Genomic DNA, 335,770 nt, shown 5'->3' with positions numbered 1-335,770 from the left:
TGTTGTTGGGGTTCGCGCCCCTCCCGGCGGCGGGGGGTTCGCGGGTCTCCCTCCCCCCCCCGGGGGGGGGGGGGGGGCGGCCCCCCCCCCCCCACGCCGCATTGGGTGCGTCGAGCGCAACCAACGCCACAGTGGGGTTTCGCGTGTTGTGCAATGTGACATACTACTGGCCATGGTGGCGACGGGAAGGTCCCCTGACGTGGTCGTCGTGGGTGCCGGGGTGGTCGGGGCGGCGTGCGCTTACTACTGCGCGGCCGCGGGACTACGCGTCGCGGTACTCGATCGCGGCGCCGTCGCCGGCGGGACGACGAGCGGCGGCGAGGGCAACATCCTCGTGTCGGACAAGGAGCTCGGGCCGGAGCTCGACCTGGCGCTGCTGTCGATCCGGCTGTGGGCGCGGCTGGGGGAGGAGTTCGGGCCCGCGCCCCTGGAGCTGGAGCACAAGGGCGGTGTGGTCGTGGCGCAGTCCGCGGATGCCGCCCGGGGCTTGGCGGAGCTGGCGGCCGAGCAACGCGCGCACGGTGTCGAGGTCGAAGACCTGACGCCGGCCGAGGTGGCGGCGCTCGAGCCGAACCTGACGCCAAACGTCGCTTCCGGCGCGTACTACCCGCAGGACAAGCAGGTGCAGCCGATGCTCGCGGCCGCTTCGCTCCTGCGGCAAGCGCGTCGGCTGGGAGCCGAACTGCACACCGCAACCGAGGTACGGGCGTTCCGGCGGCGCGCCGACGGCGCGGTCGGCGGGGTGGTCACGTCGGCCGGCGAGTTCTCCGCGCCGTGGGTGGTGAACGCGGCGGGGACGTGGGGCGGCGAGGTCTCGAAGCTCGCAGGTGCGCCGGTCCCGGTGCTGCCGCGGCGCGGTTTCGTGCTGGTCACCGAACCGCTGCCGCGCGTGATCCGGCACAAGGTCTACACGGCCGACTACGTCGCCAACGTCTCGAGCGGCGACGCCGGGCTGGAAACGTCGGTGGTCGTCGAGGGCACGCGGGCCGGCACGGTGCTCATCGGCGCGAGCCGCGAACGGGTCGGCTTCGACCGGCAGTTCTCGCTGCCCGTGGTACGCAAGCTGGCGGCCCAGGCGATCGGCGTTTTCCCGTTCCTCGCCGACGTTTCCCTGCTGCGCAGCTACCTCGGCTTCCGGCCGTACTGCCCGGACCACCTCCCGGTCATCGGCGAGGATCCGCGGCTGCCAGGGCTGGTGCACGCGTGCGGTCACGAAGGGGCGGGCATCGGGCTGGCCGCGGCGACGGGGCATCTGATCGCGCAGGTGGCCACGGGTGTGAAGCCGGAGCAGGACTTGACGCCGTTCCGGGCGGACCGGTTCGAGGAGGTCGCGTGAGCGAGCGCGTGAAGTTTTCCTTCCGGGGCCAGGAGATCGTGGCGGAACCCGGGCAGAGTGTGGGCGCGGCGTTGATCGCCGCCGGTCACCGGTCGTGGCGGAAGACGCGTCTCGATGGCGCACCCCGCGGGGTGTTCTGCGGGATCGGCGTGTGTTTCGACTGCCTGGTCGTGGTGAACGGCAAGCCGGGGCGGCGGGCGTGCCTGACCGAGGTGCGCCCGGGCGACGTCATCGAGCCGCAGGAAGGAGCGGGCCGTGGTGAGCTTTTCTGCTGAAGCGGCGGAGATCGCGGTCCTCGGGGCCGGCCCGGCCGGGCTCGCCGCCGCGGTGACGGCCGCGTCGGCCGGCGCGCGAGTGGCACTGGTCGACGCCGGCGCGCGCGTGGGCGGGCAGTTCTGGCGTCACCGCGAAGGTGACGACGGCGTGGGCCACCACGATTGGCCCACGCTCGTGCGGCTGCGCGCGGGCCTGTCGCGAGTGGACGTTCGGACGCGGCACGCGATCTGGCACGTCGAGCGCACGGGCGGCGGCTTCACGGTGCACACCGACCGCGGTGAGGTCTCCTGTCGCACGGTGATCGTGGCGACGGGTGCGTACGACCGGCAGGTGCCGTTCCCCGGCTGGACGCTGCCGGGCGTCTACACCGCCGGCGGCGTGCAGTCGCTGCTCAAGGGCCACGGCGTGCGTGCCGGGAACCGGGTCGTGGTGGCGGGGACGGGGCCGTTCCTGCTGCCCGTCGCCGCCGGGCTGGTCGAAGCTGGCGCCGAGGTGGCGGGGGTGTTCGAAGCCGGTTCGCCCGCCGGGTTCGCCCGGTCGCCGCTGGCCGTGCTCGCCAACGCCGGCAAGCTCGCCGAAGGCGCCGGTTACCTGAAAACGCTGCTGCGCCAGCGAGTTCCGTATCGCACGCGTACCGCGGTCGTCGCCGCGCGGGGCACCGAGGGGGTCGAGGGCGTGACGGTCGCGTCCCTTGACCGGCAGTGGCGGATCGTGGCGGGCAGCGAGCGGACGGTCGCGTGTGACACCGTCGCCGTCGGCTACGGCTTCACGCCCCAGCTGGAGCTCCCGTTGCAGCTGGGGTGCAAAACCCGGCTCGGCGCCGATGGCAGCCTCGTCGCCGTGGCCGACGACCGGCAGCGTGGCACCACGCCGGGTGTCTACCTCGCCGGTGAGGTCTGCGGGGTCGGCGGCTCCGCGCTGTCACTGGTGGAAGGTGAGCTGGCCGGCCTGCACGCGGCCCTCACCACGGTGGGCGCCGAGCCGAACCGCGACCCCGTCGCGCGCTTGCTGCGGCAGCGAAAGTCGTTGCGCGCCTTCGCGAACGCGATGCACGCGGCCCACTCCGTGCGACCGGGCTGGCAGACGTGGCTCGACGGCGGCACGCAGGTCTGCCGGTGCGAAGAGGTGTCCGTCGGCACCGTCCGGAGTGCGGTGAAGGACCTGGGTGCCACGGACGCGCGGACGGTGAAGCTGCTCGCCCGTCCGGGAATGGGCCTGTGCCAGGGCCGCGTGTGCGGCTACGCGACCGCGTGCCTTGTCGCCGCCGAACACGGCCGTGAACCGACGGCCGCCGACCTCGCCGGCGTGGCAGCGCGGCCGATCGCGCAGCCCGTGACGCTCGGGGACCTCGCGCGTGGCTGACCTCGAACTGTCCGAAGAGGACGAGGCCATGCTCGCCGGCGAGTACGGTGAGGCGGCGAAACTGTGCCTGCGCATGGTCATCGCGCTCGCGCAGGTGCGCGGCGCCACCCGGCTGCTGACGGTCGAGTCCGCCCACGTCGACGGCTGCCTGTACCACGGGCAGGCCGGACTGGACTTCGTCGAACGCCTGGGAGCGCTCGGCGGCCGCGCCGCCGTGCCGACCACGCTCAACGTCGGCTCCCTCGACCTGCGCCACCCCGACCTGGTGCACGCCGACGCCGAAACGACCGCGAACGCGCGCCGCCTGATGGCGGGGTACACCGCGCTGGGCTGCAAGCCGACGTGGACCTGCGCGCCCTACCAGCTCACCCACCGGCCTTCGTTCGGCACGCACGTGGCATGGGCCGAGTCCAACGCGATCGTGTTCGCCAACTCCGTGCTCGGCGCCCGCACCGACCGCTACGGAGACTTCCTCGACATCGGCGCCGCCATCACCGGCCGCGTGCCCGACGCGGGCCTGCACCGCGACGTGCACCGCCGCGCGACGATCCGGTTCGACTGCGCGGGCCTGTCCCGGCGGCTGCTCGGCGAGGACGCGGCGTGGGGCGTGCTCGGCCACCTCGCGGGCCGGCTCGCGGGCAGCGGGGTGCCGGTGCTGACGGGCGTGCCCGCGACCGTGCCGGAGGACCAGCTGAAGGCCTTCGGCGCCGCCGCCGCGTCGAGCGGGGGAGTCGGCCTGTTCCACGTCGTCGGCGTGACGCCGGAGGCGCCGGAGCTCGCGGCCGTCGCGTCGCCGGACCTGGTTACGCACGTGGTGGACGCGGACCAGGTGCGCGCCGTCCGCGACGAGCTGACCACCGCCCACGGCCCGGACCTCGACGCGCTGTGCCTGGGCACACCGCACTTCTCGCTCACGGAGTTCGAGCGCCTGGCCGGTCTGCTCGCCGACGGCGGGCCGTTCCACCCCGGCGTGAGCGCCTACGTGACCACGAGCCGCGCCGTGCTCGCGGAGGCCGATCGGCTCGGTTACGCGGAAACCGTGCGTTCCGCCGGGGCCCGGATCGTCGTCGACACCTGCACCTACATTACGCCGATCCTCGACGCCGGCGTGCGCACGGCGATGACGAACTCCGGCAAATGGGCGTGGTACGCGCCCGGCAACATCGGCGTGGACGTGGCCCTCGGCTCGCTCGCGGAGTGTGTCGCGTCCGCGCGGGCGGGCCGGATCGTGCGGGAAGAGGCGCTGTGGGCGAGCTGACCGGACGCACCGTGTTCCCCGGCGAAGCGACGGGGGAACCGCTCGTGCTCGACGCGCCGTTGTCGTTCTGGGGTGGCACCGACCTGTCCGGCCGCATCGTCGACGAACACCACCCCCAGCGCGGCGCCACCCTCACCGGTCGCGTTCTCGTGCTGTCCCACGCGCGCGGCTCCAGCTCCTCGTCGTCGGTCCTGGCCGAGCAGATCCGCAGCGGCACCGCGCCCGCCGCGCTCGTCCTCACCGAACCCGACGCCATCCTCATGCTCGGGGCCTGGGTCGCGGCAGAGCTGTACGACCTGCGGCTGCCGATCGTGGTCCTCACCCGGCCCGACTACGCCCGGCTCGCGGCCTGCCGTGGTGCGGTGGGCGTCAGTGCGGGCCCGGAGACGGCGACGATCCGGCTCGGCTGACGGCTGGTCGGACCGCGTTCACCGAGGGTGGCCGTGGCTTTGCTTGCGCCCGGGCGATCGCGCTGCCGTTCCCGAGGGCGATCACCGCCCCGCTCCGGTTCCGGCATCCGCGATGGTGGCCGCGCCGAGGCGACGCGCCGCGGCCTCCGCCGCCGAGCCCGGTTCCGCCGTGTAGAGCGTGAGGAACTGGTCCGCGTCGTCCAGCACGCCGAGCAGCTCGTACGCCAGGGTGAACCGGCCCGCCACCGGATGGTTGAAGCTCTTCGCTCCGTAGGTGTGCTGGTGCACGTCGTGGTCGGCCCACCGGCTGCGGAAGTCCTCGCTCGCGGCCGACAGGTCCGTGACCAGGTCCGACAGCAGCGGGTCGGCGGGGTTGCGGCCCTGGTAGAGGCGCAGGTGCGCGACGGCCTCGGTCGCGCTGCCCGCCCAGTCCACCAGCACGCTGCGCGCCGCCGGGTCGGTGAAGAGGAACCGCACCATGTTGCGCGCCGGGCCGGGCAGGGCCTCCCAGTCCGTGTACAGCGCGCGGGCCGGCCGGTTCGCGGCGAGCACGTCCATCCGGCGGCCGAGGACCATCGCCGGGAGCGGCTCGTGGGCCTCGACGATCCGGTGCACCGACGGCCGCACCCGCTGGGGCGGGACCGAGCGCCGCCCCGGGCGGGTGCTCCCGGGGCGCGCCAGTGCGAACAGGTGTGCCCGCTCCGTGGCGTTCATCCGCAGCGCGCGGGCCACGGCGTCGAGCACCGAATCGGACGGGTTGATCCGGCGGCCGCGCTCCAGCCGCACGTAGTAGTCGACGTTCACTCCGGCCAGCCGCGCGACCTCCGCGCGCCGCAGGCCGGGGACACGGCGAACGCCGGCACCCGGACCGAGCCCGGCCTCGGCCGGGGTGACCCGGGCGCGGCGCGAGCGCAGGAACTCGCTCAGCTCCTCGTCCCGCTCCATGCGCCCGAGCCTAGAGCGAAGCGAGAACCAGCCGCCCGGTCACCTCCCGGGCGTCGATCCGCCGGTGCGCTTCGCGGGCCTCGGTGAACGGCAGCGTCGTCACGGGCAGGCTGATCTTCCCCTCGGTGAACAGTGGCAGCACCGTCCGCACCGCAGGCACGGCCGGAGCGGTGCCGGCGGCCAGGTAACCGCCCACGTTGAACCCGACGACACCGATGTTGCCGCCCCACACCGCGTTCAAGTCGAGTGAAGCGCCGTGCTCGCCGCCGGCGTTGCCGACCGCGAGCAGCCGGCCCATCGGCGCGAGCACGCCCACCGAGGCCCGCCGCACCTCGCCGCCCACCGGGTCGACGATCACGGTGAACCGCTCGTCTTTCAGCGCCTCGGCGAACTCACCGGAGAGGACCACCCGGTCGAATCCGAGCGCGAGCGCCGCGTCGACGTGCTCGGCCCGGCGCACCGTGCCGACCACCTCCTTCGCCCCGAGCAGCCGCGCCACCTCGGGGTAGACCGACGACAGTCCGCCGAGCGCGCCGTGCACCAGCACCTTGCCGCCGACCGGCGGGCGCACCGCCTCGGTGAGGGACAGGTACGCCGTGACCGTGTTCGCGAACCCTGCGACGGCCTGTTCGCGGCTCACGCCGGTGCCCGCAAGTGGCACCACGAGGTCGGCGGGCGCCACGGTGACCTCCGCGTATCCGCCCATCCGCGGCAGGGTCAGCGTCGCCACCTCGTCGCCGACGGCGAACCGGTCGACGCCCGGGCCCACCGCGCGCACGGTGCCCGCCACTTCGAGCCCGGGCACCACCGGCGGTCGTGGTGCGTAGTCGTAGTCGGCCAGTTCGCCGCGGCGGATGATCGCGTCGACCAGCCCGACGGCCGAGTGCGACACGGTGATACTGAGTTCACCAAGCCCCGGGACGGGCTCCGGGACCTCGGCCGGCTCGATGACGCCGGGGTCGCCGTACGCGGTGATGAACATGGCCTTCATGGTGCGTTCCTCCTGCTGTGGCTGAGATCCACGACCGAGGCTAACGACGCGCCAGGCCCCGTCCGGCGCCCAGAGGGGACCTGTCAGGCCCCCTCCGGCCCGGAATTCCACGGCGCGCTCCGGCAGCACCGGCCGGCCGTCACCCGTCAAGCAAGCCGGCACCGTGACGGACTCTGCAGGCCCTCCGGTCCAGGAGGCGGACCTGCTCCCGGCCGAGATCACGACGATGCGGGATACCTCTGACCGGGGCGGTGACGACGGTTTTCCGGCCCGGTGAGGGCCAGGCCGGAACACCGTCGGTCAGCGCTGTACGCGCACCACCCCGTCCTGCACGACGGCTGCGAGCCCGGTCGCCGGGTTCGCCAGCACGTCGAGGTCCTCCAACGGGTTCGCCCGCGCGAGCACGACGTCACCCCTGGCGCCGGGGGCCAGGGCCCCCACCGTGCCCACCTGCCGCAGCAGCTCGGCCGCGACCGTGGTGGCCGACCGCAGCACCGCGGCCGGCTTCTGCACCTTGGCGCGCAACGAGAACTCCTCCGACTGCCGCGCCTGCATCGCACCCAGCAGGTCGCTGCCGTAGGCGATGCGGACGCCGGCGGAGTCGGCGAGCTGCAGCGCCTGGTACCCGTTTTCCGTCACCCGCACGACCTTTTCGTACTGCTCCGCCGTGAAACCCAGCTCGCGGCTCTGCTCCAGCAAGGCCTGGTAGGTGATCAGCGTGGGCACGTAGAACGCGTCGTGCGCGAGGAACAGGTCGATCGACGTCGCGTCGAGGAGGTTGCCGTGTTCGATCGTGCGGACGCCGAGGCGCAGCCCGCGGTTCACGGCGTCGGCGGTGTAGGCGTGCCCCGCCGTGTAGAGGTTCGCCGCAGCCGCCTCCTCGACGATCGCCCTCACCTCCTCGTCGGAGAATTGCAGGGAATCCACGCGGTCGGTCGGGCTCGCGCAGCCGCCGGAGAGCATGATCTTCAGGTGGTACGCGCCGCGGCGGATCTCGTCGCGCGCGGCCCGGCGCACCTCGTCGACACCGTCGCACACCCGGCCGAGCACGGGGATCGCGTAGTGCTGGTCGTGCACGTCGCGCCCCGCCGGCCGCAGGTCGCCATGCCCGCCGGTCTGCGAAAGGGCCTTGCCGCCGAAGAAGATCCGCGGGCCCGTGAACAGGCCTTCGGCCACGGCGGCGGCGATGCCGAAGTCCGCGCCGCCGACATCGCGGACGCTCGTGAAACCGCGTGCCAGCATGTCCTTCAGCAGCTGCGATGCCTGCGCGGCCACGTACGCGGGCGACTCGTCGGCCACCGTGCCGAGTGCCGCGCTCACGGCGTTCACGTGCACGTGACAGTCGATGAGCCCCGGCACGGCGAACAGTCCCGTGCCGTCCAGCTCTCCGGCCCCGAGCGGACCACCGGGATCGGATTCGACGGCCGTGATCCGGCCGCCGGTGATGCGGATGACGTGGTCGCCGGTCACCTGCTCGGTCTCGGGATCGACGACCTGAGCGTGCCGGACACTGAGGTCGGCGGGCATGCGGGCACCTCCAGAGGGTTCGCGGGGTTCAGCCACGTCCGATCGTCTCCTGCCCGATCGTTTCGAGCGAGCGGCCGGTGGTGCGCTGGCCGAACACGGCCACCACCCCGGCGCCGATCACGAGCAGGACCAGCAACATGGTGAACACGCCGCCGAACCCGACGTTGCTGTAGGAGAAACCGATCACGATCGGCGCGATGATGCCGCCGATCCGCCCGACCGCCGACGCGACGCCGAGGCCGGTGGTGCGGATCATCGTCGGGTAGATCTCCGACGTGTAGGAGTACTCGAGCGCCGCGTTGCCGTTCATGAAGAACGACAGCACGATGCCCCAGAGCAGGATCTGCGTGCTGTTGCCCGCGAAGGCGAGCCCCAGTGCGCCGAGCGCACCGCCCGCCAGGTAGATCACGATCGTCCACTTGCGCTCGATGCGCTCGCTCACGAACGCGGCGGAGTAGTAGCCGGGGATCTGCGCGAGGTAGATGACGATGGAGAACAGGAAGCTCTTCGAGATGTCGAAGCCCTGCTTCACCAGCAGCGACGGGATCCAGGTGAAGAAGCCGTAATAGGTGAAGATCGCGACGAACCAGTAGACCCACGACGTGATCGTGGTCTTGCGCAGCCCGGACGAAACCAGCGCGCGCAGGTTCGACCGGATCGTGCCCGAGGAAACCTCCACGTCTTCGTCCTGTGTGGACGGTTGTGGCGCCGGCAGGGGGCCGACGCGGGCGCTGACCTGGCGCTCGATGTCGGCGACCACCAGTCCGGCCTCGGCGACCCGGCCGTGGACGTGCAGGAACCGCGGCGACTCCGGCAGCGAGCGGCGCCACCACAGCAGCATCACGATCGGCACGGCCGTGAGCACCTGGACCCAGCGCCAGCCATGGGGCACGTCGCTGACCACGAAGTAGCCGAGCAGGCTCGCGAACACGTAGCCGAACGCGAAGAACCCGGCCAGGGAACCGATGTAGCGCCCGCGCACGCGCGAGGGCACGAACTCCGACAGGTAGGGCGCGATGATCGCGCTCTCCGCACCGGTGCCCATGCCCGCCACGACACGCGCGACGAACAGCACCGCGAAGTTCGGTGCGACGGCCGCGACGAGGCTCGCGGCCGCGTAGAGGACGAGCGCGCTGACCATCACCGCGCGCCGGCCGATCTTGTCGCCGAGCACCCCGGCGCCGAACGCGCCGAAGAGGAACCCGATCAGCAGGCTGCTGCCCAGGATGCCGGTGGCTCCGCTCGAGAGCCCCCATTCGGCGGTGACGGAGGGGAGGATGAATGCGACGATCGCGCCGTCCATCGCGTCGAAGGTGTACCCGAGGCCGCCCGCGAAGAGCAGCTTGTAGTGGAACCGGGAGATCGGCAGGCGTTCGAGCCGCGCCGCGAGCTCGTGTGACGTGAGCTTCGGGGGCGCGCCGGTCGTTTCTGACATGGAGCCTCCCACGATGGGGGACGAGGTCAGGACACTGTACAATGTCACATGACACATGGCACGATGAATTTCGGGGTCGGCTCCGGCCGACGGCGCTGAGTAACATCGACTTCGTGGAGGGCTTGATGACCGGGCGCGAAAAGCCATGGCACGGCGTACTGGTGGCGGCCGCGCTCCCCTTGCGGGGGTCCGGGCCGGGTGCGCTGACCGTCGATTTCGACGCGTACGCCGAGCACGTCGCGTGGTTGGCCGAAGGCGGTTGTGACGGGGTCACGCCCAACGGTTCGCTGGGGGAGTACCAGACGCTGAGCGTCGAAGAGCGCACCCGTGTGGTCCACACCGCCGTCGAAGCGGCCCCCGAGGGCTTCACGGTGATGCCGGGTGTCGCGGCGTACGGCGCGACGGAAGCGCGGCGCTGGGCCGAGAGCGCGGCGGAGGCCGGCTGCCCCGCGGTGATGCTGCTGCCGCCCAACTCCTACCGGGCCGACGAGCGCGCGGTGGTCGAGCACTACCGCGAGGTCGCGAAGGCGGGCGTGCCGATCGTCGCGTACAACAACCCGTTCGACACCAAGGTCGACCTCGTGCCGGAGCTGCTGGCCGAGCTGCACGCCGAGGGCCTGATCGTGGGCGTGAAGGAGTTCTCGGGCGATGTGCGCCGGCCGTACCGGATCGCCGAGCTGGCACCGGAGCTCGACGTGCTGTGCGGTGCCGACGACGTGCTGCTGGAGCTGGCGATCGCCGGCGCGCCCGGCTGGGTCGCGGGCTACCCCAACGCGTTCCCGAAGGCCACCAGCGAGCTGTGGGCCGCGGCGTCGGCCGGCGACCTGGAGAAGGCCGTGCCGCTCTACCGGCTGCTGCACCCGTTGCTGCGCTGGGACTCGCTCACGGAGTTCGTGCAGGCGATCAAGCTGAGCATGGACATCGCGGGCCGGTACGGCGGGCCGTGCCGGCTGCCGCGGGTGCCGCTCACGCCCGAACAGGAGAAGGCCGTCCGCCAGGCCACCGAACGAGCGCTCGAGGAAGGGCTTTCCTAGACCATGCGCGCCAAGCGGCTGTTCCACGCGGTCGACTCCCACACCGAGGGGATGCCGACCCGTGTGATCACGGGTGGGGTCGGCGTCGTGCCGGGTGCCACGATGTTCGAGCGCCGGCAGTACTTCGTCGAGCACCTCGACCACATCCGGCAGCTGCTGATGAACGAGCCGCGGGGGCATTCGGCCATGAGCGGGGCGATCCTGCAGCCGCCGACACGGCCTGATGCCGACTGGGGCGTGCTGTTCATCGAGGTCTCGGGCTGCCTGCCGATGTGCGGGCACGGCACCATCGGCGTCGCGACGGTGCTGGTCGAGACGGGCATGGTCGAGGTCGTCGAGCCGGTCACGACGATCCGGCTCGACACCCCGGCCGGACTCGTCATCGCCGAGGTGGCCGTGCGCGACGGCGCCGCGCGGGCGGTGACGATCCGCAACGTGCCCTCGTTCTCGGTGGGTCTCGACCGCAAGGTGGCCGTGCCGGGACTCGGCCAGGTGCGCTACGACCTGGCCTTCGGCGGCAACTTCTACGCGATCGTCGAGCTGGAGGAGCTCGGGCTTCCGTTCGATCGCGCGGAAAAGCAGAAACTGCTGGACGCGGGACTGTCCATCATGGACGCGATCAACACCCAGGACCTGCCCGTGCATCCGGAGAACCCCGCGATTTCCGGGTGCCACCACGTGTATCTCGCCGCGCCGGGTTCCGACGCGCGGGTTTCGCGCCACGCCATGGCCATCCACCCGGGCTGGTTCGACCGTTCGCCGTGCGGCACGGGTACGAGCGCGCGGATGGCGCAGCTGCACGCGCGTGGCGAGCTGGCGTTGCACACCGACTTCCGCAACGAGTCGTTCATCGGCACGCACTTCATCGGCCGGCTGGTGGAGGAGACGACGGTGGGCACGGTGCCCGCCGTGGTCCCGACCATCACCGGCCGCGCGTGGCTGACCGGCACGGCTCAGTACTTCCTCGACCCCGGCGACCCGTTCCCGGCGGGGTTCGAGCTGTGATCGAGGTGCTGGCCGCGCGGCCCTCGACGACCGCGGCGATCGCGGCGTTGCGCGCCGCGCTGGCCGGCGGTCTCGACCCTTCGGCGGACCCGGCGCGGGCCGTCGTTCCGGTGCCGAGCGGGCAGTTCCTGCTGATGCCGGCTTTCTGGGGGTCGTTCGCCGGGGTGAAGGTGGCGACGGTCGCGCCCGGAAATCCGGCCCGCGACCTGCCGCGGATCCAGGGCGAGTACCTCCTGTTGGACGGGGCGACGTTGACACCGCTGGCCTTGCTCGACGGGGTGGCGGTGACGTCCGTGCGCACGGCGGCGGTGTCGGCGCTGGCCGTGGACTGCCTGGCGGCGCCGGACGCGTCGCGGCTGGTGGTGTTCGGGACCGGCCCGCAAGCGGCGAGCCACGTCGAGGCGCTGCGGGAGGTCCGGCCGGTGCGCGACGTCGTGGTGGTGGGTCGTTCCGCTTCGCGGACCGAGGCTTTCGCGTCGGCCTGGGGCGCCCGAGTCGGCACCGCGGCGGACGTGGCTTCGGCGGACCTGGTGGCGTGCTGCACCACTTCGCCGACGCCGTTGTTCGATGGTGCACTGGTTCGAGACGGGGCGACGGTGGTGGCGGTCGGTTCGCACGAACCGCACGTGCGTGAGGTCGACTCCTCGTTGGTGGGCCGCGCCACGGTGGTCGTCGAAGCGGTGGACACCGCCCTGCGCGAGGCCGGCGACGTCGTCCTGGCGGTGCAGGAGGGCGCATTGGCGCCGGACGCGCTGGTGCCGCTGTCCGATGTGGTCCGCGGGGCGGCGCTGCCCGCGTCGGGGCCCCGGCTGTTCAAGAGCGTGGGGATGGCGTGGGAGGATCTGGTGGTCGCCGCCACCACCTACGAGGCCGCCCGGGGAGAGTCACGTTGACCAGCCAGGAGCACCTCACGCTGACGCTGCCCACCTTCGGCGTCCAGCGGAACCTGCGCGACCAGATCACGCAGACGCTGCGCGCCGCCGTCATCTCCGGCGAGCTGCGCCCCGGCGTGGTGTACTCGGCGCCCAGCCTCGCCGCGCAGTTCGGCGTCTCCGCGACGCCCGTGCGCGAGGCCATGCTTGACCTCGTCAAAGAGGGCTTGATCGACACGGTGCGCAACAAGGGTTTCCGCGTCACCGAACCGTCCGAAAAGGACCTCGACGACCTCAGTGAGCTCCGCGCCCTCATCGAGGTGCCCACCATCCGCCGCCTCGCCGAGACGGGCGTCGACCCGGCCGTGATCGCCGAGCTGCGCCCGCTGGCCACCGGCATCGAACACGCGGCCGCCGCGCACGACCTCATTGCCCACGTCGCGACGGACATGCAGTTTCACCTGCGCCTGCTCGAACAGGCGGGTAACCCGCACCTCGTCGAGACCGTCCGCTCCCTACGCTCCCGCTCCCGCATCTACGGTCTCCGCGGCCTCGCCGACCGCGACGAACTCGTCCCCTCCTCGCACGAACACGCGGTGCTCCTGGACCTCATCGAAGCCCGGGACGCCGATGGCGCGGAAGCCTTGATGACCCGCCACATCCGGCATGTGCGGGGGATCTGGGCCGAGTAACGCTCGGTCGGCCGTCGCTGTGCTCGGATGAAGATTGCCTGCGCCGCGTCACGAAAGTGATGGCCCTGTTCCTCGCCGGCGGTGCGAAGTCCGCCCGACAGCGTGAAGCTGTCGCCAAGCGGCGGTCGGCTCCAGGGCACCGGGCTCGAAGCAACCGGAACACGATCCCGGGTCTTCGAGCCCGGCCAACCTGATCACCGCACGAAAACCCTGATCACTCCCCGGAAAACCGCTGCTCCAGCTCACTCACTTCGGGCAGTCCGATCAGCGTCGTGAACTCGTCGAACGTCGGTACGCCCGGCAGGGCGGCCGTGGGCGTGCCGTCGCGGCGGATGACGTCGAGCAGGGAGCGGATGCCGGCCGTCGCGGCGAGCAGGGTGCCGATGGGGTACAGCACGAGCGAGAAGCCGAGGTCCGCGATGCGCGACAACGGCAGCGGCGGGGTCCGGCCGCCTTCGGCCCAGTTGAACACCAGGGGCGCGACGCCGCGAAGCTCGGTGGCCACGCGCTCGATGCTCTCCTCGCTCGTCGGCGCCTCCACGAACAGCACGTCGGCGCCCGCGTCGGCGTAGGCCTTGGCGCGGCCGAGGGCGTCGTCGAGGCCGTGGACGGCGGCGGCGTCCGTGCGGGCGATGAGGACGAAGTCCGGGTCGCGCCGGGCGGCGGCGGCCGCGGCGATCTTGCCGACCATCTCCTCGCGCGAGATCACGGCCTTGCCCGACATGTGACCGCACTTCTTGGGCATCACCTGGTCTTCGAGGTGGATCGCCGCGACGCCGGCCTGCTCGTACGCCCGCACGGTGCGCACCACGTTGATCGCGTTGCCGTAGCCGGTGTCGGCGTCGGCGATCACGGGCACGTCGACGGCCGAGACGATACGCGTCGCGTTGTCGATCATCTCCGCGCCCGAAAGCAGGCCCACGTCCGGGCGCCCGATCAGCGACGCGGTGGTGCCGAAGCCCGTCATGTACACGACGTCGAACCCGGCCTGCTCCACCAGTCGGGCCGAAAGCGCGTCGTACGCCCCGGGCGCGACCAGCGGCGGGCCTGCGGTCAGCAGCTCGCGCAGGCGTTTGCGCGGGGTTCCGGCGGTACCGAGCAGATTTCCCACGGAATTCCTCCTTGTATACATCCATCGCAAAACTACGCCGTAAGGCTTGCGTCGGACAACCCTTCCGCCTAGATTGCACACAATCTTCGAGACGAGGTGACGGGTGACACAGGCGGCGACTTCATCGGGACGCGCGGTGGACGCATTGCGCGAGCTGATCCTGAAGGGCGACTTCCCGGCGGGCGCCCGGCTCGGCGAGGTCGAGCTGGCCGTCCGGCTCGGTGTGAGCCGGACGCCGGTCCGCGAGGCGCTGACCCGCCTCGCGGCCGAGGGCCTCGTGGAGATCGTCCCGAACCGCGGGGCCCGGGTCAGCCGGTGGACCGTTGCCGAGCTGGAAGGCGTGTTCGAGCTGCGCACGTTGCTGGAACCCCAGCTCACCGCGCTCGCCGTGCCCCACGCGACCGAGGCTGACCTGGCCGCGCTCGACGAGCTCGCCGGGCGCATGGTCGAGGTCGGGTGTCCCGGACCGGGACAGGACCTCGACGCGCTGATGCCGATGAACCGCGAGTTCCACGCCAAGCTCGTGGAACTCGCCCGGCACCCGGCGCTGGCCGGCGCGCTCGCGAGCGCCATCCACGCGCCGATCGTGCTGCGCAACTTCCACACCTATGACGAACAGTCCCTGCGGCGCAGCCTCGCGCACCACGTCGAGATCGTCGCCGCCCTGCGCGCCGGCGACCCCGAGTGGGCGCGGGCTGTGATGACCGCCCACATCCGCAACGCCCGCGCCGTGATGGTGCGGGCGGCCGAGAAGCAGGAGAGCACATGAGTTATCGGCTCGGTGTCGACGTCGGCGGCACCTTCACCGACGTGCTGCTGGTCGAGGAGACGACCGGCGGCACCTGGCGGGCGAAGACCCCGTCCACCCCCGCCGACCAGTCGGTCGGCGTCCGCAACGGCATCGCGAAGGTGTGCGCCGACGCGGGCATCGCGCTGAGCGAGGTCGCGCAGGTGCTGCACGGCACGACCGTGGCCACCAACGCCATCCTCGAAGGCAAGGGCGCCCGCGTGGGGCTCGTGACCACGCGCGGGTTCCGCCAGGTGCTGCAGATCGCGCGCTCCTACGTGCCGGGCGGGCTCGCCGGCTGGATCATCTGGCCGAAGCCGGAACCCTTGGCGGCGCTGGAGAACACCGTCGAGGTCGACGAGCGCATCGCCAGCGACGGCGCGGTGATCCGCGACGTCGACGAGGCCGACGTGCGGGCCCAGCTGGAGAAGCTGCGCGGCCGTGACATCCAGGCGCTCGCCGTGTCGCTGATCAACTCCTTCGCCGACTCCGCGCACGAGCGCCGCGTGGCGGAGATCGCCGCCGAGGTGCTGCCCGGCGTGCCGGTGTCGCTGTCGTCGGACGTGCTGCCGGAGCTGCGCGAGTACGAGCGCACGGTCACCACCGTCGCCAACGGCTACGTGCAGCCGCAGGTCAAGAAGTACGTGGAGACGCTCGCGAGTGAGCTCGCCGGCAGCGGCGTGGCCGGTGAACTGGCCATCCTGCGCAGCGACGGTGGCCTCTCGGCAGCCGGCGCCGCCGTGGCCGCCCCCGTGACGATCCTGCTGTCCGGCCCCGCCGGCGGCGTGACCGGCGCGGTGTGGGTGGCCGAGCAGTGTGGCCACCGCGACCTGATCACGTTCGACATGGGCGGCACGTCCACCGACGTCGCGCTCGTGCAGGACCTCAATCCGCGCATCGGCCGCGAGACCCAGGTCGGTGATCTCACCGTGCGGGCATCCAGTGTGGACGTTCGCACGGTCGGCGCCGGCGGCGGTTCCATCGCCCACGTACCGGAACTGACCAAGGCCTTGCGCGTCGGCCCGCAGTCGGCGGGTGCCGACCCCGGCCCTGCCGCGTACGGCAAGGGCGGCACCGAGCCGACGGTGACCGACGCCAACGTGGTCCTCGGCTACCTGCCCGCGCAGCTGGCCGGCGGCGAGATCACGCTCGACGTCGAGGCCGCCCGCACGGCCGTCGCCAAGGTGGCCGACGCGATGGGCCTGCCGAGCGTCGAAGCCGCGGCGGCCGGGATCATCGACATCGTCAACGAGAACATGCTCGGCGGCCTCCGGCTCGTCTCGGTTCAGCAGGGCTTCGACCCGCGTGACTTCGCACTCGTCGCCTTCGGCGGCGCGGGCCCCCTGCACGCCAACGCCCTCGGCAAGCTCACCGGTGCGTGGCCCGTGATCGTGCCCCCGTCACCCGGCGTGCTGTGCGCGCTGGGCGACGCGACCACGAGCCTGCGCGACGTGTCGGCCCGCACCGTGCTGCGCCGCTTCGCCGACCTCACCGGCGCCGAGCTGGTGCAGATCCTGCGCGAACTCGGCGACGAAGCCGGCGGACGGCTCGTGGAGCAGGGGCTCGACCGCGCCGGTCAGACGCTCGGGTTTCAGGTCGACGTGCGCTACCACGGCCAGGGGTTCGAGATCCCGGTCGAGGTCGACCCCGCGTCGCTGGAGGCGCCCGACACCGCGCTCGACCGGCTGGCCAAGCACTTCGACGCCGAGCACGACCGGCTGTTCTCGTTCCTGCTCGACGTCGACCACGAGCTGGTCAACGCCCGCGCCACCGTCACCGGCCCGCGCCCGTCGGTGGCGCCGGTGACGCTGCCCGAGGGCACCGGCGATCCGGCCGCCGCGCTGGTGGACACGCACCCGATCCACGTGTCGGGCAAACAGCTCGACGCGAAGGTCTACGACCGCGCGAAGCTCCTCGCCGGTGACGTCGTCGCCGGGCCCGCGATCGTGACCGAAATGGACTCCACAACCCTCGTCCTGCCCGAGCACGCCGCCACCGTGCACGCGTCCGGCAGCCTGCTGATCACCCCGCTGGAGGGCTGAACCTTGGCTGAGATCATCGAGACCGCCACCGGCACGATCACCAAGTCCGAAGTGGACCCCGTCACCCTCGACCTCATCGAGAACGGGCTGCGCAACGCTCGTTACGAGATGGACGAGGTGCTCTTCCGCACCGCGCTCTCGCCTGGCATCCGCGAGCAGCACGACGAGTTCCCACTCATCGGCGACTCGAGCGGCAAGATGGTCGTCGGCCAGTTCGGACTGTCCATCCCGGACTTCCTCGACGGCTTCGACGACACCATCGAAGAAGGCGACGTGCTCATGACGTCGGACCCGTACGCGTGCGGCGCGGCGATCAGCCACGCCAACGACTGGCTGATCGTGATGCCGATCTACCACGAGGGCCGGCTCGTCGGCTGGGCCTCGATGTTCGGGCACATGTCCGACGTCGGCGGCAAGACCCCGTCGTCGATGCCCACCGACGCGCGCACGATCTACGAAGAGGGCGTGGTCGTCCCACCGTTCAAGCTGTACAGCAAGGGAAAGCTCAACGAGGACGCCCTGCGGATCATCCTCAACCAGGTCCGCATGCCCGACTGGAACCGCGCCGACCTCAACGGGCTCGTCGCCGCCTGCCGCACGGCGTCGCGCCGCGTGGTGGAGATGTGCGACCGGTTCGGCACCGCGACCTACCTGTCCGCTTTGGACGCTCTGCTGCGGCGCAACTACGACGCCATGAAGATCCTGCTGCAGACGGTGTTCGAAGACGGCAAGACGATCAGCTTCACCGACTACATCTGCGACGACGGCGTGGGTTTCGGCCCCTACGAGCTGAAACTCTCGCTGACCCGCACCGGCGAGAAGGTGCACCTGGACTTCACCGGCAGCTCGCCGCAGGCCGCGGGGCCGATCAACTACTACATCAACGAGAACCTTACCCGGATGTTCTTCGGGATCTACATGATCACCGTGGCCGACCCGCAGATCCTGTGGAACGACGGGTTCTATCCGCTGGTCGACGTGACCATTCCGGACGGTTCCTACTGGAAGCCGAAACATCCCGCGTCGCTCAACGGCCGCAACCACGGCATCGGCCGGGTGTTCGACCTCTTCGGCGGCCTGCTCGGCCAGACGAACCCGGCGCTGCTCAACGCGGCGGGCTTTTCGTCCAGCCCGCACTTCATGTACTCCGGTCACTACTCCTCGGGCGAGCGCAAGGGCGAGTGGTTCCAGCTGTATTCGATCGGCTTCGGCGGCATCCCCGGCCGGCCGCTGGGCGACGGGCCCGACGGGCACTCGCTGTGGCCGAGCTTCGTCAACATCCCTTGTGAGTACCTGGAGTCCTACTATCCGTTGCGCATCGAACGCTGGGAGACCGTCGCCGACACCGGCGGCGCGGGCCTGCACCGCGGCGGCAACGGCGTCGACGTGACCTATGTCTTCGAAGAGCCCGGCACGATCGCGATCCACGACGACCGCTGGCTCACCTACCCGTGGGGCGTCAACGGCGGCGCGCCCGGCGCCCGCGGGACCAAGTGGATCGACCGCGCGGACGGCACCAAAGAAGTCCTGCCCAGCAAGTGCCACGACGTCCCGGTGCACACCGGCGACGTGCTCCACTTCGTCACCTGGGGTGGCGGCGGCTGGGGCGATCCGCTCGAGCGCGACCCCGCGCTGGTGGGCCTGGAGGTCGAACGCGGTCTCGTGACGCCGGACGGCGCGCGCGGCTACGGCGTGGTCGTCGCGGTGGACGGCACTGTGGACACCGACGCGACGAAGACGTTGCGCGATCAGCTGCGCGCGTCGCGGCCCGCGGAGCTGCCCGTGTTCGACATGGGGCCGCCGATCGAGGAGCTGCTGGCCAACTGCGAGGCGGAGACCGGCCTGCCGGCACCGCAGCGCCCGGTCTGGTCGGCGACGTGAGCGGGCCGCACGGGTCCGCGTTCTCCGGCCGGCTCGGCTGGGGAGCGCGGCCCGCGCTGCTCGTGATCGACCTGGTGCGCGCGTACACCGAAGCCGGCGGGCCGTTCGAGCTGCCTGGCCCAGGGCCGGCGATCGAGGCGACGCGGGCGTTGCTCGAAGCCGCGCGCGCGGCCGGGCACCCGGTGGTGTGGACCTCGGTGGTCTATTCGCGCGGCCTCGCCGACGGTGGGCTGTTCGTGGAGAAAGTCCCGGCGCTCAGAGCGTTCGCCGACGGCACCGAAGGCGGCTGGGGCGAGATCGGCCCGCTGAAGCCCGAGCCGGGGGAAGTCGTGGTGGCCAAGCAGTACGCGTCGGCGTTCTTCGGCACCTCACTGGCGTCCTCCTTGCACACGTCCGGTGTGGACACTCTGGTCGTCACCGGGGTTTCGACTTCCGGCTGCGTGCGAGCGTCCGCAATGGACGCACTGAACCACGGGTTCCGGCCCAAAGTCGTGCGCCAGGCATGCGCGGACCGCACGGAAGCCGTGCACGACAACAACCTTACGGACCTCGACGCGAAGTACGCCGACGTCGTGGACCTCGACGAGGCACTCGAGCGACTGGCCGGATAAGCCACGAGGGGCCTCCCGGCCGGCTCGGGATACCGGCGGGGAGGCCCCTCTGTGGTGCGGCCGCGACTACTGCTGCTGCTGGTCGTCGCCGCCGAAGCGTTCCTTCAGCTTGTCGGCACCCTGGTGGATCTGGTCGCCGTGCTTGCCGCCGGTCTTCTCGTCGGCGAAGTCGGCGGCCTTGTCGACGCCCTGGCCGACTTTGTCCGGGTGCTGGCCCGCGAACTCCTGCAGCTTCTCCTTGGCCTTGTCGAACATGCCGTCCATCTCGCGCTCCCTTCCGTCGTGCCGAATTCCGGTGGACGTTCCGAGGAGTACCCAGGAGTTGTCCGGGTCAGCCTCATTGTCCCCTCATCGGGTGAGGTGGGAGCGAAAGGTTTTTCAGTTGAAGCGGCCGGCTCCGTCGATGTAGGACACCTTGTCGACGGTGATCCCGCCGTCGAGCAGCTCGTCGGCCCGCGCGACCAGGCCGCGCAGCGCGTCGTTGCCACTGTGGACCTTCAGCGCGTCGAGGTCGGCGAACATCTCGTAGAAGACGAACTCGTCCTCACGCTTGTTCAGCAGGTAGAGCAGTGTGCCCTCCTCCTGCCGAGCCGCGTCGACGAGCCCGCGCAGCAGCTGCTCCACCTCCGCCTCTTTGCCCGCTTTGGGACGGATGTAGGCGATCTGCGCGACTGTCATTCCTGACCTCCAAGACGAGGGTGTTCCCGGCTGTCCCAACCTACTGGGTTCAGGGCGTGACGGTGCGGTGGTGTTGGAAAGGCCATTGCGCCACCGGACGGGCGAGCAGCCCCTCCGGCGGGTCGGGCAGCCGCGGGGGAACGGCGGTCCAGCGCGCGATGACAACGACGCGGTCCTGGCCGCCCAGGTAGACGTCGGCACCGGCGAAGTGCTCCGTGGCCGTGAGTTCCGGCACGGCGGTGGCCTCGACCCACGCCAGCAGGTCCTGCTGGCGGCCCGGTGCTGCGCGGACTTCCCACATCAGTGTGTCTCTCATGGCCGCGACTCTAACGGCGGCACCGTGGGCACGTCAGTGGCGGAGGCGATGTCCTGCGCGGTCAGGCGGAACGCTTCGGGATAGTGCGCACGCCGGGTGCGGCGGGCCGGTTCCGTGCTGCGCCAGGAGTAGCGGCAGCGCGCGCACTGGTGGACGGTCCACACCCCGGGCACGGGAGAGTCGGCGAGCTTCGCGACGTCGGGGTGGTCACAACGGGGGCAGGTCACGGGCGGGGCTCCTTCCGGGGCGGTCATCGGGCGGCCAGCCGGCGCAGTTTGTCCACCCACGCGGCGGTTTCCGGCAGGTCCTTCACCGGCTGGCTGAAGTGGCCGCGCTCGTCCGGGGCAACGGGGGTGGTCGCGTCGATGATCATCTTGTGGGTGATGCCGGCCGGGTCGGCCGCCGGATCGAGGGCCACGACGGGCAGGTTCGGCAGCACCATCACGTCGCCGGCGGGGTTGACCTTGGTGGACACCGCCCACATGACACGGGGCAGGTCGAACGGGTCCACGTCCTCGTCGACCACGATCACCGTCTTCAGGTACCCGAGGCCGTGCGGCGTGGTCATGGCGCGCATGCCGACTGTCTTCGCGAAGCCGCCGTAGCGCGACTTCGTGGAGATGACCGCCAGCAGGCCGTGGGTGTACATGGCGTTCACCGCCTCGACCTCGGGGAACTCCGCCGTGAGCTGCTGGTGGACCGGCACGCAGGTGTTGGCGGCCATGAGGAAGTCGATCTCGGTCCACGGCATGCCGAGGTAGAGCGACTCGAACACCGGGTGCGTGCGGTAGGAGATCCGGTCGATGCGGATCACGGGCATGCTGCGCCCGCCGGAGTAGTGGCCGGTGAACTCGCCGAACGGGCCCTCCAGCTCGCGGCGCCGGCCGACGATCACGCCTTCCAGCACCACTTCCGCGCCCCACGGCACGTCGAGGCCGGTCAGCGGCGCGGCCGTGACCGGGGCGGGCGCACCGCGCAGGGCACCGGCCAGCTCGTACTCGTTCTGGTCGTAGGCCAGGGGAGTGGCGGCGACGATGGGGATCACCGGGTCGTTGCCCAGCGCGATCGCCACCGGCAGGTCTTCGCCCGCGCGCTCGGCCTTGGCCAGCTGCAGCGCGATGTCGTGCATCGGGACGGGCTGGATGCCCAGCTCGGCGCGGCCTTTCACCTGCAGGCGGTAGATGCCGACGTTCTGCTTGCCGTCGTTGCCCGGGTCCTCGGGATCGCGCGAGACGACCGCGGCCTTGTCCAGGTAGAAGCCGCCGTCGCCGTCGTTGAGGCGGAACAGGGGCAGCACGGAGAACAGGTCGACGTCGTCGCCTTCGAGCACGTTTTCCGCCCACGGCGGGTCTTCGCGGCGCTCCACGGGCACCGGGAAGGCCTCCCAGCGGCGGATGAACTCGGCGACCTGGTCCTTCACGCCCGTGCCGGCGGGCAGCCCGAGCGCGAGCGCGTGGTTGGCCCAGGAACCGTGGACGTTGAGGGCGACGCGGGCGTCGGTGAAGCCTTCGAGGTTGTCGAAGTACAACGCGGGGGCGGCGTCGCCCAGCTTCGGTGCGGCGTTGGCGGCCGCGGCGAGGTCGGGCTCGGGGGAGACCTGCTCGGTCACCCGGAGCAGCTGGCCCTCTTCGTCGAGCGTGGTCAGGAACGACCTGAGGTCGTCGTGGGGCATGGGTCCTCCTGCGGGTTGAGCCCGGTCCAGCGGCGGGCCGCGGGCGCGGTCAGGCCGAACTGGTCGAGCACGCGCGCGACGACGTGGTCGAGCACGTCGTCGAGCGACTGCGGGTGGTTGTAGAAGGCCGGCATCGGCGGCACCATGACCGCGCCCATGCGGGTGAGCGCGAGCATGTTTTCCAGGTGGATCTCCGAAAGCGGCGTCTCGCGCGGCACCAGCACGAGCTTGCGCCGCTCCTTGAGCACCACGTCGGCGGCGCGACCCAGCAGGCCGTCGGCGTAGCCGGTGCGGATGCCGGCGAGGGTTTTCATGCTGCACGGCACCACGATCATCCCGTCGGTGCGGAACGAGCCCGACGAGATCGAAGCCGCCTGGTCCTCGGGTGAGTGCACGACGTCGGCCAGGTCGCCGACTTCGCGCGCGGACAGCGAGGTCTCCAGGTGGATGGTGGTGCGGGCCCAGCGGCTCAGCACCAGGTGCGTCTCGACGTCCGGCATCGCGCGCAGCACCTCGAGCAGCCGGATGCCGAACGGGGCGCCGGTCGCGCCCGTCATGCCGACGATCAGCCGCACGGTAGCACCTCCTCGTGGTTCTTCCGGCCAACAAGTTCGTACACAAACCGTTTGCATTCATACTAACATGGCGATCATGACGAGCCGGATGGACGAGTCGGTCTTCCACGCGCTGCGGCGCGCGATGCAGGAGCACGGCGCCCGTTGGCAGGCGAAGCTGCCGGGGCTCACGAAGCCGCAATACGCCGTGCTGGTGGCGATCTCGGAGACGCCGGGGCTCGACCAGGCATCGGCGGGGCAGCGGGCGGCGACAGACAAGGCGACGCTCGCGAACCTGCTGCTGCGCCTGGAAGAACGCGGATTGATCACGCGCACGGTGGGCGCCGATCGCCGCCGCCGCGAGCTGCGGCTCACGCCGGCGGGGGAGGAGCTGCTCGCCACGGCGACGCCCGTCGTCGATCGGGTGAACGAGTCGATGCTCGCGCCGCTCGACGACGAGGAACGGCGCCAGCTCGTGGCGCTGCTCACCAAACTGGCTCTCTGAGGCCCGGTAGGGTCGGGCGATCGGCACCGGAGCTGAGGAGGGCACGTGGCGGGACCGCTGAGCGGACTGAAGGTCGTGGAGCTGGCCGGGATCGGCCCGGGCCCGCACGCGTGCATGGTGCTCGCCGACCTGGGGGCCGACGTCGTGCGCGTGGAGCGTCCGTCGGGCTCGCTCGACCTCACGGGCGGCAAGGCGGACCCGTTGCTGCGCGGCCGGCGCTCCGTCGCGGCCGACCTGAAGACGCCTGAAGGCCGCGACCTCGTGCTGCGGCTCGCGGCGAAGGCCGACGTGCTGGTGGAGGGCCTGCGTCCGGGCGTCACCGAACGCCTGGGCGTCGGCCCGGCCGACTGCCACGCGCTCAACCCGCGGCTGGTCTACGGCCGGATGACCGGCTGGGGCCAGGAGGGCCCGCTCGCGCAGCGCGCCGGGCACGACATCAACTACATCGGGCTTGTCGGCGTGCTCAACGCGATCGGCCGCGCGGGGGAACGGCCGGTGCCACCGCTCAACCTCGTGGGCGACTTCGGCGGCGGGTCGATGTTCCTGCTCGTCGGCGTGCTTTCCGCGCTGTGGGAACGAGAGCGCACGGGGCTGGGACAGGTCGTGGACGCCGCGATGGTCGACGGCACGAGCGTGCTCGCGCTGATGGTCTGGTCATTGCGCGGACTCGGCGTGTGGTCCGACGAGCGCGGCGTGAACCTGCTCGACGGCGGCGCGCCCTTCTACGACACATACGTGTGCGCGGACGGCCGCTACGTCGCCGTCGGCGCGCTGGAGCCACAGTTCTACGCGGCGCTGCTCGCCGGGCTCGGCCTGGAGGCCGCGGATCTCCCTCCGCAGCTGGAGAAAACGAGCTGGCCGACGCTGCGGGCCGAGTTCACCAAGGCGTTCCTCTCGCGCACGCGCGACGAGTGGGCCGAGGTGTTCGGCAGCGTCGACGCGTGCGTCACCCCGGTCCTGGAGCCGGACGAGGTCGCGGCGCACCCGCACATCGCGGCGCGCGCCGGCCTGGTCGAGCTGGACGGCGTGCTGCAGCCCGCCCCCGCGCCGCGGTTTTCGCGGACGGCACCCGGTCTGCCGTCTTCGCCGCCGAAGCCGGGCGCCGACACGGACGCGGTCATCGCCGACTGGGGCGTGTGACGGGCACCGGGGCCTCACTGCGTCGCGGGGCGAGGGCCGGCACGGCCAACACGACCACGGCGCCGCACGCGCCGACGAACACGAACACGAACACCGCCGTGTAGCCCAGCGACGGGGAGACCTGGCCGATCGACAGCTAGCCGAAAGAGTCGGCGAGGCGGCCGGCGCTGTAGCAAAGGCCGATAGCGCTTGCGCGGATCTCGGCGGGGAACAGCCTCGGGGTGTGGGAGGAGACGAGCGCGACGAGCGTCTGGTTCAGTGCGGCCGCGAGGAAGCCGAAGATCATGATGGCGGCGGGGGCGAACGTCAGTCCCTTACGCGACACCCGCGCCGGCGAGGCCGCTCGCCCACCTCTCGCAGCGACACGCGCTCGTGCCCGGCGAGGGCGTCTCCGACCGGGACGGCCAGCAGCAGCGACTCGGTGAACAGCGGCTCCACCACGAGGTCCGACTCGGTCGGTGTCACCGACGAGAAGGCGGCGTCGGCGTCGCCGCGCAGCAGCGTCTCGACGACGCCCGTGGCCGGGCTTTGCGTGCAGCGCAGGCGCAGTTCGAGGCGTTCGGCAAGCAGGCCGGCGAGCACACCCGGCAAGAACCGGCGACCCGGGTGAGTACGTGTGCGCGATCCGCAGGAGCGCTGCGGCTCGCCGGCGTCCGCGAGCGCCGCGCCGACCGCGTCGGACTGCGCGCGCAGCACGGCGTCGGCCTCGCGCACCAGCACGTGCCCCGCCGGCAGCAGCCGCACGCGGCGGCCGTCCTGCTCGACCAGCCGGATCTCCAGCTTCCGCTCCAGTGCGCGAATCCCGCGCTGGACCGTCGCCACGCTCACGCCGAGCTCCGCGGCGGTCTGCCCGGAGTGCTCGGTGCCGGCGAAGCTGCAGCAGCAGCTCCAGGTCCGCGAAAGTGACTTTGCCGGTGCGTCCGTCGTCCACCCGTCCGATTGTCCGCCGAGGGCCGAAGTGCGGATGTCGCTGCGAACGTCGCTTTTCCGGGCTGGTCGTGCGGGGTGTCGTTCCACCAGCGGCGATGGAAGTGCCGGGCGGTGTGAGAGGAGTCCGAAAGTACCGGTGCCGCTGCCCCGATGGTCGTCTCGGCGGCCCGGTCCCGTTATCGTCATCCGGATGCGGGGGCTGGGGGCGGAGTTCCGACGGCTGTGGTGGGCGTTCACTGCGAGCGAGACGGGCTCGGCCATCGGTTACGGCGCGATGCCCCTCGTGGCGGTGCTGATTCTGCACGCATCCGCCGCCGAGGTGTCCTTGCTCGCCGCGATCCCCGGCCTCGCCGGCGCGCTGATCTCCCTGCCAATCGGCGGGTTCGTGGAGTTCCGCCGCAAACGGCCGGTGATGATCACCGCCGACGTCGTGCGCTTCGTGGCCCTCGCGAGCGTGCCGGCGGCGATCGGGCTTGGCGTGGTGTCACTGGCCCAGTTGTACGTGGTCGGAGCCGTGCAGACCGCTGCGCTCGTCGCGTTCAGCGCCGCCAGCGGCGCGCACCTGCGGGCGTTGGTGACCGCGCGCCAACGCGCCGAAGCCGCCAGCCGATTCGAAGCCACGAGCTGGACGGTGAACTCCGCCGGGCCACCCGTCGGCGGAGCACTGGTCTCGCTGACCGGCCCGGCCGTGACGATGCTGATCGACGCCGTCTCCTACCTCGCCTCCGCGTTCGGCGTGCGCTCGCTCCGCAGCCCCGAACCCCCGCCGCCCGCGCGCACCACACCGGCGCACGCCGGCCGCGACCTGCTCGAGGGCTGGCGCTACCTGTTGCACAAGCGCGAACTCGTGCTGCTGTTCGCCAACGCGCTGCTCTTCGGCTCAGCCGTGCTGGCCATCTCGCCGCTGGAGACCGTGTTCCTGCTCGACGACCTGGACTTCGCGCCGTGGCAGTACGGCCTCGTCATCGGCCTGCCCTGCCTGGGCGGCGTCCTCGGCGCCCGCCTCGCACCTCGGCTGGCGGCGCGCTTCGGCACGCGCCGGGTGCTGGTCTGGTCGGGGATCGCCCGCACACCATGGGTGCTGGCCATTCCCTTCGTCGGGCCGGGGCTCGGCGGCGTGCTCGCGTTCCTGACGATCGACACCCTGCTGCTGCTCGGCGCCGGGGTGTTCAACCCGCTGTTCAGCGCCCACCGCATGACATTGACGCGCGAGGACATGATGGCGCGGGTTCTGGCCGGCTGGTCCGCCGGCGCCCGCCTGGTCCGGCCGCTGTTCATCGTCGCCGCGGGCGTCCTCGCGGGCGCCACCGATGTCCGTGTCGCGATCGCCGCCGCGGGTGTCCTCTGTGTTCTCAGTGCCGCGTTGCTCCTGGTCCCCGGAACCCGGGAAACCAGCCCGGATCCTGACTCGATAACCCCCTCGTCCGACGGCTAGCGTGAGACCCATGGATCTCCCCGCCGGTCTTCTCGCTCTGCTGGAACGGCCGAGCCTGTGCTTCATCGCCACGACCATGCCCGACGGCTCGCCGCAGCTGACGCAGACGTGGGTGGACACCGACGGCAAGCACATCCTCGTCAACACGGTCGCGGGTTTCCGCAAGGTGCGCAACATCGAGCGCGACCCGCGGGTGGCGCTGAACATCGCGGACGCTCAGCATCCGTTCCGCTACTTCACCGTCCGCGGGCGCGTGCTGGAGGCGACCACCGAGGGCGCGGCCGAGCACATCGACAAGCTCGCGCACCGCTACACCGGCCGGCCCTACGCGTGGTACGGCGGCCGCGACCAGGTGCGGCTGCTGCTGCGCATCGAGGCCGAGCACATCGGCTCGATGGGCTGAGCCGCTGCGCGGTACAGCCGGCGGTGGGGAACTCGACTGAGCTTTGGCCGCTCAACGGGAGTGCTACCTCCACCTCGGCGGCCCCCAACCACCCAGGCACGCACGGCCCGGCAATCCTCGACCTGTTCACGCGGGTCGGCCGGCTCGCCCCCGAGGAGCCTCTGTATCCCGACGACTTCCGCGTTCACCGGCTGGCTCGCGGTGTCGTCACCGAACAAAGCGACCCCTCCTCTCCCCGGTTGTCGCCACTCTGGAAGACGCGGGCCGGCGCAGCCGTACCGGCAAAGGCTCGTGCCCGTGGGTGATGAAGGACGCCACGGGCGCAACTCCTCGACTGCACGTCGCGCGCGGCGGGATCGAACACGCAGGGGTCGCGCTGCGGTCCATCGGCGGGCGCTCCTCGACGGCCGGTGCGTCCACAGAGGACGGTTGTCCTGGCGCCGGTCCTGGGAACCGTAGCGCGCGACCGAACGGAACCGTGCCCGGGAAGGGGTACGGGTGATCATTCCGGGTGAAGCGCGTCAAGAGGGGTCGACCCGCCGTGAACTCGCCCGGCCGCGGAAAGGGCGCCATCCCGGCCCACCCGGATGGCGCCCCGCCCTCGGAGATTCCGCTCAGCCGTCGGAACGGCGCCGGTGCAGCGAGAACTTCTCGAACACCGAAAGCTCGCCGTGCGGCTTGTTCACGTTGTAGTAGGTCACGTGCATGGTCGTGGTGTCGCCGCGGTGGCGGCCCGGGTCCACGGTGAAGGACGCGAAGCCGTAGGGGTGCTCCTCGTCGCGGACCGCGCTCCACACGGCCTGCTCCTTCACGTACGTCGACACGCGCTTGCCCGTGCCCGGGTCGGCCTTCGCGGAGACGGCGGTGATGACCTTGCCCGTGCCGTCCTTGAAGAAGCTGCCGTTGGTCGTGCCGGAGACCCCGCCGCCACCGAGGATCATGTGCACGGTGCCGTGCGAGGCGTCGATGTTGTCGGTCGCGCTCGAGACCGGGTTCGGCGTGAGCGTCTCGCTGCCGGAGACCACGCCGTGCACGGCCAGCGAACGCTCGTAGTCGTGCTCGTGCCCGCACAGCACCAGGTCCACGCCGTACTGGTCGAACAGCGGCCCGTACTTCTCGCGCAGGCCGAGGTCGGCGCCGTTGGCGTCCGAAGTGCTGATCATGACCTGGTGCATCGCCACGACGATCCAGTCGATGTCGTGCGACGCGCGGGCCGCGGCCAGCTCCTTCTTCAGCCACGCGAGCTGGCGGCCGCCGGAGTAGCCGTTGATGTAGACGTCCCCACCGTCCTGCAGGGCGTTGTCGTCGTTCTGCAGCACGATCACGCGCACCGAGCCGACGGTGAAGCCGTACCAGAGGCCGGCCAGCTCGCGGTCGGTCTCGGTCGAGGGCAGCTGGAAGTAGGCCTGGTACGCGCCGAGGCCGATCTCGCCGTTGAGCTTCTCGATTTCGTGGTTGCCCGCGGCGGGCATCCACGGCCGGTAGCGCGCGGAGCGGGTGTTGTTGGTGAAGAAGTTGTTCCACGTGCGCACGCGGTCGACGTCGAGGTTCGCGTAGCAGAGGTCGCCGTTGAGCAGGTGGAACAGCGGCGCGACCGTCTCGATGCCGGTGACGATGTCCTTGGTCGCCGGCGTGGAGTTCGCGTCGAGGCCCACGGCGCCCTTGGCGTCCCAGGTCACCTGCGGCGCCGACTGGTCGCCGAAGCTCGTGAACGTGAAGGCCGAGCGGCCGCTCGGAGCCGTGCGGAAGGTGGCCGCGTCGGGCGTCGCGCCGTCGTGCTGCGCGGCGTAGATGTACTCCGTGCCGGGGCGCAGCCGGTCGAGCATCGCGTGGTGGACCCACACGGTGCGGCCGGACGTGCCGTCGACGTAGGTGCGCGTGTCGGCCTGCGCCACAGCACCGAAGCCGCCGTCGAGCGTCCCGTACAGCACGCGCGGCTTGCGCACGGAGGCCTCGGTGATCCACGAGACCACCATCTGGCGCGCGGGGTCACGGCCGAAGGTGAGGTGCAGGCCCTGCACCGGCGTGGTGCCGGACCCGACCTGCGGCACGAACGCGGCGCTCTGCGGCGCGGCGGCGGCCACCCCGGTGCCCAGCAGGGGCACTGCGGCGCCCGCGCCCAGCAGGCCCAGAGCCCCCCGGCGGCTTACGGTGTGTTTGCTGGTCTCGGACATGACCCTCCTCGGCTTCGGCCAGCAGAACCTAGGCGCGCCGGCCGACGCGGTGATGAACGAGACCTGTCGGCCGCGTGAAGTGTCTCCGAGCGCGGGCGTCCGCCTTGAGCCGGATGGTCCGATCAGGACACCCGCGCACCGGAACTTTCGGGCATAGGCGGCGAAATCGCCTCAGCGGCTCGCGAGGAACCGGGTGTACGCGGAGACGACGTCGTCGGTGGTGAGCACCGGGCCGTCCGGGTCCTTGGCGTCGTCGTCCCAGCGGCGGACGAGCACGGCTTCCGCGGCGCCTGCGTGCGAGGCGAACTCCGCGACTTCCTGAGGCGTCATCGGGCCGCCCTGCACCTTCAGCGACGCGACGGACGCGGGGGACAGGTGGTCGTGGTACTCGGCGTCGGTGGCGACGAGGTAGCGCTTGGCCGGCACGTGCTGCGCGATGATCCACGCGGCACGTTCGCCGAGGTGGCGCCGGGCGAACTCGGCGCCGGACAGCTCGTGCGGCAGGCCCGGCCACTCGTCGCGGACGGCGCGGGCGCGGCCGATGTCGTGCAGCGTCGCGGCGAGGACGAGCTCGTCGTCGCCGCCGTGCCGCGCGGCGAACCAGCCGGCTTGCAGCGCGTGGGTGCGCTGGTCCACGGCTTCGCCGCCGTAGGGCAGGCCGGCGAGGCCGTCGAGGAGCTCGGCCAGCTCTTCTCGGGTGAGGGTCACGACTTCTCCTTCAGAGTGCTCACGAGCTCTTCCGCGAGCTCGCGGGTGGCGGCGACGACGCCGGACCAGCGGCGCGTCAGGTCGGGGTCGATCTCCAGCGGACGGCCGTTCACGTCGAGCACGGCGCCGCCGGCGGCGGGGACCATGACCATCGCCGCGGCGAGGTCCATGATCCGGTGGGTATCGGAGCCCGCGTCGGCGAACGCGTCGGTCGAGCCCTCGGCGACCAGGGCCGCCTCCAGGCAGCTGGTGGACAGGATCCGCACGCGCGAGGCGCGCTTGGCCACGCGCCACCACGCGTCGTCGTCGGAGCCGTGGGGGCGCAGCAGGCTCACGGCCGCGCCGTCGAGCTCGCGGCGGCCGGTGGTGCGGTACGGCGTCGGCCGGCCGGCGACGGCGTGCCAGCAGCGGCCGGTGTCGAGCCAGCAGGTCAGGGCCTCGGTCGCGACCCCGTCCACCGCCACGACCCCGGCGAACGCCGAGAGCGGCACGCCGGCGGCCGCGTTGGCGGTGCCGTCGACCGGGTCGACCACGAGCGTCACAGGCGAACCGTGGTCGATCACACCGATCTCTTCGCTGAGCAGGTTCACGCGATGCTTCTCGACGACCTCGGCGACGGCGGTGTCCACGAGGATGTCCAGCCGCATCGTCGGCGTCCCGTCGGCGCCGATCTGCACCTTTTCCGCCAGTTCCGCACGGGTGTGCTTCGCCCGGGCCACGGCGAACGCGGCGACGGCCGCGCGGGTGGCGTCGGCGAGAACGCGGTGCGTGCCCTCGGGGATCACCGGTTCGGGTACCGGCCAGCCGATGAAACTCATGCGTTGCTCACCAGGGTGGTGTGGACGACCGGCCACTTCGGGCCCGCCGCGATGAGCGCCAGGTCGGCGCGTTGACCGGGCTCGAGCCGGCCGCGGTCGCCGAGTCCAGCGACGGCCGCGGGACCGCTCGTGACGAGCCCGACGGCTTCGGGCAGGGTCACGAGGCCGTCGTCGGCGAGCGCGAACGCCGCCGCGAGCAGGCCTGAGGGCAGGTAGTCCGACGCGAGCGCAGTGACCAGGCCCAGCGCGACGAGGTCGCGGCCCGACGCGTTGCCGTTGTGCGAGCCGCCGCGCAGCACGTTCGGCGCGCCCATCACCACGGGCAGGCCGCGCTCGCGGGCCGCCTGCGCCGCATCGACGGTGGTGGGGAACTCGGCGACCGAGCCGCCGCGCGCCACCAGCTCGCCGATCTCCCCGGCCGACGCCGGATCGTGGCCCAGAAGGCGGATCCCGCCCGCGCGGGCCTGCTCGCCGAGCCACGCCATCGCGTCCTCGCGCACGCCGAGCCGGCCGTCGCGCTCGGAGATCAGGTTGGTCACGTGGTCCGCGGCCTCCTGCGCCGACAGCCCGCGCACGCCCATGAGGTAGCGCTCGTAGTAGCTGCGGTCGGCGTACTGGCCCTGGCCCGGCGTGTGGTCCTCGTGCGACACGAGCGGCGCCACCCCGGTGTCGGGCGCCGACGCGAGCCGCTCCTGCAGCGCCTGGAGCCCTTCGGGGGAGCGGACGTCGAGCCGGTACAGGATCCGGTGGTCAACCAGGTTCGCCGAGCGCTCGTCCACCGCGTGGCACACGTCGTGGGCGCGCTCGACCGTGCGGGCCAGCCCGCGGCCGTGGCTCTGCTCGAACCCGGCGCCGTGGAACACCGTCGTCACGGCCGCGGCGCGCAGCTTGCCCTCGAAGGACAGGAGCGCGAACTCCATCGGCAGCTCGGCGCCGGGCCGCGGCAGACGCTCCTTCTCCAGCCCGTCGCTGTGCACGTCGACCAGGCCGGGCACACACAGCAGGCCCTGACCGTCCACATCGGTCTCGACGCCGGGCGGGTGCGGCTCCACGGCGGCGAGCACGCCGTCGCGCACCGCCACGAGCGCGTCGTCGAGCACCCGATCCGGCAGCACCGCGCGCACGTGCCCGAGCACGTAGTCCGCGGGTGGCCCGCCGAGCGTCCACCGATCGGTTCGGGACTCGAACACTTGCGTGGTCATGCCATCTCCAGGATTTCTTCAGGCGCGCCGTCGCGGGCGATGCGGCCGTCGCTCATCAGCACGACGCGGGAAGCCAGGCGCCGCATGGCGTCGAGGTCGTGGAACACCGCCAGCACAGCCACGCCCCGCGCGGTGAGCGAGGCGATGAGTTCCAGGGCGGACTCGCGGTTGGCCGGGTCCAAAGCGGACACCGGCTCGTCGAGCAGCAGCAGGCGCGGCGGCCGGACGGTGCCCGCGGCGAGGTTCACGCGCTGGCGTTCGCCACCCGAGAGCACCGAGCAGTCGACGTCCCACAGCGCCTCGTCGAGGTTGAGGCGGTTCAGCGCTTCGGCGGCGGCTTCCCGCGCCTCGGCACGGTCCACGCCCCGCCGCCGGGCCGTGGCGGCCACGACCTCGAGCGGCCCGGTACGCGGGGGAGCGGCCAGGAACTGCGACACGTACCCGAATTCGCGCCCGCGTACCCGCGCCATCGCCCGATCGGGCAGCTTTGTCAGCTCGAGCTCGGTGCCGTCGGCGGTGCGTAGCCCGACCGAGCCGGAGTCGGGCAGGTAGGTGCGGTTCACGCAGCGCAGCAGCGACGACTTCCCGGCACCACTGGGCCCGGCGAGCGCCACGTGCTCGCCGGCGCGCACGTCGAGGTCGACGCCGTGCAGCGAGTGCACGGTCCGGCCGTCGATCGTGTGCAGCGTGAACGACTTGCGCAGGCCGCGCAAGGACAGGACGGGGGACACGGGGGTCACCTCCGGGCCGCGGCGACGAGCCGCTGGGTGTAGGGGTGGTGGGGGTCGTGGAAGAGCTGGTCGGTCAGGCCACGCTCGACCACGCGGCCGAGCTGCATCACGATCGTGCGGTCGGTGAGCGCGTCGATCACCGAGAAGTCGTGGCTCACGACCACGGCCGCGATGTCGCGTTCGGACAGCAGGCCGCGCAGCAGGTCGAGCACACCAGCGGCCACCGACGCGTCGAGCCCGGTGGTCGGCTCGTCGAGCAGCACCACCGGCGGCTCGGTGGCCAGTGCCTTGGCGATCTGCACGCGCTGGCGCATGCCGCCGGAGAACGTGCCCACGGGGTCGTCCATCCGCGACAGCGGCACCTCGACCCGGTCGAGCAGCTCGGCCGCGCGCCGGCGGATGTCGTGGTAGCCGCGCCAGCCCGCCGCGGTGAGGCGCTCGGCGATGTTACCGCCCGCGCTCACGCGCAGATCGAGCCCGTCGGCCGGGTTCTGGTGGACCACGGCCATCGAGTCCACGCGCAGGCCGCGCCGCCGCGCGTCCGGCAGGGTCAGCAGATCCGTCCGGCCACCGTCCACAGTGGCCAGCCGGACCTCGCCGGCGGTGGCGCGTTCGTCGCCGATCACGCACGCCAGCACGGTCGACTTGCCGGAACCCGACTCGCCGATCACGCCCAGCGCTTCGCCCGGAGCGACGTCGAAGGACACGTCCCAGGCCGCCACGATCGCGCCCGTCGCGGGGCTGACCGCCGTGCCGTGCTCGGGGCCGGTGCCGGGCACCGCGTCCACGCCGCCCGCGCCGTGCACCTTGCCGATGCCGCTGACCTTCAGCGCCCACTCGGGTGCGTCCGCGGCGATCTCGCGGCGCGGCATCTCGCGGTGCTCGGCCGTCCCGGCGGTGCGGGCGCGGCGGCGCGGGTCCGGCAGCAGGTTCAGCGGCGCGCGGTGGTAGTGGCCCGTCACGTCGGCATCACCGGCGCGGACGCGCGCGCACCACTCCGTGTCGCTGCAGGCGTAGGCGCCGCTCGTGCCGGCGGCCACGAGGAACGCGTCGTCGCGGCCGCACAGCTTGCACACCGCGCCCGGCGTGTACTCGACCTCGAACGGCACGTCGTCGAAGGTCAGGGGTGTCACGTCGGTGTTCGGCGGCACGGCGTAGATCCGCTTCTCGCGGCCCGCGCCGAAGAGGTTCAGGTGTGGCGACTGGTGCAGCCGCGGGACGTCCCAGCGCGGGATCGGCGTCGTGGCCATCACGTACCGGCCGCCGACGAGCACGGGGTAGCCGGTGGTGCGGGTGATCATGCCGTTGCGGACGAGGTCCTCGTACAGGCTCACCCACATCGCCGAATAGTCGCCCTCGGCGTGCATCCGGCCGCACTCGGCCATGGACTTCTCCACGCCGCGCAGCGGTTCCGGCACCGGTACCTGGTACACGAGCACGTCGCCTTCCGACAACGCCTCCTCGGGCACGCGGTGTCGCGTTTGGACGATGGTGGCCTCGCGCGTGTCGGCCGTCTCGGCCGCGCCGGTGGTGGCGGCGATCATGCGGCGCAGGTTGGTGGCGTTCACGCCGGCGTCGTCGCCCTGGTCGATCACCTTCACGGTGTCGGTCGTGCCGACCACCGCGAGGGTCACCTGCAGGCCGCCGGAACCCCAGCCGCGAGCCACCGGCATCTCGCGGGCGCCGAAGGGCACCTGGTACCCGGGCACGCACACCGCGGTCAGCGCCGCGCGGCGGACCTCACGCTTGCCGCCCTCGTCGAGGATGCCCGTCGGTTCGGCGACGGCTGCCAGGTCGGTGAGCAGTTGTTCGGTCGTGCTCATCAGCATTCTCCTCCGAAGGACTCCGACTGCCGGGGCGCCGGTCCTTCACCGGCCGCGGCCTGCAGCGCCCTCTTGCGTTCCACCATCGAGCGGAACGTGACGTAGTGCGGGAGCTTGAGGTGCTCCAGGAAACCGCCGGAGTCGAGCCCGTCGGTGGTGAGCAGCAGCAGCTGCTCGAGCGGGCCGGACTTGCCGAAGCGGCGGTTGGCGATGTCGAGGTTCGCCATCGCGATGGCCTTGCGCTCGTTGTGGCCGAAGCACAGGCCGTAGCCCACGTCGAAACGGCTGCGGTCCTCCTCGGCGCCGTCGAGGTCCTCGATGGCCTCGGCCTCGGTCACGCGGAAGTTCCCGACGGACACGGGGTTCCCGGTGTGCGGGTGCTTCACGCGCAGCGGCAGACGGCCGTGGCGGACCTCGCCGAGCGTGACCTCGTGGAGGTTGCCGTCGGGTCCGAGGATCGAGCGGTACCACAACGACACCAGCGCGCCCGTCTCCGCGCGCGCCATGGCGGCCAGCGCGGCCGAGCGCGGAGCCGGCGGCCGGGCGGGCTTGCGGGTGAGGTCGAACGGCTCGGCGTCCTCGGCCTCTCCGCGGTGATCCACGGCCAAGTCGAGCTCGCGCAGCAGGTCAAGGAACCGGCGAGGACGGCGCTGCTCGTCCGTGCGTGGCTTCGCGGTGCTCGCCACGTGTTCGGCGGCCTCGGGCGGGCCGGCGGGCTTCTCGAGCAGCCGCCCGGTGTAGTCGGTGGTGCGGCCCAGCAGCTGCGGGCCGTCCGGCTCGCGGAACGCCGGTACGATGCGGCGCAGGATCAGCAGGTCGTCCGGGTCCACCGGCTCTCCCACGGCCAGCCGCGGCAGTGTGGAGCGGTAGGCGCGCAGCAGGTGCGACGCCTCCAGCGGGTCGCCCTCGGCCTGGCGGAACGCCGCGGCGGCGGTGTCCTCGTCGAACAGGCCGGCCTCGCCCATCACGCGGTCGACCGCGAGCCGGAACCGCGCGACGATCTGCTCGGTGTCGGCCCACGCCACCGGCGCGTGGTCCCGGGCGCGGCGCACCAGGTCTTCGGCCGCGAGAATGGCTTCGAGCCCGCCGCGGGCTCCCGAGTACCCCATCAGTCCTCCTCGACAATCGTGGTGGTGCGCGGCAGGCCGACGACGCGGCCGTCGTCCGTCACCAGCAGCACGTCGATCCCCGCCGGGTAGCCGGCCACGGCTTCGGCGCGCGCGGCGACGAACCCTTCGGGCAGGCCACGCGGGGCCAGGGTCAGTTCGCCGGGCACCCCCGGCCCGGAAATCCGCCAGCGGCGCTCGCCGCCGTCCACATCGGACACCGCGAGGGCGGCCAGCGCGGCGTCCTCGGGGGCCGGCGCGGTGCCGCGGCACAGCCGGGTGATCTCGCCGGCGGTCACCAGGCGCACGGCGGCGACGAGCCGGGCGAGTTCGAGCGGCCGCCTCGGCGCGGAGGTCGCCAGCGTCACGGTGTCGGCCCACTTCGTGCGCTCTTCCAGCACGCACACGCCGGTGCCGAGGTCGGCCAGCGCGAGCACCGGGAGGACCGCGGGGTCGGTTACGCGCACCAGGTCCGGCGGCAGGCCCTGCGGCGCACCTGGCCGGGAAAGCGCTTCCAGCACGGTGCGGAACACCTGCTGGGACTCCGCGGGACGCAGGACCGTGCCGGCCGCGGCGGTGGCAGCGGAGGTCAGGGCCATCACGTCAGCTCCTCGAACTCGACAACGGTCGGGGCCAGCTCGGCCCATTCGCGTTCTTCGCGCTCGACCAGGCGGCGCGCGACTTCCCGGCACAGTTCGTCCACTTGGGACGCGCGGGTCCGGCCGGCCTCGACCTCGGCGTCGAGCACCGCGGCGGCGAGCGTTGCCGCGCGGTCGTCGCCGAGGCGCATCGCCCAGCCGCGGTGCCCGGCGAGCTCCACCTCCGCGCGGCACGCGAGCACGTCGCCGAGCAGGAACCGTTCGTCCGCGACGGGTTCACGCACCTGCGCCTGCACGCAGCCGACCTCCGGCGCGAGCAGCACACGCACGTCGGCGCCGTCGGCGAGGCAGGCGTCGGCGAGCGCCCGCAGTTCGCCGGGTTCGGCTTCGGCCAGCAGACCGCAGCGCTCCTCCCGGCCCAAGGGGTCAGTCACCCTGTTCTCCTTCGTGTTTCGCGGGGAAGGCCGGATCTTCCAGCTCCACCACCACGCGGACGGCGTCCATGCGCGTCCACGCGCTGCTGGTCATGAGCACCCGGCCGGACTCGGCGTCCCGGTTCACGCTTTCGATGCACCACACCGGGACCCTGGCCTCGATCTGCAGGCCGCGCAGCACCTCGGCGGGCGGGAGGTCCACACTCGCCCGGAACCAGGCGCGCACCGGCTGCACGCCGCCCAGCTGCCGCAGCACCAGGTCCACCGACTCCACGCTGTGCAGGGCGAGGTCGAGGTTCGGGGCCACGTCGACCGGGATCAGCTCCTCGGTCCAGGAAGCGAGCAGGTCGTCGATGTAGAAGTGGCGGATCACCCGGTGCACGGGCGAGCCCACCGGCCGCTCGAGTTGCCGGGCGGCCGCCTCGCAGGCCTCGACGCGTTCCACGCCCTTGATCTGCGACCGCGGCGTGGCACCGGCCGCCGCCACCGTGGCGTGCCAGGACGGCGGCCGGCGGTGTGAGATCACGTAGTCGATGCGCCGGCTCACGAACGTGCCGGCGCCTTGCACGCGGCGCACGAGCAGCCGCCGCTCCAGCTCCTGCAGGGCCGAACGGGCGGCCGCCCGGCCGACCCCGAAGCGGGTGGCGAGCTCCGGCTCGCTCGCCACCCGCGTCCCGGGTGCGTAGGCCACCAGCTCGGTGGCCAGCTGGTCGGCGATGTCGAGGTACCTCGTCGAGGTCATGTCGTTCACAGTGCTCGCGGGGCTTGTCCGGACAACTGCGCCGTGGCCAACGCCCGCACGCCCGAAGGTGAACATCGGTGACAGTTGTTGCCGGCGGCTCAGCGCACGACGTGCCGGAGCCAAACCGCGAGCAGCTCCACGAGCAGCACCGTGGCGAACACCAGCAGCAGGACGGTCGTGACCACGCCGAACTCGATCACCCGTGAAGCACTGAGCAGGTCGAAGCCGATCCCGCCCGCCCCGACGATGCCCAGCAGGGTCGCCGAGCGGATGTTCGTGTCGAGCTGGTAGAGCACGTGGGCCACGAACGCGGGGGCCGCCTGCGGCAGCGTGCCCGTGAAGAACACCTGCCACGGCCCCGCCCCGGTCGCCCGGATCGCCTGCTCGACGCCCGGGTCGACCTCCTCCAGCGAGTCGGCCACGAGCTTGCCCAGCAGCCCGACCGCGCCCACGGCGAGCGCGAGCGTGCCCGCTACCGCGCCGAGGCCGGTGATCACCACGAACACGATTGCCAGCACCAGCTCCGGGACGCCGCGGATCAGTACCACGATCAGCCGGAACGTGCGCGCGACCCACGCGGCCGGCGCGACGTTGCGTGCGGCCAGCGACCCGATCGGCACCGCCAGCACCGCCCCGAGCACAGTGGCGCCGAGCGCGATCTGCACGGTGACCCACAGGTCGTCGAGCAGCTGTCCGAAGACCCCGGCCGTCTCGGGCGGCCAGAACAACCCGGCCGTCTGCCCGAGATCGCCCAGAGCGCCGAAGAACTGCGCCGGGTCGAGGTCGGCACCCCACGCGGACGCGGCGATCACCAGCACGGTCACCAGCGCGTAGGCGGCCTGGCGGACCCGCCGGAACGTCCATCCGGGACTGACCTGGCCCCCCGGCTGCACGGGGATCGCCACGGTCTTGCCGGTGTCCTGGCCGCGCAGCAGGGCGCGGCGGATGGCGCCCGAGAGCAGCTCCACCGCCACGCACAGCAGCAGCACCACGAGCGCGAGACCCATTCCTCGCGGGTAGTCGAGCTGCTGGAACGCCGTGGCGATCGCGTACCCGAGGCCGTCGACACCGACGAACCCGAGCACCACCGACACCCGCAGGTTGATGTCCAGGCGGTGCAGCGCGGTCGCCACGAACGCCGGCAGCACCTGCGGGAGCACGCCGGTCACGAGCTCCTGGAACGTCCCGGCGCCGCCCGCTCGCACGGCCGAGCGGGCGCCTTCGTCGATCTGCTCGACCGCGTCGGCGTACATCTTGCCGACCATGCCGACCGAGTGCAGGCCCATGGCCAGCACCCCGGTCATGGCGCCGAGGCCGAAGATGCGGAAGAAGACGATGGCGAGCACCACGTCGGGCACCGCCCGGGCCAGCACGATGAGGGTGCGGGCCCCCACGCGCACCGTGCGGTGCGGCGTCGTGTTCACGGCCGCGAGGAGCGCCAGCGGCACGCTGAGGAGCACCGACAGCAACGTCGCGGACACCACGATCGCCAGCGTTTTCCCGCACAGCTCGAGCAGCTCGCCCACGGGCGGGAAGTCGAGCGGGAACATCCGGCCGGCGAAGTCGACGGCGTTGTCGGCGCTGTCGACGAACGTGGCGACGTTGATCTTCAGGTCCGCCACCGCCCACACGCCGACGGCGACGATCGCGGCGAGGACGAGCCACGCCGCCGTGCCTCCGGCGCGGGGCCGGGGGAGGGTCCGCTGCGTCACGCGGGCGGCCGGCAGCGGCGGCGCGGCGGTCATCCGACGGCCGCGGGCACGGGCAGCCCAGGTGCGGCCACCCTGGCGTACAGGCCCATCGCCGCGTCACGGTCCAGCCCGGCCACCGGCGTGTCGAGCACCGCCTGGCCGCCTCGCAACCCGACCACCCGGTCGCCCCAGCTCAGCGCCAGGTCGACCTGGTGCAGGCTGCACAGCACCGTGAGCTTCCGCTCGGCCCCGATCTCCCGGATCAGGGCCATGACCTGAGCGGAGGACTCGGGGTCGAGCGATGCCACCGGCTCGTCGGCGAGCAGGATCTCCGGCCGCTGCATCAGCGCCCGCGCCACGGCGACGCGCTGCTGCTGGCCGCCCGAGAGCGTGTCGGCCCGTTGGAACGCGCGGTCCGGCAGCCCCACGCGCTCGAGGTGGCCGAGCGCCTCGATCCGGACGGACTTCGGGTACGTGAACAGGCCCAGCCGCGGCCCGCGCAGGCGCCCGAGCGCGCCCGCGCAGACGTTCTCCAGCACCGTGAGGCTGTCGATCAGGTGGAACTGCTGGAACACGAACCCGATCCGCCGGCGCAGGCGCCGCAGCTCACCGCCCCGGGCCGTGCCGACGTCGGTGCCGAGCACCGTGACCGAGCCGCCGGTGGGCCGCTGCAGCCCATCGACGTGGCGCAGCAGGGTGGACTTGCCGGAGCCCGAGAGCCCGAGCAGCACCACGACCTCACCGGGGTGCACCTTCAGCGAAACCTCGTCCAGCGCCCGGACCTCGGGCCCGAAGTGCTTGCTGACGCCGTCGAAGACGATGACCGGCTCGTCGGTCATGACGCGGTGCACTGCTTGTCCTTGGTGGTCGCGCAGACCTTGCGGACGCCGGCGTAGAACGCGTCGTCGACCTTCGCGTAGCCCCAGTCGCCGGCGTCGTCGACCGCCTTGCAAGCGGTGGAGCAGAAGCCGTTGGCATTGAGGTAGTCGACGTTGGCCTTGTTCTGGAACACGTCGGCGATCTTCCCCTTGAGGTCGGCGGAGAGGTCGTCGTCCACCGCGACCGGCGAGCCGGCGATGATGTCGGACTTCCAGACGGTTTTGACGTCGCCCTGCTTCAGCTGGCCCTTGTCGATCAGGATCTTGTCGACCATGACGTCCTCGGCGAAGCCGGCGTCGCACTGGCCGCTGTTGACGGCGAGCACGGACGCGTCGTGGCCACCGGTCATCACCGGGGTCATGTCCTTGACCGGGTCGATACCGGCCTGCAGCAGCGCGGCCTTCGGGTACAGGTAGCCCGAGGTCGAAGCCGGGTCGACGAAGCAGATCTTCTTGCCCTTGAAGTCGGCGATGCTCTTGATCGGCGAGCCCGCCTTGGTGATGCCGTAGGACTTGTAGCCGGGGGTTTCACCCTTGGTCGTGATCCCGGCGGCGATCGGGGTCGCCTTCACGCCGCTGTTCTTGGCGAGTACGTAGGAGAGCGGGCCGTAGTTGGCGATGTCGACCTTGCCGCTGCGCTGCGCCTCGATCACCGCGGCGTAGTCGGTGGCCGGCTGGAACTTGATCTTCTTGCCGGTCTCCTTCTCCAGAAGGTTGATCACCGGCTGAAAGGACTGCTGCAGGCTCTGCGCGTTTTCGGACGGAACCGCCGAGAAGACGAGCTCATCGGGGTTGCGACCGCCACCATCGGCTGCGTTGCCGGTGTTCGTCGCCGCGCTCTGGCCGCACGCGGCCAGCAGGACGGCGGCGGCCACGCCGAGGACGGCCGCGGCCGTGCGGCGGGGGAGACGGGACATCGGGGACTCTCCTTTATTTCGTCCGGGCAGGGCGGCAGGTGTGGACGTCCCGAGGGTCGTTCCGGTCGATGCAGGTGAGGAGAAGCCGTGGTTACGCTTCGCGGAACTCCGCACGTCCCTTGTCACAACCCGGGCGGAGGAGTGCTGTTCCGGTGACCGGGATCGCGAACCGTGTGCGATCGCCCGCGATGTGTCATGGTGATCGGGCCGCGGTTCCTGACTCGATCGTGATCGTGAGTCCGGGGAACGAGCGGTGCGCGGACGAGGTCTTGGCGCAGTCGGCGGCTTTCGCGCAGGACGTGACCGGCGCGGATTTCGGTGCGCCGGTCCCGGCTTGTCCGAAGTGGACACCCGGTGAGCCGGACGTGGATCGCCGGCCGGCGGGCGGGGTTCTGGCCGCGCCGCATGACCCACGAGCCGGTGGTGCACCGCGCCGACGCCGCCGCCGCGCGGCGTGCCGGCGACCGTGGAGCTCGACACGGCGGCCGAGTGGGTGCTCACGCGCACGCCCGCGGGACTGATCGTCACGCGCGAACGGCCGGAGGTGGTGGCGGAAGTGATGCTGCGTGGTCCGGTCGCCGGCCTCGCGCTCGTCCCGTACCGCCGCCGTCCGGGCGAAGTGCTCGACGTGACGGGCGACGCGGCGCTGTTCGAGCTGGTCGGCGGGATGCTCAGGTTCTGAGCCTGGGCCCGTCCGCCATCGTTGCCGGGAATTCAGGATCGATTCAGTGGATTTCTGCTAGCCTCCCCGTGATTCGCGGCTCACCGTGGTGTCGCCTGCCGCCGCAGTGCCCACGGTTTCTCGTCGAACGCGCTCCGGCCAGACTTTCGCAAGGAGTGACATGACACGCATCGTCCGGGTCAAGGGCCGCGAGGTGCTGGACAGCCGCGGGAACCCGACGGTCGAGGTCGACGTGGAGCTGGCCGACGGGTCGCGCGGGCGCGCGGCCGTGCCGTCGGGGGCGTCCACGGGCACGCGCGAGGCCGTGGAGCTGCGCGACGGCGACAAGTCCCGCTACCACGGCAAGGGTGTGCGCAAGGCCGTCGACGCGGTGAACGGCGAGATCGCCGGGGCCGTGACCGGGCTCGAAGCCGAGGCGCAGGCCGACGTCGACCGCGCGCTGATCGCGCTCGACGGCACCACGAACAAGGCCCGCCTCGGTGCCAACGCGACCCTCGGGGTGTCGCTGGCGGTGGTGAAGGCCGCGGCGGCCGCCAACCACCTGCCGCTCTACCGCTACGTCGGCGGGGTCTACGCGCACCTGCTGCCGATGCCGATGATGAACATCATCAACGGCGGCGCCCACGCCGACAACCCGATCGACTTCCAGGAGTTCATGATCGGCCCGGTCGGCGCCGAGACGTTCGCCGACGCCGTGCGCATGGGCTCCGAGGTCTTCCACACGCTGCGCAAGTCGCTGCACGAGGCCGGGCACAACACCAACGTCGGCGACGAAGGCGGCTTCGCGCCGCAGCTCGGCTCGGCCGACGAGGCGCTCGAGTTCGTGGTGCACGCGATCGAGCAGACCGGCTACACGCCGGGCGAGGACATCGCGCTGCTGCTCGACCCGGCCGCGTCGGAGTTCTACACCGGCGAGGTCTACGACTACACCGGCGAAGGCCGCAAGCGCAGCATCGAAGAACACGTGGCCTACCTCGAAGACCTCACACGGCGCTTCCCGATCGTGTCCATCGAGGACGGTCTGGCGCAGGATGACTACACCGGCTGGAAGCAGCTCACCGACACCATCGGCGACCGTGTGCAGCTCGTGGGCGACGATCTGTTCTGCACCAACGTGGAGATCCTGAAGGACGGCATCGAGCGCGGCATCGCGAACTCGATCCTCATCAAGGTCAACCAGATCGGCACGCTGACCGAGACGCTCGCCGCGGTCGAGACGGCGCACAAGGCGGGCTACTCCGCGGTGATGTCGCACCGCTCGGGCGAGACCGAGGACACCACGATCGCCGATCTCGCCGTGGCCACCAACTGCGGCCAGATCAAGACCGGCTCGCTCTCGCGCTCGGACCGCACCGCGAAGTACAACCAGCTCCTGCGCATCGAGGAGGAGCTCGGCACCGAGGCCCGGTACGCGGGGCGCGCCACACTGCGGGGCTGAAAAGGCCCTGGTCCGGCGACGGCCCGACCTGATCTTCCACGACTGGTGTCACCGAGACTACTCACGAGCCACAGTGTCGGACGTGGAAGACGGAGCCGGGTTGCCCGCTGGGTCGTCACTGAGCGAGTGGATCGTGCTCGGCGTGGTGGCGGAGTCTCCGACGCACGGTTTCGCCCTCGTGCGGCTCACCTCGGAGGCCGGCGAGGTCGGCCGTGTCTGGCGGCTGCCGAAGCCGGTCGTCTACCGAGCCGTGGACCGGTTGCTGGCGCGCGGGCTGCTCGTCGGCGCGGGCACCGAACCCGGTGACTCCGGCCCGCCGCGCGCGCTCGTCCAGGCCACCCCCGAAGGCCACACGGCCGTGGGCGAATGGCTCGCCCGGCCCGCCCGGCACGTGCGTGACGTCCGCTCGGAGCTGCTGGTGAAGCTGGCCCTGCTGGAACGACGGCGGGCCGACCCGGCGCCGTTGCTCGGCGAGCAGCGGCGGGTACTGGACCGGATCGTCGACGGGCTCGAGACGCAGCAGGGCTCGTCCGGCGGGTTCGACACCGTGCTGCGCACCTTCCGGATCGAGAACGCGCGGGCGGCGGTGGCGTTCGTGAACGCGACCCTCGGCGGGCGGGCACCGCAGTACGCCGCCACGGGCGAGTAGGTGCCTGTGCTGGACGTCAGGCGCCTGCGGATCCTCGTCGCGGTGGTCGAAGGGGGCTCGTTGACCGCGGCCGCACACCGACTGTGGCTCCCGCAGTCGGCGGTCGCGCAGCAGATGTCGGAGATCGAGCGGGAGGTCGGCCTGTCGCTGCTGAAAGGGTGTCGTGCGGGGTCGAGCTGCCCGCGGCGGGCGAGGTGCTGGCCACGCACGCGAAAAACTTGTTCGGCGAGCTCTCGGCCATCGAGCAGGAGGTGCGCTCGTCCGGCACGGACTCCACGCGGCTGCGGATCGAGGTATTCGCGACCGCCGGGGTCGAGCTGCTGCCGCCGGTGGTGAAGGCGTTCCGCGAACAGCACCCCGGCGTGCGCCTGCGCCTGTCGGCCACCCACGGCGACGACGCGGTCAGCCGGCTGCGCGAGGGCGCCGCGCACGTGGTCCTGGTGTGGGGCTACGACGTCGCGCCGCAAGCCGTGGACCGCGGGCTGTACCACGTGACCCTGCCGGACGACCCGCTGCACGTCGTGCTGCCGCTCGACCACCCGCTCGTCGACGCGGACGAGGTGGCGCTGGCCGACCTGTCCGGCGAGCAGTGGGTGACGCGCGCGCACCGTGCGCCGTACGAGACGATGTGCCGCCTCGCCGGGTTCGAACCGCAGATCACCTTCCGCGCGGCGGATTACCACTCGCGGCAAGGGCTCGTGGCCGCGGGCATGGGCGTGAGCCTCCTGCCGCGGCTGTCGCCGGCCGCACACCGCACTGATCTCGCCGACCGTCCGCTGGCGGGTCGTGGGTTCGCCCGGCGCGTCACGGCGGTCACGCTGCCCGAGGCGCGGCGGTCGAAGCCGGTCGCGGATTTCCAGGAGGTGCTGCGTTCGTCGGCCGGCGCCGCGTGAGTCTACTGTGGATGGTCAGCGTCCGCGAGTCTGCTGGGCGATCGCGCCGGCGAACGTGGTCACCCGCGTGTAGACGCCGGGCTTGCCGGGTTTCGCGCAGCCGTCGCCGAAGGACACGATCCCGACGAGCGTGTCACCGACGACGAGCGGGCCGCCGGAGTCGCCCTTGCACGCGTCGATGCCGCCTTGCTGGTACCCCGCGCACACCATGCCGGCCGGGTCGTAGGAGTCGTAGGCCTGCTTGCACGTCGCGTCGCTGACCATCGGCACGACGGCGCTGCGCAGGTAGTCGGAGCGGTCGCCGCCGTCGGCGACGCGGCCCCAGCCGAGCACGGTGGCCTTCGTGCCCGGGGCGTACACGTCGGTGTCGCGGGCCACCGACACTGAGCGCCCCGGCAGGCGGCCGCGCACGGTCAGCACCGCGATGTCGTCGCCCTCTTCGGCCTTTTCGAAGTCCGGGTGCACCCAGGCTTTCGTGACGGCGAGCGTGCTGCCCTCGTCGGTGCGCTTGTCCTCCCGGCCGACGACGACGCGGATGTCCTTCGTGGACACCGCCTCGGCGCAGTGGGCCGCGGTGGCGACCGCCGAACTGCTCACGATCACGCCGCCGCAGAACTGCGTGCCGGCGTCGTCCACGAGGTACACCGCGTACGGGTGCTCGGCCAGCGATGCCTTTTCCCCGCCGACGATCGCGCCTTGCGCGGCCGCTTCCGGGCCGGTGGCCACAGTGGTCACCGCCGCCGCGCCGAACACCGCCGCAGTGAGCACCGCCGCGGCGAGCACCGCGTTCGGTCGTCTTCCGGACAGTCGTGTCTTCGGCATGAAACCCCCTCGGCGCAAAGAAAACGATGGCAGACACGATAGCCGGGCCGAGGGGAAACCGGTGTCGCTGAACCGGGTGGAAAAAGCGTTGCGGGCAAAGGCGAACGGTTCGGCGACGGGAATCCGCCGGACCGTTCGCCGGGAACTCAGGAGCAGAGCGGGGCGACGGGGAGGTCGGACCCGGTCTTCACGTAGGCGTCGGAGATGAAGTTGTCCGGGCCGATGCGGTCCCAGATCGTGCTGGTGCCGAATGTTCCGGTCACCGGCGAACCGTTGACGTAGCACTCGATGTTGACCTTGGCGTAGTTCGCCGCGAGACCCTTGACGGCGGCCGTGGTGCTGGCGGTCGCGCGCACGTTCATCGGATCGCCGGCGGTGGTCACGACGCCGGTCGCGGCGGCCGAACCGGTCCACAGGTAGGTCACCTTCACGTTGCCGTTGTCGGTGAGCCCGAGCCCCGAGTTGAACACGCCGTCGGCGAGGTCGATGCCGGCCGGGTTGCCCACGGTGTAGCCGAGGTCGTCCTTACCGCCGTTGTAGTGGTTGTGGTAGGCGGCGTACGCCTCCGGCTGGCCCTGCGGCAGGTCTTGGTACTCCGAGCGGACCGAGGCGGGGTTCCAGTAGTCGTCCTTGGTGTTCCACGGGCCGACGTCCCACACCGGCGCGTACTCGCAGCGGCTGCCGTCGGTGCGGCACACCTTCACCGTGTAGTTCCCGGTGCCCTTCGGCGAGGTCGCCTTGCCCGAGGGCAGCGCGACGAAGTGGTCGCCTGCCGTGATCACGTGGCCGTTGGCGGTGGTGTGGCCGGTGAGGCCCTCGCGCGTGGCGTAGATCGTGTAGGTCAGCGGGGTCGTGGCGGTGAGCGCGCTGGCCTGCGGGGCCAGGCCGGCGTCGAGGTCGACCTCGCGCACGGTCGGGCGCACGCCGTCGGTGGTGCTGGACAGCGAGATCCGCGCCTGCACCACGCTCACCGCGCGGCCGAAGGTCGCGGCCTGCGCGCCGGCCGGCGTCCACTCGGTCCAGTCGTCGGCGCCGGTGCGGCCGCGCACGTCGATCTGCACGTCGGTGCCCTTCGGCAGGTCCGCGAGGACCTTCGTCGTCACGCGATTCACCGGTGAGGCGAGCTGCCGCGCGGCGGAGACCAGGTAGCCCTGGCTGCCGGCGGTGAGCAGATCCGTTCTGTGCCAGGCGGAATCCGTCAGGGTCAGCGCTCCGCCGGCCGCCTCGACGTTGACGTCGTCACCGTCGATGTGGGACAGATCGGCACGCCAGGACCCGGCCGGCGCGGCGCTCGCGGGCGCTGCGAGCGCCACCCCGCTCGTGGTGACCGCGCCCGCGGCCAGGACTGCCGCGACCACGCGGCGGGCAGTTGTCTTCCCGACTGTCTTCCCCAGCACGACACTCAGCTCCTTCACTCGTCCGTCGCGAACGGTGAGGAGTCTGTGCGCGTTCCGTACACGATCCGTACAACGCGAGCGCGGGGCCGTGTATCACGGTGTGCCCCGGATTGTCCGGTTTGTCGATCATCTACATCGGACACTTCGACAGCGGTAGCGCCGAAAGTAGGAAGATCACCAGGTGGGACAACGGAAAGTCAGTTTCCGTGGACACCGTGGACAGGTGAGCGGTTGCCGTGTAGGTCTATGCATCGGGCAAGTACTGGAACGATCACGGGGACGGTTGATGGCAGGGTACCTGGCGCGCCGCGTCCTGCAGTCGGTCGTGGTGGTCGTGCTGGTCGCGGTGCTCACGTTCGCGCTGCTGCAGCTGCTGCCCGGCGGGCCGGCCCGCGCGATCCTCGGGCCGAAGGCCACTCAGCTGCAGATCCGGACGTTCCTCCACGACAACGGCTACGACCGCCCGCTGGTCACGCAATTCCTCACCTGGGCCGGGCGCGTGCTGCACGGTGACCTCGGGTACTCCTACAAGCTCAACCAGCCGGTGACCGACGTGATCGCCGACCACCTGCCCAAGACGATCCTGCTCATGACGCTGTCCACTTTGGTCGCTCTCGTGGTGGCGGTGCCGCTGGGTGTGTACCAGGCCCGCAAGCGCAACACGCTGGGCGACTACGTGGCCACGGGCCTGTCGTTCGCGTTCTACTCGATGCCGAGCTTCTTCCTCGGCGAGATCCTCGTGCTGCTGTTCGCGGTACAGCTGCAGTGGTTCTCCCCCCTGGGGCCGAGCGGCGACTCGCTGGGCGAGATCCTGTCGCAGGCACCTGCGCTCGTGCTGCCCGTGCTCACGCTGGCGTTGATCACCATCGCGTCGTTCAGCCGCTACGCGCGCTCGTCGGTGATGGAGAACCTGAGCCAGGACTACGTGCGCACCGCGCTCGCGGGCGGGGCGAGCGAGGGCAAGGTGCTCACGCGGCACGTCCTGCGCAACTCCCTGATCCCGATCGTGACGCTGCTGGGGCTGTCGCTGCCGCAGCTGTTCGCGGGCGCGCTCATCACCGAGCAGGTGTTCAACTACCCGGGCATGGGCTTCACGTTCATCCAGGGTGCCCAGGTGCACGACTACCCGGTGCTGCTGGGGACCGGGCTCGTCGTCGCGCTCGCGACGGTGGCCGGCTCCCTGCTCGCCGACATCGGCTACGCCGTGCTCGACCCGAGGGTGAAGTACTGATGACCGACAGAACGGCCCCCGTCCCGGCGTCCCCGTCCGCAGCACCCTCGCGGTCCGCGGCGCGGGCGACCCTGCGGGCCTTCCTGGAGAACCGCCTGGCGGTCGCGGGCCTCGTGCTCATCGTTCTGTTGGCGCTGTTCTGCTTTTTCGGCCCGCTCGTCTACCACACCGAGCAGATCGCGACGAACCTCGCGGGCGCCGATCAGCCGCCGGGCGCGGGTCACCCGCTGGGCACCGACGACGTGGGCTACGACGAACTCGGCCGGCTGATGGTCGGCGGCCGGTCCTCCCTCGAGATCGGTGTGGCGGCGGCGGTGCTCGCGACCGTGTTCGGCACGCTCTGGGGCGCCATCGCGGGCTACGTCGGCGGATTCGTCGACGCGGTGATGATGCGGATCGTCGACACACTGCTGGCCATCCCCACGCTGTTCCTGCTGCTGATCCTCGCCGCGATCTTCACGCCGACGCTGGGGCTGCTGATCCTGGTGGTGTCGTTCGGCGCGTGGCTGAGCCCGGCGCGGCTCGTGCGCGGCGAGACGCTTTCGCTGCGCACCCGCGAGTACGTGCAGGCCGTGCGGATGATGGGCGGCGGCGGGAAACGCGTGGTGCTGCGCCACATCATGCCCAACGCGATCGGCACCATCGTGGTCAACGCGACTTTCCAGGTGGCCGACGCGATCCTGCTCGTGGCCGCGCTGAGCTACCTCGGCCTCGGCATCGCGCCGCCGCACGCCGATTGGGGCAACATGCTGTCCAACGGCACCGAGTTCGTGCAGAACGGCTACTGGTGGATGATCCTTCCGCCTGGCATCGCGATCATGCTTGTGGTCGTGGCGTTCAACCTGCTCGGCGACGCCTTGCGCGACGCGCTCGAAGTGCGGCTGCGGAGGCGCTGAACCCATGAACCCCGTCCTGCGCCTGGAAGATCTGCACACGACCATCGACGTCCGCGACGGTGTGGTGCGCCCCGTCGACGGCGTGACGCTGGAAGTCGGCCGCGGCGAGCTGCTCGGGCTCGTCGGCGAGTCCGGCTGTGGCAAGACGATGACGGCCCTGTCGATTCTGCGGCTGCTCCCGGCCGGCGGGCGCATCGCTTCGGGCCGGATCCTGCTCGGCGACGACGACGTCGCGGCCATGACCCCCGCCGAGCTGCGGGAGGTCCGCGGCAAGCGCATCGGCACGGTGTTCCAGGACCCGATGACCTCGCTCAACCCGTCGCTGCCCATCGGGCGCCAGGTGAGTGAACCGCTGGAGCTGCACTCGACGCTCTCCCGGCGCGAGCTGGACGAGCGCGCCGTCGCGATGCTCGAGCTGGCCGGGCTGCCGGACGCGCGCAAACGGGCCGGGGACTACCCACACCAGCTCTCGGGCGGCATGCGCCAGCGCGTGATGATCGCCCGCGCGCTGGTGTGCGAGCCGGAGCTGCTCATCGCCGACGAGCCGACGACCGCGCTCGACGTGACCGTGCAGCACCAGATCCTGGAGCTGATCGACGACCTGCGCCGGCGCCTCGGCATGGCCGTGATCCTCGTGACGCACGACCTCGGCGTGGTCGCGGGCCGCGCCGACCGCGTCGCCGTGATGTACGCGGGCAAGATCGCCGAGCTCACGGACACGCGCCGGCTCTTCGGCAACCCGCGCCACCCGTACACGGAGGCGTTGTTCGAGGCGCTGCCGGAGAACTCGGCGGACTCGGGGGAGCGGCTCTACAGCATCCCCGGCCTGCCCCCGGATCTGCGCGAGCCGCCGACCGGGTGCCGCTTCGCGCCGCGTTGCCGCTACGCGACCGACGAGTGCGTCGAGGAGGAACCCGAGCTGCGTGCCGACGTGGCCGGGCACGAGTACGCGTGTTTCCACCCGGTCGGTTCGGCGGAGTTCGACGAGCCGTCGGCCGTCGTCCGCGTGCACGAGCGGGCGGGCGCTCCGGCCGCGGAGCCGGCGGCGGGCCCGCCGCTGCTGGAAGTCGAGAACCTGGTGAAGGACTTCCCCGTCACCAAGGGCGCGGTGCTGCGGCGGCGCACGGGCACGGTGTCCGCGGTGGCCGGCGTGAGCTTCTCCGTGGCAGCGGGGGAGACCGTCGGCCTGGTCGGGGAGTCGGGCTGCGGCAAGACCACCGTGGGCCGGGCCGTGGTGGGGCTCGACGAGCCGACGTCGGGCCACGTCCGGATCAACGGCACGGAGCTGACTTCCTTGCGCGGGGCCGAGTTGCGGCAGCGCCACCGCGACACCCACCTGGTGTTCCAGGACCCGTACGCCTCGCTCGACCCGCGCATGCGCGTCGGCGCGATCCTGGCCGAACCGCTGGAGATCCACGGCGCCGGCACCCGGGCGCAGCGCAGCGCGCGCGTCCGCGAGCTCCTGGGCGAGGTGGGCCTGCCCGCCGACGCCGCGCAGCGGTACCCCCACGAGTTCTCCGGCGGGCAGCGCCAGCGTGTCGGGCTCGCCCGGGCCTTGGCGCTGGAGCCGAAGCTGATCGTGGCCGACGAACCGGTGTCGGCGCTGGACGTGTCCGTGCAAGCGCAGATCCTGAACCTGATGAACGACCTGCGCGAGCGCCACGGGCTCACGTACGTGCTCATCTCCCACGACCTGTCCGTGGTGCGGTACCTGGCGCAGCGCATCGGCGTGATGTACCTCGGCAAGCTCGTGGAGACCGGTCCGGCCGCCGAGGTGCACGGCAACCCGCGGCACCCGTATACGCGCGGGCTGATCGACACGGTCCCGGTCGCCGATCCCTGGGCGGACCGGCAGAGCGGCGGAGTCTCGGGCGAGCCGCCGTCCGCGATCTCGCCACCGTCGGGCTGCCGCTTCCGCACGCGGTGCCCGTTCGCGCAGGAGATCTGCGCCGCCGAGGAACCCGTGCTGCGGCCGTTCGGCGCCGGGCACGAGGCGGCCTGCCACTTCCCGCTCGACGCCGCTCGTGAGCACGACGCGACGAAGGTCTACCAAGGAGAGAACGGATGAGACTGCGCAAGGAATTCGTGGCGCCGGTGGTGGTGCTGGCCGCGGCCGCGCTCGCCACCGCGTGCAGCGGCGGGAGCTCGAGCTCGGGCGGCGGCACCCCGACCGAAGGCGGCACGGCGGTGTTCGCCGAGGCACCCGGCACCCAGCCGAACTGGATCTTCCCGTTCGTGGACTCGGCGCACAACAGCGGTTACGCGACGGGTGACCTGCAGCAGCTGATGTACCGCGAGCTCTACTGGTTCGGCGACGCCGACGGCAGCACCGGGGTCAACACGCGCAAGAGCCTCGCCGACCCGCCCGTGTTCAGCGACAACAACACCAAGGTGGTGATCAACGTCAAGCCGTACAAGTGGTCCAACGGCGAGACGGTGAACGCCAAGGACGTGGTGTTCTGGATGAACATGATGTTCGCGGAGAAGGCCAACTGGTACGGCTACGTGCCGGGTCAGTTCCCGGACAACGTGAAGTCCGCGACGGCGACCGGGCCGCAGCAGGTGACGCTGCAGCTCACCGACTCGTATTCGCCGACGTGGTTCACCGGCCAGGAGCTCGCGCAGATCGCGCCGCTGCCGATGGCGTGGGACAAGACATCGGACTCCGCGGCGGCGGGCAGCGGCGGCTGCGCGGACGACCGCGCGAAGTGCGACGCGGTGTACAAGTACTTGTTCACCAAGAGCAAGGACCTCTCGACCTACGCCACGGATCCGTTGTGGCAGGTCGTGGACGGGCCGTGGCACCTGACGTCGTTCGACGCCGAGGGGAACATCAGCTACGACCCGAACCCGAAGTACAGCGGGACGGACAAGCCGCATCTCGCGCACTACAAGATGCAGCCGTTCACGAGCACCAGCGCGGAGTTCAACACGCTGCGCAGCGGCCGGACCATCTCCGTCGGCGGCGTTGCGGGTGCGGATCTGCCGCAGAAGAAGGCGAGCGAGAAGGTGCCGGCGACGAACCCGTTGCAGGCCAACTACAACCTCGTGCCGGCCGCGGCGTGGGGCTGGAGCTCGACGATCCTGAACATGGACAACCCGAAGTTCGGGGCTGTGTTCAAGCAGCTCTACGTCCGGCAGGCGTTCCAGCAGACCCTGGACCAGGTGACGGACGTGAACGTCGCCTACCGCGGCTACGCCACCGTGACCACCGGGCCGGTGCCGATCAACCCGGACAACTCCTATGTGACCGAGGCCGAACGCGGCGCGGGGCCGTACCCGTTCGACAAGGCGAAGGCGAAGGCCTTGCTGACGTCGCACGGCTGGACCTTGCAGAACGGTGCCATGACGTGCACCGCGCCCGGCACCGCCGCGAACCAGTGCGGCGCCGGCGTGGCGGCGGGGACCCGGCTGGAGCTGACTTTGCAGTACTCCACCGGCAACCCCGCCTACGGGCGGATCATGCAGCAGTGGAAGTCGGACGCCGCCGAGGCGGGCATCGTGTTCGACTTGAAGGGTCAGGAGTTCAACGCGCTGCTGAGCGACGTGAGCGACTGCCACGGCTCCGGCCCCGCGTGCGACTGGCAGATGGGCTACTTCGGGTACCAGCAGTACAACGCCGTGCCCACCGGTGACCAGCTGTTGCTCCCCGGCTCCACCGGCAACCTCGGCAACTACGACGACCCGCAGCTGGACAAGCTCATCGAGGCGACGTTGCACAGCGACGACAAGAACGCCTTCGCCGCCTACGAGGACTACGCCGCGAAGACCCTGCCGGGCCAGATCAACATGCCCCTGCGCGGCGCGATGGAGGCCGTCGCGAAGAACCTCGGCGGCGTCTCGTTCCCGGCCGTGCAGACGGCGCGCAGCCCAGAGGATTGGTACTTCACCAAGTAGGCTTTCTTCTCCGGGGCCGCCCTCGTCCTCTTGGGGCGGCCCCATTTTTTGTGCTTTTGCCCGGGATGGTTCAGTCGTCGCCTCTTCGCCCCAGCCGCAGCAGCTCGAACACGAAGATCCACGTCAGCATCCCCACCAGCAGGCTCCCGCCCAGCCAGCTCCACCACGTGGCCGCCGACCACCACAGGCTCGCCACCAGGAACCCGAGCCCGACGACGATACCCAGGCCCGCCATCTGGACCGTGCGGATTCCGGTCCTTCGGTCGTTCATGGCGGAGAAGACTACTGAGACCCAGGGTAGAGCGACGCCGCCGAACGAAGGACAGGATCCCGGCCCGCTGCTCCGTTCGAGAGCTACCCTTCGTGACGGCTGCCCGGAACTACCACCGAGCGTGGACCTTGGCCTCTTGGCAGGTGATCTTTGCGGGCCACGGCTCGGTTCGGGCGCTGCGGCAGGGCGCGCCCCGGCGCGCCGCCGGGAAGCCGCGGTGGAAAACCGTTCGGCACCACCACTCGACGCTGCTACCGTGCGCGCCGTGAGCAGTCCTGAGGCCGACAGAGCGGCGCCACCGGTCGAGCGGTGGCGTTGTGGGGTCTGTGTTCCTTAGCGGCTGTATTCCCTGGTCGCTGTCCAGGCGCTCCGATCGACCGTGCCTTCTTCCACTGTCCGAACAGGACGGTCACGTCGATCTCAGGAGTGTCTGTCTTGCCTGTTTTGCCGTATCTGCTCGCCCTGGCCGTGTTCGCCCAGGGGACGTCGGAGTTCATGGTGTCGGGCCTGGTGCCCGAGGTGGCGCGGGACCTGGGGGTCTCGCTGGCGGCGGCGGGGTCGCTGACGGCGGTGTTCGCCATGGGGATGGTGATCGGGGCGCCGGCGCTGGCGATCGCGGGGCGCGGGTGGTCGCAGCGGGCCGCGTTGCTGGGGTATCTAGGGGTGTTCGTCGCGGTGCACGTGGCGGCGGCGCTGGCGCCCGGGTTCGGGATCCTGCTCGCCACCCGGCTGGTGTCCGCGCTGGCGACGGCCGGGTTTCTCGCCGTCGCGTTGACCGCGGCGGCCGACGCCGCGCCGGGAGGCGAGGGGCGGGCGACCGCCGTGGTGCTGGCCGGGACCACGCTGGCGTGCGTCGCCGGGGTGCCGGCGGGCGCCGTGCTCGGGCAGGTGTGGGGGTGGCGCTCGGCGTTCTGGGCGGTCGCGCTGGTGTCCGTGCCCGCGTTCGCCGCCATTGCGCGGTGGGCGCCGAGGGCGCAAACCGCGAGCACGCCCGTCAAAGCCGAGTTCGCGGTGCTGAAGCGGCCGCGGGTGGTGGCCGCGCTCGGCAGGGGCGCGCTCGTGAACGGCGCCACCTTCGCCGTCTTCACCTACCTTGCCCCGCTTGCGAGCTCCGCTGAGGGCCGGCTGCCCATCCTCCTCGAGCTGTTCGGCATCGGCGCCTGCGCGGGCGTCGCGCTCGCCGGTCGGCGTCCGGCCACGCGAAAGACACAATTGGTGCTCGCCGTCGGCTGGCTCGGCCTCGCGCTCGGCGCGGGGAACGCCACGGTGCTGCTCGTCTTCGTCCCGCTGCAAGCACTGCTGTCATTCGCCGTGGGGTCCACCGCTGTCGCGCAGGTGCTGCGCGCAGCACCGGACGCGCCGGCACTCAGGGGCGCGTTCGCCACCGCCGCGCTCAACGTCGGCGCCGCCGCCGGGCCGTGGCTCGCCGCCACGCTCCTCGGCACCGGTTACCGCGCGCCGGTGTGTCTCGCCGTCGTCCTCGCGACCACCACGCTGGTAATCCGAGAGCAGTGCTCTTGACAACCCAAGACTGAGAGGTGAACATTGCTTCCAATAGAGAGCACTGCTCTCACGTCGAGGAGGCGACCGTGATCGAGACCGTCTGGCGCTGGGGAAACCTGGGCCTGGCTTTCCTGCTGGAGCTGGCCGCGATCGTCGCGCTGGGGTACTGGGGATTCCACGCGGGGGAGTCCACCGCGGGCAAGCTGCTGCTCGGCCTGGGCGCGCCCGCCGTGGGCACCGGCCTGTGGGCCCTGTTCGCCGCGCCGACTGCGAAGCTGCACACGCCCCTGCTCTACGCGCTCACCGTCGTGGTGGTCGTCGGCGGCGCCGGCGTGGGCCTGTGGTTCTCGGGCTTGCGAACGCTCGGGCTCCTGCTGCCCGCCCTGTTCGTCGCGAACCTCGCCGTGGTGAAGCTGATGCACCTCGACGCCGCGACGGCCTAGGTTGTATTTGGCCTTCCTCACCGCGGCGGATCAGCGGTGAGATCGAGCGTCGGATTGTGCACCTGCGCCGGAGCCGGCGTCGTGGCCCGGGCTGGCTGGGAGCCGAGCTGGGAGTGCCGACGAGGACGGTGTCGCGGGTGCCGGCCCGCCACGACATCCCGCGATTGGCGACGCTCGACCCCATGGCCGGCGAGGTGATCCGGGCCGGCAAAACCACCGCAGTGCGCTACGAGCCGGACCCGCCCGACGAGCTGGTCCACATGGACGTCGAGAAGATTGGCCGTACTCCCGCAGCCGGCTCGCCTACTCCGAGGTTCTCCCGGGCGAGAAGCCGCCGACCCGCGCATGGCATCCGGCAGAAGTCCACCAAGCCGCATTGCTCCTGGCAGGACGGCAAGGTCGAGCTGCTCAACCGGACCCTGCACACGGAATGGGTCTACCGGCAGGTCTTCACCAGCAACATCGACCGAGCCACTGCCCTCGCACCCTGGCTCGAGCACTACAGCGCTCACGCCGCCACAGCGCACTCGGCGAACACCCACCCACCGGCCGACTGCCGCCAACCTGATGGCCAACTACACCTAGGGCAGCTTCCAGGTGACGCACTCCGGTCGGACTCGGGTCTGGGTGAATTCCCGCACCGCGCGGAGCACGAGTTCGGCCGGCACCTCGCTGCCGGCGGGCTGCGGGAAGTGCCCGCCTTGCAGACTGAAGTAATCGGCGGGCGCGGCGCCGGCGCCGTCGGCGGGCAGGTGCGCGGCGCCGTTCTCCTGCCACACCAGGGCACCGCGGTCACCACGCAGGCCGACGACGAGGTGGGGCGTCCCAGGACCCTGACCGGCGTAGATCCACCAGACGACGCCCGCCGTGGCCGACCGCGGCACGGCTGCCTGCAGTGCGGCGAGCACCGTCTCGGCGGGCACGCTCGTGATGTCGTACCCCGTCCGCCGATCACCCGTGGTGGCCATGGTCCGCTCCGCTTTCAGTGAGAATCGGTGCTGATCCTACTGGGCCACGTTGTGAGAGCGAAGTGTGGAACATCAACACTGTCCGAACAGGACAGTCAGGGCTGGTCCGCCCGCAGCCGCGCGGCGCGAACCGTGAGGTAGCGGCGCTCCGGAGCGTTCGTGGTGCGCGCCGCGGCGGCCTCGTAACAGCGGATCGCGGCCGCGGTTTCGCCCGCGCGTTCCAGCAGGTGAGCGCGTACGGCGTCGAGGCGGTAGTGGCCGGCGAGCCGCTCGTCGAGCGTCGCGAGCAGGTCCAGACCTGTGGCAGGGCCGTGGACCATCGCGGTCGCGATCGCGCGGTTCAGCGTGACCATCGGGTTGTCCGCCGATGTGTCGAGCCGCTGGTAGAGGGCCAGGATGCGGGGCCAGTCCGTGTCCTGCGCGCGCAACGCGATGTCGTGGCTCGCCGCGATCGCCGCCTGCAGCCCGTACTCACCGGCGGGCCCGGCGGAAAGCGCAGCGGTGGCGAGCGAGACGCCTTCCCTGATCAACGACCGGTCCCACAGTGCGCGGTCCTGATCTGCCAGGGGTACCAGGTCACCGTCGGGCCCGGTCCGCGCGGGACGCCGCGCGTCGACGAGCAGCATGAGGGCCAGCAGGCCCGTGACCTCGCCGTCCTCGGGCAGCACCCCGTGCAGCAGCCGCGCGAGCCGAATCGCCTCGCCCGACAGCTCCGTGCGGTGCAGGCTGGTCCCGGCACTGCTCGTGTACCCCTCGTTGAACACCAGGTAGAGCACGTGCAGCACCGGTTTCAGCCGCGCCGCGCGCTCGTCGTCGGCCGGCAACCGGAACGGCACACCCGACGCCTTGATCTTCCCCTTCGCCCGGCTGATCCGCTGCGCCATCGTCGCCTCGGGCACGAGGAACGCGCCCGCGATCTCCGCCGTCGTCAGGCCGCCGACGGCCCGGAGCGTGAGCGCGATGGCCGACGCCGGCGTGAGCGCCGGGTGGCAGCACAGGAACAGCAGCGTGAGCGTGTCGTCCTCGTCCGGGACCTCGGCGCCCGCCGGCTCGGCGAACACCGCCAGCTCACGCCGCGCGCGGGCTTCGTCGCTGCGGTGCGCGTCGGTCAACCGCCGCGCCGCCGCCTGGATCAGCCAGCCGCGCGGGTGGTCCGGCACCCCGTCGCCGGGCCAGTGCAGTGCCGCGGCGAGCAAGGCCTCCTGCACGGCGTCCTCGGCGGCGTCGAAGTCGCCGAACCGCCGGGCCAGCACGCCGAGGACCTGCGGCGCGAGCGTGCGCAGCAGGTCCTCGACGTGGTCGGCCGCCATCAGGCCGGCGCGCTCATCACCTGGCGGACCTCGATCGGCTGGCGGATCGGCGTGCCCCCGAGTCCGGGCGCCGCCGAGAGCCGCGCGGCGATGTCGAGCGCCCGCTCCTCCGAGTCGACGTCGATGATCCGGTACCCCGCGAGCAGCTCCTTGCTCTCGGTGAACGGCCCGTCGGTCACCACGGTGCCGCCCGCTCCGCCGGACACGACCTTCTTCGCCGCCTCCGGCCCGGCCAGCCCCTGCGCGTCCACCAGTTCGCCCTTGTCGGCGAGCTCCTCGTTGAGCGCCCGCTGGAAGGCGATGTGCGCCCGGATGTCCTCGGGGGACCACTCGGTCATCGGCACGTCGCAGGCCTCGCCGCCCGAGTACGTCTGCATCACCATGTACTTCGTCATCGTGGGTCCTCCGCCCTTCCGGCGTGCCGCGCGCCGGCACGCTCACTGTAAGGACGGAGCCGGCCCCGTGTCCTCTACACGGTTTTCTCCACGCGCCCGAGCAGCACGTCGCGGGTGAGGTCGAGGTGCCCGCGGTGCTGGGCCAGCTCCTCGTACACGTGAAGCAGCGCTACGCCCTGAGCCGCGCCGATCGGGGTGTCGCGGTACTTCGGCGGGACCTCGCCCTTCGGTGGCGCTGCCGGGGTGCACCCGGCGACATCGGCGCCGAACCGCTCCCGGACGGCCCGCATCCGCTCCACCAGCGGGGCGACCGGTCCCGCCGCCTCGAACTCCGCCGCCCGGTCGCGCGCCACGTCCCGGCCCGCCACGACCTGGCCGCCCCAGAACGCCATCACCCCGAGGCAGTGCGTGACGATCGCGTACGGCGAGTTGGTCCCGGCCGCCTCGGGGCGCGTGTTCACGAGCTCGTCACCGAGTTCGGTGAGTGTGGCCGCCATCCCGTCGAGCGCGCGGTCGACGAGGTACAGGTATTCGTCCGTGGTGATCACGCCGGTGAGCGTAACCCCGCGAGCGCGGCTGAGTCCACTGTGGACGTTCAAGCGCCGAGGGCGTCCAGCTCCGCCACGGCTTCGGCCGGCAGCACGAGGTCGGCCGCGGCGATGTTCTCGCGCAGGTGCCCGCGCGAGGACGTGCCGGGGATCAGCACGGTCGTGGCGCAGCGCTGCAGCAGCCACGCGAGCGCGACCTGCTGCGGCGACGCGTCGAGGTTCGCGACGACCTTGGCCAGTGTCTCCGACTGCAGCGGGCTGAAGCCGCCGAGCGGGAAGAACGACGCGAACGCGATGTTCTCCGCGGCGCAGCGCGCCACCAGGGCGTCGTCGTCGCGGGTGAGCAGGTTGTACGGGTTCTGCACCGTGACCACGGGCGCGATCGCCTGCGCCTCGGTGAGCTGCGCATAGGACACACCGCTGAGCCCGAGGTGGCGGATCAGGCCCTGCTCGCGCAGCTCGGCCAGCGCGCCGAACTCCTCGCCGAGCGGGGTGTCGTCTGTGCCCTCGTGGGTGCCGACGCGCAGATTCACCACGTCGAGCACGTGGAGGCCCAGGTGCTGAAGGTTCTCGCGCACCTGCGCCTTGAGGTCTTCCGGCTCCAGCGACGGGATCCACGCGCCGTCCGGGCCGCGGCGCGCGCCGACCTTCGTGACGATGTGCAGGCCGGCGGGGTAGGGGTGCAGCGCTTCCTTGATCAGCTCGTTGGTCACGGCCGGGCCGTAGAAGTCGCTGGTGTCGATGTGGGTGATGCCGCGCTCGACCGCTTCGCGCAGCACTGCGATCGCCTCGTAGTGGTCCTTCGGCGGCCGAAGACGCCGGGCCCGGCCAGCTGCATGGCGCCGTAGCCCATGCGGCTGAGGGTGAGGTCGTCGGCGAGGGTGAGAGTGCCGCCGGGAGCGCTGTCGGCCATGGTGGGATGCCCTGCTGGGTTTTCCGGGTGGTCGTCCCGCCCGTGTTCCACGATGCGCCCGCAGGGCGGGGGATGGGACGGCCCCGGCGTTCCTGGGAGTGGCAGGGCTGGGCTTTCCGGCGCCGGCCGCGGTTGCCGCCGGAGATGTGGTCCGGATGACCACGCTGGGCGAATTCCTCCGCGCCCGGCGCGAACTCGTGCGCCCGGAGGTCGCGGGGCTGCCCGGCGGGACCGCTCGCCGCGTCGGCGGGCTGCGCCGCGAAGAGGCGGCGATCCGCGCCGGCATCAGCTCCGACTACAACCTGCGGCTCGAACACCGGCCGCGACCGCAACCTGTCGGAACCGGTGCCGCGCGCGCTGGCCGGCGTGCTGCGGCTGGATGCCGACGCGACCGCGCGCCTGCTGAGCCTGTCGTGCCCGCCATTGCCGCGGCGAAAAGGTCCATGCCAGGAGCTCGACGTTGCTGAGGTGCTCCACGCTCTCCGCGGTAATCGCCCGCGGAGAGCGTGGAGAGGTAGCGCGCGGAAAGCTCACCGACGAGCTCCCGCCGCCGCGGGTCGTCGACGTCCGGGCCGACGCGCGGGGCGCAGCGTCGCCACGCCCGCGGCCGTCGCTTCCGTCCAGCCGCGGCGCAACGCGCGTCCGGCGGGGTCGGGGAAGACCGCGCGGGACGTGTGCTTCCGGCGGGTCGAGCACCCTCAACGCCCCGGCCGACGCGGTGACGGCCCGGGTGCCCGCCGGGGCCTCCGGCTCGGCGGAGCTGATGCGGACGAAGTCGCGACGGGGCACCTCGGTTCACCGGATCGAGGGAAGCCGCGGCGGCCGAAACTGTCGGTGCCGGCTCCCACCGTTCTCCGCTACGGGGACACACCCCGGATCGGGAACAGGACAGCCCATGACCGTGGACCACCTCGAAGACTTCGCCGCGCTCGACCCGGTTTTCGGCGTCGTCAAGGAAGGCCTCGCCGGCCACGCCGAAGGCGAGCACTTCTTCGCTTGCCCGGCTACCCAAGAGGGTCGAAGGCCGAGAAGCGCCGGCAGAGCTGTACCGCGGCTACGGAGACGCCATCGTGTTCGAAAGCTCCGGCGATCTGGCCGTGCACCACGATCGCGAGAAGTCCGTCGTCACGCTCGAGTACTCGGTGCGCGGCCACATCGTCAAAACCGGCCGGCCCTACGGGAACCGCTTCGTCTCCATCGTCACCGTCGCGAACGGCAGGGTCGTGCACTGGCGCGACTACCTCGACTCGCTCGCGGTGATCCAGGCGCTGGGCGAAGCGGTTCCCGTAAGCGAAACCTAGCCGGCGGCCAGGCGTGGGCCGATGACGTCGGCGAACGCGGCGACGTCTGCCTCCGGCAGGTCGTAGCCGCTTTCAGCCGTGTGCGACGGGAAGAAGAACACGTGCTCCACACCCGATTCCTCACGCGCCTGCAGGAGCCGTTCCGCGCAGTATTCCGCGGGCCCGAACAGCCCGAACGCGTCGCTGATCTCCTTGGCCTGCACGGAGGTGAACGCGGTGGGGTCGTGGTCGGCGGGGATGTCGAGGCCCGCCGCGCGCAGCCAGCGCAGGTTGGCCGTGCTCGGGTAGTTGAGGAACGGCTTGTCCGGCCGGAAGTAGCGCCGCACCCACTCGCGCGCGGTGTCGAACGGCTCGATCGCCGTGGGCACGATGAGGATCTCCTGCACCGACTCCGGCGCCCGGCCGGCCCGCAGGGCACCCGCGCGCACGTGCGAGCGGGCGGCCTCGATGCTGTCCGGGTGCAGGCCCGCGAGCATCACCACGCCGTCGGCGACCTCGCCGGCCAGCTCCAGCATCTTCGGCCCGGCGGCGAGCACGAAGATCCCGGGCGCGGGCTTGGCGACGTTGTTCATCTTGATCTCGTGACCGTCCACAGTGGCCGTTTCACCGGCCACGAGCTTGCGGATGGCCGTGACCGCCTCGCCGAGCTGTTCGCGCCGACCCTGCGGCCGGCCCGCCTTCTCGACGGAGAGGAACCCCGGCGCGAGCGTCAGCAGCACGCGGCCCGGGCCGATCTCGGCGAGCGAGTTCGCGATCGCCGCGAGCACGAGCGGGTGGCGCGTCACCGTGTTCGTGGTGGCCGGGTACAGCTGCAGCTTCGACGTCGCCGCCGCGGCCAGCGTCAGGGCGGAGTAGACGTCGCGGCCCGAGTGGTGGTGGTCGTGCACGCCGACGCCGTTGAACCCGGCCTCTTCACACGACACGATGAACTTCGTCAGCTCGGGCAGCGGGCGGCCGACGGGAACCCGGATGTCGACCTTCACGGTCATGGGTGGTCCTTTCTTCCAGCGACAAGCACTCGGTCCGGCGAGAAACACTCAGTCCGGCAGGGGTTTGCCCTTGGTCTCGGGCAGGAACAGCACGGCGAGCATGCCGAGCAGGTAGATCGGGGCGAAGAGCGCGGCGGCGTGGCCGAACCCGCCCACGGCCGAGGCCAGCGGGCCGATCAGCACGGCGCCGGCCATGGCCAGGTAACGCGAACCGCTGAACACCACGCTGATCGCCGTCGCGCGGATCGACGTGGAGAACAGCTCCGGCGTGTGCACGGTGTACCAGCTGTACACGCCACCGGTGAGGAACCCGGCGATCAGCTGCAGCCACGTCGCCGTCGCCGCGTCGTGCACCAGCAGGAACACGATGGGCACGATCGCCACGCACCCGGCGAAGTACACCTGGATCGAGAGCTTGCGGCCCCAGCTCTCGGCGAGGAACCCGAGCAGGACGCAGCCCACGATCTCGCCGAGGTTGTACAGCGCCCCGGCCCAGCCCGTGTAGAACGCGATGCGCTTCGGATCGTCGACGAGGCCGCCGACGAAGCTGGGCAGGAACGAGCTCACCGCCCACCAGCCGCCGGTGATCGCGATCGAAACCGCCAGCGCGCCCAGGAAATTGCGCCGCACGCCCGGCACCAGCAGCTCGCCGATCCCGACTTTTCGCTTGCGTTGCGCCACCCAGCGCGGGGACTCGGGGATGCTACGGCGCACCAGCAACACCACGACGAGCGGAATCACCCCGAACAGGTACATCCAGCGCCACGACAGCCCGAGCGTCGAGCCGAGCAGCACCCACAGGCCCGACACGAGCACGCCGCCGACGGAGAACCCCGCCTGCAGCAGGCCGGCGCCGCGGGCCCGCCACCGCTCCGGCCACACCTCCTGCAGCAGCGAAGTGCCGACACCCCACTCGGCGCCGATCCCGAGCCCGGTGAGGAATCGCGTGAGCCCGAAGACCCACCAGTTCCCGGACAACGCCGAGCACGCGGTGAAGACGCTGTACACGGCGACCGCCACGATCATGGTCCGCCGCCGGCCCAGCCGGTCACCGAGCACGCCGCCGACGATTCCGCCCGTGGCCCAGCCCGCGAGCGTGATGGCGACCAGGTAACCCTGGTACGTCGTGAGGTGCGGCAGCTGGTCGTGCGGCAGCAGCTCGGTGAGCGTCGGCCGTGCGGTGATCAGCAGCACGAACGTGTCGTAGCCGTCGGCGACCCAGAAAACCAGGGTCAGCGCCAGCACGCCCCACGCCTTACGGTCGAGCCGCGGTGGGTTGGCCAGTGTGGTCATCGCTCACTCATCGAGGTAGGTCCGGATCACCGAGAAACGCAGGTATTCATCGTTGACGTGTGCGACCGTGACGGCGACGGGCTGCTCGTCGGCCCGGATGTGGGTGTGACGCAACCGAAGCAACGGCTGCGTGGCCGGGACGTTCAGCGCGGCGGCGACATCCGGCGGCGGCAACACCGGCCGGACCTCGGCCACGGAGTAGCACACCGGCGGGCCGAGGTGGAGCTCCACGAACTCGAACGTCGACTGCGCGGGCTCCAGCGCCGGCGGGTCCTCCCCGAGCAGCCGCACCGGGAAGTGGTCCACGCTGTGCACCGCCGGCTCGCCCGAGGCGGCGAAGACGCGCTCGATCCGCAGCGCCTGCTCGCCGGCGGGGATCTCCAACGACACCGCCACGTCCGCCTCGAGCGCCACCACGCGCCGGCCGGCCGTGCTCACCGACGCCTCGTGACCGGCCTTGGCGAGCAAGTCCATGAACGCGCCGGCCTCCGCGAGGTTCGCGCCGAGGCCCAGTGCGTGGCGGTTGATGAAGGTGCCGTGGCCGTGCAGCCGGCGGATCCGCCCCTCCTTCTGCAGCGACTGCAGGGCCGAGCGCAGCGTCGCCCGGCTCACGCCGAGCGCGGCCGACAGCTCCGCCTCCGACGGCAGCCGCAGCCGGCCCGTCTCGCCGAGCCGGGTGATCACCTCGCGCAGCCGGACCTTGACCTGCCGGTACGCGTCGGACGTGATCGCCGTGAGGTCGGCCGGCAGAGCCGGGTCGGGGTGGATCCGCGTGACCACCGGTCAGTCCTCGCGGCGGCCGATGGGGCCGTTGTACGTGCGCAGCCAGTCGACCAGCTCGCCCAGGCGCCCGACGATGTGGTCGTGGTAACGCTTGCCCTTGTCCTCCGACAGGCCCTTCGACGAGCTGAACGAGCCGGTCGGGGTGAACGCGCGCTGCTCGTCGCCGGACCAGATGATCTCGACGCCGTCGGGCGCCGGGCCGAACAGGTCGTTGCCGACGAAGCCGCCGAAGACCGCGTCGAAGTCGACGGAGGCGTCGGTGAGCCGGTCGGTGCGGATCTTGCCCGGGTAGCGGTAGTGCACGTGGGAGAGCTCGAGCTCACCGGCGTGGTGCTCGTTGGTCTCCTTGATCGTCGGCGAGGCCGACCGCGCGAGGTGCAGCGGGTCCGCGACGGCGAAGAGCACCTCCGGCAGCTCCTCGTCGTGCAGCACGCGCACCGCGCTGTTGAGCGCGGGCAGGTTCGAGCCCTTGTGCCCGTTGAGCAGGATGATGCGGGTGAAGCCGTGGCGCGCGAGGCTGCGGGCGACGTCGCGGATCAGCAGCGTCAGCGTGTCCGGACGCACCGTGATGGTGCCGGGGAACGCGCCGTGGTGCGACGAGTCGCCGTACCAGATCGGGGGCGCGACCAGCACGCCCTTGCGCTCGGCCACGTCCTCGGCCAACGTGATGGCCACGTAGGAGTCGACCCCCAGCACACCGGCCGGGCCGTGTTGCTCGGTGCTGCCGATCGGCACGATCACGATCCGCTCGTGCTCCAGGTACGAGCTCACTTCTTCCCAGGTCAGGTCCTGGATCCAGACCGAAGGCAGGGTGTCCGCCACGGGGTACCTCCCAGATGGTGAAACAGGTCGTAAGACGTCAGACGTCTAACTTAAGCTGCGCGGCAACCCCCGCCAATCGGGACCAAGGAGTGGGATGGACAGCGTGACCAGGACCGACGACCGGCAGGCCCGGCCGGGCAGGCTGCGCGTGCCGCCGCTGTTCGGCGCGGCGCTGCTGATGGCCATGAGCGCGGCGGGACCGGGGTTCATCACCCAGACCGCCTCGTTCACCGTGCTCTACGGGGCCTCGTTCGCGTGCGCGGTGGTGGTCTCGATGATCATCGACGTCGCCGTGCAGCTCAACGTGTGGCGCATCCTCGGCATCTCGGGGCAGCGCGCGCAGGACATCGCGAGCAAGGTGTTCCCGGGTGCCGGCCAGGTGCTCACGGTGTTCGTGGTTCTGGGCGCGGTGGTGTTCAACATCGGCAACATCGCCGGCACCGGCCTCGGCCTGCACAACCTGCTGGGCATCGACCCGCGGATCGGCGCGGCCATCAGCGGCATCCTCGCCATCGCGATCTTCCTGGTGCGCTCGGTGCTCACGGCCGTGGACCGCGTGATGGTGGTGCTCGGGTTCGTGAAGATCGCGCTGATCATCGCGCTGGTCGTGGCCACGGCGCCGCCGGTCGGGCAGGCCGCGGTGGGCACCGTCGACCCGAAGGGCCTGCCGTTCCTGCCGATCCTCACGCTGATCGGCGGCACCGTCGGCGGGTTCATCACCTACTCCGGCGCGCACCGGCTGATCGACGCCGGCATCACCGGTGTGACGAACCTCAAGCGCATCAACCGCGGCGCGTGGACCGGCATCCTCGTGGCCTGCGTGCTGCGGATCGTGCTGTTCCTCGGCTTCTTCGGCGTGGTCGCGACCGGCGCGACGCTGGCGAACAAGAACGACGCCGCGGGCTCGGCCTTCCTCGCCGCGTTCGGCACGGTGGGGCTGCACCTGTTCGGCCTGGTGTTCTGGGCCGCCGGGATGACGAGCGTGATCGGCAACTCCTACACCACCGCCACGTTCCTGCAGTCCTACGTCAAGCCCGTGCGCACGCACTTCAACCGCGCGGTGATCGTGCTGATCGGCCTCGCGACGATCGTGTTCATCGCCGCGGGCCAGACGCCGCAGTCGATGCTGGTGTTCGCGGGCGCGATCAACGGGCTCGTGCTGCCCATCGGCCTGGCGATCATCCTGTGGGTGGCGCTGCGCCGGCGAGACCTGATCGCGGGCTACCGCTACCCGAAGGTGCTGCTCGGCGTCGGCATCGCCGCCTGGCTGTTCACCGCGTACGCCGCCGTGGAATCCCTGACCTCACTCGGTTCGATCTTCTCCTGAGGAGTTGCTGATGACTGTCACCCCCGCTCTGAGCCCGGCCGAATCCCGCGAAGCCTTCCGCGGCGGCCTGCGCGTGCCGACCGCCGGCTGGGCGCCCGGCTACGCCCAGGCCAACATGATCATCGTGCCGCGCGAGTACGCCTACGACGCGCTCCTGTTCGGCCAGCGCAACCCCAAGCCGTGCCCGATCATCGGCGTCACCGACACCGGCAGCCCCCACACCGACCTCGCGCCCGGCGCCGACCTGCGCACCGACCTCGGCGCCTACCGCGTCTGGCGCGACGGCGAGCTGGTCGACGAGCCGGACGACGTGCTGGAGTACTGGAACGACGACCTCGTCACGTTCCTCATCGGCTGCAGCTACACGTTCGAGGCGCCCCTGGTCGCCGCGGGCATCGAGGTCCGCCACATCAGCAAGGGCCAGAACGTCTCGATGTACAAGACCTCCCGCGAGTGCGCCCCCGCGGGCCGCCTGAGCGGCCCCATGGTCGTCTCGATGCGCCCGATCGCGGCCGACCGCGTCGCCGACGCCGTGCGCATCTCCGGCCAGTTCCCGGCCGTGCACGGCGCGCCGGTCCACATCGGAGCGCCCGAGGCCCTGGGCATCGAGGACCTGTCGAAGCCCGACTTCGGCGACCCCGTGGAGATCCGCGAGGGCGAGGTGCCGGTGTTCTGGGCGTGCGGCGTGACCCCGCAGGCCGCGATCATGCAGTCGAAGCCGCCGTTCGCGATCACGCACGCGCCGGGGTACATGTTCGTCACCGATGTGCCGGATTACACGTACGCCGTGTGAGACTTCGCCGTGCTCAACCTCGAGACGCCCACGCGTGCCTCGATCGCATCGAGGCACGCGACGAGCGGAGCCCGGCGCTGCACGCGGAGCGCACGCCGCTGGTGACCGCGCTGCCAGGTGGGCGCCGTGGTCCTCGGCAAGTCCGACGCCGACCTGACCGAGCTGGCCGACTTTCGCACCGTCGGCATGCCCGGCTCGACCCTGCTGCCGCGATGGGACCTGGGTGGCGAGCTGGGCCGCCGTCGGGTGGGAGGCGGTAAACCGGGGAGGCCGTTCGGATTCGGTGCGGAAGAGGTCCCGCGCTCGGCTGCCACACGCGACCGGGCACCGACGGCCCGCGTCGGCGGGCGTCCCCGCCGGGCCACGCACTGCGGCGCCGCCGTCCGTGGTCAATCCGGTGCTGTTGCGGGGCAGGGGGTGCGATGTGGCCGACGCGACAGGCGAGATCGGCTAGCGTGGCGCCGTGCAGATCTCCGAGTTCGGTTCCTGGGCCACGCCGTTCACCGCCGACCTGATCACGCAGAGCGCCGTACGGGTCACGGATGTCCGGGCGGACGCCGGCGCCGTGGTGTGGTCGGAGGCGCGGCCGGCCGAGGGTGGGCGGGTGCAGCTCGTGCGGCGGGAAGCCGACGGCAGCACCGCCGACCTGCTGCCCGAAGGTTTCGGTGCGCGCACGAGCGTGCACGAGTACGGCGGGGCCGACTGGTGGGTGCGCGACGGCGTCGTGTGGTTCGCCAACTGGGCCGACCAGCGGCTGTACCGCCTCGGTCGCGGCGGTGCGCCGGAAGCCGTCACTCCCGAGCCCGAGGTCCCGCGCGGTGATCGGTACGCCGACGGCGACCTGACCGCCGACGGCACGCGCCTGGCCGTGGTGCGCGAACACCACCCGAAAACCGGCCGGGGCGCGGCCGACGTTCGGAACGAGATCGTGCTGCTGACCGAAGGAGCAGAGCCCGAGGTGCTCGTGTCCGGGCCGGACTTCGTCGCGAGCCCGCGGTTCTCGCCCGACGCGGGGAAGCTCGCGTGGGTCGCGTGGGACCACCCGAACATGCCCTGGGACTCGACCGAGCTGCGCGTGCGCGACCTGGCCTCCGGCGAGGAGACCGTGGTCGCGGGCGGGCCGGGGGAGTCGGTGTCCGAGCCGCGCTGGCACGCCGACGGCATGCTCTACTTCCTGTCCGACCGCACCGGCTGGTGGAACCTGTACCGCCTCGGTGAGAGCGGCACTGTCGAGCCGGTGGTCGTGCTCGACGCCGAGATCGGCGTGCCGGCCTGGGGCCTCGGCACGGGCCGGTACGTGGTGCTGGCCGACCACCGCGTGGTGTTCGCCCGCTGGTCCGGCGGTATCGACGGGCTCGCGATCGCGAGCCCGGACGGCGCCGTGACCGACCTCGACACCCCGTTCACCGCGATCAGCGCGCTGCGCCCGGCCGGCGGTGACGAGCTGCTCCTCATCGCCGGTTCCCCCACCGGCGAGCCGAGCGTGTACACGCTGACCGCCGAGGGCAAGGTCGCCACCGTGCGCGAGCCGCGCGACACGGGGATCGGCGCCGAGTACGTGTCCGCGCCCGAGGCGATCGACTTCCCCTCGGGCGACCGGGTGTCCCACGCGTTGTTCTACCCGCCGGCGAACCCGGACTTCGCCGGCCCTGCGGGGTCGAAGCCGCCGGTCGTCGTGGTCGTCCACGGTGGACCGACGTCGCAGGCGGTTCCCGTGCTGTCGCTGGGGATCCAGTACTGGACCAGCCGCGGCTTCGGCGTCGTGGACGTGAACTACGCGGGCTCCACCGGCTTCGGCCGCGCCTACCGTGAAGCCCTCCACGGCACGTGGGGGATCCTCGACGTCGCCGACTGCATCGCGGCCGTCCGCTGGCTCGCCGCCGAAGGCCGCGTCGACGGCGGCAAGCTCCTCATCCGCGGCGGCTCGGCCGGCGGGTACACCGTGCTGGCCGCCCTCTCGCGCGCCGGCACGCCCTTCGCCGCCGGCACCGACCTCTTCGGTGTCGCCGACCTCCAGGCACTGGCGGCCGACACGCACAAGTTCGAGAGCCGCTACCTCGACCGCCTGATCGGCCCGTACCCCGAGATGCGCGACGTGTACCTCGACCGCTCGCCCATCCAGCACATCGACGCCTTCACCCGGCCCCTGCTCGTCCTCCAGGGCGCCGACGACCCCGTGGTGCCGCCCAACCAGTCGGAGCTCATCGTCGATGCCCTGCGCTCGCGCAAGGTCCCCGTCGCCTACCTCCTCTTCGACGGTGAGCAGCACGGCTTCCGCCGCGCCGAGAACATCCGCCGGGCCCTCGACGCGGAGCTGAGCTTCTACAGCCAGATCCTCGGCTTCGACCTCCCCGCGGGCGAGGCCATCGAGCCGGTCGAGGTGGAGAACCTCCGGGCGTAGCGGTTCCGGACGGCCGGAAACCCCTGGACACCACGGGTTTCCGGCGGTGTGCGCACTCTCCACAAAGGAGCGCTCTGCGGTCCGTCGCGCCCGGCCGGAGTCGATCTTGCACCGAAACTCGTTCTTGACAACCTCGGGCGCGCCCTTCACCCTCTCTAATTAACCGCACGGTACATTAGCTGGCGGGCGAGGCAACGGCGCACCGCAGAGGAGACAAAAAGTGAACGGTCGAGCAGATCGGGCGGCGCCCGCCGCGGGCCGGCCCGCGAAGGCGGCACTCGCCGCCTGGATCGGCAGCGCGCTCGAGTACTACGACTTCTTCATCTACGGCACCGCCGCTGCGCTGGTCTTCGGCAAGATCTTCTTCCCCGCGTCCTCACCGGCCGCGGGCACGCTGCTCGCGCTCTCGACGTTCGGCGTCGGTTACGTCACGCGCCCGCTCGGCGCGCTGCTGCTCGGTCACCTGGGCGACCGGTTCGGCCGCAAACGCGTGCTCATCGCGACGCTGCTGCTCATGGGCCTGTCCACAGTGCTCGTCGGCTGCCTGCCCAGCTACGAGGCGCTCGGCGTCGCGTCGCCGGTCCTCCTGGTCGTTTTGCGGCTGCTGCAAGGGCTTTCCGCCGGTGGCGAGCAGGCCAGCGCCAACTCGATGAGCCTCGAGCACGCGCCGGAACACCGCCGCGCGTACTACACGAGCTTCACCCTCAGCGGCACGCAGGCCGGCCAGATCGTGGCCACGGCGGTATTCCTGCCCGTCGCCGCGCTGCCGCAGGACGCGCTGCTCTCGTGGGGCTGGCGCGTGCCGTTCTGGCTCAGCGCCGTGATGGTCGCGGTCGGGTACTACATCCGCCGTTCGGTGGAGGAGACGCCGGTGTTCCGCGAGGAGGTCGCCGCCGGCGAGGTCGTCCGGCTGCCGCTGGCGGTGCTGCTGCGCGACCACTGGGCCGACGTCCTGCGCGTGATCGTCGCCGCGCTCATCGCCTCCGTCAGCACGATCTTCACCGTCTACGCCCTGAGCTACGCCGTGAACACGGTGGGGCTGAGCAAAACGCCGATGCTGTGGGTGGGTGTCCTCGCCAACGTCGCGGCCGTGATCTCGATCCCGCTGTGGGCCAAGCTGTCCGACCGCAAGGGCCGCAAGAAAATCTTCATCGCGGGTTCGCTCGGCTGCGCGGTGCTCATCTTCGGCTACCTCGGCGCGATCGCCGCCGGCAGCTACGTGTGGATCTTCGTGCTCGGCATCGGCATGTTCGGCATCGTCTACACCGCGACGAGCGCCATCTGGCCCTCGTTCTACGGCGAGATGTTCCCGGCCCGCGTGCGGCTGTCGGGCACCGCGATCGGCACGCAGATCGGTTTCGCCATCAGCGGTTTCCTGCCGAGCGTGGCGGCGGCCGTCGCCGGTGACGGCCGGGGCGCGTGGCTCGGCGTCGCGATCTTCACCGCGGGGCTGTGCGTGGTCAACGCGATCGCCGTGGCCACCGGCCGCGAGACCTACCGCGTCCCGACCGCGTTGCTCGGGCTGAAGAACGCGCCGGCGCGGCAGGCGAGCGAGGTCGGCGTCCAGCAGTGAGCACGTTCAAGGTCCACGCCCTGTGCTACGCCCGGCGCGACGGCGTTCGCGGAGACCACTTCCTGGGCCACAGCACGGATTCCGCCAGACCGCACCCGACGGCGTACTACGTGTGGGTCGCCGTCTCACCGGAACACACGGTGCTCATCGACACCGGGATGCGCCCGGAGCGCGCGGCGGAGGTGCCCGGGCTGGCGTACACCGACCCAGTGGCCCTGCTCGCGGAGTTCGGTGTCGAGCCCGCAGGCGTGGATCACGTGGTGCTCACCCACCTGCACTACGACCACGCCGGCCGGGCGAGCGCATTCCCGGACGCGACCTGCGTCGTGCAGCAGTCCGAACTGGACTACTGGACCGGGCCGTGGGCCAGGCGCATCACACGGGAACACTGGCTGCTGGACGAAGCCGAGCTGCACCGGCTCCAAGCCCACGACCGGCTGCGGATCGTCGACGGCGACGCCGACGTCGTGCCGGGCCTCAGCGTCCACCTCGTCGGCGGGCACACCGCCGGCACGCAGGTGGTGCGGATCGCGACCGCGGCCGGCCCGGTCGTCGTCGCCTCCGACGCCAGCCACTTCTACGAGAACCTCGAAGCCGACCACCCGGCGCCACTGCTGCACTCGAGCACCGGCGTGTACGGCGGCTTCGACCGCATCCGGGAGCTGGCCGGGCCGTCGGGGATCTTCCTGCCTGGCCACGACCCGCGCGTGCTCGACCGCCACCCGGCGGACGCCTCCGGCCGGATCGCGAGGATCGCGTGAGGGGCTCAGCGCGCGGTCAGGTAGCTCACGAGCAGGTCGCCGAGCATGCGCCGGTGGTGCTCGCGCGTGGCCGGGTCGAGCAGGTCGCGGCCGAAGATCGCGTTGAACGTGTAGCGGTTCGCGGTGCGGAACACGCAGAACGCGCTGATGGCCATGTGCACGTCGAGCGCGTCCACGTCGTCGCGGAAAAGCCCGGTCGCGCGCCCGCGTTCGAGGATGCGGGTGAGCACGTCGAGCGCCGGGTTGGCGAGCGTCGACAGTGTGGTGGAGCGCGCGATGTGCTCGGCGCGGTGGATGTTCTCGATGCTCACCAGCCGCACGAAGCCGGGGTGGGACTCGTGGTGGTCGAAGGTGAGCTCGGCGAGCTGGCGGATCGCGTCGACCGGGTCGAGGTGGTCGACGTCGAGCTCCTGCTCCAGCGACCGGATCACCGTGTAGGCCCGCTCCAGCACCGCGACGAAGAGCTGGTCCTTGCTGGTGAAGTAGTAGTAGATCATCCGCTTGGTGGTGCGGGTCTTCGCCGCGATCTCCTCCACGCGGGCGCCGTCGTAGCCCTTCTCGGCGAACTCCGCGGCGGCGACGTCGAGAATCTCGGCCTTGGTCCGCTCGGCGTCGCGGGTGCGGTCTTTCCCGGCGGCGTCTTCCGGCGACGGTACGGCCACGGACGTCCCTTCTCCCTCCGGACGGATCTGGTCCCACTCTAGGCCGCTCGGCCGTTGTCCCGCCCGGCACCACCGGCTCGTCGAAAGGAAACCTGTGTACCCAGCCACGGTCGTGGACGCGGTCCGCGAGCACGCCCGCCGCTCCGGCCCGGGCACCGTGCTCGCCGGGCTCGTCGGTTCGGGCATCGGCCCCTCGCTGAGCCCGCCGCTGCACGAGGCCGAGGCGCGCCGGCTCGGCGTGCGGCTCGCCTACGGCCGTTTCGACCTCGACGACTGGGGCCTGCCCGCGAGCGCCGCGGGCGAAGTGGTGGCAGCCGCGCGTGCCGCGGGCTACGCCGGGCTCAACGTGACGCACCCGTGCAAACAGGTGGTGCTGGATCACCTCGACGAGCTGTCGGCCGACGCCGCCGCGCTCGCCGCCGTGAACACCGTGGTGTTCCGCGAAGGCACTGCGGCCGGGCACAACACCGACTGGTCGGGGTTCGCCCGCGGCCTCGAAACGGGGCTGCCGGGCGTGCCGCTGGGTTCCGTCGTGCTGCTGGGCGCGGGCGGTGCCGGAGCGGCCGTCGCCCATGGCCTGCTGACGCTCGGCGCGGGCCTGGTTCGGGTGCTCGACCTTGACACCGCGCGGGCCGAGGCGCTCGCCGCGGCACTGCGGGCCCGGTTCGGCGCGGAGCGCGCTTCGGCCGGCGGCTCGGTGGCGTCGGCGCTGGCCACCGCCGACGGTCTGGTCCACGCCACCCCGGTCGGCATGGCCGCGCACCCGGGCCTGCCGTTGCCGGCCGAGCTGCTCGATCCGCGGCTGTGGGTCGCGGAGGTCGTGTACCGGCCGTTGGAGACGGAGCTCGTGCGCGTCGCGTCCGAACGCGGCTGCCGCGTGCTCGACGGCGGCCGGATGGCCGTGTTCCAGGCCGCCGACGCACTCGCGCTGTTCACCGGCGCCGAACCCGACGCCGCCCGCATGCGGCGGCACTTCGACCGGCTCGCCGCCCCAGGGGAAAGGGAACCCGCCGATGTCCTCGACTGAAACCCGCGCCCTCGAAAACCGACGCGCGATCGCCACCGTCTGCCTGTCCGGCACGCTCGAGGACAAGCTCACCGCCGCCGCGGCCGCCGGGTTCGACGGCGTGGAGATCTTCGAGAACGATCTCCTCGCCGCACCGTGGTCGCCGAAGCAGGTGCGCGAGCACTGCGCGGATCTCGGTCTGTCGGTGGACCTCTACCAGCCCTTCCGCGACTTCGAGGCCGTGGCGCCCGCCGTGCTCGCGGCGAACCTGCGCCGCGCGGAGCTCAAGTTCGACGTGATGGAGCAGCTCGGCGCGGACACGATGCTCGTGTGCTCCTCGGTGTCCCCGGACGCGGTCGACGACGACGATCTCGCCGCCGAGCAGCTCCACGTGCTGGCCGAACGCGCCGCCGCTCGCGGGCTGCGGATCGCGTACGAAGCCCTGGCGTGGGGCCGGTTCGTGAACACCTACGAGCACTCGTGGCGGATCGTGCGCCGGGCCGCGCACCCCGCGCTCGGGCTGTGCCTCGACAGTTTCCACATCCTGTCCAGGGGCAGCGATCCCGCCGCGATCCGGACGATCCCGGGGGACAAGCTGTTCTTCCTCCAGCTGGCCGACGCGCCGCGGCTGGAGATGGACGTGCTGCAGTGGAGTCGCCACCACCGGCTCTTCCCGGGCCAAGGCGCGTTCGACCTCGCGGCCTTCACCGGCCACGTGCGTGCGGCCGGCTACGACGGACCGCTGTCGCTGGAGGTGTTCAACGACGTGTTCCGCCAGGCCGACCCCGGCCCGGCCGCCGTCGACGCCATGCGATCGCTGCTGGCACTGGAGGAGTCGCTCGGCGCGACGACGTTGCCGGCCGCCCCGGCGCTGAGCGGGCACGCGTTCACGGAGATCGCCACGGCCGGTGCCGAGGTCGGGCGAGCGTTGGCGACACTCGGTTTCGCGCACGTCGGGCAGCACCGGACCAAACCCGTCGCGCTGTGGCAGCAGGGCGAAGCGCGGATCCTCGTGAACTCCGCCGTGCCCGACGACGCGGGCGACACGAGTGCCTCCGTGGCCGCGCTGGCGGTGGAGAGCGCGGACCCGGTGGCCTCGGCAGACCGTGCGCAGCGGCTGCTCGCGCCGGTGCTGCCGCGCACGCACAGCGCGGGGGAGGCCGACCTGTCCGCGGTCGCCGCGCCCGACGGCACCTCGGTGTTCTTCTGCCGCACCGGTCCCGGCGACAGCTGGCTCGACGATTTCGCCGCGGTGGACGGAAAAGCCGTCGCTGCCGGCATCACGGGCGTCGACCACGTGTCCCTGACGCAGCCGTTCGACCACTTCGACGAGGCCGCGCTGTTCTACCGCGCGGTGCTCGGCCTCGAACCCGACCCGGTCACCGAGTTCGCCGCGCCGTTCGGTCTCGTGCGCAGCCGCACGGTCAGCGGCGGCACCGAGAGCGGCACCGTGCGCGTCGCCCTGGACTCCGCCCTGCTGCGCCGCGGCGACTGGGCCCCGGGCGTGCGCGAACCCCAGCACGTCGCCTTCACCACGGACGACGCGCTCGCCGCCGCCCGCGCGATGCGTGACCTCGGCGCCCCGCTCCTGCCGATCCCCGGCAACTACTACGACGACCTCGACGCGCGCCTCGCCCCGCCGCCGGACCTGCTCGACGCCCTGCGCGCCCACTCCATCCTCTACGACCGCGACGAACACGGCGTCCTGCTGCACTTCTTCACCGAAATCCTGGGCGGGCGGGTCTTCTTCGAGGTCCTGCAGCGCATCGACGGCTACGCGGGCTACGGCGCCGTCAACGCACCCGTCCGCATGGCCGCCCACCGCCGCGGCCGCCTCGGCTGAGTGTCCTCACTGGACGGTGTAGGTCTCCAGCGAGTGCGCGATCCACCCCGCCGTGCGGGCGATCACGAACACCGCCTCGCCGGCGCCCTCGGCCATTCCGTGCACGAAACACAGGGCGCCCAGCGCGAACTCGACGTTCGGCTCGAGATCGCGCCGGCGGCGGACGAGGTCGATGGCCGCCTCGACGATCGCGAGCCGTTCGGGGTCGGCGGGTGCTTCGGCGAGCAGGCGCAGCAGCTCCGCCGCGCGGGGATCGGCACTGCGGTAGCGCGGCTGCCCGAAACCCGACAGCCGGTCGCCGCGCAGCAGGCGTTGTTCGAGCACCCGCGAAACCGAGGCGGGCGAAGCAATGTCACCCAGCCACGCCTGCACCGCGAGTGACGAACCACCGCCCAGCAACAATCCACTCGCGACACTCATGCCCGCGAGCACGGCCGAGTACGGGTCCGCCGCCTTCGCCGCGGCCTCGCGCACCGCACGCGTCGACGGGCCGAGGCCGTGGTCGGCCAGCAGGACCAGGGCGGCCGAGAGCACCGCGAGCCGTTCCGGCGTAGCGGGTTCCGCGGTGAGCCGGCCCCACAGCCGCTCCGCGATGGGGCGGCCACGCTCGCACACCGCGCCCGGCTGGGGCAGCGACTCCACGAACGCGGGCGCCATCGTGCGCGCCGCCGAGAGCACCGACGGCACGGACAGGTCGTAGCGGAACGAGTCGCGCGCACCGAGCAGCGTCGCGGTGACCTTGAGCCGGTCGAGCGGCAGGCTCCCGGCCGGCATGGTGTCCTGCAGCCGGTGGATGGCCGAGACCAGCTCCGGTTCGAGGTCCCGCGCCGGCGCCACGTCGGGCTGCTCCCACAGCAGCTCGGCGACCTCCTCGTATGACGCCGTGCGCGCGAGCTCCACGGCGTCGCGCTCGCGGTAGAGCAGCGTGTCTCCGTCGAGGCGCGCGACCTGGCTGGTGTCGGCCGAGACCGCGGGTTCGTCGTCGTGCAGGAGCGTGCGCGTGCCCTTGCGCTGCCCGAAGCCCTCGACTTCGCTGCGCGAGAGCCAACTGCGCCGATCGCGGGGGAGCCGGTGGCGTTTCAGCAGGCCACGGCTGATGTAGGCGTACACCGTGCTCTGCTTGACCCCGAGCACGTCGGCTGCCTCGGCGATCGACAGCACCTCAGTGTCGGTGCTCACTGCAGCTGACCCCTCCTTCTGCGCGTACGTCCGTTCGCGGCGAGTCTAGTGACCACCAATGCTGGTCACGGAACAGAAACATCGGGTTGACAACGGATTCCGGCCAGGCCTACGGTCTCGTCGTTCTCGTCAATGTTGATACTCAATGTTGATTGAATTGATTTCCGAGGTGGAGCGCCAGTGCAGGTTCACGACATCGCCGTCATCCGAGGGGACGGAATCGGTCCCGAGCTGGTCGACGCCGCACTCACCGTGCTGGGCGCGGTCACGGCCAAGGGCGGCTTCGCGCTGCGCTACACCGACGTCGACGCCGGCGCCGACACCTACCGCCGCACCGGGGTGGCCTGCTCACCCGATGACCTCGAATACCTGCGCACCGCCGTCGCGGCCACGCTCAAGGGTCCGGTCGGGCTGCCCGACGTGCGGTTCCCGGACGGCACCGAGGCCGGCCTGCTCGGCGGCATCCTGCGGATCGGGCTCGACGCGTACGCCAACGTCCGCCCCGCGCTCCTGCTGCCCGGCGTCACCTCGGCGCTCGGCGGGGTGACGGCCGGCCGCATCGACTACGTCATCGTCCGTGAGAACACCGAAGGTCTCTACGCCTCGCGCGGCAAGGGCGTCGGCAACCGCTGGGCCGTGTCCGACACGCTCATGACCACCCGCGAGGGCACGTTGCGCATCTGCCGGCGCGCGTTCGAGCTCGCGGCCGCCCGCGGTGGCGCGCCCAGCGACGGCAAGCACCGCGTGACCTGCGTGGACAAGAGCAACGTGCTGCGCAGCCACGCGCTGTTCCGCGAGATCTTCTTCGAGGTCGCCGCCGACTTCCCGGCCGTCGAGACCGAGGTCCTCTACGCCGACGCCGCGGCCCAGGCCCTGGTGCTGCGCCCCGGCGACTTCGACGTGCTGGTGATGGAGAACTTCCTCGGCGACGTGCTCAGTGACCTCGGCGGCGCGACCGTCGGCGGCATCTCGCTGTGCGGCTCCGGCAACATCGGCGACGTCAGCGCGTACTTCGAGCCCATCCACGGCAGCGCGCCCTCGATCGCCGGCAAGGGGCTCGCGAACCCGATCGGACAGATCCTCGCGGCCGCGATGATGCTCGACCACCTGCACCACACCGCCGAGGGTGACCTCGTGCGCGCGGCCGTCGCCGGTGCGCTCGAGGCCGGTGACATCGGCATCCGGCCCGACGGCTCGGCGACGGGCGGCCCCGCGGCCGTCGCGGAAGCCGTCGCGGCGCGGCTCACCTGACTCCTTTCCCGATGAAGAGAACGGAAACACCCGTCATGAACACGGAGCTCGAGTTCACTGGCGCCCGCCGGCGCCGCATCATCATCGCGGCGTCGGCGGGCAACTTCGCCGAGTGGTACGACTGGGGCGTCTACGGCGTGGTCGCCACGATCATCGCCGCGGCAACGATCCGGCCGTGGCGCTGCTCAACACCTACGCCGTGTTCGCGCTCGGCTACATCGCCCGCCCCATCGGCGGCATCTTCTTCGGCTGGATCGGAGACAAGTACGGCCGCCGCCGCGCGCTGTCGATCTCGATCCTGTTCACGTGCTTCGGCACCGCCCTCATGGGGGTGCTGCCCACCTACGCGCAGATCGGCCTGCTGGCGCCGGTCCTGCTGCTCGTGTGCCGCCTCGCGCAGTCGATGGGCGCGGGCGGTGAGTACGCGAGCGCGATCAGCTTTGTGTTCGAGAACAGCCCGGCCGCGAGGCGCGCGCGCAACGTGAGCACGCTGATCGCCACCACGTTCATCGGGATCCTTTGTGGATCGCTGCTCGCGCGGGTGTTCTCGAGTGTGTTGACCAAGGACGAGTACCAGACGTTCGGCTGGCGCATCCTGTTCCTCGTCGGCCTGCTGCTGGCCGCGTTCGGCGTGTACCTGCGCTCGAAGGTCGAGGAGAGCCCGGAGTTCGAGCTGCTGGTCAAGGCGCGCGAGAAGGCGAAGGCCGCCGCCACCCCGCTGCGCGACGCCCTGCGCCTGCACTGGGTGCCGATCGTCGTCTTCATCGTCTGCACCGCGAGCTACGCGCTGCTGAGCACCACCATCACGTCGTTCCTCACCACGTTTCTCATCAACGTCGGCAAGCTCGACAGCACCGAGGCCTACAACGCGACGATTGTGAGCAACGTGCTCGTCATCGCCGGCACGCTCGTGATGGGGCCGGTGGCGGACAAGATCGGGCTGCGCAAGGCGTTGAGCCTCACCGGGCTCGTGGTCGCGATCCTCGCCGTGCCGTCGCTGGCCCTCGCCGCGGGTGGCGGGGTCGGCGCGTTCACCGGCGGCGCGCTCATCGGCGCCTGCAAGGGCCTGCTCGCGCTGCCGGCGCTGCTCGCGATCAGCCAGATCTTCCCGACGGCCGTGCGCGTCACCGCGGGTGCGCTCGCCTACAACGTGGCGCAGGCCGTGTTCGGCGGCACCGGCCCGATCATCGGCGTGTGGCTCAACGACGTGACCGGCGGCCCGTACGGCCTCGGCGTGTACCTGGCGGTGCTGGGCCTGGTCACGGCGGTCGTCTCGTTCTACGCCCGGCGGACCTTCGACCACGACGAGGCCGTGGTCCCCGCGTCCGACGTGGTCTCCCCGGAGGCGCGGTGAACATCCTTCCCCTGACCCAGGGTTATCCCGGCAAGAGCACACAGCACGGCGGGCTCGGCCGGAGCAGCGTCACTCTCGTGCGCCACGGCGAACGGCTGATCCTGGCCGACACGGGCTCGTTCGGAATGCGCTCTCTGCTCGCGCAGCGGCTGGCCGCCCACGGCGTGGAACCAGGTGAGGTCACCGACATCCTGCTCACGCACGCGCACTACGACCACGCGGCGAACTACCTGCGGTTCCCGTCGGCCACCGTGTGGGTGGGCGCGGCGGAGCTGGAGTGGGCGGCGGAGCGCGCGCCGGGGTTCGACCCGTTGCCCGAGCTGTACGCCGCCGACCTGGCCAGCAACCTGCGGACGCGGCGGGTGAGCGAAGACGGCGAGATCTTCCCCGGCGTCGAAGCGTTCGCCGCGGCCGGGCACACGCCGGGCTCGCTGGTGTTCCGGGTGGACGGTTCCGTGCTGTTCAGCGGCGACGCGGCGAAGAACCGCGCGGAGCTGCTGGGCGGCGAGGTCGACATGACGCTCGACCGCGACGCGAGCCCGCGTCCGTGCGCAAGATCCTCACCCTGTGGCGGGAACACCCGGACACGCTGCTCGTGCCGGGCCACGACGTGCCGATGCTGTGGCACGGCCGTCCTGTCTACACCGACACCCGGCGAGCCGGGATCCGTTCGTGGTTCGGCGAAGACCTCGCCGCGACCACCGAGTTCGACCTCACCGAAGGAGAAGACCACCGATGACCGGCGACACCCAGATCACCGCCGAGGACCTGCGCGGGCTGGCGGCCCGTGCGCTGGTGGGGAACGGGATGTCCGAAGCGGACTCCGCGCGCGTCGCCGACGTGCTGGTGCTCGCCGACCTCTTCGGCATCCGCACGCACGGCGTCGCGCGGATCCCGCAGTACCTCGACCGCGCGCGCCTCGGGGGCGTCGACCTCCACGCGAAGGTGGCAGTGGACCAGGTCGCGCCGGCGTTGTCGCGAGTGGACGGTGCCAACGGCATCGGCCCGCTGGTCGGCTCGCACGCGCTGGACGCGGCGATCGCGTCGGCCCGCGCGACCGGCCTGGGTGCGGCCTTCGTCCGCGGCAGCAACCACTTCGGTCCGGTGATGCCGTACCTGTTCCGCGCGGCGGAGCAGGGGTTCGCGGCGATCATCGCGAGCAACGCGACCACCACCATCGCGCCGTGGGGCGGCCGCGAGGCGCGGCTGGGCAACAACCCGCTCGGCATCGGCGTGCCCACGCCCGGCGGCGACCCGGTGCTGCTGGACATCGCGATGAGCGTGGCGGCGCGGGCGAAGATCCGCGCTGCCGCGGCGGCGGGGGAGTCCATTCCGGACACCTGGGCCACCGACCGCGACGGCAAGCCGACGACCGACCCCGAGGCGGCGTTGGCCGGGTTCCTGCAGCCGCTGGGCGGGCACAAGGGTTACGGCCTGTCGGTAATGGTCGACCTGTTCGCCGGCGTGCTCTCGGGCGCCGGCTACCTCACGCGCATCAGCTCGTGGAGCGTCGATCCGGAGCGGCCGCAGAACCTGGGCCACGTGTTCTTCCTGATCGACACGGCGAAGCTCGTGCCCGGCCCCGAACTGGTTTCCCGGATGGACGACTTCGCTTCCATCCTGCACACGACGCCGCCCGCGGACCCCGCGCAGCCGGTGCGGCTGCCCGGTGAGTTCGAGCTCGCGCGCTACCACCGGCAGCTGCGCGACGGCGTGTCCGTGGACGGCGGCGTGCTGGCCCGGCTGTCCGAGTTCGCGGGCGCCGTGCGGTGACGGTGGTGCCCTCCGGTTCGTGCGACTGTCACGTGCACGTCTTCGACCCGCGGTTCCCGTACTCCGCGGACCGGGCCTATACGCCCGGCCCGGCCGGCGGCGAGCAGCTGGACGAGCTGCACTGGCGGCTCGGCGTGAGCCGGGCGGTGCTCGTGCAGCCGAGCCCGTACGGCACGGACAACTCGTGCCTGCTCGCGCAGCTGCGCGTCCGGGGTGACCGGGCGCGGGGTGTCGTGGTGTTCGACCCCGCTGCTTCGGCGCCGCTGGGAGAGTGGCATGCGCTGGGGGTGCGCGGGGCGCGGGTGAACCTGGCGACGTTCGCGGTCGACGACCCGGCCGTGGCCCTGGCGCCGCTGCGCGCGACCGCGGCGGCCATCGCGGACCTCGGCTGGCACCTGCAGGTGTTCACGGAGCTGTCCGTGGTCGCGGCGCTGGCCGACGACCTCGCGCGCCTGCCGGTGCCGGTCGTCCTCGACCACTTCGCGCTCGCTTCTCCCGACCTCGGCCGGCCCGGGTTGCCCGAGCTGACCGACCTCCTGCGATCCGGTGCGGCGTACGTGAAGCTCTCTGCGCCGCGCCGGATTTCCACTGCTGTCGACCACGCCGACGTCGGGCCGCTCGTGGAGGCTTTGGCCGCCGCCGCTCCGGACCGGTTGTTGTGGGGCACCGACTGGCCCCACACCGGTGGCCGGCCACGCACTCCGGGCAACCGCCTGAGCGTCGAGCCGTTCGAGCCGATCGACGACGCGCGGGCGCTGGCCCGGCTGCTCGACTGGACCGGCCCGGACGTGGGCCGGCGGATCCTGGTCGACAACCCGGCCGGGTTGTACGGGTTCTGACGAGGGTGGTCTCCGTCTCACTCGACGGGCGCGCAGGGACCGGGCGAGCTAAGTTGCGCGGAACAACCCTCTGCCCGGCGAGGAGGCGGTCCCGGTGAGCACGACGACCTTCGCCGCGGTGTCCGCCGTCAAACGGCGGTCGCCCGGTGGTTTCGACGCGGACATCAGCCCGCAGTGGACCATCGGCGGCAAGCCCAACGGCGGCTACCTGCTCGCGTTGATCGCGCGCGCCGCCGTCACCGAGCGCGAGCACTCCGACGTGCTCGCCGCCAGCGCCCACTACCTGCGCTCACCCGACCCGGGCCCGGCCGAGGTCGAGATCGAGACGCTGCGCACCGGCCGCGGTTCGAGCCAGGTGCGCGGGCGCCTCGTCCAGAACGGCAAGACCGCCGTCGAGGCCCTGCTGACCGTCGGCACGCTCACCGAAGGGGAGGTGTACTGGCAGGACGGCCTGCCGGACCCGCGCCCGGACGTCGAGTCCCCGTTCCGCGTCCCGGGCACCACGCCGCTCGGCCTGCCGGTGGCCATCATGGACGAGGTCGAGGTGCGCCTCGACCCCGCCGGCGCCCGGGTCTTCACCGAAGGCCCCTCCGGCCGCGGCGAGCTCCTGGGCCGCCTCGCCCTGCCCGGCGGCGAACCCTTCGACCCGGTCAGCCTCCTGTTCGCGGTCGACGCTTTCCCGCCGGCGACGTTCGACGTCTCCGCGAGCGGCTGGGTACCCACGCTCGAGCTCACGGCCTACGTCCGCGCCCGCCCGGCCCCCGGCCCGCTCCGCGTGCTCCACCGCGCCCACCTCATCACCGACGGCCGCGTCGACGAGTCCTGCCACGTCTGGGACAGCACCGGCAAGCTGGTCGCCCAGGGCACCCAGCTCGCCGGCATCCGCCTCGGCTGACACTCCCGTTTCGCCACGCTCGGACGGTTGGCCGCCGCGGCAAGGTGATGAGCGCGCCCGTTCTTGGGCGGTTGGGGATGGTCGCCCGGCTACCGCAGGAAAACCCGCCTACTCGAACGGTCACCGCGATGAGGAACTCGGGCCGGTCGCGTGACAAGCTCCCCGGCGACGTCTTCGAATACGGCTACGGCGACGAAAGCGCGTAAGCACCTTCGTCGCCGCAGTCAACGAGCCCGCCGTCGAGACTCAGCCGAGGGACTCGGCCCGCGCGACACTGTTGAGCAGGGACGAGTTCATCAGGAACTTCAGCTCCAGCACCGGGTCGTCGCCGAGAGCCGCGAGTTCCGCCAGGCGTTCCTTCCGCCGCACCGGGTCCTTCTCCTCCAGGCGGCGCTTGTTCGTCACGGTCTGCTGCTGCACGAATTCGATGTTCACCGTGCGGCGGCGCAGGTCGTAGCGGTCGAGCACCTTCTCGTCGGCCGAGGAGGCGAAGGTGTGCAGCGAGGCGGCCAGCTCGACAGCGTCGTGGATGCCGCAGTTGAGGCCGAGGCCGCCGATGGGGTTGTTGACGTGGGCGGCGTCGCCGGCGAGGAAGACGCGACCGGAGCGGAAGCTGGCCGCCACGCGCTGGTGGACATTGTACAGCTTGCGGTGCACGAGCTGATCCGCGGGGTTCGCCGAGAGCGCCAGGCCCGAAAGCCGGGCGCGGGCGCCCTCGTCACCGACGGCTTCCTCGTCGGTTTCGCCCACGGTGGTGGGGAAGACGGCGCGCCAGCGGCCCTTGCCGTCGTCGCCCGCCACCTTGAAGAGGTTGACCCACTCGCGCGGGTCGGCCCAGTAGTTGCGGTAACTGCAGTCCAGTTCGGACTGGAAGTCGAACAGTGTGGTGAGCACCAGGAACCGCTCGGGCCACGTGTAGCCCTCGAACTCGATCCCGAGCGCCTTGCGCACGGTGCTGCGCCCGCCGTCGGCGCCGATCACGTAGTCGGCGGTCACCGGGCCCTCGGACGTGTGCACGGTGGCGGAGTCCGCGTCCTGCGTCACGCCCGTCACCGCGGCGCCGAACCGGACGTCCACTCCGGACAGCCGCTCCAGCACCATGTTCACGATCTTGTGCTGCTCGATCTGGACCACGAACGGATACGGTGTCACGTCGCGCAGCACGTCGTGGTCGAGCCGCGCGATGAGCGAGCGCTCCGGCCGGTCCCAGAAGTCGAAGTACCGCGCGACGAGCCCGCGGGCGACCACGTCGTCCATCAGGCCCAGCTCACCGAGCATCGCCAAGGTGGAGGGGTGCACTGTCGCGGCTCGTGGGGCGTCCTCGACGGCCTGCTCCGCTTCCAGCAGCGTCACGTCGAACCCCCGCCGGGCGGCCGCGAGCGCGAACACCGCGCCCACCGGACCCGCACCCACGACCACCACGCTCTGTCCCATGTCTTCGTCAGTTCCTTTCAGCCGAGTTTCGCGAGCCAGCCGGCGACGGTGTCCACGAGCGACTCGCCCGAGCCGTCGAAGCGGTGCCCCTCCGTGCCTTCCGGCGAGGGCAGCGACACCGACGTGACCGACGGCGAGATGCCCTGCTCCAGCGCCGCCTCCAGCCAACCGGGCTCGAAGTCGTGGATCACGGTGTCGTGCTGGTCGCGCACCATGAGAATCGGGTTCGGCACCCGGGCGATCCACTCGATGCTGCGCGCGCCCGCGGTGCCCGTGCGCCGGTAGGTGAGGAAGTGCTGCGCCGTCACCGGAACCGTGCGCCCGCCGAGCCACGACATCTGCGTGGACAGTGTGCGGCCGAAGTCGCCGGCCTGCGCGGCCGCCACGGCCTCCTCGGTCAGCGCGCGGTAAGTGGCCTCGTCGTTGATCAGCAAGTGGCGCGACTTCCACGGCAGGTCCGCGAACATCCCGGTCAGCGCGATGCCCGAGGTCTCCGGGTGCCAATGCGTGGCCGCGAAGTACGAGACCTGCGACGTGCCCAGGCTGTGCCCGTGCAGCACGATCTTCGAGTAGCCCAGCGACCGCGCCGTCCAGTACGCGGCCTCGATGTCACGCACGGTGGCGTAGAAGTTGTCGGTGTTCACGGCGTCGCCCGACTGGCGGGTGTTGATCGCGAGCACCGGCACGCCGCGGCCGCTCAGTCCGAGGGCGAGCGTGCGCACCGGCAGGCTGCCGATGCTGCCGCCGCTGCCGTGCACGCTCAGCACGAGCGGCGCGTCGGGCAGCGGCTCGGCCGGCACCAGGTGCGCGGCCGGCCCGCAGCGCCCGTCGAGCGAGGTGATCTCGTAGTACCGCAACGACACGCCCTCGGGCGCGTGGAAGTCGAGCAGGGACTCCGGCGTTTCCGCGGGGCGGTAGGTGACCGCCGCCGCCGTTTTGTCCTCAGTGGACACTTGTCGTGCTCCCGTCACTTCGAACCGGTGTAGACGAGCTTGCTGTAGTCGACCGTGCCGCCGAAGCCGCCGAACTGCTTCATGGCGTCGCCCCAGATCTTCAGGTCGTCCTGCGAGACCTCGGTGGTGAACTCGCCGAGCGGTGACTTCTTGGCCTGCTCGGGCGTGACCTTGGTGTAGGCGGCCAAAGCGGTGTAGGCCTTGTCGTTGTTGGCCTTGATCCACTGCGCCGCGTCCTGCAGCGCCGCCTTGAACCCGTCGGCGAGTTGGGGGTTCGCCGCGGTCCAGTCCTTCGACGCGATCCAGTACGTGCCGCCGAGGTAGTTCGGGCTCAGCGCCCGCTCCGGGTCGCCGAGGCTGCGCATCCCGGCCTGCTTGCCGACCGTGATGAACGGGTTGATCACCTCGACGGCGTCGACCTGGCCGGCCTTCAGCTCGTCGATCATGTTCGGCGTCGGCACCTGCACGAACTGCTCGCCCGCGGGGTCCACGCCGTTCTTCGACAGCCACGCTTTCGTGGCGATGTTGATGTTGCCGGTGAGTGTGGGCGAGCCGATGCGCTTGCCTCGCAACTGTTTCACGTCTGTGATGTCCGGGCGCACGAAGATCTGCACACTCTGGTCCTCGGGCGAGTCGCCGTTGTTGCCCGACACGGCCACGAGCGGCACGCCGGACGAAGACGCGCGCAGCATGATCGGCGCGACGCTGAACCCGAGGTCGTACTGCTTGCCCAGCAGTGAGGGCACCAGCGTGATGTCGTTGAGCGTCGTGGTCGAAACGCCCTTCACGCCGTGCTTGGCGAAAAATCCCTGTTGCTCGGCCACGAGTACCGCGAGCGAGTCGTTGGTGTTGTTCAGGGCGACGCGGATCTTGCCGTCGGCCGACGACGTGGACCCGCCGGAACCGCCGCAGGCGGACACAGCGAGCGCGGCTGCCAGGAGTGCGGTGGCCAGCGTGGTGATGCGGGTGCCCCTCATGACGCCTCCGTGGGAGTGGGGGGATGGGGATCGGGGAGATATTCACTATCCGAAGTAGTTGAGCAGAGACAGTAACTCAAGTTAGCTAATCTCTCAATGGTCCAGCTCAGAACGTTGGTAACGGCCTTGTTAAGGCTGGATCGCAGACCAAAAAGCACTACTCAAGTCATTGACGTGTGGAAGGTTAGGCGCCCATCATGGCCAACGCCAGCCCTGAAGGAGGTCCCGATCCCGTGACCGTAGAAGCCACCGCGCCGGCCACCGAGACGGCGGATGCGTTTTCCTGTTCGAAGCTCTTCGTCGAGTACCGCACGCGCAACAAGGTGCTGCGGGTGCTCGATGACGTCGGTTTTTCCTGTGCCCAAGGGGAGTTCCTCAGCATTCTCGGGCCGTCCGGCACCGGGAAGACGACCCTGCTGCGGATCCTCGCCGGGCTCCTCTCCCCGGGGGAGGGCTCGTCCGTGCGGTTCCGCGGGAAGGAGATCACCGGCCCGCCCGCCGGTGTCGGCATCGTCTTCCAGAACTACGCCGCGTCGCTGCTGCAGTGGCGCACGGTGGAGCGCAACGTCGCGCTGGGCCTGGAAGGCCGCACCAGCAAGGCCGAACGCGACGAACGCGTCCGCGAGGCGCTCGAGCTGGTCGGCCTCGCCGACCGCGGCAAGGATTACCCGTGGCAGCTCTCGGGTGGCATGCAGCAGCGCGTGCAGATCGCGCGCTCGCTCGTGATGCGCCCCGAGGTGCTCCTGATGGACGAGCCCTTCGGCGCGCTCGACGCGATGACCAAGGCGCAGCTTCAGGACGAGCTGCTCAAGGTCGCCGAGGTCACCGGCGCGACGGTCGTGTTCGTGACCCACGACATCGACGAGGCCGTGTACCTGTCCGACCGCGTGCTCGTGCTCGCCGGCCGCCCGGCCACGGTCGGGCGCGAGCTGCGCATCGACCTGCCGCGCCCGCGCGACCAGGTGGCCACGAAGGAGCTCCCGGCCTACCTCGCCGCTCGCCACCGCGTGTACGAGGCGCTGCGGGCGGAATCCGAGGCAGGGGCCGAATGAGGCGCTTGATCGGGTTCGCGGTGCCGGTGGCCGTGATCCTGCTGTGGCAGCTGGTGAAATCGATCGGGCTGCTGCCCTACGCCAACATCCCGGCCCCGTCGGACATCTGGTCGTCCACAGTGGACCTCGCTTCGTCCGGCGAGCTGCTCACGAACACCGCGCACACGCTGGAAGCCTGCCTCGGCGGCTGGGCGCTGGGTTCGGTGCTGGGTCTGCTGCTCGGGTTGCTGCTCGGGCTCGTCCGTCCCGCGTGGACCTACGGTATGGCCTCGGTGGAGGTGCTGCGCGCGCTGCCCGCGATCTCGTTCGTGCCGATCGTGGTGATCCTGCTGGCGCAGACCGTGGAGATGGAGATCGTGATCGCCGCGTGGGTCGCGATCTGGCCCGTGGCGATCAGCACGATCGACGGTGTGCGCGGCGTGAACCCGGTCCACCAGGACCTCGCGCGCAGCCTCGGTCTCTCGCCGGTGGCCAAGGTCGTGAAGTTCGCGCTGCCCACGGCGCTGCCGAAGATCGTGGTGGCGCTGCGGCTGAGCCTCTCGGCCGCGCTGGTGCTCGCCATCGTCGCCGAGATCGTGGGTGATCCCGAGGGCATCGGCTACGCGCTCGTGGAGCAGCAGCAGTCGTTGCGCCCGGCGGCGATGTTCTCCTACATCCTGCTCACCGGGGTGCTCGGCATCGTCCTCAACTTCATTCTCGTGTGGACACTCCGGTTCGTGCCGGGTGCCCGTCAAGCCGCCAGGGGAGCCGACGATGCCGCGTAGAACCCGCAAGTCCGGGGTCGCACCCCTGCGCGGCCTGCTGCCGCTGGCCCTGGTGCTCGTGCTGTGGCAGGTGATCGGCGACAGCTCGAGCACCTTCTTCCCGCCGCCGGCCGCCTGGTTCAGCCAGACGTGGGAGCTCACCTCCGGTGGCGCGCTGGTCGACGGACTGCTCGCCACGCTCGAGACGTTCGTGCTGTCGCTGCTGGCTGCCACCGTGCTCGGCGCGGTGCTCGGCCTGCTGATCGGCCACGTGCCGCTGGCGGAACGCCTGCTGGGCCCGATCCTGGAGTACTTCCGGTTCCTGCCGGGCGTCGCGCTCGTGCCGCTCGCCGTGCTGCTCGTGGGCTACACCGAGTCGATGAAGCTCTACGTTGTGGTCTTCGGTGCCCTGTGGCCCGTGCTGCTGCAGGTGCGCCAGTCGGCGAAGTCGGCCGACGTCGTGCTCTCCGACGTGGCTTCGACGTTGCGGCTCGGGAAGTTCGCGGCGTTCCGCAAGATCCACCTGCCAGCGATCGTGCCGGGGCTGCTGCTGGGCGTGAAGATCGCGGCGCCGCTGACCCTGGTGCTGGTGCTCGTGGTCGAGATCAGCACGCAGGTGTCCGGGCTGGGCAAGCTCATGGAAACCGCGCAGCAGAACTTCCAGTCGGCCCAGGTCTACGGGCTCGTGGTGGTGGTCGGGTTGGTGGCGCTCGTGATCAACATGCTCGTGTCGGGGATCGAAGGGTTCCTGCTGCGGTACCGCCCGCAGAACTGACGAAGACCAAGGGGCTCCGGTCCGGTGTGGACGCACCCGGGCCGGAGCCCCTTTCCCACGTTCGCGGTTCGGCCAGCCTCAGTGGTGGTGCGCGTGCGCGTGGTGCCCGGCCGCGGTGAGCAGCAGCGCCAGCCGGGGGTCGGAGTCCAGCCCCAGGTAGAAGGAGAACGTGGCCAGCGCGCCGAACTTGCCCTCGTCGGTGAGCTGGCGCTGGAAGTGGTTCACGTGGTGGTGCACCGCGTTGTCGATGGTGCGCAGCACCTCGATGCCGGCTTCCGACGCGTGCACGGCGATGACCCGGCGGTCGTCGGGGATGCGGGCGCGGTGCACGAGCCCCTTCTCCTCGAGCTGGCGGATCAGCCGCGACGCGAGCGCGGGTGCGATGTCGAGCCGCTCGGCGACCTTGTTCACCGGCAGCGGCCCCTCGGCGCCGAAGATCTGCAGCAGCGCCTGGTGCTGCAGCGGCTGCAGCCCACCCGCGATGGCTTGCTCGTCGAGCAGGCGCAGGATCTTGCGCAGCACGAACCGCGCGTGGGCGATCGCCTTGACATGGTTGGCGAAGTCGAGGTCGCTCGACGCGACCGCTCCCTTGCCCCACAGGGCGAGTAGCTGGGCGGTCTCGTCCTCCACCGTGTCCCTTCCGTGCCCGGTTGACCGATGCCGGCCGAAGACGTCATCGGTCAATATGACACCTTCAGGTCAATGACCTGAGGACACTATATCAGGGAAGGGCTGAGGAATCGGCGGCCGCGCGGATGGCTTCGGCGATAGCCGAGTCGGGGTCGAGGCCCACGTAGAACGCGAAGATCGACAGCGCCGACAGGCGTTCGTCCTCGGTCAGCTGGTGCTGCAGGAAGGCGACGCTGTGGTGCACCTCGTTGTCGATCTCGGCGAGCTTCTCCGCGCCGGCGGTGGTGGCGACGACGTTGGTCGCGCGGCGGTCGCTCTCCGAGGCCTCGCGCGTCACCAGGCCCAGTTCCTCCAGTCGGCGCACCATGCGCGAGGCGAACGCGGCGGCCACGTCGAGCCGGGCGGCCAGTGTGCTCACGGTGATGCCGCGGGCCTCGTTGGACCCGTACACCTGCAGGAGTGCCTGGTGCAGCAGGGGTTCCAGGCCGTGGGTCTTCGCCTGCTCGTCCACGATCCGCAGCACGCGGCGGGTCACGTAGCGCGCGTCGGCGATGTTCTTCACGTACGCCTGGAACTCGCGGCTGCGCTTGGCGTCGCCGATGTCGGCCCACTTCGTGTAGGCGCGCATTGCGTCGTTCATGGGGCTGGGTTTCCTCTCGGACGAGCGCGGCGGCGAGCGAACCCGGCGATCATACGTCGCACGGTTTTAGTTGACTAAAGTAAGGTATTCTTGTTAGCCTTCTGGCCCAGGAGGTCACCCCATGGCTCTGCACCCCGCGGACAGTGATCCCAGCGGATTCAAGGCGGCGCTCGGCTCTTTCGCGGCCAGCGTCAACGTCATCACCCTCTGGGACGCGGCCGGTCGCCCGCTCGGCATGACCGCCACCGCGTTCTCGTCGGTGTCGGTCGATCCGCTCATGATCCTGGTCTGTGTCAACCGTTCCACCCGCACGTACGACCGCATCGCCGAGACCCGCCGGTTCGGCGTCAACATCCTCGGCTCGCCCGCTCGCGAAATCTCGGACCACTGCGCCCGCCCGGGCGCGGACAAGGCCCTGCCCGAGGAATGGCTCACCCGCCGCGAAGGCTGGCACAGCCCGGCCCTCTCCGGCGCCCTCGCGTTCCTGGACTGCGAAATCAACCAGGACGTGCACGCGGGCACGCACGCCGTGCTCATCGCCACCGTAGGCGGCATCGGGCTCAGCTCGGCGCTGCCGCACCACGAACCGCTCCTGCACTTCCGGGGTAACTACCGGCAGTTGCAAGCAGGAGTCCACCACCCGCGGCCCCGGCCGCTACCGATCGCACTGGAGGAATCGGCGTGACGCGTTCCGGCAAGGACTACGTCGAAGGACTGCGCGACAACCGGCGGGTGTTCGTCGACGGCGAATACGTCTCCGACGTCGCCGCGCACCCCGCGTTCAAGGGGGCCGTCGAGTCCATCGCGCGCGTGTACGACTTCGCGCACGACCCGGCCAACGCCGCGGAGATGACGTTCCCGTCCCCGACCACCGGTGCGCCGGTGAACCTGTCCTACCTCATCCCGCGCGGCGAGGACGACCTGCGCCGCCGCCGCGTCGCGCTGCGCAAGACGGCCGAGGCGACGTTCGGCCTCATGGGCCGCGGGCCCGAGCACGTCGCGGGCTTCCTGGCCGGCTGGGCGGGCCGCGCCGACGTCTTCGCGGCGGGCGGGCAGCGTTTCGCCGACAACGTCACCAAGTTCTACGAATACGTGCGCGACAACGACCTCTACTGCTCGTACGCGATCGTGCCGCCGCAGATCGACCGCAGCAAGCCCGCGCACCAGCAGGCCGACCCGCACCTGTACGCGGGTGTCAAGGAGGAGCGCGAGGACGGCATCGTCATCGCCGGCGCGCAGATGCTCGGCACGGGCGCGGCGATTTCCGACTACCTCGTGCTCAGCTGCATCGTGCCGCTGCAGCCGGGTGACGAGGACCAGGCGATCTCCGTCGCCGTCCCGATCGGCGCCGAGGGCCTGAAGATCTACTCGCGGCGCAGTTACGCCGAAGCCGCCACGAGCGTGTACGACTACCCGCTCGCCACGCGCTTCGACGAGACCGACTCGCTCATCGTGTTCGACGACGTCTTCGTGCCGTGGGAGCACGTGTTCGTGTTCCGCGACCGCCAGATCACCAGCGACCAGTGGAGCCGCACGCCGGCCCACCTGCTGGGCAACAACCAGGCCCAGATCCGCTTCTCCGTGAAGCTGGACCTGCTGGCGGGCCTCGCGCTGCGCGTGGCGCGCATGAACGGCTCGGACAAGTTCCCGCCGGTGCGCGGTGTGCTCGGCGAGCTGGCCGCCCACGCGGCGATGGTGTCCGGCCTCGTCTACGCGCAGGAGCAGAACTGCGAACTCGACGAGAAGGGCGTGGCCTGGCCCGGGCGCGAGGAGTGCTACGCGACCATGACGCTGCAGTCGGACTTCTACCCGAAGCTGCTGCACCTGGTGCGTGACCTCGTCGGCGGCGGCGTGATCCAGCTGCCGTCGTCGGCCGCCGACTTCGGGAACCCCGAGGCGCGCGCCGACTTCGAGCGGTACGTGCAGTCGCCGGGTCACCCGACCGTGGAGCGCGTGAAGCTGCTCAAGCTCGTGTGGGACCTCGTCGGCTCGGAGTTCGCGAGCCGCCACCAGCAGTACGAGATGTTCTACGCCGGCGCGCCCTTCCTCGTGAAGTCGCGCATGAGCCAGATCTACGACTTCGCCCGCGCGGAGGCCCTCGTGGACGGCGCGCTGGCCGGCTACGACCTCGGTGGCCGCACGGAGACCGTGCAGGCGTAAGCGAGGCAGACAGACCGCGGGGCGCCCGGCGAACGTCGGGCGCCCCGTTTCCACGCCAATACAAAGATGGTGCTCGCTGCGCCGTGAAGACGAGAAAGGGCGCCCGGCCGAGGCCGGGCGCCCTTTCTCGTGTCCGCTGTGGACGGTTCAGCTCGCGCGGTAGCGCACCTCGAACGTCAGACAGCCTTCCTCGCTCGTCCATGGGCCGTGCTCCATGCCCGGCGGGCGGCAGGCGTAGTCGCCGGCCGAGAAGGTTTTACCGAGGCGCGTGTCGTGGAACGAGCCTTCGAGGATGTAGACCTCTTCCCAGAAGTCGTGCACCTGCACGCCGTTCGGGGTGGTGTCCGTGCCGGGCTCGAAGCGCAGGATGCGCGTCGCGACGCCGCTGTCGCCGTCCGCGGCGAGGATGCGTTCGGTCAGCTGCGGCACGACGCCCGCGCAGGGCGTGAACTCCACCGTCTTGGCGGGGAAGAACTCGTGTTCCGGTTTGGCCATGGGGGTTTTCTCTCTCTCCGGGTACGAGGGGTCAGGACACCGAGTAGGCGTGGGTGAGCTCGGGGCCGCCGGGCAGGGTCAGCGACAGCGTCCAGGCCTTCCCGGGCACGAACTTGCCGTCGAGCAGCGTCAGGGTGCCGCAGAACATCACCAGGTCGCGCTCGGCCGAGCCGCCGAGCAGGGCCAGCACGTCGGTGGGGAAACGCAGGGCACTGAGGGGTCCGTACTGGTAGCGCACGCCGTCCACAGTGGATTCGGCGATGATCGCGTCCCAGTCGGGGTTGTCGACCGGGATCACGGTGGTGCCCAGCGGCTTCGGGCAGGCCGCCTTCGAGTCCTTGACGCTGGAGGTCTCGATGTCGCGGTCGGTGTGGTCGGAGCCCACGGTGAGGTAGAGCTTGCCGCCCGCGCGCACGAGCACCGGCTCGACCTCGCCGGAGGTGTTGGTGCCGTCCACGGAGATGGCCGCGGCCTGTGTCGCCAGTGCCGCGTCGAGCTCGTAGAACGCCGGGACGGAGTCGGGCGGCGGCACGCCGATGGCGGCGAGCTCGTCGATGTGGTGCTTCACGGCGGCCTCGTCGCGGCCGGTGTAGCCCGCGACCACGAGGTCGAAGTCGGCGACCGCGACGGTTTCGCCCGTCCCGGCCACGGTGAACGTGAGTGCGGTCATGCGTGCGCTCCTCGGATGGTCAGTTCGCGATAGCTGGGGAGCCGGTCGTCGAGCACGGGGAACTGCTCGCGCGTGGCGGGGACGACGCCGGGATCGACGTCGCACCAGGTGATCCCCTCTTCGGTGCCGGCTTCGGCGAGCACGGTGCCCCACGGGTCGACGACGCGGCTGTGCCCGCCGAGCTCGACCCCGCCCTGGGTGCCGGTGGCGTTGCACGCCACCACGAGCACCTGGTCCTCCACGGCGCGCGCCGTGGTGAACAGGCGCCAGTGCGCGAGCCGCGCCGCGGGCCACGCGGCCGGCACGATCACGATCTCCGCGCCGGCGTCGACGAGGCAGCGCCACAGCTCAGGAAAGCGCAGGTCGTAACACGTGGTGCCGGCGACCGCGCCGAACGGCGTCGCCACCGCGGACACGTGGTCACCGGGCTTGAGCAGCTGCGCTTCCTTCGACTGGTAGCCGAACACGTGCACCTTGCTGTAGCTGTGCACGAGCTTGCCGCTCGGGTCGAACAGCACGGCGGTGTTGCGCAGGGCACCGTCGGGCAGGCGCTCGACGAAGCTGCCGCCGTGCAGGTACGCGCCGGTCTCGCGGGCGAGCTCACCGAGGCGCGCCAGCGACGGTCCGTCGGCCGGTTCGGCGTCGCGGGCGTAGTCGTCGAAGGCGAAGTACCCGGTGGCCCACAGCTCGGGCAGCACGATCAGGTCGGCCGAGGCCGCCGAGCGGACGAGCCCGGCCACCCGGTCGAACCGGGCGGCGACGGGCTCGTCCTCGGGGCTGCCGATCTGGACGAGGGCGATCTTCACGGGGCCTGCCACAGCTCGCGGGCGCCCGCGGCGACTATGTCGTCGTAGGCGAGCTCGCGGTCGGTGAGCCCGGCCGCGCGGGCGAACCCGGCGAGCCCGGCCGCGGCCTCGGGGGAGATCGCCGGCTCGTAGAAGGGTCCGTCCCGCTCGATCAGGCCGGCGATGAGGCCGGCCTCCATCTCCGGGAACAGCGCGGTGCCGACCTGGGTGGCCAGCGACGGGTCCCGGCGCAGCTCGCGCTGGGCCCGCAGCACACCGCGGGTGACGGCGGCCGCCTCGTCCGGGCGTTCCGCGGCCGTGCGGTCCGTGGTCATGAGCGCGGGGAACGTGTACAGCGAGGCGGCGCTGCCGTCGCGGCGGGCGTCCACCACGACCTTGCCGACACCGCGCCGCACGGCGACCTCCGTGCCCATGCCGTTGGCCCAGAAGGCGTCGATCCGGCCTTCTTCCAGGGCCTGGGCGGCCGTGACGCCGAAGGAGACGTCGCCGGCGACGCCCGCGACCGGGGCGATGGTGACGCCCGCCCCGGCCAGGTCCACGCCTTCGGCCTCGAGCAGCCGGCGCAGGCCGAGGTCGGGGCCGGGTGCGGCACCGATGCGGACGTCGTGGAGCTTGGCGAGCGTTTCGCGGGTGACGTCGAGGTCGGGCCGCACCACGAGGAACCAGTACATGTTCTGCGCGAGCGCGGCCAGCAGCTTCTGCTCGCCCCAGGTGGAGTCGGCGTAGAGCGGGGCGTGGGCGCACCCGGCGAGGTAGTCGATCCGCCCCTCGCGAAGGGCGATTGCTGCGTCGGTGACGGGGAACAGGAGCTCCCACTCCACGTCGAGACCCTCGTCGCGAAGGTACCCGAGCTCCACGGCCGCGATGGCGGGGAAGTAGGAGTTCGAGACGAGGTCGGGCACGGCAAGGCGCATGGTGGCCTTCCTGGTCAAATTAACAGTACTCAAGTAATGTACTTAGCTTAGTATTTTGGGTCAAGCTGGCGCGCCACGGGCGCCGGCTGCGGCGACTTGACGGCCCGCAGGACCACCACGGTGATCGAACACAGCACCGCCGGCACCGCGAAGACCAGGAAGTACACCGGGAAGGGCAGCGAAGCGGCGAGCAGGTAACCGCCGATGAGCGGGCCGAGCAGGCCGCCGAGGCGGCCGATGCCCAGGGCCCAGCCCAGACCCGTCGCGCGAGCCTCCGGGCCGTAGGTGGCCATCACGAGCGTGTGCACCACGTTCTGGCCGCCGATGATGAACGCGCCGGCCAGCGCGTTGAGGATGTACAGCGCGACGACCGACGAGGCGAACCCGAAGAGCACGAGGCACACCCCGCCCGCGGCGAACGCGATGGAGAGCGCCACGTACTGGTTCATGCGGTCGAGCACCCAGCCGAGCACGAACCCGCCGATCGTGGCCGCGGCGGCCTGCTCGATCGCGTAGGAGTAGCTGCCGACCAGCGACAGGCCGTGCTTCACGAGCAGCGACACCATCCAGAAGTCGAGCGCGTAGACCACGAACTGCAGGAACAGGTAGAGCAGTGAGAGTGTGAAGGTGGAGTTGCGGTAGTGCGGGGACCACAGCGTGCGCAGCTGGATCTTGCCGTTCTCGGTGCGCGGCCCGGTGAAGAACGTGGCCGGGTCGGCGGCCTGCGCCGCCGGCCAGATCAGCGGGAAGACCTTCTTGACGGTCGCGAGCGCTTCGTCGTACCGGCTGCGCGTCGCGAGGAACTGCGGCGTTTCGGGCACGAACCAGGCGATCAGGGCCGCGACGATCAGCGCCGCGTAGGAGATGTGGAACAGCGGCCGCCAGCCGAAGTCGGGCACCAGCAGTGTCGCGGCGACGGCGGCGAGCACGAAGCCGAACGTGAAGCAGCCGGCGGACACGGCGGTCATCCGGCCGCGCCGGCGCAGGGGCACGTACTCGCCGAGCATGGCGATCGTCGCGGGCAGCACGCCGCCCATGCCGATCGCGGCGCAGAACCGCAGGATCGCGAACTGCGTGTAGTCGCCTGCGAACCCGGCCGTGCCCATGAAAACGGCGAACACGGACACGCCCAGCACGAGCATGCGTTTGCGCCCGAAGCGGTCGCCGAGCGCGCCGAGGCCGACGGCCCCGAGGAACAGGCCGATGAAGGTGAAGGACGCCAGCCACCCCGCCTGCACGGGCGAGATGTGCCATTCGGCGACGATCTTGGGCAGTGCGTAGGACAGGGACTGCAGGTCGTAGCCGTCGAAGATCACCGCGCTGCCGCCGATCGCGGCTATCGCGAGGACCCGGCGGGGCATCGGGGTTTCGGTGAGGATCTGGTCGAACGTGGCAGCGGGTCGCATCCGCGCTCCTCGGCCCGGGCGGCACCCAGCACCACGACACTCACCGGCGAGTGCGGGAGGGGGACGGGTGCCGCGGGTTGATGGGGGGATTTATTTAACTTTAGTACCTGACTTGACAGCCGTAAATGATGCGGGAGACGATAGGTCGCGCCCAGGGATGTGTCAACGGCGAACTACGGGAGTGTTCAAGGTGATGTGGACTCTCACCGGCGCGGAAATGTTTCCTGGCAAGGAGAATCGTGATCGTGCCGTGTCCGGGCCCTGGTGGTTCCGTGGTGCGGAACGCGTTTGTTAACGGCCTCCGTAACAAGGAGTCCGTGAGTTCTTCCCGTCGACGAAAGAGGAACCGACAGCCGTGAACGACTACCCCTACGGTGACCTCCGGGAGTACCTGGCCGAGCTGGACCGCCGCGGGCTGCTGGTGCGCGTGAGCCGGCCCGTCGACAAGGACACCGAGCTGGTTCCGTTGGTGCGCCTGCAGTTCCGCGGGCTGCCGGAGGCCGAGCGCAAGGCCTTCCTCTTCGAGAACGTGACCGACGGGTCCGGGCGGCGCTACGACGGCACGGTGGTGATGGGGGCGTTCGCGTCCTCGCGCGCCGTCTACACCACGGCGCTGGCCGCCAAGCCCGACGAGGTCGCCGGGCGCTGGGCCGCGGCACTCGCGAACCCCGTGGAGCCGGTGGTGGTCGAGACCGGACCGTGCAAGGAGAACGTCCTCACGGGACAGTCCCTCCTGGACGCCGGTGGCGTCGACGGGTTCCCGCACCCGATCTCGACGCCCGGCTTCGACCCGGCGCCGTTCCTCACCGCGCCGTACTGGGTCACGAAGGACCCCGAGGACGGCACCTACAACGTCGGTATCTACCGCGGCATGGTGAAGGGCCCGGACCGGATCGGGCTGCAGATGGACACGCCCACGCAGCACATCGCGATCCACCTCGCCAAGGCGCGGCGCCTCGGCAAGAAGCTCGAGGCCGCGATCGTGCTCGGCGCGGTGCCCGCGGTCGGGTTCGCCGGGGCGCAGAAGATCCCGTTCGGCATCAGCGAGTACGCCGTGGCCGGTGGCCTGATGGGCCGCCCGCTGGAGGTCGTGCGCTGCGAGACCGTGGACCTCGAGGTGCCCGCGCACGCCGAGATCGTGCTCGAGGGCGAGATCGACCCGGAGCACTTGGAGCCGGAAGGCCCCTTCGGTGAGGCGAGCGGCTACATGGGCCCGCAGACGACGTCGCCGGTGTTCCGCGTCCGCTGCATCACCCACCGCACGGCGCCGGTCGTGCAGGCGTTCATCAGCGAGTTCCCGCCGAGCGAGTCGACGCTGATGCGCAAGATCGCGTTCGAGAACGTGTACCTGCGGTTCCTGAAGCAGGCGTGCAACATCAACGCGGTGCAGCGCTTCGTCACGCACGAGAGCGGCACGTGCAACATGTTCTTCGTGATCCAGCTGAAGAACCCGACGCCCGGCCAGGCGCGACAGGCGCTGTACGCGGCGTCCGGGTACGAGGCGTCGATGGGCAAGACGATCATCGCCGTGGACGACGACGTCGATCCCGAGGACCTCAGCGCCGTGGTGTGGGCGATGAGCTTCCGCATGCAGCCGGCGCGTGACGTCACCGTGCTGCCGGGCAAGCTGCCGCGTCTCGACCCGTCGGCCGCCGAGGACGGCAGCCTGTCCTCGGCGCTGCTGATCGACGCCACGCGCAAGCGCCCGTACCCACCGACCTCGTTGCCGGCCAAGGAGTTCATGGACCGCGCGCAGGACCTGTGGCAGGAGCTCGGCCTCCCGGAGCTCTCACTGGCCGAACCGTGGCACGGTTACGAACTGGGTGAGTGGTCCGATGCCGACCGGCGCCGGGCGGCCGAAGCGGTGCAGGGTCGCTACGCGACGACCGAGGAGTGATGCAGTGTCCACGGTGGGCCTTCGCGGTCCACCGTGGACTTAATCGGTGACGTCGAAGAGCTCCACGGCGCGGTCGTCGAGCAGGGGCACGATGCCGTCGAGGACGAGCCGCTTGAAGTGCTCCGTCTCGCGGTGCTCGGCGAACGCCTGCCGCGAGACGTAGCGCTCCAGCAGCACCACCGATCGCGGGTCGTCGAACGAGCGGTAGACGTCGAACGCCAGGTTGCCCGGCTCGGTGCGCGCCGCCTTCGCCAGCTGCGGCACCAGTGCGGCGACCTCGTCCTCCTTGCCGGCGGACACGGTGTAGCGGGCAATCACCTGGAGCTGGGGCATGCTCGGTCTCCTCGCGGTCTGGTGTAGTGGTGGCTTCAGTTCCGGGCCGGACTGTAGCGGAGGTGCGGGCCGTGCGGCCCGGTTCTGTGGCCTGCCTCGCGTGCGTCGATATTGAAGCCGACTCCACAACTTCCGCACCAAGGAAGACCTGGTGCTGCCGCCGGACGAGGCGTCGCCGAAGCGGTTGGCCGACAGCGTGGCCGAGCGCGCGGCCGGCCAATCCGCGGCCCGCGCGCCTGCGGGAAGGGATCCGGGCCCGGGAGCGGGCCGTCGGGCTCACGCCCGGGTTCGGGCGCGTGCTGGCGCTGATGCCGGCGACGCCGTCGCTGGCCGCGCGGCTCGGGGACCTCGTGGGGCAGATGGTCGACGAGCTCACCGTCCTGCTCGCGGCGGAGACCGGCGCAGTGGCGGGGGATCCGGGGCCGCGGCTGGTCGCGAGCCAGCTCGGTTGGCTGCACTCGCTCGTGTTCGGGGAGATCGCGGCGCGCACCGTGGCGGGTGAGGCGCCCGACGCCATCGCCGGTGTGGTCGAGAAGCTGCTGGAGATCGTCGAAGACCTGCTCGGCGAGCGGGTGCTGAGCTACGCGGTCCGTGAGGAGGGCGCATGATCGAGCACCGGCCGCTGACGGTGCTGGTCCGCCCGCTCGCCTGACGCCCACCACTTGTTGCGGCGGCGGAACCATTTGTCGATCAGGAACGAGAGTGGCGCCAAGCGGCCGGCGAAGCAGGGCCAGGACGACCCCGGCCAGTCACTTCCTGAGCGGGACTCGCACCTTCGGTGGCGCCGTCCTCCGGCTCGCCGCAGTCCTGGCCGGGCTTCGCTCTCGGGCCGGTCGTGGAGGCGTTTCCCACACCGGGCAGCGGAACGTTGGTTCTCCTCGAAGGCGCGAACCGCCGAGGGCACGCGAGGCACTTCGCGCCGACGGCGTGGCTCTCCGATCGTGGGCAGGAAGACCTCGGCGCCGCACCCGGATGGCAGGTCCCCTCCGCGAGTCGAGGTATGGTGCTGTTCGAACACCTGTTCCCATCCCGGGTTCGGGTCCGGACACGCTGTCTCCCCGCGGCGGTTTCACGCGAGTGAGGACTGTGCGGTGGACCAGCAGGACCAGCAGCACCGGCGAGGCGGCTTCAACAACCCCATCATGCGGTGGTCGGAGCTGGAGCGGATCGCGGCGGGGCGGGCGCCCCTGCGGGGCGACGGCGGGGATTCGCCGGCGTGGTCGCGCAAACGGGAGGGGTACCGGGCGCCCGAGCGGTTGCGGCCGTGGGCGGACGTGGAAGTGGACGGGCGGCGGGTGCCGTACGCGGAGCTGCACCTGCATTCGTACTTCTCGTTCCTCGACGGCGTCGCGTCGCCGGAGGCGCTCGTCGAGGAGGCGGTGCGGCTGGGGCTCGACGCGCTGGTGCTCACCGACCGCGACGGGATGTACGGCGCCGTCCGGTTCGCCGAGGCCGCGCGCGAGATCGGGGTGCGCACGGGGTACGGGGCGGAGCTGTCGCTCGGCCTGCCGGCGCCACAGGGCGGGGTGGCCGACCCGGTCGGCACGCACCTGCAGGTGATCGCGCGCGACATGAAGGGGTACAGGCGCCTGTGCTCGGTCATCTCGCGCGGGCAGCTGGCGGGGGAGAAGGGCCGTCCGGTGCTCACGCTCGACGACGTCGCCGACGAGCTGCGCGGCCACGTCCTCGTGCTCAGTGGCTGCCGCAAGGGCGCGGTCCGCGGCGCGCTCGCGCGGGGTGACGACGCGGGTGCGGCCGTGGCGCTGCGGACGCTCGCCGAGCGGTTCGGGCGGGAGAACGTCGCCGTCGAGCTGCTGGAGGAGGGTCTGCCCCTCGACGCCGTCCACAACGACCGCCTGGCCGCGATGGCGAAGGACCTGCGGCTGCCGACGGTGGCGTCGAACAACGTCCACTACGCGCGTCCCGAGCAGGCCCGCCACGCGGCGGCCGTCGCGGCGATCCGGGCGCGCCGGTCCGTCGACGAGCTGGAGGGCTGGCTGCCCGCCGACGGCACGGCGTTCCTGCGCAGCGGCGCGGAACAGGCCAGCCGCTTCGCGCGGTACCCGGGCGCGGTGCAGCGGGCTGCGCTGCTGGGGGTGGAGTGCGCGTTCGACCTCGCCTTGGTGGCCCCGGAACTGCCGCCGTTCGCCGTGCCCGAGGGGTTCGCCGACGAGGACGACTACCTGCGCCACCTGACGTTCGAGGGCGCCGCCGCGCGCTACGGCGGCCGCGCGGACAACCCCGAGGCCTACGCCCAGCTCGACCACGAGCTCGCGGTGATCCGGCAGCTCGGGTTCCCCGGTTACTTCCTCGTGGTGTGGGACATCGTCAGATTCTGTCGAGAAACGAACATCCTCGCGCAGGGCCGGGGTTCGGCCGCGAACTCCGCGGTGTGCTTCGCATTGCGAATCAGCCATGCCGACCCCGTCAAGTGGGGGTTGCTGTTCGAACGTTTTCTCGCCCCCGAACGCGACGGCCCGCCGGACATCGACGTCGACATCGAATCCGACCGGCGCGAGGAGGTGATCCAGTACGTCTACGCGAAACATGGTCGTTTTCACGCGGCGCAGGTGGCGAATGTCATCACCTATCGTTCGCGTTCCGCCATCCGCGATGCCGCCAAGGCACTCGGGTACTCCACCGGCCAGCAGGACGCGTTCGGCAAGCGGGTGGACCGGTGGTCGTCGGTCGCCAGCGGCTCGACGGAAGGGGAGCGGGGCCACGAGATCCCCGACGACGTGCTGGAGTGCGCCGCCTGGCTGGAGGACACGCCGCGGCACCTCGGCGTGCACTCGGGCGGGATGGTGATCGCGAAGACGCCGGTGTCGGAGATCGTGCCGGTGGAGTGGGCGACGGCGGCCGACCGCAGCGTGCTGCAGTGGGACAAGGACGACTGCGCGGCGATCGGGCTCACGAAGTTCGACCTGCTGGGCCTCGGCATGCTGTCCGCGTTGCACTACATGATCGACCTCGTCGCCGAGCACCACGACGTCCACATCGGACTGCACGACCTCGACCTCGCCGACCCGGCCGTGTACGACATGCTGTGCGAGGCCGACGCGGTCGGGGTGTTCCAAGTGGAGTCCCGCGCGCAGCTCGGCACGCTGCCCCGCCTGCGGCCGCGGAAGTTCTACGACCTCGTGGTGGAGGTCGCGCTCATCCGGCCGGGGCCGATCCAGGGCGGTTCGGTGCACCCGTACATCCGCCGCCGCCGCGGCGAGGAGGAGTGGTCGCACGCGCACCCGTTGCTGGCGCCTGCGTTGGAGCGGACCCTGGGTGTGCCCCTGTTCCAGGAACAGGTGATGCAGATGGCGCGCGACGTCGCGTCGTTCACCGCGGCCGAGGCCGACCAGCTGCGCCGGGCCATGGGGGCCAAGCGCTCCAGCGAGAAGATGCGGCGGCTGGCGGGCCGCTTCTTCGAGGGCGCCGCGGTCAACGGCTTGCCGGCCGATCTCACCGCCCGGATCTTCGAGCAGATCCACGCCTTCTCCGGCTATGGTTTCCCCGAGGCGCACTCGATGTCGTTCGCGCTGCTCGTGTACGCGTCGGCGTGGTTCAAGCGCTACTACCCGGCCGGGTTCTGCGCCGGCCTGCTGCGCGCGCAGCCCATGGGTTTCTACAGCCCGCAGTCGCTGGTCGCCGACGCGCGCCACCACGGCGTCGTCACGCGCTCGCCGGACCTCAACCTCTCCCTGCCGCACGCGACGCTGGAGGCCTGTTCGGACAGTACCGGCGGCGTCGCGATCCGGCTGGGACTCGCCGGCATCCGCTCGGTGGGCCAGGACGTGGCCGACCGCGTCGTCGCCGAGCGCGACGCCGGTGGCCCCTTCACGTCCATCGGCGACCTGACCGAACGCGTCCAGCTGGCCCGCCCGGTCGTCGAATCCCTCGCCACGGCAGGCGTTTTCGGCGACCGCCGCTCGGCGCTGTGGGCCGCCGGCCCCGCATCCGCCACGCGGCCCGACCACCTGCCCGGCCTGTCACTCGGCCACCACGCGCCCCCGCTGCCCGGCATGACGGCGTTCGAACTGGCCACCGCCGACCTGTGGGCCACGGGCATCACGCCGGACCGCCACCCCGTCTCGTTCCTGCGCACCCACCTCGATGCCCTGGGTGCCCTCCCGGCCGCCTCGCTCCTGTCGGTCCCCGACGGCACCCGCATCCGCGTGGGAGGCGCCGTCACCCACAAGCAACGCCCCGCAACGGCCGGGGGCATCACGTTCCTCAACCTGGAAGACGAAACGGGCATGACCAACGTCATCGTGTCCGTCGGCGTGTGGCGCCGCAACCGCCGCCTGCTGCAGAACCACTCGGTGGTCCTGGTGCGCGGCATCGCCCAGGTGGGCCAGGGCACGGTCTCGGTGGTGGCGGATCACCTGGCGGCCCTGGACCTGAAGGGCCTGGCCTTGAAGTCGAGGGACTTCAGGTGAGGCTTCGGTTCGCTCAGAGGGGGAGTGGCGCGTCCGTGGTCGCGAAGTGGGCGACCGTCCCGGCGATGGCGGAGAGGTAGTGGCTCAGGACCACGCGGTTGACGTTGCCGAGACCGTCGCAGGCCTGGTGGTAGCAGGGGTCGTACCGCTCGTCCGCCGCGTCGCCCCAGTCCTGGGCCTGCGCCGCGGTTTTTCCTTGTGGTCACCGTTTTCCGCGCCACCGCAAGGATTGTCGGCGTCGACGAACGCCCGTTCGTCGTCGCCGACGAACTCGACGATCTCCGGGCGCACTCGGCGACTTCGCCAGCTGGCCGGCGACGACGGCCGCGACGGTGGCCGAGCCGGACGGGCCGGCGGTGGACTCGTCGTCGCCCACCCCGCCCTGGGCGAAGTAGCCGCCGTTGGGCGAGGCCACCATGGCCACGTTCAGGTAGAGCGCGATCTTGTCGCGATCGTCGGCGGAAAGGCCGCGCACGTAGGCTTTCGAGCCTTGGGAACCACTCTCTTCGGAGCCGAAGAACGCGAACCGGACCGCGTTGCGCAGTGGCGCCGACGGCCCCAGGCGGCTCGCGATCTCCAGCAGCGTCGCGACGCCGGAGCCGTTGTCGACGATGCCCGGGCCATCACTCACCGAATCCAGGTGCGCCCCGATCACGACCACGTGGTCCGGGTCGCCGGTGCGGGTCTGCGCGACGACGTTCCGCACCGTGGCCCGCTCGCGGCCGCGCTGCCCGGACGCCTCGTAGGCCGGCGTGCTCACGTCGTAGCCGGAGCCGCGGAGGGCGCCGACGACGTAGTCGACGCTCGCCACGTAGCCGGGCCCTGGCGAAGCCCGGTTACCACCGTTGTCATCGGCGATCTTCTGCAGCGCCGCGAGGTGGACGACCGCTCCGGCATCGGTGACCGAGCTCTTCAGCTGTTGAGCCACCGGGCCGTCCACCACCGTGACGTTCGGTTCCGGCGGCTCCTCGGCCGGGGACGAACAGCGCGCGGCCACGACGCCCGCGATCACCACGAGGATCAGTCCTGTGCGGGGCCGGGTCCGTTTCAGTGACCGCAGCACCGTCGCTCCTCGTCCGGATCGCGCCTGTCTCGAGGATGTGCCTCTTCCGGACCCCATCGTCGCGAACCCGCGGAGCCGCGGCACCGCACGGCGCAGGTGATTGGTGCGGCGGCTCACCCTTCGGCGAACGTCACCGTCTCCGCGAGCGGCGCCCGCCCGGTGCGGCCGAGGTCGACGGGCGCGCCCTCGTGGCCGATGGACATGCCGCAGAGCGGGATGAGGTCCTCCGGCGGCGAGACGATCCCGAGACGGTCTTGTGGAACTTCGCCCACGCCGGCTGCGGGCAGCTGTGCAGGTCGTCGGCGCGCAGCAGCATGACGGTCTGCAGAACATCCCGGCGTGACTTGAGCGTTGCCGGGTACTGCTCGTCCCCGGCCTCGTCCCACGGGTGCCCGGCCGCGATCCGCTCACCGGTGCGCTTCTTCAGCTCCGCCCGCGGCGCGCCCGTCACCACGTACACGTGCCACGGCTGCAGGTTCGCCCCGGACGGCGCCGCGGCGGCCACCGCCGGCATCCGCCGCCGCACTACCATCTCAGGAGGCGGTTGCTGACCGTGTCAGGACGCTTACGCGATCGCCCCGATCTGCCGGTCACACTGTGTTCGTGAGCGACTGTTCGTGGCCTGAAGACGGGGACCGCCCGGCCGAGCGAGCACGTCCGGCGTGGGACGAGACCGTCGAACGGCTTGCGGCTCGGCACCCGGATCACCGCGTGGACTGACCGCCTTCACTCGGCGCGCGAGCAAGCCTTCCCGAACTCCAGTGCCGGGGTTGTGTGGTCGGTGCCCAGAGTCAACACGGCGCCGTGGCGGGAAGACGTGCTGCTGAGGGCGGCCGCGGCCTTCGAGGAGGCCCGCGGCCCGCTGCGGTGACGCGGGCGTCCACTGTGGCCGGTGGTGGACTTTTCGCGGACCCGATGTTTATGGGCTGGTAATGGGGTCTATCCGCTTCCCATGGCATCGGCGGCAGGGCCCGGCTGTCGAGCCCCAGGTCTCGCCGGTTGAGTATTACAGCCGGCGGGACCGCGCCGGGGGCGTCTTGCGCGGTTTGGCTCAGCGCACGCGGGTTCGCCGCTTGCGCCTGCGGCGGGCGGCGAGTGCGGCGAGCACCCGCGCCGGCCCGGGCCTGCGCACGGCGAAGATCACGGACGCGGCGGGCTGCCGGACCGCTTCGTCCACATCGTGGAACCGGGCCAGCCCCTTCCGGAACGCCTCCGCGTCGCCACCCGCGTCGGGGTGGTGGATGCGCACGAATTCCCGGTAAGCGGCCCGTTTCGCGGCTGACCAGGTGTTTCGTGGCTTGTCGGGCACCTGCTCAGCTCCGGTCGTCCGGTTCAGCAGATGGCCGTGTCCGAACTCGGACGGTTGAACCCTGGAGGCTCTGGGTACCTGCACTGCGCTCGATCACCGCCCGACAGGGGAGGGGCACCACCATGACGGAGGATTCGCGGCCGCCCGGCGCCGCCACGGCCGTGTTCAACGGCCCGGACACCGCGGAGGCCGCGCGCGTCACGCTGAGGGCCATGCTGGCCCACGTGCCCGCCCCCGTGGTCGGCGACGCCGTGCAGCTCATGGAGGAACTGGTCACCGACGCCACCCGCGACGGCGCCTCCTTCCGCGCCCTGCGCCTCGGCCTGGCCGCCCACCCGCCCCGCCTGCGCATCGACGTCGAACGCGACGAGCCCGACGAGCCCTGCGTCACCGCGATGTCCCCGGAACGCGTCGAAGGCCGCTTCCTCCTGGAGGAACTCGCGTCGACCTGGTGGTCCCACACCCTCGGCTCGATCTCGGTGACGCGCGCGGAGCTGGCTCTGCCGCTGCCGCGCTGATCAGCGAGCCCGTTCCACCCGCCGTTCGTCCCAGACCGGTTCCGGGGTTTCGCGGACCACGCCGTCGGAGCCGAACAGCAGGTGGCGGTCGAAGCTGCGCGCGAACCAGCGGTCGTGGGTGACCGCGAGGACGGTGCCCTCGTAGATTTCCAACCCCGCCTGCAGGGCTTCGGCCGATTCGAGGTCCAGGTTGTCCGTCGGCTCGTCCAGGAGCAGGGCGGTGGCGCCGCCGAGTTCCAGGAGCAGGATCTGGAAGCGGGCCTGCTGGCCGCCCGACAGGCGGTCGAAGGGCTGGTCGCCCTGCCGTTCGAGCTCGTAGCGCCGCAGCACGGCCATGGCGCCGCCGCGGTCCTTGGCGTGGGCGGTCCAGAGGATGTCGACCAGGGTGCGGCCGGTGAGCTCCGGGTGGGCGTGCGTCTGGGCGAAGTGGCCGGGCACCACGCGGGCGCCCGTCTTCCACAAGCCCGAGTGCGCGACGTCGCCGCCCGCGAGCAGGCGCAGGAAGTGCGACTTGCCGGAGCCGTTGGAGCCGAGCACGGCCACGCGTTCGCCGAAGAAGACCTCCAGCGAGAACGGTTTCATCAGGCCTGTGAGCTCCAGGTTCTCACACGTCACGGCCCGCAGGCCGGTGCGTCCGCCGCGCAGCCGCATGCGGATGTCCTGCCGTCGCGGTGGCTCCGGCGGCGGCCCGGCCTCCTCGAACTTGCGCAAGCGCGTCTTCGCGGCCTTGTAGCGCGACGCCATCTCGTCGCTGCGGGCCGCGTACTGCTGCATGTCGAGCGCGAGCTTCTTGAGCTGCGCGTACTTCTCCGCCCAGCGCCGCTTCAGCTCTTCATAGCGGGCGAAGCGATCGTCGCGCGCCTCGTGGTAGGTGGCGAACCCGCCGCCGTGCACCCAGGCGTCGCTGCCGGCCGGGCCCGGTTCCACGCTCACGATCTTCTCCGCCGCCCGCGCGAGCAGCTCCCGGTCGTGCGAGACGAACAGCACGGTCTTGCGCGTCTCCGCCAAGCGCGCCTCGAGCCAGCGCTTGCCGGGGACGTCAAGGTAGTTGTCGGGCTCGTCGAGCAGCAGTACCTCGTCCGGTCCGCGCAGCAACGCCTCCAGCACGAGCCGCTTTTGCTCGCCACCGCTCAACGTGCGCACGCGCCGCCACTGCGCCTTCTCGTACGGCACGCCGAGCGCGGCCGTGGTGCACACGTCCCAGGTCGTCTCCGACTCGTAGCCGCGCACCTCCGCCCAGTCGCTCAACGCCTGCGCGTACTTCATCTGCGCGGCCTCGTCGTCGACGGTCAGCAGCCGCTCCTCGGCCGCGTCCACGGCCGCCGCGGCGGTGCGGATGCGCTCGGGCGACACCGACACGAGCAGGTCGCGCACGGTGCGGTCGTCGCGGACCGACCCGACGAACTGACCCATCACACCCAGCCCGCCGGACACCGTCACCGTGCCGCCGTGCGGCTTCAGCTCACCGGAGAGCAGGCGCAGCAGCGTCGTCTTCCCGGCGCCGTTCGGGCCGACCAGTGCGACGACGGCACCGTCGGAGACCCGGAACGACACATCACCGAGCAGCGGCCGCCCGTCGGGCAGCGAGTAGTCGAGGTGCGCGACCTCCAGGTGACCCATGGACGCGCACTCTACCGGCGGGCCCGGCGAACGCCCGTCCGGTTTTCCGCCGGGCGCGTGGCCGCCGAAAGTCCGAAGTGGATGGACTCACGCCTTCCGCTGCATGGCGCTGCGCGCCGGGTTGCCCTGCTCCGTCGCCTTCGGGTCCTTCTCGCCGGCCTTCTCGCGCACACCGGACTCGATGCGGTCGCCGAGGTCCTTGTCCACGTTGTGCCAATATTCGAACGCCCGTTGCAGCACCGGCTCACTCACTCCGTTCAGCAAGTGACCGACGATGTTGGAAACCAGACGTTCCCGCGCCGCGTCGTCGAGGACTTCGCGCACCATCGTGCCCGCCTGGCCCCAGTCGTCGTCCTCGGAGTGGTCGACGTAGGCCGCGCGCGTGATCTCGCCGTCGGCGTGCCAGCCGGCCGGGGTGCCGTAGCGCTCGACGTCGGCGCTCGGGCCGCCCTTCGAGTTCGGCGCGTACACCGGGTCGGACACCTTGGTGTAGCGCATCGCGCCGTCCTTGCTGTAGCTGTGCACCGGCGACTTCGACGCGTTCACCGGCAGCTGCTTGTAGTTCGGCCCGATGCGGTAGCGGTGCGCGTCGGCGTAGGCGAACAGCCGGCCCAGCAGCATCCGGTCCGGGCTCGGCCCGATGCCGGGCACGAGGTTGTTGGGCTCGAACGCCGCCTGCTCGATCTCGGCGTGGTGGTCGGTGGGGTTGCGGTCGAGCGTCATGCGGCCGACCTCGATCAGGGGGTAGTCGCCGTGCGGCCACACCTTGGTGAGATCGAACGGGTTGAACCGGTAGTCCGCGGCGTCGTGGAACGGCATCACCTGTACGTACAGCGTCCAGCTCGGGTGGTCGCCACGCGCGATGGCCTCGAACAGGTCGCGCGTGTGGTAGTCGGTGTCCGCCGAGGCCATCTGGTCGGCTTCGTCCTGCGTGAAGAACTCCATGCCCTGGTCGGTTTTGAAGTGGTATTTCACCCAGAACCGTTCGCCCTGTGCGTTCACCCACAGATATGTGTGCGAACTGTAACCGTTCATGTGCCGCCATGTGCGCGGAATACCGCGGTCGCCCATCAGCCACGTCACCTGGTGCGCCGACTCGGGGGACAGCGTCCAGAAGTCCCACTGCATGTCGTGGTCGCGCAGGTTGTTGTCCGCCCGGCGTTTCTGCGAACGGATGAAGTGCTGGAACTTCAACGGATCCTTCACGAAGAACACCGGCGTGTTGTTGCCGACCATGTCGTACACGCCTTCGCTCGTGTAGAACTTCAACGCGAACCCGCGCGGATCGCGCCACGTGTCGGGGCTGCCGCGCTCGCCGGCCACGGTCGAGAACCGTGCCACCATCTCCGTCTTCGTGCCCGGCTGGAAAACCGCGGCCTTGGTGTATTGGCTGACGTCGGCCGTCACCTCGAACCGGCCGAACGCGCCGCTGCCCTTGGCGTGCGGCTGGCGCTCCGGCACACGTTCGCGGTTGAACTGCGCCATCTGCTCGATGAGGTAGTGGTCCTGCAGCAGGATCGGCCCGCCCGGCCCCACCGTGAGCGAATGTTCGTCGCTTTCCACCGGGATACCGGCGTCGGTGGTCGTCCGCTCCGTCTGCGTCATTTCGCCATCTCCTCGTCGTGGGATTCGAACAGGAGACGGGTACCCGACGAACACGGACTCACACGCCGGGAGTCGGGCGGGACCTCAGCCGGGTGGAATTTCAGTCGTGTGGAATTTCAGTCGCGCCCGAGAAGCGTGTCGGCCACGTGCTGGAGATGGCGCCGCATGTGTTCGCCCGCGCTCACTGGATCCCGGTCGCGCAGCGCTTCGACGATCAACGTGTGCTCGTCGTGGTAACACGAACGCAGCTCCGGCGTGGACGTACGCCGCTTGAGGCTGCCCCACACCGGCAGTGAGCGCGCGGTGTTCATCACGTCGAACATGTTCATCAGCAACCCGTTGTGGGCCGCGACGGCGATCGCGCGGTGCAGCCCGGCATCCGCGCGCTCGAAGCCCTCGAAGTCCCCGGCCGCGGCGCCCGCGCCGAGCGCGGTCCCGATCCGGTCGAGGTCCGCCTGCGTGGCCACTCGCGCGGCCAGTGTCGCGACCTGGGGCTCCAGCAGTCGGCGCACCTGCATGATCTCCGCCGGGCTCGTGTCGGCGGGGGCGGGCTCGACGTGCTGCGCCGCGACGTCGGTGAGGAACGTGCCGCGCCCGACGTGCCGGATCACCAGCCCGTCGCGCTCCAGCGAATCGAGCGCGCGCCGTACGGCACTGCGCGGCGCGGAAAGGCGCTGCACGAGGTCGCGCTCGGTGGGCAGCTTGGCGCCCGGGCCGAGGCTTCCGTCGGCCGCGCCCTCGTCGAGCAGCGCTCGCAGGGCGTGTTCCACCGTGGTCATGGGCGCACTCTACCGGAAAGTGAGACCAATCGAGGCCAATGGGCGCATCCGTTACCAGAAAAAGTCCTGCGTATCGACAACGTGTGCCGAGACGCGTACGGTCGATCACGTCCGTATTGGTTCATATTGGTTCAGATTGGTCTCACATGAAGCTGGTGACCTTCTCCACCGGGAACTCCATCGGGGACGCCGACCGCGTCGGGGTCGTGACCGGCGAAAGCGAGGTCCAGGACGTCACCGATCTCGTACCGGGCGGAACGCTCCTCGGCGCCGTCGAACGCTGGGGCGAGGTCGGGACCATCCTCACCGACCAGGCCGCGAACCGCACGCCGGTACCCCTCGCCGACGTGCGGCTTCGCGCGCCGTTCCCCGTTCCCCGGCGCAACATCTTCTGCGTCGGCAAGAACTACACCGAGCACGCGGCGGAGTTCGGCCGCAGCGGCTACGACAGCCCGGACCGCTCGGAAGACCTGCCCACCCGGCCGATCCTGTTCTCCAAGGCCACCACGGCCGTGATCGGGCCCGGCGACGACATCGACCCGCACACCGGGCTCACCTCCGAGCTCGACTACGAGGGCGAGCTCGCCGTGATCATCGGCCGCGGCGGCCGCGGCATCACTCGCGAAGCCGCCGCGGCGCACGTCTGGGGCTACACGATCCTCGACGACGTCACGGCCCGCGACCTGCAGCGCGACCACCGCCAGTGGCTGCTCGGCAAGTCGCTCGACACCCACTGCCCGATGGGGCCGTATGCGGTCACCGCCGACGAGATCCCCGACGTGACCGCGCTGGAGCTCGAAACCACCGTCAACGGCGAACGCCGCCAGCACGCCCGGGTCAGGGACCTCATCTTCGACATCCCGGAGCTGATCGCCACCCTCTCGGCCGGCATCACGCTGCTGCCGGGCGACGTGATCGCCACCGGCACGCCCGCGGGCGTCGGCATCGGCTTCGACCCGCCGAAGTTCCTGGCGAACGGTGACGTCGTGGAGGTGGCCATCACCGGTCTCGGCGTGCTGCGCAACCGGGTCGCCTCGGCCCGCACCGCCTGAACCCCCGTACCGAAAGGAGCTCGCATGAAGATCAACGGAACAGACCTCGCGGTCGAGGTCGAGGGCCGTGGCCCCGCCGTACTGCTGGTGCACGGCCTCGGCGGCACCGGCAACTTCTACCAGATCCAGGCCGACGCGCTGGCCTCGAGCCACCAGGTGATCCGGTTCGACTCCGCGGGTGCCGGGCGCTCCGGCCTGCGTGAGGGCATCGGCATCGAGTCGCACGCCGACGACCTGGCCGCCGTGCTCGACCAGGTCGGCGTCGCGTCCGCGGCCGTGGTCGGGCACTCGATGGGCACGCTCGTCGCCCGAACCTTCGCGGCCCGCCACCGCGACAGGGTGACCGCGCTCGCGCTGCTCGGCGCCGTGGCGGAGCCGCCCGAGGCCGTCCGCAAGGCCCAGCATGACCGCGCGGCCCTGCTGCGCGCGGAAGGCACCGCCGCCGTGGCGCCGGGCGTGGTCGCCAACGCCCTGTCGGAAGCCACCCGCCGAGACAAGCCCGAGGTGGCGGCGTTCGTGCGGGAGCTCGTGATGCGCCAGGACGCCGGGGGCTACGCGCGCAACTGCGAGGCGCTCGCCGCCGCGACCGACCCCGGGCCGGTCGACCCCGCGCTGCCGCTGCTGCTGATCACCGGCGCCGACGACAAGGTCGGCCCGCCGGCGGTGAGCGAGGCGCTCGCCGCCGCCCACGGCAGCGCAACCGTGGAGGTGCTGCCCGGCGTCGGGCACTGGACCGCGTTGGAAGCCGCCGCCGACGTCACCTCGCTGCTGCTGAAGTTCCTGTAACCACACCGTTTCGCGCCTCAACGACGAGGAGGAACCACCGTGCCGCTCACCGCCGACAAGACCTTGTTCCGCGACGTGTCCATTCTGGACTCCACGGGCGCGCTGCCCTACCGGGGCGACGTGCTCGTGGACCACGACCGCATCACCGCCGTGGGCACCGTCGAACCGGCCGCCGCCCAGGGCTCGCGGGTGATCGAGGGCCGCAGCCGCACGCTGATGTCCGGGCTGTGCGACGCCCACACCCACTTCACCTGGAACAACAGCGCCGACCTCGACGGGCTGGCCGCTCTGCCGGTGGAGGAGCACCTGCTGTTCGCCGTGGAGTCGGCCAAATCCTATCTGGACTCCGGCTACACGATGTGCCTCGGCGCCGCGTCGGCCAAGGACCGGCTCGACGTCGTGTGCCGCGACGCGATCAACGCCGGGCGGATCCCCGGCCCGCCCTACCTAGGCTCATCCCGTAGCTCTTGTCCGTCTCGGCGCCGGTTTCGCCGGTGACGCGTACGTACCGGTTGGCGTAGCAGCCGATGCCGAGCCCGTCGTCGCGCAAGAACTCCATGCCGGTGCGCAGCACGGGTTCCACGTCGCCGACGTACATCCCGCGTTCGTCACCCTCGGTCTCGGTCCACTCCTGGCCGGAGCGGATGAGGCACAGGTTTCCCTGCGGCCGCACGGTGACGACGCCCGTCTCCGGGTCGGTCTCCGCGGTCGGCCGGGTGCCGGGTTCGAGCCGGTCGGTCTGCGCGACCGGCAGCCGGTCGCGGGCGCCGCCCCAGTAGCCGTGTTCGCGGATCTCGCCGCTCAACTTGCCGGCGGCCACCGACACGCCTTCGGTGCGGTCGCTGGAGAACAGCGTCTCGAACCGTCGGACGCCGGGGCGCACGACCTCGCTGAAGAACCCGGCGTCGGAGGACCGGTGCTGCGGGCCGGTCCACGCGTCGCGGGCCTTCACCCAGCGGTCGTATCCGGCGGGGTCGGTCCAGCAGAACGCGGTGAGCACGGTCGCGTAGCCGGCCTCGTCGACGAACCGCGCCTGGTCGTGGTGGTCGGGCGCGTGCCTGCCCGAGCGTGCGGCGTCGAGCTCCGCGAGTGCGGCGATCACCACCGGCGGTGGCTCCGGTGTTCGGTATTGAACGCCGAAGTAGGCCATCACCACCTGGTCGACGGTGGGATCGAAGCGCGCCGAGAACGACGGGTACGGCGGGTGGAAGCTGTCCGGCTTGCGGCGCGGGTGGACCCGGTCGACGCGCAAGTGCTCGGCGATCGAGGATTCCACGGCGTCAGCCCGCCGTTTCGTGGTGGTGGGTCATGGTGGCCTCCGGGGAACGTGCTGCCGGTTGTTGCTGACCGAACGTAGGCACGGGGGCCACCTGTGACTTGCTTCACAGCGCACCGGGAGTTGCTGCACAGCGCACGTCCGATTCCGATCGGCTCGGACCTCGAACGCTCCACAGTGGAACGCAGTGGACTCAACACAGTGGAGCCACCGCAATGGAGTCAGAGCAGTCTGCTCACCACGACGGGCTCGCGCCCGGCCGGCTCACGCCGTCGCGGTCAGCTCCGGGTACAGCGCCTCAACCGGACCGGACAGGTTTTCTTTTCCTTGATGTCGCGCGATGTCTTGTCCGCCAGCACCTCGTGCGCACCCGCTTCCAGGCCGTCGTAGATCGCCGCCACGATGTTGCGCGGGTCTTCCTTCTCCACGGTCAGGTCCTTGGTCATCGGCGTGTCCGTGTAGCCGAGGTGTGCGCCGAGCACGTGGGTCTTCTGGCCGGCGAGGTCGAGCCGCAGCGAGTTGGTGATCTGCCACAACGCGGCCTTGCTCGACGAGTACGCGCCTGACTTGGCCAGCCAGCTCAGCGCCGAGTGGATGTCGACGAGGGCGCCGCCGCCGTGGGCCGCCAGCACGGGAGCGAACGCCTGTGCGACGGCGAGCGCGCCGAAGACGTTCGTGTCGTACATCGCGCGCACCTCGGCCAGCGGCACAGTGAGCAGGCTCTGCCGCCCGCTGACACCCGCGTTGTTCACCACCACCGTGGTGTCCGGGGCAGCCGTGGCCGCGGCTGCGACCGAAGCCTCGTCGGTGACGTTGAGGGCGAGCGGCACCACGCGCTTGTCGTCCCACTGGCGCGGGGTGCGCGCCGTGGCGTACACGCGCCGGGCGCCGCGCTCCAGCGCCTGGTTGACGAACTCGATGCCGAGCCCCCCGTTGGCTCCGGTGACCAGGACAACCGCATCCTGCAGACGTGTCATGACTCCTCCGGGCTTCATACTTGGTAATTCAAAGTTAGCAAGCTGGCTCCGAAATACCAAGTGTGACGTACGATGGGGTTATGAAGGCCATGGCGATCCCGACCAACAGCCGCTGCTCGATCGCGCGCAGCCTGGAGGTGCTCGGGCAGAAGTGGAGCCTGCTGATCGTCCGCGAGGCGTTCCGCGGGCGGACGCGCTTCGCCGAGTTCCAGAAGATCGGCGTGCCGACGGATCTCCTCGCGTCCCGGCTGGAGTCCCTGGTCGAGGCGGGAATCCTCGCGCGGCGGCCGTATCGGGAGCCGGGGCAGCGGGCCCGCGTCGAGTACGTGCTCACCCCTGCCGGCGAGGACCTGCTGCCGGTGCTGGCCGCGCTGTCGGGGTGGGGCGACGAGTACCGCCCGACCGGCCACGGCCCCGCGACGATCTACGTCGACACGACCGACGACCGGCCCGTGCACCTGGCGTTCGTCGACGAAGACGGCCACGCCGTCGACCCGGCGAAGGTCGCCTACCGCCGCGGGCCGGGGGCTCTCGAGGACTGACGCGTCAAGCGCGGTCGGCGAGCACGTCGTCGGCGTCGGTGCTCAGCGCCAGCTCACGCTGGGCGGTGAGCGCTTCGAGGCGCTGCCGCCACGTCGTGGTGATGGCTTCGTGGGCCGCGGCGCCGAAGACGAGCCGGCGGGGCGCGGGTGTGGTGCTCGCGGAGGCGATGATCGCGCCCGCGATCTTCGCCGGATCACCCGCGACGGCGTGGCGCAGCGCGGTTTCGTCCATCCCGCCCGCGAGTGCGCCGCGCACCTGGCCGAGCACGCCGTCCGCGTAGGCGGGCAGCGGTTCGGCCTGCGCGAGGTTGGCGTTGAATGCCGTGCGCGTGCCGCCCGGGGCGATCAGCGTCACCGAAATCCCCAACCCCGCCAGCTCCACCGCCGCCGACTCGAAGAAACCCTCGACGCCGAACTTCGACGCGTTGTACACGCTCATGCCCGGGTCGGGCACGTGGCCGCCGGAGCTGGACATCTGGATGATCCGCCCGCCGCCCTGTGCCCGCAGCCACGGCGTGACCGCGCGCGTGAGGTGAATCGGTCCGAGCAGGTTCACGGCGAGCTGCCGGGTGAGTAGCTCCTCCGACAGCTCTTCGGCAGCGCCCAGTACTCCGAAGCCGGCGCTGGAGAACACGACGTCGACGCGGCCGAGTTCGGTGAAGGCCTGCTCGACCGTCACGTGAACGGTTCGGGGTTCGGTGACGTCGAGCTTCGCGGTCCACAGCCGATCGCCGTGCTGCTGGGCGAGGTCGGTCAACGCGGGGCTCAGGTTGCGGCTCGTGGCGGCGACGCGGTGACCGCCGGCCAGCAGCTGGGAGGTGACCTCGAGCCCGAAGCCGGAGCCGGCGCCGGTGACGAACCAGATCGGGGTGGGAGCGGGCACAGCGGAGTCCTTTCGATGGCCGCCCGCCAATGTAGTCGGCGACAATAATGTAGTCAACGACTAGATGGTGCTGAGGCTGCTCAGTCGAAGCGGGAGTCGGCACCCCAGACCTTGTCCTCGGCTGAATCACTCGACGGCGACACGCGGATCACGGCCCCGGTGGCATCGATGTCCAGCACGGTGACGGTGATCCGGTTGACCAGGCTCACGTAGCCCTCGCCACGGAAGTGGCCCTTGGTGTCGGGCAGTCGGGTGCGGTCGACGGCGAAGTCCAGCCGATCCGGCGCCGACTGCGTGAGCGTCAGCCGGCGCGTGGCGAACCGCGCGTCGAGCGGCACGGTCACCGAACCGCGGATGAGTACGTCGCACGAACCATCGCGGCACGCGGTGAGGTCGGACCCGTCTTTCGCGACCAGCGAATGCGACGTCGTCGTGGTGGGCGCGGCCGGCACCGTCGAGACGGACGGTGGCGTCACGACCGGCTCGGGCGGTGGCGGGGGTGGCTGCGGCGGCGTCGAACAGCCCGCCGCGAGCAGCAGAAACGAGCAGACGAGCGCTTTTCTCATGCGCTCTTCGTAGCACCTCACCGGGTCGGTGAGCGGGGCTTCGCGGAGTCCGGGGCCGTCGCGCTCGGCACGGCGGCCCCGGAACCGCATCCCTCACGCGGGATTGTCGCCGTGGGTCAGGGTTTCCCAGGAGACGAACAGGTTGTTACTGCCCTGGGGGCGGTGGCTCGTGGTGTAGCTCTGGGTGTTGGTCATGGCGATGCCGAGGCGGTTGTGCAGCGCGTTGTACCCGACCTCGGTCACGGGGCCGAGGCCGCGCTTGACGGTGCCGCCGCAGAGCCACGACGGGGGAGCCGTGAGCTCGTACTTGGTCTGGAAGCCCAGCGCCTGGCGCAGCCGCTCGCCGATGTCGGTGCCGTAGAGGTCCTGGCCCTGGATGCGGGAGGTCTCGGCCACCTCGGCGATCGCGGCGATGCCGTAGCCGGTGTGGACGAAGTCGCGGCAGGTCTCCTGGGTGAGGCCGTCGACGAAGGTGGACTGGCCCTGCCAGTAGCCGATGATCTGGTCGCGGGTGCTCAGGCCGCTGCCGGGCACGGTCCTGGGGAGCGTGCCGTCGGAGCTGAGGTAGATGAACGCGGGCACGCGGTTGCGGTAAATCGACATGCCGCGGTCGTAGATCGTCTTGTCCTCGAGGAACACGCCGATGCCGACGATGGCCTCGGCGATGCTGAGCTCCCAGTTGCCGGTGCGCCCGTCGCTGCCCTGGATCTCGTTGTAGTAGACGTTGCGCAGCATGGTGGCGAAGCGCCCGGAGTTGGGCCAGGTCCCGTACGCGTACTTGATGATCTCCGCCGCGCGCGGCCACGTCGAGGCCGACCACGCGGTCTGGAGGTGCGCGTTGTCGCTGGTGTGGTCCGTGATGGTCGCCGACCACGCGTCCATGATCTGGATGGCTGGCGGCCGCGGCCGCCACCGCCGTGGTGATCGCCACCGGCCCGGCGGCCTCCGCCCAGCCGGCCACACCCCCGGCACCGACCGCGCCGGCCGCCTTCACACACCCCGGCGTGCTGGTCAGCCAGGCCCAGCTGGACACGATGCGCCGGCGCGTGCAGGCCGGCACGCAGCCGCAGAAACAGGCGTACGACTCGATGATGAGCTCGAAGTACGCTTCGCTGTCCTACACGCCGCACGCGCGTGCCGTGGTCGACTGCGGGCCCAGCTCGATGCCCAACAACGGCTGCACCGACGAGCGTGAAGACGCCATCGCGGCGTACACGCAGTCCCTGGCCTGGTACGTGACCCGCGACGCGCGTTACGCGAACAAAGCCGGCAACGAACGAACTTCCGGTGCATGAGCTGCCCTTCGTCCACGACTTTGAGAACAGGGCGCAGGCTGGCGGACCGTGCGTGAAAGGTGAATTTACTTCACTGGTCTTGGTCTGGTCCACCGAGCGCGAAAACCCGTGTGCCACTGGCAGGGACGGCTTTTTTCCTTGTGGCAGCGGCAGTCTCACGGCGGCGGCAGCGTGCCTCGCTCCAGGATGTTGGCGTAGATGTTCTCCATCGCCTCGGTCAGCGGTGTAAGCAGCTCCGCGGGCAGCCCGTCGAAGAAGAGGTTACGCACCAGTTCGACGTGCCCCGGCGCCGCCTTCTCCAGCAGCTCGCGGCCCTGCGCGGTCAGAGTGACCTCGGTGGCGCGGCGGTCGGTGCTCGACGTGCGCGCGTCGACGAGCCCGCGCGTCGCCATGCGGCGCACGTGGTGGCCGGTGCGGCTGCGTTCCCAGCCGATCTGGTTGGCCAGCGCGGTCATGTGCATCCGCTCGCCAGGGGCGTTCGCGAGCGCGGTGAGCACGTCGTAGTCCGGCATGGACAGGTCGCTGTCGGTCTGCAGCTGCCGGTTGATCTCGTAGCTCAGCCGCAGCTGGACGCGGATGTAGGCGAGCCAGGCGCGCTGCTGCCGCGCGTCGAGCCAGGGGCCGTCTTTGCCTTTAGGTGACATGTCCCGTAATCTGTCGTAGTGGTCGGCGGTGGAGCGAAGGGGCCTCATTGTCCCGCGGAGACCGGCCGAGCGGAACGACCACGCCTGGGCCGGATGATTACACGGACGGGAAACGCAGCAATGAACGCACTACAGAGGAAGACCGCCGTCGTCACGGGTGGCACGAGCGGGATCGGGCTGGCGACGGCCCGGCTGTTCGCGGCCGAGGGCGCGCGCGTCTTCGTGACCGGGCGCCGCAAGGACGTGCTGGACGCCGCCGTCGCGGAGATCGGCGGCGACGTGACCGGGGTCCAGGTGGACAGCTCCGACCTGGCCGACCTCGACCGGCTGTACGAAACGGTCGGCGGGCCGATCGACGTGCTGTTCGCCAACGCGGGCGGCGGCGAGTTCGCGACGCTGGAGCAGGTCACCGAGAAGCACTTCGACGACACCTTCTCCACCAACGTGAAGGGCACCTTGTTCACGGTTCAGAAAGCGCTTCCTCTGTTGGTGGACGGCGCTTCGGTGATCCTGACCGCCTCCACCGCGGGCACGAAGGGCAACGACGCTTTCGGCGTGTACGGCGCCTCGAAGGCGGCCGTGAGGTCGTTCGCGCGCACGTGGGCGCAGGAGCTGAGCGGGCGCGGGATCCGCGTCAACTCGATCAGCCCCGGCCCGGTCGACACGCCGGGGATCTCGGGGCTGGTGGGCGGCGGCGAAGCGGCCGTGCAGCTCGTGTCCGCGCTGGCGGCGACCGTCCCCTTGGGACGGATGGGCCGGCCGGAGGAGATCGCTTCGGTGGCGCTGTTCCTGGCGACTGACGCGAGCAGCTTCGTGACCGGCACCGAGCTCTTCGCCGACGGAGGGGCGAACCAGGTATGACCCTCGACATCGGCAGGGCCGGCGTCTGGAGCGTCGAGCTGCGCACGGCCGCGCCGGGTCAGATCACCGACGCCGCCGCCGAGCTCGACGAGCTGGGCTTCGGCGCGCTCTGGATTCCCGGTTTGGGTGGCGGCGACATCGTGGGAGACCTCGAGCGGCTGCTCGAGGCGACCCGAAGGCTCACGGTCGCGCCGGCGGTGTCGAGCATCTGGCGCCACCCCGCGAAGGAACTGGCCGCGGGCCACGCGCGGCTCACGGGCACCTACGGCGACCGGGTGCTGCTCGGTCTCGGCGTGAGCGACCCGGGCACCGCCGCCGAGCACGGCCACGAGTACCGGCCGCTGCACGACATGGCCGCGTACCTCGACGAGCTCGACGCCGAGCCGGAGCGGGTGGCGGCGGCGCGGGTGGTCCTGGCGGCGATGGGGCCGAAGATGGTCGGCCTGGCGCGGCGGCGGGCCGGCGGGACGCACCCGTTCCTCGTCACCCCGGACTACTCGGCGACGGCGCGCGAACTGCTCGGTACCGGGCCCCTGCTCGCGCCGTACCTGGCCGTGACCCTGGCGCGGGACTCGGCGAAGGCGCGGGCAGCCGGCCGGGGTTTTCTCGCCGGGTTCTTCGGGGTGCCTGCCTACCGCAAGAGCTTGCTGGCACAGGGGTTCACGGAAGCCGATCTCGCCGACGGCGGCAGCGACCGGCTCGTCGACAGCATCCTCGCCTGGGGTGACATCGACGCGATCGGCAAGCGCGTGGAGGAACACCTCCAGGCGGGCGCGGACCACGTGGCCCTGCACGTTCTGGGCGGCGGTGACGGGATGCCGTTGCCGCAGTGGCGTGAGCTCGCTGGGCTGGCTCAGAGCGTCGGGTAGTCCGTGTAGCCCTCGGCCCCGCCGCCGTAGAAGGTGGCGGGGTCGGGGGCGTTGAGCGCCGCGCCGGTCTTCAGGCGGGTGACGACCTCGGGGTTGGCCAGTGCCACGCGGCCGAGGGTGACGAGGTCGGCGAAACCGGCTTCGACATCTGCGGCTCGTTCTTCGACGGTGGCGCCCGGGCGGGTCAGCAGCAGGGGGCCGGGGAACGCGGTGCGCAGCTCGGCCAGGAGCGCGTCGTCGCCGTGGTGGGTTACGTGGAGGAAGGCGAGGTCGAGGCGGGCGAGGGCACGGACCAGGTGGGCATAGGTCGCCGGCCCGGTCTCACCCTCGTCGATGCCGAAGCCGCGCAGGCCGGGGGAGAGGCGCACGGCTGTGCGGTCGGCGCCGATCTCCCCAGCGACGGCCTCGGTCACCTCCAAGGCGAACCGGGCGCGGCCGGCGATGCTCCCGCCGTACGCGTCGGTGCGGTGGTTGGCGTTGGCCGAGAGGAACTGCTGCACGAGGAACCCGTTGGCGCCGTGGACTTCCACGCCGTCGGCGCCGGCTTCGATCGCGGCGGCCGCCGCCCGGCGGAAGTCGTCGACGGTCGCGCGGACCTCGGCGGTCGAAAGCTCGCGCGGTGGCGGGACCTGCCGGTTGCCGCTCGGGGTGTGGATGCCGACTCCCGCCGCGACGGGCGACGGCGCGACCGGCGCCCGGCCGTGCGGGGTGTTGTCGGGGTGTGCGACGCGGCCGGCGTGCATGAGCTGGATGAACAGGTGCCCGCCCGCGTCGTGCACCGCCTTGGTGACCTGCTGCCAGCCGGCGATGTGCGCGTCGGTGTGGCAGCCGTGGCTGAGCAGGAACCCCTGCCCGTCGGCCGAGGGCTGCGTGCCGCCGGTGATCAGGAGTCCGAGCGACGCGCGCTGCGCGAAGTACTCGGCGTCGAGCGGGGTGGGCGATCCGTCGGGCAGCGCGCGGTTGCGCATCATCGGCGACAACGCCAGCCGGTGGCGCAAACGCATGCGGCCGACGTCGACGGGACTCCAGAGACCGGGCACGCGGGTTCCTTCCTCGGCTTCCTGACTGTCTGTACCGGATCGTACAGAACGAAGTGTACGGTTCGGTACAGTGGCCAGCTGGACTCTTCGTCCACCCTGGATGTACTGTCCATTTCCATGGACGGGAGGACGGCCCGCTGGGCGCCGGTGTGCGAGGCGATCGTGCGCCTGCTTTCGCCGCACGCAGAGGTGGTGGTGCACGACCCGCGTACCGACTGCGTGCTCGGCATTTGGAACGCGTTCTCCGGGCGTGCGCCCGGGGACCCGTCGCTGCTCGGCGAGCTCGACGGTTTGCGGCCCGCGGGCAAGGACGTCTACGGCCCGTACCCGAAGTCGCTGCCCGACGGGCGGCGGCTGTCGAGTGTGAGCGCCGTGGTGAGAGACGAACACGGCAACGCCGACGTGGTGTTGTGCGTGAACGTCGACCGCACGGCGTTCGACCAGGCCGCGCAGTTGTTGTCGGGGTTCGCGGCTCCCGTGACCGGACAGCCCCAGGCTCTGTTCGAACGCGACTGGACCGAGACGCTCAACGACGTGGTGGGCGAGTTCGTTCGCGATCACGCGACCCCGGTCGAGATGTTGACCCGCGAACAGCGCCTGGTGCTTCTCGCACGTCTGGACGCGGCCGGCGTGTTCGCGCAGCGCCGATCCGTGCCCGTGGTCGCCCGCGCGTTGCGCATCTCCCGTTCGGCCACCTACCAACTGCTCGCCGAAATGCGCAAGGAGCCCGATGCCGACGCTTCCTGACTTCCGTCTGGAGATGTACTTCTCCCGATGGGAGTTCACCGCCCGACACCACCTCACGGCGTCCGACGTGCAGACCATGACCGTCGCCGAGCTGCTGGCACTGGCCGACGACGACGGCCGCGAACGCTGGGAGACCCTCGCTCTCGGCTACACCGAGACCTACGGCCTGCCCGTGCTGCGCGAAGAGATCGCAGCGACCTACACCGACGTCGGCCCCGAGCACGTGCTGTGTTTCGCCGGCGCCGAAGAAGGTCTCTACCTCGCCATGCGGACGTTGCTCGAACCGGGCGACCACAGCGTGGTGATCACGCCGAACTACCAGGCGGCCGAGACGATCCCGCTCTCGATCGGCGAGGTGTCCGGCGTCGCCTTGCGGCCTGAGGACGGCTGGGCGCTCGACGTCGACGAGATCGAACGGCAGCTGCGGCCCACCACGCGTCTGGTGTCGGTGAACTTCCCGAACAACCCGACCGGCGCCGTGCCGGACCTCGAGACCTGGACGCGGCTCGTACGCCTGTGCGAGGAACGCGGCGTGCTGCTGTTCAGCGACGAGGTCTACCGCGGGCTGGAGCTCGACCCGTCGGCGACGCTGCCGCAGGCCGCCGACCTGTCCGCGTCGGCACTCTCGCTCAACGTGATGTCGAAGGCCTACGGGCTGCCGGGCCTGCGCGTGGGCTGGATCGCCTGCCGCGACCCGGAAATCCTGCGGCGGCTCGAGCGGGCCAAGCACTACACGTCGATCTGCAACTCGGCGCCGAGTGAGGTGCTCGCGCTGATCGGGCTGCGCGCGCGGGACGCGATCCTGGCGCGCAACCGCGCGGTGATCGCGGAGAACGTGCCGAAGTTCGCCGCGTTCTTCGAGAACTACCGAGATCTGTTCGCTTGGGCACCTCCGCAGGGCGGCTGCGTGTGCTTCCCGCGTTACCTCGGCGCGGACGGCGTCGAGGCGATGTGCACCGAGCTCGTCGAGCAGCGCGGCGTGCTGCTGCTGCCGGCGAGCATCTACCGATCCGACCTGACGGCGACGCCGGACGACCGGTTCCGCGTCGGCGTGGGCCGCCGAGGTCCGGACGAAGGGCTGGCCGCGTGGGCGGAGTTCGTGGAGGAGCGGCGATGACGCCGGACGTGGTGGGGCTGCCCGAGATCGGAGCCGTGGCGACGCGGGAATTGGTGTTCGACGCCGTGCGTGGCGCGTTGATCGCGCACGCCGAGGGCCGGGCGCAGCTGCCGGCCCCGATCGCGATGTGGTTCCCCGAGGCCGAGGGCGATTGCCACGTGAAGGCCGGCTACCTCGAAGGTGCTTCGCACTTCGGGGTGAAGGTGGCGTCGGGCTTTTACCGCAACGCCGAGCGCGGCTTGCCGACCAACAGCGGCCTCATGCTGGTCTTCGACGCGTCGACCGGCGTGCCCGCCGCGGTACTGGCCGACGAGGGCTGGCTCACGGCGTGGCGGACGGCCGCCGCCGGCGCCCTGACCACCCACGCGCTGACCCCGCCGGACGTCGACGAGGTGGCCGTGTTCGGTACGGGACTCCAGGCGCGGCTGCAGGTCGAGTGGCTCGCGGACCTGCGGCCGCTGACCCGGGTGCGAGTGTACGGCCGGCGGCCCGAAGCCGTTCGGAAGCTGTGCGCCGAGCTGGGCGAAGCGGGGCTGACGGCCGTGCCCGCGACGGCGGAGGAAGCGGCGGCCACGCCGTGCGTGATCACGGCGACGGCGTCGACGAGCCCGGTGGTGCCGGCGGAGGCGTTCGCCGCGGTGCACGTGACCGGGATCGGCACCGACCTGCCGGGCAAGGCGGAGCTGCCGGCCGGGCTGTTCGCCCGCGCCACCACGATCGCGACCGATGACCACGCGCAGTGCCTCGCGCACGGCGACTTCGGCAACGCCGTGCGGGCCGGGGCGGTGGCCGACGACGCGGATGTCCCCGTCGGGCTGGTCCTGCGCGACGGGGTGCGGGATCGCACCGGCCTGACGATCGCCGATCTCACCGGCGTCGGCGTGGCCGACGCGGCGGTGGCGACGGCTGTGTTCCGGCACCTGGGCTGAACTCCGCCGCGTGGCGGGCCCGGGGCCGCCGGTCGGCGACGCTCGGCGGATGAAGGCGGCGGGTGACGACCGGGAGGTGACTTGGGCGCCGCGTTTTCGTTGTGCGGCTTGGTCTCGGGCACCGGCCGCGGCCGGTCGGGTGTGATGGTCGGTCGGTGTGCCGGCAGGCCGGCGGGGTGGGGCTGAGTCGGGTGCGGTGGGCGAGGCGGTGGCGGGCAGGGCGGGCCGGGTCGGGTGCGGTGGGTCGGTCGGTGTGCCGGCGGGGTGGGGCTGAGTCGGGTGGGGCTGGGTCGGGCGCGGTAGGGGAGTGGGTGTGCCGGCCGGGTGGGGTGGCGTCTGGCGCGGTGGGCGAGGCGGTGTGCCAGCAGGGCGAGCCGGGCGCGGAAGCGGCGCGCGGGGTCGTCCAGCGGCCAGCCGAGGGCGTCCTCCACGTGGGCGAGCCGGGTGGCGACGCAGCTGTGGTGGCGGTGCAGCGCGACGGCCGCCTGGCGCAGGGAACCGGTGCGGCAGAAGGCTTCGAGAGTTTCGAGGTCGGGCGCCGCGAGGGCGTCGAGGGCCCGGGGTCGGGCTGCGCGCGCAGGTGGCCGGCGGGGATTTCGGCCAGCAGAGTCAGCGACCCGAGGTCCTCGTGGACCACGAGCGGCTCCGTCGCGGGAACGGCGAAACGCTCCGCCAGCCGCGCCTGCAGCCCGGACCGCGGGGCCTCGAGCCCGGCGACGGCATCGCCCACCCCGACGCACTACTCCCGGACGGCCCACGTTCGCGAGTGCGCGAGGAAAGCGCGTTTTCCACCAACCCCACCACCGTCGCCGGCCCCTTCCGGGGCTGCACCAGCACCGCCGCGACCTCCCCGACCACCGCGACGCGCGCACCCAGCGCCGTGCCCCCGCGAGCGACCAACGCGACGGCCGCCGCCCCCGGATCGCGCCCGTCCTCCGTCCCGACCGCGACGACCCGCAAGGGCCGCCCCGCGTCCAGCCCGAGCAACACGAGCGCCCGCGACCGGTCCTCGGCCACCGCCCGCTCACCCAGCACCAGCTCCACCAACGCCGGGTCCGCCAAACGTGGCGGCACGCCCTGCGGCGCCGGCCCCAGCACCCGCGGCGATGGCGAACCGCTCCAGCACGAGATCGTCGAGCGGCCCGGACTCGCCGTCCCGCTCGAGCCACACCCGGCCGGCGGGTTGCCCGCCGAGGTCGGTCGCCAGGACGCGGGGTGCTGTGGCGGTTCTGCCGCCGAGGTCGCTCTCCGGGACGGGGACCTCGCGGTCGTGCGCACCACCGAGGTCGGTTGTCACGGTGCGGGGTCCTGTCGGGGACTCGCTGCCGAGGTTGCTCCCTTTGCCGAGGGTGGGTGCGACGGTGTGGGGTGTTGTCGGGGCTTCGTCGTGTGGGTTGCTGTCGGGGGGGTGTGCTTTGGCGGGGGTCCTGTCGTCGCGCCTGCCGCCGGGGTTGGTTGCGACGGTGTGGGGTGTTGCCGGAGCCTCGCCGCCCAGCTCGCTCGCCGACGTGTGTGCTTCGGCGGGGATCTTGCGCCCACCGCCCAGGTCGGTCGTCACGAGACGAGCGTCTGCGGGGGCCGCGCCGCCAGGAGTGAGTCCACCCGGACCGGCCGTTGTGGCGCGGGCCGCTTTCCCGGTCTTCCGGGTGCTTTCGCGCCCCTCGCCGAGGTCGGTTGGCTCGCGCCGAGGTTCGGCCGGTGGCCCGCCGTCGCGTGTGGGCCCGCCCGGCGGGGTCGCCACCACGCGCGGCTGGGTCCTGGCCGCGCGGGTGCCGTCGGGACGGAAGCGCACGGGTGGCTCGGCGCCTCGCTGGAGGCCCGCGACGCATTCGGCGAGCGAGGCCGTGGCGCGGACCAGGTCGGAGATCGTGGCGCGGTGGGCCACGAGTTCGTCGAAGTACGCGATCACCCGTACCGCGGCCTCGGCGTCGGAGTCGACGGCCGAGAGGCGCAACAGCAGCCCCTTCACAGGAGCCAGCCTAGCGCCGCCCGGCCGTCGCGCACAGGTGTCGCATGTGGACGGTCAGCGCAGCAGGTGCAGCTCGTCCCACGTGGGCACGTGCGGGGTGATCCGCAGCGTCAGCCCGGTCTCGGCGAGGGTCTGGTCGGCCTTGCGGGCGTTGCAGCTGCGCGCGGTGCCCCCGCACGCGGCGACGGTGTTGAGCCAGCTGGTGCGTTCACCGCCGCGGGACGTCGGGACGATGTGGTCGACCGTGGTCGCGTGGCGGCCGCAGTACGCGCAGGTGTAGCCGTCGCGTTGGAGCACGCCGCGGCGCGACCACCGGGGCGGGCCGGAATATCGCCACTTCATCACCACGTAGCGCAGCAGCCGCACGACCTTCGGGCGCGGGAAGACGCCCAGGTCGGCGCCGTCGCTCTCGTGGACGACCGCGACGTGGCGCACGAGCATCCGGATCGCGTGGGGGACGGAGACGGTGTGCAGGGGCTCGTAGCCGGCGTTGAGGACCAGGACGCCCATGGCGACGGGCACCTCCTTTTCGGTTTCGCTCGGGTGGAGACCGCGACCGGAGTCGAACCGGTTTGACCCGCTTTGCAGGCGGTTCCCTGGCCGTTCGGGCACGTGGTCGGAAAGGGGGATCGGAAATCGGGTCGGAAAATGGCGCCGAAAATGTCACGAAAACGTCACGGGGAACGAAAAAGCCGCCCTGATCGGTCTCCCGACGGGCGGCTCCCTGCTGCGACGCACTCTGGGTGCGTCACGGCGTGGAGCCTGGTGTCTCGGCAGCGTAGGGCAGGCGCCGGGCGTCGCCCGCGATGCCGAAGCACCCCGGACAAGCCTTGCGCTCTTCGCCGCCGAACATTCTCGTCACTCCTCGGTTGGTGGTGTACCACCACATCATGACCGACTTCGCGCGACGGCGTCAACGGTGATAATTCGCCCGGCGAACGACCTCGCCTACCCCCGGAAATGTTTCGCGGGGCCGTCCACGCGTCCACAGTGGACGGGACGGCCCCGCACCTCCCCGGTCGGCGGGGGTTCCCACCCCGACGGCCGGAGGGAACCTACTTGCAGCGCTTGCCGCCCTCGACCGACGGCCACCACGTGCCCAGTGGCGGGGCCGGGGTCTTGGTCCAGGTGATCTTCGCGCACTTGCCCTCGCCGCGGGCCTTCTTCGCGGTCACGACCAGCGCGCGGATGGCGACGCCGCACGCGAGGTTGCCCGGCGTCGGGATGTTCTTGCAGACGCGGATCGCGGGCGCACCCTCGGAGATCAGCTTCGTGGCGCTCCTGCTGAACACCCAGCTGCACGCGAAGAACCCGCAGTCGAGATCGGTGACGGCGGACGCCGCGGACGCCGGGGCCGGCGCGACGAGCAGGCTCGCGGCCACCAGCGGCGCCGCCAGCAAGGCAGCCCGGAAGCGGAGATTCCTCATGAAACGCCCCCTCCTGTTCTCGTTTGTCCGAAATGGAGCATGCCGCGCGCAGCCGGCGATGTCTGCCCTTGCGCGGTCCTTACGCCCGAAGGGGTGACCGTCCACTGTGGTGGTTTCAGCGGGCCCGGTAGAGCTCGCCCAGCAGCGCCACCGCGGCGTGGGTGGCCGGATGGGGGTCGTGGCCGTGCCAGATCAGCCGTACCGGAACGGGGGCCGCGTCGCGCACGCGGCGGTAGGCGATGCCGTCGCGGCGGTACTGGGTCACGGTGGAGTGCGGCGTGACGCCGACGCAGCGGCCGGTGGCGATGGCGGCCAACCAGTCGTCGATCTCGTGGGTGGGCTCCACGCGCGGGCGCTCCGCCGGTGGCCAGAGGTCGGTGGTCGTGGTGCCGGTGCGGCGGTCGATCACCAGGACGCGCGGGCTGAGATCGGCGAGCGTGACGGTGCGGCGGCGCGCCAGCGGGTCGTCGGTGGCCATGGCGCAGTAGCGGGCCTCGTGGCCGACGGTCGCGTGCGCGTACCTGCGGGTGTCCACGGCCGTGCGCACCACGGCGAGGTCGCACAGCCCTTCGGCGAGCCCGCCCGTCGCGGTGTTGGTGCGGACCAGCAGGAGCTCGACGTCGGGGTGGCGACCGGCCCAGCGGCGTTGGAACTCGGCCGTGTGGCGGCCCATTGCGGACCACGCGTGGCCGACGCGCAGCCGGGTGTGCCCCGTCGTGGCCTCGCGCACGAGGTCTTCGGCCTCGGCCAGCAGGTGCCGGGCGCGGGCGAGGACCTGAACACCGGCCGTCGTCGGGGTGACGCTGCGGCTCGTGCGGTGGAGAAGTCGCACGCCGAGTGCGGATTCCAACGAAAGAAGTGTGCGCGACACCGCGGCCTGGGAGACTCCGAGCTCGATCGCCGCGTCTGTGAACGTCCCCGTGTCCACGATCGCCACCAGGCACCGCAGGTGCCGCAGCTCCAGATCCATGACGCCAGCGTATGCGTGCCGCGATGAATGCATTTTGCGCATGCACGGCCGTGCCGCAGGCTCGCCGGCATGACCCAGGACAAGCGCACCGGTGTGGCGTTGATCTTCGGCGGCGCGACCGCGAACCAGCTCGGCGCGGCCGCCGCGGCGCTGGCGTTCCCCGTGCTCGGGCCCGCCGGCGTGGTGGCCGTGCGCCAGTGGGCGGCCGCCGTGCTGCTGCTCGCGGTGGGACGCCCGCGGCTGCGGTCGTTCACCGCCCGCCAGTGGCGTCCGGTTCTCGGGCTCGCGGCCGTGTTCGCGACGATGAACCTCTCGCTGTACTCCGCCGTCGGCCGCATCGGTCTCGGGTTGGCCGTGACACTGGAGTTCCTCGGCCCGCTCGCGGTCGCGCTGGCCGGCTCGCGTCGCCGAACGGACCTCGCCTGTGCGATTGCCGCCGCCGCGGCGGTCGGAATCCTCACGCGGCCGCGGCCCGGCACGGATTACGTCGGGGTCGCGCTCGCGCTGGCCGCCGCCCTGTGCTGGGCCTGCTACATCCTGCTCAACCGCACCGTCGGCCGCCGCCTGCCGGGCGTGCAGGGCTCAGCCGCGGCGGCGGGCGTCTCCGGCCTGCTGTACCTGCCCGTGGGGATCGTGGTGTTTTTCCACCACCGCCCCACACCGGCGGCACTCGGCGCGGCGCTGGCCGCGGGGGTGCTGTCGTCGGCGTTGCCGTTCCTCGCCGACCTGCTGGCGCTGCGGCGGGTCCCGGCGCGGTTGTTCGGGGTCTTCATGAGCGTGAACCCAGTGCTGGCCGCGCTGGTCGGCGAAGTGGTGCTCCACCAGCGGCTCGACGCGCCGGCATGGGCGGCGATCGCGGTGATCGTGGCGGCCGACACGGTGGCGGCGTGTCGGGTGAAGGGCGCGAACGCGGGCGTCGTACCGTCGGGGCAGGAGGTGGCGGATGGTGCGGATGTCGGACCGCGCGTGGCCGTCGACGGTGATCCCGAGCGACGAGCACGAACGCGCGCAGGCAACCGGTGTCCTGTTCCGGCGCATGGGCTGGGTGACGGAGACGCTGACGCGCGACGAGCGTGAGGACGTCGAGCGCCAGCTCGAGTTCTGGTACAGCAGCGGCTACTGCCCCGACGCGCTGCTGATCGCGCTCAGCACGCTGCCCGACGGCACGCCCCAGCGCCCCCGCCAGTCCGGCGAACGCCCCGGCCGCTTCCTGCGCTCGCGGCTCGAAGGCTGGTTCAACGACGCGGCGCAGGCCGCGATGACCGAGGTCCACGAGCCGCCGAGGCGCGGGCAGTCGTTCGAGGCGTGGTTCGAGAACAACCGCCGCCAGGCCGCGGCCGAGGGCACGGGCCGGCGGCGCTCGCGCGTCACCGAGGCGGGGCAGCGCGCGCGTGACGAAGCCCGGACATTCGCGGCGTCCCGGCGCAAAGATCCGCTCGCGCGCCTGCGCGAAAGTGAACAACGCCGGGCCGCGGCGCTCGACAGCCTCCGCGTGGCAGGTGCCGCCACACCTGTGCCCCCGACGTCTCCGCAGGAGACGCGCTCGACCCCGCGGATGGTGGCGTCGTTCGCGGCCCGCCAGTCCGTGGCGGCGAGGTCACCTCAGGTGGTGCGAATCGTCCGAAGGCTGCGCGAAGAGAAACGCGGACCGTCGCCGGCCGAACTCGCCGTGCTGCGCAACGCCGTCCGCGACGCCCACCACCACGCCGGCCTCGGCACCCTCGAAGCGGCGAGCGCGCAGATCGGCGACGACACCTCGGCGCTCACCCCCGAAGGGTTGCGCGTGTTGTCGTTTCTCGATCACGCGGACGAGAGCAAGCTGCCGGTGGAGGCGATGATCCGCCTGCTCACCCTGACCGTCGACGAGACGGCGACTCCCGAGACCACGACCCGCGAGACGGCCACCCCGGACGCCGCCACTCCCGAGCCGAACGCAGAGCAGGACTGAGCCGGCGCAGGACTAGGCCCGGGCCGCGCACTCGGCGCACAGGCCCCACCACGTGACCTCGGCCTCGTCGATCGTGAACCCGGGTGCCGACGACGGGTGCAGGCACGGCGCCGAGCCCACGGCGCACGGCACGTCCTCGATCCGGCCACAACCGCGGCACACCAGGTGGTGGTGGTTGTCGTGCCGGTCGAGCTCGAAGCGCGCGGGCGAGCCGGCCGGTTCGAGCGTGCGCAGCAAGCCGACGCCCACGAGGTCGTCCAGCACGTTGTAGAGCCCTTGCCGCGACAGTCCGCCCGTGCCGGCCTCGACGGCCGCCGCGATCTCGGCGGCCGTGGTGTGCGGGTGGTCCCGCACGGCACTGAGCACTGCCCGGCGCTGGGCTGTGTTCCGCAGTCCCCTCCGCTTCAGCTGGACCGCGAAGTCATCCATGACCCGATGGTAACTTCGCACCACTCGGTGACACCGATCGAGGGGCCCGGGTCACACCCGGCCCGGGAGGGCTTGCTCCGGCGCCGTCCGCGGTCCTCGTCGCCGAGCCGAACGGCAGTCACGCACTCGAGGAGACCGCCGAGCACACGCTGTGGCTGTACATGAAGCTCACGAGCCTGGCCGCGTCCCACCGCGGGTGGGGGCCGCCGGCTGGTGGAGTCCACAAAGGACGCCCGTGTCGCCTGGTCACCGCGGCGTTCACCCGATCCGGTGGCCTTCGCGTGTCGAACGGCTGAGCGGGCCCGTCGCCCGCACGCCTGGACCAGACTCGCCCGGTGATGAACACCTCCCTCGACGACGCCGGCCGCTGCCTGCTCTCGGTGGCCTGGAACATCCGCACCGGCGTCCCGCGGGCAGGGGCCCGCAAGGAGGAGATCCGGGCCAGGCTGCAGGCCGTCTGCCGTTCGATGGGGCACGCCGCGTGCGCCCGCGCGGCGGCCGGTTCGCCGCCGGACCACGTGCCGTTCCTGAGGCTCGCCGACCTCGCCTACGAGATCGACACGCTCCTGCTGCTCGTCGACACCGCGCTGGCGCCCGATGCCGACCGCGACCGCCGCCGGTGGGCCGAGATCGAGACGCTCGTCGCCGGTGTGGACGACCTCGTGCACGAGGCCGCGACCATCCTCGGGGGACAGCTCGCGGCCAGCCGCTGATGCTTTGCGCGCACGCGGTGTCCGACACCTCCCAGGACCGAGGTCCTGGGAGCACCCGGACAAGCTCAGCGTGCTGTGCGCCGAACTCAGTGGCGGACGCGGACCCCGGCCAGCACCGCGCTGAGGCTCGGCAGCCAGCGCTGCCGCGGGTCGGGGGCGGCGAGCCACTCCGTCGAGACGCCGGGGACCTGCGGGCCGATCGGCAGGGGGACGAGGGCGCCGCAGTCGAGGAGGTCGACGTCGGCGGGCAGGGTGGCGCGCGGGGGGATCAGGCCGTCGGTCTCGGCGAGGATGGCGACGCGCGGGCCGTGCTGCGTGGGCAGGACGAGGACGGGGCCCCGGCACCCGGTGTCGGCGAGGTGGCGCAGCACCGGCCCGGCGGCGAGCTTCGGCAGGGTCACGGCGCACAGGCCGTTTTCGAGCGCGAGGAACAGGCGGCTGCCGTGCCAGCGCACCGACCAGCCGAAGAGACGGCCGTAGTAGGCGTCGAACCGCTCGTGGGCGTGCTCTGCCGGCGCGAGCTCGGTCGGCTGGAGCTGCTGGTCGAGGCTCATCGTCGACGCCTTCCGGTCGTGGGGGAGTGGTCACAGGGGGCGGAGGTCCGACCCCGAGTCTAACGGCACTCAGTGCCACTAGCAAGGCGGCCTGCTACCGTCTTCGGGCATGACGGAATCGCAGCGCCGCGCGCCGGTCACCCGGGTCGGGGCGACGCCCGCCGGCCGACGGCAGCTGCGCCGCGCGCTGTCCTCGGCGGCCGTGGACCTGTTCGTGGCCAACGGGTACGAGGCGACGACCGTGGACGAGATCGCGGCCGCGGCGGGTGTCGGGCGGCGCACGTTCTTCCGGTACTTCGACACCAAGGACGACGTGCTCTTCGCCAACCACGACGAGATCGTCACGGAGATGGAGCAGGCGTTCGAACGTGCCGATCCGTCGCGCGATCCGGTCGAGGTGGCGTGTTCGACGGTGAGCCTGGTGCTCGACTACTACGCCGCGGACCTCGACGTGTCGCTGAAGCGGTTCACGCTCACGCGGACGGTGGCTTCGTTGCGGGACAAGGAAGTCGCGACCGTCGACCGCTACCAGCGCGTGCTCGCGCGGTACCTGCAGACGCGGTTCGCGGAGCAGGGTGACGACACGGCGAGCCTGCGGGCGGCCGTGGCCGCGGCGGCGATCGCGGCGGCGAACAACCATGTGCTGCGGCGGTGGCTGCGCAGTGGTGGCAAGGACGACATCGCGGCGAGCGCGGCGCGGGCGTTTGCCCTGGTCGGGGAGGCTTTCCGGGCGGCGAACGCCGAGCAGACGGTGGTCGCGGTGTTGAGTACCGCGAGGCCGTTGCCCGAGGTCATGGCCCGGCTCGGCGCGGTCTTCCAGGACGAGGGCGCGGACTGATAAGTGCACTCAGTGCCGTTGCTCAGCGGGCCGTTGCGGCGATCTCGACCGGGTAGCCGCCGCGGAGGACGGCGACCGTCGCGGGTGGCGTGATCACCTCGGCCGTTCCGCTGCGGGGCAGGGTGCGGCGCGGGCCGTAGCCGGAGGTCGTCCAGCCGGTCAGGCCGCCGGCCACGACCAGCGTCGGCACGCCTTCACGCAGGACGAATACGCCATCCGGCAGCTCCGTCCACGGCAGCTCGTGCAGCCGGCGTCGGCGGCCGGTGAGGCGTTCGGCGTGCAGCTGCCGGTTCATGGTCCGCGCGGACGGCGGCGCGACGCCCAGCGCCTCGGCCCAGCCGTCGCGGTACCGGACGTAGTCCGCGCGGCGGCACTCCCCGCACGGGCGGTGGCCGGCGGCGAACGAGACGGCCTCGTCGTGGAAGTACAGGTGCGTGTACCGGTGCGGCAGCCACTGCTCGCGCCACCGGCCGCGAAACTTGAGCCGGCAGGTGATCCACAGGTCGCTCGCGTGGGTGCGCACGATCTCGTGTCCGGAGTGGAGGATGCCGCGGTTGCCCGTCCACGCGCCGCGCAGCGGGATCGCGACGATCTCACCCAGCGGCGTCACGCGATTGCGCTCGGGCCAGTCAGCGACGCCCGGCTCCGCTGTGCCCGGCAATGCCCTGCCGGACCGCGCTGTGCCCGCCAATGCTGTGCCGGACGACCGGATGGGTGACAATGACGCGATGGTTCGCATCGCACGCGTCTACGACCCGGCCGGCTCCGACGACGGCACCCGAGTCCTCGTCGACCGCGTCTGGCCGCGCGGCCTGGCCAAGGACAAGGCCGCCCTGGACGACTGGTGCAAGGCCGTCGCACCCACCACCGAGCTGCGCAAGTGGTACGCCCACGATCCCGGCCGGTTCGCCGAGTTCACCCGCCGCTACCGCGCGGAGCTCACCGAACCCGGCCCAGCTGCCGACGCTCTGGCCGACCTGCGGGCGGTCGCCGCGCGGGGCCCGCTCACGCTGCTCACCGCGAGCCGCGCCCTGGACATCAGCCAGGCCGCCGTCCTGGCGCAGCTGCTCTCGGAAGACTGACACAGCCCCATCGTCCCCGCCCGCGGCGGCGAGCGCTGGCAGGTTCGCGACACGCACGCTGCCGGCACCCGTGGAAGCGGGCGCCGGCAGCAGCCGGGAAGAGAAGACCTTACGGCGCCAGGTTCAGCTGCGTGGCCTTCACCGCGTTGGCGACCTGGGTGCAGTCGGCCGTGGTGGTGCCGGCGACGCCGGTGCGGGCGTTGGTGGTGCAGGCGGAGTTCAGGGCCGTGCCGAGGTCCTTGAAGGTGGACGTGGGGCGCAGCAGGTTCTCGACCTTCCACCACAGCGCGATGGCCTTGTCCTCGCCGATGCCGTGGACGGTCTGGCCGTTGAAGGTGTCGCCATCGGTGATGAGGTAGTCCGTCTTGTCGACGACGCCGGCGTCGATGTGGGGGTCACCGTTGGCGCCGACCCAGAACTGGCCGTTGACGCGGTCGGGGCTGGGGCCCTCGCCGGAGTTCGGCGGGTTCTTCATGTCGCGCACCTGCCCGATCGACGAGCCCGCGCCCATCAGCCAGCGGTTGGTGCCCTGCACGTTGACGTCACCGGACTTGATGGCGATGAACTGACCCATCACATCGGACATGCCTTCGTTGAGCGCGCCCGCGTAGCCGTTGCCGAGCTGCGAGGTGTGCTGGGTGACGCCGTGGGTGAGCTCGTGACCCGTGATGTCCATGGTGGTCACGCCCTCGCCGAAGGCCATCTGCTCGCCTTCCCAGAACGCGTTGGCCCACGGGCACTGCGTGTGGCGGCGGCCGTCCGATTCGGTCTCGACCTCGCACATGCGCACGGTGCCGCGCAGGGCCTTGCCCTTGCCGTCGTGGTAGTCGGCGCCGATGTTGGCCGTGAGGTCGTACGAGGCGAACTGGGAGTAGAAGTTCTGCGCCTTGCCGAAGAAGTCGTAGACGCTGTTGACGTCCGCCGTCGCGACCGCGGCCTGGCCCTCACCGCGGGTCACGCCGAACGCGGTGCCGACGCCGCAGCGCAGGTCGGCCAGCGTGGCGATGTCGAGGTCCACGACCTTGCGGTTCGCGTCGCACACCACGCGGTTGGTGGCGGCCTTCGACTCGCCCCACACCTGCAGGACCTTGCCGGTGTCGGCGCCGACAACGACCGTCCACTTGTCCGCGGGGTCCACGCCGTTCACGGGCACGAAGTAGGTCGGCACGGCGGTGGCGCTCGCGCCGTCGCCGCCCAGGCTCGCGTCGTACCAGTACGCGGTTTCCGCGCCGGTCTTGAGCACGCCGGCGTCCTTCTGCGCCACCGCGGCGTGCGCGACCTCGGCTGCGCGGTCCTGGGCGCCCTTCGCGTCGGCCGGGAACGAGCCCTGCGTGCGCTGCGTGGTCTTGCCGAGCGCGGCCATGAGCGCGCCGCTGCCGTCGAGGTCCTGCACGATCTGCGCGCCGTACACCGGCACCCCGCGGATGTTCTGCTGCAGACGCGCGACGCTCCCGCCCGGAACGGACTGCACGCTGGTGAGCGTGAGGTCGCCGACGGCGAGACCGAACTGCCGGGCCAGGTCCGCGGTGTGCGACTGCGCGGCCGCGACGGCGTTCCCGGCGAGGTCGCGGGCGGCGGCGACGGGGGCGGCGGGCTGGACGGCGATGACGCGGCCGAGGGAGTCGGTGCTCACCTGGGTCTGCTGGGGCGACGCGCTCGCGGCACCACCGGCGGCCACGAGGATCGACGAAGCCGTCACTGAGATCGCCAGCACGGCCAGTCGTTTCGAAGACATACGGTCTACCTTCCGCACAGAGGGCCAACCCGAGTGGCCCGTGGAAGGAGTTTCGGATTCCGGTCCGAAACCCAGAAGCGCCGAAAGTAGGAAGTGGATCGTGGTCCAGCCATTGGATGGAAAATGCGCAAACCGGACATCGTGAACCGGATGTCGTTCTCCGCCAACGCTTTCGTTCCAGCGGTGAAACCGCCGATGCCCAGGATGTGGGATCAGAGAACCGCGGCTCGCGCGTGGAATTCGTGCCGCACCTCATCGATCCCCGGCGTTGACCGCGAAGGGTGCACCCGGTTGGTCAGCAGCACGTAGAAACGTCCGCGGTCCGGCTCCACCCACAGACTGGTCCCGGTGAAGCCGGTGTGGCCGTAGGCGGTGGGCTCCAGAGCTGTGCCCACTGGGGAACCCGGCACGTCGAGGCCCTGCCACGCGAGCCCGCGGCGCAGCGCGAGACCTTCGGTGTGACAGGCGATCATCTCCGCGTGCGACGCGGGTTTGAGCAACGCCTGCGCGCCGCCGGCGAGCACCTGCCCGAGCCGTTCGACGTCGCCGAGGGTGGCGAACAAGCCGGCGTGCCCGCAGACTCCTCCCAGCACCACGGCGTTCTCGTCATGCACCTGTCCACACACGACCCGGCCGCGCCACGGGCAGTCCTCAGTGGCCACCGCTTCGGCCAGAAACCCCTCGGAGGGCCCGAAACCGGTGGCCGTGAGCCCCGACGGCCGCGTGACGAGCTCCGTCACGAGGCGGTCGAGCGGCGCACCGCCGGCGGCCTCGGCGATCAGCCCGAGCAGGATGAACCCCTGCGACGAATACTCGACCCGCGTGCCGGGCGAGGACCGCAACGGGCCCGTCCGGATCGCCTCCAGCAGCACCTCGCGCGTCGGATGCTCGCGGTAGAGCGGAGTTCCGCCCGGCAGCCCGGACGTGTGCGCGAGCAACTGCCGCACAGTGATCGCGGCTTTGTCGCCGCGCGCATACGCCGGCAGGTGCCGGCGGAGCGGATCGTCGAGGTCGAGCAGCCCCCGTTCGGCCAGTGCCACCACCACGATCCCGACGACCGGCTTCGTCACCGACGCGAGGTCCCACCGGCTGTCCTCGGTCGCCGCCGGACCGCCGTGCCAGCGTGTGCCGAGCACTCCGCGGTCGAGTACCTCGTCCGCAGTGCCGACCGACCACGCCGCGGCCGAATACAAGCCCGTCGGGGAGGCGAGAAGATCTCGCAGCTCAGTCCTCATCGGACACCGCCTGCAGGCCGACTGGCCCCAGCTTCGCCGAAATCCGGTTCGCCGCCTCGGCCACCAGCGGGCCGAGCGCCGCGAACGCCTCCGGCTGCAGCGTGAACGTCAGCCCCGACACGCTGACCGCGCCGGCGATCACCCCGTCGGCATCCACCACCGGCGCGGCCACGCACCGAACGTGTGCTTCGTACTGCTCGTCGTCGACCACGTACCCGAGACTGTCCACAGTGGCCAGGGAAGCTCGGATCGCCGCCGGATCGGTGAGCGTCTTCGCGGTCCACGCCTTCAACGGCCCGGCGAGCACCGAGGCGACCTCGGCCTCCGGCAGGCGTGACAGGATCGCCCGCCCCACGCCCGTGCAGTACAGCGGCACCTCGCCGCCCGGCCGCGTGTTCAGCCGGTAGGCCTGCTCCGGCTCGTGCTTCTCCACATACACCGCCCGGTCGGCGTGGCGCACCGCGTAGTGCACCGTGTGCCCGGTCCGCCGCCGCAGGTCGGCGAGGACGGGCCGGGCGGACCGGGTGGCGCGGCTGCCGGTGAGCACGGCGGCCGAGAGCCCGAGCAGCCGCGGTCCGACGTCGTACTGGCCACCGCCCGTCGCGGCGGCGAAACCGGCGTCCGCGAACGTCTGCAGCATCCGGTGCGCGGTGGGTTTCGGCAGGTCACAGGCCTTCGCAACATCGGCGAGCCGGTGTGGCCCACCCGGGAGCGCGAGCGTCGCCAGCACTTCCAGCGCCTTGTCCACCGCGCCGCGGGAACTGTTCGCCGAGTCGTTGACAGCCTTGGTCACGACGCCTACCTTAGCGCAGTCGCATTCCATCTAACGGAACGGTATTTCACTTAACGAAACGTCGAAAGGAGCCGGCACCCCGTGGCCCCTCCGCGTCCCCGCCTGTCCCGCCGCGACGCCCTCCGGCTCGGCGGCCTCGCGCTGCCCGCACTCGCCCTGCCGGGTCTGCTCACCGCGTGCGGCAGCGCCGCAGGCACTCCCGGCACCGTGCTGCGCGTGGCGCAGACCTCGGACCCGAAGACCCTGGATCCCCAGAAACAGGGCGACCTCACCTCCATGAACGTGCTGATCAACATGTTCGACACGCTCACCACGCGCGGTCCGGACAACCAGCTCAAGCCAGGGCTGGCCCTGTCGTGGTCCTCGCCCGACCCGTTGACCTGGCGCTTCAAGCTCCGGCCCGGCGTGAAGTTCCACAACGGCGAGCCGTGTGACGCCCAGGCCGTGGCCTTCAGCATCAACCGGCTGCTCGACCCCGCCACGAAGTCGCCGATCGTCGAGCTGCGCTACGTGAAGCAGGCCGTGGTCGTCGATCCGCTCACGGTCGACCTGCGCTGCAGCCAGTCGGACCCGATCATTCCGGCGAAGGTCTCGCTGTTCGGCGGCGTCGCCGTGCCGCCGAAATACCTGAAACAGGTCGGTTCGGCGGGCTTCGCGAAGCACCCGGTGGGCACCGGGCCGTTCACCTTCGAGGAGTTCCAGCGCGACCACCAGCTGCGGATGCGCTCGAACCCCGCGTACTGGGGCGGCAAACCGGCTTACGACGAGCTGGTGTTCCTGCCGATGCCCGACGCGTCGTCCGCGCTCGCCTCCCTGCAGAGCGACGAGGTGGACATCGTCGCCGGCCTGACCCCGGACGCGGCACTGCAGATCCAGGGATACCCGGGTGTCGAGATCCGCAACTTCCCGGGCATCCGCACCTCGTACCTCTCGCTCGACACCACGCAGGGCCCGCTGCGGGACGTGCGGGTGCGCCAGGCGCTCAACCACGCCGTCGACGTGCCGCTGCTGATCAAGGCGGTGCTCGACGGCAAGGCGCGCGAGGTGCCGACGATGTTCCCGCGCGAGTCGTTCGGCTTCGACCCGTCGATCACGCCGTACACCCGTGACCGCGGCGAGGCCAAGCGCCTGCTCGCCGCGGCCGGGTTCCCGGACGGGTTCGACACCTCCCTCACCGCGCAGACGGCCGACTCGAACATCGCCGAGGCGATCTCCGGTCTGCTGGCCAAGGCCGGGGTGCGGGCGCGGGTGGACCTCGTCGACACCGGCACCTACACGAGCCGGCTGACGTCGAACAACCGCAGCGCGCTCGGCCCGATGTACCTCGCCGCCAGCACCGGCTGGACGCTCGACGCCGAGAGCCTCGTGCAGTCCAACGTGCGCCACGACCGGCGCCAGAGCCGCTGGCACAACCCCGAAGCCGACCGGCTGGTCGACGCCGAGGAGCTCTCCCTCGCCCCCGCCGACCGGCAGAAGGCGTTCACGTCCTTGCAGTTACTTCTCAAGCAGGAGGCGCCGTTCGTGTTCCTCTACCAGATCGACAACATCTACGCGGTCAACACGCGCCCCACCTGGCGCCCCGGTGTCGTCGGCGTGCTCGCCATGGCCTCGGCGAAGGTGACCCCGTGACGGCGCCGGTCACCACCGCGACCCGGCCGCCCGCGCGAGCCGGCGCCGGCGTGCTGCGGGTGGTGGTGACGAAGGTGCTCACGGCGATCGTGGTGCTGTTCTTCGTCGCCACGGCGGCGTTCCTGCTCGTGCGGCTCTCCGGCGACCCGGTGAAGCTGATCCTCCCGCCCGACGCCACCGCGGCGCAGGAGGCGACGTTGCGCGCGAGCCTCGGGCTCGACCGGCCGCTCATCACGCAGTACCTCGACTACCTCGCCGGCCTGCCACGGCTTCAGCTCGGCACCTCGCTCGTCTACGACCAGCCGGTGACCGACGTGCTGTTCTCCCGGGTCCCGGCGACGCTGGAGCTGGCCGGGGCCGCGCTGCTGGTCGCGCTCGCCCTCGCGGTGCCCGCGGGCACGTTCGCCGCGATGCGCCGCGGCCGCGCCGGCGACTCCGGCGTGATGGCCGGTGTCCTGGTCGGACAGTCCACTCCGGCCTTCTGGGTCGGGATTGTGCTCATCCTGATCTTCGCCGTGCAGCTGAAGATCCTGCCCGCGTCGGGTTATGGCGGGATCGAGCACCTGATCCTGCCCGCCGTCACGCTCGCCGTGTACTCGGTGGCGGTGATCGCGCGGCTGCTGCGCTCATCGTTGATCGACGTGCTCGGTTCGGACTTCATCCGCACCGCGAAAGCCAAGGGCCTGGGCACCGGCGGGATCGTGCTCGGTCACGGCATGCGCAACGCCGCGCTGCCCGTGGTCACCGTCGTCGGCCTCGAGGTCGGCTCGCTGCTGGGCGGCGCGATCCTCACCGAACAGGTGTTCTCGTGGCCCGGCCTCGGCCGGCTCACGGTCGAGGCCATCCAGAACCGCGACTTCCCGCTCGTGCAGGCGGCGGTGCTGTTCTTCGCCGCCACGTTCGTGATCGTGAACCTGCTGGTGGACCTGTCCTACACGATTCTCGACCCGAGGGTGCGGGTGACCTCATGACCGCCATCACCGCTGTCGCCGCTGCTCGATCCGCGCGGCCGAGCGCCGTGCGCGCCATGCTGCGCAACCGTCTCGGCTCGGTCGCCGTGGCCGTGCTCGTGCTCATGGTGCTGGTCGCGGTGTTCGCGCCGCTGGTCGCGCCGTACGACCCGGGCGCGCAGGACCTGCTGGTGCGCCTGCACCCGCCCGCGTGGGAGTCGGGTGGCGACGCGAGCCACCTGCTCGGCACGGACCAGCTCGGGCGCGACATCCTTTCGCGGCTGTGTTACGGCGCACGGATTTCCTTGCTGGTGGGCGCGTGCGCGGCGTTGCTCGCCGGCATCGTCGGCGCGGTGATCGGGCTCGTGGCCGGGTTCCTGGGCGGCTGGTTCGACCGGATCCTCATGCGCCTGGCCGACATCCAGCTCGCGTTCCCGCCGATCCTGCTCGCGCTCGCGATCGTCGGGTTCCTCGGCTCCGGCCTGTGGTACGTGGTGCTGGTCCTCGGCTTCACGGGCTGGGTCTCCTACGCCCGCGTGATCCGTTCCGAGGTGCTAACCCTCCGCACCAGGGAGTTCGTCACGGAGGCGCGGGCGATCGGCGTCACCGACCTCGCGATCATGCGCCGCCACCTGCTGCCCAACGTGATGGCGCCGCTCGCCACCATCGGCACGCTGCACGTGGCCGCGGCGATCGTGGCCGAGGCGTCGCTGAGCTACCTGGGCCTCGGCGTGCCGAAGCAGACCGTGACATGGGGCGGCATGCTCAGCGACGGCCAGCTGTACCTGGGCACGTCGTGGTGGGTGGCCGTGTTCCCCGGCATCGCGCTGATGATCACCGCGCTGGCCGTCAACATCACCGGAGACGTCTTGCGCGACGTCGCGGACCCGAAGGCGTACCGCTCATGAGCCTCGTGGAGATCAAGGGCCTGCGGGTCGAGTTCCGGCTCGACACCGGCACGGTGACCGCCGTCGACGGGGTGAGCTTGGCCGTGGACGAGGGCGAGACGCTCGCGGTCGTGGGGGAGTCGGGCAGCGGCAAGACGGCCACGGCCCTGTCGTTGCTGCGGCTGAACCCCGAGCCACCGTGCGTCTACGAGGGCGAGGTGCTGCTCGACGGACGCGATGTGCTGCGACTGTCCGAAAAGGACCTCCGCGGCATCCGCGGCAACGACGTCGCCATGGTCTTCCAGGACCCGATGACGAGCCTCAACCCGGTCAAACGGGTGGGTGCGCAGGTCGCGGAAGTCGTGCGCCGCCACGCACGGGCCTCCCGCGCGCAGGCCGCGGTGGCCGCGGTGGCCGCGTTGCGGGAAGCCGGGATCCCCGACGCGGAACGGCGGGCGGCCCAGTACCCGCACCAGCTTTCGGGCGGGCTGCGGCAGCGCGTGATGATCGCGATGGCGCTGGTCGGCCGGCCGCGGGTGCTGGTGGCCGACGAGCCGACGACCGCGCTCGACGTGACCGTGCAGGCGCAGATCCTCGAGCTGCTGGTGGAGCTGCAGCGCCGCCACGGCATGGCGATCGTGCTGATCACCCACGACCTGGGTGTGGTGGCCGAAGTCGCCGACCGGGTCGTGGTGATGCGCTCGGGCCGCGTGGTCGAGACCGGCGCCGTGCTGCCGGTGTTCGAGACACCGCAAGAGGAGTACACGCGCGAGCTGCTGTGCGCCACACCGAAGCTGGAGCGGGTATGACGAACCTGGTCGAGATCCGGGGCCTGCGCAAGGACTACGGCGCGGTGGCCGCCGTCGACGACGTCGACCTCGACGTGGTCTCCGGCGAGACGCTCGCCGTGGTCGGCGAATCGGGGTCCGGCAAGACGACGCTGACCCGGTTGCTGTTGCGCCTGGCCGAGCCCACAGCGGGCAGCGTCCGCTTCGACGGCGCCGACCTGGCGACGCTGTCGGCGGCCCGCCTGCGCAAGGTGCGCCGCGAGATGCAGGTGGTGCTGCAGGATCCGTACTCCAGCATGAACCCGTGGCTGCGCGTCACCGAGATCGTCGGCGAACCGCTGGTCACGCACGAGCGCGGCCTGCGCGGTCGGCGCGGCCGCACGCGGTTGCGCGCGCGGGTCGGTGAACTGCTCGACACGGTCGGCCTCGCGCCGGAGGTGCAGGACCGCTACCCGCACGAGTTCTCCGGCGGGCAGCGCCAGCGCATCTCCATCGCCCGCGCGCTCGCCCTCGAACCGCGGCTGGTCGTGCTGGACGAGCCGACGAGTGCCCTCGACGTCTCCGTGCAGGCGCAGGTGCTCGACCTGCTCGCCGAGCTGCAGTCGCGGCTGCAGCTGACGTACGTGTTCGTGTCGCACAACCTCGCGGTAGTGCAGCAGATCGCCGACCGGGTGGCGGTGATGCGCGCGGGCCGGATCGTGGAGCTCGCGTCGAAACAGCGGCTCTTCTCGGCGCCGGAGCACGACTACACGCGGACGTTGCTCGACGCGGTGCCGGACCCGGATCCGCGGCGGGCCCGGCGATGGGCCGCGTCGTGAGGTGGCGCTTGTGAGTTCAGTGCCGCGACAGCACCAAGCCCGCGCCGCCGAGCAGCACGATGTCGTCGGCCGGGCCGGTGTCGACCAGCACCTGTGGGGGTTTCGCGCCGGTGGCCCACGACGAGTCCTCGCGCAGGCGGTGCTCGATGCGGGCCCGGAACGCTTCGCCGCCTTCGGACGCTTCGCCGTGCAGGATGAAGAGGCCGGGCGCGAACAGCTGCTGGATGTTGACCAGGCCGAGGGCGATGTTGCCCGCGTACTCGTCGAGCAGCGGGTTGCCGGTCAGCTCGCGGACGCTGCGGGCAGCCAGGCCACGCCGTCCGGCTTCGGCGCGCAGCCACGACGTGGTCGCGACGGTCTTCCAGCAGCCGCGCGCGCCGCAGGTGCAGGGGAGGCCGCTGGCGGCCACCGTCATGTGCGCCCCGCTGCGTCCGCCCGGCGGGGCGAGCACCTCGCCGTCGTAGAGGATGCCGACGCCGAGGACCTCGCCGGTGGACACGGACGCGAACGTCGTGCGGCCCCGGCCCGGGCCGAACCAGCGATCGCCCAGCACCTGCACGCGGGCGCGGTGCTCCACGTGCACCGGGACACCCACCAGCCGGGTCACGACGTCGGCGACCGGGTAGCCGTGCAGCGCGGGCACCTCGTTGACCTCGATGATCACGCCCACCGGCGCGTCGACCAGGCCCGCGGCGGCGATCCCGACCCCGGCCGGCGGGCTCGGGAAGCGCAGCGCCGAAGCGAGCGCGGCGTCGATCTCGCCGGGGTCGGCCGTGCCGTGCGGGTACGTCGCCTCGGCCTGCCAGCGGACCGTGCCCGCGAGGTCGAGCAACGCGGCGCGGACGCGCCCGGGCACCAGCTCGACGGCGCCGAGCAGCGGCGCTGTGTCGTGCGGCAGCGCTGGCGGCTCGGGAGCCGGGGCCGGGACCAGCCGCAGTGCGGGCCGTTCGCCGGAATTCATGCGGTCACGATGCCACGCCCGGCCCGACGAGGGGAGCCCACATGCCCGAACTGACGCGGATGACCTGGCGGGAGGTGCGCGCGGCCGCGCCGTCGGCCATCGCGTTGCTGCCGATCGGCTCACAGGAGCAGCACGCGGGCCACCTGCCGATGGGCACCGACACGATGCTGGCCGAAGCCGTGGTCGACGGCGCGCTCGCCCGCCTCGGCGGCGACCCGGAGGTCGTGCGGCTGCCCGCCCTGCCGTTCGGCCACAGCCCGCACCACCTGTTCGCCGCGGCCGTGTCGCTCTCGGCCGCGACGCTGCAGGCCGTGCTCGCCGACGTGCTCGATTCGCTCGTGCGCAGCGGGTTCCGGCGCGTGTTCGTGGTCAACGGCCACGGCGGCAACGACGAGATCATGCGCCTGGCCGTGAAGCAGTACGCGCTGCAGGCCGACGTCGCACTCGCGGCGTGCTCGTACTGGTCACTCGGCGAAGCCGCGTCGCCGGGCCACGCCGGGCTGTTCGAGACGTCGCTGATGCTCGCCGCGAAGCCGGACCTCGTGCGCGAGCCCGTGCCGCGGCCGGACGGGACGCCGCCGCCGTTGTTCGACCGGCCGCCGTACCCGGGGCTGACGGTCGAGCGCCACGGCGAATGGGCCCGCGTCGGCGGCTCCACCGACGACGCCACAGCGGCCACCGCCGACCGCGGTGCCGACCTGCTGGACCGGCGGGTGGCGGCCCTGGCGGCCGCGATCCGCGCTTTCGCGGGGGCCACCCGCGAACACGCACACACCGAAGGGGAGGCATGAAGATCACCGACGTCGACGTGCAGGTCGTGAACCTGCCGTTGACCAATCCGTTCACCAGCTCGTTCGAGACCAAGACGGGGGAGACCCGCACAGTCGTGCGCCTGCGCACCGACACCGGCGTGGAGGGCTGGGGCGAGACGATGTGGGGCCGGCCGGTCGCGGAGCTCACGCGCCAGCTCGGCGCGGAGCTGGTGGGCCAGAGCCCGTTCGCGCTGGAGGCGTTCCACCGGCGCCACCACATGGTGCCCTTCTTCCACGGCTACCTCGGCTACGCGGCGCTGGCGGCGCTGGACGTCGCGTGCTGGGACGTGATGGGCAAGGCCACCGGCCAGCGCGTGACCGACCTGCTCGGGGGCCCGGTGCGCGAGGAGGTGCCGATCACCGCGCTCGTGACCCGCGCCGACGCGCCCGGCGCGCAGGGCCGCGAGCTGGCGCAGGGGATCGCCGAGCACGCGGCGAGGGTCGTGGCCGAGGGTGGCTTCACAGCCGTGAAGCTCAAGGGCTCGACCGACGTCTTCGGTGACGTCAAGATCATGCGGGAGCTGCGGCGCGCGCTGCCGGAGGTCCAGCTGCGCGTGGACCCGAACGCCGCGTGGTCCGTGCCCGACTCGATCCGCGCGGGGCTGGCACTGGAGGAGCTCGACCTGGAGTACCTCGAAGACCCGTGCGTGGGCATCGAGGGCATGAGCCAGGTCCGCGCCAAGGTGCGAATCCCCTTGTGCACCAACATGTGCGTGGTGCGGTTCGAGGAATTCGCGCCGGCGGTGCGCCTCGGCGCGGTGGACGTGATCCACGGCGACGTCTACAAGTGGGGCGGCATCGCGGCGACGAAGGCGCTCGCGGCGCACTGCGAGACGTTCGGCCTCGGCATGAACCTGCACAGCGGCGGCGAGCTCGGCATCGCGACGGCCGCGCACCTCGCCGTGGTCGCCAGCACGCCGGTGCTCTCGCGCGCGATCGACAGCATGTACTACCTGCATGTCGACGACATCGTCCAGCCGCTGCACCTCGAAGCGGGCCGCCTGCGCGTGCCGACCGGCCCCGGCCTGGGCGTGGAGGTCGACGAGGACAAGCTGGCCTTCTACGCGGCGAAGAACGCCGCCGAGGGCGACCTCACCGGCTGACGACGCGCGCGAGCACGTCGTCGAGGGAGCACGCCAGGGCTTCGGGTGAGCCGTGCAGGTGGGACAGCGCGGTGCCGCCCTGCTGGGCGGTGAGCAGTGTCAGGGCGAGGTGCTCCGCGGAGGTGTCCGCGGGGATCTCGCCCGCCGCCTGCGCGCGGCGGACCAGCGAGGTGATCGCGTTCTGCCAGCGGTCGAAGAGGCGCGCGAGGGTGGTTCGCAGTTCGGGGTCGTCGTCGACCTGGCCGACGAAAGCGCCGAGTGGGCAGTTGCCGTAGCCGCTCTCGCCGGCCGCGGCGAGCACCTCGTCACGCCAGCGGCGCAGGTCGGTGCACTCCTCGTCGTGCAGCGACGGTTGCGCGGCCAGCACGCGCTCCAGCTGGTGTTCCAGTACGGCGACGGCGAGGTCCTGCTTGCCGCCGAAGTAGTGGTACAGCTGGGACTTGCCGGTACCGCTCTCGGCGAGCACGTCCTCCAGCGGCGTGCCGCCGATGCCGCGCTCGTGCATCAGCCGCGCGGCGGTGGTCACGATCTTCTCGCGCGTGCGGCGGCCGCGGCTCGTGGTCGGTTCCGGGCGCATCTACGCGGGGTAGGTCTCGTAGTGGCGGGTGTCGAGCGTCGCGGGGTCGAACCAGCCCGCGACCGAGCCGATCCGCTGCGGGAACAGCGGGCTGGCGCGGAAATCCCGCTCGTGCGCCTCGACCGACGTCCAGTCCACCGCCACGGTGAAGCGGCCGGGTTCCTCCACGCAGCGGCTCACCGTCGCCGACAGGCAGTCCGGGTGCGCCCGCAGGTAGGGCACGCCCGACGCGATGGCGCGGCCCAGCTCGTCTTCGCCGCCGGGCGGCGCGGTGAGGGTGGCGACTTCGGTGACCATCGGCCCCTCCCTCAGGCGGTTTCGACGGGCAGGTCGGCGCGGGCGCTCCACTCGTTCCACGAGCCGTCGTAGTTGGTCCCGAGGGGGTAACCGGCGATGGCGAGTCCGAACAGGACGGTCGAGGCCGCGACGCCACCGTTGCAGTAGGCCACGACCGGCCGGTCCGGGTCGAGCTCGGCCGCGGTGAAGAGGTTCTTCAGCTCGGCCGCCGAGCGCCAGGTTCCGGTGGTGAGGTCCACGAGGTCTTCGCGCGGCACGTTCACGGCGCCGGGGATGTGCCCGGGCCGGTTGCCGGGGCGGGCGATCTCGCCGGTGTACTGGCCAGGGTCGCGGGCGTCGACGAGCTGGATCTCCGGCTTGTCCAGCGCGGCCAGCACGTCCTCGGCCGTGGCCCGCAGTTCCGGGCGGGTGCGCGGGGTGAACACCGTGCGCGGGTGCTGCGGCACGGCTGTGTCGACGGCGCGGTTTTCCCGCTGCCACTGGGTGAAGCCGCCGTCGAGCACGACCACGCGCTGGTGGCCGTAGTAGTGCAGCGCCCACCACAACCGCGTGGCGAAGGTCGACGCCGGGTGCGTGTCGTAGGCCACCACGAGGTGCTCGTCGCCGATTCCGGCCCGGGCCATCGCGTCGGCGAACTGCCGTTCGGTCGCCACCTGCACGGGCACGGCGTCGTCCGGGTCGACGATGTCGCGCGTCCAGTCGAGGAACACCGCGCCGGGCACGTGAGCGGCGGCGTACTCGTCGGCCGAGCTCTCGTAACCGAGGCCGGCCGGACCGGGCGAAGAGGGTCCCGCGCCCTGGCCGGGCAGCGGCGGGACGGAGCCGCGGATGTCGACGACCCGGACGTCCGGATCGTGCAGGTGTACGGCCAGCCACTCGGTGGTGACCAGGAAATCGGTGCGTGGCATCGCCTCGGGCCCGTCCCTCCGGCGGGGCCGGTGCCCGCCCTCAGTCTGTACCATACAGTACATTTCGGCGGCGCGTCAGCGGAGCGCGTTGATCGTGATGGTGAGCGTGTCCGGGTCACCGGCCTGCACGGCGCCGCTGAAGTCCGGGCCGGGGGAGACGTCGTCGTACGGGAAGGCGTAGCCGCGGTTGTCCGGCAAGCGGCTGTGGACGATGCGGGCGTAGTGGTTGGTCTTGGCCGCGGCGTAGAACTTCGCGGGGTCTTCGCCGTCCGGCTGGTTCGGGTTGTCGAGCAGCGTCGTGCGGTTCAGTGCGGCCGCCAGCCGGGGGACGATGGCTTTGCGCGCGGCGCTGTCGCCGTCCTTCAGTTCGAACGGGCCGCTGTTGCAGCTCCACACATCGGAGGTGACCGGTTTGGCGAAGCGCTCGCCGTTGGTGAACGCCAGTACGCCGTCGCCGCCGACGCGGCCGGTGAACTTGCCCAGGCCCGGGATCTGCGAGTCGACGGTGAGGTCGGTGCCCGCGTACTTCTGCCAGACGGAGTCGAGGTAGCCGTCGAGGTAACCCGTGAACCGGTCGGCGCGGTGCTGCGCGGACAACGCGCGCAGCGGGCGGCCGTCGACGCCCGCGTCCACGAGCTCGGCCCACGCGCCGCCCTGGGCCTTGAGCGCGGCGCAGATCGGGTCGAGCGAGCGGGCGGGCAGCCCGGGCACGGTCTGGTCGCCCGAGCCCGTCGTCCGCAGGTGCAGGCCCATCGGGATCGCGACGAAGTCGACGTAGCTGATGTTGGCGAACAGCACCGCGTCGTTGAAGGTGAACTCGCAGAACGACCAGTCGCGGCCGTGGTTCGGGTCCGCAGTGTTCGCGAAGCTCGGGTGCACCAGAGCGGGGCCGGGGTTGACGAAGAAGTCGAGCTTCGCGTCGGTCACCACGTAGATCCGCGCGCCCGCCATCTTCGGCACGCTCACCTGGGACAGCGATTTCACCGGGATGGCGCAGTCCTCGGCGAGCGGCGTCTGGTCCGCCGAGGGTGACGGCGGGTGGTACGGCGTGCCATCGGCCTTGAGGATCACCACCCTGCCGTCCGGCGCGATTCCCGTGATGTAGGCGTAAATTTCGCCGGCGCCGGAGCGATCGTCGAACGCGACCTTCACCGTGTCGGGTGTCGCGCCGGAAGCGATTCCGGTGCCCCACAGGGGAAAAGTCGCCGCCGCGGCGGACGCGCCGAGGAAAGCTCGCCGGGAAATCAAGGAAACCGCCTCCTGGGGTTCGCGGGCACGCCGACCACACTCCGGACCGTGGTTCGGCGAAACCGGGGACACGCCGGGGAAATCCTCGGCGAAGGGTGGTGCGGACCGGCGGGGCCTGCTCGCTCGTCGGGCCCCGCCGGCCCCGTTCAGCCGACCTGGAGGTCGATGCAGGAGTAGAACGCGTTGGCGGTGTCCGCGATGTTCCACACGGCGAGCACGGTCTGGTGGCCGGTGTGGCCGCTCAGGTCCACCTGGTGCGTCACGGTTTCCGGCGGTTGCTGGTTGTGGCCGTCGAAGCTCGCGACCTTCTCGTCGCCGATGAAGTACTCGTAGCTCGCGGTGCTGTGGCGCGCGGTGAAGGTCCACGTGAACGTGACTGTTTTCCCGACCGAAGCGGCCTGCCACGGCTTGGAGTTGTCGTTGAGCTCGGCGAACTGCGCGAGCCCGCCGTTGCAGCTGTGCAGGCCCTTCGGCCCCTCCACGCTCTGCGGTTCGTACTCGATCTCACCGCAGTCGACCACGCCCTGCGCGCACTGCGCCTGACGGCTGGCGGGGGAGTTGACGTACCCGTGGGCGCTCGCGATGCCGGCGGGGCTGACCAGGACGAGCACCGGCGCGAGCACGGCGCCCGCGAGTCCCGCGAGGATCTTCCGGTTCGCTTTCATACCAGCTCCTTCGGGGAATGCTCGCTGCCCCGCCGCGGGTACGGCGAAACGGCGCACTGGCGTGCCGCCGGGGGAGGTGCGCGAGCGAAGGGTGAGATTCTGGTCTGGACCATAGCCCGACGCGTGTCCTTGGTCAACAACTGGCAAAGGGACGCCGGGAGTTGGCGAGCGGCCAACCGAGGCTCGGCGGTCAGCGCATCGAAGTGCCGGCTTCCCGCGCCGCGTCGAGGAACGTGCGCACGGCGGGGGCGGTCCCGTCGGCGTGGTAGGCGACACCGATGCCGCGCTGTGGCCGGGGGCCTCGGATCGGCCGGTAGACCACGCCGGCGCGGGTGAGGCGAGCTTCGTCGTGGTCGGCATCGGCCTGCTCATCCGCCTGCGCGTGCCCGAGTCACCGGTGTTCGCCGAGCTGAAGGAGGCTCGGGCCCGCACCAAGGTGCCAGCCCTCACGATGATCAAGGCGATGCCCAAGCGGCTGCTGCTGGTGATGGTCGCCAACGGCGTGCTGGCGTTCAACATCTATCTGGTACAGACCTATTCGCTCAGCTACCTGGCGGGCAAGGGCGTGGCCAAGAGCAGCGCGCTCGTGGCGGTGCTGGTCGGCTGCGCGGTCGGGGCGGCGGTGATTCCCGTGCTGGGCAAGGCTTCCGACCGATCCGGGCGCCGGCCGGTTACCTCGCGGTGAGCGCTTTCTGCGCACTGGTGCCGTTCCCCTTCTTCTGGCTGCTGGACACCCGCAACGTCGGTTTGATCGTGCTCGCTTTCGCTCTCGCACTCGCGGTTGCCTGGCGATGTTCGGTGCGCAGGCCGCGTTCTACGCCGAGCTGTTCCCCGCGCAGTACCGCTTCAGCGGTTTCGCGCTGGGCCGCGAGATCCCCGGCGCGGTGCTCTCCGGTCCGGCCCCGGTGATCTGCGTCGGCCTCGTGACGCTCGGCGCCGGTTCCCCGAGCCTTGTGGCGGTCGCGATGATCGTGGTCGCCGTCGCGGGCCTGCTCGCGGTGCTCGCCCTGCCCGAGACCCGCGGCACCGACCTGGCACCCATGGTCGATCCCTTTCCCGCGGTGACCGAGCGCGCCGGCGCCTGACCCCCGTTCCGGGCCGGCTGCCGCCACCGGTCCGGAACGGGTTCCACCCCACGCGGCTACGAACGCTGCCCCGACAGAAGCTCGAACGCCTCCCACATCCTGGCGTAGCGGCCGCCGCGGGCGAGCAGTTCGTCGTGGCTGCCGGCCTCGGCGACGCGGCCGCGGTCGAGCACCACGATGCGGTCGGCAGACTGCGCGGTCTGCAGCCGGTGGGCGATCACGATGGTCGTGCGCCCGGCCGACAGCGTCCGCATGGCCTCGGCGACGCGGGCTTCGGCGGCGAGGTCGAGGTTCGACGTGGCCTCGTCGAGCAGCAGGATCGCCGGGTCCACGAGCTGCGCGCGGGCCAGCGCGAGGAGCTGACGCTGCCCGGCCGAGAGCGAGCGGCCGCGTTCGCTGATCTCGTGCAGGTAGCCACCGGGCAGCGTCGCCACGAACTCGTGCGCCCCGACGGCCCGCGCGGCCGCCTCCACCTCGGCGTCGGTGGCGTCGGCGCGGCCGTAGGCGATGTTGTCGCGCACGGTGCCGGTGAACAGGAACGCCTCCTGCGGTACGTAGCCGAGCGCGCGGCGGTAGGCGGCGAGGTCGAGCGAGCGCAGGTCGTGGCCGTCGACGCGGACGCTGCCCGTGTCGGGGTCGTAGAAGCGCGCGAGCAGCTTGACCAGCGTCGACTTGCCCGCGCCTGTCTCGCCGACCAGCGCCACGGTCTCGCCGGCCGCGATCGTCAGGTCGACCTCGCGCAGCGCCTCCGGCGGCTTCGCCACGGCCTGCGAGCCGGCGACCAGCCGCGGGTCGGCGGGGCCGCGGAGTTCCCCCGTGGCCGGCGCCGGCGCCGACGGGTACGCGAAGCGCACGCCGTCGAAGGCGATCTCCCCGCGCAGCCGGCCGGGGTCGATGGCCTGCACAGCGGGCGGGGTGAGCGTCTCCAGCCGCATCAGGTCGGAGATCCGGCTCACCGACACGCGTGTCTGCAGCCACGAGTCGAACACCTGCGAGAGCTGCTGGATGGGGGAGAAGAACAGGTCGATGTAGAGGATGAACGCGATCAGCGCGCCTGGCGTGAGGCGGCCGGAGTAGATCATCCCGGCGCCGACGCCGAGCACGATCGCGTCGGCTCCCGCCGAGAGGAACTGCACGAACGGGAAGTACGTGGCGGCCAGCCGCTGCGCGGAGTAGCGGGAGTCGAGGTAGTCGCGCCCGAGCCGGCGGAACCGGCGGATCGTCTCGTTCTCGTGGGCGAACGCCTGTGACTCGCGCACGCCGGAGAGGCTCTCCTGGAAGTCGGCGTTCACGATCGCCACGCGGTCGCGCGCCACGTCGTACAGCTTCGCGGCGCGCCGGCGGAAGATCACCGTGCCGATGGCCAGCGGCACCACCACCGACAGCGTGCACAGGCCCAGGATCGGGTTGACCACGACCAGCGTCACGCCGACTCCGGCGAACGTCACGAACGCGACCAGCGCCGAGAGCAGCCCGTTCTGGATCAGCGACTCGAACTGGTCGACGTCGGTGGTCATCCGCGTCATGATCCGGCCGCCCATCTCGCGCTCGTAGTAGTCGAGCGAAAGGCGTTGCAGCTGCGCCCAGATCCGGATCCGCAGCGACAGCATCACGCGCTGCGCGGTCCGGCCGGTCACGAACGTCTGCGCCACCTCGTCGAGGAGCGCGATCAGCGTGATCAGCAGGAACAGCCCGGCGGCGCCGAAGAGCACGGCCTGCGAGCCCTGCAGCACGCCGTCGTCGATGCCGCTCTTCACGAACACCGGCCCGATCACCGACGCGACGGCGTCGATCACCACGAGCAGCAGCCCGAACAGCAGCGGACGGCGGAACTCGCGCAGCAGCGTGCGCAGGGAGAACGTGCGCTCCTGGCGGGCTTCCGCGGCGAGGTCGACCTTCGCGAAGTCCCGCACGGGTTTCAGCTCGTCGACGCGGGCGAGCAGCTGCGGAGTCGGCGGGAGCGCCGCGCGCCAGCCGCTGCCCCCGGCCGAGCCGCCGAGGCCGGCGCCGATGCCGGGAGCGCCGGTGGTGCGGGCCGCGACCCGGCTGCCGTTGCCGTTCTGTCCGTTTCCGGTGTGCCCGTTGCGTTCCCCGCGCCAGGCCGACGCCGTGGTGCCCGCGATGGTGAGGGCCTCGATGCGGTCGGCGGCGCCGGCGCTGCGTTCGGCGGCTTCCTCCTCGAGCCCGGTGAGCAGCGTGCGGTAGAGGGCGCTGCGCTCGAGCAGCTCTTCGTGAGTGCCCTGGCCGGCGACCACGCCGCCGTCGAGCACCACCACACGGTCGGCCAGGTGCAGCGTCGAACGGCGGTGGGCGACGAGCAGCGTGGTGCGCCCGGCCAGCACCGTGCGCAGCGACGCGTTGATCGACTCCTCGGTGTTGGCGTCGACGGCGCTGGTGGCGTCGTCGAGCACGAGCACGCGGGGGTCGGTGAGGATCGCGCGGGCCAGGGCCACCCGCTGGCGTTGCCCGCCCGAAAGCGAGAGCCCGCGCTCGCCGACCACGGTCTCGTAACCCTGCGGCAGCGCCCGGATGAAGGCGTCGGCCTCGGCGACCTCGGCGGCGGCGAGGATCTCGTCGTCGGTGGCGCCCGGTTTGCCGTAGGCGATGTTGGCGCGGATGGTGTCGGAGAACAGGAAACTCTCCTCGAACACCACGCCGACCTGCTCACGCAGGGAGCGCAGCCGCACCGTGCGCAGGTCGTGCCCGTCGAGCAGCACGGCCCCGGACTCCGGATCGTGGAAGCGGGAGACGAGGGTGGTCGCGGTGGTCTTGCCGCTGCCGCTCGGGCCGATCAGCGCCACGCGCTCGCCGGCGGCGATGTGCAGGTCGAAGCCCCGCAGCACCGGCGCGTCGGGGGAGTATCCGAAGTGGACATTCTCGAACCTGAGCTCACCTCGGGCCGGGGGCAGGTCCACGGCGTCGGGCGCGTCGGCGATGGCAGTTTCCAGGTCGATCAGCTGGAAGATCCGCTCGACCCCCGCACGGGCCTGCTGGCTGATCGCGAGCACGCCGGCGAGCTGGCGCGCGGGGGCCATCAGCTGGCCGACGTAGGTGGAGAAGGCGAGGAACGTGCCGAGGCTGAGTCCGTGGTGCAGCGCGAGCCAGCCGCCGAGCACGAGGATCGCCACCTGCCCGAGCGCCGGGATCGCCTGCAGCAGCGGCTGGTAGCGCGACTGCAGCCGCACGGCCCGCAGCTGCATGCCGTAGAGGTCGCCGGCCGTATCGGCCAGCCGGTTGAGCTCCCGGCCCTCCTGACCGAACGCCTTGACCACGCGCACGCCGTTGACGTCCTCGTCGACGATCTGCACCACGTCGCCCTCGCGCTGCTGCGCGGCCCAGGTGGCGGGGAAGATCCGCCGGCGCATCCGGTAGGACACCATGAGCAGCAGCGGCACCACGACCAGGCTCACGAGCGCCAGCAGCGGCGACAGGACCAGCATCACGCCGAGGGAGAGCAGGACCAGCAGGATGTTGCCGCTCATGATGGGCAACAGGCTGAGCAGGCCCTGCACGAGCGCGGAGTCGGACGTCGCGCGTGACACGAGCTGGCCCGTGGGCATGCGGTCCAGGTTCGCGAAGTCCATGCGCTGCAGGTGGGCCTGGATGTCGTTGCGCAGGTCGTACTGCACGGCCAGCGCGACGCGGCCGCCGTGGTAGCGCCGCTGGTAGGCGAACACGAATGCGGCCGCGGCGACCACGAGCAGCGCGATCAGCCACGGCCACAGCGACGCCGAGCGGCTGAGGACCACCCCGTCGACGATCTGGCGTTCCAGCAGCGGCACCACGGTCTGGCAGGCGCTGCCGAGCACGGCGGCGCCGAACGCGATCAGCAGTTCGCGGCGGTGGTGCAGGACGTAGCCGCCGAGGCGGCGCAACCAGCGGGACTTCTCTTCGGATTCGCTCACCGGTTTCCGGCCATCCGCTCCGCCATGACCTCGTCGATCGCGCCGCCGAGCAGACCCAGCGACTGGAGCACCACGTCGCCGTCGGGCGTGCGGGCGACCAGTGCGAGGAGCCCCTTGATCATCTCGGCCTCGGTGGTGGCGAGCAGCCGTTCGCCTTCCGGCGTCAGGGAAAGCGCGGTGGCGCGGTGGTCGGCGTCGACGTCGCCGCGGACCAGGAGACCGCGTTTCGTGAGCGCGTCGACCGCGGCGCTGATCGCCGGACGGCCGAGCGCGAGCCGCCGGGCCACGCGGGAGGCGCGCTCGTCGCCCGAGGCGACGGCGGACAGCACGCGGTAGTGGGCGAGGTTGAGCTCTCCCGACGAGCGCTCCAGCAGCCGCGAGACGCGGGCCAGTGCGCGCACTGCGCTCGTCGCGGTCTGCTCGCGGGATTCTCCGGGGGACGGCATGATCTCGACTGTAACCCCTGTTTGTTCGATCGTCGAACTAGTGGGCCGTAGTGAACCGAACAGGATTCGGTAGCCTGGTCTCGACCGGACTGGGTCGACAACGAAGTTTCCTGTCCGCGCCCAACACGGGTAGAACGAGGTTCGGAGGTAGCGTGAGCTTCAACCTGGCCACGATCCTGCGGGAGTCCGCTCTCGCCAAGCCGGAAAAGGACTTTCTGCGTTTTCCGGGTGGAATCCACTCTTACGCCGCGGTGGACGAGGCGTCCGGCCGGGTCGCGACGGCGTTGCGCGCGCGGGGTTTCGCGCCGGGCGACAAGATCGCCGTGCAGCTGGCCAACGTCCCCGAGTTCGTGTTCGCGTACTTCGGGATCCTCAAGGCCGGCCTCACGATGGTGCCGTTGAACCCACTGCTCAAGGCCGCCGAGATCGCCTACCACCTGGCCGATTCCGACTCGCGGCTGCTCATCGCCGACCCGGGGCTGGCCGGCGAGGTGGCGAAGGCGCTCGCCGAGGTGCCGGAGGTGGCCGCGGTCGTCGTGGGCGGGACGGCCGGGTGGCCCGCCGGCGCGGTCGAGTTCGCCGACCTGCTCGACGCCGAGGACGACGGCGACCTGTACCCGGGCGCAGCCGACGACACCGCCGTGCTGCTGTACACGAGCGGCACCACCGGGCGTCCCAAAGGTGCTGAGCTGTCGCATTTCTCGCTGTACATGACGTGCACGATCGGCGGCCAGACGTTCGGCACGGAGCCCGAGGACGTGGTGCTCGCGGTGCTGCCGTTCTTCCACGTCTACGGCCTGTCCAGCATTCTCAACTCCGCCGCCCGCCACACGCGCACGGTGTCGGTGGTCCGGCGGTTCGAGCCGGCGGCGGTGCTGGAGGCCATCGAGCGCGACCGCGTGACGATCATGGCCGGCGTGCCCACGATGTACCACGCGCTGGCCGTCGCCGACAGCTCCGCGTACGACACGAGCAGCCTGCGCATCGGCAGCTCCGGCGGCGCCGCGATCCCGGAACAGGTGCTGCTGGCGTTCGAGGAGAAGTACGGCATCCCGGTCCTGGAGGGCTACGGATTGTCCGAATCCGCGTCGACGACCACGGTGAACCCGGGCGCAGCGAACCGCAAGGTGCTCTCCATCGGCAAGCCGATCTGGGGTGTGCAACTGCGCATCGTCGACGCACAGGACCACCCGCTGCCGCCCGGCGCCGATCACGTCGGTGAGATCGTGCTGCGCGGGCACAACATCACGAAGGGCTACTACAAGCGGCCCGCCGAAACCGCCGAAGCCTTCCGGGGTGGGTGGTTCCACACCGGGGACCTGGGTTACGTCGACGAGGACGGGTTCGTCTTCGTCGTGGACCGCAAGAAGGACCTCGTGATCCGGGGCGGGTACAACGTGTACCCGCGTGAGGTGGAGGAACTCCTCTACCGGCACCCGGCCGTCGCGGAGGCCGCGGTGATCGGGGAGCCGGACGAGCGGCTGGGCGAGGAGATCGTCGCCGTGGTCTCCCTGAAAGCGGGTGCGTCGGCGGAGCCGGAGGAAATCGTGGCGTGGGCGAAGGAACGCATCGCCGCGTACAAGTACCCGCGCCGGGTGCGGATCGTCGACGAGCTGCCGAAGGGGCCGACGGGGAAGATCACGAAGCTGCCGTTGCGGGGGCATTGACCGTCCACTGTGGCCGGACGGCTCGGCCGGCTCGGTCGAACGTGAAGTCGTATGCCTGGAAGTCCGCGTGAGCGAAAGCGTCAGCGTCGCACGGCGTGCCGCGGGGCCGAAGATCCGGGCGTAGAGCTTCGGCACGCTTGAGGCTGCGACCGTCGTGCGGGTGCCGTCGTCCTCGACGATGAGCGTGCCCGTGCCGCCGAGGCCGAGGTGGACGGCGCGGACGCGGAAGTCCAGGCGCAGCCGCGCGGACGGGCCCGCGGTGAAGGACTCGACGCGCTCCAGGTGGCGTCGAGGGCGAAGGTGTCGGAGGCGACGGCGGCGGGGAAGTACAGCGTGCGGGGCTGGCCGGCGGTGGCTGGTCGCCGGTGATGTCGAGGGGCGCATTGGCCGGGCCGAGGCAGGTCTCCGGCGTGGAGGCTCGCACCGGAGTCCGGTCGGGGACGTCGGTGGGCGGCGGCAGGGGACCGGCGCCGGCGTGCCTGCGCGCCCTGCCGCCCGCGAAAGCCGGTACCGCACCCACCGCGGTTCGGGGCTCGTGCGGAACGCCCACGGCAACCAGTACTGGCCGGCCTCCTGCCTCGTCGACACCTCGGGCCGGATCCGCGGCTCACACTTCGGCGAAGGTGCCTACGCGGACACCGAACAGCAGATCCGCGGCCTCCTCATCGAGGCAAACCCGTCCGCGTGCGGGTCGGCCCGCGCCCGCGAAGCCGCGCGAACGGCCGTTCCAGCAGTGTGCCGACCCGCCGCGAGAGCAGGCCCGGCCCGAGCAGGGCGAGGACCGCGATCCCGGCGTCGCGCAACAAGTCCTGCGGCAGGCGGAACGCGCTGAGCACGAGTGAGCCGGACAGTGTCGCCAGGCCGAAACTCACCACGAACCGGCCCCCAGGCGCACCGGCCGGTGCGACCCGGCTGTGAGGACCACAGGCGGCACCGGCAGCACGCACGGCGAAATGCTCGTGACCGTGCCCGCGAGCAGACCGGCGACCAGCGGGGTGAGCATGGGTTCTCCCCGGGGCGAATTGCCTGTAGCCCAGCGGTTGTTCGCAACCCTTCAGTGGGGTTATTACTTGAGTCACCAAAAAGGCCGGTGAAGGCGGAGTGGCTTCACCGGCCTGGTCGTGCCGGGGGAGTGGGTCAGCCGGCCTGCCGCGACGGGGACAGGGGCGGGTTGCCGCGCTGGCGCGCCCGGTAGGCGGCGGCTTTCATCTTGTTTCCGCAGGTCGCCATGGCGCACCACTCGCGCCGTGACCCGCGGGAGCGGTCGAGGTAGACCTGGGTGCACTCGGGACGGCCGCACTCCTTGAGCAGGTCGGCGTCCGGTCCGCCGAGGATCTCCACGGCCTCGCGGGCCACCGACGACAGTGCCTGCGCGGGCGTCGCCTCGAGCCGGCGACCCTCCGGCGCCAGCTGGGGCACGGTCGAGGGGTGCGCCGCGAACTCGTTGACCACGTCCATCGCCCGCAGGTCGGGCTCGTGGTGGGTCAGCCGCGCCGCGACCAGCGCGTAGATCGCCTCACGCAGCTCGATCGCGGCGGTCACGTCCTGCGGCCGGCTCCCCGGGTCGGTGTCGGCGACTCCCGACTCGCGGAACCACGCGTCGAGGTTGCGCGGTGAGCCGAGCTTCTCCAGGGGGTCGGCGTTGCGCCGGGTGCGCAGGGTCCCGACGAAGTCGAGTGCCGGGTTCCCGCAGGGGAAGGCGTGTTCCATTGCACCATTCTGGCAGGTGACGAAAAGGAACGCAAACAATCGCTAACCGGTAAAATTAATTTAACTGGAATGAGTGGGATAAATAAGTAACCGCATGACCGGTGACGAATACGCGTGCGAGAGTTTCGACATCGCCGCCGCGGCCCTGCGGAAACCGCGGTTCCAGGCCCCCGTCCGGAAAGGCCTCGCCTTCGAGAGATCCGACTGTCTCGCTGCTGCTCGTCCTGCGGAACCTGCTCGCCGTGCTGGGCGCGCTCACCGGCACCCGGATGCCCGGCTTCGGGCCGGGGGATTCGTCACCCGGGCGCTGACCGGTATGGCCGCCGTCGTCGAGCAGCTCGGCGACGACCTGGGCAACACCCGTCTCGAGCTGCCCAGCGCCAACACGCCGTACGCGGTGCTCAACCGCTGCCTCGGCGCCACGGCCTACTGGGCCGGTGAGGTCGTCTCCGGCCGCGCCGCCCACCGCGACCGCGACTGCGACCGCGACGCCGAGTTCACCGCCGCCGGCCCGGTCGCGCCGCTGCTCGACCGCGTGCGCAAGACCGTGCGGCAGCTCACGAAAGATGTGCCCCGCACGCGACCGTGCCCGCCGCGCCGGGCGGCCTCGGCGACCCGCTCGACGCCGGCGACGCGCTGCTGCAGTGCGCCGACCTCGTCCAGCACCACGGCCAGGTCGAAATCCTGCGCGACGTCCTGCTCGCGCAAGCCCCTATCCCCGCCTGACCCCCGAAGTTCTGTCGTGAAAGGACAGTTGTCATGACGGAAACCACCTACACCGCGGTCGTCACCGCCACCGGCGAGGGCTGCAACGGCGGGCGGGCCACCGCCGCCGACGGTTCGCTCGACGTCACCCTCGCGATCCCGAAGGAACTCGGCGGCATCGGCGGTGCGACCAGCCCCGAGCAGCTGCTCTGCGCCGGCTGGGCCTCGTGCTTCCTCGGCGTGGTGAAGATCGTTGCGGCGCAGGAGAAGGTGGCGCAGGAGAAGGTGGAGCTCGCCGACCTCGCCGTGGCCGCCGACATCACCCTGCACAACGAGTCGGCCGACTACCGGCTCAGCGCCGCCCTGCACCCCGAAGTGTCCGCGGTGGACCAGGCGGCCCGCCGAGGAGCTGGGCCACGCCGCGCACCGGATCTGCCCCTACTCGAAGGCGACCCCGGCAACGTCGAAGTCACCGTGGACCCACTGTCGCGACCGTCGCCTGAGGACGCACCCGGCCGACGAGGAGCACACCGTGATCTCCCGACGGGTGTTCGGGAAGGCCGCGGGGGCGGTCGTCGCCTCGCTCCCCGCCTGCTCCGTGGACGCTTCGGCCGCCCCGGCCGCGGCCTCCGGGTCGGCCCCGGTCCGCCCCGTGCGCACCGACCTGCTCGACCTCGCCTACCACGAGGCCGGCCCGGCCGGCCGCGACGTGGTGCTGCTCGGCCCCGGCCGGCCGTACAGCCCGCACGTCTACGCCGAGATCGCGCCCGCGCTGGCGCGCCGCGGTTTCCGCGTGCTGGTGCCGTACCTGCGCGGTCGCGGCGCCACCCGTTTCCGTGACGCCACGACGATGCGCCGGTCAGCAGGCGGCGCTCGGCGCCGATCTGATCGCGTTCCTCGACGCGCTCGGCGTCGAAGCGCGGTGTTCGGCGGTTACGACTGCGGGCACGCCGTCGCCGCGGCGCCGTGGCCGCGGCAGTGCCGTGCGCTGGTGTCGGTGAACAGCTACCTGATTCAGAACCTGGGACCCGGACGCGGCCGGCACCGAATCGGCGCACTGGTACTTCTACTTCTTCTTGACCGAGCGCGGCCGCACAGCGCTGACGCGTTCGCGGCGTGACCTGGTGGAACCCATGTGGTGCCGCGACGCGCCCCGGTGGCGCTTCACGAGTGCCGACCTCGACATCGCGGCCGCGGCGATGGACAATCCGGACTACGTGGACGTCGTCATCCACAACTACCGCGTGCGCCAGGGCGCGGCGCCGGGCGATCCTCGCTACGCCGGCCTCGAGGCGCGGCTGCCAGCGCGCAGCCACCGATCACGGTGCCGGCGGTGAGGCTCGGCGGGCTCGCCGACGGCAGCTTCCCGGCGACCGACCGCACGGCTCGGCGAACCACTTCACCGGCCCGCGCGTGCACCACCGCGTGCCCGGCGCGGGGCACAACCTGCCTCCGGAGAAGCCGCGCGCGTTCGTGAACGCCGTGCTCGAAGCGGTCCGGCTGTGACCCCGCTCGGCGGCGGGGCCCCGGCTTCCTGGGCATCCGCCGGATCAGGAGCAGTGATGCACCCCGCGAAGACGCCCGTCACCTCGCGCGGCCGCGCCAAGCACGTGATCGCGGTGCTGGTGGTGCCCGATTCCGTTGCGCTGGAGGTCACGGTGGTGCACCAGGTGTTCGGGCCGCGGATGGCGGTGATCGCCGAGCTGACCGGCGAGGCCGACAGCGTGTACGAGGTGGTGCTCTGCGGTGAGGAGCGTCGCCAGGTCTTGCCTTCGGGCGTGGACTTCGGGGAGCTCGCGCCGCTGGAGACGCTGCTGACGGCCGACACGGTGATGGTGCCGGGCGTCGAGGATCCGCTGGCGGAGCGGCCGCGGTCCGTGGTGAGGGCGTTGCGGGGCGCGGCGGCGGCGGGCGCGCGCATGGTGTCCTTCTGCGGCGGGGCGTTCCTGCTGGCGCGGGCCGGGCTGCTGGACGGGCGCCGGGCCACCACGCACTGGCTGTTCACCGAGGAGTTCCGCCGGGAGTTCCCGCAGGTAGAGCTGGAGCCCGGCTGTCTGTACGTGGACGACGGTCCGGTGCACACGTCGGGCGGGATCTTCTCGGCGACCGACCTCGCGTTGCACTTGCTGGCCGAGGATCGGGGCCAGGCCTATGCCGGCGACGTCGGGCGGTTGCTGGTGACGGCGCCGCGGCGCCCGGGCGGGCAGGCGCAGTTCGTGAAGGACTCGATCCGGATCGCGGGGCAGCCGGCGCTCGGGTCGTTCCTGCCGTGGCTGCGGGAGCACCTGCACGAGCCGCTGACGCTGGCCGGGCTGGCGTCGCAGGTGCACCTGAGCGAGCGGAGCCTGGTGCGGAAGTTCCGCCGGGCCACGGGGTTGACGGTGTTCGACTGGATCAACCGCGAGCGCGTGGCGGCCGCCAAGGTGCTGCTGGAGACGACGGACCACCGGATCTCGGAGATCGCCGCGATGGTGGGGTTCGGGTCCGCGGAGACGCTGCGTCGGCACTTCGAACGCCAGGTCGGCACCACGGCGGGCAGCTACCGGGCCACGTTTCGCGCCGCTCCGGCCGCTTCGTGACGAACCCGGTGCCGGGTGAGGCTGGCGGAATCCGAGCGATCTGCACGCTCCCCGCCGATCAGCGTCGAACAGCCGGGCCACGGTGGCCCGGACGAGGAAGAAAACCACGCCGGCGTACGGATTTTTCGTCGAGTTCGAAGCGAAGCCCGAGAAGGAGGGCGACCTGGTGCGGTTCCTGACCGACGCGAAGTCCCTTGTGGACGCCGAACCGGGCACCCCGGTGTGGTTCGGCTTCCGGCTCGGGCCGTCGTCGTTCCGGATCTTCGACGCGTTCGAGACGGAGGAGGACCGCGAAGCCCACCTCCAGGGCGAGGTGCGCAGGCAGCTCGAGCTGCGCGGCGAGGAGCTTTTCGCCGTGCCGCCGAAGATCACACCGGTGGGCCTGCCGGCCGCGAAGCTCGCGCCGCACTGACCCTGCCGGGACGCGGCCGCCGTGCGACGCTGGGGTCGTGCCTGAACCTCGAGAACCGGCCACCGCGTCGCCGCGTGACTTCGTCGGCTACGGCCGGTACCCGCCGCGCGTACGCTGGCCCGGCGATGCCAAGGTCGTGGTGAACGTCGTCGTCAACTACGAGGAGGGGGCCGAGTACTCGATCCCCGACGGCGACGGCCGCAACGACGGCTGGGGCGAATACGCGTACGAGGTGGGACCCGAGGTGCGTGACCTCGGCACCGAGACGCACTACGAGTTCGGCAGCCGGGTCGGCATCTGGCGGCTGGCGCGGATCTTCGACCGGTACTCGGTGCCGGTGAGCGTCGGCGCGTGCGCGGTGGCGCTGGAGCGCAACCCGGCCGTCGCGGAGTGGATCCGCGAACGCGGCCACGACGTGATCGGCCACGGCTACCGCTGGCTCGACTACGCGCGCATGTCCGTCGACGAGGAGCGCGACCACCTGCACCGCGCGATCGCGTCACTGGAGCGGACGACGGGGCAGCGGCCGCGCGGGTGGTACGTGCGGTCGTTCCCGAGTGAGCACACGCTCGACCTGCTCGTGGACGAGGGCGGGTTTCTCTACGATTCGGATCCGTGCAATGACGAGCTGCCGTACTTTTCGGAGCGCGGGCTGTTGATCGTGCCGTATTCCAAGGTGTACAACGACACGCGCTATCTGCTGAGCCCGACCTACGGCTCGCCGGCGCAGTTCTTCGAGAGCCTGCGGCTCGCGCTCGACTACCTGTGCGAGGAAGCCGACGACGGCTTCGGGGCGCGGATGATGACCGTGGGACTGCACCCGAGGTGGAGCGGTCAGGCGGGGCGCGCGGCGGCCGTGCGGGATTTCGTCCGGTACGCCACGGAGCAGCCGGGTGTCCGCTTCCTGCGGCGGCTCGACATCGCGCGGTGGTGGTCGGACCACCACCGCGAGTGGGCGCCGATCGGCCCGTGACTGTCCACAGTGGCCCTCGGTCGTTACGGTGTCGTCATGGTGGGTGACGCGAGGACTGTGTCGGTGCCGGTCGAGGGCGGCGCGCTGGCCGTGGAGGTGGTGGGCGCGGCCTCGGCGCCGGTGCTCGCCGTCCACGGGGTGACGAGCAACCGCCGGCTGTGGAACTGGCTGAGGGCCGAGGCACCGGACCTTTCGCTGGTCATGCCGGACCTGCGGGGGCGCGCGGGCAGCTTCGCGGTCGCCGGCCCGTCTTCGTTGCGGCAGCACGCTTCGGACCTGGTGCGGGTGCTCGACGCGCTGGGGCACCCGGTCGTCGACGTGTGCGGGATGTCGATGGGCGGGTTCGTCGCCGTGGAGCTGGCCACGCGCCGGCCGGACCGCGTGCGCGGGCTCGTGCTGGTCGACGGCGGGCTCCCCATGGCCGTGCCGCCGGGCCTCACGCCCGAGACGGTGCCCGCCGCGTTCGCGCCTCAGCTGGAGCGGGTCTCGCGGCGCTGGGCGGACGTCGACGAGTACCTGGCCTATTTCACGCGCACCAACCCGTTGCTCGACGCCGCCGACCCGCTCCTGCGCGACTGTCTCGACCACGACTTGTCCGAGGGCCGCGTGTACCTCAGCCGCGAAGCCGTACTGGCCGACGCGACCGACGTGTTCTTCGGCGAGTCGCGCTGGCGGGAGATCGCCGTGCCGACCGAGCTGGTGTGCGCGGAGTGGAGCTCGGGGACGGGCACACCGCCCGCGTACAGCGACGAAGTCCTTTCCGGTTTCCGCGCTGCCCTGCCCTCCCTGCGCCGCCCCCGGCGCATCACCGGCGCCGACCACGCGGCCACGATCATGACCCACTCGGGCGCTGCGGTCGTCGGTGCCGCGCTGCACGATCTGCTGGCCCGATAGAACCGTTCTTCGGTCGGGTGCGTCTCCTGCGCTTGACAATTATGACGTGTGTCATAACCTCCGGAGGTGGCCGATCCTTGGTTCTTCCCCTGCCAGTCACCCGACGTCCACCTCGCCGGCACCATCCTCGACGGCGTGCTCCGCGGCGCGGAAGCAGTGAAGACGCACGTCCGCGGCTACACCATCTTCGGCACCGGCACGTTCCACTTCGACGAACGCGGTGAGAGCGACGAGATCGTGGTGAACCACCGCTCGCTGGTGGCGGCGTTGGTCCTGGCGGGGCCGGCCGCGGGTGAGGTTGCGCCGGGGTTGGCGGTTTCCGCGGGCGAGCCGGGTTCGGCCGGTTTCGAGAGTGGTGCTGCGCCCGGTGACCCGCCCTCTGCGGGCGCGCACTGATCCGTTCCGCTGCCGCCTTCCTGAAAGGACTGCCCCGATGGCCCGCCTCCTCTTGACCGAGTTCGGCGACCCCGTCACCTCCGTCCGCCTCGACGACGCGCCGGCTCCGGCGCCCGGGCCGGACGACGTCGTGGTCGAGATGCTCGCCGCCCCGCTCAACCCCGCGGACTTCCTGCTGATGCGCGGCCTCTACGGCGTCCGCCCGGCGCTGCCCGCGCCCCTCGGCGCGGAGGGCTTGGGCCGGGTCGTGGCGGGCGATGCCGAACTGGTGGGCAAGCGCGTGCTGATCCTGCCGACCATGGAGCAGGGCCTGTGGGCGGACGAAGTGGTGCTCCCGCGGCGAAACGTGCTGCCGGTCCGGGAGGACGTCGACGTGCTCCAGCGGTCGATGCTCGCCGTCAACCCCGCCACGGCCTACCAGCTGCTCCGCCTGCACGGCCGGCTCGAGCCCGGTTCGTGGATCGCGCAGACAGCCGCGAACTCCGCCATGGGTCGCTACCTCATCACCCTGGCTCGGCGCGCCGGCCTGCGCACCTTGAACGTCGTCCGCCGCCCCGAGGCCGCCGCCGAAGTCCTCTCCGCGGGCGGCGACCAGGCCGTCGTCTCCGACCACAACCTCCGTGCCTCCCTCAAATCCGCCCTCGCCGGCGAGCGGCTGTCCCTGATCCTCGACGCCACCGGCGGCCCGGTCATCAAGGACCTCACCCGCGCCCTCGAAGACGGCGGCACCGTCGTCACCTACGCCTTCCCCGAAGGCGCCCCCCGGGTGTCCCCGGCCGACCTCGTGTTCCGCGGCATCACCCTCACGGGCTTCTGGCTGATGAACTGGCTGCGCACCGCCACGGCCGACGAGGTGACCACCTTGTACTCCGACTTGGCCGACCTGGTGGCCACCGGCGAGCTGACCGCACCGGTCGAGGCGACGTATCGGCTGGAGGACTACGAGGCAGCCTTCGCTCACTCCCTGACGCCTGGTCGGCGGGGCAAAGTCCTGTTCACCTTCGGGGGGTGAAGGCCGGCATCTCCATGCGCGCAAGAAGAAAGCCGCAAGTCCCGAAAGACCTGCGGCTTTCCCGAGCGGCAATCCTCAGTGCCCCACAGCCGCCCGCACCGACTCCTTCAGGGAGCCCAGCGTGGCGATCACCGCGGTCGGCTCGTAACCGCAGTGGGCCATGCAGTTGTCGCAGCGCGGGTCCTTGCCGCGGCCGAAGGCGTCCCAGTCGGTTTCCTCGATGAGTTCCTTGTAGGTCTTGGCGTAGCCGTCGTCGAGGAGGTAGCACGGGCGCTGCCAGCCGAGCAGCGAGTAGGACGGGATGCCCCACGGAGTGCACTCCAGGTCGCGCTTGCCTTCCAGGAAGTCGAGGAACACGGGCGAGTGGTTGAGGCGCCAGCGTTTGCGGTTGCCGCCGCCGAAGGCCTTCGCGAAGAGCTCGCGCGTCTGCTGCACGCCGAGCCAGTGTTCCTGGTCCGGTGCCTTCTCGTAGGCGTACGCCGGCGAGATCTGCATGTTGTCGACACCCAGGTCGTTGAGGTAGTCGAGCACGTCGACCACGTCCTGCGCTGTGTCCCCGTTGAAGAACGTCGTGTTCGTCATCACCCGGAAGCCCTTTTCCTTGGCGAGCTTGATCGCCTCGACGGCCGCGGCGAACCCGCCCTCCTTGCGCACCGACGTGTCGTGGCGCTCTTCGAGCCCGTCGATGTGCACCATCCACGCGAAGTTGGGGTGGGGCTTGAACTTGTGGATGTGCTTGTGCAGCAGTAGGGCGTTGGTGCAGAGGAACACGATCTTGCGGCGGTCGAGCAGCTGCCGCACGATCTCGTCGATCTTCGGGTGCATCAGCGGCTCACCCCCGGCGATGGACACCATCGGCGCGCCGCTCTCCTCGATGGCGCCCACGGCCTGCTCCACCGGCATCCGCTGCTTGAGCAGGGTGTGCGGTTGCTCGATCTTGCCGCAGCCGGCGCACTTGAGGTTGCAGGCGAACAGCGGCTCAAGCTCCACCAGCAGCGGGAACTTTTCCTTGCGCAGCAGCTTCTGCTTCATCAGATAACCGCCCAGTCGCACGGACTGACGCAACGGCATGGCCATGGCTCAGAGCACCTCCCGAGGTAGGGTGAAAGTGATTTCTTCCTCCGTCAGCCGGTTTTCGGCGACGGTGACCGGCCCGAGCCCGCCCAGGCCCGCCACGACCTCGTCCACGAGGTGCGGCGGCGCCGAAGCGCCCGCGGTGAGGCCGATCCGGCCTGCGCCCGCCAGGCGGCGCAGGTCGATGTCCGAAACTCCGTCGACCAGCACGGCCGGCGTGCCCTCGCGCTCCGCGACTTCCACGAGCCGGCGCGAGTTGGACGAGTTGGCCGAACCCACCACCAGCACGAGGTCGACCTCGCGCGCGATCGCCCGCAGCGCCTGCTGCCGGTTGGTGGTGGCGTAGCAGATGTCGTCCTTGCGCGGCGCGGACAACCCGGGGAACCGCTCGCGCAACACGGACGCGATCTCCTCGGCCTCGTCGAGCGCCAGCGTGGTCTGCATGGTGTACGAGACCCCGCCGGTGGCGGTCACGGTGCGGGCCGCCGCGACGTCCTCCACCACCACGACCGAACCGGGAGCCTCCCCGACGGTCCCTTCCACTTCTTCGTGCTCGGCGTGCCCGATGAGGAACACCGTGTCGCCGCGCCCGCTGTAGCGGCGCACCTCGTTGTGCACCTTCGTCACGAGCGGGCACGTCGCGTCGATCACCGACAGGCCGCGCTCCGCCGCGTCGCGCCGCACCGCCGGGGTCACGCCGTGCGCGGCGAACACGAGCGTCGCGCCCTGCGGCACTTCCTCGACCTCGTCGACGAACACCGCGCCGCGCTCCTGAAGTTGCCGCACCACGTGGGTGTTGTGCACGATCTGGCGCCGCACGTACACCGGCGCGCCGTGCTTGGCCAACGCCCGGTCCACGATGTCGATCGCCCGCTCCACGCCGGCACAGAATGATCGCGGGCTCGCCATCAGCAGCTGCCGCGGCCCCGTCGCCGCCGCCCACGCTGTGAGCGCGGGCACGGCCGCACGGAGGCTGCGCAGCCCGGCCAGGCCGTGGAAAACGGTGGCGGGCCGGGCCAGCGGCGCTCCGACGGTGTCCACTATGGAGCGTATGACGGCGAACGGCTGCCCGGACGCGGCCAGCCGGTGTGACTCCATGTCGACCGCCAGCGCACCCGAGGAGGCCAGCTCGCCGCGTTCCCGTTCCCCGACCACGTGGTCCACCCCGAGCACCGGTCCGAGGTGGACGGTCAACCCGAGCCGCCGCAACGCACCGGCCAGCAGCGCAGCGGTCGGCACCGCGACCACCCCGTCGGGCCCGCGCACCTCGTCGGCCACCACCACGTCACCCGGCCGCACGTGGGCAGCCAGCCCGCCGCCGATCCCGGCGACGAGTCGAGGTCCCTCGGGCATCCGGGCCGCGGTGGCCGCCGCCCGTCGCGGGCCCAGGCCCGTGCGCACCACCGGCAGGCCGGCCGCGCGCAAGGCGGCCCGCTCGATTCGCAGCGGCGCGCACAGCACGGCCGGTCTCACGAGTCGCTCCGCACGTACCGGCCCAGCGCCGACAGCGGGAACACCACGCGGTAGAGGTGATAGGACAAGTAGAAGTCGCCGGGGAAGCCGGTGCCGGTGTGGAAGTCCTCGTCCCAGCCACCGTCTTCGCGCTGTTGCTCGCACAGCCAGGCCACGCCCTGGGTCGTCGCGGCCGAGTCCCGCTCGCCGGCGGCGAGCAGCGCGAGCAGCGACCACGCCGTCTGCGACGGCGTCGACTCGCCGCGGCCCGACCACTTCCCCGGGTCGTCGTAGGAGCGCAGGTCCTCGCCCCACCCGCCGTCGGGGTTCTGGTGCTCGGTCAGGTACCGCACGGCGCGGCGGATCCGGACGTCGGACGCGGGCACGCCGGCGAGGACCAGCGCGGGCACGACCGCGCCCGTGCCGTAGACGTAGTTCGCGCCCCACCGGCCGAACCACGAACCGTCGGCCTCCTGGTTGTCCAGCAGCCACTTCACACCGCGGCGGCATTCGATCGTGTGCGCCTTGCCCTCGGCCGCGAGCATTTCCACGACGTGCGCGGTGACGTCCGCCGACGGCGGGTCGATCACGGCGCCGAAGTCGCAGAACGGCAGCTTCGTGGCGAGCACCTGCGTGTTGTCCGCGTCGAACGCGCCCCACCCGCCGTCGCTGGACTGCATGCCCTCGAGCCACTTCACGCTGCGGTCGATCGCCCCGCGGATGCGCAGGTGGTCCGGCCGGCCCATGCGCCGCAGCGCCAGCACGACCTCGGCGGTGTCGTCGGTGTCCGGGTAGCCGTCGTTGGCGAACTCGAACGCGAACCCGCCCGGCGCCAGTGTTGGGCGGCGCACCATCCAGTCGCCCGGCACGGTGATCTCCTCGCCCAGCATCCACTCCGTCGCGCGGACCAGTGTCTCGTCGCCGGGGGAGACGCCCGCGTCGAGCAGCGCGGTCATCGCGAGCGCCGTGTCCCACACCGGCGACTGGCAGGCTTCGAGCCGGCGCACCCAGCCCTGCTCGGTCTCCTCGCGGATGGTGAAGCTCTCGAGCCCTTCGAGGCCGGCCTTGAGCGCGGGGTGGTCGAGCGGGTAGCCGAGCAGGTGCAGCGCGAGGATCGAGTACACCCACGGCGGCTGGATGCCGCCCCACGAACCGTCGGATTCCTGACGCGCGAGGATCCACTCGGCGGCCTGGCGCATCGCGACCTTGCGCACCGGGTTGAACGGCAGCTTCGCATACGTGTGCAGTGCAGTGTCGAGGTTCTGGAACACCCCGTCCCACGTCCACGGCGCCGCGGACTTCTTCGGGCTCTTGCCGACGCGCAACTCGGCCACGTCGAACGGCAGCCGCCGCTTCGGCCGCAGCGTGCCGACGATCGTGAGCGGCACGATGGTCTGGCGCGCCCAGCACGCGAAGTCGTAGACGTTGAGCGGAAACCACGACGGGAGGAAGATCAACTCGGGTGGCAGGTTCGGCAGATCGTCCCACGACCACTGGCCGAACATCGCGAGCCAGATCCGCGTGAACACACGCGTGCTCTCCAGGCCGCCGTTCGCGCGGATCCAGCCGGCCGCCTCGACAAGCCACGGCGCGTCGGCCGGGTCACCCGCCAGCCGCAGGGCGACCCACGCCTCCACCGTGGTCGACAGGTCGGCCGGGCCGCCGGGGAAATTGGCCCACGTGCCGTCGTCGCGCTGCTGGGAACGGATCCAGCGCGCCGACTCGGCTTTCTGCTGCTCGGTGAGGATGCCGAGGAACTGGCGCAACAGCAGGTCTTCGGCGTCCATCGTGACGTTGGTGGCGAGCTCGCCCTTCCACCAGCCCGCCGCGTTCTGCTCACCGCGCAGGAACTCGACGCCGGCGGCGAGGGTTTCTTCCGGGGTACGCGATCGTTCGCGCGGAGCGTCCGAAGTGGACGTCCCGGGGACGGTCTGCGTCATTCACGCCTCCCTGTGGACGATGAAGCGGGCGATGCCGATGAGCTCTTCGCGCGGCCCGGTGGGAATCGTCGACAGCGCGCGCTCGGCCGCCTCGATGCGGCGGGCGGCCTCGGTCGTGGCCCACTCGCGGCCGCCGGCCGACTCCACGAGCGCGGCGACGCGCGCCAGCTCGGCCTCGTCGGCCGCGCTGCCGGTTTCCCCGCCCGCGAGCCACTCCGCGAGCTCCCGGCCCTTCGCGCCGCCGTGGGTGATCGCATAGGTGACAGGGAGCGACTTCTTGCGCGCCCGCAGGTCGGAGTACACGGGCTTGCCGGTCACGGCCGCGTCGCCCCAGATGCCGAGGACGTCGTCCACGAGCTGGAACGCGAGCCCCACTTCTTCGCCGAACACCGCGAGGGCGTCGACGGTCTCGGCGGGCGCGCCGGCGAGCACGGCGCCGATCGCGGCGCTGCAGGACAGCAGCGCGCCGGTCTTGCCGCCGGCCATGGTGACACACTCGGGCAGCGTGACGTCGTCACGCTGTTCGAACTGGACGTCGAGCACCTGGCCGTGGATGAGCCGGCGGGTGGTCTCCGACAGCAGCCGCGCGGCGGGGATCGCGTGCGGGGAACCGCTGTCCAGCACCACTTCCTGCGCGAGCGCGAGCATGGCGTCGCCGGTCAGGATGGCGGCCGGCGCGCCCCACAGCGCCCAGACGGTGGGGCGGTGGCGGCGTTCGGTGTCGCCGTCCATGAGGTCGTCGTGGACGAGCGAGAAGTTGTGCACCAGTTCGACGGCGACGGCTCCGGGCACGCCGGTCTCGGCGGACGCGCCGGCGGCCAGGGCCGAGAGCACCGCGAGCGCGGACCGCACGGCCTTGCCGCCGTTGCCGCTCACCGGCGTGCCGTCTGCGTCGGTCCACCCGAGGTGGTACGCGCTGAGGGCGCGGCTGGTCTCGTCCAGCCGGTCGACGGCCTCGCGCAGCGCCGGCTGCACGGTGTCACGGGTGCGGCCGAGTGCGGCCGGCACCGCAGAGGCCGCCTCGGCGGCGGGTCGCATGGTGGCGGTCATGCTCCGACTCCCTCCTTCTCCTCGTGCACGTTCTTCTCGAGAAGGGCGGTCGCCGCGGCCGCACCGCTGCGGGCAGCGCCCTCCATCGTCGCGGGCCAGCCGGTGGCGGTCCACGCCCCGGCCAGGTAGAGCCCGGCCGCGGACGTCTCCGCGGCAGGGCGCAGCGACGCCGTGCCCGGGCCGGGCCGGAACGTCGCGTGCCGTTCCCGGGTCACGAAGAAATCCACCACCTGCGCGTCGCGAGCTTCGGGCAGCAGCCCGGTGAGCTCCGGCAGCAGGCGCTCGCGCAACGTCGCGGTCGGCAGGTCGATCAGGTCGTCGGCGGCCGAGAGCGACATCGCGAGGTACTGCCCCGACTCGAGGCCCGACTGCCGCGTGCGGTCGAAGACCCATTGCACGTGCGTGCGCACGCCGGCCACGAACGGCTCGTCCAGCACGTGCCGGTCGAGCACCACGTGGACGTTCACGATCGGCGAGCTGCCCAGCCCGCCCGACCACCCGGGCGGCAACGGAATCGCGCCGCGCGGCGCGAGTTTCTCCGTGACGGGCGGGGGAGCGGCGAGCACGACCTGGCCGAACGTGGCCTCGCCGTCGTCGGTGCGCACGCGCCAGCCGCCGGCCGTCTCCTCGATGCCGCGCACCTTCGCGCCGGTCCGCACGTCGGCACCGGCCGTGGTCAACGCGTCGAGCGCCGCGTCTCCGTGCAGCTCGCGCAACGGCACGAGCGACCAGCCGATGTCGGCCGCGGCCGGGTCGGTGAGCAGACCCTCCTGGAACACCGTGGCGGCCAGGGAAAGCGACGCTTCGTCGGCCGTCGCGTTGAGCGTCGCGACCCCGACGAGGTCCCACAGCGCCTCGATCGCGGCCGCGCTCTGCCCGTGGCGGCGCAGCCATTCGCCGAACGACTGCCGGTCCGTGCGGTCGTCAGCCGGGTCCACGCGGCGCAATGCCAGCGCTGCCAACGCGAAGCGCGCGCGGTCGAGCGGGCGCAGCGGGTCGTAGCGAAGCAGGGACGCGGCCAGGTGCAGCGGCGCGGGCAGGTCGCCGCGGCGCAGCCACGTCGACTCCGTCGACCCCGGCGTGCGGATCGGGATCTCCAGGCGCGGCTGCAGCATCACACGGTCGGCGACGCCGAGGCGATCCAGCAGCGCGCGGTAGGCGGTGCAGCAGCGCAGGAACACGTGCTGGCCGTTGTCCACGTGCAGCTCGCCGCGCGTGAACGAGTGCGTGAGCCCGCCCAGGTGCGGCCGGGCCTCGAACAACGTCACCGGGCGCCCGGCGTCGGCGCAGTGCAGCGCGGTGGTGATGCCCGCGAGCCCGCCGCCGACGACCGCGACCTCGGCGGTCATCGGCCGATCCCCGTGAGCGCCCGAACCGCGACCACCGCCTTTTCCCGGCCGGACAGGGAGAGCCGGCGGTCGAACACGAGTGAAGGCTGCTGGTCGATGCGGTCGAGCAGCGTGCGGTAGATCCCGGACATCGCCGTGCAGCACGCGGCGCTGCGGCGGTCGAGCGAGGGCACGAGCTTCAGCCCGCGGGCGTACCAGTCTCGGGCGCGCGCGGCGCTGAAGTGGACCAGTGCGGTCAGCCCGCCGCCGTCGTCGGCCAATCGGCCGTCCTCGCCGACCTTGAGCTCCACTCCGAACTTGTCGAGGTCCTCCTTGGGCAGGTACACGCGTCCGTTGAGGAGGTCTTCGCGGATGTCGCGCAGGATGTTGGTCTGCTGCAACGCGATCCCGAGCTCGTCGGCATACGTCGGTGCCTCGGGCTCCGGCTTGCTTCCGAACACGCCGAGGCACAGTCGCCCGACCGAACCGGCGACGCAGCGGCAGTACTCCACGAGGTCCTCGAACCGCACGTATTCGCGGCCGGTCACGTCCATCTCCACGCCGTCGAGCAGCTCCTCGAACGCGCCGAGCGGGATCGGGTAGCGCCGGGCCGCGTCGGCGACCGCGACGTACACCGGGTCGGTGCTGGCGGACAGGTCGCCGAGCGACTTGCGGATGTCGGCCAGGCCCTGCAGCTTCGCCTCGGGCACGAGGTCGCCGTCGCCGATGTCGTCGACGATCCGGGCCAGTGCGTAGACCGCGCACAACGCCGAGCGCTTGTCGGGCGGCAATAGCCGGATCCCGTAGTAGAAGTTGCGCGCCTGCTCCTTGGTGACCAGCGCGCAGTGCTCGTACGCCTCTTCGACCGTGCTCATTCCGACCGCCTCCCCGTCCTGGGCTCGCCCACCTGCAGCCACACGAGCCACGCCAGCACATCCGCTTTGCCCGGCTTGGCCTGCGTGGCGAGCACGTCTCCGTTCGTCTTCCGCAGCGCGTCGACGGTCGCCAGCCCGCCGGCCACGAACCCGCTCACGGCCAGCCGGCCCCAGCCGCGCAAGAGCCCGACCAGACCAGCGCCGCTGCCCAGGAGGGCCGCGGCGCGGTCGATCTCGAAGCGCATCAGCTCTCTCAGCGGGCGCGACGCTCGTGCCGCGCCCAGTTCGTCCTCCGCGACCCCATACGCATCGAGATCCTCCTGCGGCAGGTAGATCCGCCCGTTGCCGTGGTCCTCGGCCACGTCCTGCCAGTGCTCCAGCAGCTGCAGCGCGGTGCACACGCGATCCGAGAGGTCTTCGGCCTCGGGGTCGTGCACGTCGAACAGCCGCAGCACGATCCGGCCCACCGGGTCGGCGGAGAGGCGACAGTATGCGCGCAGGTCCTCGTACGTCGCGTACCGCGTCACATGCTGGTCCTGCAGGTTGGCCTCGACCAGCCGGCGGAACGGTTCGAGCTCCACCCGCCCCGCGCGCATCGCCGGCACCAGGCCGCGGATCACGGGGTCGGTGGGTTCGGCGCCGTCGAAGGCGGCGGCGAGCTGGTCGCCGAACACATTCAGCAGCGCGATGCGGTCACCTTCGGCCTCGTCGCCGAGGTCGTCGATCGTGCGCGCGACGGCGTAGACGGCCTGCAGATCCGACCGCAGCCGCCGGGGCAGCACTCGGAGCGCGACCGGGAAGTTCTCCGCGTGCCGCTTCTCCCGCAGACCGTCCGTGTCCGCTGCGTGACCGCCAGGTGAAGTCGATCTCATTGAACACAGTCTGACTCGCACTTATGGGCGGCTTCTGCAACCGGAAGAAGAATTTTGCTGGCTTCGACTTGGCACGAGCGGACAAAGTGGGGTCAGGATAAGGCGAACCGACCCCGTAGACCTGCTACCTGCTACGGAAGGACAAGCTGCGGACATGGGATCAGACCAGGTGACCCGTCTGGGTGAGCTGGAGACCGTCGTGACCAGGCGACTCCCGGCCATTCTGAACGAGGTTCGTGATCAGCTCGTCGAGCAGCACCCCGATTACGCTGCGTTCCTGACCGAAGAGCTGGCGGAGATCGTGACGGCCAGCGCCGGGTTCGTGCGCCGGCTCATCAACCTCGCCGAAGAACCGGATGCGGACCTGCCCGAGCTCGGCTCGGGCGTCGAGCAAGTGGTGTTCGAGGAGATCGGGCGGACGCAGTACCGCCAGGGCCGGCGCGTGACGAGCCTGCTCTCGGCCTACCGCGTGGGCGCGCGGGTCGCGTGGCGCCACGTGTCGGAGGCCGCGCTCGACCTCGAGGTGCCCGCGGAGCTGTTCGCGTCGCTCGCCACCACGGTGTTCGCGCTGGTGGACCAGCTGTCGGAGTCTTCACTCAAGGGCTACCTGCAGGAGCAGTCCGACGCCGTGCGCATGCGCGAGCGGCTGCGCGACGAGCTGACCGAACTGCTGCTCTCCGACCGCGCGGACGGCGCGGCGGTACAGGCCGCGGCGGTGCGGGCGGAGTGGCGGCTGCCGCGTTCGGCCGCGGTGGTGCTGGTCGAGGACGAGAACCGGCTGGGCCGCGAGCTTGTGGCGCGGCTCGACGACACCTGCCTGCGGCTGCGCCGGCCAGGCCAGCTCGTGACGATCGTGCCGGACCCGGGCGGACCGGGCCGGCGCGCGTGGCTGGCCCGGGCGCTGCGCGGCGGCGGCGCCGTGGTCGGCGCGACCGTACCGGTCGACCGGCTGCCCGCGAGCCTGCGCATAGCCGAGGTGACGGCCCGGCTGCGCCGCGACCGCCTCCTGTCCGACGACCCCGTGTTCGCCGACGAGCACCTCGACGCGATCATCGTGCACCGCGACGACCGGCTGCTGGAGGTCCTGCGCAAGCGGTCGCTGGCCCCGCTGGACGACCTCAACGACTCCTCGCGCGAGCGCCTGCAGACCACGCTCCGCTCGTGGCTGCTGCACCTCGGCGACCGCAAGGCCGTGGCCGAGGACCTGCACATCCACCCGCAGACGGTGTCCTACCGACTCAGCCGCCTGCACGAGCTGTTCGGGCCCGCGCTCGACGACCCGGAGGCGCGGGCGACGTTGCTCCTGGCCCTGGCCTGGGGTCCCCCGGGAGGCCGGCCCGATCCGGAATGACGTGCCCCATGCCACACGGCGCGCCCGGAACAAGGGTTGCCCCCAGAATGGTTAGCAGGGCTAAGTTTGTTGCTGACGATGCCGGACTACGGAGACGCTTGGTCACATGACTCGGTGCGAGAGAGATGCCGTGCTCGCTCAGCGCGGGCAGCGGTCAGCTTTCGGCGCCGAACCGCGTCGCGAGCGCGCGGTACGCGCCGGGCACTGCGCCACGCAGCGCGACCGGCACGCGCAGCCAGCGGGGCACGTAGTAGTCGCCCGGCCGGCGCGTCGCGCGCACGACCGCGGCGGCCACACGCTGCGCGGACACCGGCCGTGGCGTCGTGCGGGTATAGGGCCGGCCGCGCCGCTCGAAGAACGCGGTGCGCACCACGCCGGGGACGACCACGCCGACCTCCACACCAGTGCCGTGCAGCTCGAAGCGGAGGCTGTCGGCGAACGCGTCGAGGCCGGACTTGGTGGCCGCGTACACGGCTTCGCCCGCCACGCCGGTGCGCCCGGCGATCGACGTCACGAACACGATCCGGCCGTGGCCCCGCGCCAGCATGCCGGGCAGCAACGCGCGGGTGAGCTCGAGCGGCGCCGTGAGGTTCACCGTGACCAGCCGCGTGAGAAGCTCGGGGGAGAGCTCGGGAAGGGGACCGGCCCAGCCGAGGCCCGCGTTGTTCACGAGCGTGTCGACGCCGCCGGTGACGGCCAGCGCGCGCTCGGCGAGCTTTCCGGCTGCTTCGGGGTCCATGAGGTCGGCTTCCAGGGCGGTGCCGCCGGTTTCCGCGGCGAGCGCGGCCAGGCGGTCGCGGTCGCGCCCGTGCAGCAGGACGTGGGTGCCGGCGGCGGCGAGCAGCCGCGCGGTTGCCTCGCCGATTCCCGAGGAAGCGCCGGTGACGAGCGCCGTGCCACCGCGGGGAGCGGGCATCAGACGGCGGTGAGCGCGGGCTTGCGCGACGCCATTCGCAGCACGATGCCCTCCGAGCGCAATGAGCGCCGGAACCACAGCAGCGAGCCGACGATCGCCAGCGCGACCAGGCTGTACGAGCCCGCGGTGCTGACCATGAGGAAGTTGCCGACGGTCGCCTTCGCGAGCATCACCAGCGTCACGGAACCGTTCACGGCGAACACCAGCGCCCACAGCACCGACACGCGCTGGAAGAAGCGCCGCATGCCGGGGTGGCCCGACAGCGTGTCCGGGAACGAGCAGAAGTCACCGGCCAGCCGTGCGAGCAACGGTTTGTTGAACGGCGCGGACACGAGGAACAGGCTGGCGATAACGAAGTTCTGTAGGGTCGGCTGCAGGAAATACAGGAACGCACTGCCGGTGGCCAGGCCCAATGCGGTCCTGGCGATCAGCAGCGCAGAGGTCAGCCACAGGACCGCGGCGACGGGCTTGCGCATCACCAGACGCGTCACGATGACGACGACCGACCAGCACAGCGCGGCGATGACCCCGCTGTCGAAGCTGACCAGAGTCAGGAGGAGGTAGAAGAGGCCGGCAGGCACGAGCGTGGACTCCAGCAGATGCCGACCCCCGCCCACGACCAGGTTGCGGAACGAGGGGAGGTCGATCGTCATGTGGTGTCGCATGCGGTTCAAGTACCTCCGGTGCGGGGTAGACCATCCCCCTCACGGCCCACGAATTTTTCAACAGCATAGGCACGGCGGATGGGAATGGTGTGAGGTGAGTATTCCATGAGTGTCACGGGGGTGTCGCTTTTCGTGGCCGTCCCCGCCGCAGTGCTGGGCGCGGCGTGCATGGGGATCGCCAGCGCCGCCCAGGCAAAGGCGGCCAAAGAGGTCGAGCCGACGAACCCGCTTGATCTCACGTTGTTCAGGCGCCTCGTCGGGCGACCATTGTGGCTCATCGGCATCGTGGCGACCGTACTGGGGCTCGTCCTGCAGCTCGCCGCGCTCGCGTTCGGCCCGTTGCTGCTGGTCCAGCCGCTGCTCATCACGTCGCTGATCTTCGCCGGGTTCGTGTTCGCGCGGCTCGAGCGACGAGGCCCCGACCGGGTGATGAGCGCCGGCTCGGCGTTGTGTGTGGCCGGGCTCGCGGTGTTCCTGCTGATCGCGCGTCCCAGCGGCAACCGCGACGTGCTCGTCACCGGGATCTCGCTGCTCCCGCTCGGTATCGCCCTGGCCGCGGTGACCATCGCGGGTCTCACGCTCGCCGCGCTGAGCCACTCGGGCTCCGGGCGCGTGCTCGGGCTCGCCGTGGCCACGGGCGTGCTTTACGGACTGACCGCCGGCCTGATGAAGGTCGTCGCCGGGCAGTTCCGTCAGGGCCTGGACGAACCGTTCAAGCACTGGACGCTCTACATCGTCTGCGTGGTGGGCCCGCTCGGGTTCCTGCTCAGCCAGAACACCTTCCAGCAGGGCCGCTACCTCACGCCGGCGCTGGCCGTGATCACGGCGCTCGACCCGCTCGTCGGTGTCGCGATCGGGCTGTCCTGGATGGGGGAGACCGCCAACGGCACGCCGTGGGGGCTCGCGGGGGAGGCGTTCGCCGGTGCCGTGATCGTGGTCGGGATCGCGATGCTCTCGACGCGCGCGGCGCACCTGGACGTGGCCGCGATCGAGGAAGAACACGAACACGCCGAGGCCGAGCCCGCCGGGTCGGACCCCGACGACGGGTACGGTCTGGCCGGATCCACCTGTTAGGAAACAGCTGGTGACCGCCGCTCGCGGCACCTCTGGCGAAGGGGGCGCGTTGGAGCGCGTGCTGATCGTCTCCGCGAACATGGGTGAAGGGCACAACGCCACCGGGCGGGCGCTGGAGGGCGCCGTGCGGGAGCGCTGGCCTGGCGCCGAGGTGAAGTGGCTCGACGCGCTCGACCAGTTGGGGCCGGGGTTCGGGGGCCTGTTCCGCCGCATCTACGTGGCCAACGTCGAGACCACCCCGTGGCTGTACGAGTTCTTCTACGGCGCCATCTGGCGCTTCGCGTGGTTCGCCGCGGCCTCGAAGCGCTTCACCGCCTCCTGGTGCGGACGGCGGCTCGCGAAACCGGTGGCGGACTTCGCGCCGGACCTCGTCCTGTCCACCTATCCGATGGGCACCGCCGGGCTGGCGTGGCTGCGCCGGCGGGGGAAGCTGAAGGCACCGATCGGCGCGTGGGTGTCGGACTTCGCGCCGCACCCGTTCTGGGTCTACGGCTCGGCCGACCTCACGATGGTGATGCACGAAGTCGCCGTGGACCTGGCGCGCCGCTGCGCGCCCTCGGCCGTGGTGGGTGTGTCGGCGCCGCCGGTGCGCGCCGAGTTCCGGCCCGGAGACCGCGCGGGCGCGCGGCAGCGGCTGGGATTGCCGCCGGAAGCGTTCGTGGCGCTGGTTTCGTGCGGCTCGCTCGGGTTCGGCGACGTCGAGGGCACGGTACGGGAGCTGCTCGCGGCCGGGCCCGAGGTGGCGCCCGTGGTGATCTGCGGCCGCAATGAAGCCCTGCAACGCCGGCTCGAACGGCTCGACGAACCGCGCCTGCGGGTCGTCGGCTGGACCGACCGGATGGCCGGCTACACGATCGCCTCGGACGTCGTGGTGACCAACGCCGGCGGCGCGACCGGGCTGGAAGCCCTGGCGTGCGGGCGGCCCGTGCTCATGCACCGGCCGATCGCCGCCCACGGCAAGGCCAACGCCCGGCTGATGGCCGATGCCGGTCTGGCGCTCGTGACAGAGAAGGACGGTGAGCTCACCGGCTCCGTTCGCACGTTGCTCGCCGAACCGGAGCGGCTCAAGGCGATGGCGGAGGCGGCCACCCGGCACTGCGATTCGGCCACGTCGCTCACGGCGGCACTCGAGTCGCTCGTGGACTCGCCGCTCAACCCGGCGCCGCAGCGGCTGCGGCCCGAAGACGCGTTGTTCCTCCACGTCGCGACCCCGCAGGTGCCGCAGCAGGTCGGCGCGGTGCTGATGCTCGACCCGAAGGCCGACGGCTCCCGCCCCTCGCACGCGGACGCCGTTCATCTGCTCTCCGCGACGCCCGGCCTGCGCGCACGGCTGCTGCCGGGCGGCGGCCTGTGGCGGGCGAAGTGGCAGGAGGATGCCGCGCGCACGGCCGACGGCATTCTCGGCGACGTCGAGCTGCCTGCGGGCAGCGAGCTCGAATCCTCGCTCACCGCGCAGATGGACGACTTCTTCTCCGAGCCAGTCTCCCCGGAGCACCCGGTGCGCGCGCGGCTCGTGACGGGCATCGAGGGGGAGCAGGGCGCGTTGCTCATCGCCCTGCACCACGCGGCGAGCGACGGCATCGCGGTGATCGGCGCCCTCGTCGGCCAGGCCCGCGGCAAACCGCCGCTGGACCCGCCGCCGGCACCGGTGCGCCGCAGCCGGCTGCGTGGGGCGGCCGACCGCGTCTCGGCCGCGGCGCGGAGACGCCCTGGGCGCAGGAAGGAAGCCGAAGAGCTGGCCCGCGGCATCTGGGCGCTCGCGCGGGCGGGCACGGCGCCGCGGGTGCCGTGGGAGACGCGGATCTCGGGGCCGCGGCGGCATTACGCGCGTGCACACCTGTCTGCGCCGCAGGTGCGGGCGGCCGCGCGCAAGGTCGGCGTGCCGACCACGGACTTCGTGCTCGCGCTTGTCGCGGAGGCTGTGCACCAGGAGCTGGGCGCGGCCGCGCCGGAGCGGGTGCGGGTGCTGATCCCGATGTCCATTCGCGACACCGGGACGTTCCGCCAGCTGGGCAACCACACAGGGGCCGCGAGCGTCGACCTGCCGACCGGGGCGATGTCGCTGGCCGAACGCGTGCGCGCGACGCGGGAGCTGCTGGCCGAGCAGGTGACCCGGGGCGCGCCCCGCGCGGGCAACGCCGTGGTGCGGGTGATCGGGATCCTGCCGCCGTGGCTGCACCGGCGCGTGGCGCGGCTGGTCTACCGCGGCACCTGGTTCAGCATGATCGCCTCGGTGCTCCCGGGCGCGCGCTCGCCGGTGGTGCTCAACGGTTCCCTCGTGCGCACCGTTTATCCCGTGCTGTCGCTGGCGCCGGACGTGCCGGTGGCGGTGGGCGTGATGACGTGGGCCGACCGGTTCACCGTATGCGTGACAGTGCCCGCCGGTCACGCCGCGCGAGGTGACCGGCTGGCGGGCACCGTGATCTCGGCTTTCGCCCAGTTGCAGTCCGAAGTGGACTGGCCTGTCAGGAGAAGTGCGTCGTCGGCCGGGGGATCTCCTGGCCGTCGACGAAGAGGTCGACCTTCTCGTTGTAGAAGCAGATCAGGTTGGCGATGGCGCTGAGCGAGCGCGTGGGGAAGTCGTAGGACCAGGCCAGGTCCTGGTGCAGCACGTCGCCGACGCGCACGGACCAGTAGCCGGTGGTGGTGCCCTTGTACGGGCACTCGGTGACGGTGCCGGTGGGCACGAGGTGGGAGAAGTCCACCTCGGTGCGGTTGAGGTAGTACCGCGTCGGCAGGCCGGTCTCGAACAGCAGCACCGGGGACGACGACTCCGCGAGCGTCCGGCCTTCCAGCGCGACGCGCACGTGCCGGGTGGAGCGGAGGGCGTCGACGCGCGCGTACGGGTTGCGCGGATGGACGAACACCTGCTCGTCCTCTTCGAACCACGCGTCGAGGGCGGCCCACTCGAACCGGACGTGGTCCGCGAGCCCGGAATCGGCGTCCTCACCGTAGAGGCGCGCGGCGGCGGTCTTCACCTCGTCGCCCGCCTTGAGGGTCTGGCGGCGCGCGGTGCCGCGCTTGAGGCGCTGCGGGTGGTTCTCGTCCACGAGCACGCCGGGTGTCACGTCGGCGACCGGGATGTAGTACTGCGGGTAGTACGGCCACTCCCACACGTACAACGCGCGGGTGGTGTCGAGCACCGTCTCGCCGCCGAGCACGGCGCGGACCCGCCGGGGCACGGGCTCGACGTGGTCGATCGGGGTGATCGCGTCCGGGTAGTCGCGCATCGGGATCTCCTCGGTTCGGCCGGGCCGTTTCCGGTGTGCCGGGCCCCGGCTGCGCTGAAAAAAAGGGCGCGGAAAAACGCGCGGCGCGCGGACGTGGGTCCGCGCGCCGTCGTGGTCAGGCCGTCGCCCGCTTGGGCAGCTTCCACCCGGGGCGGGGGAAGTGGCAGGTGTAGCCGTTCGGGTACTTCTGGAGGTAGTCCTGGTGCTCGGGCTCGGCTTCCCAGAAGTCGCCGGCCGGGGTGACCTCGGTGACGACCTTGCCGGGCCAGAGGCCGGAGGCCTCGACGTCGGCGATGGTGTCTTCGGCGACCTTCTTCTGCTCGTCGTTGGTGTAGAAGATCGCGGAGCGGTAGCTCAGGCCGATGTCGTTGCCCTGGCGGTTCTTCGTGGTCGGGTCGTGGACCTGGAAGAAGAACTCGAGCAGGTTCCGGAAGTCCGTCTGCGAGGGGTCGTAGAGGACCTCGATGGCCTCGGCGTGGGTGCCGTGGTTGCGGTAGGTGGCGTTGGGTGTGTCGCCGCCGCTGTAGCCGACGCGGGTCGACACGACGCCGGGCTGGTGGCGGAACAGCTCCTCCATGCCCCAGAAACATCCGCCGGCGAGGATTGCCTTTTCGGTCGTCACGTCGTCTCCTTACTTGTCGGTGTTGGCGGTGTCGTCGGTGAAGAGGGCACGGAACTCTCCATACCCCTCTTTCTCCAGGTCGTCGAGGTGGATGAACTTCAACGACGCGGAGTTGATGCAGTAGCGCAGGCCGCCCCGGTCGACCGGGCCGTCGTCGAAGACGTGGCCGAGGTGGCTGTCACCGTGCAGCGAACGGACCTCCGCCCGGATCATGCCGTGGCTGAAGTCGTTGCGCTCGACGACGCCTGCCTTCTGGATCGGCTTGGTGAAGCTCGGCCAACCGGAGTGGCTGTCGTACTTGTCCACGGAGGCGAACAGCGGCTCCCCGGACACGATGTCCACGTAGATGCCGGGCTCGTGGTTGTCCCAGTATTCGTTCGCGAACGCCCGCTCGGTCCCGTCCTGCTGGGTCACGCGGTACTGCTCCGGGGTCAGCTGGGACAGGGCTTCCGGGTTCTTGTTGTACTGGGTCTGCTGGGACACAGCTCTCCCTTCGCGGCCTCTCGGCTCGGGCTGGGGAACCAGGTGAAACGCACCTGGACGTGCAGTTATAAGGACACCGTACGGGCACTTTCTATTCCCTCGGACGGCCGATTGTGCCCCCGTCCGACTTCTGTAAGAAATCAGTCTCCGCCAGCAGGTCGAGCAGGGTCCGCAGAGCCCGTCCGGGGGCCTTTTCACCGTGGCTCACGACCGAGAGGGGCCATGTGAGCCCGGCGTCGTCGAGCGGCACCACGGCGGTGCCGGGAACGGTCAGCGGCACAAGGTCGGGGACCACGGTGACGCCAGCCCGGCGGCGACGTACAGGGGCATCACGCGGAGATCGGCGACCTCCACCGGGACCCGGCGCCCGACGCCGAGCGACTCGCAGGCCCGATCGATGGCGATCCGGTTGCCGAAGCCGCGCGGCGCGTCCACGAACCGCTCGCCGGTCAGGTCCCGCAATGAGATCGACGTGCGGCCGGCGAGCGGGTGCGCGGCCGGGAGCACGGCGAGGTAGGGGACCGTCACAATCGTGCGCACGGTCAGGCCCGGCAGCTCGCTCTCGGGCAAGCCGAGCAGCGCTACGTCGAGCCGGCCGTGCCGCACGTCCTCGGCCAGGCCGGTCGAGCCCGTCACCGACACTGTGAGGTGCAGGTCGACCAGCGGGTGCCGGTCGTGGAACGCGCCGAGCAGCGCGGGCAGGTCGAAGGCGCCGACGCTGGTGAGCGTGCCCACCCGCAGGTTCCCGCGCACGCCGGCCGAGGCTTCCTGCACCACCTCGCGGGCGCGCTCCACGGCGTCGAGCGCGGCCTTCGCCTCCGGCAGGAACAACGCGCCCGCGGCCGACAGCGCAACCCGTCGGGTGGAACGGTCGAACAACGTCGTGCCCAGCTCGGTCTCCAGCATGCGGATCGTGGCGGACACCGTGGACTGGACGGCGAACAACCGCTGGGCCGCTCGCGTGAAGCTGAGCTCCTCGGCCACGGCCACGAAGTACTCGAGCTGACGGGTCTCCACGGCCTGAATTATCGCATCGAGCGATAACTGTCGCCAAGACTTTTCGTTGGACGGAATGAGTTGCCGGGGGGATGGTCGAAGGCACAAGGATCTTCCGGGGAAGGCAGCCATGCTCCACACCGTTTCGCCCGTCATCACCCGCCCGAAGCTCACCCACGACTGGGGCTTCCGCGTGATCGCCCTCGCGTTCGCCGCGTCGCTCGCGTTTTCGACCGTGCCGACGCCGCTGTACGCGATTTATCAGCACCAGGACGGGTTCCCGACGTTCGTTGTCCCCCTCGTCTTCGTCGCCTACGCCGTGGGCGTGCTGGCGAGCCTCTACCTCGCCGGCCACGTCAGCGACTGGCTGGGCCGGCGTCGCGTGATCGTCGTCGCCACACTCGCCGAAGCCTTGTCGGCCGCGCTGTTCCTGTCGTCACCGGAGGTGCCGGTGCTGCTGCTGGCCCGGCTGGTCAGCGGCGCCGGGATCGGCGCGCTCACCGCCGCGGCCACCGCGCACCTCTCGGAGCTGCGCGCCGTCGCGCGGCCCGGTGAACACGTCGGCCGCGCCGGGCTGATCGCAAGCGTGGTGAACCTCGGCGGGCTCGGCCTCGGCCCGCTCGTCGGCGGGTTCTTCGCCCAGTACGCGACGAGCCCGCTCACCACACCGTTCGCCGTGTTCCTGGCGGTGTTGCTCGCGGCCGCGATCGCCGTGGCGCTGGTGCCCGAGACCGTCGAGCCGTGGGACGAGCCGCCCGCGTACCGGCCGCAGCGGCTTTCGCTGCCGGCCGACGCGAAGCCGACGTTCTTCGGCGCGGCCATCGCGGTGTTCGCCTCGTTCGCGATCACGGGCCTGTTCGCGGCCCTGGCGCCGACGCTGCTGGCCCAGGGCCTGCACCGAAGCAGCCACCTGCTCGCCGGGATCGCCGCGGCGTCCCTGCTGGTCGCCGCGGCGCTCGGACAGATCGTTTTCGCGCGGCTCACGTCGCGCGCCAGCTGCGGCTCGGCTTCACGCTGATGGCCGTGGGACTCGTGGTTTTGCCGGTCGCGGCCCTGCTGCCTTCGCTGTGGCTGTTCTTCGCCGGCAGCCTGCTCGCCGGCACGGGCATGGGGCTCGGCTTCCGCGCGTCGGTGACCACGGTGGCCACGCTGGCCGGTCCGCGCTCGCGCGGCCAGGTGCTCGCGGCGCTGTTCCTCGCGGCCTACGCGGGCCTCGTCGTGCCGGTGCTCGCCGTCGGGCTGGCCCTGGTGTGGGTGTCGAGCCCGATGGCGCTGCTGGGCTTCTCCGTGGGCGAGCTCCTGCTGCTCGCGTGGTCGGCGAACCGCATCCTGCGGTCCGCTACCCGGCCGGTTCGAGCCGCCAGCTGAGCGTCACCGTGGTGCCATCCGGGCGCTGCAGGCACTCGCTTCCGTGCGCGAGGCCCTGCATCAACGGCAGGCCGCGGCCGCGCAGGCCGTTGGTCGGGCGGGGCGGCAGCCAGCGGCCGTAGTCGGTGACGACCACGGTGACGGTGCCGCCCACGCAGGTCGCGAGGACGTCGAGCACGCCGGGTTCCCGGCCCTCGTAGGCGTGTTCGGCGGAGTTGGCCATGGCCTCGTAGCTCGCCATCACCACGTCCTCCTGCTGCGTGGTGCTCATGCCGAGCCCCCCGACCCAGCCGGCGAGGGCGCGGCGCAGGCCGATCAACGGCTCCGGCGCGGCCGTGACGCGGCGGCGGAACTCGGGCGTGGTGCGATCCTCGGTCGCGCGCCCGGTCACGCCGCACCTCCGTCGCGGCGGCGCACGTGGATCAGGGCGATGTCGTCGTCGTGGCTGCCGCCGGTGAGGTCGTGGATCAGGCGGTCCCACGCGGTTCCCGCGTCGGGTCCGGCGCGCAGGCCGCCGAGCGCGGCGAGTAGCCCGCCGATGCCGAGGGTGAGGTCTCGCGTGCGGCTCTCGACGGGGCCGTCGGTGTAGAGCAAGAGGTCGGTCTCCGGCGGGAAAGCCACCTTTTCCTGCGGGAACTCGGCGCCGACGCCGAGCGGCTGGGCGAGCGCCTCGCCGATCTGCTCGGGCGTGCCGTCCGCGTGGACGAGCACAGCGGGCAGGTGCCCGGCGTTCGCGTACGTCAGCGAGTGGTCCGCGGGCTCGTGCACTGCGTAGAAACAGGTCACGAAGCTCGGCTCGGCGAACCGGCTGGTGAGCTGCGAGACGTTGCGCAGCACCTTCGAGGGTGGCAGTTCCAGCAGCGCGTACGAGCGGATCGCGGTGCGGACCTGGCCCATCACGGTGGCCGCGGTGACGCCGTGGCCGACCACGTCGCCGATCACGAACGCGGTGGCGCCGGAGCCCAGGCGGAGCACGTCGAACCAGTCGCCGCCCACCTTGCTGCCGGTCGCGGCGGGCAGGTACCGCGTGACGAGGTCGAGGCCGGGGATTCGCGGCGCGGCCGGCACCATGCTGCGGGAGAGCTCCGCGGCGAGGGTGCGCTCGCGTTCGAGCTGCGCGGTGAGCCGGCGGCCGATGGAGTGCAGGGCGTCGACGACGCCGGCCTCGGCGCGCAGCCGGCTGACGGTGCCGGTGAGCTCGGCCGTCGCGGCGTCGACCCCGGCCGCGGTCGGCGCGAGGCGAGCGCCTTCGGGATCGTCGGTGTGCAGCAGCACCGTGGCGTCCTCGTCGGCGACGACCACGGCGCCGGTCACGCGTTGAGACGGGACGAGCTCGGCCACGGTCGCGGCGTCGGGGACCACGACCCGGCCGCGGCCCCGGAAGTCCGCGGCGTCGAGCCGGCGGACCCGCACGGCCACGGGCCGGCCTTCGGCGTCGACGAACGCCTTGCGCACGGCCTCGGCCACGGGCCCGAGGCCGTCGGCCGCGGTCATGCGCCCTCCAGTGCGGCGGGCAGGGACAGGAACACAGCGAGCTCGTCCGTCAGCCGGGTCAGCTGCAGCGGCCGCAGCGTGAGCCGGCTGCTCGCGACCACGCGCACGTCGGCGGGTTCGGCCTGCCGGTGGGCCCACACGAGCACCGCCATCCCCGCCGACGCCAGGAAATCGACGGCGCTGAGGTCGATCACGAGCACCGGCGCCCCGGCGCGCGCGGCGCGGTCGACGAGCCGGCGCGGCTTTGGGGGCGAGCGCGAGGTCGAGGGCGCCGCTCACGGCCAGCACCGTGGCGGCGTCGCCCTCGCTCAGCGCGACGGCGCCGCCCGTGGTTTCCACCCGGCCCGCGTCGTCGGCGGGGGCACCGGACTCAACCATGCGCAAATAATGCCAAGCCCGCGTCCGTCGCGCCCGGCCGTACCCCGTTCGGTGCAATGCCGGGCCTTCTCGGGCCGCTGACCGGTTCGGTGACCGAATGATCAGGCGTCGTTCAACGCCCGGGCGAAGGCGGTGTGCACGCGCAGGTACTGGCGCAGCGGAAGGGCTTCGCCGGGCGTGGCGGAGGCCAGCCGGCGGGTGGCCCACGTGTTCCACGTGAGGTGCGCTTGGGCGATCGACAGCCGTGCGGCCGCGGCTACCTCGGTGGGGCTTTCACCGGCGAGGACGGCTTCGTGCATGAGAACGGGGCTGCTGCGCCGAACCCAGTCCTGCAGTGAAGCCATGGCCGCGAGGCGGTGCAGCTGCGAGCCCGCTTCCCGGGTGCCGGAGGTCGGGGCCGGAGCGGTCGTGTGCACGCCGGTGAGTTCTGGCGCGGTGGCCCCCGGCGCGCCGGGGGCCGGGGCGGGTGCGGCCGGGGCCGCACGCGGGAATTCGGGGCGTCCGGCGAGTTTCGCGGATGCCGTTTCGGTGATCTCGGGGGTGAGTGAGGTCGTCATGGCGATTCTCCCAGGTTGGGCGGTCAGCCACACCGCGATCGTGGCCGCGCCGGTCGGGACAGGCGGCGTCCCACGGCTACCCTCTCATCCTTTGGTCCAATCCTCGGTTCGGTGAGACCGTGATCTCACTCGTTCGGGCGCGATTCCCGTTGGGGCGCCTGACATCCCGGGACGCGCGAGCGCCGCCGGGCGATACCCGGCGGCGCTCGTTCACCCGCGTGTCAGTCCTTGTTCTTCAGCCCGTCGACGGCGTCCTTGACTTTCTCGCCGGCTTGCTTGAGGGCGCCCTTGGCCTGATCCGCTTTGCCTTCGGCTTGCCACTGCTCGTTTCCGGTGGCGTTTCCGAGTGCTTCTTTGGCGCGGCCCTTCAATTCATCGGCCTTGTTCTGCATTTTGTCGCTCACGACCGCTCCCTTCGCACCGGCCGGGGGTTACCCGTTTTCCGCCGGTTCAAACCAGTGGCTCGGTACCAGTGGCTCAGTACCAGTGCGCGCGGCCACCGACCTTGCGGCCGGTTCCGCCCAGGATGGCCAGGACCGCACCGATGACCAGCAGGACGATGCCGATCGTCCACAGGATCGAGATGCCGGTGATGAAACCGACGACGAGCAGGATGACTCCGAGCACGATCATGGATTCTCCAGCTGTTTCGTAATGGGGACCGATGGATTCTGAGTACCCGGCCGGTCGGTCCCGCAAACACTTTCGTGTCCGGTCCGGTGTGGACGTACCAGTGGTCTGATCCGAGGGCTGAAACGTCGGAACCGGTTCCGGGAAGTTCATTCGGTCACCGAAGGAATGTGCGCACAGGTGGGCGAAGCTGCGGTTTTGTACCGCCTTTGCCAGGCCCGACCAGGATGTGAAACCGCTTTGCGACCGGATGCGGGCGGCCTAGCTTTCGATCCCGGCAGATCGATTTCTCACCGAATGAGGGGGGCCGGTGCGTGGCCTCGGGTGAACTCGCGACGACCGCGCCGGTCGGGCTCGGCTGGCTCGCCGTGCGCATCGGCGAACGCACGGCGCGCGGCATCGCGGGCGCCGTGTCGGGCCTGATCCGTGACGGCGAGGTGCAGCCCGGCACGCGGCTGCCGACCGTGCGTGCGCTCGCGGCCGAGCTGTCGGTGAGTCCCACGACGATCGCGGAGGCGTGGGCGCAGCTGCGCTCGGCCGGGCTGATCGGCACCGGCCGCCGGCGCGGCACGACCGTGCTGGCGCCGCCCGCCGGGCTCCCGCCCGCGCGGATGTTCCCGGGCTGGCAGTCGGTGGACGTGGAGCACGGCTCACCCGATCCCGCGCTGCTGCCGCCGCTGGAGGACGCCGTGGCCGCCGGGGTGCGGTCGGAACGGCCCGCGGTGAAGGAACCGATCAGCTCCCGGCTGCGGGCCGCGGTGAAGCCGGAGTGGCCATTCGCGGCGGAAGCCTGGACGGTCGCCGCCGGTGGCCAGGAAGGCGTGGCGCTCGCGTGCCGGGCGGTGGCGCGGCCCGGCGACGTGGTCGCGGTCGAGGAACCGACGGCGCACTGGTTGCTGCGGCACTTGCGCGCGGCACGCATCCACGCGGTTCCGGTTGGCTGCGACGAAACCGGCCCGCGTGCCGACGCGCTGGAGGCGGCGCTGGCGCACCGGCCCGTCGCCTTCGTCTACCAGCCACGCGCCCAGAACCCGCCGGGCCACACCGTGTCCGCCGCGCGTGTCGCCGAGCTCGCCGCCGTGCTCACGCGCACCGACACGGCCGTGATCGAGGCCGACGACTTCGGCCCGCTCGCCGCCTCGGCGGGGCGAGCCTGAGCACGCACCTGCCCGGACAGGTGCTGCTGGTGCGGTCGTACTGCACCGCGTTCGGCACCGAGTTGCGCAGCTGCGTGCTCGGCGGCTCGGCCGCTCTGGTGGAGCGGGTGCGCGCACAGCGGGCGTTCGGCACGGCGTGGTCCAGCCGGGTGCTCCAGGACGCGCAGGCGTTCCTGCTCACCGACCCCACGACGGAAGCGCTGGTCCATCGGGCGCGCCGGCGCTACGCGGGACGACGGACGGTGCTCTCGGAGGCCCTGCGCGGCCACGGGCTCGACCCGACCGCGGGCGACGGGCTCACGCTGTGGGTGCCAGTGTCGGAGGAGACCCGCACCTTGGTCACGCTGGCCGCGCACGGCGTCTCCGTCGGCGCCGGCAGCCGGTGTTTCACCGGCCGTTCCGGCGCGCCGCACATCCGCGTCGCCGTCGGCCAGCTCCCCGACGACCCGGCCCCGGTCGCCGACCTGGCCGGGATGATCGCGCGGGCGGCCGACGTCCGGTCCCGCCGCAGCGCCTGAGCCGTCAGACGGCCTCGAAGTGCTCGACCCGCGGCGGCGCGGCGAGGTAGGGCCTGAGCAACGCGCCGTACGCGGCGTAGCGGTCGGTGCCCCGGAAATGCTCCAGGCGGTGCTGCTTCGACTCCCATTCGACGACGCCGACGAAGCGGTCCGGGCTCTCCTCGCTGCGCATCATCCGCGCACTGCGGCAGCCGGGCGTGGTCGCGAGCAGCTCGTGGGCTTTCGCGTACGCGGCGGCGAATGCGTCCCCGGCGTCCGGTTTCACGTCGACGATCGCGATTTCGGTGATCATCCCTGTCGTTCTACTCCGGACTCGGGAACACCGCGCGGTCCGCGAGCGCCGTCAGCGCCGCTCCACCCACGGGAACGACATCGGCGTGGGGGGCGCGCCTTCGTCGTGCGGCCCGGCCTGATCACCGGCCCCGGCGACGGCAGCGACCGCTTCGGCTACTGGCCCGGCCGCTTCGCCCGCGGCGGCCGAGTGCTCGTGCTCGCCTCCGACCGGCTCGCGCAGTACATCGACGTACGCGACCTCGCGGCCTGGATCGTCACCGCGTCCGAGACGGGGCTGGGCGGCACGTTCGACGGGATCGGCCCCGCGGTGGGGCTGACGTAGGACAGACACACTTCCCTTTCCGGTGCCTCCTCCGCACTTCTGTAGAAGATGTGGGCCCGCGCGAAAAGGGTCGTTCGTACCACGGCTTCATGGTCGACCGGGCAATGGCGACACGGACATGACGAATCTCGCTCACCATGTCAAGTGACGTTCACGAGACGGACGCCACCACGGCCGGGTGGTGATCCTGTTGGCCACGTGGCAACCGGCGCTAGCATCGGCTACCCCGCGGAGCACGGCGGACGGACCGCCGAGCCGAGCGGTCTCGGTGCCGGTGTCCGCGCACCTCTGGGGTCGGTGATGGGACTGTTCGCGACGGTGGCCGCAGGTCTGCCGCTGGCAGGCGGGCCGCTCGCGGCCGCGCTGCTCGTGCTGCGCCGCCGCCCTGCCGTGCGCACAGCGCGCGCCGTCCGCACGCAGGCGCGGCTCGCGGAGGAGCTGCTCGCCGTCGCCGAGGTCCTGCCGCGCGTGCGGCCGGTGCCCGTGCCGCGCACCGCGGCGAACCGGGCCGCCGGCGAACCCGCGCCGGCCGTCGAACCCGCGCCGGCCGTCGGACCCGGGCCGGCCGTCGGACCCGGGCCGGCCGTCGGCTCGTGCCGGCCGTGTCGCGCGGCCGCCGTGCCCCAGCCCCGGCGGCCACCGGCCCCGGTCGAACCCGAACCCGCGGCACCGGCCTGCGCCGCCTGCACCCGCTAGCACCTCACGCCACGAACGGGGCCCCGAACCGCGCCGGCACGCCCGGCGAATACAGCACGCTCACCGGTTCGCCCGCCACCGCGACCCCGCCCAGCTCCACCAGGTTGTCGCCAGCTCCAGCAGCGACGCCCGGTGCAGCGGCCACTCGGGGTGGTCGTTGGGCACGTACAACGTCCGCCCATGCCACGGCACGTGCAGCCCCCACCGCGCGGTCAGGAACGTCGCCAGCTCCGACGCCCGCTCGATCCGCGCACCGACCCGCACCACCAGCCGGCTCGCGCCGGGCCCGGACCGGCGCCGGCACTCGTAGGCGAGCACGTCGCCGTCGCGGCGAAGGCTCATCGACGACCACCGGTAGGGCAGCGAGAACGCGAGCCGTCCCACCAGCGCGGGCATGAGCCGGGCGGCGTCGAGCGAGCGGAACACGACACCCCGGCGCCCGGCGGCGTCCACGGAGTACAGCCGGACGTTCGTCTCGCAGAAGCTCCCGAAGTATGGCACCGCGGACGCGCCCAGCGGCCGCACCCGATCCATTCGGAACGACACGAGCCCGACGTACGTCACGCCGCCGGCCGTGTCCGGCCGCGTGCCCTCGGGCAGCAGCGGCGCGACGGTCGCCGGGTCCACCGGCCAGCGCGCGAACACGAGGTCACGCCACCACTGCGCGAGCACGCCGCGCGCCACCAGCCGGGGCGACACGACGGTGATCGGCTCCACGAACCCCACCGTACCCGTCCGAAGTGGACGGACGCCCGACGGCGTGACCCCGGCCACTGCGCCCCGGGACTTTTCCGTGGCCTCCCACTGTTACATCTGCTGCGGAAGCCGGACGAACCCGGTGACCGCCACGAGCAGGAAGGGGTGAGAACCGATGGCGAAGAGCGTTTTGCGCCCGGTGATCAAGCTGCGTTCCACCGCTGGCACGGGCTACACGTATGTGGTGACCAAGAACCGCCGCAACGACCCGGACCGGATGGTCCTGCGCAAGTACGACCCGGTCGTCCGCGAGCACGTGGACTTCCGCGAAGAGCGCTGACACCGAGCAACGACCAGGGCTGAGGGTGGTCACCACGACCACCCTCAGCCCTTTTTCCCGGCCACGGTCCGGGAAGTCAGCCGCAGTGCCCCAGCGGCGCGTCGAATTTCACGGTGCCGGCGGAGCCGCCCCACGTCACGCACTTGCCGGCCGCCGAAGCCGTGACCGGCCCGGCGAACCAGGAGTACGACCCGGAGTCCGTCTGCTTCGTGCCGCCCTGCACCTGCAGGTACGCGGTGGTCTGCGACGGCGTGCCCGCGCCGGAGTTCTTCATCGTGCTCACGCAGTTCTTGCCGGTGGCCGCGTTGTAGGACAGGTACACCGTGCCCGCGGTGCCGAGCGAGCCCTGGTCGATCACGCCGTAGCCCGAGCCGCACGCCGGCGCGCCCAGGTCCGCGTCGGTGAACTTCGCCCAGCGGATCGCCGCGCTGGAGTCGCCCTGCGGACCGCCCTCGAACAGCACGCCGGCCGCGCCGGTGCCGAGCGAGACGAGGTCCGAATACGCCGCGTCCTGGCTCCAAACCAGGAACCCGTCGGTGTCACCTTGCCAGCTGCCGCCCTCGTCGAAGGACGAGCGGATGCGCAGCGCGTGCCGGTGGTCGCACACCGACGGGCCTGCGAAGATCAGCCGCGTGTACGCGCCGCCGGTGTCCGTCGTGCTCATCGCGAGTGTGGAGCCCTGCACGTCGGGTGTCTTCGTGAGGCCCGGCTCGGTCACGAACTTCTGGCCGAACGTCTGCCCGCCGTCGGAGCTGATCGCGTACGCCCGCTCGACGGTGGAACACATCGTGCCGGCGTTGTTGCGCGCCGAGGCGTAGATCTTGCCGTCGGGCAGCTCGGTGAGGTTGATCTCCTGCGGGTTGAGCGCGGCGTTGTTCGTGCTCGCGTCGTGGGCGCCGAGGTGCCAGGTCGATCCGCGGTCGTCGCTGTAGACGATCGCGCCGGTGTCGGGCGCCGAGCTGTTGACCTGGTAGCTCATGCCGGCGACCAGACGGCCCTTGTGGGCCCCGCGCGTGAGCACCGAAGCGTGCGCCGGACCGGTCGCGAGCCAGCCCGGCGCCTCCGCGAAGCCGAGCTGCGTGGTGAGCACCTGCGGCGCGGCCCACGTGGAGCCGTTGTCCTTGCTGACGCTCACGCGCGGAACGCGGCCGCACGCGGCGTGGGGGGCGACGCACTGCATCACCGAGAGCAGCACCACGCGGCCGTCGGGCTCGTCCGCGGTCGGCGGCACGACGACGGGCGTGGGGTTGCCCTTCACGTCGCCGAAGCCCTGGATCACGATCTGCGGCGGGCCCCACGTGGAGCTGCCCTTGGCCTGGCGCTTCACGACCAGGTCGATGTCGCCGGTGTCGGCGCAGCTGTTCTTGCGCCCTTCGGCGAAGGCGAGCAGGTCACCGTTGTTGGCCTTGACGATGGCGGGAATGCGGAAGCACGAGTAGCCGGCTGTCCCGGCCTGGTACACCACCGTGCTGGCCGCGTCGGCCGACGCGGCGGAAGTCGCGCCCGGCACCACGGCCGCCGCGGCGAACGCCGTCGCCCCGGCCAGCGCCGTGAGCAGTCCTCGCGCGACACGTCTCAGATTCACTGGAGGTCTCCGTCCTGGGGGCCGTCCCTCGCGATCGGGGCGGCTGCCGAAAGTGCTCCCAGGCTCCGGCGCGGTCGTACACGCGGCGTACAACCGCACGCACAATCGCTTTTGTACCAAGGAGAACTGGTTTCCCGGCAGTGACCTGACCGCGATCATCCCACGTCCTACCTACGGGACCGGTGTCCTGTCCGCAGGGCGCTCTCGCGGACCCGCGCTGTAGCGGGCGCTACGCTCAAGAGGAGACGTGCCCGCAACCGGTGAGCGAGGGAGGAACCGGTGAGCGAACCCGGTGCTTCCGTCGGCGTCCGGTTCGAGCTGCTGGGACCGCTGCGCGCCTGGCGCGGTGGCCACGAGCTCGCGATCGGGTCGCCGGCGCAGAACCTGCTGCTGGCGGTGCTGCTCGCGCGCGCCGGCCAGCCGACCGGGGTCGACGAGCTCGTCGGCTTGCTGTGGGACGACCAGCCGCCGGCCAGCGCTGTGAACGTGATCCAGCGCTACGTCGGCGCGCTTCGCCGGCTCGTCGAGCCCGCTCTGCCCGCGCGGTCGCCCGGCCACTGGCTCGTGCGCCACCCCGGCGGCTACGGCCTGCAGGTCGACGCCGCCTCCTCCGATCTCGTCGAGTTCCGCACCCGCGTGCAACGGGCGCGCCGCGCGGAGAACGCCGACGACGCCCTCGCCGAGTTCAACGCCGCGCTCGCGCTGTGGCGCGGCCCGTGCGCGGCCGGGCTGATGATGCCCGGGCGCGCCCGCGCGCTGCTGGCGGGAATCGACCAGGAGGGCCTGGCCACGGTCGTCGAGGCCGCCGACGTCGCCCACGCGGCCGGGCGCCCGCTGCAGCCGTTGCTGCTGCACTTGGAGCGGGCCGTGAAAGCCGATCCCTTCAACGAGACCGTGCACGCCCGGCTCATGCTCGCGCTCGACTCGGTCGGGCGCCGCGCCGCGGCGCTCGAGGTGTACCGGGAGATCCGCAAACGGCTGGTCGACGAGCTCGGCGTCGAGCCCGGCGCGGAGCTCACGCGCATGCAGCACGATGTGCTGGCGCAGCAGTCCGAGGAAGTGCCCGCGGTCCGCGCGCCGCAGGCCCGTCCCGTGGTGCGCCCGGCGCAGCTGCCGCCGGACCTGCCGACGTTCACCGGTCGCCGCGACCAGCTCACCAGGCTCGCCGCGTTGTTCGACTGCGCCGCCGAGCGCCGGCGCGTGACCGTCGCGGTGATCGACGGGCTGGCCGGCACCGGCAAGACCTCGCTGGCCATCCACCTCGCGCACCAGGTCGCCGACCGCTTCCCCGACGGGCAGCTCTACGTCAACATGCGCGGCTTCGACCCCACGGGCGCCGCCGTGGACCCCGCCGACGCGCTGCGTGGTTTCCTCGACGTGCTCGGCATCGAGGCCACGCAGGCGCCCTCGGGCCTCGACGCGCGCAGCGGCCTCTACCGCAGCCTGCTCGCCGGGCGGCAGATGCTCGTGGTGCTCGACAACGTGCGCGACTCCGAGCAGGTCCGTCCGCTGTTGCCCGGCAGCGCGGGCTCGGCCGTGATCGTGACCAGCCGCAACCGCCTGAGCGCCCTGGTCGCCACCGAGGACGCCGACCTGCTGACGCTCGACACGCTCTCGTCGTCGGAAGCCCGCGAGACGCTCGTGCGCCGGCTCGGCGAGGAGAAGGTGTCGGCCGAGCCGGACGCCGTGGAGGAGATCATCGAACTGTGCGGCCGGCTGCCGCTCGCGTTGGCGATCGTCGCCGCGCGCGCCCGGACGCACCCGCAGTTCTCGCTCGCCGACATCACCGCGAAGCTGCGCGCCACGCAGGGGACGCTGGAGGCCTTCCGCGGCGACAGCGCGGGTGACGTGCGCACGGTGTTCTCGTGGTCCTACCGGGTGCTCGAACCGGGTGCGGCACGGCTGTTCCGGCTCCTGTCGCTGCACCGCGGCGCCGACCTCTCGACCGCCGCGGCCGCGAGCCTCGCCGGCGTGCCCCTGCCGCAGGCACAGGACCTGCTCGACGAGCTGACGCGCATCCGCTACCTCAGCGAACACCGCCCGGGGCGCTACCTCGCCCACGACCTCGTGCGCTCATACGCGATGGAGCTGCGTGAGCAGACCGACCCGGCCGACGAACAGGCCGACGCCCTCGCGCGGCTGGTGAACCACTACCTGTGCAGCACCCACAGCGCGTACCTCGCGCTGAACCCGCACCAGCTCCCGATCGAGCCGCCGGTGCTCGAGCCGGGCGTGACCGCCGACCTCGCGCGTGGCTACGGCGAGGCGATGGCGTGGTTCGAGGCCGAGCTGCCCGCGTTGACGCTGCTGATCCGGCAGATCGCCGGCGTGCCGCGGCTGGCCGGGAACGTGTGGAAGCTGGTGCTGAGCCTGCAGCCGTACTACCAGCGCAGCGCGCTCTACCACGACTGGCTCACGCAGGCGGAGCTCGCGTTGCGCGTCGCCGCCGGCAGCGGCGACCTGGTGGCGCAGGCCAATGTGCACCGCAGCCTCGCGGGCGCCTACCACTTCGTCGAGCGCTACGACGAAGCGCTGGAGCACCTCAACCGCACCGCGGAGCTGTTCGAACAGCTCGGTCTCGCGGCCGACCAGGCCTACGTGCACAGCAACTTCGGCACGGTGTTCGCCAAGCTGGGCCGGTTCAACGCGGCCCTGGAACACCACGAGCGCGCCTTCGAGCTGTACCGGGCAAGCGGCAACGTGAAGGGCGAGGCCATCGGACTCGAGGGCATCGGCCGCTGCCTCAGCGAGATGGGCGGCAACGCCGAGGCCGTGCCACTGATCCTGCGGGCGATGAAGCTCTACGAGGACATCGGCGACCGCAACGGCGAGGGCAACTGCTGGAGCACCCTGGCCACCGCGTACGGCTCCCTCGGCCACCTCGACCAGGCGATCGACGCGTGGCGCCGCGCCGTGACCTACTACCGTGAGCTGGGGAACCGCTCCGACGAGTCCGACTCCCTCGTGGCGCTCGGTGACGCGCTCCGCGAGGCGGGCGACCCGGAAGGCGCCGAGAAGGCGTGGCGCGAGGCGCTCCACGTGCTCGAGGCGTTCGGCATGCCCGCCGCCGACAACGTGCGCCTGCGGCTCGGCGACCCGGGTTTCCGGGTGGCGTCCTCCGGCTCGTGACCGGTCAGATCAGGCCTTCGCGGATCGCGTAGGCCACCGCGTGGGCGCGGTTGCGCAGTTCCAGCCGGACGGTCATCTTGCTGATGATGTTCTTCACCGTGCGCTCGCTGTAACCCAGCTGGTTGGCCACTTCGCCGGCCGACAGCCCGTCGGCGAGGAAACGCAGGATGTCGGTCTCGCGGCGGTCGAGGCGGTTCTGCCGGGCCGCCGCGTGGGTCAGCCGGCGCACCTGCGTGGTCAGCCGCTCGGCCGGGTCCGCCGGGTGCGCGCCGGCCGCGTCGAGCACGGCCTGGGTCACGGCCTCGCTGCGGCTGGTCGTCTTGTCCAGGATCGTGACCACGCGGTGCTGGGCGAGCTCGGCGATCGGCAGGTCGTCGAGGCGGCCGATGACCAGCACGGACGGGATGTCGAGCGTTGCGGCGACCCGTTCGAGGATGTCGCGCGTGCGCGGCGTGAACCGGTCGGTGACCACGAGCGAGACCTCGGCGCCCATCGGGCGCGTGCGATCCACCACGGCTACGTCGGGGGTCCCGTCGAAGTAGCTTTCCAGGCACGCGCGTGTGAGCGCGTCGGAGACCGAGAGCAGGGTACGCACGGTTCCGGTCCGCAGGGTCTGGTTCATGCTGCCAGCATGCGCGAGTGGACTGATCAACTACTCCGGGCGCGTTCAGTCGTCGTTCAGTGGCCGTGCGGAGCACCCTGCGGCGGTGGCCGTTCGGTCACGCGTGCGGGAAAGCGCTCGACTCCCCGGCGGTGATCGAGTTTGATGCGGGCAGGGGGCAGGTGGGTCCTTCCGAGGACCCCGGACGACGAGCTGGTGCGAACACGATGGACGACGTTTTGGCCGAGGTGGCCGAGCTGGGGCTGACCGCGAAGCTGACTCCCGTGGCGGGCGGGATCGCCGCCGTGTGGCGCTGTGACCTGCTACGTGACGGCGTGGCGCTCTCCGCCGGGCCGGGTTACGGCGCGGGTGCCACCGCGGAACGCGACGCCGTGCTCGACGCCCTGACCCGCCACTTCGGCGGTGCCGCCTGGCTGCGCCCGGCCGACGTGCGCGCGGTGCCGGCGCCGGAGCTGGCGACGGGCCCACTGGCCGCCGACGAGACCGTGTGCTCCCTCGCCCGCTACACCGACCTGCCCGTCGGCACGCTCGCGTACCGGAAGTTGCTGCCCACCGGCCTCGGCGCGGTCGCCGCCGTACCGGCCGTGCTCGCGATCACCGACTACGGCCGTGCCGGGCACCTGCTGCTGCGCCACTCCGTGGGTGACGTCGTGGATTACGACGCGCTCGGCACCCGACCGGCCGCCGCCTCGTGGGGCGCCGCGACGACCAGCGCCGAGGCGACCGTGCGCGCGCTGATCGGGCTGCTCGACCACAACGCCCACGAGTCGATGCTCGCCGGCGCCCGCCCGGCGCTGCTCGACCCGGCCGGCCTGCCCCCGGACCTGGCCGCCCTCCTCGCCTCCGCGTCGCTCGCCGCGGGCGGGCCCGTGCGCGTCGCCGACCTCACGCGGCAGCTCGGCGTGCCCGCCTACCTGGCCGGCGACCGCGCCGCCTGGGGAGCCGGCGTGTCGTTCAGCCGGCGCTGCGCCCTGACCGACGCGTTGACGAACCTGCTGCGCCGCCGCGCCGCGACCCCCACCGCCCGGTATCCGACCCTGACCGAGGCCGCGGAATCCGTGCCGTTCCGGGAGAACAACCTCTCCGGCACGGCGCCGGAGCTGCTGGCCGAGCTCCTGGACAGCCTCGCCGCGCGGGACCTGACGGCCTACCTGCGTGAGCACCACACCGGCCGGGTGTCGGTGGTCCACGTGTTCGTGCCGGGGCTGCGGTGCCGGGACGGGCTCAGTTCGGTGTGATCCAGGGCAACCCGCTGAACCGCTCGGCGTTGCCGTCCGTGTAACGAAGAGGAGCACCGGCCGCCGTGCCGGTTTCGGGCGGAAAGGAACCCCGTGTCACTCTTCACGCGCACCGACGACCGCGAGCTGTCCGGAGCCCAGGAGCCGGACGCCGCGCCGCCGAAGCGGAGCCGGGCGCGGCGCGTGACGGCCGTGGTGCTGACGGTGCTGGCGTGCCTGCTCGTGCTGTTCGCGTTGGTGGCGCCGAACAACCTGGGGGAGCTCTCGCCCGCGGCGTTCGTCCGGATTCCCGTGGAGGCGCTGGTCGTCACGGCGCTCGCGCTCGTGCTGCCGCCGCGGTGGCGGCGCGTGCTGGCCGGTGTGGTCGGCGCAGTGCTCGGCGTGCTGACGGTGCTGAAGCTCGTGGACATGGGGTTCAACGAGGTGCTCTCGCGCCCGTTCGACCCGATCTTCGACTGGAGCTTCGTGAGCGCGGGGCTCGACTTCCTGCGCGGTGAGGTCGGCGGCGCCGGGGCGATCGCCGCCGCGGTGGGCGTGGTGCTGCTGATTCTGGCGGTGGTCGTGTTCACGACGCTGGCCACGATGCGGCTGACGCGCCTGGCGGCCGGGCGGCGCACGGGCTCGACGCGCGTGGTGGCGGTGCTGGGGGTCGTGTGGATCGTCGCGGCGGTGTTCGGGGTGCAGCTCGCGCCCGGGCAGCCGATCGCGTCGCGCAGCGCGGCCGCCCTCGCCTTCGACGACATCCGGCAGGTCGGGACCGACCTGCACGACAAGCAGGACTTCGCGGCCCAGATGGCCGCCGACCCCTTTGCCGACACCCCGGGCGACCAGCTGTTGCAGGGTCTGAAGGGCAAGGACGTGCTGCTGACCTTCGTGGAGAGTTACGGCCGCTTCGCGATCGAGGGTTCCGACCTCGCCCCGGCCATCGACGCCCAGCTCGACCAGGAGACGAAGAGCCTGCAGGCGGCCGGGTTCGCGGCGAAGAGCGGGTTCCTCGACTCGTCGACGTTCGGCGGCGGCAGCTGGCTCGCGCACTCGACCGTCCAATCGGGAACCTGGGTGGACAACCAGCAGCGCTACAACGATCTCCTGGCGAGCAACCGGCTTTCGCTCACGCGCGCGTTCGGCAAAGCGGGCTGGAAGACGGTGCAGGACGTGCCGGCCCACACGATGCCGTGGCCGGAGGGCAAGTACTACGGGTTCCAGCAGTACTACGACTTCCACAACGTCGGATACCAGGGCCCCGGCTACGCCTACGCCACGATGCCCGACCAGTACACGCTGTCCTTCCTGCAGCGCACGGAACTCGCCGCGCAGAACCGCAAACCCGTGATGGCCGAGGTCGACTTCGTCTCCAGCCACGCGCCCTGGTCGCCCCGCCCCACCCTCGTCGACTGGAACAAGGTCGGCGACGGCTCGGTCTTCGACCCGCAGCCCGCGCTGGGGGAGGACCCAGAGCAGGTGTGGAAGGACCCGAACCGCATCCGCGACGCCTACGGCAAGGCGATCCAGTACACCCTCTCCACGCTGACGTCCTATTTGGAGACTTACGGCAACGACAACACGGTGCTGGTGTTCCTGGGTGACCACCAGCCACCCGTGGTGACGCCGGCCGGCGTGACGCACCAGGTGCCGATCACGATCGTGGCGAAGGACCCGGCGGTGCTGAACCGGGTGTCGTCGTGGCACTGGACCGACGGCATGCGCCCGGCCGCCGACGCGCCGGTGTGGCGCATGGACACCTTCCGGGACCGGTTCCTGACCGCGTTCGCCAAGTAGCCGGCCGCTCGCTGCGTGCCGCGCGGGCATCAGGGAAGCTGTCGGGGTGGACGAAGACTCGGCGGAACGGACGGGCTACCGGCGGTCGGCGGGCTCGCCGCGCGGGGAGGCGCGGCGGCGCGAACTGCTGGCGCGCGTGACGGACGACCTCGCCGTGAACGGCCTCGTCGACTTCTCCCTCCGGCGCGCGGCGCGGGCGGCCGGCACCACGCACAAGGTGCTGCTCTACCACTTCGCCGGCGCGGAGGACCTGCTCGCCCAGGCCGTGTTCGCGTTGCGCGAGCGCCGGATCGCCAATGCGCTCGCGGCCATGGCCGGCGGCGCGAAGCAGCGCACGCTCGCCGGCCGCGTGCGGGTGGCGTGGCAGACGCTGCGAGACGAGGAGGCCGGCCTGCGCCGTGTGCTCGACCAAGCCGTCGGGCTCACCATGTACGCCCCCGAGCGCTACGCCGACCTCGGCCGCGGCTCGACGCGGCAGTACTTGGACCTCCTGGTGTCGTTCTGCCCGGAGCAGTGGCCCGAGCGGCGCAAACGGGAGGTGGCCGAGCTCGTGCTGGCGACGCTGCGCGGGTTCGTCGTGCACCGCCTGACCAGCGACGATCCAGGCGGCGCCGACGCGGGCTTCGCGGCGCTGGAACGGGCGCTGCAGCGGGAGGAAGCCGCCGGGGACTGAGCCGCTCGGGCGTTTCCGGGGCCGGCCGCACTGGACGTTTTTGCGAACCACGTGGTTCACTTCTGGCGGGGCGAACGACCGGGAGGTCCACATGGGGTGTCGACGAGCACGGGTCGGGGACAAGGGCGGTCCGTCCGCGGGGGAGGCGGGCGAATGAACGAGATCGAACTGTCCGCCGGGACGATCGAGTACGAGGACACGGGCGGCGACGGGCCCGTTCTGGTGTTCCTGCACGGGTTGCTGATGGATTCGTCGCTGTGGACCGAGACGATCGCGGACCTCGCGGGGGCGTACCGGTGCGTCGCGCCGACCTTGCCGCTCGGGGCGCACCGGAAGGCGATGCGGCCCGACGCCGAGCTGTCGATGCCGGCGCTCGCGCGCCTGGCGGGGGAATTCCTGGCGCGCTTGGATCTTCGTGAGGTGACGTTGGTCGGCGTGGACACCGGTGGGGCACTCGTGCAGCTGCTGATGGCCGGGGACGCCGGCCGCTTGCGGCGAGTGGTGCTCGCATCGTGCGACGCGTTCGACAACTTCCCGCCGGGGCTGACGGGCAAGACACTGTTCCTCGCGGGCCGGTTGCCGCCGGCGCTGTTCGGGGCCTTCCTGCTGCAGATGCGGCTGAAAGCCTTGCGCCGCTTGCCGATCTCGTTCGGGTGGCTCACGAAACGGGGCGACGCCACCGTGGTCCGGTGGCTGCGGCCCCTGCTGACGGAGCCGGGGATCCGCCGCGACACCGTCCGCGTACTGCGGGCCGCGGCGGCCGAGCCCGGGGTCCTCGTCGAAGCCGCGGCGCACCTGCCGGAGTTCGACCGGCCCGCGCTGGTGGTGTGGGCGAGCGAGGACCGTGTGATGCCACCGGAACACGGGCGGTCGCTGGCCGGGCTCCTGCCCAAGTCACAACTGTCCGAAGTGGCCGACAGTTACACGCTGCTGCCGCTCGATCAGCCCGCCGAGCTGGCCCGGCTGATCGGCGAGTTCGCGCGCACCACCTGAGCATTGAATCCACAAAGGACACCAAGCGGACATCCGGTCCACGCCGGTCATCGTGCGTGGTCCTGATGACTGTGGTGCGCTCTCGAGACGCAGTCCATGTTGCCGACTGTCGCGTCGCGACCTGATCGGGAAAATCAGAAGCGTTACCTCGGATGATGGCGCCGGGCTCCTCCGACCACGCGAGCCGCACACGCGCGAGGAGAAGGAGATCGGCTGGACGCAGATGTGGAGCTCCCACGGGCACCCCTGGCATCCAGTACTTCTACCCGCTCGCGCTCGACGCGGTGAACAAGGGCCTGCTCACCCTCGACCGCGCGGTGGAGCTCGTCGCCGGGGCGCGCCGGCCGCGAAGTTCGGCCTGCAGGGCGTGAAGGGCGCGCTGACCCGGGCTGCGACGCGGACTTCGTGATCGCGGACCTCGACGCGCCGTTCGGCGAGCACGCCTCGCGCGACAACGTGCTGCAGGGCGCGATCATGGCCGAGAAGGCCGGGTTCGACTCGGTCTGGGTGCGTGAGCACCTGGTGTTCGAGCCGCACGGCGAGATGGAGAAGCCCAACCGCACGTTCTACGACGCGCTCACCACGCTCACGGCCATCGGCGCCGTGACCGAGCGCATCGAGCTGGGCACGGGCTCGCTGATCCCGTTCCGGCACCCGCTGGTCACGGCCCTGATGACGGGCACGATGACCCAGCTGTTCGGCCCGCGCGTGATCCTCGGGTTCGGCGCCGGCACGTTCGACCACGAGTTCGAGGCCATCGAGTGGGGCGAGCGCGACCGGGTGGAGCTCGTGCGCTCCAACGCCGAGATTTTCAAGCGGGTGTTCACCGAGAACGACGTGACCTACTCGGACGCGAACTTCTCGTTCAGCGACATCACGATCGAGCCGAAGCCGCTGGGCGGGCGGGTACCGTTCTGGTACTGCGGCGCCACCCCGCGTTCGGCCCGGCTCGCGGTCGAGTTCTGCGACGGCTGGCTGCCGGGCCGGATCTCGATGGCGACGCTGGACAAGCGCGTGACGACCATGCGGGAGCTGTCGGAGGCGGGCGGGCGCACGATGCCGACCGCGGCCGTGATCCCGCCCACGTCGATCGAGCGCACGTACGAGGAGGCGGTGAAGCACGTGAACGTCCCGGGCCTGCTGGCCTGGGCGAACAAGGCGAAGTTCGCGGTGAAGCCGCCGTCGGGCACGTTCGAGACCGTGAAGGATCTCTCAGGGCAGCTCATCGTCGGTACCCCCGAAGATGCACTGGAAGAGATCGACCGCTTCGCCACGACCGGGGTGGAGCACCTGGTGTTCGACTTCCGGTTCAAGTTCGATCGGTGGTTCGATCAGATCGAGCTGCTCGGGTCGGAGATCATCGGCAAGGTGAACGCGGGCGTCTGAGAAGGGACGAGTCCAGTGGTGAGGTTCGGGTACAAGGCGTCGGCGGAGCAGTTCGCGCCGGCGGAGCTGCTGCGCTACGGCGTGCTGGCCGAGGAAAACGGGTTCGACTCGGTGTTCGTGAGCGACCACCTGCAGCCGTGGCGCCACGACGGCGGCCACGCGCCGGCCGCGCTGCCGTGGCTGGGTGCGCTCGGTTCGGCGACGCAGCGGGTGGTGCTCGGCACGAGCGTGCTCACGCCCACGTTCCGCTACCACCCGGCGGTGGTGGCGCAGGCGTTCGCCACGCTCGGGTGCCTGTTCCCCGGCCGCGTGGTGCTGGGCATCGGGTCGGGCGAGTCGATGAACGAGGCCCCGCTCGGCATCGAGTGGCCGGAGCCGAAGGTGCGCTTCGCGCGGCTGAAGGAGGCGATCGAGCTCATCCGCCGCCTGTGGACGGAGGAGCGCGTGGACTTCGAGGGCGCGCACTACCGCACCGAGAAGGCCACGGTGTACGACCGGCCCGACGTGCCCGTGCCGTTGTACATCGCGGGCTCCGGCCCGGCGGCCACGCGGCTCGCGGGCCGGCGGGGTGACGGGTTCATCACCACGAGTGGCAAGGCGCCGTCGCTGTACACGGACACGCTGCTGCCCGCCGTGCGCGAAGGCGTCGAGCAGTCGGGCCGGGCGGTCGGGGACGTGGACATGATGATCGAGGTCAAGGTGTCCTTCGACGCGGACGCCGACCGGGCGTTGCGGGACACGCGGTTCTGGGGCGCGCTGGCGTTGAAGCCGGAGGAGAAGACGGGCGTCGAGGACCCGGTCGAGATGCAGCGGCTGGCCGACGCGCTGCCGATCGAGCGGGCCGCGAGCCGGTTCATTGTGTCGTCCGACCCGGACGAGCACGTGGCGGCGATCAAGCGCTACCTCGACCTGGGCTTCACGCACCTGGTGTTCCACGCCCCCGGGCCGGACCAGGAGCGGTTCCTGAAGGCCTACGGCACGGAGATCCTGCCGCGGTTGCGCGAGCTGGTGTGACGTCTGTACCGCGGGCCCGGCGAGTGTGCCGGGCCCGCGGTGTCCACTGTGGTCAGTGCACGAGTTCCCGGGTCGCGGCTCGGTCCAGCCTTCCCGAGACGACGGCCAGCGCCAGGTCATGGCGGCGCCGACCCAGTTGGTCGAGGCGTAGCCGTACCCCGCGGCGATGACGACGCCGCCGAGCCAGGCGGCCAGCGCGTTGTCGAGGTTGAACGCGCCGATGTTCACGGCGCTGGCAACCGTGGGCGCCGCCTCCGCGCTCGCCAGCATCCGCATCTGCAACGGCGGCACGGTGGCGAAACCGAAGCCGCCCAGCAGGAACAGCGTGACGATCGCGGGCACGGCCGCGTGGGCGGTGAACGCGAACACCGCGAGCACCACAACCAGCGCGACGAGCACCGTGTACAGCGTGGGCATCAGCGCGCGGTCGGCGAACTTGCCGCCGACGAGGTTGCCGAGCACCGGCCCCACGCCGAACAGCACCAGCAGCCAGCTCACCGCACTGCTCGGGAGACCCGCGACCTCGGTCATCATGGGCGCGATGTAGGTGAAGCTGGCGAACACCCCGCCGAAGCCCAGGATCGTCGTGCCGACCGCCAGCCACACCCGCGCGTGGCGGAACACGGCGAACTCCGCGCCGATGCGCGCGTTCGCCGGTGTCAGCTGCCGAAGACGTGCCGGTCCAGGAACGGGTTGCGGAACTTCCCCGCGGGGTCCAGGCGGGCCGCCAGCGAGCGGAAGTCGGCCGATCGCGGGTAGGCCAGGTCGAGTGCCTCGCCGTGGAAGAGCTTGCCCCAGTGGGGGCGGGGGGCGAAGGGGGCGAGGGTGGACTCGATGGTCGGCAGGAGGGCCTCGACCTCGGGCTGGCGGGGGAGCCAGGTGAAGTGGATCGCCACGCTCTCGCGGCCCGAGGAGGGGCTGAGCCAGAGGTCGTCGGCGGCGACGGTGCGGATTTCGGACACCAGGAGCAGCGGCGCGATGCGGTGGCCGATGCCGCGCAGGGCCTCGAAGGCAGCGGGGGCGGCGGCGCGGGGCACGAAGTACTCGGTCTGGAGTTCGGCGCCGACGCTCGGGGTGAAGCCGAGGCGGAAGTGGGGCAGGCGGTCGTACCAGGGGCCGGGGGCGCCGAGCTGGGCGGTGGTGTTGCCGGCCGGCACGCCGGCGGCGTGGGCGGGGTGGCGGGGACCGTCGGCGGGGACGCCACCGAACAGCGAAGCCGGGACAGCGTCGGTCAGGGAGCCCGAGGCGGCGGCGGGCGGCGATCCCGCGGCCTCGGCCGCGGTGCGGTTCTTCAGCCAGACCTGGTCGACGACGTCGCGGGCCCAGTTCGTGAACAGGCTGACGCTGTACCCGGCCGCCTGGATCTCGTCGAAGTGCTCGACAGCGGCGGACCACGGCAGGTTGTCGAACACGTCCTGGCGCACGGTGAAGGACGGGACCAGGTCGAGCGTCAGCCGAGTCACCACGCCGAGGGCGCCGACGCCGACGACGGCACCGGCGAAGTCGGCGTCGGCGCGGGCGAAGGTCAGCAGCGAGCCGTCGGCGGTCAGCAACTCCAGCGCGGACACGGCCGCCGCCAGGCCGGGGTGGCGCTCGCCCGAGCCGTGGGTCCCGGTGGCGACGCTGCCGGCCACGGTGATGTGCGGCAGCGACGCGAGGTTCTCCAGGGCGAAGCCGGCGTTGTGCAGGTGGGTCACGAGGTCGCCGTAGCGGACCGACCCCCCGACGGTCACGGCGGCAGCGCGAGTGTCCAGCGACGGCGAACCGGACACACGCGAAAGATCCAGCTGCACCCCACCGGGGCTGTCGGCCACGTCGCTGAAGCTGTGGCGGCTGCCGAGCGCCTTGATCCTCCTCGCGGAGGCGACGAGCTCGCGGGCCTCGTCCAGCGTCCGCGGGGTCAGCACCTCGCGAGCGCCGTAGGTGAGGTTCCCCGCCCAGTTGGCGGCCGCGCCGCGCGCACTCTCGATCACGAACGCCCAGCTTAGGCGGGGCTCGCCAAAGCCGTCTGATCCGGGCAGACTTGGCCCATGCTTCCCGAACAGGCAGTGCACCCCGGACCGGCAATGCTTTTCGTACCGGCAGCGCTTTTCCAACCGGTAGCGCGCTGACGTGCACTCGGCCGGACTGGTACTGCACCCGAAGCGGGACTCCGCCCCGGCGGTCGAGGCCGTCCTCGGGTGGGCCGCGAACCGCGGGATCAAGATCCTCGGCATCGCCGAAGAGATCGTGCGCCTGGACTGCAAGGCGGTGGGGGTGTCGGCGGAAGAGCTCGCCACCCAGTCCGACCTGCTGGTGAGCCTCGGCGGCGACGGCACGATGCTGCGCGCCATGCGGCTGGCCGACGGGCAGCGCGCCCCCGTGCTGGGCGTGAACCTGGGCAAGCTCGGCTTCCTGGCCGAGGTCGACGTGCCGGACCTGCCCGGCGCGTTGTCGATGATCGACGAGCACAAGTTCACCGTCGAGCCGCGGCTGGCGGTCGACGCGGTGATCGGCGGCCGGACCGTGACGGCGTTCAACGACGTCGCCGTGGTCCGCGTGCCCGGCGACGGCGGGGCGCTGGTCGCGGTGCGCGTGAACGAAGAGCAGTTCGTGAGCTACGCGGCCGACGCGGTCATCGTCGCGACGCCCACCGGCTCCACGGCCTACAGCTTCTCCGCCGGTGGGCCGATCACGAGCCCGGCCGTGGAGGCACTGCTGGTCACGCCGGCCGCGCCGCACTCCGCGTACGGCCGCGGCGTGGTGCTCTCGGTCCACGACACCCTGGCGCTCGAAGTGCTGTCCAACAGCGGCCGGCTGGCGGTGGAGGTCGACGGGATCGTCGAGGGCTACGTGCAGCCGGGCGAGCGCATCGAACTGTGCGCCCGCCCGAGCGCGGCCCGCGTCGTGCGGCTGGGCCGCACCACGTTCTTCCAGCGGGCGCGGCGCAAGCTGCGGCTCAGCGACTCCGCGGAGATCTCGCCGTCGCCCTGACCGGTCCACATCGGACGGTTGCGCCGATCGGCAGACGGCGCTGCGCCACTTGCGCGCGCCGTGTCGGTTTTTGTCGGAAACGTGTGACAGCAGTGTGAATCACGGTCCGGATCGCTTGCCCGCGCGGGCCGACGTGCCGAGAATCCAGCGGTGATCGGCGAGGCGAGCGGGAGTACACGTGGCAGCGGACGCGCGTGACCTCCCCACGGTCGGCACGCCCCGGCTCATCGGTCGTGACGACGCGCTGACCCGCCTCGCCGCCGCGCTCGCGTCGCCGCCGGGCGTGGTGCTGGTCTCGGGCGAGGCGGGCATCGGCAAGAGCCGGCTCGTGCGGGAGCTGCTGCCGGAGCCCGGCGTGCTCGTCGCGCGCTGCCCGCCGCTGCGGGAGGCCCTCACCCTCGGCCCGATCGTCGACGCGCTCCGCCAGGCCCGCCCCGGCGTCGCCGGCCTGCGGTTGAGCCCGCTGGCCGGCACGCTGCGGCCGCTGTTCCCCGAGTGGGACCTGCCGCCGGCGCCGGAGGCGCTGGCCGACGCGGGCGCGGCCCGGCACCGGCTGCTGCGCGCGCTGGCCGAGCTGCTCGACCGCATCGACGTCGACGTGCTCGTGGTCGAAGACGTGCACTGGGCCGACGAGACCACGCTGGAGTTCCTGCTCTTCCTCACCGCCCGGCAGGAGCCGCGGCCGGGGCTCGTGCTCACCTACCGGCCCGACGAGGTCGGCGACGACAGCCTGCTGCTGCGGCTTTCCTCGCGCTACCCGCGCATCACCCTCGGTGCGCTCGACGTGGCGCAGACCGCGCAGCTGGTCTCGTCCATGCTGGGTGACGAGCGCGTCTCGGAGCCGTTCGCGCGGTTCCTGCACCGGCACACCGACGGGATCCCGTTCGCGCTCGAGGAATCCGTCCGGCTGCTGCGCGACCGCGCCGACCTCATCCGCCAGGGCGGCGAGTGGATCCGGCGTTCGCTCACCGAGATCGCCGTGCCGCCGACGATCCGCGACGCGCTGGCCGAACGTCTCGTGCGGCTCACGCCCGACGCCCAGGCGGTGCTGCGGGCGTGCGCGGTGCTCGCGACCCCCGCTGCCGAACGCGACGTCGTCGAGGTCTGCGGGCTGCCGCACCAGCGCACGGACCCGGCGATCGACGAGGCAGCGCGCAGCGGTCTGCTCGTCGAGGACGAACGCGGGCGCCTCGGCTTCCGGCACCTACTGGCCGCGAAGGCCGTGTACGACGGCATCGGCGGGCGCGAACGACGCGAGCTGCACCGGCGTTCGGGCAAGGCGCTGTCGGCGTGGGACCCGGCGCCGGTCGCCGTACTGGCGCACCACTTCCGCGAAGCGGGGGAGACGGAGAAGTGGTGCGAGTACGCGGAGCGCGCGGCGGATCTCGCGCTCGCGTCCGGTGACCACCACACCGCCGTGGCCTTCCTCCACGGCCTGCTCGCCTCGCCCGCGCTGCCGCCGACGGCCGTGGCGCGGCTTACGCGCAAGACGCCGCTGTTCGCGTTCACCGGCTACCTCGGCCGGGTCGACCTCGTGCGTACGGTGCGGGGGGTGCTCGACAGCGCTGTGCTCGACCGGCGCGAGAGCGCGGAGATCCGCAGCCAGCTGGGCCGGTTGCTGATGCACGCCGGCGACTACGCCGAAGGTGCCGCCGAAATCGCCCGTGCGATCCCCGATCTGGCGGACAACCCGGCCGCCGCGGCGCAGGCGATGTCCGTGCTCGGCCGGCCCGCCGGAGCGTCGTGGCCCGTACAGGCGCACCGCGAATGGCTCGACCGCGCCGACGCCGTCGTGCGTTCGGCCGTCCCGGAGGGCGAGCGGCTGTCGTTCACCGTCGACCGTGCGACGGCCCTGCTCGAGATGGGCGACGAAGCCGGCTGGACGGTCGCGGACACCCTGCCCGCGGACGACACCCACGACCCGCTGCAGATCACCCGGGGCCTGCTCAACTACGGCGACGCCGGATTGCACTGGGGCCGCTACGCCGACGCGCGCGCCAAGCTGACCCGGTCCGTCGAGCTGGCCGAGCGGCAGGGGTTGCAGCGGTTGCGCGACATGGGGCTCGCGACGTTGATCCGGCTCGACTGGCTGACCGGTTCGTGGCACGGGCTGGCCTCCCGGGTCGCGGAGTTCGCGGATCTCGCGGAGGAACCGCTGATCCAGCTGGACACGACGTTGGTAGGCGCGCTGCTGCAGTCGGCCACCGAGCCCGGCAGCGAGGCCGAGGTCGAGCGCAAGCTGACGCTGGTGCTCGACGCCGCCCGGCAACGCGGGATTGTCGACATGCCGCTCGAGCCGGCCGCAGCGCTGGCCCGGCTGCACCTCGCGGCCGGGCACCCGCAGCCGGCGCTGGCGGTCACCGAGGACCCGATGTCCGTGGTGGCGCGCAAGCAGATCTGGCTGTGGGCGGCGGACCTGGCGCCGGTGCGGGTGGAAGCGCTGGTCGCGGCCGGGCGGGTCCCCGAGGCCTCGGCCGTGGCGGCCGAGTTCGCCGCGGGCTACCCCGGCGAGACGGGCGCGGTCCACTGGTGCCGGGCGGTGCTCACCGAGGCCGCGGGCGACCACACCGGCGCCGCACGGGGGTGGGCCGATGCCGCTGCGGCGTGGGCCGCGCTGCCGCGGCCGTACGACGCGCTGCTTGCCCGCGAACGCGCGGCGCTGTGTCTGCTGGCCGGCGGTTCGAGGGCTGCTGCGTGGGAACAGCTGGAATCGGTGCTCGCCGACTGCGTCGCCTTGGGCGCCGCCACCGCCGCCTCCCGGGTCCGCGCCCACCTCCCCGGCGCCGCCGTGTGGCGTGGCGGCCGCCGCGGCTACGGCGACCAGCTGTCCCCGCGCGAGCTGGAAGTCGTGCGGCTCCTGCTGACGGGCCTCACGAACCCGGAGATCGCCCAGGCCCTGTCCCGCTCCCCGAAAACCGTGGCGGCCCAGCTGAACTCCGCGATGCGCAAACACCGCGTGTCCTCCCGTACGGCGCTCGCGGTCAGCGCCACCCAGGCCGGCATCACCCCGGCGACGGCGGACTGAACCAACCGTGGACTAAGCCGGCACCGGCGCGAGATTAGGTCATCCGCCCAATCGCAAACGGAGCGCGCGCGCCCCGATACTTCGCCGGTGAACGCGACGAGACCCGGCGATGACCGTCCGGTGGACGGCACCGTGGCACCCAGGCCCGGCGCGGGAACCGATCCCCACCCCTCCACCGCGGATCCCGCCGACGCCGCACCGGCGCCCGGCGCACGGTCCGACCGGGCAGCCGACGAAGGCAGGCGCGACCTGCCCGCGGGGTACGAACCCCTGTGACTGCCCGGGCGAACGGAAAGGTCATCTCTTGAGAGTCCCCCGGGTGCGCCTGCTGGCGCTCATCCTCCCGGTGCTGGCCGGCCTTGCGCTGGTCGTCGGCACCACCCAACCCGCCACGACACAACCGCAACCGTCCGCGAACGCACTGGTCACCGCCGGGCAGGCGGTGCTCGACGCGGCCCACACCTCCGGTGACGCGAAGCCCGTCGCCGCCGACACGGCGACCCGGACCGCCACCGGCAAGTCCGCCGCGAAGGCGCCCAAGGCGCTCTACGCCCCGACCGGCTGCAACCCCGCCAAGCCGAAGCCGCACACCGTCACGTGCAACTCGCTGTTCAAGGCGGGCACGGACCTGCGCCCGCTGACCAGCAACACCGGCCCGCTGCCGGACTCGCTCGGCCCGGCCGACATCAAAGCCGCCTACGACCTCCCCGACGGCGGCGCGGGCAAGACCGTCGCCATCATCGACGCGCTCGGCGACTCCCACGCCGAGGCCGATCTCGCCGTGTACCGCGCGCAGTACGGCCTCCCGCCGTGCACCACGGACAACGGCTGCTTCCGGAAGGTGGACCAGACCGGCGGCGTGAACTACCCGGCCGACGACGACGGCTGGGCGCAGGAGACCGCACTCGACCTCGACGCTGTCTCGGCTGCCTGCCCCGCCTGCCATATCCTGGTCGTTGAGGGCGCTTCCACGAGCCCGTACGACATCGTGGTCGGCGTGGACACCGCCGTGCGCCTGGGCGCGAAGTTCATCTCCAACTCCTACGGCATCGACGGGGAGGACCCCGAACAGGGCACGCTCGACTCCCACTACACCGTGCCGGGCGTCGCGATGGTCGCCTCGACCGGTGACCACGCCTACGGCCTGCAGGACTGGCCCGCCGCGAACCCGAACGTGGTCGCCGCCGGCGGCACGAACCTCTACCGCGACCCGGCGAACCCGCGCGGCTGGAGCGAGCAGGCCTGGTCCGACGCCGGCTCCGGCTGCTCCCCGTACGAGCCGAAGCCCGAGTACCAGCAGGAGCTCGCCACCGGCTGCGCGAACCGCGCCATCGCCGACGTCTCCGCCGTCGCCGACCCGGCGAGCGGCTTCGCGATCTACGACTCCGGCAAGTCCGGCGGCTGGGGCCAGGTGGGCGGCACAAGCCTGTCGTCGCCGCTGATCGCCTCGATGTTCGCCCTCGCCGGCGACCCACGGCCGGGCACGAACCCCGCGACCTACGCCTACTTCAACCACGGCAACGACCTCTACGACGTCACCGAGGGCACCAACGGCTCGTGCGGCGGGGTGCTGTGCACCGCCGGGCCGGGCTGGGACGGCCCGACCGGCCTCGGCTCGCCCCACGGCGTCGCCACCCTCGCCTACACCCCCCAAGGCACGGTGGCCGGCCATGTCCGTGACACCGCGGGCACGCCGATCGCCGGCGCCACGGTGACCGCCACCGGCAAGGGCACCGGCAACGTCTACCACGCCACGACCGACGCCCAGGGCGCCTACCACCTGGCTGTGGCCGCCGACTCCTATCAGGTCGCGGTCACGCGCTTCGGTTACGAGAACGGCAGCAGTGAACTGTCCATCGTGGACGGTCAGGCCGCGACCTCCGACTACGCCGTCACCAAGATCGCCACGCAGGCCGTGTCGGGCACCGTGACCGACGGCTCCGGCCACGGCTGGCCGCTGTACGCGAAGATCACCGTCGACGGCTACCCCGGCGGCGCGATCTACACCGACCCGTTCTCCGGCAAGTACAGCGTCGACCTGCCGCAGGGCGCCGCCTACCAGCTGCACGTCTCGGCGGTGCAGCCCGGTTACCAGCCGATCGACAAGCAGGTGAGCGTCACCGATTCGGGCGTGCGGCAAAACTTCACGGCCGCCGCGGACCCGAAGGCGTGCAGCGCGCTCGGCTACGGCCACGCCGCGCTGACGCACTTCGACGGCTGGCTCGGCACCACCCCGAAGGACGGGTGGACCGTGACGAACGTCGACCCCGCCTCGACGGGCTGGACGTTCGACAACGGCATCGAGCTGTTCAACTTCATCAGCAGCGGCAACTACGCGCTCGCCAGCCCGATCACCCGCGACGGCAAGGCGGAGGACACCACGTTCCTCTCGCCAGTCCTCGATCTGACCGGCGACGACGCCCCGGTGCTGTCATTCGGCGGCGTGTACGTGCCGGACGGGAACAGTGCGTTCGACGCCGATCTGTCGCTCGACGGCGGTGCCACATGGAGCCCGCTGGCACACCACACCACCGACCTTGTGCAAACGCAGGTGTCCATCCCGCTGCCGCAGGCCGCGGGCAAGGACTCCGTGCGCGTGCGGTTCCACTTCCAGGGTGCCGGGAACTCGCTCGCGGAGCTCGACGACGTGGTCGTCGGTTCGTGCACGGCCGGCGACGGCGGCCTGGTCGCCGGTGTGGTCACCGACGCCAACAACGGCCGGCCACTCAACGACGTCACGGTGGCCGACTCTTCCGCCGCGGCCCGCTCCGCGGTCAGCTCGCCCACGCCCGACGACGCCGCGCTGGCGGACGGTTTCTACGAGCTGTTCGACACCACCGGTGCGCACCAGTACACGGCGAGCCTGCCGCGCTACTCGTCACCGGCGCTGTCGACGACAACCGGCCTGAACTCCGTGGCCCGCCTGGACGTCAAGCTCAAGGCCGGGCAGCTGGCGGTCGGTTCGACCGCGCTGGCCGTGAGCAAGACGATGGGCCAGGTCGCGAACCAGACGGTGAACCTCACCAACACCGGCACGGCACCGGTGCACGTGTCGCTCGGCGAGCACGTCACTGGATTCACCGGGGTCGACCCGTCGGCGGCGGCCGGCTGGCAGCCGCTCGCGAACGTCCCGGAGTTCACCTACGAAAGCGCACTCGGCGGTTACCAGGGCAAGATCTACAGCGCGGGCGGCATGCCCATGCACATGCTCTCGCCCTCGGCCCGCAGCTACGTGTACGACCCGGTCACCGCCGCGTGGTCGCCGATCGCGGACATGCCGGAGCCGGTGATGCGTGGTGCGGCGGCGTTCCTGAACGGTTCGCTGTACGTCGTCGGCGGGGCCGGGATGCCCGGCGTCCTGTCCACGACGTACGCCTACCACCCGCAGACGAACACCTGGTCGCGGCTGGCAGATCTGCCGGCGAAGGTCTATGGCGGCACCGCCGCCACGCTCGGCGGGAAGCTGTACGTGGTCGGCGGCTGCGCGAGCGTGTGCGGCAAGGACCCGGTGAAGACGGCGTTCGTCTACGACCCGGTGCGCAACGCCTGGTCGGCACTGCCCGACTACCCGGAGGCCGAGAGCGACGCGGCCTGCGCCGGTATCCACGGTGAGATCGTGTGCGCCGGCGGGTACGTCGGTGGCGTCACGAACATCAAGTCGACCTACGTGTTCAAGCCGGGCAGCGCCGCGTGGACGAAGGTGGCCGACGCGCCGTACGAGGTCTCCCAGATGGCCTACAGCGGGGCGAACGGCCGCCTGCAGCTCGCCGGTGGCGAAACCGGCACCGGCTCGGTCGTCTCCCAGGCCGGCGAGACCGCGCACACCATCGAGTACGACCCGGTGAGCGACAAGTGGTCGTCGCTGCCGGACCTGCCGCAGGAGTACTACGGCGGCGGGCGCGGGGCGTGTGCGCTCTACCAGGTCGGTTCGTTCGTGCCGGCGCTGCGCACCACGGCGATGCTGCCGGGCTACGACCAGTGCGGTGACGACGACGCCGGCTGGCTCTCCGAAGGCAGCACCGAGCTGGATCTCGCACCCGGCGCCACCGCGAAGGTCGCGGTGACCGTCGACTCCGGCAAGGTCACGCAGCCCGGCAAGTACACGGCGACGATCGCGCTCGACACCGACTCGCCCTACGCGGTGGCGGCCCTGCCCGTCACGCTGCAGGCCGCGGCCCCCAAAGCCTGGGGTGAGCTTTCGGGCACGGTCACCGACGCCGCGTCGGGCGCCCCGGTGTCCGACGCCACGGTGCAGGTCTGCACGATGGTCCACAATGGAGTGTGCGGGCAGGTCTCGTACACCCTCAAGACCGACGCGCAGGGCCACTACCGGCTGTGGCTGGACAAGGGCTACAACCCGCTGATGGTCACCGTCGCCGCCAACGGGTACCAGCCGCAGTTCCGGCAGGTGAAGGTGATGGCGGGCACGGCCACGGTGAACGACGTGGCCTTGCCGAAGATCTAGGCGCGGCCAGGAAAACCGAAGCGGTCCCACCCGGCATTCCCCGGGTGGGACCGCCTCGGCGGGTCGGTCTCAGTACGACTTGGGCAGCCCGAGCACGTGGGTGGAGACGTAGTTCAGCACCATCTCCTGGCTCACCGGCGCGATCCGCAGCAGGCGGGCCTCGCGGAAGTACCGCTCGACGTGGTACTCCTTCGCGTAGCCCATGCCGCCGAGGGTCTGCATCGCGCGGTCGGCGGCCTGGAACCCCGCGTCGGCGCAGAGCCACTTGGCCATGTTGGCCTCGCGCCCGCACGACAGGCCCTGGTCGTAGCGCCAGGCGGCGTTGCGGGCCATGAGCGCGGCGGCGTCGAGGCGGGTCTGGGCTTCGGCGAGGGGGAAGGCGATGCCCTGGTTCTGCCCGATCGGCCGGTCGAACACGATGCGCTCGCGCGCGTAGGCCACGGCGCGGTCCACGGCGGCGCGGCCGAGGCCGAGGGCTTCATGGGCGAGCAGGATGCGTTCGGGGTTCAGGCCGTCGAGCAGGTAGCGGAAGCCCTGGCCTTCCTCGCCGATGCGAGCCGACGCGGGCACGCGCAGGTCGTCGATCGCGACCTCGTAGGAGCTGACCGCGTTGCGGCCCATCTTCGGGATCGCGTTCAGCGTCATGGCTTCGAGATCGACGTCCACGAGGAACAACGACATGCCGTCGGTGGGCCGCGCGACGTCCTCGAGCGGGGTGGTGCGCGCGATGAGCACCATCTTCTGCGACTGGCCGGCCTTGGTGATCCAGACCTTGCGGCCGTTGATCACGTAGCCGTCTCCCTCGCGGCGGGCGAAGGTGCGGATGCGCGTGGTGTCGGTGCCGGCGTCGGGTTCGGTGACGCCGAAGCAGACGTGCAACGAGCCGTCGGCCGCGCGGGGGAGGATCTCCTCCCGCAGGGCGGCGCTGCCGTGTTTCACGATGGTGTTGAGGCCGAAGATCGTGAGGTGCATGGTGCTGCACCCGTTCATCCCGGCGCCGGACGCGGCGACTTCTTCCAGGAGCAGCGCGGCTTCGAAGATGCCGAGCCCGCCGCCGCCGTACTCCTCGGGGATCGCGATGCCGAGCCAGCCCGCGTCGGCGAACGCGGTGTAGAAATCCCACGGGAACTCACCCTCGGCGTCGCAGCGCGCCCAGTACTCGTCGGGGAACTTCGCCGCCAGCTCGCGGGCGCCGCGGCGCAGTGCTTCCTGGTCTTCGGTCAGCCCGAAGTCCACGTGCTCCACCTCCGTGTGTCGTTGTGACGGCAGTTGTCATTCGGGCAGTGTTTATTCAGGCAGCGCCGACTCCAGCGCCCTGATGACCTGGGCCACGTGCCGGCGCGTCGCCTGTTCCGCGGCCGCCGTGTCGCCGGAGCGCAGCGCGTCCAGGATCTCCCCGTGCTCGTCGAGGCTCGCCTCGGGCCGGCCGGGCACGGTGATCGTCACGTTCTGCCCCAGCTGCAGCTGCGCGCCGAGCAGGTCGGCGATGGCCAGCAGGCGGCGGTTGGCCGAACCCTGCCAGATCAGGGCGTGGAACTCGCGGTCGAGCTCGGCGTAGCGCGGCACGTCGCCGGCGGCCAGGGCCGCGTGCTGGCCCTCGACGAGGTCGGCCAGCCGGGCGAGCAGCTCGACCGGTTGCGTGCGGGCGATGTCCCGCGCGGCGAGGGTGTCCACCGCGGAGCGCAACTCGTAGATGTCGCGCATGTCCGCGACCGTCAGCTCGGCCACGAAGTACCCCGAGTGCCGGCGGGCCACGAGGAACCCCTCGCGTTCGAGGATGGCCAGCGCGGCCTTGACCGGCGTCGGCGAGATGCCGAGGCGCTCGGTCAGCGGCCGCACCGTCACCCGCTCGCCGGGCAGCAGCTGCCGATCCAGCACGGCCTCGCGGATCGCCCGGTACGCGGTGCGGACCAGGCTGGCCGGTTCGGGGGGCTGATCAGTCACCGGGTCGAGGCTCCTCGATCGTGGCTGCGTCTGTGGTGGTTGCGTCCGCTGTGGTCGCGGGCGGGTGCATCGGGACGAGCTCGTGTCGCTGCCACGCGACCAGCTGGTCAGAATAGTGCGCCGAACCGGGCAAGCCCGACGCTCCGCCCGGAATCACCCAGCCGGAGGCGTCGAGATCGGCCAGATCGAGCACCTGGCGGTAGACCGACAGGTTGGTGATGTCGAACCGCCCGCCGGGAGCCCAGCCGTAGGCGCCGTTCTGGATCGTCTCGTTGTCCCCGCCGACGCCGACGGCCGGCGGGTCGAATTCCGCGCCGACAACGGGGTGCAGCGGGTGCTTCGCCGCGGTCTGGTGGACCTCGCCCCACGGCCGCAGGCCGGTCTCCGCCACGCGGCGCCAGGCCGCGGCCAGTGCGTCTGCGAGCAGGTCGTCGCCGAGGCGCTCGGCAGGCCACCCGTCCTCACACGGCCAGGTCAGGCTCGCGAACCAGCGGCGCAGCACCACCGGCATGCCCGGCAGCCCGCACTTCATCAGCCACGCCCGCGCGTCCGCGCCGATCTCGGCGTCGAGCACGCGCGCGGCGACCTCACGGCGGAAGCACGCGTGCACGAGCCCCGTGGTCTCGTCCGGTCCGAGTTCCCCCTGGCCGGCCACGATCGCGGCGCGGGCCGCTTCCGCGTCTGCGGAAAAAGCACCGTACGGGCCGCGCCCGTCGAGCAGCTGCGCCCAGCGCCGGGCCGCGACCGACGTCGTGTCGCCTTGCCACGCGCGCATGTCGCCGGCCGTCGCAGGGCCGGCCGCGGCGGCCAGTTCGTGGATGCGCTCGGAGCGGTAGGAGTCGTTGACGGCGTGGGAGATGACCGGGTGCGTGGCGGCCGTGACCGTGTTGTTCGACGTGACGATGAGGTCTTCCGGCGGGTCCTCCGTCCGCGGCATCTCGCCGAACAGCACGCGGCCGCGCCAGCGGTGCGCGGGCTCCCAGCCGGGCACCGGCAGCTGGGTCGCCGCGTGGTTGCCGCGCGCCGGGAGCTGCCCGCGCAGCAGGTAACCGAGGTGCCCGTCGACGTCGGCGGCCAGGAGGTTGTTGACCGGGTCGACCCAGCCGTCCTGCGCGTCGAGCAGCGCGGGCACTCCCGCGGCGAGCAGCATCCGGCGCAGCACGCCAAACTGCTCGCACGCGCCGTCGGTGGCCGTCCAGCGCAGCGACAGGGCCGCGCCACTCGCCGGATCGCCGTGCACGACGGGACCGTTCGGGGTCAGCCAGCAGCGTTCGACGCGGTCCTCGCCGTCGCGGACCCGGATGGCCTCGTCGCGCACGGACGCGTCCGCCCAGCCGTCGGCCGTGCGCACCTGCTCGCCGCGGAAGTGCTCCACGTAGAGATCCTGCGCGTCGGCGGCGGCGTTCGTGATCGCCCAGCCGACGCGCCCGTTGTGGCCGAAGTGCGGGAAGCCCGGGAGCCCGGGGAACGTCGCGCCGGACACCGTGAACGCCGGGCAGCGCACGTGGGCCTGCCAGTAGGTGTTGGGCACGTCCAGCGCGCGGTGGGAGTCGTTGACCAGCAACGGTTTCCCGCTCGCGGTGCGACTTGGGCCGAGGACCCACGCGTTGGACCCGCCCTCGGACTCGCTCAGGAACCCGAGGTGCTCGGCCGCCGCCTCGACGTCGGCGCGGGCCTGCTCGAACAGGTTCGCGCGGGCCTCGTCGACCCGGCCCAGCGGCGGCACCGTCACGCGCATGCCCGGCAACGGCCGCGGGTCCAGCTTCGCGGCCGCCTCGGTGCCGGCTGTCGCACGCAGCACGGCGCGGGCGATCTTGTACTGCCACACGCCCATCAGCACGTGGCGGATCTTGAACATCAGCAAGGAGTCGCGGGGCGTCCACGGTTCCCAGCCGATGCCGCCACGCTCGTGCTCGACGCCGGTGCCGTGCTCGGCGACGTGGGCGTTGACACCCGCCGCGTAGTGCTCGAACGTCGCGAGCGTGGCGGGGTCCATGGCCGCCAGGTCGCGCTCGGCGGCGTCGGCCAGGCGCAGCCGGCGTGCGAGCCGGTCGGCGGGCACGGCCGGCTCGCCCACGACCTCGGCCCAACGGCCGGCCGCACGGCGGCGGTCGTACTCCAGCTGCCACAGCCGGTCCTCGGCGGCCGCGCGCCCGAGCTCGAACCACGCCTGGTCCTCGGTTTCCGCCACCACCGAAGGGATTCCGTACGCGTCGCGAGTGATCATGCGGCCCCGACCCGCGCGGTCTCGGCGTAGTGGCACGCCGCGGCGCGCGTGTCCGCGAGCGGCCGCAGTGCGGGATCCTCGCTGCGACACCGGTCCGTGGCCAGCGGGCAGCGCGGGGCGAACGAGCAACCGCCCGAGTGCGTCAGCGCACTCGTGGCCTCGCCGAACTGCTCCACCGGCTCCTGCCGTTCGTGGTCGCGCACGCGCGGCCGCGGCGCGGCGGCGAGCAGCAGCTGCGTGTACGGGTGGCGCGGATCGGCGAACAGCTCCTCGGTCTCGCCCTCCTCCACGATCCGGCCGAGGTACATCACGGCCACGCGGTGGGCCAGGTGGCGCACCAGCGCGAGGTCGTGGCTGATGAACAGGTACGTGATGCCGCGCTCGTCCTGCAGGCGCCGCAACAGGTTCACCACCTGCGCCTGCACCGAGACGTCCAAAGCGGACACCGGCTCGTCGCACACGAGGAACTCCGGGTCGAGCGCGATGGCCCGCGCGATCGCCACGCGCTGGCGCTGCCCGCCCGAGAGCTCGTGCGGGTACCGCTGCGCGAGCTCCGGCGCGAGGGTGACGGCTTGGAGCAGCTCCCGCACGCGCGCGTCGAGATCACCGCGGAAGTGGTGCACGCGCAGGGGTTCCGAGACGATCTGCCCGACGGTCATGCGACCGTTGAGGGAGTCGTACGGGTCCTGGAACACCGGCTGCATCGTGCGCCGCAGCTCGCGCAGCTGCTTCTTGCCGATCGAGTGCACCGCCTGCCCGGCGACCTCGACGCTGCCTTCGTCGGGGCGTTCCAGCGCGAGCAGCAGCCGCCCGGTGGTCGACTTCCCGCAACCGGACTCGCCGACGAGCGCCAGCGTGGTGCCGCGCTCGATGCGCAGGCCGACGCCGTCGACGGCCGCGACCGTGCCGCCCCGGACCGGGTACTGCTTCACCAGTCCTTCCGCGACAACGAGATCCGTCATCACGCGACCTCCTGCTGTGATCCGGTGTGCGGGTGGAAGCACGCGACCCCGTCGTCGAGGGCGGGTGCGGTGCGGCACGTGTCGTCGGCGCGTTCGCAGCGCGGGCGGAACGGGCAGCCTTCGAGCACCGCGCCGACGGCGGGGACCTGCCCGGGGATGGTGGGCAGTTCCCCGGCCGCCGGGCGGTCGGGATCGGGCACGGAGCGCAGCAATGCCGCGGTGTAGGGGTGGCGCGGGGTTTCGAGGACCTCGCGCACGGTGCCGGTCTCCACGACCTTCCCCGCGTACATCACCGCGACGCGGTCGGCGATGTCGGCGACTACACCCATGTCGTGCGTGATGAACAGCAGCGCCGTGTCCCGCGTGCGTTCCCGCAGCAGCGCGAGGACCTGGGCCTGCACGGTCACGTCGAGCGCCGTGGTGGGCTCGTCCGCGATGAGCAGCTCGGGGCTGCCCGCCAGCGCGATCGAGATCATCACGCGCTGGCGCATGCCGCCGGACAGCTCGTGCGGCATCTGCCGGGCTCGCGCCGCGGCGTCGGTGATGCCCACGGACTCCATGAGCTCCACGGCCTGACGCAGCCGGGCCGAGCGCCGCATCGGCGTGTGGATGGCCAGCACCTCGGCGATCTGCGTGCCGATCCGCGTGGTCGGGTTCAGCGAGCTCATCGGGTCCTGGAAGATCATCGCCGCGCGGGTGCCGCGCAGGCGCCGCAGCTCGCGTTCGCCGCGGCCGATGAGCTCCGTGCCGCCCAGCGTCGCCGACCCCGTCACCTGCGCGGCGGCGGGTTCGAGGCCGAGCAGCGACAACGCGGTGAGGCTCTTGCCGCAGCCGGATTCCCCGACCACGGCGAGCGTTTCGCCGCGGCCGACGGCGAGGTCGACCCCGCGCACGGCTTCCCGGCCGGCACCGAACGACACCTTCAGGTCCTGTATTTCCAGCAGCTCAGTCATGACCGGGCCTGCCCAACTCTTCGAGGGGGACTTCGAATCCGGCGGCGTGCTCGCGGTGGTGCGCAGCGAGCTCCCCGGCGCATGCGGTGGTCAGCTCGTCGTCGGCGACGACGGAGGCGAGCAGCGCTTCCAGCGCGGCCACGCGGGCGGGCCGGCCCGACAGCCACGGGTGGACGGTGACCATGCACAACGACCCGAGCTTCCTGGCCGCCGCGATCTCGGCGGCCCAGCCGGCCAGCACCTCCGGCGTGGTCGCGGGCGGCCGCGGATCCCCGCCGACGTAGCGGTAGTAGGGCGCGTCGTCGGTGGCCCAGTCGACGGGGACCTCCACGACGTCGTCGACGAGGTAGGGCCGGTCGTCGCCCATCAGCGAACTGTCGTAGGTCAGGCCGAGCTCGTGCAGGACTCCGAACACGTCGGTGGTCATGTCCCAGCTGGGGGAGCGGTAGCCGACCGGCCGTTCGCCGGTGATCGCGGTGAGCGTGTCCGCGGCGCGGGCCAGCGTGCGGCGCAGCTCGTCGCGCGTCAGGCCCGTCGGCGCTTCGTGGCACCAGCCGTGCAGGGCCAGCTCGTGCCCGCGGGCGTGGACCTCGGCGACCTGCTTCGGGTAGCGGTCGGCGATCCAGCCCGGCACGAAGACCGTCGCCCGCAGGTGCAGGTTGTCCATCATGGACAGCAGGTTGTGGATCCCGCGCCGCGGCCCGTAGCGCCGCTGCTCCAGCTCACCGACAGAGGCGGGCGGGTTTTCCCGGGTGCGCCACAGGTGGGGTGATTCGCCGTCGAAGTCGAGGGTGAAGCACACGGCCGCGCGGGCGCCGCCGGGCCAGGGGTAGGTCACAACGCACCTGCCGAGGGGGTGAAGTCGCCGGCGGTGCGGCCGCCGTCGACGTCGAGTGTGGTGCCGGTGACGAACGACGCGGCGCCGGAGCACAGCCAGAGGATCGCCGACGGTGCGTCGCCCGGCCCGGACGTGCGCCCGAGCGGGATCGCCCGGCGCATCTTGGCGACGTGCTCCTCGGGCAGTTCGCTGACCTCGCTTCCGGGCGCGAAGCCCGGGCCCACGCTGTTGACGCGGATCCCGGATTCGCCCGTCTCGAGGGCGAGCGACCGGGTGAGCATCTCCAGCGCCGCCTTGCTCGCGGAGTAGACGCCGCCGGTGCGCGTCGGCCGTTTCGCCGCGCCGGAGGACAGGTTGACGATGCAGCCCTGCGTGCCGGTCGCGGTCATCGTCGCGATCACGTGCCGCGCCAGCTGGTAGGGCGCGAGGACGTTGACGGCGAAGATCGTCTCCACCGTCTTTCGCTCGGTGGTGGCAACCGGTGTGCGCGGGTAGATGCCGGCGTTGTTGACGAGGATGTCGGCCGTCGGCCAGCGCTCGTCGATCGCCGCGATCAGCTCGTCGACGCCGGCGCCGGTGGTCAAGTCGGCCACCGCCGCGTGCGCGCCCAGCCGGTTCGCCAGCTCCCGCACCGGCTCGGACCGGTTGTCGGACAGCAACAACTCGGCGCCTTCGGCGTGGAACGCCTCGGCCGTCCACGTGCCGATCAGTCCGGCCGCGCCCGTGATGACCACGCGCTTGCCGGTGAACTCGCCTCGGTAGTCGGGGATCATGCGGTCTGCCTCGCCATCCTGCGCAGCAGCCGCGGGCGCGGCAGCTCGGCGCGTTTCGCCGGGTCCAGTCGGTCGCGCGCCGCGTCGCCCAGCAGGTTCACGGCCAGCACGAGCAGGAACAACGCGATGCCCGGGAAGGTCGCGAGCCACCACGCCGACGCGATGTACTGCTGGCCGTCGGAGAGGATCGAGCCCCACGACGCGGTGGGCGGCTGCACGCCGAGGCCCAGGAACGACAGCGAGGCCTCGTAGATCACCATCAGGCCCAGCTCCAGCGTGGCGACCACAATGGACACCGGCAGCACCTCGGGCAGCACGTGGCGCACCACGATCCACCACGCGGGCGCGCCCGTCGCCGTGGCGGCGCGGACGAACCCGCGGCCGCGGGCCTGCAACGTCGCGGAGTGGGCGACGCGGGCGTAGCGCGGCCAGCGCACGAGCGCCAGGCACACCACCACGTTGAGCAGGCTCGGCCCGAGCACCGCGACCACGAGGATGGCCAGCAGGAAGAACGGCACAGACAGCACGATGTCGACCACGCGCATGATCACCGCACCGACCCAGCCGCCGCGCCAGCCCGCGAGCACGCCAAGTGCGACGCCGACGACGCCGCCGGCCACGACGGCGCCGATCGCCACGAGCAGCGAGACCTGCGTGCCGTAGATGACGCGGGATGCCACGTCGCGCCCGAGCGCGTCGGTGCCGAGCCAGTGGTGCGCGCCCGGGGGCAGCAGCCGCTGCGCGAGCGTGACCTTGTCCGGGTCGAACGGCGCCAGCAGCGGCGCGAACACGGCGGCCAGCACGTAGATCGCCAGCACGACCAGGGGGATGACGATCGCGCGCCGCTTCACGCCGCACCTCCGTTGCCACCGGTGGCGACGCGCCGGTCGATCACGCCGTAGAACAGGTCCGTGAGCAGGTTGATCACGATGTACACCGCCGAGGCGAACAGCACGATCGCCTGCACCACCGGGAAGTCACGCGCCGACACCGACTGGATCGTCAGCTGGCCGATGCCCGGCCACGCGAAGATCACCTCGGTCACCACCGCGCCGCCGAGCAGGTTGGCCAGCTCCAGCGCGGCGACCGTGAGCACCGGGATCGCGCTGTTGCGGGCGAGGTGGCGCAGCACCAGTCGCGTGGTGCTCGCGCCCTTGGCCCGTGCGGTGCGCACGTAGTCCTGCGACAGCTGTTCCAGCACCGCGCCGCGCGTCACGCGGGCGATCGCCGCCGCCGAAAGCGAGGCGAGCGTGACGGCGGGCAGCAGCAGGGAAAGCGGTCCGTCGTACCCGGTGGACGGCAGCCAGCGCAGCGCCACCGAGAACACGAGCACGAGCAGCAGCCCGGTCCAGAACGCGGGCATCGCCTGTCCGATGAGGACGATCGGCATCAGCACGCGTTCCTGCCAGCGGCCGCGTTTGAGCGCCGTGATGACCCCGATCACCACGCCGAACACCACCGACAGGATGAGCGCGGCCACCGCGAGGTTGGCGGTGTAGGGCAGCCGCTCGGCGATCAGCGCCGTCGCGGGCCGGTTCTGCACGTACGAGTACCCGAGGTCCCCGCGCACGGCGTTGCCGAGAAACGAAAGGTACTGGTGCCACAGGGAATCGCTCAGTCCGAGCTGCTCGCGCACCCGCTCGATGTCGCCCGCCGTGGCGCCCTCGGGCACGAGCAGCCGCGCCGGGTCGCCGGAGAGGCGCAGCGCGAAGAACACGATGGTGGTCACGCCGAACAGCGCGAGCACGGCCTGGCCCAGCCGGCCCGCGACGTACCGCGGGGTGGCCGGCAGGATCCTCGTCCGCCTCCGGCGGGCCGACACTGCGATCGCCGTCATGTCAGCTCACCTTCATCCGGTCGAGGAACAGGCTTTCGGACGCGTCGGGAGTCCACTGCAGACGCGAGTTGGCGCCGTACACCGCGTACGCCTGGAACAGGCCGATGCCCGGCAGGTCACGGTTGAGCAGCTCGAACGCCTGCGAGTACAACTTGGTCCGCGGCGCGGGGTCGATCGTCTCGCGCGCCTGTTCCACGATCTTGTCGAAGTCGGGGTTGCTGTAGGAGCTCCAGATCTCGCCGGTGTGGAACAGCGGGTAGATCACGCCGTCGGAGTCGAGGCACGAGCACGACCACTTGCCGAAGCGGATCGAGCCACTCGTGCGCCGGGTCCTGCACCTTCTTCAGGTACGTCGCCTGGTCGCTGTTCTGGATCTCCACCTGCAGCCCGACGGCCGCCAGGTCACCCTGGATCGCCTGAACCACCTGCGGGTCGAACGACGGCGAGGTCGCCATCACGAGCTTCGCGCCGACCGCGCGCGCTTGCTGCAGCAGCTTTTTGGCGTCCTCGGGATCGTGGTGGTTGTCCGGCAACGACTTGTCGTAGCCGAATGCGAGCGGCGTGGCCATCGAGTTGATCGGCTTGGCGTAACCGCGCTGGAGGTTCTTGATCAGCGCGTCGTAGTCGATCGCCTCGGCGATGGCCTTGCGCACCCGGGGATCGTTCGTGGCGCCGCCCTTGATCGTGTTGTAGGCGAGGTAGGCAACGCGTTCAGTGGGCGTGGACAGGATCGCCAGCGTCGGGTCGCGGCGGATCTGGTCCGCGGCGTCCGGGGTGAGCGTGGTCGCGAGGTCGACCTTGCGTGACTGCAGGTCGGCCACGCGGCTGGCCACATTGGGCACCGCGCGGAACACGGCCGTGCGGATCTGCGTGGGCGGCCCCCACCACTTCGGGTTGGCCGTGAGCACGACCTCGGACCCCGCCGTCGCCGACTGGAGGACGAACGGGCCGGACCCGATCGGTTTCACGGCGAACTGCTTGTCCCCGACGCGCTGCACGTAGGCCTTCGGCACCACCGAGAGCGTGGTCAGGTAGCTCAGCAGTGTGGGGGAGGGGACCGACGTGTGCACCACGAGGTCGCCGCCGTCGGCCGTGGCCTTGTCGATCACCGAGAAGTTCGCGTACTGCTGGCTGCCGAACTTCTTGTCCAGGATCCGGCTGATGGAGTAGGCGGCGTCTTCGGCGGTGAGCGGGCTGCCGTCGCTGAAGGTCACGCCGGGGCGCATGGTGAAGCGCCAGGTGAGCGGATCGGTCTGCTGCCACTTCGTGGCGAGCCAGGGCACGACCGCGTTCGTCTTCGGGTTCCGGCGTAGCAGCTGGTCGAAGATGTTGCGGTACACCGAGTACGTGTCGGTGTCGTACTGCTTGCCGGGGTCCAGTGTGGACGGGTAGTTGGCGGTGTCGATCGTGATCGTGCCGGGGCCACGGCCCGCGCTCGCCGGCTGGATGCCGCACGAGGCGGCGCCCAGGGCGAGGGCGGTGGCCAGGAGGAGCGCCGCACGGAAACGTCGTCGGTTCATGGGCTCGGTCCTGTCAGATCGGCTGCTGAGGTGGGGACATCAGATCAGATCCAATCGGTGCCGCGAAGACTCGCGCGAAGGATTAACGCGCGCGCAACACGCCCCGGGCGGGGATCGCGTCGGTCTTCGCCAGCAGCGGCGCGTCGACCTCCACGGTCTCGGGGTACTTGATGCCGGCGCCGGTGTTGAGGACCACGACCTCGTCTTCCTCGCTCACCCAGCCGGATTCGCGCAGCTGGTCCAGCGCCGCGAAGCAGGCCGCGCCCTCGGGGCAGATGAAGGCGCCCTCGAGTGCGGCCAGCCGCCGTTGCGCGGCCAGCAGTTCGTCGTCGGTCACCGCGATCGCGGTGCCCTCGGTGGCCCGGACGGCGTCCAGCACGAGGAAGTCGCCCAGCGCCTTCGGCACGGTGATGCCGAACGCGACGGTGCGCGCGTCGGGGAACAGGGTGCTTTCCCTCGCCCCGGACTTGAACGCCTCGACGATCGGCGCGCAGCCGGTGGCCTGCACGGCGACCAGGCGCGGCAGGTCGCCGGAGATCCAGCCCAGCTCCCGCATCTCCAGCAGCGCCTTGTAGATGCCGATGATGCCGACGCCGCCACCGGTCGGGTAGAGGATCACGTCCGGCACCCGCCACCCGAGCTGCTCGACGATCTCGTAGCCCATCGTCTTCTTGCCCTCGAGCCGGTAGGGCTCCTTGAGGGTGGACACGTCCTGGTATCCCTGGCGTTCGGCCACGGCAGCGCCGACGAGCTTGCCCGCGTCACCGATCAGGCCGTCCACGCGGTACAGCTCGGCGCCGGCGGCGAGGCACTCCTTCATGGTGATGGCGGGGGCGTCGTCGGGCATCGCGATGAGACTGTCCATCCCGGCGCGGGCCGCATAGAGCGCCCAGGCCGCGCCGGCGTTGCCGTTGGTCGGCATCGCGACGCCGCGCACGCCGAGCTCGGCCGCGCGCGACACGCCCACCGCGGCGCCGCGCGCCTTGAACGACCCGGTGGGCACCAGGCCCTCGTCCTTCATGAGCAGCTTCGGTACGCCGGACTGCTTGCCCTGGTTCGGCAACGGCAGCAGGGGAGTCAGGCCTTCGCCCAGGCTCACGATGTTGTCGCGCGAACGCACCGGAAGCACCTCGTGGTAGCGCCACAGGCTGGGCTCGCGGGCCGCGATGTCCTCGCGTGTCACCGTTTCCCGCACCCGCTCCAGGTCATACCGCGCGAGCAGCGGCGCTCCCGCGGCCGACGTGCCGGCCACCTGGTCCGCCTCGTACCGGTCGCCGGTCCGGGAGCACTCCAGGTGACTGAGGAACGAGAACGTCATGCCGCCTCCAGGGGTTGGGTCGGAATCCCGGAGAGTTTGGATCCAAAACGGCGGTTCGTCAACCGGGTTGGCTCTTCGGTATCGGTTCCGAAGGCGCGTCAGCGCCGCTCGCTCGTGCACCGGCGATCGGGGAAACGCGTCGCCGGAATACGCGACGACGGGCTCGCGCGCCGTGACCACAGCCGCCTGGAATGGCTGCCACGGCCGTGTCAATGGCGGTTAGCCGGAAAGCTGACACCGCTGCTGACCTGCATCGATCACTGTTGATCTGTGCGGACAATCACTCGGAAGTGACATTCCCGTGTCCGATTCGTAATGTCGAGGCCGCTTTGCGTGCGCCGCCTCCCCCGAATTCGCGGCGCGCTTCCCCGAGCTAAGAAAATGGTGCACCAAGATGTCCGGAAGACATCGCTACCGGTCGCTGTCGTGGCGCCTGCCCGTCGGGGTCGGCACGCTTGCCGCCCTCGCGTTGGTCGCCCTCGTGTGGCTGACGGGCGGTACCCCGGGCGGCGGGCAGGTCTCCGCCGCCGACCGCCTCGCCCTCAGCGCACCCAGGCCCTCCCCGAGCGCCTCGCTGTCCGCGGCCCCCATGCCGAGCAGCACGACACCCACGACGACCAGCCCCACCCCGAGCACGTCGGCTCCCAGCAGCTCGACGTCGGCCACGCCCCCGAAGCCGACGACGAAGAAGCCGGTCGCCAAGACCACGCCGAAGCCCCCGCCCACGGCCAAGAACACCTTGTCCGCCAGTAAGGCGTGTTCGTCCACTCTGGCCGGTGCGCAACCCAACGCGGCCCAGGTGGGCAACCACATCCTCACGAAGTTCAAGGTCGGCTCCGTCGGCGGCCGCGCCGGCCGGGCGGGCACGAGTGACCACCCCGCCGGTCTCGCGCTCGACTTCATGGTCGACACCACGACCGGCAACGCGCTCGCCGCGTACGTGCTGGCCCACCAGGGTCAGTTCGGCGTGACGTACGTGATCTGGCGCCAGCGCATCAACACCGGCAGCGGGTGGAAAGCGATGGAGGATCGCGGCAGTCCCACCGCGAACCACTTCGACCACGTGCACGTGTCGTTCGAGTCCGGGGCCAAGGTGTCCGTCACCTGCTGACCGGGCGGCCCTGACACCCGCCGCCCGACACCGGAAACGACAAGGGGTTTCCTGCCCGGCGTGGGCAGGAAACCCCTTGCCCGCCCCACCGCGTGCCCAGGAACACGCGACGGGGCAGCGAGTCTCGTCCGGCTATGGGGTCGGCTTGCCCTGCTTCTCGATCTGCTGCTGGATCGACGGCCAGAACTGGTACATCTGCGTCGGGTACGGCAGGTCTGGGAAGTACTTCTGGTAGAGCTTCAGGAACGTCCCGTCGTTGGCGAGGGCGGTCAGCTGCTCGTTGTAGGCGTCGAGGAACTTGGTCAGCTTCTTGTTGACCGCCTCCGCGCCGGGCTGCTCCTGCGGTGAGGTCAGCGCGACCTTCAGCTTCCCGGGGTGCTCCTTGAAGATCTGGCCGACGTGCGTCGAGCCGAGCACCATGGCGTCGAGGTTGCCCGCCAGCAGCTGGTTCACGCCCGCGCCGTCGGTGGCCTCGGACACCAGCTGCGCGTTCGTGAGCTTCTTCTTCGCGAAGTCTTCCTGGGTGCTGTTCGCGCCGGCGCCGACTCGTTTGCCCGTCAAGTCCGGAATGGACTTCACGGGCGAGCTCGCGGGCACCACGACTACGTTCTGACCCCAGAAGATCGCCTTCGTGAAGGCCACGCTCTTCTTGCGTTCGTCACTCGCGACCAGGCCCACCGACATCAGGTCGTACTGGCCACTGGTGAGGCCGGGCAGCCCGGCGGCGACGGTGGTGGTCTTGTAGACGATCTTGAGGTGCATCCGGTCGGCGATGAGGTTGTTCAGGTCCACGAGCAGGCCGACGGGCTTGCCGCTGGCGTCGGGAGAGACGAAGGGGTAGTCGCCCGCCGTCACCGCCGCCGTGATGGTGCCCGCCTGGATGAGGCCGAAGTCGTCGCCGCCGGCCGCGGAGTCGCCCCCGCCGCACGCGGTGACGGAGGCGGCGGTGAGTGCGGCGAGGCCGAGCGCGCCGAGCGCGCGTCGCAGGGGAAGTCGGTTCATGGGTCTCCTTCGCCAGACCGGGAGGGGGAGGGTGAGAGATGGAGTGGGGGGAAGTGGGAGCGCTCACGGTGGAGCGGAACTATAGGCTGTAGAACTTCAGCACGTCAACGACTTGTAGTTCCGGCTTCAGTGCGGTGCTTCCCGGAAGATCAGTGCAGGTCAGAGGCGGTGCCGACGGCCGAGATCCGCTCGGCGAGCGCCGAGATCACGAGCCGGTAGGCGTCTCCGGTGAGGTGCAGACCGTCCTCGTGCACCGGCTCGCCGGCGGCGACGAGCGGCGCCACTGCGGCGTCGGTGTCCACCGAGTTCGCGGCCGAGACGACGTCGCGCAGCACTTGCCGGTAGGTGTCGAGCACGGCGTTCGTGCGCCCGCGTTTGCCGACGCCGTCGATCTCCTCGATCGAGGGCGGCAGGAACCCGATCAGCGTGGCCGGGGCGAAGGTGTCGGCGATCGCGCGCATGTTCTGGGTGTACGCGTCGAGCTCCACCAGCCGGTCCGGTGCGCAGTCGTTGGCGCCGAAGGACAACACCACGACATCGGGCTCGGTCTTGGCGATCGTGGCCGCGCGGCGCGCCCCGTCGTCGCTCTTCCAGCCGCCCGCCGCGCAGTTGAAGACGAGCACGTCGCCGGCTTCGGCCTCGAGCTGGTCGATGCGCGGCTTGGTGAACCGGCCCAGCATGCTGTCGCCGAACAGGACGATCTTCTTCACTCGTCGCCGCCTTTCCGCGGTTGACAATTTGGTACTTGTCGCTTAGAAAATACCAACATTGGGAGGCGAGCCGGAAGAGGTGGAGCGGTGGCGCGTGACTGGACCCGCGCCGAGGTGGAGGAGCAGCTCCACGGCCGCAGCAACTGGGGCCGCTGGGGCGCCGACGACCAGGTCGGCGCCGTCAACCTGATCACCGCCGCCAAGCGCGCCGAAGCCGCGCGGCTCGTGCGCACGGGCCGCACGGTGTCGCTCAGCCGGCCCTTCCCGACCCGCCCCGACGTGGACAACCCGCGCCCGGCCTCGCACTACACGACCAAAACACCCCGCGGCACCGGCGGGATCTCCGGTGACTACTACGGCATCGAGTACCACGGCATCGCCTCCACCCACGTCGACGCGCTCTGCCACGTCTGGGACGAGCGCGGCCTGTGGCAGGGCCGCGACCCCGACGTGGAGCTCACCTCGCGCGGCAGCCGCTGGGGTTCGGTGGACCACTGGCGCGAGGGCATCGTCACGCGCGGGGTCCTGCTCGACGTGCCGGCCTTCCGCGGCGAGCCGTACGTGACCCTCGACCGTCCGGTGCACGGAGCCGAGCTCGAGGAGATCGCCGAGGCGCAAGGCGTCACCGTCGGTCCCGGCGACGCGGTGATCGTCCACTGCGGACGCGACGCGTGGGACCGCGAGAACCCGCCGTGGGGCACCGAGGCGAGCCGGCCGGGCCTGCACGCCTCCTGCCTGACGTTCCTGCGCGACCACGACTGCGCCGCGCTGGGGTGGGACATGCTCGACCGCGCCCCGAACGACGGGGGAGTGCCGTGGACCGTGCACGGCGCGATCTTCGCCTACGGGCTGGCCGTGGTGGACAACTGCGCCCTCGAACCACTGGCCGCCGTGTGTGCCGAGGAAGGTCGTCACGAGTTCCTCTTCGTGGTGGCGCCGCTCGTGGTCGAGGGCGGAACGGGTTCGCCGGCCAACCCCCTGGCGCTGCTGTGAGCGCGCTCAGGCCTCCAGCGCGGCGATCGCCCGGCGGCCGAGGCTGCCGAGCACGTGCTTCTTCATGGCCCGTTCGGCCGTGCGGGCATCACCCGAGATCACGGCTTGGGCGATCTCGATGTGCTCGCGCCGCACGCGTTCCTGGTCCTGCGGGGAGTCCGGTTTGGACTGCAGGCCGATCAGCCGGTAGCGGTCGGCCTTGTCCCAGAGTCCTTCGAGCAGCGTCATCAGCAGCGGGTTGTGCGAGGCCGTGTAGACGCTGCGGTGGAACGCGCGGTGCACCAGCAGCGAGTCGAAGCCGGTGGACGTGCTCAGCGGCTCGAGGTCCTTGAGCGCCGACTCGATCGCCGCGACGTCGGCGTCGGTCCGGCGCGTGGCGGCGAGCTTGGTGGCCAGCGGATCGAGGCGTTCGCGGACCTCGAAGAGGCTGCGGGCCTCCTCGGCGTTGAGCCGGCTCACCCGCGCGTCGCGGTGCGCGTCGATCGTCACGAGGCCCTCGGCGTCGAGCCGCCGCAGCGCCTCGCGCAGGGGAGTGGTGCTCACGCCGAGCTCCGCCGCGAGTTGCTCCTGGGAGATGGACTGGCCCTGGATCAGCTCGCCGGCCAGGATGCGCCGGCGCAGCTCCTCGTAGACGTATGCGTTCTTCGTGAGGGCTGGGCGGGGGTGGGTCATCGGCCTGGTTGTCTCTCTCCGCGGGCATGGGGGACCGCAAGGATATCGGGTCTATCTCCGCTCGATGGGCAGGCTGTCGCCTGCGGCCTGCAACTTGTCGCACCGGACGAGACCGCATCGTGGGTCCGCCCGCCCGGAGTTGTCGCATCACACGCCGGCGAAAGCTGTCTTCACGGCCCTCAACATTACTCTATAGCCTATATCGTCTGGTGCGTAGCGAACCGCTCGCGCCACCACAACCCCGAGGAGCTCCTGGCTGCCATGACCACCACCACCGAACCCGACTCCCAGGGAGCCCACTTCGTCGGCGCGACCCCGTTCTTCGCCTCCGGTCACGACCAGCGCCTGTCCTACGGGTTGTTCGTGCCGAAGGACCACACGCCCGACGCCGCCCCGTTGCCGCTGGTCGTGGTGCAGCACGGCACCGGCCGCTCGGCCGAGCTCTACCGCAACCGGTGGGCGGACTTCGCGACCCGCCACGGGTGCGTGATCCTCGCGCCGCTGTTCCCGGCGGGCATCGGCAAGCGGCGCGAGCTCCACAGCTTCAAGTTCCTGGAGTACGACGGAATCCGCTTCGACGAGGAGTTGCTGCACATCGTCGAAGAGGTCGGCGAGGAGTTCAACACCGAGACCGAAACCTTCTTCCTGCACGGTTTCTCCGGCGGCGGGCAGTTCGCGCACCGGTTCTTCTACGCCCACCCCGACCGCCTCGCCGGCGTCTCGATCGGCGCGCCCGGTCGCATCACGCAGCTCGACGACTCACTGCCGTGGTGGCTCGGCACCGGCGGGTTCCGCGAGAAGTTCGGCATCGAGCTCGACCTCGCCGCCCTGCGCCGCGTGCCGGTGCAGATGGTGGTCGGCTCCGCCGACGTGGAGACGTGGGAGATCAACAACGCCGGTGGTCCGAACTGGATGGACGGCGTGGAGAAGACCGGTCGCACGCGGATCGAACGCATCGAGACGTTGCGCGACAGCTTCGAGCGCAGCGGGCTCTCCGTGCGGTTCGACGTGGTGCCCGGGGTGGCCCACCAGGGCAGTCTGGTGATCCCCGTGGTCCAGGACTTCTTCGCCGGGCTGCTCGCGAGCCGGGTGAAGTGAACACTTCAGTCGTTGACTATCTTGTCGAACCTGCTACCGTGAGCGCCACGTCACAGTTATAGTCTATAAGACGAACTGCCGGCCGGTACCGGCGCCGACCCCGCTGAGCCCGGGTCCGCGCACTCCAGCGGTCCGCGGCCGAACCGAGGTAAGGACACCTGGTCCCATGGGCGATTTCCTGCATTCCTTCTTCGACATCCACCAGATCCTCGCCGTGCTGCCCTCGCTGCTCGGGGAGGGCCTGCGCAACACGCTGATCATCGCGTCGCTCGCGCTGATCCTCGGGCTGGTGGTGGGTCTGCTGCTGGCGATGCTGCTCATCTCCACGCGCTGGTGGCTGCGGATGCCGGCCCGCGTCTACGTCGACGTGTTCCGGGGCCTGCCCGCCATCGTCACGGTGAGCCTCATCGGCATCGGGCTGCCGTCGGCGGGTGTGCGCTTGTTCGGCCAGTCGCCGATGGGCTACGCGATCCTCGCGGTGGGGCTGATCAACGCGGCCTACATCGCGGAGATCTTTCGCTCGGGCATCCAGAGCGTGCCGCCCGGCCAGGCCGAGGCGGGCCGCAGCCTCGGGATGAGCCACCTGAGCACGCAGCTGCTCGTCGTGGTGCCCCAGGGCATCCGCAACGTGCTGCCGGCGCTGGCGAACCAGTTCATCGTGGCCGTGAAGGAGAGTTCGCTGGTGTACCTGCTCGGTCTGGCCGTCGGTGAGCGCGAGCTGTACTTCATCGCGCAGCAGGCGCAGTCCATTTCGTACAACTCGTCGTCGTTCGTGGCCGCGGGCCTGGTCTACATCGTGTTCACGGTGCCGCTGACGCACCTGGTGAACTGGTTCGACAAGCGGCTGCGCGAAGGCCGCCGTCCGGCGAGCGGCGGTGGCGGCCCGGCCGCGACACCGCAGCCGCTGATCCCCGTCGGTGCCACCGGATTCGAAGCGGGAGCGTGAAGATGAACCAGGTCACGACGTCTCCTCAGGCGCCGGACGAGGCGAAGGCCGATGTCCCCGCGATCGAGCTGGTAGACATCTGCAAGTCCTTCGGCCTCGTCGAGGTGCTCAAGGGCGTGTCGGCGACGGTCGCGCGTGGCGAGACCGTGTGCCTCATCGGCGCCTCGGGCTCGGGCAAGTCGACGCTGCTGCGGTGCGTGAACCTCCTGTCCCCGCCCACCTCGGGCACGATCCGGCTGCATGGGCAGACGATCACCGACCCGAAGGTGGACCTCAACGCCGTGCGCTCGCGCACCGGCATGGTGTTCCAGCACTTCAACCTGTTCCAGCACAAGAGCGCGGTGGACAACATCGCGCTCGCGCTGCGGCGCGTGCGCAAGATGTCACGCGAGGAAGCGCGGGAACGCGCGCTGCAGCAGCTGGACAAGGTCGGTCTGCGGGCGTTGGCGTCCGCGCGGCCCTCGCACCTGTCCGGCGGGCAGCAGCAGCGCGTGGCGATCGCGCGTTCGCTCGCGATGGAGCCCGACGTCATGCTGTTCGACGAGGCGACGTCGGCGCTCGACCCCGAGCTGGTGAAGGGCGTGCTCGACGTGATGCGCGACCTTGCGGCGTCGTCCGGGATGACGATGATGGTGGTGACGCACGAGATGAACTTCGCCCGCGAGGTCGCCGACCGCGTGCTGTTCGTGGACAGCGGCGTGATCGCCGAGGAAGGCCCGGCCCGGCAGCTGCTGACCGACCCGCGCACGCCGCGGCTGAAGTCGTTCCTTTCGCAAGTCCTGTAGTAAGTTCCGCACGAGAACGGTGAGCATGAGCAACGCCTTCCACGACCCGGCACCGGCGCTGGACCCGGGCCCGGTCCACACCCTGCTGCAGACCATGGCCGAGCGCGGGATGCGCGTGCACTCCCTGCTCGTGCACCGCCACGGGCGGACCGTGCTGGACCTGTGGCAGTGGCCGCACGAACCCGGCCTGCGGCACAAGGTGCACTCGGCCACGAAGAGCTTCACGTCCGCGGCCGTCGGTTTCGCCGAGGCCGAGGGCCTGCTCTCGCTCGACGATCCGGTCGTCGGCTTCTTCGCCGACCGGCTGGCCGGTGAGCCGAGCGAGAACCTCGGCCGCATGCGCGTGCGCGACCTGCTGACGATGTGCACGGGTCACGCGCGCGGCCTCTCGGGTGCCACCACGCGGCTGCGGCGCACGGGCTGGGTCGACGAGTTCCTCGAGGAGCCCGTGGTCGAGCTGCCGGGGCGCAACTTCACCTACAGCAGCACCACGAGCCACGTGCTGTCGGCAATCGTGCAGCAGGTTTCGGGCGGGCCGGTCGACGAGTACCTGCGGCCACGGCTGTTCGATCCGCTGGGGATCACGGACTACACGTGGGAACGTGACCCCGAAGGCGTGTCCAGCGGGGGCAACGGGCTTTCGCTGCGCCCGCGCGACCTGCTGAAGTTCGGCGTGCTGCACCTGCAGGACGGCGTGTGGGACGGCTCCCGCGTCCTGCCGGCCGGCTGGGTGCAGAAGGCTTCCGCGCTGCACGTGCGCCGCGCGATCAGCGGGGAGTGGAACGGCAAGGAGCTGGTGCCGCCCGGGCCCGACGTGGTCGCCGACGAGGGGTACGGCTACCAGTTCTGGACCACCGAGGCCGGGATCTACAGCGCCTCGGGCATTTTCGGCCAGGAATGCATGGTTTTCCCGCGCCACGACGGGGTCGTCGTGATCACCGGAGCCATGGGCGACGGCAGCTACCACGACCTGCCGGGGATGTTGCGTTCCGCGTTCACCACGGCGTTCGAGAGTCCGGCCCGCGAACAGTCCGAAGTGGACGCTCTGGCCGCCTGGGTGGACCGCGCCCAGGAGCCGGAAGCCGTCGGCGTCGCGGTCCAGCGCGCCGGGTTCACGGCGACGTACGATTTCGAGCCCAACGAGCAAGGCCTCGTGTCGCTCGCGGTCGAGGTCCGCGACGGCTCGGTGCACCTCGTCGTCGAAGACGAGCTGGGTCGGCACCCGATCGACCACGGTGTGGGCACCTGGACGCGCCAGGACACCGGCGTGAGCGTGTGGCGCCTGCACCACTCCTACCAGGACCCGGCGGCTGCCGTCCTCGCCGCCGGGCAGTGGTGGTCGGCCGACGAACTGCACCTGACGTGGCACTTCCTGGAATCGCCGTTCGTCGACCGGCTCGACCTGACCTTCGACGACACCGGCGTCACCGTCGGCCACGCCACGAACGTCAACTCCGGGCCGACGACCCTGCCGCCGGCCCGGGGCGAGCTCAGGAAGTAGTCCCGTTACCCCCGGCCGGGGGTCTGCCGCACCGACGGCGGACCCCCGGCCGGTTTCCGTTGTCAGGCCCGCAGTCGGGCGAGTGCTCGCCGCAGCCGTTCGAGGAACTGGCTCACGTGCGGGTCCTCCCACACCAGCGGGGGCCGCACCTTCAGCACGTCACCGCGCGGGCCGGTGGACCCGGCGAGCACGCCTTGCCCGACCAGCTCCGAGATCAGGGCGCGCGTGACCTCGCGAGACGTCGACGCACCGGAGCCCACCACGTCGACGCCCGCGAGCAGTCCGGTGCCGCGGACCTCGCCCAGCAGCGGTTCCTCGGCGGCCAGGGCCCGCAGACCCTCCCGCAGCAACGTGCCCGTCGCGGCGGCGCGGGCGGGCAAGTCGGTGAGGCTGAGGACGTCGAGCACCGCGTGGCCGGCCGCGGCGGCCGCCGGAGTGGCGGCGAAGGTGGAGAAGTACTCGTAGCTGCCCGCGAGCGCGTCGGCGATCTCGCGCCGGGTCACGACGGCGCCGATCGGGTAGCCCGCGCCCATCGGCTTGCCCAGCGTCACGAGGTCGGGCGTCACGCCGGCGAGCAGGAAGCGCCACAGCTGCGGGCCGCTGCGGCCGTAGCCAGACTGCACCTCGTCGGCGAGGTACAGTGCGCCCGCCGTGTGGGCGCCCGCGACCAGGCCGGCCACGAACCCGCCCGGCACGTCGAGGATGCCCTCGGAGGTGAACTGCGAGTCCGCGAGGACGAGCGCCGGGCGTTCCCCCGCCGCGCGCAAAGTCTCGTCCGCCCGGCGGATCCGTTCGGCCGCAACGGTTTCCGTCAGCTCGTGAGCCGGGCCGTGGGGTGCCTTGAACGTCGCGACGTGCGCGGGCCGGTAGCCCGCGGGCCACTCGTTCGAGCTCAGGTCCGCCATCCACTTCGACGCCCCGTGGTACGCGTGCTCCGCGATCACGGCCGCGCCCGCACCGGTGTACTCGGTGGCCAGGCGCCACGCCAGCTCGTTGGCCTCGGTGCCGGACGTGGTGAACAGAACCGTGTCGAGCGCTGCCGGCATGGTCGCGAGGATGCGCTCGGAGAGCTCGACGATTCCCGCGTGCAGGTAGCGCGAGTGCGTGTTCAGCTGCGCCAGCTGCAGGCTCACGGCCTGTGTCACGGCGGGGTGCGTGTGGCCGATGACCGCGACGTTGTTGTAGGCGTCGAGGTACTGCGCGCCGTCGCGGGCGTAGAGCCACGGCCCCTCGCCGCGCACGACTTCCAGCGGCCGCCGGTAGAACAGCGGGGAGAGCTTGCCGCCCATGGCCTGCGCGCGCCGCGCCGGGAGGCTGTCCGGCGAGATCGCGGCCGTGAGGTTCCGCGTGCCGGCCAGCCGCGCCAGCCGGTCGGCGAGCTCGCGCACGGACAGCGCCGACAGCAGCTCCAGCGCCTGCTCGCTGTTGGTGTCGTACTGGGTGATGTAGCGGTGGTTGTCCGCGTGCGGCCCGCGCCGGGTAGCCGACACCGCGAGAGTCGTGAGCAGGCGCGCGATCACGAGCTCACCCAGCACTGCCACCTCGGCCGGGGACAGCGAGCGGTGGCGCTGGTAGCCGCGCAGCACCGCGTCGGTGAGGCGCCACAAGCGGTCCGCGTCGCCGCCGCTGAGGCGCAGCACGGACGTCAGCGTCACGGCCAGGTCGGCGACGGCGGCCGTGTGGTGCATGTCGCCGAAGTCGATCACGCCGGTCACGCTCGCGCGCGAGGCCAGCACGTTGGTGAGGGTCACGTCGGCGTGCTGCACCCCCGAAGGGAGCGTGGTGGTGGCCGCCAGCGCGGGGGCGACCCGCTTGGCCAGCTCACCCAGCCGCCCGGTCGCGATCCCGGCCGACGCCAGGACCTCCGGCATCCGCCGGATGTCCCACATCAGCGTCCGGCCGGCCGACGGGTGGAAGAACCCCTGCAGCGCCACGGAAACGCGCGCAGCGACCGCCCCGACCTGCGCGGCGAGGCCGGGGTCGAGCGGGCCGCCTTCGAGCGGTGAGCCGGGCAGCAGCGTGATCAGCCGGACGAGGCATTCACGTCCGGCGTCGTCACGCGGGCGCGCGAAGGATTCGCCGGTCGTGGTCGCGACCGTCGCCGGCACCGGCAGTTCGGGGTCGGCGGCGTGGACGTGCTCCAGCGCGCGGATCTCCATGTCCATGACGTCGGCCTGCTCGGCGGGGTTGGAGATCTTGAGCACGAACCGGCCGTCGACGAGCACGTTGAGGTCGCGTTCGCTGTCGAGCGGCTCCAGGACCGGGTCGGTGAGCGCCCAGTGCTCGCCGAGCACGGCGTGCAGGCCCTCGGTGGAGAACTTCGGTGCCGGCTCGGCGAAGATGCCGGTGGCGGTGGTCATGCCGGGGAGCTTCCTTTCGGCGGAGACCCACGCCTCGCCGACGGCGCGGGCGGGTCGTCGGTCAGCGGGTCGTGCGCGAGCACTTCGAGGTCCACGCGCGGGAACAGGTACCGGCCGGGCAGCCCGGCCTCGATCGTGAACGGCCGGTCGTGGCCGGGGTACACCACGTCGGCCCGGGTCCGCACGAGCTCGATCGACGCGGCGGCCGCCTCCTCACCCGCCGCCGCCGTGGTGCAGCGGCCGGCGCGCAGCGCCCGGGACGAGGGCACGGCGTCGCCGGTGAGCAGCGCCGTGCCCTCGGCGGTCTCGACGGTGAGGCCGAGCGAACCCGCGGTGTGACCGGGTAGCCCGGTGATCGTGACACCGGGCGCCAGCTCGACCCCGTCGAGGCCGTCCAGCAGGGTCAAGCCGGCGAAGATCGCGTCCGTCCACGGGGGAGTGACCGGGTCGCCGGGCTCGGCCTCGCGTTCGGCGCGGTGCAGGTACACCTCGGCGCGGGTGAAGAGGTCGGCGTTTTGCACGTGGTCGTAGTGCGCGTGGGAGAGCACCAGCGTGTCGACGTCGCGCACGCCCAGCCCGTGGCGCGCCAGCGCTCGGTGCAGCGCACGGCGGCGGCCCGCGTGGCCGCAGTCGAACAGGATGCGCCGCCGCGGCGTCTGCACGAGGTAGACGCCGCAGAACCCGATGCTGCCCTGGTCGGACGAGAGGCCGTAGCCGAGCAGCAGCGGTTCGACGACGGGCGCGGGATCAGTCAAGCTCACCTCGCAGGATCAGCCGGTGGACGTACGGCAGCACGCCGCCGTTGGCGTAGTAGGTGGCTTCGCGCGGGGTGTCGAGGCGGGCGCGCACGGAGAACTCGAACGCCGGCCGGTTCGCCGGGCGGACGCGCACCGTCAGCGGCCGCGCCGGATCCTCGACGACGCCGGCGATCCCGGCGAGGTCGAACTCCTCGGTGCCGTCGAGCCCGAGCGAGGCCGCGCTGTCGCCGTCGAGGAACTGCAGCGGCAGCACGCCGAGCGCCACGAGGTTGGCGCGGTGGATCCGCTCGAACGACTGCGCCAGCACGGCTCGCACCTTCAGCAATGCGGTCGTCTTCGCCGCCCAGTCGCGCGAGGACCCGGTGCCGTACTCCTGGCCGGCGATCACGATGAGCGGCACGTCGGCGGCGGCGTAGGACTCGGCAGCCTCGTGGATGGGCACCAGCGCGCCGTCACGGGTGAAGTCGGGGGTGACGCCGCCGCCGGCGGCCGGGGCGAGCAAGTTGGCCAGCCGCGGGTTGGCGAAGCCGCCGCGCACCATCACCTCGAAGTTGCCGCGGCGCGAGGCGTAGGTGTTGAGGTCGGTCTCGCCCAGCGCGGTGAGGTAGCGGCCCGCGCTGCTCGCCGCGGGGATGCGGCCGGCAGGACTGATGTGGTCGGTGGTCACGGAGTCGCCCAGTAGCAACAGGGTGCGCGCGCCGGTCACGTCGGCCGGTGCGGCGACGGTTTCGGCCACCTCGTCGAGGAACGGCGGGCGCCGCAGGTACGTCGAGTCCGGCTCCCACGCGAAGTGGTGGCCGTCGGACGCCGGCACGCCGGCCCAGTGCTCGTCGCCGCCGAACACGTCGGTGTAGGCCTCACGGAACAGCTCGGGCGTGAGATGCGCGCGCACGACCTCGTCGATCTCGGCGTCGTCCGGCCACAGGTCCGCGAGCAGCACGGGCTCGCCGTCGGCGTCGACACCCAGCGGCTCGCTCGTCAGGTCGTGCTTGACCGAACCGGCCAGCGCGTAGGCGACGACGAGCGGGGGAGAGGCGAGGTAGTTGAGGGAGACGTCGTTGTTGATGCGGCCGTCGAAGTTCCGGTTGCCCGACAGCACGGACGCCACCACGGCGCCGCGGTCGGCCACCGCTTCGGCGGCGCTGGGCAGCAGCGGGCCGGAGTTGCCGATGCACGTCATGCAGCCGTAGCCCACGAGCTGGAAGCCCAGCTCGTCGAGTGGTCCGGTCAGCCCGGCGCGCGCCAGGTACTCGGTGACGGTCTTCGATCCCGGGGCGAGGCTCGTTTTCACCCACGGCTTGGCGGTCAGGCCTCGTGCGCGGGCGTTGCGGGCGAGCAGGCCCGCGGCGACCATCACGTGCGGGTTGGAAGTGTTGGTGCAGGACGTGATCGCGGCGATGGAGACAATGCCGTCCGCCCCACCACCGGCGCGATCTCGCTGGGCAGAGGCCTCGGAGGACGGTTCTTCACCGCGCGAAGCGCGTACGTGCTCGATTGCGGCCGTGGCGTTGGCCGGTACGGCGGAGAGCGGCACGCGGTCCTGGGGGCGCCGGGGTCCGGCGAGGGAAGCCGTCACAGTGGAGAGGTCGATCCGCAGGCGCTCGTCGTAACGCGGGTTCGCGGCCGGATCGTGCCAGAGGCCCTGTTCCTTCGCGTAGGTCTCCACCGCGGCGACGTGGTCCGGCGTGCGGCCGGTGAGGCGCAGGTAGCCGGTCGTCGCGCCGTCGATGGGGAACATCGCCGCCGTGGCGCCGAACTCGGGGCACATGTTGGAGATCGTCGCGCGGTGCGCGAGGGGGATCCGCGCCACGGCATCGCCGGTGAACTCCACGAACTTCCCGACCACGCCGTGCGCGCGCAGCGTTTCCACGACAGTGAGCACGAGGTCGGTCGCGGTGACGCCGGGGCCGAGCTCACCCGTGAGCTCCACGCCGACCACCGGCGGCACCAGCATGCTCAACGGCTGGCCCAGCAGCGCCACCTCCGCCTCCACACCACCGACACCCCACGCCAGCACGCCCAGTGCGTTGACCATCGTGGTGTGCGAGTCGGTGCCGGCGCAGGTGTCGGGGAACGCCCAGCCGTCGCGGCGTTCCACAACGCTCGCGAGGTACTCGAGGTTGATCTGGTGCATGATCCCGGTGCCGGGCGGCACCACGTGCACGCCGTCGAGCGTCTCGCCCCACTTGAGGAAGCGGTAGCGCTCGGCGTTGCGGGTGTACTCGATCTCGACGTTGCGGCGCAGGGCGTCGGCCCGGCCCGAGACCTCCGTGGCCACGGAGTGGTCCACGGTCAGGTGGCTCGGGATGCGCGGGCGCACGCTGCGCGGGTCACCGCCGGCCGCGGCGACGGCGTCGCGCAGCGCGGCCAGGTCCGTGAGCACCGGCACGCCGTTGGTGTCGTGCAGGAACACCCGCGACGGGGAGAAGGCGACGACGTCGTGGGCGGCATCGGAACCGCCGCGCACCAGAGCCGTGATGTGCTCGGCGGTGACGGTGTGGCCGTCTTCGTGCCGCAGCAGGTTCTCCAGCAGGATCTTGTGGCTCAGGGGCAGCCGCTCGGAGCCGGGGACGGCGTCGAGGCGGTGGACCCGGTAGGTCTCGCCGCCGAGGTCGAGGCGGGCGAGACTGCCGAAGCTGTCGGGCCCTGCGGTGCTTGCGGTGTTCGGCGCTGTACTCAAGGCGCTCCTTCCATACAGCTTATAGGCTATAATAAGCTCGGAAGTGAGACCAGCTGCCCTGGCGGAGCGTCCGGGGCCCATCCGGAGAACCCCCGAGGAGCCCCCCGTGCCCACCCTCTTCGACCGCATTCTCGAGGCGCACCAGGGCATCCGGCCACAGGTGCCGGTGAGCACGCTCGAACGCAGTCGGCTGCTGTCGGACGAGCTCGGGTGCGAAGTGTGGCTCAAGACCGAGCACCTCATGCCCACCGGTTCGTTCAAGGTGCGCGGGTCGGCCAACAAGATCCGCGTGCTCGGCGAGAGCGCGAAGCAGACCGGCGTGATCACCGCGTCGACCGGCAACCACGGCCAGGGCGTGGCCCGAGCCGGCAACCTCGCCGGAGTCGGGGTCACGGTGTACGTCGCCTCCTACACCACGCCGGCCAAGATGGCCGCGATCCGGGCGATGGGAGCCGAGCTCGTGGTGGTCGAGGGCGGTGCGCTCGACGCCGAGCAGGAGGCCCGCCGGCAGGCGCGGCGCCTCGGCAAGCCGTACGTGGCGCCCTACAACGACCTCGACACCGTCGCGGGCCAGGGCACCCTCGGCGTCGAGCTGGCCGAGCAGGCACCCGACCTCGACGCCGTGTTCATCTGCACCGGGGGCGGTGGCCTGATCGGCGGCGCGGGAACGGCACTGAAGCGGCTGAGTCCGCGGACGAAGGTCGTCGGCGTGTGGCCGGAGGCCTCCACCTGCATGCTCGATTCGCTGAAGGCCGGCGAGATCGTCGAGACGCCGGAGTTCCCCACGCTGTCCGACGGTTCGGCCGGCGCGGTGGAGCCCGGTTCCGTCACCTTCGGAATCTGCCAGGAGGTGATCGACGAGACGGTCACGGTCAGCGAGCCGGAGATCGCCCGCGCCATGCGGAAGATCGCCGAGGGCGAGCGCTGGATCGTCGAAGGCGCCGCAGGCGTCGCGGTCGCCGGCCTGATCCGCACGGCCGGGCAGTACCGGGGCAAGAAGGTCGCGGTCGTCCTTTGCGGACGGAACGTGGCGCTCGAGACGTTCCTGGGCGCGATGGCTCTCGCTCAGGAGTGAGCCGCGTGGGGTGGCGGGCCGGTCGCGGCTCGCCACCCGGGTCCTTCAACCGGGCCGCAGGCGCCCGGTCATGCCGGGACCACCGCGGCGGAGCCGTCGGAACGCGGGTCGCTGCCGGCGGTGAAGGTACCGTCCGGCGCGAGCGAGACGACGTTGGTGTGGCCCAGGAACTCCGTGCGCGGCGGGACTTCTCGCAGCGGGAAGCCGTCGGCGGCGAGCTCCGCCACGGTCTCGGCCGCGAGGTCGGCTTCGTGGTGCACGGTATCGGAGGCCTGGCCCTCGGCCCGCGCGCCGACGACCCAGCGCGGCGCGCTCACGGCTTCCTCGGGTGAGTCGCCGGCGAGCAGTCGCAGCAGCACCTGCGCGTGGATCTGCGGCTGGCCGTGCCCGCCCATCGTCGAGTTCACCCAGCGGACGCGGCCGTCCTCGTGGGTTACGAGCACGGGCATCAGCGTGTGCTTGGGTCGCTTGCCCGGCGCGATCACGTTGGGGGAGCGGGGATCCAGTGAGAAGCTCGTGCCGCGGTTCTGGAGGATGATGCCGGTCTCCGGCTCCAGCAGGGCGGCGCCGAAGCTGTCGAACACACTCTGGATGATCGACACGGCGTAACCCGCGGCATCGGCCGCCGCCACGCCCACGGTGTCGCCGCGGGGGATCGAGGGAACCGCCACCACGTCGGCGCCCCGCGGGTCTCGCAGGCTCGCGATCAGCTCGGCGAACCCGTCGTTCTCGACGTCCGTGGCGGCGAACGCCGGGTCGGCCAGCAGGGTTTCGCGTACGCGCGTGCCGTCGTGGAACAGGCGGCCCAGCACGGCGGCCGGGGCTGCCCACGGAGTGGCGGCGAAGCCCAGCTCGGTGAGGGCTCGCACGGTCCGCAAGAGCGCGAAGCCCTGCGTGTTGGGCGGGCTGGTGTGCACGCGGAACGCGCCCAGCGGGGTGGAAATCGCGGAGGTCTCCCTGGCCACGTACCCGGCGAGGTCCGTTGTCGTGAGGGGGCAGCCGAGGGCCTGCAGGCCACGGGCCAGTGCCGTGCCCACCGCGCCTGCGTAGAACTCGCCGGGTCCGCCGGCCGCGATCGCGCTCAGCGATTCCGCGAGGCGCGACTGCACGAGCAGGTCGCCTTCGCGAAGGGACGCTCCGAACACCGCACGCGCTCCGGCGTCGGCGTCGAGCAGAGCCCGGTCGGTCCCGAGAGCGGCGGCGAGCGAGCGCGCCACGGGGACGCCTTCGGCCGCGTACTCGATCGCGGCGTCGAACTGCGCGGCCCAGTCCAGCGCGGCGCCGTGGCCGCGCAGCGCCTCCCAGCCGCGTACCGCGCCGGGCACGGTGACGGTGTCGGGGCCGCGCTCCGGCAGCCGGTCGCCGTGGCGGGCGCGCAGCGCGGGGAGATCACGGGCGGCCGGCGCCGTGCCGGTGGCGTTCACGCAGGTGATCGAGCCGTCGGGGGTGCGCACGAGGGCCACGAGGTCGCCGCCGAGAGCGGTGTTGTGCGGGTAGACGACCGTGAGCGCGGTGGCGGCCGCGAGTGCCGCGTCGATGGCGTTGCCGCCCGCGCGGAAGGCCTGTTCCCCGGCGCGGGTGGCGAGGGCGTGCGGCGAGGCGATGGCGCCGGTGATCGGGGACAAGGCAGCTCCTTTTTCGCGGCGGGCAGGCGTGCGCGGCGAGGCCTGGGGCAGTCCCGGCCCGGCGGGGTAAGCTGCGATCACTGTAGCAGTGACGACAGAAACGGCACTAGCTGAATTGGATACTTCAGAACCACGCACCCTCGCGAGCCGGGTCAACCACGAGTGGACCCGGCTGAGCAAGACCGAACGCGTCGTCGCTCGATACCTCGTCGCGTCGCCGCCGCAGCGGATCATGCTGGCCACCGCCGGCGAAATCGGCCGCACCACGGGCACGAGCGATGCCACGGTGGTCCGCACCGCGCGCCGGCTCGGGTACGCCGGGCTCCCGGACCTCAAAGCCGCGCTGGGTGCCCATTTCGGCGACGCCGCGCCCCCGCAGATCAGCGAACGCCTCCAGCTCTCCCGCACGGCGCGGGACTTCTCGGGCACGGCCGAACGAGTCCTGGATGACGCCCGCGAGCGGATCACCGGGCTCGGCCGCAAGACCGACTCGGCCGCACTGGCGAAGGCGCTGCGGCTCATCGCGCCCGCGGCCACGGTCTTCTGCTACGGCTGGGGCGTCAACGAGCTCAGCGCCCGCTACCTCGCCCTGAAGCTGAACCGCATCGGCAAGTTCGCGGTCTTCTCCGGCGCCACCGGCTTCACCCTCGCCGACGACCTGCTCGGCCTCTCCGCCCGTCACGCCGTGGTGATCTTCGCGCCCGGCCGCGCGTTGCCCGAGCTCGAACTGCTCGTCGCCCACGCGCGGGCCGCCGGCGCCGGGCTGATCCTCGTGACCGAGAACCTCGGCGAGGAGCTCACCGGCGCCGTCGACGTCGTCCTGCGCGACGAAGCATCCGCGGGCGGCCTCACCGCCGAACCGCTCGGCGGGATGTTGCTGGCCGACATGCTCGTGCTCGCCACGATGGCTGTCGGCCGCGACCCCGCCGTCGGCACCTACGAACTGCTCACCCGCCTGCGCCGAGAACTCGCTCCGGAAGCCTGACCCGTCCCCGAAGGAGAGCCATGCCCCTGATCGCCGAGGACATCCTCGACCAAGCAAGGGAGACGGTCGCGCGGAACCTCGCACCGACCCCACTGCTGCCGTTCCACGCCGCAGGCCTCGAGGTGCCGGTGTTCCTCAAGTACGAGGGCGCCCAGCCCACCGGCTCGTTCAAGGTCCGTGGCGGCGTCACCGCCCTCACCGCGTACGCCGCCGACGGAACGCCGGTCGTCACGGCCTCGGCGGGCAACCACGCGCTCGGCATCGCGCACGCGTCGCGGCTGCTCGGCGCGAAGTCCACAGTGGTCGTTCCCGAAGACGGTTCTCCCGCCAAGATCTCGGCTCTGCGCACCTACCCGGTGGACCTCGTGCTCGCGCCAGGCGGCTACGACGGCGCGGAGGCGAAGGCGCTGGAGCTCGCGGCCGGCGGGATGAAGTTCGTGTCCGCCTACAACGACCCGTACGTGATCGCGGGTCAGAGCACACTCGTCGGCGAGGTGGCCGGCAGCTTCGGCGAGGACTTCACGATCGTCGTGCCCACGGGTTCGGGCGGGCTGCTGGCCGGCACTGCGCTCGGCGCCCGTCGCGTGAAACCGGACGTGCGTGTGGTCGGTGTCGAATCCGCCGCCTGCCACGCCGTGTCCGCGGCGGTCGCGGCGGGACACCTCGTGACCGTGCCGGTGGGGGAGACCATCGCCGACGGGCTGGTCGGCAACCTCGAACCGGGCACCATCACGCCCGACATCGTGCGCGAGGCCGGCGTCGAACTCGTCGACGTCGACGAGCCGGCGATCCGCCGTTCGGTCCGCGACCTCGCGCTGACGGCGGGGGTGGTGGCGGAAGGTTCGTCGGCCACCGCGCTGGCCGCGCTGCGCGCGGGCCTGGTCCCGCTCGACCGGCCCGTCGTGCTCGTGGTGTCCGGGCGCAATATCGCGGCCGAGCTGCTGGCCGCGATCCTCACGGAGGGCTGAGGCGGCAGTTCAGACTTTCGTGGGTGTGCCGGGTTTGTCCCGGACCGCCACACTGTGCGTTGCGGGACGGTCACTGTCGGTCCGTCCCCCGATGCACCCGTGAGGAGCCCCGATGAAGGTCAGGTCGTGGAAGGCCGCGCTGGCGGCGGTCGGAGTGGTGGTGGCGGGCCTGGCGAGCAGCACCGCCGGCGCCACGGCCGCCGCGCCCGGGTCCGGCGCGCCGGTGTTCTGGCGGGTGCCGGTGACCGCGGACCAGGTGGCGGGGCTCGCGCGCGCCGGGTTCGACGTCGCCGAATCCGACCGCGAAGCCGCCTACGTCGTGGGCGACCAGGCCGTGGCCCGGAAGCTGCGGACGCTGGGGTACCGGCCGTCCTACTTCGACACCGTCTACAAGGACGTGCCCGCCGGGTCGGCGCGTGCGGGCGTGGCCGACACCTTCTACGGCGGCTACCGCACCGTCGCCGCGCAGGAAGCGCACCTGACCCAAGTCGCCTCGGCGCACCCGGACCTCGCGACCGTGTACACGCTCGGGCCGTCGTGGCGGAAGACCAAGGGGCAGAGTGGCCACGACCTGAAAGCCATCTGCCTCAGCAAGAAGCAGGCCGGTGACTGCACGCTGTCCACGACCTCGGCCAAGCCGAAGTTCGTGCTGATGGCCCAGATCCACGCTCGCGAGATCTCGACCGGCGAGCTCGCTTGGCGCTGGATCGACTATCTCGCCGACGGCTACGCGAGTGACCCGACCGCGAAGTCCATTCTGGACACCACCGAGGTGTGGGTGATCCCGATCGCCAACCCCGACGGCGTGGACATCGTGGCCTCGGGCGGCAACTCGCCCAAGCTGCAGCGCAAGAACGCCGACAACACCCGCGGCGGCTGCTCCGGCACGAACGTCGGCATCGACGTCAACCGCAATTCCACGTTCCACTGGGGCGGGGACTCGAACTCGCCGTGCGCCGGGACCTACCAGGGTGCGAGCGCCGGGTCGGAGCCGGAAACCGAGGCGCTGGAGAAGTTCTTCCGCGCGATCTACCCTGTGCAGCGCGGCACCGGCACCAACGAACCGGCGCCGACGACCGCGCGCGGCACGATGATCACGCTGCACAGCTACGGCAACGACATCGTGATCCCGTGGGGCTTCACGCAGGCGAATTCGCCCAACGACGCGCAGTACCGCAAGCTGGGCGCGAAGTTCACCGCCTCCAACGGCTACCTCGTGGGCACCAACCGCGAGACCGTCGGCTACGACACGAGCGGCACCACCGACGACTTCACCTACGGCACCCTCGGCGTCGCCAGCTTCACCTTCGAGGTCGGCGCGGCGAGCGGCACATGTGGCGGGTTCCTGCCGAAGTACTCCTGTGTGGACAGCACGTTCTGGCCGAAGAACAAGGGCGCGTTCATCACCGCCGCGCAGGTGGCTGCCGCGCCGTATCGGCAGTGAGTGGCGGCTGCGAGAGCCCTGCTCTTCTCTCGTAACTCGGCACGAAGACGGTCCTGAACCGGGAACTTCCGGAAATTTTACGGTTAGGTCGTGTACCGGCAGTCGCCTAACGCCGGGAGGACCTGATCGGGGAAGATCCATGGCCGACCGACCGTCTTCGTGCCCGGGTTCCTCGACGACCGCCGGGTCTGGGACGGGGTCGTTGCGGCGCTGCCTGCCGACGGCGAGTACGTGGCCGTGGACCTCGCCGGCAGCGGCGACCGCGCGGCGGAGACCGGGCCTTTCACCGACGACCGGTTCACGACCGAGGTACTGTCTACTGTGGACGCGGTCAATAGCCCGTTCCTGGCGGTGGGCCACAGCATCGGCTCGGCTGTGGCCGAGCTGGTCGCGGCGGCCCGGCCCGAGCTGACCCGCGGGCTGGTGCTCGTGAACCGGTGCCGACGGCAGGGCCGCACCTGCCCGACGAGGCGATCGAGCCGTTCCGCGTGCTCGGGGAAGCCGGGGCCGAGGCGCAGCGCGCGGCGCGGGCGAACCTTTCGCCGAACCTGAGCGCCGAGACCTCTGAACGCATCGGCGCGGCCGACCTGCGCCTGCGCCCCGAGGTGGTGCGCGCGTTCCCTGCTACCGGAACGACGGCGCGCCGGAAGCGCACGCACCGATCGGGTCCCCGGGTCCGGTGCTCATCGTGCGCGGCGAGAACGACCCGGTCGTCACGGCCGACCTCGTGGCCGGCGCCGGCGCACCCCGCTTCGCCGCGCCCGTCACGGAGGTGGTCGGCAGCGCGGGCCGTGCTTCGGCGGCGACTTCGCGCTGGCGCTGCGGGCCGACGTGCTCTTCGCCGGCGAGCCGGCCCGGTTCGGCCACCCCGAGCAGAAACTGGGGATCGTGACCCTGCTGGGCGGGATCCACCGCGTCGCCGTGCGGGCGGGCCGGGCGCGGGCGGTGGAGTGGGCGCTCACCTTCGAGCCGGTTCCGGCGTCGTCAACCGGGTCGTCCCGGACGAGCAGGTGCTCGCCGAGGCGCTGGCGTTCGCGCGCCGCGTGGCGCAAGGCCGGCTCGCGCGCACGCGGTGCACAAGGCGCTGCTGCGTACGTGGAAGGTCGGCGGCGCGGGGCAGCGCGGACCGGTGCTGACGTTCGAAGGACAGTGAGAAGTTCGAGGGCCGTCAGGCGACGCAGCCGAACGCCGTCGGCTTGCGTCGGATCAGGTGGAATGCCGTTTCCGTCTTGCACGCAGCTCGGTGACTGTATAGTCAACGCGACAGAGTTGACTACGTGATGGCTCTGCCGGGAGGAGTGCCGATGAACTGGCCCGCGACGGATCGCTACGAGCTCCAGGTGAGCCCGGGCGGACTGGGTTTCGTGCACGACCTGCTCAACACGCTCTCGGCCGGCAAACCCCGCGAGAAGGACCTGCTCGCCGAGGCCGGCGACGCGCAGAAGTGGCTCGACAGCGCGCTGTCACGGTGGGCCGAGGCCACCGAACGCCCGGCCGAACGCGTCGAGCTGACCGGCGACGACGTCGAGCGCCTGCGCGACCTGCGCGAGGAGCTGCGCGAGTTCACCGATCACGACCCCGAAGCCGGCCCGGCTCTGCTGCACAGCGCGCCCGTGCTGCTGCAGCCCGGCGCGGACGGCTGGATCCGGCCAGAGCCCCGCGGCACCGGCTGGCGGCGCTTGGCGTCGATCGTGTTGATCGAAGTGCTGGAGGCGCAGCGCGCCGACCGCTGGCGGCGCCTCAAGACCTGCCGCAACAAGCGTTGCGCGGTCGCCTTCTACGACCGCTCCCGCAACAACAGCGGCGTGTGGCACAACGTGCAGGTGTGCGGCAACGCGGTCAACCTGCGCGCCTACCGCGCCCGCCGGCGCACCCAGCAGAGCGGCTGAACCGAGCGGGTGCCCGGATCGCGCGCCCGCGCACCTGTCTCGATCAGTACGGCATCTCGTGGATGTCGGTGATCTGGTCGGCGGCGTTCACGGCGGCGTCGGCAAACAGCCCGCTGCCGCCGTACTGGCTCAGCACGCTCTCCAGCTCGATCCCGGTCGAGCACTCGGTCGGCGGGCACGTCTCGAACGGGAACCCGGCGGGGTCGACGGACTCGATCGTCGCGTTCGGGGCCAGCGGCAGCCGGTGCGCACCCGGCACGTCGACGAGGTGCGGGCCGGCCCCGCCGTTCGGCGCCGGCGTGACGAGGGAGAACTCCGCCATCCCGCTCGCACGGTCGTAGTGGGTGAACCGCACCTCGAGGCTCTTGCCCGGGAACTTCAGCCCGGCGGCTGCCGCCGGCTGCGGGGGCCGGCCCGGTTGCTGCGCGGAAGACGAAGGGGTTACCGCAGCCCGCGTCGCGGTCGATGCCGCGGAGGTGGACAACGGCGCCGACGGGACCGGCGCCGTCGGCGCGGCGGGCACGCCCGTGCACGCGGTGGCGAGCGCTGCCGCCGCGACGGAAGCGGCGGCGAGAGCGCCTCTGAACACGGTTGTCCGCGTCATGTGAGCATTCCCCCAGGGTTCGCGAAAAGCTTGCTGTCACGGGCAAAGACGGCTGTGCGAGTCCGGCGTTGCGGCTGTGATCAACCCGTGACGCGAGGGTGCCCTCGCGGTGGCCGGGTGTCCGCTATGTCCGGTGTGGATTGCGCCGGTCGGACGAGCCCGGCCACGGTTCCGACGCGCGTCGGGGAGTGTTCAGCTCGTGTTCGCCCCGAACCAGTGCCGCGACCGTAGGTTTCGGCCGTCCCACGCACTCTCTCGCGCGTGCCGGCCGTTACCGGAGGTTCTCACCCATGTCCGATCTTTCCCGAAGAGGTTTCCTCGGCGCAGCCGCGGCGGTCACCGGTGCCGCGGTCGTCGGCGGCGGTGGGCTGGCCGCCACCGAGGCCGAGGCGTCGCCTCGGCCGCCCGTCCCGTCGAAGCGGTACGGAGACCTGCGGGACATCAAGCACGTGGTGATCCTGATGCAGGAGAACCGCAGCTTCGACCACTACTTCGGCTCGCTGAAGGGTGTTCGCGGCTTCGGCGACCGCTCTGCGATCACGCTGCCCGGCGGCAGCTCGGTGTTCCAGCAGCCGACGACGGCACCCGGCACCCCGGCCACGGGCAGCCAGTACCCGTGGAAGCTCTCCGACGCCAAGGTGTCGCAGTACCCGGCCAACCACCAGCCGCCCACCTCCGAGGTCGGCGCGCAGGGCTACGGCGGTACCTCGCACAGCTGGGACGACCAGCACGGCGCCTGGTACGGCGGCCTCATGAACGGCTGGTACTACGCCAAAGGCGGCCCTACCACGCTCGGCTACCTCGACCGCTCGGACATCCCGTTCCACTACGCGCTGGCCGACACCTACACCGTCGGCGACGCCTACCACTGCTCCGTGCTCAGCGCGACCGGCCCGAACCGCACCTACCTGTGGAGCGGCTCGATCAACGCCGACAAGAAGCACGGCGACTACGTGGCCTTCAACGGCGGCGACGAGCTCGGCAAGCACCTGCTGTGGGAGACCTACGCCGAGTCGCTGCAGAAGGCCGGCTACTCGTGGAAGCTCTACCAGGGCTCCGACAACTACGGCGACAACGGTCTCGAGTACTTCGACACCTTCGCCAAGCTCGACCCGTCGCAGGGCGGTACCGCCGCGCCCGGCAACGTGTTCTACGACAAGGGGGTGGCGATCGTCCCCGAGCCGCACACCGGCCTGAGCGCCAACGCCGACAACCTCACCGACGCGCTGCGCGCCGACGTGGTGGCGGGCAAGCTGGCGAAGGTCTCGTGGATCGTCACGAACCAGGCCTTCTCCGAGCACCCGGACGGTTCGCCGAACGACGGTGCCTACTACGTCAACAACGTCCTCGAGGCCCTCAACGCCGACCCCGAGGTCTTCAACTCGACGCTCGTGATCATCGACTACGACGAGAACGACGGCCAGTTCGACCACGTGCCTCCGCCGGTGCCCGCGCCCGGTACCGACGACGAGTTCTACCTCGAGGCCTCCGGCGCGCTCGCCACTGCCGGCCTCACCCAGCCGATGCCCGTGGGCCTCGGTTTCCGCGTGCCACTGCTGCTGATCTCACCGTGGACCCGCGGTGGCTGGGTGACCTCGGAGGTCTCCGACCACACGTCGGTGATCCAGTTCCTCGAGAAGTGGACCGAGGCGCTCGGCGAGACCGCGCACTGCCCGAACATCAGCGCGTGGCGCCGCAGCGTCTGCGGTGACCTGACGGCCGCGTTCGACTTCCGCTCGCCGGTGTACGGCCTGCCGCGGCTGCCGAAGACCACCGTGATCGGCGACCCGGTCGGCGGTTCGTACCAGCCGCCGGTGACCACGAACAAGATGCCGAAGCAGGAGCCGGGCACCAAAAAGGCCCGGGCTCTGCCGTACCAGCCGAACGCGAACCTCGACGGGTTCACCACCTCGCAGGGCTCGACCCAGGCGAAGCTGTCGTTCAGCAACAACGGCAAGCACGTGCGCAAGGCCAGCCACTTCGCCGTGTACGACAATACCCAGGCCACCCCGCCGCTCAAGGATTACCCGGCGAAGTTCCCGGGCCAGTACACGGTCGCGCCGTCGAGCACGATCTGGGACAAGACCGTGCCGGGTGCGGTGCAGCTCGGCGGGAACCGCTACGACATCACGGTGGTGGGCCCGAACCGGTTCCTGCGCCGGTTCAGCGGAGACCTCGACGCCGCCGGTCACACCGCGAAGGTCACCGCCGCCTACTTCGACGGCGTCCTCGGCTTCGGCTCGCGGCCGCGACTGCAGCTGGAGCTGGAGAACGACGGTTCGCGGCCGGTCACCTTCACGGTGAAACACAACCAGTACTCGGACGAGCGCCCGAAGACCCACCGCGTGCCCGCGCACGGCCGCGCGCTGCACTCGATCGACCCGTGCGGTTCGGCGCACGGCTGGTACGACGTGACCGTGACCCTGGACGGCGACAAGTCCTGGTCGCGCCGCTACGTCGGCCACCTCGAGGACGGCTCGGACAGCATCACCGGCTGACGCCGGAGCGTGGCAAGGGCGCGGGTGCGCGAGGGAAGGCTCGCGCACCCGCACCCACACCAGGTCATCGCCCAGGCCCGCCTCGGCGCACCCGCCGCGGCGGTGGAGTGCCCGTTCCTCGTGGCGGAGTGCCCAAAGGACACGTGCGTTTCCCGGCCACGTGTCACGTGGCCGGGTCAACCGGCCTCGACCGGGACGAGCAGGCTCAGCTGGTGATCTCGATGTCGGGCAGCTCGTCGAGCTTGCCCTTCGGCAGTTCTTCGACGGCGGCGAACACCTTCTTCTGGTGCTCCTTGATGCGCTCGTCGAGCAGGCGGCTCAGCTCGAAGGCGAGCCGGCCGGTCTGGCGGACGGTGAGGTCGTCGACGAGCGGGTGGATCGCCGAGGTGATCACGATGCCCTCGGGGCTCCCGTCGGCGGCCTGCGAGACCCCGATCGAGTAGACCTCGCGCGGATTGGCCTCACCGAGCACCAGATGCTTGCGGATCTTGCGCAGCAGCCCGTGCCATTCGAGCACCTCGCCCTGCACACCGGTGGCCTTGAGGTCGTCCTCGGTCAGGCCCATGCCGCGTTCACCGGGGCGGAAGCAGCGCGCGTAGGAATTCAGCGCCGAGACCCACAGCGATTCGATCAGCACGGGGTCGCGTTGCGCCTCGCCGCGTTCGAGCTCGACGACCAGGCGTTCGCAACAGCGCAGCGTGAACTGCAGGTCGTCGAAGATCGCCGCGAGGTCGGCCAGTGCGAGCGCCAGCGGAGTCCTGAGCTGGCGTGCGTTCTTGACCGGTGCCGTGGGTTGGGACATCCCGGGACGCTCCTGTCCTGCCGGTGCGAAGTGTTGCGGCCATCACACCGCACCTCGGCACAATCGCGTGTCTCAATGTGCGACAGAGTTGTCTGCCTCGGCTCCGCCGAGGCGTGCGAGATCGCCTTTGAGGCGATCTCGCTGGTGGGTTGCGTAGGTAATTCGGGTGCAGAGTTAGTTGTGTGGGAGTTGATCGACCCTATTGCGTATATCGTCGCAAAGTAGTTCTGTGTGAGAACGAACTGTCGACGAAGGAGGCGCTGTGTCGATGCTGGCGGAGCGACCGCGGCCGCGAGTGGTGCGCGAGCACCGGCTCGCGGGCTGGTTCGCGGTGGGTGCGGTGTGCTTCGGCGCGTTCATGGGCCAGCTGGACGCGAGCATCGTCACGCTCACGTTCCCGGCGCTGCAGCGCGAGTTCGGCGAGCCGCTGGCGGCGGTGCAGTGGGTGTCGCTGGCCTACCTGCTGACGCTGGTGGGGTTGCTCGCCGCGGTCGGCCGGCTCGCGGACGCCCACGGCCGCAAGCTCACCTACGTCTACGGCTTCGGCGTCTTCACCGCGGCGTCGATCGCGTGCGGGCTGGCGCCGACGCTGACGTGGCTCGTCGTGTTCCGCGTGGTGCAGGCGCTCGGCGCGGCGATGCTGCAAGCCAACAGCGTCGCGCTGGTGGTGGGCAGCGTGCGCCGCGAGAAGATGCGCGCGGCGCTCGGGGTGCAGGCCGCCGCGCAGGCGCTCGGCCTCGCACTCGGGCCCGCGGTCGGCGGGCTGCTCGTGGACACCGTCGGCTGGCGGTGGGTGTTCCTGGTCAACGCGCCGGTCGGCCTCGTCGGGCTGATCGCCGGGCGGTACCTGCTGCCGCGCACCCGCGAGCGCACGCCGCTGGGCCGCTTCGACGGCGCGGGCGTGGCCCTGCTGGCCACGGCGTCGACCGCGCTGCTGCTGGCGATCTCGGGCCTGTCGGGGCTGGCGCTGCCCGGCTGGGCCGTGCCGGCGCTGTTCGTGGCGGGTGCGGTGGCGGCCGGCGCGTTCGTGCTGCGCGAGAACTCGGCCGCGAGCCCGATCCTGCGCCTGGCGGTGCTGCGGCCGCCGGTCGTGTCGTTCGGCCTCGCCGGCGCACTGTTCGGGTACCTCGTGCTGTTCGGGCCGCTGGCGCTGTTGCCACAGGTCCTGGGTGCGCACGGCGCGACGGGCGCGGTGCTCACGAGCCTGCCGGCCGGGTTCGCGGTCGCCGCCGTGACCGCCGATCGTGTGCTGCCCGCCGGGCTCGGGTCCCGCGTCCGCATCTGCGCCGGAGCGGCTTTGGCGGCGGTCGGGTGCGCCGTGCTGGTGGGGGTGTCCGGTCCGTGGGAAACAGGCGTGTCGCTGTTCGCCGTGGGGCTCGGTCTGGGAGTGTTCATCCCGGCGAACAACTCGGCCGTCATGGGCGCCATCCCCACCCGGATGTCGGCCACCGGAGGAGGACTGGTGAACATGGCCCGCGGACTCGGCACGGCGCTCGGTGTGGCACTGGTGACGTTGTGCCTGCACGCCGGGGGAACCGGCGGCCGCGCGCTCGCGCTCGCCGCCCTGGCCGTGGCGGCGGTGCTCGCCGCCGGCACGGGTCTCGCCGCCGGCCCCCGCACGCCCCGCACCGCATGACGTCCGAGCCGAACCTGGCCGACGTCGTCGCCCGCCTCCGGCGCGCCATGCGCCGCGCCGCCCGCACGGCCGACCCGGACAACACGCTGTCGGTCGCGCAGCTCGAACTGCTCTCGTGCCTCGCCGAGAACCCCGGCGCCCGCCCGAGCCGCGTCGCCCAGCTGCTGAAGCTGGCGCCGAACTCCGTGACCACGATGGTCACCGGACTGCGGGCGCGCGACCTCGTCACGCGGACCAGCGGCAGCGCCGACCGCCGGACGGTGGAGCTCGAGCTCACCGAGAGCGGCCGCGCGGCCGTGGACCGCTGGCAGCACCACAACGCCGAGATCCTCGCCGCGGCGATCGACCGGCTGCACCCGGCGTGGCGGCACCTGATCGCCTCCGCGGTGCCGGCGCTGGCCGAGCTCGTGGGCGCCATCGACCAGCTCGCCGAGACCGGCACGCCGCACACCGAGCGTCCATAAGGGACGGTCAGGCGCGGGCGACCGCCAGCGGTACCAGCAGTTCTTCGTCGGTCACCGAGCCGTGCTGGCCCGTCATGCGGCTCAGCCGCGGCTCGGCCTCGGTGCGGACGACGGCGGTGGTCCCGCGGGCCGCGACGACGACGTCGCCGATGCGGGGGAGCACGCCGTCGGCCACGCGCGGGCCGAACCAGCCCGCCGCGACGGCCTCTTCGCGGCCGAGCACCCACGCGCGGTCGCCCAGGGTTTCGCGCCACGCGGCTCGCACGTCGGGTGCCGCGCCTTCGACGGTGTAGACGTGGCGGGCGCGGGCTTCGCCACCGACGGTGCGGACGCCGGCCCGCAACGTCGGTTCGGCGTCGTAGTCGACGCGCTCGCCGACGGTGACCATGCCGTGGTCGGCCGTCACGATCAGTGCCGCTCCGGCCGGAAGACTGCCGGCGATCGTCTCGGCGAGGCGGTCGACGTAGGCCATCTGGTAGAGCCACGGGGTGCTGCCGGGGCCGTGGACGTGGCCGAGCAGGTCGAGGTCGGCGTGGTAGGCGTAGCAGAGGCTCCGCGGGTGTGCCAGCGCTTCGGCGACAGCCGCGGTGAGGTCGCCGAGCGCGTGGACGCCCTGGAACTCCCCGCCGCGCAGGGCCGCCCGCGTGAGACCACTGTCGCGCTGGTCGCGGGGCCCGACCACGCGCACGGCGACCCCGGCTCCCGCCGCGCGTTCGAAGGCCGTGGGGCGCGGCTGGAGCTCCTCCGGCACGACCCGCTCGCGCAGGTCGATCGGCTTGCCGCCGGTGTGGCGGCGCCAGCCGAGGACGTTGAGCATCTCGCGCCCCGCCTCGAACGCGTAGCCGACCACACCGTGCTCGCCCGGCGTCAGGCCGGTGCCCAGCGACGCGACGCTGGTCGCCGTGGTGCTGGGGAAGCCTGCGGTCAGCGGGCGCGCGGACAGCCGCGTCAGAAAGGGCGCGGCGCCGGCGTGTTCTCGGAGCGAGGTCCAGCCCAGGCCGTCGACGAGCAGCACGCACACGCGGTCGGCGGCGGGCAGGCCGAGCGGGTTGCGCTCACCGTCGACGCCGAGCCCGGCGAGCGCGGAGGGGACGACGTCGGCGAGAGTGCCCGCCGCGTACCGCTGCGCGAGATCTTCCATGCGCCTCACCCTAAGGCGACAGACCCGGCGTAAGGATTCGGAAACGGGGCCACGCGGTTTCGTGGCGTACAAAGGGACCAGAGGTGATGCCGGTGTCCGTCGTGCGACGTGAGCGCGGTCGTCGCTGGGCGGTGGTCGCCGTCGTGACGGTCGCGCTGGTGGCGCTGCCGTCGCTCGTCGCCGTGCTGCGGCCCGCCGGGCCGGCCGCCGACGCCGGGCACCTGCGCGACCTGGTGCTGAGCTCGGCCGGGAAGCCGTACCAGGGGCTGGCGCAGAGCCGGGGCTCGCTGGCGATCCCCGAGCTGCCCGACCTCGCCGACGTGTCGGCCCTGTTCTCCACCACCACGACCACGCGCGCCTGGTACGCCGGGCCCGACCGCTACCGCGTGGCGGTGCTGACCACGACGGGGGAGCACGACGTCTACCACCTGCCCGCAGGCGAATACACCTGGGACTACGGGGGGAACATGCTGACCCAGCTGACGGGCGACCCGGCCGTCCGGCTGCCCCGCGCAGGTGACCTGCTGCCGCCCGAGCTGGCACGGTGGGCGCTGCGGTCCGCGCCCACGGACCCGGTGAGCGCGCTGCCGCCGCGCAACGTCGCCGGCATCCCCGCCGCCGGGTTCCGCCTGGTACCCGCAGATCCGGAGACGACGATCGGCGGTGTCGACGTGTGGGCCGATCCGGGGACCGGGCTGCCGCTGCGCGCCGAGGTGACCGCGCGGGGGCAGCGAGCGCCGATGCTCACCGCGGAGTTCGAGGACGTCGAGCAGACCGCACCCGTCGTCACCACGCCGGTGCCCGCACCGGGCAGCGGCTTCACGGCCACCAACGCGCCGGACCTGTCGAACGCGCTGGGCGCCTTGGGGCGCGTCCGCCTGCCCTCGACGCTCGCCGGCCGGCCGGTGCGCGCCGCGAACTTCGGCGGCGTGCAGGGCGCGGCGCTCTACGGTTCGGGTCTCGCGACGTTCGCCGTGGTCGCCGTGCCGCGCGCGGTCGCCGACGGTGCGGCGGACGCGGCCGGCAAGGCCGGCGGAACCGCGATCACGCTGCCGCGGGGCACGGCGGTGCAGTTGTCGGTCACGCCGCTGTCGCTGGCGATCGTGCGCCCGCCGAGCTCGCGGCGCGGTTACCTGCTCGCCGGGCTGGTCACGTCACCGGTGCTGGCCGCGGCCGCGGCCGACCTGGCCACGCTGCGCCGGAGCGGCCGATGATCGTCACACGGGGGCTGACCAAGCGGTACGGCCGGACGGTGGCCGTCGACGCCGTCGACCTGGAGGTCAGAGAAGGCGACCGCTACGGCTTCCTCGGCCCGAACGGGTCCGGCAAGACCACGCTCGTGCGGATGCTGCTGGGGCTCGTCTACGCGACGAGCGGCGAGATCGAGGTGCTCGGGCAGCCGGTGCCGAAGCGCCTCGCCGACGTGCTGCCCGACGTCGGCGCGCTCGTCGAAGGCCCGGCTGCCTACCCGCACCTGTCCGGCCGGCGCAACCTGGCCCTGCTCGACGCCGCCGGCCGCCACCGCGGCAGGCGGACCCGCCGGCGTCGCATCGAGGAGGCGCTGGAACGCGTGGGTCTCGCCGGCGTCGACCGGCGGCCGGTCAAGGCGTACTCGCTCGGCATGCGCCAGCGCCTCGGCCTCGCCGGCGCCCTGCTCGACCGCCCGCGGCTGCTGGTGCTCGACGAGCCCACCAACGGCCTCGACCCGCAGGGCATCAAGGAGATCCGCGAGCTGCTGCTGGAGCTCAACCGCGACGGCACCACCGTCTTTCTGTCCAGCCACCTGCTCGCCGAGATCGAGCAGCTGTGCACCCGCGTCGGCATCGTCGACCACGGCCGCCTGGTGCTCGACGACGACGTCGCCGCTCTGCGCGCGGCGACCGGCCGCGTCCTCCTGCGCACCCCGGACCCCGCCGCGGCCGCCGCCGTGCTCGACGGCCACCTCGAACACCGCGACGGCGAACACCTCGTGGTCCGCTACGCCGACGCCGCGGAGCTCAACACCCGCCTCGTCAGCGCGGGCGTGCGCGTGAGGGACCTGCGGGAGGAGCACCGCACTTTGGAACAGGTCGTGCTCGAAGTGACGAGCCACGGCTCGGATCGCTTCGGAGGCACGCGGTGATCGGCGTCGAACTGCGCAAGCTCGCGTTGCGGCCGCGCGTGTGGGTGAGCGTGCTGCTGTTGTGCCTGCTGCCGGCCATCGTGGCGGTGTTCCTGGCGACCGCGGACTTCGCGCCGCCGCCGGGGCAGGGTGGGGCGTTCCTGTCGGCGGTGGTGAGCGACGGGTCGCTGTACCCGGCGGCCGCGCTCGCGTTGGTGCTGCCGCTGTTCCTGCCGATCGCGGTGGCGGTGGTGGCGGGGGACTCCGTGGCGGGGGAGGCCTCGGGCGGCACGCTGCGGTACCTGCTGGCGCGCCCGGCCGGGCGGACGCGGCTGCTGACAGCCAAGCTCGTGGCGCTAGCGGTGTACGTGACGGCGGCGATCGCGATCGTGGTCCTCACGTCGCTGGTGATCGGGATCCTGTTGTTCGGCACCGGCGGCGAGGTCGGAGCAGGCGGCCAGACGGCCCAGGCCGTGACGTTGTCGGGCACGTCGCTGAGCTCGTCGTCGCTCGCGCTGCGGTTGCTGGGGGCCGTGGCCTACATCGTGCTGTCGATGCTCGGGTTCGCGGCGATCACGATGTTCCTGTCGACGCTCGCGGACTCGGCGCTCGGTTCCGCGCTCGGCGGGCTGGCCGTGCTCATCACCAGCTCGGTGCTGGAGACGCTCGACGCGGCCGCGCCGGTGAAGCGGTATCTGCCCACGCACTACTGGCTCTCGTGGCTCGACTTCTTCCGCGATCCCGTCCTGTGGCACAACATCGACCGCGGGCTGCTGCTGCAGGCCGGCTACATCGTCGTGTTCTTCGGCGCCGCGTGGGCGAACTTCGCCACGAAGGACGTCACGAGCTGAGGTCCGCGCACGAGGCCGGCGTGCTCAGCGGCGCGGTGCCGATCGCGTTCAGCACGAGACCGGTCACGGCGGGGTCCGTCGGCAGGTCGCCGTGCGCGGCGGTGTCGGCGGGGCACACCTGCTGCAGCGCCACGTTCACCGCGCCGTCGAGCCGCGCCGACTCCGGCGGCGTCACGGTCTGGTCCAGCCGCGTCCACACCGAAAGCCACGGCAGGCCCGGCGGGATCGGCGGCAGCTGCCGGAGCAGAGCGCTGCCGGGCGTGAGCTGGCGGCAGGCTGTGGGGCACGCGCCGGGCGCCAGCACGCCGCCGGCGGTGGCGAGCGTGGTGCCGTGCATCGGCGCGCCGAGCGTGATCACGCGCCGGGCCTGGTGCTCGCCGCCCTCGCGCGCGACCCACAGCCGCGCGACGATCCCGCCCGCCGAGTAGCCGATCACGTCCACCGACGGAGCTCCGCCGGCATACGCGCGTTCGACGGCTCGCGTCAGCACGTCCACCTGCTGCAGGAGGTCACCGGTGCCGTCGCCGGCGAGGGTGAGCACCTCGGTGTCCCGGCCCGTCGCCTGGTGGATTCGGCCGGCCAGCTGTTCGAGCGAGCCCCGGCCACCGCCGTAGCCGGGCACCAGCAGCACCGGCCCCGGCGTGTCCTGAGCGGGGCTTCCGCTACGAGGTACGCCGGAACTCCCACCGACGGACACCGCCGTGACCACACCGGCGGCCAGGACCGCGAGCGCCACCCCGGCGACCAGCAGCCGTCGCCGCGGGCTCAGCCCTCGCACTCCCGGCCACCGCATGGCTCCATGATGATCCCCGGCGTGCGGGACCTCCGTGAGCTCAGTGGTCGGGCGTGACGATGCCGTACTCGTGGATCTTGCGGTAGATCGTCGCGCGCGAGATGCCGAGCAGCTGCGCCGCGCGCGGTTTGTTGCCGTGGGCCTCCTCGAGGCTGCGCACGATCGCGTCGCGCTCGATCGACTCGAGCCCCTTCAGCGGCCGCTTCGCGATGGCCTGGTACTCGGCCGGCAGGTCGCTCGGCTGGATCGCGCCGAGCCGCCGGTGCTGTGCGACCTTCTTGAGCACCTGGTAGAGCTGCGCGGTGTTGCTCGGCCAATCGGCGCGCATCAGCAGGTGCAGCGCCGTCGGCGAGCACGAGAGCCGGCTGCCGCGCGAGACCTTCGCGAGGAAGAACGGCACCAGCTCGGTCAGGTCGTCGATGTGGCGGCGCAGCGGCGGCACGGTCACCGTGCGCGGGAAGAACGCCAGCGACTCGGCCAGGTCCGGCGTCGTCTCGGCCTCCGGGGCGAGGGTGACCGCGAGCCACGGCGCATTGGCGCCGTACGCGGTACGCACTTCTTCGAGCACTCCGGAGAACGCCTTCAGCTCCTCGCCGCGCAGCGACTCCAGGTGCTGCACCACGAGCGTGTCGACCGGATCGTCGATCAGGTCGCGCCGAAGGTCGCACAGCCAATCGGCCTCCGCCGCGTCACGCGCGTCGAGCGTGTGCAGCCGGCCGGTCGGGTTGCGCCGCTGGTGCACGCCCTTCGCAAGGCTCAGCTTCCCGGTGCCCGGCTCGCCCGCGAGCACGAGCCACTCGCCGCGGCTGTAGCCGGCGTCGACGTCGTGCGTGCAGCGCAGCCAGGACGGCGCCGAACCGACCAGGCCCGGCAGGAACATCGGCAGCATCGGCACGGGCACACCGCTCGGCTCGGCTTCCGAGACGATCAGCTTCACCGAGAGCACGCCGCCCACGACGTCGTCCTCGTGCTGGCCCGGCACGCGCCGGCAGTGCATCTTGACCTTGCCCCCGCCCGAGAGGGTCACGGTCGCGGTGTTGCGCCGGTACTCCGAGAGCGCCTGCGCGGCGTGCCCGAGCAGGATCGACTGGTCGGCGGAGTTGAGCAGCTGGCGCGCGCTGTCGTTCATCATCACGATGTCGTCGTTGAACGCCATCACGATGCCGGTCGTGCGGCGGCAGGCCTGCAGGTAGGACTGGAAGAGGATCAGCTCGCGCAGGTTGCTGTGGGTCAGCAGCGCCTGCTGGATCTGCTCGGCCGTGCTGCGCGCGAGCGCGATCAGCAGTCCGCCCGCGTCCTTGCGCCAGCACGTCAGGTCGACGGCGCCGATCATCTTCCCGGAGATCGGGTGGTGGATCGGCACGCCGGCGCAGGCGAGGTTCTCCAGGTGCTCGGCGTAGTGCTCGTGGCCGAACACGTGCGTCGGCTGCTCGTCCTCCAGCGCGGTGCCGATGCCGTTGGTGCCCACGAACTTCTCGCCGTAGCTGAAGCCGGGGACCAGTTCCACGCGTTCGAGGTGGCGGTGCAGGTCGGTGTCACCGGTGCGCTGGCTCAGCACCGTGCCGGTCGGGTCGGCGAGAATCATGCTGATCGGCTGGCCGTCCAATTGGTCGCCGAGCCGTTGCATGACGAGTTTCGCGCTGTGGATCAAGGGAGTGTCGAGGTTGACCTCCCCGAGGTAGGGCAGATCGATGCGATCTGCGGGCACGCGGAAGTGCCGCGACCGCCACCACGAAGCGAGGATCGCTTCGCGGACTTGGTCCGGCTCAATGGTTTCCGATGTCAGAAAACGAATCCGGGTCCTCGCCAGACCGTCTTCGTCGGGCAGGATCGCGGCCGGGGACGGTGCGACCTGGCGGGCGGGTGGACTCTTCACCACGGCTCGACCTCCTGTCGCTGCCCACGTCGTCGTGTCGCAGTACCGGGTCGTGCCCAGCTTAGGTCATGTGTCCAGCGCGGGTCTCACCTTGAGACGCGCTCCTCGCGCGCGTGGGGTTCTCATGGGGAGTCCGGACGAGCGCGCAGGAGGACCCGAATGGATGAACAAACCGAGGAGACGTACAACCCCTGGACGGTTGTCGACCTGGTGTTCCGCCACCTCGTGGACATCGGACTGCACCCGACGCTCGGCTCCGGCGGCCCGCCCGGTGAGCCGGCCGCGCAACTGCTGCGTGCGCTGGGGATCACGCCGACGGCCGAGGGTGACGTGCGGCTGCAGCACGAGAAGGAGTCACAGCTGGCCGCGCTCCGGGCCGCGATGATGGAGGACGACTGAAAAAATCTCCGCGCCTTGTCTCGTATTGAGACTCGCGGTTCGGCGGGCCGCCCCCTTAATCGTGTTCGCAGGACTTCACGCCCCGGTCCGACCGGGTGAACCGGGTACCGCGGTTCGGGCAGGGCGCGCCAGCAGCCGTCGTGGCGCGACGGGTAAGGAGAGACCATGAGCCGCCAGAGCGTGGCGAAAGCCCACCAGAAGATCCAGGAGCTGTCGTGGGAACCGGTGTACCACCAGCCGGTGTCGCACTACGGAACCGATTACACGTTCCAGAAGGCCAAGAAGAAGGACCCGCTCAAGCAGGTGCTTCGTTCCTACTTCCCGATGCAGGAAGAAAAGGACCACCGCGTCTACGGGGCCGAGGACGGCGCCATCCGAGGCAACATGTTCCGGCAGGTCCAGGAACGGTGGCTGGAGTGGCAGAAGCTGTTCCTGTCCATCATTCCGTTGCCGGAGATTTCCGCGGCGCGGGCCATGCCGCTGCTGTTCCGCACGGTGCCGAACCCGGAACTGCACAACGGCCAGGCGATCCAGATGATCGACGAGGTACGCCACTCGACGATCCAGCAGAACCTGAAGCGCCTGTACATGAACAACTACATCGACCCGGCCGGTTTCAACTCGAGCCTGCGCAACTTCCAGAACGACTACTGCGGCACGATCGGCCGGCAGTTCGCCGAGGGCTTCATCACCGGTGACGCCATCACCGCGGCGAGCATCTACCTCACGATCGTGGCCGAGACGGCGTTCACCAACACCCTGTTCGTCGCCATGCCCGCCGAGGCCGCGGCCAATGGCGACTACCTGCTGCCGACGGTGTTCCACTCGGTACAGTCCGACGAATCGCGCCACATCAGCAACGGCTACGCCACGCTGTTGATGGCACTTTCCGACGAAAGCAACCACCAGCTGCTCGAACGGGACCTGCGTTACGCGTGGTGGAACAACCACCGGGTGGTCGACGCGGCCATCGGCACCTTCATCGAGTACGGCACGAAGGACCGCCGCAAGGACCGGGAGAGCTACGCGGAGATGTGGCGCCGGTGGATCTACGACGACTACTACCGCAGCTATCTCGTCCCGCTCGAGAAGTACGGTCTGGTCATTCCGCACGACTTGATCGAAGAAGCGTGGAAGCAGATCTGGGACAAGGGCTACGTGCACGAAGTCGCGCAGTTCTTCGCCACCGGGTGGCTCGCCAACTACTGGCGCATCGACCCGATGACGGACGAGGACTTCGAGTGGTTCGAGTACAAGTACCCGGGCTGGTACGACAAGTACGGCAAGTGGTGGGAGAACTACAGCCGCCTCTCGGTGCCGAACGGGCACAACCCGATCGCGCTGGAAGACGTCGACTACGTCTACCCGAACCGGTGCTGGACCTGCATGGTCCCCTGCCTCGTGCGTGAGGACATGGTCATGGCGGAGGTCGACGGGCAGTGGCGGACGTATTGCCACGAAGCCTGCCGGTGGACCGACGTCGAGGCGTTCCGGCCCACGTACCAGGGTCGCGAGACCCCGAACATGGGCCAGCTCATCGGGTCCCGCGAGTGGGAGACGCTCTACCACGGCTGGAACTGGGCCGATGTGGTGTCCGACATGGGGTTCGTCCGCGACGACGGCAAGACGTTGGTCGCCCAGCCGCACCTCGACCTCGACCCGAAGAAGATGTGGACGCTGGACCACCTGCGCCGGTGCCCGCCGCTGCAGAGCCCGAACGTGCTGCTCAACGAGATGACCGCCGAGCAGCGGGCCGCGTTCCAGGACGACTACAACCGCCAGGGTCCGGCGGGACGGCCCGCACGGGCAGCGTCCTGACGGACAGATGACCGGTCGCCGCCGGCGATCGGGTGCCGCCTGGACGGCGGTACCCGGTCGCCGACGGTGACGCTCCGGGATGTGTGCGAACTCCGGCGTTCAGGCAGGGAAGCGATGGGAAACAAGCACCACGTCCGCTTCGAACCGGTCGGCATCGAGATCGAGGTCGACGAGGACCAGAACATCCTGCGAGCGGCTGCCGAGCAGGGCGTCATGCTCATGCACGGGTGCAAGGAGGGGCAGTGCGCCTCCTGCAAGTCGTTCATCCTCGATGGCGAGGACGTCGACCACGACCGGTATTCCACGTTCGCGTTGCCCGACTTCGAAAAGGAGGAGGGCTTCACGCTGCTGTGCCGGGCGCACGCGTACGAGGACCTGACGATCGAACTGCTCAACTACGACGAAGAGATGATCCATTCCGGACTGCCGATCCAGGAGGCGGTGGCGGAGGTGGTGTCGCTCGAGGAGATCACGCACGACCTCCGGCGGCTCGTGGTCCGGCTCGTGGACACCGAGTCGTTCAAGTATTTCCCCGGCCAGTACGTCGACTTCGCGGTCCCGGGACACGAGGCCACCCGGTCGTTCTCGATGGCGAACACCCCGGGCCGGGACGCCGGCCTGCTGGAGTTCGTGATCAGGATCTACCCGGACGGGTTGTTCTCGCACTTCCTGGACACCGCGGTCTCGGTCGGGGACCGGCTCGACGTGTCGGGCCCGTTCGGGGTCTTCACCCTGCGTGACGCACCCGAGCGGGATCTGGTGTTCCTCGGTGGCGGCGCCGGCATGGCGCCGATCCTCTCGTTGCTGCGGTCCATGGCCGAGCGCGGCATCGAGCGGAAGGCGACCTACTACTACGGCGCCCGCCGCAAGAGAGACCTGTGCTTCGAGAACGAGCTGTCGGCTCTCGAGGACAAGATCCCGGGTTTCCGGTTCGTGCCGGCCCTTTCCGAACCCGACGAGGGCGAGGAGTGGGACGGCGAGACCGGCTTGATCACCGACGTGGTGCGCAGGCTCGAGACCGACCTGGGCCGCACCGACGTCTACGTGTGCGGGCCGCCGCCCATGGTGGAGGCGGCCCTGGAACTGCTGCCGGCGCTCGGTGTGCCGGAGAAGCGGATCTTCTACGACAAGTTCACCACGACCGGCGACGCGGATGAGACGTGAGTCCGGCTGAGACACCGAGGTAACGACGAGGCCAGTGCCCGACGCGAAGGATGAAAACCGATGACATCAACGGCAGAACGCAGCGTCCCCAAGCCCGTCTTCACCGATGCCGAGGCGGGCGCCCGGGACTTCCCGGACTCGACGGAGCGGCACTTCAACTACTTCACCCCGAAGAAGCGCAAGCAGAGCCACTACGAGGACGTCACCGTCGAGGTGCAGCCCGACCCGCGGCACTACCTGAGCCAGGGCTGGTTGTACGGCTTCGCCGACGGCAACGGCGGCTACCCGCTCGAGTGGACCACGCTCAAGGCGTGGGGTTCGGATCGGCCCGAGCCCGTGCGCAGCCCCGGTTCGGGTGGCCAGGGCTACCCGTGGCCCGCGCTCGGCTGGCACGAGTTCCGCGACCCCAACGAGGAGTGGGAGCTCACGCTCTACCGTTACAACGCGAACGTGGTCCGGCAGCTGAACCAGAACATCGACGCGGCCCGCCAGTCGAAGGCGTTCGAGCAGTGGAACCCCAACTGGGTCACCTTCGTCTCGCACCACATCGGTGCGTGGATGCACGTGGACCAAGGCCTGGGCCTGTACCTGTACGCCAACGCCAACCGGCGGGCGCCGACCAACATGCACAACAACGCCATCTCCGTGAACAGCATGCACCGCATCCGCGCGGCGCAGGACCTGGCGCTGTACAACCTCACACTGACCGAAGAGATCGACGCGTTCGACGGCACCGCGCACCTGGAAACGTGGAACGAGGACCCGGCGTGGCAGGGCGTCCGGGAGACGGCCGAGGCGCTCACCGAGATCTGGGACTGGTGCGAGGCGATCTTCGCCGCGAACATCGTGTTCGAGCCACTGGTCGGTGAGCTCTTCCGCAGCCGGCTGGTGCAGCAGGCGGCACCCGCCAACGGCGACTTCGTGACGCCGACCCTGATCGGTGCCGAGGAGTTCGACTTCTCCGAGCGCGACCTGCGCTACACGAAGGCGATGTTCGACCTGTTGGTCAACGACAAGGAATTCGCCGACCACAACCGGCAGCTCCTGCAGCAGTGGCTGTCGGCGTGGGTTCCGAAGTGCATTTTGGCAGCGCGGACGCTGCAGCCGCTGTGGTCGCAGCCCGACGCGAAGCCCATGCGGTTCGAAGACAGCCTCGACCGCGCCAAGAGCCGCTTCGGCGGCATCCTGTCCGACCTGGGCCTGCAGGCACCGAAGGAGCTGAGCCAGTGACTGTCTTCAAGACGGCGGAAAGCCCGTACAAGTCCAACAACACCGCGTCGAACCGGTGTGGGTTCACCCTGATGAACAACCAGGTCGGCGTGATCGTGGCCGAGGTCATGGGTGGCAAGGAAAACGTGACCATCACGCCGCTGCCCTCGATGATCCGGGTGGACGCCGACGGCCGCATGGACGTCGTCTACTCCGAGATCGACGAGGCGGCGGGAGAGGAGGAGGGCTGGTTCAACTCGGCGGAGTTCGAGGAGAACATGTCCACGCACTATGGGCGCATGGTCCACCTCGACGACCGCACGATCATGTTCGCCAACCCCGAGGACGCGGCCGAGTACCTCGACTTCGACCTCGTGGCGCGCAAATAACACGGGTCGCGACAGCACGACTCGGCAGAAGCACTCGATACAGTCCGGGAGGAGCACCGTGTACGAAAAGGACGGCGAGAAGTACTTCGTGGTCGACGGGCACACCCATTTCTGGGATGCCAGCCCTGCCAACTGGGTTTCGGGTCAGGAGGAGTACGCGAAGGGCTGGATCGAGTGCTTCCACGCGTACCAGAGCCTCGGCCCGAAGGAGACCCACTGGCCGATCGAGAAGTTCCAGAAGTACGACGAAGAAACGATGATGTACGACCTGTTCGACGCCGGCCACGTCGACGTCGCCATCTTCCAGCCCACGAACCTGCGGCAGTGGTACCGCGAAGGCTTCAACACCACTGAGGCCAACGGGGCGCTGGCGGAGAAGTATCCGGGCCGGTTTGTGGTCAACACGAGCTGGGACCCGCGAGATGGCGAGCCGGGTCTGAAGGGCTTGGAAGAGCGCGTGAAGCGCTGGGGCTGCAAGGGTGCGAAGCTCTACACCGCCGAGTGGTACGGCGACTCGCGCGGCTGGAGCCTGCGGGACCCGGAGGCCTCGCGCTACCTGGAGAAGTGCCAGGAGCTCGGCGTCAAGAACATCCACGTCCACAAGGGACCGACGATCTGGCCCCTGGACAAGGACGCGTTTGACGTGAAGGACGTGGACTACGCGGCCACGAACTTCCCGGGACTCAACTTCATCGTCGAGCACGTGGGGCTGCCGCGGATCGAGGACTTCTGCTTCATGGCCACGCAGGAGCCCAACGTCTACGCCGGCCTGTCGGTGGTCGTCGGCGGGCTCATGCACGCGCGGCCGCGGTTCTTCGCGAAGGTGATGGGCGAGCTGCTGTTCTGGGTCGGTGAGGACAAGATGCTCTTCGGCGCCGACTACGCCATCTGGGAACCGAAGTGGCAGGTGGAAGGCTTCGTCGACTGGCAGATGCCCGACGGCGAGGAGTTCTCCGACTACGGGAAGCTCACGGTTGAGACCAAGAAGAAGATCCTCGGCCTCAACGCGGCCCGCCTGTACGGCCTCGAAGTGCCCGAGGAGCTCGACCTCAAGGCGCCCAAGACCGTCGAGGCGGTAGGGGTCCCGTCGCCGTGACAGCGCCCGGTTCCGCCGGCGCGCGCACCGACCAGACCGCCGCGATCACCGCGGCGGTCTGGTCGGCGCTGGGGACCGTGCGCGATCCCGAGCTCGACCGGCCGTTGACCGACCTGGGTTTCGTGTCCGGCTCCACAGTGGACCCGGGTGGGGAGGCGGTCGTCGAGCTGTGCCTGCCGACGTATTTCTGCGCGCCGAACTTCGCGTTCCTGATGGTGGCCGACTCCTACGACGCCGTGTCGGCGGTGCCGGGGGTCAGCCGGGCCGTGGTGCGCCTGAAGGACCACTTCGCCGCCGACGTGATCAACAAGGGGGTGGCGGCGCGGGCCGGTTTCGTCGGCTCCTTCGGCGAGGAGGCGGCCGACGAGCTCGACAGCCTGCGTGCCGACTTCCTGCGCAAAGCCGTGCTCGCCGGCACCGACCGCGTGTGCCGGTCGATGGTGTCCGGCGGCGTGGCCCGGGAACGCCTGGCGGACCTGACGCTCGCCGACGCGCCGCCGACAGCGGACCGCGAACGGCTGCGGGAGCGCCGCCGTGAGCTGGGCCTGCCCGGCGGCGACGCCGACCCGCTCGTGCTCGACCCGGGCACCGGCGAGGCCGTGACCGCGGACGAGTTGCACCGGCACCTCGGCCTCGCGCGGCTCACGCGCGTGAGCCAGGACGCCAACTCGGGGGTGTGCCGCGGGATGCTGCGCGCCCGTTACCCGGAGGCCACCGACAACCCCGATACGGAGGAGACGCCATGAAGGCGGTCCGGTTGCACGCTTACCACCAGCAGCCCGTCCTCGAAGAAGTGCCGGAGCCGAAGGTCACCGGGCCGCTCGACGTGGTGGTGAAGGTCGGCGGGGCCGGAGTGTGCCGCACGGACCTGCACATCGTCGAGGGGCAGTGGGCCGAGAAGTCCGGCGTCGCCCTGCCTTACACGATCGGGCACGAGAACGCGGGCTGGGTGCACGAGGTCGGCTCCGCCGTGACCAACGTGGCCGTCGGCGACACCGTCATCCTGCACCCGACGCCGACGTGCGGGCTGTGCCACGCCTGCCGCGCCGGCAACGACATGCACTGCGAGAACAACGCGTTCCCCGGCATCGACACCGACGGCGGGATGGCCGAGTACCTGCTCACCGCCGCCCGGGCGTGCATCAAGCTCGACGCGGACACCCGCCCCGAGGACGTCGCGGCGCTGGCCGACGCCGGCATCACCGCCTACCACGCCGTGCGCAAGGCGGTGCCGCTGCTGCCCCCGGGCACGGTGTGCGTCGTCAACGGCGCAGGCGGGCTCGGGCACATCGGCATCCAGTCACTGCGGGCGCTGACGGCGACGACCGTCGTGGTCGTGGACCGCAACGTCGACGCGCTGAAGCTGGCCGCCGACCTCGGGGCCGACCACACCGTGGTCGCCGACGGCACCCACGTCGACGCGGTCCTGGACCTCACGGGCGGCCACGGCGCCGAGGTCGTGCTCGACTTCGTCGCCGAGCAGGGCGCGCAGCAGGACGCGTTCGCCATGACGCGCCGGGCCGGCTCGCACTTCGTGATCGGCTACGGCAGCAACATCGACATCCCGACCATCGACATCATCTCCACGGAACGCAACATCGTGGGCAACCTGGTGGGCACCTACAACGACCTCGTCGAGCTGATGGTGCTCGCGCAGGCGGGCAAGGTCACCTTGCACACCAGGCAGTACCCGCTCGACGCGGCACTCGACGCGCTGGCCGATCTCGACGCCGGCCGCGTCCGGGGCCGCGCCATCCTCGTCCCCTAGCCGATCCGGTCCCATCACACAGGAGGAGCAGCATGGCCAAGGAACTTCGCTTCGGCTCGGAAGCCCGCGACCTGCTGGTGGCGGGGGTGGACAAACTCGCGGAGGCCGTGAAGTCGACGTTGGGCCCCAAGGGGCGCAACGTGATCATCGAGAAGATCACCGGTTCGCCCGTGGTCACCAACGACGGCGTGACCATCGCGCGTGAAGTCCACTTGCGCAACCAGTTCGAGAACATGGGCGCGCAGCTGGTGAAGGAAGCGGCGATCAAGACCAACGACGTGGTGGGTGACGGCACCACGACCGCGACCGTGATCGCGCAGGCGATCGTGAGCGAGGGCATGTGGGCGATCGCCCACGGCGGCAACCCGGTGCTCGTCAAGCGCGGCATCGACGCGGCAGTGGGGCGGCTCGTCGAGCACCTGGAGACGATGGCGCACCCGGTGAAGTCCGAGGAGGACTTCGCGCGGGTCGCGGCGATCTCCGCCAACGACGACGGGGCCGTCGGCTCGGTGATCGCCAAGGCGCTGCACGCGGTGGGGGAGAGCGGGGTCGTCACGATCGAGGAGTCGCCGCGCATCGGCATGTCGGTGGAGTTCGTGGAGGGCTTCGAGTTCGACAACGGCTACCTCTCGCCGTACCTCGTCACGGATCCCGGGCGCCTGGAAGCGGTGCTCGACGACCCGTACATCCTCATGTGCAGCGAGAAGATCAGCAACGTCCAGCAGCTGATGCCGGTGCTGGACAAGGTGATGCGCAATCCGCGCCCGCTCGTGCTGATCGCGGAGAACGTGGAGGGCACGGCGCTGTCGATGCTCGTGCACAACCACGTGAACCGCACGTTCCAGGCCGTTGCGATCCGCGCGCCCGGCTTCGGCGACCGCCGGCTGCACAAGCTGGAGGACCTGGCGGCCGTGGTCGGCGGGGCGGTGCTGTCGAAGCACTCGGGGTTCTCGCTGGAGACGATGAAACTGGAGCACCTCGGCCGCGCGAAGCAGGTGCGGGTGACGGAGAACGCGACCCAGATCGTCGGGGGCGCGGGGTCCGCCGAGGCCATCGACTTCCGCGTGAACCAGCTGCGCGCCGAGCGTGAGCGCGCGCAGTTCGGCATCGACGACGACGTGCTGACCGAGCGGATCGGCGCGCTGACCGGCAAGGTCGCGGTGATCCGCGTCGGCGCCGCGACGCCGGCCGAACTCAAGGAGCTGCAGCACCGCGTGGAGGACGCGCTCTCGGCCACCCGGGCCGCGATCGCGGAGGGCGTGGTCGCCGGCGGCGGCGCGACCCTGCTGCACGCGGAGAAGGTGCTGACCGGTCTCGACCTCGAAGGCGACTACGCCATCGGCGCCGAAATCGTGCGGCGCGCACTGAGCGCACCGGCGATGCTGATCGCCAGCAACGCCGGGTACGCGGCCGAAGAGGTCGTGGAGCAGACCCGCAAGCTCGGCGACGACGAAGGGTTCGACGCGTTGGTCGGGCGCTTCGGCGACCTCGTCGAGCTCGGCATCATCGACCCGCTGCGGGTGTGCCGTTCGGCGCTGCAGAACGGCGCTTCGGTCGCCGGCCTGCTGCTGACGACGAACTCGCTGATCGCCGAGGAGCAGACGCCGTGGGGCGGCAGCGCGGCGCTGATGACCGAGTTCGGGCCGCTCGACGAAGGCCTGCACCAGCCCTCGCCCGATGCGAGCACCCCGCAGTCGCTCGGGATGGGCCCGTCGGTCGGCTGATCCCGCTTGTGGTCCGGGCTGCCGATCCGGGCGGCTCGGCCCCCGCGCACCTCACCCCCGTACGGGTGCGCGGGGGTCTTCCCGTTGAGTGGCAGGGAAAGCCGCGAACGCCCCGGTGAGCGCGAACCGCCCCGGGCCGGTGAAAGCGAGCACCAGCAACGTCCAGCAGAAGAGCGCGGCCTGCTCGCCGCCGTTCTGGATCGGCAGCACGTCGGTCGGCGCGTGGACGGTGAAGTAGGCGAAGGCCATCCACCCGGAGCCGATCAGCGCGGCGGCGCGGGTGCCGATGCCGAGGCACACCAGCGTGCCCGCCCCGGGCTGGATGAGCGCCGCCCACCAGCCGGGCCACGCACCGACCTGCGCCGGGGCGTGGATGCCGAGGATCCCGAAGAGGGTTTCCCGCCGTGGCAGGCGAAGAGGAACCCCACGACGATGCGGAAAGTCCGATCGCGTGGTCGCGGATCGCGTCCAGCCGGTACCTGGTACATCCACAAAGGACGGTGCCGGGGCGCGGCAGGCCGACACCCTGGCCGGCTGCGTAATGGTCCAGCTCTATCGGGCGTCGGACCAGGTATACCGGCTGTGACGTTCGCGGCGGTACCTGCGAAAGTGTGGCCTCGCGCGTCCGGGGTGCTCAGGCGTGCTGCGGTGGCCAGCCGGACTCGAGAAGATCGAACACGGTGTTCATCGCGGCGAGGGGGTCGGGCTCGTGCCGGTGAGGTCGGGGATCTCCGGCACGTAGCGGGCCGGCGCCCTGGCCGCCATGTCGGTCGCGGGCAGCTCGTCCGCCTCGGCGATCGCTTCGGTCAGCGCGTCTTCGCCGGCGATCCACAGCTTGCGCGCGTACCCGCGCAAGGCCGGCGTGCCGACGATCAGGGCGCGCTCGTACTCGGGCGGCAGTTCGCCGGCGAACGGCCGCGGTTCGCGAAGAACCGGCGCAGGGCGGCGAGGCCGGGTTCGCCGGCTTCGCGCTCGCGCACGCGGCGACGAGCCGTCGCGGCGTTCGGTGCCGTCGTCGAAGACGAGGGCCTCCTTGCCGTCGGCACGTGGGCGAACGACGTGGCGACGGAGACGTCGGCTTCCTCGGCGATCCGGGCCACGGTGACGTGGTCGTAGCCGTGCTCGAGGAACAGGCGCAGGGCGGCGTCGTCGAGCGCCTGGCGGGTGCGGGCCTTATCGAGCCCGCCATGGCGAACCAGTCCACGATCGCGCTGGTGACCGGCGGCAAAGCCGGCATCGGCTACTTCGTCTCCGAGCGGCTCGCCGCGGCCGGAGCCGCCGTGGTGCTCGGCAGCCGCGACCCCGCGAAGGCCGCCTGCGCGATCGGCGCGATCCACACCCGGGTGCCCGGGGCGCGGGTCACGTCCGTGCGCCTCGACCTCGCCGATCTGGCCTCGCTGAAAGCCTCGGTCGACGCGCTGGACGTGCCGCGCCTCGATGTCGCCGTCCTCAACGCGGGAGTTCTCCTCGAAGGTCCGGCACGCCGCAAGACTCCGGCCGGCCACGAGCTGACGTTCGGCACCAACCACCTCGGCCACTTCGCGCTCACGGACCTGTTGTGGCCCCGGTTGCGGGCCGGCCGCGTGGTGACCACGGGCAGCTCCCCGGCCCGTTCCGCTCACCTCGACCTCGACGACCTGCAGGGCACCCGAGCCTTCGCGCCGAAGCAGGCCTACGAGCGCGCCAAACTCGCTCAGATGCTGTTCGGCTTCGAGCTCGCCCGCCGTTTCGAGGAGGCGGGCAGCGGCGCCCTCAGCGTCGTCGTCCACCCCGGCGGTGCCTTGGACGCGCTGACTCCTTCGCGTCCGCCGGTTCACTCCCGCACCACCGGGCAACTGCTCCGCGCGGTGCCCGCCGGTGTGCTGCTGCAAGGAAAACACGCGGACCCGGCCGTCCGTGCACGCGGCGCTCGACCCGTCCGTCGGCAATGGACAGCTGTGGGGCTCGCGGTCTTCGGCGTGCGGGGAAAACCGCGCCTGGAAACGCCGAAGGGTCCGCTCGCCGACTCCGCGACCGGTCGTCGGCTGTGGGACCTGAGCGCGGAGCTCACGGGCGTGGACCCGGACTTCGTGACCGCGCCGGCCACCGGGGCCCGGTGACCGGCGCGGGGGTTCAGCCGGGGGGTGTCACGTCGATGAGGATCTTGCCCGTCGCGCCGTTCTCCGAGGCTTCGTGGGCTTGCGCCGTCTGCTCCAAGGGGAAGCGGTGCACCGGCAGGCCGCGCTCCTCGCCCAGGCGCAGCGCGCCGTCGACGAGGGCCGCGGTGACGTCCTCCGCGCCGGCGCGGAGCTTGTCCAGGCCGACGGTGTAGAGGACCAGGAACTGGTAACGCGAGTTCAGCCACAGGTTGCGGCCGAACTCGAGGGTGACCGTGCCGGTGCCGCGGTCGTCGCCGTAGGCCGCGACCGTGCCGCGGGTGCGCAGGACGTCGGCGTGCAGCCCGGCGTTCGTGCCGGCCGCGACCTCGACCACGAGGTCCACGCCATCGGGGGCGATCGCCCGGATCCCGGCCGCCAGGTCGCCTGAGGTGTAGCGCAGCACGTGGTCCGCGCCGGCCGCCCGGGCCAGCGCGGCCTTGGCCTCGGTGCTCACGGTGGTGAGCACCGTCGCACCGGCCCAGCGGGCGAGCTGGATGGTGGCGTTGCCGACTGCACCCGCCCCGCCCGTGACCAGGACGGTACGGCCCGCGAGCGCGCCCGGGGCGAGCCGCGCCGGCCCGTCCTCGGCGACGGTCAGGGCGCGGTGCGCCGTGAGGGCCGGGATGGCGAACCCGGCGCCCTCGTCGAAGCCGACGGCGTCGGGCAGGCGCACGAGCCGTTCGGCGGGCAGCACGGTGTACTCCTGCGCCGTTCCGGACGCGGGGGCGTGGGCCGCGGCCAGCAGCACCCACACTCGGTCGCCGGCCGCGAACTCCGTGACGCCCGGCCCGACGGCGTCGACCACGCCGGCGCCGTCCTGGTTGGGCACGGCCGGGCCGGCGAGCTCACCGGGGCCGCGGCGCGACTTCCAGTCCGTGGGGTTCACCGCCGACACGACGATCCGCACGCGGACCTCGCCGGCGCCCGGCTCCGGGACCTCCCGCTCCGACAGCGACAACACTTCCGGCCCGCCGTGGCGGGTGTACGTGACAGCCTTCATGTCTCGTGCAATCCCGCGCCGCAGCAGGTCTATTCCGCGGGCGCCGGAAATTCCTCCCGCCGGGAGCTCGTCGGCGTGGGGTTTTCCCCACATCCGGCCTTGAGCGGCCGTGGTGGCCGCTCGATGGCTGAGCGGCGCCCCGCGCGCAAGGCTGGACGGACGAGCCCACAGCCCCCCGCAACGCCGACGAAGGAGCGAACGATGGCCGCACACGAGACGCCGAACTCGCACCTCGAACCGGGGGCTCAGGAGCAGGCCGACGCCACGGAGAACCCGTCGTTCCTCTCCGAGGTGCTCGACGACCCCGCGGTCAGGTGATGTGGCGAAGCCGCTGTCGACGAGGCGTGACCCGCCGCAGCCGGCTCGGCGAGCCGCGGGACGCGGGCGGGGCCGTGACGACGGTGCGCCGCCACCGCGCCCTCGGCGACTTCACGATGCTCGACCCGATCCGGGACACGCACGCGGTTGAGGCCGCGGCTGCGCAAGCGATCGCGGTCCTGCGGGAGGCCCTGCACTGACAGGGTGTGCCGCCGCCCCCTCCCGCACAGTGGCGGCACCCGCGGGCCGGCCATCCCCCCGTCATGGCCGGCCGGCGGCTCGCGGGCTTGCGTGTCCGGCGAGGGTGACCACGGCGGCGCGAGCGTGGGTACGGTGAATGTCTCCGACCCCGTCGGGAGGGCGCCGTGGAATCTCCCCCTGAAATGCTCGAGCTGATCCTGCACACGGTTCCGCAGCCGGTCTGGGTGATCGACCACGGCGGGGCGATCATCTTCGCCAACCCCGCGGCCGTGGCCGCGCTCGGCTATTCCGACCTGGCCGAACTGCGCGGGCGCCAGAGCCACGAGACGGTGCACCACCACTATCCGGACGGTTCGCCGTTCCCCGCGTCGGAGTGCCCGATGCTGCGGTCGCGCCAGGCCGGGGAGACCGTGCACAGCGACGAAGACTGGTTCTTCCGGCGGGACGGCTCGATGTTCCCGATCGAGTGGTGGTCGGCCCCGCTGGACCTGCCTGGCGGCCGCGGCGCGGTGCTCGCCTTCGAGGAGACCACGCGGCGTCGTGCGGCCGAGCAGGCCGTGCGCGAGCGTGACGCGGCGCGGATCCGCGCGGCCGAGTCGCGCGCCACCGGAAGGCGCATCGTCGAGAGCGCGACGGCGGCCCGCCGGCAGCTGGCCCGCGACCTGCACGACGGTGCCCAGCAACGGCTGGTCGCGCTGCTCATCGACCTGCAGCTTGCCCGTGAGGAGTTCGCCGCGGCGCCGGACCGGGTTCCCGGGCTCCTCGACGAAGCCGTCGAGCACACGCGCGCGGCCATCACCGAGCTGCGGGAGCTCGCCGCCGGGATCCACCCGGCCGTCCTGTCCGCGCGCGGGCTCCGCTTCGCGGTCGAGGCCCTCGCCTCGCGCGCGGCCCTGCCGGTGGTGGTGACCGGGTCGGTCGAGGTCGAGCTCGACGAAGGGGTCGAGGCGTCCGCCTACTTCGTCGCCGCCGAAGCCCTCACGAACGCGGTCAAGCACTCGCGCGCGTCGCAGGTCACGGTGACCGTGGTGGCGACCGGGCCCTCGCTCACGGTCGAAGTGTGCGACGACGGCATCGGCGGCGCCGTCGCGGGCGGATCCGGTTCCGGCCTCGCCGGTCTGGCCGATCGCGTCGACGCGCTCGACGGCCGGCTCACCCTGTCCTCGCCACCCGGCGGCGGAACCCTGCTGCGCGCGGAGTTTCCCCTCTGAGTGCGCGAACTGTGGGGACACCCCCATGGCGGGGCCGAATGCGGCAAGGGACCCTTGAGCGATGCCGCCCACCGCTCTGATCGTCGACGACGACACCGGCTTCCGGCGCGCGGCGCGGCGTCTGCTCGCCGCGCGGGGCTTCGAGGTCATCGCCGAGGTGGCCGACGCGGGGCAAGCCCTGGAAGCCGTGCGAGCCCACCACCCCGACTGCGTGCTCCTCGACCTCCACCTCCGCGGCACCGACGGCCTCACGGCCGCCCGCGCCCTCGCCGCGAGCCCCGGCCCGGCGCCCCGGATCCTCGTCACCTCGACCGAGCCGCCCGACTTCGCGCTCACCGACCTGGCCGCACTCGGCACCGTCGCCTTCGTCGGCAAGGACGAGCTGGCGACAGCCGACCTGCCGGCGCTGTTCGGTTTCTCGGCCGCCTGACCCCGCGGCGCGCGGTCAGCCTCGTTCTTCAAACGGTTCGTCGCTCCAGCGAAACCACGCTCTGCCGTCCTCGACGTGGAGGGGAACTCGGCCCCGGGCCGTGCGGCGACAGCAGGCTCAGGGTTCCCGCGATGCGCTCGTAGATCCCTTCCCACGCCTCCGTCTCCCCGAAGAGTTCCTCGCCCCGGACCAACCGCCACACCTCGCCGGAAGCCGCACCCACGCCCGGCTCACCCTCCCGATCGACTGTCCCGGCGCAGGATCGCGTGCGCCACCGACGTTTCCGGTGGAACGACCTCAGTGACGTCAGCTCCGCAGATACCGCAGCACCGCCAGCACCCGCCGATGCCGGCTGCTTGCCGACTGGTACAGGCCGAGTTTGGTGAAGATCCCCGTCACGTGGCGTTCCACGGCGGGCACGGTGACCACGAGCTTCTCCGCGATGCCGACGTTGGAGTGGCCCTCGGCCATCAGCGCGAGGACCTCGCGCTCGCGGGGGGTCAGGTTGTCGAGCGGGCTGCCGACGCGTTCGCGCCCGACGAGGCGGGCGATCACGTCCGGGTCGAGGGCCGTGTCGCCCGCGGCCACGCGCCGCACGGCGTCGATGAGGACCGCCGGGTCGGCGACCTTCTCCTTGAGCAGGTATCCGACGCCTTCGGCGCGGTCGCCGACCAGCTCGAAGGCGTAGCGGTCCTCCAGGAACTGCGACAGCACGATCACCCCGACGTCCGGGTCGGAAGAGCGGATCTCCAGCGCCGTGCGCAAGCCGTCGTCGGTCAGGTCGGGGGGCATGCGGATGTCGGTGATCAGCACGTCGGGCCGGTGCGCGCGGACCTGGCGCAGCACTTCGGAGGCGTCCGCCGCCACACCGACGACGGCGAAGCCGGCGCGTTCGAGGACGCGCACGATCCCCTCCCGCACCAGGGCCTGGTCCTCGCCGACGACCACGCGGATCCGTTCCGCCACCGGGCTCACGCTACCGGGACCGGCCCGCTCGGGTCCGCCCGGAAAACCCCGCCAGGCGTGCGCGGATGCGGTGCGTGCCGGGGTGGTGACCGGCTGCTGCGCCGTCGGACCGTGACCGCGGACCCCTTGAACTCTGGCTAACGACCAGTTACCGTCCGCCTAACCAGTATTCACCTCCCGCAAAGAAGCAGGTGGCCCATGTCCGAAGTGGCGACCAACGCCCCGGCCGGCGTGGCCGGGTCCGCCTACACCCGAAGAGAGCGCGGTCTGATCATCGCGGCCGCGGTCAGCGGCTGGGGGATGGAGTACTTCGACCTCGTGATCCTGTCGCTGGTGGCCGGCGACGTCGGGAAGACGTTCGGCGTCTCCACGGCCGCCGTGGGCGCGGTCTTCACCGCGCAGCTCGCCGCCACGGCGATCGGTGGCATCCTGTTCGGGCCGCTGGCCGACCGGTTCGGCCGCCGCCGCGTGCTCACGTGGACGATCTGGGTGTTCGCGATCGGCACGGGGCTGGGCGCGCTCGCGCCGAGCTTCGGGCTGTTCGTGGTGTGCCGGATGATCGCCGGGATCGGGATCGGCGGCGAGTGGGCCATCGGGTTCGCGCTGCTGAACGAGGCGTGGTCGCCCAAGCGCCGCGGCCTGGCCGGCGGTGCGGTGCAGGCCGCGATCTGGCCCGCGTACGCGATCGGCATCTTCGTCGCCGGCGCTGTGCCGAACTGGCGCTGGGCGTTCGCCATCGGCGCGCTGCCCGCGCTGGCCGCGGTGGCGATCCGGCTCGCCTGCCCGGAGTCCAAGCAATGGCTGGAGCTGCAGCGGGCCAAGGCGGAGGGCCGCGAGGCCGCCACCGCGGTCCGCGAACCGGCCACAGCCGGACTCGCGTTGCTGTTCAAGAAGAACGCGCTGAAGATGGTCGTGCTCGGCACCGTCGTGGTGTTCGGGGCGCAGTACTCCTACTACGTGTACTCGTCCTGGATGCCGACCTTCCTCAAGACCGGACTGCACCTGGGCGCGGGCCCCACGCAGACGGTGCTCTACGTCAGCGCCGCCATCTCGCTCGTCTCCTACGTCGCGGCCGGCGCGCTCGGCGACCGGTGGGGCCGGCGCAAAGCGCTGCTCGCCTTCGCCTCGGTGCAGCTGGTCGCGTTCATCGCCTTCGCCGTGCTGATCGCCACCGGCGCCGCGACCGGGTCGGTGATCGCGATGTACTTCGTGATCTCGTTCGGGCTCGGCTACTTCGCCGTGTTCGGCACGTGGTTCGGCGAGCTGTTCGCCACGCCGATCCGGGCCACGGGCTCGAGCTTCTGCTACTCGGTGGGCCGCGGCATCGCGAGCTTCGGGCCCGGGATCGTCGGCCTGCTCGCCGCTCGCTACGGCCTCGGCGGCGGCATCTCGACCGGCCTGTTCGCCGTGGCACTGATGATGATCACCGCGCTGTTCCTGGCCGACCGCTCGGGCCGGGCCATTACCGCGGCGGAATGACCCGGGAATGAGCCGGGAATGAGGAAGGGGAACGACTTGCAGCACCTCTGGAGGGACCACGTCGACGAGCGCCTCGCGCTCGAGGCCCGCGAGTTCACGCGCGAGCACGTGGCCCCGGTCGCGGACGCGCTGGACCGCGACGACCGCTACCCGCTCGACCTCGTGCGGCTGACCGCCGAACGCGGCTGGAACTCGATGACGCTCGACCCGCGCTACGGCGGCGAGGGCCGCCCGATGACCGAACTGCTCGCCGTGCTGGAGGAGCTCTCGGTCGCCAGCGCCATCCTGGGCATCTCGCTCATCACGATCTTCCAGAGCCAGCGCTGCATCGAGCTCTACGGCGAGGAGTCGCTCAAGGAGCGCTACCTGCCGCGCTACGCCGGCGGCCTGCCCGCGTCGTTCGCGCTGACCGAGGACGGGCACGGCAGCGACATCCGCACGCTCGACACGAAGGCGCAGCGCACCGACAAAGGCTGGGTGCTCAACGGCGAGAAGGCCTTCATCACCTCCGGTGCGGCCGCGGAGCTGTTCGTGGTGCTCGCCGAGACCGACGTCGGCGTCTCGACGTTCGCGGTCACCAAGAACACCCCCGGCGTGTCCAGCTACCAGGGCCACGAAGCCGAGACGTTCGGTCTGCGCAACGGCCCGCACGTCAACCTGGTGTTGGAAGACGTCGAGGTGCCCGCCGACCACCTGGTCGGCACCGAGGGCCGCGGCCTCAAGCAGGTCATGGTCACCCTCGCCAACTCGCGCACGCTCGCCGCCGGCATCAGCCTCGGCATCGCGCGCGCGGCGTTCGAGGGCGCGCTGAAGTACGTGGACACGCGCTCCGCGTTCGGCACGAAAGTGCTGGATTTCCAAGGGATCCAGTGGTACTTCGCGGAGCTGGCCGCGCAGATCGACGCGACGCGGCTGCTCACCTACGAGGCCGCGCGCGACCTCGACGCGGGCCGTGACATCGCGCGCTCGTCCTCGTCGGCGAAGCTGCTGGCGGCCTCGCTCGCCACGAAGGTCGCCTCCACGGCGGTGCAGGTGTGCGGCGCCCACGGCACGCGCGAGACCCAGCCGTTCGGCCGGTACCTGCGCGACGCCAAGGCGTACGAGGTGGCCGGGGGATCGGCCGAGGTGCTCAAGAACACCGTCGCGAAGAGCCTGGTCAAGGCCGTCAGGGTGGAGGATCGGTAGATGTTCGCGGCAACACTGAAGCAGCGGTGCGAGGCCAGCGGCGACGCGCCGTTCCTGCTGCAGGACGACAAGGTGATCAGCTGGGCCGGGCTGCTCGACGTGGTCACCCGCACCGCGACGCTGCTGCAGAGCAACGGCGTCGGGGCCGGCGACCGCGTGCTGTTGGCCTGCGGCAACACGCCGACGTTCCCCTACCTGTGGTTCGCGCTGCGCTGGCTCGGCGCCACCTGCGTGCCGCTGCACAACCAGGCGACCGGCGCGCACATCCGCCAGGTCGTGGCCGACGCGGGCATCGAGTTCGCTGTCGGCGACACCCCGAGCATCGCGCGCCTGGTCGCCGACGCGGGCTTCGACTCCGGGCACACGCTGGGCTTCGCCACGGCCGGCGAGCTGGAGCACGCCGTGGCCGGCCTCGCGCCGCACCCGATGCACGAGGCGGAGCTCGACGCCGAGAGCAGCCTGCTCTACACCTCGGGCACCACCGGCCCGCCCAAGGGCGCGGTGTTGTCGGACGGCGCGTTCCTCGCCGGCGGCCGGGAGCTGGCCGACGCGATCGGGATCCGCGCCGACGACCGGATCATGGTGGCGTTGCCGCTGTTCCACACCAACCCGCAGGTGTACGCGGTGATGACCGCCATCGCCACCGGCTGTTCCCTGGCACTGCTGGAGAAGTTCGAGCCGGCGAAGTTCCTGGAACAGGCGATCCGGTACGAGGCCACGGGATTTACCTACGTCGGCACGATGCTGGCGATGCTCGTGCGCAAGCTGCCCGAGCACATCCCGCCGCACAAGCTGCGCTTCTGCACCGGTGGAGGCGCGCCGGTCGGGCTGTGGACCACGATCGAGGACCACGTGGGCGTCGAGGTCCACGAGCTCTACGGCATGACCGAGACCGGCGGCTGGGTCACGGCCAACCGGTCCGGGCAGCGTCGCCGCGGGACCTGCGGTACCGTCCGGCCCGACATGGACCTGGCGATCCTCGACGCGAGCGACGTGCCCGTGGCACCCGGCGAGCCCGGGCAGATCTGCGTGCGCCCACGTGCGGCCTTCGTGCTCTTCGACGGCTACCACGGCAAGGCCGAGCTGACCCTGCAGAAGTTCCGCAACCTGTGGTTCCACACCGGGGACATGGGCGCGGTCGACGAAGAGGGCTACCTGGTCTTCCACGGCCGGGCCGACGACATGATCCGCCGCGGCGGCGAGAACGTGCGGCCCGCGGACGTCGAGGCGGCGATCGCCGAACACCCGGCGGTGGACGAGGTGGCCGTGGTCGGCGTGCCCGACGAGGTCGTGGGCCAGGAGGTCCGCGCCGTCGTGGTGCCGCGGGGCGAGTTCGACCCGCTCGGGCTGCCCGCGTTCCTCGAGGGCAAACTGCCGAAGTTCGCCTGGCCGCGCTACATCTCGGTGCGCCCCGCACTGCCCAAGACAGCGACGCAGAAGGTCCGCTCGGCCCTGCTGCGCACGCACGAATCCGACGACGTCGACCTTCGCGGAGCCCGTTCATGACCGAACCCGTGCTGTTCGAGGTGACCGACGGCGTCGCCGTGCTCACCCTCAACGCGCCGCGCAAGCGCAACGCCATCGACGGCGAGCTGGCCGGCGCACTGATCGACGCGTGCGAGCGCGTCGACGCCGACCTCACGATCGGCTCGGCCGTGCTCCGGGGCGCCGGCGGCTACTTCTGCTCGGGTGGCGACCGCGACGAGCTGGCGGCGATCTCGGCCGCGCCCGCGTCGGACGAGGGAATCCGGGCCACCCAACGGATCTACGACGCGTTCCTGCGTTTCGGCGCGCTGAAGGTGCCGACGGTCGCCGCCGTGCGTGGCGGGGCCGTGGGCGCCGGGATGAACCTGGCGCTGGCCGCCGACGTGCGCGTCGTCGCCGAGGACGCCGTGCTCGCGTCCGGCTTCACGCGCCTGGGCGTGCACCCCGGTGGCGGGCACTACACGTTGCTGACGCGGGTCGTCACGCCAGAGGCCGCGACGGTGCTCGGTGTGCTGGGCGAGTCGGTGAACGGCCGCCGCGCAGTGGAGCTCGGGCTCGCCTACGAGGCCCGGCCCGACGAGGAGGTCGAGCCCCGAGCCCTCGCGCTCGCGGCTCGTGGTGGCGGCGACCCGGCCCTCACGCGGGCGGCGATCCGCAGCCTGCGGGCTGAGGTCGGCCCGCCGGCGTTGAGCTGGCAGGCAGCCGTGCCGCTGGAGCAGAGCGCGCAGCTGTGGTCGTTCGCCCGCAAGGGCTCCGACCGCTGGAAGGGCACCGAGCGCGCGAGCGACTGAGCCGCGCGCGAGACCTGTGGCCGCGGAACCGGACGGGCGCGGCCACCGGCAAAGCCGAAGGGCGACCGGTTGAGAGAACACCGAGGGCGAGGGAGGACCTGAAGGAGGGGGAAGGTCCGCCCCGCCCTCGGTGTCCGTCCACAGCGGACGCGTCAGACCGCCACGCTCGTCAGCGCCGCCATCGCGAGCCCGACCGTCCACTCGGGACGCTCCGGCACCGCCGCGAACCGCCTCGACCGCGCCACGGCGTCGATCAGCTCCATCACCGCGAGGCTCGCGGTCTCCGCCACGGCTTCCTCCACGCCGGGGTTCACCGCGAGGACCGCGCCCACCCAGTAGTCCACGTAGCGCTTGCGGTCGCGGCGCACGGCCTCGCCGAGGTCTTCGGGCACGTGGTGCTCCTCGGTCATCCACACCGCGATCAGGTCGCTCTTCGCGATCGCCGTGCGGACGTGCGTCGTCACCAGCCGTTCGAGCACCTCGTGCGGGGTCCCGTCCGAGGCCATCGCCAGCGCGCCGCCCCAGCACAGCTCGTCGGCGATCTCCTCGACCACGGCGGTGAGCACGGCCGCCTTGCTGGGGAAGTGGCTGTAGATCGACGGGCCCGCGATGCCCACGCCCGCGGCGATGTCGTCGATGCCCACGGCGTGGTACCCGCGTTCGCGGAACAGCTTCGCCGCCTCGTCGAGGATCGCGCGACTGCGCGTGTTCTCCGCCGCGGCCGGTGATTCCCGGTCCACCACGCGGATTTCCGGCAGGGTCTTCGGCGGTTCCGGCGCGAGCAACGTCGCCAGCAGCACGGTTTCCAACGTCGCCGCGTGGGCCGACAGACGGCGCCGCGGCAGCGCGGGCACGCTGTTGAGCAGGCCCAGCGCGGCACGGATCCGGAACTCCGCCTGGCTCGTGGCGAGTTCCGGCCGCGCGTCCACCAGCACGCGCAGCCACAGGTCGACGCCCTCGACGCGCACGGCCACCAGCTCTTCGCGGACCTCGCTCGTGAGGTAGTGGGCTTCCTGGTGCCACAGGCGCACCACGTCGGGGCGCTCCAGCACGACGCCGACCACCGACGTCGCCAGCCGCCGCAGCACCTCGTCGGTGTCACCACCCTGCGCCAGCGCGAGCACCTCGCGGTTGCGCCAGGTGAGCACCATTTCGCGGATGGGCTCGGCGAGCAGCGCGCGCTTGTCGGGGAAGTGCTTGTACACGGCGCCGGCGGTGATGCCGACCTGTTCGGCGATGTCCGCCACGGAGACCCCGCCGTAGCCGCGTTCGCGGAACAGCCGGGCCGCGGCCGCGAGCAGCTCGGCGCGGCGATTGGGGCGCGCGGACGGCGAGGACTGCCGCTTCGTCCCGCGAACTTCCGCCCGGCTCACTCGTTCTCCTCACCGCGTCAGCACCGTTCCCACCAGGTTAGCGGGCGCGCGCCGGAAAGGCTTGCACAACCAGGGTTGGAGAACCGGCGCTAGGGCCGCTCGTTCTGGAACTGGAACTGCACGCGCACCGAATCGTCGAGCGGCACGACGAGGGTGGTGTTGCCGGCCGACCACACGCGCGGCACCAGGAACATCCGGTCGTTGCCGTGCACGAGCAGGCGCAGGTTCCGGTAGCGGTAGTGGAAACTCTGGCCCTCCGACGCCGGCAGCGCCGTCTCCTCGATCCCCGGACTGCGCAGGAACAGCCGTTCCTTGGTGTCCACGATCACGCTGGGCAGCACGTCGAGGGAGCGCGCCTGCGCCATCGCCAGGCCGCGCCCGGACCACTGTGCGATCGTGGCCGTGGTCCAGAACAGGCTCACCGCGACGACGACCAGCACCAGCCCGAGTGACACCCGTCGCACGGCCGACACCGGCGCGGCGCCCGCACTCAGGCGCGTGAGGACCCGGAAGCCGTAGACCACCAGCACGCCGCCCACGGCGATCAGCAGCGGGGTGACCAGGGCGTAGAAGAGCCATGACCGCAGGACCGCGTACAGGAGCAGCAAGACGACCCCGGCGGCCAGGAGCGCGAGGCCTGTTGTGGTGAGCCCGCGCACCACCGCCCGGATCCGCGTGGTGTACCCGGCCGCGGCGATGCGCTTCTGCACGGTCGAGTGCAGCGCCAGCGCCCCGACGCTCACGAACGTCAGCACGAGCAACGGCGTCAGCAGTGGCTGCGGGCTGCGCATCACGTAGTCCTGTGTCGCCAGGCCGATCGTGTCGACGTCGATGCCGAAGTACTCGTACTGCGAACGAGTGGAGACGTACCCGAAGTAGAACAACAGCGCCGTGAGCAACGTGGCGGGCGCGACGACGTTCCCGGCGGCCCGGATCCACTGCTCGAACCGGCCGGTGACGTCCCCTTCGTCGGGCACCGTGCTCAGCCCGACGTCGTCGAGGAGGTGGTCTCAGTCGTCGTTTCGGCGGTTTCCGAGGACGATTCGGTGGTCTTCGACGAACTGCTTTCCTCGTCGAGCGGATTCGTCAGGTCGATCTTGTTCTTTTCGAGCCGGTAACCGTCGCACCCACTCCGGTCGCACTCCAGGTGTCCGCCCATGGCCAGCACGGCACCGTCGCCGGGCTTCAGCCAGGTGAGGGCGATCGAACACGCCCTCGCCTGCGCGGTGAAGGTGAACGACACACACGTCGGGTCGCCGCCGCACCTCCCGCCGGCGGTCACCTCGTCCGCGGAGTCCACGTGGATTTCGGTCACTACGACTCGCACGCCGTCGGGGGGCGTGTTCAGCAGACTGACGCTGATGCAGTCGTCCTTGTCGGTCGCGTTGTTGCTGCCGCCGATCGGCAGTCCCGCGACCTGGATCGAGCCGGATTTCTCCGTCGACCGCGGTGTCTCGGTCCCGGTGCCTTCCACACTCGGGTCTCCGGTTGTGGTGACCTCGGACTGCGCCGTCTCGTCGGAGGCGCCGGAGCCCGACCCACCCGAACCCGTGCACGCGGTGACCAGGACGAGAAAAACGGCACCCACCAAGGTGCCCGACCAGTGACGCAATGACATGGTTCCCACCTCTCACCCACGGTAGCGGCGGGAGGAACGGGATGAACACCGTGCCAGGACACGAGACGGTCACGAGGTTTCACCACCCTCGAGTCCGAAGTGGACGCAGGGCCCGCGTCACTTGCCGGTGAGCCGCTCCACGAGCGGGGCGAACTCCTCGACGAACGCGCTGTTCACGGTGAAGTACGACACCCCGAGCTCGTCTCGGCGGCGTACGAGCTCGGCGGCCATCGCGTCGACGTCACCGTTGAGCACGGTGAGCGAATCGCGCTCGATGAGGGTTTTCGCGTCGAGACCGCCGAGGAACCGGCTCATCCACGGCGGTGCTTCGTCGCCCACCACGAAGATGTTGTGCGACAGCTCGAGGTCGTCGGCGCGGGCACCCGCGGCCGCGCGGATTTCCTCGACGTGGTCGGCCATCTCGGCGCGCGTGGTCAGCGCGCCGCCGGCGAGGGTCACGATGTCGGCCTTCGCCGCGGCCAGCCGGCGGGCCTTGGGGCCGCCGGCCGCGATCATCACCGGTGTGTGCGCGGCGCCGTCGAGACGCCGGACGTGGTCGATGGTCTCGGACACCTGGTCGAGCCGGTCCTGGCCGGAGCCGTAGGGCAGGCCCAGCTCGTCGGCTGCCTGGCGCATCGTGGGCAGGCCGGTGCCGAGGCCGAGCTCGAAACGGCCGTCGGTGAGCTGGGTGAGGCTGCGGGCCTCCCACGCGGCCGCGCGCGGCGTGCGCAGCGGGCTGGCCAGCACGAACGAGCCCACCCGCAACGTCGTGGTAACGGCCGCGGCGATCGCCAGCGCCGCTGTGGGCGACGGCAGGTTGAGGTTGTCGGGTGAGAGCAGTGTCGAGTAGCCCAGCTCCTCCGCACGCCGCGCCGTGGCCTGCCACTTCACGCCGGTGCCGTCGGCCGCCGCGACCACTCCGAACCGGAACGCCTTGTTCGCCATGGAAACACCCCCGTAGTCGAGGATCCCGATACAACCACCGTCGACGGTGCGGGTGCCACCACGCCGACGTCCTCGCCGGCTCTTGCCGAACCGGCGAGGACGGTGCCGTCAGCCGCGCTGGTACTCCTCCCAGGTCTTCTTCGGGTTCACCGCCGGGCCGTCGTCCGGGCCGCGGCCGGCCAGGCCGTTGAGGCCCAGGTAGTAGTCGCCCGTCTGGTGCTGGGCGCCCGACGACAGGTCCGGGTCGGAGATCGCGACGGCGTGGATGTGGTAACCCCAGTCGGCCTGCTCCGGCGTGCGCAGCCATGCCGCGAACCCCACCTGGCGCAGGGTCTTGACCACGCTCGTGCGGGTCGCGCTGGACAGGCCCGCCACCGAGACGTCGAACGTGCCGCCGCCGTCGTGGGTGCCCGCCGACGCGTCGACGCCGCCCGGGTTGTACGAACCCTGCGTGAGGCTCATCTGCCGCCCGAGCAGGCCTTCGGCGGCCACCAGCATGGCCTTGGTGCGGGTGTTGAGTGCGACGCCGTGGTAGGTCACGCGGCTGCCCGCGGCGATCACGGCGGTGACGGTGTACCGGCTCGCGCCCAGCTTCTCCAGCGACGTCCGGCCGGGCAGGCCCGAGGCGTCGATTCCGGTGTAGCCCAGCGACTTCTGGTACTGCGAGTACGCCGTGATGGTCGTGGTGCCGAAGTAGCCGTCCACGTACTTCGCGTCGAGCAGCCCCTTGGCCTGCAGTGCCTGCTCGACCAGCAGCACGCTGTCGTGCGCGCCGGGGGTCTGCGTGCTGTCGGCACGGCGCGGGTCGATCTGCGCGGCCTTGAGCACGGCCTCCATGCTCGCCGCGGGCAGCACCTGCGTGGCCGCACCGGCCGAAACCGGTGCGGCCACGCCGAGCGCCGCCGCCGCGAGTGCGGTCAGTGTGACGACCTTGCTGAGCATCCCTGGTCCTCTCGTCCGCGGATGATTCCGGGGCAAAGAATCATGGAACGGGATACAAGGGACGTACAACTCGAGGTCCGGGCCAGGTTCAGTCGGCGATGAGCAGCCTGGTCAAGGCCACCCCTCGCTCCTGCTGGCGCCGCACGAGCCACCGTCCCGGAGCCACCCCGCTGCCGCCGTGCTCGGGGTGGATCAGATAGGCGGGTGCGGAGTTCTCGAACACCGCGATGCCCAGGTCCAGCGGGTCGCGGATCGACGAGGTCCACCGGCAGGTGTCGGGATCGGCCACCAGTGTGTGCGGGTTGCGCCCGTCCACGCCGCGCACCAGTTCGACACCGCCGTGCGGCACGGTCTGCCACCACGGGTTGGTGCGCAGCACGACGGTACGGGCGACGAGGGCGTGCGGGATCAGGGTCAGGTCGCCTTGGGCCTGCAGCCCGTCGAGCACGGGAACGGCGACTTGGCGTTCGAGGTGCTCCAGCACGTCGAGGCCGGAGCGGTCGAGCAGTTGTGCGAGGTCCATTGTGGTCACCTTGGGGGTCTCGAGGGAACGGTCAGGTGCGGCGCAGCAGGCCGGTGTACTGGGCTCCGGTGAGCCCGTAGGACCAGCCGGCGGCGTCGACGGGGTCGTCGAACCACGGCGGCACGGACAGGCCGTAGCGGCGGCGGGTGCCGTCGCGTTCCACGGATCCGTTGACAGCGAGCAGGAGCCGGCGCGAGATCGTGCCAGGCGCGCGAGGCACGTCGTAGAGCAACAGTTCGGCGTCCCGGTTGCCCGGATCCGGTGCCCGCGCGACGAACGTGAGCCCGGCCCGCGCGATGTACCCCTCCCAGCCCAGGCGTTCGACGGCGCACCGGCGGATCTCGACGTTGCGTTCGATGTTGATGGCTTCGGCAGTCACGTCTTCGATCACCCACGCCGGCACCGGTGTGCCGTGCCACGCGTACACGCGCCAGCCGTCGGGATAGGCGATCGCGGGTCCGTCGGCGGCGTGCGCCCGCAACTCGCCGTACCTGGAGCCGGGCACGGATTCCGTGCGGACCACCACTGGGCGCTCGGTGACCACGCACACGTCGTCACGCGGCCACCACCAGCCACACGAACGCGCGATTTCGGCCCATAGCCCGAAAATTCGCTCAGTCTCGCGTCCGAAGTGGACACCGAACCGGCGGTGGGCATCGTAGTGCGCCACCCAGTGGGCCTCGTGCTGGCCGTGCCAGCGGAGCCCGATCGGCTCGCGCAGTCCGGCCCTGATCGTGCCGACGACCGAATCGAGAATGCTGCTGCGCAGCGCACCCCGTACGCCGTGGGCGAGCAGGGCGTCGAGTGTGAAGCCGCGATCGAGCGCTTCCCGGGGATCTTCCGGCGGGATGACCGGTCGCCACGACGACCGGTCGGCGAAGCCGATCCGTCGGTTGAGCCGCGCGCGCAGCTCCGACAAGGAGTTGGCAAGGCGGCTTTCCAGCCAGGTCGGTGCCCCCGCCGAGAGTGTCCGGCTTGGTGACACGAGTTTCGCTGCCGCCCCAGGGGAATCGACCCACACGAACGCCGGGGGCGGCCGGTCTTCGAGCTCGTACAGGGCGCTGATCGCCGCCTCGGTGGCCGGCCGGTCGGCGGGCTCGCACGAGAGGGCGTGGGCGAACCATTCGGCCCGGACGGCCTCGGCGATCTTCCACCGGACCCGTGCTGGGTCAAGGATTTCAGGGTGTTCCAGAGCGCGGGCTCCCGGCCCGCGGGGCGCGGTCACCGCGCGAGGGCGAGCACGCCCTTTCCATCAGACATGCCGTGATCATGGCAGCAAACGGGGTTGCCGCGCAAGCGTTTTGGCCGCCACCGTCTCCTTCGGGGCCCACGGCAGCGGCCGGCCGGCGTCACTCTTTCCAGTCGGAGTTCTCGATCACGTCGACGAAGTCGGTGTGCTTGAAGCCGGGCACGAAGTGCTCCAGCACGTCGGCGTTCACGGTGCCGAAGGTCGAGTCGGGACGGTGGGCGAACCCGTCCTTGAACGCCTGCAGGATCCGGCGCTTGAAGTCCGGCCGCGGGTGCGCGCCGGTCACGGCGGCGATGTCCTCGCTGGAGACACGGTCCAGGTGCAGGCCCAGCACGTCGGTCTCGACGCCCGCGGTGGTGGCGGCGATCTCGGGCGCCATCCGGTACGGCACCTCCGGCGTGGTGTGCAGCGCGATCGCCGTCCAGACCAGGTCGGCGTCGGCGGCCGAACGGCCGTGGGCGAGCAGGAACTTCCGGGCCTGGTCGGCGCCGTCGATCTCGAAGCGCTGCTGCTCGCTGCGCCACGGCGGCACGAGCCCGGTGTCGTGGAACAGCGCGGCCACGTAGAGCAGCTCCGGGTCGGGGTCGATGCCGAGGGCGCGCGCCTGCAGGCTGCCGAACAGGAACACACGGCGCGAGTGGTTGAACAGCAGCTCGGTGGACTTCTCGCGGATCAGCGACGTCACCTCGGCGACGAGGTCGGTGTCCGGCACGGTGATCCCGGCGATCGTCTCGGTCATCACGACTCCCTGGGTGAGAAACGGTGTGGTAACCCCAGCATGCTCCGCACGAGCCCTCCTTCGCCGTGCCCGGACCGGCCACGTACCCCACCGATAGGGACATCGCTCAGGCGTGCGCGATCATCCGCAGCACGTCGGTGAACGCCGTGCGCTGTTCGGCGCTCAGCTCACCCAGCACCGTGTCCTCGGTCTCGGCGACCAGTGGCGCGACCCGGCGCAGCACCCCGGCCCCGTCCTCGGTGATCCGCAACAGCTTGCGGCGGCGGTTGCCCGGGTCGACGCGGCGCACGACGTAGCCGCGCTCCTCGAGCCGCGCGAGCAACGGCGTGAGCGTGGCCGTGTCGATGCGCGTCGCCTCGGCCAGCGCCGCCTGGTCGAGATCGGGCGAGGCCCGCAACACCCGCAGCGAGACGTACTGCGGTGGCGTCAGCTCGCGAACGATGTCCTGCCAGCGCGCGGTGTAGGTGCGCAGCGCTTGGCGCAGCAGGTACAGCGGAGCGTCACCGAGCGGGCGCTCACCGCCCTCGACGTCGTGGTCCGGTTCGGTGTCCATGGGCTCAAGGCTGCCTCATGCGGCGCGGGCGTATGCGGGCGCCAGGGTGAGGTCCACGGTCGTGGCGCCATTCGGCGGCACCGTCAGCGCCCGCGTCCGCGGCAGGAACCCCTCGGCGACGGCGGTCAGCGTCACGTCGCCGGGCGCCAGGCCGGTCAGGTGGAACCGGCCGCGAGGGTCGGTGTCCGACCGCGCCGTGACGGCGCCCTGCGGATCCGTCACGACGAGGACCGCCGGGGCGTTGACGCGCCCCGAGATCTCTCCGGTCGGCGCCGGCCGCACGGGCTCGGCGACGGTGGCACGGCTGCGTTCCCGCACGTGGATCAGGAAAGCGGCACTCGCGGACCACGCCAGCAGGGTGAGGCCCGGCACCAGCAGGTGGGCGCCGTGGAAGTAGTCGAGGTCCGACAGCGCGCGCACCGCGGCGCCCGGTGGCAGCGCGGCCGACACCCACCGCGCCGGCTCCGGCAGGAGGTGCACGCCGAGCACGCCGCCGCTCGTCGAGTTGCCGACGGTGAGCAGCAGCAACGTCGACATCGGGATGCCGATCGCGCCGAACCACGTGCCGAGCGCCTTGGTCGCCAGTGCCGTCGCGGCCGAGAGGAGGCCGAGCGTCAGCGCGAGCGGCACGAACGGTGCGGGCAGCGCGCCGAGCACCGGCCCGGCCAGCGTGGCCGCGACGATCCCGGACAGCGCCGCGAAACCCGCGAGCGCCGCCATGCGGTGGCGCAGCCGGACGCGCCGCGCGGTCGCGAGCAGGTTCTGTGCCAGCGCGAACGACGCCAGCGTGACGCCGAAGGCCACGTAGAAGCCCGACATCCCCTTGCTGTCGAACGGCGAGAGCGGCAGCACGTCGGTGACCACCAGCGGCTGCCCCCGATGCTGCGCGAACGCGGTCACCAGCTTCTCGGCCGCGGACACGGTCGTGGCGCCGCTCGCGCCGGCGACATCCAGCCGCAGGTGCCCGGCCTGGTCCGTCAGTGTCGCGACGGCGTCGCCGTGGCGCAGCAGCGCGTCGCCCGCGGCCTGGTCCGCGACGGGCACGACGGCCACGGCCTGCCCGGTCGCCCCGGCGAACTGCGCTTGCAGCCCGCTCCCGGCCACCGCGACGGGCACCTGGTGGGGCTGCGGGCTGCGCTGGAACCCGACGTAGAGGCCGATGAACACGAGCACCAGCAGCAGGGAGATCCCCAGTGGCTGCCACCACCAGCGATGCCGGGCGAGCACGGAAGTCTTCACGCTGGGTTCAACTATTCGTGTACGAATAGTATTCCGGTGCGTGGTAGCGGTGACCGTGCGCACCGCACTTTCCGTAGTGAAGACTACCATGTACTGTCCGTTGTCATGAACACTACAACGAGGTTGGACAGTCCACAGTGGACCCGGTGACCGTCACCGACTACCACACGGCGGGGGAGCCCTTCCGCATCGTCACCGGTGGAGCGCCGGAGATCCCCGGCACGACGGTGCTCGAACGGCGCGAGGCCGCGCGGTCGACGCCGAGCATCGACGCCGTGCGCGAGCTGCTCGTGCGCGAGCCGCGCGGGCATTCCGCGATGTACGGCTGCTTCCTCGTGCCGCCGCAGACCGACGGGTCGTTGTTCGGCGTGCTGTTCTGGCACCGTGAGGGCTACTCGACCGCCTGCGGCCACGGCACGATCGCGCTCGGCGCGTGGGCCGTGCACACCGGCCGCGTCGAAGCGGCGGCCGAGGGCGTGACCGAAGTGCCGATGGACGTCCCGTCCGGCCGCGTCACCGCCGCCGTGACGTGCGAGGGCGGCGAGGTACGGAAGGTGGCCTTCCGCAACGTCGACACGACCGTGCTCGGCCGCGGCGTCGAGGTCGGCACGAAAAGGGGCCCGGCCACGGTCGATCTCGCCTACAGCGGCGCGATCTACGCGTGCGTGCCGGCTTCCGCGTTCGGCCTCGAGGTGGTCCCCGAGTACCACACCGAGCTCGTGGCCGCCGGCCGTGAGGTCAAGGCCGCGCTCAGCGGCACCGCGTGGGCGCGACACTCCGGGGACAGCCGGCTCGGCGGCGTCTACGGCGTGATCCTCTACGACGACCTCGGCGACACCGCGACCGGACCGCACCAGCGGAATGTGACCGTGTTCGCCGACGGTCAGGTCGACCGTTCCCCTTGTGGCTCCGGCACTTCCGCGCGGCTGGCGCTGCTGGCGGCCGAGGGCAGGCTGCGCGAGGGCGACGTGCTCACCCACGGCTCGATCATCGGCACCACGTTCACCGGCCGGATCCTGTCGACCGGCGTCAACGGATCTGCCGGCAGCGTCGCCACGGAGATCGAAGGCACCGCACACCTGGCCGGCGAGAGCGTGTTCACGCTCGACCCGGCCGACCGACTGGGAACGGGGTTCACCCTGCGATGACGAAACTGGCCATCATCGGCGGCGGCAACATGGGCGAGGCGCTGCTCGCCGGACTTCTCGCCGGCACCGAACCGAGGTTCGCGGCGGCCGAGGTCGTCGTGGTCGAGCTCGCCGACGAGCGCGCGGCGTACCTGCGCGAGCGCTACGGCGTGGCCACCACGGCGGAAGCCGGGCCCGCGATCCGCACGGCGGAAACCGTGCTGCTCACGGTGAAGCCGTACCACGTCGACGACCTGTTCGCCGCGGTCGCGGACGACGTGAACGACAACCAGCTAATCGTCTCGGCCGTCGGTGGGGTGCGCATCTCGCGCCTCGAAGCGCTGCTGCCGGGCAAGCCGCCGGTCGTGCGCTGCATGCCCAACACGCCGGTCTCGGTCGGCCGCGGGGTGGTGGCGATCAGCGTGGGCACGTACGCGGGTGACGCTGACCTCGACTACGCGCAGTCGCTGTTCGATCCGGTCGGCAAGGTCGTGCGAGTCGAGGAGACCAGCATGGACGCCATCACGGCCTTATCCGGCAGCGGTCCGGCGTACTACTTCTTCCTCACCGAAGCGCTGATCGAAGCCGGGATCCTGCTCGGCCTGCCGCGCCCGCTGGCCGAGGAGCTCGTGAAGGCCAACGCCGCCGGCGCCGCCGAGATGCTCCAGGTCCCCGATGCCGACGCGGTGCGCATGCGCGCGGCCGTGACGAGCCCGGGCGGGGCGACGATCGCGGCGATCCGGCAGTTCGAGGAACGCGGGGTGCGCGCGGCGGTGATGGCGGCGATCGAGGCGGCCCGCGACCGGGCGGCCGAGATGGGCCGCTGAGCCCGGGTCATTCCCGGCCGGGCCACCGCGCCCGCATGTCGCGGGGCACGAGGGCGGTGCGCAAGGCGGTGAGCAGGTCGGTGTTGTCCGAAACCGCCGTCGGGTCCTTGCGCGCCAGCCCGGCCATCAGGCAGTCGACGACCAGCGTCGCACCGAGTCCCTCGTGCGTCAGGCCGCTCACGGAGTGCACGGCCGTGAGGACGACGTCGACCTGGTCGCCGAGCGTGGGCCGCAAGGAGTTGGTCACGAGCAGCATGCGCGCGCCGACCGCACGCGCGTGGTCGACGAGCGTCTTGACGTCGTGCAGGAGCCGGTCGGGCACGCACAGCACCACGACGTCGTTCTCCTTGAGGCGCAACAGGTCGTCGGCGAGCCGGAACCCCGTTGCCGATGTGCTCCAGGCCCGCCGGCCGAGCCGGTGCAGGCGGGTCACCAGGTACTGCATCGGCAGCTCGGACGGGCCGAGGCCGTACCCGAGCACCTCGGCGGCGGAGTCCAGCAGGTCGACGGATGCGGTGAACTCGGGGCCGGCCAGCAGCCGGCGCGTCTCCGTGAGCCGCTCGACCGACTCGGTGAGCACCTGGTCGAGCAGGGCGTCGGTGTCGTCGCCGGTCCGCTCGATGCGCTCGCGCAGCCGCGTCGCCGGGTTGGTGTCGCCGACGACGTAGCGGCCCACCACGCGCTTGAGCTCCGGCAGGCCGGAGTAGCCGAGGGCCTTCACGGCGCGGACGACCGTCGCGTCGCTGGTGCCGCTCAACGCGCCGAGGTCACCGGCCGTGGACAGCAGGATCGCCTGCTGGTGGCTGCGCAGGTATTCCGCCACGCGCTGCTCGGCCGGCGAAAGCCCGGCGAGCCGCTCCTTGACGCGAGCGCTGAGCGGGTCGGTCCGGTCGTCGTCGGCGGTCACGACCCAGCAGCCTACCGAGCAGCGGTTCCCGTCCGCCGCACCGGACGGTCAGTGCACAGTGGACGGTAGCGGGCGCGGAATTTTCAGTGCCGTGTTCACACTAGCTGCCGGCTGCCCAGCGCGGCCCGGACGGCGCGCTCGACCAGGATCGGCACGAACGCCTGGATACGCGCGTCGGTGAATCGGGCCCGTTCGCGCTCCACGAGGTCGTGCACGAATTCGGCGCCGACGGTGGCGAAGTCTCGGCTGAGGCGGTCTTCCAGCTGTCCGAAGTGGGTGTCCGGCGTCAAGGCTCCGAGGGTGTGCGTGCTCATGAACCCTCCTGCTGTCACCCGATGGAGGTTTCAGTGCAGTACACCGAGGTAAACGACGGGTGAACGACGGCCGTCGCCACGGTATCGGCCCCCGATGCCATCCCGGGGTGTCACCCCGCCGCGGTGGCCGGCAGGCCCAGCAGCGTGTCGAACTGCTCGGCGGTGAGCAGTCCGGCGGCGACCACGAGTTCGTGAATCGACCGGCCGGTGGCTGAAGCCTGCTTCGCCAGCGCACTCGCCGCCTCGTAGCCGATCACCGGGTTCAGGGCCGTGACGAGGCCGATCGACTCGCGGACCTGGCGGCGCAGGTGCTCGGTGTTGGCCGTGATGCCGGTGACGCAACGGCGCGCCAGCGTCTGCGCGCCGGTGCGCAGGTGGTGCAGCGACTTCAGCAGCGAGTGAGCGATGATCGGCTCGAAGGCGTTGAGCTGCAGCTGCCCGGCCTCGGCGGCGAGCGTGACGGTGGTGTCGTTGCCGATCACCTCGAACGCGATCTGGTTGACCACCTCGGGGATCACGGGGTTGACCTTGCCCGGCATGATGCTCGACCCGGCCTGCACCTTCGGCAGCCGCAGCTCGTTGAACCCGGCCTGCGGACCCGAGGACAGCAGGCGAAGATCGTTGCAAGTCTTGGAAAGTTTCACCGCCACGCGCTTGAGCACGCCGGACAGCTGCACGAACACCCCGACGTCGGCCGTCGCCTCCACGAGGTCGGTGGCGGTGACGAGCGGGATCCCGGTGAGCCGTGCGAGGTGCTCGCACGCCAGCCGCGCGTAGCCGGCGTGCGCATTGAGGCCCGTGCCGATCGCGGTGCCGCCGAGGTTGATCTCGGTCAGCAGCGTGAGCGCCTCGGCCAGCCGCTGCTCATCTTCGCCGAGCGTCACGGCGAACGCGGTGAACTCGCGGCCCAGCGTCATCGGCACGGCGTCCTGCAGCTGGGTGCGCCCGATCTTCACGACGTCGGCGAATTCGCCGCCCTTCGCGGACAGCGCGCCGCGCAGCTCGGCCATGGCGCCGAGCAGGTCGGTCGCGGCAGAGTGCACCGCGAGCTTCACGGCGGTGGGGTAGACGTCGTTGGTGGACTGGCCGAGGTTCACGTCGTCGATCGGGTGCAGCCGCGCGTAGTCCCCGCGCGGGTGCCCGAGGATCTCCAGCGCCCGGTTCGTCACGACCTCGTTCACGTTCATGTTCGACGACGTGCCCGCGCCGCCCTGGATCACGTCCACGGTGAACTGCTCGTGCAGCCGGCCGGCCTCGATCTCCTCGCACGCGGCGACGATCGCGGCGGTCTTTTCGCCGGACAGCAGGCCGACGTCGTGGTTGGCCAGCGCGGCGGCGTGCTTCACGCGGGCGAGCGCGACCACGAGCTCGGGGTGGGTCTGCAGCGGCAGGCCGCTGATCGGGAAGTTGGCCATGGCGCGACGGGTGTGCACGCCGTAGTACGCGTCGGCGGGTACGGCCAGCTCGCCGAGCAGGTCCGCTTCGGTGCGGGTGGTGGTCATCGGGCACTCCTGGTGAACAGCCCGCCGCGGTCGGCGGTCACGGCCCCGGCGACGACCGTCGCCACGGGCCGGTGGGTGAAGGACAGGCCCCCGAACGGGGTGTTGTGCGAACGGCCCGCGGTGTCGGCGGGGTCGACCGTCCAGCCGGCCCGGGGGTCGACGAGGGTGAACGTGGCCGGCTCACCGACAGCGATCGGGCGGCCGGCGGACGCGGCGATGCCCCCGATGCGCGCCGGGGCGTGAGCCATGCGGTCGGCCACCAGCGCCCAGTCGACGCCGCGGCTGGTGTGCAGCACCTCCGCCACCACGGCGAGCGCCGTCTCCAGCCCGGTCATCCCGAACGGCGCCCCGCACCAGTCGGCGGCCTTCGCCTCGGCGAGGTGCGGGGCGTGGTCGGTGGCGACGGCGTCGATCGTGCCGTCGACGAGCGCGGCCCGCAGCGCCCGGACGTCGCTGGGCGAGCGCAGGGGCGGGTTGACCTTGAACTTCGGGTCCGCACTCGCGGCCTCGGCGTCGGTGAGCAGCAGGTGGTGCGGCGTGACCTCGGCGCTCACGGCCCAGCCCTGCTCCTTGGCCCACCGCACGAGCGCGACCGAGCGCGCCGTCGACACGTGGCAGACGTGCAGCGGGGCCCCGGCGTCGGCGGCGAGCACGATGTCGCGCGCCACCACGGTTTCCTCGCCCGTCGCCGGCCACGGCGGGAGCCCGGTGCGCTCGGCTGCGCGGCCCGCGTTGATCTGGCCGGCGCCGGCGAGCGGGCCCGACTGGGCGTGCTGGGCGAGCACCGTGCCGGTCCGCTTGGTCAGCCCGAGTGCGTCGCGCACCAGCACGGGATCGTCGACGCAGCGGCCGTCGTCGGAGAACAGGCGCGCGCCGGCCGCGGCCATGGCTTCCAGCGGTGCCAGGCGTTGCCCGGCGAGGCCTTCGGTGATCGCGCCGACGGCGTGCACGCGGCATGACGCGGTGCGCTCGGCCAGGTCGAGCACGTGGCGGATGCGCTCGGGCGAATCGGTGACGGGGCTGCAGTTGGCCATGGCGAACACGTCGGAGTACCCACCGGCCGCCGCCGCGGCGGTACCGCTGGCGATGGTTTCGGCGTCCTCGCCACCCGGCTCGCGCAGGTGCGTGTGCAGGTCGACGAACGCGGGCAGCAGCACGAGACCGTCGGCCTCGAACCGGTTCGGCTCGTCAGCGCTGCCGCGCGGACGCAGCTCGGCGATGCGGCCGTCGCGCACCACCAGGTCGATCGGGGTTCCGCCGAACGGGGCCACGCCGGTGAGCGCCGCGTGGCCGAGCGGGGCCCGCGTGAGTGGGCTCATGCCGACTCCTCGAGTCGGAACACGGGGCCGTCCTTGCAGATCAACGGTGATTCCTCGGGCCCGCCGCGGGTTCCGGTGGCGCAGCCGTGGCAGTAGCCGAGACCGCACGCCATGTGCGCTTCCAGCGACACCTGCACCTCGGCGCCCCAGCGGTCGGCCAGCTCCCGGCACAGCCATGCCAGGCGGTCGGAGCCGCACGTGAGGATCCGCTGCGGCGGTGCACTGTCCAACGCAGAGGTCAGCTGCGCGCGCAGCCGCGTGATTTCGCTGGTGCCCTCGGCGTCGGTCACGGTGAGCACGCGCTCGGCACCGCACTCGTGGTAGAAGTCCGCGCCGATGACGGCTTGCGGCGTCCGTCCACTCGCGACGGCCACCAGCTCGGTACCGCTGCCCGCGAGGTCCTGCGCGACGGTGGTGAGCGAGCAGGTGCCGATGCCGCGCCCGACCAGCAGGACACGCGGAGTGTCCGCGGGCACGTGGAACCCGCGGCCGAGCGGGCCGACCACGAGCATCGTCTCGCCCGCGGCGAACGTGGTGAGCTTGCGCGTGCCGTCGCCGACCACGCCGTAGACGACTTCGATCGTGCCGGCCTCGGTGTCGCGGCGGTAGATCGCCATCGGCCGGGGCAGCACGGGGCCGCGTTCGCCGTGGCGCGCGGCGGTGAGCATCACGAACTGCCCGGCCGTCGCAGTGCGTGCGATGCTCGGCGCGTGCAGGCGCAGGTACTGGTAGCGGTCGGCTTCCGGCCGGTGCTCCAGCACTTCCGCGTGGTGCCACGTCGGGGCCGGGACGGGGCCGGTGTAGGGCAGGGGTATCACGTGGTCGCGGACGGCCCGGGTTCCGGTGGTGGTCATGACTGCTCCGATCCCGGGATTGGAAACGCGGTGTCGAGCCGGACGAGGCTGTGGGCGAGCGCTTCGGTGCCGACGACGAGGTCGGCGATGTCGGTCCACTCGTCGGGGCTGTGGCTCACGCCGTCGCGGCTGGGCACGAAGAGCATGCCGGTCGGCGTGACGTGGTTGACCATCTGCGCGTCGTGGCTGGCGCCGCTGGGCAGCACGCGGTGCGCGAAGCCGAGCTCGGCGCACGTGGCCGCGACGACGTCGGTGACCCGGCGGGGCAGCAGTACGGGGGAAGCGTCGGCGAGGGTGTGGGCGCTGAAACCGATTCCGCGGCGCGCGGCGAGGGCGTGGGCGCGCTCGACGATCTCCGCGGCGGTCTGGCGCTGGCGGTCGCTGTCGACGTCGCGCACGTCGACGTGCAACTGCGCCTGTCCCGCGATCGTCGTGATGGAGCCCGGCGCGGAGTCGAGCCGCCCGACGGTCGCGCGGGTCCCGTGGTGACGGCTGTCGGTGGCGATGGCCTCGATCAGCAGGACGATTTCTGCCGCGGCGGCGAGTGCGTCGGCGCGCCGGTGCATGGGCGTGCCGCCCGTGTGCGACGCGCGGCCGGTGAGGTCGAGGCGCAGCCGGGTGCTGCCGGAGATGAGGTCGACGACGCCGAGCGGCAGGCCCGTCGACTCGAGCACGCTGCCCTGTTCGATGTGCAGCTCCAGGAACGCGGCCCAGTCCTCGGGGCGCCAGCGCGCGCCCGCCGCGCCCGCGGGGTCGAGGCCGACCGAGCGCATCGCCTCGGCCAGGCTCACGCCGCGAGCATCGAACTTCGTCTCCAGGTCTTCAGCGCCGGTGAGCCCGGCGACGACCCGGCTGCCGGTGCACGCCTGGCCGAAGCGCGCGCCCTCCTCCGCGGCGAACACGACGAACCGCACGGGGTGAGCCAGGCGCACGTCGTGCTCGGTGTAGAGCCGCGCGGTCTCCATCGCCGCGACCACGCCGGCGATACCGTCGAACGCACCGGCGTTGGGCACGCTGTCGAGGTGCGAGCCGGTGCCCAGCGCGGGCGCGTTCGCCACGGTGCCGGGGAGCTCGGCGACCGTGTTGCCCGCGGCGTCGGTGCGCACGTCGAGGCCGAGGCCGCTGACGTGCTCGGCGAACAGCGCGTGCGCGCGGCGTTCGAGCGGGGTGTGCGCGAGCCGGGTCACGCCCGGACCGGAGTCCGGTTCGGACAGTGCGGCGAAGGTGTCGAGCCAGTGCGCGATCCGGTCCGCGTCGGCGCGCAGCCGTGTGTCCACAGTGGGCGCGGTCATCGCGGATCGCCCGGCAGCTCGGTCAGCAGCGCCGCCGTCGGCGTGCCCGTGACTTCGGCGAGCGCGGGCGTGGCGAGAACCGCCGCCACCGCGACGACTTCGGCGCGCGCGGTCGCCGCGAGGTTCAGCAGCGTCCGCAGCCGCGCGGGTTCCCACGCGGTGGCGACCAGCGCGATCCGCGTCCCGGCCGCGACCGGGGGGTGGAAGCCGACGACGCCTTCGAGCTCGGACGCGCGGGTCACCGTGGCGCCCAGTTGCCGGGCGACGACGTGGGCGAGCACGGCGTCGTCGGCGCCGTGCCACACCGCGACCTGGTCGAGTGTCTGTGTGGTGAGCAGCTCCGCCAGCGCGGCGCCGACCACTTCGGTCGCGGCGGGATCGGTGGGCGTGTCGAGCGACGGGCCGTAGGTGTCGGGGCTGATGCCGAGCTTGCGCACCGCGGCACCGGCGTCCTGGACGGGAGTGGTCATGACGGGTTCTCCGAAGGGGTTCGAGTGCCCGCGAGGGCAGGGGTGCCGTCGGGCGCGAGCACGCTGAGTACGACGACGGGCTCGGCGCCCGCCGCGCGGACGCGGTCGGCCAGCGCGGCGGCGGTGGCCTCGGCCGGGGAGGCGGCCGGGTCATCGGCGATCGGCGTGACGACGGCGACGCGGTCGCCCCGGTGCACCTCGCCGGCGTCCACCGCGAACGGCAGGCCGGTGTGCAACGCGAGCGCCGTGGTGACCGCGACGGCGTCGGCGGTGCCGGTGGTGACCAGGCGATCGGTCGCCGTGGGCAGTTCCTCGGCGAGCAACGCCGCCGCGCGGCGAAGGATCGACGGCCGCGTGGTGAACGCGGCGCCGATCGCCGCGAGATCCGCCCGAAGCTCGCCGCGCCGCCGCTCGGCATCGAGGAACACGGTGGTGGTGTCGGTGGCCGTGGCCAGGTCGCCCTCGAGGCTCATCGGGCGCTCCTCGCCGGTCCGCCGATCGTCGTGGTGGGCTCGACACCGGCGAAACCGAGCTCGGCGGACAGTTCGCGCGCGGCGGTGAGGACGGCGTCCGTCGCCACCGTGCGTGCGGTGCCTTCGCGCATTCGGTTGGCGGCCGCAGCCAGCGTGACGCTCGCGGCCACCGCGCCGGTGGAGGTGAAGATCGGGGCGGCCACGGCCCACACGCCGCGGTCGAGCTCGTCGTCGCAGATGTCGTAGCCGCGGGCCCGCACCAGGGTGAGGTGCTCGACCAGTTCGTCCACCGTGGTCGGCGTGTCCGGGGTGAACGCGTCGAGCGGTTGGGTTTCGAGCACCCGCCGGGCCGCGGGCTCCGGCAGGTAGGCCAGCAGCGAACGGCTCGACGCGGCCGCGTGCAGCGGCATCTCCTGCCCGATGCGCACGAACAGCCGCAGCGGGTGACGGCCCTCCACCAGCGCGACGCACACCGCGCGGGCGCCGATGAGCTCGGTGAGGAACACCGTCTCGCCGCTCGCCTCGGCGGCGTCGACCACCGCCTGGTGCGGGTTGGCCAGCAGTGCCGTCCGGTGCGGCGCCGGCTCGCCGAGCTGGCGTGCGGCCGGGCCGAGGAAGTAGCGCTTGTTGGTGGGGGATCGGGTCACGAAGTTCTCCTCCATCAGCGTGGTGAGCACGCGGTGCGCGCTGCCCACGGGGATGTCGAGCTCCTCGTGCAGTTCTTGAAGCGTGGCGCCCTTGCCCTTCGTCGCGAGGGCCCGCAGCACGGACAAGGCGCGGATGACGACCTGCATGGTTCTCCTTGCTCGGGTACCGGGCTCAGGCGAGCTGCTCGGCGCGACGATCGGGGATGAAGATCATCGCGACCATGTCGAGCAGGTAGATCACGGACAGCACACCGATGGCGAAGCCGAACCCGTAGCCGGCCGCGACGATCGCGACCACGATCGGCGCGAACCCGCCGACCGCGCGGCCGAGGTTGAACAGCACGTTCTGCGCCGTGGACCGGATCGCCGTGGGGTAGAGCTCGGCCATCAGCGCGCCGTAGCCGCCGATCATGCCGTTGGCGAATGCGCCCATGACCGCGCCGCCCACCATCAGCGCCCACGGCGACGAGAGCTGGCTGTACCCGAGCACTGAGAGGGCGGCACCGGCCTGGAAGAGCCAGAAGGCCTTGCGGCGCCCCAGTTTGTCGGCGATCTCGCCGAACGCCAGGATCCCGACGCCCATGCCGACCACCGTGACGGCGGTCCAGACCCCGGATTTCGTGAGGCTGTAGCCGAACTGCGTCGACAGGTAGGTGGGCAGCCAGATCATGATGCCGAAGTACCCGAAGTTCTGCACCGACGTGAGCACGAGGACGCCGATCGTCGCGCGGGTGGTGGGCCCGTCGGCCACCAGCAGCTTGAGCGGCACCTTCGGCTTGCCCTGCCGGCGCTTGCGGTGGCGCGTGAACTGCTCGGGCTCGTGCAGCCGCGAGCGGAACACGATGGCGACGATCGCGGGGAACGCACCGAGCAGGAACAGCCCGCGCCACCCCCACGCATTGAGCACCGGGGCGGAGACCAGCGCCGCGAGCAGCACGCCGGCCTGCCAGCCGAGGCCGACCAGCGACGTCGCCCGTGCGCGCTTCTTCGCCGGCCACGCTTCGGCCGCGAGCGTCATGCCGATACCGAACTCGCCGCCGATGCCCACGCCGGCGAGGAACCGGAAGACCGCGATCTCCCAGTAGCTCGTGGAAATCGCGGTGAGCCCGGTGAACACGGCGAAGAAGATCACCGAGTAGGTCAGCACCCGCACCCGGCCGATGCGGTCGGACAGGATCCCGAAGGCGATCCCGCCGACCACGGCGCCGATGAGGGTGATCGTGGCGAGCGAGCCGGCTTCGGCGCCGCCCAGCCCGAGGTCACCGGAGATGGCGGAGAGGGCGAACCCGAGGATCAGCAGGTCGAAGCCGTCCATCGCGTAGCCGAGCGACGACGCGAACACGGCCTTGCGGGCGTAGCGCGTGGTCGCCTTGGCGGCGGGGGTGTCTTCGGACGTGGCGGGTGGTGCGGCGCTGCCGGCCAGCGTTTCGTCGGACATGGGTGGAGCACTCCTCACGGCGTGGGGGACGGGGGACTCAGACGCGCAGGGTTCCGATGAGCTCGTGGGCGGCGCCGGCCCCGAGCTCGGCGCAGTGGCGGGCGAGGTCGCGCACGATCTCGGCCATCGCGTAGGGGCGGGTGAACGTCGCGGTGCCGACCTGCACGGCGGTGGCACCGGCGATGAGGAACTCGACGACGTCACGGGCACTGCTGATGCCACCGCAGCCGACGACGGGGATGTCGACGGCACTTGCCGCCTGCCACACCAGCCGCAGCGCGAGCGGCTTGACGGCCGGGCCGGACAGGCCGCCCACGCCGTTGCCCAGCACCGCGCGCCGCGAGCGCACGTCGACGGCCAGGGCGGGAAAGGTGTTGCTCACGGTCACGGCGGTCGCACCCGCCCGCTCGGCGGCGCGGGCGATCTCGCCGATGTCGGTGACGCCGGGCGTGAGCTTCACGAGCACCGGCAGCTCCGTGCGCGCCACCACGCCGGCGACGACGGCCTCGACCGCCGCGGGGTCGGCGCCGATGGCGAGCCCGCCGTGTTCGAGGTTGGGGCAGGACACGTTGACCTCGAACGCCGCGCACTCCGCTCCGGTCAGCTCGTCGGCGACCTGCCAGTACTCGTCCACGGTCAGCCCGCCGACGCTGGCGATCACGGGGACGCCGAACTCGCGGTAGCGCGGCAGGACGTCGTGCACGAACCGGCTCGTGCCCGGGCTGGGAATGCCGACGCTGTTGAGCATGCCGAGCGCGCTTTCCGTCAGCCGGTGCGACGGGTTGCCGGAGCGGCGCTGGGCGAACACGGTCTTCGTGACGACGGCGCCGAGCTCCCGCACCGGGAGCAGGGGACCGAGCTCGGGCCCGAAGCAGCCGGACGCGGGCATCACCGGGTTGGCGAGCGTGAGCGGGCCGAGGGGCACCGACAGGTCGACGGCCGACCCGGGCGCGGTGGCGAACAGCCGGTCGCGGTCGTCGCGGCCGGTCGTCCGGTCCAGCACCTCCGTCATGCGGAATCACACCCTCCATCGAACGGAAACGAGAGAAGTGAGGATGAGTCCGGCCCAGCGTGGTGTCAAGGCGGCGGCGGCCCGGCCCTTCGCCGGTGCTCAGAGCCGGTTTTCACGACACGGCGGCGCAAAGGCGAGGTGTTTCCGCGAGGCGGAAAAGCGCCGTCGGCTCGGTCCGGGGGTTGCGCAGGTCAGCGCGGGATTCGGCGGTTCCGGCGGCCGGGGTGTGACCCGCGCCGACAAATGTGCTGATGCGAACGCGGGTGCCGGCGTCCGGCACCGTCGTGAGCGGACGGTGCCTACTCGAGCCACTCCGTGACGAACCGGTCGTTCTCGTGGATGTGCACGCCTTCGTAGCGCTCGGGCCCGAGAACCACGAACTTGTGCGCGACCCCGGCGGGGACCGCGAGCACGTCGCCCGCCCGGCCTTCCCGCTCGGTGTCGCCGATGGTGAACAGGGCGCGGCCGCGCTGGATCACGAACGTCTCGCGGTAGGGGTGGCGGTGCAGCCGCGGGCCGGACCCGGCGACGTCGGTGCTCTCGCGGATGATGGACACGCTCGCACCGACCTCGTGTCCCTCGACGTTGCGTGTCAGCGCGGCGATCTGGTCTGCGGTCCTGGTCGAATCGGTCATTCCCACCACGGTAGCCCCGCGCCGGCGAAGTCGGGACCGGATCCGGTCTGTTTCGCCGTCCGCCGGCGGTCGTAGGACCGGGACATCCGTGAAGGGAGCAAGCTGTGGATCTTCTGGAGCAGTACTTCGTGGCACAGGACGACTTCGGCAGGGTGGTGGCCGAGGTGCCGGCGAGCCGGTGGGACGCGCCGACGCCGTGCGCGGCGTGGACGGTGCGCGACATCGTGGGCCACGTCCTGTGGGGCCGCCACCGGCTGTCGGCCTGGGTGACCGGCGTCGACTACCCGGAGACCGCGGGGGAACCCGGCGCACCGAACCCGGGTGTGCTCTGCGCCGGGGATCCGGCGCGGGAGTGGCGCGGGGCGTTCGAGGCGACGGCCCCGGCGTTGACCCGTGACGGGCTCGCGCGGGTCACGTCGATCGACGACGCCGGGGGCGTGCCGCTCACGACGCTGCTGCCGGCGTTCGTCTCCGACGCGCTCGTCCACACCTGGGACATCGCCCAGGCCTGCGGTCTGACCGTCACGCTCGACCCGGCGGTGGTGCAGGCGACCGGCGGGTGGGTCCGGTCGATCCCGTTGCGGCGGCCGGAGTTCTTCGGGCCCGCGCTCACGCCGCCGGCGGACGCCGACGAGACCACGCGGCTGCTCGCGTTCCTGGGCCGCGCGGCCTGAGCGCCGGCGAGGTCAGCTGGGCGGCTGCGGCCCCCGCTTGGCCTGCCACGGCCACACACCGGAGATCTCGACCTCGAGCGCGAAGCTCAGCACGGTCCGGATCAGCACGATCAGACTGAGGACCAGCACGTTCTCCAGCGACGCGTCGACGATCACGGTCCGGATGATGTCGCCGGCGATCAGGATCTCGAGCCCGAGCAGGATGACACGGCCGAGGTGCACCCGCAGCTGGTCGTAGCTGCCGCGGCGCCGGGTCGCTTCGACGACGAAGCGCACCAGTACCACCACGAGGCCGAGGGCCATGATGCCGACGCCGAGCCCTTCGATCACGGAGGCCACAGTCTCGAACGACTCGGTGAAACTCATCCGCGATCCCGTCTCCGAAGCGGACGTCGGGGAAGGTCCGCGGCTCCCGGTCGGAACGTACGAACCGCCGCGACGGACTGTCAAGGCCCTCGCGGCGGCGGTGGTTCACCGGGAGCTGCCGGTGATCTGCGGTTTTGGGATTCGGTGAGGACGTTTCCGGCGGGGCGTGCGGCGGATCGGCAGAAATGGTCGCCCCGCTACGTCCGGAGCAGTTTTACGCCTTCGACTTTGTGCGACCACCGCGGGCGCGCGACTTCGAGCCCGAGGCGCGGCTGTTTTCGTAGGCGGTGACCACGTCGGTGGGAATGCGGCCGCGTTCGGAAATGCTCCAGCCGTTGTCCGCGGCCCACGCGCGGATGCTGCGCGAGCGTTCGCGGTCCTCGGGTGTCGGCGTGGTCGAACCGGTGCCACGGCGAACCTTGCGGCCGCCGGTGCGCCGTGAGGCGGCGATGTAGCGGGCGAACTCTTCACGCAGAGTTCCCGCGTTCTTGTCGGACAGGTCGATTTCGTACTGGACGCCGTCGAGGCCGAAGGGCACGGTCTGGTGCGCGACCCCGCCGTCGATGTCGTCCACCATCTGGACCAGGACCTTGTGCGCCATGGTGGGTGAATCCTCCTCGAACGTTTCCGGTAGCCGCGTTTTCCGTGGCCTGTGAAGAACTGTAACATCGATCCACAGTGGAACGCAGTATCGGAGTGACCGATTATGTCTCGGTCCCGATCATTTTTCCGACATTTCCCTCGCGTGCTTGAATGGTCAGCGGGGGTACCCGGGTGCGCGGGCGGTGGTGGCGCGCACGACGAGCCGCGTCGGCAGTTCCGTGACCACCCGGCCGGCCGGGCCGGCGGCGGAACGGGCCAGCAGCAGATCCACCGCGTGGCGCCCGGCCGCGGCGAGCGGCATGGCGACGGTGGTGAGCGGGGGAGCGGACACCGCCGCGTAGACGAGGTCGTCGAAGCCGGTCACGCTCAGCTTGCCCGGCACGTCGACCCCACGGTCGCGCAGGCGCGTCAGCACGCCGAGCGCCATCACGTCGTTGTAGGCGATCACCGCGGTCACCCCTGTGGCCAGCGCCTGGTCCGCGGCGGGCGCCCCGTCCTCGTACCGCGGGGCGAACGGCCCGAGCTCCACGATCTCGACGCCGTGCTCGGCCGCGGCGGGACGCAGTCCGCGCAGCCGTTCGTGGTTGGACCACGAGCTGTCCGGGCCGTTGAGGTAGGCGCAGCGCCGGTGCCCTAGCCCGGCCAGGTGCGCCACGACCTCGCGCATCCCGCCGGCGCTGTCCATCACGGTGGCGCCGATCCCGGCCACGCGCCGGTTGAGCAGCGCCAGGGAGGTGAGGCCGTCGAGCTCGGTGATGGTGGCGTCGTCGATCCCCGGTGAGCACAGCAGCACGCCGTCGGCCTGCTTCGCGAGCGTGCGCACGAGCTCCTGCTCGATGGCCGGGTCCTCGTCGCTGTCACCGACAAGCACGGCGTGGCCGGTCTCGCGTGCCCGTGCCTGGACGCTCTTGAGCAGGCCGGTGAAGAACGGGTTCCCCAGGTCTGGCACCACGAGGGCGATCGCGCCGGTCTTGCCGGTGATGAGGCTGCGCGCCGCCGGGCTCGGCCGGTAGCCCAGCTCCCGCACGACCGCGAGCACCCGGTCGCGCGTGGCCTCGCTGACGCGGTCGGGCGAGCCCAGTGCCCGCGACACCGTGGCCACCGACACCTCTGCCCGCCGTGCGACATCCCGGATCGTGATCCGCACGGTTCTCCTCCGCCCACTCGCCGCGGCGCGGCCGGCCCCGATTGTAGGACGAGGCCCGGCGCGCTCTGCCGTGACTGCGCCCTGCATCGGCTGCTCGTCGCACCCGGCGCAAGGCGCCGCAGTCATCCGATGAATCGATGAAGGATCTCGCGTTTCCCGGTGGGCCATGGTGCTCCAGTCGAGTTGCCTTGTTGCGAACTTGGGTAGAGGTCTCGACAACGGATATCAGACATCCTATGTTTTGGCTCGACCGCCGCCACCACCCTCTGGAGGTCGCAGACATGGACGTCTCTCGTAGAACAGTCCTCGGCGGCGCGCTCGCCGGGATCGCGGCGAGCGCGGCGGGGCTGGGCCCGGCTGCGCTCGCCGCCGCGAGCCCTCCGCCGCCTGGCGGCGACGACTTCGACTGGGCCGCCTTCCTCGCCACGGCGGACCTGCGGTGGCGGCGGATGCCGGCCGCGTGGACGGAAGGGCCGTTCCTCGGCAACGGCTTCCTCGGCTCCGGCATCTACGCCGAGCCGGGCAAGAACGCGGTGCGCTTCAACGTGCAGCACAGCGAGGTGCAGGACCACCGGCCGCAGTACGGCTCGCTGTTCGGCCTCGCCCGGCTGCCCATCGGGTACTTCACGCTCGAACCCGTCGGCGCGATCACCGGCGTCGACTGGCGCCTGGACCTGTGGAACGCCGAGCTCACCGGCACGATCACCACGGCCGCGGGCAGCCTCGCGCTGCGCGCGATCGTTCACACCGGACAGCCGGTGCTCGCGGTCGAGGTGCGCCCGACGGAGGGCGAACGCGGGTTCCGCTGGGTCTTCCACCCGGCGGAGGCCGTGAGCCCGCGCGCCGACCCCGTGTGGAAGAAGGCGCCGCCCGAAGGCTACGTCGCGAACCCGCCCGCGACGGTCCGCGCCGTGGGTGACAGCCACGTCGCCGAGCAGCCGCTGCTCGCGGGCGGCGAGCACGTCACTGCCTGGCGGGAGGTCACTCGCGGCGGCGCGCGGACGCTCTACTCGTCGGTCGCCTGGTCGCACCCCGACCGAACCTCCACCGCGCGGGCGCTGTGGTCCGTGCGCACGGCGGCCGAGTTCGGCGCGCTCACGCGCGAGCACCGCCGCTGGTGGCACGACCACTACCGGCGCAGCTTCGTGTCCATTCCGGACACCCGGCTGCAGAGCTTCTACTGGATCCAGCTGTACAAGCTCGCCTCGGCCGCGCGGCGCGAGGCGCCGGTGATGGCGACCTCGGGCCCGTGGCTGGAGAACACACCGTGGCCGGCCACGTGGTGGAACCTCAACGTCCAGCTCGAGTACTGGCTCATCCACGGCTCCAACCACCTCGAGCTCGACGCCGTGAGCCGGGCGCTGGACCAGTACCGCGGGCACCTGTCGAGCCAGGTCGGCGCGCCATACCAGAGCGACTCCGCCGGCATCCCGCGCACCACCGACATGACCCTGTTCAACGGCGTCTCGGACGCGAACAGCGGCTTCCCCGTGGGTGTGCCGGGCCAGGACACCCCGACTCCGGAGGTCGGCGACCTCACGTGGGCGCTGCACAACGTGTGGCTGTCCTACCGGCACACGCTGGACCGCCGCCTGCTGCGCGACACGCTGTTCCCGCTGCTGCGCAAGGCGATCAACTACTACCTGCACTTCCTCGCCCCGGGCCCGGCCGGGAAGCTGCACCTGCCGCCCACCTTCTCGCCCGAGTACGGCGTGAACGCCCCCGACTGCACCTACGACCTCGCGCTCGTGCGCTGGGGCTGCCGCACCCTGCTCGACGCGGCACGCGAGCTGCGCATCGCCGACCCGCTCGTGCCGCGCTGGCAGCAGGTGCTGGCGACGCTCGCGCCCTACGCCGTGGACCAGAACGGCTACATGATCGGCGCCGGCGTGCCGTTCGCGAAGTCGCACCGGCACTACTCGCACCTGCTGCAGATCTACCCCCTATACGAGATCACCTGGGAGCAGCCCGAGAACCGCGCGCTGATCGAGAAGTCGCTGGCGCACTGGGTCGGCTTCGAGGGCGCACTGCAGGGCTACACCTTCACCGGCGCCGCGTCGATCTCGGCCTCGATGCGGCGCGGCGACCAGGCGGCGACCTACCTCGACCAGCTGCAGAGCCGGTTCATCCAACCCAACACGATGTACGAGGAGTCCGGCCCCGTGATCGAGACGCCGCTCTCGGCGGTGAAGTCGATGCAGGACATGCTGGTGCAGAGCTGGGGCGGCGTCCTGCGGCTGTTCCCCGCCGTCCCCGCGACGTGGGGTGACATCTCCGTGCGCGACTTCCGCACCGAAGGCGCCTTCCTGCTCAGCGCCGCCCGCGAAGGCGGCCGAACGCGCTGGCTGAAGGTCCACAGCGAAGCCGGCGCCCCCTGCGTCCTGCGCCCGGGCATCGACGGGGCCCTCGAGGTCACCGACGCGCAGGGCCGCGCCAAGCGGTGGCGCACCCTTCCCAACGGCGACGTTCGGGTCGAGCTCGCGCGCGGCGAAGAGGCCTTCGTGTACCGCGCCGGCGACCGGCCGGACTTCGCGGTGCGGCCCGTCACCTCGAACGGACCGAGCACTCGGTGGGGGCTGCCGGCCTGACCCCGGCGCGGTGGCCGGTCTCGGGCGGGATGGTTCCCGAGGCCGACGACGCTTACCACGAGAGAACACAGTGGACACTCGCAGGACCGCCGCGGTGACCGGGGCCGGGCGCGCGATCGGGGCCGCCTTCGCGCAGCGGCTGCACGCCCTCGGTCACCGCGTCGCCCTGCTCGACGTGGATGCGGACAGCGCGGCCGCGACGGCAAGCGAGCTCGACGGCTCCGGCACCACGGCAGCGGCCTTTGCCGTCGACGTGCGGGACACCCAGCGGCCGTGCACTCCGTCGCCGGCGAGGTGCGGCGGGAGTTCGGCGCGCCGGATATCCTGGTGAACAACGCGGCCCGCACACAGAGCCGGTCGGTGCGGGACATCGAGCCGGCCGAGTGGGACGACGTGCTGGCGACCAACCTGCGCAGCGTCCTCCTGCTCACGCGCGAGCTCGCACCCGCGATGTGCGAGCGCGGGTGGGGTCGCGTGGTCAACCTCGCGTCGCCGGCCGGGCAGCAGGGCGGGCTGGTGGCGGGCGCGCACTACGCGTCGTCGAAGGCGGGGTCCTGGTGCTCACCAAGGTGTTCGCGAAGGAACTCGCCGCCTCGGGCGGCACAGTGAACGCCGGCGCCCCCGCGGCCACGCGGACGCCGGCGATGGACGAGATGGACGCCGGGCAGCTCGAAACCGCCGAGGCCGCGATCCCCGTGGGCCGGTTCGGGCGCGTCGGGGAGGTCGCAGATCTCGTCGCCTACCTGTGCGGCGAGAACACCGGGTACATCACCGGGGCCACGTGCGACATCAACGGCGGCCTCTTCATGCGGTGACTCACATGCTGCGCAGCACCGACACGACGGTGCCCAGCACCACGGCCCGGTCGCCGTCGATCACGTCGTAGGCCGGGTTGCGGGGCTCGAGGTACACGTGGCCGTTGCGGCGCCGGTAGACCTTCACGGTCGCCTCCTCGTCGATCATCGCGGCGACGATCTGGCCCGAGTGCGCCTCGGACTGCTGGCGCACCACCACGATGTCGCCGTCGCAGATCGCGGCGTCGATCATCGAGTCACCGCGCACGCGCAGGCCGAAGACGTTGCCGCGGCCGGTGAGCCCGCGCGGCAGTTGCAGCATCTCGTCGAGGTGCTCCTCGGCCGAGATCGGCGTGCCGGCGGCGATGTGGCCGACGACCGGCACCGCCACGGAGTTCTCACCCTGCCGCGGCTCGGCCGTGCCGAGGAACGCGCGCACGTCGATCGGCCGCGACATCGAGCTGCTGCGCCGCAGGTAACCCTTGTCCTCCAGGCTCGCCAGGTGCTTCGACACCGACGAGGACGACCGCAGCCCCACGGCCTCGCCGATCTCGCGGCTGCTCGGCGCGTACCCGTGGCGGACCACCCAGTCCCGGATCGTGACCAGGATCTGCTGCTGGCGAAGCGGCAGGGACGAGGCGTCGAGATGGTCGAAGGTGTCGTCGTAGGTGGTCACCCGCCGAATCGTAGAGGTAGGCGCCCCGGCCGCCGGGGACCGGCCCGGTGCGTCGGCGAAGTTCGCCCGGCCGGGGAACCAGCCGGCCGGACCGCCCCGTGCGGGACGGGACCGGGCCCGGCTGGTCCCCGGCCGGGACTTCGTCGAAAATCTTCCCGATCGGTTTGTCGAATCGTGAGCCGGGCCGTTCGACGCGTCGGTGTGGGCCGGTCAGCGCTTCCGGGAAGAATCCGGATCCCGGCCCGAGGGACAAAGGAGCGGACATGCGGTTTCTCATGATGCACCGGCTGTCGGAGACGCACTCGTCGTGGAACCCCAGCCAGGAGTTCATCGCGAAGATGGGTGAGTTCATCCAGGACTCGGCGGACAAGGGCATCCTGATCACGGCGGAGGGCGTCCACCCGTCGGAGAAGGGCGCGCTCGTGCGCAAGACGCGCGGCGGCGCCATCAAGGCCACCGACGGCCCGTTCACCGAGGCCAAGGAGGTCATCGGGGGCTTCGCGCTGCTGAACTTCGCGAACCGCGAGGAGGCCGTGGAGTACGCGAAGACCTACGCGGCGCTCTTCGACGACGAGATCGAGGTCGAGGTGCGCCAGGTCGTCGAGTTCGACGACCTCCCCACCGCGTGACGCCCCGGCCGGTCCGCCCGCCGTGGGCGGACCGGCCGGGTCACCGGTACAGCGGAGCGAACACCGGTACCAGCGCCGGGTCGTTGAACGACGTGATGCGCGCGATGCGCCCGCCGCGCACCGTCAGGACCTGGACGCCGTACGGCTCGTCGCGCCCGTCGCCGGTGCGGTGGTGTACCACGAGGGCGGGCTGGCCATTGGCGCGCGTCGGCGTCATCCGCCAGCTGCCCGGGCGCAGCACGCGCGCCGCGAGGAAGCCTGTGACGGCGTCGAGGCCGGTGAACCACGTCGGGATCGGCGGCATCTCCAGCTCGACGTCGGCGCGCAGCAGGCGGACCAGCGCTTCGGCGTCAGCGCGGGTGAACGCGTCCACGTAGTTCTCGAGTAGCGCCCGGTCGGTCTCACCGGTCGGTTCGGTCATCTCGTCCTCGATCGGTCCGGCCTCGGCGAGGTGGGTCCGCGCGCGGCGCAGGGCACTGTCGACGGCCGCCGTGGTCGTGTCGAGCAGCACCGCGACCTCGGCCGTGGGGAACGCCAGCACGTCGCGCAACGTCAGCACGGCCCGCTGCCGCGCGGGCAGCAACTGCAGTGCGGCGATGAGCGCGAGCCGCACCCCGGCCCGCGCGGCGGCGGCCACGGCCGGGTCACCGGCTCCGAACTCGGGAGCCGGCTGCAACCACGCGACCGCGGGCTCACGGGAGGCCACCGGCACCCGGTGGTCGTCGGCCGGCGCCCCCAGGCCCGACGGCAGCGGCCGCCGAGCCCGGGTCGCCAGCGCCGTCAAGCAGGCGGTGGTGGCGATCTTGTAAAGCCAGTGCCGCACCGACGACCGGCCCTCGAACCCGCCGAACCCCCGCCAGGCCCGCAGATACGTCTCCTGCACGAGGTCCTCGGCGTCGTGGATCGAGCCCAGCAGCCGGTAGCAGTGCGCGAGCAGCTCCGGCCGGAACGGCTCGGTCAGCGCGCTGAACTCGGCGTTCGACGGCATGGCCTCTCCCGTGGTGCGCGGGAGTCCACTGTAGAGGCCTCTCACGGCAGCGGGCGCACGCCGACGCCGCCGACGACGTGCTCCGGCGCGGCGGTCGCGTCGGCCGCCAGGTCCAGCACGGCCTTGGCCACCTGCTCCGGCGTGAGCACCGGCTGCAGACCCTCGATGAACGCGTCGCGGGCCACGCCCTGGCGGGCCGCGTAGGCGGTGACGCCGGCCGAGCCCACGCCGGCCGTCGGGGTGAGCTGGGGGAGCAGCGTGAGGAAACGCAGGCCCAGCCCGGCGCGGTCGGCTTCACCGGCGGCGTAGCCGCGCAGGTGCCGGACCGCGGCCTTGGCGCTCGCGTAACCACCGCTGAGCGGCGACCCGGCCAGCGCCGCACCGCTCGACAACGACACGACCACCCCGCCCGGCGCGAGCGGCTCGCGCAACGCCGCGCGCGTCCACTCGAAGACGTGCCGTGTGTCGGTGTGCCAGTTGCGGCTGAAGGTTTCCCAGGTCTGCTCCTGCACCGGCGCCATGTGCGGCGTCGCGCCGGCGTTGAGCACGAGCAGATCGGGCCGGTGGTCGCTGAGCACGGCCGCGGCGAGCGTTCCGTCGGTCGCGTCGGCGGGCAGGGGTGTGAAGAGCTCGCCGGCCTCGTCCCGGACGGCGAGCAGATCTTCTTCACCGCGCGCGATCCCGACGACGCGCGTGCCGGCATTCACGAGCGCGACGGCGATCGCGCGCCCGAACCCACGGCCGGCTCCGGTGACGACGGCGGTCTGGAAAGACATCGGGCACTCCCGGGGGGTGAGGGAAATCGGTCTGCATCAAGACCGGCCGGCGCCGCGAAAACCGTCGGCACCCGGGCGTGTTCTGCGTCACAGTGGGCTCGGTGGTGCAGGTTTCGCGTCTCCGTGTGAATCGTTTTCTCGAGGCCGAAGTCTCCGCGCCATCCTGGTCTTGTCCACGAGATCATCGTTCGAGACCAGGTCGACGCCGGCGGGCACCTGGGCGGCGATGTCGACGCCCGCGCTGACCATGTCGAACAGCCCCGCGGCTTTCGCGGCGCCGGCGGCGGCCTCGCCGAGCCCCGGGCGCCGGGGATGCGGTGGATCGTGTCGCCACCGAGGCCGATCAGGCGTTCGGGTCGTCGTGGCTGTCGGTGCCGATCATGTCGATCGCGTGCGCGGTGAGCGCGGTCGTGCCGGCCGGGGTCGCGGCAGGCGCCGCGACCACGTCCACGCCGGGGCTCGAGGCCGGCCCGCCCGCGCCCGCGGCCACCATGCCCGCGACGTCGCCGACCTTGTCCAGGAGCGTGTCGGTGTCCGAGGCCTTCGCCGGCGCGGGCAAGCCCTGCGTCTTCGCCGCGACGAGCGCCTGCAGCGCCTGGGTCACTGTGGTCGCGAACTGCTGCTGCCTGGCTTGGCCCGCGGCGCCGTAGGCCGGCTTCGCCGGTTCCGGGTACAGCGGCCGGTTGACCGCGATGGTCCGCACGTTGGCCGTCCTGACGTCCTTGAGCGCTCGCGCGCAGCGACCGCGACCTGGGCCTGCTGCTTGCGCCGGTTTTTCCGCGAGCTCGGTGACGTCGTCCTCGTCGCCGGGCGGCCACCCGTCCACGATCTGCTTGACGGCGGCCCACAGCTCGTTGTCCGGACGCGGACCTCGTTCGCGGCTCAGCCTCAGCTCTCGCCCATCGCCGCCTTCGCTTGTCGGGCCGTCGCGGCGAAGTCGGCGCGCGCGGAGGGCCCGGTGCGGGCATGGCATCTTCCGGCCACGCAAGCGTATAACGACCTATACAGCGTCCTTTTCGGACACTCGTGCTCCGCCGTCCATCCGCCAGTCGTAGACGACCGTGGTCCGAAGGACGACGTCCTGCAGCGACCGGCGGTGGGGGCTCACGATCACCCACAGCAGTCCGATCGGGAGGACGACGCAGAACAGCGCCCGAGCCGCGGCGCGTGCCCAGCCCAGGCGCCGGCCGCGGCCCAGCACGCGGAGGCCGAGCAGTGCGGCGCCGTAGCTGCGGCCGATGGTGGCCCAGCAGACGGTGAGGTACACGATCGCGACGGCCGCGGAGATCCCGCCGGCCAGCGCCGGCGGTGCCGCGGGCCACCGGAACGAGAGCGGCGAGGCCGCGAACAGCGCCGCCACCACCGCGAAGTAGCCGCCGACCGTGATCAGCCCGGTCACGGCCGCGTCGACCAGGGCGGCGACCAGACGCGTGACGATGCCCGCCGGCCCCTCAGGCGGGCCGGTCACCACGGCGCCGCAGCACGCGGCCGACCACGCGGGCCACGGCGTCGTCGGCGTTCACCCCGGCACCTCGCACGCCCCGGATCGCTTCCCCCGCAACGGCTCCGCTCGACTGCCGCACGACCTCGGGCAGGTCCATCGCGGCCACGAGGTCACCGAAGTCCAGGGTGGACACCAAGCCCGCCACATCCACCTCGGCGAGCACGGCGTCGAGGTCGACGTGCTCGCCGAGAAGCTTCGGCACGTCGACCGCGTCGAGCACGACCGCGGCGGCCGCGGTCACCACGTCCCGCACCGCGCGGCGCGCCACGTCCTCGGGTACGGCGGCCGTCAGCACGGCCCAGCCCGCCCGCCGCAGCGGCGTTGACGCCCACCAGCCCGCCTTGAGCGCCACCGCGCCCAGTCCCAGCACCGCACCGACGTGGTCGGGCTCGTCGTTCACGGCGTCCCCTTTCAGCCGGTCGCGGCCGGCCGGTCGCCGGGGGCGTCGAGGAACTGGATTACAGCGAGGACCACCAGCAGTACGAGCGCGATCAGCAGCACGGCGAGCCCGCTCGGCCGGTCGAGGAACAGGAACACGAGCACGGCGATCGCGACGGCGCCGGCGCGCAGGGCCACGCGGTAGGAGTGCACCCAGTTGCCGAGGCCGGTGGCGCGCAGGCCGCTGCGCGACCGCAGCCACGTCAGGCCCTTGACCACGCCCTGGCGGATGTGCACGGCGGTCGACGACGGACCGGCGAGGAAGGCCCCGAGCGCCACCACGATCCCGACCGCGAACAGGGTTCTCAGACCGTCGCGCAGGAACCGCAGGACGATGTCGAACGCCGCCGAGACCGGCGCCGCCGAGCGGCTCGGGACCGCGTCGACGACGATGGTGTGCCCGATCGCGAGTCCGATGGCGAGGACCAGCATGCTGAAGGAGAACCCGAGCGCGGCGGCGACGAGCGCCCGCCGTTTGTGCCGGGCGATGTAGACGCCCGCGGCGAGCAGCACGATCGCGATCCACGGCAGCCACGTGGCGAGCCGGTCCGAGGCGGTGTACCAAGACCGGGCTTTCACCAGGCCGGCCGCGTCGGCGACCGCGATCGTCGGGTGGACCTCGGGGATGCGGTTCACGATGGTGAGCCCGTCGGAGGCGAGTTGCTGCTTCGCGACGTCGATGAACGGCGCCAGGTCGAGCACGACCTTGTCGCCCTGGATCGCGATGGCCGAGGCCGATCCGTCGAGCACGGCCACCGCCTGCGTGTGGGCCACGCGGATCACGCGGTCCCACGTCTGCGCGATCTGGTCACTCGCGACGAGGCTCGCGACGCGGCCGTGCACGAAGCTCTGCACGCCCGACGCGAGCGGGCCGGTCAGGGCCTCCAGCCGGTCGGTGACGGCCGGCGGGACGCCCTGGGCCGCGAGCGCGCCGACGGCGTCGGTCGCGATGGCCCGCACGTTGACGTTGGTGAAAATCGTCTCGGTGACCCGGTCGGTCACGGCTGCCTGCACGGCTGGGTCGCGGATCAGCGGGCTCATCGTGGCGGTGAACCGGTCGGTGTCGGAGATCTGGTTGTGTACCCACACCGACGTGAGCGCGAGCGGGGCCAGGATACAGCCGAGCACGATGAGGATCGTGGACACGATCGGCCGCCAGCCGACCCGGCGGCGTTCGCGGGTGGCCCGCAGCCGGGCGACCTCGAGCCGCAGTTGTTCCAGCTCGGCCCGCTCATCCGCGGTCGGCTCGATGAGGTGGTTCGTGCTCTCCGACATGACCAGCCGGTCCGATCAGCTCGACATCATTTCCCGCAGCGCGGCTTCCTGCTCCGCGGACAGGTTGGACTGCAGCAGCTCCGGCTTGTGGCCGCCGGCCTCGATCGCGGCCTTCACCTTGTCGACCACCGCGTCGCTGGACATCAGGAACAGGGCTGAGGTGCCGGGCGTGATCTTGTCGCGCACGGACTTGATGAAGTCGTCGTCGATGCCGACGTCGGTCAGCGAGCCGGCGAGCGCCCCGGTGGCCGCGCCGATGGCGGCGCCGATCAGCGGCACCAGGAAGATCAGGCCGAACAGCATGCCCCAGAACATCCCGCTCATCGCGCCGCCGGCGGTGAGGTTGCGCAGCTGGCGGGTCTTCGGCTTCTTGGCGTCGGGTTTCCACGACACGGTGGCCGCGTCGTGGATCGAGATCAGTTCCTGCTTGGCCAGGCTCCGGAGGGTGTCCGCCGCGTTGTCTGCTCCGTCGGGGCTGTCGAACTTCCACACCGTCAGCGTCGTCATCGTGCTCTCCTGTCGGTATCGCGGGCTGCGCCGACGCCACCGTCGCCCGGCGCGGCCCCGTTCGCCTCGCCCCCGCGGGGTGAGACCCGCCGCCGCGCCGCGGCGGCACCCAGCCGCAGCTCGGTGCGCCGCACCGCGTCGTGCCGGGCGGCCTGCGCGCCGGCGTCGAGCGCGCGCACGAGGGGTGACCCGGGACCGTGGCGGACGCGGATGCCGGCGATGCGCTCGGCGAAGTCCGTCGGGCGGCCGTCCGGGGTCGTGCGCATGTCGCAGAACCACAGGGCGTCGCGCAGCGCGGAGCGCTCGTCGGGGTAACCCGCGAGGTCGGCCGCGAACCCGCGCTCTTCGGCGATGAACTGGGCGGCTGAGTGCTGGGCCACGAGGTTCACCAGCCGCGGCGGTGCCGACACCGCGACGAGGAACCGGGCGCCGTCGAGCGGGTGGTAGCCGGACACGACGAGCCCGGCCGCGTAGCCGATGTCGTGCAACAGCGCGGCCGCGACGAGCAGCTCCACGTCTTCGGCGCGCAGCAGGCTCGGCCCGACCTGCCGCCCGCACTTCGCGACTCCCCGCACGTGCTGCCACCGCTGGGGCAGCTCGCGCGAGAGGTGGCGCTGCGCGAGGCCCCAGGCCCACGCGACCAGCGCGCCGCGAGGGCGCGGCGCCGGCTCAGCGGCGGCTGTGGCGGGTTCGGAGTGCGTCGGGAGCATGCGCGACCAGCGCCCAGATGACCAGCACGTCGAGGGTGAGCACGACCAGCGCCCAGAACGGCGCGGCGGGCAGGAAAGTCAGGTGCGCCAAGGCGCTGAGCCCGGCGATCGCGACGCCGGGGTAACGCGCCCAGCCCGCCCGTGCGAACAGCCCGAGCGCCGTGAGCACCGCGGCCGCGCCCAGCACGAGGTGCACCCAGCCCCAGCCGGTGAGGCTGAACAGCAGGGTCCCGTGCGGGGTCACCGCGTAGTATTGCGGGTCGAGCAGTGCGGTGAGCCCCTCGACCAGGGTGAAACTGCCGAGCAGGAACATCATCGTGGCACCGAAGAAGATCCAGCGGGCCCAGCCGGACTCCTCGGCACGGGACTCCTGCGGAGGTGCGGCCGGGCGCACAGCGTGATCGCTCATGGTCGGGTCCCTTCTCCTGGCCGCCGACATCTTCGACGGCCGGGCTCGCAGCCGCTTCGCCCGGTGCGGATGAAAGCGTCCATTCCGGACATCAGCGGGCCGGCCGTCCGGCGAGCACGCGGAACAGCACGCGCAGCGCTTCGCCCAGGCCCTGGGGCGCGGCCGCGGCAGGGGCGGCGCCGGGCGCGTCCAGTGGCACGCGGACGCGCAGCGCACCGGGCAGCGTGCGAAACCGCAGCGGCGGTTCCAGCCGCAGCGCCTCGCCGTCGACGCCGATGTCCACAAGGGACTTACCCGAGCTCACCACGAACTCCTCGGTCTGCCATGCCCGGTAGCCGGGGTAGCGGGCGAGCTGGCCCGTGAGCTCCGCGGTGATCAGCGCCGGCAGGTCGCGCGCCCGGTCGACGCTCACAGTGACGATGCCGAGCGAGCCGCTGTCGAGCCGTTCGCGCGAGCCGAAGCCGCTGAGGCGGTCGAGGCGGTAGGCGCCGTTGGACACGAGCACGATGTCGGCCGGCGGGCGGTCGTCGTCGCCGGGCACGCGGTACTGGAGGTCGAAGTGCTCGGAGTCGGGGCCCAGCAGCTGCGGCAGTTGCCCCGCGACCGTCGACGCCTTGGCGTCGCGGTACCCCGGCGACTGGACCACGGTGGCGTACACGCCGAGCGAAGCGTTGTTCACGAACACCCGGTCGCCGATCAGCGCGAGGTCGATGCGGTGCTCGGCCGCTTCGCCGTACGCGTCGAGTGCGGCGGTCACGTTCTCGCGGTCGAGCCCGAGGTCGAGGGCGAAGTGGTTGCGCGTGCCGGCGGGCACGCAGACATACGGCAGACCGTGGCGGCGCGCGACGTCGGCGACCAGCGCCTGGGAGCCGTCTCCGCCGGCCATCCCGAGCACGTCCGCGTGCTTCGCGGCCTCTTCCGCGAGCGCCCGCAGGTCGTCACCGCGGCGCAGCACCACCGGGGTGACGCCGCGTTCGCGGGCCTCGTTTTCGAGGTCGAACTGCGCCACCTTCCCGCCGCCGGAGCGGGGGTTCATCAGCAGTACGCCGTGGCGCGCGGGACCGACGCGGTCGGTCCGCACCCGCCGGGCGAGGTCGTGGCCGATCGCCACCCGGGCCGCCAGCGCCGCGAGCACCATCAGCCCGAGGACCAGCGGCAGCACCACGAACGTGCGCAGGTCCGGCAGGAGGGCGATGGCGGCGAGCGCGAGGACCGCCACGACGGCGAGCACGATTCGCGCGATTCCGTGGCGGACCAGCGCCGCCCAGGCCGCGATCGTGGCGAGCACCAGCAGCACCACGGCGAGCACCAGCTGCCCCGGGCTGCGGACCGCGGCGATCACCGCCACGACGATCGCGGCGGCCAGCGCGAGCAGGGCGCCCAGCGCGCACGCGCGCCGGGCGAGCGACGGAGCAGGGCCGGTCATGCGCAGACCCTCCGTGGGCGGGCGGCCCCGTGTCGTCACCCCGTCCGGATGATGCCTCGTCTCACCCCGTGCGGGGGAGGAAAGGCGCTCGCCGGAGGGTGAAGCTGCCTCGATGGTGCTCACCTCACGACGTTCGACGGTCGAATCCCGCGAAGACCGGATCGCCCGGGGCAAGGCGGCCCGTGCGGCCGCTCCGCGGTCGAGCCACGCCGGGTTCACGCGCGAACGCGGCCGCCCGGATCCGCTGGAACTGCTCGCCCGCCAGGACGAAACACGGGTCAAGGAACTCCTGCCGATCCGCTACGGGCGCATGGCGGTGTCGCCGTTCACCTACTTCCGCGGTGCCGCGCTGCCGATGGCGAGTGACCTGTCCGGCACGCCGGTGAGCGGGCTTCGGGTGCAAGCGTGCGGCGACGCGCACCTGATCAACTTCGGCGTGTTCGCCTCACCGGAACGCAAGCTCGTGTTCGACATCAACGACTTCGACGAGACCCTGCCCGGCCCGTGGGAGTGGGACGTGAAGCGCCTCGCGGCGAGCCTCGAGATCGCGAGCCGGCACAACGGGTTCTCCGCCCGCCAGTGCCGCGGCGTGGTGGTCGCGACGGTCGCGCAGTACCGCGAGGCGATGCGGGAGTTCGGCGAGCGCACCGCGCTCGACGTCTGGTACGCCCACGCCGACGTCGATCAGGTGAAGGCCTTGTATGCCGACCGCTTGGGCGGGCACCGGCGCCGGATGATCGAGAAGGGCATGGCCTCGGCTCAGGCGCACGACAACCTCGGTGCCCTGCGCCGTTTCACGTCGGTCGCCGACGGCACGGTGCGCATCAAGCCCGACCCGCCGATCGTGCTGCCCATCGAGGAGCTCGGGCGTACCGGGCAGGCCGTCGACGAGGTGCGCAAGCAGCTGGACTCGATTCTGGAGGCCTACCGCGCCACGCTGGAACCCGAGCGGCGCGTGCTGCTGGACCGCTACCGGATCGTGGACATGGCGCACAAGGTCGTGGGCGTCGGCAGCGTCGGCACGCGGTGCTGGATGGTCCTGCTGCTCGGCAACGACGAGCGCGACCCGTTGTTCCTGCAGGCGAAGGAAGCGGGTCCGTCGGTGCTGGAGGAGTTCGCCGGGCCCAGCGACTACGACAACGCGGGGCGCCGCGTGGTCGTGGGCCAGCGGCTGATGCAGACGGTGAGCGACATCTTCCTCGGCTGGGTCCACGTGACCGGCGTCGACGGCCGCCCGCGCGACTTCTACCTGCGCCAGCTGCGCGACTGGAAGGGCTCGGCCGACGTCGAGTCGATGGATCCGCGCGACCTGCGCACCTACGGCATGCTGTGCGCCTGGACGCTCGCGCGTGCCCACGCTCGCACCGGCGACAGCGTCGCGATCGGCGCCTACGTCGGTTCCGGTGACTCGTTCGACCAGGCGATCGCCGAGTTCACGCGCGACTACGCCGACCAGAACGAGAAGGACCACGCGGCGTTGACCGAGGCCATCAAGACGGGTGCGGTCAAGGCCGAGTCCGGGCGGTGAAGGCGCGGCAGCTGATCGCTCCGGGCGTGCTGCGTCCCGCGCTGACGGTGGCGACGCTCGTCGCCGTGTACTACCTGCTCCCGGTGGACCGGCGGCTCGACGCGTGGACGGTCGTGGGGCTGGTCGTCGGGGTCGCGCTCGTCGCGGTCCTCGTGGTGGTCGAGGCGCGCGTGATCCTGCGGTCCTCACGCCCGGCGTTGCAGGGGATCCAGGCGCTGGCGCTGGTGGTGCCGCTGTTCCTGCTGGTGTTCGCCAACGTCTACTACGTGCTTCAGTACAACGCGCCCCAGAGCTTCAACGTGCCGCTGACCCGCACTGATTCGCTGTACTTCGTGGTCACGGTGTTCGCGACGGTCGGGTTCGGCGACATCACGCCCGTGACGCAGGCCGCGCGCCTGCTGGTCACGGTGCAGATGATCGCGAACCTGCTGGTGGTCGGCGTGGCGTTGCGGGTGATCCTGACGGCCGTGCAGCGCAGCCGTTCGTGGTCACCGCTCGGCGCGCTTCGGGATCAGCAGCGCCGTGACCACCCCGACGAGCCCGAGGCACACGAGCATGATCAGGGCGATGCCGAACGGCCCGTTGCCCGGGACGGCCGCGCCGGCGAGCACGGAGCCGACCAGCGCGGTGCCCAGTGAGGAGCCGAGGTTCGACACGCTGCGCGAGACGCCCGAGATGTCGCCCTGCGCCTCTTCCGGCGAGCTCGACTGCACGAGGTTGACCGACGCCGTCAGCATCACGCCGATCCCGGTACCCATCAGCAACAGCCCGGGCGTGAACGTCCAGACGCTCGAGTCTTCCCGGACGAGCACCAGCATCAGCACCAGGCCCAGTGTCGTCGAGCTGAAGCCGGCCCGGATCAGCCGGCGCAACGAGTGGCGCCGCGACATCCGTCCGGCGAGGGCCGACGAGGCGAGGATGCCGATGGTGGCGGGCACCAGCACCAGCCCCGTCTCGATCGCGCTGAAGCCGCGGATCTGCTGCAGGAACACCGACGTCACGAAGAACGCGCCCTGCATGACCAGCCACTGCAGCACCTGGGTGACGAGCCCGAGGTTCGACGCCTTGCTGCGGAAGATCTTCAGCGAGAACAACGCAGCGCGCCCCGCGTGCTCCACACGCCGCAGGTGCAGGAAGAAGACCGCCAGCAGCACGGCCCCGATCGCGACGTAGATCCACACCGGCGACACACCGCCCTGGGGGATCACCACCGTGCCACCGATCGTGAAGTCCTCCCGCGACTTGAGCCACCCGTAGGTGGAGCTCTGCAGCACGCCGAAGACCACGAAGAACAGCCCGGCCGCGGACAGCACCGCGCCCCACACGTCGAAATGCGGCGGCCGCTGGGCCAGCGGCGGGTCGACGATGCGCAAGGCGAGGACGATGATCAGCACGATCACAGCGACCTGGAAGAGGAACGACGCCCGCCAGCCGAGGTAGCTCGTGATCAGACCGCCCAGCAGCGGCCCCGCGGCCGCGCCGAGCCCTGCTGCACCGCTCACTATCCCGAAGTTGCGGGCGCGGGCGCTCACGTCGTCGAACACCACCGTGACGAGGATGTAGATCGGGGGGATCAGCAGCGCCGACCCGATGCCCTCCAGCAGCGAGTACCCCACGATCAGCAGCCCGATGCCCTGCGAGAACGCCGAGAGCAGCGCGCCCGAGCCGTAGATCACGAGGCCCGCGATGAAGCAGACCTTGCGGCCGAGGAAGTCCGTGAGCTTGCTGCCGGGGATCATCAGCGCGGCCATCGTGAGCGTGAACAGCGTGATCGCCGTCTGGATGCTGATGACCGACGCGCCGATGTCGTCGGCGATCGTGCTGATCGCCACGTTCATGTTCGTCGCCGCGTAGCTCGCGATGAACTGCCCGAGCGCGAGAGGCAGTACGACGGCGGAAGCGGAGACGCTCTTCGATCCCGTGGCCATCGGGGGCCCCTCTCCTCGATGCCCCACCTTGCGAAGCCGTGGCTGCGAAGGCATCACCTGTTGCGGATGACCCGCCCGAGCCCGCTGCGGCGGCGGTGGCCGGCGCGTGCGCGACCGGGTCGCCGAGCACTGGGACCCAGCCCGAGGCGGGCATCCGGGAGACCCGCGGCCGCCGTCAGCGCTTCACCTACGGGCGCCTGATGTGCCGGGTCGCCCTCGACCGCGACATCCAGGCGGCCTCGACCGGGCCGAGCCGGGCCTGGTCCACAGTGGAGGGATCAGGGTGGGCAGACGATCCGCCGGCCCGGGCCCGGACGGCTGGGCCCGACGTCCGGCGGCGCTGCCGAGCCGGCGGCGGGCCGCGGCAGATCGGCTGCTGGTCCTCAGGCGGCGATGCCTTCGAGCACCGTCGCCACCACGTCGTCGACCGGCGGTGCCGGGAGCGGGCCCGAGTGGGGGACCAGGGCGGAGAACACCGTTTCGTGACACGCGCCGACGAGCAGGGCCGCGGCGGCGTCGAGGTGGGCGGCGGGGGAGAGCCGGCCGAGGTCGCGTTCCGCGTGGAGGTAGGCCAGCAGGTGGTCGCGCCATTCGGTGCCCGTGGGGGTGAGGGACGCGAAGCGCCTGAGCACCGCCGGGTGGGCGAGCAGGCCCGCGAATGTGGGCAGGATGGCGCGATGCAGGGCGAGCCCGTAGGCGAGGTGTGCGCGCAGGTTGGCCTCGACCGTGGCGGAGCCGGGCACGGGCAGGTCGCCCAGCTCGCGTTCGGCGGCGCGGACGTGGGCGCGCAGCGCGTGCGCGAGGAGCTCTTCCTTGTCGGCGAAGTGGTTGTACAGCACGCCGTCCGCAACGCCGGCGCGGCGGGCGATCGCGCGGACCGTCAGCTTCGCCGCGCCTTCTTCGGCCATGAGCGCGCCGGCTGTCGCGATGAGGTGCTCGCGCAGGCTGCGGTCCCCCTCGCGCAGGGCGGCTGCTGTTCTCGGTGACATCACCGCGCTCGTATTCACCGGGTGGCGGTGACGAGCCACGCCGCGCCCCGCAGCCGCACGGCGCCGGGTTCGGCGAACGGGCGTAAAGCCTCCACCAGGGCAGCTTCGGCGCCGGGCGCGTGATGTCGGACCGGACCCCAGCCGGCGATGAACTCCGCCGCGTCCGCCACGTCGCGGCCCCAGACCTGGTCGGCCTCGACCCGCGTGCACGTGACGTCGCGGAACCCGGCGTCCGTCAGCGCCGAACGCGTGTGCGCGGGATCGGCCAGCGACGTCGGCCCGCTGCCCGTAGGCAAGGGCGCCAGCGCGCTGAACACGGTCCCGACGTCGGTCCCCGCCAGCTCGGTCAGGCACACGAACGCGAGCCGCCCACCCGGCCGCAGCGCCTGGCGCACCCGGGCGAACGCCGCCACCGGATCCGCGTAGAACATCACCCCGAACCGGCTCACCGCGACGTCGAACGAGCCCTCGGCGAACGGGAAAACCTGCACGTCACCCTGCTCGAACACCACGTTCCCCGCGCCGACCCCGCTCCGGGCCCGCGCCGCCGCCAGCATCGGCCCGGACAGGTCGACGCCCAGCACCCGGCCGGACCCGGACCGCGCCGCCGCGAGCCGGGTCAGCTGCCCCGTGCCGCACCCGAGGTCGACCACGTCGTCGCCCGGACCCACCGCGGCCAGCAGAAACGGGTTGAACCCGCTGTTCACCGCGTCGTAGCGATCGGCGTGCTCCGCCCAGTGCCCACCCTCGTAGCCGTTCCACGCCTGCGCCTGCGCCGTGTTGACGATCCCGGTCATCAGCTCCTCCTCGCGGTTATGAACAGGCGTTCATGAACGCTTGTTCATCATGACTGCGGGCCGGGGAAACTGTCAACCATTCCTCCCCGTCGCCGGTCACGTCAGCGATCCGTAAGGCTCCGCCACCTCGGCCTCCGAGCTGCTCTTGGTTACCGTCGGCCGGACATCCGATCACGGCGAAAGGGGGGCCCGTGGTTTCTCGGGTCACGCTGGGGCGACGCACCGAAGCCGTGGGCGGGCTCGTCGTGCGCTACGGGCTGGTGCTGGTCGTCGTGTGGATCGCGGTCCTCAAGCTCACCGCGTCGGAAGCCATGCGCATCCAGCAGTACGTCTCGCACAGTCCCTTCATGAGCTGGTTGAACGGCGTCCTGGACCCGCGACCCCTCGCGATCGTCCTCGGCGCGGTCGAGTTCGCCGCCGCCGTCCTCATCGCCGCCGGCCCGTGGGCGCCCCGGCTCTCCGCTGTGGGCAGCGCGCTCGGCGTCCTGATTTTCCTGACCACGCTGAGCTTTTTCCTCACCACGCCGGGGGTCGGCGACGCGGCCGCAGGCGGTTTTCCCGCGCTGTCGCCGGTCGGCCAGTTCTTGCTCAAGGACGTCGTCCTGCTCGGCGCGTCGATCTGGACCCTGGGCCGGTCGCTCGGTCGCACCACGTCCTAAGTGGACGAGTAGGTGCGCCCCTTCCACCCGGCACCACGGCCGAGCAAGTGCCGGCGCGCCGAGTCGAGCGTCATCAAGGTGTACAGCAGCGCGGTCACCGGCAGCAGCACACCCAGCACCGGCCACTGCCGGTAATAGCGCGCGATCGGCACGAACGTCACCGCCATCAGCGCCCACGCCGCCAGCGCGGGCAACGACGGGCCGGCGAACGTCAGCACCGGGGGAGCGAGGAACACCAGTGCCAGGCCGACGACGGTACCCGCCAGCACGAGCGGTGAGTGGCGCAACTGCGTGTACGCGGTGCGTGCCACCATCTGCCACAGCTCGGAAAGCCGCGGGTACGGCCGGACACTGCGGACGTTCGCCGCGAACCCCAGCCACGTCCGCCCACCCGCCGCGGACACCGCGCGGGCCAGGGCGACGTCGTCGATCACGGCGCCGCGGACGGCCGCGAGACCACCCGCGCGTTCGAGGGCGGCGCGGCGCACGAGCACGCACCCGCCCGCGGCCGCGGCCACCCGCGAGCGTGGGTTGTTCACGCGCCGGAACGGGTAGAGCATCGCGAAGAAGTAGACGAACGCCGGTACGATCAGCCGTTCCCACGGCGTTTCGGTGCGCAGCACGGCCATCTGCGAGACGAGGTCGTGCTCACCGCACGCCGCCACGAGGGTTTCGAGCGAGCCCGGTCCGTGCGCGATGTCCGCGTCGGTCAGCAGCACGAAGTCCACCGCGCCCGCCTCGGCGACGCCGCGCGAGGCCGCCCACAGCTTGCCCGTCCAGCCCGCCGGCAACGGGTCGGGCGTGATCACGGTCAGCGGCAACGAGTCGGGTGCGGCGCCGAGCCGCCGGGCGAGTTCGCCGGTGCCGTCGCCGCTGTCGTCGTCGTCGAGGATCACGCGCGCCTCGCCGGGATACCGTTGCGCGAGCAGGGCGGGCAACGTCGTCGGGAGCACGGCCGCCTCGTCGCGCGCCGGCACCACGACCGCCACCGACGGCCACTGGGCCGAGCGCGCCGGCGGCGGCAACCGCTGGTCCGTTCGCCAGAACCAGCCGTGGCCGAAAGAGAGTCCCAGCCACACCACGAGCGTGAGCCACCCGAGCACCGTCAGCACTTCGCGGATCCTAGCGCTGCGATCACGTCTCGGCGCGACGACAGCATCGGTCAAGAAGCATCGGACGACTGACCTTTGCCTCGCCGGGAAACCTAGCCGCGGGTGAACGGCGTCAACCAGGCACGCACGCAGATTCCGGGCGGAAGACAGGGAATGGACAGCCGCGGGCACCTCCCCCAAGTAGGTCTAGACATCCGATGGATCACGCCCTTAGTGTGCTGGACGATCCGCCAGCTCGTCGCCGACCGCCACCGGGGCACGCGGCCGCGCGGACTCGTCAGGAGGAGCACGTGCCGATCTCGACGCGCCGGAACGCCGTTCTGGCCGCACTGTTTTCCCTCGCCGTGGCCGGATCCACGGCCACGCCCGGTGCCGCCGCACAGCCGGAGGGCGGGTGCACCGGACCGATCAAGACGGCGGCGATCATGACCGTCCAGCCGTGCGACGGCATGGACCGGGTTCTGGCCAAGGCCGCCGCCGTCGTGCCGCGGCCCGGCCAGCTCGCCTGGCAGCAGCGGCCCGTCACCGCGTTCACGCACTTCGGCATGAACACCTTCACCGACCGAGAATGGGGCTCGGGCGCCGAGAAGGAGTCGACGTTCGCGCCGCCGGCCGTGGACACCGACCAGTGGATGCGCTCGCTCAAAGCCGCCGGTGTCACGCAGGTGATGCTCACCGCCAAGCACCACGACGGTTTCGTGCTCTACCCGACCCGCTACACCGACCACTCCGTCGTGGCGAGCCCGTGGTGGCTCAGCGCCGGCTGCACCGACCCGAAGGCCGACGCCGCCCGCCAGGCCGCGCAGGCCACGCGCTCGCAGGACCCGTCCGCCTTCTGGCAGGCGCGCGACGCCGGCTGCACCAACCCGCGCGGCGACATCCTGCGCGACTACGTGGATTCCGCCCGCAAGGCCGGCCTCAAGGTCGGCGTGTACCTCTCGCCTGCCGACGGCGCCGAGCTGCCCGCGACCTTCTTCGCCGACGAGGTGAAGCGGATCGAAGCGAAGGTCGCCGCCGGGCAGTCGCTGTCCATCGAGGAGCAGGCCACCTACGACGACCGCGCGAGCGCCCCGCAGGGCCAGGGCCGCTACGGCACCGGCAGCGCCGTGGCCGAACGGACGATCCCCACGCTGGTGGCGCACGACGACCGCACCGCCGCGCTGGCCGCCGGGAAGCTGCCGCGCTTCACCGTGAACGAGGACGACTACAACACCTACTACCTGAATCAGCTCTACGAACTGTTCACCCAGTACGGCCCGATCGACGAGCTGTGGCTCGACGGCGCCAACCCGTGGCGCGACCGCGGCATCAGCGAGAACTACGACTTCACCACCTGGTTCTCGATGATCCACGCGCTCTCGCCGAACACCGTCACGTTCGCCGGCCCGGCCGGCGTGCGCTGGGTCGGCAACGAGGCCGGCCAGGCGCGGACCACGGAGTGGAGCCCGCTGCCGACGACCGGCGACCCGAACACCGCGCACAACGAAGAACTGTTCCTCGGCGGCGCGACCGCCACGGACCTCGGCTCGCGTCAGGTGCTCGCAGACCCGTCCGTGCGGTTCCTGCAGTGGGCGCCCGCCGAATCCGACGTCTCGATCCGCCCCGGCTGGTTCTTCCACCCCGGCGAACAGCCGAAAACCGCCGCGCAGCTCGTCGACATCTACCGGCGCACGGTGGGCCGCAACTCCTCGCTGCTGCTGAACGTGCCACCCGGCCCGGACGGCGAGTTCGCCCCTGCCGACGTCGCTTCCCTGGCCGCCTTCGGCCGGTCCGTCGCGGCCACACAGCTGAACCAGGCCCACGCGCGGCCCGGCGACAAGGCCGTCGCCGCCGTCACCGACGGTTCGCTGACCACGTCGTGGACCCCACCGCACGGCGCGCCGGCGGGCACCCTCGACGTGCCGCTCGCCCGGCCCGCGACGTTCGACCAGATCCGCCTGGGCGAGGACATCAGCCACGGCCAGCACGTCGAGGGTGCGACCGTGCAGGCCGAGGTCGACGGCGCGTGGCAGACGCTCGGCACCGTCACCACCATCGGCTACACCCGCCTGGTCACGCTCTCCGCACCCGTGACGACCAGCCACCTGCGCGTGGTGATCACCCAGGCGCGCGCCACGCCGTACCTCTCGACCGTTGCCCTGTACCGCACCGTGCCGCCGGCCGCCTGACCCGAGGGACCCTTCATGACTTCACGAAAGCGCCACCTGGCCGCCGTGCTCGCGGCCGGGGTTTCGCTCGCAGCACTCGTCACGCAGCCTGCCGCGGCCGTACCCGACCACCACCAGCCGCTGCCCGTCGTCACGCCCACGCCGCAGTCGCTCGCCCGCGACTCGGCCGACGTCGCCGTGCCCGACGAGGTCGTGCTTGTCACCGACACCACCACCGATGCCGCCGCGAAAGACCTCGTCACCTCGCTGCTGCGGCAGCACGGCGCGCGCAAGGTCACCACGGTGACCCGAGAACCCCGTCACGGCCACGCGCTGGTCGTCCGTCTCGGCGCCGGCACCGCTGCCCCGACGCAGGCCGAGGGCTACTCGCTGACCACGGCGCGCGGCGAGATCGCGATCTCCGGGCGCGACGGCTCCGGCCAGTACTACGGCGCACAGACGTTGCGGCAGCTGTTCGTCCGCTCCGGCCACGGCTGGGCGATCAGCGGCGTGGCCGTGCACGACTGGCCGAACATGGCGTTGCGCGGCTCGATCGAAGGGTTCTACGGCCCGCCGTGGAGCACCGCCGACCGGCTGCGGCAGATCGCGTTCCTCGGCGAGGTCAAGGCCAACACCTACGTCTACAGCGCCAAGGACGACGCCTACCTGCGCGCGCAGTGGCGCGATCCGTACCCCGCCGACGAGCTGGCCACGCTCGGGCAGTTGGTGCGATCGGCGACCGCGCACCACGTCGACTTCACCTACGCGCTCTCGCCCGGCGTGTCGATCTGCTTCTCCTCGCCGGACGATCTCGCCGCGGTGAAGGCGAAGCTGCAGTCGGTGTACGACCTCGGCGTGCGGTCGTTCTCAATCCCGTTCGACGACATCTCCTACACCAAGTGGAACTGCGCCGCCGACCAGGCGGCGTTCGGTGCGCCCGGCCAGGCCGCGGCGGGCAAGGCCCAGGTGTCGCTGCTCAACGCGATCACGAGCGGCTTCGTCAAGACCCACGACGGAGCCCGTGCACTGCAGACGGTGCCCACGGAGTACAGCGACCTCAAGGACTCGCCGTACAAGACCGAGCTGCGCCAGAACCTCGACCCGTCGGTGGTCGTGCAGTGGACCGGCACGGACGTGGTGCCGCCGAGCGTGACGACCGACGAGGCGAAGCAGGTGTCCACTGTGTACGGCCGCAAGGTGTTCCTCTGGGACAACTACCCCGTGAACGACTACGAGCAGTCCGCCGGCCGGCTGCTGCTCGCGCCCTACGCCCAGCGGGAGGCCGGGCTTTCCCAGTACCTCAACGGGATCGTCGCCAACCCGATGAACCAGGAGGCGGCCAGCGAGGTCGCCGAGTTCGGCGCGACCGACTTCGCGTGGAACGACGCGGGGTACTCGCCGGAGCGCTCGTGGCCGCAAGCTCTTGCGCGGCTCGCGGGCGGCGACGCCCGGGCCACGGCCGCGTTGCGGGTGTTCGCCGATCTCGAGCACCTGGCCCCGACGTTCGGCCCGACGCCGTGGCAGCCGCAGGCCCCGGTGCTCGCGGCGCAGACGAAGGCGTTCTGGCAGCGGTGGAACGCGGGTGACCACCGGGTGGCCGACCTGCGCGGGTACGCCGTGCAGATCCGCGATGCCGCGAAGGTGATCCGCGGTGGCCGGGTGGAGAGCGCGTTCGTCGACGAGGCTTCGCCGTGGCTCGACGCCGCCACGTTCTGGGGTGGGGCGATGGTCGACCAGCTGGACGCCCTCGCGGCCGCCGGACGAGGTGACACCAAAACGGCGCAGCGGCTCACCGCGTCCGCCGATGGTCTCGTCGCCCGGGCCCAGGCCGTGAAGACCGGCGACACCAACCGGTGGGGGGTGCGGCAGGCGCTCGTCGGAGACGGGGTCCTCGACGCGTTCATCACCCAGGCCCGGGCCGCGACGCTCGGCTGACCCCGAAGGACGGAGAGCTTCGTGAGTGCAGTGAGCAGGAGGAGCTTCCTCGGCGGCGTCGCCGGGCTGGCCGCGGCGAGCACGGTGTTCGCCGGGCCGGCCGACGCGGCGGGCCGCGGCGGACTGACCGTGTCCGGCGAGCGGTTCCTGTTGGACGGCAAGCCGTTCCAGATCATCTCGGGCGCCGTGCACTACTTCCGCATCCATCCCGACCAGTGGCGCGACCGGCTGGAGCGGCTGCGGGCGCTCGGCCTGAACACGGTCGAGACGTACGTGGCGTGGAACTTCCACCAGCCTAAGCCGGGCCCGCCGGACTTCAGCGGGTGGCGCGACCTGCCGAAGTTCATCCGCACCGCCGGCGAGGTGGGGCTGCGGGTGATCGTGCGGCCGAGCCCGTACATCTGCGCGGAGTGGGAGTTCGGCGGCCTGCCCGCGTGGCTGCTCGCCGACCGCGACCTCGAACTGCGGTGCGCGGATCCGAAGTACCTCAAAGCCGTGGACGCCTGGTACGACCACCTCGTGCCGCGCCTGGCCGCCCTGGAGGCGCACCGCGGCGGGCCGGTGATCGCCGTGCAGATCGAGAACGAGTACGGCAGCTACGGCAACGACACCTCGTACCTGGCGCACCTGCGCGACAGCCTGCGTTCGCGCGGGTGCGCGAGCCTCCTGTTCGCGGCCGACGGCGCGTCGGACTTCTTCATGCGCTTCGGCTCGCTGCCGGGCACGCTCGAAGTCGGCACGGGCGACGGAAATCCGGTGCCGAGTCTCGAAGCACTGAAGAAGTTCCAGCCCGGCAAGCCGGTGATGATGGCGGAGTTCTGGGACGGCTGGTTCGACCACTGGGGCGAGCAGCACAACACCCGTGACCCCCAGCAGATGGCGGGCTACATCGACACGGTGCTCGCTTCCGGCGCGTCGGTGAATCTGTACATGGCGTGCGGTGGCACGAACTTCGGCTTCACGAGCGGGGCCAACACCTCCGGCACGACCTACCAGCCCACCGTCACGAGTTACGACTACGACTCGCCGGTGGGGGAGGCCGGTGACCTCGGCGCCAAGTTCACCGCGCTGCGGGGCGTGATCGGCAAGTACACGAAGCTGCCCGACGGGCCGCTCCCCGGCCGTTCACCGCGGCTGGCGCCGCGGACGGTGAAGCCGGACGCGTCGGCTTCGCTGCTGGAGTCGCTGCCCGCGTTGTCGAAGGTGGTGCGCTCGCCGCAGCCGTTGCCGATGGAGAAGCTCGGCCAAGCCACGGGACTCATCCACTACCGGACGAAGGTGCAGGGCCCGCACAGCGGCACCCTGAGCATCCACGGCCTCGCCGACCGCGCGCTGATCTTCGCCGGCGGCAAGGAGGCCGGCGTCCTGGACCGCAACACCCCCGACGGCACAGTGGACCTGGTGTTCGAGGAGGCGGAGAACCAGCTCGACATCCTCGTGGACACGATGGGCCGGATCAACTACGGCCCGTACCTCGCCGACCGCAAAGGCATCGACGGCTGGGTCGCGATGAACACCCAGCAGAAGCTGTTCGGCTGGGAGATCCGGCCGCTGCCGCTCGACGATTTGTCGACAGTTCAGTTCACCCCGGGTGCTCCGGGCGCCGGCCCGGCCTTCCACCGGGCCGCGGTGACGATCGAGGCACCCGCCGACGGGTTCGTCGCCCTACCGGGCTGGGAGAAGGGCATCGTCTGGCTGAACGGCTTCAACCTGGGCCGCTACTGGAATCGGGGTCCACAACGGACGCTCTACGCCCCGGCGCCACTGTGGCGGAGGGGGCGCAACGAGCTCGTGGTGCTGGAGCTGCACCAGCCGGGGGAGACGCTCGAGATCCGCGCGGAGGCCGACCTGGGGTGAGACGCAGGTCACTTTCACTGGTGTCACAACTTCGCGAGCCCACCCGTCAAGAGTGCGTAACCAGTGGAAAGGGCGAAGGAGCAGACCAGTGGAAGCACGACTCAACCTCTTCGAGAACGCGGTCGCCGGCAAGTTCATCAAGTTCCTGAACGCGGCGAACAAGCCGATCGCGGACTCGGGTCTTCCGGCCGCGACGCAGGAGCTCGTGAAGCTGCGTGCCAGCCAGATCAACGGCTGCGGCTTCTGCACCGACATGCACTACAAGGAAGCCGTGGCCGCGGGCGAAGAGCCCACGCGCCTCAACCTCGTCGCGGCCTGGCGCGAAGCCACCGTCTTCACCGACGCCGAGCGCGCGGCCCTCGAGCTGACCGAACAGGGCACCCGGATCGCCGACGCCGCGGGCGGCGTGAGCGACGAGGTCTGGCAGCAGGCCGCGAAGCACTACGACGAGGACCAGCTCACCGGCCTCACCATGCTCATCGCGCTCATCAACACCTACAACCGCATGAACGTCATCACCCAGCAGCCGGCGGGCCACTACGAGGTGGGCATGTTCGGCTGACCCCCGCCCCGCCGCCGCTCCCACCGCTACGACGCCCCAGTCTCCGGACTCCGGAGACTGGGGCGTCGTGCTGTCCGCACCCGGATGGCTCCACGAGCCGGCCGCCGCCCCGCCGGTACAGGCGCCTCGGGCGCTCGGTTCGGTGCGCTCTTCGAACAGCAGTCCGTTCGCGTCCCGGCCGCGGATCTCGGCTGTGCGCGGTGATCGGCCGCTGACCGGCCACCAGCCCTGCGCCTCGCGCCGGTATGTCGCCGCCGTGCCGGGAAGCCGGAACTCGGCCCGGCCGTGCTCCGAGTTCGGGCGGCGGGTCGGGCGGGCGAGCGCAGATCCGTGCCCGGCCTCGGCCTTGCCGCCCCGCCGTCTCCCGATTGCCCGGTTCAGGCGTACCTCCCGCCGTCTCCGGTTCCGTCGCGTGGAGCCCTGAGTCTCCAGCCACCTTCACTTGTCAGGACGGCCTCCGTCCCGCACCCTCCCACCTGCACGGATTCCGCGGGAAACGGCTCGCGCTGTGCTCATGAAGTATTGCGCACCGTGATCCCCAACGAAATCGTCCCAACAATCTTGTACGAGATTGTTAACAATCGTGTATGGTCCCCGTCTGCCGGAGCGCGCGGGCTCCGAGCCGGGTCGCCGAGGATCCGGTGCTGCGCCGAACCCCCGGTTCACAGGAGGTCCCATGGACATCATCGACTCGCACACCCACGTCATCTCCCCGGATGCGGGTCAGTACCCGGTCGACCCCATCGGCGGCAAGCAGAGCGAGTGGTCGAAGGCGCACCCGGTGGACATCGACGGCCTCGTGCGGGCCCTCGACACGGCGGGCATCGCGCAGGCCGTGGTGGTGCAGGCGTCCACGGTGTACGGCCACGACAACCGCTACGTCGCCGAAGCGCTGCGCCGTCACCCCGACCGCTTCGCCGGCGTCTACTCGATCGACGCGATGGCCCCCGACGCCGTCGAGAAGATCGACCACTGGCAGGGCCTCGGCTTCTCGGGCTTCCGCTTGTTCACCACCGGCACGACCATGCCCGGCCAGGCCGGCTGGCTCGGCCACGAGGACTCGTTCCCCGCCTGGGCCCACGCCGAGAAGCACGACATCCCCGTGTGCCTGCAGATGACGATCCAGGGTCTGCCGAAGCTGCGGGAGATCCTCGACCGCTTCCTGCGCGTGCCGTGCTGCTCGACCACTGCGCCCGCCCGGACCTGTCCGACGGGCGCCCGTACCGCCTGGCCAAGGACCTGTTCGACCTCGCCGCCTACCCCGGCGTGCACCTCAAGCTCACCCACCGCGCGCTCGCCGCTTCGGCGAAGGGCGCGTCCACGACCGAGGACTTCCTCACCGAGTTGGTCGCGGCCTACGGCGCCGCCCGCATCGCGTGGGGCTCCAACTTCCCGGCCGCCGACGGCGTGCTGCCCGACCTGCTGGCCGAGGCCCGCGAGACGGTCTCCGTGCTGCCGGAAGCCGACCTCGACCAGATCTTCGGCGGGACCGCCGCCGCCTTCTACCCGTCGCTGAAGGGTGCGAGCCGTGCCTGAACCCACGACCTTGCGGACCGTTCTCGCCGACTACCCGCACACGAAGCCGCTCAAGAACGGCGAGGTCACCAGCCCGTCGGTCGAGCTCGACTTCACCGCCGTGTCCCCGGTGCACAAGGCGTTCGCGCCGATGGTGCGCGATGAGGCCTACGACCTGAGCGAGCTGGCCGTCGTCACGGCCCTGCAGGCGATCGCCTACGGCCGGCCCGTGGTGCTGCTGCCGGCAGTGGTCGCTTCGCGGTTCCAGCGCGGCTGCCTCATCGCCCACGCGTCGCGCCCGGTGGACCCGGGCGAGCTCAAGGGCAAGCGCATCGGCGTGCGCGCGTTCACCCAGACCACCGGCATGTGGGTCCGCGCGCACCTCACCGAGGACTTCGGCCTCGCCTCGCGTGACATCCGCTGGCTCACCCGCGACGGCGCCCACGTCGCCGAGTACGAGGACCCGGACTTCGTCGAGCACGGCGTCGGCGCCGCGAGCCTGCCCGACCTGCTGCGCGAAGGCCGCATCGACGCCACCATCCTCGGCAACGACCTGCCCGAAGGCGACGAGTTCGTGCGGGTGATCCCCGACGCCGCCGCGCGCGACGAGCAGTGGTGGCGCGAACACGGCTTCATGCCGGTCAACCACATGGTCGTCGCTGGGGAGTCCGTGAGCCGCCGCGACCCCGACGCGGTCCGCGAGGCGTACGACCTGCTGCGCCGCGCCGACGCGACCGTCGAGCGCCCCGACGGCGCGCCGAGCCCCACGATGTTCGGCTTCGAGAGCCTGAGCGGGCCGATCGAGCTGATCGTCGACGCGTGCCTCGAACAGGGCCTGCTCCCGCGCCGCCTCGACGCCGACGAGGTGTTCGCCCCGGCGCGCCAACGGAGAAACCGGAAGACGATGAGCGAAACCACGTCCGCGGGCGCCCCCGGGCAGACCCGTAAGCGCAAGCCGTTCTACCAGGACCTGACCTTCCAGGTCCTCGCCGGCGTTGTCGTCGGTGTGCTCGTGGGCGCGCTCGCGCCCTCGGTCGGGCACCACGTCGACTTCCTCGGCGACATCTTCATCCACCTCATCCAGATGGTCGTCGGCCTGATCATCTTCTGCACGGTGACCACGGCATCGCCAGCGTGCGCGACCTCGGCAAGGTCGGCCGCATCGCGGTGAAGTCCATCGTGTACTTCGAGGTGATCACCACGATCGCGCTGGTGATCGGCCTCGTGGTGGTCAACGTGCTCAAGCCCGGCATCGGCATGAACATCGACCCGTCGTCGCTGCACGCACCGGCTTCGGCGGCGCCGGCCAAGTCGGAGGGCTTCGACGATTTCCTCGTGAGCCTCGTACCCACGTCGGCCGTCGACGCGTTCGCCAAGGGTGAGATCCTGCAGGTCCTGGTGTTCTCGGTCCTGTTCG

At 71.6% G+C, this 335,770-nt stretch carries 332 protein-coding genes, 1 tRNA gene and 10 pseudogenes (1 of these 343 cut by a window edge); 160 read left to right on the top strand and 183 right to left on the bottom strand.

The features are described from left to right. Nucleotides 1-199 precede the first annotated feature (199 nt). From AB0F91_RS08775 to AB0F91_RS08755, 5 genes are read left to right on the top strand one after another with little or no spacing between them, the layout of a single operon-like run. Nucleotides 200-1,336 carry an FAD-dependent oxidoreductase gene (locus tag AB0F91_RS08775; protein ID WP_360596043.1) on the top strand — a complete coding sequence of 379 codons (1,137 nt, stop codon included), beginning with the start codon at nt 200-202 and terminating at the stop codon, nt 1,334-1,336. Then, a complete protein-coding gene (locus tag AB0F91_RS08770) occupies nt 1,333-1,611 on the top strand; it encodes a (2Fe-2S)-binding protein (RefSeq protein ID WP_360596041.1) in 279 nt (92 codons plus the stop codon). Before AB0F91_RS08775 ends, AB0F91_RS08770 begins: the two co-directional genes overlap by 4 nt. Next, nucleotides 1,595-2,974, top strand: coding sequence for an FAD/NAD(P)-binding oxidoreductase (locus AB0F91_RS08765; protein WP_360596039.1), 1,380 nt, complete (start codon nt 1,595-1,597; stop codon nt 2,972-2,974). The genes AB0F91_RS08770 and AB0F91_RS08765 overlap by 17 nt, the downstream gene beginning before the upstream one ends. Continuing rightward, nucleotides 2,967-4,232 (top strand): aconitase X catalytic domain-containing protein, encoded by a 1,266-nt coding sequence (locus tag AB0F91_RS08760; protein WP_360596038.1) that lies wholly within the window; start codon nt 2,967-2,969, stop codon nt 4,230-4,232. The genes AB0F91_RS08765 and AB0F91_RS08760 overlap by 8 nt, the downstream gene beginning before the upstream one ends. Then, nucleotides 4,220-4,642 (top strand): DUF126 domain-containing protein, encoded by a 423-nt coding sequence (locus tag AB0F91_RS08755; RefSeq protein ID WP_360596036.1) that lies wholly within the window; start codon nt 4,220-4,222, stop codon nt 4,640-4,642. The genes AB0F91_RS08760 and AB0F91_RS08755 overlap by 13 nt, the downstream gene beginning before the upstream one ends. 81 nt (nt 4,643-4,723) lie before the next feature. On the opposite strand, the gene AB0F91_RS08750 is transcribed toward AB0F91_RS08755, so the two are convergent. The 4 genes from AB0F91_RS08750 to AB0F91_RS08735 all read right to left on the bottom strand — a co-directional run bounded on the left by AB0F91_RS08750 (nt 4,724) and on the right by AB0F91_RS08735 (nt 9,540). Next, nucleotides 4,724-5,587, bottom strand: a complete 864-nt coding sequence (locus AB0F91_RS08750) for a helix-turn-helix transcriptional regulator (protein ID WP_360596034.1) — start codon at nt 5,585-5,587, stop codon at nt 4,724-4,726. A gap of 10 nt (nt 5,588-5,597) precedes the next feature. Beyond that, the gene (locus AB0F91_RS08745) at nt 5,598-6,578 is read right to left on the bottom strand and encodes a zinc-binding dehydrogenase (RefSeq protein ID WP_360596032.1); all 981 of its coding nucleotides are present in this window, start codon (nt 6,576-6,578) and stop codon (nt 5,598-5,600) included. 300 nt (nt 6,579-6,878) lie between these two features. Beyond that, on the bottom strand, nt 6,879-8,105 hold the full coding sequence (locus tag AB0F91_RS08740; protein WP_360596030.1) for an amidohydrolase family protein: 1,227 nt from the start codon (nt 8,103-8,105) through the stop codon (nt 6,879-6,881). Nucleotides 8,106-8,133: 28 nt separating this feature from the next. Next, a complete protein-coding gene (locus AB0F91_RS08735) occupies nt 8,134-9,540 on the bottom strand; it encodes an MFS transporter (protein WP_360596029.1) in 1,407 nt (468 codons plus the stop codon). Between the two features lie 125 nt (nt 9,541-9,665). Here AB0F91_RS08735 and AB0F91_RS08730 point away from each other — a divergent pair, with 125 nt between their 5' ends. From AB0F91_RS08730 to AB0F91_RS08715, 4 genes are read left to right on the top strand one after another with little or no spacing between them, the layout of a single operon-like run. Next, nucleotides 9,666-10,574, top strand: a complete 909-nt coding sequence (locus tag AB0F91_RS08730; protein ID WP_360596027.1) for a dihydrodipicolinate synthase family protein — start codon at nt 9,666-9,668, stop codon at nt 10,572-10,574. Nucleotides 10,575-10,577: 3 nt separating this feature from the next. Further along, nucleotides 10,578-11,579, top strand: a complete 1,002-nt coding sequence (locus AB0F91_RS08725; RefSeq protein WP_360596025.1) for a proline racemase family protein — start codon at nt 10,578-10,580, stop codon at nt 11,577-11,579. Further along, nucleotides 11,576-12,472: an ornithine cyclodeaminase family protein gene (locus AB0F91_RS08720; protein ID WP_360596024.1), complete on the top strand. Its 897-nt coding sequence runs from the start codon at nt 11,576-11,578 to the stop codon at nt 12,470-12,472. The genes AB0F91_RS08725 and AB0F91_RS08720 overlap by 4 nt, the downstream gene beginning before the upstream one ends. After that, nucleotides 12,469-13,143, top strand: a complete 675-nt coding sequence (locus tag AB0F91_RS08715; protein ID WP_360596022.1) for a GntR family transcriptional regulator — start codon at nt 12,469-12,471, stop codon at nt 13,141-13,143. Before AB0F91_RS08720 ends, AB0F91_RS08715 begins: the two co-directional genes overlap by 4 nt. Before the next feature lie 214 nt (nt 13,144-13,357). Here the strand turns inward: AB0F91_RS08715 and AB0F91_RS08710 are convergent, their stop codons facing one another. Continuing rightward, entirely contained in the window at nt 13,358-14,254 is an 897-nt protein-coding gene (locus AB0F91_RS08710; protein ID WP_360596020.1) for an oxaloacetate decarboxylase, read from the bottom strand. 136 nt (nt 14,255-14,390) lie between these two features. Here AB0F91_RS08710 and AB0F91_RS08705 point away from each other — a divergent pair, with 136 nt between their 5' ends. From AB0F91_RS08705 to AB0F91_RS08690, 4 genes are read left to right on the top strand one after another with little or no spacing between them, the layout of a single operon-like run. Continuing rightward, nucleotides 14,391-15,023: a GntR family transcriptional regulator gene (locus AB0F91_RS08705; RefSeq protein ID WP_360596019.1), complete on the top strand. Its 633-nt coding sequence runs from the start codon at nt 14,391-14,393 to the stop codon at nt 15,021-15,023. Continuing rightward, on the top strand, nt 15,020-17,083 hold the full coding sequence (locus AB0F91_RS08700) for a hydantoinase/oxoprolinase family protein (RefSeq protein ID WP_360596018.1): 2,064 nt from the start codon (nt 15,020-15,022) through the stop codon (nt 17,081-17,083). Before AB0F91_RS08705 ends, AB0F91_RS08700 begins: the two co-directional genes overlap by 4 nt. Before the next feature lie 3 nt (nt 17,084-17,086). Beyond that, nucleotides 17,087-18,964, top strand: a complete 1,878-nt coding sequence (locus AB0F91_RS08695) for a hydantoinase B/oxoprolinase family protein (protein WP_360596016.1) — start codon at nt 17,087-17,089, stop codon at nt 18,962-18,964. After that, nucleotides 18,961-19,575, top strand: coding sequence for an isochorismatase family protein (locus AB0F91_RS08690; protein WP_360596015.1), 615 nt, complete (start codon nt 18,961-18,963; stop codon nt 19,573-19,575). Before AB0F91_RS08695 ends, AB0F91_RS08690 begins: the two co-directional genes overlap by 4 nt. Before the next feature lie 66 nt (nt 19,576-19,641). Here the strand turns inward: AB0F91_RS08690 and AB0F91_RS08685 are convergent, their stop codons facing one another. The 6 genes from AB0F91_RS08685 to AB0F91_RS08660 all read right to left on the bottom strand — a co-directional run bounded on the left by AB0F91_RS08685 (nt 19,642) and on the right by AB0F91_RS08660 (nt 22,816). Continuing rightward, on the bottom strand, nt 19,642-19,839 hold the full coding sequence (locus AB0F91_RS08685; protein ID WP_285968502.1) for an antitoxin: 198 nt from the start codon (nt 19,837-19,839) through the stop codon (nt 19,642-19,644). Nucleotides 19,840-19,953: 114 nt separating this feature from the next. Next, a complete protein-coding gene (locus tag AB0F91_RS08680) occupies nt 19,954-20,253 on the bottom strand; it encodes a putative quinol monooxygenase (protein ID WP_360596013.1) in 300 nt (99 codons plus the stop codon). A 49-nt stretch (nt 20,254-20,302) separates the two neighbouring features. Beyond that, a complete protein-coding gene (locus AB0F91_RS08675; protein ID WP_360596011.1) occupies nt 20,303-20,569 on the bottom strand; it encodes a hypothetical protein in 267 nt (88 codons plus the stop codon). Then, a complete protein-coding gene (locus AB0F91_RS08670) occupies nt 20,566-20,796 on the bottom strand; it encodes a non-oxidative hydroxyarylic acid decarboxylases subunit D (protein ID WP_360596010.1) in 231 nt (76 codons plus the stop codon). Before AB0F91_RS08670 ends, AB0F91_RS08675 begins: the two co-directional genes overlap by 4 nt. 23 nt (nt 20,797-20,819) lie before the next feature. Then, nucleotides 20,820-22,241 (bottom strand): non-oxidative hydroxyarylic acid decarboxylases subunit C, encoded by a 1,422-nt coding sequence (locus AB0F91_RS08665; RefSeq protein ID WP_360596009.1) that lies wholly within the window; start codon nt 22,239-22,241, stop codon nt 20,820-20,822. Next, nucleotides 22,211-22,816 carry a non-oxidative hydroxyarylic acid decarboxylases subunit B gene (locus tag AB0F91_RS08660; RefSeq protein WP_360596007.1) on the bottom strand — a complete coding sequence of 202 codons (606 nt, stop codon included), beginning with the start codon at nt 22,814-22,816 and terminating at the stop codon, nt 22,211-22,213. The genes AB0F91_RS08665 and AB0F91_RS08660 overlap by 31 nt, the downstream gene beginning before the upstream one ends. A 76-nt stretch (nt 22,817-22,892) precedes the next feature. On the opposite strand from AB0F91_RS08660, the gene AB0F91_RS08655 reads away from it, so the two are divergent. Then, nucleotides 22,893-23,300, top strand: coding sequence for a MarR family winged helix-turn-helix transcriptional regulator (locus AB0F91_RS08655; protein WP_360596006.1), 408 nt, complete (start codon nt 22,893-22,895; stop codon nt 23,298-23,300). Between the two features lie 45 nt (nt 23,301-23,345). Then, a complete protein-coding gene (locus AB0F91_RS08650) occupies nt 23,346-24,440 on the top strand; it encodes a CaiB/BaiF CoA-transferase family protein (RefSeq protein WP_360596005.1) in 1,095 nt (364 codons plus the stop codon). A gap of 136 nt (nt 24,441-24,576) precedes the next feature. Here the strand turns inward: AB0F91_RS08650 and AB0F91_RS08645 are convergent, their stop codons facing one another. Beyond that, nucleotides 24,577-24,765 carry a hypothetical protein gene (locus AB0F91_RS08645; RefSeq protein ID WP_360596004.1) on the bottom strand — a complete coding sequence of 63 codons (189 nt, stop codon included), beginning with the start codon at nt 24,763-24,765 and terminating at the stop codon, nt 24,577-24,579. After that, on the bottom strand, nt 24,747-25,556 hold the full coding sequence (locus tag AB0F91_RS08640) for a LysR family transcriptional regulator (protein ID WP_360596002.1): 810 nt from the start codon (nt 25,554-25,556) through the stop codon (nt 24,747-24,749). Before AB0F91_RS08640 ends, AB0F91_RS08645 begins: the two co-directional genes overlap by 19 nt. A gap of 4 nt (nt 25,557-25,560) precedes the next feature. Between AB0F91_RS08640 and AB0F91_RS08635 the strand changes: the two genes are divergently transcribed. Next, on the top strand, nt 25,561-26,805 hold the full coding sequence (locus tag AB0F91_RS08635; protein ID WP_360596000.1) for an MFS transporter: 1,245 nt from the start codon (nt 25,561-25,563) through the stop codon (nt 26,803-26,805). 10 nt (nt 26,806-26,815) lie between these two features. Beyond that, complete coding sequence (locus tag AB0F91_RS08630) at nt 26,816-27,208, top strand: PPOX class F420-dependent oxidoreductase (protein ID WP_360595998.1); 393 nt, start codon at nt 26,816-26,818, stop codon at nt 27,206-27,208. 614 nt (nt 27,209-27,822) lie between these two features. Here the strand turns inward: AB0F91_RS08630 and AB0F91_RS08625 are convergent. The 13 genes from AB0F91_RS08625 to AB0F91_RS08565 form a co-directional block, all read right to left on the bottom strand. Continuing rightward, on the bottom strand, nt 27,823-29,382 hold the full coding sequence (locus AB0F91_RS08625) for a metallophosphoesterase family protein (RefSeq protein WP_360595996.1): 1,560 nt from the start codon (nt 29,380-29,382) through the stop codon (nt 27,823-27,825). A 171-nt stretch (nt 29,383-29,553) separates the two neighbouring features. Next, complete coding sequence (locus AB0F91_RS08620; protein ID WP_360595995.1) at nt 29,554-30,090, bottom strand: HD domain-containing protein; 537 nt, start codon at nt 30,088-30,090, stop codon at nt 29,554-29,556. After that, the gene (locus AB0F91_RS08615; protein WP_360595993.1) at nt 30,087-30,908 is read right to left on the bottom strand and encodes an inositol monophosphatase family protein; all 822 of its coding nucleotides are present in this window, start codon (nt 30,906-30,908) and stop codon (nt 30,087-30,089) included. Before AB0F91_RS08615 ends, AB0F91_RS08620 begins: the two co-directional genes overlap by 4 nt. Beyond that, entirely contained in the window at nt 30,905-32,110 is a 1,206-nt protein-coding gene (locus AB0F91_RS08610) for an alpha-D-ribose 1-methylphosphonate 5-triphosphate diphosphatase (protein ID WP_360595991.1), read from the bottom strand. Before AB0F91_RS08610 ends, AB0F91_RS08615 begins: the two co-directional genes overlap by 4 nt. After that, nucleotides 32,107-32,841 (bottom strand): ATP-binding cassette domain-containing protein, encoded by a 735-nt coding sequence (locus tag AB0F91_RS08605; protein WP_360595989.1) that lies wholly within the window; start codon nt 32,839-32,841, stop codon nt 32,107-32,109. The genes AB0F91_RS08610 and AB0F91_RS08605 overlap by 4 nt, the downstream gene beginning before the upstream one ends. Before the next feature lie 5 nt (nt 32,842-32,846). Further along, complete coding sequence (locus AB0F91_RS08600) at nt 32,847-34,664, bottom strand: alpha-D-ribose 1-methylphosphonate 5-phosphate C-P-lyase PhnJ (protein WP_360595987.1); 1,818 nt, start codon at nt 34,662-34,664, stop codon at nt 32,847-32,849. Then, entirely contained in the window at nt 34,664-35,773 is a 1,110-nt protein-coding gene (locus AB0F91_RS08595; RefSeq protein ID WP_360595985.1) for a carbon-phosphorus lyase complex subunit PhnI, read from the bottom strand. Before AB0F91_RS08595 ends, AB0F91_RS08600 begins: the two co-directional genes overlap by 1 nt. Further along, complete coding sequence (phnH, locus tag AB0F91_RS08590; RefSeq protein ID WP_360595983.1) at nt 35,773-36,369, bottom strand: phosphonate C-P lyase system protein PhnH; 597 nt, start codon at nt 36,367-36,369, stop codon at nt 35,773-35,775. Before phnH ends, AB0F91_RS08595 begins: the two co-directional genes overlap by 1 nt. Then, on the bottom strand, nt 36,369-36,803 hold the full coding sequence (locus tag AB0F91_RS08585; protein ID WP_360595981.1) for a phosphonate C-P lyase system protein PhnG: 435 nt from the start codon (nt 36,801-36,803) through the stop codon (nt 36,369-36,371). The genes phnH and AB0F91_RS08585 overlap by 1 nt, the downstream gene beginning before the upstream one ends. Next, the gene (locus AB0F91_RS08580; RefSeq protein ID WP_360595979.1) at nt 36,796-37,545 is read right to left on the bottom strand and encodes a GntR family transcriptional regulator; all 750 of its coding nucleotides are present in this window, start codon (nt 37,543-37,545) and stop codon (nt 36,796-36,798) included. The genes AB0F91_RS08585 and AB0F91_RS08580 overlap by 8 nt, the downstream gene beginning before the upstream one ends. Nucleotides 37,546-37,643: 98 nt before the next feature. Next, nucleotides 37,644-39,290, bottom strand: coding sequence for a phosphonate ABC transporter, permease protein PhnE (gene phnE / locus AB0F91_RS08575; protein ID WP_360595977.1), 1,647 nt, complete (start codon nt 39,288-39,290; stop codon nt 37,644-37,646). Next, nucleotides 39,287-40,075: a phosphonate ABC transporter ATP-binding protein gene (phnC, locus tag AB0F91_RS08570; protein WP_360595976.1), complete on the bottom strand. Its 789-nt coding sequence runs from the start codon at nt 40,073-40,075 to the stop codon at nt 39,287-39,289. The genes phnE and phnC overlap by 4 nt, the downstream gene beginning before the upstream one ends. Next, nucleotides 40,072-41,031 carry a phosphate/phosphite/phosphonate ABC transporter substrate-binding protein gene (locus tag AB0F91_RS08565; RefSeq protein WP_360595974.1) on the bottom strand — a complete coding sequence of 320 codons (960 nt, stop codon included), beginning with the start codon at nt 41,029-41,031 and terminating at the stop codon, nt 40,072-40,074. The genes phnC and AB0F91_RS08565 overlap by 4 nt, the downstream gene beginning before the upstream one ends. Before the next feature lie 454 nt (nt 41,032-41,485). Between AB0F91_RS08565 and AB0F91_RS08560 the strand changes: the two genes are divergently transcribed. The 5 genes and pseudogenes from AB0F91_RS08560 to AB0F91_RS08540 all read left to right on the top strand — a co-directional run bounded on the left by AB0F91_RS08560 (nt 41,486) and on the right by AB0F91_RS08540 (nt 44,693). Beyond that, nucleotides 41,486-41,713, top strand: coding sequence for a hypothetical protein (locus tag AB0F91_RS08560; RefSeq protein ID WP_360595972.1), 228 nt, complete (start codon nt 41,486-41,488; stop codon nt 41,711-41,713). 160 nt (nt 41,714-41,873) lie between these two features. Next, nucleotides 41,874-43,151, top strand: a complete 1,278-nt coding sequence (gene eno / locus AB0F91_RS08555) for a phosphopyruvate hydratase (protein ID WP_360595970.1) — start codon at nt 41,874-41,876, stop codon at nt 43,149-43,151. Between the two features lie 82 nt (nt 43,152-43,233). Next, nucleotides 43,234-43,800: a PadR family transcriptional regulator gene (locus AB0F91_RS08550; RefSeq protein ID WP_360595968.1), complete on the top strand. Its 567-nt coding sequence runs from the start codon at nt 43,234-43,236 to the stop codon at nt 43,798-43,800. After that, a pseudogene (locus AB0F91_RS08545) lies at nt 43,801-43,944 on the top strand (LysR family transcriptional regulator); the annotation flags it as partial. Between the two features lie 14 nt (nt 43,945-43,958). After that, nucleotides 43,959-44,693, top strand: coding sequence for a LysR substrate-binding domain-containing protein (locus AB0F91_RS08540; protein ID WP_360595966.1), 735 nt, complete (start codon nt 43,959-43,961; stop codon nt 44,691-44,693). Nucleotides 44,694-44,708: 15 nt separating this feature from the next. Here AB0F91_RS08540 and AB0F91_RS08535 read toward each other — a convergent pair whose 3' ends face one another. After that, a complete protein-coding gene (locus AB0F91_RS08535) occupies nt 44,709-45,515 on the bottom strand; it encodes a serine protease (RefSeq protein ID WP_360595964.1) in 807 nt (268 codons plus the stop codon). Nucleotides 45,516-45,661: 146 nt separating this feature from the next. Next, on the bottom strand, nt 45,662-46,912 hold the full coding sequence (locus tag AB0F91_RS08530; RefSeq protein ID WP_360595963.1) for a hypothetical protein: 1,251 nt from the start codon (nt 46,910-46,912) through the stop codon (nt 45,662-45,664). 286 nt (nt 46,913-47,198) lie between these two features. On the opposite strand from AB0F91_RS08530, the gene AB0F91_RS08525 reads away from it, so the two are divergent. The 4 genes from AB0F91_RS08525 to AB0F91_RS08510 are packed head-to-tail and all read left to right on the top strand — an operon-like array spanning nt 47,199 to nt 52,936. Further along, a complete protein-coding gene (locus tag AB0F91_RS08525) occupies nt 47,199-48,143 on the top strand; it encodes an ABC transporter permease (RefSeq protein ID WP_360595961.1) in 945 nt (314 codons plus the stop codon). Next, nucleotides 48,143-49,039, top strand: coding sequence for an ABC transporter permease (locus AB0F91_RS08520; protein ID WP_360595959.1), 897 nt, complete (start codon nt 48,143-48,145; stop codon nt 49,037-49,039). Before AB0F91_RS08525 ends, AB0F91_RS08520 begins: the two co-directional genes overlap by 1 nt. Before the next feature lie 4 nt (nt 49,040-49,043). Next, nucleotides 49,044-51,107 (top strand): ABC transporter ATP-binding protein, encoded by a 2,064-nt coding sequence (locus tag AB0F91_RS08515; RefSeq protein ID WP_360595957.1) that lies wholly within the window; start codon nt 49,044-49,046, stop codon nt 51,105-51,107. Then, entirely contained in the window at nt 51,104-52,936 is a 1,833-nt protein-coding gene (locus AB0F91_RS08510) for an ABC transporter substrate-binding protein (protein WP_360595956.1), read from the top strand. The genes AB0F91_RS08515 and AB0F91_RS08510 overlap by 4 nt, the downstream gene beginning before the upstream one ends. A gap of 70 nt (nt 52,937-53,006) precedes the next feature. Here AB0F91_RS08510 and AB0F91_RS08505 read toward each other — a convergent pair whose 3' ends face one another. Further along, the gene (locus AB0F91_RS08505; RefSeq protein WP_360595954.1) at nt 53,007-53,207 is read right to left on the bottom strand and encodes a hypothetical protein; all 201 of its coding nucleotides are present in this window, start codon (nt 53,205-53,207) and stop codon (nt 53,007-53,009) included. Between the two features lie 435 nt (nt 53,208-53,642). Here AB0F91_RS08505 and AB0F91_RS08500 point away from each other — a divergent pair, with 435 nt between their 5' ends. The 3 genes and pseudogenes from AB0F91_RS08500 to AB0F91_RS08490 form a co-directional block, all read left to right on the top strand. After that, nucleotides 53,643-54,728, top strand: coding sequence for an MFS transporter (locus tag AB0F91_RS08500; RefSeq protein WP_360595952.1), 1,086 nt, complete (start codon nt 53,643-53,645; stop codon nt 54,726-54,728). Between the two features lie 68 nt (nt 54,729-54,796). Beyond that, nucleotides 54,797-55,153 (top strand): YrdB family protein, encoded by a 357-nt coding sequence (locus tag AB0F91_RS08495; RefSeq protein WP_360595950.1) that lies wholly within the window; start codon nt 54,797-54,799, stop codon nt 55,151-55,153. Nucleotides 55,154-55,194: 41 nt separating this feature from the next. Continuing rightward, nucleotides 55,195-55,721, top strand: a pseudogene (locus tag AB0F91_RS08490) (integrase core domain-containing protein); the annotation flags it as partial. Between the two features lie 13 nt (nt 55,722-55,734). Here the strand turns inward: AB0F91_RS08490 and AB0F91_RS08485 are convergent. The 5 genes and pseudogenes from AB0F91_RS08485 to AB0F91_RS08465 all read right to left on the bottom strand — a co-directional run bounded on the left by AB0F91_RS08485 (nt 55,735) and on the right by AB0F91_RS08465 (nt 59,287). Next, nucleotides 55,735-56,121 (bottom strand): Imm1 family immunity protein, encoded by a 387-nt coding sequence (locus AB0F91_RS08485; protein WP_360595948.1) that lies wholly within the window; start codon nt 56,119-56,121, stop codon nt 55,735-55,737. 95 nt (nt 56,122-56,216) lie between these two features. Then, nucleotides 56,217-57,431 (bottom strand): DUF6596 domain-containing protein, encoded by a 1,215-nt coding sequence (locus AB0F91_RS08480; protein WP_360595946.1) that lies wholly within the window; start codon nt 57,429-57,431, stop codon nt 56,217-56,219. Next, entirely contained in the window at nt 57,431-57,826 is a 396-nt protein-coding gene (locus tag AB0F91_RS08475) for a YciI family protein (protein ID WP_360595945.1), read from the bottom strand. Before AB0F91_RS08475 ends, AB0F91_RS08480 begins: the two co-directional genes overlap by 1 nt. A 74-nt stretch (nt 57,827-57,900) precedes the next feature. Continuing rightward, nucleotides 57,901-58,374 carry a DUF664 domain-containing protein gene (locus tag AB0F91_RS08470; protein ID WP_360595943.1) on the bottom strand — a complete coding sequence of 158 codons (474 nt, stop codon included), beginning with the start codon at nt 58,372-58,374 and terminating at the stop codon, nt 57,901-57,903. A gap of 47 nt (nt 58,375-58,421) precedes the next feature. Then, nucleotides 58,422-59,287 (bottom strand): annotated as a pseudogene (locus tag AB0F91_RS08465) (oxidoreductase). A gap of 155 nt (nt 59,288-59,442) precedes the next feature. Between AB0F91_RS08465 and AB0F91_RS08460 the strand changes: the two are divergent. Together AB0F91_RS08460 and AB0F91_RS08455 are read left to right on the top strand one after the other, a co-directional pair. Continuing rightward, on the top strand, nt 59,443-59,754 hold the full coding sequence (locus AB0F91_RS08460) for a hypothetical protein (RefSeq protein ID WP_360595942.1): 312 nt from the start codon (nt 59,443-59,445) through the stop codon (nt 59,752-59,754). A 603-nt stretch (nt 59,755-60,357) separates the two neighbouring features. Next, the gene (locus tag AB0F91_RS08455; protein WP_360595940.1) at nt 60,358-60,588 is read left to right on the top strand and encodes a hypothetical protein; all 231 of its coding nucleotides are present in this window, start codon (nt 60,358-60,360) and stop codon (nt 60,586-60,588) included. Here the strand turns inward: AB0F91_RS08455 and AB0F91_RS08450 are convergent. Genes AB0F91_RS08450 through AB0F91_RS08435 form a run of 4 tightly spaced genes read right to left on the bottom strand, consistent with a single transcriptional unit; the run spans nt 60,585 to nt 64,475 of the window. Next, on the bottom strand, nt 60,585-61,577 hold the full coding sequence (locus AB0F91_RS08450; protein ID WP_360595939.1) for an LLM class flavin-dependent oxidoreductase: 993 nt from the start codon (nt 61,575-61,577) through the stop codon (nt 60,585-60,587). The genes AB0F91_RS08455 and AB0F91_RS08450 overlap by 4 nt on opposite strands. Before the next feature lie 48 nt (nt 61,578-61,625). Continuing rightward, nucleotides 61,626-62,870 (bottom strand): MFS transporter, encoded by a 1,245-nt coding sequence (locus AB0F91_RS08445; RefSeq protein WP_360595937.1) that lies wholly within the window; start codon nt 62,868-62,870, stop codon nt 61,626-61,628. Nucleotides 62,871-62,873: 3 nt separating this feature from the next. Next, nucleotides 62,874-63,650 (bottom strand): GntR family transcriptional regulator, encoded by a 777-nt coding sequence (locus AB0F91_RS08440; RefSeq protein ID WP_360595935.1) that lies wholly within the window; start codon nt 63,648-63,650, stop codon nt 62,874-62,876. Between the two features lie 3 nt (nt 63,651-63,653). Then, nucleotides 63,654-64,475, bottom strand: coding sequence for a creatininase family protein (locus AB0F91_RS08435; protein ID WP_360595933.1), 822 nt, complete (start codon nt 64,473-64,475; stop codon nt 63,654-63,656). Between the two features lie 94 nt (nt 64,476-64,569). Here AB0F91_RS08435 and AB0F91_RS08430 point away from each other — a divergent pair, with 94 nt between their 5' ends. The 5 genes from AB0F91_RS08430 (at nt 64,570) to AB0F91_RS08410 (ending at nt 71,330) form a co-directional block, all read left to right on the top strand. Beyond that, on the top strand, nt 64,570-65,802 hold the full coding sequence (locus AB0F91_RS08430; RefSeq protein ID WP_360595932.1) for an NRAMP family divalent metal transporter: 1,233 nt from the start codon (nt 64,570-64,572) through the stop codon (nt 65,800-65,802). Between the two features lie 28 nt (nt 65,803-65,830). After that, nucleotides 65,831-66,595 (top strand): putative hydro-lyase, encoded by a 765-nt coding sequence (locus AB0F91_RS08425; RefSeq protein ID WP_360596288.1) that lies wholly within the window; start codon nt 65,831-65,833, stop codon nt 66,593-66,595. Between the two features lie 463 nt (nt 66,596-67,058). Further along, a complete protein-coding gene (locus AB0F91_RS08420) occupies nt 67,059-68,996 on the top strand; it encodes a prolyl oligopeptidase family serine peptidase (RefSeq protein WP_360595931.1) in 1,938 nt (645 codons plus the stop codon). A gap of 220 nt (nt 68,997-69,216) precedes the next feature. Continuing rightward, nucleotides 69,217-70,569, top strand: a complete 1,353-nt coding sequence (locus AB0F91_RS08415) for an MFS transporter (protein WP_360595929.1) — start codon at nt 69,217-69,219, stop codon at nt 70,567-70,569. Continuing rightward, a complete protein-coding gene (locus AB0F91_RS08410) occupies nt 70,566-71,330 on the top strand; it encodes an N-acyl homoserine lactonase family protein (RefSeq protein ID WP_360595927.1) in 765 nt (254 codons plus the stop codon). Before AB0F91_RS08415 ends, AB0F91_RS08410 begins: the two co-directional genes overlap by 4 nt. Before the next feature lie 5 nt (nt 71,331-71,335). Here the strand turns inward: AB0F91_RS08410 and AB0F91_RS08405 are convergent, their stop codons facing one another. Further along, on the bottom strand, nt 71,336-71,992 hold the full coding sequence (locus AB0F91_RS08405) for a TetR/AcrR family transcriptional regulator (protein WP_360595926.1): 657 nt from the start codon (nt 71,990-71,992) through the stop codon (nt 71,336-71,338). A gap of 94 nt (nt 71,993-72,086) precedes the next feature. Between AB0F91_RS08405 and AB0F91_RS08400 the strand changes: the two genes are divergently transcribed. Both AB0F91_RS08400 and AB0F91_RS08395 read left to right on the top strand, forming a co-directional pair. Further along, a complete protein-coding gene (locus AB0F91_RS08400; RefSeq protein ID WP_360595924.1) occupies nt 72,087-73,019 on the top strand; it encodes a shikimate dehydrogenase in 933 nt (310 codons plus the stop codon). Beyond that, the gene (locus AB0F91_RS08395) at nt 73,006-74,841 is read left to right on the top strand and encodes a TIM barrel protein (RefSeq protein ID WP_360595922.1); all 1,836 of its coding nucleotides are present in this window, start codon (nt 73,006-73,008) and stop codon (nt 74,839-74,841) included. Before AB0F91_RS08400 ends, AB0F91_RS08395 begins: the two co-directional genes overlap by 14 nt. A 6-nt stretch (nt 74,842-74,847) precedes the next feature. Here AB0F91_RS08395 and AB0F91_RS08390 read toward each other — a convergent pair whose 3' ends face one another. Next, on the bottom strand, nt 74,848-76,020 hold the full coding sequence (locus tag AB0F91_RS08390; protein WP_360595920.1) for a citrate/2-methylcitrate synthase: 1,173 nt from the start codon (nt 76,018-76,020) through the stop codon (nt 74,848-74,850). 180 nt (nt 76,021-76,200) lie between these two features. Here AB0F91_RS08390 and AB0F91_RS08385 point away from each other — a divergent pair, with 180 nt between their 5' ends. The 7 genes and pseudogenes from AB0F91_RS08385 to AB0F91_RS08355 all read left to right on the top strand — a co-directional run bounded on the left by AB0F91_RS08385 (nt 76,201) and on the right by AB0F91_RS08355 (nt 82,132). Then, nucleotides 76,201-77,271, top strand: a complete 1,071-nt coding sequence (locus AB0F91_RS08385; protein ID WP_360595919.1) for an isocitrate/isopropylmalate family dehydrogenase — start codon at nt 76,201-76,203, stop codon at nt 77,269-77,271. A gap of 175 nt (nt 77,272-77,446) precedes the next feature. Next, nucleotides 77,447-78,625, top strand: a complete 1,179-nt coding sequence (locus AB0F91_RS08380) for an MFS transporter (protein ID WP_360595917.1) — start codon at nt 77,447-77,449, stop codon at nt 78,623-78,625. Then, nucleotides 78,622-79,074: pseudogene (locus AB0F91_RS08375) on the top strand (MBL fold metallo-hydrolase); the annotation flags it as partial. The gene AB0F91_RS08380 and the pseudogene AB0F91_RS08375, both read left to right, overlap by 4 nt. Nucleotides 79,075-79,172: 98 nt before the next feature. Further along, nucleotides 79,173-79,364, top strand: a complete 192-nt coding sequence (locus AB0F91_RS08370; RefSeq protein ID WP_360595915.1) for a hypothetical protein — start codon at nt 79,173-79,175, stop codon at nt 79,362-79,364. Next, entirely contained in the window at nt 79,361-80,398 is a 1,038-nt protein-coding gene (locus AB0F91_RS08365; protein ID WP_360595914.1) for an Ldh family oxidoreductase, read from the top strand. The genes AB0F91_RS08370 and AB0F91_RS08365 overlap by 4 nt, the downstream gene beginning before the upstream one ends. Nucleotides 80,399-80,403: 5 nt before the next feature. After that, nucleotides 80,404-81,237, top strand: coding sequence for an amidohydrolase family protein (locus AB0F91_RS08360; protein WP_360595912.1), 834 nt, complete (start codon nt 80,404-80,406; stop codon nt 81,235-81,237). A gap of 94 nt (nt 81,238-81,331) precedes the next feature. Continuing rightward, entirely contained in the window at nt 81,332-82,132 is an 801-nt protein-coding gene (locus AB0F91_RS08355; protein ID WP_360595910.1) for a thioesterase family protein, read from the top strand. A gap of 246 nt (nt 82,133-82,378) precedes the next feature. Here the strand turns inward: AB0F91_RS08355 and AB0F91_RS08350 are convergent, their stop codons facing one another. The 3 genes from AB0F91_RS08350 to AB0F91_RS08340 are packed head-to-tail and all read right to left on the bottom strand — an operon-like array spanning nt 82,379 to nt 85,496. Continuing rightward, nucleotides 82,379-83,566: an NAD(P)/FAD-dependent oxidoreductase gene (locus AB0F91_RS08350; protein ID WP_360595908.1), complete on the bottom strand. Its 1,188-nt coding sequence runs from the start codon at nt 83,564-83,566 to the stop codon at nt 82,379-82,381. Between the two features lie 17 nt (nt 83,567-83,583). Beyond that, the gene (locus AB0F91_RS08345; protein ID WP_360595906.1) at nt 83,584-84,519 is read right to left on the bottom strand and encodes an alpha/beta fold hydrolase; all 936 of its coding nucleotides are present in this window, start codon (nt 84,517-84,519) and stop codon (nt 83,584-83,586) included. A gap of 14 nt (nt 84,520-84,533) precedes the next feature. Further along, nucleotides 84,534-85,496 (bottom strand): ABC transporter substrate-binding protein, encoded by a 963-nt coding sequence (locus tag AB0F91_RS08340; protein ID WP_360595904.1) that lies wholly within the window; start codon nt 85,494-85,496, stop codon nt 84,534-84,536. Nucleotides 85,497-85,729: 233 nt separating this feature from the next. Here AB0F91_RS08340 and AB0F91_RS08335 point away from each other — a divergent pair, with 233 nt between their 5' ends. From AB0F91_RS08335 to AB0F91_RS08325, 3 genes are read left to right on the top strand one after another with little or no spacing between them, the layout of a single operon-like run. Continuing rightward, entirely contained in the window at nt 85,730-86,548 is an 819-nt protein-coding gene (locus AB0F91_RS08335) for an ABC transporter ATP-binding protein (RefSeq protein WP_360595902.1), read from the top strand. Then, nucleotides 86,545-87,312, top strand: coding sequence for an ABC transporter permease subunit (locus AB0F91_RS08330; protein WP_360595901.1), 768 nt, complete (start codon nt 86,545-86,547; stop codon nt 87,310-87,312). Before AB0F91_RS08335 ends, AB0F91_RS08330 begins: the two co-directional genes overlap by 4 nt. Then, the gene (locus AB0F91_RS08325) at nt 87,302-88,066 is read left to right on the top strand and encodes an ABC transporter permease subunit (protein WP_360595899.1); all 765 of its coding nucleotides are present in this window, start codon (nt 87,302-87,304) and stop codon (nt 88,064-88,066) included. Before AB0F91_RS08330 ends, AB0F91_RS08325 begins: the two co-directional genes overlap by 11 nt. Before the next feature lie 78 nt (nt 88,067-88,144). Here the strand turns inward: AB0F91_RS08325 and AB0F91_RS08320 are convergent, their stop codons facing one another. Both AB0F91_RS08320 and AB0F91_RS08315 read right to left on the bottom strand, forming a co-directional pair. Next, entirely contained in the window at nt 88,145-88,696 is a 552-nt protein-coding gene (locus tag AB0F91_RS08320; protein WP_360595897.1) for a MarR family transcriptional regulator, read from the bottom strand. A gap of 91 nt (nt 88,697-88,787) precedes the next feature. Then, nucleotides 88,788-89,336, bottom strand: coding sequence for a MarR family transcriptional regulator (locus AB0F91_RS08315; RefSeq protein ID WP_360595896.1), 549 nt, complete (start codon nt 89,334-89,336; stop codon nt 88,788-88,790). Nucleotides 89,337-89,457: 121 nt separating this feature from the next. Between AB0F91_RS08315 and AB0F91_RS08310 the strand changes: the two genes are divergently transcribed. Continuing rightward, on the top strand, nt 89,458-90,021 hold the full coding sequence (locus AB0F91_RS08310; RefSeq protein WP_360595894.1) for a flavin reductase family protein: 564 nt from the start codon (nt 89,458-89,460) through the stop codon (nt 90,019-90,021). After that, entirely contained in the window at nt 90,018-91,496 is a 1,479-nt protein-coding gene (locus AB0F91_RS08305) for a 4-hydroxyphenylacetate 3-hydroxylase N-terminal domain-containing protein (RefSeq protein WP_360595892.1), read from the top strand. The genes AB0F91_RS08310 and AB0F91_RS08305 overlap by 4 nt, the downstream gene beginning before the upstream one ends. A gap of 147 nt (nt 91,497-91,643) precedes the next feature. On the opposite strand, the gene AB0F91_RS08300 is transcribed toward AB0F91_RS08305, so the two are convergent. From AB0F91_RS08300 to AB0F91_RS08280, 5 genes are read right to left on the bottom strand one after another with little or no spacing between them, the layout of a single operon-like run. Then, nucleotides 91,644-91,991: a cupin domain-containing protein gene (locus tag AB0F91_RS08300; RefSeq protein ID WP_220239106.1), complete on the bottom strand. Its 348-nt coding sequence runs from the start codon at nt 91,989-91,991 to the stop codon at nt 91,644-91,646. Nucleotides 91,992-92,022: 31 nt separating this feature from the next. Next, nucleotides 92,023-92,661 carry a DUF2848 family protein gene (locus AB0F91_RS08295; protein ID WP_360595890.1) on the bottom strand — a complete coding sequence of 213 codons (639 nt, stop codon included), beginning with the start codon at nt 92,659-92,661 and terminating at the stop codon, nt 92,023-92,025. Continuing rightward, nucleotides 92,658-93,467 (bottom strand): carbon-nitrogen family hydrolase, encoded by an 810-nt coding sequence (locus tag AB0F91_RS08290; RefSeq protein ID WP_360595889.1) that lies wholly within the window; start codon nt 93,465-93,467, stop codon nt 92,658-92,660. Before AB0F91_RS08290 ends, AB0F91_RS08295 begins: the two co-directional genes overlap by 4 nt. Further along, nucleotides 93,464-94,381, bottom strand: coding sequence for an ABC transporter substrate-binding protein (locus AB0F91_RS08285; RefSeq protein ID WP_360595888.1), 918 nt, complete (start codon nt 94,379-94,381; stop codon nt 93,464-93,466). Before AB0F91_RS08285 ends, AB0F91_RS08290 begins: the two co-directional genes overlap by 4 nt. Before the next feature lie 47 nt (nt 94,382-94,428). Then, nucleotides 94,429-95,787 carry an MFS transporter gene (locus tag AB0F91_RS08280; protein ID WP_360595886.1) on the bottom strand — a complete coding sequence of 453 codons (1,359 nt, stop codon included), beginning with the start codon at nt 95,785-95,787 and terminating at the stop codon, nt 94,429-94,431. A 355-nt stretch (nt 95,788-96,142) separates the two neighbouring features. On the opposite strand from AB0F91_RS08280, the gene AB0F91_RS08275 reads away from it, so the two are divergent. After that, complete coding sequence (locus AB0F91_RS08275) at nt 96,143-97,684, top strand: UbiD family decarboxylase (RefSeq protein ID WP_360595885.1); 1,542 nt, start codon at nt 96,143-96,145, stop codon at nt 97,682-97,684. A 39-nt stretch (nt 97,685-97,723) separates the two neighbouring features. Here the strand turns inward: AB0F91_RS08275 and AB0F91_RS08270 are convergent, their stop codons facing one another. Next, complete coding sequence (locus AB0F91_RS08270; RefSeq protein WP_360595883.1) at nt 97,724-98,017, bottom strand: putative quinol monooxygenase; 294 nt, start codon at nt 98,015-98,017, stop codon at nt 97,724-97,726. 296 nt (nt 98,018-98,313) lie between these two features. Between AB0F91_RS08270 and AB0F91_RS08265 the strand changes: the two genes are divergently transcribed. Further along, nucleotides 98,314-98,625, top strand: coding sequence for a hypothetical protein (locus tag AB0F91_RS08265; protein ID WP_360595882.1), 312 nt, complete (start codon nt 98,314-98,316; stop codon nt 98,623-98,625). 534 nt (nt 98,626-99,159) lie between these two features. Continuing rightward, on the top strand, nt 99,160-102,447 hold the full coding sequence (locus AB0F91_RS08260; protein ID WP_360596286.1) for an error-prone DNA polymerase: 3,288 nt from the start codon (nt 99,160-99,162) through the stop codon (nt 102,445-102,447). Between the two features lie 202 nt (nt 102,448-102,649). On the opposite strand, the gene AB0F91_RS08255 is transcribed toward AB0F91_RS08260, so the two are convergent. The 3 genes from AB0F91_RS08255 to AB0F91_RS08245 all read right to left on the bottom strand — a co-directional run bounded on the left by AB0F91_RS08255 (nt 102,650) and on the right by AB0F91_RS08245 (nt 104,759). Beyond that, nucleotides 102,650-103,510: a M20/M25/M40 family metallo-hydrolase gene (locus AB0F91_RS08255; RefSeq protein WP_360595881.1), complete on the bottom strand. Its 861-nt coding sequence runs from the start codon at nt 103,508-103,510 to the stop codon at nt 102,650-102,652. A gap of 130 nt (nt 103,511-103,640) precedes the next feature. Next, complete coding sequence (locus tag AB0F91_RS08250; RefSeq protein WP_360595879.1) at nt 103,641-104,024, bottom strand: nitroreductase family protein; 384 nt, start codon at nt 104,022-104,024, stop codon at nt 103,641-103,643. A 537-nt stretch (nt 104,025-104,561) separates the two neighbouring features. Then, on the bottom strand, nt 104,562-104,759 hold the full coding sequence (locus AB0F91_RS08245; protein WP_360595877.1) for a hypothetical protein: 198 nt from the start codon (nt 104,757-104,759) through the stop codon (nt 104,562-104,564). Nucleotides 104,760-104,941: 182 nt separating this feature from the next. Here AB0F91_RS08245 and AB0F91_RS08240 point away from each other — a divergent pair, with 182 nt between their 5' ends. After that, the gene (locus tag AB0F91_RS08240; RefSeq protein WP_360595876.1) at nt 104,942-105,337 is read left to right on the top strand and encodes a hypothetical protein; all 396 of its coding nucleotides are present in this window, start codon (nt 104,942-104,944) and stop codon (nt 105,335-105,337) included. Here the strand turns inward: AB0F91_RS08240 and AB0F91_RS08235 are convergent, their stop codons facing one another. The 3 genes from AB0F91_RS08235 to AB0F91_RS08225 all read right to left on the bottom strand — a co-directional run bounded on the left by AB0F91_RS08235 (nt 105,338) and on the right by AB0F91_RS08225 (nt 109,341). Further along, nucleotides 105,338-106,957 carry an ATP-binding cassette domain-containing protein gene (locus AB0F91_RS08235; protein WP_360595875.1) on the bottom strand — a complete coding sequence of 540 codons (1,620 nt, stop codon included), beginning with the start codon at nt 106,955-106,957 and terminating at the stop codon, nt 105,338-105,340. Between the two features lie 87 nt (nt 106,958-107,044). Beyond that, the gene (locus tag AB0F91_RS08230) at nt 107,045-108,562 is read right to left on the bottom strand and encodes a catalase (RefSeq protein WP_360595873.1); all 1,518 of its coding nucleotides are present in this window, start codon (nt 108,560-108,562) and stop codon (nt 107,045-107,047) included. Between the two features lie 116 nt (nt 108,563-108,678). Beyond that, on the bottom strand, nt 108,679-109,341 hold the full coding sequence (locus tag AB0F91_RS08225) for an FCD domain-containing protein (protein WP_360595871.1): 663 nt from the start codon (nt 109,339-109,341) through the stop codon (nt 108,679-108,681). Nucleotides 109,342-109,487: 146 nt separating this feature from the next. On the opposite strand from AB0F91_RS08225, the gene AB0F91_RS08220 reads away from it, so the two are divergent. Genes AB0F91_RS08220 through AB0F91_RS08210 form a run of 3 tightly spaced genes read left to right on the top strand, consistent with a single transcriptional unit; the run spans nt 109,488 to nt 111,677 of the window. Then, nucleotides 109,488-110,393 (top strand): fumarylacetoacetate hydrolase family protein, encoded by a 906-nt coding sequence (locus tag AB0F91_RS08220; protein WP_360595869.1) that lies wholly within the window; start codon nt 109,488-109,490, stop codon nt 110,391-110,393. Between the two features lie 24 nt (nt 110,394-110,417). Further along, nucleotides 110,418-111,179 (top strand): alpha/beta hydrolase, encoded by a 762-nt coding sequence (locus AB0F91_RS08215; RefSeq protein WP_360595868.1) that lies wholly within the window; start codon nt 110,418-110,420, stop codon nt 111,177-111,179. A 39-nt stretch (nt 111,180-111,218) separates the two neighbouring features. After that, nucleotides 111,219-111,677 carry a hypothetical protein gene (locus AB0F91_RS08210; protein WP_360595866.1) on the top strand — a complete coding sequence of 153 codons (459 nt, stop codon included), beginning with the start codon at nt 111,219-111,221 and terminating at the stop codon, nt 111,675-111,677. On the opposite strand, the gene AB0F91_RS08205 is transcribed toward AB0F91_RS08210, so the two are convergent. Next, complete coding sequence (locus tag AB0F91_RS08205; RefSeq protein ID WP_360595864.1) at nt 111,595-112,455, bottom strand: phenylacetaldoxime dehydratase family protein; 861 nt, start codon at nt 112,453-112,455, stop codon at nt 111,595-111,597. The two genes, AB0F91_RS08210 and AB0F91_RS08205, sit on opposite strands and share 83 nt — an antisense overlap. Nucleotides 112,456-112,733: 278 nt before the next feature. Next, on the bottom strand, nt 112,734-113,432 hold the full coding sequence (locus AB0F91_RS08200; protein WP_360595862.1) for an SDR family oxidoreductase: 699 nt from the start codon (nt 113,430-113,432) through the stop codon (nt 112,734-112,736). A gap of 80 nt (nt 113,433-113,512) precedes the next feature. Here AB0F91_RS08200 and AB0F91_RS08195 point away from each other — a divergent pair, with 80 nt between their 5' ends. Further along, the gene (locus tag AB0F91_RS08195) at nt 113,513-113,974 is read left to right on the top strand and encodes a helix-turn-helix domain-containing protein (RefSeq protein ID WP_360595860.1); all 462 of its coding nucleotides are present in this window, start codon (nt 113,513-113,515) and stop codon (nt 113,972-113,974) included. A 4-nt stretch (nt 113,975-113,978) separates the two neighbouring features. Here the strand turns inward: AB0F91_RS08195 and AB0F91_RS08190 are convergent, their stop codons facing one another. From AB0F91_RS08190 to AB0F91_RS08180, 3 genes are all read right to left on the bottom strand, one after another. Next, complete coding sequence (locus tag AB0F91_RS08190) at nt 113,979-114,857, bottom strand: SDR family oxidoreductase (RefSeq protein WP_360595859.1); 879 nt, start codon at nt 114,855-114,857, stop codon at nt 113,979-113,981. Between the two features lie 80 nt (nt 114,858-114,937). Further along, a complete protein-coding gene (locus tag AB0F91_RS08185) occupies nt 114,938-115,423 on the bottom strand; it encodes a hypothetical protein (RefSeq protein ID WP_360595857.1) in 486 nt (161 codons plus the stop codon). 93 nt (nt 115,424-115,516) lie between these two features. Next, a complete protein-coding gene (locus tag AB0F91_RS08180) occupies nt 115,517-116,305 on the bottom strand; it encodes a hypothetical protein (protein WP_360595855.1) in 789 nt (262 codons plus the stop codon). 35 nt (nt 116,306-116,340) lie between these two features. Between AB0F91_RS08180 and AB0F91_RS08175 the strand changes: the two genes are divergently transcribed. Beyond that, a complete protein-coding gene (locus tag AB0F91_RS08175; RefSeq protein WP_360595853.1) occupies nt 116,341-116,718 on the top strand; it encodes a hypothetical protein in 378 nt (125 codons plus the stop codon). 155 nt (nt 116,719-116,873) lie between these two features. Here the strand turns inward: AB0F91_RS08175 and AB0F91_RS08170 are convergent, their stop codons facing one another. Continuing rightward, complete coding sequence (locus AB0F91_RS08170) at nt 116,874-117,362, bottom strand: MarR family winged helix-turn-helix transcriptional regulator (protein WP_360595851.1); 489 nt, start codon at nt 117,360-117,362, stop codon at nt 116,874-116,876. A gap of 120 nt (nt 117,363-117,482) precedes the next feature. Here AB0F91_RS08170 and AB0F91_RS08165 point away from each other — a divergent pair, with 120 nt between their 5' ends. Both AB0F91_RS08165 and AB0F91_RS08160 read left to right on the top strand, forming a co-directional pair. Then, a complete protein-coding gene (locus tag AB0F91_RS08165) occupies nt 117,483-118,223 on the top strand; it encodes an SDR family oxidoreductase (RefSeq protein WP_360595849.1) in 741 nt (246 codons plus the stop codon). Next, the gene (locus AB0F91_RS08160; RefSeq protein WP_360595847.1) at nt 118,220-119,092 is read left to right on the top strand and encodes a TIGR03620 family F420-dependent LLM class oxidoreductase; all 873 of its coding nucleotides are present in this window, start codon (nt 118,220-118,222) and stop codon (nt 119,090-119,092) included. Before AB0F91_RS08165 ends, AB0F91_RS08160 begins: the two co-directional genes overlap by 4 nt. Here the strand turns inward: AB0F91_RS08160 and AB0F91_RS08155 are convergent. Further along, the gene (locus AB0F91_RS08155; RefSeq protein ID WP_360595845.1) at nt 119,077-120,132 is read right to left on the bottom strand and encodes an alkene reductase; all 1,056 of its coding nucleotides are present in this window, start codon (nt 120,130-120,132) and stop codon (nt 119,077-119,079) included. The genes AB0F91_RS08160 and AB0F91_RS08155 overlap by 16 nt on opposite strands. Before the next feature lie 117 nt (nt 120,133-120,249). On the opposite strand from AB0F91_RS08155, the gene AB0F91_RS08150 reads away from it, so the two are divergent. The 3 genes from AB0F91_RS08150 to AB0F91_RS08140 are packed head-to-tail and all read left to right on the top strand — an operon-like array spanning nt 120,250 to nt 122,925. Continuing rightward, nucleotides 120,250-120,879 carry a PAS domain-containing protein gene (locus AB0F91_RS08150; RefSeq protein WP_360595843.1) on the top strand — a complete coding sequence of 210 codons (630 nt, stop codon included), beginning with the start codon at nt 120,250-120,252 and terminating at the stop codon, nt 120,877-120,879. Further along, nucleotides 120,863-121,996 (top strand): aminotransferase class I/II-fold pyridoxal phosphate-dependent enzyme, encoded by a 1,134-nt coding sequence (locus AB0F91_RS08145; protein WP_360595842.1) that lies wholly within the window; start codon nt 120,863-120,865, stop codon nt 121,994-121,996. Before AB0F91_RS08150 ends, AB0F91_RS08145 begins: the two co-directional genes overlap by 17 nt. Further along, nucleotides 121,993-122,925 carry a hypothetical protein gene (locus AB0F91_RS08140; protein ID WP_360595840.1) on the top strand — a complete coding sequence of 311 codons (933 nt, stop codon included), beginning with the start codon at nt 121,993-121,995 and terminating at the stop codon, nt 122,923-122,925. The genes AB0F91_RS08145 and AB0F91_RS08140 overlap by 4 nt, the downstream gene beginning before the upstream one ends. 371 nt (nt 122,926-123,296) lie before the next feature. Here the strand turns inward: AB0F91_RS08140 and AB0F91_RS08135 are convergent. From AB0F91_RS08135 to AB0F91_RS08110, 6 genes and pseudogenes are all read right to left on the bottom strand, one after another. Continuing rightward, nucleotides 123,297-123,665 (bottom strand): annotated as a pseudogene (locus AB0F91_RS08135) (helix-turn-helix domain-containing protein); the annotation flags it as partial. 284 nt (nt 123,666-123,949) lie between these two features. Next, nucleotides 123,950-124,894, bottom strand: a complete 945-nt coding sequence (locus AB0F91_RS08130; protein ID WP_360595838.1) for a hypothetical protein — start codon at nt 124,892-124,894, stop codon at nt 123,950-123,952. A 54-nt stretch (nt 124,895-124,948) separates the two neighbouring features. Further along, the gene (locus AB0F91_RS08125; protein WP_360595836.1) at nt 124,949-125,404 is read right to left on the bottom strand and encodes an HNH endonuclease; all 456 of its coding nucleotides are present in this window, start codon (nt 125,402-125,404) and stop codon (nt 124,949-124,951) included. 34 nt (nt 125,405-125,438) lie between these two features. Then, a tRNA-Cys gene (locus AB0F91_RS08120) sits at nt 125,439-125,512 on the bottom strand. Between the two features lie 437 nt (nt 125,513-125,949). Beyond that, nucleotides 125,950-126,321 (bottom strand): hypothetical protein, encoded by a 372-nt coding sequence (locus AB0F91_RS08115; RefSeq protein WP_360595834.1) that lies wholly within the window; start codon nt 126,319-126,321, stop codon nt 125,950-125,952. A gap of 115 nt (nt 126,322-126,436) precedes the next feature. After that, nucleotides 126,437-127,291 carry a LysR family transcriptional regulator gene (locus AB0F91_RS08110; RefSeq protein WP_360595833.1) on the bottom strand — a complete coding sequence of 285 codons (855 nt, stop codon included), beginning with the start codon at nt 127,289-127,291 and terminating at the stop codon, nt 126,437-126,439. Nucleotides 127,292-127,360: 69 nt separating this feature from the next. On the opposite strand from AB0F91_RS08110, the gene AB0F91_RS08105 reads away from it, so the two are divergent. Together AB0F91_RS08105 and AB0F91_RS08100 are read left to right on the top strand one after the other, a co-directional pair. Further along, nucleotides 127,361-128,368: an EamA family transporter gene (locus tag AB0F91_RS08105; protein WP_360595831.1), complete on the top strand. Its 1,008-nt coding sequence runs from the start codon at nt 127,361-127,363 to the stop codon at nt 128,366-128,368. After that, nucleotides 128,328-129,239 carry a hypothetical protein gene (locus tag AB0F91_RS08100; RefSeq protein WP_360595829.1) on the top strand — a complete coding sequence of 304 codons (912 nt, stop codon included), beginning with the start codon at nt 128,328-128,330 and terminating at the stop codon, nt 129,237-129,239. Before AB0F91_RS08105 ends, AB0F91_RS08100 begins: the two co-directional genes overlap by 41 nt. Before the next feature lie 12 nt (nt 129,240-129,251). Here AB0F91_RS08100 and AB0F91_RS08095 read toward each other — a convergent pair whose 3' ends face one another. After that, the gene (locus tag AB0F91_RS08095) at nt 129,252-129,668 is read right to left on the bottom strand and encodes a Fur family transcriptional regulator (protein ID WP_360595828.1); all 417 of its coding nucleotides are present in this window, start codon (nt 129,666-129,668) and stop codon (nt 129,252-129,254) included. 338 nt (nt 129,669-130,006) lie between these two features. Here AB0F91_RS08095 and AB0F91_RS08090 point away from each other — a divergent pair, with 338 nt between their 5' ends. Then, complete coding sequence (locus AB0F91_RS08090) at nt 130,007-130,381, top strand: hypothetical protein (RefSeq protein WP_360596284.1); 375 nt, start codon at nt 130,007-130,009, stop codon at nt 130,379-130,381. Between the two features lie 86 nt (nt 130,382-130,467). On the opposite strand, the gene AB0F91_RS08085 is transcribed toward AB0F91_RS08090, so the two are convergent. Then, nucleotides 130,468-130,935 carry a hypothetical protein gene (locus AB0F91_RS08085; RefSeq protein WP_360595826.1) on the bottom strand — a complete coding sequence of 156 codons (468 nt, stop codon included), beginning with the start codon at nt 130,933-130,935 and terminating at the stop codon, nt 130,468-130,470. 109 nt (nt 130,936-131,044) lie between these two features. Between AB0F91_RS08085 and AB0F91_RS08080 the strand changes: the two genes are divergently transcribed. Continuing rightward, nucleotides 131,045-131,773 (top strand): TetR family transcriptional regulator, encoded by a 729-nt coding sequence (locus AB0F91_RS08080; protein ID WP_360595824.1) that lies wholly within the window; start codon nt 131,045-131,047, stop codon nt 131,771-131,773. A gap of 22 nt (nt 131,774-131,795) precedes the next feature. Here the strand turns inward: AB0F91_RS08080 and AB0F91_RS08075 are convergent, their stop codons facing one another. Next, nucleotides 131,796-132,383 carry a hypothetical protein gene (locus tag AB0F91_RS08075; RefSeq protein ID WP_360595823.1) on the bottom strand — a complete coding sequence of 196 codons (588 nt, stop codon included), beginning with the start codon at nt 132,381-132,383 and terminating at the stop codon, nt 131,796-131,798. Nucleotides 132,384-132,501: 118 nt separating this feature from the next. On the opposite strand from AB0F91_RS08075, the gene AB0F91_RS08070 reads away from it, so the two are divergent. After that, entirely contained in the window at nt 132,502-132,855 is a 354-nt protein-coding gene (locus AB0F91_RS08070) for a DUF488 family protein (RefSeq protein WP_360595822.1), read from the top strand. A 109-nt stretch (nt 132,856-132,964) separates the two neighbouring features. Here the strand turns inward: AB0F91_RS08070 and AB0F91_RS08065 are convergent, their stop codons facing one another. The 3 genes from AB0F91_RS08065 to AB0F91_RS08055 all read right to left on the bottom strand — a co-directional run bounded on the left by AB0F91_RS08065 (nt 132,965) and on the right by AB0F91_RS08055 (nt 136,618). Further along, on the bottom strand, nt 132,965-134,590 hold the full coding sequence (locus AB0F91_RS08065; protein ID WP_360595820.1) for a M4 family metallopeptidase: 1,626 nt from the start codon (nt 134,588-134,590) through the stop codon (nt 132,965-132,967). A 212-nt stretch (nt 134,591-134,802) separates the two neighbouring features. After that, complete coding sequence (locus AB0F91_RS08060; protein ID WP_360595819.1) at nt 134,803-135,825, bottom strand: serine hydrolase domain-containing protein; 1,023 nt, start codon at nt 135,823-135,825, stop codon at nt 134,803-134,805. Continuing rightward, nucleotides 135,815-136,618: an IclR family transcriptional regulator gene (locus tag AB0F91_RS08055; RefSeq protein WP_360595817.1), complete on the bottom strand. Its 804-nt coding sequence runs from the start codon at nt 136,616-136,618 to the stop codon at nt 135,815-135,817. Before AB0F91_RS08055 ends, AB0F91_RS08060 begins: the two co-directional genes overlap by 11 nt. 81 nt (nt 136,619-136,699) lie before the next feature. Here AB0F91_RS08055 and AB0F91_RS08050 point away from each other — a divergent pair, with 81 nt between their 5' ends. The 5 genes from AB0F91_RS08050 to AB0F91_RS08030 are packed head-to-tail and all read left to right on the top strand — an operon-like array spanning nt 136,700 to nt 141,690. Continuing rightward, nucleotides 136,700-138,247 carry an ABC transporter substrate-binding protein gene (locus tag AB0F91_RS08050; RefSeq protein ID WP_360595815.1) on the top strand — a complete coding sequence of 516 codons (1,548 nt, stop codon included), beginning with the start codon at nt 136,700-136,702 and terminating at the stop codon, nt 138,245-138,247. After that, nucleotides 138,244-139,218 (top strand): ABC transporter permease, encoded by a 975-nt coding sequence (locus AB0F91_RS08045; RefSeq protein WP_360595814.1) that lies wholly within the window; start codon nt 138,244-138,246, stop codon nt 139,216-139,218. The genes AB0F91_RS08050 and AB0F91_RS08045 overlap by 4 nt, the downstream gene beginning before the upstream one ends. Next, complete coding sequence (locus tag AB0F91_RS08040) at nt 139,215-140,105, top strand: ABC transporter permease (protein ID WP_360595812.1); 891 nt, start codon at nt 139,215-139,217, stop codon at nt 140,103-140,105. Before AB0F91_RS08045 ends, AB0F91_RS08040 begins: the two co-directional genes overlap by 4 nt. Beyond that, nucleotides 140,102-140,893, top strand: coding sequence for an ABC transporter ATP-binding protein (locus AB0F91_RS08035; RefSeq protein ID WP_360595810.1), 792 nt, complete (start codon nt 140,102-140,104; stop codon nt 140,891-140,893). Before AB0F91_RS08040 ends, AB0F91_RS08035 begins: the two co-directional genes overlap by 4 nt. Next, nucleotides 140,890-141,690, top strand: coding sequence for an ATP-binding cassette domain-containing protein (locus AB0F91_RS08030; protein WP_360595808.1), 801 nt, complete (start codon nt 140,890-140,892; stop codon nt 141,688-141,690). Before AB0F91_RS08035 ends, AB0F91_RS08030 begins: the two co-directional genes overlap by 4 nt. A gap of 16 nt (nt 141,691-141,706) precedes the next feature. Here AB0F91_RS08030 and AB0F91_RS08025 read toward each other — a convergent pair whose 3' ends face one another. After that, the gene (locus AB0F91_RS08025) at nt 141,707-142,651 is read right to left on the bottom strand and encodes an ROK family protein (protein WP_360595806.1); all 945 of its coding nucleotides are present in this window, start codon (nt 142,649-142,651) and stop codon (nt 141,707-141,709) included. Between the two features lie 41 nt (nt 142,652-142,692). Here AB0F91_RS08025 and AB0F91_RS08020 point away from each other — a divergent pair, with 41 nt between their 5' ends. Further along, on the top strand, nt 142,693-143,442 hold the full coding sequence (locus tag AB0F91_RS08020; protein ID WP_360595805.1) for a creatininase family protein: 750 nt from the start codon (nt 142,693-142,695) through the stop codon (nt 143,440-143,442). Continuing rightward, entirely contained in the window at nt 143,439-144,566 is a 1,128-nt protein-coding gene (locus tag AB0F91_RS08015; RefSeq protein ID WP_360595803.1) for an enolase C-terminal domain-like protein, read from the top strand. Before AB0F91_RS08020 ends, AB0F91_RS08015 begins: the two co-directional genes overlap by 4 nt. On the opposite strand, the gene AB0F91_RS08010 is transcribed toward AB0F91_RS08015, so the two are convergent. The 5 genes from AB0F91_RS08010 to AB0F91_RS07990 form a co-directional block, all read right to left on the bottom strand. Further along, entirely contained in the window at nt 144,556-145,143 is a 588-nt protein-coding gene (locus AB0F91_RS08010; protein WP_360595801.1) for a TetR/AcrR family transcriptional regulator, read from the bottom strand. The two genes, AB0F91_RS08015 and AB0F91_RS08010, sit on opposite strands and share 11 nt — an antisense overlap. Then, the gene (locus AB0F91_RS08005; protein WP_360595799.1) at nt 145,144-145,440 is read right to left on the bottom strand and encodes an antibiotic biosynthesis monooxygenase family protein; all 297 of its coding nucleotides are present in this window, start codon (nt 145,438-145,440) and stop codon (nt 145,144-145,146) included. A gap of 11 nt (nt 145,441-145,451) precedes the next feature. Next, complete coding sequence (locus AB0F91_RS08000) at nt 145,452-146,348, bottom strand: sulfurtransferase (protein WP_360595798.1); 897 nt, start codon at nt 146,346-146,348, stop codon at nt 145,452-145,454. Nucleotides 146,349-146,423: 75 nt separating this feature from the next. Next, complete coding sequence (locus tag AB0F91_RS07995) at nt 146,424-147,596, bottom strand: glycoside hydrolase family 64 protein (protein ID WP_360595796.1); 1,173 nt, start codon at nt 147,594-147,596, stop codon at nt 146,424-146,426. Nucleotides 147,597-147,742: 146 nt separating this feature from the next. Next, entirely contained in the window at nt 147,743-148,261 is a 519-nt protein-coding gene (locus AB0F91_RS07990; protein ID WP_360595794.1) for a lytic polysaccharide monooxygenase auxiliary activity family 9 protein, read from the bottom strand. 262 nt (nt 148,262-148,523) lie between these two features. Here AB0F91_RS07990 and AB0F91_RS07985 point away from each other — a divergent pair, with 262 nt between their 5' ends. Then, complete coding sequence (locus AB0F91_RS07985; RefSeq protein WP_360595792.1) at nt 148,524-148,946, top strand: hypothetical protein; 423 nt, start codon at nt 148,524-148,526, stop codon at nt 148,944-148,946. Between the two features lie 106 nt (nt 148,947-149,052). Beyond that, entirely contained in the window at nt 149,053-149,346 is a 294-nt protein-coding gene (locus AB0F91_RS07980; RefSeq protein ID WP_360595791.1) for a hypothetical protein, read from the top strand. Nucleotides 149,347-149,402: 56 nt separating this feature from the next. Here AB0F91_RS07980 and AB0F91_RS07975 read toward each other — a convergent pair whose 3' ends face one another. Further along, nucleotides 149,403-153,251: an ABC transporter ATP-binding protein gene (locus AB0F91_RS07975; protein WP_360595790.1), complete on the bottom strand. Its 3,849-nt coding sequence runs from the start codon at nt 153,249-153,251 to the stop codon at nt 149,403-149,405. Continuing rightward, nucleotides 153,248-153,697, bottom strand: coding sequence for a MarR family winged helix-turn-helix transcriptional regulator (locus tag AB0F91_RS07970; RefSeq protein ID WP_360595788.1), 450 nt, complete (start codon nt 153,695-153,697; stop codon nt 153,248-153,250). Before AB0F91_RS07970 ends, AB0F91_RS07975 begins: the two co-directional genes overlap by 4 nt. Nucleotides 153,698-153,849: 152 nt before the next feature. On the opposite strand from AB0F91_RS07970, the gene AB0F91_RS07965 reads away from it, so the two are divergent. Further along, a complete protein-coding gene (locus AB0F91_RS07965; protein ID WP_360595786.1) occupies nt 153,850-155,364 on the top strand; it encodes a long-chain fatty acid--CoA ligase in 1,515 nt (504 codons plus the stop codon). A 662-nt stretch (nt 155,365-156,026) separates the two neighbouring features. Here the strand turns inward: AB0F91_RS07965 and AB0F91_RS07960 are convergent. From AB0F91_RS07960 to AB0F91_RS07950, 3 genes are all read right to left on the bottom strand, one after another. Beyond that, entirely contained in the window at nt 156,027-156,236 is a 210-nt protein-coding gene (locus AB0F91_RS07960; RefSeq protein WP_360595785.1) for a hypothetical protein, read from the bottom strand. Next, complete coding sequence (locus AB0F91_RS07955; protein WP_360595784.1) at nt 156,233-156,367, bottom strand: hypothetical protein; 135 nt, start codon at nt 156,365-156,367, stop codon at nt 156,233-156,235. The genes AB0F91_RS07960 and AB0F91_RS07955 overlap by 4 nt, the downstream gene beginning before the upstream one ends. A gap of 134 nt (nt 156,368-156,501) precedes the next feature. Then, on the bottom strand, nt 156,502-157,074 hold the full coding sequence (locus tag AB0F91_RS07950; protein ID WP_360595783.1) for an ABATE domain-containing protein: 573 nt from the start codon (nt 157,072-157,074) through the stop codon (nt 156,502-156,504). Between the two features lie 316 nt (nt 157,075-157,390). Here AB0F91_RS07950 and AB0F91_RS07945 point away from each other — a divergent pair, with 316 nt between their 5' ends. Beyond that, complete coding sequence (locus AB0F91_RS07945) at nt 157,391-157,837, top strand: hypothetical protein (RefSeq protein WP_360595782.1); 447 nt, start codon at nt 157,391-157,393, stop codon at nt 157,835-157,837. A 10-nt stretch (nt 157,838-157,847) separates the two neighbouring features. Here AB0F91_RS07945 and AB0F91_RS07940 read toward each other — a convergent pair whose 3' ends face one another. After that, nucleotides 157,848-158,099, bottom strand: coding sequence for a hypothetical protein (locus AB0F91_RS07940; RefSeq protein WP_360595781.1), 252 nt, complete (start codon nt 158,097-158,099; stop codon nt 157,848-157,850). A 212-nt stretch (nt 158,100-158,311) separates the two neighbouring features. On the opposite strand from AB0F91_RS07940, the gene AB0F91_RS07935 reads away from it, so the two are divergent. The 8 genes from AB0F91_RS07935 (at nt 158,312) to AB0F91_RS07900 (ending at nt 164,045) form a co-directional block, all read left to right on the top strand. Further along, nucleotides 158,312-158,899 (top strand): hypothetical protein, encoded by a 588-nt coding sequence (locus AB0F91_RS07935; protein WP_360595780.1) that lies wholly within the window; start codon nt 158,312-158,314, stop codon nt 158,897-158,899. A gap of 4 nt (nt 158,900-158,903) precedes the next feature. Beyond that, the gene (locus AB0F91_RS07930) at nt 158,904-159,116 is read left to right on the top strand and encodes a hypothetical protein (protein WP_360595778.1); all 213 of its coding nucleotides are present in this window, start codon (nt 158,904-158,906) and stop codon (nt 159,114-159,116) included. 225 nt (nt 159,117-159,341) lie between these two features. Further along, nucleotides 159,342-160,358, top strand: coding sequence for a helix-turn-helix domain-containing protein (locus AB0F91_RS07925; protein ID WP_360595776.1), 1,017 nt, complete (start codon nt 159,342-159,344; stop codon nt 160,356-160,358). Nucleotides 160,359-160,440: 82 nt separating this feature from the next. Further along, nucleotides 160,441-160,770, top strand: coding sequence for an antibiotic biosynthesis monooxygenase (locus AB0F91_RS07920; RefSeq protein ID WP_360595774.1), 330 nt, complete (start codon nt 160,441-160,443; stop codon nt 160,768-160,770). A 37-nt stretch (nt 160,771-160,807) separates the two neighbouring features. Further along, nucleotides 160,808-161,743, top strand: coding sequence for a polysaccharide deacetylase family protein (locus AB0F91_RS07915; RefSeq protein ID WP_360595773.1), 936 nt, complete (start codon nt 160,808-160,810; stop codon nt 161,741-161,743). 36 nt (nt 161,744-161,779) lie between these two features. Next, the gene (locus tag AB0F91_RS07910; RefSeq protein WP_360595772.1) at nt 161,780-162,637 is read left to right on the top strand and encodes an alpha/beta hydrolase; all 858 of its coding nucleotides are present in this window, start codon (nt 161,780-161,782) and stop codon (nt 162,635-162,637) included. Between the two features lie 66 nt (nt 162,638-162,703). Continuing rightward, nucleotides 162,704-163,033, top strand: a complete 330-nt coding sequence (locus AB0F91_RS07905) for a hypothetical protein (RefSeq protein ID WP_360595770.1) — start codon at nt 162,704-162,706, stop codon at nt 163,031-163,033. 37 nt (nt 163,034-163,070) lie between these two features. After that, nucleotides 163,071-164,045 (top strand): zinc-dependent alcohol dehydrogenase family protein, encoded by a 975-nt coding sequence (locus tag AB0F91_RS07900; RefSeq protein WP_360595769.1) that lies wholly within the window; start codon nt 163,071-163,073, stop codon nt 164,043-164,045. A gap of 75 nt (nt 164,046-164,120) precedes the next feature. Here AB0F91_RS07900 and hpnH read toward each other — a convergent pair whose 3' ends face one another. The 7 genes from hpnH to hpnC are packed head-to-tail and all read right to left on the bottom strand — an operon-like array spanning nt 164,121 to nt 172,636. Beyond that, nucleotides 164,121-165,122, bottom strand: a complete 1,002-nt coding sequence (hpnH, locus tag AB0F91_RS07895) for an adenosyl-hopene transferase HpnH (RefSeq protein WP_360595767.1) — start codon at nt 165,120-165,122, stop codon at nt 164,121-164,123. 3 nt (nt 165,123-165,125) lie between these two features. Then, complete coding sequence (gene ispH, locus AB0F91_RS07890; protein WP_360595765.1) at nt 165,126-166,592, bottom strand: 4-hydroxy-3-methylbut-2-enyl diphosphate reductase; 1,467 nt, start codon at nt 166,590-166,592, stop codon at nt 165,126-165,128. Next, nucleotides 166,589-168,511, bottom strand: a complete 1,923-nt coding sequence (gene shc, locus AB0F91_RS07885) for a squalene--hopene cyclase (protein WP_360595763.1) — start codon at nt 168,509-168,511, stop codon at nt 166,589-166,591. The genes ispH and shc overlap by 4 nt, the downstream gene beginning before the upstream one ends. Next, entirely contained in the window at nt 168,512-169,561 is a 1,050-nt protein-coding gene (locus AB0F91_RS07880; protein WP_360595761.1) for a polyprenyl synthetase family protein, read from the bottom strand. It lies immediately after the preceding gene. Beyond that, nucleotides 169,558-170,910 (bottom strand): hydroxysqualene dehydroxylase HpnE, encoded by a 1,353-nt coding sequence (hpnE, locus tag AB0F91_RS07875; RefSeq protein WP_360595759.1) that lies wholly within the window; start codon nt 170,908-170,910, stop codon nt 169,558-169,560. The genes AB0F91_RS07880 and hpnE overlap by 4 nt, the downstream gene beginning before the upstream one ends. Beyond that, nucleotides 170,907-171,764 carry a presqualene diphosphate synthase HpnD gene (gene hpnD, locus AB0F91_RS07870; RefSeq protein WP_360595757.1) on the bottom strand — a complete coding sequence of 286 codons (858 nt, stop codon included), beginning with the start codon at nt 171,762-171,764 and terminating at the stop codon, nt 170,907-170,909. The genes hpnE and hpnD overlap by 4 nt, the downstream gene beginning before the upstream one ends. Next, nucleotides 171,761-172,636, bottom strand: a complete 876-nt coding sequence (gene hpnC / locus AB0F91_RS07865) for a squalene synthase HpnC (protein ID WP_360595755.1) — start codon at nt 172,634-172,636, stop codon at nt 171,761-171,763. Before hpnC ends, hpnD begins: the two co-directional genes overlap by 4 nt. Before the next feature lie 154 nt (nt 172,637-172,790). On the opposite strand from hpnC, the gene AB0F91_RS07860 reads away from it, so the two are divergent. Continuing rightward, nucleotides 172,791-173,987, top strand: coding sequence for a helix-turn-helix domain-containing protein (locus AB0F91_RS07860; RefSeq protein ID WP_360595754.1), 1,197 nt, complete (start codon nt 172,791-172,793; stop codon nt 173,985-173,987). 154 nt (nt 173,988-174,141) lie between these two features. Here the strand turns inward: AB0F91_RS07860 and AB0F91_RS07855 are convergent, their stop codons facing one another. Together AB0F91_RS07855 and AB0F91_RS07850 are read right to left on the bottom strand one after the other, a co-directional pair. Beyond that, on the bottom strand, nt 174,142-174,903 hold the full coding sequence (locus tag AB0F91_RS07855; RefSeq protein WP_360595752.1) for an SDR family NAD(P)-dependent oxidoreductase: 762 nt from the start codon (nt 174,901-174,903) through the stop codon (nt 174,142-174,144). Further along, entirely contained in the window at nt 174,903-175,556 is a 654-nt protein-coding gene (locus AB0F91_RS07850; RefSeq protein WP_360595750.1) for a VC0807 family protein, read from the bottom strand. Before AB0F91_RS07850 ends, AB0F91_RS07855 begins: the two co-directional genes overlap by 1 nt. Before the next feature lie 117 nt (nt 175,557-175,673). On the opposite strand from AB0F91_RS07850, the gene AB0F91_RS07845 reads away from it, so the two are divergent. Further along, entirely contained in the window at nt 175,674-176,642 is a 969-nt protein-coding gene (locus tag AB0F91_RS07845) for a DMT family transporter (RefSeq protein ID WP_360595749.1), read from the top strand. Between the two features lie 10 nt (nt 176,643-176,652). Further along, nucleotides 176,653-179,205 (top strand): WS/DGAT domain-containing protein, encoded by a 2,553-nt coding sequence (locus AB0F91_RS07840; RefSeq protein ID WP_360595748.1) that lies wholly within the window; start codon nt 176,653-176,655, stop codon nt 179,203-179,205. Here the strand turns inward: AB0F91_RS07840 and AB0F91_RS07835 are convergent. The 4 genes from AB0F91_RS07835 to AB0F91_RS07820 form a co-directional block, all read right to left on the bottom strand. Further along, nucleotides 179,108-179,872, bottom strand: a complete 765-nt coding sequence (locus AB0F91_RS07835; protein ID WP_360595746.1) for a DUF427 domain-containing protein — start codon at nt 179,870-179,872, stop codon at nt 179,108-179,110. The two genes, AB0F91_RS07840 and AB0F91_RS07835, sit on opposite strands and share 98 nt — an antisense overlap. Nucleotides 179,873-179,987: 115 nt before the next feature. After that, on the bottom strand, nt 179,988-180,494 hold the full coding sequence (gene msrA, locus AB0F91_RS07830) for a peptide-methionine (S)-S-oxide reductase MsrA (protein WP_360595744.1): 507 nt from the start codon (nt 180,492-180,494) through the stop codon (nt 179,988-179,990). A 9-nt stretch (nt 180,495-180,503) separates the two neighbouring features. Beyond that, on the bottom strand, nt 180,504-180,977 hold the full coding sequence (msrB, locus tag AB0F91_RS07825; protein ID WP_360595743.1) for a peptide-methionine (R)-S-oxide reductase MsrB: 474 nt from the start codon (nt 180,975-180,977) through the stop codon (nt 180,504-180,506). Nucleotides 180,978-181,247: 270 nt separating this feature from the next. Beyond that, nucleotides 181,248-181,994, bottom strand: coding sequence for a LysR family transcriptional regulator (locus AB0F91_RS07820; RefSeq protein ID WP_360595742.1), 747 nt, complete (start codon nt 181,992-181,994; stop codon nt 181,248-181,250). A 109-nt stretch (nt 181,995-182,103) separates the two neighbouring features. On the opposite strand from AB0F91_RS07820, the gene AB0F91_RS07815 reads away from it, so the two are divergent. After that, the gene (locus AB0F91_RS07815; RefSeq protein WP_360595741.1) at nt 182,104-182,991 is read left to right on the top strand and encodes an MFS transporter; all 888 of its coding nucleotides are present in this window, start codon (nt 182,104-182,106) and stop codon (nt 182,989-182,991) included. A gap of 5 nt (nt 182,992-182,996) precedes the next feature. Beyond that, complete coding sequence (locus AB0F91_RS07810; protein ID WP_360595739.1) at nt 182,997-183,341, top strand: hypothetical protein; 345 nt, start codon at nt 182,997-182,999, stop codon at nt 183,339-183,341. On the opposite strand, the gene AB0F91_RS07805 is transcribed toward AB0F91_RS07810, so the two are convergent. The 6 genes from AB0F91_RS07805 to AB0F91_RS07780 all read right to left on the bottom strand — a co-directional run bounded on the left by AB0F91_RS07805 (nt 183,313) and on the right by AB0F91_RS07780 (nt 186,403). Then, nucleotides 183,313-183,732 (bottom strand): ATP-binding protein, encoded by a 420-nt coding sequence (locus AB0F91_RS07805; RefSeq protein WP_360595737.1) that lies wholly within the window; start codon nt 183,730-183,732, stop codon nt 183,313-183,315. The genes AB0F91_RS07810 and AB0F91_RS07805 overlap by 29 nt on opposite strands. Next, nucleotides 183,729-184,835: a PP2C family protein-serine/threonine phosphatase gene (locus AB0F91_RS07800; RefSeq protein WP_360595736.1), complete on the bottom strand. Its 1,107-nt coding sequence runs from the start codon at nt 184,833-184,835 to the stop codon at nt 183,729-183,731. Before AB0F91_RS07800 ends, AB0F91_RS07805 begins: the two co-directional genes overlap by 4 nt. After that, a complete protein-coding gene (locus tag AB0F91_RS07795) occupies nt 184,832-185,029 on the bottom strand; it encodes an STAS domain-containing protein (protein ID WP_360595734.1) in 198 nt (65 codons plus the stop codon). The genes AB0F91_RS07800 and AB0F91_RS07795 overlap by 4 nt, the downstream gene beginning before the upstream one ends. A 285-nt stretch (nt 185,030-185,314) precedes the next feature. After that, on the bottom strand, nt 185,315-185,770 hold the full coding sequence (locus tag AB0F91_RS07790; protein ID WP_360595732.1) for a hypothetical protein: 456 nt from the start codon (nt 185,768-185,770) through the stop codon (nt 185,315-185,317). Between the two features lie 221 nt (nt 185,771-185,991). Then, on the bottom strand, nt 185,992-186,174 hold the full coding sequence (locus AB0F91_RS07785; protein ID WP_360595731.1) for a CsbD family protein: 183 nt from the start codon (nt 186,172-186,174) through the stop codon (nt 185,992-185,994). A gap of 73 nt (nt 186,175-186,247) precedes the next feature. Next, the gene (locus tag AB0F91_RS07780; protein ID WP_326834498.1) at nt 186,248-186,403 is read right to left on the bottom strand and encodes a hypothetical protein; all 156 of its coding nucleotides are present in this window, start codon (nt 186,401-186,403) and stop codon (nt 186,248-186,250) included. A gap of 311 nt (nt 186,404-186,714) precedes the next feature. Here AB0F91_RS07780 and AB0F91_RS07775 point away from each other — a divergent pair, with 311 nt between their 5' ends. Both AB0F91_RS07775 and AB0F91_RS07770 read left to right on the top strand, forming a co-directional pair. Continuing rightward, nucleotides 186,715-187,557 carry an aminotransferase class I/II-fold pyridoxal phosphate-dependent enzyme gene (locus AB0F91_RS07775; protein WP_360595729.1) on the top strand — a complete coding sequence of 281 codons (843 nt, stop codon included), beginning with the start codon at nt 186,715-186,717 and terminating at the stop codon, nt 187,555-187,557. Between the two features lie 29 nt (nt 187,558-187,586). Beyond that, a complete protein-coding gene (locus AB0F91_RS07770; protein ID WP_360595727.1) occupies nt 187,587-188,075 on the top strand; it encodes an aminotransferase class I/II-fold pyridoxal phosphate-dependent enzyme in 489 nt (162 codons plus the stop codon). 4 nt (nt 188,076-188,079) lie between these two features. Here AB0F91_RS07770 and AB0F91_RS07765 read toward each other — a convergent pair whose 3' ends face one another. Next, the gene (locus tag AB0F91_RS07765; RefSeq protein WP_360595725.1) at nt 188,080-188,367 is read right to left on the bottom strand and encodes an antibiotic biosynthesis monooxygenase; all 288 of its coding nucleotides are present in this window, start codon (nt 188,365-188,367) and stop codon (nt 188,080-188,082) included. A 105-nt stretch (nt 188,368-188,472) separates the two neighbouring features. Between AB0F91_RS07765 and AB0F91_RS07760 the strand changes: the two genes are divergently transcribed. After that, on the top strand, nt 188,473-188,691 hold the full coding sequence (locus AB0F91_RS07760; RefSeq protein ID WP_360595723.1) for a hypothetical protein: 219 nt from the start codon (nt 188,473-188,475) through the stop codon (nt 188,689-188,691). Between the two features lie 198 nt (nt 188,692-188,889). Next, the gene (locus tag AB0F91_RS07755) at nt 188,890-189,387 is read left to right on the top strand and encodes a hypothetical protein (RefSeq protein ID WP_360595721.1); all 498 of its coding nucleotides are present in this window, start codon (nt 188,890-188,892) and stop codon (nt 189,385-189,387) included. Between the two features lie 60 nt (nt 189,388-189,447). Here the strand turns inward: AB0F91_RS07755 and AB0F91_RS07750 are convergent, their stop codons facing one another. Continuing rightward, nucleotides 189,448-190,104, bottom strand: coding sequence for a DUF2071 domain-containing protein (locus tag AB0F91_RS07750; RefSeq protein WP_360595719.1), 657 nt, complete (start codon nt 190,102-190,104; stop codon nt 189,448-189,450). 154 nt (nt 190,105-190,258) lie between these two features. On the opposite strand from AB0F91_RS07750, the gene rpmG reads away from it, so the two are divergent. Beyond that, nucleotides 190,259-190,423: a 50S ribosomal protein L33 gene (gene rpmG, locus AB0F91_RS07745; protein WP_220239238.1), complete on the top strand. Its 165-nt coding sequence runs from the start codon at nt 190,259-190,261 to the stop codon at nt 190,421-190,423. A 76-nt stretch (nt 190,424-190,499) separates the two neighbouring features. Here the strand turns inward: rpmG and AB0F91_RS07740 are convergent, their stop codons facing one another. Beyond that, nucleotides 190,500-192,008, bottom strand: a complete 1,509-nt coding sequence (locus tag AB0F91_RS07740; protein ID WP_360595718.1) for a sialidase family protein — start codon at nt 192,006-192,008, stop codon at nt 190,500-190,502. Nucleotides 192,009-192,287: 279 nt separating this feature from the next. Between AB0F91_RS07740 and AB0F91_RS07735 the strand changes: the two genes are divergently transcribed. Next, nucleotides 192,288-195,137 (top strand): BTAD domain-containing putative transcriptional regulator, encoded by a 2,850-nt coding sequence (locus tag AB0F91_RS07735; RefSeq protein ID WP_360595716.1) that lies wholly within the window; start codon nt 192,288-192,290, stop codon nt 195,135-195,137. A 4-nt stretch (nt 195,138-195,141) separates the two neighbouring features. On the opposite strand, the gene AB0F91_RS07730 is transcribed toward AB0F91_RS07735, so the two are convergent. Beyond that, nucleotides 195,142-195,759: a LuxR C-terminal-related transcriptional regulator gene (locus AB0F91_RS07730; protein ID WP_360595715.1), complete on the bottom strand. Its 618-nt coding sequence runs from the start codon at nt 195,757-195,759 to the stop codon at nt 195,142-195,144. 206 nt (nt 195,760-195,965) lie between these two features. Here AB0F91_RS07730 and AB0F91_RS07725 point away from each other — a divergent pair, with 206 nt between their 5' ends. The 6 genes from AB0F91_RS07725 (at nt 195,966) to fgd (ending at nt 202,842) form a co-directional block, all read left to right on the top strand. Continuing rightward, nucleotides 195,966-196,997, top strand: a complete 1,032-nt coding sequence (locus tag AB0F91_RS07725; protein WP_360595714.1) for a hypothetical protein — start codon at nt 195,966-195,968, stop codon at nt 196,995-196,997. Nucleotides 196,998-197,180: 183 nt separating this feature from the next. Next, complete coding sequence (locus AB0F91_RS07720; protein WP_360596282.1) at nt 197,181-198,776, top strand: sulfatase-like hydrolase/transferase; 1,596 nt, start codon at nt 197,181-197,183, stop codon at nt 198,774-198,776. 46 nt (nt 198,777-198,822) lie between these two features. Beyond that, nucleotides 198,823-199,449 (top strand): TetR/AcrR family transcriptional regulator, encoded by a 627-nt coding sequence (locus AB0F91_RS07715; protein ID WP_360595712.1) that lies wholly within the window; start codon nt 198,823-198,825, stop codon nt 199,447-199,449. Nucleotides 199,450-199,602: 153 nt separating this feature from the next. Then, complete coding sequence (locus tag AB0F91_RS07710) at nt 199,603-200,442, top strand: alpha/beta hydrolase (protein ID WP_360595710.1); 840 nt, start codon at nt 199,603-199,605, stop codon at nt 200,440-200,442. A 405-nt stretch (nt 200,443-200,847) separates the two neighbouring features. Next, entirely contained in the window at nt 200,848-201,828 is a 981-nt protein-coding gene (locus tag AB0F91_RS07705) for an LLM class flavin-dependent oxidoreductase (protein ID WP_360595709.1), read from the top strand. 15 nt (nt 201,829-201,843) lie between these two features. Beyond that, nucleotides 201,844-202,842, top strand: a complete 999-nt coding sequence (fgd, locus tag AB0F91_RS07700; RefSeq protein WP_360595707.1) for a glucose-6-phosphate dehydrogenase (coenzyme-F420) — start codon at nt 201,844-201,846, stop codon at nt 202,840-202,842. A gap of 52 nt (nt 202,843-202,894) precedes the next feature. Here fgd and AB0F91_RS07695 read toward each other — a convergent pair. After that, nucleotides 202,895-203,475, bottom strand: a pseudogene (locus AB0F91_RS07695) (MFS transporter); the annotation flags it as partial. A 26-nt stretch (nt 203,476-203,501) separates the two neighbouring features. Further along, entirely contained in the window at nt 203,502-204,815 is a 1,314-nt protein-coding gene (locus AB0F91_RS07690; protein ID WP_360595706.1) for an FAD-binding protein, read from the bottom strand. A 139-nt stretch (nt 204,816-204,954) separates the two neighbouring features. Here AB0F91_RS07690 and AB0F91_RS07685 point away from each other — a divergent pair, with 139 nt between their 5' ends. The 3 genes from AB0F91_RS07685 (at nt 204,955) to AB0F91_RS07675 (ending at nt 213,305) form a co-directional block, all read left to right on the top strand. Further along, on the top strand, nt 204,955-205,815 hold the full coding sequence (locus AB0F91_RS07685; RefSeq protein WP_360595705.1) for an NAD(+)/NADH kinase: 861 nt from the start codon (nt 204,955-204,957) through the stop codon (nt 205,813-205,815). 178 nt (nt 205,816-205,993) lie between these two features. Then, entirely contained in the window at nt 205,994-208,840 is a 2,847-nt protein-coding gene (locus AB0F91_RS07680) for an AAA family ATPase (RefSeq protein WP_360595704.1), read from the top strand. A gap of 304 nt (nt 208,841-209,144) precedes the next feature. Further along, nucleotides 209,145-213,305 carry a carboxypeptidase regulatory-like domain-containing protein gene (locus AB0F91_RS07675; protein WP_360595702.1) on the top strand — a complete coding sequence of 1,387 codons (4,161 nt, stop codon included), beginning with the start codon at nt 209,145-209,147 and terminating at the stop codon, nt 213,303-213,305. Nucleotides 213,306-213,374: 69 nt separating this feature from the next. Here AB0F91_RS07675 and AB0F91_RS07670 read toward each other — a convergent pair whose 3' ends face one another. The 12 genes from AB0F91_RS07670 to AB0F91_RS07615 form a co-directional block, all read right to left on the bottom strand. Beyond that, nucleotides 213,375-214,541, bottom strand: coding sequence for an acyl-CoA dehydrogenase family protein (locus AB0F91_RS07670; RefSeq protein ID WP_360595700.1), 1,167 nt, complete (start codon nt 214,539-214,541; stop codon nt 213,375-213,377). Nucleotides 214,542-214,592: 51 nt separating this feature from the next. After that, on the bottom strand, nt 214,593-215,249 hold the full coding sequence (locus AB0F91_RS07665; RefSeq protein WP_360595699.1) for a GntR family transcriptional regulator: 657 nt from the start codon (nt 215,247-215,249) through the stop codon (nt 214,593-214,595). Beyond that, nucleotides 215,242-217,476: a penicillin acylase family protein gene (locus AB0F91_RS07660; RefSeq protein ID WP_360595697.1), complete on the bottom strand. Its 2,235-nt coding sequence runs from the start codon at nt 217,474-217,476 to the stop codon at nt 215,242-215,244. Before AB0F91_RS07660 ends, AB0F91_RS07665 begins: the two co-directional genes overlap by 8 nt. Then, on the bottom strand, nt 217,473-218,438 hold the full coding sequence (locus tag AB0F91_RS07655) for an oligopeptide/dipeptide ABC transporter ATP-binding protein (RefSeq protein WP_360595695.1): 966 nt from the start codon (nt 218,436-218,438) through the stop codon (nt 217,473-217,475). The genes AB0F91_RS07660 and AB0F91_RS07655 overlap by 4 nt, the downstream gene beginning before the upstream one ends. Beyond that, nucleotides 218,438-219,391: an ABC transporter ATP-binding protein gene (locus AB0F91_RS07650; protein WP_360595694.1), complete on the bottom strand. Its 954-nt coding sequence runs from the start codon at nt 219,389-219,391 to the stop codon at nt 218,438-218,440. Before AB0F91_RS07650 ends, AB0F91_RS07655 begins: the two co-directional genes overlap by 1 nt. Then, nucleotides 219,384-220,229 carry a polysaccharide deacetylase family protein gene (locus AB0F91_RS07645; RefSeq protein WP_360595693.1) on the bottom strand — a complete coding sequence of 282 codons (846 nt, stop codon included), beginning with the start codon at nt 220,227-220,229 and terminating at the stop codon, nt 219,384-219,386. The genes AB0F91_RS07650 and AB0F91_RS07645 overlap by 8 nt, the downstream gene beginning before the upstream one ends. Further along, nucleotides 220,226-221,002 (bottom strand): SDR family oxidoreductase, encoded by a 777-nt coding sequence (locus AB0F91_RS07640; RefSeq protein WP_360595691.1) that lies wholly within the window; start codon nt 221,000-221,002, stop codon nt 220,226-220,228. Before AB0F91_RS07640 ends, AB0F91_RS07645 begins: the two co-directional genes overlap by 4 nt. Then, nucleotides 220,999-221,853, bottom strand: coding sequence for an ABC transporter permease (locus AB0F91_RS07635; RefSeq protein WP_360595689.1), 855 nt, complete (start codon nt 221,851-221,853; stop codon nt 220,999-221,001). The genes AB0F91_RS07640 and AB0F91_RS07635 overlap by 4 nt, the downstream gene beginning before the upstream one ends. Next, complete coding sequence (locus AB0F91_RS07630) at nt 221,850-222,839, bottom strand: ABC transporter permease (protein WP_360595688.1); 990 nt, start codon at nt 222,837-222,839, stop codon at nt 221,850-221,852. The genes AB0F91_RS07635 and AB0F91_RS07630 overlap by 4 nt, the downstream gene beginning before the upstream one ends. Before the next feature lies 1 nt (nt 222,840). Next, nucleotides 222,841-222,990: a hypothetical protein gene (locus tag AB0F91_RS07625; RefSeq protein ID WP_360595686.1), complete on the bottom strand. Its 150-nt coding sequence runs from the start codon at nt 222,988-222,990 to the stop codon at nt 222,841-222,843. Then, on the bottom strand, nt 222,956-224,359 hold the full coding sequence (locus AB0F91_RS07620; RefSeq protein WP_360595684.1) for an ABC transporter substrate-binding protein: 1,404 nt from the start codon (nt 224,357-224,359) through the stop codon (nt 222,956-222,958). Before AB0F91_RS07620 ends, AB0F91_RS07625 begins: the two co-directional genes overlap by 35 nt. 82 nt (nt 224,360-224,441) lie before the next feature. Then, complete coding sequence (locus AB0F91_RS07615) at nt 224,442-225,677, bottom strand: threonine synthase (RefSeq protein ID WP_360595682.1); 1,236 nt, start codon at nt 225,675-225,677, stop codon at nt 224,442-224,444. A gap of 394 nt (nt 225,678-226,071) precedes the next feature. On the opposite strand from AB0F91_RS07615, the gene AB0F91_RS07610 reads away from it, so the two are divergent. Then, nucleotides 226,072-226,788, top strand: coding sequence for a hypothetical protein (locus AB0F91_RS07610; protein WP_360595681.1), 717 nt, complete (start codon nt 226,072-226,074; stop codon nt 226,786-226,788). A gap of 132 nt (nt 226,789-226,920) precedes the next feature. On the opposite strand, the gene AB0F91_RS07605 is transcribed toward AB0F91_RS07610, so the two are convergent. Together AB0F91_RS07605 and AB0F91_RS07600 are read right to left on the bottom strand one after the other, a co-directional pair. Further along, nucleotides 226,921-227,790 carry an ABC transporter substrate-binding protein gene (locus tag AB0F91_RS07605; protein WP_360595679.1) on the bottom strand — a complete coding sequence of 290 codons (870 nt, stop codon included), beginning with the start codon at nt 227,788-227,790 and terminating at the stop codon, nt 226,921-226,923. Nucleotides 227,791-227,939: 149 nt separating this feature from the next. After that, the gene (locus AB0F91_RS07600; protein ID WP_360595678.1) at nt 227,940-228,500 is read right to left on the bottom strand and encodes a GDSL-type esterase/lipase family protein; all 561 of its coding nucleotides are present in this window, start codon (nt 228,498-228,500) and stop codon (nt 227,940-227,942) included. 87 nt (nt 228,501-228,587) lie between these two features. On the opposite strand from AB0F91_RS07600, the gene AB0F91_RS07595 reads away from it, so the two are divergent. Further along, nucleotides 228,588-229,493 (top strand): cyclase family protein, encoded by a 906-nt coding sequence (locus AB0F91_RS07595; RefSeq protein WP_360595676.1) that lies wholly within the window; start codon nt 228,588-228,590, stop codon nt 229,491-229,493. 6 nt (nt 229,494-229,499) lie between these two features. Here AB0F91_RS07595 and AB0F91_RS07590 read toward each other — a convergent pair whose 3' ends face one another. Then, nucleotides 229,500-230,165: a GntR family transcriptional regulator gene (locus AB0F91_RS07590; protein WP_360595674.1), complete on the bottom strand. Its 666-nt coding sequence runs from the start codon at nt 230,163-230,165 to the stop codon at nt 229,500-229,502. 261 nt (nt 230,166-230,426) lie between these two features. Between AB0F91_RS07590 and AB0F91_RS07585 the strand changes: the two genes are divergently transcribed. The 4 genes from AB0F91_RS07585 to AB0F91_RS07570 all read left to right on the top strand — a co-directional run bounded on the left by AB0F91_RS07585 (nt 230,427) and on the right by AB0F91_RS07570 (nt 234,495). After that, nucleotides 230,427-231,263 carry a PHB depolymerase family esterase gene (locus tag AB0F91_RS07585; RefSeq protein WP_360595672.1) on the top strand — a complete coding sequence of 279 codons (837 nt, stop codon included), beginning with the start codon at nt 230,427-230,429 and terminating at the stop codon, nt 231,261-231,263. A 166-nt stretch (nt 231,264-231,429) separates the two neighbouring features. Next, complete coding sequence (locus AB0F91_RS07580; protein ID WP_360595670.1) at nt 231,430-232,209, top strand: amino acid ABC transporter permease; 780 nt, start codon at nt 231,430-231,432, stop codon at nt 232,207-232,209. A gap of 2 nt (nt 232,210-232,211) precedes the next feature. Beyond that, complete coding sequence (locus AB0F91_RS07575) at nt 232,212-232,994, top strand: amino acid ABC transporter ATP-binding protein (RefSeq protein WP_360595669.1); 783 nt, start codon at nt 232,212-232,214, stop codon at nt 232,992-232,994. Nucleotides 232,995-233,019: 25 nt separating this feature from the next. Then, nucleotides 233,020-234,495: a serine hydrolase gene (locus tag AB0F91_RS07570; protein WP_360595667.1), complete on the top strand. Its 1,476-nt coding sequence runs from the start codon at nt 233,020-233,022 to the stop codon at nt 234,493-234,495. 62 nt (nt 234,496-234,557) lie between these two features. Here AB0F91_RS07570 and AB0F91_RS07565 read toward each other — a convergent pair whose 3' ends face one another. From AB0F91_RS07565 to acnA, 3 genes are read right to left on the bottom strand one after another with little or no spacing between them, the layout of a single operon-like run. Further along, a complete protein-coding gene (locus AB0F91_RS07565; protein ID WP_360595666.1) occupies nt 234,558-236,855 on the bottom strand; it encodes an aminotransferase class III-fold pyridoxal phosphate-dependent enzyme in 2,298 nt (765 codons plus the stop codon). Next, on the bottom strand, nt 236,852-237,610 hold the full coding sequence (locus AB0F91_RS07560; protein WP_360595665.1) for an MBL fold metallo-hydrolase: 759 nt from the start codon (nt 237,608-237,610) through the stop codon (nt 236,852-236,854). The genes AB0F91_RS07565 and AB0F91_RS07560 overlap by 4 nt, the downstream gene beginning before the upstream one ends. Beyond that, on the bottom strand, nt 237,603-240,293 hold the full coding sequence (acnA, locus tag AB0F91_RS07555; protein WP_360595663.1) for an aconitate hydratase AcnA: 2,691 nt from the start codon (nt 240,291-240,293) through the stop codon (nt 237,603-237,605). The genes AB0F91_RS07560 and acnA overlap by 8 nt, the downstream gene beginning before the upstream one ends. 106 nt (nt 240,294-240,399) lie before the next feature. On the opposite strand from acnA, the gene AB0F91_RS07550 reads away from it, so the two are divergent. Beyond that, nucleotides 240,400-241,368 (top strand): threonine/serine dehydratase, encoded by a 969-nt coding sequence (locus tag AB0F91_RS07550; RefSeq protein ID WP_360595662.1) that lies wholly within the window; start codon nt 240,400-240,402, stop codon nt 241,366-241,368. 68 nt (nt 241,369-241,436) lie between these two features. Here AB0F91_RS07550 and AB0F91_RS07545 read toward each other — a convergent pair whose 3' ends face one another. Then, nucleotides 241,437-242,993, bottom strand: coding sequence for a gamma-glutamyltransferase (locus AB0F91_RS07545; protein ID WP_360595660.1), 1,557 nt, complete (start codon nt 242,991-242,993; stop codon nt 241,437-241,439). Nucleotides 242,994-243,108: 115 nt separating this feature from the next. Here AB0F91_RS07545 and AB0F91_RS07540 point away from each other — a divergent pair, with 115 nt between their 5' ends. From AB0F91_RS07540 to AB0F91_RS07525, 4 genes are all read left to right on the top strand, one after another. Next, nucleotides 243,109-243,978, top strand: coding sequence for a MurR/RpiR family transcriptional regulator (locus tag AB0F91_RS07540; protein ID WP_360595659.1), 870 nt, complete (start codon nt 243,109-243,111; stop codon nt 243,976-243,978). Nucleotides 243,979-243,998: 20 nt separating this feature from the next. After that, nucleotides 243,999-244,946: a pyridoxal-phosphate dependent enzyme gene (locus AB0F91_RS07535; protein WP_360595657.1), complete on the top strand. Its 948-nt coding sequence runs from the start codon at nt 243,999-244,001 to the stop codon at nt 244,944-244,946. A 112-nt stretch (nt 244,947-245,058) separates the two neighbouring features. Further along, nucleotides 245,059-246,390 carry a M14 family zinc carboxypeptidase gene (locus tag AB0F91_RS07530; protein WP_360595655.1) on the top strand — a complete coding sequence of 444 codons (1,332 nt, stop codon included), beginning with the start codon at nt 245,059-245,061 and terminating at the stop codon, nt 246,388-246,390. A gap of 159 nt (nt 246,391-246,549) precedes the next feature. Beyond that, a complete protein-coding gene (locus AB0F91_RS07525) occupies nt 246,550-246,942 on the top strand; it encodes an alpha/beta hydrolase (protein WP_360595653.1) in 393 nt (130 codons plus the stop codon). A 72-nt stretch (nt 246,943-247,014) separates the two neighbouring features. On the opposite strand, the gene AB0F91_RS07520 is transcribed toward AB0F91_RS07525, so the two are convergent. Next, nucleotides 247,015-247,302 (bottom strand): hypothetical protein, encoded by a 288-nt coding sequence (locus AB0F91_RS07520; protein WP_360596303.1) that lies wholly within the window; start codon nt 247,300-247,302, stop codon nt 247,015-247,017. Between AB0F91_RS07520 and AB0F91_RS07515 the strand changes: the two genes are divergently transcribed. Next, nucleotides 247,222-247,671: a hypothetical protein gene (locus tag AB0F91_RS07515; protein ID WP_360595652.1), complete on the top strand. Its 450-nt coding sequence runs from the start codon at nt 247,222-247,224 to the stop codon at nt 247,669-247,671. The two genes, AB0F91_RS07520 and AB0F91_RS07515, sit on opposite strands and share 81 nt — an antisense overlap. A gap of 23 nt (nt 247,672-247,694) precedes the next feature. Beyond that, nucleotides 247,695-248,279: a CGNR zinc finger domain-containing protein gene (locus AB0F91_RS07510; RefSeq protein WP_360595651.1), complete on the top strand. Its 585-nt coding sequence runs from the start codon at nt 247,695-247,697 to the stop codon at nt 248,277-248,279. Nucleotides 248,280-248,322: 43 nt separating this feature from the next. On the opposite strand, the gene AB0F91_RS07505 is transcribed toward AB0F91_RS07510, so the two are convergent. Beyond that, nucleotides 248,323-248,883 (bottom strand): hypothetical protein, encoded by a 561-nt coding sequence (locus AB0F91_RS07505; protein WP_360595650.1) that lies wholly within the window; start codon nt 248,881-248,883, stop codon nt 248,323-248,325. Nucleotides 248,884-249,173: 290 nt separating this feature from the next. Here AB0F91_RS07505 and AB0F91_RS07500 point away from each other — a divergent pair, with 290 nt between their 5' ends. Continuing rightward, nucleotides 249,174-251,381 (top strand): phosphocholine-specific phospholipase C, encoded by a 2,208-nt coding sequence (locus AB0F91_RS07500; protein ID WP_360595648.1) that lies wholly within the window; start codon nt 249,174-249,176, stop codon nt 251,379-251,381. 205 nt (nt 251,382-251,586) lie between these two features. Here AB0F91_RS07500 and AB0F91_RS07495 read toward each other — a convergent pair whose 3' ends face one another. Further along, nucleotides 251,587-252,183, bottom strand: coding sequence for a hypothetical protein (locus tag AB0F91_RS07495; RefSeq protein ID WP_220239294.1), 597 nt, complete (start codon nt 252,181-252,183; stop codon nt 251,587-251,589). Nucleotides 252,184-252,451: 268 nt separating this feature from the next. Here AB0F91_RS07495 and AB0F91_RS07490 point away from each other — a divergent pair, with 268 nt between their 5' ends. Continuing rightward, nucleotides 252,452-253,819, top strand: coding sequence for an MFS transporter (locus AB0F91_RS07490; RefSeq protein ID WP_360595647.1), 1,368 nt, complete (start codon nt 252,452-252,454; stop codon nt 253,817-253,819). Next, a complete protein-coding gene (locus AB0F91_RS07485; RefSeq protein WP_360595645.1) occupies nt 253,816-254,283 on the top strand; it encodes a MarR family transcriptional regulator in 468 nt (155 codons plus the stop codon). Before AB0F91_RS07490 ends, AB0F91_RS07485 begins: the two co-directional genes overlap by 4 nt. Before the next feature lie 7 nt (nt 254,284-254,290). Here AB0F91_RS07485 and AB0F91_RS07480 read toward each other — a convergent pair whose 3' ends face one another. Further along, complete coding sequence (locus AB0F91_RS07480) at nt 254,291-255,424, bottom strand: alkaline phosphatase family protein (RefSeq protein ID WP_360595643.1); 1,134 nt, start codon at nt 255,422-255,424, stop codon at nt 254,291-254,293. Nucleotides 255,425-255,510: 86 nt separating this feature from the next. Between AB0F91_RS07480 and AB0F91_RS07475 the strand changes: the two genes are divergently transcribed. The 3 genes from AB0F91_RS07475 to AB0F91_RS07465 are packed head-to-tail and all read left to right on the top strand — an operon-like array spanning nt 255,511 to nt 258,376. After that, on the top strand, nt 255,511-256,638 hold the full coding sequence (locus AB0F91_RS07475; RefSeq protein ID WP_360595642.1) for a hypothetical protein: 1,128 nt from the start codon (nt 255,511-255,513) through the stop codon (nt 256,636-256,638). Continuing rightward, nucleotides 256,635-257,546 (top strand): ABC transporter ATP-binding protein, encoded by a 912-nt coding sequence (locus tag AB0F91_RS07470; protein WP_360595641.1) that lies wholly within the window; start codon nt 256,635-256,637, stop codon nt 257,544-257,546. Before AB0F91_RS07475 ends, AB0F91_RS07470 begins: the two co-directional genes overlap by 4 nt. Continuing rightward, a complete protein-coding gene (locus AB0F91_RS07465; protein ID WP_360595640.1) occupies nt 257,543-258,376 on the top strand; it encodes an ABC transporter permease subunit in 834 nt (277 codons plus the stop codon). Before AB0F91_RS07470 ends, AB0F91_RS07465 begins: the two co-directional genes overlap by 4 nt. Here the strand turns inward: AB0F91_RS07465 and AB0F91_RS07460 are convergent. Further along, on the bottom strand, nt 258,366-259,169 hold the full coding sequence (locus AB0F91_RS07460) for a lipase (protein ID WP_360595638.1): 804 nt from the start codon (nt 259,167-259,169) through the stop codon (nt 258,366-258,368). The genes AB0F91_RS07465 and AB0F91_RS07460 overlap by 11 nt on opposite strands. Before the next feature lie 40 nt (nt 259,170-259,209). Beyond that, entirely contained in the window at nt 259,210-261,045 is a 1,836-nt protein-coding gene (locus AB0F91_RS07455) for a helix-turn-helix domain-containing protein (RefSeq protein ID WP_360595637.1), read from the bottom strand. A 159-nt stretch (nt 261,046-261,204) separates the two neighbouring features. Between AB0F91_RS07455 and AB0F91_RS07450 the strand changes: the two genes are divergently transcribed. The 9 genes from AB0F91_RS07450 (at nt 261,205) to groL (ending at nt 270,612) form a co-directional block, all read left to right on the top strand. Further along, nucleotides 261,205-261,444, top strand: coding sequence for a hypothetical protein (locus AB0F91_RS07450; protein ID WP_360595636.1), 240 nt, complete (start codon nt 261,205-261,207; stop codon nt 261,442-261,444). A 165-nt stretch (nt 261,445-261,609) separates the two neighbouring features. Beyond that, nucleotides 261,610-263,262 (top strand): methane monooxygenase, encoded by a 1,653-nt coding sequence (locus AB0F91_RS07445; protein WP_360595634.1) that lies wholly within the window; start codon nt 261,610-261,612, stop codon nt 263,260-263,262. 114 nt (nt 263,263-263,376) lie between these two features. After that, on the top strand, nt 263,377-264,426 hold the full coding sequence (locus AB0F91_RS07440; RefSeq protein ID WP_360595633.1) for a 2Fe-2S iron-sulfur cluster binding domain-containing protein: 1,050 nt from the start codon (nt 263,377-263,379) through the stop codon (nt 264,424-264,426). Between the two features lie 60 nt (nt 264,427-264,486). Next, entirely contained in the window at nt 264,487-265,656 is a 1,170-nt protein-coding gene (locus AB0F91_RS07435) for a toluene hydroxylase (protein ID WP_360595631.1), read from the top strand. Further along, on the top strand, nt 265,653-266,024 hold the full coding sequence (mimD, locus tag AB0F91_RS07430) for a propane 2-monooxygenase effector subunit MimD (RefSeq protein WP_360595630.1): 372 nt from the start codon (nt 265,653-265,655) through the stop codon (nt 266,022-266,024). The genes AB0F91_RS07435 and mimD overlap by 4 nt, the downstream gene beginning before the upstream one ends. Before the next feature lie 58 nt (nt 266,025-266,082). Next, nucleotides 266,083-267,120, top strand: coding sequence for an amidohydrolase family protein (locus AB0F91_RS07425; protein ID WP_360595628.1), 1,038 nt, complete (start codon nt 266,083-266,085; stop codon nt 267,118-267,120). Next, complete coding sequence (locus tag AB0F91_RS07420; protein ID WP_360595627.1) at nt 267,117-267,866, top strand: iron-sulfur cluster assembly protein; 750 nt, start codon at nt 267,117-267,119, stop codon at nt 267,864-267,866. Before AB0F91_RS07425 ends, AB0F91_RS07420 begins: the two co-directional genes overlap by 4 nt. Next, nucleotides 267,863-268,888, top strand: coding sequence for an NAD(P)-dependent alcohol dehydrogenase (locus AB0F91_RS07415; protein ID WP_360595626.1), 1,026 nt, complete (start codon nt 267,863-267,865; stop codon nt 268,886-268,888). Before AB0F91_RS07420 ends, AB0F91_RS07415 begins: the two co-directional genes overlap by 4 nt. 32 nt (nt 268,889-268,920) lie before the next feature. Then, entirely contained in the window at nt 268,921-270,612 is a 1,692-nt protein-coding gene (groL, locus tag AB0F91_RS07410; RefSeq protein ID WP_360595624.1) for a chaperonin GroEL, read from the top strand. 51 nt (nt 270,613-270,663) lie between these two features. On the opposite strand, the gene AB0F91_RS07405 is transcribed toward groL, so the two are convergent. The 3 genes from AB0F91_RS07405 to AB0F91_RS07395 form a co-directional block, all read right to left on the bottom strand. After that, a complete protein-coding gene (locus AB0F91_RS07405; protein WP_360595623.1) occupies nt 270,664-271,104 on the bottom strand; it encodes a DoxX family protein in 441 nt (146 codons plus the stop codon). Between the two features lie 192 nt (nt 271,105-271,296). Beyond that, entirely contained in the window at nt 271,297-271,467 is a 171-nt protein-coding gene (locus tag AB0F91_RS07400; RefSeq protein WP_360595622.1) for a hypothetical protein, read from the bottom strand. A 17-nt stretch (nt 271,468-271,484) separates the two neighbouring features. Next, nucleotides 271,485-271,712, bottom strand: a complete 228-nt coding sequence (locus AB0F91_RS07395) for a hypothetical protein (protein WP_360596302.1) — start codon at nt 271,710-271,712, stop codon at nt 271,485-271,487. Nucleotides 271,713-271,730: 18 nt separating this feature from the next. Here AB0F91_RS07395 and AB0F91_RS07390 point away from each other — a divergent pair, with 18 nt between their 5' ends. Beyond that, nucleotides 271,731-272,711: an SDR family NAD(P)-dependent oxidoreductase gene (locus AB0F91_RS07390; protein ID WP_360596281.1), complete on the top strand. Its 981-nt coding sequence runs from the start codon at nt 271,731-271,733 to the stop codon at nt 272,709-272,711. A 13-nt stretch (nt 272,712-272,724) separates the two neighbouring features. Here AB0F91_RS07390 and AB0F91_RS07385 read toward each other — a convergent pair whose 3' ends face one another. Beyond that, nucleotides 272,725-273,750 carry an NADPH:quinone reductase gene (locus AB0F91_RS07385; RefSeq protein ID WP_360595620.1) on the bottom strand — a complete coding sequence of 342 codons (1,026 nt, stop codon included), beginning with the start codon at nt 273,748-273,750 and terminating at the stop codon, nt 272,725-272,727. 344 nt (nt 273,751-274,094) lie between these two features. On the opposite strand from AB0F91_RS07385, the gene AB0F91_RS07380 reads away from it, so the two are divergent. The 3 genes from AB0F91_RS07380 to AB0F91_RS07370 all read left to right on the top strand — a co-directional run bounded on the left by AB0F91_RS07380 (nt 274,095) and on the right by AB0F91_RS07370 (nt 275,910). Further along, nucleotides 274,095-274,268 (top strand): hypothetical protein, encoded by a 174-nt coding sequence (locus AB0F91_RS07380; RefSeq protein WP_360595619.1) that lies wholly within the window; start codon nt 274,095-274,097, stop codon nt 274,266-274,268. Nucleotides 274,269-274,433: 165 nt separating this feature from the next. Continuing rightward, nucleotides 274,434-275,480, top strand: coding sequence for a PAS domain S-box protein (locus tag AB0F91_RS07375; protein ID WP_360595617.1), 1,047 nt, complete (start codon nt 274,434-274,436; stop codon nt 275,478-275,480). Between the two features lie 61 nt (nt 275,481-275,541). Beyond that, nucleotides 275,542-275,910 (top strand): response regulator, encoded by a 369-nt coding sequence (locus AB0F91_RS07370; protein WP_360595615.1) that lies wholly within the window; start codon nt 275,542-275,544, stop codon nt 275,908-275,910. Nucleotides 275,911-276,216: 306 nt separating this feature from the next. On the opposite strand, the gene AB0F91_RS07365 is transcribed toward AB0F91_RS07370, so the two are convergent. Continuing rightward, nucleotides 276,217-276,864 carry a response regulator transcription factor gene (locus AB0F91_RS07365; RefSeq protein ID WP_360596279.1) on the bottom strand — a complete coding sequence of 216 codons (648 nt, stop codon included), beginning with the start codon at nt 276,862-276,864 and terminating at the stop codon, nt 276,217-276,219. Nucleotides 276,865-277,074: 210 nt separating this feature from the next. Here AB0F91_RS07365 and AB0F91_RS07360 point away from each other — a divergent pair, with 210 nt between their 5' ends. From AB0F91_RS07360 to AB0F91_RS07345, 4 genes are read left to right on the top strand one after another with little or no spacing between them, the layout of a single operon-like run. Next, the gene (locus AB0F91_RS07360; protein WP_360595613.1) at nt 277,075-278,355 is read left to right on the top strand and encodes an MFS transporter; all 1,281 of its coding nucleotides are present in this window, start codon (nt 277,075-277,077) and stop codon (nt 278,353-278,355) included. A gap of 18 nt (nt 278,356-278,373) precedes the next feature. Further along, complete coding sequence (locus tag AB0F91_RS07355; RefSeq protein ID WP_360595612.1) at nt 278,374-279,540, top strand: acyl-CoA dehydrogenase family protein; 1,167 nt, start codon at nt 278,374-278,376, stop codon at nt 279,538-279,540. Then, nucleotides 279,541-281,046: an AMP-binding protein gene (locus AB0F91_RS07350; protein ID WP_360595610.1), complete on the top strand. Its 1,506-nt coding sequence runs from the start codon at nt 279,541-279,543 to the stop codon at nt 281,044-281,046. It abuts the gene before it with no gap. Next, on the top strand, nt 281,043-281,816 hold the full coding sequence (locus AB0F91_RS07345; protein WP_360595609.1) for an enoyl-CoA hydratase/isomerase family protein: 774 nt from the start codon (nt 281,043-281,045) through the stop codon (nt 281,814-281,816). The genes AB0F91_RS07350 and AB0F91_RS07345 overlap by 4 nt, the downstream gene beginning before the upstream one ends. Nucleotides 281,817-281,968: 152 nt before the next feature. Here the strand turns inward: AB0F91_RS07345 and AB0F91_RS07340 are convergent, their stop codons facing one another. The 10 genes from AB0F91_RS07340 to AB0F91_RS07295 all read right to left on the bottom strand — a co-directional run bounded on the left by AB0F91_RS07340 (nt 281,969) and on the right by AB0F91_RS07295 (nt 290,997). Beyond that, entirely contained in the window at nt 281,969-283,189 is a 1,221-nt protein-coding gene (locus tag AB0F91_RS07340) for a TetR family transcriptional regulator (protein WP_360595608.1), read from the bottom strand. 89 nt (nt 283,190-283,278) lie between these two features. Further along, on the bottom strand, nt 283,279-284,166 hold the full coding sequence (locus tag AB0F91_RS07335) for a hypothetical protein (RefSeq protein WP_360595606.1): 888 nt from the start codon (nt 284,164-284,166) through the stop codon (nt 283,279-283,281). 5 nt (nt 284,167-284,171) lie between these two features. Next, nucleotides 284,172-284,807 (bottom strand): hypothetical protein, encoded by a 636-nt coding sequence (locus AB0F91_RS07330; RefSeq protein ID WP_360595605.1) that lies wholly within the window; start codon nt 284,805-284,807, stop codon nt 284,172-284,174. 117 nt (nt 284,808-284,924) lie between these two features. Next, nucleotides 284,925-285,752, bottom strand: a complete 828-nt coding sequence (locus AB0F91_RS07325; RefSeq protein ID WP_360595604.1) for an LLM class flavin-dependent oxidoreductase — start codon at nt 285,750-285,752, stop codon at nt 284,925-284,927. Nucleotides 285,753-285,860: 108 nt separating this feature from the next. Beyond that, complete coding sequence (locus AB0F91_RS07320) at nt 285,861-286,694, bottom strand: peptidoglycan-binding protein (RefSeq protein ID WP_360595602.1); 834 nt, start codon at nt 286,692-286,694, stop codon at nt 285,861-285,863. An 88-nt stretch (nt 286,695-286,782) separates the two neighbouring features. Beyond that, complete coding sequence (locus AB0F91_RS07315) at nt 286,783-287,217, bottom strand: hypothetical protein (RefSeq protein ID WP_360595601.1); 435 nt, start codon at nt 287,215-287,217, stop codon at nt 286,783-286,785. A 31-nt stretch (nt 287,218-287,248) separates the two neighbouring features. Further along, nucleotides 287,249-288,442, bottom strand: coding sequence for a DUF6745 domain-containing protein (locus AB0F91_RS07310; RefSeq protein ID WP_360595600.1), 1,194 nt, complete (start codon nt 288,440-288,442; stop codon nt 287,249-287,251). A gap of 124 nt (nt 288,443-288,566) precedes the next feature. Next, the gene (locus AB0F91_RS07305; RefSeq protein ID WP_360595599.1) at nt 288,567-289,205 is read right to left on the bottom strand and encodes an HD domain-containing protein; all 639 of its coding nucleotides are present in this window, start codon (nt 289,203-289,205) and stop codon (nt 288,567-288,569) included. Nucleotides 289,206-289,311: 106 nt separating this feature from the next. Beyond that, a complete protein-coding gene (locus AB0F91_RS07300) occupies nt 289,312-289,758 on the bottom strand; it encodes a MarR family transcriptional regulator (protein ID WP_360595598.1) in 447 nt (148 codons plus the stop codon). Nucleotides 289,759-289,773: 15 nt separating this feature from the next. Then, nucleotides 289,774-290,997 carry a carboxypeptidase-like regulatory domain-containing protein gene (locus AB0F91_RS07295; protein WP_360595597.1) on the bottom strand — a complete coding sequence of 408 codons (1,224 nt, stop codon included), beginning with the start codon at nt 290,995-290,997 and terminating at the stop codon, nt 289,774-289,776. Nucleotides 290,998-291,143: 146 nt separating this feature from the next. Between AB0F91_RS07295 and AB0F91_RS07290 the strand changes: the two genes are divergently transcribed. Next, nucleotides 291,144-292,145: a proline racemase family protein gene (locus AB0F91_RS07290; RefSeq protein ID WP_360595595.1), complete on the top strand. Its 1,002-nt coding sequence runs from the start codon at nt 291,144-291,146 to the stop codon at nt 292,143-292,145. After that, a complete protein-coding gene (gene proC / locus AB0F91_RS07285) occupies nt 292,142-292,951 on the top strand; it encodes a pyrroline-5-carboxylate reductase (RefSeq protein ID WP_360595593.1) in 810 nt (269 codons plus the stop codon). The genes AB0F91_RS07290 and proC overlap by 4 nt, the downstream gene beginning before the upstream one ends. Nucleotides 292,952-292,958: 7 nt before the next feature. On the opposite strand, the gene AB0F91_RS07280 is transcribed toward proC, so the two are convergent. The 12 genes from AB0F91_RS07280 to AB0F91_RS07225 form a co-directional block, all read right to left on the bottom strand. Next, a complete protein-coding gene (locus AB0F91_RS07280; protein WP_360595592.1) occupies nt 292,959-293,858 on the bottom strand; it encodes a MurR/RpiR family transcriptional regulator in 900 nt (299 codons plus the stop codon). 95 nt (nt 293,859-293,953) lie between these two features. Further along, a complete protein-coding gene (locus AB0F91_RS07275) occupies nt 293,954-294,172 on the bottom strand; it encodes a three-helix bundle dimerization domain-containing protein (protein WP_360595591.1) in 219 nt (72 codons plus the stop codon). A gap of 110 nt (nt 294,173-294,282) precedes the next feature. After that, nucleotides 294,283-295,674 carry an aspartate ammonia-lyase gene (locus AB0F91_RS07270; protein ID WP_360595590.1) on the bottom strand — a complete coding sequence of 464 codons (1,392 nt, stop codon included), beginning with the start codon at nt 295,672-295,674 and terminating at the stop codon, nt 294,283-294,285. Continuing rightward, nucleotides 295,671-296,993, bottom strand: a complete 1,323-nt coding sequence (locus AB0F91_RS07265) for a dihydroorotase (protein ID WP_360595588.1) — start codon at nt 296,991-296,993, stop codon at nt 295,671-295,673. Before AB0F91_RS07265 ends, AB0F91_RS07270 begins: the two co-directional genes overlap by 4 nt. Further along, entirely contained in the window at nt 296,990-297,847 is an 858-nt protein-coding gene (locus tag AB0F91_RS07260) for a dihydroorotate oxidase electron transfer subunit (RefSeq protein WP_360595587.1), read from the bottom strand. Before AB0F91_RS07260 ends, AB0F91_RS07265 begins: the two co-directional genes overlap by 4 nt. Continuing rightward, the gene (locus AB0F91_RS07255) at nt 297,844-299,139 is read right to left on the bottom strand and encodes a Zn-dependent hydrolase (RefSeq protein WP_360595586.1); all 1,296 of its coding nucleotides are present in this window, start codon (nt 299,137-299,139) and stop codon (nt 297,844-297,846) included. The genes AB0F91_RS07260 and AB0F91_RS07255 overlap by 4 nt, the downstream gene beginning before the upstream one ends. After that, nucleotides 299,136-299,609: a hypothetical protein gene (locus tag AB0F91_RS07250; protein ID WP_360595585.1), complete on the bottom strand. Its 474-nt coding sequence runs from the start codon at nt 299,607-299,609 to the stop codon at nt 299,136-299,138. Before AB0F91_RS07250 ends, AB0F91_RS07255 begins: the two co-directional genes overlap by 4 nt. Beyond that, nucleotides 299,606-300,082 carry a hypothetical protein gene (locus AB0F91_RS07245; protein WP_360595584.1) on the bottom strand — a complete coding sequence of 159 codons (477 nt, stop codon included), beginning with the start codon at nt 300,080-300,082 and terminating at the stop codon, nt 299,606-299,608. Before AB0F91_RS07245 ends, AB0F91_RS07250 begins: the two co-directional genes overlap by 4 nt. Next, entirely contained in the window at nt 300,079-300,876 is a 798-nt protein-coding gene (locus tag AB0F91_RS07240) for an IclR family transcriptional regulator (protein ID WP_360595582.1), read from the bottom strand. The genes AB0F91_RS07245 and AB0F91_RS07240 overlap by 4 nt, the downstream gene beginning before the upstream one ends. Nucleotides 300,877-300,901: 25 nt before the next feature. Beyond that, nucleotides 300,902-302,167, bottom strand: coding sequence for an MFS transporter (locus AB0F91_RS07235; RefSeq protein WP_360595581.1), 1,266 nt, complete (start codon nt 302,165-302,167; stop codon nt 300,902-300,904). 37 nt (nt 302,168-302,204) lie between these two features. Then, entirely contained in the window at nt 302,205-303,179 is a 975-nt protein-coding gene (locus AB0F91_RS07230; protein WP_360595580.1) for a dihydroorotate dehydrogenase, read from the bottom strand. A gap of 299 nt (nt 303,180-303,478) precedes the next feature. Then, nucleotides 303,479-303,814: a cupin domain-containing protein gene (locus AB0F91_RS07225; RefSeq protein ID WP_360595579.1), complete on the bottom strand. Its 336-nt coding sequence runs from the start codon at nt 303,812-303,814 to the stop codon at nt 303,479-303,481. Nucleotides 303,815-303,918: 104 nt separating this feature from the next. Between AB0F91_RS07225 and AB0F91_RS07220 the strand changes: the two genes are divergently transcribed. Continuing rightward, nucleotides 303,919-304,488, top strand: a complete 570-nt coding sequence (locus tag AB0F91_RS07220; protein WP_360595577.1) for a TIGR03086 family metal-binding protein — start codon at nt 303,919-303,921, stop codon at nt 304,486-304,488. A 12-nt stretch (nt 304,489-304,500) separates the two neighbouring features. Here the strand turns inward: AB0F91_RS07220 and AB0F91_RS07215 are convergent, their stop codons facing one another. The 3 genes from AB0F91_RS07215 to AB0F91_RS07205 all read right to left on the bottom strand — a co-directional run bounded on the left by AB0F91_RS07215 (nt 304,501) and on the right by AB0F91_RS07205 (nt 306,604). Further along, on the bottom strand, nt 304,501-304,854 hold the full coding sequence (locus AB0F91_RS07215; protein WP_360595576.1) for a DUF1622 domain-containing protein: 354 nt from the start codon (nt 304,852-304,854) through the stop codon (nt 304,501-304,503). A gap of 214 nt (nt 304,855-305,068) precedes the next feature. Continuing rightward, nucleotides 305,069-305,455, bottom strand: coding sequence for an Lsr2 family protein (locus AB0F91_RS07210; protein WP_360595575.1), 387 nt, complete (start codon nt 305,453-305,455; stop codon nt 305,069-305,071). Between the two features lie 156 nt (nt 305,456-305,611). Continuing rightward, nucleotides 305,612-306,604 (bottom strand): LacI family DNA-binding transcriptional regulator, encoded by a 993-nt coding sequence (locus AB0F91_RS07205; RefSeq protein WP_360595573.1) that lies wholly within the window; start codon nt 306,602-306,604, stop codon nt 305,612-305,614. A 281-nt stretch (nt 306,605-306,885) separates the two neighbouring features. On the opposite strand from AB0F91_RS07205, the gene AB0F91_RS07200 reads away from it, so the two are divergent. From AB0F91_RS07200 to AB0F91_RS07190, 3 genes and pseudogenes are all read left to right on the top strand, one after another. After that, entirely contained in the window at nt 306,886-309,192 is a 2,307-nt protein-coding gene (locus AB0F91_RS07200; RefSeq protein ID WP_360595571.1) for a Tat pathway signal sequence domain protein, read from the top strand. A 70-nt stretch (nt 309,193-309,262) separates the two neighbouring features. Next, nucleotides 309,263-309,523: an SDR family NAD(P)-dependent oxidoreductase gene (locus AB0F91_RS07195; protein ID WP_360595570.1), complete on the top strand. Its 261-nt coding sequence runs from the start codon at nt 309,263-309,265 to the stop codon at nt 309,521-309,523. Beyond that, nucleotides 309,466-310,007 (top strand): annotated as a pseudogene (locus AB0F91_RS07190) (SDR family oxidoreductase). The gene AB0F91_RS07195 and the pseudogene AB0F91_RS07190 overlap by 58 nt, the downstream one beginning before the upstream one ends. A gap of 1 nt (nt 310,008) precedes the next feature. Here AB0F91_RS07190 and lexA read toward each other — a convergent pair. After that, complete coding sequence (gene lexA / locus AB0F91_RS07185; RefSeq protein WP_360595568.1) at nt 310,009-310,662, bottom strand: transcriptional repressor LexA; 654 nt, start codon at nt 310,660-310,662, stop codon at nt 310,009-310,011. A 263-nt stretch (nt 310,663-310,925) separates the two neighbouring features. Here lexA and AB0F91_RS07180 point away from each other — a divergent pair, with 263 nt between their 5' ends. Then, nucleotides 310,926-311,291 carry a YciI family protein gene (locus tag AB0F91_RS07180; protein ID WP_360595566.1) on the top strand — a complete coding sequence of 122 codons (366 nt, stop codon included), beginning with the start codon at nt 310,926-310,928 and terminating at the stop codon, nt 311,289-311,291. A 40-nt stretch (nt 311,292-311,331) separates the two neighbouring features. Here AB0F91_RS07180 and AB0F91_RS07175 read toward each other — a convergent pair whose 3' ends face one another. The 10 genes from AB0F91_RS07175 to AB0F91_RS07130 form a co-directional block, all read right to left on the bottom strand. After that, nucleotides 311,332-312,279, bottom strand: coding sequence for an RNA polymerase subunit sigma-70 (locus AB0F91_RS07175; protein ID WP_360595565.1), 948 nt, complete (start codon nt 312,277-312,279; stop codon nt 311,332-311,334). A gap of 41 nt (nt 312,280-312,320) precedes the next feature. Further along, nucleotides 312,321-313,055, bottom strand: a complete 735-nt coding sequence (locus tag AB0F91_RS07170; protein ID WP_360595563.1) for an SDR family oxidoreductase — start codon at nt 313,053-313,055, stop codon at nt 312,321-312,323. 343 nt (nt 313,056-313,398) lie between these two features. Further along, a complete protein-coding gene (locus AB0F91_RS07165; protein WP_360595561.1) occupies nt 313,399-313,881 on the bottom strand; it encodes a hypothetical protein in 483 nt (160 codons plus the stop codon). A gap of 174 nt (nt 313,882-314,055) precedes the next feature. After that, a complete protein-coding gene (locus AB0F91_RS07160; RefSeq protein ID WP_360595559.1) occupies nt 314,056-314,523 on the bottom strand; it encodes an RDD family protein in 468 nt (155 codons plus the stop codon). Then, nucleotides 314,507-314,959, bottom strand: coding sequence for a hypothetical protein (locus AB0F91_RS07155; protein WP_360595558.1), 453 nt, complete (start codon nt 314,957-314,959; stop codon nt 314,507-314,509). Before AB0F91_RS07155 ends, AB0F91_RS07160 begins: the two co-directional genes overlap by 17 nt. Nucleotides 314,960-314,970: 11 nt before the next feature. After that, a complete protein-coding gene (locus tag AB0F91_RS07150; RefSeq protein WP_360595557.1) occupies nt 314,971-316,272 on the bottom strand; it encodes a hypothetical protein in 1,302 nt (433 codons plus the stop codon). Between the two features lie 15 nt (nt 316,273-316,287). Beyond that, nucleotides 316,288-316,779, bottom strand: a complete 492-nt coding sequence (locus AB0F91_RS07145; RefSeq protein ID WP_360595555.1) for a DUF1269 domain-containing protein — start codon at nt 316,777-316,779, stop codon at nt 316,288-316,290. After that, nucleotides 316,776-317,489 (bottom strand): HD domain-containing protein, encoded by a 714-nt coding sequence (locus tag AB0F91_RS07140; protein WP_360595554.1) that lies wholly within the window; start codon nt 317,487-317,489, stop codon nt 316,776-316,778. Before AB0F91_RS07140 ends, AB0F91_RS07145 begins: the two co-directional genes overlap by 4 nt. Then, on the bottom strand, nt 317,449-317,898 hold the full coding sequence (locus AB0F91_RS07135; RefSeq protein ID WP_360595552.1) for a hypothetical protein: 450 nt from the start codon (nt 317,896-317,898) through the stop codon (nt 317,449-317,451). The genes AB0F91_RS07140 and AB0F91_RS07135 overlap by 41 nt, the downstream gene beginning before the upstream one ends. Before the next feature lie 91 nt (nt 317,899-317,989). Next, a complete protein-coding gene (locus tag AB0F91_RS07130) occupies nt 317,990-319,324 on the bottom strand; it encodes a diacylglycerol kinase family protein (protein ID WP_360595550.1) in 1,335 nt (444 codons plus the stop codon). 112 nt (nt 319,325-319,436) lie between these two features. Here AB0F91_RS07130 and AB0F91_RS07125 point away from each other — a divergent pair, with 112 nt between their 5' ends. Beyond that, nucleotides 319,437-320,852 (top strand): DUF2252 domain-containing protein, encoded by a 1,416-nt coding sequence (locus tag AB0F91_RS07125; RefSeq protein ID WP_360595548.1) that lies wholly within the window; start codon nt 319,437-319,439, stop codon nt 320,850-320,852. Further along, nucleotides 320,849-321,265 (top strand): annotated as a pseudogene (locus tag AB0F91_RS07120) (potassium channel family protein); the annotation flags it as partial. The gene AB0F91_RS07125 and the pseudogene AB0F91_RS07120, both read left to right, overlap by 4 nt. 75 nt (nt 321,266-321,340) lie before the next feature. On the opposite strand, the gene AB0F91_RS07115 reads toward AB0F91_RS07120, so the two are convergent. The 3 genes from AB0F91_RS07115 to AB0F91_RS07105 form a co-directional block, all read right to left on the bottom strand. After that, the gene (locus AB0F91_RS07115) at nt 321,341-322,780 is read right to left on the bottom strand and encodes an MFS transporter (RefSeq protein ID WP_360595546.1); all 1,440 of its coding nucleotides are present in this window, start codon (nt 322,778-322,780) and stop codon (nt 321,341-321,343) included. Nucleotides 322,781-323,163: 383 nt separating this feature from the next. Next, the gene (locus AB0F91_RS07110; RefSeq protein WP_360595544.1) at nt 323,164-323,769 is read right to left on the bottom strand and encodes a TetR/AcrR family transcriptional regulator; all 606 of its coding nucleotides are present in this window, start codon (nt 323,767-323,769) and stop codon (nt 323,164-323,166) included. A 14-nt stretch (nt 323,770-323,783) separates the two neighbouring features. After that, nucleotides 323,784-324,566 (bottom strand): methyltransferase domain-containing protein, encoded by a 783-nt coding sequence (locus tag AB0F91_RS07105; RefSeq protein ID WP_360595542.1) that lies wholly within the window; start codon nt 324,564-324,566, stop codon nt 323,784-323,786. 191 nt (nt 324,567-324,757) lie between these two features. Here AB0F91_RS07105 and AB0F91_RS07100 point away from each other — a divergent pair, with 191 nt between their 5' ends. Continuing rightward, nucleotides 324,758-325,225 carry a DUF417 family protein gene (locus tag AB0F91_RS07100; protein WP_360595540.1) on the top strand — a complete coding sequence of 156 codons (468 nt, stop codon included), beginning with the start codon at nt 324,758-324,760 and terminating at the stop codon, nt 325,223-325,225. On the opposite strand, the gene AB0F91_RS07095 is transcribed toward AB0F91_RS07100, so the two are convergent. Further along, entirely contained in the window at nt 325,222-326,337 is a 1,116-nt protein-coding gene (locus AB0F91_RS07095; protein ID WP_360595539.1) for a glycosyltransferase, read from the bottom strand. The genes AB0F91_RS07100 and AB0F91_RS07095 overlap by 4 nt on opposite strands. A 290-nt stretch (nt 326,338-326,627) precedes the next feature. Here AB0F91_RS07095 and AB0F91_RS07090 point away from each other — a divergent pair, with 290 nt between their 5' ends. The 6 genes and pseudogenes from AB0F91_RS07090 to AB0F91_RS07065 form a co-directional block, all read left to right on the top strand. Continuing rightward, entirely contained in the window at nt 326,628-328,505 is a 1,878-nt protein-coding gene (locus AB0F91_RS07090; protein ID WP_360595537.1) for an alpha-L-fucosidase, read from the top strand. 15 nt (nt 328,506-328,520) lie between these two features. Next, entirely contained in the window at nt 328,521-330,419 is a 1,899-nt protein-coding gene (locus tag AB0F91_RS07085; protein WP_360595535.1) for a beta-N-acetylglucosaminidase domain-containing protein, read from the top strand. 21 nt (nt 330,420-330,440) lie between these two features. Next, nucleotides 330,441-332,276 (top strand): beta-galactosidase family protein, encoded by a 1,836-nt coding sequence (locus AB0F91_RS07080; protein ID WP_360595534.1) that lies wholly within the window; start codon nt 330,441-330,443, stop codon nt 332,274-332,276. An 88-nt stretch (nt 332,277-332,364) separates the two neighbouring features. Continuing rightward, complete coding sequence (locus tag AB0F91_RS07075) at nt 332,365-332,838, top strand: carboxymuconolactone decarboxylase family protein (RefSeq protein WP_360595533.1); 474 nt, start codon at nt 332,365-332,367, stop codon at nt 332,836-332,838. A gap of 676 nt (nt 332,839-333,514) precedes the next feature. Then, nucleotides 333,515-334,374, top strand: a pseudogene (locus AB0F91_RS07070) (amidohydrolase family protein). A 130-nt stretch (nt 334,375-334,504) separates the two neighbouring features. Continuing rightward, a pseudogene (locus tag AB0F91_RS07065) lies at nt 334,505-335,770 on the top strand (cation:dicarboxylase symporter family transporter); it runs 785 nt beyond the window's last position.

The sequence above is a fragment of the Amycolatopsis sp. NPDC023774 genome (genome assembly GCF_040639695.1).
Classification (GTDB): Bacteria; Actinomycetota; Actinomycetes; order Mycobacteriales; family Pseudonocardiaceae; genus Amycolatopsis.
This window is presented reverse-complemented; position numbering and strand designations above follow the sequence as displayed.

Bases quoted from the DNA above. Each gene is read 5' to 3' on its own strand.
- AB0F91_RS08300 (WP_220239106.1), bottom strand. From the start codon at position 91,991: ATGGCCAAACCGGAACACGAGTTCTTCCCCGCCAAGACGGTGGAGTTC.
- AB0F91_RS08005 (WP_360595799.1), bottom strand. From the start codon at position 145,440: ATGGTCACCGAAGTCGCCACCCTCACCGCGCCGCCCGGCGGCGAAGAC.
- AB0F91_RS08035 (WP_360595810.1), top strand. From the start codon at position 140,102: ATGAGCCTCGTGGAGATCAAGGGCCTGCGGGTCGAGTTCCGGCTCGAC.
- AB0F91_RS08680 (WP_360596013.1), bottom strand. From the start codon at position 20,253: ATGACAGTCGCGCAGATCGCCTACATCCGTCCCAAAGCGGGCAAAGAG.
- AB0F91_RS08600 (WP_360595987.1), bottom strand. From the start codon at position 34,664: ATGAGCACGACCGAACAACTGCTCACCGACCTGGCAGCCGTCGCCGAA.
- AB0F91_RS08505 (WP_360595954.1), bottom strand. From the start codon at position 53,207: ATGAACGACCGAAGGACCGGAATCCGCACGGTCCAGATGGCGGGCCTG.
- AB0F91_RS07950 (WP_360595783.1), bottom strand. From the start codon at position 157,074: ATGGAACACGCCTTCCCCTGCGGGAACCCGGCACTCGACTTCGTCGGG.
- AB0F91_RS07230 (WP_360595580.1), bottom strand. From the start codon at position 303,179: ATGACGGAGGTGCTGGACCGGACGACCGGCCGCGACGACCGCGACCGG.
- AB0F91_RS08475 (WP_360595945.1), bottom strand. From the start codon at position 57,826: ATGACGAAGTACATGGTGATGCAGACGTACTCGGGCGGCGAGGCCTGC.
- AB0F91_RS07500 (WP_360595648.1), top strand. From the start codon at position 249,174: ATGTCCGATCTTTCCCGAAGAGGTTTCCTCGGCGCAGCCGCGGCGGTC.
- AB0F91_RS08450 (WP_360595939.1), bottom strand. From the start codon at position 61,577: ATGACCGTGAAGGTCGACATCCGGGTTCCCGTCGGCCGCCCGCTGCCC.
- AB0F91_RS08740 (WP_360596030.1), bottom strand. From the start codon at position 8,105: ATGCCCGCCGACCTCAGTGTCCGGCACGCTCAGGTCGTCGATCCCGAG.
- AB0F91_RS07315 (WP_360595601.1), bottom strand. From the start codon at position 287,217: ATGGACCTCGCACAACTGCTCGACCGCTCCGGCCTCGACGTGCTGGAG.
- AB0F91_RS08230 (WP_360595873.1), bottom strand. From the start codon at position 108,562: ATGACGCAGACGGAGCGGACGACCACCGACGCCGGTATCCCGGTGGAA.
- AB0F91_RS08240 (WP_360595876.1), top strand. From the start codon at position 104,942: ATGACGGAGGATTCGCGGCCGCCCGGCGCCGCCACGGCCGTGTTCAAC.
- AB0F91_RS08020 (WP_360595805.1), top strand. From the start codon at position 142,693: ATGCCCGAACTGACGCGGATGACCTGGCGGGAGGTGCGCGCGGCCGCG.
- AB0F91_RS07650 (WP_360595694.1), bottom strand. From the start codon at position 219,391: ATGACTGAGCTGCTGGAAATACAGGACCTGAAGGTGTCGTTCGGTGCC.
- AB0F91_RS07140 (WP_360595554.1), bottom strand. From the start codon at position 317,489: ATGCTCCCGACGCACTCCGAACCCGCCACAGCCGCCGCTGAGCCGGCG.
- AB0F91_RS07250 (WP_360595585.1), bottom strand. From the start codon at position 299,609: ATGACCACTCCCGTCCAGGACGCCGGTGCCGCGGTGCGCAAGCTCGGC.
- AB0F91_RS07980 (WP_360595791.1), top strand. From the start codon at position 149,053: ATGTTCGGTGCGCAGGCCGCGTTCTACGCCGAGCTGTTCCCCGCGCAG.
- AB0F91_RS07495 (WP_220239294.1), bottom strand. From the start codon at position 252,183: ATGTCCCAACCCACGGCACCGGTCAAGAACGCACGCCAGCTCAGGACT.
- AB0F91_RS08580 (WP_360595979.1), bottom strand. From the start codon at position 37,545: ATGACCTCGACGAGGTACCTCGACATCGCCGACCAGCTGGCCACCGAG.
- phnH (WP_360595983.1), bottom strand. From the start codon at position 36,369: ATGGCCCTGACCTCCGCTGCCACCGCCGCGGCCGGCACGGTCCTGCGT.
- AB0F91_RS07630 (WP_360595688.1), bottom strand. From the start codon at position 222,839: ATGACGGCGATCGCAGTGTCGGCCCGCCGGAGGCGGACGAGGATCCTG.
- phnE (WP_360595977.1), bottom strand. From the start codon at position 39,290: ATGACCGCCGCGCCGCCGCTGCCGGCCGCCCGCGTGACGCAGCGGACC.
- AB0F91_RS07235 (WP_360595581.1), bottom strand. From the start codon at position 302,167: ATGTCCGACGAAACGCTGGCCGGCAGCGCCGCACCACCCGCCACGTCC.
- AB0F91_RS07330 (WP_360595605.1), bottom strand. From the start codon at position 284,807: ATGTCATTGCGTCACTGGTCGGGCACCTTGGTGGGTGCCGTTTTTCTC.
- AB0F91_RS07850 (WP_360595750.1), bottom strand. From the start codon at position 175,556: ATGACGATCGACCTCCCCTCGTTCCGCAACCTGGTCGTGGGCGGGGGT.
- AB0F91_RS08215 (WP_360595868.1), top strand. From the start codon at position 110,418: ATGAAGATCAACGGAACAGACCTCGCGGTCGAGGTCGAGGGCCGTGGC.
- AB0F91_RS07385 (WP_360595620.1), bottom strand. From the start codon at position 273,750: ATGAAGGCTGTCACGTACACCCGCCACGGCGGGCCGGAAGTGTTGTCG.
- AB0F91_RS08100 (WP_360595829.1), top strand. From the start codon at position 128,328: ATGGGCTGGGTGACGGAGACGCTGACGCGCGACGAGCGTGAGGACGTC.
- AB0F91_RS07710 (WP_360595710.1), top strand. From the start codon at position 199,603: ATGAACGAGATCGAACTGTCCGCCGGGACGATCGAGTACGAGGACACG.
- AB0F91_RS07200 (WP_360595571.1), top strand. From the start codon at position 306,886: ATGGACGTCTCTCGTAGAACAGTCCTCGGCGGCGCGCTCGCCGGGATC.
- AB0F91_RS07490 (WP_360595647.1), top strand. From the start codon at position 252,452: ATGCTGGCGGAGCGACCGCGGCCGCGAGTGGTGCGCGAGCACCGGCTC.
- AB0F91_RS07970 (WP_360595788.1), bottom strand. From the start codon at position 153,697: ATGCCGTCCCCCGGAGAATCCCGCGAGCAGACCGCGACGAGCGCAGTG.
- AB0F91_RS07860 (WP_360595754.1), top strand. From the start codon at position 172,791: ATGGGATCAGACCAGGTGACCCGTCTGGGTGAGCTGGAGACCGTCGTG.
- AB0F91_RS08145 (WP_360595842.1), top strand. From the start codon at position 120,863: ATGCCGACGCTTCCTGACTTCCGTCTGGAGATGTACTTCTCCCGATGG.
- AB0F91_RS08040 (WP_360595812.1), top strand. From the start codon at position 139,215: ATGACCGCCATCACCGCTGTCGCCGCTGCTCGATCCGCGCGGCCGAGC.
- AB0F91_RS07730 (WP_360595715.1), bottom strand. From the start codon at position 195,759: ATGAACCAGACCCTGCGGACCGGAACCGTGCGTACCCTGCTCTCGGTC.
- AB0F91_RS07175 (WP_360595565.1), bottom strand. From the start codon at position 312,279: ATGCCGTCGAACGCCGAGTTCAGCGCGCTGACCGAGCCGTTCCGGCCG.
- AB0F91_RS08610 (WP_360595991.1), bottom strand. From the start codon at position 32,110: ATGACCACGCAAGTGTTCGAGTCCCGAACCGATCGGTGGACGCTCGGC.
- AB0F91_RS08150 (WP_360595843.1), top strand. From the start codon at position 120,250: ATGGACGGGAGGACGGCCCGCTGGGCGCCGGTGTGCGAGGCGATCGTG.
- AB0F91_RS08635 (WP_360596000.1), top strand. From the start codon at position 25,561: ATGCGGGGGCTGGGGGCGGAGTTCCGACGGCTGTGGTGGGCGTTCACT.
- AB0F91_RS08480 (WP_360595946.1), bottom strand. From the start codon at position 57,431: ATGGCGGCCGACCACGTCGAGGACCTGCTGCGCACGCTCGCGCCGCAG.
- AB0F91_RS08460 (WP_360595942.1), top strand. From the start codon at position 59,443: ATGACCACGCTGGGCGAATTCCTCCGCGCCCGGCGCGAACTCGTGCGC.
- AB0F91_RS08170 (WP_360595851.1), bottom strand. From the start codon at position 117,362: ATGTCACCTAAAGGCAAAGACGGCCCCTGGCTCGACGCGCGGCAGCAG.
- AB0F91_RS08655 (WP_360596006.1), top strand. From the start codon at position 22,893: ATGACGAGCCGGATGGACGAGTCGGTCTTCCACGCGCTGCGGCGCGCG.
- AB0F91_RS08735 (WP_360596029.1), bottom strand. From the start codon at position 9,540: ATGTCAGAAACGACCGGCGCGCCCCCGAAGCTCACGTCACACGAGCTC.
- AB0F91_RS07260 (WP_360595587.1), bottom strand. From the start codon at position 297,847: ATGACCACCACCGGAACCCGGGCCGTCCGCGACCACGTGATACCCCTG.
- AB0F91_RS07265 (WP_360595588.1), bottom strand. From the start codon at position 296,993: ATGAGCCCACTCACGCGGGCCCCGCTCGGCCACGCGGCGCTCACCGGC.
- AB0F91_RS08030 (WP_360595808.1), top strand. From the start codon at position 140,890: ATGACGAACCTGGTCGAGATCCGGGGCCTGCGCAAGGACTACGGCGCG.
- AB0F91_RS07790 (WP_360595732.1), bottom strand. From the start codon at position 185,770: ATGACGACCTCACTCACCCCCGAGATCACCGAAACGGCATCCGCGAAA.
- hpnE (WP_360595759.1), bottom strand. From the start codon at position 170,910: ATGACCGCCGAGGTCGCGGTCGTCGGCGGCGGGCTCGCGGGCATCACC.
- hpnH (WP_360595767.1), bottom strand. From the start codon at position 165,122: ATGGCCATGCCGTTGCGTCAGTCCGTGCGACTGGGCGGTTATCTGATG.
- AB0F91_RS08615 (WP_360595993.1), bottom strand. From the start codon at position 30,908: ATGAGTTTCATCGGCTGGCCGGTACCCGAACCGGTGATCCCCGAGGGC.
- AB0F91_RS07925 (WP_360595776.1), top strand. From the start codon at position 159,342: ATGCACCCCGCGAAGACGCCCGTCACCTCGCGCGGCCGCGCCAAGCAC.
- AB0F91_RS07620 (WP_360595684.1), bottom strand. From the start codon at position 224,359: ATGAACCGACGACGTTTCCGTGCGGCGCTCCTCCTGGCCACCGCCCTC.
- AB0F91_RS08185 (WP_360595857.1), bottom strand. From the start codon at position 115,423: ATGAGAAAAGCGCTCGTCTGCTCGTTTCTGCTGCTCGCGGCGGGCTGT.
- AB0F91_RS08640 (WP_360596002.1), bottom strand. From the start codon at position 25,556: ATGACGATAACGGGACCGGGCCGCCGAGACGACCATCGGGGCAGCGGC.
- AB0F91_RS08510 (WP_360595956.1), top strand. From the start codon at position 51,104: ATGAGACTGCGCAAGGAATTCGTGGCGCCGGTGGTGGTGCTGGCCGCG.
- AB0F91_RS07475 (WP_360595642.1), top strand. From the start codon at position 255,511: ATGCCGGTGTCCGTCGTGCGACGTGAGCGCGGTCGTCGCTGGGCGGTG.
- AB0F91_RS07345 (WP_360595609.1), top strand. From the start codon at position 281,043: ATGACCGAACCCGTGCTGTTCGAGGTGACCGACGGCGTCGCCGTGCTC.
- rpmG (WP_220239238.1), top strand. From the start codon at position 190,259: ATGGCGAAGAGCGTTTTGCGCCCGGTGATCAAGCTGCGTTCCACCGCT.
- AB0F91_RS07325 (WP_360595604.1), bottom strand. From the start codon at position 285,752: ATGGCGAACAAGGCGTTCCGGTTCGGAGTGGTCGCGGCGGCCGACGGC.
- AB0F91_RS08010 (WP_360595801.1), bottom strand. From the start codon at position 145,143: ATGCGCCCGGAACCGACCACGAGCCGCGGCCGCCGCACGCGCGAGAAG.
- AB0F91_RS08350 (WP_360595908.1), bottom strand. From the start codon at position 83,566: ATGGGACAGAGCGTGGTGGTCGTGGGTGCGGGTCCGGTGGGCGCGGTG.
- AB0F91_RS07350 (WP_360595610.1), top strand. From the start codon at position 279,541: ATGTTCGCGGCAACACTGAAGCAGCGGTGCGAGGCCAGCGGCGACGCG.
- AB0F91_RS08310 (WP_360595894.1), top strand. From the start codon at position 89,458: ATGGCTCTGCACCCCGCGGACAGTGATCCCAGCGGATTCAAGGCGGCG.
- AB0F91_RS08700 (WP_360596018.1), top strand. From the start codon at position 15,020: ATGAGTTATCGGCTCGGTGTCGACGTCGGCGGCACCTTCACCGACGTG.
- hpnC (WP_360595755.1), bottom strand. From the start codon at position 172,636: ATGAGATCGACTTCACCTGGCGGTCACGCAGCGGACACGGACGGTCTG.
- AB0F91_RS08065 (WP_360595820.1), bottom strand. From the start codon at position 134,590: ATGTCTTCGAAACGACTGGCCGTGCTGGCGATCTCAGTGACGGCTTCG.
- AB0F91_RS07415 (WP_360595626.1), top strand. From the start codon at position 267,863: ATGAAGGCGGTCCGGTTGCACGCTTACCACCAGCAGCCCGTCCTCGAA.
- AB0F91_RS07145 (WP_360595555.1), bottom strand. From the start codon at position 316,779: ATGACGACGCTGACGGTGTGGAAGTTCGACAGCCCCGACGGAGCAGAC.
- AB0F91_RS08095 (WP_360595828.1), bottom strand. From the start codon at position 129,668: ATGGATGACTTCGCGGTCCAGCTGAAGCGGAGGGGACTGCGGAACACA.
- shc (WP_360595763.1), bottom strand. From the start codon at position 168,511: ATGACGCAGACCGTCCCCGGGACGTCCACTTCGGACGCTCCGCGCGAA.
- AB0F91_RS07880 (WP_360595761.1), bottom strand. From the start codon at position 169,561: ATGACCGCCACCATGCGACCCGCCGCCGAGGCGGCCTCTGCGGTGCCG.
- AB0F91_RS07780 (WP_326834498.1), bottom strand. From the start codon at position 186,403: ATGATCGTGCTCGGAGTCATCCTGCTCGTCGTCGGTTTCATCACCGGC.
- AB0F91_RS07610 (WP_360595681.1), top strand. From the start codon at position 226,072: ATGTCCGGAAGACATCGCTACCGGTCGCTGTCGTGGCGCCTGCCCGTC.
- AB0F91_RS08520 (WP_360595959.1), top strand. From the start codon at position 48,143: ATGACCGACAGAACGGCCCCCGTCCCGGCGTCCCCGTCCGCAGCACCC.
- AB0F91_RS08315 (WP_360595896.1), bottom strand. From the start codon at position 89,336: ATGAACGACGCAATGCGCGCCTACACGAAGTGGGCCGACATCGGCGAC.
- AB0F91_RS07360 (WP_360595613.1), top strand. From the start codon at position 277,075: ATGTCCGAAGTGGCGACCAACGCCCCGGCCGGCGTGGCCGGGTCCGCC.
- AB0F91_RS07510 (WP_360595651.1), top strand. From the start codon at position 247,695: ATGAACTGGCCCGCGACGGATCGCTACGAGCTCCAGGTGAGCCCGGGC.
- AB0F91_RS08160 (WP_360595847.1), top strand. From the start codon at position 118,220: ATGACCCTCGACATCGGCAGGGCCGGCGTCTGGAGCGTCGAGCTGCGC.
- AB0F91_RS07150 (WP_360595557.1), bottom strand. From the start codon at position 316,272: ATGTCGGAGAGCACGAACCACCTCATCGAGCCGACCGCGGATGAGCGG.
- groL (WP_360595624.1), top strand. From the start codon at position 268,921: ATGGCCAAGGAACTTCGCTTCGGCTCGGAAGCCCGCGACCTGCTGGTG.
- AB0F91_RS08015 (WP_360595803.1), top strand. From the start codon at position 143,439: ATGAAGATCACCGACGTCGACGTGCAGGTCGTGAACCTGCCGTTGACC.
- AB0F91_RS08080 (WP_360595824.1), top strand. From the start codon at position 131,045: ATGACGGAATCGCAGCGCCGCGCGCCGGTCACCCGGGTCGGGGCGACG.
- AB0F91_RS07255 (WP_360595586.1), bottom strand. From the start codon at position 299,139: ATGACCGCGCCCACTGTGGACACACGGCTGCGCGCCGACGCGGACCGG.
- AB0F91_RS07440 (WP_360595633.1), top strand. From the start codon at position 263,377: ATGGGAAACAAGCACCACGTCCGCTTCGAACCGGTCGGCATCGAGATC.
- AB0F91_RS07575 (WP_360595669.1), top strand. From the start codon at position 232,212: ATGAACCAGGTCACGACGTCTCCTCAGGCGCCGGACGAGGCGAAGGCC.
- AB0F91_RS07215 (WP_360595576.1), bottom strand. From the start codon at position 304,854: ATGAGTTTCACCGAGTCGTTCGAGACTGTGGCCTCCGTGATCGAAGGG.
- proC (WP_360595593.1), top strand. From the start codon at position 292,142: ATGACGAAACTGGCCATCATCGGCGGCGGCAACATGGGCGAGGCGCTG.
- AB0F91_RS07910 (WP_360595772.1), top strand. From the start codon at position 161,780: ATGGTGGGTGACGCGAGGACTGTGTCGGTGCCGGTCGAGGGCGGCGCG.
- AB0F91_RS08280 (WP_360595886.1), bottom strand. From the start codon at position 95,787: ATGCGACCCGCTGCCACGTTCGACCAGATCCTCACCGAAACCCCGATG.
- AB0F91_RS07605 (WP_360595679.1), bottom strand. From the start codon at position 227,790: ATGAACCGACTTCCCCTGCGACGCGCGCTCGGCGCGCTCGGCCTCGCC.
- AB0F91_RS07655 (WP_360595695.1), bottom strand. From the start codon at position 218,438: ATGACGGATCTCGTTGTCGCGGAAGGACTGGTGAAGCAGTACCCGGTC.
- AB0F91_RS08630 (WP_360595998.1), top strand. From the start codon at position 26,816: ATGGATCTCCCCGCCGGTCTTCTCGCTCTGCTGGAACGGCCGAGCCTG.
- AB0F91_RS08070 (WP_360595822.1), top strand. From the start codon at position 132,502: ATGGTTCGCATCGCACGCGTCTACGACCCGGCCGGCTCCGACGACGGC.
- AB0F91_RS07355 (WP_360595612.1), top strand. From the start codon at position 278,374: ATGAGGAAGGGGAACGACTTGCAGCACCTCTGGAGGGACCACGTCGAC.
- AB0F91_RS08200 (WP_360595862.1), bottom strand. From the start codon at position 113,432: ATGACACGTCTGCAGGATGCGGTTGTCCTGGTCACCGGAGCCAACGGG.
- AB0F91_RS08125 (WP_360595836.1), bottom strand. From the start codon at position 125,404: ATGGGCGTCCTGGTCCTCAACGCCGGCTACGAGCCCCTGCACACCGTC.
- hpnD (WP_360595757.1), bottom strand. From the start codon at position 171,764: ATGAGCACGGTCGAAGAGGCGTACGAGCACTGCGCGCTGGTCACCAAG.
- AB0F91_RS08250 (WP_360595879.1), bottom strand. From the start codon at position 104,024: ATGCCGGCGGTGGCCGCCGCGGCGCCGTCCGGGGCGAACCTGCAGCCG.
- AB0F91_RS07275 (WP_360595591.1), bottom strand. From the start codon at position 294,172: ATGAGCACGCACACCCTCGGAGCCTTGACGCCGGACACCCACTTCGGA.
- AB0F91_RS07855 (WP_360595752.1), bottom strand. From the start codon at position 174,903: ATGCCCGCTCCCCGCGGTGGCACGGCGCTCGTCACCGGCGCTTCCTCG.
- AB0F91_RS08295 (WP_360595890.1), bottom strand. From the start codon at position 92,661: ATGACCGCACTCACGTTCACCGTGGCCGGGACGGGCGAAACCGTCGCG.
- AB0F91_RS08515 (WP_360595957.1), top strand. From the start codon at position 49,044: ATGAACCCCGTCCTGCGCCTGGAAGATCTGCACACGACCATCGACGTC.
- AB0F91_RS07940 (WP_360595781.1), bottom strand. From the start codon at position 158,099: ATGTCGGCGGCCACGGCGAGGTCGGCGAGCTCCACCTTCTCCTGCGCC.
- AB0F91_RS08485 (WP_360595948.1), bottom strand. From the start codon at position 56,121: ATGGCCACCACGGGTGATCGGCGGACGGGGTACGACATCACGAGCGTG.
- AB0F91_RS07135 (WP_360595552.1), bottom strand. From the start codon at position 317,898: ATGAGCGATCACGCTGTGCGCCCGGCCGCACCTCCGCAGGAGTCCCGT.
- AB0F91_RS07130 (WP_360595550.1), bottom strand. From the start codon at position 319,324: ATGACCGGCCCTGCTCCGTCGCTCGCCCGGCGCGCGTGCGCGCTGGGC.
- AB0F91_RS08340 (WP_360595904.1), bottom strand. From the start codon at position 85,496: ATGAGGGGCACCCGCATCACCACGCTGGCCACCGCACTCCTGGCAGCC.
- AB0F91_RS07800 (WP_360595736.1), bottom strand. From the start codon at position 184,835: ATGACCGCGGCCGACGGCCTCGGGCCCGTGGCCGAGGCCGTGCGCAAG.
- AB0F91_RS08595 (WP_360595985.1), bottom strand. From the start codon at position 35,773: ATGGGGTACTCGGGAGCCCGCGGCGGGCTCGAAGCCATTCTCGCGGCC.
- eno (WP_360595970.1), top strand. From the start codon at position 41,874: ATGACACGCATCGTCCGGGTCAAGGGCCGCGAGGTGCTGGACAGCCGC.
- AB0F91_RS08180 (WP_360595855.1), bottom strand. From the start codon at position 116,305: ATGGACGCGTGGTCGGCGACCATCACGGACCACACCAGCGACAACGCG.
- AB0F91_RS07565 (WP_360595666.1), bottom strand. From the start codon at position 236,855: ATGACCACCGCCACCGGCATCTTCGCCGAGCCGGCACCGAAGTTCTCC.
- AB0F91_RS08685 (WP_285968502.1), bottom strand. From the start codon at position 19,839: ATGGACGGCATGTTCGACAAGGCCAAGGAGAAGCTGCAGGAGTTCGCG.
- AB0F91_RS07580 (WP_360595670.1), top strand. From the start codon at position 231,430: ATGGGCGATTTCCTGCATTCCTTCTTCGACATCCACCAGATCCTCGCC.
- AB0F91_RS07225 (WP_360595579.1), bottom strand. From the start codon at position 303,814: ATGACCGATTCGACCAGGACCGCAGACCAGATCGCCGCGCTGACACGC.
- AB0F91_RS08445 (WP_360595937.1), bottom strand. From the start codon at position 62,870: ATGACCACACTGGCCAACCCACCGCGGCTCGACCGTAAGGCGTGGGGC.
- AB0F91_RS07445 (WP_360595634.1), top strand. From the start codon at position 261,610: ATGAGCCGCCAGAGCGTGGCGAAAGCCCACCAGAAGATCCAGGAGCTG.
- AB0F91_RS07170 (WP_360595563.1), bottom strand. From the start codon at position 313,055: ATGTCTTTCCAGACCGCCGTCGTCACCGGAGCCGGCCGTGGGTTCGGG.
- AB0F91_RS08260 (WP_360596286.1), top strand. From the start codon at position 99,160: ATGCGGTGGTCGGAGCTGGAGCGGATCGCGGCGGGGCGGGCGCCCCTG.
- AB0F91_RS07990 (WP_360595794.1), bottom strand. From the start codon at position 148,261: ATGAAAGCGAACCGGAAGATCCTCGCGGGACTCGCGGGCGCCGTGCTC.
- AB0F91_RS08165 (WP_360595849.1), top strand. From the start codon at position 117,483: ATGAACGCACTACAGAGGAAGACCGCCGTCGTCACGGGTGGCACGAGC.
- AB0F91_RS07570 (WP_360595667.1), top strand. From the start codon at position 233,020: ATGAGCAACGCCTTCCACGACCCGGCACCGGCGCTGGACCCGGGCCCG.
- AB0F91_RS08270 (WP_360595883.1), bottom strand. From the start codon at position 98,017: ATGCCCCAGCTCCAGGTGATTGCCCGCTACACCGTGTCCGCCGGCAAG.
- AB0F91_RS08225 (WP_360595871.1), bottom strand. From the start codon at position 109,341: ATGACCACGGTGGAACACGCCCTGCGAGCGCTGCTCGACGAGGGCGCG.
- AB0F91_RS07300 (WP_360595598.1), bottom strand. From the start codon at position 289,758: ATGGACACCGAACCGGACCACGACGTCGAGGGCGGTGAGCGCCCGCTC.
- AB0F91_RS07725 (WP_360595714.1), top strand. From the start codon at position 195,966: ATGGACGACGTTTTGGCCGAGGTGGCCGAGCTGGGGCTGACCGCGAAG.
- AB0F91_RS08625 (WP_360595996.1), bottom strand. From the start codon at position 29,382: ATGTCCGAGACCAGCAAACACACCGTAAGCCGCCGGGGGGCTCTGGGC.
- AB0F91_RS08665 (WP_360596009.1), bottom strand. From the start codon at position 22,241: ATGCCCCACGACGACCTCAGGTCGTTCCTGACCACGCTCGACGAAGAG.
- AB0F91_RS07270 (WP_360595590.1), bottom strand. From the start codon at position 295,674: ATGACCACCACCCGCACCGAAGCGGACCTGCTCGGCGAGCTGGCCGTA.
- AB0F91_RS07245 (WP_360595584.1), bottom strand. From the start codon at position 300,082: ATGAGCCTCGAGGGCGACCTGGCCACGGCCACCGACACCACCACCGTG.
- AB0F91_RS08730 (WP_360596027.1), top strand. From the start codon at position 9,666: ATGACCGGGCGCGAAAAGCCATGGCACGGCGTACTGGTGGCGGCCGCG.
- AB0F91_RS07615 (WP_360595682.1), bottom strand. From the start codon at position 225,677: ATGACGTTCTCGTTCCTCAGTCACCTGGAGTGCTCCCGGACCGGCGAC.
- AB0F91_RS08535 (WP_360595964.1), bottom strand. From the start codon at position 45,515: ATGCCGAAGACACGACTGTCCGGAAGACGACCGAACGCGGTGCTCGCC.
- AB0F91_RS07240 (WP_360595582.1), bottom strand. From the start codon at position 300,876: ATGCAGGTCGTCATCCGCGCCTTGTCCGTGCTGCGGGCCCTCGCGACG.
- AB0F91_RS07210 (WP_360595575.1), bottom strand. From the start codon at position 305,455: ATGGCGCACAAGGTCCTGGTCCAGATGGTGGACGACATCGACGGCGGG.
- AB0F91_RS08430 (WP_360595932.1), top strand. From the start codon at position 64,570: ATGGACAGCGTGACCAGGACCGACGACCGGCAGGCCCGGCCGGGCAGG.
- AB0F91_RS08365 (WP_360595914.1), top strand. From the start codon at position 79,361: ATGACCGGCGACACCCAGATCACCGCCGAGGACCTGCGCGGGCTGGCG.
- AB0F91_RS07530 (WP_360595655.1), top strand. From the start codon at position 245,059: ATGAAGGTCAGGTCGTGGAAGGCCGCGCTGGCGGCGGTCGGAGTGGTG.
- AB0F91_RS07470 (WP_360595641.1), top strand. From the start codon at position 256,635: ATGATCGTCACACGGGGGCTGACCAAGCGGTACGGCCGGACGGTGGCC.
- AB0F91_RS07845 (WP_360595749.1), top strand. From the start codon at position 175,674: ATGAGTGTCACGGGGGTGTCGCTTTTCGTGGCCGTCCCCGCCGCAGTG.
- AB0F91_RS08395 (WP_360595922.1), top strand. From the start codon at position 73,006: ATGTCCTCGACTGAAACCCGCGCCCTCGAAAACCGACGCGCGATCGCC.
- AB0F91_RS08325 (WP_360595899.1), top strand. From the start codon at position 87,302: ATGCCGCGTAGAACCCGCAAGTCCGGGGTCGCACCCCTGCGCGGCCTG.
- AB0F91_RS08000 (WP_360595798.1), bottom strand. From the start codon at position 146,348: ATGCCACGCACCGATTTCCTGGTCACCACCGAGTGGCTGGCCGTACAC.
- AB0F91_RS07105 (WP_360595542.1), bottom strand. From the start codon at position 324,566: ATGACCGGGATCGTCAACACGGCGCAGGCGCAGGCGTGGAACGGCTAC.
- AB0F91_RS08110 (WP_360595833.1), bottom strand. From the start codon at position 127,291: ATGGATCTGGAGCTGCGGCACCTGCGGTGCCTGGTGGCGATCGTGGAC.
- AB0F91_RS07180 (WP_360595566.1), top strand. From the start codon at position 310,926: ATGCGGTTTCTCATGATGCACCGGCTGTCGGAGACGCACTCGTCGTGG.
- AB0F91_RS08220 (WP_360595869.1), top strand. From the start codon at position 109,488: ATGAAGCTGGTGACCTTCTCCACCGGGAACTCCATCGGGGACGCCGAC.
- AB0F91_RS07305 (WP_360595599.1), bottom strand. From the start codon at position 289,205: ATGACCGAGACGATCGCCGGGATCACCGTGCCGGACACCGACCTCGTC.
- AB0F91_RS08725 (WP_360596025.1), top strand. From the start codon at position 10,578: ATGCGCGCCAAGCGGCTGTTCCACGCGGTCGACTCCCACACCGAGGGG.
- AB0F91_RS07370 (WP_360595615.1), top strand. From the start codon at position 275,542: ATGCCGCCCACCGCTCTGATCGTCGACGACGACACCGGCTTCCGGCGC.
- AB0F91_RS08750 (WP_360596034.1), bottom strand. From the start codon at position 5,587: ATGGAGCGGGACGAGGAGCTGAGCGAGTTCCTGCGCTCGCGCCGCGCC.
- AB0F91_RS08090 (WP_360596284.1), top strand. From the start codon at position 130,007: ATGAACACCTCCCTCGACGACGCCGGCCGCTGCCTGCTCTCGGTGGCC.
- AB0F91_RS07085 (WP_360595535.1), top strand. From the start codon at position 328,521: ATGACTTCACGAAAGCGCCACCTGGCCGCCGTGCTCGCGGCCGGGGTT.
- AB0F91_RS07115 (WP_360595546.1), bottom strand. From the start codon at position 322,780: ATGGCCACGGGATCGAAGAGCGTCTCCGCTTCCGCCGTCGTACTGCCT.
- AB0F91_RS07835 (WP_360595746.1), bottom strand. From the start codon at position 179,872: ATGCGCGACTACCCGGACGCGATCACCCCGATCGACCACGTCGAGCCC.
- AB0F91_RS07955 (WP_360595784.1), bottom strand. From the start codon at position 156,367: ATGCTCACCCCGCTGGTCGCCGGTCTGCTCGCGGGCACGGTCACGAGC.
- AB0F91_RS08525 (WP_360595961.1), top strand. From the start codon at position 47,199: ATGGCAGGGTACCTGGCGCGCCGCGTCCTGCAGTCGGTCGTGGTGGTC.
- phnC (WP_360595976.1), bottom strand. From the start codon at position 40,075: ATGACCGACGAGCCGGTCATCGTCTTCGACGGCGTCAGCAAGCACTTC.
- AB0F91_RS07485 (WP_360595645.1), top strand. From the start codon at position 253,816: ATGACGTCCGAGCCGAACCTGGCCGACGTCGTCGCCCGCCTCCGGCGC.
- AB0F91_RS07660 (WP_360595697.1), bottom strand. From the start codon at position 217,476: ATGATCACTCGCGACGCGTACGGAATCCCTTCGGTGGTGGCGGAAACC.
- AB0F91_RS07900 (WP_360595769.1), top strand. From the start codon at position 163,071: ATGGCCCGCCTCCTCTTGACCGAGTTCGGCGACCCCGTCACCTCCGTC.
- AB0F91_RS07435 (WP_360595631.1), top strand. From the start codon at position 264,487: ATGACATCAACGGCAGAACGCAGCGTCCCCAAGCCCGTCTTCACCGAT.
- AB0F91_RS08565 (WP_360595974.1), bottom strand. From the start codon at position 41,031: ATGTCCCGTCTCCCCCGCCGCACGGCCGCGGCCGTCCTCGGCGTGGCC.
- AB0F91_RS07640 (WP_360595691.1), bottom strand. From the start codon at position 221,002: ATGATCCCCGACTACCGAGGCGAGTTCACCGGCAAGCGCGTGGTCATC.
- AB0F91_RS08285 (WP_360595888.1), bottom strand. From the start codon at position 94,381: ATGCGCCTTGCCGTGCCCGACCTCGTCTCGAACTCCTACTTCCCCGCC.
- AB0F91_RS07480 (WP_360595643.1), bottom strand. From the start codon at position 255,424: ATGGAAGATCTCGCGCAGCGGTACGCGGCGGGCACTCTCGCCGACGTC.
- AB0F91_RS07590 (WP_360595674.1), bottom strand. From the start codon at position 230,165: ATGACCCACCCCCGCCCAGCCCTCACGAAGAACGCATACGTCTACGAG.
- AB0F91_RS08195 (WP_360595860.1), top strand. From the start codon at position 113,513: ATGAAGGCCATGGCGATCCCGACCAACAGCCGCTGCTCGATCGCGCGC.
- AB0F91_RS07320 (WP_360595602.1), bottom strand. From the start codon at position 286,694: ATGCTCAGCAAGGTCGTCACACTGACCGCACTCGCGGCGGCGGCGCTC.
- AB0F91_RS07765 (WP_360595725.1), bottom strand. From the start codon at position 188,367: ATGATCACCGAAATCGCGATCGTCGACGTGAAACCGGACGCCGGGGAC.
- AB0F91_RS08140 (WP_360595840.1), top strand. From the start codon at position 121,993: ATGACGCCGGACGTGGTGGGGCTGCCCGAGATCGGAGCCGTGGCGACG.
- AB0F91_RS08745 (WP_360596032.1), bottom strand. From the start codon at position 6,578: ATGAAGGCCATGTTCATCACCGCGTACGGCGACCCCGGCGTCATCGAG.
- AB0F91_RS08235 (WP_360595875.1), bottom strand. From the start codon at position 106,957: ATGGGTCACCTGGAGGTCGCGCACCTCGACTACTCGCTGCCCGACGGG.
- AB0F91_RS08105 (WP_360595831.1), top strand. From the start codon at position 127,361: ATGACCCAGGACAAGCGCACCGGTGTGGCGTTGATCTTCGGCGGCGCG.
- AB0F91_RS08085 (WP_360595826.1), bottom strand. From the start codon at position 130,935: ATGAGCCTCGACCAGCAGCTCCAGCCGACCGAGCTCGCGCCGGCAGAG.
- AB0F91_RS08330 (WP_360595901.1), top strand. From the start codon at position 86,545: ATGAGGCGCTTGATCGGGTTCGCGGTGCCGGTGGCCGTGATCCTGCTG.
- AB0F91_RS08060 (WP_360595819.1), bottom strand. From the start codon at position 135,825: ATGAGGACTGAGCTGCGAGATCTTCTCGCCTCCCCGACGGGCTTGTAT.
- AB0F91_RS07815 (WP_360595741.1), top strand. From the start codon at position 182,104: ATGCTCCACACCGTTTCGCCCGTCATCACCCGCCCGAAGCTCACCCAC.
- AB0F91_RS08115 (WP_360595834.1), bottom strand. From the start codon at position 126,321: ATGAGGAATCTCCGCTTCCGGGCTGCCTTGCTGGCGGCGCCGCTGGTG.
- AB0F91_RS08675 (WP_360596011.1), bottom strand. From the start codon at position 20,569: ATGAGAGACACACTGATGTGGGAAGTCCGCGCAGCACCGGGCCGCCAG.
- AB0F91_RS07125 (WP_360595548.1), top strand. From the start codon at position 319,437: ATGGTGCTCACCTCACGACGTTCGACGGTCGAATCCCGCGAAGACCGG.
- AB0F91_RS07450 (WP_360595636.1), top strand. From the start codon at position 261,205: ATGGATGAACAAACCGAGGAGACGTACAACCCCTGGACGGTTGTCGAC.
- AB0F91_RS07535 (WP_360595657.1), top strand. From the start codon at position 243,999: ATGCCCCTGATCGCCGAGGACATCCTCGACCAAGCAAGGGAGACGGTC.
- AB0F91_RS07945 (WP_360595782.1), top strand. From the start codon at position 157,391: ATGGCCGCCGTCGTCGAGCAGCTCGGCGACGACCTGGGCAACACCCGT.
- AB0F91_RS07460 (WP_360595638.1), bottom strand. From the start codon at position 259,169: ATGCGGTGGCCGGGAGTGCGAGGGCTGAGCCCGCGGCGACGGCTGCTG.
- AB0F91_RS07110 (WP_360595544.1), bottom strand. From the start codon at position 323,769: ATGTCACCGAGAACAGCAGCCGCCCTGCGCGAGGGGGACCGCAGCCTG.
- AB0F91_RS07505 (WP_360595650.1), bottom strand. From the start codon at position 248,883: ATGACGCGGACAACCGTGTTCAGAGGCGCTCTCGCCGCCGCTTCCGTC.
- AB0F91_RS07585 (WP_360595672.1), top strand. From the start codon at position 230,427: ATGACCACCACCACCGAACCCGACTCCCAGGGAGCCCACTTCGTCGGC.
- AB0F91_RS08025 (WP_360595806.1), bottom strand. From the start codon at position 142,651: ATGAATTCCGGCGAACGGCCCGCACTGCGGCTGGTCCCGGCCCCGGCT.